General features: G+C 40.9%; 394 protein-coding genes and 3 riboswitches (2 of these 397 cut by a window edge). Of the genes, 260 read left to right on the top strand and 134 right to left on the bottom strand.

Features of this window, described 5'->3' with window-relative positions; all coding sequences use genetic code 11:
* Together D3P12_RS12450 and D3P12_RS12445 are read left to right on the top strand one after the other, a co-directional pair.
* Window positions 1-281, top strand: the final stretch of a protein-coding gene (locus tag D3P12_RS12450) for a thiamine phosphate synthase (protein ID WP_157970343.1). 367 nt of this gene lie to the left of the window's left edge; only the last 281 of its 648 coding nucleotides appear in the window; its start codon lies off the left edge, out of view; the stop codon is at window positions 279-281.
* A 1-nt stretch (window position 282) separates the two neighbouring features.
* Complete coding sequence (locus D3P12_RS12445; protein WP_118195965.1) at window positions 283-549, top strand: Trm112 family protein; 267 nt, start codon at window positions 283-285, stop codon at window positions 547-549.
* Here the strand turns inward: D3P12_RS12445 and D3P12_RS12440 are convergent.
* Window positions 546-1748 (bottom strand): NAD(P)/FAD-dependent oxidoreductase, encoded by a 1203-nt coding sequence (locus D3P12_RS12440; protein WP_118195963.1) that lies wholly within the window; start codon window positions 1746-1748, stop codon window positions 546-548. The genes D3P12_RS12445 and D3P12_RS12440 overlap by 4 nt on opposite strands.
* Window positions 1749-2429: 681 nt before the next feature.
* Here D3P12_RS12440 and D3P12_RS12435 point away from each other — a divergent pair.
* The 5 genes from D3P12_RS12435 (at window position 2430) to D3P12_RS12415 (ending at window position 11700) form a co-directional block, all read left to right on the top strand.
* Complete coding sequence (locus D3P12_RS12435; protein WP_118195961.1) at window positions 2430-3680, top strand: efflux RND transporter periplasmic adaptor subunit; 1251 nt, start codon at window positions 2430-2432, stop codon at window positions 3678-3680.
* Between the two features lie 17 nt (window positions 3681-3697).
* Window positions 3698-4372, top strand: coding sequence for an ABC transporter ATP-binding protein (locus D3P12_RS12430; RefSeq protein ID WP_118195959.1), 675 nt, complete (start codon window positions 3698-3700; stop codon window positions 4370-4372).
* A gap of 69 nt (window positions 4373-4441) precedes the next feature.
* On the top strand, window positions 4442-6844 hold the full coding sequence (locus tag D3P12_RS12425; protein ID WP_118195957.1) for an ABC transporter permease: 2403 nt from the start codon (window positions 4442-4444) through the stop codon (window positions 6842-6844).
* 33 nt (window positions 6845-6877) lie between these two features.
* Complete coding sequence (locus D3P12_RS12420) at window positions 6878-9310, top strand: ABC transporter permease (RefSeq protein ID WP_118195955.1); 2433 nt, start codon at window positions 6878-6880, stop codon at window positions 9308-9310.
* A gap of 11 nt (window positions 9311-9321) precedes the next feature.
* The gene (locus D3P12_RS12415) at window positions 9322-11700 is read left to right on the top strand and encodes an ABC transporter permease (protein WP_118195953.1); all 2379 of its coding nucleotides are present in this window, start codon (window positions 9322-9324) and stop codon (window positions 11698-11700) included.
* Window positions 11701-11718: 18 nt separating this feature from the next.
* On the opposite strand, the gene D3P12_RS12410 is transcribed toward D3P12_RS12415, so the two are convergent.
* From D3P12_RS12410 to D3P12_RS12400, 3 genes are all read right to left on the bottom strand, one after another.
* Window positions 11719-12816: an ATP-binding protein gene (locus D3P12_RS12410; protein ID WP_245977446.1), complete on the bottom strand. Its 1098-nt coding sequence runs from the start codon at window positions 12814-12816 to the stop codon at window positions 11719-11721.
* Between the two features lie 188 nt (window positions 12817-13004).
* Window positions 13005-14024: a metallophosphoesterase family protein gene (locus tag D3P12_RS12405; RefSeq protein ID WP_118195949.1), complete on the bottom strand. Its 1020-nt coding sequence runs from the start codon at window positions 14022-14024 to the stop codon at window positions 13005-13007.
* Window positions 14025-14138: 114 nt separating this feature from the next.
* The gene (locus D3P12_RS12400) at window positions 14139-14963 is read right to left on the bottom strand and encodes a S41 family peptidase (RefSeq protein ID WP_157970342.1); all 825 of its coding nucleotides are present in this window, start codon (window positions 14961-14963) and stop codon (window positions 14139-14141) included.
* Window positions 14964-15177: 214 nt separating this feature from the next.
* On the opposite strand from D3P12_RS12400, the gene D3P12_RS12395 reads away from it, so the two are divergent.
* Together D3P12_RS12395 and D3P12_RS12390 are read left to right on the top strand one after the other, a co-directional pair.
* Entirely contained in the window at window positions 15178-15507 is a 330-nt protein-coding gene (locus D3P12_RS12395; RefSeq protein ID WP_118195945.1) for an ArsR/SmtB family transcription factor, read from the top strand.
* Window positions 15508-15519: 12 nt separating this feature from the next.
* Complete coding sequence (locus D3P12_RS12390; RefSeq protein WP_118195943.1) at window positions 15520-15993, top strand: DUF6428 family protein; 474 nt, start codon at window positions 15520-15522, stop codon at window positions 15991-15993.
* 76 nt (window positions 15994-16069) lie between these two features.
* Here the strand turns inward: D3P12_RS12390 and D3P12_RS15820 are convergent, their stop codons facing one another.
* Both D3P12_RS15820 and D3P12_RS12380 read right to left on the bottom strand, forming a co-directional pair.
* Entirely contained in the window at window positions 16070-16303 is a 234-nt protein-coding gene (locus D3P12_RS15820) for a Txe/YoeB family addiction module toxin (RefSeq protein WP_118197098.1), read from the bottom strand.
* Between the two features lie 36 nt (window positions 16304-16339).
* Window positions 16340-16600 carry a hypothetical protein gene (locus D3P12_RS12380; protein WP_118195941.1) on the bottom strand — a complete coding sequence of 87 codons (261 nt, stop codon included), beginning with the start codon at window positions 16598-16600 and terminating at the stop codon, window positions 16340-16342.
* Window positions 16601-16819: 219 nt separating this feature from the next.
* Here D3P12_RS12380 and D3P12_RS12375 point away from each other — a divergent pair, with 219 nt between their 5' ends.
* Both D3P12_RS12375 and D3P12_RS12370 read left to right on the top strand, forming a co-directional pair.
* On the top strand, window positions 16820-17065 hold the full coding sequence (locus D3P12_RS12375) for a DUF6364 family protein (protein ID WP_118195939.1): 246 nt from the start codon (window positions 16820-16822) through the stop codon (window positions 17063-17065).
* Window positions 17065-17478: a type II toxin-antitoxin system VapC family toxin gene (locus D3P12_RS12370; RefSeq protein ID WP_118195937.1), complete on the top strand. Its 414-nt coding sequence runs from the start codon at window positions 17065-17067 to the stop codon at window positions 17476-17478. The genes D3P12_RS12375 and D3P12_RS12370 overlap by 1 nt, the downstream gene beginning before the upstream one ends.
* A gap of 20 nt (window positions 17479-17498) precedes the next feature.
* On the opposite strand, the gene D3P12_RS12365 is transcribed toward D3P12_RS12370, so the two are convergent.
* Window positions 17499-17837, bottom strand: coding sequence for a hypothetical protein (locus D3P12_RS12365; protein WP_118195936.1), 339 nt, complete (start codon window positions 17835-17837; stop codon window positions 17499-17501).
* A 386-nt stretch (window positions 17838-18223) separates the two neighbouring features.
* Here D3P12_RS12365 and D3P12_RS12360 point away from each other — a divergent pair, with 386 nt between their 5' ends.
* The 8 genes from D3P12_RS12360 to D3P12_RS15815 all read left to right on the top strand — a co-directional run bounded on the left by D3P12_RS12360 (window position 18224) and on the right by D3P12_RS15815 (window position 31342).
* Entirely contained in the window at window positions 18224-19219 is a 996-nt protein-coding gene (locus tag D3P12_RS12360; protein WP_118197097.1) for a DUF4097 family beta strand repeat-containing protein, read from the top strand.
* 326 nt (window positions 19220-19545) lie between these two features.
* Window positions 19546-22431, top strand: a complete 2886-nt coding sequence (locus D3P12_RS12355) for a ligand-binding sensor domain-containing protein (RefSeq protein ID WP_118195934.1) — start codon at window positions 19546-19548, stop codon at window positions 22429-22431.
* 222 nt (window positions 22432-22653) lie between these two features.
* Window positions 22654-25773, top strand: a complete 3120-nt coding sequence (locus D3P12_RS12350) for a SusC/RagA family TonB-linked outer membrane protein (RefSeq protein ID WP_118195932.1) — start codon at window positions 22654-22656, stop codon at window positions 25771-25773.
* Between the two features lie 11 nt (window positions 25774-25784).
* Window positions 25785-27305 (top strand): RagB/SusD family nutrient uptake outer membrane protein, encoded by a 1521-nt coding sequence (locus D3P12_RS12345; RefSeq protein WP_118195930.1) that lies wholly within the window; start codon window positions 25785-25787, stop codon window positions 27303-27305.
* A gap of 10 nt (window positions 27306-27315) precedes the next feature.
* Entirely contained in the window at window positions 27316-28236 is a 921-nt protein-coding gene (locus tag D3P12_RS12340) for a hypothetical protein (protein ID WP_157970341.1), read from the top strand.
* Between the two features lie 29 nt (window positions 28237-28265).
* Window positions 28266-29126: a glycoside hydrolase family 16 protein gene (locus tag D3P12_RS12335; protein WP_118197096.1), complete on the top strand. Its 861-nt coding sequence runs from the start codon at window positions 28266-28268 to the stop codon at window positions 29124-29126.
* A gap of 2 nt (window positions 29127-29128) precedes the next feature.
* Entirely contained in the window at window positions 29129-30877 is a 1749-nt protein-coding gene (locus D3P12_RS12330) for a cellulase family glycosylhydrolase (protein WP_118195926.1), read from the top strand.
* Window positions 30878-31126: 249 nt separating this feature from the next.
* Entirely contained in the window at window positions 31127-31342 is a 216-nt protein-coding gene (locus tag D3P12_RS15815) for a type II toxin-antitoxin system HigB family toxin (RefSeq protein ID WP_394341520.1), read from the top strand.
* A gap of 97 nt (window positions 31343-31439) precedes the next feature.
* On the opposite strand, the gene D3P12_RS12320 is transcribed toward D3P12_RS15815, so the two are convergent.
* Window positions 31440-33110, bottom strand: coding sequence for an erythromycin esterase family protein (locus tag D3P12_RS12320; RefSeq protein ID WP_118195922.1), 1671 nt, complete (start codon window positions 33108-33110; stop codon window positions 31440-31442).
* A gap of 108 nt (window positions 33111-33218) precedes the next feature.
* Between D3P12_RS12320 and D3P12_RS12315 the strand changes: the two genes are divergently transcribed.
* From D3P12_RS12315 to D3P12_RS15375, 4 genes are all read left to right on the top strand, one after another.
* Window positions 33219-33482, top strand: a complete 264-nt coding sequence (locus D3P12_RS12315; protein ID WP_118195920.1) for a hypothetical protein — start codon at window positions 33219-33221, stop codon at window positions 33480-33482.
* 597 nt (window positions 33483-34079) lie between these two features.
* Complete coding sequence (locus D3P12_RS12305) at window positions 34080-34511, top strand: hypothetical protein (RefSeq protein ID WP_118195918.1); 432 nt, start codon at window positions 34080-34082, stop codon at window positions 34509-34511.
* An 11-nt stretch (window positions 34512-34522) separates the two neighbouring features.
* Window positions 34523-36646 (top strand): S8 family serine peptidase, encoded by a 2124-nt coding sequence (locus tag D3P12_RS12300; protein WP_118195916.1) that lies wholly within the window; start codon window positions 34523-34525, stop codon window positions 36644-36646.
* Window positions 36647-37230: 584 nt separating this feature from the next.
* Window positions 37231-37584, top strand: coding sequence for a hypothetical protein (locus tag D3P12_RS15375; RefSeq protein ID WP_157970340.1), 354 nt, complete (start codon window positions 37231-37233; stop codon window positions 37582-37584).
* Between the two features lie 52 nt (window positions 37585-37636).
* On the opposite strand, the gene D3P12_RS12295 is transcribed toward D3P12_RS15375, so the two are convergent.
* Complete coding sequence (locus D3P12_RS12295) at window positions 37637-37909, bottom strand: helix-turn-helix domain-containing protein (RefSeq protein WP_118195914.1); 273 nt, start codon at window positions 37907-37909, stop codon at window positions 37637-37639.
* A 588-nt stretch (window positions 37910-38497) separates the two neighbouring features.
* Between D3P12_RS12295 and D3P12_RS12290 the strand changes: the two genes are divergently transcribed.
* Genes D3P12_RS12290 through D3P12_RS12280 form a run of 3 tightly spaced genes read left to right on the top strand, consistent with a single transcriptional unit; the run spans window position 38498 to window position 43801 of the window.
* The gene (locus D3P12_RS12290; protein ID WP_118195912.1) at window positions 38498-39226 is read left to right on the top strand and encodes a TlpA family protein disulfide reductase; all 729 of its coding nucleotides are present in this window, start codon (window positions 38498-38500) and stop codon (window positions 39224-39226) included.
* On the top strand, window positions 39223-42432 hold the full coding sequence (locus D3P12_RS12285) for a SusC/RagA family TonB-linked outer membrane protein (RefSeq protein WP_118195910.1): 3210 nt from the start codon (window positions 39223-39225) through the stop codon (window positions 42430-42432). The genes D3P12_RS12290 and D3P12_RS12285 overlap by 4 nt, the downstream gene beginning before the upstream one ends.
* A 10-nt stretch (window positions 42433-42442) precedes the next feature.
* The gene (locus D3P12_RS12280) at window positions 42443-43801 is read left to right on the top strand and encodes a RagB/SusD family nutrient uptake outer membrane protein (RefSeq protein WP_165438740.1); all 1359 of its coding nucleotides are present in this window, start codon (window positions 42443-42445) and stop codon (window positions 43799-43801) included.
* A gap of 92 nt (window positions 43802-43893) precedes the next feature.
* On the opposite strand, the gene D3P12_RS12275 is transcribed toward D3P12_RS12280, so the two are convergent.
* The 3 genes from D3P12_RS12275 to D3P12_RS12265 form a co-directional block, all read right to left on the bottom strand.
* Window positions 43894-44259, bottom strand: coding sequence for a hypothetical protein (locus D3P12_RS12275; RefSeq protein WP_157970338.1), 366 nt, complete (start codon window positions 44257-44259; stop codon window positions 43894-43896).
* A gap of 80 nt (window positions 44260-44339) precedes the next feature.
* Entirely contained in the window at window positions 44340-44639 is a 300-nt protein-coding gene (locus D3P12_RS12270) for a hypothetical protein (protein ID WP_157970337.1), read from the bottom strand.
* Between the two features lie 381 nt (window positions 44640-45020).
* Window positions 45021-45974: an AraC family transcriptional regulator gene (locus tag D3P12_RS12265; protein WP_118195902.1), complete on the bottom strand. Its 954-nt coding sequence runs from the start codon at window positions 45972-45974 to the stop codon at window positions 45021-45023.
* Between the two features lie 296 nt (window positions 45975-46270).
* On the opposite strand from D3P12_RS12265, the gene D3P12_RS12260 reads away from it, so the two are divergent.
* Window positions 46271-46771 (top strand): hypothetical protein, encoded by a 501-nt coding sequence (locus D3P12_RS12260; RefSeq protein WP_118195901.1) that lies wholly within the window; start codon window positions 46271-46273, stop codon window positions 46769-46771.
* Here the strand turns inward: D3P12_RS12260 and D3P12_RS15690 are convergent.
* Together D3P12_RS15690 and D3P12_RS12250 are read right to left on the bottom strand one after the other, a co-directional pair.
* Entirely contained in the window at window positions 46733-47794 is a 1062-nt protein-coding gene (locus D3P12_RS15690; protein ID WP_118195899.1) for a bifunctional transcriptional activator/DNA repair enzyme AdaA, read from the bottom strand. The two genes, D3P12_RS12260 and D3P12_RS15690, sit on opposite strands and share 39 nt — an antisense overlap.
* Window positions 47781-48551 carry an isocitrate lyase/PEP mutase family protein gene (locus D3P12_RS12250; protein ID WP_118195897.1) on the bottom strand — a complete coding sequence of 257 codons (771 nt, stop codon included), beginning with the start codon at window positions 48549-48551 and terminating at the stop codon, window positions 47781-47783. Before D3P12_RS12250 ends, D3P12_RS15690 begins: the two co-directional genes overlap by 14 nt.
* 147 nt (window positions 48552-48698) lie before the next feature.
* Between D3P12_RS12250 and D3P12_RS12245 the strand changes: the two genes are divergently transcribed.
* The 7 genes from D3P12_RS12245 (at window position 48699) to D3P12_RS12215 (ending at window position 61916) form a co-directional block, all read left to right on the top strand.
* A complete protein-coding gene (locus D3P12_RS12245; RefSeq protein WP_118195895.1) occupies window positions 48699-49301 on the top strand; it encodes an RNA polymerase sigma factor in 603 nt (200 codons plus the stop codon).
* Between the two features lie 80 nt (window positions 49302-49381).
* Window positions 49382-50545, top strand: coding sequence for a FecR family protein (locus D3P12_RS12240; protein ID WP_118195893.1), 1164 nt, complete (start codon window positions 49382-49384; stop codon window positions 50543-50545).
* Window positions 50546-50798: 253 nt separating this feature from the next.
* Window positions 50799-54083 (top strand): TonB-dependent receptor, encoded by a 3285-nt coding sequence (locus D3P12_RS12235; protein ID WP_165438739.1) that lies wholly within the window; start codon window positions 50799-50801, stop codon window positions 54081-54083.
* A 16-nt stretch (window positions 54084-54099) separates the two neighbouring features.
* Window positions 54100-55776: a RagB/SusD family nutrient uptake outer membrane protein gene (locus D3P12_RS12230; RefSeq protein ID WP_118195890.1), complete on the top strand. Its 1677-nt coding sequence runs from the start codon at window positions 54100-54102 to the stop codon at window positions 55774-55776.
* 24 nt (window positions 55777-55800) lie between these two features.
* The gene (locus D3P12_RS12225) at window positions 55801-57855 is read left to right on the top strand and encodes an FAD-dependent oxidoreductase (RefSeq protein ID WP_118195888.1); all 2055 of its coding nucleotides are present in this window, start codon (window positions 55801-55803) and stop codon (window positions 57853-57855) included.
* A gap of 22 nt (window positions 57856-57877) precedes the next feature.
* Window positions 57878-59473: an FAD-dependent oxidoreductase gene (locus D3P12_RS12220; RefSeq protein WP_118195886.1), complete on the top strand. Its 1596-nt coding sequence runs from the start codon at window positions 57878-57880 to the stop codon at window positions 59471-59473.
* 145 nt (window positions 59474-59618) lie between these two features.
* Window positions 59619-61916 (top strand): DUF7133 domain-containing protein, encoded by a 2298-nt coding sequence (locus tag D3P12_RS12215; protein ID WP_118195885.1) that lies wholly within the window; start codon window positions 59619-59621, stop codon window positions 61914-61916.
* Here D3P12_RS12215 and D3P12_RS12210 read toward each other — a convergent pair.
* Entirely contained in the window at window positions 61888-63084 is a 1197-nt protein-coding gene (locus D3P12_RS12210) for a tetratricopeptide repeat protein (RefSeq protein WP_118195883.1), read from the bottom strand. The two genes, D3P12_RS12215 and D3P12_RS12210, sit on opposite strands and share 29 nt — an antisense overlap.
* Before the next feature lie 90 nt (window positions 63085-63174).
* The gene (locus tag D3P12_RS12205) at window positions 63175-64068 is read right to left on the bottom strand and encodes a hydroxypyruvate isomerase family protein (protein WP_118195881.1); all 894 of its coding nucleotides are present in this window, start codon (window positions 64066-64068) and stop codon (window positions 63175-63177) included.
* Between the two features lie 252 nt (window positions 64069-64320).
* Between D3P12_RS12205 and D3P12_RS12200 the strand changes: the two genes are divergently transcribed.
* Window positions 64321-67098 carry a TonB-dependent receptor gene (locus D3P12_RS12200; RefSeq protein ID WP_118195879.1) on the top strand — a complete coding sequence of 926 codons (2778 nt, stop codon included), beginning with the start codon at window positions 64321-64323 and terminating at the stop codon, window positions 67096-67098.
* Window positions 67099-67105: 7 nt separating this feature from the next.
* Window positions 67106-67900, top strand: a complete 795-nt coding sequence (locus D3P12_RS12195; RefSeq protein WP_245977445.1) for a GLPGLI family protein — start codon at window positions 67106-67108, stop codon at window positions 67898-67900.
* Here the strand turns inward: D3P12_RS12195 and D3P12_RS12190 are convergent.
* Window positions 67895-68926 carry an LLM class flavin-dependent oxidoreductase gene (locus D3P12_RS12190; RefSeq protein WP_118195877.1) on the bottom strand — a complete coding sequence of 344 codons (1032 nt, stop codon included), beginning with the start codon at window positions 68924-68926 and terminating at the stop codon, window positions 67895-67897. The two genes, D3P12_RS12195 and D3P12_RS12190, sit on opposite strands and share 6 nt — an antisense overlap.
* Window positions 68927-69102: 176 nt before the next feature.
* Here D3P12_RS12190 and D3P12_RS12185 point away from each other — a divergent pair, with 176 nt between their 5' ends.
* The 4 genes from D3P12_RS12185 to D3P12_RS12170 are packed head-to-tail and all read left to right on the top strand — an operon-like array spanning window position 69103 to window position 75974.
* Window positions 69103-70440 (top strand): TolC family protein, encoded by a 1338-nt coding sequence (locus D3P12_RS12185; RefSeq protein WP_165438738.1) that lies wholly within the window; start codon window positions 69103-69105, stop codon window positions 70438-70440.
* Between the two features lie 3 nt (window positions 70441-70443).
* Window positions 70444-72864 (top strand): ABC transporter permease, encoded by a 2421-nt coding sequence (locus D3P12_RS12180; protein WP_118195873.1) that lies wholly within the window; start codon window positions 70444-70446, stop codon window positions 72862-72864.
* A gap of 35 nt (window positions 72865-72899) precedes the next feature.
* On the top strand, window positions 72900-75278 hold the full coding sequence (locus D3P12_RS12175) for an ABC transporter permease (protein WP_118195871.1): 2379 nt from the start codon (window positions 72900-72902) through the stop codon (window positions 75276-75278).
* A gap of 27 nt (window positions 75279-75305) precedes the next feature.
* The gene (locus tag D3P12_RS12170; RefSeq protein ID WP_118195869.1) at window positions 75306-75974 is read left to right on the top strand and encodes an ABC transporter ATP-binding protein; all 669 of its coding nucleotides are present in this window, start codon (window positions 75306-75308) and stop codon (window positions 75972-75974) included.
* Window positions 75975-75981: 7 nt separating this feature from the next.
* On the opposite strand, the gene D3P12_RS12165 is transcribed toward D3P12_RS12170, so the two are convergent.
* Window positions 75982-77301, bottom strand: coding sequence for a sensor histidine kinase (locus tag D3P12_RS12165; RefSeq protein WP_118195867.1), 1320 nt, complete (start codon window positions 77299-77301; stop codon window positions 75982-75984).
* Window positions 77302-77305: 4 nt separating this feature from the next.
* Window positions 77306-78646, bottom strand: a complete 1341-nt coding sequence (locus tag D3P12_RS12160; RefSeq protein WP_118195865.1) for a sigma-54-dependent transcriptional regulator — start codon at window positions 78644-78646, stop codon at window positions 77306-77308.
* A 497-nt stretch (window positions 78647-79143) separates the two neighbouring features.
* Here D3P12_RS12160 and D3P12_RS12155 point away from each other — a divergent pair, with 497 nt between their 5' ends.
* The 6 genes from D3P12_RS12155 to D3P12_RS12130 are packed head-to-tail and all read left to right on the top strand — an operon-like array spanning window position 79144 to window position 84324.
* Window positions 79144-81183, top strand: a complete 2040-nt coding sequence (locus tag D3P12_RS12155) for a cbb3-type cytochrome c oxidase subunit I (RefSeq protein WP_118195863.1) — start codon at window positions 79144-79146, stop codon at window positions 81181-81183.
* Window positions 81184-81205: 22 nt separating this feature from the next.
* Window positions 81206-82231, top strand: a complete 1026-nt coding sequence (locus D3P12_RS15855) for a cytochrome c (RefSeq protein ID WP_118195861.1) — start codon at window positions 81206-81208, stop codon at window positions 82229-82231.
* 24 nt (window positions 82232-82255) lie between these two features.
* Window positions 82256-82516: a hypothetical protein gene (locus D3P12_RS12145; RefSeq protein WP_118197094.1), complete on the top strand. Its 261-nt coding sequence runs from the start codon at window positions 82256-82258 to the stop codon at window positions 82514-82516.
* 13 nt (window positions 82517-82529) lie between these two features.
* A complete protein-coding gene (locus D3P12_RS12140) occupies window positions 82530-82940 on the top strand; it encodes a cytochrome C (protein ID WP_118195859.1) in 411 nt (136 codons plus the stop codon).
* Window positions 82941-82952: 12 nt separating this feature from the next.
* A complete protein-coding gene (locus D3P12_RS12135) occupies window positions 82953-83789 on the top strand; it encodes a DUF2249 domain-containing protein (protein WP_118195857.1) in 837 nt (278 codons plus the stop codon).
* Window positions 83790-83796: 7 nt separating this feature from the next.
* On the top strand, window positions 83797-84324 hold the full coding sequence (locus tag D3P12_RS12130; RefSeq protein ID WP_118195855.1) for a DUF488 domain-containing protein: 528 nt from the start codon (window positions 83797-83799) through the stop codon (window positions 84322-84324).
* A gap of 1 nt (window position 84325) precedes the next feature.
* Here the strand turns inward: D3P12_RS12130 and D3P12_RS12125 are convergent, their stop codons facing one another.
* Window positions 84326-84991 carry a Crp/Fnr family transcriptional regulator gene (locus D3P12_RS12125; RefSeq protein ID WP_118195853.1) on the bottom strand — a complete coding sequence of 222 codons (666 nt, stop codon included), beginning with the start codon at window positions 84989-84991 and terminating at the stop codon, window positions 84326-84328.
* A gap of 134 nt (window positions 84992-85125) precedes the next feature.
* Between D3P12_RS12125 and D3P12_RS12120 the strand changes: the two genes are divergently transcribed.
* The 4 genes from D3P12_RS12120 to D3P12_RS12105 all read left to right on the top strand — a co-directional run bounded on the left by D3P12_RS12120 (window position 85126) and on the right by D3P12_RS12105 (window position 88592).
* Window positions 85126-86985, top strand: coding sequence for a chloride channel protein (locus D3P12_RS12120; protein WP_118195852.1), 1860 nt, complete (start codon window positions 85126-85128; stop codon window positions 86983-86985).
* A 31-nt stretch (window positions 86986-87016) separates the two neighbouring features.
* A complete protein-coding gene (locus D3P12_RS15660; protein WP_205941103.1) occupies window positions 87017-87295 on the top strand; it encodes a hypothetical protein in 279 nt (92 codons plus the stop codon).
* Window positions 87296-87492: 197 nt separating this feature from the next.
* Entirely contained in the window at window positions 87493-88179 is a 687-nt protein-coding gene (locus tag D3P12_RS12110) for a pseudouridine synthase (RefSeq protein WP_118195850.1), read from the top strand.
* Window positions 88180-88208: 29 nt separating this feature from the next.
* A complete protein-coding gene (locus tag D3P12_RS12105; RefSeq protein ID WP_118195848.1) occupies window positions 88209-88592 on the top strand; it encodes an SRPBCC domain-containing protein in 384 nt (127 codons plus the stop codon).
* Window positions 88593-88667: 75 nt separating this feature from the next.
* Here the strand turns inward: D3P12_RS12105 and D3P12_RS12100 are convergent, their stop codons facing one another.
* Window positions 88668-89081, bottom strand: a complete 414-nt coding sequence (locus D3P12_RS12100) for a hypothetical protein (RefSeq protein WP_118195846.1) — start codon at window positions 89079-89081, stop codon at window positions 88668-88670.
* 50 nt (window positions 89082-89131) lie between these two features.
* Window positions 89132-90331: a dicarboxylate/amino acid:cation symporter gene (locus D3P12_RS12095; protein ID WP_118195844.1), complete on the bottom strand. Its 1200-nt coding sequence runs from the start codon at window positions 90329-90331 to the stop codon at window positions 89132-89134.
* A 151-nt stretch (window positions 90332-90482) separates the two neighbouring features.
* Between D3P12_RS12095 and D3P12_RS12090 the strand changes: the two genes are divergently transcribed.
* Genes D3P12_RS12090 through D3P12_RS12075 form a run of 4 tightly spaced genes read left to right on the top strand, consistent with a single transcriptional unit; the run spans window position 90483 to window position 93766 of the window.
* Entirely contained in the window at window positions 90483-91949 is a 1467-nt protein-coding gene (locus tag D3P12_RS12090; RefSeq protein ID WP_118195842.1) for a sialate O-acetylesterase, read from the top strand.
* 43 nt (window positions 91950-91992) lie between these two features.
* Window positions 91993-92580, top strand: coding sequence for a DUF4202 domain-containing protein (locus tag D3P12_RS12085; protein ID WP_118195841.1), 588 nt, complete (start codon window positions 91993-91995; stop codon window positions 92578-92580).
* 27 nt (window positions 92581-92607) lie between these two features.
* Window positions 92608-93393, top strand: coding sequence for a HipA family kinase (locus D3P12_RS12080; RefSeq protein ID WP_118195839.1), 786 nt, complete (start codon window positions 92608-92610; stop codon window positions 93391-93393).
* Window positions 93383-93766: a DUF3037 domain-containing protein gene (locus tag D3P12_RS12075; RefSeq protein WP_118195837.1), complete on the top strand. Its 384-nt coding sequence runs from the start codon at window positions 93383-93385 to the stop codon at window positions 93764-93766. The genes D3P12_RS12080 and D3P12_RS12075 overlap by 11 nt, the downstream gene beginning before the upstream one ends.
* Before the next feature lie 56 nt (window positions 93767-93822).
* Here the strand turns inward: D3P12_RS12075 and D3P12_RS12070 are convergent, their stop codons facing one another.
* From D3P12_RS12070 to D3P12_RS12055, 4 genes are read right to left on the bottom strand one after another with little or no spacing between them, the layout of a single operon-like run.
* Entirely contained in the window at window positions 93823-96897 is a 3075-nt protein-coding gene (locus D3P12_RS12070) for an efflux RND transporter permease subunit (protein ID WP_118195835.1), read from the bottom strand.
* Window positions 96898-96908: 11 nt separating this feature from the next.
* Window positions 96909-97979 carry an efflux RND transporter periplasmic adaptor subunit gene (locus D3P12_RS12065; protein WP_118195833.1) on the bottom strand — a complete coding sequence of 357 codons (1071 nt, stop codon included), beginning with the start codon at window positions 97977-97979 and terminating at the stop codon, window positions 96909-96911.
* Between the two features lie 2 nt (window positions 97980-97981).
* The gene (locus D3P12_RS12060) at window positions 97982-99361 is read right to left on the bottom strand and encodes a TolC family protein (protein WP_118195831.1); all 1380 of its coding nucleotides are present in this window, start codon (window positions 99359-99361) and stop codon (window positions 97982-97984) included.
* 30 nt (window positions 99362-99391) lie between these two features.
* Window positions 99392-100030, bottom strand: coding sequence for a TetR/AcrR family transcriptional regulator (locus D3P12_RS12055; RefSeq protein WP_118195829.1), 639 nt, complete (start codon window positions 100028-100030; stop codon window positions 99392-99394).
* A 274-nt stretch (window positions 100031-100304) separates the two neighbouring features.
* Between D3P12_RS12055 and D3P12_RS12050 the strand changes: the two genes are divergently transcribed.
* Window positions 100305-103373, top strand: coding sequence for a SusC/RagA family TonB-linked outer membrane protein (locus D3P12_RS12050; protein WP_118195827.1), 3069 nt, complete (start codon window positions 100305-100307; stop codon window positions 103371-103373).
* Between the two features lie 12 nt (window positions 103374-103385).
* A complete protein-coding gene (locus D3P12_RS12045; protein WP_118195825.1) occupies window positions 103386-104861 on the top strand; it encodes a RagB/SusD family nutrient uptake outer membrane protein in 1476 nt (491 codons plus the stop codon).
* A gap of 410 nt (window positions 104862-105271) precedes the next feature.
* On the opposite strand, the gene D3P12_RS12040 is transcribed toward D3P12_RS12045, so the two are convergent.
* The 5 genes from D3P12_RS12040 to metE all read right to left on the bottom strand — a co-directional run bounded on the left by D3P12_RS12040 (window position 105272) and on the right by metE (window position 110519).
* Window positions 105272-106540, bottom strand: coding sequence for a M56 family metallopeptidase (locus D3P12_RS12040; RefSeq protein WP_118195823.1), 1269 nt, complete (start codon window positions 106538-106540; stop codon window positions 105272-105274).
* Between the two features lie 2 nt (window positions 106541-106542).
* On the bottom strand, window positions 106543-106908 hold the full coding sequence (locus D3P12_RS12035; protein ID WP_118195821.1) for a BlaI/MecI/CopY family transcriptional regulator: 366 nt from the start codon (window positions 106906-106908) through the stop codon (window positions 106543-106545).
* A gap of 87 nt (window positions 106909-106995) precedes the next feature.
* A complete protein-coding gene (locus tag D3P12_RS12030; protein WP_118195819.1) occupies window positions 106996-107826 on the bottom strand; it encodes a hypothetical protein in 831 nt (276 codons plus the stop codon).
* 82 nt (window positions 107827-107908) lie between these two features.
* A complete protein-coding gene (locus D3P12_RS15800; RefSeq protein ID WP_205941102.1) occupies window positions 107909-108118 on the bottom strand; it encodes a cysteine-rich CWC family protein in 210 nt (69 codons plus the stop codon).
* A gap of 76 nt (window positions 108119-108194) precedes the next feature.
* The gene (metE, locus tag D3P12_RS12020) at window positions 108195-110519 is read right to left on the bottom strand and encodes a 5-methyltetrahydropteroyltriglutamate--homocysteine S-methyltransferase (RefSeq protein ID WP_118195815.1); all 2325 of its coding nucleotides are present in this window, start codon (window positions 110517-110519) and stop codon (window positions 108195-108197) included.
* A 174-nt stretch (window positions 110520-110693) separates the two neighbouring features.
* Window positions 110694-110885: riboswitch (cobalamin riboswitch) on the bottom strand.
* Window positions 110886-110927: 42 nt separating this feature from the next.
* Window positions 110928-111125, top strand: a riboswitch (cobalamin riboswitch).
* 94 nt (window positions 111126-111219) lie between these two features.
* Between metE and D3P12_RS12015 the strand changes: the two genes are divergently transcribed.
* From D3P12_RS12015 to D3P12_RS12000, 4 genes are read left to right on the top strand one after another with little or no spacing between them, the layout of a single operon-like run.
* Window positions 111220-113253, top strand: a complete 2034-nt coding sequence (locus tag D3P12_RS12015; RefSeq protein ID WP_118195814.1) for a TonB-dependent receptor plug domain-containing protein — start codon at window positions 111220-111222, stop codon at window positions 113251-113253.
* A complete protein-coding gene (locus D3P12_RS12010; RefSeq protein ID WP_118195813.1) occupies window positions 113250-114401 on the top strand; it encodes a YncE family protein in 1152 nt (383 codons plus the stop codon). The genes D3P12_RS12015 and D3P12_RS12010 overlap by 4 nt, the downstream gene beginning before the upstream one ends.
* Window positions 114402-114416: 15 nt before the next feature.
* The gene (locus D3P12_RS12005) at window positions 114417-115544 is read left to right on the top strand and encodes a PKD-like domain-containing protein (RefSeq protein WP_245977444.1); all 1128 of its coding nucleotides are present in this window, start codon (window positions 114417-114419) and stop codon (window positions 115542-115544) included.
* Between the two features lie 10 nt (window positions 115545-115554).
* Window positions 115555-116724, top strand: a complete 1170-nt coding sequence (locus D3P12_RS12000) for a DUF5074 domain-containing protein (protein ID WP_118195812.1) — start codon at window positions 115555-115557, stop codon at window positions 116722-116724.
* Between the two features lie 44 nt (window positions 116725-116768).
* Here D3P12_RS12000 and D3P12_RS11995 read toward each other — a convergent pair whose 3' ends face one another.
* On the bottom strand, window positions 116769-117776 hold the full coding sequence (locus D3P12_RS11995; RefSeq protein ID WP_118195811.1) for an SMP-30/gluconolactonase/LRE family protein: 1008 nt from the start codon (window positions 117774-117776) through the stop codon (window positions 116769-116771).
* Window positions 117777-117847: 71 nt separating this feature from the next.
* Window positions 117848-118264 carry a YkvA family protein gene (locus D3P12_RS11990; protein WP_118195810.1) on the bottom strand — a complete coding sequence of 139 codons (417 nt, stop codon included), beginning with the start codon at window positions 118262-118264 and terminating at the stop codon, window positions 117848-117850.
* Between the two features lie 135 nt (window positions 118265-118399).
* Here D3P12_RS11990 and D3P12_RS11985 point away from each other — a divergent pair, with 135 nt between their 5' ends.
* The 5 genes from D3P12_RS11985 to D3P12_RS11965 all read left to right on the top strand — a co-directional run bounded on the left by D3P12_RS11985 (window position 118400) and on the right by D3P12_RS11965 (window position 125571).
* A complete protein-coding gene (locus tag D3P12_RS11985; protein WP_118195809.1) occupies window positions 118400-120043 on the top strand; it encodes a UxaA family hydrolase in 1644 nt (547 codons plus the stop codon).
* Between the two features lie 195 nt (window positions 120044-120238).
* A complete protein-coding gene (locus D3P12_RS11980) occupies window positions 120239-122179 on the top strand; it encodes a dienelactone hydrolase family protein (RefSeq protein ID WP_165438737.1) in 1941 nt (646 codons plus the stop codon).
* 12 nt (window positions 122180-122191) lie between these two features.
* Window positions 122192-123631: a Gfo/Idh/MocA family protein gene (locus tag D3P12_RS11975; protein WP_118195806.1), complete on the top strand. Its 1440-nt coding sequence runs from the start codon at window positions 122192-122194 to the stop codon at window positions 123629-123631.
* A 46-nt stretch (window positions 123632-123677) separates the two neighbouring features.
* Entirely contained in the window at window positions 123678-124409 is a 732-nt protein-coding gene (locus D3P12_RS11970; RefSeq protein WP_118195804.1) for a glucosamine-6-phosphate deaminase, read from the top strand.
* Window positions 124410-124548: 139 nt separating this feature from the next.
* Window positions 124549-125571: a LacI family DNA-binding transcriptional regulator gene (locus tag D3P12_RS11965; RefSeq protein WP_118195802.1), complete on the top strand. Its 1023-nt coding sequence runs from the start codon at window positions 124549-124551 to the stop codon at window positions 125569-125571.
* Here D3P12_RS11965 and D3P12_RS11960 read toward each other — a convergent pair.
* Window positions 125554-126903, bottom strand: coding sequence for a sugar MFS transporter (locus tag D3P12_RS11960; protein ID WP_118197092.1), 1350 nt, complete (start codon window positions 126901-126903; stop codon window positions 125554-125556). The genes D3P12_RS11965 and D3P12_RS11960 overlap by 18 nt on opposite strands.
* A gap of 235 nt (window positions 126904-127138) precedes the next feature.
* Between D3P12_RS11960 and D3P12_RS11955 the strand changes: the two genes are divergently transcribed.
* The 3 genes from D3P12_RS11955 to D3P12_RS11945 all read left to right on the top strand — a co-directional run bounded on the left by D3P12_RS11955 (window position 127139) and on the right by D3P12_RS11945 (window position 129483).
* A complete protein-coding gene (locus D3P12_RS11955) occupies window positions 127139-127594 on the top strand; it encodes a cold-shock protein (protein ID WP_118195800.1) in 456 nt (151 codons plus the stop codon).
* A 202-nt stretch (window positions 127595-127796) separates the two neighbouring features.
* Window positions 127797-128213 carry a hypothetical protein gene (locus tag D3P12_RS11950; RefSeq protein ID WP_118195798.1) on the top strand — a complete coding sequence of 139 codons (417 nt, stop codon included), beginning with the start codon at window positions 127797-127799 and terminating at the stop codon, window positions 128211-128213.
* A 121-nt stretch (window positions 128214-128334) separates the two neighbouring features.
* Window positions 128335-129483 carry a DmpA family aminopeptidase gene (locus tag D3P12_RS11945; protein ID WP_118197091.1) on the top strand — a complete coding sequence of 383 codons (1149 nt, stop codon included), beginning with the start codon at window positions 128335-128337 and terminating at the stop codon, window positions 129481-129483.
* Between the two features lie 13 nt (window positions 129484-129496).
* Here D3P12_RS11945 and D3P12_RS11940 read toward each other — a convergent pair whose 3' ends face one another.
* Entirely contained in the window at window positions 129497-130357 is an 861-nt protein-coding gene (locus D3P12_RS11940) for an aminotransferase class IV (RefSeq protein ID WP_118195797.1), read from the bottom strand.
* A 284-nt stretch (window positions 130358-130641) separates the two neighbouring features.
* Here D3P12_RS11940 and D3P12_RS11935 point away from each other — a divergent pair, with 284 nt between their 5' ends.
* The gene (locus D3P12_RS11935) at window positions 130642-131016 is read left to right on the top strand and encodes a DUF6970 domain-containing protein (RefSeq protein ID WP_118195795.1); all 375 of its coding nucleotides are present in this window, start codon (window positions 130642-130644) and stop codon (window positions 131014-131016) included.
* Between the two features lie 16 nt (window positions 131017-131032).
* Here the strand turns inward: D3P12_RS11935 and D3P12_RS11930 are convergent, their stop codons facing one another.
* The 4 genes from D3P12_RS11930 to D3P12_RS11915 form a co-directional block, all read right to left on the bottom strand.
* A complete protein-coding gene (locus D3P12_RS11930; RefSeq protein WP_118195793.1) occupies window positions 131033-132535 on the bottom strand; it encodes a PH domain-containing protein in 1503 nt (500 codons plus the stop codon).
* Window positions 132528-133067, bottom strand: a complete 540-nt coding sequence (locus D3P12_RS11925) for a PH domain-containing protein (RefSeq protein WP_118195791.1) — start codon at window positions 133065-133067, stop codon at window positions 132528-132530. The genes D3P12_RS11930 and D3P12_RS11925 overlap by 8 nt, the downstream gene beginning before the upstream one ends.
* On the bottom strand, window positions 133057-134520 hold the full coding sequence (locus tag D3P12_RS11920; protein WP_157970334.1) for a M14 family zinc carboxypeptidase: 1464 nt from the start codon (window positions 134518-134520) through the stop codon (window positions 133057-133059). The genes D3P12_RS11925 and D3P12_RS11920 overlap by 11 nt, the downstream gene beginning before the upstream one ends.
* A gap of 71 nt (window positions 134521-134591) precedes the next feature.
* Window positions 134592-135926, bottom strand: coding sequence for a dihydroorotase (locus D3P12_RS11915; RefSeq protein ID WP_118195787.1), 1335 nt, complete (start codon window positions 135924-135926; stop codon window positions 134592-134594).
* 128 nt (window positions 135927-136054) lie between these two features.
* On the opposite strand from D3P12_RS11915, the gene D3P12_RS11910 reads away from it, so the two are divergent.
* From D3P12_RS11910 to gldC, 3 genes are read left to right on the top strand one after another with little or no spacing between them, the layout of a single operon-like run.
* Window positions 136055-137386 carry a DEAD/DEAH box helicase gene (locus D3P12_RS11910; RefSeq protein ID WP_118197090.1) on the top strand — a complete coding sequence of 444 codons (1332 nt, stop codon included), beginning with the start codon at window positions 136055-136057 and terminating at the stop codon, window positions 137384-137386.
* Between the two features lie 52 nt (window positions 137387-137438).
* Complete coding sequence (locus tag D3P12_RS11905) at window positions 137439-137687, top strand: hypothetical protein (RefSeq protein WP_118195785.1); 249 nt, start codon at window positions 137439-137441, stop codon at window positions 137685-137687.
* Window positions 137688-137731: 44 nt separating this feature from the next.
* On the top strand, window positions 137732-138082 hold the full coding sequence (gldC, locus tag D3P12_RS11900; RefSeq protein WP_118195783.1) for a gliding motility protein GldC: 351 nt from the start codon (window positions 137732-137734) through the stop codon (window positions 138080-138082).
* Here the strand turns inward: gldC and mnmD are convergent, their stop codons facing one another.
* The 4 genes from mnmD to D3P12_RS11880 form a co-directional block, all read right to left on the bottom strand.
* Window positions 138083-138778 (bottom strand): tRNA (5-methylaminomethyl-2-thiouridine)(34)-methyltransferase MnmD, encoded by a 696-nt coding sequence (mnmD, locus tag D3P12_RS11895; RefSeq protein WP_245977443.1) that lies wholly within the window; start codon window positions 138776-138778, stop codon window positions 138083-138085.
* The gene (locus D3P12_RS11890; RefSeq protein ID WP_118195781.1) at window positions 138748-139254 is read right to left on the bottom strand and encodes a rhodanese-like domain-containing protein; all 507 of its coding nucleotides are present in this window, start codon (window positions 139252-139254) and stop codon (window positions 138748-138750) included. Before D3P12_RS11890 ends, mnmD begins: the two co-directional genes overlap by 31 nt.
* Complete coding sequence (locus D3P12_RS11885; RefSeq protein WP_118195779.1) at window positions 139255-140592, bottom strand: MBL fold metallo-hydrolase; 1338 nt, start codon at window positions 140590-140592, stop codon at window positions 139255-139257.
* Between the two features lie 122 nt (window positions 140593-140714).
* Window positions 140715-142760 (bottom strand): M13 family metallopeptidase, encoded by a 2046-nt coding sequence (locus D3P12_RS11880; protein WP_118195777.1) that lies wholly within the window; start codon window positions 142758-142760, stop codon window positions 140715-140717.
* A gap of 96 nt (window positions 142761-142856) precedes the next feature.
* Between D3P12_RS11880 and D3P12_RS11875 the strand changes: the two genes are divergently transcribed.
* Both D3P12_RS11875 and D3P12_RS11870 read left to right on the top strand, forming a co-directional pair.
* Window positions 142857-145472 (top strand): valine--tRNA ligase, encoded by a 2616-nt coding sequence (locus D3P12_RS11875; protein WP_118195775.1) that lies wholly within the window; start codon window positions 142857-142859, stop codon window positions 145470-145472.
* An 11-nt stretch (window positions 145473-145483) separates the two neighbouring features.
* The gene (locus tag D3P12_RS11870) at window positions 145484-146509 is read left to right on the top strand and encodes a serine hydrolase domain-containing protein (protein ID WP_118195773.1); all 1026 of its coding nucleotides are present in this window, start codon (window positions 145484-145486) and stop codon (window positions 146507-146509) included.
* A gap of 15 nt (window positions 146510-146524) precedes the next feature.
* Here D3P12_RS11870 and lysS read toward each other — a convergent pair whose 3' ends face one another.
* The gene (gene lysS / locus D3P12_RS11865) at window positions 146525-148243 is read right to left on the bottom strand and encodes a lysine--tRNA ligase (protein WP_118195771.1); all 1719 of its coding nucleotides are present in this window, start codon (window positions 148241-148243) and stop codon (window positions 146525-146527) included.
* Window positions 148244-148421: 178 nt separating this feature from the next.
* Between lysS and D3P12_RS11860 the strand changes: the two genes are divergently transcribed.
* The gene (locus D3P12_RS11860) at window positions 148422-149072 is read left to right on the top strand and encodes an RNA polymerase sigma factor (RefSeq protein ID WP_245977442.1); all 651 of its coding nucleotides are present in this window, start codon (window positions 148422-148424) and stop codon (window positions 149070-149072) included.
* A gap of 8 nt (window positions 149073-149080) precedes the next feature.
* Window positions 149081-150412 carry a porin family protein gene (locus D3P12_RS11855; RefSeq protein ID WP_118195769.1) on the top strand — a complete coding sequence of 444 codons (1332 nt, stop codon included), beginning with the start codon at window positions 149081-149083 and terminating at the stop codon, window positions 150410-150412.
* Between the two features lie 133 nt (window positions 150413-150545).
* On the opposite strand, the gene D3P12_RS11850 is transcribed toward D3P12_RS11855, so the two are convergent.
* A complete protein-coding gene (locus tag D3P12_RS11850) occupies window positions 150546-152591 on the bottom strand; it encodes a prolyl oligopeptidase family serine peptidase (RefSeq protein ID WP_245977485.1) in 2046 nt (681 codons plus the stop codon).
* A 183-nt stretch (window positions 152592-152774) separates the two neighbouring features.
* On the opposite strand from D3P12_RS11850, the gene D3P12_RS11845 reads away from it, so the two are divergent.
* Window positions 152775-153539 (top strand): UDP-2,3-diacylglucosamine diphosphatase, encoded by a 765-nt coding sequence (locus tag D3P12_RS11845; protein ID WP_118195765.1) that lies wholly within the window; start codon window positions 152775-152777, stop codon window positions 153537-153539.
* Here the strand turns inward: D3P12_RS11845 and D3P12_RS11840 are convergent.
* Window positions 153536-154240 carry a DUF4397 domain-containing protein gene (locus tag D3P12_RS11840; RefSeq protein WP_118195764.1) on the bottom strand — a complete coding sequence of 235 codons (705 nt, stop codon included), beginning with the start codon at window positions 154238-154240 and terminating at the stop codon, window positions 153536-153538. The genes D3P12_RS11845 and D3P12_RS11840 overlap by 4 nt on opposite strands.
* 167 nt (window positions 154241-154407) lie before the next feature.
* Here D3P12_RS11840 and D3P12_RS11835 point away from each other — a divergent pair, with 167 nt between their 5' ends.
* From D3P12_RS11835 to D3P12_RS11815, 4 genes are all read left to right on the top strand, one after another.
* Window positions 154408-157026, top strand: coding sequence for an FtsK/SpoIIIE family DNA translocase (locus D3P12_RS11835; RefSeq protein ID WP_118195762.1), 2619 nt, complete (start codon window positions 154408-154410; stop codon window positions 157024-157026).
* Window positions 157027-157029: 3 nt separating this feature from the next.
* Window positions 157030-157686: a LolA family protein gene (locus tag D3P12_RS11830; RefSeq protein WP_118195760.1), complete on the top strand. Its 657-nt coding sequence runs from the start codon at window positions 157030-157032 to the stop codon at window positions 157684-157686.
* A 282-nt stretch (window positions 157687-157968) separates the two neighbouring features.
* Window positions 157969-158733 (top strand): MBL fold metallo-hydrolase, encoded by a 765-nt coding sequence (locus tag D3P12_RS11820; RefSeq protein WP_118195756.1) that lies wholly within the window; start codon window positions 157969-157971, stop codon window positions 158731-158733.
* Window positions 158734-158848: 115 nt separating this feature from the next.
* On the top strand, window positions 158849-159001 hold the full coding sequence (locus D3P12_RS11815) for a lmo0937 family membrane protein (protein WP_118195754.1): 153 nt from the start codon (window positions 158849-158851) through the stop codon (window positions 158999-159001).
* 1 nt (window position 159002) lies between these two features.
* Here the strand turns inward: D3P12_RS11815 and D3P12_RS11810 are convergent, their stop codons facing one another.
* Together D3P12_RS11810 and queA are read right to left on the bottom strand one after the other, a co-directional pair.
* A complete protein-coding gene (locus tag D3P12_RS11810) occupies window positions 159003-159692 on the bottom strand; it encodes a 2-C-methyl-D-erythritol 4-phosphate cytidylyltransferase (protein ID WP_118195752.1) in 690 nt (229 codons plus the stop codon).
* Between the two features lie 15 nt (window positions 159693-159707).
* On the bottom strand, window positions 159708-160757 hold the full coding sequence (gene queA, locus D3P12_RS11805) for a tRNA preQ1(34) S-adenosylmethionine ribosyltransferase-isomerase QueA (protein WP_118195750.1): 1050 nt from the start codon (window positions 160755-160757) through the stop codon (window positions 159708-159710).
* Window positions 160758-160917: 160 nt separating this feature from the next.
* Between queA and D3P12_RS11800 the strand changes: the two genes are divergently transcribed.
* Window positions 160918-162159 carry an ABC transporter permease gene (locus tag D3P12_RS11800; RefSeq protein WP_118195748.1) on the top strand — a complete coding sequence of 414 codons (1242 nt, stop codon included), beginning with the start codon at window positions 160918-160920 and terminating at the stop codon, window positions 162157-162159.
* Between the two features lie 380 nt (window positions 162160-162539).
* Complete coding sequence (locus D3P12_RS15370) at window positions 162540-162704, top strand: hypothetical protein (RefSeq protein ID WP_157970333.1); 165 nt, start codon at window positions 162540-162542, stop codon at window positions 162702-162704.
* A gap of 128 nt (window positions 162705-162832) precedes the next feature.
* On the opposite strand, the gene D3P12_RS11795 is transcribed toward D3P12_RS15370, so the two are convergent.
* Complete coding sequence (locus tag D3P12_RS11795) at window positions 162833-164041, bottom strand: pyridoxal phosphate-dependent aminotransferase (RefSeq protein ID WP_245977441.1); 1209 nt, start codon at window positions 164039-164041, stop codon at window positions 162833-162835.
* Between the two features lie 141 nt (window positions 164042-164182).
* Between D3P12_RS11795 and D3P12_RS11790 the strand changes: the two genes are divergently transcribed.
* From D3P12_RS11790 to rplT, 13 genes are all read left to right on the top strand, one after another.
* Window positions 164183-165172, top strand: coding sequence for a cation diffusion facilitator family transporter (locus D3P12_RS11790; RefSeq protein ID WP_118195746.1), 990 nt, complete (start codon window positions 164183-164185; stop codon window positions 165170-165172).
* Window position 165173: 1 nt separating this feature from the next.
* Window positions 165174-165614 (top strand): NUDIX domain-containing protein, encoded by a 441-nt coding sequence (locus D3P12_RS11785; RefSeq protein WP_118195744.1) that lies wholly within the window; start codon window positions 165174-165176, stop codon window positions 165612-165614.
* 100 nt (window positions 165615-165714) lie between these two features.
* A complete protein-coding gene (locus tag D3P12_RS11780; protein WP_118195742.1) occupies window positions 165715-166533 on the top strand; it encodes a hypothetical protein in 819 nt (272 codons plus the stop codon).
* An 11-nt stretch (window positions 166534-166544) separates the two neighbouring features.
* Window positions 166545-168590: a ComEA family DNA-binding protein gene (locus tag D3P12_RS11775; protein WP_118195740.1), complete on the top strand. Its 2046-nt coding sequence runs from the start codon at window positions 166545-166547 to the stop codon at window positions 168588-168590.
* A 3-nt stretch (window positions 168591-168593) separates the two neighbouring features.
* Window positions 168594-170699 (top strand): ComEC/Rec2 family competence protein, encoded by a 2106-nt coding sequence (locus tag D3P12_RS11770; RefSeq protein WP_118195738.1) that lies wholly within the window; start codon window positions 168594-168596, stop codon window positions 170697-170699.
* 24 nt (window positions 170700-170723) lie between these two features.
* Window positions 170724-172625 (top strand): RecQ family ATP-dependent DNA helicase, encoded by a 1902-nt coding sequence (locus D3P12_RS11765; RefSeq protein WP_118195736.1) that lies wholly within the window; start codon window positions 170724-170726, stop codon window positions 172623-172625.
* Window positions 172603-173913, top strand: a complete 1311-nt coding sequence (locus D3P12_RS11760) for an MFS transporter (RefSeq protein ID WP_118195734.1) — start codon at window positions 172603-172605, stop codon at window positions 173911-173913. Before D3P12_RS11765 ends, D3P12_RS11760 begins: the two co-directional genes overlap by 23 nt.
* 55 nt (window positions 173914-173968) lie before the next feature.
* Window positions 173969-174709: a (Fe-S)-binding protein gene (locus D3P12_RS11755; protein WP_118195732.1), complete on the top strand. Its 741-nt coding sequence runs from the start codon at window positions 173969-173971 to the stop codon at window positions 174707-174709.
* Window positions 174710-174742: 33 nt separating this feature from the next.
* Window positions 174743-175648, top strand: coding sequence for a sugar phosphate isomerase/epimerase family protein (locus D3P12_RS11750; protein WP_118195730.1), 906 nt, complete (start codon window positions 174743-174745; stop codon window positions 175646-175648).
* 48 nt (window positions 175649-175696) lie between these two features.
* On the top strand, window positions 175697-177622 hold the full coding sequence (gene thrS / locus D3P12_RS11745; protein ID WP_118195728.1) for a threonine--tRNA ligase: 1926 nt from the start codon (window positions 175697-175699) through the stop codon (window positions 177620-177622).
* A gap of 12 nt (window positions 177623-177634) precedes the next feature.
* Window positions 177635-178204: a translation initiation factor IF-3 gene (gene infC, locus D3P12_RS11740; RefSeq protein WP_118195726.1), complete on the top strand. Its 570-nt coding sequence runs from the start codon at window positions 177635-177637 to the stop codon at window positions 178202-178204.
* 67 nt (window positions 178205-178271) lie between these two features.
* Window positions 178272-178472 (top strand): 50S ribosomal protein L35, encoded by a 201-nt coding sequence (gene rpmI, locus D3P12_RS11735; protein ID WP_118195724.1) that lies wholly within the window; start codon window positions 178272-178274, stop codon window positions 178470-178472.
* 79 nt (window positions 178473-178551) lie between these two features.
* Complete coding sequence (gene rplT, locus D3P12_RS11730; protein WP_118195722.1) at window positions 178552-178896, top strand: 50S ribosomal protein L20; 345 nt, start codon at window positions 178552-178554, stop codon at window positions 178894-178896.
* Between the two features lie 75 nt (window positions 178897-178971).
* On the opposite strand, the gene D3P12_RS11725 is transcribed toward rplT, so the two are convergent.
* From D3P12_RS11725 to D3P12_RS11695, 7 genes are all read right to left on the bottom strand, one after another.
* Window positions 178972-179826 (bottom strand): beta/alpha barrel domain-containing protein, encoded by an 855-nt coding sequence (locus D3P12_RS11725; RefSeq protein WP_118195720.1) that lies wholly within the window; start codon window positions 179824-179826, stop codon window positions 178972-178974.
* Window positions 179826-180152 (bottom strand): 2Fe-2S iron-sulfur cluster-binding protein, encoded by a 327-nt coding sequence (locus D3P12_RS11720; protein ID WP_118195719.1) that lies wholly within the window; start codon window positions 180150-180152, stop codon window positions 179826-179828. Before D3P12_RS11720 ends, D3P12_RS11725 begins: the two co-directional genes overlap by 1 nt.
* 18 nt (window positions 180153-180170) lie before the next feature.
* Complete coding sequence (locus D3P12_RS11715; protein WP_118195716.1) at window positions 180171-181175, bottom strand: NAD(P)/FAD-dependent oxidoreductase; 1005 nt, start codon at window positions 181173-181175, stop codon at window positions 180171-180173.
* A complete protein-coding gene (locus D3P12_RS11710; RefSeq protein WP_118195715.1) occupies window positions 181168-181614 on the bottom strand; it encodes a MarR family winged helix-turn-helix transcriptional regulator in 447 nt (148 codons plus the stop codon). The genes D3P12_RS11715 and D3P12_RS11710 overlap by 8 nt, the downstream gene beginning before the upstream one ends.
* Before the next feature lie 140 nt (window positions 181615-181754).
* Window positions 181755-184766 (bottom strand): protein translocase subunit SecDF, encoded by a 3012-nt coding sequence (secDF, locus tag D3P12_RS11705; protein WP_118195713.1) that lies wholly within the window; start codon window positions 184764-184766, stop codon window positions 181755-181757.
* A 98-nt stretch (window positions 184767-184864) separates the two neighbouring features.
* Window positions 184865-185356 carry a dihydrofolate reductase gene (locus D3P12_RS11700; protein WP_118195711.1) on the bottom strand — a complete coding sequence of 164 codons (492 nt, stop codon included), beginning with the start codon at window positions 185354-185356 and terminating at the stop codon, window positions 184865-184867.
* Window positions 185357-185384: 28 nt separating this feature from the next.
* Window positions 185385-186206 (bottom strand): thymidylate synthase, encoded by an 822-nt coding sequence (locus D3P12_RS11695; RefSeq protein WP_118195709.1) that lies wholly within the window; start codon window positions 186204-186206, stop codon window positions 185385-185387.
* 92 nt (window positions 186207-186298) lie between these two features.
* On the opposite strand from D3P12_RS11695, the gene D3P12_RS11690 reads away from it, so the two are divergent.
* Complete coding sequence (locus D3P12_RS11690) at window positions 186299-186481, top strand: DUF6496 domain-containing protein (protein ID WP_118195707.1); 183 nt, start codon at window positions 186299-186301, stop codon at window positions 186479-186481.
* A 27-nt stretch (window positions 186482-186508) separates the two neighbouring features.
* Window positions 186509-187087: a hypothetical protein gene (locus D3P12_RS11685; RefSeq protein ID WP_118195705.1), complete on the top strand. Its 579-nt coding sequence runs from the start codon at window positions 186509-186511 to the stop codon at window positions 187085-187087.
* Window position 187088: 1 nt separating this feature from the next.
* Here the strand turns inward: D3P12_RS11685 and D3P12_RS11680 are convergent, their stop codons facing one another.
* The 5 genes from D3P12_RS11680 to D3P12_RS11660 form a co-directional block, all read right to left on the bottom strand.
* A complete protein-coding gene (locus tag D3P12_RS11680) occupies window positions 187089-188279 on the bottom strand; it encodes a homoserine dehydrogenase (RefSeq protein WP_118195703.1) in 1191 nt (396 codons plus the stop codon).
* Entirely contained in the window at window positions 188280-189335 is a 1056-nt protein-coding gene (locus D3P12_RS11675) for a homoserine O-acetyltransferase family protein (RefSeq protein WP_118195701.1), read from the bottom strand. It lies immediately after the preceding gene.
* Window positions 189332-190633 carry an O-acetylhomoserine aminocarboxypropyltransferase/cysteine synthase family protein gene (locus tag D3P12_RS11670; protein WP_118195699.1) on the bottom strand — a complete coding sequence of 434 codons (1302 nt, stop codon included), beginning with the start codon at window positions 190631-190633 and terminating at the stop codon, window positions 189332-189334. The genes D3P12_RS11675 and D3P12_RS11670 overlap by 4 nt, the downstream gene beginning before the upstream one ends.
* Before the next feature lie 252 nt (window positions 190634-190885).
* Window positions 190886-190989, bottom strand: a riboswitch (SAM riboswitch).
* Between the two features lie 87 nt (window positions 190990-191076).
* The gene (locus D3P12_RS11665) at window positions 191077-191664 is read right to left on the bottom strand and encodes a hypothetical protein (protein WP_118195697.1); all 588 of its coding nucleotides are present in this window, start codon (window positions 191662-191664) and stop codon (window positions 191077-191079) included.
* Window positions 191651-192148: an RNA polymerase sigma factor gene (locus D3P12_RS11660; protein WP_118195696.1), complete on the bottom strand. Its 498-nt coding sequence runs from the start codon at window positions 192146-192148 to the stop codon at window positions 191651-191653. The genes D3P12_RS11665 and D3P12_RS11660 overlap by 14 nt, the downstream gene beginning before the upstream one ends.
* A gap of 525 nt (window positions 192149-192673) precedes the next feature.
* Between D3P12_RS11660 and D3P12_RS11655 the strand changes: the two genes are divergently transcribed.
* Window positions 192674-194689, top strand: a complete 2016-nt coding sequence (locus tag D3P12_RS11655; protein ID WP_118195695.1) for a BCCT family transporter — start codon at window positions 192674-192676, stop codon at window positions 194687-194689.
* A gap of 14 nt (window positions 194690-194703) precedes the next feature.
* On the opposite strand, the gene D3P12_RS11650 is transcribed toward D3P12_RS11655, so the two are convergent.
* Window positions 194704-195549 carry a universal stress protein gene (locus D3P12_RS11650; RefSeq protein WP_118195693.1) on the bottom strand — a complete coding sequence of 282 codons (846 nt, stop codon included), beginning with the start codon at window positions 195547-195549 and terminating at the stop codon, window positions 194704-194706.
* A gap of 366 nt (window positions 195550-195915) precedes the next feature.
* Between D3P12_RS11650 and D3P12_RS11645 the strand changes: the two genes are divergently transcribed.
* The 8 genes from D3P12_RS11645 to D3P12_RS11610 all read left to right on the top strand — a co-directional run bounded on the left by D3P12_RS11645 (window position 195916) and on the right by D3P12_RS11610 (window position 202156).
* The gene (locus tag D3P12_RS11645; protein WP_118195691.1) at window positions 195916-196767 is read left to right on the top strand and encodes a mechanosensitive ion channel family protein; all 852 of its coding nucleotides are present in this window, start codon (window positions 195916-195918) and stop codon (window positions 196765-196767) included.
* Window positions 196768-196948: 181 nt separating this feature from the next.
* On the top strand, window positions 196949-197491 hold the full coding sequence (locus D3P12_RS15795; protein WP_118195689.1) for a DUF7010 family protein: 543 nt from the start codon (window positions 196949-196951) through the stop codon (window positions 197489-197491).
* A 4-nt stretch (window positions 197492-197495) separates the two neighbouring features.
* On the top strand, window positions 197496-197990 hold the full coding sequence (locus D3P12_RS11635; RefSeq protein ID WP_157970332.1) for a hypothetical protein: 495 nt from the start codon (window positions 197496-197498) through the stop codon (window positions 197988-197990).
* A 5-nt stretch (window positions 197991-197995) separates the two neighbouring features.
* Window positions 197996-198964 (top strand): WD40 repeat domain-containing protein, encoded by a 969-nt coding sequence (locus D3P12_RS11630; RefSeq protein WP_118195685.1) that lies wholly within the window; start codon window positions 197996-197998, stop codon window positions 198962-198964.
* 51 nt (window positions 198965-199015) lie between these two features.
* Complete coding sequence (locus tag D3P12_RS11625) at window positions 199016-199234, top strand: hypothetical protein (RefSeq protein ID WP_118195683.1); 219 nt, start codon at window positions 199016-199018, stop codon at window positions 199232-199234.
* Between the two features lie 8 nt (window positions 199235-199242).
* Window positions 199243-199641, top strand: coding sequence for a hypothetical protein (locus D3P12_RS11620; protein WP_118195682.1), 399 nt, complete (start codon window positions 199243-199245; stop codon window positions 199639-199641).
* Window positions 199642-199676: 35 nt separating this feature from the next.
* The gene (nhaA, locus tag D3P12_RS11615; RefSeq protein WP_118195680.1) at window positions 199677-200855 is read left to right on the top strand and encodes a Na+/H+ antiporter NhaA; all 1179 of its coding nucleotides are present in this window, start codon (window positions 199677-199679) and stop codon (window positions 200853-200855) included.
* Window positions 200855-202156, top strand: coding sequence for a DUF389 domain-containing protein (locus D3P12_RS11610; RefSeq protein WP_245977440.1), 1302 nt, complete (start codon window positions 200855-200857; stop codon window positions 202154-202156). Before nhaA ends, D3P12_RS11610 begins: the two co-directional genes overlap by 1 nt.
* A 17-nt stretch (window positions 202157-202173) precedes the next feature.
* Here the strand turns inward: D3P12_RS11610 and D3P12_RS11605 are convergent, their stop codons facing one another.
* The 4 genes from D3P12_RS11605 to D3P12_RS11590 all read right to left on the bottom strand — a co-directional run bounded on the left by D3P12_RS11605 (window position 202174) and on the right by D3P12_RS11590 (window position 206170).
* Entirely contained in the window at window positions 202174-203592 is a 1419-nt protein-coding gene (locus tag D3P12_RS11605) for an alanine/glycine:cation symporter family protein (RefSeq protein WP_118195676.1), read from the bottom strand.
* Window positions 203593-203895: 303 nt separating this feature from the next.
* Window positions 203896-204567 (bottom strand): pyridoxamine 5'-phosphate oxidase, encoded by a 672-nt coding sequence (gene pdxH, locus D3P12_RS11600; protein ID WP_118195674.1) that lies wholly within the window; start codon window positions 204565-204567, stop codon window positions 203896-203898.
* Between the two features lie 47 nt (window positions 204568-204614).
* On the bottom strand, window positions 204615-205721 hold the full coding sequence (locus D3P12_RS11595) for an alanine racemase (RefSeq protein ID WP_118195672.1): 1107 nt from the start codon (window positions 205719-205721) through the stop codon (window positions 204615-204617).
* Window positions 205721-206170, bottom strand: coding sequence for a GNAT family N-acetyltransferase (locus D3P12_RS11590; RefSeq protein ID WP_118195670.1), 450 nt, complete (start codon window positions 206168-206170; stop codon window positions 205721-205723). Before D3P12_RS11590 ends, D3P12_RS11595 begins: the two co-directional genes overlap by 1 nt.
* A gap of 144 nt (window positions 206171-206314) precedes the next feature.
* On the opposite strand from D3P12_RS11590, the gene D3P12_RS11585 reads away from it, so the two are divergent.
* The 8 genes from D3P12_RS11585 (at window position 206315) to D3P12_RS11550 (ending at window position 219680) form a co-directional block, all read left to right on the top strand.
* On the top strand, window positions 206315-207391 hold the full coding sequence (locus D3P12_RS11585) for a LacI family DNA-binding transcriptional regulator (protein ID WP_245977439.1): 1077 nt from the start codon (window positions 206315-206317) through the stop codon (window positions 207389-207391).
* 329 nt (window positions 207392-207720) lie between these two features.
* On the top strand, window positions 207721-210702 hold the full coding sequence (locus D3P12_RS11580) for a SusC/RagA family TonB-linked outer membrane protein (protein WP_118195668.1): 2982 nt from the start codon (window positions 207721-207723) through the stop codon (window positions 210700-210702).
* An 18-nt stretch (window positions 210703-210720) separates the two neighbouring features.
* Window positions 210721-212277 carry a RagB/SusD family nutrient uptake outer membrane protein gene (locus D3P12_RS11575; RefSeq protein WP_118195666.1) on the top strand — a complete coding sequence of 519 codons (1557 nt, stop codon included), beginning with the start codon at window positions 210721-210723 and terminating at the stop codon, window positions 212275-212277.
* Between the two features lie 12 nt (window positions 212278-212289).
* Window positions 212290-213282: a SusF/SusE family outer membrane protein gene (locus D3P12_RS11570; RefSeq protein ID WP_118195664.1), complete on the top strand. Its 993-nt coding sequence runs from the start codon at window positions 212290-212292 to the stop codon at window positions 213280-213282.
* Window positions 213283-213341: 59 nt separating this feature from the next.
* Window positions 213342-214046 carry a beta-phosphoglucomutase gene (gene pgmB, locus D3P12_RS11565; protein ID WP_118195662.1) on the top strand — a complete coding sequence of 235 codons (705 nt, stop codon included), beginning with the start codon at window positions 213342-213344 and terminating at the stop codon, window positions 214044-214046.
* A complete protein-coding gene (locus tag D3P12_RS11560) occupies window positions 214046-216391 on the top strand; it encodes a family 65 glycosyl hydrolase domain-containing protein (RefSeq protein ID WP_118195661.1) in 2346 nt (781 codons plus the stop codon). Before pgmB ends, D3P12_RS11560 begins: the two co-directional genes overlap by 1 nt.
* 20 nt (window positions 216392-216411) lie before the next feature.
* Window positions 216412-217773: an MFS transporter gene (locus tag D3P12_RS11555; protein ID WP_118195659.1), complete on the top strand. Its 1362-nt coding sequence runs from the start codon at window positions 216412-216414 to the stop codon at window positions 217771-217773.
* Window positions 217774-217775: 2 nt separating this feature from the next.
* Window positions 217776-219680 (top strand): alpha-amylase family glycosyl hydrolase, encoded by a 1905-nt coding sequence (locus tag D3P12_RS11550; RefSeq protein ID WP_118195657.1) that lies wholly within the window; start codon window positions 217776-217778, stop codon window positions 219678-219680.
* A gap of 12 nt (window positions 219681-219692) precedes the next feature.
* Here D3P12_RS11550 and D3P12_RS11545 read toward each other — a convergent pair whose 3' ends face one another.
* Both D3P12_RS11545 and D3P12_RS11540 read right to left on the bottom strand, forming a co-directional pair.
* A complete protein-coding gene (locus D3P12_RS11545; protein ID WP_118195655.1) occupies window positions 219693-220421 on the bottom strand; it encodes a DUF3307 domain-containing protein in 729 nt (242 codons plus the stop codon).
* Entirely contained in the window at window positions 220421-221029 is a 609-nt protein-coding gene (locus D3P12_RS11540) for a SatD family protein (RefSeq protein ID WP_118195654.1), read from the bottom strand. Before D3P12_RS11540 ends, D3P12_RS11545 begins: the two co-directional genes overlap by 1 nt.
* 174 nt (window positions 221030-221203) lie before the next feature.
* Between D3P12_RS11540 and D3P12_RS11535 the strand changes: the two genes are divergently transcribed.
* The 5 genes from D3P12_RS11535 to trpA all read left to right on the top strand — a co-directional run bounded on the left by D3P12_RS11535 (window position 221204) and on the right by trpA (window position 225336).
* Complete coding sequence (locus D3P12_RS11535) at window positions 221204-221533, top strand: BON domain-containing protein (RefSeq protein ID WP_118195652.1); 330 nt, start codon at window positions 221204-221206, stop codon at window positions 221531-221533.
* A gap of 202 nt (window positions 221534-221735) precedes the next feature.
* Entirely contained in the window at window positions 221736-222725 is a 990-nt protein-coding gene (gene trpD, locus D3P12_RS11530) for an anthranilate phosphoribosyltransferase (protein WP_118195650.1), read from the top strand.
* Window positions 222722-223333, top strand: coding sequence for a phosphoribosylanthranilate isomerase (locus tag D3P12_RS11525; protein ID WP_118195648.1), 612 nt, complete (start codon window positions 222722-222724; stop codon window positions 223331-223333). The genes trpD and D3P12_RS11525 overlap by 4 nt, the downstream gene beginning before the upstream one ends.
* A 17-nt stretch (window positions 223334-223350) precedes the next feature.
* A complete protein-coding gene (gene trpB, locus D3P12_RS11520; protein WP_118195646.1) occupies window positions 223351-224532 on the top strand; it encodes a tryptophan synthase subunit beta in 1182 nt (393 codons plus the stop codon).
* Window positions 224533-224565: 33 nt separating this feature from the next.
* Window positions 224566-225336 (top strand): tryptophan synthase subunit alpha, encoded by a 771-nt coding sequence (gene trpA, locus D3P12_RS11515; protein WP_118195644.1) that lies wholly within the window; start codon window positions 224566-224568, stop codon window positions 225334-225336.
* A gap of 48 nt (window positions 225337-225384) precedes the next feature.
* Here trpA and D3P12_RS11510 read toward each other — a convergent pair whose 3' ends face one another.
* The 3 genes from D3P12_RS11510 to sucC all read right to left on the bottom strand — a co-directional run bounded on the left by D3P12_RS11510 (window position 225385) and on the right by sucC (window position 228852).
* The gene (locus D3P12_RS11510; protein ID WP_118195642.1) at window positions 225385-226005 is read right to left on the bottom strand and encodes an L-threonylcarbamoyladenylate synthase; all 621 of its coding nucleotides are present in this window, start codon (window positions 226003-226005) and stop codon (window positions 225385-225387) included.
* 118 nt (window positions 226006-226123) lie between these two features.
* Window positions 226124-227569: an asparagine--tRNA ligase gene (gene asnS, locus D3P12_RS11505; protein WP_165438736.1), complete on the bottom strand. Its 1446-nt coding sequence runs from the start codon at window positions 227567-227569 to the stop codon at window positions 226124-226126.
* 92 nt (window positions 227570-227661) lie between these two features.
* On the bottom strand, window positions 227662-228852 hold the full coding sequence (gene sucC / locus D3P12_RS11500) for an ADP-forming succinate--CoA ligase subunit beta (RefSeq protein WP_118195640.1): 1191 nt from the start codon (window positions 228850-228852) through the stop codon (window positions 227662-227664).
* Window positions 228853-228982: 130 nt separating this feature from the next.
* Between sucC and D3P12_RS11495 the strand changes: the two genes are divergently transcribed.
* From D3P12_RS11495 to D3P12_RS11475, 5 genes are read left to right on the top strand one after another with little or no spacing between them, the layout of a single operon-like run.
* The gene (locus D3P12_RS11495; protein WP_118195638.1) at window positions 228983-229642 is read left to right on the top strand and encodes an ABC transporter ATP-binding protein; all 660 of its coding nucleotides are present in this window, start codon (window positions 228983-228985) and stop codon (window positions 229640-229642) included.
* An 8-nt stretch (window positions 229643-229650) separates the two neighbouring features.
* Window positions 229651-229947 carry a hypothetical protein gene (locus D3P12_RS11490; protein WP_118195637.1) on the top strand — a complete coding sequence of 99 codons (297 nt, stop codon included), beginning with the start codon at window positions 229651-229653 and terminating at the stop codon, window positions 229945-229947.
* On the top strand, window positions 229944-230561 hold the full coding sequence (locus D3P12_RS11485) for an HAD hydrolase-like protein (RefSeq protein WP_118195634.1): 618 nt from the start codon (window positions 229944-229946) through the stop codon (window positions 230559-230561). The genes D3P12_RS11490 and D3P12_RS11485 overlap by 4 nt, the downstream gene beginning before the upstream one ends.
* Before the next feature lie 3 nt (window positions 230562-230564).
* Window positions 230565-231995, top strand: a complete 1431-nt coding sequence (locus D3P12_RS11480) for a S41 family peptidase (protein ID WP_118195632.1) — start codon at window positions 230565-230567, stop codon at window positions 231993-231995.
* Window positions 231996-232032: 37 nt separating this feature from the next.
* Window positions 232033-233046, top strand: coding sequence for a LacI family DNA-binding transcriptional regulator (locus tag D3P12_RS11475; protein WP_118195630.1), 1014 nt, complete (start codon window positions 232033-232035; stop codon window positions 233044-233046).
* A 26-nt stretch (window positions 233047-233072) separates the two neighbouring features.
* On the opposite strand, the gene D3P12_RS11470 is transcribed toward D3P12_RS11475, so the two are convergent.
* Window positions 233073-234425, bottom strand: a complete 1353-nt coding sequence (locus tag D3P12_RS11470) for a Gfo/Idh/MocA family protein (protein ID WP_118195628.1) — start codon at window positions 234423-234425, stop codon at window positions 233073-233075.
* A 208-nt stretch (window positions 234426-234633) separates the two neighbouring features.
* On the opposite strand from D3P12_RS11470, the gene D3P12_RS11460 reads away from it, so the two are divergent.
* Together D3P12_RS11460 and D3P12_RS11455 are read left to right on the top strand one after the other, a co-directional pair.
* A complete protein-coding gene (locus D3P12_RS11460; RefSeq protein WP_118195625.1) occupies window positions 234634-235755 on the top strand; it encodes a phosphotransferase enzyme family protein in 1122 nt (373 codons plus the stop codon).
* Window positions 235745-236398 (top strand): carbohydrate-binding family 9-like protein, encoded by a 654-nt coding sequence (locus D3P12_RS11455; RefSeq protein ID WP_118195623.1) that lies wholly within the window; start codon window positions 235745-235747, stop codon window positions 236396-236398. The genes D3P12_RS11460 and D3P12_RS11455 overlap by 11 nt, the downstream gene beginning before the upstream one ends.
* Here the strand turns inward: D3P12_RS11455 and D3P12_RS11450 are convergent.
* Genes D3P12_RS11450 through D3P12_RS11410 form a run of 9 tightly spaced genes read right to left on the bottom strand, consistent with a single transcriptional unit; the run spans window position 236388 to window position 245756 of the window.
* Window positions 236388-237236, bottom strand: coding sequence for a universal stress protein (locus D3P12_RS11450; RefSeq protein ID WP_118195620.1), 849 nt, complete (start codon window positions 237234-237236; stop codon window positions 236388-236390). The two genes, D3P12_RS11455 and D3P12_RS11450, sit on opposite strands and share 11 nt — an antisense overlap.
* 42 nt (window positions 237237-237278) lie before the next feature.
* Entirely contained in the window at window positions 237279-238643 is a 1365-nt protein-coding gene (locus D3P12_RS11445) for an alkaline phosphatase family protein (protein WP_245977438.1), read from the bottom strand.
* Between the two features lie 4 nt (window positions 238644-238647).
* Window positions 238648-239859, bottom strand: a complete 1212-nt coding sequence (gene eboE / locus D3P12_RS11440; RefSeq protein ID WP_118195618.1) for a metabolite traffic protein EboE — start codon at window positions 239857-239859, stop codon at window positions 238648-238650.
* Window positions 239853-241037, bottom strand: coding sequence for a 3-dehydroquinate synthase (locus D3P12_RS11435; RefSeq protein WP_118197083.1), 1185 nt, complete (start codon window positions 241035-241037; stop codon window positions 239853-239855). The genes eboE and D3P12_RS11435 overlap by 7 nt, the downstream gene beginning before the upstream one ends.
* Before the next feature lie 18 nt (window positions 241038-241055).
* A complete protein-coding gene (gene eboC / locus D3P12_RS11430) occupies window positions 241056-241943 on the bottom strand; it encodes a UbiA-like protein EboC (RefSeq protein ID WP_245977437.1) in 888 nt (295 codons plus the stop codon).
* Between the two features lie 10 nt (window positions 241944-241953).
* Window positions 241954-242940 carry a TatD family hydrolase gene (locus D3P12_RS11425; RefSeq protein WP_118195614.1) on the bottom strand — a complete coding sequence of 329 codons (987 nt, stop codon included), beginning with the start codon at window positions 242938-242940 and terminating at the stop codon, window positions 241954-241956.
* Between the two features lie 22 nt (window positions 242941-242962).
* Window positions 242963-243679 (bottom strand): EboA domain-containing protein, encoded by a 717-nt coding sequence (locus tag D3P12_RS11420; protein ID WP_118195612.1) that lies wholly within the window; start codon window positions 243677-243679, stop codon window positions 242963-242965.
* A 26-nt stretch (window positions 243680-243705) separates the two neighbouring features.
* Window positions 243706-244071 carry a transmembrane 220 family protein gene (locus tag D3P12_RS11415; RefSeq protein WP_118195611.1) on the bottom strand — a complete coding sequence of 122 codons (366 nt, stop codon included), beginning with the start codon at window positions 244069-244071 and terminating at the stop codon, window positions 243706-243708.
* Window positions 244072-244097: 26 nt separating this feature from the next.
* A complete protein-coding gene (locus tag D3P12_RS11410) occupies window positions 244098-245756 on the bottom strand; it encodes a M1 family metallopeptidase (RefSeq protein WP_118195609.1) in 1659 nt (552 codons plus the stop codon).
* A 209-nt stretch (window positions 245757-245965) separates the two neighbouring features.
* On the opposite strand from D3P12_RS11410, the gene D3P12_RS11405 reads away from it, so the two are divergent.
* The 3 genes from D3P12_RS11405 to D3P12_RS11395 all read left to right on the top strand — a co-directional run bounded on the left by D3P12_RS11405 (window position 245966) and on the right by D3P12_RS11395 (window position 250550).
* Complete coding sequence (locus tag D3P12_RS11405) at window positions 245966-246961, top strand: hypothetical protein (protein WP_157970330.1); 996 nt, start codon at window positions 245966-245968, stop codon at window positions 246959-246961.
* Between the two features lie 142 nt (window positions 246962-247103).
* Window positions 247104-249770 (top strand): PQQ-dependent sugar dehydrogenase, encoded by a 2667-nt coding sequence (locus D3P12_RS11400; protein ID WP_118195605.1) that lies wholly within the window; start codon window positions 247104-247106, stop codon window positions 249768-249770.
* A 45-nt stretch (window positions 249771-249815) separates the two neighbouring features.
* On the top strand, window positions 249816-250550 hold the full coding sequence (locus tag D3P12_RS11395; protein WP_118195603.1) for a tyrosine-protein phosphatase: 735 nt from the start codon (window positions 249816-249818) through the stop codon (window positions 250548-250550).
* Between the two features lie 69 nt (window positions 250551-250619).
* Here the strand turns inward: D3P12_RS11395 and D3P12_RS11390 are convergent, their stop codons facing one another.
* The 7 genes from D3P12_RS11390 to D3P12_RS11360 are packed head-to-tail and all read right to left on the bottom strand — an operon-like array spanning window position 250620 to window position 259549.
* Window positions 250620-251723 carry a hypothetical protein gene (locus D3P12_RS11390; protein ID WP_118195601.1) on the bottom strand — a complete coding sequence of 368 codons (1104 nt, stop codon included), beginning with the start codon at window positions 251721-251723 and terminating at the stop codon, window positions 250620-250622.
* A 4-nt stretch (window positions 251724-251727) separates the two neighbouring features.
* Window positions 251728-251994, bottom strand: coding sequence for a hypothetical protein (locus D3P12_RS11385; protein WP_118195599.1), 267 nt, complete (start codon window positions 251992-251994; stop codon window positions 251728-251730).
* A gap of 29 nt (window positions 251995-252023) precedes the next feature.
* A complete protein-coding gene (locus tag D3P12_RS11380; RefSeq protein WP_118195598.1) occupies window positions 252024-252626 on the bottom strand; it encodes a hypothetical protein in 603 nt (200 codons plus the stop codon).
* 45 nt (window positions 252627-252671) lie between these two features.
* Entirely contained in the window at window positions 252672-256205 is a 3534-nt protein-coding gene (locus D3P12_RS11375) for a hypothetical protein (protein ID WP_118195597.1), read from the bottom strand.
* Window positions 256206-256232: 27 nt separating this feature from the next.
* The gene (locus D3P12_RS11370) at window positions 256233-257669 is read right to left on the bottom strand and encodes a hypothetical protein (protein ID WP_118195596.1); all 1437 of its coding nucleotides are present in this window, start codon (window positions 257667-257669) and stop codon (window positions 256233-256235) included.
* Between the two features lie 15 nt (window positions 257670-257684).
* Window positions 257685-258098 (bottom strand): hypothetical protein, encoded by a 414-nt coding sequence (locus D3P12_RS11365; RefSeq protein ID WP_118195595.1) that lies wholly within the window; start codon window positions 258096-258098, stop codon window positions 257685-257687.
* Window positions 258095-259549, bottom strand: coding sequence for a hypothetical protein (locus tag D3P12_RS11360; RefSeq protein WP_118195594.1), 1455 nt, complete (start codon window positions 259547-259549; stop codon window positions 258095-258097). Before D3P12_RS11360 ends, D3P12_RS11365 begins: the two co-directional genes overlap by 4 nt.
* Window positions 259550-259747: 198 nt before the next feature.
* Here D3P12_RS11360 and D3P12_RS11355 point away from each other — a divergent pair, with 198 nt between their 5' ends.
* From D3P12_RS11355 to D3P12_RS11290, 14 genes are all read left to right on the top strand, one after another.
* Window positions 259748-260467 (top strand): 3-keto-disaccharide hydrolase, encoded by a 720-nt coding sequence (locus D3P12_RS11355; RefSeq protein WP_118195593.1) that lies wholly within the window; start codon window positions 259748-259750, stop codon window positions 260465-260467.
* A gap of 34 nt (window positions 260468-260501) precedes the next feature.
* Window positions 260502-262001: a Gfo/Idh/MocA family protein gene (locus D3P12_RS11350; protein WP_118195592.1), complete on the top strand. Its 1500-nt coding sequence runs from the start codon at window positions 260502-260504 to the stop codon at window positions 261999-262001.
* Window positions 262002-262079: 78 nt separating this feature from the next.
* Window positions 262080-262694 carry an RNA polymerase sigma factor gene (locus tag D3P12_RS11345; RefSeq protein WP_118195590.1) on the top strand — a complete coding sequence of 205 codons (615 nt, stop codon included), beginning with the start codon at window positions 262080-262082 and terminating at the stop codon, window positions 262692-262694.
* Window positions 262695-262804: 110 nt separating this feature from the next.
* The gene (locus tag D3P12_RS11340; protein ID WP_118195588.1) at window positions 262805-263977 is read left to right on the top strand and encodes a FecR family protein; all 1173 of its coding nucleotides are present in this window, start codon (window positions 262805-262807) and stop codon (window positions 263975-263977) included.
* A 138-nt stretch (window positions 263978-264115) separates the two neighbouring features.
* Complete coding sequence (locus D3P12_RS11335; protein ID WP_157970329.1) at window positions 264116-267589, top strand: TonB-dependent receptor; 3474 nt, start codon at window positions 264116-264118, stop codon at window positions 267587-267589.
* Between the two features lie 20 nt (window positions 267590-267609).
* The gene (locus D3P12_RS11330) at window positions 267610-269325 is read left to right on the top strand and encodes a RagB/SusD family nutrient uptake outer membrane protein (protein ID WP_118195584.1); all 1716 of its coding nucleotides are present in this window, start codon (window positions 267610-267612) and stop codon (window positions 269323-269325) included.
* Window positions 269326-269338: 13 nt separating this feature from the next.
* Window positions 269339-270736, top strand: a complete 1398-nt coding sequence (locus D3P12_RS11325) for an amidohydrolase (protein ID WP_118195582.1) — start codon at window positions 269339-269341, stop codon at window positions 270734-270736.
* 51 nt (window positions 270737-270787) lie between these two features.
* Complete coding sequence (locus tag D3P12_RS11320; RefSeq protein WP_118195581.1) at window positions 270788-272017, top strand: Gfo/Idh/MocA family protein; 1230 nt, start codon at window positions 270788-270790, stop codon at window positions 272015-272017.
* Window positions 271965-272969 (top strand): Gfo/Idh/MocA family protein, encoded by a 1005-nt coding sequence (locus tag D3P12_RS11315; protein WP_118195579.1) that lies wholly within the window; start codon window positions 271965-271967, stop codon window positions 272967-272969. The genes D3P12_RS11320 and D3P12_RS11315 overlap by 53 nt, the downstream gene beginning before the upstream one ends.
* A gap of 3 nt (window positions 272970-272972) precedes the next feature.
* A complete protein-coding gene (locus D3P12_RS11310; RefSeq protein ID WP_118195577.1) occupies window positions 272973-274496 on the top strand; it encodes a PQQ-dependent sugar dehydrogenase in 1524 nt (507 codons plus the stop codon).
* 27 nt (window positions 274497-274523) lie between these two features.
* Window positions 274524-277616: a SusC/RagA family TonB-linked outer membrane protein gene (locus tag D3P12_RS11305; protein WP_118195575.1), complete on the top strand. Its 3093-nt coding sequence runs from the start codon at window positions 274524-274526 to the stop codon at window positions 277614-277616.
* Between the two features lie 21 nt (window positions 277617-277637).
* The gene (locus D3P12_RS11300; RefSeq protein WP_118195573.1) at window positions 277638-279158 is read left to right on the top strand and encodes a RagB/SusD family nutrient uptake outer membrane protein; all 1521 of its coding nucleotides are present in this window, start codon (window positions 277638-277640) and stop codon (window positions 279156-279158) included.
* A gap of 33 nt (window positions 279159-279191) precedes the next feature.
* A complete protein-coding gene (locus tag D3P12_RS11295) occupies window positions 279192-280331 on the top strand; it encodes an acyl-CoA thioester hydrolase/BAAT C-terminal domain-containing protein (protein ID WP_118195572.1) in 1140 nt (379 codons plus the stop codon).
* A gap of 183 nt (window positions 280332-280514) precedes the next feature.
* Complete coding sequence (locus D3P12_RS11290; RefSeq protein WP_118195570.1) at window positions 280515-280862, top strand: anti-sigma factor; 348 nt, start codon at window positions 280515-280517, stop codon at window positions 280860-280862.
* A gap of 156 nt (window positions 280863-281018) precedes the next feature.
* Here D3P12_RS11290 and D3P12_RS15790 read toward each other — a convergent pair whose 3' ends face one another.
* The 3 genes from D3P12_RS15790 to D3P12_RS15785 form a co-directional block, all read right to left on the bottom strand.
* Entirely contained in the window at window positions 281019-281336 is a 318-nt protein-coding gene (locus D3P12_RS15790) for a type II toxin-antitoxin system RelE/ParE family toxin (protein ID WP_157970328.1), read from the bottom strand.
* Window positions 281337-281358: 22 nt separating this feature from the next.
* Complete coding sequence (locus tag D3P12_RS11280; protein ID WP_118195566.1) at window positions 281359-281586, bottom strand: hypothetical protein; 228 nt, start codon at window positions 281584-281586, stop codon at window positions 281359-281361.
* Window positions 281587-281687: 101 nt separating this feature from the next.
* A complete protein-coding gene (locus D3P12_RS15785) occupies window positions 281688-281921 on the bottom strand; it encodes a LytR/AlgR family response regulator transcription factor (protein WP_394341527.1) in 234 nt (77 codons plus the stop codon).
* Window positions 281922-282094: 173 nt separating this feature from the next.
* Between D3P12_RS15785 and D3P12_RS11270 the strand changes: the two genes are divergently transcribed.
* Window positions 282095-283042: a Gfo/Idh/MocA family protein gene (locus D3P12_RS11270; RefSeq protein ID WP_157970327.1), complete on the top strand. Its 948-nt coding sequence runs from the start codon at window positions 282095-282097 to the stop codon at window positions 283040-283042.
* Between the two features lie 79 nt (window positions 283043-283121).
* On the opposite strand, the gene D3P12_RS11265 is transcribed toward D3P12_RS11270, so the two are convergent.
* Window positions 283122-283787, bottom strand: a complete 666-nt coding sequence (locus D3P12_RS11265; protein ID WP_118195560.1) for a LytR/AlgR family response regulator transcription factor — start codon at window positions 283785-283787, stop codon at window positions 283122-283124.
* Window positions 283788-284055: 268 nt separating this feature from the next.
* Here D3P12_RS11265 and D3P12_RS11260 point away from each other — a divergent pair, with 268 nt between their 5' ends.
* From D3P12_RS11260 to D3P12_RS15685, 14 genes are read left to right on the top strand one after another with little or no spacing between them, the layout of a single operon-like run.
* The gene (locus tag D3P12_RS11260; RefSeq protein WP_118195559.1) at window positions 284056-284853 is read left to right on the top strand and encodes a polysaccharide biosynthesis/export family protein; all 798 of its coding nucleotides are present in this window, start codon (window positions 284056-284058) and stop codon (window positions 284851-284853) included.
* 20 nt (window positions 284854-284873) lie between these two features.
* Window positions 284874-287246: a GumC family protein gene (locus D3P12_RS11255; RefSeq protein WP_118195557.1), complete on the top strand. Its 2373-nt coding sequence runs from the start codon at window positions 284874-284876 to the stop codon at window positions 287244-287246.
* A 52-nt stretch (window positions 287247-287298) separates the two neighbouring features.
* Window positions 287299-288615, top strand: a complete 1317-nt coding sequence (locus D3P12_RS11250; protein ID WP_118195554.1) for a nucleotide sugar dehydrogenase — start codon at window positions 287299-287301, stop codon at window positions 288613-288615.
* A gap of 50 nt (window positions 288616-288665) precedes the next feature.
* Complete coding sequence (locus D3P12_RS11245) at window positions 288666-289976, top strand: lipopolysaccharide biosynthesis protein (protein ID WP_118195552.1); 1311 nt, start codon at window positions 288666-288668, stop codon at window positions 289974-289976.
* A gap of 35 nt (window positions 289977-290011) precedes the next feature.
* Window positions 290012-291361, top strand: coding sequence for an O-antigen polymerase (locus D3P12_RS11240; protein WP_118195550.1), 1350 nt, complete (start codon window positions 290012-290014; stop codon window positions 291359-291361).
* The gene (locus D3P12_RS11235) at window positions 291358-292488 is read left to right on the top strand and encodes a right-handed parallel beta-helix repeat-containing protein (RefSeq protein WP_118195548.1); all 1131 of its coding nucleotides are present in this window, start codon (window positions 291358-291360) and stop codon (window positions 292486-292488) included. The genes D3P12_RS11240 and D3P12_RS11235 overlap by 4 nt, the downstream gene beginning before the upstream one ends.
* A gap of 50 nt (window positions 292489-292538) precedes the next feature.
* Window positions 292539-293723 (top strand): glycosyltransferase family 4 protein, encoded by a 1185-nt coding sequence (locus D3P12_RS11230; RefSeq protein WP_118195547.1) that lies wholly within the window; start codon window positions 292539-292541, stop codon window positions 293721-293723.
* Between the two features lie 30 nt (window positions 293724-293753).
* Window positions 293754-294848 (top strand): non-hydrolyzing UDP-N-acetylglucosamine 2-epimerase, encoded by a 1095-nt coding sequence (wecB, locus tag D3P12_RS11225; protein WP_118195545.1) that lies wholly within the window; start codon window positions 293754-293756, stop codon window positions 294846-294848.
* 13 nt (window positions 294849-294861) lie between these two features.
* Window positions 294862-295995, top strand: a complete 1134-nt coding sequence (locus D3P12_RS11220; RefSeq protein ID WP_118195543.1) for a glycosyltransferase family 4 protein — start codon at window positions 294862-294864, stop codon at window positions 295993-295995.
* A 16-nt stretch (window positions 295996-296011) separates the two neighbouring features.
* Complete coding sequence (locus D3P12_RS11215; protein ID WP_118195541.1) at window positions 296012-297211, top strand: glycosyltransferase family 4 protein; 1200 nt, start codon at window positions 296012-296014, stop codon at window positions 297209-297211.
* A complete protein-coding gene (locus D3P12_RS11210; RefSeq protein ID WP_118195539.1) occupies window positions 297198-298112 on the top strand; it encodes an NAD-dependent epimerase/dehydratase family protein in 915 nt (304 codons plus the stop codon). Before D3P12_RS11215 ends, D3P12_RS11210 begins: the two co-directional genes overlap by 14 nt.
* A 12-nt stretch (window positions 298113-298124) precedes the next feature.
* Window positions 298125-299516, top strand: a complete 1392-nt coding sequence (locus D3P12_RS11205) for a UDP-glucose 6-dehydrogenase (RefSeq protein WP_118195537.1) — start codon at window positions 298125-298127, stop codon at window positions 299514-299516.
* 17 nt (window positions 299517-299533) lie between these two features.
* Window positions 299534-300475, top strand: coding sequence for an MraY family glycosyltransferase (locus D3P12_RS11200; RefSeq protein ID WP_118195535.1), 942 nt, complete (start codon window positions 299534-299536; stop codon window positions 300473-300475).
* Window positions 300476-300493: 18 nt separating this feature from the next.
* A complete protein-coding gene (locus D3P12_RS15685; RefSeq protein WP_118195533.1) occupies window positions 300494-301570 on the top strand; it encodes a glycosyltransferase in 1077 nt (358 codons plus the stop codon).
* On the opposite strand, the gene D3P12_RS11190 is transcribed toward D3P12_RS15685, so the two are convergent.
* Window positions 301540-302280, bottom strand: coding sequence for a 2'-5' RNA ligase family protein (locus D3P12_RS11190; RefSeq protein WP_118195531.1), 741 nt, complete (start codon window positions 302278-302280; stop codon window positions 301540-301542). The two genes, D3P12_RS15685 and D3P12_RS11190, sit on opposite strands and share 31 nt — an antisense overlap.
* A gap of 304 nt (window positions 302281-302584) precedes the next feature.
* Here D3P12_RS11190 and D3P12_RS11185 point away from each other — a divergent pair, with 304 nt between their 5' ends.
* Window positions 302585-302989 carry a hypothetical protein gene (locus tag D3P12_RS11185; protein WP_157970326.1) on the top strand — a complete coding sequence of 135 codons (405 nt, stop codon included), beginning with the start codon at window positions 302585-302587 and terminating at the stop codon, window positions 302987-302989.
* Here the strand turns inward: D3P12_RS11185 and D3P12_RS11180 are convergent.
* The 4 genes from D3P12_RS11180 to D3P12_RS11165 all read right to left on the bottom strand — a co-directional run bounded on the left by D3P12_RS11180 (window position 302986) and on the right by D3P12_RS11165 (window position 312546).
* Window positions 302986-303252, bottom strand: a complete 267-nt coding sequence (locus tag D3P12_RS11180) for a transposase (protein ID WP_118195527.1) — start codon at window positions 303250-303252, stop codon at window positions 302986-302988. The two genes, D3P12_RS11185 and D3P12_RS11180, sit on opposite strands and share 4 nt — an antisense overlap.
* A 90-nt stretch (window positions 303253-303342) precedes the next feature.
* Window positions 303343-304446 (bottom strand): acyloxyacyl hydrolase, encoded by a 1104-nt coding sequence (locus D3P12_RS11175; RefSeq protein WP_118195525.1) that lies wholly within the window; start codon window positions 304444-304446, stop codon window positions 303343-303345.
* 308 nt (window positions 304447-304754) lie between these two features.
* Complete coding sequence (locus tag D3P12_RS11170; RefSeq protein ID WP_118195524.1) at window positions 304755-305204, bottom strand: helix-turn-helix domain-containing protein; 450 nt, start codon at window positions 305202-305204, stop codon at window positions 304755-304757.
* A gap of 79 nt (window positions 305205-305283) precedes the next feature.
* Entirely contained in the window at window positions 305284-312546 is a 7263-nt protein-coding gene (locus tag D3P12_RS11165) for a LamG-like jellyroll fold domain-containing protein (protein WP_118195522.1), read from the bottom strand.
* A 336-nt stretch (window positions 312547-312882) separates the two neighbouring features.
* On the opposite strand from D3P12_RS11165, the gene D3P12_RS15365 reads away from it, so the two are divergent.
* The 4 genes from D3P12_RS15365 to D3P12_RS11150 all read left to right on the top strand — a co-directional run bounded on the left by D3P12_RS15365 (window position 312883) and on the right by D3P12_RS11150 (window position 319207).
* Complete coding sequence (locus D3P12_RS15365) at window positions 312883-313026, top strand: hypothetical protein (RefSeq protein ID WP_157970325.1); 144 nt, start codon at window positions 312883-312885, stop codon at window positions 313024-313026.
* A gap of 221 nt (window positions 313027-313247) precedes the next feature.
* Window positions 313248-314648: a TlpA disulfide reductase family protein gene (locus D3P12_RS11160; RefSeq protein WP_118195520.1), complete on the top strand. Its 1401-nt coding sequence runs from the start codon at window positions 313248-313250 to the stop codon at window positions 314646-314648.
* A gap of 1 nt (window position 314649) precedes the next feature.
* A complete protein-coding gene (locus tag D3P12_RS11155; RefSeq protein WP_118195519.1) occupies window positions 314650-317835 on the top strand; it encodes a SusC/RagA family TonB-linked outer membrane protein in 3186 nt (1061 codons plus the stop codon).
* A gap of 10 nt (window positions 317836-317845) precedes the next feature.
* Entirely contained in the window at window positions 317846-319207 is a 1362-nt protein-coding gene (locus D3P12_RS11150; protein ID WP_118195517.1) for a RagB/SusD family nutrient uptake outer membrane protein, read from the top strand.
* Window positions 319208-319275: 68 nt separating this feature from the next.
* On the opposite strand, the gene D3P12_RS11145 is transcribed toward D3P12_RS11150, so the two are convergent.
* From D3P12_RS11145 to D3P12_RS11130, 4 genes are all read right to left on the bottom strand, one after another.
* Entirely contained in the window at window positions 319276-319575 is a 300-nt protein-coding gene (locus D3P12_RS11145) for a hypothetical protein (RefSeq protein WP_118195515.1), read from the bottom strand.
* 63 nt (window positions 319576-319638) lie between these two features.
* Complete coding sequence (locus tag D3P12_RS11140; protein ID WP_118195513.1) at window positions 319639-320115, bottom strand: MauE/DoxX family redox-associated membrane protein; 477 nt, start codon at window positions 320113-320115, stop codon at window positions 319639-319641.
* Window positions 320116-320304: 189 nt separating this feature from the next.
* Complete coding sequence (locus tag D3P12_RS11135; RefSeq protein WP_118195511.1) at window positions 320305-320880, bottom strand: Crp/Fnr family transcriptional regulator; 576 nt, start codon at window positions 320878-320880, stop codon at window positions 320305-320307.
* A 94-nt stretch (window positions 320881-320974) separates the two neighbouring features.
* Window positions 320975-321784: a hypothetical protein gene (locus D3P12_RS11130; RefSeq protein ID WP_118195509.1), complete on the bottom strand. Its 810-nt coding sequence runs from the start codon at window positions 321782-321784 to the stop codon at window positions 320975-320977.
* Window positions 321785-322110: 326 nt separating this feature from the next.
* Between D3P12_RS11130 and D3P12_RS11125 the strand changes: the two genes are divergently transcribed.
* The 16 genes from D3P12_RS11125 (at window position 322111) to D3P12_RS11055 (ending at window position 333562) form a co-directional block, all read left to right on the top strand.
* On the top strand, window positions 322111-322860 hold the full coding sequence (locus D3P12_RS11125; protein ID WP_118195507.1) for a hypothetical protein: 750 nt from the start codon (window positions 322111-322113) through the stop codon (window positions 322858-322860).
* 121 nt (window positions 322861-322981) lie between these two features.
* The gene (locus D3P12_RS11120; RefSeq protein ID WP_118195505.1) at window positions 322982-323287 is read left to right on the top strand and encodes a helix-turn-helix domain-containing protein; all 306 of its coding nucleotides are present in this window, start codon (window positions 322982-322984) and stop codon (window positions 323285-323287) included.
* A 25-nt stretch (window positions 323288-323312) separates the two neighbouring features.
* Complete coding sequence (locus D3P12_RS11115) at window positions 323313-323507, top strand: hypothetical protein (RefSeq protein WP_118195503.1); 195 nt, start codon at window positions 323313-323315, stop codon at window positions 323505-323507.
* Between the two features lie 284 nt (window positions 323508-323791).
* Entirely contained in the window at window positions 323792-324592 is an 801-nt protein-coding gene (locus D3P12_RS11110; protein ID WP_118195501.1) for a hypothetical protein, read from the top strand.
* Window positions 324593-324675: 83 nt separating this feature from the next.
* Complete coding sequence (locus tag D3P12_RS15780; protein ID WP_118195499.1) at window positions 324676-324831, top strand: sigma factor-like helix-turn-helix DNA-binding protein; 156 nt, start codon at window positions 324676-324678, stop codon at window positions 324829-324831.
* 279 nt (window positions 324832-325110) lie between these two features.
* Window positions 325111-325737 (top strand): DUF6266 family protein, encoded by a 627-nt coding sequence (locus tag D3P12_RS11100; RefSeq protein WP_118195497.1) that lies wholly within the window; start codon window positions 325111-325113, stop codon window positions 325735-325737.
* Window positions 325738-325870: 133 nt separating this feature from the next.
* Window positions 325871-326338 carry a hypothetical protein gene (locus D3P12_RS11095; protein WP_118195496.1) on the top strand — a complete coding sequence of 156 codons (468 nt, stop codon included), beginning with the start codon at window positions 325871-325873 and terminating at the stop codon, window positions 326336-326338.
* The gene (locus D3P12_RS11090; protein WP_118195494.1) at window positions 326257-326859 is read left to right on the top strand and encodes a CHAP domain-containing protein; all 603 of its coding nucleotides are present in this window, start codon (window positions 326257-326259) and stop codon (window positions 326857-326859) included. The genes D3P12_RS11095 and D3P12_RS11090 overlap by 82 nt, the downstream gene beginning before the upstream one ends.
* A 178-nt stretch (window positions 326860-327037) precedes the next feature.
* Window positions 327038-327562, top strand: coding sequence for a hypothetical protein (locus D3P12_RS11085; protein ID WP_157970324.1), 525 nt, complete (start codon window positions 327038-327040; stop codon window positions 327560-327562).
* 1 nt (window position 327563) lies between these two features.
* A complete protein-coding gene (locus D3P12_RS11080) occupies window positions 327564-327761 on the top strand; it encodes a hypothetical protein (RefSeq protein ID WP_118195490.1) in 198 nt (65 codons plus the stop codon).
* 18 nt (window positions 327762-327779) lie between these two features.
* On the top strand, window positions 327780-328070 hold the full coding sequence (locus D3P12_RS15515) for a DegT/DnrJ/EryC1/StrS family aminotransferase (protein ID WP_262511133.1): 291 nt from the start codon (window positions 327780-327782) through the stop codon (window positions 328068-328070).
* A 12-nt stretch (window positions 328071-328082) separates the two neighbouring features.
* Window positions 328083-328229: a DegT/DnrJ/EryC1/StrS aminotransferase family protein gene (locus D3P12_RS15510; RefSeq protein ID WP_205941100.1), complete on the top strand. Its 147-nt coding sequence runs from the start codon at window positions 328083-328085 to the stop codon at window positions 328227-328229.
* Window positions 328230-328342: 113 nt separating this feature from the next.
* Window positions 328343-329209, top strand: a complete 867-nt coding sequence (locus D3P12_RS11070; RefSeq protein ID WP_157970323.1) for an MraY family glycosyltransferase — start codon at window positions 328343-328345, stop codon at window positions 329207-329209.
* A gap of 182 nt (window positions 329210-329391) precedes the next feature.
* Entirely contained in the window at window positions 329392-330537 is a 1146-nt protein-coding gene (locus tag D3P12_RS11065; RefSeq protein ID WP_118195486.1) for a hypothetical protein, read from the top strand.
* Window positions 330534-332399, top strand: coding sequence for an AAA family ATPase (locus D3P12_RS11060; RefSeq protein WP_118195484.1), 1866 nt, complete (start codon window positions 330534-330536; stop codon window positions 332397-332399). Before D3P12_RS11065 ends, D3P12_RS11060 begins: the two co-directional genes overlap by 4 nt.
* A 2-nt stretch (window positions 332400-332401) precedes the next feature.
* Window positions 332402-333562: an HNH endonuclease family protein gene (locus D3P12_RS11055; protein ID WP_118195482.1), complete on the top strand. Its 1161-nt coding sequence runs from the start codon at window positions 332402-332404 to the stop codon at window positions 333560-333562.
* A 396-nt stretch (window positions 333563-333958) separates the two neighbouring features.
* Here D3P12_RS11055 and D3P12_RS11050 read toward each other — a convergent pair whose 3' ends face one another.
* The 3 genes from D3P12_RS11050 to D3P12_RS11040 all read right to left on the bottom strand — a co-directional run bounded on the left by D3P12_RS11050 (window position 333959) and on the right by D3P12_RS11040 (window position 336337).
* A complete protein-coding gene (locus tag D3P12_RS11050) occupies window positions 333959-334222 on the bottom strand; it encodes a hypothetical protein (RefSeq protein WP_157970322.1) in 264 nt (87 codons plus the stop codon).
* Window positions 334223-334651: 429 nt separating this feature from the next.
* Window positions 334652-335896, bottom strand: coding sequence for a Y-family DNA polymerase (locus D3P12_RS11045; RefSeq protein ID WP_118195479.1), 1245 nt, complete (start codon window positions 335894-335896; stop codon window positions 334652-334654).
* A 9-nt stretch (window positions 335897-335905) separates the two neighbouring features.
* On the bottom strand, window positions 335906-336337 hold the full coding sequence (locus D3P12_RS11040) for a S24 family peptidase (protein ID WP_118195477.1): 432 nt from the start codon (window positions 336335-336337) through the stop codon (window positions 335906-335908).
* A gap of 705 nt (window positions 336338-337042) precedes the next feature.
* On the opposite strand from D3P12_RS11040, the gene D3P12_RS11030 reads away from it, so the two are divergent.
* A complete protein-coding gene (locus D3P12_RS11030; protein ID WP_118195473.1) occupies window positions 337043-337288 on the top strand; it encodes a hypothetical protein in 246 nt (81 codons plus the stop codon).
* 107 nt (window positions 337289-337395) lie between these two features.
* Here D3P12_RS11030 and D3P12_RS11025 read toward each other — a convergent pair whose 3' ends face one another.
* From D3P12_RS11025 to D3P12_RS15495, 4 genes are read right to left on the bottom strand one after another with little or no spacing between them, the layout of a single operon-like run.
* Window positions 337396-338151, bottom strand: a complete 756-nt coding sequence (locus D3P12_RS11025) for an alanine/glycine:cation symporter family protein (protein ID WP_118197082.1) — start codon at window positions 338149-338151, stop codon at window positions 337396-337398.
* A gap of 1 nt (window position 338152) precedes the next feature.
* The gene (locus D3P12_RS15505; protein WP_205941099.1) at window positions 338153-338443 is read right to left on the bottom strand and encodes a hypothetical protein; all 291 of its coding nucleotides are present in this window, start codon (window positions 338441-338443) and stop codon (window positions 338153-338155) included.
* On the bottom strand, window positions 338385-338552 hold the full coding sequence (locus D3P12_RS15775) for a sodium:solute symporter family transporter (RefSeq protein ID WP_394341519.1): 168 nt from the start codon (window positions 338550-338552) through the stop codon (window positions 338385-338387). The genes D3P12_RS15505 and D3P12_RS15775 overlap by 59 nt, the downstream gene beginning before the upstream one ends.
* Window positions 338495-338686, bottom strand: coding sequence for a sodium:solute symporter family transporter (locus D3P12_RS15495; protein WP_205941097.1), 192 nt, complete (start codon window positions 338684-338686; stop codon window positions 338495-338497). Before D3P12_RS15495 ends, D3P12_RS15775 begins: the two co-directional genes overlap by 58 nt.
* Before the next feature lie 184 nt (window positions 338687-338870).
* Here D3P12_RS15495 and D3P12_RS11015 point away from each other — a divergent pair, with 184 nt between their 5' ends.
* From D3P12_RS11015 to D3P12_RS10865, 31 genes are all read left to right on the top strand, one after another.
* Window positions 338871-340565, top strand: a complete 1695-nt coding sequence (locus D3P12_RS11015; RefSeq protein WP_118195471.1) for a hypothetical protein — start codon at window positions 338871-338873, stop codon at window positions 340563-340565.
* Between the two features lie 56 nt (window positions 340566-340621).
* Window positions 340622-341809 carry an OmpA family protein gene (locus tag D3P12_RS11010; protein WP_118197081.1) on the top strand — a complete coding sequence of 396 codons (1188 nt, stop codon included), beginning with the start codon at window positions 340622-340624 and terminating at the stop codon, window positions 341807-341809.
* 46 nt (window positions 341810-341855) lie between these two features.
* Window positions 341856-342056, top strand: a complete 201-nt coding sequence (locus D3P12_RS11005; protein ID WP_118195470.1) for a hypothetical protein — start codon at window positions 341856-341858, stop codon at window positions 342054-342056.
* Between the two features lie 32 nt (window positions 342057-342088).
* Window positions 342089-342760 (top strand): hypothetical protein, encoded by a 672-nt coding sequence (locus D3P12_RS11000; RefSeq protein ID WP_157970321.1) that lies wholly within the window; start codon window positions 342089-342091, stop codon window positions 342758-342760.
* Window positions 342757-343728 carry a fimbrillin family protein gene (locus D3P12_RS10995; RefSeq protein ID WP_118195466.1) on the top strand — a complete coding sequence of 324 codons (972 nt, stop codon included), beginning with the start codon at window positions 342757-342759 and terminating at the stop codon, window positions 343726-343728. The genes D3P12_RS11000 and D3P12_RS10995 overlap by 4 nt, the downstream gene beginning before the upstream one ends.
* A gap of 50 nt (window positions 343729-343778) precedes the next feature.
* Window positions 343779-344960 carry an MraY family glycosyltransferase gene (locus tag D3P12_RS10990; RefSeq protein WP_118197080.1) on the top strand — a complete coding sequence of 394 codons (1182 nt, stop codon included), beginning with the start codon at window positions 343779-343781 and terminating at the stop codon, window positions 344958-344960.
* A gap of 8 nt (window positions 344961-344968) precedes the next feature.
* On the top strand, window positions 344969-345943 hold the full coding sequence (locus D3P12_RS10985) for an NAD-dependent epimerase/dehydratase family protein (protein ID WP_118195463.1): 975 nt from the start codon (window positions 344969-344971) through the stop codon (window positions 345941-345943).
* Window positions 345944-345967: 24 nt separating this feature from the next.
* Complete coding sequence (locus tag D3P12_RS10980; protein WP_118195462.1) at window positions 345968-346888, top strand: polysaccharide pyruvyl transferase family protein; 921 nt, start codon at window positions 345968-345970, stop codon at window positions 346886-346888.
* A gap of 13 nt (window positions 346889-346901) precedes the next feature.
* Window positions 346902-347996 carry a glycosyltransferase gene (locus tag D3P12_RS10975; protein ID WP_118195460.1) on the top strand — a complete coding sequence of 365 codons (1095 nt, stop codon included), beginning with the start codon at window positions 346902-346904 and terminating at the stop codon, window positions 347994-347996.
* A 12-nt stretch (window positions 347997-348008) separates the two neighbouring features.
* Complete coding sequence (locus D3P12_RS10970) at window positions 348009-349538, top strand: oligosaccharide flippase family protein (RefSeq protein WP_118195458.1); 1530 nt, start codon at window positions 348009-348011, stop codon at window positions 349536-349538.
* Window positions 349539-349556: 18 nt separating this feature from the next.
* Entirely contained in the window at window positions 349557-350444 is an 888-nt protein-coding gene (locus D3P12_RS10965) for a polysaccharide pyruvyl transferase family protein (RefSeq protein ID WP_118195456.1), read from the top strand.
* 18 nt (window positions 350445-350462) lie between these two features.
* Complete coding sequence (locus D3P12_RS10960) at window positions 350463-351443, top strand: glycosyltransferase family 2 protein (RefSeq protein WP_157970320.1); 981 nt, start codon at window positions 350463-350465, stop codon at window positions 351441-351443.
* Between the two features lie 55 nt (window positions 351444-351498).
* Window positions 351499-352020 carry a serine O-acetyltransferase gene (locus tag D3P12_RS10955; protein ID WP_205941096.1) on the top strand — a complete coding sequence of 174 codons (522 nt, stop codon included), beginning with the start codon at window positions 351499-351501 and terminating at the stop codon, window positions 352018-352020.
* The gene (locus tag D3P12_RS10950; RefSeq protein WP_118195450.1) at window positions 352017-352946 is read left to right on the top strand and encodes a capsular polysaccharide synthesis protein; all 930 of its coding nucleotides are present in this window, start codon (window positions 352017-352019) and stop codon (window positions 352944-352946) included. The genes D3P12_RS10955 and D3P12_RS10950 overlap by 4 nt, the downstream gene beginning before the upstream one ends.
* 16 nt (window positions 352947-352962) lie before the next feature.
* Entirely contained in the window at window positions 352963-353904 is a 942-nt protein-coding gene (locus D3P12_RS10945) for a glycosyltransferase family 8 protein (RefSeq protein ID WP_118195448.1), read from the top strand.
* A gap of 2 nt (window positions 353905-353906) precedes the next feature.
* A complete protein-coding gene (locus D3P12_RS10940; RefSeq protein ID WP_118195446.1) occupies window positions 353907-354773 on the top strand; it encodes a beta-1,6-N-acetylglucosaminyltransferase in 867 nt (288 codons plus the stop codon).
* Window positions 354773-355660 (top strand): beta-1,6-N-acetylglucosaminyltransferase, encoded by an 888-nt coding sequence (locus tag D3P12_RS10935; RefSeq protein WP_118195444.1) that lies wholly within the window; start codon window positions 354773-354775, stop codon window positions 355658-355660. The genes D3P12_RS10940 and D3P12_RS10935 overlap by 1 nt, the downstream gene beginning before the upstream one ends.
* A gap of 11 nt (window positions 355661-355671) precedes the next feature.
* Window positions 355672-356673 carry a glycosyltransferase family 2 protein gene (locus tag D3P12_RS10930; protein ID WP_118195442.1) on the top strand — a complete coding sequence of 334 codons (1002 nt, stop codon included), beginning with the start codon at window positions 355672-355674 and terminating at the stop codon, window positions 356671-356673.
* A gap of 15 nt (window positions 356674-356688) precedes the next feature.
* Entirely contained in the window at window positions 356689-357966 is a 1278-nt protein-coding gene (locus D3P12_RS10925; RefSeq protein WP_118195440.1) for a hypothetical protein, read from the top strand.
* A complete protein-coding gene (locus D3P12_RS10920) occupies window positions 357963-359105 on the top strand; it encodes a glycosyltransferase family 4 protein (RefSeq protein WP_118195438.1) in 1143 nt (380 codons plus the stop codon). The genes D3P12_RS10925 and D3P12_RS10920 overlap by 4 nt, the downstream gene beginning before the upstream one ends.
* On the top strand, window positions 359102-360259 hold the full coding sequence (locus tag D3P12_RS10915) for a glycosyltransferase (RefSeq protein ID WP_118195436.1): 1158 nt from the start codon (window positions 359102-359104) through the stop codon (window positions 360257-360259). The genes D3P12_RS10920 and D3P12_RS10915 overlap by 4 nt, the downstream gene beginning before the upstream one ends.
* Complete coding sequence (locus D3P12_RS10910) at window positions 360237-361355, top strand: glycosyltransferase (RefSeq protein ID WP_118195435.1); 1119 nt, start codon at window positions 360237-360239, stop codon at window positions 361353-361355. Before D3P12_RS10915 ends, D3P12_RS10910 begins: the two co-directional genes overlap by 23 nt.
* 4 nt (window positions 361356-361359) lie before the next feature.
* Window positions 361360-361824: a S24 family peptidase gene (locus D3P12_RS10905; RefSeq protein WP_157970319.1), complete on the top strand. Its 465-nt coding sequence runs from the start codon at window positions 361360-361362 to the stop codon at window positions 361822-361824.
* Entirely contained in the window at window positions 361821-362093 is a 273-nt protein-coding gene (locus D3P12_RS10900; protein ID WP_118195431.1) for a PqqD family protein, read from the top strand. Before D3P12_RS10905 ends, D3P12_RS10900 begins: the two co-directional genes overlap by 4 nt.
* A gap of 4 nt (window positions 362094-362097) precedes the next feature.
* A complete protein-coding gene (locus tag D3P12_RS10895; RefSeq protein WP_118195429.1) occupies window positions 362098-363171 on the top strand; it encodes a nucleotidyltransferase domain-containing protein in 1074 nt (357 codons plus the stop codon).
* 1 nt (window position 363172) lies between these two features.
* A complete protein-coding gene (locus tag D3P12_RS10890) occupies window positions 363173-364798 on the top strand; it encodes an ABC transporter ATP-binding protein (RefSeq protein ID WP_118195427.1) in 1626 nt (541 codons plus the stop codon).
* A gap of 6 nt (window positions 364799-364804) precedes the next feature.
* Window positions 364805-365764, top strand: coding sequence for a hypothetical protein (locus tag D3P12_RS10885; RefSeq protein WP_118195425.1), 960 nt, complete (start codon window positions 364805-364807; stop codon window positions 365762-365764).
* Window positions 365757-366545: a polysaccharide biosynthesis/export family protein gene (locus D3P12_RS10880; protein ID WP_205941095.1), complete on the top strand. Its 789-nt coding sequence runs from the start codon at window positions 365757-365759 to the stop codon at window positions 366543-366545. The genes D3P12_RS10885 and D3P12_RS10880 overlap by 8 nt, the downstream gene beginning before the upstream one ends.
* An 8-nt stretch (window positions 366546-366553) precedes the next feature.
* Complete coding sequence (locus D3P12_RS10875; protein WP_118195423.1) at window positions 366554-368944, top strand: GumC family protein; 2391 nt, start codon at window positions 366554-366556, stop codon at window positions 368942-368944.
* A 364-nt stretch (window positions 368945-369308) separates the two neighbouring features.
* Window positions 369309-369899, top strand: a complete 591-nt coding sequence (locus tag D3P12_RS10870; RefSeq protein ID WP_118195421.1) for a L,D-transpeptidase — start codon at window positions 369309-369311, stop codon at window positions 369897-369899.
* Between the two features lie 70 nt (window positions 369900-369969).
* Window positions 369970-370380 carry an Rrf2 family transcriptional regulator gene (locus tag D3P12_RS10865; RefSeq protein ID WP_118195419.1) on the top strand — a complete coding sequence of 137 codons (411 nt, stop codon included), beginning with the start codon at window positions 369970-369972 and terminating at the stop codon, window positions 370378-370380.
* Window positions 370381-370472: 92 nt separating this feature from the next.
* Here D3P12_RS10865 and D3P12_RS10860 read toward each other — a convergent pair whose 3' ends face one another.
* Window positions 370473-370772, bottom strand: coding sequence for a hypothetical protein (locus D3P12_RS10860; protein WP_118195417.1), 300 nt, complete (start codon window positions 370770-370772; stop codon window positions 370473-370475).
* Between the two features lie 253 nt (window positions 370773-371025).
* Here D3P12_RS10860 and D3P12_RS10855 point away from each other — a divergent pair, with 253 nt between their 5' ends.
* The 5 genes from D3P12_RS10855 (at window position 371026) to D3P12_RS10835 (ending at window position 381021) form a co-directional block, all read left to right on the top strand.
* Entirely contained in the window at window positions 371026-373998 is a 2973-nt protein-coding gene (locus D3P12_RS10855; protein ID WP_118195416.1) for a SusC/RagA family TonB-linked outer membrane protein, read from the top strand.
* Window positions 373999-374010: 12 nt separating this feature from the next.
* On the top strand, window positions 374011-375696 hold the full coding sequence (locus D3P12_RS10850; protein ID WP_118195414.1) for a RagB/SusD family nutrient uptake outer membrane protein: 1686 nt from the start codon (window positions 374011-374013) through the stop codon (window positions 375694-375696).
* Between the two features lie 216 nt (window positions 375697-375912).
* Window positions 375913-378927, top strand: coding sequence for a SusC/RagA family TonB-linked outer membrane protein (locus tag D3P12_RS10845; protein WP_118195412.1), 3015 nt, complete (start codon window positions 375913-375915; stop codon window positions 378925-378927).
* A 10-nt stretch (window positions 378928-378937) separates the two neighbouring features.
* Window positions 378938-380608: a RagB/SusD family nutrient uptake outer membrane protein gene (locus D3P12_RS10840; protein ID WP_118195410.1), complete on the top strand. Its 1671-nt coding sequence runs from the start codon at window positions 378938-378940 to the stop codon at window positions 380606-380608.
* Between the two features lie 266 nt (window positions 380609-380874).
* Entirely contained in the window at window positions 380875-381021 is a 147-nt protein-coding gene (locus D3P12_RS10835) for an efflux RND transporter permease subunit (RefSeq protein ID WP_262511132.1), read from the top strand.
* 59 nt (window positions 381022-381080) lie between these two features.
* Here the strand turns inward: D3P12_RS10835 and D3P12_RS10830 are convergent, their stop codons facing one another.
* Window positions 381081-381857: a DUF4382 domain-containing protein gene (locus D3P12_RS10830; RefSeq protein ID WP_118195408.1), complete on the bottom strand. Its 777-nt coding sequence runs from the start codon at window positions 381855-381857 to the stop codon at window positions 381081-381083.
* A 124-nt stretch (window positions 381858-381981) separates the two neighbouring features.
* On the opposite strand from D3P12_RS10830, the gene D3P12_RS15575 reads away from it, so the two are divergent.
* The gene (locus D3P12_RS15575; RefSeq protein ID WP_245977436.1) at window positions 381982-382254 is read left to right on the top strand and encodes a hypothetical protein; all 273 of its coding nucleotides are present in this window, start codon (window positions 381982-381984) and stop codon (window positions 382252-382254) included.
* A gap of 148 nt (window positions 382255-382402) precedes the next feature.
* Here the strand turns inward: D3P12_RS15575 and D3P12_RS10820 are convergent, their stop codons facing one another.
* The 4 genes from D3P12_RS10820 to D3P12_RS10805 all read right to left on the bottom strand — a co-directional run bounded on the left by D3P12_RS10820 (window position 382403) and on the right by D3P12_RS10805 (window position 385488).
* Window positions 382403-383539 (bottom strand): prolyl oligopeptidase family serine peptidase, encoded by a 1137-nt coding sequence (locus D3P12_RS10820; RefSeq protein WP_118195406.1) that lies wholly within the window; start codon window positions 383537-383539, stop codon window positions 382403-382405.
* A gap of 18 nt (window positions 383540-383557) precedes the next feature.
* A complete protein-coding gene (locus D3P12_RS10815; protein WP_118195404.1) occupies window positions 383558-384190 on the bottom strand; it encodes a carbonic anhydrase in 633 nt (210 codons plus the stop codon).
* Window positions 384191-384276: 86 nt separating this feature from the next.
* A complete protein-coding gene (locus D3P12_RS10810; protein WP_118195403.1) occupies window positions 384277-384795 on the bottom strand; it encodes a ferritin-like domain-containing protein in 519 nt (172 codons plus the stop codon).
* A gap of 144 nt (window positions 384796-384939) precedes the next feature.
* Window positions 384940-385488 (bottom strand): lipocalin family protein, encoded by a 549-nt coding sequence (locus tag D3P12_RS10805; protein ID WP_118195401.1) that lies wholly within the window; start codon window positions 385486-385488, stop codon window positions 384940-384942.
* Between the two features lie 110 nt (window positions 385489-385598).
* Between D3P12_RS10805 and D3P12_RS10800 the strand changes: the two genes are divergently transcribed.
* From D3P12_RS10800 to D3P12_RS10780, 5 genes are all read left to right on the top strand, one after another.
* Window positions 385599-386576: a ligase-associated DNA damage response exonuclease gene (locus D3P12_RS10800; protein ID WP_245977435.1), complete on the top strand. Its 978-nt coding sequence runs from the start codon at window positions 385599-385601 to the stop codon at window positions 386574-386576.
* A gap of 1 nt (window position 386577) precedes the next feature.
* A complete protein-coding gene (locus D3P12_RS10795) occupies window positions 386578-388158 on the top strand; it encodes an ATP-dependent DNA ligase (protein WP_118195397.1) in 1581 nt (526 codons plus the stop codon).
* Window positions 388158-390623 carry a ligase-associated DNA damage response DEXH box helicase gene (locus D3P12_RS10790; protein WP_118195395.1) on the top strand — a complete coding sequence of 822 codons (2466 nt, stop codon included), beginning with the start codon at window positions 388158-388160 and terminating at the stop codon, window positions 390621-390623. Before D3P12_RS10795 ends, D3P12_RS10790 begins: the two co-directional genes overlap by 1 nt.
* Window positions 390620-391279 carry a ligase-associated DNA damage response endonuclease PdeM gene (pdeM, locus tag D3P12_RS10785; protein ID WP_118195393.1) on the top strand — a complete coding sequence of 220 codons (660 nt, stop codon included), beginning with the start codon at window positions 390620-390622 and terminating at the stop codon, window positions 391277-391279. Before D3P12_RS10790 ends, pdeM begins: the two co-directional genes overlap by 4 nt.
* A 265-nt stretch (window positions 391280-391544) precedes the next feature.
* A complete protein-coding gene (locus D3P12_RS10780; RefSeq protein WP_245977434.1) occupies window positions 391545-393401 on the top strand; it encodes a beta-N-acetylhexosaminidase in 1857 nt (618 codons plus the stop codon).
* 40 nt (window positions 393402-393441) lie between these two features.
* Here D3P12_RS10780 and D3P12_RS10775 read toward each other — a convergent pair whose 3' ends face one another.
* Both D3P12_RS10775 and D3P12_RS10770 read right to left on the bottom strand, forming a co-directional pair.
* Window positions 393442-394359 (bottom strand): pirin family protein, encoded by a 918-nt coding sequence (locus tag D3P12_RS10775; protein WP_118195389.1) that lies wholly within the window; start codon window positions 394357-394359, stop codon window positions 393442-393444.
* 60 nt (window positions 394360-394419) lie between these two features.
* Window positions 394420-395037: a hypothetical protein gene (locus D3P12_RS10770; RefSeq protein ID WP_118195388.1), complete on the bottom strand. Its 618-nt coding sequence runs from the start codon at window positions 395035-395037 to the stop codon at window positions 394420-394422.
* A 295-nt stretch (window positions 395038-395332) separates the two neighbouring features.
* Here D3P12_RS10770 and D3P12_RS10765 point away from each other — a divergent pair, with 295 nt between their 5' ends.
* Window positions 395333-395827 carry a TVP38/TMEM64 family protein gene (locus tag D3P12_RS10765; RefSeq protein WP_118195386.1) on the top strand — a complete coding sequence of 165 codons (495 nt, stop codon included), beginning with the start codon at window positions 395333-395335 and terminating at the stop codon, window positions 395825-395827.
* An 18-nt stretch (window positions 395828-395845) separates the two neighbouring features.
* Here the strand turns inward: D3P12_RS10765 and D3P12_RS10760 are convergent, their stop codons facing one another.
* Window positions 395846-396280 (bottom strand): hypothetical protein, encoded by a 435-nt coding sequence (locus D3P12_RS10760; RefSeq protein WP_118195384.1) that lies wholly within the window; start codon window positions 396278-396280, stop codon window positions 395846-395848.
* 175 nt (window positions 396281-396455) lie between these two features.
* Here D3P12_RS10760 and D3P12_RS10755 point away from each other — a divergent pair, with 175 nt between their 5' ends.
* Window positions 396456-396686 (top strand): hypothetical protein, encoded by a 231-nt coding sequence (locus tag D3P12_RS10755; protein WP_165438735.1) that lies wholly within the window; start codon window positions 396456-396458, stop codon window positions 396684-396686.
* Between the two features lie 15 nt (window positions 396687-396701).
* On the opposite strand, the gene D3P12_RS10750 is transcribed toward D3P12_RS10755, so the two are convergent.
* A complete protein-coding gene (locus tag D3P12_RS10750) occupies window positions 396702-397358 on the bottom strand; it encodes a hypothetical protein (RefSeq protein WP_118195380.1) in 657 nt (218 codons plus the stop codon).
* 157 nt (window positions 397359-397515) lie between these two features.
* Between D3P12_RS10750 and D3P12_RS10745 the strand changes: the two genes are divergently transcribed.
* Window positions 397516-397824 carry a hypothetical protein gene (locus tag D3P12_RS10745; protein ID WP_118195378.1) on the top strand — a complete coding sequence of 103 codons (309 nt, stop codon included), beginning with the start codon at window positions 397516-397518 and terminating at the stop codon, window positions 397822-397824.
* Between the two features lie 155 nt (window positions 397825-397979).
* Complete coding sequence (locus D3P12_RS10740; RefSeq protein ID WP_118195376.1) at window positions 397980-398633, top strand: SOS response-associated peptidase family protein; 654 nt, start codon at window positions 397980-397982, stop codon at window positions 398631-398633.
* Between the two features lie 45 nt (window positions 398634-398678).
* Here the strand turns inward: D3P12_RS10740 and D3P12_RS10735 are convergent, their stop codons facing one another.
* On the bottom strand, window positions 398679-399239 hold the full coding sequence (locus D3P12_RS10735; RefSeq protein ID WP_118195375.1) for a DUF4256 domain-containing protein: 561 nt from the start codon (window positions 399237-399239) through the stop codon (window positions 398679-398681).
* Window positions 399240-399429: 190 nt separating this feature from the next.
* Between D3P12_RS10735 and D3P12_RS10730 the strand changes: the two genes are divergently transcribed.
* The 6 genes from D3P12_RS10730 (at window position 399430) to D3P12_RS10705 (ending at window position 406959) form a co-directional block, all read left to right on the top strand.
* Window positions 399430-400275, top strand: a complete 846-nt coding sequence (locus D3P12_RS10730) for an SDR family oxidoreductase (RefSeq protein ID WP_118195373.1) — start codon at window positions 399430-399432, stop codon at window positions 400273-400275.
* A gap of 17 nt (window positions 400276-400292) precedes the next feature.
* Window positions 400293-401087 (top strand): SDR family NAD(P)-dependent oxidoreductase, encoded by a 795-nt coding sequence (locus D3P12_RS10725; protein ID WP_118195371.1) that lies wholly within the window; start codon window positions 400293-400295, stop codon window positions 401085-401087.
* A 154-nt stretch (window positions 401088-401241) separates the two neighbouring features.
* Window positions 401242-401376, top strand: a complete 135-nt coding sequence (locus D3P12_RS15770; protein WP_205941094.1) for a helix-turn-helix domain-containing protein — start codon at window positions 401242-401244, stop codon at window positions 401374-401376.
* A gap of 147 nt (window positions 401377-401523) precedes the next feature.
* Window positions 401524-402258 (top strand): ImuA family protein, encoded by a 735-nt coding sequence (locus D3P12_RS10715; protein ID WP_118195367.1) that lies wholly within the window; start codon window positions 401524-401526, stop codon window positions 402256-402258.
* Between the two features lie 2 nt (window positions 402259-402260).
* On the top strand, window positions 402261-403769 hold the full coding sequence (locus D3P12_RS10710; RefSeq protein WP_118195365.1) for a Y-family DNA polymerase: 1509 nt from the start codon (window positions 402261-402263) through the stop codon (window positions 403767-403769).
* A 13-nt stretch (window positions 403770-403782) separates the two neighbouring features.
* Window positions 403783-406959, top strand: a complete 3177-nt coding sequence (locus D3P12_RS10705) for an error-prone DNA polymerase (protein ID WP_118195363.1) — start codon at window positions 403783-403785, stop codon at window positions 406957-406959.
* A gap of 16 nt (window positions 406960-406975) precedes the next feature.
* Here the strand turns inward: D3P12_RS10705 and D3P12_RS10700 are convergent, their stop codons facing one another.
* Genes D3P12_RS10700 through D3P12_RS10685 form a run of 4 tightly spaced genes read right to left on the bottom strand, consistent with a single transcriptional unit; the run spans window position 406976 to window position 411343 of the window.
* Window positions 406976-407902 carry an amidohydrolase family protein gene (locus D3P12_RS10700; protein WP_118195361.1) on the bottom strand — a complete coding sequence of 309 codons (927 nt, stop codon included), beginning with the start codon at window positions 407900-407902 and terminating at the stop codon, window positions 406976-406978.
* Between the two features lie 3 nt (window positions 407903-407905).
* Complete coding sequence (locus tag D3P12_RS10695) at window positions 407906-409450, bottom strand: DUF7133 domain-containing protein (RefSeq protein ID WP_118195359.1); 1545 nt, start codon at window positions 409448-409450, stop codon at window positions 407906-407908.
* Window positions 409450-410562 (bottom strand): plastocyanin/azurin family copper-binding protein, encoded by a 1113-nt coding sequence (locus D3P12_RS10690; RefSeq protein WP_245977483.1) that lies wholly within the window; start codon window positions 410560-410562, stop codon window positions 409450-409452. The genes D3P12_RS10695 and D3P12_RS10690 overlap by 1 nt, the downstream gene beginning before the upstream one ends.
* Window positions 410537-411343, bottom strand: a complete 807-nt coding sequence (locus tag D3P12_RS10685; RefSeq protein WP_118195357.1) for an amidohydrolase family protein — start codon at window positions 411341-411343, stop codon at window positions 410537-410539. Before D3P12_RS10685 ends, D3P12_RS10690 begins: the two co-directional genes overlap by 26 nt.
* A gap of 142 nt (window positions 411344-411485) precedes the next feature.
* Between D3P12_RS10685 and D3P12_RS10680 the strand changes: the two genes are divergently transcribed.
* The 11 genes from D3P12_RS10680 to D3P12_RS10630 all read left to right on the top strand — a co-directional run bounded on the left by D3P12_RS10680 (window position 411486) and on the right by D3P12_RS10630 (window position 423354).
* Window positions 411486-412571, top strand: coding sequence for an endonuclease/exonuclease/phosphatase family protein (locus tag D3P12_RS10680; protein ID WP_118195355.1), 1086 nt, complete (start codon window positions 411486-411488; stop codon window positions 412569-412571).
* A 45-nt stretch (window positions 412572-412616) separates the two neighbouring features.
* On the top strand, window positions 412617-413174 hold the full coding sequence (locus tag D3P12_RS10675) for a PglD-related sugar-binding protein (protein ID WP_118195353.1): 558 nt from the start codon (window positions 412617-412619) through the stop codon (window positions 413172-413174).
* A gap of 29 nt (window positions 413175-413203) precedes the next feature.
* Window positions 413204-413920, top strand: a complete 717-nt coding sequence (locus D3P12_RS10670) for an SDR family oxidoreductase (protein ID WP_118195351.1) — start codon at window positions 413204-413206, stop codon at window positions 413918-413920.
* Window positions 413921-414053: 133 nt separating this feature from the next.
* A complete protein-coding gene (locus D3P12_RS10665) occupies window positions 414054-414575 on the top strand; it encodes a gluconate 2-dehydrogenase subunit 3 family protein (protein ID WP_157970318.1) in 522 nt (173 codons plus the stop codon).
* Between the two features lie 5 nt (window positions 414576-414580).
* Window positions 414581-416284 (top strand): GMC oxidoreductase, encoded by a 1704-nt coding sequence (locus D3P12_RS10660; RefSeq protein ID WP_118195347.1) that lies wholly within the window; start codon window positions 414581-414583, stop codon window positions 416282-416284.
* 30 nt (window positions 416285-416314) lie between these two features.
* A complete protein-coding gene (locus D3P12_RS10655) occupies window positions 416315-418249 on the top strand; it encodes a polysaccharide biosynthesis protein (protein WP_118195345.1) in 1935 nt (644 codons plus the stop codon).
* Entirely contained in the window at window positions 418221-419129 is a 909-nt protein-coding gene (locus D3P12_RS10650; RefSeq protein WP_118195343.1) for an amidohydrolase family protein, read from the top strand. Before D3P12_RS10655 ends, D3P12_RS10650 begins: the two co-directional genes overlap by 29 nt.
* Before the next feature lie 104 nt (window positions 419130-419233).
* Window positions 419234-419743 (top strand): YMGG-like glycine zipper-containing protein, encoded by a 510-nt coding sequence (locus tag D3P12_RS10645; RefSeq protein WP_118195340.1) that lies wholly within the window; start codon window positions 419234-419236, stop codon window positions 419741-419743.
* Window positions 419744-419919: 176 nt separating this feature from the next.
* Window positions 419920-420648, top strand: coding sequence for a 3-keto-disaccharide hydrolase (locus D3P12_RS10640; protein ID WP_118195339.1), 729 nt, complete (start codon window positions 419920-419922; stop codon window positions 420646-420648).
* 339 nt (window positions 420649-420987) lie between these two features.
* On the top strand, window positions 420988-422022 hold the full coding sequence (gene proB, locus D3P12_RS10635) for a glutamate 5-kinase (RefSeq protein WP_118195337.1): 1035 nt from the start codon (window positions 420988-420990) through the stop codon (window positions 422020-422022).
* A gap of 84 nt (window positions 422023-422106) precedes the next feature.
* Entirely contained in the window at window positions 422107-423354 is a 1248-nt protein-coding gene (locus tag D3P12_RS10630; RefSeq protein WP_118197077.1) for a glutamate-5-semialdehyde dehydrogenase, read from the top strand.
* A gap of 44 nt (window positions 423355-423398) precedes the next feature.
* Here the strand turns inward: D3P12_RS10630 and D3P12_RS10625 are convergent, their stop codons facing one another.
* The 8 genes from D3P12_RS10625 to D3P12_RS10590 form a co-directional block, all read right to left on the bottom strand.
* The gene (locus D3P12_RS10625) at window positions 423399-426236 is read right to left on the bottom strand and encodes a COG1470 family protein (RefSeq protein WP_165438734.1); all 2838 of its coding nucleotides are present in this window, start codon (window positions 426234-426236) and stop codon (window positions 423399-423401) included.
* Between the two features lie 16 nt (window positions 426237-426252).
* Window positions 426253-427251: a hypothetical protein gene (locus D3P12_RS10620; RefSeq protein WP_118195333.1), complete on the bottom strand. Its 999-nt coding sequence runs from the start codon at window positions 427249-427251 to the stop codon at window positions 426253-426255.
* Entirely contained in the window at window positions 427244-428059 is an 816-nt protein-coding gene (locus tag D3P12_RS10615) for a fimbrial biogenesis chaperone (RefSeq protein WP_118195331.1), read from the bottom strand. Before D3P12_RS10615 ends, D3P12_RS10620 begins: the two co-directional genes overlap by 8 nt.
* A 108-nt stretch (window positions 428060-428167) precedes the next feature.
* Window positions 428168-428719 carry a hypothetical protein gene (locus D3P12_RS10610; protein WP_157970316.1) on the bottom strand — a complete coding sequence of 184 codons (552 nt, stop codon included), beginning with the start codon at window positions 428717-428719 and terminating at the stop codon, window positions 428168-428170.
* A 159-nt stretch (window positions 428720-428878) separates the two neighbouring features.
* The gene (locus D3P12_RS10605) at window positions 428879-429196 is read right to left on the bottom strand and encodes a hypothetical protein (RefSeq protein WP_118195328.1); all 318 of its coding nucleotides are present in this window, start codon (window positions 429194-429196) and stop codon (window positions 428879-428881) included.
* 71 nt (window positions 429197-429267) lie between these two features.
* Window positions 429268-429915, bottom strand: a complete 648-nt coding sequence (locus D3P12_RS10600) for a response regulator (protein ID WP_118195326.1) — start codon at window positions 429913-429915, stop codon at window positions 429268-429270.
* Between the two features lie 11 nt (window positions 429916-429926).
* On the bottom strand, window positions 429927-430679 hold the full coding sequence (locus D3P12_RS10595; protein WP_118195324.1) for a sensor histidine kinase: 753 nt from the start codon (window positions 430677-430679) through the stop codon (window positions 429927-429929).
* A complete protein-coding gene (locus D3P12_RS10590; RefSeq protein ID WP_118195322.1) occupies window positions 430654-433035 on the bottom strand; it encodes a response regulator in 2382 nt (793 codons plus the stop codon). The genes D3P12_RS10595 and D3P12_RS10590 overlap by 26 nt, the downstream gene beginning before the upstream one ends.
* 539 nt (window positions 433036-433574) lie before the next feature.
* On the opposite strand from D3P12_RS10590, the gene D3P12_RS10585 reads away from it, so the two are divergent.
* Entirely contained in the window at window positions 433575-435119 is a 1545-nt protein-coding gene (locus tag D3P12_RS10585; protein WP_118195320.1) for a gliding motility protein RemB, read from the top strand.
* Window positions 435120-435132: 13 nt separating this feature from the next.
* Here D3P12_RS10585 and D3P12_RS10580 read toward each other — a convergent pair whose 3' ends face one another.
* Window positions 435133-436752 carry a gliding motility protein RemB gene (locus tag D3P12_RS10580; RefSeq protein ID WP_245977432.1) on the bottom strand — a complete coding sequence of 540 codons (1620 nt, stop codon included), beginning with the start codon at window positions 436750-436752 and terminating at the stop codon, window positions 435133-435135.
* A 215-nt stretch (window positions 436753-436967) separates the two neighbouring features.
* On the opposite strand from D3P12_RS10580, the gene D3P12_RS10575 reads away from it, so the two are divergent.
* From D3P12_RS10575 to D3P12_RS10550, 6 genes are all read left to right on the top strand, one after another.
* Window positions 436968-438317, top strand: coding sequence for a M23 family metallopeptidase (locus D3P12_RS10575; protein ID WP_118195317.1), 1350 nt, complete (start codon window positions 436968-436970; stop codon window positions 438315-438317).
* 64 nt (window positions 438318-438381) lie between these two features.
* The gene (locus tag D3P12_RS10570; protein WP_118195315.1) at window positions 438382-438852 is read left to right on the top strand and encodes an OsmC family protein; all 471 of its coding nucleotides are present in this window, start codon (window positions 438382-438384) and stop codon (window positions 438850-438852) included.
* A 14-nt stretch (window positions 438853-438866) separates the two neighbouring features.
* A complete protein-coding gene (gene recD, locus D3P12_RS10565) occupies window positions 438867-440633 on the top strand; it encodes an exodeoxyribonuclease V subunit alpha (protein ID WP_118195313.1) in 1767 nt (588 codons plus the stop codon).
* On the top strand, window positions 440624-443788 hold the full coding sequence (gene recC / locus D3P12_RS10560) for an exodeoxyribonuclease V subunit gamma (protein ID WP_118195311.1): 3165 nt from the start codon (window positions 440624-440626) through the stop codon (window positions 443786-443788). The genes recD and recC overlap by 10 nt, the downstream gene beginning before the upstream one ends.
* A 5-nt stretch (window positions 443789-443793) precedes the next feature.
* Entirely contained in the window at window positions 443794-447219 is a 3426-nt protein-coding gene (gene recB, locus D3P12_RS10555) for an exodeoxyribonuclease V subunit beta (protein ID WP_118195309.1), read from the top strand.
* A 35-nt stretch (window positions 447220-447254) separates the two neighbouring features.
* Window positions 447255-447881: an NDR1/HIN1-like protein gene (locus D3P12_RS10550; RefSeq protein WP_118195307.1), complete on the top strand. Its 627-nt coding sequence runs from the start codon at window positions 447255-447257 to the stop codon at window positions 447879-447881.
* Here the strand turns inward: D3P12_RS10550 and D3P12_RS10545 are convergent.
* Window positions 447874-448248 (bottom strand): response regulator, encoded by a 375-nt coding sequence (locus D3P12_RS10545; protein ID WP_118195305.1) that lies wholly within the window; start codon window positions 448246-448248, stop codon window positions 447874-447876. The genes D3P12_RS10550 and D3P12_RS10545 overlap by 8 nt on opposite strands.
* 429 nt (window positions 448249-448677) lie before the next feature.
* Here D3P12_RS10545 and D3P12_RS10540 point away from each other — a divergent pair, with 429 nt between their 5' ends.
* The 8 genes from D3P12_RS10540 to D3P12_RS10505 all read left to right on the top strand — a co-directional run bounded on the left by D3P12_RS10540 (window position 448678) and on the right by D3P12_RS10505 (window position 459068).
* A complete protein-coding gene (locus D3P12_RS10540) occupies window positions 448678-450963 on the top strand; it encodes a GH92 family glycosyl hydrolase (RefSeq protein WP_118197075.1) in 2286 nt (761 codons plus the stop codon).
* 93 nt (window positions 450964-451056) lie between these two features.
* Window positions 451057-452034 carry a formylglycine-generating enzyme family protein gene (locus tag D3P12_RS10535; RefSeq protein WP_118195303.1) on the top strand — a complete coding sequence of 326 codons (978 nt, stop codon included), beginning with the start codon at window positions 451057-451059 and terminating at the stop codon, window positions 452032-452034.
* Between the two features lie 89 nt (window positions 452035-452123).
* Window positions 452124-453428 carry a Gfo/Idh/MocA family protein gene (locus D3P12_RS10530; RefSeq protein ID WP_118195301.1) on the top strand — a complete coding sequence of 435 codons (1305 nt, stop codon included), beginning with the start codon at window positions 452124-452126 and terminating at the stop codon, window positions 453426-453428.
* 12 nt (window positions 453429-453440) lie between these two features.
* On the top strand, window positions 453441-454445 hold the full coding sequence (locus D3P12_RS10525) for an FAD:protein FMN transferase (protein ID WP_157970315.1): 1005 nt from the start codon (window positions 453441-453443) through the stop codon (window positions 454443-454445).
* Between the two features lie 16 nt (window positions 454446-454461).
* Window positions 454462-455385, top strand: coding sequence for a hydroxypyruvate isomerase family protein (locus D3P12_RS10520; RefSeq protein WP_118195298.1), 924 nt, complete (start codon window positions 454462-454464; stop codon window positions 455383-455385).
* Window positions 455386-455513: 128 nt separating this feature from the next.
* The gene (locus tag D3P12_RS10515; protein ID WP_118195296.1) at window positions 455514-456743 is read left to right on the top strand and encodes a nucleoside permease; all 1230 of its coding nucleotides are present in this window, start codon (window positions 455514-455516) and stop codon (window positions 456741-456743) included.
* A 58-nt stretch (window positions 456744-456801) separates the two neighbouring features.
* Window positions 456802-458481, top strand: a complete 1680-nt coding sequence (locus D3P12_RS10510) for a GMC oxidoreductase (protein ID WP_118195294.1) — start codon at window positions 456802-456804, stop codon at window positions 458479-458481.
* A gap of 17 nt (window positions 458482-458498) precedes the next feature.
* Window positions 458499-459068: a gluconate 2-dehydrogenase subunit 3 family protein gene (locus D3P12_RS10505; protein ID WP_118195292.1), complete on the top strand. Its 570-nt coding sequence runs from the start codon at window positions 458499-458501 to the stop codon at window positions 459066-459068.
* Window positions 459069-459085: 17 nt separating this feature from the next.
* Here the strand turns inward: D3P12_RS10505 and D3P12_RS10500 are convergent, their stop codons facing one another.
* Window positions 459086-461197 carry a heavy metal translocating P-type ATPase gene (locus D3P12_RS10500; protein WP_118195290.1) on the bottom strand — a complete coding sequence of 704 codons (2112 nt, stop codon included), beginning with the start codon at window positions 461195-461197 and terminating at the stop codon, window positions 459086-459088.
* 101 nt (window positions 461198-461298) lie between these two features.
* On the opposite strand from D3P12_RS10500, the gene D3P12_RS10495 reads away from it, so the two are divergent.
* A protein-coding gene (locus D3P12_RS10495; protein WP_118195289.1) for a helix-turn-helix domain-containing protein crosses the window boundary here: on the top strand, window positions 461299-461373 show its 5' portion. The gene runs 771 nt beyond the window's last position; 75 of the gene's 846 nt are visible here — the first part of the coding sequence; it begins with the start codon at window positions 461299-461301; its stop codon lies beyond the right edge, outside the window.

The raw sequence follows: 461373 nt of genomic DNA, 5'->3' as shown, positions 1-461373 counted from the left end.
TCCATTGGGCAGATGACAAGCGGATAGACTACCTTTCTTTCTGCTCCATGTTCCCTTCCACAACGAGTACCAGTTGTGAGCTCGTATCCCTAGAGTCTTTGCATAAAGCGAGATCAATAACCAACCTGCCTATTTTCCTAGCCGGAGGTATCCGTCCGGATAACATGGATGCGTTTGAGGGTGTCGACTACCAAGGCGTTGCACTTATATCGGGTATTATGGGTTCAAATGACCCAGAAAAAGCTGTTTTACAATATATTGAACAATTAAATAAGAATTAAGATGAGACTATCAACAATCGATAAACTTTGTTGTCCTTTTGACAAGGCAGACTTAACACTTAAAATTATTACACAAGATTTAGAAGAAAATATTCACGAAGGAATGCTGACCTGTAATTATTGTAAGCGTTATTATCCGATCATCAAAGGAGTTCCTATTATGAACCCAGATGAATATCGTGAATTTCAATTAGAAGAACCGCATCTAAAAAGTTGGAAATACCTTTCGGACATCCCTGATGTTCAAGATTTCAAACTGATTGACTAGCGCCCAAATCGATAAATATTGACCAGTTCATGTGTTTGGTTCTTCAATAATTTGGAAACAATATCCATTCCTATTACTGAAAATGTAATGCCATTACCCCCAAAACCTAACACAAAAATGCTATTTGGGAAATCCTTATGTTCACCAATGTAAGGATTTCCATCTTTGGTTTCTCCGAATCTCCCAGCCCATGAAAAATCTATTGTAAAATCATAATGGGGTAGGTGTTTGTTTATATATTTTTTGAGTTTTTCAGATTTCTTTTCTATCAGCCTTCCGTTGGTTACTTTCCCAAATTTTTCATCTTCACCACCGATCAATAGCCTGTTGTCATCAGTCGTTCTCATATAAATATAGGGCGATGCCGTATTCCAAAACAAAGTTTCATTTAAATCTGACTGGTCGTCTTCATTCTGTTCCCCCACGATTGCATAGGTGTTAAACAGATCAACGAAATTTTCCTCAATAAGATTCGTTGTTTCATAACCGGTACAATAAATGATTTTTTGGGCTTCGATTACTTGTTTTGATTCTACTTCAGCGTAAACACGGTTGTCCGCATAGCGAATTGCAGTAAGATCCGTTTTATCAAAAATGCGAAGACCCTTATCTGCATTGTACTTCAAGATGTCATGGGTGAATTGGAAAGCATCGATACTTGCTGCCTGTTTAGATAGAATTCCACCGTATGTTTTCTGAATGCGGTATCGATCACGAATATCAGCATCTGTTAGCCAGCTAACCTCCAGCCCGTATTTCTTTCTCGCTTCAAATTCTTCGTATAGCCATTTGCTATCCTTTTTAGAAGCTGCAAAATAGAGCGACTCTTTCTTTTTAAATCCGCAAGTAGAATCAATTTCGCGAACAATTTTCTCTAGGCGGTCAATGGAGTTATAACATGCTTTATAACTTTTAACGGCATTATTTTCACCGATCAGATCGATTAATTTATAGAGGGGAACGTCGATCTCATATTGAAGCATAGACGTTGTCGCCGAAGTACTGCCATGGGCAATCTCCCGTTTATCAATTAATACCGTATTGTAGCCATCTGCAATACATTGGTGAGCAATCAAACTTCCGGTTATTCCTCCGCCAACAATTAACACCTCGGCCTTCAAGTCTTCCTTAAGTGAAGGGTAGGATTGGATAAGGCCATTTTTGACCAACCAAAAAGGCTCAAAAGAAGTTATTTTCATAAATAAACCGAACGCATTTTAGACAACAACCAGCTGTGCGATGCTTAGCGCCTCGAACAGTTCATTTACAGATATCTCACCAGCCAAGAATCTGTCCATTGCTTCATTGAGAATTTCTTCCGCCATTGTATTTCATTTAAATCATTACAATCGTTTACTAAAGACGTAACGATTAATCTCATCCGATTGCTACAAAATATTTTTCTTACTGAATAAAATTTAACAAAATCGTTTCAGTTAAATAAATATCTGTTTAATTAATATTGTTCCCGTACTTTATATTAACTCAGAAGTACTACGGAGATTAAACGTATATAAGTCGGAGTTTAGTCGTGTTCACACGACCAATGTCCGAAGAAGGTCCGAATAATGTCCGACTGAAGTCCGTCTTAAACTAGCATAAATTAGCCACATTTATATATCAAATTAGCGAGATTTTTACCTTAGATACCTTGAAGAAGGATTAGCGATCGGTAAAGCAAATTTAGCTATAAAGAAAGTGTGAAGTAGCGCGAAAATAAACTTCGAGTTGGAGTAGGATGGTAGCTTCATTGTTTTCAAGCATTCATTTTCGAACAATGCCTGTTCGAAAACGAACACTTTTACGAACCTGGACTTTCATAAGTTGCTGACAATAAGATATATATAATTATGGCATAAGCTTGTATATAAAAAGCATGTATGGACAGAGCATTACCCAAAAAGAAATGGAATAATAAGCGGATAACCACCGTAGCTGGTATCGCGGGAATTATCTTGTTAATTGGAGCGAGCTACTATTTTACGAGTGGAAATTCGAGGTTAAATGTAGATCAGGAACGTATCAGTATCGCAGAGGTTAAAAATGGCTCGTTCCGTGAATTTATTCCGGTGAACGGAAACGTGTTACCGATTAGTACCATCTATCTCGATGCATCTGTTGGCGGCCGGGTAGAGGAAAAGTTTGTTGAGGACGGCGCTGTTCTGAAAAAAGATGATCCTATTATGCGTTTATCGAATACAGATCAAGAACTTAGTTTGGTAAATCAGGAGACACAGGTTCTTAACTTGCTTACACAAATGGAGATTGCCAAAACGAATGCTCAGCAGAATACCGTGATGCATTTGAATCAGATGGCCGACGTTGAAAATGCCTACCGTGAAGCAAAACGGATCTATGACATGAACAAGAAGTTATATGACCGTAAGGTAATTTCCAGACAAGAGTTTGAAAAAACGGTCAACGAATATAATTATCAGAAGGAGCGTATCAGGTTAACCAAACAGATCTTAAGACAAGATTCAGTATCTACTCAGCAGTCCCTCAAACAAAGTCAGCAGACTTACGATCGTACGCGCAGCGCCCTTGAACTTATGCGTCAAAAAGTAGGCGACCTGATTGTCCGGGCACCTGTCGATGGGCAGCTGACTTCCTTTGATGCAGAAATTGGGCAGAATAAAAACCCTGGTGAGCGTCTTGGTCAGATTGACGTACTTAGCGGATTTAAAGTAAGAGCCGATATCGATGAACATTATATTACCAGGATTTACCCAGATTTGGAAGGTGAATTTACTCTTGCCGGCAAGTCTTATAAATTGCGCATCAAAAAAGTATATACACAGGTTACCAACGGGCGTTTTCAAGTAGATATGGAATTTGTGGATGAGGTACCTGAGGGTATCAGAAGGGGGCAAACGCTCCAGATTCGCCTGGCGTTAAGTGACGAAACCAAGGCATTGTTAGTTCCCAAGGGAGGTTTCTATCAGCAAACAGGTGGTAACTGGATATTTAAGCTCGATAAGGATGGGAAATCTGCTTACCGTGTGGATATTCAGCTTGGACGTCAAAATCCTGACTATTATGAAGTTATCCAAGGATTGGAGCCGGGCGATAAAGTTATAACTTCGAGTTATGAAACCTACGAGAAAGTACAAGAACTCGTGATTAAATAGATGATAACCAGATAAACATGATAAAAATAACTGATCTTAAAAAATTCTACCGCACCGAAGAAGTAGAGACCATTGCTTTGAACGATTTGTCAATGCAAGTTAAAAAAGGCGAATTTGTTGCCGTTATGGGTCCTTCGGGTTGTGGTAAGTCGACCCTGTTAAATATCATTGGTCTTTTGGATGATATGGATGGCGGCAGTTACCTCTTTAACGATATTGAGGTCGCCAAATTCAACGAGCGGAAGCGTTCGGACCTACGAAAGCATAACATTGGTTTCGTCTTTCAAAGTTTTAACCTGATCGACGAGCTTACGGTATTTGAAAATGTTGAGTTGCCTCTGATTTATACCAAAGTTCCCGCTTCAGAGCGTAAAAAAAGAGTAGAGGAGGTTCTTGAAAAAGTACAGATTATGCACCGTCGTAATCATTTTCCGCAACAGCTATCGGGGGGGCAACAGCAACGCGTTGCTGTTGCACGGGCTGTTGTTAACAATCCAAAGCTCATCCTTGCCGATGAGCCTACGGGTAATCTTGACTCGAATAATGGTAATGAAGTGATGCAGCTTCTTACCGAATTAAATGAACAAGGAACCACCATCGTGATGGTAACCCACAGCGAACACGACGCCCGTTTTAGCGATCGGATTATTCGGATGCTCGATGGGCAAGTGGTAATGGAAGTTGTAGGCTAACTGCTCGTTGTCAAAGTAGCCATTGCCAATCCGGTAGATAGTTTTCGAGACGAATAAACGTATAGAATTATGATAAAGAATCTTTTAAAAACAACCTGGCGAAACCTGTTAAAAAATAAGCTTTCCTCCATTATCAATATTGGAGGATTGGCTCTTGGTATATGCTGTTTCTTTTTATTGAGTACCTATATCATCAATGAGTTGCGTTACGATCGTTTCCACAAGAATGCAGATCGGATTGCCTATGTATCATTCGAGTATAAGAACCCGAACGATTCAGAGTTTACAAAGACAGCCAACACACCGACGGCCGTTGTCCCTAGTTTCAAACAGGCCTTTCCAGAGGTAGAAGATGGCGTTCGTATTTATCAGCGGACGGGTGGCGAGCAGACGATCAGCGTTCGACATGAAGACAAACTGTTTAATGAAGGGAGCTTTGTCTTGGCTGATGATTCCTTCTTTTCCATTTTCAGTTTCGACTTTATCAGTGGTAACCCCGCGGAAGCGCTTAAAGATCCTTATTCACTTGTTTTGACAAAGTCTTCAGCGAAGCAATATTTTGGTGATGAGGCAGCTTTAGGTAAAAGTCTGATCATAGATGATGAGCCATGGAAAGTCACAGGTGTTATAGAAGATATTCCGCCTTATTCGCAATTGCAATTCAATCTTTTGGGAGCGTATTCTACGTTGCCGCGGTCCAAGCAAGAAAACTGGGGAGCGGCCAACGATATTTCCTACCTTCTTCTTAAGTCGCCTGAGGGGTTTGATGGTTTGAACCAAAAGATTGGTCAGCTAATAGGCGATAAATACGCTGAGGAAATTGCTGCAGGTTATGAGGTGAGATTTCCAATTCAGAAGCTCACCGATGTTCGTTTGCATTCGGACGTTATGCCTGGTATCAAACCCTTGTATCTCTATGTGTTGGGCGTGATGGCCATTGCGCTTTTGCTGATAGCCTGTATCAACTTTACTAACCTCGTGATGGCTCGTTCTGCCGAGAGATCACATGAAATCGGCGTAAAAAAAGTGATGGGAGCCTTGCGCAGGCATTTGTTCTTCCAGTTCGTTTTTGAATCATTTGTAACCGCTGCTCTCGCGCTAATATTGGGTTTAGCTGTCGCTATTTTACTTATACCTTTCTTCAATACTTATACGGGTATTCCACTCAGTTTAGAATCCTGGTCCGGCGGATGGTTCTTGATCACGATGTTAGTTCTCTTCATCGTCATATCACTCATTGCCGGAGGAGGGCCAGCACTTGTTTTATCAGCTCTCAAACCTACCGATAGCCTGAAGGGGAAAGTTCATCAGACTTCAAAGGCTGTAATCCTTCGTAAAGGATTGATTATCTTTCAGTTTTGTATTTCTTTGTTGTTTGTATTAGGCACGGTCGTCGTTCATCGTCAGATCCATTATATGCAAGACAAGGATACTGGTATCAGTCGTTCGCAAGTTTTGGTTTTGGATGCTTCGGACATGACTAGCTCCGGGTTGCTATCCTTTAAAAATGCATTAGGCAGCCAGTCCTCTATTGCCGGAGTTACCGCCTCCTATCATTCTCCAGTTGATGTAAAAGGAGGATATAGTCTGTCGGTTGACGGAAAAGCGGGTGATTTTACTCTTAGTGTAACGGGCGTTCCCGTAGAAAAAGATTTTCTTTCCGTCTTTGATATTGACCTCGTAGCAGGAGAACCCTTTAACCAAGGTGATGTGGCCCGTTCACAGTCGGCTGATGATCAAGAACCCGAATACGCCTTCGCTATTAATGAAACAGCTTTAAAAGCATTGGAGTGGACTTCGGAAGAAGCCATAGGCAAGTGGGCGAATCTTAATGGACGAAGAGGGAAAATCAAAATCATTACAGAAGATTTCAATTTCTCTTCTTTCCATAACGAGATTGGCCCTATTGTTATGTTTCTTGAATACAACTGGTTCGGAAAGATGTTTGTCAAAGTGAATCAGACAGAGAATATGACATCAGTTATCGGACAAATAGAAACTCTATGGAAAACCCACAATCCCAATAAGTTATTCGACTATCATTTTTTAGATGAGGAGTTTAATGCCTTATATAAATCTGAAGAACAAACCTCTAAGATCTTGACCTTATTTTCCATCGCAACGGTATTGGTATCTTGTTTAGGTCTCTTTGCACTTTCCAGTTTAGTTATCAGGCAACGAGTTAAGGAAATTGGTGTTCGCAAGGTATTAGGAGCGTCTATGATGTCGATTATGAAGTTGATTTCTGTCAGCTTCGTTAAGTTGGTTGTCGTTGCAATCATCATTGTCATACCGTTAGCCTGGTGGTTCTCTAGCTCTTGGTTAGAAAACTTTGTTTACCGGGTCCATGTCCCTTGGTGGCTTTTCGGGCTTGTAGCTTTGATGGCCATTGTTGTAGCGATATTTACGGTTAGTTTCCAGACCATTAAAACCGCCTTGACCAATCCGGTGGATAGTTTACGAGATGAATAAAAGAATTAAAGGATGAATAAATAGAAACCGATTATGATCCTAAATTATATTAAAATCACCCTCCGGTATCTGTGGAGAAATCGATTGTTCACAGCTTTGAACATCTTGGGCTTAAGCATCGGTATCTGTGCCTGTTGGGTTATCTTTCGTATTGTCGATTATGAATTTAGCTTCGACAAGAAACATCCTGATGGCGAGCGGATTTATCAGATTACTAACCGGGCGGTTTTCGAAGGTGAAGAAAGCGGATTTGGTGGTGTCCCGCTTGCAATTTATCCCGCGCTGGATAAAAGTATCGAGGGATTAGAGCTGGCAGTACCAGTTTATCATCGCTACGTCGTAAAAGTGGACGCTCCACAGAAAAACGGGCAACCAGATCTCGTCTTTGAAGAGCCTGAAAACTTAACCGCGACTACAGCCGATTATTTTAAAATGGTGCAACATAAATGGTTAGTAGGAAGTCCTCAAACCGCGTTGGACGCACCTGACAAGGTTGTTCTGACGGAGAGTAGAGCACGTGAATATTTTCCGGGTGAAACTATTGAATCCGTCGCTCATAAATCCCTAACTTATTATACCATGGGTGATACGGTAACACGCGTAATTTCCGGTATCGTAAAGGATCTTGACTATCCCAGCAGTTTCGATTCAGAGGAATTTGTAGGCCTTACTAAAGATTATTTGACAGCAACCAATTGGTCTAGCATGAATTCTGATAATGTATTGTTTGTTAAAGTCAAGGATAGTCAAAGTATACCGTATGTGCTAAATTTTATTAATAATAAGAATGAAGAGCTCACCCGCGAATTTCGGGAAAAGTATAAATTCAAAAACTGGTATGAAGTTTTGCCACTGGCAGAGAAGCATTTTGAACCTCAATACGCTGGACGCGATCGGACAGCCAATAAAAAAGTTCTTTATGGATTGATAGGCATTGCTGCCTTTCTATTGATTCTGGCGGGCATCAATTACATTAATCTAAGTACATCGCAGTTACCACAGCGTTCCAAAGAAATTGGTGTCCGCAAAACATTGGGAGGTAATCCGAGAACACTTATCTCTCATTTTATGCTAGAGACCTTTGTGATTGTTTTCTTTGCTTTTTTATTATCGGTTCCGCTATCAATCTTGTTTATTACCACCTTTACTGAATTCATCCCTGATGGTTTCAACGATTTTAGTAATTACCCTAATCTCATTCTTTTTGTCGGTGGATTGCTAGTGCTTATAACTTTTATATCAAGCGTTTATCCCGCTTGGCTAATCACCCGCGTTCAAACGGTTGAAGTATTAAAAGGCCAGACAGATAAGAAGTTACATGGTACCAAACTGACATTGCGGAAAAGCTTGATTGTTTTTCAATTCATAATTGCACAGGTGTTTATCGTTTCAGCTTTGATTATGGGTCAGCAATTGCAGTACTCGATGAACAAAGACATGGGCTTCAACCATGAAGCCATTATTACAGCTTCCTTACCCTACAAATATACCGATAAGGATAAAGACCCCTTTGTGTTTAAGCATGCGCTTGAAAAATATCCGGAAATCGCGATGGTTTCGCTCGGCCATCGACCATTAAATAACAGCAGATGGGGTGATATGCTATTCCGGCAGGTAGACACCGTAACAACCCAAGTAAGCGCTAATTTTAAGTTTGGAGATGAAGATTATACTGATCTCTATCGATTTGAATTTTTGGCCGGAAGGTCAGGCGTCGTAAAAGACAGCCTTGAGGAGTATGTTGTCAATGAAACATTAATCAAAGCCTTTGGCTATAAGAGCCCGCAAGATGCTATTGGGCAAGTACTTGCTGACGGCGATCAAAATTTACACACCATTGTTGGGGTTGTTGCAGATTTTCATCAACATCACTTTTCATCTAAGATTGAACCCGTGGTTATCGTAGCCGCAAAAAACCAATTAAATTCAATCAATATCAAACTTGCCGCATCAAACCCCGGTCAATGGAGCGAGACTATTAAATTGATTGAAAAGGAATGGGAGGCAATCTATACCGAAACGCCTTTTGAATACAGTTTCTATGATGATACCATCGAGAACCTGTATGAGTCGGAAAGAAAGATGGCTAAGCTGATAACACTTGCAACTACGGTTTGCATCATTATCAGTTGTCTGGGGCTTTTTGGCTTGGCTACATTGACAGCATTTCAGCGAACCAAAGAGATCGGTGTTCGGAAAGTACTCGGTGCGTCCATTTCGGGAATCGTGCGCTTGCTTTCAATCGACTTTGTCAAGCTGGTTTTAATCGCCATCCTCATTGCTTCGCCCATAGCTTGGTGGGCAATGAATAAATGGCTGGAAGATTTTGCTTATAGAATAGAAGTACAGTGGTGGATGTTTGGTGTAGCAGGAGTATTAGCCATTGCAATAGCGTTGATTACGGTAAGTTCGCAAGCAATTAAAGCTGCTATAGCGAATCCGGTGGATAGTTTACGAGACGAATAAAGAAACCAATTATGATTAGGAATTATTTAAAAATAGCTTGGCGGAACCTTTGGAAGAATAAGGTTTTCTCAGCTATTAACATCTTCGGGCTAGCCTTAGGTCTGACGGTGTCAACGTTGATTGCTCTTTGGATACAGAATGAGGTTACGTACGACCGGTTCTATGGTACTACGGATCGATTGTATCAGGTATTTACTTCCGACGAGTTTGACGGGGAAAAGCATGCTTGGGGTGCTACACCAGGTATTCTAGGCCCGGTTCTCAAGCAAGAACATCCTGAAATAGATGAGGTGGTACGGACTTATCGGATTGGTGGATTGTTGCATATCGGGGACAAACGGTTTAATGCTGCTGGAGTGGCGGCTGATTCGTCCTTTTTTAAGCTATTTGATTTTAAATTCTTTCATGGCAACAGTGAGAAAGCCATCCTAAATCCCAATGATGTAGTTATCACCGCTTCCTTAGCAAACAAGTTCTTTGGGAAAACAGATGTGGTCGGGGAGACCATTCAAATTGATACAACCGCAAGTTTGACCGTCACCGGAGTTATTGAGGACATCCCTCATAATTCACGCTTTCATCAGATAGAGTATTTTCGTAGCTGGTCCTATCTCGATCAACGAGGTTCTGTAAACTATCAGTACTGGACTGGCTATAACTATGAAACCTTTGTATTATTAAATGGTAAGGTCTCTCACAACGCAGTGAACCAGAAAATTAAGAATCTAGTAGTTGATCACTCAAACGGTGAAACAGCTGCTACGATTTTCTTGCACCCCGCCAGTAAATGGCATTTGTACGATAAGTCAGTCAACGGCGAGATGGTCGCTGGTCAAATAAACACGGTGCGGCTCTTTGCTCTGGTTGGCGTGTTCATTCTCATTATAGCATGTATCAACTTCGTCAACCTGAGTACAGCCAAAGGTGAGAAGCGAGCGAAAGAAGTCGGTGTGCGAAAAGTAGTTGGGGCTCGTAAAACCTCGCTGATTGGACAGTTTCTTTCTGAGTCTATTCTATTAGCGAGTATTGCGGCCATTCTATCCTTGATGTTGACCATAGTAAGTCTTCCCGTTTTTAATAAGATTATGGGTGAAGAATTGGTTGTTAATTTCAATCAACCAGTTTTCTGGATACTATTTATTGTGTTTACATTATTTACGGGTTTCTTTGCGGGAATATATCCTGCGTTTTTCCTTTCTTCGTTTAAAGTAATTAAAACCCTCAAGGGTACTTCAACTTCTGATATTGGTAACATCACACCACGAAGAATCTTGGTGGTTTTGCAGTTTACCTTTTCAATCTGCCTTATTATTTGTACGCTCATCGTATCACGACAAATTCAATACGGGCAAGATCGAGATAATGGATATAATCAAGATAACCTGGTGTATATCTCATTACAAGGCGATTTAGAGAAAAATTATGAAGTAATAAAAAATGAATTGCTAAGCTCCAATGTTGCTGAAAGTGTAAACATTTCATCAGGATCGATAACGAGACCGAATATGGATAGTTGGGGCTATAATTGGGCTAATAGCAAGCCGGAAGATTACAACGTGGTGTTTTTTACTATGACTTCGGATGCCAACTTCGTAGAAACGATGGGTGTGACATTGAAAGAAGGGAGGGATATTGATGTGTATAAGCATCCTTCAGATTCAAAGGCTATTTTGCTAAATGAGACTGCCGTAAAACGTATGAGGTTAACCGATCCTCTCAACGCTGAAATACATCGCAACATAGAAGATGACAATCCACAGACTTGGCACGTTGTGGGTGTTGTCAAAGATTTTATCCTTAATTCTCCTTATGAAGAAGTGGAGCCTATGATGATCTTTGGTCCGAGTTGGGCTAGGTATATACATATTAGATTGAACGCCCATAACAATATGTTGGGTAATATCGAAAAGATGAAAGAAATCTTTGAGAAATACAATCCCAATTACCCTTTCGACTATCAGTTTGCCGATGAAGCTTATACTCGGAAATTTGCAAAACAGCAGCAAATAGCCTCGTTAACTTCTGTGTTTTCTGGACTTGCCATTTTAATTGCCTGTCTCGGTCTATTAGGACTTGTTGCTTACACTACTCAGCAGCGAAGTAAAGAAATCGGTATTCGCAAGGTGCTAGGGGCATCCGTGTCCGGGATTGTAAGCCTGCTTTCAAAGGATTTTATCAAGTTGGTATTGATTGCTATCGTTATTGCATCTCCGATAGCCTGGTGGGCAATGAACAGCTGGCTTGACGATTTTGCTTATAGAATAGAAATGCAATGGTGGATGTTTGTTTTGGCGGGTTTGGCTGCTTTAGCGATTGCTTTGGTCACGGTTAGCTCCCAAGCCATTAAAGTAGCTATCGCTAACCCAGTGGATAGTTTGAGGGATGAGTAAAATAAAGCTGATAATTAATCAATACATAAATCCAAACACCCACAAGGGGACTTTTGTTCCAAATCCAGATTCAATATCGTCTGCGGCTATGATATATGACTCGGCGTGCTGAACCTGTTTTATAGATTTGTTTTTTCCGCCAACTTCAATCGTAGTTCCATTGACCAGAAAGTCTCCGCTAGTAGGTTCTGAAACATCATGGCCGGCATTCAATAATTGATTAAGAAGAAACGTTTCTCTCAAATTACCCCTATTGGGGCTCGGCCGGAGAGCATAGGATAGATTCGTGTTTTCCAGAAAGATCTTGTCGGGTTTTTGTAAGCGTGAGACTCCTTTCCCTTCGATAGATAGAATGTTTAAGAGACCCGCATCACGCAATTGATAGATGTATTTAAGTATTCTATCACGTGAGATGTCTAGCTTTCCAGCAAGTGCCGATATATTGGGTTTAAAAGGTGCCGACTCAGCAATTACTGCTAAAAGCCGTTTTACTTTAACAGCGGTTCCGGCGTTATAAGAAGATATATAGGCCAGATCCGTATCTACTACTGTGTTAATTATCTGATCCAGTTTTGGTAAGTACTCACTTTCTCCTTCAGTAAAAATGGGTAAATAGCCACCTTTTAAATAGTTCTGAAAAACCGGTAGGGGGCGGATATTCGCTACGATTTCTTGGCTGAATTCTCGATGTCTGCTTTGTATATCTTCAAGAGAAATAGTCGGATATACAGACACGCCAGTGAAAGCTAGATATTCTCTGAAAGATAGACCCGGCAACGAATAACTAATAACACGACGACTAAGATCTGCCTGTCCTCTATAGATATCCAATGCCGATGAAGCTGAAAATATAACTTGAAGTTGAGGAATCCCATCGTAAATATTTTTTAGTTCCCTCGACCAGTTTGGATATTTATGTACCTCATCAATCAACAAAACTTTTCCACCTTGCTGATACCAGTCCATTGCAGTATCTAATAAACTATGGTTATAGAACCAAGTATGATCTGCAGTGATATAGAGCCCCTTATCGGTTAAGTTACTTAAGTCAAACTTAAGATGCTGCAAAAGAAGTGTAGTTTTCCCTGCTCCACGAGGGCCCTTTATACCTATCATTCGTTGGTTCCAATTTATCTTTTGATGGAGAAAGCGACGAAAGCTATTGTCAACGTTTTGAAGCAATATGTCTTGAAAATCTATTAAAGCCTGCATTTTGTAGTTTCTATTCAACAAATATACATTAAATTGCAGTTTTAAAACAACAAAATATACATAAAACTGTAGTTTTTAAACTGCAAAATGTTTTAGTATTCAATTATTCGCTTCACCACACCATTGAACCCTCGTATCGAATCGGGCAGAGCATCTAATGAAATTTCTGTATGATCTTCTGCTTGTATACCAGTGATCCGAGCATTTGAAACGTCATCAGTTTTGCTGATCTCAATAATCGCATAAGTCTTTTGTGCTGGATGATCGTCACCTAACAGCTGCCTTGGTCCGCCGCCTAAACAGCCGCTGTGTAATAAAGTTACTTTTTGTTTTGTGGCAGGGAAGTAGGCATGTTGATGCCCCGAGATATACATGTCGACCTTGTGGTCTTTAAGAAATTCTAATGTTTCATCCGCATTGTCCAATACCTCACCCGGTTTGTTTTTTGATGCAACAATTGCGTAAAGAGGCAGATGTCCTAATACGATGCGTCCTTTTGCCTTACGAGCAATTTTAGAGGACAGCTGCTGTTCCATCCATATTTTCACCTCTGCTGATATCTGCGCTGAGGAAGCATCCCAACTAATGAAAAAGATATTGTTTTTAATATAAGAAAAGAAGTAGGGGAAGTGTTTGTCGTCAACAAAGGTCAGGTTTACCTTGTCTTTGTTGGCTACCCAAAAATCAGACGCTGCAGCGCGGTCTTTATGGTAATTAGGAGAAGCATCATGATTGCCGACAGTGAAGCCGAAAGGCTTATCCAGTTTATAAATAGGTGTCAAGACAGAAGAGTCGAATCCATTCCACATTGCATTAATTTCAGACCTTGATAAGGATGCTTTTTGTCCGGCTACCATATCGCCGCCGCATAGAATAATATCGGGATTGATCTCTTCAATTTTACCAATTACGTCATGAACTTCCTCGCTATAAGTCACCGATCCATAGCTATCATTCAGATCGGAAATCAACAATATTTTTAAATTGCGATCTTTTTGTTCTTTTCGTATTTCCTTAGTAGAGGGGTAATGGGTTTGAGCTAATAAACTGCTGCTAGAAGTCGAGACAAGGAATAAAGCGATTGATAGAATAAAGGTTCGAGAGTTCGTCATCCCCACAAATTTAAGCAAATTAAAGATGTTTCATGTCTTTACATAAGTTCAGCCAGCAATTAGGTCGGATTCCTACGTTTAATAAAAATCTTAAGTTCATTTAGAAACAACGATTTATTTATTATCTCCGGTTAATTCCAGAATTGCAGCTTCTAATACAGGATCTCGGCCATTCCTGACATCAGATACTGTTGGAGCAACAGATATGTCTGGTATGACTCCCTTGCCTACAAAATCTTCACCATTTCCAAACATGTCCCGCTTCGTACAGATACGAGCGGTTAAATTTCCGGGTAAGGAAATCGTTAAAGGCTGTCCGGTACTGCCTCCTGTTGCTTCGCCAATTAACAATCCTCTGTTGAGAGATCTGAATGCCCCGACAAAATCTTCAGCGGCTGAAAATGTTCTAACGCTAGTTAGTACGATTACTGGCTTGTCATAAATAAATTCACCGTTCGGATTCAGCGTGTTTTGGCCACCGTAAGTTTCCTGTTTCCGTCCCCAGGCTCGAAATGCTGGTTTATAGACTCTCGTATACCACTTATGGATCGTCTGAGGCTGTTGAATAAGGTAACGGAGGGCTCTCAAAGGTGTAGTGCCGCCCCCATTGTTCCGGATATCAAAGATGATGGCTTTAGATTTTGAGATTTCTTCGAAATGTGTGATAAATGCGTTTTCAGCAGAATCAGTAGAAAATGAATTAAATACCACATAGGCAATGCTGTCGGCCAATATTTTATATTCAAATGCAGGTATCACCAATTTCTTAGAACGCATTTCTGATTTTACTCGATAAACAGTATGTTTTTTCGTCTTTCCTTGCGAATCCCGTAATAATAATTGAATCGGTTCTTTAATCGAACCTGCGAATAGACCATAGTCATAGGTGCGAACATTCATATCCTGACCCAAAGCTACTTTGAACTGCGCCCCCGCCAATTCCTTATTTCAACTTCTTTTCGGTTTTGATGATTTACTCAATACGCTAATAGGTCGAAATATTTCATAGAAAATTTAATGAAATTATGATCGCAATAACATACACTAAGTTACGAAATGATACTCTATTAATAGAGAGATCCACATGCAATCTCAAAAAAATGTTTTAGAATAAATTTTATTATCGTAATATTGCGATTATAAAACATCCATCATGGGAATTACCAAGACCGAGATCTTCACGAATGATCAGAACAAAATCGCTTCGCTTTTCAAAGTTCTAGGTCATCCAGCTCGAGTAGCAATCCTTCAACACATTATTAATCAGCATAAATGTATCTGCAACGATCTTGTCGATGAACTGGGTTTAGCGCAGGCAACTATTTCCCAGCATCTGAAAGAGCTGAAGTCGATCGGCATTATTAAGGGAACGATAGAAGGAAAGTCGGTATGTTATTGCATTGATGAGCATGTCTGGGAGCAAATAAAAAACGAATTTCATACATTCTTTGAGCAGGATGTTACGGTTAAATCCTGCTGCTAAAATATCTCTATTATGAAACTATCAGAAATCAAAAAAATTTTACCGACATTGGAAAATGTCGAGTTCCAACTAGAAAACGGATCTTTTGTTCCGGAGCATTTTCACGTTACTGAAGTTGGACAGATAAGCAAAAAGTTTATTGACTGCGGCGGCGTTGTCCGTGATGAGAAAGTTGTCAACTTTCAATTGTGGAACGCTAATGACCTTGAACACCGCTTAAAACCAGGTAAACTTCTGAACATCATCGAGCTATCAGAAGATAAATTAGGAATCGAAGACGCTGAAATAGAAGTGGAGTATCAAGCGGAAACGATCGGTAAGTACGATTTAGAGTTTAACGGTAAACATTTCATTCTTAAGAATAAGCAAACTGCTTGTTTAGCTGAAGATGCTTGTGGCGTTCCCCCAATTGAGTCAAGCGAAAAACCAAAGATTCAATTGGTGTCGATCGGTAATTCTTGTACTCCGGGGTCAGGCTGTTGTTAGTTTGGCCTTTTGCTGTTTTTCGTCGTTTACAAAAGTAAATTGCGATATTTTGGACTATGGCATGGCTTTGTAGGGTTTATTTGTCTTTATAGTGTCCACGTGCGGCTACAACGATAACTGTAATGCTTTCGTCATCGATCGCGTAAACTAACCTATGTTTATCTGTAATCTTACGCGCATAGGGGCCAGCTAAACCATATTTCTTAAGTGAGGGTTTGCCTCGGCCAGTTTTCGGATGCTCAGCTAATTCTTTTATAAGTGATGTTGCCTTCTTATAAGCTTGCGGCTCAGACCTTTTTAGCGCTTTTATCTAGGTCAGCATTCGGAGATATAATAACGGTATACATTACAAACTATCGAAATAGGCGTCTAAATCTTCTTTGGTTTTTATTGTAATACCTTTCCCTTCCTTGACTTCTTGCTCTGAATCCTTGATTCGCTGAACCATCTTAGGGGTGAAATACATATCATCGTCTGATACGGGGGTTAAAACGTAAGCTTGTTTGCCGCCTCTTTTTATAACCACTTTTTCACCTTTATCTGCCATGTCGAAAAAGTCCTTTTGACGTTCTCTAAACTGTCTGCTAGTTGTCTCTATGATGCCCATTGTGTACACGTTTTGGTACACAAATATACAAATATTTGAATATCAAATCAAAATAGCACGGGAATAGCTGATTTCAGAGCTACTATTGTATCAGAGGTCGTTGTGTCAGATAAATAGAAAGCTTGTTTCTCAATCATATTAGACTGCGTTTACCTATTTTGCGTTATACGTAATATTTTTGTATTTTTGTACGTATAGTAAAGCGCGGATAGCAAAGATATGAACACAAAGCTGACATTAAATATTGAAAAGCACGTCATTGAGGACGCCAAAGCTTATGCTAAGATTAATAAAATAAGTTTGTCTCAACTTGTTGAAAATTATTTAAGCTCTTTAACCAGGAAAAATAAAAAAGATATCGAAGTGAGTCCGTTGGTAGAAAGCTTGACCGGGATAATTCCCAGTGACAGTGTAAATGACCATAAGGAAGATTATTATGATTATTTGAATAGAAAATACTCTTAATGGATCGCCTTTTCGTAGATACTAATATCGTAATCGATCTGCTTCAAAAGCGGGCAGAGTTTTACGAAGATGCACAGGGTTTATTTACTTTGGCGGACAAGCGGAAGGTTAAACTGTTTATTTCGTCGTTAACGATAGCGAATACACACTTTATACTTACGAAGCACTATAGTACCGACGATCTAAGGAAAGTCTTAGCCAAGTTCAAAGTCCTGGTGGAGGTATTGCTGATGGATGACAAGATAATAGATTTAGCACTCACTTCGGATTTAAGGGATTGTGAAGATGCAATTCAATATTATACTGCTATAGAAAATAATGTGGATATGATCATTACACGAAATAAAAGAGATTTTACAAGACAAAGTATCCCAATATTCACAGCAAAAGAATATCTCACAAGAAACAGGTAAAAGCTGTGTGCTATAAGCAGCTATTGTCCACAAAGACTGGTATCCTCACTAACAGTAACAATCTCTTTAACTTCAATATATGACATCTCATCCGCCTCATTCGCTTTGGGTTCTCGGATGATGCCTTTCAGTTCTACGTAAACCGGTACATAGGGGTCCTCAAAATTAAATGAAATGTATTTTTCTTCAAGTTCTTGATCAGAAATCACATACATGTTCCCCGTTGTACAGTCTTCCAACATATTGGCTTGATCACCATAAGTATATATTCCTTTAATTGTTTCGCCACCGGGGCCACATGCAGATAACGCTGCTACCATCACAATTGCCAATGCGCTAAACCAATTTCTTTGCTTCATAACGTTAAGTTTTTCATCAAATATTATTAAACCTACAAATAGAACTGCTTTTTGTTGGCTCTCGCTACACAATAATTAACGGACTTGAAATTATCTTACCATGTTCAATAATGAACGTTAGCTTGTTCGTTATCGAACACCTTGATGACTCAGACAGATATTAATTTATTGATTGTTAGGTTTTTGTAATTTTGGTACGTTTGTTTGTACTATCGTGTATGGCTTACAGAATAGCTAATATAGCAAGCCTATCTGGTTCAAGGCAATTCGAGCCGCAAAGGCCAACCCGATTAAGGCAATTGCGACAGAATAAGCAAAATCATAAAATATTTGTAACAATAAATCAATTCAATACTCAAATTATCAAAACAATTAGGTATAAACCAATGAATACCATAGCTAAACAAAGAATAATCGGCTTCGTTCTACTCGTAGTTAGTTCGACAGCCTTCGCTTTTAATACGATGAATGATGCGGTATTGATGGCGACAAAGAAATTTTCGAGCTCGCAGGTTAAAAACCTGACGATTAACACTTCGGGTGGCTCTATCGAGGTGGACGGCAACGGGGGTAGTGAAACAACGGTAGAGATGCATGTACGGCCGAATAATAATCGTAATCTATCAAAATCTGAAATTCAGGAAATTCTGGATCGTGATTATGAAATATCCATTGCCCAGAAAGGTAATACGGTTGAGGCTTTTGCTAAAAGAAAGAATCAGGGAAACTGGCGGAATGCCCTCAATATCTCTTTTCGTGTGAAGACTGGGAAAAACGTTGCCTCCAACCTGAAAACCAGCGGAGGTAGCATTCATATTGCAAATCTTGATGGTCACCAGAATTTTAAAACTAGCGGCGGTGGTCTAACGGTTAGCAACATTCGCGGTAATATTGACGGGCAAACCAGCGGCGGTAGTATCAAGGCGAATAATCTGGATGGTGATATCCACTTGTCCACATCAGGGGGTTCTATCCGGTTGGATAATCTGAGCGGAAACATTGATGTGAAAACCAGTGGTGGGAGTATCAAGGGTGATCGTATTGATGGAGCTCTCCATGCCTCAACATCGGGAGGAAGCATTGACCTGGGTAGCCTTACATGTGTCTTAGATGCTTCAACATCCGGAGGCAGTGTGACAGCCAGCCTGATGAAGTTGCCGGGCGATGTGAACTTATCAACCTCCGCCGGATCGGTTAATCTTACAATCCCGCGAAATGCAGCGGCTGATCTGAATCTAAAAGGAATGCGCGTGAACGCTAACAATCTAAATAATTTTAAAGGTACTAATAGCAAGGGTAAGCTTATCGGAAGCATGAATGGTGGCGGAAAACAAATATCCGCGTCTACCAGCGCCGGTTCGGTGAACTTGCGGGTTAATTAGTGATGTTTTATGTTTTATGTGTTAAGGAGGGGTCGTAATGGCCCCTTTTTATTTTAATCTACATTTTTTTTAATCTCCGTTATAATGTACATTCCTTTAACAGTGGTTATACAGTGGTCAAACAGTCCTTTTACCACAGCTTGAGGACAGTTAGGGGACTGTTAGAGGACTGTTTGACCACTGTTCTTCTTGAACAAGTTAATAACATTTCTTTTAGGTTAATAGGACGAAATCTCTGAAAATTCAATCCCTCGTCTGGAATGGGTTAAAATTTATATCTTTGAAATTCGTTGTTTGAGGGGTAGTTACGAAGCCAATTATACTAAATGAACCGATACTTACTGATACTTCTTCTATTAACTTCTTTTCCTGCCGTTTATGCGCAGCGAACGGTCGCCGTACCTCAGATCATTAATTACTCGAATGAGGTTTATAAGGGTGGATTGCAAAACTGGAGCATAGATCAGGATGCCAATGGGATTATGTATTTCGGGAATAACGAAGGGTTGATGGTTTTTGATGGTTATCATTGGATTCTCTATCCCTTGCCTAACAACACGATTGTGCGCTCGGTGGCGGTCGATAGTCTCAATCGCGTTTTTGTTGGCGGGCAGGATGAGTTGGGTTATTTTGAAGCCAATGAGTTTGGGGAGTTGCGTTATCATTCTTTGGTTTCGCTGATTGCGGATTCGGAAAAGGAATTTGCCGATGTCTGGCGTATCGAGGTGGTGGACGACGGGGTTTTCTTTATGACGAATAACCGGATATTCCGCTATCAAGGACAGCAGGTTACGGTCGATAAGCCCAAGGGGATGTGGCAGTTTATGGCCGAAGTTGGCGGGAGGTTGTACGCGCAGGGGCAGGGACAGGGTCTGATGTTTTTCGATGACGGCTTTTGGAAACCGCTGACTGATCACCCGGGTCTGGAAAGCTCACCGATAACGCATATGCTCCCGTATAACCGGGATACGCTGTTGGTAACTACATTAAAGAATGGTCTTTTTTATTTGGTGGGCGATCAGCTGATCAAGAAGCCGACTCAGGTGGATGATTTGCTTTCGACGAGCAGGGTGTTTTGTGCTGAGCGGATTTCTGATGAGCTCTTTGCTTTGGGTACAACTTCGTCGGGTTTGTTGGTAATGGATAAGCGTGGAAAAGTGCGACAGAAATATGTGTACGGTGAGGGATTGCAGAAAAACAATGTCCGCGATGTCTTTGTGGACCGGGATGATAATGTCTGGCTGGCATTGGACGACGGGATCGACTTTATCGCTATTAACAGTCCGATCAAATTTATTCATCCGGACGTGGACAATCCCATCAGTACCTATGCTATGCATATTTTTGAACAAAAACTCTATATAGGTACATCCAACGGTTTGTACGCTAATGATCTTACGCAAGAGAGTTTAAGGGATATCGGAATGGCGGAATCACGTTTCTCAAAGGTGCCCGGTACGGATGGTCAGGTATGGGGTTTAGATGTGGTAAATGGTGAGCTGTTGATGGGTCACGAAGATGGGGCATTTCATATTCGCGGGTATCAGGCTGAGAAAATCTATTCAACACCGGGAACCTGGCTGTTTAAGCCGGTATCACGAGTCTACCCGTCGCAGACCATCATCGCAGGAACTTATTGGGGGCTTCAGCACATCCATTATGAAAACGGTAGGTTCTCTAACCCTCAACCAGTGGAGGGTTCGAATGAATCGCTTCGTTTTATTCATTTTGACGACCGTGAGAACGCGGTATGGGTGTCGCATCCCTATCGCGGGGTATTTAAATTATTTTTATCGGACGACTGGAAAAAGGTGATTAAGCAGAAGGAGTATGGTGTTGGGGAAGGCTTGAGTTCACCGCTTAATAATTTTGTTTTCTTTATCAAAAACAGTGTTCTGGTTTCAGCAGCAGACGGCATTTACGAATACAGCCTGACTGACGATAAGCTGGTTCCTTCTGAGCTCTACAAGCCATTACAAGGCGTGCCGGTGCAGTACATGTACGAAGATCGGTTGGGCAACATCTGGTTTGTTAGTGAGAAGAAGCTGGGCTTGCTCGACTTCTCTAGGCCGACTGAAAATTCATCGTATTCAATTGTTTATTTTCCGGAATTAAATGGCAAAGTATTAGGTGGTTATGAATCGGTATATGCAGTGGATGATGACCATATTTTTGTCGGTGCCGATAAAGGCGGTATCCTGCTGAATTACAATCGCTATAAAGAGCGGACAGCAAAGCCGGATATTCTATTGCGGAACGTGAAGGCGCTAGACAATGAATTGAATGAGATGCTTCTTTTTGGCGGCTATGGGAATCTGCCAGAGGAGAATGCACGGTTGGGTTATCGCCGGAATACACTTCAGTTTGTCTTTTCAAGCACGCCTTATGATCAGCTGGGGAATGTCGAATTCAGTTACCTGATGGAAGGCCTGGACAAGAACTGGTCGGCCTGGAGCGAGCGGAGCGATAAAGAATATACCAACCTGTCGCCGGGCATGTATACCTTTCATGTAAAATCCAGAAACAGTAAGGGCAGCGAATCAGAGGTTCTTTCCTATTCGTTTTACGTACTACCTGCTTGGTATGCAAACACCTTGGCTTATATCGTTTATGCACTGGTTCTCTTAACCGTTCTCTATTACTATTATAAAATCCAAAAGAAAAAGTTGACCGCCAAGCATGAGAAGGAGATCTATCTGCATCAATTGGAACTGGATCAGCGGGAAAAAGAGGTGGTTCGGCTTCGGAATGAGAAGCTGAAGGCGGATCTGGATTTTAAAAACCGCGAACTGGTGAGCATGACTATGCATTTGGTGCAACGGGGTGAGGTACTATCAAAAATCAAAGACAAGATTGAAGAAATCAAAAAGAAGAATGGCGAAGGTGCGGAGCCCACTGGCTTTAAGCAACTGATGCGATTGGTGAAAGCTGCTGAACGGGCAGACGATGATTGGGAAAACTTTAGCATCCATTTTAATAATGCGAACGAGGGCTTCTTTGCCAAACTAAAAGAGAAACACCCGGACCTGACTTCCAATGAGCTGAAACTTTGTGCCTATCTTCGGATGAACTTGTCTTCAAAAGAGATTGCCCAACTGATGAACATCACGCTGAAAGGGGTGGAAGTTGGCCGTTATCGCCTTCGCAAAAAACTGGGAATCGACTCGGAAACGAATCTGCATAGTTATTTATTGCAATTTGTTGGAGAATAGTGTTCGGTTGTTTATAATTAACTGATATAAAGATTGATATAAATTTCATGTAGTGTTAATGTAGGGGTAATATCTGTTTGTTATCCCAGTTTGTAGGGCTATTGTAGATAGCCTAAAATCTTTCTTTTTTTCCTTTCTCTCTACTTTTATTCCAGTGCTCCACGAACTAACCTAAGGAGGAGTAGAACTAATTTTTTAAACCATGTTAACCATTTTCATTTTATGAAACAGAGATTTTTACATGTACTCATGTTATTAGGCTTGCTTTTGCCGGTACTGGAGCTTTCAGCTCAGAACTTGCAGGTAAGCGGACAGGTTGTCGCAGCGGCTGACAACAGTCCAATTCCGGGAGTCACCGTTTCTGTCAAGGGCGGGACGACTTCCACCAGCACGGATGCTGATGGGCAGTATAGCTTGACGATTGCAGCAAGCGAGGTTGTTCTGGAATTTCGCCAGCTGGGAATGCTGACAGAAGAAGTAGCTGTCAGCTCATCCGGGGTTTACAATGTGAGCCTGAGCGAAGATTTAACGGAACTTGAGCAAGTAGTGGTGGTAGGTTACGGTACGCAGAAGAAAAGCGTGGTAACTGGCGCCATTAGCAGCGTTAAAGCAGCCGATTTGGAGAGTATGCCGGTGACGCGGATTGAGCAGTCATTACAAGGGCGTACGTCGGGGCTGACGATTGCCAGTAATTCCGGGCAACCGGGTTCGGCAGCAACGATCCGCGTCCGCGGTATCACAACATTTGGTAATAACAATCCGCTTTGGGTAGTGGATGGTGTTGTGATTGATGCTGGCGGGATCAGTTACCTGAATCAGTCGGATATCGAGTCGATCGAAGTACTGAAAGATGCTTCCTCGCAAGCGATCTACGGTGCGCGAGCTGCAGCTGGTGTAATTTTGGTGACTACCAAAAAAGGTAAGGCTGGCGCGATGCGAATCAATTACAATGCTTATTATGGGACTTCAGAGCCGGCGCGGAAACTCAGCCTGCTTAACGGAACGGAGTATGCGACCCTGAGAAATGAGTCAGCTTTAGCCGCGGGAAATGCACTTCCTTTTGCAAATCCGCAGGAGTTTGGTGAGGGTACCGATTGGCAGGAGCAGATTTTCAATCGCAGTGCCCAGCGTCATAACCACGAACTGAGCCTTAGCGGTGGTAATGAGAAGTCGACCTTTTACGGATCGTTTGGATTCCTGTCTCAGGATGGTATCATCGCGACGGATATCTCGAATTTTAAACGGACGAATATCCGTCTGAATTCAGAGCACAAGATAAGCGACTGGTTGAAGGTAGGTCAGAACCTAGGGTATTCACATGAAAGAAGTCAGGGTATCGGAAATACTAACAGCGAGTTCGGCGGGCCATTATCAGCTGCCATTAATCTGGATCCGCTAACCCCGGTGGTTGAAACAAACCCCGATATTATCAATTCACCGAACCGTCCTTACGCATCGAATGCAGTTGTAAGGGATGCTTTCGGAAATCCCTATGGGATTTCTCAGTATGTTACCCAGGAGATGACGAATCCGCTTGCCTACACGCAAACACGCTTAGGAAACTACGGATGGTCGGATAATTTTGTTGGAAACGTGTATGCTGAATTGACTCCGATCGAAGGATTGACGTTCCGGTCGACTTTAGGATCGAAGTTGTCCTATTGGGGCGGTGAGAGCTTTACGCCGGTATTTTATCTGAATGCTACCAACCAGAATGCACAGAACAATTTCACCAGAGGTCGTGATAAAGGTTTCGATTGGAATCTGGAGAACACCGTATCTTATTCACGACTGATCGAAGATCACAGTTTTCAGGTTTTATTAGGTCAGGGGGCGTATTACGATAACCGTGCTACCGGTTTGAGCGTTACATATTATGATATACCGGTAGATAATTTTGACGATGCTTCATTGAATTATAATATACCGACGGATCAACGTAACTCGTACGGTTATGAAAATGCAGGACATACGGTATCATCTCTTTTTGCTCGTGTTAATTATAACTATCAGGAGAAATATCTGGTGGAAGCCCTGATCCGTCGCGACGGATCATCCCGGTTCGGATCGAATAATAAGTATGGGGTATTCCCTTCATTCTCTTTGGGTTGGGTGGCTTCGAAAGAGGACTTCCTGGCTGATGTGGATGCAATTGATATGCTAAAGTTCCGCGGTGGATACGGTGTGGTTGGTAATGACAATATCGGAGATTTCGCTTACATCTCAACAGTAGGTGGCGGACGAAATTATACCATCGGTCTGACAGATATGTATACCGTAGGCTATAGTCCGAATGCACCGTCGAACCCTGATCTGAAATGGGAAGAAACAAGCCAGGCGAATATCGGTTTTGATATGACCTTTTTGAACCGCGTGAGTGTGACGTTCGACTGGTACAATAAGAAAACTAACGGGATTCTGCAAAATCCACGTATTCCGTTCTATGTTGGCGCCATCGGCAATCCGGCTGCCAACGTAGCGGATATGAAAAATACGGGTGTGGAACTGGAGGTCGGTTACAACAACCGTTGGGGCGAAGTGGATTTCTCATTGAACGGAAATGCTTCTTATGTGCGTAACGAAGTGACCAACATCGGTGCGGGTGTAAGTTTTATCAATGGTGCGAGCTTCCAGGCTTCCAGCTACAACATCACGCGGACCATGGTGGGTCAGCCATTTAATTCATTTTATGGTTTCGAAACCATGGGTATCTTTCAGACACAAGCGGAGATCGATGCTTACACGAACGCTGACGGTGGCTTGATTCAGCCCGATGCGCGTCCGGGCGACTTTAAATGGGCGGATTTAAACAACGATGGAATGATCGACGGAGATGATAGAACCTTTATTGGTGATCCAACGCCAACCTGGGCATTTGGTTTTACGCTGAATGTAGCCTACAAAGGTTTTGATGCCGTGGTATTCGGTCAGGGTGTTGCCGGAAATAAGATTTTTCAGGGATTGAGACGACTGGACATCAACAATGCGAATTATTCGACAAAGGCATTGGGACGTTGGACAGGTGCTGGTTCGTCCAGTAGCTATCCGAGGTTAAGTGATAATGACCCGAACAATAACTTTGCGAATCCGTCAGACTTCTATCTGGAGGATGGTGATTTCTTCCGTCTGAAAACTTTACAACTGGGATATACGGTTCCTTCATTGTGGACCAATCAGATCGGTCTTCAGAAAGCCCGAATCTATGTGATGTCAGAAAACCTGTTTACGCTGACCAAATATTCTGGTTTTGATCCGGAAATAGGGGGCGGAATCTTAAGTATCGACCGCGGTATCTATCCGCAAGCTAGGTCGTTTATGGTTGGTCTTAACGTAACATTTTAACAAAGAACACAATGAAAAAGTATATATATACATCAATAATTGCGTGTTTGGTTCTGTTCGGACTACAGGCATGCAGCGACAGTTTCTTAGAGCTTAAACCAAAAGGTACCGATCTGGAGGATAATTATTACCGTAACCGACAGGAAGCTTACAACGGTCTGGTTGCCGTTTACGATGTCCTGGGCTACCAGAGTCCTTCGTACATTACCAAGGTATTGGCGACTTCAGCGGCTTCTGATGATCATTATGCCGGTGGAGGAGGTTCATCGGATATACCGAATATCCAGGCTTGGTCCAGCTATGATCTGGACGCAGCGGTTGGTCCGCAAGAGGATTTGTGGAGAAGGAACTTTATGGGAATTAACCGGGCGAATATCCTGCTTTCCAAGTTGCCTGATATCTCAATGGATGAAAACGAGAAAGCACGTTTTGAGGCAGAAGCAAGGTTCTTGCGTGCATATTTTTATTTCGACCTGATTCGGTATTTTCGGAATATCCCTTTAATCGATCATCCGTTACAAGGTAATGAGCTTTATGAGGTTGTTCAGGCAAGTCCGCAAGAAATCTATGCCTTTATTGAAAGCGACTTAACGGCTTCTTTAGCAAATTTACCAACTAAAGTAGCGGCGGGCACGGAGGCTGGAAGAGTATCAGAAGGTACGGCTAAGGCTCTGTTAGGAAAGGTATATTTACAACAAGAGAAATTTTCGGAGGCGGCTGCACAACTGGCTGATGTGAACGGTGAGCCAGGAGGAACCAGTCAATACGGTTACCGCTTGCTAGATGATTTTAGCGATTTATTCGCTGTAGATAACAAGTTTAACAGCGAATCGATTTTAGAATTATCATTCACCAATACATCTGTCGGTGATTGGGGCTGTATCGACTGTACAGAAGGAAATGTGCTGAATATCATGGTTGGCCCGCGTGGCTATTCTGCCGGTCCGGGTGCGCCGGATTATGTGTCGGGATGGAGTTTCTTGCCAATTACTGAGGATTTGGCAGAGCTTATGAAAGGCGATCCACGCTATCCATATACCATTATTGATATGCACCAATTGGAAGCGGAAGGCAAAGCAAGCTATACGCCGGGTTATATGGATACGGGTTATTTTCTTGAGAAGTTTGCCGGACGGGAATCGGATCGGTGGACAGGTGCTGGGTCGTTTGAGCTGAATTTCCCTCAAAACATGTATGATATTCGTTTGGCGGACACTTATTTGTTAGAAGCAGAAGCCATTGTTAGAGGAGGTGGAAATACGGCTCGTGCTGCTGCTTTGTTGAATGCTGTTCGTGCACGAGTTGGATTGGGTGCTGTAGCTGCGACGCTAGATAATATAAAACGTGAGCGCCGTATTGAATTGGCGGGCGAAGGTCATCGCTGGTTTGATCTTGTGCGTTGGGGCGATGCAGCGGCTGCCCTGGGTGATCGTGGTTTTGTGGCAGGTAAGCATGAAGTATTGCCGATTCCTTTGTTGGAGTTGGATAATACGCAATTGGAACAGAACAAAGAATATGGTGGTACAAAATAAGACGAACGTTATGAAAATCAATTATAAAATAAAATATGCCTTTGTGGGAGCGCTGATGGGTATTGCGCTCTTGCAGGGATGTAAGATTGAGGGCGAGGATCTTCATCTGAACCCAATTCCCCAACCGGATTTTGAGGCAGTTGACCTGGGTGAGGGTAAAGTACGCTTAATTAACACGACCGGCACGCCGTCAATTGCGCAGTGGACAGTCGCGAGCAGCGGTCAGAAGTTCAGCGGTGATACGGTTGAAGCCAATTTGATCTTTGCTGGCAATTACGACGTGGAGCTGAGTATTGTAGCGCAGGGAGGAATGTCCAGTGTGACTAAAGCGGTTTCGATTAGTGAAAACGATCCACAGGCTTGTTCGGATGATAGAGCTTTGGGTTTTATTGCGGGTTGCGACACAAAAACGTGGAAACTAAACCCGGAAGCGGGTGCTTTTAAAGTAGGACCAGGTCCGGGTAATGGTGAATGGTGGGCTAGCGGTGCTGGTGATATTCAAGGTCGCAGTTGCGAGTTTAACGATGAATTTACATTCTCTTTTAATGCGGAGGGAACTTTCGATTACGATAACAAAGGGGATTTCTTTGCAGATGGTTATTTGGGGAACCAAACCGCCGGCTGTGAACCTGCTACAAACTTGACCGGCGAACAAAAACTTTGGGATTCAGGTACGTTTAGTTTCGTGGTAACTGAAGGAACGGGAGTGAATAAACTCGGGCAGCTGCGACTTGTGGGCAAAGGGGCACATATTGGTGTTAAGAAAGCGCATAACGGTGGTGAAACGCCCACGGGTCCGGTAAACGATTATGTTTTGTATGATATTCTGTCCATGGAAAAGAATGTAGAAGGAAAAGGGTATGACCTGCTGACAATTGGCGTTAATATTGGTGGTGACGGCTGGTGGTCATTTACCTTGCGTTCTTATTAATATTTTTACCAATGAATGATGCACATAAAATGAAAAATCAAATTGCAATGATTAAGCTTATTCCGATTATATTATTGTCTATTGCCTGTTCTGAAAACGAGAACCCGAAGCCGAATATTCCTGAACCAGAACCTATTAAGCCGAAAGAGTATAGCTTTAAAGCGACACCTTCCTGGGCAGATGAATTCGATTATGAAGGGCTGCCCGATCCGGAAAAGTGGGGCTATGATGTAGGTTCCCAGAATAATGGTTGGGGTAACAATGAGCTCCAATATTACACGGAAGCGGATCCGGACAATGTGAATGTGGGGGATGGGGTGTTGACCATCACGGCTTTGCGTGAAGATATGGAAGGACTTGAGTATACCTCTGCGCGACTGGTCAGCAAAGGCAAAGGAGATTTCCTGTACGGCAGGTTTGAGGTGCGCGCCAAGGTTCCGCCGGGGAAAGGAACCTGGGGAGCGGCCTGGATGTTGCCGACCGACTGGGCTTATGGCGACTGGCCGGCTTCGGGGGAGATTGATATCCTGGAACATGTAGGCTATGATCAGGATGTAGTTCACATCAGCATGCATACCCAAGCTTATAACCATAGTATAGGAACGCAGAAAACGGCGACCAAGAAAATACAGAATGCAACAACGGAGTTTCATACCTATCGGGTAGATTGGACTCCTGCATATATTAAGGGTTTTGTGGATGATAATGAGATGTTCCACTTTGACAATGAAGGGAAGGGTTTTGGGGTATGGCCTTTTGACAAGAAATTTCACTGGTTGCTGAATCTTGCCGTGGGCGGCGATTGGGGCGGCCAGCAGGGAATAGATGAGGAGGCATTCCCAGCGAAGATGGAAGTCGATTATGTTCGTGTTTACGACTTGCAGGAATAGGAATGAATAAAACTATTTTCTTGCTTGTTGCCATCGCAAGCTTGTTTATCAGTTGTCAGCAATCAAAGGAGCTGGCAACTGGTAAGCATTTGCTAAAAACCCAAGGACATCATATTGTTAATGGTGCAGGCGATACCATCCTGTTAAGGGGGATGGGACTTGGAGGTTGGATGTTGCAGGAAGGTTATATGTTCAGACTTGGTTTTATTGGTCAGCAATACCGCATCCGTGAGCACATTCAGGACCTTGTCGGTGCTGAAGAAACGGACAAGTTTTACGACGAGTGGCTGAGGGTACATACGCAGAAAGCGGATATCGACTCCATGGCAGCAATGGGTTTTAATTCCATCCGCTTACCCATGCATTATAATCTCTACACATTGTCAGTGGAAGATGAGCCGGTAGCCGGAGAGCAGACTTGGTTGGAGCGAGGGTTTGCGATGACGGATAGTCTGCTGGCCTGGTGCAAAGCCAATGAAATGTATTTGATTCTGGATTTGCATGCTGCACCGGGGGGGCAGGGTCATGATCTGAATATTTCTGATCGAAATCCGGAGAAGCCGTCGTTTTGGGAAAGTGAAGCGAATCGAAAAAAAACGATTGCCTTATGGAAGAAGCTGGCCGAGCGTTATGCAGAGGAAGAATGGATTGGCGGGTATGATGTGCTGAATGAAACGAATTGGGGTTTTGAAGATCCGGAAGATAGGCTAGGAGTTCATGAGACCAAAAATGAGCCGTTGAAGAAATTCCTGGTGGATGTAACCAAAGCCATACGTGAAGTTGATACCAATCATATCATCTTTTTAGAGGGTAATGGTTTTGCGAATAATTACCGAGGTATTGTTCCTGACTGGGATGATAATCTGGTGCTCAGCTTTCACAAGTACGGAAATCCAAATACTCAGGCTTCTATTCAGCATTTTCTGGATTTACGTGATCAATACAATATTCCGCTTTGGCTTGGCGAGTCTGGAGAGAACTCAAATACCTGGTTTACCGAGGCGATTGCTTTGTGTGAGGAAAATGGTATTGGTTGGGCTTGGTGGCAGAATAAAAAGATGGGCATCAATCAGCCTTATGAGATTCCCGAGCCGGAGGGCTATAAACGGTTATTGGATTATTGGTCTGGAAAGGGTTCGAAGCCTTCGAAAGAAGAAGCAATGAAAACACTTCGGTCTTGGCTTGCTAATTTGCGATTGGAGAATAACGTCCTCCGTCACGATGTCGTGGATGCCATGTTCAGGCAGGTTCAGTCAGACGACACCCGTCCGTTTAAAAATAAAAAATACGGTAAGGGCGATGTCATTCAGGCGGTCGATTTTGATCTGGGGAAACAAGGATTTGCCTATTTTGATACCGATACAGCGAGCTACCACTTTACACCGGGTATGGATACTCAGGGCAATAGAGGATGGGCTTATCGCAATGACGGTGTCGATATTAAAGAGGATACGGCTGGGTATCATGTTTTCCATATCGAAGATGGGGAATGGTTGCAGTATACGGTGGATGTTGTATCAGACGATATCAACCGCTTATTACTTCACGTTGCCGATCCGAAGGGCGGCTCAACGATTCGAATTTCTATTAATGATGTTGCGGTCGAAGAGCTTATTCAAGTTCCCCAAACGACTACCGAAACTGACTGGACACACATCCCGGTATCTATTGCAGACTTGAAGCAGGGTGAAAATATCATTAAGGTGAAGGCTGTAAAAGGAGGTTTTACGTTTAAGGCATTGGGATTGTAGCGAACACGAGTTCTGCCCTATAAGGCAAGTTAATCAAGAGCTAGCATTTCTTAACTTTTGTCGACGCATTGTTAATACTAATATGGAAAATTTATATATTTAGCCTGATTGATACGAAAAATTTGTGTAGATAAAAGGAAATAGTTGAATTGATCCGAAAATTTGTAAAAATCTATTCTATCCAGCTGTTACACATTCTGCGGTACCGTCATAAAATACTGCTCTCCGCCCGGCCATCCAAGAGTCCGGGTGAATTTAAGGACAGGGACAGCCGTGCCGGCGATACCGAATTTGTATTGTTACTTCAAAACGGAATCCCTGAGCTCTACCTATCGGCTGATTGTTGATATTGAACATAGATTAAAAATCGTATTTGTGGTCTGGTTTGGAACACATATAGAGTATGTTAAAATAAACGTAAAAACAGTGAGTTCTGTTAAGACCAATAAAATCGGAAGAATCTGATGAGTTGGAAATTCTTTCAATGCTGGTTGAGAAATATGAAAAAGAACATTATAGGAGTTTTACATTTCCTACTTATACGTCAGTATGAACTGGTTTATTAATCTTTTATTACTAAATGTAGAAGTGTGTTTGTCTTTTCGACACTTTCATAGTTTGGACCCCCGTACAGAATGTGCTTCTTATCTATCGGATGATTATTAACTGATAGTTCTCCCAGCGTAAACGACTGCGATTTATCTCCGCCTAAGTAAACGACCAGACTGTCAACCTCTGCTCTCATATTTTGATGGGTCAGGCTATGCGAGCCAGTTGCCTTAATTTTCTTCGTACTATGCCCTACAAGTTTCTTATGAGAAAAGGAAAGTAATATAAGATCTGGATAGTCATACATTCTACTGTCAACTGGGAATAAACTGAAATCGGTTTTCACTTGAACTACTACGCTGTCAGAGAACATCTCCGGATTCTTTTCTTTGCTAAATGGTGCTACGATGTTGTAGACGTCTGTGGGTGATACCGACAGCGGAGTAGAGTTTTTCACCCAGAATAGCACGTCAAAAGCATTTGAAAACTCCTTGCTGACCGGATATGTCGGCCGGCCCGTATCCAGAACACCATAGGTCATATACCAATCTTTGTTGAAGAAATCCCGGACTTCGTCCGAATGATGGAGGTTTATATATCCGGCGTCGGCGTCCACCGCGTTAGCGACGATAGAGCCAATTTTCATAAAGCTTTGGGGGATATGATAACTCTGAACATGACCAGCACGGTAGTTTCCTTCTTTTACTTCGGATCCAATGGTGAAATAGTTCTCTGGAAATTTCTCCTGAATCAACCATCCCAATCTCGCATCATTTTCGCTAAGCGTATTGTTTGGATATTTCTCAATGTGAGCATTGTGTGCGAAAATCAGCAGTTTTGAATTTTCCCGTATATTGCGCAACCACACTATATGATCGAATATAACAGAGTCTCTTACACCGTCTTGTAGATCCGTTCGTATGTGCCTGGTGACCTTGTTTAGCATTTTTATACTTTGTGTAAACCATCTCGTTCGCCAGTATTCTGCCTTAACACGTTCTGAAAACAGCTCGTAGGTCGCCTGAAACTCTTGCCTCGTGGTTTCGCTTTCATTTTCGGATATAAAAAAATCGAGAGTTACGGGAGAATTAGCCCAACTGTTGAGCGAATGTTGGGTCTCTATGGATAGATCGTCATAACCATCGCCTAATAAATGCAATGCATTGATAGCGGCGAATTTTGGATGATACATATCTGCACCGGCAACCCAGACTTGTTCGTGATAATCTTTTCCTTTGTTAAAAGCCCTAATCCAATTAATTAATTCCTTCTCTTCCTTGCTAGAGTACGGGAAGACTCGCTCGACTGAAATGGAATCTCCCAGGCTCAGAACAAATTCATTCACCTTCCATGAGTCAGCAAAGTTTCTTTCTGCAAACACGAGTGTATTAACCTTTCCTTCCACTATTAAGTGTTTTGCTAACTGAGTAAAGGCAATGTGAAACTCCTTTGTTCCGTGTGTAGCTTCCCCGAACGCAATGATATCTTTGTCCTCAAGTAGCGGATTAAGGAACGATAAATCCTTATGTGACGAAGTGCTACTATTATCAAGGTCATACTTCATAAAGGCATCCTGAATATCAGATTTAGCTGACACCATCTGCACCTTATGCCATAAGAAAAATGCACCAATGGCTATGCCAACCGCCAAAATTATTCCAGCAACTATTTTCAAGAATTTCATGGTTTGGTTTTTATTGGTCAGTATTTGTTATTTAAATTTATATAAAAGTAGTAAGTTTTTTTAATTCATTATATTTACGGTAACCAATTGTCACTTAATAACAAACCTATGAAAAACACTAATTTTCTCATATTGTCGATCTTATTTAGCACACTACTGACATCTGGCTGCCGAACCGAAGTTGATTATCTCGCCAAGAAACCAGAAGGGCAACTTACCGCTACAATAGAGTCGGCTAAGCTCTGGCATTTTCGGAATATCGACAAGAAAAAACCTAAAGAACGGCAACTATCTCCCATATGGGAAGATTCATGGCTTGATATTACCGCCAGCGGGAAGGAGCTTTTAGTTGTACCAACAAAAGAAAACTGAGTCTTTCCATGATTCGTAAACTAACTAAAAAGTTGAACATCCCGGCGGATGTTCTGATACAAGCGTATTAACAAAATAATTGTTTATGTAGAGGTAAAAATTCACCGTGCCGAAATTCAGTTTTTTGGATGAAATGCGTTTTTATCGAGATGAAACAGTGATCTGACAGGATGAAATGCAAAAAATGCACTGAATCATGTTAAGCTTAGGCATACCTATTTCTTTTGAGATGAATAATTAGCCCGATAAAGTTATTACCGGACATATTGCGATGCATATCATAGTGGAATTTTTCGGTTCAAGTCGGGAGCGTTACTCCAAAGTTTTTACAAGCTCTAGGTTTGACGTCCTTATTTTTCAGCGTTCAGTTTTTTATCACCAAACTCTACATTGTCTAAAAATTGAACAATTAAACCCATTTCACATACCTCTATCTCCTCTAAATACAGTGTTTCTTGCTATCGCAAATTAAAATCTATATATTTATAGCAACGGAATACAACTATTTAATGCTTTGAGCCAGTTTTTTACCCAAAAATGCCAATCCTGAATTAAGAAATGTCAGGACATTAAACTATAATTTAAACCTATCGAATTATGAGGCAAATATATATATTCTTAAAGACTATCTTGTTAATCGTTTTCATATCATGTTCAAAGAATGACATCGGTACTCCAGTTAATTTTGAGGTCGTGAATGATGCATTCTGTACAACCATAACACCGAATCAAGGAATGGAAGAGAAAACGTTCGTAATAACATCTCAAAGTGAATACGAATTGGCAACCGGATGCAAAGACAGGTCACCGATTGCCAATTTTGATACACATTTTTTACTGGGAGGATGGAGAGCTTTTAATACATGTGCTCACCTTACGAATCAAAGCCTAACTGTAAAAGGCCGAAAGCTACAGTATCAAATCGATGTTGATATTCAGGACTGTCAAAAACTGGACACAGTATACTTCATGATTTCGGTGCCCTTATCTTATATAAACCATGAAATAGACTTTCGGATAACATACTAAAGCAATAAATTATGACAGAACAGCATTATTATTGGTATAAAGGCGAGAAAGTATCACTTGTACCTAATCCAAAAAAGAAATTTTTACTTTTTGATTCTAAGGTCGGAGCAACAAAATTATCTGAAGATTCTATAAAAAACGACAAGGAAGTTTCGGAGATTAAAGAAATAGAGCTCGGGAGTATTGAGATAATAGAAAGTCTCACGTCAGATCTCGCTCCATTACCGGATGAACGCTACTGGACTATTATTGATACTTCCGATCAAGAATTATATAGTGGCATATCAAATATCATATATATTGGCCCTAGCTTCTTTTCTAAGTCGAATAAAGATTTGACACTGTCACATTTATTCTATGTAAAATTAAAAAAAGAAGAAGACATAGATAAAATCAAGAAATTGGCTCATGAAAACAATATAAGGATTGAGGGTCGTAACAAATATATGCCACTCTGGATTGTCCTTTCATGTGACAAAAACTCGAAGGGAAATGCACTTGAAATGGCCAATTATTTTTTTGAAACGGGTCTGTTTAGTGCGGCAGAACCAGATTTAATGGAGGATTTGCTCATTAAATGTGTTAATGATACTTATTTTCCTCAACAATGGGCACTACGGAACCAAGGTCAAACTGGTGGAACATCTGGGTCAGACATAAAAATGTGCAGTGCTTGGGAAATCACGAGTGGTTCTGCAGATGTTATTGTAGCAATTGTTGACCAAGGAGTTGAATTAAACCACCCAGACTTCAACAATATATCTTCAATTAGCTTTGACAGTGAATCAGGAACATCTCCCAGCCAGGTTCTTGGCGATCACGGCACCGCAGTTGCGGGTATAGTTGGAGCGACCGCTAATAATAATCTTGGAGTGGCTGGTGTTGCGCCATTAACGACTCTAATGTCAATCAGTAACTCATTAAACTCGACTCCAAACTCGCGAATGAAAAGAGCAGACGCCATTAATTTTGCCAGATTAAACGGAGCCTCAATAATAACGAATTCTTGGGGATCTGCTGTTCCCTACCAGGTTATCGATGACTCTATCGATCTCGCTACAACCACAGGGAGAAGTGGATTGGGTTGCGTTGTAGTTTTTGCGTCTGGGAATGAAAGTCAAAATTCAATTTCTTATCCATCTAATTTGCCCAATGTTATTGCAGTTGGGGCATCCAATGCAAATGATAATCGGGCAAGTTTTTCAAATTATGGCACAGGGTTGGATATTGCTGCTCCTGGGGTTGATATTTATACTACAGATAGACAAGGCACAAATGGATATAACAAAACGCCGAGTCCGAACGGAGATTATTTTAGCGAATTTAGCGGTACTTCTGCTGCTGCTCCATTCGTAGCGGGTGCAGCTGCGCTAATCCTTGCAATAGACAATTCTTTAACATGGAATGAAGTATTGTCAATCCTAACTAATTCAGCGGACAAAGTAGGAGGATATAACTATAATAGTAGTGGTTGGTCCGAAGAACTTGGCTTTGGAAGGTTAAACGCTTGCAACGCACTATCTCTTATTTTTGCCTCGAAGATTAGTGGCGCAGACACACTATGTTCTATTGAAAATTACTATGTAGAAAATATCTCGCCTAATACAAGCGTTGTTTGGAGCATATCGCCAACAAACATCGTACAACTAACTACAAATAATCAAACTGCGACTTTAGACCCAATTCATAATGGTAGCGTAGTATTGACAGCTACAATTTCTAATATTTGCGGAGCCAGTAAAGTTATTTCAAAGTCTATCGAAAGTCACGGACGGGAACCTTCGATATCTGATCTTCAAATTCAAAAAAATGGACCGTCGTGTTTGAGTTCCCCATTACAATCCATTTCTTTTGGGTTAGTACATCTTGGTTCACATGGGTGCAATCTCTATGATCATGGCATTACCGCGGTTCAATGGGAGTTTTATAATTTTGGAACTGCTACTGCTCAAATCACGAACAATTCTGGTTATTACGCCTGTCAATCAAACCAGGTAGTAAACCCAGGAATTTCAGTGACTTTTAGTAACTTTTCAACACCATTTATGATTACTTTACGTGCAAGAATTAAGAATAAATGCGGCCATTTTAGTGATTATACTGCTGGTTTTTCGTTCCAAATTCAGAGATGTTAGGATGTCATAAACTCATGTTTTCACTACCTATTTTAGTAAATTGAACGTCTCTTCAAATTGGCTTAATATAGCACTAACATACTTAAAGAAACTGTCAGAACATTTGAGAGGCGACTGCAAGAGGTAGGAAAGTATTTTCTTGTCATATCATTTAATTTTTCCTGTATTTGTGGTGTTAGACCCTTGCAAGCCTCTTAACAATGCACACCTTGCGAGGTCTTTTTATGCCCAGTTATGAAGTATTCCAATGAGCCTCTCTATAGAACCCTTAATTAGGCTTAATGAAATCTAAGCCACAAGTTTTTATCAGCCATTTCCGTTCTCATTTGGATTGTACTAAAAAAAATTCTACAGAACCTCATTTACCCACCAGAGTAACTTCTTAAAAGATTGGCATTATCAAATTATATATGTCAATCCCTCGAATCTATGCGCTAAGACGTTAGATTGTTTTTAGAAATATATTGATTAAGTAACCATCTAGACACAGATAAGGATTTCAGGAAATTCGTTTGGAATAATATTGTAGTTTATCGGTTTTAAATATAATGTCGAGGATAACTTGTGTTTCTTGGTCAAGAATTATGACAGGAGTTCCATCGATGGTTTCGAGGGCGGGATTATACAATACGACGTCAACTTCCGACAACTTAGGAATGGTCCACAGAGAGGGGCGGCAAAACGATTCTGGGATAGAAGTCCTTTTGTCTGGTAGGGAGTTCGAAGAAACAATAAACAATATACGTTCAAAAACCATGTCGATGAATATAACCGCTGGTTCTTGTGAACCAGTATGCCCCCGAGAAGCATGGGTTCTCCCCAATTCAAGACGAATGCGCCCTTCAGCAGCTCATCGTTCTGTCGATGGGGCTTTGGTATCCTATTATTGGTCATGTGCTAAAGACAAGCAATCTTTAGGTTGTATGCTAAAAAAATAGTATTTTTCTGGATTGCTTATGTCTATTATTACTATACTACAATTAATTCTCATTAACTTCCTGCTTCGATTTTATCGTAATCTTCGTTAAAGAAAACGGGAAATGAAACTTTCAAGACATTGAGGTGTTTCACGAAAACTTTAAGAGTAAGATTTGCGGAACCGGCTTCTATTTTTCCATATTGAGCCCGATCCAAGTTGTTTTCGTAAGCAAAGGTTTCATGACTTGTATAACCCATTTCTTTACGTAATTGTTTAAAACGCATACCTATTTTCTTCTTTTCTACTTCTAAATCTAACTGAATAAAATCTTTTTGAGTTTTCATTTCCTAAAGAAGGATAAAAGAAAACAAAGACACCACTCCGTATATTAATACGTAATATTTGGAGTTATTTAAATTAATTGCTATGTTTGAGATGAATATTTACGTTTTGCTTAAGATTAATAAAAATTGAGTATAAAATAAGAAGAATATAATTGAATCAATAACGAGCTCTCGTAGCAAGATCTGGCGGTTTTAGCGATACGAGTGTGAGTAATGCGTCAATTATCCTATCTTTGAAAATATTTTTTTCTAGGGTAGGGTTGACGCTTACTTAATCTACGTATCGCTCCGCGATTTATAATCGTCGGTACTGAAAGTCGCCCCTAGACGATGAGTAAAGGTTCCGCCAGAACCTATGCTACAAAGATGAGTGAGCAGTCAACCCCTTTTTTGACTTCTCCTACAAAGAGTTCGTTGTGAAAAGACGAACTATTATGAACCTAGAAAAACAATTCCTCAAAAACCTAATCTCAGCACCTGAATAAGCTATAAAATTTATGAGTGATTCACTCATAATCCAACGTCGTCGGTACTGCTGATATAGACTGTTTTTTTAAATCATTATAAACACTATAAACCTATTTATTTATGAAGCTATTTTACAGCGTCAAGGGAATGCTATGGAATTTTTTTGACAAACAGTTCCCTATACATAATGAGATTTACACATCTTTTAACTGGTCATGCCCAGCAAGACTCAACAAATTTACCTCATTAATCTTTTGTTTTATGTGTGTGGTTGCCTGGCAGCAGGTGTTTGCTCAAGCATCTGCGCCAGCTTCCATCAACCAAGAACTGATGGTTCTTTCCGTTGGCGACAAAATACCCGAAGAGCTTTGGGATATCCCTTTAAAGGTCGTAAACCACCCTGAAGGAAAGGAAACTATAAAGCTTAGCGACTATAGAGGGGAAAAACTGATCATCCTAGATTTCTGGGCCACATGGTGTGGCAGTTGTTTGAACTCCATCAGGGAGATCAGGAAGATGGACTTGCCTAGTTCGGTGTCCATTATCCCGATCACTTCGCAAACCGAAGAGGATCTCCAAAAGGCTAAGTCCTTACAGCACTGGTTCGGTGACTATCGACCGTTCTCAATTGTAGATGATTCTGTTTTCTCTTCGGTGTTCGATGTTTTTTCGGTCCCCCACATCGTTTGGATACAGGACGGCAAGGTGATGGGGATTACTTTTAACCCCAGCCTGAACCAAGAAAATCTCGAGCGGGCTGCACAAGGGGATTTTGAAGGTCTTGTGTCAAAACAGCGAGAGGTAATAGGCGAAAGTCCGCACCGGAAAGAGGAAGGAGGTGACAGATGAAAAGTTTATTGACCATTATTTTTGTGTTGTTTTATTGGACAGTTTTGGCACAGACTGAAATAACAATTTCAGGCAGGGTGACCGACAAGGAGAGAGGGGTGCCGATCGCCGGTGCTACAGTGACGTTGGAGGCTACTGGTATGTCCATTTCAACCAGTAGCGAAGGGGAGTATTCGTTGAATCTACGACCGCGCAATCTTCAGGACACCCTTCAGGTAAGGGCCTTGGGGTATACAACCGTACGCCTATCCGTAAGTCTCGCCAATGCGGCTAATCATAATTTCGAACTTGAACCCAGTGTGAACGTCTTAGAGGAGATTGAAATTAATACGGGTTATCAGAAACTGAACAAGAGATCATCGACAGGCTCCGTGGAAGTGATCGACGGCGAAGAGCTTGGTTATAGCACAGCCAGCAATCTGATCAATCGAATAGACGGTCTTGTGTCGGGTGCTTATCTAGATCGGACGGAATATGATTTCAACTTAGGAGCCCAGCAACCGGAGTTAACTATTCGGGGTGAGTCAAGTATTCGAAGTAGTTCATTTCCGCTGGTAGTAGTAGATAATTTTCCGTACGAAGGTGATATTGAGAATATCAATCCGAATGACATCGAAAGTATCACTGTCCTAAAAGATGCGGCAGCATCCTCTATCTGGGGGGTACGAGCGGGGAATGGGGTGTTGGTGATTACGACAAAGAAAGGTCGTCTTGACCAACCATTGACTGTTGACGTGTCATCTGACTTAATGGTCGCTAGTAAGCCTGATCTTTTTGCAGATCGGATCGTTTCGTCTGCAGATTTTATTGATATGGAGAGTTATCTTTATGAGCAGGGCTTTTACGACGGTGAAATCAACAACTGGCGAAACCCTCCGCTGTCCCCGGTGGTACATTTATTAATGGACCATGACGAAGGTAGCATCTCGGACCAAGAACTTAGAAGGCAGCTTGATCTGTTGGGTACTTATGACGTGCGGGATGATTTTCTGAAATATGTATACCGAAACCATGTTGAAAATAATACGTCTATATCTTTGCGTGGTGGTGGTGACAAGACGGCTTATTCAGTATCCCTAGGTTATAGTAAAAACGATTATACAATGCCGACGAATGGTCAGGAGAGGTTGACAGTGCGTTTTAATCAATCGTATATGCCTATTAAAAAGCTTACGTTGTCAACTGATCTGTCGTTCACGCGCTTGAATAAATCTATTTATAACACGGGGAACAGAATAGCATATAATCAGATTCGTATACTTAATAAAAAACTTTATCCCTATGCTCAATTAAAAGACGAAACGGGTGACAACACGGTCCTCCGTATCGATTACGATGAGTCTTTTATTCAAGAGAACCAAGAATTTATTACTAAAAGCTGGGACTTCATTCCCCTTGACGAACTTGGGAGAGATGGAAACCTGTCAGAAAGCCAACAAGTGGTGATGGGTCTTAATCTGGATTACGAAATTGTTGATGGGGTGAGGTTGTCCGGACACTCGCAACTGTTCCGTACAATGTCGGAATCATCCTCATTGTTTTCGGAGGATAGTTATTATACGAGAGACCTCTTCAATAGTTTTACGACGATTGAAGGTGACGAGTTTTCTCATGGCGTCCCGGCCGGTGGTATACGAGATGACAATAATGCTAAGCTTTGGGGTTATGCGCTTCGGGCGCAATTGGACATTCGGGAAGAAATTTCAAATGACCACATGATACAAGGGCTAATAGGTGCGGAAGCGAGGGAGATCAACAATAGCTCTGCGTCTCGAAGGGTTTACGGCGTTTATGAAGGGAGAACCTATTATACGCAAGTTGATCATGTGTCGCCGATACGGAGGATGGCTGGAATTGGAGGTAGCGGGTATTTGCCTGATGGCATTTATTTCAGTAGAACAGCCAACCGGTTCGTGTCGTTTTTCTCGAACATTAATTATGCTTTCAAAGATCGGTATTTTTTATCGGCGAGCGCCAGGAACGATGCCTCCAATATCTTTGGGGTTGAGACTAAAGACAAATGGTCTCCGTTGTGGTCGGTTGGTGGAGGTTGGGAGATTTCAAAAGAGCCGTTTTTCGGTTCGGATATTTTGAATTATCTGAAACTTAGGTCGTCATTTGGATATAGTGGAAATGTCGACAATAGCGTACCGGCAGAACTGGTTATCGAACACTCGAATTATCCTGATTTTTATTCATACCTGTCCTACAATAGCATTGTATCCTTACAGAACCCTACTTTGCGTTGGGAGAAAATGGAGATATTTAATCTTGCTCTGGATATGAGGATAATCCAAAATAAGCTGAACATTTCGATTGATTATTACAATAAATGGTCAAAGGACTTATTGGGTTCTATGTTAATAGACCCGACACTCGGAGCGAGTGCAGTTACAGCCAACGCTTCTGAATTGAAGGGTAAAGGAGTGGACATAAGTATCGGAACTAATCTGAGAAGTGGATATTGGCTCTGGTCCGGTTTGTTAAGGGCAGGTTATAACAAAACTATCTTGGAAAAGTACCGTGAAACTTTGTCGACCGTTACGAGTACGATTATTCATTCTGCTAACTTTATTGGGCGTGAACACAACGTGTTGGCTAGTTTGAAATGGGGCGGACTCAGTTCGGAAGATGGAGCTCCGCAGGGTTTTGATAACGGTGAACTATCTACAAACTATAGAAACCTAGTGCGGGAGACGCCCGAGGAAGATTTGATCTTCCATGGACCAGGTAGACCACGATCAAGTATTCTGTTCAGAAACCGAATTGGTTATAAGAATTTTGAATTAGGATTCTCCATTGGTGGTCAGTTTTCCTATTATTTTCGTAAAGGTAGTATTAACTATTCGGATTTCTTCGAAGATTGGCGGGGACATGCTGATTTTTACGATCGTTGGCAAGTGCCCGGTGATGAAACACATACTGATATCCCGGCACTGTATTATCCCTTGGATGGAAACCGCGAAGGCTTCTACAGTTTAAGCGAGGCACTTGTTAGGCGTGGTGATCATCTCCGATTAAGAGATATCCGACTGTCCTATCGCACGAGTGCACCCGACATCGGGTTAAAGAATATTGAGGTTTTTGTATTAGGTACAAATCTAGGTTTGATATGGACGCTGAACCCCGAAGGTATTGACCCTGTTTACGGTGCCTCAATCCCACCGCCGCTTACGATAACTGGTGGGTTTAAAATTGGTTTTTAAATTAATGATGATGAAAAATACATATATAGGAGTTTTATTAGGATTATCGATCGTGCTAAGTAGTTGTGCAGATTACCTCGGTCTAAAACCGGATGATAGCTTTATGGTGCCAAGCACCTTAGAAGACTTGCAGGGGTTGTTGGACAATAGTGATGTCGCAATGACTTTTTCAAATAGCGGTATGGGGGAGATTGCTAGTGACAGTTATTTCCTGAGGGAGCAATCTTGGGCGGCAATGTCGGATGAGAGAGACAGACAACACTATCTGTGGTTACCGGCAAGTCCGGTTGGTGGAGAATGGTCTAGCCCTTATCGTGCAATCATGTACGCAAATACTGTATTAACATACCTTCCTGAAATCGATGTTTCTGCTAATGAGCAAACTAAAGCAAACAGGCTAAAGGGTGCAGCGCTATTCTACCGGTCGAACAAGCTATTTAATCTTTTACAGGTATTTGCCAAGCCTTATGATCCGAATATTACAAACAATCAACTGGGAATCCCTTTGCGAGTGAAGGCAACGCTGGACGAGGAGCTGAAAAGAAGTACTGTAGAAGAGTGCTATGCTTTTATCATCAATGATCTCAAACAAGCCATCCCCTTATTGTCTGACCGCGAAGAGATTCCAACACGCCCCAGCAAGGTATCAGCCTATGCGGAGATGGCGAGGGTATATCTCGTTATGGGTGATCATGAGAAAGCTGGATTATATGCTGATTCTGCATTATCCATTCATTCAGAGCTTTTGGATTACGAGGTAGATATTGATCTTGAGGCTACGGTTCCATTTGATAAATGGACCAAAGAAGTTTTATTGGACGCAGCTTTAAGAGGTGGCTCCCATCTTAGTTCAAGAGCCTTTCGGGTTAGCCCATTTGAATATAATAATTATGAAGACGAGGATTTGAGAAAAGAGGCATTTTTTTCGTTTGATGATCAAGGTGACGTGCAATTTAAAGGGTCTTATAATGGAAGAAATTCCGTAAGTCTCTTTATGGGCACTACGACCGCTGAAATGTATCTTATACGTGCAGAAGCCAACGCACGTAAAGGGTTATTGGACAAAGCGGCTGAAGATCTTAATCATTTACGATCAAAACGATTCAGGGACGAAGATTTTATTACTATAAAGTTTGGTGATCAGAAACAGGCACTGGAATTCATCAAACGAGAAAGAAGAAGGGAATTGATTTTTAGAGGCGTGAGGTGGACGGATATGAGAAGATATATAATCTTGGGTGAATTTGATCGGAGCATGACTCGAAATGTCGACGGGGAGGAGTATATATTGACAGCTGACGACATCGTCAATTACGTATTCAAAATCCCCGAAGATGTGATCGAATATAGCAATTTGGAACAGAATTAGTAATCAGATCGAAAAGAACGGTTTGTCAGTATGCAAGAAACATCCTTACATGTTGATAAACCGCTCTTTTATATTAGAAAAAACTTAAACGTTTATTGTCTAACATGAACATTTGTAGTTTTTTCTTTCTTCTGTGTTGCTAATTCGATCTCCTCCTCTAGATCCTGATCTATAATAGGTTGACCGCTAGAGTCCAAAGGTGCGTTTATAGCACATACCTCGCCGCCTCCCGGACAGTTTGGTAGGGGCTCATTTGGATCAAGAAGTCGATATTGACTCTCGTCAGTTGGATCATCACCAGATCCGCCCATAAATTCAAACCATCCAGTATTTAAGACTTCCGTCTGCGGTACGGGCTTCTCCTTCTTCTCCATCGCTTTCACAATAAAGAATACCCCAAATACTAAAATCATCAATGTTATACCGGCACGTAGCCAGTTGTTTGTTAAAGCTTTCATACTTCTTATTTTTAAGTTTATAGTTCTATCTTTTTCTGATGTATATCGGTTTTGCCTCGCAGATATGCATTTGAGGGATCCTAAGTAGTGGCCAGTCGGGCTCCTGGAATCCGAAGGGCCAGGCTGAGCCTGAATAGGGTAAACTTTAAAGGGTACCTGAATCTGTTAATCACTCTCTTCTGGACTAAGGTAATTCGACCAGGTGATGCCATTACCGACCTGATAACATCAACCAGCTTTGGTATGATAATATCGGCTGATTCTGACATCATGGATATTCGCATGAACCGAACATGCAGCCATATCCATACAGATTGGAACAGTTCCTCTATGTTCTGAAGGAATTCTGTTGATCGTTTTGCTGAGTTTTTCTTGTTCATTGCATCCATTTTTAACCATGCCCATTTACCTACTGTTCAGCGGTGCGCCTTGGCACCCCCTGCCCATTGGGTTTGTTTGCACTTTAACGCTGTACCCGCGTCCCTGTATCCCAGACATCCGTTCTGGCCTTTGATGCGTACCGACGGATATGGATAGCTGGTCTCACTGCCTAATGGCTATCTTGTCTGGGACGTAAGCCATTGGGAACAATGGCACGGCGACCCGGTACGCTGTCTATATTTTTATTCGTTTGGTTTTATTTATGGTTTAACCTTATAAACAAAGGTCAGGGTAAAATTGAAGCAATCTTTATGATTTTCGGAAAATATCTATCGATTTTTGGCAAAATCGTTCCGAAAACCACCGATTAAGAGAGGGTACTAGGAAAAATTGCGCTTTTTGAAGTTTCGGTATGCCTGTCTGAATGTCCCTTGATCGTTATATCCTACCAGCTGCCATACTTCGGATTGAGGAAGCCCAGCTTCCTCAATGAGCTGCCTTGCTTTCTCCATGCGGAGACGGGTGTAGTAGCCAACTGCAGTTGTCTGGAACTGGTGTATAAAAGCGTTGTAAAGAGATCGTTCTGTGAACGGGAACAAGGTTGTTAATTTTTCTACCGATAGCTCTGGATCATGATAATTTAGATCTAGATATTCCTTCAAGCGGTAGATGTCTCGCTTGTTGTGGGTGCTCAAGAACTCTTCATAGTAAGTGAGAGCCAAACTGATGTGACCTTCAAGTATTGATTTCAACGCTTTCATGTTTGTGTTGGCAGCATCTTGTAGATAACGAAGCCACACCTTCACCCTTGTTTCCATGCGGCAATGGGGCATTATATTGAGATGTTTGCCTGACGGTCTGAAGTCTTGGAATACCCTTCGTAAGTTTGGATGGCTCTGGATGGCTGCCTGTGCCCATTCAAGGTTTATAGATATGACCAGTACGGCTGTCGTTCCTTTTTTGGGGAAGCGTACCCCATATGTTGCAGGTTGATTGTAGGCAAGGTAAAAGTTGTCTTTCTTTACTTTGGTGACAGATTCAGATCTATTAGTGAAGAACCTGATTTCACCATCGAGCATAAAGAAGAGAAATAACCTGTTTCGGGTTGTTCGGTAGCGAAATTCAAATGCTTTTTTCGTTTGGAGCTCGAACAGTTCGATATGAAATCGATCCATGTAGAGCTTTTGTCTTAACATTTCCGTATTGTCAAATTTGTACAATGAAGATGATTGTGCGGTTTTCATTGGATACCCGCTCCAGGGCGGAGAATTATCCGTAGCATCTGTTATGCTGAAAGGTTCTTGGTGAAATAATAGTTTATAATGCTCTGCCATAATCTAGAAATTAAAATTTATCAACCTAGGTAGGACGTTGGTTAGTGTACTAATATATGAAATGAGCAAAAGTATGGCCCGCGTCTATAAATGTCCAAATATTTTATATGAAATGGGTATTTTATAGGATGAAATAGGTGGTTGGACGCGATGAAACATAAAAATGTTTATTTCAAACATTTTTATGTTTGTTTCAAACATGTTTGTAGCTTTTGGACTAACGATCGTGCTTCTGTAGCAAATTCAAATCGTTTTCGTTTTTATAAGTATATTCGTTGTACCCTTTATAAACTAAAATGAAAAAGATTGCTATTGTAAGTATGATCATGTTTATGGCCATGATGGGCTGTATGAAAAGTGAAATCGTAGAGCCAGGTATATGTGCTTGTTCACCAGTTGAGCCGCCGGGCATCAGCTTGGTAGTTCAAAACGAAGCGGGTGATGATCTATTGAATGAAGACAGGGATGAGTTTTATTCGAAAGAAGAGATCACAGTTTTTGGGGTCGATAAAAACGGGAAACAGGTTGACATGGTTTTTTCAATTCGCCCTCCTTTTACTTATGAAGACATTAAATTTGAATACTATACCGTAGTCTTACCGCATGTCTATGGATTGAAAAATGAGTTTAATAATAAGATGTTTATTCGCTTCGGAGATAATGACCCTTACGAATTGAAAATTTCCTTTGATGAAAAGCAAACTGCTAATCAATTGTTGATCAACGATAAGGAGGCTGCCAGAGTAGAAGAAGACGTGCTAAAGGACTGGCCGGTGTTTACGTTCGTGCTCAAGTAACCAGCGTTTACGATCGAGTCCGCCACCATAGCCGGTCAAACTTCCATCTTTTCCGATTACCCGATGACAGGGTATAACAATTGAGATACGATTCATTCCATTGGCGGTAGCTACTGCTCTGATAGCTTTCGGATTTTGCAATTGTTCTGCTTGTTCCTGATAAGAACGGGTTTTGCCATAAGGGATTTCTCGAAGTATCTTCCAGACGGATTGTTGAAATTTGGTGCCTGGAGTGTCGAGTGTGACACTAAAATTTTTTCGTTCGCCTTTAAAATATTCCTCGAGTTCCGTTTTTAACTGAATGATGTGTTTGTTTTCTCCCGCAAGTATCGTTGCTTGTAGCCGTTTCTGCAAATCTGCAAATTCGCTCTCTAACATTCTTCTATCAGTAAATTCCAATAAACAAATCCCTTTCTCTGTGGCACAAATAAACATTGGTCCGAGAGGTGTATTGATCCGACTGATAAGGATGATGTTTTTATTCTCGATATCGTTTGGAGAAGCTCCTAAAAGTTTTTTAAAAGTATAACCGAAGCCACTCAGTGATTCGTAACCAGATTCGAAAGCTGAGTCTGTGACCTTTTTGTTTTTCTTTAACTCCTGAAACGCAGAATTTATCCGAATCATGCGTTGATAAGTCTGAAAAGTAATTCCATAGTTTTTGTTGAACCAGCGTCTGATCTTCTCAGGCTGCAAACCTTCTTTTTTCAGTTGCCAATCGGCTAGTTTTATCTCCGGATTTTCTTTAATCAATTGCAATGCACGGAGAATATCTTCAGGCGGCTGATTGGCTTGTTCGGTGGGTTTGCAAATCTTGCAAGGTCGGAATCCATTTCTTAATGCATCTTTCATTTCCGTAAAGAATTCGACATTTTCTTTTTTAGGTTTTCGAGCCCTGCAGGTTGAAATACAAAAGACACCGGTGGTCTTTACACCAACGAAAAATGTACCGATAAACTGCTCATCTTTTCTTAGAAGTGCTTGGTATAACCGGTTGATTTCTTTTGGGTTATTTACTCGCATAATCAAAGATAGGGTTAAATGATTTGACTGTTAAAATAGCTTGGATATTTTCTCCAAGTTTATCGTAGATATTTTGATGGAGAAAATTACCCATACTAATTCGTTTAACACCGAGTTTTTTTAAAGTCTGAAAAGGTGGTAGCTCGGGCATGCACATTACATTAACAGGTAAATGTGTGTGCTGAACGATGGCTGCTATGTCTTTTTCTGCAGTTATGCCTGGAATAAAAATACCGTCAGCGCCGTTCTTTTCGTAAAGTGAAATTCTCTGTTTAGTTTCATTAAGTGCGTTTTCCCGACCGAGGAGAAAGGCATCTGTACGAGCATTAACAAACAACGATTGTTTAGTTCTTGAAAGATATCGAGAGATATTTTGAAGTTTTTCGACGAATTGTTCTGGGGCTATTAGTTCCCGTTTTTCTTTTACAATGGAATCTTCGATATTGATTCCATTCACCCCTAAGTCGATTAGATTCTGGATATTATCGACAAGTTTCTGAGGTGTATTCGCGTATCCATTTTCTATGTCAACCGAGAGGTATAAACTAGTTGCCTGTGCAATGCGTTTGACGATCCAGAGCAGTTCCCTGAATGGCATTGAACCGTTGTCTTCATAGCCGAGCATGCTCGCTACTGCTGCACTCGATGTGCCTACCGCCTGATAATTTAGCTCTTCGAACTTTTTAGTGCTAGTTACGTCCCAGACGTTTCCAATCAGTAACGGCTCGGGATGCTTATGTAATTCTTTGAAATTCATGAAACAAAGATCCCGATATCTTAATACGTCAGCAACCGAAAATTGAACAAGTATTTTTCGGAGAAAAGTGCATTTCGATAAAAAATTGTTACTTTGAAGATTGATTGATAAGGTGGGGAAGGAAACTAATTAAGCAAATAGCCTATTATGAAAGTTGAAGCTGACCCAGAAGAAATATTGTTGCTCAGTCAATTAAGTGATGGTAGTCTTACAGCTTTTAATAGAATCTATACTACCTATGCTCCGCAATTGTACAAGAGATTGCTGAGGTTGCTGAAAGATCCCGAGGTTGTCGAAGAGGTTTTGCAAGATGTTTTTTTGAAGGTTTGGGATAAGAGAGATGAGATTATTCCGGACAGGGGATTTCGAACATTTATCTTCCGCATGTCGGATAACCTAGCGATCGACTTGTTCCGAAAGATCGGTCGGGATAAAAAGCTCCAAATGGAATTGTGGGCTGCTTCTATTAGTTTTTATTTTCATTTAGAAGAGAATGTCTTGAAAGATGAAGAAATTACGATCTTAAAAGAGGCGATAGAAACGCTTTCACCAAAACGAAAGCAAATTTTAATTCTCTGCAAGCTGGAAGAAAAAAGTTATAAAGAAACAGCCGAAATATTAGGCGTTTCCGTGTCAACGGTTAGCAATCAGCTTGTTAAGGCCATGAAGGATATCAAGGGATACATCGAAATGAATTACAAAAGTGAATTTGTCACCGGACTCTTGGTCACTTTTTTTATTAAATTTTGAAAAACGAATAGTGTGTTTTTGTTTCTGGTTCGTATATATAGGTAAATGTCGAGATCATTTTACCTAGATGCTAACCAATTGTGAGTGAACAAACAAAGATAAAAGAGCTATTAGAACGCTTCGTTAATAACAAGTTGACGTTAAAAGAATTGAAAGAATTACTTTCATTAACGGATGGCTTGGAACACGATGAGCTCAATGTATTGATTAAGGATACATTGGATAATAGTGAGTCAAACGGAATTGATGATTTTTATGTCGAAGAGCGGGTTCTCCACCTGCAACAGAAAATTCAATCAATCATTCAGACCGAAAATCCCGAAGAGCAAAGTAAATCCCCATTTTATAAGAAGTCCTGGTTTTACATAGCTGCTACGCTAGCCGCATTTTTTATGTTTTGCTATTGGTTTGTACATGAACAGCGCGATATGCCACTTGCTGCAGAGAGCTTTGCCTATGACGCGATGCCGGGAACGGATAAAGCGATCATTTCCGTCGATGGAGAAGAATATGAACTGAGTTCGGAAAAGAAAAATGTTGTCTTTTCAAAAGATAGCTTATTCTATGGAGACGGGACGCCGATCTTGGCCACGAGGGAATCGAAGACTTTAAAGATTGTTACCCCCTATGGCGGGCAATATCAACTTACTTTGGGTGATGGTACCAAAGTATGGCTGAATGCGGGAAGTGAACTGACCTATAAATCAAATTTTGGTAGGGATGAACGTTCCGTATCTGTCAAAGGAGAGGTTTACTTTGATGTTGTTGAGAATAAAAACATGCCTTTTTATGTGATAAACGACGATCAAAGAATTAAAGTATTGGGTACAGCTTTTAATGTCAAAGCGTATCCTGGTGATAATCAGGTTACAACAACATTGGAACGAGGGGCTCTCGAGATTAAATCAAATTCTCAGACCCACCTGCTGAAACCGAATCAGCAATTGATTGTGGATACCGAAACAAAGACGTCTGAGATGTTACATGTGGATGCCAAAGATGTTCTTTCGTGGAAAGAAGGGGTGTTCAATCTACAGGGTTTAAGTTTGGAAGAATGTATGAAGGTAATAAGCAGATGGTACAATATTGATGTTTATTACGATGGGCCTATACCTGAGATTACATTGGGTGGAAAAATGGGAAGGGGTGTTAGGTTGTCAACGTTCTTGCATTTTTTGCAGGATAATTTCGAAATATCAGCGGAAATGCCTTCTGAAGGAAAACTAATAATAAAATCGATATAAAACTAAATCTATCAGTTAAACCTAAATGATATGCCTATGAAAAATTTCTTCCCGACTTAAAATGAGTATAGAACAAAAAACGGGGAAGTGGTAACGACACTCCCCCGCAAAGTTAAGTTCTGAATTCCACTGAATCATTAATAGAATCATAAACCTTAACAATTACAATTTTATGAAAAATAATCAAAAATTGAACTGTGGAAACACTTTTCGATTTCGAATTATACATTATCTGCAAATTCGGCGACTAATTATGTATTTAAAAGCGACTTATCTTTTGATATTGATATCGTGCTTTCAGCTCCGTGCGGAGACATTCTCGCAAACCCTAACACTGAAAACAAAGTCGATAAGCTTAGAAAAAGCATTTAAATTTTTGGAAAAAGAGAGCGATTATGTAGTTCTATATGACTATAAGGAGGTTGCCAGCTTAAAGCCGATAAAATTGAACGTAACGAATGCGGATGTCAAGGAGTATCTTCATGCAGTTTTAGATGAACGCTCATTTGTCTATACAATTGAAGATAAAACAATCCTTATTCGATCAAAGAAAAAAGACCTGAGTAATGTGAAGACTTATACGCCTGTTGCTGAAAGAAAAGAAATTCAACAGTTGCGGGTGACGGGTGTCGTGGTGGATCAGGAGGGTGTGCCTCTTCCGGGGGTGTCTGTGACGGAGACTGGGAGTTCATTGGGTACGTCAACTAATGAGTCAGGAGAATTTGAATTAACGGTATCTTCACAGCAAGTGACATTGCAGTTTTCTCTTCTGGGTTATGGAACAGTTGAGGAGGCTTTTACAAGTGGTGTTCCGAAAAAGGTTAGTTTGAAGTCGACAGTCAGCGGGTTAGAAGAGGTGGTTGTTGTGGGTTATGGTGTGCAGAAGAAAGTGAATCTGACGGGTGCTGTTTCTGTAGTGAAAGGCGAAGAATTGGCGAGGAAACCGGTAGGGCAGACATCAGCAGCGTTGCAGGGAGCGGTTCCGGGATTGACGGTCAGACAACAATCTGGCCAACCGGGTCGTGACAATGGGCATTTATTGATTCGGGGTGTAGGGACGATGGGAAATGGAATGGGCCCCTTGGTATTGGTAGACGGAGTGGAGACCAATATCAATAATGTTGACCCAAATGAAATTGAAAGTATTTCTGTCTTGAAAGACGCAGCGTCGGCCGCAATTTATGGTTCACGGGCAGCAGGCGGTGTGATTTTGGTAACAACGAAACGGGCCAATGAATTAGGCTTTTCGGTAGGTTATGATACTTACGGGGGATGGCAAGTACCGACCGATATGACCAATATGGTGAATGGCTTGGATCATATGAACTTAATCAATGAAGCTTACACCAATACAGGTCGTAGTCCATTGTATTCTGACGCTGTGATCGAAGAGTATGCAGCAGGTCGCGCGACCAATCCTGACCGTTATCCGGATACGGATTGGAGCGATTTGACAATGAATAATAGTGGCTTTATGCAGAGCCATCATTTAGGTATTAGTTCGGCGAGTGAAAAGCTACGGGTTCTAGGTTCTTTAGGCTACCTCGATCAAGATGGTATTATTCCGAATACTAATTTTAAGCGCTACAGCTTTCGCTTAAACACCGATTTAAAGTTAACGGAGAAACTTAGCACGGCGATGGACCTTTACTTATTGAGAACCGATTTGGTGGAACCTTCATCGGGGACGGCAAGTGTTTTCCACTGGATGCGGAGAATCCCTGCTAATCAGGCTGGTTTACTGTCGACCGGACAATATGGTGAGGGCTGGAACGGTGATAACCCAATTGCAAAATCGCGAGATGGTGGACTAAACCTTGTTTCGCCGCTTAGTTCGATTATTAATTTGGATATCAAATATAAACCAGTAGAATGGTTAACAGCTAACCTGGTTTATTCGCCGAAATACGAAATAAGTCATAATAAGTCATTCGCAGAGATTATCCAAACCTACAACTGGGACGGTACGGAGAGCTATGCTAAGCCAACTAAAAATTCATTGTCGGAAAGCTATAGTAAATATTGGTATAATAATATTCGTGCGCTCCTTACATTTGATAAGGCTTTGACTGAAGATCATCATTTGACTGTATTAGGAGGCTTTCAACAAGAAGATCAAAAGAATAATTCACTATCAGCATATAGGGAGGTTTTTCTCTTACCACAATATCAAGAAATCGATGCCGGGAATAAAGAAAATGAAAGAACTGGTGGAAATGCGTCGCATTGGGCTTTGAGATCTTTCTTTGGTAGAATCAATTATAATTATCAGGAAAAATACCTCTTTGAGGCGAATGCGAGGTACGATGGATCTTCACGCTTTGGTACTAATAATAAATATGCATTCTTTCCTTCATTTTCTGCTGGGTGGAGGATGTCTCAAGAATCTTTTCTACAAGGATCGAACGTAATTAGTGATCTTAAGATCAGAGCTTCGTGGGGTCGTTTAGGAAATCAGGATATCGGTCTTTATCCTTTTGCGGCATTCGTGACAATTGGAGGGAATAATTATGTTTTCGATGACCGGATTTATACAGGTGCTGCGCTTAATAAAATGGCTAATCCAGATATTCGTTGGGAAACAACAACGGTTTCGGATATCGGTATCGACATGGTTCTTTGGTCACGATTAAGTATCACTGCTGATTACTATTACCGCAAGACGACCGATATTTTATTGGAATTAGATATTCCAAAATCGATTGGGCTCGGTGCACCTTTTCAAAATGCAGGTGTGGTAGAAAACAGAGGGTGGGATGTTTCACTTGGCTATAACAACCAGATCGGTGATTTTAGGTATAACCTGACTGTGAATGTATCGGATGTGAAAAACAAAGTATTAGATATGAGGGGTGTAGCTCGTACAGGCTTACAAGTGAACCATGAAGGCTATCCGATTAATTCGTTATACGGTTACGAGGCAATTGGGCTTTTTGAATCAGAGGAAGATGTGAGTAGCCACGCAACTCAGTTTGGTAATTTGGCGCCGGGCGACATCAAGTACAAAGATCAGAACGGGGATGGGGTAATAAACAGCGAGGATGAAATTATCATGGGTAGTCATTTGCCACGCTATTCGTATAGCGGAAACATCGATTTGGCTTATAAAGGACTTGATTTCTCGTTGTTCCTGCAAGGCGTTGGTAAGGGTGTCGGCTATCTTTACGGGCAAGGTATTATGCCGTTTTATGAAGGTGGAACTGTTCAGGAACAACATAAAGACCGATGGACGCCCGATAATACTGATGCTGCTTTCCCACGCTTGGCATTTAACGAGACAAATAACATTCAGAATTCAACATTTTGGATGAAAAATGCTGCTTATCTGCGCGTTAAGAATGTACAGCTTGGTTACACTGTCCCGTTACCAGCAAATGTGAAAGCTCATATCAAAAATCTTCGGGTGTATGCGAGCGGACAGAACTTGTTCACGTTTGATAAGTTTTGGGAAGGCTATGATCCGGAAGGGCCAGTAGGTAATGGGAGCTGGTACCCGCAGATGAAGGTGTACACGATCGGTCTAAATGTAAAATTCTAATCGAAAGGAAATTCTAATGAAAACTAGGTTATATACATATATTATCATAAGCTGTTGTCTGATTATGGCAGCATGTAATAAGGAATATCTTGAGCGGTTCCCCTTAGATAGCCCGTCAGATGAGACGTTTTTGACGAATGAAGCGGAGCTTGACATGGCGGTAACAGGAGCATATAATGGACTTTGGTATCACCCGAGTGGGATTTCAATACCGTTTGCAATAACTTTTGACTATGCATCTGACATTGGCTGGGAACGGAACACGACAGATCTTCAAGCATTGGGTTTGGGGGTGGTAGATTCTGACAATGGGTTTACCGGTGGCTTTTGGACAGCTTTTTATCGAGGTATCGCACGTTGCAATAATATACTCGACAAAGCTGAGCCTTTAAAAGAAGTCGTGCCGGAGGATACCTACAATCGTTTGATCGCAGAGACAAGATTCCTGCGCGCTTATTATTATTTTTACTTGAATGAATTGTATGGAGGCGTACCTCTAATAACAAAAACGGTTTCATTGGCTGAATCGCAAACCCCGCGGAATACAAAAGAGGAAGTTACAGATTTTGTTATTTCTGAATTGGACGCAATCATCCCAAATTTACTTGCTGAGACAAAAAGTATAAACAAGGGCAGAGCAAATCAGGGTGCTGCTTTGGCGCTCAAGTCACGAGCGGCATTATATAACGAGCGATGGCAAGAGGCTGCAGATGCAGCACAAGCGATTATGAATAGTGGCACCTATCAGCTGCATCCAAAATTCGACGAGCTTTTCTTGTATGATGGACAGAATTCTAATGAGATTATCTTTGCTGTGCAGTATATGAAAGGCCTACAGGTTCATCCAATCCCGGCTCAGTTTTATTCGCGCATAGCAAAAGGTTTCTCTAACAAAATTCCTGTTCAGACTTTGGTAGACTCGTATGAATGTACGGACGGGCTAGCAATTGATAAATCGCCATTATACGACCCGAAAAAACCGTTTGCAAATAGGGATCCACGGTTGAATTATACGATTGTTTTACCACAAACCAGGTATATCAATTATATGTTCGAAACGCACCCGGATAGTCTGATGACTTGGAATTATAACACGACACCACCGACTAGGGTGTCAAATACGGATGTTACAAACGCTTACGCAACGTTCTCGGGTTATTTATGGCGAAAATATGCGGATTTGGCCGACAAAGATGACCCGAGTAACTCGGAAATCAATGTCACGCTGTTTCGCTACGCCGAGGTTCTGCTAAATTATGCGGAGGCAAAAGTGGAGCTCAACCAGATCGATCAAACGGTATACGATGCTATAAATGCCGTTCGCCAGCGCCCGTCTGTCGAAATGCCACCTATTGCACCTGGAAAGAGTCAACAGGATCTGAGGTATATTATAAGAAAAGAACGAAAGTATGAATTTGCTGCTGAAGGTCTTCGTTTTTTCGATATCCGTCGGTGGAACATCGCGCATGAGGTAATGCCTGGTAAATTGTTGGGAAGGGTACGGGACGCGTTTTTAACGAGTGCGCCGCGGATCGATGAAAATGGAACACCTCATTATGAGAATGTTTCAAATAGTGGGCAGATGCGTGTAATCGAAACACGAATCTTTAATAAGGACCGAGATTATTTATGGCCGATTCCTAGGTTGGAAACAGAGGTTAATACGACTTTGGTTCAAAATCCGGGTTACTAAATAAAGAAAGGATCGATACTGATTATGAAAAAAATAATTTTTATTATCTGTGTACTATTCATGTTTTCCTGTAATGGCGAGAAAGAGGAGAAGGTCATCGAAGTGGATATTTGTGTTTATGGAGGAAGTTCTGCCGGTATCATTGCTGCTTATACAGCAAAGATGCAGGGTAAGTCTGTCATTATCATTGAACCGGGAACTCACCTGGGGGGCTTGACTACAGGGGGACTGGGTGCTACGGATATTGGGAATAAGTACGCGATTACGGGATTGGCGAAAGACTTCTATCGAAGGGTGGGGCAGTACTATGATAAGTTTGAACAATGGACTTTTGAGCCTCATGTAGCCAGTCAGGTTTACGATGATTTGATTGCCAAAGCAGACTTGGATATCCGCACAAACAGACGCCTTTTGAATGTGAATAAGGAAGGTGAATGGATTAGAGAGATCACATTGGAGGATGCAGGAAACCCAAATGGATCAGTCGTGCAGCGTGTAAAGGCGAAAATGTTTATAGACTGTACGTATGAGGGGGATCTAATGGCTAAAGCCGGAGTTTCTTATGCGGTTGGTAGGGAAGCCAATGATCAGTACGGAGAGACTTTTAATGGGGTTCAATTGTTGGAAATTCATCAATTTAATGACGGAATTGATCCCTATGTCGTTCCAGGCGATCCGAACAGCGGCTTGCTTTGGGGTATTAGTTCGGATACGCTTGCGCCACATGGATCAGGGGATAAGAAAATACAAGCGTATAATTTCCGATTGGCGCTTACGCAGGATAAAGATAAGTTAATCCCTTTTAGTCGCCCGGATAACTATAACCCGGATCATTATGAATTATTGGCGCGGGTTATAAAAGATGAAAAGTGGACGACAATTCACAGCAATCTGCACAGGGATACGCTCGAAAATGGAGAGATAAATTATCGGCATTCGGGCGGTTTCTTGATCAAGGATATGCCGAATGGGATCACGGACTTTAACAATTTTGGTGCATTTTCAACTGATATGATCGGTGCGAATTACGAGTATCCGGAAGGCGATTACAAAAAGCGAGAGGAGATATGGAAAGCTCATGAAGACTATACCAAAGGGCTGTTATATTTCTTGAGTCATGACGAGCGTGTGCCGGAACATATTCGAAACGAAATGCGTACCTGGGGATATTCGAAGAACGAGTTTAAGAATCATAACGGTTTTTCGAGTCAGTTATATATCCGGGAGGCGAGAAGGATGATAGGCGAATTGGTGATGACACAAAAACATTGTGAGCGGGAAGAAGTAGTAGAAGATTATGTGGGAATGGCCGCTTATGGGATGGATTCTCATAATTGTCAGCGCATTGTGGTCAATGGTATGGTGAAGAATGAAGGCGATGTTCAAAAACCTGTCGCTGGACCGTATCCTATTTCTTATCGTGCAATTACACCGAAAGCTGAAGAATGTAAGAACCTGCTTGTCCCAGTCTGCGTCTCGGCTTCGCATATTGCTTTTGGCTCTATCAGAATGGAGCCTGTGTTTATGGTACTGGGGCAATCAGCCGCAACGGCTGCTGTTTTCGCGATCGACGGAAATACGGCCGTACAGGATGTGGACGTGTCTGCATTGCAAGTGGAACTTCGGGATAACCCGTTGGTCGATGGAACACGACCTGATATCCTGCTGGATAACGATGACGCGGAAGGGATTACTCTCAAGGGCAACTGGGAAAAACTCAGAGGAGGTTATGGTCCGAATCAATTGCTGGCCAAGCCTTCTGATAAAATTGTCAGCGCACAATTTACGCCAGAAATACCCGAGGCTGGAGAGTATGAAATCTTTGTGTTTATGACAAAGAATGCGCGGAGAACAAGCGGAACCGAATATACTGTCTTTGACGGAGCTAATAAAAATGATCTGGTTTTTGAAACGAAATCGATCAAAGAGTTGGGTTTATCGGCCAGTGAATGGGTAAGTCTAGGAACCTACAAGCTTCCGGAGGGACAAACCTCCTACGTTGAAGTATCAAATAGAAATGCAGATGGGATCGTTACAGCAGACGCGATCATCTGGAAACCTTTAGTTACGAACAAATAATATCTACTTAAACTTTTAAATTATGAGAACTTTCCTTTTGACGACTTTTTTAAGTTGTTTTTTGTTAACATCGACGGTAAGAGCTTCTAAGAATACCGAACATTATGACATTTTGATCTATGGTGCTACCTCTTCGGGGGTGGTGGCCGCATATACAGCGAAGAAAATGGGTAAATCAGTGATTCTGATTGCTACAGATGAACATGTAGGAGGTTTGTCTTCGGGCGGACTGGGACAAACGGATATTGGTAATAAGCAGGCTATCGGCGGTATATCACGTGATTTCTATAAGCGATTGGGGGATATCTATGGCGAAGAAGAAACCTGGCAGTTTGAACCTAGTGCTGCTTCCAAGGTATTTAGCGATTATCTTTCGGAAGCTGACGTGCCTGTGATTTACAATAAGCGGATTGATCGCGTTTCGAAAGAAAACGAACAGATAACATCTGTCGTTTTGGTAAATACGTACGGTTCGCGCGGAAAGAAAAAAGAAATCAGTGCCGATGTGTTTTTGGATTGTACTTATGAAGGCGATCTATTGGCATTGGCTGGGGTTTCCTATACAGTAGGCAGGGAAGACAATAGTCAATATGGTGAGACCTATAGCGGTTTCCACCTGCCTGAGTACCATAAGGTGTCAGGATATCATCAGTTTCCCGATGGGGTTAGTCCCTATGTCGATCCGGATGATCCTTCAAGTGGTTTGCTATGGGGGATAAGTGATATGAAGCCAGTTGAAAATGGTGTTGGTGATAAAGGTGTTCAGGCATACAACTTTCGTATTTGCTTGACAGACAGTGCGGAAAATAGGATCCCGATTACACGGCCGAAAGATTATGATCCGAAAAAATATGAATTACTTGTTCGCTTGTTTGAGGCGCAGCCGGATATGCGTAAAATTGGTCAATACTTTATCTGGACCAGAATGCCGAACAGAAAAACAGATGTAAATAATCGTGGTGGTTTTTCTACTGATATGATCGGGGAGAACCATAATTGGCCGGAAGCAAGCTTTAAGGAGCGTAAGAAGATTTTTGAAGAGCACCTTTCTTATACAAAGGGCTTACTGTATTTCTTTGTCAGTGACGAGCGTGTTCCTGACTCTTTGCAGAATTTTGTTTCACAATGGGGTTACCCGAAAGATGAGTATGTGGATAATAATCATTTTACACCGCAGCTTTATATTCGTGAGGGCAGAAGAATGGTTGGTGAATATGTGATGACGGAGCATAACTGTACGGGAAAAGCAGTAGTTGACGATCCGATAGGCATGGGAGCCTATGGGATGGATAGTCATAATGTGAACCGTTTGGTAGTGAACGGGATGGTTAAAAATGAAGGGAATGTTGAGATCCGCGTAAAAGCTCCGTACTCGATTTCTTATCGTGCCATTACCCCAAAACGTGAAGAATGTACAAATCTGTTGGTGCCGATAGCATTGTCCGCCTCACATATCGCTTTTGGATCGATCCGGATGGAGCCTGTATTTATGGTTTTGGGTCAAAGTGCTGCGATTGCTGCGGCGCAAGCTATTGACGAGGATAACGCGGTACAGGATATTGATTATAAAGTATTGGAGTCAAAATTGTTGGAAGAAAAACAGATACTTCGATTGTAATGAATTGTTAATCGCGATTCGTCAAATACCCCTAGATCATGTACGAGGTCTGGGGGTGTTTTTTTAATAATATTTCTGTTATAGTCTAAAAAGAATACATTTGTTATTCTATATTTAAGACCCTAAACGTATTAGGACCTAGAAAATGAAAAAATATCTTGCGTTTGCATCCTTCCTCCTGTGTTTAATTTATTTCAGTTCGTGCGGAACAGATGTGCAAAGAAGTTCACAATCCACACCTCTTGACAGTGCTTTTATTGATAGTTTGGTGCAGTATGCACCACCGCTGAGTCCCGGCGACGCATTGCGGGCTATGGTGGTGGAAGATGGTTTTGATGTGATGCTTGTTGCATCTGAGCCGCTTATTAATTCTCCAATCGCCATGACCTTTGATAATGACGGAAGAGCGTGGGTATTGGAAATGACGAGTTTTATGCCCGATATCGAAGGGGAAGGTGAAAGGGCGCCAACGAGCAAGATTGTGATCTTGAAAGATACAGATTCAGATGGGGACTTTGATGACCGAAAAGTATTTTTAGATTCATTGATTCTTCCGCGTGCTTTGAGTTTTGTCGGTGACGGGATTTTGGTTGCCGAGCCACCGTATTTGTGGTATTATGATATTGACGAGGATCGGCCTATTAATAAGCAGTTGGTTGACTCTACCTATGCGTCGGGTGATAATGTGGAGCACCAAAGCAACGGTTTGCTGAGAGGTTTGGATAACTGGATATACAATAGTGATCAGGACAAGCGTTATAGGCGAATAGATGGGGAATGGGTAATTGAAAAAACACATTTGCGCGGACAGTGGGGGATTACACAAGATAATTACGGGCACCTTTATTATAATAACAATTCTCAGAATGTTTTGGGCGATTATTTTTCTCCTTCTCTGGGTAGTGAAAATGAAAATCAACGCCGTGTTGCGGGTTACAATGAGCGTATTGTTAGAAATAATCGCGTATACCCGATTCGGCAGACGACCGGCGTTAATCGCGGGTACCAGTCGGGTACACTTGATTCAAATTTGCGATTGGTAAACTTTACGGCAGCAAGTGGTCCAGTAGTGTACCGTGGAGACTTGTTTGGCGAAGCGTATGATGAGAATGTTTTTGTGGGTGAACCATCAGCTAATTTGATTAAAAGGAATGTGCTGTCAAGAAACGGAAATAAAATTGAAGGGGAACAAGTTTATGAAGGACGCGAGTTTCTAGCGAGCTATGACGAGCGTTTTCGACCGGTTACTCTTTACAACGGACCAGATGGAGCCTTATATGTTATCGATATGTATCGCGGTATTCTTCAGCATAAATTATACATTACAGAGTATTTGCGAAAGGAGATTACTGCCCGTTCGTTGGAAAATCCATTGACCTACGGTCGTATTTATAAGGTAGTGCCAGAAGGAAGTAATCCGAAACCTGTGAAGATTTCGAATAAGCCGAAGGATCTTCTTAAGTTATTGGGTCATAAAAATGGCTGGGTGCGTGATCGTGCACAGCAGCTTATTGTTGATAGGCAATTACGTAACCTTGTTCCTGATTTAAAGAAAAATGTACAAAAAGCGAACAACCCACTCTTGAGAATTCATTCATTGTGGGCATTGGAAGGTTTAGGTTCGTTGGAGGCGTCTGAGGTTCTAACATTATTGGAGTCGGACGACTGGAATTTAAGAGAACAAGCGCTGGTGGCTATGAGAGCAGTAGTGAATAAGGATAATTACGGGGAGTTTCTTTCTATTCAACAAGAGATGGTGGCAAATGCTGATTCATTAGCGGCGCCTTATCTTGCTTTCCAAAGTCATTTGATCCGCAAGTTTGATGAGCCGGCAGCAGAAGAGTTGTTGCTGTCTTTGTCGAAAACTTTTCCTGATAACCCTTATGTGTCAGATGCGATTATCAGTAATCTTCATAACCGGGAAGCTGACTTTAAGGGAAGGCTGGCTGATATAAAACTGGATACAGCGAGTTTGCTACAGAAACGATTCGGAAAGATTTTAATTGACATCGAAGAGAATAAAAACCGACCTGCAGTTAATCCGTTGGTTAGTCGCTATCCGCGTGGTGCGGCGTTGTTCAAAAATACTTGCCAAACTTGTCACGGGGAAAACGGTGATGGAATTGAGCAGTTGGCTCCGCCGTTAAACAACTCGGAATGGGTGACTGGTGATAAAGATCGTTTAATTGCTTTGGTATTGTACGGTTTAAGTGGAAAGATTGAAGTAAATGGAAAGTCATATGACGATATTGTCGGTGAAATGCCGGGGATTGGGTCAAACCGGGATATCGTGGATGAAGAGATAGCGCAGCTATTGTCGTTTATCAGACAAAGTTGGAATAATGAGGCTTCCAAGGTGAGCCGTCCGGATATTATTAAAATACGCAATAAATATGGTGATCGACAGAAATCGTTTACTGTGAACGAGCTGACGAATCAGTAAGTTTTACGCTTTTTGTCCGCGTTTCAATTTCTTGAATGCGGCTTTCAACAAATTCAAGTATATCGGATTGAGCCGGCTGAAACTCTTGCAGTTCGATAAAACGTTTGTAATAGATGAGAGCTTCCTCTTCCTTTTTTAGCTGGTAGTCATTTATCAGGGCAAGCTGATAATAGGCCGATGGGCTAGGACCGAAATCCAGACTACGCAAATAGGAGATTACTGCCGATTTGTGATGACCGTTATAGTGTTGAAATTCTCCTTTATCTCGGTAGTAACGAGCAGTATTTGGAGAAATAGATTGTTCGATCGCGGCATCCAAATAAGTGAAGCCTTCGTCATAGCTCTTGGTTCTTAGGTAACTCATTGCTAAATAATATTTGTCCCCTTCCTTGAGATCGACAATCTCATTCTCTAGCCAGGTGAGTGTTTCAATACATTTCTCGTAGTCTTTATTGTAATAGTACATAGCGCCTATCATGGGCATGACCATGAGAGAATCACAGCCCAGCTCCATTAGTTTTTCGCAAGTTTCGATACCTACTGGATATTCTTTTAAATAATCTTTTGTCACCGCTTTTGCATAAAGAAGATTGATGTTTACAGAGTCATCTTCTAGTGCTACTTGAATAACGGAGTCAGCGAACAAATAATCTTGCAGAGAAATTGCGACCATGCTTAAATTGTAAGCAACTGACGGATTTATCGGATCAAGAATATTGGCTTTACGCAGATATTCGTATGCCGATTCGGTTTCGTTACGTTTGATGGCTACTTCTGAGAGACGTTGATATACTTTGATATTTGTGGTATCGATGAGTAATGCTTGTTGGTATAATGATGAAGCTTTTTTGATATTTCCGCGGTTGAAATAGACACTGGCCAAATTCATAATCGTGGTATAAGCCAGGCTGTCTTGTTGGTAAAGTGCTTGATAAGTTTTTTCAGCTTCAGCGAGGTTGCCCGCCATCCGGTACGCGTAACCAAGATTGTTAAGGATATTATGATCCGCAGTGTCAACGGAAGCGCTTTTTATATATTCGGCAGCCCGAACATAGTCGCCCGCCTGATATAACTTCAGTAGATGATCATTGTTAAGCGAATCTTGAGCGTGAACAGAGTAGTTAGCTGAAAATAAAACGAGAAAAATCACGGCGACTCTACAATACATAGCGGTATGGATTTGATATGTATTGTAAAACTAAATATTTAGTTTTAATATTCAAACTAAATATTTAGTTGTTTTTGCTTTTTAGAAAACTTATACGTCACATATCTCCACTCCCTGTTTTAATGAAGCAAGCTGATCGGGTCGGGAAGGGATGAATTCCTGTGAAACAAAACCTTTGTATCCGGTATCAAGAATGGATTTAATGATGGCAGGGTAGTAGAGCTCTTGGGTTTCATCTATTTCATTTCGTCCAGGTACACCACCCGTATGATAATGTGAGATATAAGGATGGTATTTCTTGATAGTGGCTATTACATCGCCCTCCATGATTTGCATATGATAAATATCATAAAGCAGTTTAAATTGCTCTGACCCGACCTGCTCACAAAGTTCAACGCCCCATGCCGTATGGTCACATTGATAGTCGGGGTGATTCACCTTGCTGTTTAGAAGCTCCATAACCATGGTAACCTTATATTTTTCAGCAATTGGTATTAGTCGTTTCAATCCAGCTGCACAATTTTTGAGTCCTGTTTCGTCGTCCATTCCGTTTCGATTTCCGGAAAAGCAGATGATTTGATCATATCCAGCGGCAGCAACTTGAGGGATGACCTCTTCGAAGCTTTTTACCAATTCATCGTGAAGGTCAGGATTGTTGAATCCGCGTTCGATGCCCAATCCTGCTCCTTGTGTAAGCGCGCAGGTTAATCCGTGTTTTTTAAGGATTGGCCATTCAGGAGGATCGATTAATTCAATGGATGTTAATCCAATTTCCTTTGCTGCAATGCAGAGATCTTCTAACGGTATGGAATTATAACACCAGCGGCATACGGAATGGTTTACTCTTCCTTTGAGCTCGGTGGGTAAAATGTTTTCGGCTGCTGAAATGTGATTAAATACACCGCTACCCAGTAGGGTAGCAGAAGTAACACCTGCAAATTTGATTGCATTTCTTCTGGATAAATTTGTACTTAGCTTCGTCATGTATAATTAAGGTTTTGTTAAAAATAGTTAAAAAAATGAAAATCAAGTATCAAAAGCTTTATTTTCATTGAATTAAAATTTGTTTTGTTTTGTAACAAAAAGTGTTCTGTGTGTCTAATAGGTATAATTAATCATTTATAAGAAAAATATATTACGATATATTCGTATTTGTTTGTTTTTATCGTATACTTGTAGACAGATTTTAATCAGAAATGAATTTAAGATATAACCACTACTAATTCAAACCTTATTATGCGTAAACCGATTTTATTGCTGGTGCTGCTATTCTCCGTCGTATTAGCCACGTACGCTCAAAAACCTTACAAGGTGCAGGGTTCTATTGTCGACACAACTTCTGCATTGACATTGAAAAACGCGGTTATCACCGTCCTTCGTGCACAAGATTCAATTTTTGTTGATTATACCCGAGCTACCGAAGACGGAAGCTTTGTTATCGATGATCTGGATACGGGGCAATATATCTTAATGGCTTCCTATCCGAAGTATACGGATTTTGTCGAGCGTTTTACCTTGGATTTAACAAACACCGAACTGGATCTGGGCGAAGTGAATATGTTGCTTATGTCTGAATTGTTGAGCGAAGTCGTAATTACAGGCAGGAATGCAATTACAATTAAAGGTGATACCATTGAGTTTGATGCAAGTAAATACACTATACAACCAAATGATAAGGTGGAAGATTTGTTGGCACAATTGCCTGGTATCCAAGTGGACAAAGATGGTAACATCACGGCACAAGGGGAGACGGTCAGCAAGGTTTTAGTTGATGGAGAAGAGTTTTTTGGTGATGATCCAACGTTAGTAACCAAGAACATACGTGGTGATATGGTAGATAAAGTTCAACTCTATGATAAAAAGAGTGATCAGGCAACTTTCACCGGTATTGACGATGGCGAAAAGACTAAAACCATAAATATTCAGCTGAAAGAAGATAGCAAGCATGGTATGTTCGGTAAAGTGGATGCGGGCGTTGGTACTGAAGAGCTGTACGAAGGGCAGGTGATGTTTAATAAGTTTAAGGGTAGTGAAAAGATAGCTGCTTACGGTACGATTGCCAATACGGGTAAAATTGGGCTGAATTGGCAGGATAGTGAGAAGTACGGAAGTACGAATTTAAATGTTTCCGACGGAATGATTTATATTGACGGTGGTTCGGGCAACGACGAGCTGGAGTCCTGGGGCGGTCAGTATAACGGTCAGGGTATACCACTCGCCCGATCGGGAGGTGTACATTATGATAATAAATGGAACGACAAAAAAGAAAATATCAATGCCAACTATAAAATAGGAGATCTGGAAGTAGATGGTGACCGATCAACGATCAGCCAGAACGCATTGCCTACTGGAAAGATTAACCGAAATTCTAACGAGGTGTTTAACAACTACATTTTCAGACACAAAGCTGATGCACGATATGAGATTAATTTCGATAGTACCTCGACTTTAAAAATTAGCGTCGATGGAATGCTGAAAGATAGCCGCTCACGAAGTGACAATGAATCAGCTACATTTGATGAAGCTTATGACCCATTGAACCGGAGTATTCGCCGAACAACCAATGAAGGCGACAGTAAATCGTTCAATGCAAGTGCATTGTGGAATAAGAAATTAGCAAAGGAAGGAAGAACTATTTCCATTGGCTTGGATCAACGCGTCGGTCAGGATAATGCATTGGGATTCCTAATGTCAGAGAATGAATTTTATGGAGAAGACGGTGCTATAGATAGTATACAGATCATCGACCAGCAAAAGAACAATCGCACAGAGAGTGTGGTTTTTAACTCAAATATTGCTTATACCGAACCTCTATCTGAGTTCTGGAAACTATCTGTCAACTATCGCTTTAATTTGAATAATAGTCAGTCGAGCCTTTTATCTTACAACCAGAATGGAGGGGGTTATAACGAATTGGACAGCACCTTTAGTAATGACTTCAAACTCGATCAATTATTAAATGAACTGGGTGCTACACTGAATTTCAAAAAAGATAAGAACACATTGAACATGACGATGTCAGCCGCGAACGTGAATTTTAAGCAGATTGATCAGTTTAGCGACGATATCTTAAATCGGGATTTTATCAATCTAAATCCAAGAGTGAACTGGACTTATGCGTTCTCGAATCAGAAATCTTTTCGGTTAAGTTATTACGGAAATACTTCTCAACCATCGGTTCATCAGATCCAGCCGGTACAGAGCAATACGGATCCCATGAATATATCAGTAGGTAATCCGGATCTAGATCCATCATTCAGACATAGCTTCAATGGAGGATATAATTCTTATAAAGTGTTAAGTGGACAGTATATCGGTCTATACTTCAATGGCTCAGTAACCAATAATGCGATTATCAACAATACACTTACCGATGAAGCAGGGAAGAGTGTTTACAGTTATGAAAATCTAAAAGATAAGAAGCCCATGAACTTCTCTGGTTATGTGTATTTCGGAAGTAAAATTAAGAGCCTCGATTTGGATTGGGGTGGAAATGCTGACTATGGGGTAAATACCTATTATAACATTATTAATTCAGAGTTGAACGAGACGAAAAGCAATAACATCTCGTTTGCGTTGAATCTGAGTAAAAATGAAAAAGATAAATATTCATTCCGATTGTATGCTGGCCCATCGTATACATCAAATGTGGCTTCACTACAGGAATCCTCTAGTAAGGGGTGGGGTTTTAATTCAAGCGCTTATTTCCGAGTGTTTCTGCCTGCCAAAATTGAGGTAGCTTCTGACGCTCGTTACACCTATTCCGAGGCGACACAGGTTTTTGCGGAAGATTTTGAACGTTTGATCTGGAACGCGAGTGTGCAGAAGAAATTCTTGAAAACGGATGAATTGATTTTGAAAATTCAGGCAAATGATCTGTTGGATCAGAATAAGGGTTTTAACAGGAATGCGCACGCTACAGGCTTTACACAAACAGATTATACAACCATCAGTCGATATTTCATGTTCTCGATTATATGGGACTTTAACAAAATGGGTAATAAAGCAAAATAAAAATACGATGAATAAGACAATGAAAAACATAGTGAATGCACTTTTTGCAGTAGTTTTTATACTACTAGGAACCCAATTAAGTTATGGACAGTATGCGTATTTCGCTGAAAGTGGAAAAATTGAATATGAAAAGCGGGTGAACATGTTTGCGAAGATAAAGGGTCGCATAACAGAAGACGATGTTTTTATGAAAAAACTTTATGAAGACTATCGTAAAAACCAGCCTCAATTTGTAACCATGAAAACATCACTGTCTTTTAATAAAAACCAGAGTCTTTATCAGATTACCGAAGAGCCCAAAACGGCTAGCAATTGGTTTAGTAATGAGCCTTGGATAATGGTCAAGAATACAATTCTGACTAACTTTGAATCAGAAGACGTAGTGGCTGTGAAGAAAATATTTGGTGAGGACTTTGTATTGAAAGATAAGCAACGCGAGATTTTATGGAAGTACACCAATGAAGTTAGAGAGATTGCAGGGTTTGAATGTAAACGTGCGAATGGATTGATGATGGATTCGATCTATGTGGTAGCTTTCTATACAGATGAGATCCTGGCATCTGGCGGACCGGAGTCTTTTTCCGGCTTACCGGGAATGATCTTAGGTGTAGCTCTGCCGCACGAGAATGTGACTTGGTTTGCAACCAAGGTGGAAATCGACAAACCAGGTCCAATTAACAATCCCGAAGAACCCAGACGAGCGGATCATGTAGATCGTGAAGGTCTGAAGGCATTTCTTGAAAAGAATTTAGGCAACTGGGGACGATATGGCTCGGAAGCAGTGAAAGCATCCATGTTATAGGAGGGCTTTTCGGACTACGGGAGCTACTTTTGTGCCAAAAAGTTCGATCGATTTCATTACTTGCTTATGAGGTAGCGTCCCTAAGCTGCTTTGTGCAATAAAGCGGGTGTTCCCAAACAGCTCGTGTTCGTAAAGAATTTTGTCAATGACTTCTTCAGGGCTGCCCACCACTAATGCCCCTTCTGGTGAGCGCGCGAAGTTGAATTGTTCTTCGGTGAAAGCTGACCAGCCCCGATCTTTTCCAACAGCATTCATCATAGCCGCGTAATAGGGGTAAAATTCTTTATTAGCGCCCTGAGAGTTTTCGGTTACGTAGGCATGTGAATTGACTGCAAATTGTAAGGTAGTCGGGTCTTGTCCGTTTTTCTTAGCGGTTTCCCGATATAAATTAGCAAAGGGTACGAACTGTGACGGTAGACCACCGATGATAGCCAATGTCAGCGGCAATCCTAAGGTTGCAGCGCGAACGGCAGAAGCCGGGGTGCCACCGGCGGCAATCCAGATGGGCAATTTTTCTTGATAGGAATGGGGGTAGACTCCGCGATTTTCAATCGATGGGTGTAAATGGCCTTTCCAACTTACATGTTGATTGTCTTCATTGATTTGAAGTAAAAGTGCAAGCTTTTCCGTGAATAGCTCATTATAATCATTCAGGTCGTAACCAAAAAGGGGGAAGGATTCAATAAAAGAGCCTCGACCAACCATGATCTCTGCACGACCGTTGGAGAGATGGTCGACAGTAGAAAAATGTTGATACACACGTACTGGATCATCTGAACTTAAAACGGTTACGGCACTGCTGAGTTTGATGTTTTTTGTAATCGTTGCGGCAGCGGCCAAAATGATAGCAGGAGCAGAGACAGAATAATCCGGACGGTGATGCTCACCAATACCGAATACGTCAAGCCCAAGTTCGTCGGCTAACTTAATTTCTTCTAATAAATCGTTGATACGCTGATGAGCATTGACTCCACTTCCCGCTTTATCGGGTCGCATATCGGCAAAGGTGCACAATCCTAATTCCATGTTTCGTTTTTCGTTGATGTATATACAAATCTAAGGAAATGCCTTTGATTGTACGTTAATGAACAGCTTTTGTTCGGAAATGAACAGTTTATTCTTTTTGTCCATTTGTAATATGTTGGTTGTTAGTTGTTTAGTGTTGTGGCACATAGGCTGTAAAGAAATTCTTGATTATGTATATGATGACCATTCGATTTTCGACTTTTTTATTTCTTTTCAATTTCCTTTTTGCCCAGACGGCAAGTAGCCAAGATGTGATAACCTTACGATCTGCAATTGACAGCACGTTGAAAAATAATCTCCAAATCAGAGAGGCGAGGTATCAGGCTGCTTTGAGCGATCAGGATGTCCTGCAATCGAAAATGAACTTATTACCTAGCTTGGGGGCATCAGCCGGTGGTCGAATTAGCGGTGGTAATTACTTTGATGAGAAAACCGGTAAAGTAGGAAATACTACGAATAAGTCGGTCGACGGTAGCCTGAACCTTTCTGTAACACTTTTTCAGGGGTTTCAGCGGGTCAATCAGATCAAAGCAAATAAACTGTTATTGCAATCAGACCGGAGCTATGCGGAGCAGGTAGAATATGAGTTGGTGCTACAGGTTTTTACAACTTATATCGAAGCCTTAACTCATAAAGCACTCTGGTCGGCCAGTGAGCAACAGTTAAATCTCTCAAAAGAGCAGTTAAGAGCAGAAGAAGTTCAGCTGGAAGTGGGAAATCGAACTTCAGCGGATGTGTCCCAAGCAAAAAGTCAGGTTGCGACTGACCAGTTAAATATAACAACTTCACGTAATGATTATGAGTTGTCTTTGCTGACCTTAAAGCAGTTGATGGAAATGGATTCCGAAAAGGAAATTATTCTGGAGAGTCCGGAAGTAGATGAGGTTGAAAATGTGATGACAAATTATACGGCAACCCATGTTTTTGAAAAAGCGATCGATTTTTTTCCGGAAGTGCGCATGGCTGAATTTAGGACACTGGCGGCCGAAAAAGATGTGGATATAGCTAAAGGGAATTACTTTCCGACTCTGTCGCTGTCGAGCGGGCTGAGTACAGGTTATACGAGCTCTTATCTGGATCAGAATGGTCATGTTTTTCCATTCAGGCAGCAACTGCGAGATAATTACAGTCGCTACATTGGTCTTTCATTAAGTATCCCTATTTTTAATAATCTAAGTTCAAGAATCAGCGTTCGGAAGGCGAAGATTATTTATGAAAACACGAAGGTAGCTGAGAAACAGACAAAAAATAACTTGAATAAAATAGTTAATCAGGCCGTTTTGGACATAAACGCGGCGAAACAACAGTATGAATCATCAGAAGAGGTGTTTATCTCTACGCGTGAGACCTTTAAGGTGTTTCAGGAGCGCTACCAGGTGGGATTGGCAACTTCGATTGAATTGAACACAGCACAGACCAATATGAATAAAGCGGAATTCGACTTTATAAACAGCAAGTATAATCTGCTATATAGGTCGAAAGTAATTGATTACTATTTGGGCAACGAGTTATAGGACATGATAAAAAATTATTTTACCATCGCATTGAGAAACTTGTTGAAACATAAGCTTTTTACAGGTGTGCACATAATTGGGTTGACAATTGCTTTCGCAATAGCCGTTGTCTTGTTCCTTGCAGCGATGTTCGATCTTTCTTTTGATAACTTCCATACTAAGAAAGACCAGCTGTATCAGGTGTATTTTGAGACAAACCCTGTCACCGGTAGGAAAGAAGATGCTCCCATGCCTGTCCCTTTTGCGCCAACCGCAAAAGAGGAGTTGAAAGGTCTGGCAAATATAACTCGCTATGGTGATGGAGGTGGAGTTCTAGCACGGCATGGTGAGAAGGAGATCAGTATTACAACTCGCTTTGTTGATCCGTCTTTTCTGGATATGTTCTCCTTTCCGCTAAAGCAGGGCGATAAATCGTCGGTTTTGAGCGACTTGAAAAATATCACATTAACGGAATATGCGGCAGAAAAGCTTTTCGGTAACCAAGACATTATCGGTATGCAGGTCGAGTTAAACATTCAAGGTGTATGGGAGCCTTTTGTGGTTTCAGCTTTGTTGGCAGATTTTCCCGCAAACTCAACGTTCCAGTTTGACGCTTTCGTACGATTTGAAAATTATCCGGGCTACCTAGAGGGCATGGATAAATGGGACTGGCGAAACCACACGGTTTATGTAGAGTTGGGAGACAAGGTTTCGGTGGCTCAGTTTCAGCAAGATAGTAAGGCATTTGTGGGAAAGTATTTTAAGAGTGAAATTGATAACCTGAAGCGTGACGGCGCGCTAGTGAATGATGATGGAACTTACAAGTCGTTAAAGCTTTTGCCTATCCATGAAATGCATTTTAACTCGATGAGTCCGGGTGGTAGCAATGTCGCTAGTTTTTTCCCGTGGATGTTGTTGATCATAAGTGCCTTCATTCTTTTTATTGCGTGTACCAATTTTATCAACTTATCACTCGCCAGTTCTTTCACACGAACCAAGGAAATTGGCATGCGGAAGACTTTAGGGGCAAGGCCTCTCCAATTGGTTGTTCAGTTTTGGATGGAAGCCTCCTTAATCTGTTTATTTTCTTCCCTAGTTGGTGCGGTACTGGCTTGGGCAATCTTGCCGCAATTTAATGCTTTGATGGCTTATAACCTTCAGTTTGGTGAGTTAATTACCCTCCGGAACAGCTTGCTTCTCTTGCTCTTATTCTTTGCTGTAACGCTGGCTGCAGGTGCATATCCCGGGTTTGTAATGACTCGGTTTAACCTGATGGACGTGTTGCGTGGTACGGGTATTCGACTGGATTCGGGGAAAAACTTACGCAAAGCACTGTCAGTAGGACAATTTGCTATTGCTATTATCTTGGTAATATCTACGCTGGTGATTATGCAGCAGATCAACTTTATGAATAGCAGGTCGCTCGGATATAATAAATCAGGAGTAGTCAGCATTCCGATTGGAAATAACATAGATTCGGAAGTGGCTTTACAGCGCATGCGTGTGGAGTTAGCAGCATTACCCGAAGTGATGAGCGTGACGGGTACGGATATTAATATGGGCATGGGAAGAGACGGTGCTTCGATGACGTCTAAGATGGGTTTCGATTATAAAGAACGAAATATCAAGACAAATTGGCTGCGTGTTGATTATGATTATCTGAAAACCATGGAAATTGATTTGTTGGAAGGCAGGGATTTCTCAAGAGCATATTCCACCGATACGACATCATTACTGATCAACGAACAGATGGCAGCTCTATTGGGAGAAGAGAACCCTGTTGGGAAAAATCTAAATATTAGTGGCGAAGATTTAACGGTTATCGGTGTAGTCAAAGATTTTAATTTCAAAACGCTCCATTCGAAAGTTGGGCCGCTAACCATGTGTCTGCAACCTTCGGATTGGCCTGTTTCTTATATTTTCGTGAGGGTCAACTCGGATGCTCTGCAACAATCCATGGCGTCGATCGAAAAGATTTGGAAATCTGTGAATCCAACATACGAAAGTACGCCTTCTTTTTTAGATGAAAATACGCAGCGCATGTATGAAAAGGAAAAACGGCTTTCGAAGATTATTGTGAGCGGTGCCGGTTTTGCGATTTTTATCTCTTGCTTGGGTTTATTTGCACTTGCACTGTTGATGATGAACCAGCGGGTCAAAGAAATCGGTGTAAGAAAAGTATTGGGTGCAAAAGTTTTAGCGATTGTGCTATTGCTGTCGGGCGACTTTGTCAGGTTGATTGCTATTGCTTTTATTGTGGCAGCTCCGATAGCTTGGTTGATAATGAACCGATGGCTGGATAATTTTGCTTATCGGATTGACGTATCGGTATGGCTGGTGTTAGCAGGAGGAATTATCGTGCTCTTGGTTGCCATGCTAATTGTCGTGTTACAATCACTACGAGCAGCTATGGCTAATCCGGTGAAATCCCTGAGAACAGAATAACCAACATCGAATATGAACTTTAAAAGCCTGTTAAGATGAATTACAATAATTTAAAAATAGCATGGCGGGTTTTCTTTAAAACCAAGCTGTTTACCGTAATTAACGTATTAGGATTATCCCTCGGTTTTGCCGGCTTCGTATTGGCATACATGTACATTAATCATGAGAAAAGTTACGATGCCTGGAATCCGGATTACGAAAATATATATCTTGTAGGATTAGAAAGTGCAGAAGGGTCGTCAGATCTGACTCCCATCGGTTTAGGAAAGGCGATCCAGGAGGAATTTCCTGAAATTGTTGAAATGGGAAGGGTGAATCGTTTTCCTTATGAAGTGCCATTTCACTCAGATGAGGACGTGTTCTTTATTAGGGAGTGGCTGGGGGCTGATGCTTCTTTAGCAAAAATCTTTAAGATTAAGACCAGCGGAGCGAATCTGGATAGCATACATAGTCAAACTGTTTTTTTGCGAAATGATATTGCTGAGAAGTTATTCCCAGATAGTGCGAACATTCATGGTGCGATGGTCATGATGGGTAATAAAAGTGAAGGAGCGGGCATGCCTTTGCAAATAAGCGGTAAAGCTGATCTTTCGTCCATTCCTTCGAACATGAATTTTGAATGCATTGGCTTTGTACCCGAATTGGGTCAGGGTACTCCTTCTGGGAACGATGTGGAGACTTTTATTCAGGTAGAACCAGGTACGGATATTAATAGGTTAACAGCAAAAGTCAACACACTTTTTCATGGCACAATTGCCAAAACATACGATCATGTGAACTCTTCGTTTGCAAAGAGTACCGTTTATTTAGATCCATTGAAAAACTTACACTTGCAGCCACAACATGGATCTTCTGTTGGTTACAAAATTATGCTCGCTTTAAGTGTTTTGTCAATTGCCATTCTTTTGCTTGCAGGAATCAACTTTGCTAATCTTATGGTAGTTCAGGCTCAAAAACGGGCGAAGGAGATTGGTATGAAGAAAATATTTGGAGTAGGCAGGTTTCGCCTAATCTACCAATTTCTTGCTGAGGTGTTTGTTCAAACTGCTGTTGCCGCGCTATTTGCCGTGGTTCTTGTGAATATCGGTATAAATGTGTTGGTAACGAACTTTGGTTACGATCTCAATTATTTCAAGGTCGATGCTACCTTAATTTATCAGCTTTTTGCCGCTGTCGTTATCATTTCATTGGTTTCGGGTTTGTATCCGGCGATTGTGTTGACCGGGAATCGTGCAATTCAGATGATTAAAGGAAATTATCAATCGAGCTATAAAAATCAACCTTTTCGTCAAATACTTTTGACTGTACAATTTGTCGTGGCCTTTGGGTTCATCAGCGTTATGGTGGTTATTCATCAGCAGATGGACTTTATGAAAAAATCAGACAAAGGGTTTCATGGGGACCAAGTGGTTTACATAAAAAACCTCGCCCTTTTCAATGAACCGGAGAAATTTGTATCTATCCGTGACCGTATGAAAGCCATACCGGGTATAGAATATGTAACAGTGGCAAACTCGGTTCCGGGTGGAAATCCGCCAAATGCATTTGATTTTGAATATATCGATAAAAAATTGAAATTAAACTATACGAGTGTCGACTATGAGTATTTTGAGGCATTAGGTATGGATATCATTGACGGTAGAGGTTTTTCGACGGCTTTCCCGGCAGATTCTGTCAACTCAGTAGTTCTAAATGAAACAGCTGTAGCAAGGCTCGGAATAGAAAACCCGGTTGGCAAGATGATTCAGGGTATGGATACTGAATTCCGAGTTGTTGGGGTCGTAAAAGATAGTAAAGTCCTAGGGTTTGAAAAGATGGTATCGCCTGCAGTTTACAGTATAAAACATGTGGGGCTACCATTAGTAAGTGCTAAAGTAGAGATCTTGGCAAAAATAGAGACGGCTCACACGCAGGCAGCTTTGAGAGCTCTTGCTGAAGAATGGAGCTCGATCAATAAATTAAGTGGTGATTATTTTATTTATGAATTTGTCGACATGAAGTTCGCAGCGCTCCATGCGAAACAGGATCAGCTTCATCAAGCATTTACAACGTTTACTGTATTGATCATTTGGGTCGCCCTAATGGGTTTGTTTGCAATGGCAGCTTACAATGTGAGTACGCGTCAGAAGGAGGTAGGGATAAGGAAGGTTTTGGGCGCATCGGGCGGCGAAATCTTAATCTTGCTAAATAAGCCGTTCTTTAAATTGATTTTAGTCGCTCTGCTAATTTCTACGCCGCTTGCGTGGTATATTTCATCCCTTTGGCTCCAAGGTTTTGCCTATAGGGTCGAAATCCATTGGTGGTATTTTCTATTGAGTGCATTCTTTTTACTTTTACTTGCCTTTTTGGTCGTAAGTTATCACGCCAGAAAGGCGGTTACAACAAATCCGGTACTTGCGCTGCATGAAGAATGATAAAATACTGATATATAAATTATAAGCATGATAGAATTAAGCAATATTTTTAAATGGTATAACGTTGGTGGAAACCGGGCTTTTGTTTTGAAAGACGTTAATTTGCAGATTCAGGAGGGGGAGTTCCTTTCCATTATGGGGCCTTCAGGTTCGGGGAAGTCTACCCTGTTACACATCATCGGTTTACTGGACGAACCTAATGAAGGTGCATATCTCTTTCAAGGGGAGAATGTTCTTAAATTGAAAGAAAAGCGGAGAGCCGAAATCTATAAACAACACATGGGATTTGTGTTTCAAGCATATCATTTGATTGATGAACTAACTGTTGCAGATAATATCGATACTCCTTTGATTTATAAAGGGTTAAAATCATCTGAACGTAAAGCCGTTGTGGCGGATATGCTCGACAGATTTTGTATTGTCGGAAAGAAAGATTTATTCCCTAACCAGCTGTCGGGCGGACAACAACAAATTGTGGGAATTGCCCGTGCGCTGGCTGCTAAACCAAAAGTTTTGTTAGCTGATGAACCAACAGGTAACTTGAATTCGAAACAAGGGGAGGAGATCATGGAGCTTTTCAAGAAATTGAACGAAGAAGATGGCGTCACGATTATTCAAGTAACGCACTCAGAGAAGAATGCCGAATATGGAAGCAGGATCATTGAGCTGCTGGACGGCCAGGTTCAAGCTTCGTAAATGTGCTTTAGAATTGCAGGGTAAATGTGCTTCCTTTGCCAGGTTTCGAACTGACAAATAGGTTTCCTTTGTGCATCAGCATAATTTGTTTGCTTAAGGACAAGCCGATCCCGCTTCCACTCTTTTTGGTCGTAAAGAAAGGTGTGAAAATATTGTCGAGAATTTCCTGGCTCATGCCCAGACCATTGTCCTCTACTTTAATTTGTATTTTGCCATTATCCTCTAAGGCCTGAAGGTTGATGGTCGGGTTGTCGGAGTCTTTTACGGCTTCGACAGCATTTAGTAGCAAGTTAATAAGCGCTTGTTCGATCAAGTTAATGTCAATATTTAGTTCAAGTGAAGGTCTTTTAAGAATGATATTCAGATCAATATTTTTTTGGATCAGTGAAGGTTCTAATAAGATGTACAGGTTCTCAAACAAATCTGCCGCTCGAATGGTGGCCAGGTCGGGCTGGGTGATTTTATTCAATGTACGATAAGTCCGAGCAAATTTTAACAAGCCTTCGCTACGATTTTTAATGGTTTCGGCACCCGTTCGAATATCTTCAAGCTCTTCTGTATAGGGTAGTGAAGCTAACCGATCTTTTAAGGTATCAGCGAGAGAAGAAATGGGAGCAATGGAATTCATGATTTCATGGGTAAGGACGCTAAGTAGTTTTTGCCAGGCTTTTGCTTCAGTTTCATCTAAGGCTTCGTTGATATTTTGTAAACTGATTAAACGGAAACTTCCTTGTCCCGTCTGGAAGCTGCTTACATAGAGCTGCAGTTTAATCCTGCCATGGGCGGTATCAAAGGAGAAAAGTCCATTCTGTCCCGCTGCTGTTTCCGATATTTTTTCGAATAGGACTGCATTCCGTCTTTTTAAAGCATATATAGTTGATATATAGGGAATGTTGAATAGTTTTTTAAAGTAATCATTTATCCACATTACTTTCCCACTTTTCTCCTCATAGGAAATAATAGCGGTATCGACCAGCTCCATGATTTTTTGGAGATATTGATGTTGGGTTTCCCGGTCACTGCTGATGCTTTTAAAAACATCGTTGATATCGTTAAATGCCGAGCGGAGAGGCTTCACTTCGATGCTGGCATGTGAAAGTGAAAAATGCCTCGTAAAATCACGGTATCTGGCGGCTTCCGCAAAATCCTGAAGTTCCCGATAAGTGCGAATTTGAGATCGAATTGTAAACCACATTAACCAAACGCACAGTGGAAAAAACAGGATGGAATACAGATACTCATCTTTAAACAGAAGCCAGGCAAAAAAGGTGAGTGCCACAAACAAAAGGAAGGCTCTCAGTAGGATTAATCTGCGGAACTTTTTCATTAGATCAGATGTTATATTTACTTAACCGTCTGTATAGTGCAGTCCGCGTAATGCCTAGCTCTTTGGCTGCTTTGGAAATGTTTCCATTGTGTTTTTCAATTACTTTAAGAATAGTGTTTTTTTCAAGTTCCAATAAATTGTGTTGTTCGGTTTTCGTTGAAGTCTGTGTCTGCGGATTTTCGAGTGGAGAAAAAATAATATCATCACTTGTAAGCATCGGGGTCTCAGCCATAATAACGGCTCGTTCAATGCTGTATTGTAGCTCTCTGACATTTCCAGGATAATGATATCCCAATAATTTCTTCTGAGCGGCTGGATCAAGGTCGGGAATGCTTTTATTGTATTTTTCTGCATACCGTTTGATGAAATGTTTGGCCAGTAAAAGGATATCGTCGCCTCGTTCCCTAAGGGGAGGTACTTGAAGCTCAACGGTGTTGATCCGGTAAATTAAATCTTTACGGAAACGGTTTTCGTCGGCTAAACCTTTTAAAGGTACATTGGTAGCACAGACAAGACGGATATCGACTTCAACCGACTGGTTGCTGCCTAGACGGATAATTTGCCTGTTTTGCAAAGCGGTTAGTAATTTAGACTGCTGTAGCAGGGAAATATTTCCAATTTCATCGAGAAAAAGTGTGCCTTTGTCGGCCATTTCAAAACGTCCGACCCGATCTTCACGCGCATCTGTAAAGGCACCTTTCTTATGTCCGAATAGTTCACTTTCGAAAAGACTGTCAGTTAACGCCCCTACGTCCACCTTCACAAAAGGAGCTTTAGATCGGTTCGATTGTTTGTGAATAGCTGATGCAATCAGGTCTTTCCCCGTCCCATTTTCTCCTAGTATTAGAATATTGGCATCTGTCGGAGCAATTTTTGTTAACTTATGAAACAGAGACCTCATGATCTCGGATTCACCGATGATGTCGTTGAGGATAAGTTGATTATTGCTGTGAGTGCCCTTTTTCTTATTTGAAATCAGATCTTTAACAACCTCTAGTAAATGCTCGTTATGCCAAGGTTTTACGACGAAGTCTGATGCACCTTGTTTGAGACTTTGAACCGCCAAATCAATTGCCCCGTATGCTGTGATCATAATAACAGGAATATCATTCTTGATTTCTTTAATGCGACTCAACCAATATAGTCCCTCGTTGCCACTGTTGATTGCACTTTTAAAGTTCATGTCAAGCATAATGAGATCGATGCGCTGATTGTGTAGAATGGAAGGAATCTTTTCGGGATTTTTCTCGATGATGATTTCCGATACTGTTTTTTTTAATAACAGGTGTACCGCGGTTAAAACATCTGGATCGTCGTCGATAATAAGTATACGTGTCTGGATCATGAAATCTATTTTATCCACAAATATACCATTCCTCATAATTAGTTAAGACTCACGACGATGGGTATTCTGAAATGGTTTTCTTTGTACGAAAACGAACACCAGGCGTTCGTTTTCGTACAAAGAACGGCACCGATTAAGTAAATAATACCCGTTGTGCATTATGATTTAGATTAATAAAAGGGCGTAAAAAGTTGTTCATTTCTCTGATAAAGCGTATTGAGACAGGGGTCCCCTTAAAACCTTGTTCGGATTTATAGGTGAATTTTTGCCGAGTTATTTGCTGATATGTACCTATTTTCGTCGATTTATACGGATAGAATAGGGAATTAGTAGGTAACTAATTGCTAAATACCCTTTACAAGGTCTTGCCAAGGTACCCGAAAGTGATTTTTGTTTTTCACCCTTTCTGCGCAACGGGTTAAATAATAGTATAAAATATTAAAATACTTTTTACTCTTTTATTGATATTGTATACCTTTGCCTCAAAACCATATATCATGTCCTTAGTCATATTTCTTTCACTGAACGTCTGGTTAACGGGTTTGGTGATATTTTTAACACTTATCGTAGTCATTTTACTTGTATTTTCCTTTTCAATCATGTCAAAAATACGGAAGATAAAGGAGCAGTCTTTTCTGGACACAGCACCTATTGAAAACCGGTTTGATCATCATTTAAAAAACTTTGATTCGAAGCAACTTTCGACTTTGTTAGATTTGAGAAAACGCGGAGTATTAAATCCTGGTGCTGGAAAGAAAGCTATGGGATTGTTGATAGTCGGTCAGGTTCAGACAGATACGAGCAATTTGGCCACAAGCGGAGGGATCATTATTACTGTTATTCTGATTGCTATTCCGGTTATTGTAGCTCTATTGTTGTTAGCGTTCCGAATTAGACGATCTGTACGGAAAGTGCATATGCAGTCGCAGCGTTATGAGGCGAAACAATTAGCGGATTATCTAAAATCATTGCCTGACGACGAAGTAGAAAAAAATATTAAAGATATGAAGGCGGCGCTTGAATATGAGCTGTCACATCGGGAACTTTCTGGGAATTATGAAATTAAGGACAGTAGAGGTTTGATCAGGGAGAATCCAGATCCTTCCTTGCCTGTAGTGGCGGTGAAAAAGCGGGCGACCAAGAGACCGCCGATTGATCCGAAGCTTAGCAAGCTCGTCTTGTGGTTTGTACTGACAGCTACTTTTTGGCTGATATTTGGTACAACTGTGGGTGAGTATGTGGGAATTAAGTTTGTAGCGCCCGATATTGACCAGAGCAGTTGGTTAAGTTTTGGGCGATTGAGACCAGTACATACCAATTCAGTTTTCTGGGGATGGGCTTCGCTCGGTATGCTGGCTTTAGGTTATTACGCTGTTCCTCGAGTAGGAAATAACAAGCTTTATAGCGTTAAATTGGGTTGGATAACTCTTGTGCTGATCAATATTACCGTTCTTGCCGGAACAATTTCTTTAATGGCAGGCGTGAATAATGGCGGTGGCGAGTTCAGAGAATATATTTGGCCAGTTATGTTACCTTTTGCAGTCGCGCTGGTAATCACGCTGATCAACTTTATTAAAACAATTGCTAATCGAAAGACAAAGGAAATTTATATTTCCAATTGGTATATGGTAGCCGGATTGATGTTTGCGATTGTAATCACCTTGGTAGCTTATTTGCCTTTTTGGCAAACCGGTCTAGGGGAAACAATTGTCCAGGGGTACTATATGCACCAAGGGGTGGGTATGTGGTTTATGATGTTTACACTAGGGATTGTGTATTACTATCTTCCCCAACAGCTTAACAGGGCTATCTATTCGTATAGTCTGGGAATATTGGCCTATTGGACACAAATCTTGTTTTATACACTCATTGGCACACACCATTTTGTTTTTAGTTCGATTCCCTGGTGGTTGCAAACTGTGGCAATTGTAGGTAGCGCAGGAATGATTATTCCAGTCGTAGCGGGTACAACAAACTTCTTAATGACATTCAAAGGCGCTTGGTACAAAGTATCTGACAGTTATACCCTGCCGTTTTTTATCGTTGGTATCGTATTCTATTTTACAGGATCGATGCAGGGCACTGCAGAGGCTTTTAGGGAAACAAACCTGATTTGGCACTTCACTGATTTTACGGTTGCTCACTCCCATTTAACGATGTACGGAATCATCACCTTTTTCCTATGGGCGGGTATGTATGCTATTGTGCCTCGATTGACAGGAAAAGAACCCCCGCAAATCTGGGTTGGTGCTCATTTCTGGTTGGCTTTAATAGGCTTGATGTTTTATTCAGTGCCCTTAATGATTGGCGGAACTATGCGCGGGCTTTCATGGATGGAAGGTAAACCATTTATTGATAGCGTCGTGATGATGGCTCCTCACTGGTTATGGAGAGCGATTGGAGGGAGTCTGATGTGGATATCGCATTTGGTTTTTGCTTATAATCTCTATCGGATGTGGCTCAGCCGCTCTGAAGTAGATGTGAAAGACCTTGCTTTGCGTGAGCTGGAAAGAGGAGCAGCTAAGAATATTGAATAATTATAATATAATGTAAGTTACGATGGAATTTTTTAATAATCATAAGAGTCTTTTTACTGCGACAGCGGTACTGTTTCTTGTTCTTACGCTGTTTGTAGCAATTATGCCTGCGCTGGATAATCAGGCGCGTAACGCTCCATTGCCTAATGCAGAGCCTTTAAGTGAGGCAGCTAGAAAGGGAAAGGCTTTGTATATAGCTAATGGTTGTGTTGCCTGCCACACACAACAGGTTCGGAATGTAGAAATGGACAAAATGTGGGGTACAAGACCAAGTATTTCAGCAGATTATGCAGATATAAAACGTCAGGATTTATGGCGGAACACAGCAACGCTCATGGGGACGGAACGTACCGGACCGGATTTAATCAACGTGGGGAATCGTCAACCGAGTTTGGAGTGGAACCTAGTTCACTTATACAATCCGCGCGCGGTAGTAAGCGAGTCGGTAATGCCTGCGTACCCTTGGTTGTTTGAGCTGAAAGAACATGTGGGTCTGGATGATGTTGTTGTCGCCGTACCGGAAGAGTTCTTAAAAGGCAAAAAGGGAAAGGTTGTGGCGACTGAAGATGCCCTGAATTTGGTAGCTTATTTGCAATCACTTAAGCAGACTGAACTGCCAACGGGAGATCCAATGCCGGAGTTCTTGTACAAACGAGGTGGGAACGTTACCAGTTCGGCAAAGAGTGGAAATACAGGAGATGCAGTAGAGGAGGGAAGTTCGATTGACGGGGCAGCTCTTTACGCAACACATTGTCAGACCTGCCACCAGCCTAATGGAAACGGGTTGCCGGGCGCCTTCCCGCCTTTGAAAGGAAGTTCGGTTGTATTGGATGATGATATTGAAATATTCGTCGATATTATTATGAACGGTTACAACGCGCGTGCAAATGAAGGTTACGGGCCGATGCCGGCTGTCGGCCAAACAGCGGGACTGACAGCTGACGAAATAACCGCAATTATGAACCACGAACGTACTAGTTGGGGGAATGACGCAAAAGAGGTAACCGCTGATGAAGTTCAAAAAATTATGGATATGGTGACACAGTAAGTGTTATCAGAAAATGTTTCAAGTATGAAAAAGTATTTATTATCACTCATGTTGATGTTGCCAACACTTGCTAGTTTGGCTTGTCCTGCCTGTGAAAAACAACAGCCAAAATTGTTAAGAGGGATTTCGCATGGTGCGGGTCCGGAAAGTAACTGGGATATGCTAATTGTTTGGTTCATTGGGATCATCGTTGTCGTAACCCTGTTCTTTTCGATTAAGTTTTTGGTGAAACCAGGTGAAAAGTCTAAAAAACATATCAAACGTTTTATACTTACAAACGATTAAATCATCGAATATAATGAAAAACAAGAGTAGCATATTGCTGTTTATCGATGAAGAAACGACACCAATTGCATCGTTTATGACGCCCGTAAAGTTTGAATTGGATACAACAAGGTTGGTCGACGGTAAACATACGTTGAAAATTGTCAGCAAGGACCCGAATGGGAAAGAAGGAGTGCGGATTGTGCCATTTGAAGTTAGAAACGGTCCCGCAATCTCAATTGAAGGTTTAAGGGAAAATGCAGTTGTTGACGGAGTGTTACCATTGATGATCAATGCATACGGCAAAGGTAATTCAAGTGAATTTTATATTGAGGGAAGTGAAACCCCACAAAGTATACCCGCTTGGGTTTGGATTATTTTAATTGGTTTTTTTGGATGGGCACTCTATTATCTAATCACCTATTATGATATTGTACCCAATTAAATTAGAGCAACGATGGATACACTGGAAGTTAGCGGGAATACTCGGATTGCTGACCTGATCAAATGGAACAAGGAGAGCATTGATGCGATTGCTGGTCTTTCTAAACCATTGGAAAAGTTAAGAAACCCAATCCTAAGGAAGTTAATGGCTTCGCGTGTTACAATTACAGAAGCAGCTAAGATGGGTGGCTGTACGCTTGATGATTTTGATCGTGTATTGCGTCCATTAGGTTTTGTTATGCGCTTTGTAGAAGAAAAAAATGAAGTGCAAGAGAAGACTCCTTCTTGGCTTGAAGGTTTACCTGAAAGCGCGATCCTTGTATTTGATGTTCGTCATATCTTGGAAGGAGGTGACGACCCTTTAAAAGATATTTTGAAGAAATTTAAATCTGTTCCTGAAAATGAAGCCTTATGTATTGTCAATAAGTTTATTCCCGTTCCTTTGATCAGATTGTTGGAAAAAGATGGTGTACAAACATTTACACAAAGTGTAGGCTCCGAAGAATATCATACGTATTTTTACAAGTCTGCTGCTGAGGTTGATTTAAGTCAAGACCCAGCTACTGTTGGCAGCACTGAAAAAGTGAAAATGGTAAGCGAGTCTGACTTTAAAGAAATACACGCTAAGTTTTCAGACGTTAAGGAGATTGATGTGCGAGCCTTGCAGATGCCCGGGCCGATGGAAACCATTTTAGGAATTCTTCCTGAGCTGGCAGATAACGAGCTTTTGTATGTTAATCATAAACGTGTGCCACTGTATCTCTTGGAAGAAATAGTAGAAAGTGATTATCAGACATATATATTAAATCGCGGAGAAGGGGATGTTAAATTGTTGATTCATAGGATATAGCTGCTTTATGACACAGGCGAAAGAGAAACGGATTTGGACGATAGGGCATTCTACCCGGTCTTGGGACGAGTTCATAGAATTATTGAAGATCAATTCGATCGATCTTTTGGTGGATGTACGAAGTTTACCGGGTTCTAATAAATTCCCACAATTTAACAAAGAACATTTTGAGAGTGATTTGTTAAAATCAGGAATTTCCTATCAACATTGGCTGATACTTGGTGGAAGGCGAAAAGTTCATAAAGATTCAGTCAATACCGCCTGGCGTAATGACTCGTTTAGAGGTTATGCCGATTATATGGAAACCAAGGAGTTTAAAAAGGGACTTAAAGATCTTGAAAAAGAAGCTGCTACGGAAAATGTATGCCTGATGTGTGCAGAAGCCGTATGGTGGCGCTGTCACCGAAGCATGATTGCGGATGTCTTGAAACTGGAAGGTTGGACAGTCCTGCATATTTTATCTGATAAAAAAGTAGAGGAACACCCCTACACATCTGCTGCCACAATTAAGGATGGCAAGTTACTTTATCATTAAACTACCCTGCTGTCAACTCCTTGAATTTCCTGCTGTCAATTATCTTGATCTTCTTCTCAGATAGATCAATAATAGCTTTGTCTTTCCATTCATTGAGTGTCTTAAAAAGCGATTCATACGTAGTTCCTGCATAGGAGGCTATATCTTGTTTGCTTAAAGATGAGTTGATAAAGCCTTCTTGGTCAGTTCCAAATACGTTCGATATATCCAATAGTGACAGTGCAATTCTGCTCTTTACATCCATTTGTACCATGTTTGACATGCTTTGTTCCGTTTTTTGCAATTCTGAAGCGAAGAACAGAACCATTTGGTGCGCCAGTTCATGATTGACCAATAAGGTTGTAGCAAAAAAATCGGCATCAACAAAGCAGAGGGTTACCCGATTAAGGGCAGTAGCGGAAACCGGATGTACATGATCGGACAAACCACGATGACCTAAGACACTACCTGGGCCAGCGAATTTAATAATAAGATCTCGGTTGTTTTTCCATTTTTTATGAATCTTAACATTTCCTTCATGGATAAAATAGAATCCATTCAACGTTTCTCCCGCTCTGAAGATTGATTCCCCTTTTTTATATTGATGTATCGTCGCTTTCGTGTCGATCAATAGACGCCATTCCGGAAGGCAATGCTGACATAAAAAACAATGCGAGTGTATTTTCATATGCGAAAATAGCGAATATTATTTCAATCGCTAATATTCTAATAGTATTGTACATATAATATAAAATGGTAAATAATTTATATTTATGTGCTTAATTTTATGATTAAGATCATACTTTTGCAAAAAAAATATTCATGTTTGAAAAAAAAGAAAAAGGAGAATCTATCCCGATTGCTCCTAGTCTTGATGTAAGTGGCGAATTTGAGCCAACGAGCTTGTCTGTATCGCGGAGGGTGTTATATTTAAGTATTCAGGCAGTTATCAATGCGCTGATCATTGGTGTAATAGCCAAAGTGTTAGTTGAGTTGATCCATTTGATAACCAATCTTTTCTTTTACGGCGATTTTTCTTTTGTTGAAAATACACCCGAAGGCCATCAGTTAGGCTGGTTGGTTATTTTTATACCTATTATAGGCTCACTGATTGTCGGTTTGATGGCAAGACTGGGTTCAGCGGCCATCAGAGGACATGGTATTCCTGAAGCGATGGAACAGGTACTGACGAATGAAAGTAAGATTAAGCCCATAATCACGATCCTAAAGCCTTTGTCTGCGGCTATCTCCATTGGTAGTGGTGGACCCTTTGGATCGGAAGGGCCGATTATATCAACTGGGGGAGCTTTAGGGTCTTTCGCCGGACAAATAATGAGGATAACGCCAAACGAGCGGAAGATCATGCTGACCGCTGGCGCCACGGCCGGTATGGCAGCTATTTTTGGAACGCCTGTGGCTGCCGTGTTATTGGCCATTGAGTTGCTACTATTTGAGTTTTCTCCACGTTCTATCATCCCTGTAGCTCTAGCCTGTGCCTCCGGAGCAGCCATGCATCTACTCTTTTTTGGTTCGGAGCCGATGTTCGGGATGCCAGATATTCCATTGCCCACTTATAAAGCATTGATAAGTTATGTTATTATGGGAGCTATTATAGGCGTTCTAGCAGCTTATATTTCAAAGAGCATTTATTTGATTGAAGACTTGTTTGAGAAGCTTCCGATCCACTGGATGTGGTGGCCGGCTATCGGTGCGGTTGCAGTCGGTGTCGTGGGTTACTTTGCACCTTATACCATGGGCGTTGGGTATTCAAATATTTCTGATTTGCTTACTGGTAATCTTCCCTTGCAGTTGATCTTCGGCTTATCGGTTTTAAAATTTATTTCCTGGTCGGTTTCTTTAGGAAGCGGAACATCAGGCGGTACCCTGGCTCCTTTGTTTACGATTGGAGGGGCTCTTGGGCTGGGTATGGGAATGTTGATATTGTGGATATTTCCTGGAAGTGATATTAACTTGCCGACCTGCGCGTTGATCGGTATGGCCAGCATGTTTGCCGGCTCAGCAAGAGCGCTTCTTACGTCAATAGTATTCGCGATGGAGACGACGATGCAGCCTCACGGCTTATTGCCGCTGTTGGGAGCCTGCACCTCAGCTTATTTTGTTTCCTTCTTTTTAATGAAGGGTACGATTATGACGGAGAAAATTAAACGGAGAGGCATTTATACGCCCGATGCTTATGCACCTGATGTGCTCCAGCAAATGAATGTAGGTAATGTAATGGAGTATATAAAGCCACAGATTACGATCAGTCAAAGTATCGGAGAAGTAAAGGACTGGGTAAGACTGAATCAACCAGGCCGACATATGTTGATTGTGAAAAAAGAAGATGGTGATTTAGCAGGGACATTAAAATTAAAAGATCTGCACAATACTGATCTGGATGATTCAGAGACGGTTGAGAGCATCGTCGACACAAAGAAAATTTATATTTATCCGGAAAGCCGACTAAGCTTTGCTGTTGAGATGATGGATCGTTACCATACAGATCTGATCCCGGTCGTTCGTCGTGACCAAAAATCTCAGTCTATCGGTTTATTGACACCAACCTTGGTATTTGCTGCTTACAGGAAAGCGAGGTATGCCGACCAACAGTTGCAGCGTTCGATTAATCTAAAAAGGAGTAGCTATAGGATGCTGGTCAAAAGCAAAAAGTTCTATCGATAAAACAAAAAGAGGCTTTCACAAGAGCCTCTTTTTGTTGAAAATTCCTGTATCCGTTTGCTATGAAATCGTAGGAGGAGTTGGTGGCGGTGGTGGCGGTAATGGAGTTTCTGGTACCTTAGGTACTTCCGGTGCTTTTGGTGTTTCCGGGGTTTGCGGAACTTTCGGCGTTTCCGGAACTTTCGGTGTCTCTGGTGTACTCGGTGTCTCTGGTGTTTCCGGCGTTGGCATCGGTACTTCAGGTTCTGGGACTACAGGAAGTTTTTCCTTTTTCGTTGTGTCCGGAACCGTTGGTTTTTCTTCTTGCGCATAGACCTGCTGGATGGTCAATGTAAGAAACATGGCAGCAATGAAGCTGAATAATAACTTTTTCATGACATGTAATTTATAGTTGATAATATTTTTTTAAAAGACCTTGATATTGAGTTAGTTCTCTAATTGTAGAACAGCTTGAACAATGAATTGTTTATAAAATGTTTTGATATGTTTACATTCGCATAAAACTATTTGATGCTTGAAGTAGTATATCGTGACAAAAACTTAATTGCTATTAACAAACCTCATGGCTTGTTGGTGCATCGATCGTCTATTGCAAGAGATGCAACCGAGTTTGCTCTTCAAACGTTAAAGCAGCAGATAGGCCAGCATGTAAGCCCGGTTCATCGTCTAGATCGTAAGACCAGTGGTGTTCTGCTTTTTGCACTCGATAAGGACACCGAGATTGCCATGCACAAACAATTCATGAGTAATCAGGTAGGGAAAAAATATTTGGCTGTATTAAGAGGTTATGCACCTCGAGAAATGGAAATAGATTATCCACTGATGAAGGAAAATGGCATGATGCAGGAGGCTTTTACCTATTTTAAGACCCTTCAATATGCTGAAATACCGTTCGCTTTGGGTAAACATGCAACTTCCAGATACTCGCTGGTGGAGGCGACGCCGCTGACGGGTAGGATGCACCAATTGCGTAGGCATTTTGCGCATATTTTTTACCCGATAATTGGGGATAGAAAACATGGTTGCAACAAACAGAACCGTTTTTTTAAGGAGCAGTGGGATATGACGACTATGTTACTTCATGCATCGGAGCTTAAGTTTGAGCACCCCCATACCAAAGAATCTGTTCTTATTCGGGCAGGAGTCTCTAGCGAGTTTTTAGGTGTTATGAAATTAATGGGCTGGGAAGATAAGTAAATTGGGAAGAATGCATATTAGGTACTCATATGAAAGATTATAAGAAATATTTTACGATTACAGCGAAACCCTGGGAAATATACCTAGCATTAACGACTGAAGCAACCATTGAACTGTGGACCGGAGACAAGGCTGAAATGCAAGAGCTTGAGGGTTCAGAGTTTTCCTTATGGGATGGTAGTATTGTCGGGGTAAACCTACAATTTGAAAAGGACAAAAAAATTGTTCAGAAATGGTACTTTGGTGATCAGGAAGAAGATTCTATCGTGACCATCAAATTGCATCCACATAAAATAGGCACCTCTGTAGAATTGACCCATACCAATATTCCTGACGAGGATTACGACGATATCGTTGCTGGCTGGAATGAAGACTATTTTGGTTCGTTAAGGGACTTTTATACCGGGGAATAAAAAAGAAGGAGCGCCATTAAGTTCTTAATGGCGCTCCTATCGTTTGTTTTTTAAAGTATCTTTTACCGATTGGAGTTATTCATTCGGTACCATGTTGTTGTAAACAAATTCGGGTTTCCCTTCATCATTACATATAACACCAGAGGGTTTTGCGACTACACTACAGTCGGAGGTAATTTCCCAATCGATATTAAATTGCTGCTGAAGTTCTGTGTATAATTTTACTTTTTCTAGGAAAGCCTCGGTGTCAATGGTATTTGAGTAGGCGATATATCCAGTTGGTCCGCCGCAAGCCTTTGAGCCGATGGCTGTAAATTCCCATTCTCCAGCGTCTTCACATGTTACACTTTCTGAGATTTCTTTGATCTCGTTGTACAACTCTTCCAAGCGTTTTTCATCACGTTCTCGTACGTTTTCAACATCATCTTTCTCACATGAAGCGAAAGCTGCCGTCAATACACACGTTAAAATTACAAGATACTTTTTCATAATACTATTTGTTGTTTTACTATAATAGTACGACAAACGGGTATCTACCGCTACATGTTTGAATCTTCCTGTAACCTTATTGTTGTATTAATGTCCTTTTTGTAGATCTTGTTTATGATTAAGGCAATGGCACCGTCGCCCGTTACATTACATGCGGTACCGAAGCTATCCATGCCTATGTAAAGCGCAATCATTAATCCCAAGGAATCTTCGCTAAATCCTAAAACAGAGGACAATACGCCCATGGCAGCCATAATCGCTCCGCCCGGCACACCCGGAGCCGCAATCATTGTAATGCCCAAAAGAAAGATAAACCCGACGAAAATTTCTGTGCTGATCACCTCGCCATTCATTAACATGACAGCTATCGCACAAAGTGTAATCTTTAGCATGCTCCCTGATAGGTGAACTGTCGCACAGAGCGGGATCACAAAGCCGGCAATGTCAGGGTCGACTTTATTTTTCAGTGTCTGTTGATAGGTAACCGGTATGGTAGCTGCTGACGATTGTGTACCTAAAGCAGTGAGATAGGCAGTTAGCATGTTTTTTAAAGCCTTGAAGGGGTTGACCTTTGCAATTCCACCTGCAATTACAAATTGAACAATTAAAAGGATAATAGTCAGAATAAAGATGAGAACAATAATTTTTATAAAAACGGTGAGAATGCTCGCTACCTGACCAGCAACCGTCATGTTTAGAAAAATCCCGAAAATATAGAGGGGCAGAATGGGGATGATGATATGATTAATAACCTTCATAATAATATCTTCAAATTCATCCAAACAGTTCTTCAACGTTTCACCTTTTATAAAAGCGATGCCAAGTCCTAGTGTGAAAGATAAGATTAGCGCTGTCATAACATCAAACACCGGTGACATTTCAAGTGTAAAATAGGGCTCAAGTGTTTTTACAGCCGCCTCGAAGTGAGGCGTCCCATCACTCGATAACAGGCCGGGCAAAAAGACCTTTCCAGAAAAATAAGCAAAGAATCCAGTGAAAATTGTAAAGGCATATGCTAATAGCGATGTAATTAAAAGTAGTCGACCAGCGTTTTTACCCAAATCTGCTATGCCCGGAGCGATCAGACCCAGAATAATCAGTGGGACAATAAAGTTCAGAAAATTACTGAACAAGGCATTAAACGTTATAAATATTCTGGAAATCCAGTCAGGAGAAACCAATCCAACGCCAATACCGAGAATAATGGCGATTACTACTTTACCAAGCAGTCCAATTTTAATACCTCTCATAGAAAAAATGCTACGAATTATTTTTTTGATGTGCTAAGGTATCAGAAAAAAATGTTTTTTGAACATAAATCAATTAGAATATCTGAACCTAAATCTTGGATAAAGTCATATTAATTGTAAATTTAATTCCGAAATCCACTTAAGCTTAATTATGAAAAAACATTTTATTCTAATCGTTCTTTTCTTATTCGGTGCGGTTATTACCCTGGCCGATGTAAGGCTCCCGAAACTATTCGGTGACCACATGGTATTACAACGCAATAAACCAATAAAAGTATGGGGATGGGCGAACCCCGGAGAAGAAGTCGCCGTAAGTTTAAACCAGCAACATATTAAGACTGTTGCGAATAGTGCCGGTGAGTGGGAGTTGGAGTTAAAAAAAGAAAAAGCGGGTGGCCCATACGAGCTTCAGATCAGAGGAGATAATGAGGTGACTTTTAAAGATGTACTGATCGGGGAGGTGTGGGTTTGTTCGGGTCAGTCGAATATGGAATGGGCATTGAAAAACACAGATAATGCTGAAACCGCCATAAAAAACGCTAACAACAATCAGATTCGTCACATAAAAATACAGCGTGACGTGTCTGATATGCCACAGGATGATCTAATGACGGCAGCGGAATGGAAAGTCTCTACTTCAGAAAATGCGCCGTCGTTCACAGCGGTGGGCTATTACTACGCTAAAAAACTGAACGAGGAATTGGGTGTGCCGATTGGTCTGATCAACTCTTCGTGGGGCGGTACGATGGCAGAAACCTGGATTAGCAGAGCAGCTTTTGAGAGTTCCGATACATTCGGGGATAGAATAGCAGAAGTGCCAAAGTCATTGCCAGACACGCTTTTAAAACAGAAAAAACCTAATTCAGCGCCCAGTTTGCTTTCGAATGCCATGATCGAGCCCCTGATCCCTTATACGATTCAGGGCGTCATATGGTATCAGGGGGAAAACAATGCACACTCGCAGATTTCCTATGAATATCGGGAAACATTTCCTCTTTTAATTGAAGATTGGAGAGACCGATGGGGGCAGGGCGATTTCCCTTTTTATTTTGTGCAATTGACGTCTTATAACGCATTTGGAGGCACAAGCGAGAAGGGTAGTTCTTGGGCCGAGCTGCGCGAATCACAAATGATGACCCTGTCAGTCCCAAACACAGGAATGGCTGTTATAACGGATATTGGAAACAGCAAGGATATTCATCCGAGGAATAAATTAGATGTTGGTAATCGCCTCGCTGCGATTGCTCTTAATCAAAGCTATAACAAAAAGAACCCTTATAGTGGTCCCATGTACAAGAAAATGAAGGAAAAAGATGGGAGGGTTCGAATTTATTTTGATCACCTAGAAGGAGGTCTTCAATCAAAAAATGGCGAGGCGCTTGTTGGATTTGAAATTGCGGGAGAAGATCAGGTATTTAAAAAGGCAAATGCAAAGATCGTCGGAGACTATGTAGAAGTGTCTAGCAATGAAGTAGCTGACCCTAAGGCTGTACGCTACGGATGGTATGACGATAATATCGATATCAACTTATTCAATAGTGCCGGCTTTCCGGCTTCGCCCTTTCGGACGGATTCATGGAAAGGGCTCACTGAGGGTAATACCAAAAAACTATATTAAGTACGAAGGCTCAATGTTTAAGTTTTTCCGTTAATTTGCAGCGATGAATAGATTATCACTCGCATTTGAGAGCTTCGACGCTTACAATAAACAGGATCCGAACACGTATACCTGGGAGGGAAAAATATATCCTCAAGAATATTTTTTGGCATTGAAGTTACATGAAACTATTGTTCACCTCGATTCGCAGGCAAGTGAAGAATTACTCCTTGCTTCGCGTAGCCAACATATTGGCCGTTGGGAAATCCCGAGGGACCAATACCCCGATGGAAGAACAGGATATTTAGAGTGGAGGAGAACTTTAGCCAACTATCACGCGGATAAAGCATCGGCGATTTTGGAAAAGAGCGGTTATGATTCAAGTTTTATTGAACGGGTACAACAGCTAATTTTAAAGAAAAAAATCAAGGTAGACCCAGAGGTTCAGACATTGGAAAATGCGCTCTGTTTAGTTTTTCTTCAGTATCAATACGAAGATTTCTTCCCAAAATATAGTGCTGAAAAGATTGTAAATATTCTGAGAAAATCTTTGTTGAAAATGGATGAAAAAGGAAGGGCAGAGGCACTTAAATTACATTATTCGGATCAGGGATTGAAATATATTCAAGAAGCACTTGCTTTGTTACCCTAAACACCGATCGCGTTTTAATTTTAACTTATGGTACAAAACTTTCCTGAAATCCGGACAGTAGATGTCACTCGTTATATAACACCACTTCGAGAAGGAGGGTCCATGCCGGCTCTGGTTGAGGCAGATGATGATTTTCTTTATGTGTTAAAGTTTCGTGGAGCAGGCCAGGGGGCAAAAGCCCTTATTGCTGAATTGATTGGTGGTGAATTAGCCCGCGCATTGGGATTTAAGGTTCCAGAACTTGTCTTCGCCAATTTAGATGAAGGTTTTGGAAGAAGCGAGCCGGATGAAGAAATACAGGATTTGCTGCGCGCCAGTGAAGGTCTGAATTTGGCATTACACTATTTGAGCGGAGCAATTACCTTTGACCCTCTTGCAGAAAGGGTAGACCCGCTACTGGCTTCACAGATTGTTTGGTTTGATGCCCTCATCACAAACGTTGATCGGACGCCGCGAAATACGAATATGCTTCTTTGGAAGAAGGAGTTATGGTTAATTGACCATGGTGCTTCCTTGTATTTTCATCATTCTTGGCAAAACTGGGAAGAACAGGCGTTGAAGCCATTCGTAAAGATTCAGGATCATGTATTGTTGCCATTAGCTACAGATTTGAAAAGGGTAGACGAAGAGTTTAAAGGCTTGTTGACCGAGCAATTAATTGATTCTATTGTTAACCTGATTCCTGAAAGTTGGTTGTTGCTTGACAGTCCCTTCGAGTCGGTAGACGAACACAGAAGTGTTTACGCGCAATATCTAAACAAGAGAATTGCCCATTCAGTGAACTTTGTTAAAGAAGCCATCAATGCAAGATAGATATCAATATGAATATGCGGTGATTCGCTTCGTTCCATTAGTGGAACGAGAAGAGTTTCTCAATATCGGCGTTGTTCTATATTGTAAGGAGCAGCGTTTTTTAGAAGCCGCGTTTACGTTGGATGAGAAGCGCTTAAATATCTTTTCACCTTCACTCGATATTCAGGATATTGAAAATCACCTGCGGTCGTTTGAGAAGATCTGCATTGGTGGTCCAGATGGAGGGCCGATAGGGGTCCTTCCTATAGCGGATCGCTTCAGATGGCTAACGGCTACCCGAAGCACCGTTCTTCAATGTTCTAAAGTTCATATAGGCTTCTGTAAAAAGCCAGGTGAAACCTTACTGAGACTTCATAAGCAACTTGTATTATAAGCGTTGAACAACCCGTTCGTCAGCATAGCTTACTTTGTTCATCCGAATATCTTCCTTTATCGGTTTTCGTCGTTAGCAGTTTTTTCCTCTTCAATTTTCGGAGGCATGAGTTTGTAAACTACGGGGGTTACGATACGTGAAAGTAGAGTCGAGCTAATGAGACCTCCGATCATAACGATCGCTAATGGTGAAATCAGTGGGTTGCTCGACCATGCGATGGGCAACAAACCTCCAATTGCCGTCAGTGTTGTAAGAATGATCGGCAGGAATCTGATTTCACCTGCTTTTTCGATAGCTTCGTTAAGCTCGGTTCCTTCTCTTCGTAGTTGATTGGTAAAATCGACCAATAGGATTGTGTTTTTGACCTCGATTCCCGCAAGAGCGACCATGCCAATGGTAGCGACAAAAGAAAGCGTATTGCCAGTCACGAGCAAGGCTAATACAGCACCTACAATTCCCAATGGTATTACAGACAGAACGATGAATGTACTTTTTAGGGTTTTAAACTCGAGAACTAACACCGCAATAAAAAGGAATACAGTGACCATAATAACAGTACCAAAACCGCCGAAGGACTGCTCCCGGCTTTCTACTTCGCCACCCATGATATATTGGTAGCCATCAGGCAGCGGCATCTCTTCCATTTTATCGATAACGCTCTGAATAACTTCATCATTAGAGAAGCCGCTTTCTACAAACGAATTAACAGAAACGGTTCTGATCTTATCCAGGTGGTTAATCTGAGGGGAAGAAGATTCTAGCTCCAGACTAGCTATTTGACGTAATGGAACCGCGCCACCACGTACGTTGTTGACGTACAAATTATCAAAAACGGTTAGATCCGGATAAGGATCTCGTGGTACAGTTAGCCTAATACGATATTCATTATTGGTATCTGTTGGGTCGGTGAACGTGGCAATATCGATACCCGCCAGAGCCATCCGGATTGTTTGATCAATGTAGGCTGTAGGTACACCGAGTGCCAATGCTTTAGCTTTATCTACATTGACACGTATATCCGTCTTTTTATTCTCAACAGGATTGTTGACATAAATCGTGCCTTCTGTTGAAGCTAAAAGCTCTTCGGTTTTCGATGCTAAACTTTGCAGCGTGTCTAGATTGTCACCGAGAAGCTTGACCTCAACAGGCGAGATAACCGGTACTCCCTGTTCAAAATCTTTAACTTCAATCTTCGCGCCGGGATAAGGCGACCAGCGTTCTCGTAGCTCATTAATCAGCTTGACTTTATCCTTTGCTTTGATATCATCTTCTAGCTGTACAAAGATTTCGGCAAAATCACTTTTAGTATTAGCTTGAACGACATTGTAATAAATCTGCGGATTGCCCTTACCTACGTTTGATGAATAATACTTTACCTGTGGTAGCTCTGCCAGATCAGCTTCTATTTGCCGGGTGATGGAGTCTGTATAATAAATATTCGATTGGTCCGGCGTCGTAATATTAATTAAAAACTGAGGCTTCTCTGATGCTGGAAATAAACTGAAACCGATGACCGGTATGAGAAAAAGTGAACCCACAAAAATAAGCCCCGCAATAAGTATTGCTGTCCACGGTTTCTTCAAAGCTTTGTCCAGCACGACGGCGTAAGTGCTATGGATAACTTTTTGAAATACTCGCAAAACTTTATTCCCTTCAGGATGTTCGTGCGGCTTTAACATTTTGGTCGCTAAAAATGGAACGACTGTCAATGCGATTACCATAGACGCCAATACCGAAAAAATAACAGCAACGGGCAGGCTTCTGATAAACGAACCGGCTGCTTCGGGCATAAACATAAGTGGCATAAATGCGATAACGAGGGTAGCTGTACAACCAATTACTGCCAGTGTGATCTGTTCGGTACCTTTGATTGCCGCTTCTAGTTTGGAATAACCTTCGCGCATCCACCGCTCGATGTTTTCAACGACAACGATGCTGTCGTCCACAAGAAGCCCTAATGCTACAACAAAGCCCACAATACTCAATTGGTTTAAACTATAACCGGACAGATGTAGTAAGACTACTCCAATTGAAAGCGATAGCGGGATAGCGATCATCACGATTCCCGACGCGCGGATTCCCAAGGGGAGGAGCGTGAATATAACAAGGGTTACTGCGATTAAAAAATCGATACCCAGACCACTTAACCGCTTGTTAACATTATCTGCCTGATCAAAACTCGTAACCAGATCCATATTCTTAGGTAACTCGTCCTTAAATTCACTGATTACAGAGGTGTATTCTTCCTGAACGGCAGTAATGTTTTCGCCTTTTTTCATTGCTGCATTAATGAAGAGGCTACGATATCCATTGAGTCTGGTAAGATGGGTTTCAGCTGCAAAGCTTGGATAAACATCAGCAACGTCCCTAAGAAGGATGTTTTTGCCTTCGCTGCTGCTGACAATGGTGTTTTTAATATCGTCAATGCTTTGATAGTTACCCGTTGTTTTTATACTAAATGTCTTTCCGCCAGCTAAGATGCTCCCTCCGGGAATATTTTGTGAACCACTTTGAAGCATATCCATTATCTGGGATAGAGGGATATTCATCCGGGCCAGCTCGTCTGGCTGTACGTCTACCCGGACAATCTGATCAGACAGACCGCTGATTTTTACATCTTTCAGCGCTTTGATGGACTCTAGTTTTTCCTTCAGGTCATCAGCTTGTTTCTTTAGTAGTGGCCTGGGCGCATTTTCCGAAATCAATGCCAGCTGGATAACGTTTACATTGGACGGGTCTACTTTGTCGATATCGATCGAGTAGATGTTTTCGGGTAGTGATGGTCGCAAAGCGCCAATCTCGCGTACAAGCTCCTGGTATTTATCATCTACGTCAGATTTAAAGGTGTATTCGACGAAAAGCACAGCGACACCGTCAAAAATCGAGGTTTTAATTTGTTTAATATCGCTGAGGTCATATAATTTGCTTTCGATCGGGTTTACGACAAGCTCTTCCATGTCTTGCGGACTTGTTCCCGGGTAGACAATCGCAATGGGAAATACGGTTGTCTTCATTTCGGGATCTTCGGAACGAGGCATGCTTAAAATTGTACTGACACCCAATGCCAATACCATAATCACCATAATCAATGTAAATTGACTGTTTTTTATCGCGTATTTTGCGGTACTCATTGTTTCGATTTTTAATTTTGTTCAACAGTTTCCTGTTCTTTAATTGAAGATCCGTCTTTTAGGTACGCACTTCCTGAAACGATCACATATTGATATGGACCAAGCCCATCGGTCACGGTTACCATATCTTTGTTAATTGAATTGATTTGAACGGGAACCCTTTTCGCTGTTTTTTTGTCATTCGTAACAAATACATAACCCTCACCTTTGTTCCCATCCAGTACCGCTGAATAGGGTAGGTTCCAACCAGAATAGTTTTGGGTCGGCGTGATGGTTGCACGAGCAAATACACCGGTCGCAATATGGTTAATATTGGATTCTTCTACTTGTAAAATGACAGTAAAAGTTCCCGAAGAGGGGTCAATACCTTCAGATTTTCTAATAACGGAAGCAGGGATACTTTCATTATTAACATCTGTTTCTATTATAGCCGGATCTCCTATTTTTAAAATAGCCCATTGTTGATCACTTACGCCAACCCTTAGCTTCCAATTCGAGTTTCCTGCCCCGTTTAATTGCAGAATGGGTGTGCCCGGTCCGACGGTTTGACCCGCGGTGGCGAATCGCTTTAGGACATATCCATCGTCGGTTGCCCGGATTTGGGAGTAACGTCGATTGAATTCAGCTGCACGATTTTGTTGTAATGCAATATCCCGGGCAGTTTTTGCATTTTCAAGTTGCTCTTTTGTTGCTACTGAATCCTCGAACAATCTAAGGGCACGCTCATAATCTCGCTTCGCTTTTTCCAGACCAAGGTTGGCTTGCTGAACGCTGGCGTCTATCTCTGCCATGTTAAGCGTCGCCAGAACCTGTCCTTTGCTAACTCGGTCACCTTCTTTCACCGCGATACTTTGAATGATCCCTCCGTTTTTAAAGGAAAGAACCGTTTCCTCTTCGGTGGTAAATACGCCGGAAGCGGTTATTTTTGAACTATTTTCTCCTTGCCGAAGAGACATCAGTTTGACCGGAATGGTGGTTTCATCACTCTTGTCGGTTTGTTTTTCCTTCTGACTGCAGGCGCTTAAAAATAAAATCGCGGATACAGTGCAAAGTATCACTCGGAATTGATAATTAGCTTTCATGACTATGGATTAATATCTTGGTTACTATTTAATTCCCGTTCGAGTTCCGCAGCGGCGGACAGGACGTTGTACAAATTGATTTGTGTAGCTAGTTGAGCACTGGTTAGCTGGTTTCTGGCATCGATGCTTTCAATAAATGAGTTAACACCAGCTTTAAAGCCACGATCGATGAGCCTCTGATATGCGGCCGCAGCTTTCAGTCGCTCCTGCGACGCGTAATAGGTTTCAAAGGAAGATTTAAGTTTGTTCTTCGATACATTGGCACTTAATTCAAGTTGTCTCTTTGCGTCATCGAATTGCAGTTGGCTGTTTTTCAGCTCTAGTTTTGCTTCCTTTATCTTATATTTATTTCGTAGGCCTGAAAAGATGGGGATATCGAGTTGAAGCCCGACCATATAATAACGACTTTGGTCATTGAACTTCATTCCTTCGGCCTGTGAACCCAAATCTAGAAAACCGCTTAATTTGGGCAAAAAATATCTTTCATCCTTTTCAAGAAGCGATTCATTGATTGATCGTACCTGTTTTAATCCAGCTAATTCCTCCCTGCGATCGGTTTCAATTTCTTTATGTAGCAGTTGCTGAGCATGAAGAAGTTCTTCTTCAGCGTAAAAGCTTGTATCTATGGGAAGATCTGAAGCTCTATTTAATAGTGAATTAAAATAAAGCTTTGCATTTTCACTTTGTTGCTTAGCCTGAGATAGCTCAGCATTTGCCTGTGCGATCTCACTTTCAGATCGCATCACATATACTGGTAAACCTTTGCCACTTTCATACAGTTTTTCGTTTACGCGTTTACCTTCCTCGGCCAGACCCAATGTAGACTCATAGATTTCTACCGCTTTTAATGCCGACAGGTAGTTATAATAGGCGGCCTTAATATTTTTGATCAGCTCCCGTTTGTAAATCTCTAATTCAAATTCTTTCAGTACAATTTGTTGTTCGTTTACTTTAACAGCATAGTGAATGTCGGAATTAATAATAGGAACGGTGGTTCTTATCTTGGCATCGTAGTAGTTTTTAGGAAAGAAATTGATTTCCTCGTTCTCTAATTGAGGAAAACTTTGCGTCTGGGTTAATTGATTGAGCGTAGCATAAACCCCGTTTAAAAGATCACCAAGAGGAAGCGGGATATTCCGACCACCATCTGCAGTACTATAGGTTGTTTGGAAAGCCACCGCGGGTAGATATAAGCTCTTCGCAGACTGGAGGCCGATCATGGCCTTTTCCCAAGAAACGTTTTTCTGGCTGAGTACAAGATTGTTTTCGAGGCCTTCTTCTACATATTTCTCTAGCGTATTTTGTGCAAAAAGATAGTTGCCCGATGTTGATATGAAAAATATGATGGAGAATGAAACCAGCGTTGTTAATAGTGTTCTCATAATTAACACTGTTATTTATAGGTGAAAAAATTATTTTAATCTATCTAGTAAGTCAAAGAAATTATTAATTGATCGTTTAAAAAGTTCGTCGACAGAATGATTCAGGTCATTATGTTGGACAACGTGTTCAAAGTGTCCATGGAGCGAAAGGGTGCAAAAACCATGTACGGTTGACCATACGAATATTGAAAACAACTCGGGATTCTGACTGGTGAAGTAACCGTGTTTTTGACAATCAATAATCGTGTCTAATAGAAACTCAAAAGATTCTTTCCCTTCTTCCCAGTCGACACTTCCACAATGCTTGTTTAAGAACTCAAGGGGTTCTTTGATGACAAACATAAGCTCATAGAAATCAGGATGTTCAACTGCAAATTTTAAATAACTTCTTCCCATTGCTTTGAGCCTTTCGAATGGGTTTTCAATAGTCGATAGAGCAAAGAAACGGTCAGCCAGCATTTTAAAACCTTCTTGGTGAAGAGCGTACAATATATCATTTTTGTCTTTATAATAAAGGTAGATGGTTGTCGGACTGAATTCAATTTCAGCAGCTATTTTTCGAATAGAAGTTGCTTCATAACCATGCTTCATAAATAATTTTTTTGCCGCATTTAATATTTCTTGCTTCAAGTTTTCCTTGTGTCGTTCCTTCCGTTCTTTGATTCCCATGACTAACTGGTGCTTATTTTTTATAAATATACTTAACAGTGTTAAGTTGTCAATATTTTTTTTCAAATAAATTTGTTACAATAATATAATGTAGAAAGGCGTTATAATGGTATCTTAGAAGTAATCAATAAACTAAATAAACAATGAACTAATTATGATGCTAAGTTATGATCCCGAAGAATGAGCGAATATTCATTTCTTCTTTTTTAATAGCGCATTTCGTGTACGTACACATAATTGGTTTCTATTTTTTTAACAATTTAATTCATTAGAAATGGAGAAACGTGTATTTAAAACTGTGTCGTTTATCCTCTTGTCACTTTTCTTGCTTGGCCATTTGGCTTACGCTCAGGATCAGGTCGAAGTCAAGGGTATCGTCACAGACAATGCCACTCAAGAACCGCTTGCAGGTGTGAGTGTGACTTTGGAAACAGGTAGTCAGAGCGTCACTACAAACGCCGAAGGTCAATTCAGTATTTCAGCCCCCAAAGCAAGCACCTTAGTTTTTAGCTATGTTGGTTATGTTTCCCAACGTGTTAGGGTTAATGGAGCAGTGCTTAATGTCGGTTTGGAAGAAGAGTTATCCGAATTAGATGAGGTTGTTGTTGTTGGTTATGGAACGATGCGAAAAAGTTCATTAACCTCAGCGATTTCTAAAATCGAAAATGAGAAGTTGGATCAGATGCCTGCTGGCAGACCTGAAGCTGCTTTAGTTGGTCGACTGGCGGGTGTTAGTATCACCAATTCAAGAAATACACCAGGAACGGCTCCAACAATCCGCATCCGCGGTGCGGGATCCATATCTGCAAGCAACAACCCGTTGGTTGTAATTGATGGTTTCCCGGGAGGAAGTCTTGGTAATATCAACATGAACGATGTCGAATCAATCGAAGTATTGAAAGATGCCTCTTCGGCAGCAATCTATGGATCCAGAGGAGCGGGGGGAGTGATTATGGTAACGACAAAAAGAGGAAAATCTGGCAAGCCTACTTTGAATTTCAATGGTTATGCAGGTGTTGCGAATGCGGTTATGCATGACGACTGGATTTATGGAGAAGAGTTTCATGATTATATAGCACGCTATATAAACCGTGATTTTGTATGGGAGGGTGGTGATCCATCACTTCCGCTATGGGGTGACGATCGTCGTCCTATCAGCTATCGGGTAAATCCGGTAATCAAAGAAAGTCATACGAATTGGGAAGATGTATTATTAGATCCTGCTGCCATTCAGAGCTATAGTTTGTCCGTTGGCGGTGGAAACGACAATGTAAAATACTATGTGTCTGGAAATCTGATGGACGAGAAGGGGGTCTTGCGCAATACAGGTTATAAAACCTATTCGGCGCGAGCGAATATTGATATTAAGGTAAACGATTTTATCAGTACCGGCTTTAACTTAAGCCCGACCTATGCTAAGCGTCGTAGATCGCCTGTATCAATGGAAGCGATTGTGAAAACCGCACCATTTGTCTCTCCAGAGCAAAATGCAGACGGCACCTATCCTAAACCAAGAGATTACTGGGGTAGTTCGGTATCGGCACAAACGAGTCCACTTGCTACCCTAGATGGCACACACTATTACACAACTACGTTTAACAGCATTGGTGAGATGTATGTAAATGTGAACATATTAGAGGGGTTAAGTCTGCGTTCTACTTTGGGGGCTAATATCGGCTATACAAGCGGTGATAATTTTCAGTCTGGCTTGGCTACTTCCAATGGCATGAACTCGGGTTCTGCGTCAGATGATCGTGGTTATGTTATTGTTAACGAAAACGTACTAAACTATGATAAGACGATTAATGAAGATCATTACATCAATGCTATTTTAGGTGCATCATTTCAAAAGTCAATGTCGCGTAGTTTGACAATGGCCGCTATGCCGGGAAGTTTCAATAATGAAATTATTCATACATTAAATAATGCGATTATTAATCCCGCTGCTACCCGATCTAGTGAATCTCATTGGGGCTTGGCGTCTTATTTCAGTCGTATTAACTATAGCTATCAAGATAAATACTTGCTATCTGCTTCCTTTAGAACGGACGGCAGTTCTCGTTTTGGACCGAATAGTCGCTGGGGCTTTTTCCCATCGGCATCGGTGGCTTGGAGGATGTCTCAAGAAGAATTTCTGATCGATAATCCCGTTATTTCTGAATTAAAGTTGAGAGCGAGTTATGGTGAAGTAGGTAACTTTAATATTGGTGACTTCCAGTATTTGGGGTTGATTGGCGACGGATACTATTCGCCCGGAGGGGAATTGACGGTAGGGCAAGCACAAAGTTCGCTTGGTAATGGAGATCTGAAATGGGAAACAACTACAAGTTATGATATCGGGTTGGACTTAGGTCTGTTTGACGGCAGAGTCAATCTTATATTCGACTATTATGATAAGAGAACCAATGATCTTCTGTACAATGTTACAACCCCGGGTATATCAGGATTTACAACAGCTCTGGTGAATATCGGTGATATAAGTAATAAGGGTTTTGAAATCGAGTTAAACACCAGAAATACCGTAGGGGAATTTAAATGGCAAACTGCATTTAACTTCTCGAAAAATCGAAATGAAGTTGTTGACCTCGGCGGTGTTGATGAAGTTATCAATACGCATACCCGCGGTATGAGCTGGCTGTTGAGGGTTGGTGAACCGATGTTCTCCTATTACGGATACCGTCAAATCGGCGTTCTTCAGAATGAGGAAGACGTGGCAAATTCTGCGGTAATAGCTGGATCTCGTCCAGGACACTCGAAGTATGAGGACGTGGACGGTGATGGTGAAATTACACCAAATGATCGGGTCATTTTAGGTAACTACCAGCCGAAGGCATATTTGGGTATGACGAATGATTTTTCATGGAAGGGTCTTGACCTGAGCGTGGTTTTGCAGGCATCTCTGGGAGCAAAGATGTACAACCTAGAAAATCTTTATTATGAAGGGGCTACCGTGAGTGCAATGCGCCGCTCTTTGGTAGAAAATCAATGGTGGTCTGAAGAGGAACCAGGTGATGGTATGACACCAGCAACTGCTCTAAGTGCATTAGCTTATGTATCCAATAGCGATTATTACCTGGAAGACGCATCGTTTTTATCGATTCGGAATATCAACTTAGGGTATACGTTCCCCAATAAGCTGATAGATAAAATGAAGTTGTCAAATCTGCGGGTCTATTTATCAGTAAATAATTTGCTGACCTTAACCAAGGATAGTTTCCATGGTTATAATCCAGAAGGGTTTACAGCAAGCGAAAACAACGGTATAAATAGTATGCCCGGATTTAATAACGGTGCGGAGCCAATTAATAGAACATTCGTTCTTGGACTGAATGTAAACTTTTAAACACACGGAATCATGAAAGTAAAATATAGTTTAATATTAGGGGTATTTTCAATTGCGATTGGCATGACTTCCTGTCAAAAGCAAGTTATTGACCTTACTCCACCGTCATCATTAACGGAGGCTGACTTTTATAACACAGCTGCCGACTTGAATAGTGCGGTACTCGGAATTTATATACGCTATCAAGCAAGGAAACCTAACGATTGGGCAATCCTGGAATTACCAACAGATAACCTTCACCGGACAGGCTATTCTACCTTAGGAGGTACTGATGAAATAAATAATCTGGCTATCACGGCTGAAAACCCACTGTTTGCAAGTTTTTGGCAACAGACATACAATGGTATTTTCCGCGCCAACGCGGTGATTGTTAACCTCGATAACCCGACAGATTATGCAGAAGGGCAGAGGGGGCAGCTAGAGGGTGAGGCTAAGTTTATGCGTGCTCTGCTTTATTTTGAGCTCGTACGCTTATTTGGCGATGTCCCTCTTGTAGACAAGCTTCTAACTATTGAGGAGTCAAGAACCATTCCCCGCTCGCCTGCTTCTGAGATTTATACACACATTATCCAGGATCTAACGGATGCGATTAATGGTTTGCCGGAACGGGGGAGTATAGCCACCGGTCGTGCAAGTAAAGAGGCGGCAATTGCTTTGCTAGCGAAGGTTCATGTTTATCAGGAAGACTGGTCAAATGCCAAAAAGTATCTTGATATGCTAGATACCTATGGTTTCCAGCTGCAAGATGACTTTGCATCCTTATGGAGAATTGAAAATGAAGATAATAACGAGATTATTTTCGCCATAAAATATACCGACGGTACCAATGGTCACAGCCTATCCACGTATTTCTTACCCTATTTTGGTGTCGGTGGGGTGTCGCCTCGCGGATTAGAAGCTGCGTTCCCTTCTTGGGATCTGCACAAGCATTTTGAAGAAGGTGATACACGGAAAGATGTGAGCATCAAAGAATATTGGAAGTCGCCCGGTGGGCCAGCCGATGCGCCTGAAGAATGGTATCCTTATGTTAATAAATATGCTATTACGCACACCCCAAGCGCGTCAGGACTCGATTTGCCCGTATTGCGCTACGCCGATCTTGTGCTCCTAAAAGCCGAAGTGCTTTATAACCTGGGTCAGCAGTCTCAAGCTTTAGCAGAACTAAATCGGATAAGGCAACGTGCATTTAAGGGATCTAGCCATAATTATACCGCGGCAGATATCGCTACCCCACAAGCCTTTGAAGATAAACTGCTCTTAGAAAGAAGATTGGAGTTGGCCTTTGAAGACGAACGTTGGTACGATCTGGTAAGGACCGGAAGGATGGAGGCTGAATTAGCGGAAGTGGAGACCTTCTACAATCCCGTATCTAAGCAAGCTACGAAGGTGAAACTCAATCCAAAATCACATTATAATCTGTATCCGATCCCACAACGGGAACTCGAACAGTCAAACGCTGGCGTTATGACTCAGAACAATGGGTATTAAATAAAAAAAAACAACATCAAAAAAAAGAGCTGCATGTAAACTAAATTATGCAGCTCTTTTTTTTGATTTTTCTTTTTAGTTAAATCATTTCGATCTCGATTTTTAGGGCATCATTTCAAAAGTTGCGAAGTGAAGCGTGTTTATTTCGGTGCATTTGATTTTAAAAGCTACCTATTTTCTTTCTAATTTGTTGTAGAATTATTCGGACATTCCTCGGACTTTGTTCGGACATTGTTCGGACATTAGACGTGTAGACACGATTGATGTCCGAACAATGTCCGACTAAAGAACGAATAGGTTCCGGTGTATTATCAAAGATGAATTAAAATCGGTAACAACCTTGCCTCTGCAGGTCTGATTTAACCTTAACGATAAATGAGAGAGAGCGAAAATTTTATGGATTGTAGGTCTTATTCGGTAGCTTCAGCTTGTTTTTCTTTTTTCTTTTTTGTGGTGATTAGGATCACGCCATCTTTGGCTTCTTTTCCATATTTGTCTACAGCGTTTTTACCTTTTAAAACATCGATTGACTCGATTGTGTCCGGATCAATGGATGACATCTCATCTCTGGTTTTAACTTCACCATCCACGATATAGAGAGGGTTGTGAAGAAAATTTTTATGATCATCTTCATGCCCGCCGATTACAACGGACTGTTTCTTTTTATCGGTACTGTCTGTTGTCGTTTTTACTGTATCCGTTTTTGTGGTATCCGTTTTTACGGTATCGATAAAGGTTATGGGTTGGTCAGCCCTAGCAGGCTTCAGTACATTCAGCGCTCTGACGGAACTGAGCATTTCCTGTGGAACTAAGGAAGGATGTTTCGCTCCCGATATGGTGAACGCTGATAGGCAGATAATAACGGTGGGGATAAGAAACAGGTATTTGATGATGTGTAAGCGAGATGTCTGCTTTTTATTCATCATGCTGATGCGTTTCTTGATATCTTTCATGTTAAAGTGATTAGCAATCAAAGGCTGTCGGGTATTTCCGAGTATCGTTAACAAACTATACTGGTAGTCTTTTTTGTTTATACCACTGGCCAGTACTTGTGAGTCGGTAATAAATTCGATGTTTTCTTTAATCGCTCTTGTGAAGAGCCAGGCAAAGGGGTTATACCAACAGAAAATGAGTACGAACTCGGCTAAAAGGACATCGAAGCTGTGCAGTTGGCGGACGTGGACATATTCGTGCCTAAAAATGCCTTCCAGCTCGTTCTCTTGGTGCTTGGACGGGTTTAAATAGACATTCTTCCAGAATGAAAAGGGTAGAATATTTTCATCCGATCTCCGGTAACGATAGGCTTTCCAGATGGATGCACTCGATGAGAGATGAATGCGTAGGATACCCCATAGGCTGATGCACAATCGAAATGCGAATACCAATAAAGTCAGATAAAATAGTTGATTAAGGTATTCACTAATCGTGACCTCCTGTTGTGCCGAATATTGATACTCCCAAATCGGTATCATGGTAGCAACTTGCGGTGCTATCGTAGTGTTGGGGTCAAACCAATTCCAGTTGACCAGAGGGTAGAGTGTTGCGAAAAGTAAGGAGAAAATTAGAAAATAACGATTAGTCCGGTAGAAAGTCAGGTTTCTGAGCCAAAGGCGATAAATCAGGTAGAATAAAGACAGAGCGATATTCACCTTAAGCAGGTATGTAAATAAGTCAGCCATAACTACTTGGATTTGCCCTCTTGGATCATGTCGAGTATTTCTTTCAACTCGTCAGGTGATATTTTTTCTTCTTTAGCGAAAAAGCTAACGAGTTCTTTGTATGAATTACGGAAGTAATCACTTACAAAGTTACCCATAAAGGCTTTTTTATACTCATTTTCTTTGATGAGTGGTCGATAAAACCAGGAGTTTCCAAGCTTTTTTGCGCGGAGGTATTTCTTTCGTTCCAGATTTTTAAATGTCGAAGCCAACGTAGTGTACGGTACTTTGGGTTCGGGATAGAGTTCTAAAATATCTTTTACAAAACCTCCGTTCTGCCGCCATAGCAGAATCATGGCATCTTCTTCTTGTTTTGTGAGCTTTTCCATAAGAGATTATGTTTAAGTTTATTACGATACTATCGTAAATATACGGAAAAGTCAATATAAAAGAAAATCTTTTTTTCTTAAATCTTCTTACTGAGCTATTCTGAAATTACTTACTGCCAGCTGTGCACCGTTACTTATCCGGGTAGAGGGATTAAAGTAAAGATATTTTGCTACCGAGGGACTTAGCATTTCTGTGTCTAATACTTTCACCTGATCGAGATATACTTTCATCAGCTTGCCTTGTACACTAATGGATATATGCGTTACCCGGTTACCGTGGCTGCGTAGATCAAAATCCAGTTCGTTGTAAACTTCGGTGTCGGTGCTGAAATTAATAATTCCGCTGTTCCAAAAGTGAACGGTAGTTTTCGTAGCGATGTTGTCTTCATAGCCAGAAGCGCTATTGTCTTTTGCTAATCCAAAGGTAAAAGCACGTAGATCTTTTGCCTGGTCTGAGCGTGTTAACAGATCAAACTCGATTGTAAAGTTTTCAGGTAATGAGATAAGCGTGTCCAGTTTATAGGTCGTAAACTCATTTAGCAACAACCATTTTCCGTCGACACCCGGAAATTTGACGAGTGATCCACTTCCGCTTGATTTCCAGAAATGGGGCATGGGGCCAATAGAATCGTTCAAAAAGCTATCCTCGAAAATAACATTTGTTCCTGCTGTAAAATCAAATACCGGAACGGCTCTGCCCATTGCCGGGGCCGCTTGACCATCAACGGTCGTTTCATCAGTTTTTTGACCTGTTGCAGTGCCTTTGTCTTTCGTATCATCTTTTGCTTTTTCTTCTAACGCTTCAACTGTCTTCGTAGCAATTTTTTCCTCAACTTTATTTTTTATTTTATTTAGAATTTGAGCTTCTGACACAAAAAAAGTGAATATGAGGAAGCTAGATAAAAGGATCTTTTTCATAATTTTTAAAACTACTTAATTTAAAGCCATTTAAGAGGACGTTTAGTGAAATCAAAAATATAAATTTTTTTAAATCTCATGGTTAAAAACTTCCCTTTTTAAAACCAAGTAATTGTTGAATCTTCCTTGCTAGTGAGTTTGAACTAAATTCGCTTTTCATTTCAGTCATGCACTTTGCACATAGGCAATCGCTGAACTTTTCCTTAATATATTCTCTTTCGTCTTCGTTAAGCTCGATTGCCGAACATTGACAAATGAGGATGCTCCCTACTTTGCATTCAAAAGTAGCCATGCAACGAGGACATTTTTTATTTTCGTGTTTTGGCATTTTTCGAAGAGAATATAAGCATAGACTCTATGCGATAGGTTTACACTGTCATGGGTTTAACCTCAGATAATCGCATACTTTTAGCGGCATTCACCATTTCAGCAAGGGCTTTCTTCGTTTCGTCCCAGTTTCGGGTCTTTAGGCCGCAATCGGGATTTACCCATAATTGTTCAGGTTGGATTACTTTTTTTGCTTTCATCAGAAGATCGACCATTTCTGCTTCAAGTGGAATACGTGGTGAGTGGATGTCGTAAACCCCTGGTCCAATTTGTTGTGGATATTCAAAACTAGTGAAAGCGTCCAATAGTTCCATTTTGGAACGGGAGCATTCGATGGTAATTACGTCGGCATCCATTTCGGCGATGTTGTGAATAATGTCGTTGAACTCAGAGTAGCACATGTGCGTGTGGATTTGTGTTTCGTCTTCTACACCCGTTGATGCAACACGAAAGGCTTTGATAGCCCATTGAAGATAATTCTGCCAATCTGCCTTTCTTAAGGGAAGACCTTCACGGATCGCCGGTTCATCAATTTGGATAATTCTAATTCCCACATCCTCAAGATCTTTTACTTCCTCTCTTATAGCTAGTGCTATTTGGTTGCAGGTAACCGATCTTGGTTGATCGTCACGAACGAAAGACCATTGTAAAATAGTAACAGGGCCTGTCAGCATGCCTTTTACTAAGCGGCTTGTTAGGCTTTGAGCATATTGTGTCCATTTTACGGTCATGGCTTTTGACCTTGACACGTCTCCATAGATAATTGGAGGCTTGACACAACGAGATCCGTAACTTTGTACCCAACCGTTTTTTGTAAAAACAAAGCCATTTAGTTGTTCTCCAAAATATTCAACCATGTCATTTCGTTCAAACTCTCCATGAACCAGGACATCCAAGTCAATTTCTTCTTGCCATCTGATCGTCTTTTCCGTTTCAAATTTTAAAGCTTGTTCATATTCCTCTATATCGATGCTCCCCTTTTTGAAAAGTGCACGCTGTTTCCTAATCTCACTTGTTTGAGGGAAAGAACCAATCGTCGTAGTTGGAAATAGAGGGAGGTTCAATAGCTCTGTTTGCTTTTCTTTGCGAATGCTGAACGGGCTATTTCTTTTGAAATCCGCATTTTGAACCTCTTTCGTTTCTTTTTTTACGGTTTTGTCGTGGATGAGATCGGATGTTTTTCGACTTTCCATCGCAGCTTGATTATCCTCCAGTTTTCTCTTCAAACTTTCATCCTTAGAGCCTTCTGCCAGCTTACTTAACGTGACGATCTCATCGATTTTTTGTTTAGCAAAAGCTAACCATTGCTTGACTTCCGAAGTAAGTATGTGTTCATTCGTCTCAAGTTCCAAGTCGCAAGGGGAGTGTAGCAATGAACAGGATGCAGCCATGATGACACGTTGGTTGCCGATTTTGTCAACGGCATGTTGGATTTGTTTTAATGAGTCGTTGAAGTTGTTTTTCCAAATATTCCGCCCGTCAACCAATCCCAGAGAAAGACTCATTTGATCTGGCAGTATATCCAGTACCTGATCGAGTTGACCTGGATCTTTCGATAAATCGATATGCAGTGCATCGATCGGTAACGAACATGCCAAACGAGTTTGATCTTTTAGCCCTTCAAAATAGGTTGCTACCTGAACATGAATTCCCGGGAACCGGCGCTTTATTTCGCTGTAAACTTTTTTATAGGCATCTTGTTCGGCTTCACTAAGATCCAAACACAGAAAAGGTTCGTCGAACTGCACCCATTCGACCCCATTGCTTTTTAGTTCGGTCAGAATCTCAAAATAAACAGGAAGCAGGTTTTTCAACAATTCAATTCTGTGAAAGCCTTCCTCTTTTTCTTTACCTAATAGAAGATAGGAGACAGGTCCAATTAGAACCGGCTTGGTAAGTATTCCCGCCTGTTTAGCCTCGTAAAATTCATCGACTATTTTCCGAGAAAAAAAGGAAAATTGTTGATTGTTGTAAAACTCCGGTACAATATAATGGTAGTTGGTGTCAAACCATTTTGTCATTTCCAAGGCGGTGATATCCAACTCATCCCGCTGGTAACCACGCGCCATTCCGAAATATAGATCAAGTTCGGTGTTATGACCGTTTAAAATAATTTTGTTGTACTGTGAAGGTATCGCCCCGACGGTCAATGACATATCCAGCACTTGGTCATAGAACGAGAAATCGTTCGATGGAATGAGGTCGATTCCAGCGTCTTTCTGTAGACGCCAATTATGCAAGCGGATTTGTTTTCCGATCTGCAATAGCTCTTGCTGCGATGTCTTTCCCGACCAGTACTGCTCGCAGGCCTTTTTGAGTTCTCGATTGCTACCAATACGCGGATAGCCAAGATTGTTAGTTAGCATTTTTTTGCTTGTTAAAAGATAAATAAATCAGTTAAAAGCTCTTTCGCTAAACTTCGTAATGCGCCGAAAAATGAAGTGGAGGGGTAGGGAGAAGCTTGATTTTTTATTTTCCAATCAAAAGATTAATGAATAAAAGAGGCATCATACCTGACTTCTGCTTCAATTCGCGAAAGCATTGTCAATTCGATATAGGCAGGTCTCCTGACTTGTAACATCCTTATCATCCTTCCCGCCGGGTTGCCCCTGACAGTGGATTTTGCAATGGATAAAGACGATCGGTTACTTACAGTTGCGCGACAGTTCGTGATTTTCACACGATTCCCTTTTAATTTGCAGCTAAGCAAAACCTATTCGGTTTGATTGAAGAAATAAAAGAACTTATTAAGGCAAATATACAATTAATGTTGATATCTTTGCATCGCTTTTGGTGTCCTATCCAATCTATTTGGAATCGGACTTAAAAGGGAATTCGGTGTGATTCCGAAACTGTCCCGCAGCTGTAATCTCCAATACAGGCTATTCACTCCAAAAGTCACTGCCGTTACAGGTGGGAAGACTGAGTAGCCCGGAGTAAGTCAGAAGACCTGCCTAAAGTTTATAATATTCATAGCTTTCGAGGATTGAAGCTGGGATAAGGATTACTAGGGTGATTCCCATTAGTTCTTCTTGCTCCTCAATTGCTATGTGCTAGGCAAATGAAATGAGGAACTTCAAATTGGATACGGTATTATTGAGCCTGACGCTTTTATATGCGAGCCTGGTTGCTTTCCCTTCTTCGGCACAAGAACCTACCGTAGCTGGTACGGATTCTCTGAAGCATTACCATCTAAGCGAGGTTGAAATCCGCGCCTTGGAAGACCTCAACGTATTAAACTCACCCGTTCCCCTACAGACATTAAGTAAAAAGACCCTCGAAAACTTAAACAGTCTTTCGGTTGCCGACGCGGTTCGTTATTTTTCGGGGGTACAATTAAAGGATTATGGCGGGATCGGGGGACTAAAGACCATAAATATCCGGAGTCTTGGAACAAATCATACACAAGTATTTTACGACGGCATAGCTATCGGGAATGCACAAAATGGACAGGTAGATCTTGGAAAATTATCACTTAGTAACATGGAGGAAGTGACATTGCATAACGGGCAAGATCCTGATCTTTTTCAGCCCGCTAAAGCATACGCGTCCGCTAATTCGATTTCATTAGTTAGCACATCACCTCTTTTTACTAAGAATAAGCCTTTGAACGCTTCATTCCAATTGAAAGGCGGGTCATTCGGGCTCTTAAATCCCACACTAAATGTAGATTATAAAATAAATAAAAATCTCAGTGCAAGAATTAGTTCTGAATACATAAATGCGCATGGTCGCTATGATTTTAACTATACAAACGGTGTTTACGACACCACTGCAACGCGGCACAATGCTGATATAAATGCATTAAGACTTGAAGCTTCACTTTATGGTCGCCCTGATTCAAGTACTTCATGGCAGGCAAAATATTATCATTACGCTTCCGAAAGAGGCTTGCCTGGGGCAATCGTTGCTAACCGTTTCGACTATTCTCAGCGTCTGTGGGACGAAAGTAACTTCCTACAGTTTGCAGCGGATAAAAGCATTTCTGAATGGTATCGGGTCGCTATCAAAGCCAAATTGGCAGTCGACTACAACCGCTATCTTGATCCCGAGTATGTGACAACAGAGGGCTTTTTAGATAATAAATACCAACAAAAAGAAGCCTATTTTTCTATAGCAAATGTATTTCATGTTCGTGAAAACTGGCGTGCGAACTTCTCGGTAGATTATACCCATAACATGCTTAACGCAAATTTATACCGTTTCCCATATCCGCGAAGACACACGTTGTTAGCGGCCCTGGCAACGGATATTCGACTCGATCGTTTGTATGTTCAAGGAAGTTTGTTGGCTAGTTACGTCAATGATGAAGTCGAGAAATATCAATCTGCCGAAGATAAGAATGAGTTAACACCCACGATGATGTTTAGCTGGCAGCCCTTTAGGCTTTCTGATTTTCGTTTACGAGCATTCTACAAATCCATTTTCAGGATGCCTACTTTCAATGATCTTTATTACACGTTCATTGGTAATACCTTTTTGCGTCCCGAATATACCAATCAGTACAATATCGGGTTTACCTTTCATAAAGAGTTAGATCATCCTGTTTTTAAATATATAAGTATCCAGGCGGATGGATATCACAATCGAGTACGTGATAAAATTGTAGCTATTCCGAGTGCTAATCTGTTTCGGTGGACTATGATGAACCTCGGTGAGGTAGCGATCAATGGCATAGAATCCAATATGAAAGTTTTGGGTAATGTTTCCTCTAAAATCAGGTTTTCTGCTTTACTGAACTATACCTATCAAAAGGCGATAGATCGCACATCGAATGTGTTTAATTATGATCATCAAATCCCATACATACCCGTGCACAGTGGTTCATTTACTGCTATGTTCAATGCAGCGAACTATGGATTGAATTACAGCTTTATCTATACTGGGGAGCGTTACAGTCAAAAAGCTAATATTCCGGCTAACTATGTCGATCCCTGGTACACGCATGATTTATCCGTTTGGTATTCTCTTCAATACAATAAAAAAGTATTAACCGTCCGGGCAGAAGTAAACAATGTTTTGGATCAGCATTATGATGTCATCCTTAATTTTCCGATGCCTGGTCGTCATTATCGTCTTTCATTAACTATGAACATATGAAGCCATTTTTACGAAATCTTAGGGTTTATAATTTACTTTTTTTTATAGGCCTATTCTTGATCCTTCAGTCTTGCAGAAAAGACCCTCAGCCTTTACCGTCTGAAAATGAGGAAGTAGTTGTTCCTGATCCGGATGCTTCTATTATCGGTTTTTATCTTCTCAATGAAGGTAATATGAATATGAATAAAGCTTCTCTGGATTTTATGAATCTTCAAACTGGTGATTATCAGCGAAATATATACCATGAGGTAAACCCTGAAATATCGAAGGGACTAGGTGATGTAGGGAATGATCTGGCTATTTACGGGAGCAAGTTATACGTAGTGGTCAATAACTCCAATAAGGTCGAGATTTTGGATAAGTACACAGCCAAAAAACTCGGACAGATCGATATCATAAATTGTCGTTACATAACTTTTCATAAGGGCAAAGCCTATGTAAGTGCTTATTTGGGGCAGGTGGGAGATCCGAATGCACCCAATGGAATTGTGGCAGAAATCGATACCACTAGCTTGGAGATAACACGTCGTGTAGAGGTAGGTCGCCAACCTGAAGAGCTGGCCGCCATCGGAAACAAGCTCTATGTAGCAAACTCTGGCGGCTACAGTCCTCCAAATTACGAAAGTACTGTTTCGGTTATTGATATTCAAAGTTTTAAAGAAGTAAAGCGGATCGAGGTGGCGCCAAATCTTCACCGGTTGAAGGTTGATGCTTATGGGGATCTGTATGTTACGTCTCGTGGCGACTATTATGAAATGCCGTCGAAAGTCTATGTGATCGATACGAATACAGAATCTATTAAAAGAAAATTTGACATTGCTGCAAGTCAGTTGGTTATCGATGATGATATCGCGTATATCTATAGCACGGAATGGAGCTACATAACCGGGCAGAATACGATCGGCTATCACATGCTTGATGTCAAGAATGAGAAGATTCTGAATCGCTCTTTTATAACGGACGGTACGGAACGTAACATTACGTTACCCTACGGGATTGCTGTCAATCCGGAGACGAAGGACGTATATGTAACTGACGCTAAGGACTATGTCTCACCGGGGACAATCTACTGCTTTGACAACGCCGGTAAGTTGAAGTGGTCAACCATCACCGGTGATATTCCCGCACACTTTGCATTTGTTTATTAATTATACTAGAATAGAATGAAAATCAATCTTAAACCCCTTGCAAAAATTTGGATACTTTTTTTTGCCACTACATTCACGGTTGTTTCCTGTACTAAGGATGGAGACCCGATTCTTCCGCCTTCCATCGAAATGTCTCATGCAGACTCAGAACTTACGGTTGCCTTTGAAGAAGAGTTGATCTTGACGGCTACGTCGACGGCAAACACAGAGTACGAAGAAGAATGGAAAGTTAACGGTGAGCAGGTCAGCACAGAGAGTTCCTATACATTTCAATCAAATCAGAGCGGAACGTATACAGTCGAGTATCGTGCGTATAATGAAGCAGGCGAATTTACAAAAGAATATACCGTTATAGTGGATGTAAAGAAAAGACCGATAACTGATCACAGTAATATCTACGTAACGACATTATTTGAATATAAACCTGCACCCGGACAGTTTATTAACAAAGCACCAGGAAATCATGAAAGTGCAGAGGGAATACTTGGAGGTAAAGGACTCGTTAGTTTGGGTGCATGGGGCGGCTATATTGTTTTGGGTTTTGACCATACCGTAGTTAATAATGACGGGGAAGACATTATGATATATGGCAATGCAATGGCCAATTTTGCAGAGCCGGGCGTGGTTTACGTTATGCAGGATGAGAACGGAAACGGTGAGCCGGACGACATCTGGTATGAACTTGCCGGAAGTGAATTTGGAAAAGAGGGCGTTATCCGTAATTACTCGGTGACTTATACGAGACCGGAGACTGCAACCGCTGATATTCCATGGAAAGATAATAAAGGCAATGAAGGTGTTGTAAAAACCAACACATTTCACAAACAACCTTACTACCCCGAATGGATTACTGAAAATGAGTATACGCTTAAAGGCGTCCTTTTACCTTCAGGAAATATAGACATGTCTAATCCCAGTTATATCACAAGCAACCCTTTTGAGTTTGGCTATGCGGATAATACGCAAGGGGGTGATAAGATTGATATCTCCAATGCAGTAGATGCTGAAGGAAATAAAATCAAGTTGACCGGAATCGATTTTATCAAAATACAAACCGGAATACAAGCAAATATGGGTTGGTTGGGAGAACTCTCGACGGAAATTGTCGGTATAGCTGACCTAAGTTTATTATCTGAAAACTAAAATTAAATATATGAAACAATTACACTTAAAACCTGCATTTTTCTCGTTGATATTAAGCTTACTCTTTTTAGGAGCTTGTACCAAAGACACGATCGAACCTAAGCCAGAACCGGAACCTGATCCCGAAGAACCCATCGAAGAGTCCGATCCGGGAAGATATAGCAATGGTTTCTTTCTGATTCACGAAGGGTGGTTTGGACATGGTACCGGATCTGTGAGTTTTTATGATTATGAAACAGAAAGCCTGATAGACAGCGTTTTTCAAAAGGAGAATCCGGATAAAGATTTTGAACCAACGAGTTCAACAGTTCAATACGCTGCGATATTCGATGGAAATTTATACATTGTAAGCAAAGTTAACGGACCGGTCGTTGTCGCTGATGCAGAGACATTAAAGGAAGTTGGTAGAATACCTGCACGTCAGGGTTATGATTGGCGTGCATTTGTCGGTGTCGATGAAAACACAGGTTTGCTGAGCAGCACAGATGGTATCCATATCGTAAACCTACAGACCATGGGCTTGTCAGGAAAATTATATGGGATCAGCGGACAAACGGGAGACATGCTTAAAACCGACAAATATGTATTTGCTCTCTCACAGAGCAATGGGGCAGTGGCTTATTATGCTGATGACCTTTCGGTTGCCAGAAGGATACCAGGTGTCACAACAGGATTTGCGGAAACCCCCAACGGAAAGGTGTGGTATACCTCTAATGAGTATCTGATCAGTTTGGACGGTGAAACGTTGGAAGCGGATACGGTTGAGCTTCCTTACAAGTCAAATTCGACCTGGTTTGCTTGGTATCCGTCGCCGATAATCGCTTCGAGCACAGAAGATGCAGTGTATATGCAGAACGCACCTATGTTCGGCGGTGGTAAAGAGGTATATAAATACGTAGATGGCGACGAAAGCTCCTTGGCTGCTCCTTTTATTACTACTGCCGATAAGCAATCTTTTTATAAAAAGAATATCGGTTACGATGCGACTTTAGATCAGATTGTAACGAGCACTGTACAAGATGGATACGGAGCTAATTATGCGGTTAATACGCTAAACTTCTACGATGCTAAAACCGGTGACTTGGTTAAGAGTATGCCGTTTAATAAGAAGCTCAACGAAGCAGGAGATGATGTGAGTTACTTTTTTACATCTATGTTCGTTTTCCATAACGAAGATTAAGGAGCTTTAAGGATGTGGATGAGGTAGAATGAGGTTTTGCTTATCTATCTCATCCTGATCCTTAAAACCTGATGATTAGCTGTCACATACAAGGTTTTCTCATCGTCCGATAAGTCACAATTCGAAACCGGATGTGGGATTCGAATCCGTCCGATCGGCTCAAAATTTCTGTTCAAGATCCATAGACCGCCCGGTCCGCTCGAATAAATATTACCATTTCTGTCAACCGTGAACCCATCTGCTCCACCGCCATAAGGAGAAAAGTCGAAAGCAATTCCCTTTTCTTCCAAAGCGCCATCCTTTAAGATATTGTAAAGATAGAGGTAGGGCTTGTTACCATCGGAATTACTGACGATAAGTTGTTTATGATCAGGTGTTAAACCAATGCCGTTTGGATATGGAATGGAATCAATTAACAGCGTGACCATTCCTTTTTTGTCAATTCTATAAACACCACAAAAATCGAGTTCCCGCTTATCAATGGTTTGCTCTTTTAACCCATAGGGCGGATCGGTAAAATAAACATCACCGTTTTTGTGTTGTACAAGATCGTTTGGACTGTTTAACTTTTTGCCGTTATATTGATTAGCAAGAGAAATAAAGTTAGCTTCTGGTGCGGTTAATCGTGCGTCCATTCTCGCTATTTGACGATTTCCATGCTGAGTCATCAAAAGATTCCCAGATTCATCAATAATCAAACCGTTTGATCCCGGTTCACCTGGTCGGTTCTCTGTACCAGAATATCCAGAAGGGTAGAGATAGTCCTCGATGCCGCCAGCTTCCGTCCATTTATAAATTTTATTGTCGGGAATATCGGAGAACAGCAACATATTTTCCCTTTCAACCCACAACGCACCTTCCGTCCACTTAAAACCTTCGGCCAGAACCTCAATTTTTGTATTGGGTTTAATGAGTTTGTTCAACTCAGGTTTTAATACCTCAATAGACCCAATGGTAGGGTAGCTTATCGTTTTTACGTCTTTTTGGGCAAAAGTAGTTTGTACTGAAAGATAGAGAATAAAAAAGAGTAGGGATAGGGCGCGTTTCTTCATGTCCTAAAGATACAACTTTAAAGACACAAGTGTTACAGTTTTAAAGATCCAAGTGTGTTGAAAAAGTAGGGTTAGGAAGGTAATTGTTGCCCGGATCGCCAAAGTTGATATTTCTCGAGATCTTTAGCTACCTGCTTGATAACCAATCCAATGATAAACATGTCATCGATCAGGCCAAAACCCAGTACGAAATCGGGGAATAAGTCAACAGGCGACAAAAAATAAATCATACCTGCCAGAATGGCAATCAACGATTTCTTGGGAATGTCTTTGTAACTTCCGTTTAAGTAATCGCGAACGAGGGAGAACAGGTTTTGTAGTTGATCCCATATTCCTGCTAAATCATGCTTGTTGGCATTTGCTTTCTGAAAAGCTTGATCGAGCGTCTTTTTAGTCTTTTCCTTGTCTTTTATAAGTTGTGAAGCACGACTTTCAGATTTACTGAACTTATTGTATAGATATTTTAAGTTTAATTCCACTTTCTTCATATCGGATATTGTGCAATTTTTTTGCCAACAATTTTCGGTACCGTTTTCATTAATATTTTCTCAAAAAACCTTGAATATTCATGTGTCTAAGCCTACCTTGCCTATGGATGGTTGAATTTTATAAATAATCGAAAAATGAGACGGAATGTATTGAAGGTGCATCAGGATGACAACGTATTAGTTGCTTTGGTTGATTTGAAGGCTGATGAGATTGTGGAATATGAAGGGAAAGAATATAAGCTGAAAGAAGCAATTCCAGCTAAGCACAAACTCTTTACAGATGATATTAAGGTAGGGGGCTCGGTAATAATGTACGGAACCTTGGTCGGGAAAACACAGTGCGAGGTAATGACCGGTCAGCGAATGAGTACAGAGAATGTAAAGCACGCTGCATCTCCTTATCACTATCGTCCATTTAATTATCAATGGGATGCACCGGATGTGTCAAAGTTTGTCGGACGCACAATTGATGGTTATCATCGGTCGGACGGAAGAGTGGGTACAGCGAACTATTGGTTGTTTATACCAACGGTTTTTTGTGAGAATAGAAATCTCGATGTGATAAAAGAAGCGCTATATTCTGAGCTTGGCTATGATGTAACCGATAAATACAAAACAAAAGTACGTTTATTGAAGGAATTATATCTTGATGGAAAGAATGTTGAATCTGCAAATTTAAGTATAACTGAGGCGATTGTTCCGGTCGACCGCCTCTTTAAAAACGTAGATGGGATCAAATTTCTAAATCATCAGGGAGGCTGTGGTGGCATTAGGCAGGATTCGGAAGTGTTGAGCAAGCTCTTGGCGGCCTATGCGGATCATCCGAACGTCGCCGGTGTTACCTTGCTGAGTCTGGGATGTCAGAATTTGCAAGTTAAAGACTTTCTCAGGGATCTGAAAGAACGCAACCCGGCTTTTGACAAGCCACTACATATATTTGAACAACAGCAGTCTACTAGTGAGGAACAATTAATTACAGACGCTATTCATCAGACATTCTTAAGCCTGGTAGCAGCAAATCAACTGACCAGACAGCCCGCACCTTTAAGTCACTTGACTATTGGGGTAAAGTGTGGGGGAAGTGATGGTTTCAGTGGTATATCGGCAAATCCAGCGGTGGGCCACTGTTCTGATCTGTTAGTAGCATTGGGTGGCAGGGTTCTTTTAGCAGAGTTTCCCGAGCTTTGTGGTGCGGAACAGGATATTATCGATCGGACAGAGGATGAATTTGCTGCAAGGCGATTTATTGAGCTGATGTCTGCATACAGTAGAGCTGCAGAAAATGCAGGTTCGGGTTATCATATGAACCCTTCGCCTGGCAATATTCGCGATGGACTTATTACGGATGCTATAAAAAGTAATGGAGCAGCGAAAAAGGCAGGTTTGTCACCAGTGGTGGATGTGTTGGATTATACAGAGCCATCGCTTAAAAGTGGCCTTAATCTGGTTTGTACACCGGGGAATGATGTTGAAGCAACAACTGGTCAGGCCGCTAGTGGTGCAAACCTTATTTTATTCACAACAGGATTGGGCACACCAACTGGCAATCCGATTTGCCCCGTCATTAAGGTAGCAAGTAATACGAAACTTGCGGAGCGGATGAAAGATATCATTGATATTGACTGCGGTCCTATAATTGCTGGTGAGAAAACGATTGAGGAGATGGGGGAAGATATCCTGGAATACTGTATAAAAGTGGCTTCTGGATTGGTAGTACCCCATGCCGTTCGTCTCAATCAAGACGACTTTATCCCTTGGAAACGGGGTGTCTCTCTATAGACTTTTCGAGAACGTTATCGCTACTATATACCTCGATTTTCTTGATTTAATGTTCGTATTATCTAATATTTGTTTAGGCAGACATGTCTGTTGACCAAAACTAATTCACCTCATAGTATGCGCCTGTTGCTATTTATTTTACTTATGATACCATCTTTCGGTTTTTCACAAGCGAACAAACTTCCAAGCGTTTTTGTGAGTAAGCAGTCGGATTTTATCGCCGAGCAGCTGCGAAATGAGGCCGCTAGTGCCAATAAGGATCTTGAAATAAAGAATATACCTTTATGGCTAAATAACCGTACGTCATTACGAAGCAAAATAATCGAACATGCAGGAGTTGATTTTTTTCCGGATTTAGATCTTGATTTTCAGGAAACCGGTCGCCAGCAACTGAATGGTTACTCGGTGAGGAATATTCGATTTCAAACGCGTCCAGGAGTGCTTGCCACCGGATCCTTATATGTTCCGGATGACGAGGGGACCTTTCCGGCAGTCATCGTTACCCACGGTCATTGGGACGGCGGTCGGCGATCTGACCTCTTCCAATCCGTTGGACATAGTCTGGCACAAAACGGATTTGTTTGTTTGGTTATGGATGCTTGGGGCGCTGGCGAGCGGACCACTGATCATGAAGTTCATGAATATCATGGTTCTAATTTAGGGGCATCGTTAATGAATATCGGAGAAACGCTACTCGGTATGCAGGTGACCGATAATATCAGAGGGGTAGATCTCCTTTCTTCCTTTCCATTTGTTGACAAAGAGCGTATCGGAGCTACGGGTGCGAGTGGTGGGGGTAATCAGTCGATGTGGCTGGCGGCCATCGACGAGAGAATCATGGCTGTAGTTCCAGTCGTCAGCGTAGGTACGTTTCAATCTTATATTCTTAATAGCAATTGCGTATGTGAACTGCTTCCAGGTGGATTGACGTTTACCGAAGAAACAGGAGTGTTGGGACTGATAGCTCCCCGGGCCTTGAATATATTTAATGCTACGGAAGATAGGAATCCGTCGTTTAGTACAACCGAAATGCTCAGAAGTTACCAAGGTGCTTTGCCAGTCTTTCAACATTTAGGCGCCGAAAGTCAAATTCAGTATACCTTGTTTAAGACAGGACACGGTTATTCTGAGGAGATGCGCGAAGCCATGGTCGGTTGGTTCAAGTTGAAACTGAAAAAAGATGGCGATGGTGCTCCTCAACCAGAAAAGCCTTTTCAATTGTTATCCCAGCAATCCTTGGCTACTTACAAAAAGGGGACAAGGGAACCCGATTTTGCTACAACAGCTGCTTACGCTCGGATAGAAGGTAGTCGACTTCGTTCGGGGCAGGATGCTGCTACTTTTAACCCTGAATTAAAGAGGATAGAATTAACTCAACTGTTGAAAATTTCAGCCTTGCCTGATTTGAAAAATATTGTCTCTAACGGGCACGAAAGAAGTTGGGAAAAGCTTGTATTAGAGGGGTCAGACGGTAGGCGAATCCCGGTTTTATATCGACCAGCTAAGAATGCGACACAATATAAAGTTATGTTCAGTGGCGGCGGAAAGGACAACTTACCGACATCTTTCGTAGAAGAAGCAATAAAGGAAAATGTGAATTTGATTGTGGTCGACCTATGGGGGACAGGAGAACAAGCGTCTCCACTCGCTCAGCATATTGACGGCCGTTTGCCTGCATTTCATACACTTTCACGTTCGCTGCTTTGGTTAGGCAAGACGGTAATGGGTGAATGGGTTAAGGATATTCATGCGGTAATTAAGTTTATTGGCACCAAAGCAAGTCAACCTCCGATTGAAATAATGGGATTTGAAGAAGCAGGTATTGCTGCGATTTTATATGGAGCTCTTTATGTTGATGTCGGTGAGATAGTCAGTGTGAACAGTCCTTACAGCTATCTTTTTGACACTCGTGAAGGTGTTGACCATTACCACATGGCAGTACACCTACCGGGCTTCTTACAATGGGGAGATTTATCGCTCGCCGCATCATTAGCCAGTGCGCAAATTATATTTTCCCATCCCATGACCATGTTTGGTCGGAAGCTTTCGCCTATGGAGATGAGAAGTATTAGGAAAGAATATGCTTATTTCGAGGATTTAGCAGGCAAAAGTAAAACAACAAAGTTTATAGACTGATTAAATAGAATTATGAAAAGTAACCGTAGAGAATTTTTAAAATTAACAGGTGTTGCCGGATTAGGTCTCGCCAGCATAGGGCCATTTTCTGGTTGTAACACTGTTCAAACTCAGGCGAAAGATGAAAGTCTTTCCGATATTAGACGGGCAGTGGGTAAGTCATATACTCAGAGCTTTAATATGAGTGGTTATCGCGCACCGAAGATCGATCAGGTGAGAGTAGGATTTATTGGCGTTGGAAATCGTGGTTCAGCAGCAGTTGAACGGATGAGTTATCTGAATGGCGTGAGTATCAACGGGATTTGTGATGTTCGCCCAGAACAAGCTGAAGGAGCAAAAAAGCGGATAAAGAGTACAGGGCATAATCCGACCCTATACAGCGAAAGTACTGAATCCTGGAAACAAATGTGTGATAGCGATGATTACGACCTGATCTACATATGCACACCATGGGAGCTTCACGCACCGATGGCTTTATACGCAATGGAAAATGGCAAGCATGTTGCCGTAGAAATTCCTGCGGCCACGACTGTTGATGATTGTTGGCGACTTGTTGAGACATCTGAAAAAACCAAGAAACATTGTGTCATTTTGGAAAATTGCTGTTATGATTTTTTTGAATTATTGACTCTAAATATGGTTCGTCAAGGCTTTTTCGGTGAATTGATCCATGCGGAAGGAGCGTATATTCATGACATCCTGCATAGTATCTTTTCAAAGGACAAGCGGTATGACCTTTGGAGGCTTAAAGAGAATGCGGCAAGAAATGGTAATCTATATCCAACGCATGGTTTAGGGCCGGTTGCGCAAGCGATGGATATTAACCGTGGTGACCGAATGGATTATTTAGTTTCTATGGCTTCGAATGATTTTATGATGAACCCCTTAGCAAAGGAATTGGCTTCCGAAGATTCAAGTTACAAAGAATATGTTGATAAGCCATTTCGAGGTAATATGAATACCAGTATTATTAAAACAAGCAAGGGTAGAACGATCATGCTCCAACACGATGTCACCTCACCGCGACCGTACTCCAGGATTCATTTATTGAGTGGTACGAAAGCTACAGCAAGGAAATATCCTTTACCGGGAAAGATAGCAACCGGACACGAACGTTGGTTTAATGAAGAGGAAATGATGTCAGTGGAAGAGCAATATACACCTTCAATCGTAAAAAAGATAGGAGATCTCGCTAAGCAAGTAGGCGGGCATGGCGGTATGGACTTTATGATGGATTGGCGATTGATAGACTGTCTCCGTAACGGTCTGCCAGTTGATATGGATGTTTACGATGCGGCCGCTTGGAGTGTTATTGGCCCACTAACCGAATGGTCTGTGGCTAATCGGAGCGGTGCAATTGATATCCCTGACTTTACAGGAGGTTCGTGGAAGACAAATAAGCCCGTCGATATTTCATTAAGTGAAGGAGCCAATACTGGCGTGAGGCTATAAAAAATATACGTTACACATAGAATTAAAAATTAACATCAAATAAATAATGGAAGTTATCGTAAAAAATAATCCGAAAGATCTTGGTCGTGCTGCTGGAATAAAGACAGCCGAACTCATCAACGAAGCGATTCGTAAAGATGGAGAAGCTCATGTTATTCTGGCGACAGGCGCAAGTCAATTTGAAACATTGAATCAGCTAATCGAACAAGAAGTCGATTGGTCAAAGGTTACCATGTTCCATTTAGATGAATACATCGATTTGCCTGAAACACATCCGGCAAGCTTTAGAAAATACCTAAGAGAGCGTTTTTTAAATAAAGTATCGCCTCTCAAATCTTTTTATTTAATTGATGGTGAAGCGGATCCGGAGGAAGAGCGTCAACGCTTGGGTGAGTTGATAAAAAAGCATCCCATTCATGTTGCTTTGGTTGGTATCGGGGAAAATGGACACTTAGCGTTTAATGATCCGCCGGCTGATTTTGAGACCGAGGAGCCTTATCTGATCGTTAATTTGGATGCTGACTGTCGTGGGCAGCAATTGAATGAAGGATGGTTCGGTTCTATCGATGAGGTTCCTAAAAAAGCAATCAGCATGTCAGTTAGACAAATATTAAAGTCTGAGGTAATCATCTGCTCCGCACCCGACGCAAGAAAAGCTCCAGCCGTGCAAAAGGCTATTGAAGGCCCCGTTTCAAACTTGGTTCCCGCTAGTATCTTACAGTCACACCCTAACTGCATGTACTATCTCGACAAGGATTCTGCAAAATTGCTGTCGTAAAAAGAAAGATTTATTTGTAGCTAGTTATTAATTATACAAGGGTTCGTCTGGGGGTAATCATATCATGTGACGAACCTTTTTTGTGATTTTTTAGATGGTAAATTGAGTATATTTGAACTTGTACCGTTAAAGTGAATTGATGGAACCAAAGAAAAGGCCAATTACCATAAAAGATCTAGCTCGTATACTTGAAATATCCGTCTCGACCGTTTCACGAGCTCTAAGAGACACCTATGATGTGAACCCGGAAACGAAGGAAAAGGTTCTGGCATTAGCGGCCGAATTGAATTATAAGCCAAATTTTAATGCGACAGGTTTGGCAAAAGGCAGTACCCGGAATATAGGTATCATAACACCTCATATTACAAATTATTATTTCGCAACGGTCATTACGGGTATACAAGAGCTTGCTTTTAAGGAAGGCTTTAAGATTATCCTCTTTGTTACGAATGATTCGCCAGAACGTGAACTGGAAATTGCAGAAAGTATTGCAATAACGAGCTTAGATGGTCTTTTGGTCTCAATCTCTTCTAATACGGATGAATGTGTTCATTTTCAAAAATTGATTGATGAAGGGATGCCAATTGTATTTTTTGATCGGGTCCCCAATGAGATAGAAGCATCAAAAGTTGTTCAGGATGACTATGAAGGAGCATTACAGGGTACCATTCATTTAATTAATAGTGGCTATAAGAAAATAGCACATATCGCCGGTCCGAAAGGACTTGCTTTTACGGCGAACCGACTCCAAGGTTACCTTGACGCCCTGGCGCAATATAATATGGAACCTAAAGATGAGTGGATCGTACATTCCGGGTTCTCGCAAGCTCATGGGGAGCAGGACTGCGATCATTTGTTAAGTCTCGATAACCCGCCTGATGCTATATTCGCGGTCAACGATCGAAAAGCCATCGGCGCCATGCTTTCATTAAAAAGACATAAAGTGAAAATTGGAGAAGAGGTGGGCGTTGTTGGTTTTACCAATGATCCGATGTCTGTTATCATATCACCTACATTAACCACCATTGCTGAACCGGCATTTGAAATTGGGCAGAAAAGTTGCGAGCTATTGATCAAGCACATTACCAAAACTTACTTTGAAGGAGAAAATATTATTCTCCCTAATCAGCTGATTGTAAGGGAGTCAAGTATTCGGAGCTAATTTTATTTTATTCGTTTTCCATGTTCGTATACGATGTCCGATAAATGCATAGAAGACGAGATACGAGTAACAGGGGAATAATACCCAATAGGCTAGGCGATCATTGAAGATATCAACGAAATAACCGTAAGCTAAAGGCAATAGCGCGTTTCCGCATAGTCCCATAATCAGAACGGATGATCCGAGTTTAGTGAATTTGCCCAGACCATCAATCGCTAAAGGCCAGATTCCTGCCCATATTAATGAGTTGGGTAGACCCAACAAAACAACAAACCAGATTGATATGTCAGTATAATGATTCAGAAAGTGTACATTTCCATTGACAGATACGATCAGTAAGGTCAATATAACACCGAGTAATGTACATAGCTGAAGCGCCTGTTTTTGGCTAATATACTTGGGTATTAGTGTGATACCAAGCAAATAGCCGCAAATTGTTATTGCTAGCGTGTAGGAGGGGAAGGTTTTCGCTTCCAGAATATCAATACCCATCGATCCGGCGTAGTTGATAATGGTGTCAATCGCAATGACCTGTGTACCTACGTGCAGGAAAATAGCAATGGCGCCTAAAATAAGGTGTGGAAATTGTAAAATGCTGGTCTTGCCTGTATTGGCTAGCGCAATATCTTCGGTTTCTTGTTCGGTATCGATTTCTGGCAGAGGGGAGAAGCGCACAAAAAGCCCCAGGCAGATCAACCCAATTCCCAAAATCGTATATGGGGTAATCACTCTTCTGATTAGTTCATCCAGCGCAGCGGCTCGCTCGGTTGCATTCATCAAGGGTATTTGTTCAAATAAAGTACTATCACTCGCTTTTAGAATGACGGCCGCAAAAATAAGGGGAGCCAGAATACCCGCGCCTTTATTGCAGATGCCCATGATGCTGATCCGTTGTGCGGCTCGTTCCTTCGGACCGAGAATGGTGATATACGGATTGGCTGCCGTTTGTAGTACGGCAAGGCCAGTCCCTAACGAGAAAAGACCAATGAGGAATACTTCATAAGTTCTGGTATAAGCAGCCGGTATAAATATAAATGCACCCAGAGCCATAATCCAGAAGCCGACCATCATGCCTTTCTTGAAACCAACCGCTTTTAGTAGATAAGAAGAAGGTACAGACATTACTAGGTATGAGATGTAAAAAGCGAAGGCGACCAAGTAGGATTGAAAGTTCGTCAGTTCACAAGCAATCTTAAAATAGGGAATGAGAATCGCATTGACCCAGGAAACAAAACCAAACATAAAAAATAAAACACCGATAATGCCAATTGAAATAACGGTATCTCGCTTACTTAATGAGTCGACAGTAACTTTTGTTGTTGTGCTTGCCATAAAAGAGATTTTTCTTGGTTTGTCAATTACCAAAATATTAATAAAAAGGGATAAAGCCACTAAAAAGGCAATATTAAAGTATGAAAACGTTCTCGACAGCCATTTGATCTGTGAATGATCGCTTTACAGTTTCCAATTAATTATTGTATCTTTGTCTACCGATTAAAATTCGCACACTTAATCCCTTCAGGACAACCCCCTTGACTAAACCGTGCTAAAATTCTTAATAAATAATATGGCGAGATCACAAGAAACGTTCAACAAAAAAGAAAAAGAAAAGAAAAGATTAAAGAAAAGACAAGACAAAGAACAGAAGCGGGAGGAACGCAAAGCGAATTCTGATAAAGGAAAAGATTTAGAAGAATTGTTTGCGTATGTTGATGAAAATGGAAATATTACAGATACACCACCTGACCCGACAAAAAAGAAAGTTATTAAGACCGAAGATATTGAGATTGGCGTGGCGAAGCAACCCGAGCTGACGGCCGAGGATTTGATCCGAAATGGTGTTGTGACTTTTTTCAATGAATCGAAAGGTTACGGTTTTATTAAAGACCAGGAAAGTCAAGAGAGTATCTTTTTCCACGTAAACGGTCTTGAAGAAGAAGTTATCGAAGGGAACAAAGTGTCTTTCGAAGTTGAAAAAGGTCTTAAGGGCCTTAACGCTATCAAGGTTAAAAAATCTACATAAAACAAAATTTAATTCTTGTCACAAGAATTAATGTCATAGGAATAATTCCCAGTTCCTTCAATTCATAGAAGTCTAAGAAGTACGATCAATTTCCTTCGATCGGCAGATCGTATCTATTTGCAGATCGTATCTATTTTATGTTTTCAAAAATGGCATTATACTTGCCTTTGGGTAGCTAGTATTTAAACGTAATAATATAAAGATGAAAAAGTATTTGAAGGTATTCGGGTTAATATTGGTTGTATTAATCGGTTTTTCGGCTTGCAGCGAGGAGACGGTTACAAGTGCCGAAAAGGATATTGTAAATAATGTGCTCCGAACTGGGAATTGGAGATCTCTTGAAAAAACGATTTCTAGTGGTGGGGAGATGGGAATTACGACGGAACTGATTACCGAAGGTGGACGCCTTGAATTTAAAAGTGATAATAAAGCTTGGTTCTATGACGGTGATAATGCTCATTCTGTTCCTTATCGCGTGATTGCTACCAAGGAAATGGAGTTTGATGGGATGACTTATGTGATTCAGGAAAACATTGTGGGTAAAATCAACACGTTAACGTTAATTAACGATGAAGGTGCGACACAAACACGATTAGTGTTTAAACGTAATCGTGACTAGATCGTAGTCAAGAACGACCGTAGAAAAAGTCGAAAAGATTATCTAATTTGCAGGTAATCTTTTCGACTTTTTTAATGACCGTTTAAATTACATAATGAAGATTACAGTCCCGAAACCACTAATGAAAACAACAATCCCTGTATCAAAGATTTTATTTTTTCTATTTTTCTTGCTGGTCGTTAGCCATGACTATGGCTATGGACAAACGAATCGTGTCCATGAGCTTGGAATTGAAATTGGTGTGTTGCCGAAAGGCAAATGGAATGCAATAACTGATGTGGCTGGTGTCTCTGTGGGACATAAAACCCGCATAGAAGGCGATTCGGTACGGACAGGAGTCACTGCTATACTGCCTCATCAGGGTAATATTTTTCAGGAAAAGGTGCCGGCGGCTGTCTTTGTGGGCAATGGTTTTGGGAAATTAGCAGGCATTACGCAAGTCAATGAACTGGGGAATCTGGAAACGCCAATTATTTTGACAAATACATTGAATGTTGCAACGGCTATGAATGCGGTGATCGGCTATACGCTTGATCAAAAAGGAAACGAAGAAGTTCGATCGGTTAATGCGTTGGTGGGAGAAACGAATGATGGTTATCTGAATGATATCCGAGGACGCCACCTTACACAAAACGATGTGCTGGAAGCTATCCGCGATGCAGAAACAGGTCTGCCGGCTGAGGGGAACGTCGGAGCGGGTACAGGAACGGTTTGTTTCGGCTTCAAAGGTGGTATTGGCACTGCCTCCCGGAAGCTGCCCGAGTCATTAGGTGGTTATACAGTTGGTGTACTGGTACAAAGTAATTTTGGCGGAGTCTTACAAATTGCCGGGGTGAATATAGGGAAGGAGCTGAAGCAGTTCTCCTTTAGTAATGAATTGTTAAATAATGTGGATGGTTCCTGCATGATCGTGGTAGCTACAGACGCGCCACTCGATCATCGAAATTTGGAACGATTGGCTAAGCGCGCTTTTATGGGATTAGCGAAAACAGGAGGAATCGCATCAAACGGGAGTGGCGATTATGTTATCTCGTTCTCTACGGCGAATCGGATTCCCTATAATAGCACGGAGCCTTTGTTGCATCCGAAACATTTAACAAATGAATCGACATCACCCATTTTTATGGCAGCCATTGAAGCAACGGAAGAAGCGATCCTAAATTCGCTTTTTCAGGCAGAGGATATGGTCGGCAGGGATGGTAATAAAGTGGAAGCACTGCCAGTTGAAAAAATAAGGGGTATCTTAAAGAAACATCAGGTTATCAAGTAACTTGCGTTCGATATCACGCAAATCTTGTTCTCTTGATGAATTCAGCCTGTATTTGTTTTGTAACCAATCCGCTTTCCTCGCCGAGAAAAAACTCCTTTCCTTCTAACTCAAGTTTTCCGATTGCTAATATTTGTGTAGTTGTTCCGGCGAGAAATGCTTCCTCGACATCATCTATTTCGTTTATCCCGATCGCGACTTCCTCGACAAATAACCCGTGTTCGCGACAAATTTCAATGACGACTTTACGAGTGATGCTAGGAAGGATATGCTTGTCAAGGGGGTGGGTAAACAGTGTTTGGTCTTTCAAGAAGAATACCGACGTATGAGTTCCTTCAGTAATTAAACCATTGCGTACGAATAGGTTTTCATTTGCGCCTTGAAGTTTCGCCTCATTGTTGGCGCGGACATTTGCCATGAGGGAAGTCGACTTGATATCGCAGCGGTGCCAGCGGTAATCCTCTGAAAATATAACGGTCGCTAGTTTATTTTCAAATCCAGATAAATCAATAGGGTAAACATACAGTAGGACAGTAGGTGCCGTATTGGCCGGGAAAGCGTGTGCTCGGGGAGCCGTACCTCTGGTAACCTGGATATAGACTGCAGCGTCTGACTTGCTATAAGGCGACCGGGCAATGGCCTCGTCGATAATTGGATTTAACTGGGAAACGTCATAGTGAATACCGACCTCATTCAAGCCAAATTGCATTCGATCGAGATGATCATGCAAACGAAAAACTATCCCATCATAGAGAGGGATTACATCATAGATTCCATCGCCGAATAAAAAACCACGGTCAAAAACCGATACAGTTGCGTTTTCTTGATCACGCCATTCGCCGTTAATATAGACTTCCGAAGGATATGAATTTTTCATGTCGAAAATTCGATAATATTTCGTGTTATCGCAAATTATTTTTGAACCACATTAGAAGTTCATAATAAATTGTCCAAGACTTGTTTTACATGTTAAACGATATATTCCGAAATAAAATGCTATTACTACCCTATTTTCACTCGATTATACGGGTGGAATAGGGAATTAATAGGAAATAAATAGTTAATAATGTAAACCAAGTTATTTACAGCTTCCGCAGTAATCTGTCCTGACTTTTTGATAAATGAGCCGTTTTTTGCCAGAAAAAACTTAACTTTAAATAGATGGTCGCTACGTTAAAATATTTGTCGTTTCTTCTTCTCGGTATTCTTCTAAATGCTGAGGGCTGTAAGAAAGAATCGGTTGATGGCATGTCAACCGATTTTGTAAAAAATAAGATTGCGGAGATCGAGAAAAATCCAGTTTATAATCCACCGGCATCCATATGGAAATGGGAGTATCAGGATTCAATATATTTTTATGTGACGGCCGATTGTTGCGATCAGTTCAATGAGCTGTATAATCGTGATGGAAAATTGATTTGTCATCCGGATGGTGGATTTACGGGTAGGGGTGATGGCAACTGCCCGGTCGATTTCCGGTCTTTAGATTCTACGCAGCTAAAGAAAACACTTGTTTGGCGCGATAGTCGGAAGTAAAACACAGTAATTTACCTTACATCCAGTTTCTACTACTGGTTTCTATTTGGTAGGTGAGGATATCAACATATTTTTTGAGCGCAGTGTAGTCTCCGAAACGGAACGAAAGGTCGCCACCGGCGGTGTGGAGCACGATATGACCGATATCGCTACGACGATGCCAAAAGTTCTGCTTGATGCTGATCGCCTGAATTTTATAGGGTTCAATAATTTCAGTCTGAATATCCCAGATACCGCTTTGTTTAATGACGAAATCTTTGTTGATATAGAGTCGGTTATTTCGGTAGCCAAAATAAATTAGTGTTCCGGTAAGCAAGAGATAGAAAAATGCCATATAATAAACTACTTCTGGGACAGCGGTGTTGATTTGCAATAGAAAGAGAATTCCTAATGGCAGCAACAGAAGAAAAGCGAGCGGGGCAATAATTTTGCGGATATTTGGTTTCAGAAGATGGCCTTGGCTGATGGGCTTATCCAGAACAAACTTGATAATGGCATCTAACTCCCGTCGATTGCATCCGGGCATTCTTATTTTAGCCTTCTTGTCGGTATGGACATCGCTGGTCGGCTGCTGGATGCAAAGTTCATATAAGTTCATTTTACGTTGGAAGTAGTTGTTCTGGTACGCAATTTTTTGGACTTTTTGCGGATGAATCACTGTGCTTTTGCTGTTAAACAAGCCATAGGCTATGTTCAGCGAGCCACCTTGTTTGGTGATTGACAGGTCGTAATAAACAAGGATGGTGCGGATAAGGTTGAAAAGAATGGTAATGATAAAGAGCCCGATAATGAGTGAGACTATGAACTGAACCCCCAAATGGGTACTTACCAGCTGATAAAATTCATCTTCGCTTTCCTCATCGTTCCACCAGATATCCTTAACGTTATTGTAGATTGCACTTAGAAAGGCGAGTAGAAGAAAAAAGCTTTCGACGTAGCGGGAAGTTAATCCCATTTTGACGAGGCTTAAAGGACTGACGTGGATAAATGACTGCGGGATAGCTGTCGATGGCGTAGAGGGGCCAGCTTCTTGTATCGTCGATGCTTCTTCCATCAAATGGGATTTCAGCGCTAAAGCTACTTGTTTAGAGACGGCACGAATCTGCACTTCGCTTTTGGAGCTGCCGGCAGTTTCAATCTCCACGCCGTAAACGTCGATCATCTTTTGAATGAAATTTTGATTGATGTTGACTTGCTGTATTTTGGCGAGTTGAACGACAACTTGCTTCTTGTTGAAGATCCCTTTCTGAAGGATAAATTCCTGATGTTGGCTATCAATCCGGAACGTGAAATTCCGATAGCTTAAATAGCCACCGATGACAACTAAGATCAAGACGAGGACGAGGAATAAAATAAAATAGTGCCAGCCAATCCGATCCGCCTGAAGAGCCAATACGAGAGCCAAGCCCCAAAATGCTTTCACGGTTTTTTGGATCAGGTAAGCTGATTCGACGATGATCCCTGAGAGGGATTGCCGTTGGTCTTCGTGGAAGGAAAATGTGGGCGGGAGACTAGGCATTTTGTTGAGGTTCTACCATGTGTAACATGATTTGTGATTTCATACGTTCGGCATCTTCTTTTTCGAGTCCCGATATTTTGATGTCACTTGACGACCCTCCGGCTGTGAAGACCTGGAGCTGAGCTTGTCCATATTTCCGCGATAGAAAGCTTTCGTTTACCGCTACATGCTGAACACGCTGGAAAGGTACAATGGTTTTGACGGTCGACAAAACACCGCGCCGATAAATTATGTCGTGCTTACGAATTGCAAAGCCTCGTTTTGGAAAAGCCGTTCGTTGCCAATAAAAACTAAGTCCCACAACCAGTAGATAGATGATCAATACAGGCCACAGATAGGCATTGAGCGGATCAATTGATAAAATCAGACTAAAGATCACGACCCCGATAGCTAGAAAGCGTATCAACAAGCGGATGACAATGATATTCCAGTACCGTTTAGCAATGGGTTGAAGGACAAGGTCTTCGTGTTTAGGGATATCCGCCAGTTGAATCTGTGGATTTTCGAATTGCTGCTCTGTTTTATCGGACATACTGTTTGAATTCTTGTTCCGCTGTGTTGTTTAGGTCGATTAGATAACCATTGATTACCGCGTATTGTAAGCGTCCACCTTTTGACAAAAAGAAATTAGCTGCCATTCCTAAATGCATGCCGCCCCCAGGAGGATTGCCATCAGTCAGAACCAATAGAGGCAGACTATATGCCCGATCATCTGGCATCTCTTCAATACGAACAGCATAATAGCCCTGTTTAACTAACTCCCAGGCTTGATCGGAGCTTAGTTGATTAAGCGTTGCAAATGTTTTTTCATATACTTTTCCAGAAGTCATCGTGAATCCGTCTGCATCAATTTCTTTATACCCCGCACTTTCTAGTAAATCACCGACATCAGCTACGATTCCTCGAACATAATAGTCCCCGTCATCTAGTGAATATGTATTCTGGTTTATTCCTAAATCTGTTTTATACCGAAGCGTATCGGATTGATAGGTTAAATTACGAATGACCAGATCGTGATGTTTGCTGGTATTTTCAGGTATTGAGTCATATTCGCCTGCCGAATAATGTTTGTAATTATCTGTTGCGATATCAATTAACCCATTTAATATGATGAAAAAATTAAGCTTACGGATATATTGCTTTTCGGGATCATTCGGATAGCCTCCAGACTCAATCAATACCGTTCTTGCTCCCCATTTCTGGAAATTATCGCCAAAGCCCCTAGGTTCATGGGTATCGTCATACTTCGCAACTCCGTCAGGTATATAATTCTGAAGTAGTTTATTCATACCCACGATCATTCTCATGGCATCTGCGCGGACTTCGTTGGTATCACGCTCATAATTGTAGGCCGGCGCGAGGAAAGATATAGTTGCTGGTGTTTTATTATACCCAGCTGAATAATAGGGTTGTTGGTCGTGTAAATTAAAGCCATAGTCTGGCTGTACATTTTTGGCTGCATCAATTAAAATTTTTCCTTCAGGAGTTGTACCACTGCGCGCATCGCGGTTGATATCGATTGCCATAGCATTGCGTCGGTTGAATATTTCGGCGCCATCCGGATTGAGCATGGGGATGAAATAGAGGTGTGTGTTGTCCCGGATCAGATTACGAACGGTATCAAATCCGTCGCCCTCGGCGGCCAGAAAGTTAAAAATATCGAGCAAAGCCATGGTTGCTGTACTTTCGTCACCATGCATTTGCGACCAAAGCATTACTTTTTTAGGGCCTGTGCCATATTCAACTTGGTAGATATTGCGTTTCTGAACAGATTCTCCCAAGCGATGTAATTTGAATTGAGGATTAGCCGTTAACCTATGCAGCAGAGGCTCTAGATCGGCGTGTTTAAAACGTTTTTTTGTAATGGATGTTTCTTTGTACTGTTCATATGCTTCAGCAAGCATGGCGGTATCAGCAGCTTGTGCATCCGATGAATTATTTACATCATTATTTTGTTGAGTTGAATTTTTGTTTTGACAAGACATACAGATAGTTAAAATGGCAATTATAAGGCAAATATTCTTCATTGCACGCAAGGTTAAGTGTTGTATTATAATTAATTTCGATTGAAGAGAAGTCTTCGTCCGCTAAGACCCTCAACAATTCGGTTATCTTCATAAACGATGTTTCCTGACACGATGGTATACTCGATACTGGATTTGAACGTATGTCCCTCAAATGGAGACCAGCCGCATTTTGATAGAATATTGCTTTTTTCAACCGTATAAGCTTTGTTAAGGTCGACCAGAGCTAGGTCGGCCCAATAGCCTTCACGGATAAACCCTCTTTTTTCCACCTGAAAACAAATGGCTGTATTGTGTGCTGTTTTTTGTACGAGATCTTCCACTGTTAATTTTCCGTCATGATGGAAATCGAGCAGAGCCTGTAGGGCGTGTTGTACTAATGGGCCACCAGAAGGCGCCTCGGCATAAGGTCTTGATTTTTCTTCAAACGTGTGTGGCGCATGGTCCGTAGCAATAACGTCGATCCGTCCATCTAAGACTGCCTGGAAAATAGCGTCGCGATCGGCTGCTGTTTTGACTGCTGGGTTCCATTTGATAAAATTCCCTTTTTCAGCATAATCCTCGTCAGAAAACCATAAGTGATGTATACATGCTTCAGCAGTAATCTTTTTGTCCTTCAATGCGATGTTATTGCTGAAAAGCTCCAGTTCTTTAGCTGTCGAAATATGAAGGATATGTAGGCGAGTTCCGTATTTTTTAGCTAACCTAACTGCTTCAGATGATGAGATGTAACATGCTTCAGAAGAGCGTATTAACGGATGCATGTCGATTGTCAGTGTTTCATATTGGTCTTCAAATTTCTTTAGGTTGTTTCGGATCGTTGTTTCGTCTTCACAGTGTGTGGCGATCAACATAGGGACTTGCGAAAAAATACCCTCAAGTGTCTGTTGGTTATCAACCAGCATATTCCCTGTTGAAGATCCCATAAACACTTTCACGCCGCATACATTCTTCGGATTGGTTCGAAGAACCTCTTCAATATTGTCATTGGCCGCCCCCATGTAAAATGAGTAATTAGCGAGGGATTGCGTGGCTGCAGTTTGGTACTTCTCTTCGAGCAGTTCCTGTGTTAAGGTGTTCGGAACCGTATTCGGCATTTCCATAAAACTTGTGCATCCACCAGCTACCGCCGCACGGCTCTCATGCCATATATCAGCTTTATGGGTAAGTCCCGGTTCACGAAAATGCACTTGATCATCAATAAGACCGGGCAGCAAATGTAAGCCTTCTGCATTGATTTCCCGGTCAGCAGTCGTGTCAATCTCCCCGTCGATTTTTTCTATGATCCCATTGTTGATTAGCAGATCAGAATGATGCTGCTGACCTTCATTAACGATGTTGGCATTTTTTATTAATATTCTGGACATATTGTGAGATTTAGTTTAAGTTAATCAAAAATAGGGATTTCGATGTGTTATGAATAAAGGTTCATCATATAATCATTAAAATTTTTGATTTCAGAGGCGATTAAATGCTTTTATCTATCTTTGTCGCTATGGTCGGATCTTTTGAAGATTTTAAATTAAACAAGCAGCTGCTCAACGCGATCGACGAAGCTGGGTATGAAAAGCCTACACCTATTCAGCAGAAAGCGATAACTCCGATACTTGCTGGTCAGGATCTCATGGGTATCGCCCAAACCGGTACGGGTAAGACGGCTGCGTATGTTTTACCAATCCTGATGAAGCTGAAATATGCGCAAGGTGAAGATCCTCGAGCATTAATTTTATCACCTACTCGTGAGCTTGCTATGCAGATTGAGGAAGATATTGCCGTTTTGGGTAAGTATACTGATTTGCGCACGGTGGTGCTTTATGGTGGATTGGGACCTAAAACACAGATCGAAAACTTAAAAAAAGGGGTCGATATCATCGTGGCTACTCCCGGTCGCTTCTTAGATTTGTATTTAGCGGAACATATTTCAACCAGATCCTTGAAGTTTTTGGTGCTGGATGAAGCTGATAAAATGATGGATATGGGTTTTATTTCCAAGATTCACCGAATTTTGGAAATTGTACCGCGTAAGCGACAAAATCTTTTGTTTTCGGCTACAATGAGCGATCTGGTACATAAGATAGCCGGAGACTTCCTTGCTTTCCCAACCATTGTAGAAGTTGATGTTCAGGCTACACCTGCTGAGACTGTTAGTCAGTCTCTGTATTATGTTCCTAATCTGAAAACCAAGCTCAATTTGCTTCAATATCTCTTTACAGATATTGACACGTTTAACCGGATTATTGTTTTTTGTAAGACTAAGAAAGTAGCTGATAATGTATATTCTTTCTTAGTGCGGAAATATGATGAAGAAGATGTTCGGGTTATTCATGCGAATAAAGGGCAGAATACTCGGATCAATTCCATACGTGCATTTAAAGAGGGAGGGATTCGTATTCTGGTGGCTACAGACGTGGCGGCTAGGGGCTTGGATGTAAGTGATGTAAGTCATGTTATTAATTTTGAGGTTCCTATCGTAATTGAAGATTATGTGCATCGGATAGGAAGAACCGGTCGTGCTAGAAAGTCAGGTGAGGCAATTACGTTCTGTAACCCGGCGGAAGAGTATTACGTTCAGAAAATTGAAAAATTAATTCGTCAACAGATACCTGTTAAAGAGATTCCAGGACAGGTTTTTATTGAGAAAACCGGTTTTGAAGAACGCCAGGCTATTGCTCGTGAAATTGACAATCAAAAACGCAAAGAAAATCCGGATTTTAAAGGTGCTTTTCATGAAAAAAAAGCTTCTAACGATAAAGCTAGATCGTCTAAGAATTTATCAAACCGTAGTCGGGGGCGCGCAGGTAAAAAAAGAATCGGTCGGAAAAAGTAAAAGGAGATCTGAAGGAAATAAGGTATCTCAATAATTATAAAGATTACACAGAATGCAGAAAATTACCCCTTTAAATATAGTAGTAGCTATTTTGATCGTATGGGCGATATCTGAGCTGGTCGATGGTGCATTGGTCGGCTCGCAATTGATCTGGATTGGCGTGTTAGCGGTGATTATTATCGTGGTAGATATCATGTTTCGTATGATGTTGGATACGCCTAAACGCATCTGGTTGATCCAGCTTGTTTTTCTTGTTCTGACGCTAATTGTAGCCTTTGGAATCTGGCATTTCAAAAATTAAATAAATCGGCACTTGTTATAGCTAATAAAAATATAATTGTTAAAATGAAAAAAGCAGAAATCAAATTAATCGTAGAGTTAGATGAAAAGAATGTTCCGGAGCATATTACTTGGGAATCTTCTGATAGTGAATCGTCAGAAGCATTGGCTGCGAAAGCCATGTTCTTGGCTCTATGGGATCCTCATTATAAAAATTCGATGCGGATTGATCTCTGGACGAAAGATATGCCTTTGGATGAAATGAAGCGTTTTTTTTATGAAACTCTTCAAACATTGGGTGATACTTTTCTTCGTGCGTCCGGGGGTGATAAGATGGCGGAAGCGGTGATTGGAGATTTACGAGACTATTGTGAGCATTTCGCGGAAAAGATGGAAGTGACTCAACAGAATCAATAGTTATATTTTGATGGCACGAAGCATCTCGCGTTTCCCTGGAGCGCCAGGTGCTTTTTCGATTCGGAAACCAAGTGACTTCATCGTACGCTTTAGGTTACCTGTAATGGCGTAGGTGACAAATACTCCACCTCGTTTTAAGTATTTACATACATGTTCGAGTGTTTCGTGCGACCACATTTCTGGCTGATGGACTGCGGCAAAAGCATCGAAGTACAATAAATCAATAGATTCTTCTATGTTGCATGTAGCGACATCGCATATTTTTATAGAAAGACTGCCATGTAGGGTTTTTATAGGATGTTTTTGTGCAGTTTCGTAAATGTCCAGAAACTCATTTCCTATTTCGGTAGATGCATATCGTATGTTACCTAGTTGTAAAATAAGTTCTTTAGATACAGGAAAGAGTTCGATACCCGTATAGTGCATGTCAATCGAATGGCGGATACAATAGTCGGCTGTCATAAGATAATTCAAACCTGTTCCAAAGCCCACTTCCAAAATATTGACCGGTGATGAAAGCGGGTATAGCTGTAAAAGGTAGGCTAAGCCGGATTGAACAAAAACATGTTTACTTTCTTGCAATGCACCATGCTTCGAGTGGTAGTTTTCACCAACCTGTGGATGGAAGAGTGTAGTTGAACCGTCGGCAGTTTCCACAATCTGCATTATAGCACTTTCGTCCCTCGCTTCAGCCATACACCTAGGTTTTTCTTGTAAATATGTATTTGTGAGGTTTGAACGTCTTTTCTCGTATACACAGGATAACCCTGGTTCACCCATTCGAAAATACCTCCGTACAGATTGTACACTTTTTTATAGCCCGCACGAATCAACATCTCAGCAATACGTTGAGAACGGTCGCCCATAGATGAATAAACAATGATGACTTTATCTTTGGGGATATCGTAGATATCTCGCATGTCGAACCAGATAAAGCCGGTATTTTTTGCGTAGCGCAGGTGACTTATCTGATATTCTTGTTTCTCACGCGTATCGAGGACTAGCACGCTATCGGTATCCATTCGTAAATATTCCTGAATACTGATGGTTGGGATGGTAGGTTTATATATTTTTATCAACTCTTCTTTGTATAGTGAGTCAATCGGTCTACAATCATCACAGTGGAGACCGGTAAAAAAATAGAGTAAAGAAGCAAGTAAAATGCTTTGCATTTAATTCTTTTTATAGTCTTTAATATGCTCACCCATATCCAGAACAGCCACATTTTTAAGCTGCTTTGACAATATGCTTGCACCAATAGCCGAGCGTAATCCACCAGCACAATGTACAACGATAGGCTTGTCGACCGGTAATGTATCTACGGCTTCACGAAGTCGCGGTAGCGGGATTGTGATTGCTTGTTTAAAAAGCTTGCCGGAAGCAACTTCGCCGTCATTCCGAATATCCAGAACGGTGAAATCATCCGGATTGGTATCGAAACCTTTTTGATCGAACTTTTTTTCCTCAACCTTTCCAAATTCTTCCCAAATTAAACCGTTAACTGATTTTTCGTATCCGATCTTGGCAACCCTCTTCATCATTTCATGCAAATGCTCTTCTGAATAGCCGACTAAATAGAAGCTTTCACCGGGATCGACCACAGAACCTAGCCAAGTTTCAAATTTTCCACTGTCCGGAATGTTGATAGCGTTTACATGATGCCCTGAACGGAAGTCAACTGCTTTTCTGGTGTCGATGATTAATACATTGTCGGTTAAGTCGTCAAAACGTTTAAAAGCAGTTGCAGCGTGAATGCTTTGTTCGAATGATTCTGCTCCCGCTTTATTCAGTGCAACATTATATTGAAAATATTTTGGAACCCACGGTTGGTCTGCCAGGATCAGATCGACGAATGACTCTTCGGACATATCCTGCAAGGCGTAATTTTCTTTCTTTTCGCGTCCGATTGTACTATCTAAGTCAGTGCTGATGTTTTTGCCGCAAAGAGATCCCGCACCATGTGCTGGATAAACGATAACATCATTAGGAAGTGTCATCATCTTTTCACGGGTAGAATGGTAAAGTTTCTTCGCTAACTCTTCTTTTTTATCGCGTATGTTACCCACATTTTCACGAAGATCAGGACGGCCTACATCGCCAATAAATAAAGTGTCACCCGTAAATAGAGCGTGTTCTTTTCCTTTTTTATCAATAAGTAATATCGAGATGCTATCTGGTGAATGCCCGGGCGTATTGATTGCCTCTAAAGAAATATCACCAAGTTCGATGCGGTCGCCATCATCAAACGATTTGTGTGGATAATCTGCACCAAGCAATTCGCTGACATAGATTGTTGCTCCGGTAGTATGATGTATTTCTAAATGAGAACTAACAAAGTCTGCATGAGGATGAGTTTCAATTACGCCCACAATGTTGGCTTTGTGTTTGTCTGCAAAATCATAATAAATTTGAGGGTCTCGGGCGGGGTCAATCAGGATGATTTCACCATTATTTAAGATCGCATATGATGCGTGTGCCAGACTCTTGTCGTAAAATTGCTCTATTGTCATCGTTAAAAAAATATTGGCAAATATAGCAAAAAGCGTAGTCTTTACCGGAAGTTCCAGAAAAACGAAGCCAGCGCTTGTTGCAAACGCTGGCTTTTTCTTAATTTATAATAAGTTCAAAGTTATTACCAAATAGTAACACGGTTTTCCTTTGGTATATAAAGTTTGTCTCCTTCTTGAATATCAAATGCATCGTACCAGGCGTCCATATGAACCAATGGGCCAACGGTTCTGGCGTCTCCAGGTGAGTGAGGGTCAGTAAGGATTAACTGGGCAGCGGTTTCTGGCCGTACATTCATTCTCCACACTTGTGCCCAAGAAAGGAAGAAACGTTGATCAGGGGTTAAACCATCGATCAACTCATCCGATTGCCCTTGTGGAGTCTTTTTGAAAGCTGCGTAAGCGATTGCTAAACCACCTAGATCTGCAAGGTTTTCACCCAGAGTCAGTTTGCCGTTTACATGAATGGTATCCAATACTGTATAATTATTGTATTGTTCGACTACCTTGTCAGCTAATATTTTGAACTGTGCTGCATCTTCCTCTGTCCACCAATCTTTCAGATTTCCGTCTGCGGCGTACTGTCGCCCTGAATCGTCAAACCCATGCGTCATTTCATGACCGATTACGGCACCGATACCTCCATAGTTGATCGCATCATCCGCTTCGAAAGCGAAGAAAGGGAACTGTAGTATTCCGGCTGGGAAGGCTATTTCATTATTTACAGGACTATAGTATGCGTTCACCGTAGGAGGTGTCATTCCCCAGCGTGTGCGGTCGACTGGCTTTCCAAATTGACTAACCATATCGTCATAGCCCCATTGCATAGCTCTTTTGACATTTCCGTAGAAATCATCGGCCGCGAGTTCCAGCCCATCGTAGGTTTTCCATTTTTCGGTATAACCGATCTTTGGCGTAAAGGCATTCAGCTTCTCCAGCGCGCGTTCTTTCGTTTCGCTGCTCATCCATGTGAGGCCTTCAATACGTTCACCGAAGGTTTCTGACATGTTATTTACCAGTTCATCCATTCTGGCCTTTGCTTCTGGCGTGAAGTATTTAGCCACATAAAGCTGGCCTAGTAAGTCGCCGATGTTACGGTCGATCAGATTGAAGCTTCGTTGCCAGCGCGGCGTGATTACTTTTTGTCCGGTTAACGCCTGGGTAAACACAAAGTTGGCATCGACAAAGTCTTCACTTAATAAACTTGCTGCATTTTTGAGAATATTCCATTTTAGATAAACCTTTAGATCTTCGATGGGGGTAGCAGCTATCAGCTTGGCTTCGTCTTGGAAAAATTGAGGATTATTAACCAGGACACTGTCTGCACCTTCAACTTTAAAAGCAGGAAGGATTTTTTCCCAATTAAAAGGTTGTGTGGTTCCAGTAAGCTCCTTTAATGAAAACTTATTGTAAGTTGCCTGAGGGTCGCGCATCTCGACCCGACTTTTTTGAGCTGTCGCCAATGCTTTTTCAAAATCCCAGATGGTATTGAAGTTGTCTGCCGCTTCTTGATCAGTAGAACCTGTTAACACGAATAGACGTTGCACGTAAGTTTTATAAGCACTTTTAATGTCGTTGTTACGTGAATTTTCTACCAAGTAGTAATCTCGATCGGGGAGTGTTGTGCCCCCTTGACCCAATTGAGGCATATTCTTTTCAACGTTTTTTCTGTCCTGACCTACGTAAAAGCTGTGGAATGGACTGCCGAGTGCATGGGTACGTTGATAAATGCTTTCTTCGATTACGCCGTCAATGTTATTGATGCCGTCAATGCGTTGTAAATCATCTTCAATTACGGATGCTCCAACTTCTTCTATTTTCACACTGTCCATCGCGCTGGTATAAAAGGTGCCCACTCGCTGTTCGATACTTCCTTCATCGGCATTGGCGGTGGCAGCCTCTTCTAGCAGACCTTTAACTGCTTGAGCATTAAACTCCCTTAGTTCATTGAAACTTCCCCAGCGGGTTTCTTTGTCGGGTATTGGGTTGTTCTTCATCCAAATACCATTCGCGTAATGGAAAAAATCATCGCCGGGATTAACGGTGGTGTCCATATTCGCAGGGTCAATGAATTTGTCGGGTACGTTAGATGCTACGTTGGATTCGGGTTGTGAGCACGATTGAGCAGCAACCAATGCCATCCCGCAGATAAGAATTGATGGGTACTTCATAGATATATTATTTGATTTGTTTATTGGGTGCGCAATCTACGAAGTTAATAAACAAAATGCTATTTTTGCCTTTCATTCATTCGAATATTCTAGAACATGAGTTTAGCAAAAACGTATAATCCAAACGATACAGAAGATAAATGGTATAGCTACTGGCTTGAAAAAAAGTTTTTCCGTTCAACCCCCGACGAGCGTGAGCCTTACACGATTGTGATGCCGCCGCCGAATGTAACCGGCGTGCTGCACATGGGACATATGCTCAACAATACCATTCAGGATGTTTTGATCAGACGAGCTAGAATGCAAGGGAAGAATGCTTGCTGGGTGCCGGGTACTGATCATGCTTCGATTGCTACGGAAGCCAAAGTCGTTGCTATGCTTAAAGAGCGGGGTATTGACAAAAAATCAATTGGTCGTGAAGAGTTTTTATCATATGCTTGGGAGTGGAAGGAAAAGTACGGTGGAATTATTTTAGACCAACTTCAGAAACTGGGAGCGTCAGCGGATTGGGATCGGACACGCTTTACAATGGATCCGGATTTAAGCGACTCGGTGATTGACACGTTTATTCATTTTTACCGCAAGGGGTATATTTATCGCGGCGTGCGTATGGTGAATTGGGATCCGGTAGGGAGGACTGCCTTGTCTGATGAGGAAGTGATTCGGAAGGAAGTTGACCAGCGCCTTTTCTATTTACGATACAAGATCGTTGACTCTGATGAATACTTGGTTATTGCTACCACCAGACCGGAGACGATTATGGCAGATTCCGCGGTTTGTATAAACCCCAATGATCCGCGGTACCAGCATTTGAAAGGTAGAAAGATCAGAATCCCGTTGATTGATCGTGATATCCCGATCATTGAAGATGAGTATGTTGAAATGGACTTCGGTACAGGTTGTTTAAAAGTAACTCCGGCGCATGATTTAAACGACTTTGAACTTGGACAAAGACACAATTTGGAAATCATTGATATTTTGAACGATGATGGTACTTTGAATGAAAAGGCTCAAATATTGGTCGGAGAGGATCGCTTTGTGGCTAGAAAAAATATTATCAAGCTGTTGGAGGATAATGACAGTGTAGAGAAGATTGAAAACTATAAATCACAAGTTGGTTTTTCTGAGCGGACCGACGCGGTTATCGAACCAAAATTATCTATGCAGTGGTTTCTGAAGATGGAAGATCTTGCCAAACCCGCATTGGATTATGTGTTAAACGGTGAAGTGAAATTCATACCCGATAAGTTTATCAATACCTATCGGCATTGGATGGAAAATGTGAAAGATTGGTGTATTAGCCGTCAGCTATGGTGGGGACAACGGATCCCTGCTTGGTTTAATGAAAATAACGAATGGGTAGTTGCCAAAACCAGGGAGGAAGCTGTCGTAGAATTTGAGAAAGAGAATAAGTCGACACAAGATCTGACTCAGGAAGAAGATGTATTGGACACGTGGTTCTCTTCGGCGCTTTGGCCAATGTCCGTATTCGATGGACTGAAGAATCCAGATAGTGAAGATATAAAATATTACTACCCAACGAGTGACCTGGTTACGGCACCAGAGATTTTGTTTTTCTGGGTAGCCAGAATGATTATTTTTGGTCATGAATACAAAAAAGAGGTTCCTTTTAAAAACGTATATCTTACGGGAATTGTACGTGATAAATTAGGACGCAAGATGTCCAAGTCCTTAGGAAACTCTCCAGACCCCTTGGAGTTGATGAAGCAGTATGGGACTGATGGTGTCCGGGTAGGGATGTTGTTGTCTTCACCGGCGGGTAACGACCTCATGTTTGATGTAGCCTATTGCGAACAGGGCAGGAATTTTGCTAACAAGATTTGGAATGCTTTCCGTTTGGTGAAAAATTGGGAGGTGAAAGATGAAAAAGCTTCAGATGCAGATTTGAGAGTAATAGAATGGTTTGAAAATCGTTTTGATGAGGCATTGGTCGAGATTGAAAGTCATTTTGACAATTATCGTTTATCAGATGCGTTGATGTCGATCTATAAATTGGTGTGGGATGATTTCTGCTCATGGTATTTGGAGTGGGTAAAGCCGCCTTATCAGGAAGCAATATCGAAAGAAACACATGATCGGACTAAGGAATTATTCGAGCGTATTTTAGCATTAATTCATCCATTTATGCCATTTATAAGCGAAGAGTTATGGCATGATGAAATGTTTGGTACGCGTGAAGAGTTGGATTGTTGTATCGTTGCTGAATATCCTACTTCTAAATCTTTTAATAAAGATATTATTATAGAATTTGAACAGCTTCGATCTGTGATATCGGAGATCAGGAATATCAGAAATACGAAGCAAATTTCCCCGAAAGAACCTTTGGCTTTATACTTTAAAAGCGGTAATGCTTTGAATTCACCGTTGATAAAGGTATTGATGACCAAACTTGCTAATATCAGTGAATTTAAGAGCGTCGATGATACGCCAGATAAGTCGGTAGCGTTTATGGTAGGCCGGAATGAGTTTTACTTATCAATTGGTCAGAACCTTGACATAGAGGCAGAGAAAGAACGCATTCAGAAAGAAATCAACTATTTAAATGGCTTTTTGAAATCCGTGGACGCTAAACTGTCAAATGATCGCTTTGTTAACAATGCGAAACCGGAAATTGTTCAGAATGAGCGAAACAAGAAGGCTGATGCTGAGTCGAAGATTGCGACACTGAAAGAAACGCTAGCTTCTTTATAAACTTGGTAAATATGGAGTCAGCTGCACCGGGATATGCATTATGTGTTATAAAAGATGGTCAGATAATTGATCAATTATACAAAGGTGTAGCTGATGTCACCGAAAATAACCCTATTCAATCGGACACGGTTTTTCGAATGGCCTCTGTTAGTAAACAGTTTACGGCAATGGTTATTCTGATGTTTGTCGAAAAAGGACTCTTGAGCCTTGATGATCGTCTAAGTGACTTTTTTGATAATTGTAGTTTGGCGTACAGGGAAATAACATTGAAGCATTTATTGACACATAGTTCAGGTATATGGGACTATGAACCCCTGATTCCTGAAAATCACGTAGAACAAGTAAGCGATCATGATGCTTGGAGACTGGCGAATGCCAAAGGTGAAACTTACTTTAAACCTGGAGAACAGTTTAAATATAGTAACACTGCTTTTTGTATTTTAACTTTGATAGCCGAACACGTCGGTGAAAAACCGTATCAGGATCTCATAAGAGAAATGCTTTTTGTTCCTCTTGGGATGCGAAGGTCCTTGATATATGATGAAGGAAAGGAAATAGAAAAGCGAGCACTGGGTTATGCTGTGAGAAATGGAGAGTTTGTATTAAATGACCAGAGCATCACTTCAGCCACCAAAGGTGATGGTTGTGTTTATACATCTATCGAAGATTATCAGCGTTGGCATCACGCTCTTTATCACCACGCTTTTCTTTCGAAGAGCTTGTTCAAAGAATCTATCTCAGCGCAAATTGAAGTAAACAATGGTATCGGCTACGGCTACGGATGGTTTGTTGGAAAAGAAGCAGATGGAACTGATTGTTTCTTCCATTCTGGAGAAACATCGGGCTTTATGAATATTGTGTATCATAACCTAGATAGGAAGCTTATGGTAGCCGTATTTACTAATCGAAATGATGATTTGGTGAGTGAGGTTTTCGAGGAAGCAGCAAAAAAACAAGCCATTCAAATAGCGTTTAAAGAACTCGTTCCTTCCGAGACGACACTATTTGAATGGCTTTCTATGCAATATATGGGTTAAAGTGAGTTTGCTTTTTTATTTAAACCATTGCATCACTTCATCCTTTGTTGGCATAGCGATATCCAATTTCATTTTCTTACGCATTCCTCCTAGGTCGTTGAATACCTTATTAGGGTTAGCTTCTTTAATAGCTTCGATGCTGGTCAATCCCATTTTCTGTAAAACGGGAACCCAATCAATAGGAATACCAGCTTTTTCATAATCTGCTACCGATGCCACTTTAACAATTTTTTCAGGTCGCATTTGAGGAAAGAATAGAACATCTTGAATACTAACCTGGTTGGTCATGAGCATGGCAAGTCGGTCAATTCCGATTCCGACACCTGCTGTAGGGGGCATGCCGTATTCGAGAGCCCTTAGGAAATCGTAATCGATAAACATAGCCTCGTCATCACCCCGTTCCATTAATTTAACTTGGTCTTCAAAACGCTCCAACTGATCAATAGGATCATTCAATTCTGAGTATGCGTTGGCTAATTCCTTGCCATTGATTATAAGTTCAAAACGTTCAACCAGCCCTTCTTTGCTTCTATGTTTTTTTGTAAGAGGACTCATTTCAATCGGGTAATCGATAATGAAGGTAGGTTGAATGTAATGCATTTCGCACTTTTCCCCGAAGATCTCGTCAATTAACTTCCCTTTACCCATACTCTCATCAATCTCTATATTCAATTGTTTGCAGACATCGCGTAGACCGTCCTCGTCTAATCCACTGACATCGATATTGGTATGTTCTTTAATAGCATCATAGATGGAAATACGCTTGTAAGGTGCTGCAAAGTTGATTTCCTTGTCACCAACCTGAAGCGTAGTTTTTTCATTTGTCGCTAAAGCAACTTTTTCAAAAAGTTGCTCAGTCGTTTCCATCATCCACTCATAATCTTTGTAAGCGACGTAAAACTCCAGTACGGTAAACTCAGGATTATGAGTTCTGTCCATTCCTTCGTTCCTGAAGTTTCGACTAAACTCGTATACCCAGTCGAAGCCACCGACGATAAGTCTTTTTAAGTAAAGTTCATTCGCGATTCGTAGATATAGAGGTATATCCAGTGCATTGTGGTGAGTAATAAAAGGCTTTGCTGCCGCTCCACCCGGAATACTTTGGAGTACAGGAGTGTCAACCTCAAGGGCTCCTCTTTCGTTTAAAAAGTCTCGAATCGCTGTTTTAACAGTAGAAACTTTAACAAAAGTATCTTTGACTTGAGGGTTTACAACCAAATCTACATAGCGCTGGCGATAGCGGAACTCCGGATCGGTCACCGCGTCGAATGTTTTTCCGTCAACCGACTTTACAACAGGTAAAGGCTTTAAGGATTTCGAGAGAATTTTTATCTCTTTAGCATGAACCGAAATTGTCCCTGTCTGTGTAATAAATGCGAAACCTTTGATACCAACGATATCACCAATATCTAGGAGTTTTTTAAATACCGTATTATAGAGGGTCTTGTCTTCATCTGGACAAATGTCATCACGCTTGATGTAAACCTGGATACGCCCTGTTGAATCTTGCAGCTCAATAAAAGAAGCACTGCCCATAATGCGGCGGCTCATAATTCGACCTGCAATACTAACCGATTGAAATCCATCTGGGTCTGCTTCATAGCCTTCTAGTATAGTCTTGGCATAGGAGGTAATTTCGTATGACTCTGCCGGGTATGGGTCGATGCCTAAATTAAGTAAGGATGTTAACGCCTCACGACGTAATATTTCTTGTTCAGAAAGTAGAGTACTCATGTGAAATTTAATTTACGCAAAAATACATATTTTAATGAGAATCTTGAGGTTCTGGTGTAGCGGATAAAGTTTTAATCCGTTCTTATTTTGAGTACAAGCGAAAGAAGTATGAATAGAAATTTAGTATAAACAGGTTTGTAATTAAAAAATATGGCGTTTTGGTTAATAAATCCGATTTTTGCTAATCATTGAAGTTTTGAACGGCATACCAGTTACATTAGTGAATCAGTCGATCGGCAATTCTAGGAGTCAACATGAACCCAATCTGCAATGGGCTGTGCATGCTTGTGCGGTTAAAAATGATGAGCTCGCTAAGGAATTTATCTATAAAAAAATGTATGGTTATGTTACTGTCGTTGTTTCACGTTACATTAAGAGTACACATGATGCCGAAGAACTGGTAAATGAAACATTTATTAAAGCATTTAAAGCCATTCATAAGTTTTCGTATTCAGAAAAGAATGAAGAAAAAATGGAGAATTTTTTTTATGGCTGGCTAGGTCGAATAGCTGCAAATTTGTCAATTGATCATTTGCGCTCGAAGCGACAATTTCATGCGGGAGATGATACTGTTGAAGATCAGTTATTAATGGTACCTGTCTCTCCATCAACCGAGTTGGAAGTTGCCGATATCATGTCCTTGCTTGATAAGCTACCTAGTATTCAACGTGCGATCTTCAATTTATATGAATTAGAGGGGTATTCACATGAAGAGATTGCCAAGAAACTAAATATTCCCGAGAGTACGTCGAGAACTTACCTTACTCGTGGGAAACAAAAATTAAGGAAATTATATAAACAGTTAATGTTTGATGAGAAAAAGAAATAATTGGGGAAATGAAGCCTGATAAAAATACGGATATTACTGAACGGATGATAGAGATGCTCCGCAAACATTCAGTTCCTTATAAAGAAGGAGCTTGGGAGCGTTTTAAAGAGTATGAAGCTGGTCAGAAAAAAAAGGTTATTATATGGCCGTACTTATCTGGCGCTGCGGCTGTTCTTTTGCTGGGTATCGTTTTGTTCCTAAGGCAAAATGACCGGGATATATTGCCTGCGCAGCGGACTGCTTTAACCGAAAGGTCTATAGAAGACGAGATGCTTGCTGCTCCTAATAATGAAGAGATTGAGTTAGATGCTGAAGAACCGAAAATAAACGGCAGTAGGCGAGCTGATCACGTGGATAATATCATACATCGAGACCGGACAGTAGCCAATACGGGAAACTTTGACAGTAGAGTCTCGCTTATTGCTACAGATTCTCTTAGCCGTTTTGAGAAAAATACAGACATCCTAGTGGGTGACAAAGAAAGTCAATATGCGATTAATGGTATATCTAAAGATGGAAATGAAGGACCCGTAGATAATCATTCGGCTATTGATGACCAAGCCAACCAGCAAGTTGGAATTCAAGACGACAATGTAGAGAATACTCAATCTAAGACGACATATGATCGGGAGAATGGATATCAGCATGGAGATTGGGCATTTGCAGATAACAGTGAAAGTTCTCTTGACTTGAATAAAAGCTTCAACAGATGGAACTTTAGTATTGAAGTGGCACCAAATATCAATGAATATCAACAAATTAATTTTGGTGGAGGGGTGGCGATAGCTTATAATATTAATGATAAGTTATCGATAAGCTCCGGCATCTCATATGTGCAGTTAGACGCGCAAAGAGGGCCTAATCAGGTAGATATTCCAGCTGAGTTTTCAAAAGCTAGTTTAAATAGTTATAATTATAACAAATCCTTGAATACGATTAATACGACGCTAGTTGGCTTGGATATTCCGGTTAACTTAAAAGTTAATTTAGGAACTCAAGTCTATGCTAGCGCAGGGGTGTCAGTTTTCAGCGTTCTAAGTGAATCACGATATAATATTTTCGAAGAGAAGATTGCGCGAGTGGCAAGTCTCTCCGCTGACGGTAAAGCTAGTCCGGAACCAGCTATTCAGACCGTTTATTCACAAGAAACCAGTCCAAACACACCTTACGAAGGAAAGAATTTTACCGGATTTTTCAATCTTTCGGTTGGTTATAAGCTTCCGGCCTTGAAAAATTTCAATCTTTCTGTAGAGCCTTACATTAAAGTGCCTGTCGGGTCACTTACTGACCAAGACATGAATTTAGGTAATGGGGGGCTAAAAATTGTGACTGGTTTTTGATTGGATATTCAACCTTTCTTTAATCTGCTACAAAAGTAAAAGATCTGCCACAAAAGTAAAGGCCTCTAAGCGAGTAATCATCGCTTAGAGGCCTTTTACTTACAATAACGGGTGGCGCTTGATCCCTAGTGTGTTATTTTGTATAAGGAGCACCCATATTTTGAAACATGAACGCCCATTTATCAGCCGCTTCTTGAATAATTTTATCGGTCGGCTTGCCAGCTCCGTGACCTGCATTTGTTTCAATACGAATAAGGACAGGATTGTCTCCTGTATGATATTCTTGTAAACGAGCAGCAAACTTAAAAGAATGAGCAGGAACCACACGGTCGTCATGGTCTGCAGTTGTTACCATTGTTGCTGGATAGCTAGTGCCCTCTTTTAAAGCATGATAAGGAGAGTATTTATATAAATACTCGAACATCTCTTTTGAGTCATCTGATGTTCCATAGTCGAAGGCCCAACCTGCACCTGCTGTGAATTTATGATAACGTAGCATGTCTAATACCCCTACTGCAGGTAGCGCTACTTTGAACAGTTCAGGGCGTTGAGTCATTGCGGCGCCTACCAAGAGCCCTCCGTTTGATCCACCTGCAATTCCTAGTTTTTCCGAAGATGTATATTTATTGTCTATCAGGTATTCGGCAGCTGCAATGAAATCATCAAAAACATTTTGTTTTTGAGTCTTCGTACCAGCGGTATGCCATTTCTCTCCGTACTCGCCGCCGCCTCTTAAGTTAGCAACCGCGTAAATACCACCTTGTTCTAGCAAGATAATATTAGAAGTGCTGAAAGAAGGGGTGAGGCTGATATTAAAACCTCCGTAACCATAAAGCAAGGTTGGGTTATTTCCATCAAGCTGAATTCCTTTTTTGTATGTGATGATCATTGGAACTTTAGTTCCATCTTTTGATTCGTAAAACACTTGTTCCGATGTGTATAATGATGGGTCGAATTGAACACCTGCTTTTTTATACTCTTCAGAATTTCCAGATGCGATGTCGTATTTAAAAATCGTAGGAGGGTAGATATATGAAGTAAAGCTATAATAAAGTTCGGTATCTTGGCTTTTTGCCGAAAAGCCAGATGCGGTACCAACTGATGGTAATTCGATTGTTCTCTCCAACTCTCCTTCGTAGTTATATTGCTGTACGAGTGAAGTTGCATCCTTCAAGTAATTAGCGAAAAGTTTTCCTCCCCCGGTTCCGATATTCAAAACATTCTCTGTCTCCGGAATCAGGTCAATCCAGTTATCTGGACTAAGATTATTAATATCCGTTGTTACAACACGATAGTTCGGTGCGTCTAGATTAGTATAGATAAATAATTTATCACCTTCATTGTCAATAATGCTGTAGTCTTTCTCAAAATTATCGACGATGTTAACAATGGGCGAGTTTTGCTTTAGATCTTGAATATAGAGCTCATTTCCACTGGTTGTGTTAGCTGCCGAAATTACTAAAAAACGCTCATCCTCGGTAAGATAGGCACCGATATAGCGTCTTTTTGTTTTTTCTCCACCGAAGATTAGTTCATCTTCAGACTGTGATGTTCCTAATTTATGATAATAAAGTTTGTGATATTCAGTAATACCAGATAGTGCACTTCCTTCGTCCGGTTTATCATAGCTGCTGTAGTAAAAACCATCATTTCCTTTCCACGCTAATCCTGTAAATTTGAGATCTATAAGCGTATCGCCAATAATTTTATTTTCTTTAGCATCAAGGACCACAACCTTTCTCCAGTCGGATCCCCCTTCAGATATTTGATAAGCTGCTAGGCTTCCATCTTTCGAAAAAGAAATACCAGCAAGAGAAGTGGTTCCGTCGTCTGAAAATTTGTTGGGATCCAGGAATACCTCCGGCTCTTCATCTCCTTTTTGGCGATATAGCACATATTGATTTTGTAAACCGTCGTTTTTATAGAAATAGGTAAATTCTCCTTCTTTAAATGGTGCAGAGAATTTCTCATAATTCCAAAGTTCAGTCAAGCGATCTTTTATAGCATCGCGAAACGGAATTTGTGATAGGTAGTTTTCCGTTACTTTGTTTTCCTCTATAACCCAAGCTTTCGTGTCGTCTGCCATATCATCTTCTAACCACCGATAAGGATCAACGACGGCTGTGCCGAAATAGTTGTCGGTTACTTCTACTTTTTTAGTTTCTGGATAAGGTAGCATACTAATACTGTCGATTGGTTCAATAATAGTTTGTTCTTGTGAGTTGCTGCTGCAGGCGACGAACAAGGCAGCGCAACTTAGAATTCCTAGATATGTTTTCATATGTAAAATTTGGCGTTGTACAAAACTAAATGAATATATTGAATAACAAAAAAACCGCTACTTTTTGTATGTTTGTTTCCCATGACTAAAGGGAAAAAACTTTACTTTGCTTCAGACTTTCATCTGGGAGTTCCAAACTACGATTCCAGCTTGGAACGTGAAAAGCGGGTCATTGATTGGTTAGAGATGGTTCGGCAAGATGCAAGCGAAATCTTTCTGATGGGTGATGTTTTCGACTTTTGGTTCGAGTATAAACATGTTGTTCCGAAAGGCTTTGTTAGATTTCTAGGCAAGTTGGCTGAATTAACTGATGAAGGAATTAAAGTTACGCTATTTAAAGGTAATCACGATATGTGGATGTTTGATTACCTTGAAAAGGAAATTGGAGTAACTATTGTATCGGATGAATTGATCATAGAACGGTCTGGTAAACGTTTCTACTTACATCATGGAGATGGTTTGGGACCGGGAGATAAAAAATATAAACTGTTAAAAAAGGTATTTCGGAGTAAAACCTGTCAGTGGCTGTTTTCTTGGATACACCCATCTATTGGCATCGCGATAGCTAAATATTGGTCTAAGAACAGTCGACTTGCCAATAACCAAAAGGAGGTGTTTATAAGTGAAGAAAAAGAATGGTTGGTCCAGTTTTCAAAAAATATGCTAAAGACTGAACACTTCGACTATTTCATTTTCGGACACCGTCATTTGCCTCTCGCTATCCAGTTAGAAGATGGAAGTCAATACCTTAATCTTGGTGAATGGATAAACTACAACAGTTTTGCTGTATTTGATGGCATTACACTATCTTTAGAATATTGGAAGGCCACAGCCAGAGAGAGTTAGTCAACGTTATGTGTAATGATACTCACACCGAACTTTTGCCCATCCTCTTCAGTATCGATCAGTCCTTTTGTCCAGACTGTATAAATTTCTCCCTCTTTGAATGTTAGTTCCTCATTAAATATCAATTCATCACTACCGTACGATTTAACAACGATATTGTAGGTTCCCGGCGTTACCTGTTGAAAGCCTGTATGCTCTTTGAACTTTTTATTGCTGGCCAGCGTACTGTCTGCACTGATATTAAAATCGAGTGCTGGGGCATCTGGACTTAGGTGTACAAAACGGACAGTTGCATTTTCACCAGGACTAGTAAGGTCATCTTCCAAAATTAGTGAGGATAATTCATCCTTCTTCCCGGCGATAAAAACACTATAGTATTTTCCGTTAGTTAACTTTAGCTCAAATTCATATAAAGGGCGGTTGAAGGAACCTTGTTCATAGACTCTTGCAAAGCGATTTCCTGAATAAGCAACAAAATAAGGGATATAGTTGTCACCATAGGTAAACCGCTCTACTCGTTGATTATCAATGACGAACTCTAAACCTGGAGAGTCTGGAGAAGCATGAATCACACTAACCGCAGATACAATGGAAGAACTATCTGTGCCATCGTTATCAAGGCACGAACTCAGTAGTGTCCCCGCAGCAATTGTGAATAAGGCAAGTGTTAGTTTTATTTTGTTATTTAAGAATGTTTGCATGAAGTTTGTAATCTGTATAAAGTATTATTTTTTATGATTATATAGTGATAACGACAAATCGGAAACTGATGCTACAATACGAATCAAAAAATGTGTCTACAGAGCGGCTGTTATCCAAAAATCATCAAAATTTCCGTAAGTTTGTCAAAAAGCATAAAACCGAATAAATGCCTATAAGAGGAAATCAATTCAGGTCTAACACATCGAAAGGTGATAAGATAAGGACAAATCGTGCCAAAACTAGTGCCACTTCAAGGAGGGTCGGACATTCAGAACAAATACCAAAATTTAAGTTTGGAGGTACTAAGGTAGCGAAAGTGTTGGGACTCTTTTTATTATTGTTGTCAATCTACTTTTTGGTCGCTTTTGTTTCGTATCTTTTTACGTGGCAGGAAGATCAGAGCTACGTTGTTTCCTCGAATGGTGGTTGGTCAAATCTTTTTAAAACTCAAGAGGAGCTGATTGATCAAGGGATCGAAAATCCAGTTGTCGAGAATTGGCTTGGTAAGTTTGGAGCACTCTTGTCCCATCAATTTATCTATAAATGGTTTGGGATAGCATCATTTATTTTCCTGTTCATATTCTTTGTCATCGGACACCGTTTACTTTTTCGTGTACGGATTTTTTCGATGATGAAATCACTTGCTTATTCATTTTTCTTTCTAATATTTCTTTCTGTTACTTTAGGCTACGTCCATGGTTTCATGAATACCTATCCTCATTTTTTAGAAGGTGAATTCGGTTTTTGGACCAATCGTATTTTGCAAGCCCAATTAGGTAATGCAGGGGTTGCCGGCCTATTGATTTTCGTATTCCTGACCTTTTTAGTTGTCAGCTTCAATATAGATTTTAAGTTACCTGAAAAAGAAAAGAAAATCAAAGTTCCAATTAATGATCAGACTGATGAAAGTGAAGGGTCAGTTGTTAGTCCAGACAGGAAAGAAGATGTCGATTTAAGAGCACGACAAACTGTTGGTCGAGATGGCAATCGCCCGACAATTAATTCGGTATATGCTAATAAACAGAAGAACGAGGAGGGGGTGAAAACAGAGTTGGCAACTTCAAATAGCATAGAAGAAACTGTTGGTCATCAGAGCGAGCCGGAAATTGTTGCCGCTCACGATTTGGAGTTAAACCCAAAAGTTCCTGGTACAGATACCACGAGACAAAATTCAAAAAAAGAAAGCGACTCAGAAATTCCTGGTTTAGCGGTCGAAGATGTTGTCGAGGAAAAACAGGCTGATTCAAATATCCTTGTTGAGAAGCACGGTCAGTATGATCCTCAACTAGATCTATCTAATTACAAGTTTCCACATCTGGATTTACTTAGGGATTATGGTGGAGGTAAAATAATAGTAAATAATGAAGAGCTAGAAGCTAATAAAGATAGGATTGTAGAGACTCTCGCAAACTACAATATAGAGATTGATAAAATTAAGGCGACTATCGGCCCTACTGTTACACTATATGAAATTGTTCCCAAAGCCGGTGTTCGGATATCTAAAATAAAAAATCTGGAGGACGATATAGCTTTAAGCCTGGCGGCTTTAGGTATTCGTATTATTGCACCAATGCCGGGAAAAGGCACGATTGGTATTGAAGTGCCAAATAGCAATCCCGAAATGGTTTCGATGCGCTCTGTATTAGCAACTGAGAAATTTCAGCATACGGATATGGATTTGCCGATCGCCTTTGGGAAAACGATTACCAACGAGGTCTTTATCGCTGACTTAGCCAAAATGCCGCACTTGTTGGTGGCTGGTGCTACGGGACAAGGTAAGTCTGTTGGGATTAACGCGATTATCACATCTCTACTTTTTAAGAGACATCCTGCTGAATTAAAATTTGTACTGGTAGATCCGAAGAAAGTTGAACTATCTTTATTCAATACCATTGAACGCCATTTCCTAGCAAAACTACCTGATGAGGAAGATGCAATCATCACGGATACCAAAAAGGTAATCAATACCTTGAACTCTTTATGCATCGAGATGGACTTACGTTATGATTTGCTTAAAGGCGCCGGCGTAAGAAACCTAAAAGAATACAACAATAAATTTATCAACAGACGGTTAAATCCGGAAGAAGGACATCGCTTTTTGCCGTTTATCGTATTAATTGTCGATGAATTTGCCGATCTCATGATGACAGCTGGCAAGGAAGTTGAAACCCCAATTGCCCGTTTGGCCCAATTAGCTCGTGCAGTGGGAATTCATTTGGTGATAGCAACGCAACGCCCTTCGGTAAATATTATAACGGGAACGATAAAAGCCAACTTCCCTGCACGACTTGCATTTCGAGTGTTGTCGAGAATAGATTCACGGACAATTCTTGATACTGGGGGCGCAGATCAGTTAATCGGACGGGGAGATATGTTGTTAGCTACAGGAAGTGATCTAACACGTATTCAGTGTGCGTTTGTTGACACTCCTGAGGTTGAAGCGATTTCCGAGTATATCGGTGGTCAGCGAGGTTATTCTTCAGCATTCTTACTTCCTGAATATGTAGATGAAAGTAGCAAAGGGTCATCTGCGGCATTTGATGATGAAGAACGTGATGCACTTTTTGAAGACGCAGCTAGGCTGATTGTTATGCATCAGCAGGGTTCAACTTCCTTAATACAAAGAAAACTCAAGTTAGGTTATAATCGCGCAGGCCGGATCATTGATCAACTAGAGCAAGCCGGTATTGTTGGTCAGTTTGAAGGAAGTAAAGCCCGGGAAGTTTTGTATCCTGACGAAAATTCATTGGAACAGTATTTGGAGACGTTAAGAAAAAATGATTAACGAATGAATACTAATTTCAAGACATACACAACTACTTTTATCCTTTTATTTATAAGTCTGGTTGCCTTTGCACAGAATAGTGCGCAGTCTATTTTAGATCAGGTGAGTAAAAAATACTCTTCTTATAATACAATTAAAGCTGATTTCCAATTAGTTGGTGCCAATCACACTCAAGGCACTGCAGAATATAATGAAAAGGGTAGGGTATATCTAGAACCGGGCTCAAAAAAATACAAAATTGAAGCGGGTGAACAAGCTTTCATTAGTGACGGTAAAACTCAATGGGCAATCATGAAAGATATCGGGGAAGTTCAGATAACTAATGTAGATCCAAATGATCAATCAGTTTCTCCAAGCAATATCTTTGAGTTTTATAACAACGGCTATCGGGTAGACGATAAAGGCAGCGAAACTGTAAATGGGCAATCGTTGTTTGTGATTGATTTAATGCCTATTGATAAGACTCAAAACGTAACTAAGATTCGTATGCGCATCAACAAAACAACAAACTTTATTTATGACGCTACGATATCTGATAAGAATGGTAACGAATACACTTACAAATTGTCGAATATAGAGACCAACCGAAAATTTTCGTCGGGTATTTTTTCGTTTTATAAACACAATTACCCTAACTTGGAGATCGTAGATTTGAGATGATTTGCTGAAAACTATGCTATCCTATACCACCAATACACTACAAAAACTTGAAGACCTGCTTCGAATAAAAAACTATAAAATTCGTTATGAAAAAGGGAACTTTGAATCGGGCACTTGTACTCTTTTAAAAAATAAAATATTGGTCATAAATAAGTTTTCTGATATAGAAATGAAAATAAACTCGGTTGCAGAGGTTGTTGCTGGTCTTGATTTTTCTGAAATCACTCTTAACGATAAACAAAAGAAGTTTTTATATTTGGTTAAACAAACAAAATTAGATCTGTGACCATAACCTTTTTAGGAACAGGCACATCTCAAGGTGTTCCTGTCATAGCTTGTAACTGCCATGTTTGTTCATCCTCGGATAATAAAGACAAGCGTTTACGATCTTCTATTTTGGTCGAATATGAATCGTTAAACGTTGTAATTGATACTGGTCCCGATTTCCGATATCAAATGTTGCGTGAAAATGTCCAGCGTTTAGATGCCGTATTGTTCACTCACGAACATAAAGATCACATTGCTGGACTAGATGATATCCGTGCTTTTAACTATAAGCAGCAAAGTTCTCTCCCAATTTACGCAACAGGACGGGTGATCGATGCTTTAAAAAGAGAGTTTCATTACGTTTTCTCCGATCAGAAATATCCAGGAATCCCACAGGTTCATCTTCATGAAATAAACTCCCAACCATTTACTATCGGTGGGAAACTAGCGATTATACCCATCGAAGTTATGCACTTTAAGTTGCCGGTTTTAGGTTATCGGTTTGGAGACTTCACATACATTACAGATGCTAAGACAGTGCCTGATGAAGAGTTTGAAAAGATAAAAGGCACTAAGATACTTGTTATAAATGCTTTGCAACGAGAAAAACACATCTCTCATTTCACGTTGCAAGAAGCAATTGAATTCGCCGAACGCGTAGGAGCCGAGCATACTTTCCTTACCCATATTAGTCATCGTTTAGGCAGGTATACTGAAGTTTCAAAGGAGTTGCCGGATGGGATTAAGCTTGCGTACGATGGGTTAAAGCTTTCCTTATAGGCCAGTTTGCGATAAAATTTTTTCTTTTGTTAAAACAATCCATGGGTATTTTTCCTTTACTATTTATAAGATATAATATAAAAAGAAATCAATTTAAAAATTTAAAAAGAGAGTTATGGGAAACTTATTGTACATCATCGCCGTCATTTTAGTAATTATCTGGGCGGTTAGTTTTTTTGGAGGATATGCCTCTGGTGGAATTATTCATATCCTTTTGGTGATAGCTATTATTGCAATTCTGTTGAGGATTATCCGTGGAGCGGCTTAAGCTAATCTGCCATCCACAATTCGGCAATAGCTAGGTCGATGGGGTAAGTTATTTTAATATTCCGGATATCGCCATCAATCAAATAGATGGGATATCCGGATTTTTCCATAACGGATGCATCGTCTGTAAGATCAGTACTATATGGTATTTGATAAGCCTTCTTAAGCATAGATCCGTAAAAAGTCTGAGGTGTCTGAACCAACCGAACTCGTTTTCGCTCTATCGCTTTATTCTGAACTTCACCACTAATTATCCGAACTGAGTCTTTGCTCTCAATAGTGGGCACAACTGCTTTTTTCTGAATCACCTCCTCAAATGATGAGTTAATTAGTTTTTTACTTACTAGTGGTCTGACACCATCATGGATAGAGATCAGAACATTGTCTAACTCTTCCTCATTTTCAAAGACAAACTCCAAACCTTTTTTTACCGAATGGAATCTTGTTTCACCTCCACTAATTAGACTATGTGGAACATCGAATCGATGTTTTAAGCATAGCGATGTCCACATTTCCCTATAGGTGTCGTTTTGGACTAATACGATACGTATATCATCTTGATCAAATGCACGAATGCTATGCATTAGAATCGGAAGCTTCCCAACTTCAAGGAATTGTTTTGGGACCGAGTTGTTCATTCTGCTGCCAACTCCGCCACTAACGATAATCACATATTTCTTGAAGTCTGACATTCAAGAGTGTCTAAATTAGATGATCAACATCGAATCACCGTAACTATAAAATTTGTATTTTTCTTTTACAGCTACTTCATAGGCGTTCATAACGTTTTCATATCCTCCGAACGCACATATCATCATCAATAAGGTTGATTCTGGCGTGTGGAAGTTAGTAATCATACTGTTAGCGATACTGAAATCGTAAGGAGGGAATATAAACTTGCTAGTCCAATTGCTTGCTGGCTTTAAATGATGACTTGCAGATACAGATGATTCAATCGCCCGCATACTCGTCGTTCCTACCGCGCAAACCTTTCGTTTGTTATCAATCGCTTCATTGACAATATTGGCATCGCGCTCGGCAATGAAGAATTGTTCAGAGTCCATTTTATGTTTAGTTAAATCTTCCACCTCTACCTGTCTAAATGTCCCAAGCCCAATATGCAACGTGATTTCCGAAAATTCAACCCCTTTAAGCTCCAATCTCTTCATTAATTCACGGCTGAAGTGCAGACCCGCTGTAGGCGCTGCTACGGCACCTTCATGCTTAGCATATATGGTTTGGTAGCGAAACTTATCTTCAGGCTCTGGTTTTCTGTTAATATACTTAGGTAAAGGGGTCTCACCTAAAACTTCAATATTTTTTCTGAATTCTTCGTCAGTACCGTCAAAAAGAAAGCGGATTGTACGTCCTCTCGAAGTTGTGTTGTCGACAACTTCAGCAACTAACAAATCATCCTCACCAAAGTATAATTTATTGCCTACACGTATTTTTCGTGCTGGATCTACTAGTACATCCCAAAGCCTTAATTCTTTGTTTAACTCACGAAGCAAAAATACCTCAATAGTAGCACCCGTTTTTTCTTTGTTTCCATAAAGCCGCGCGGGAAATACTTTTGTATTGTTAAAGATCATGACGTCCTTTTCATCGAAATAATCGATCACATCCTTAAATATTTTATGTTCAATCTTGCCAGTATCTTTATGTAAAACCATTAAGCGAGCTTCGTCCCGGTTCTCTGAAGGGTGTAGGGCTACCAAAGATTGAGGTAAATTAAATTTGAATTGAGATAATTTCATAGATAGTATGTTATGATAGGATTCTTTTGCAAATAAATCAGCGCGCAAATATACGTTTTTTTAATGGCAAATGCTATTAATTACTTGGCGTATTAGATATAGGTGTTTAAATTTAAATTATTGCTGTAACTTCTTAATCATTTAAACGTCATACTCCTATATGTTGTTTTTAAAATTATTAGGTGAGAGTTTCGGTTTCGCGTTTTCTGCTCTAAAGGGAAACAAGACACGTACTTTGCTTTCGTTGCTTGGGATTACGATCGGAATTATGACTATCATAGGAGTTTTTTCGGCGGTAGATACCCTTCGCTCAAATTTGGAAAGCAGCATTGAAAAGCTTGGAAGTAAAACTCTTTACATATCTAAATGGCCTTGGGATGGAGGTCCCGATTTTCCTTGGTGGAAGTACGTAAACCGTCCAGAGCCTACCATTGACGATTTTGAAAAATTGCAAGAAAGGCTTACCCTTGCTGACGGTATATGCTACGAAGTCACCGTTTCGAATCGCACTGTTAAATTTAGAAGCAATAATGTAGAAGGAGCGGCTGTTTCCGGAGTTTCATTTGATTTCTATAAAATGAGAAATCTTGAATTTTCGTCCGGTCGATATTTTACGAATGCTGAATCAGATAACGGAACCCCCATTGCGATGATAGGATCAACCATTGCAGAGGGTCTTTTCCCAAGTATGGATCCTATTGGAAAGCAAATTACAGTTTTGGGTCGAAAGGTAAATGTCATCGGTGTATTTAAATCCGAAGGCGAAGGCATGCTCCTGGATGTTTCTTTGGACAATGTAGTTGTTATGCCTTTGAACTTTATGAAAAACTTAGTACATGTAGAGAACCATAATCCAAATATTGTAGTAAATGCAGCAGCAGCATATCCGTTGGAAGAAACTGAGAGTGAGTTAAGAGGAATTATGCGGTCTATCCATAGGCTCAGCCCGAAACAGGAGGATGATTTTTCTTTGAATAAAACAACTATTATTACAGCACAGCTGGATCAATTATTTACAGTAATTAATGGCGCTGGACTTTTCATTGGCATTTTTTCAATTCTTGTCGGTGGCTTTGGAATAGCGAATATTATGTTCGTATCCGTTAAAGAGCGGACTCCATTGATTGGAATACAAAAATCACTTGGTGCTAAGAACTTTTTTATTCTTTCTCAATTTTTGATAGAAGCAGTCTTGCTCTGTATATTGGGTGGTGTGATAGGTCTTGGAATCGTTTATTTTCTTGCTTTTCTAGTTAAACTTGGTTTAGGTGTGGGGATTGTCGTTGATTTCGGAAAAGTTTTGTTGACTTTGGTGCTGTCGACAATGATCGGGCTGATTGCTGGAATTATACCCGCAGTTATGGCATCACGTTTGGATCCGGTAGAAGCAATTAGAAGTTAAACAGAAAAGCTGCATACTTAACAACTACTCTTAAGCTAATTCTATACTTTTCTTTTTCAGTATATCTGACCGGTACATCGATTTAATTTTTGGAACAAAAATTAACCAATAATAAAATCTCCTCGTCTTATTATACTCTTATTTTAAATAAACAGTAGAAAAACCGTCCTTAAACAGTGGTCAAACAGTCCTTTTGCCACAGGTTAACCACAGTTAGAGGACTGTTTAAGGACTGCTTGACCACTGTTCTTCTCGAACAAGTTAATAATATTTCTTTAAGGTTGTTTTACCCTATTGTAGCTATACACATTTATTAATAAATGTTGATTTAATTATACATGGCAAACGGTTAATCTGAATTTTACTTCTTTCGTTTACTGATGGTACTTTCCCTTGATTCGAATGCACAGTATAATCATATGGCATATCAAGAGAAAATAGAATATGAGACCGTTTCCGGACCAGGAATTACCGGACGGACCTCAACAGAAAACGCTTATATCACTTGGTGGGTGGGGAAGGGGTGCAGAACCACGGAAGAATGAATATCATGGGCTATGAACGCCGTCGAGCCAATGGCATTCGTAGCCTATGATATACGTTGTGGCCTTGTACTGCCCATGATATCAGTAAAAACCAGGTAGGAAAAGATTATAGATTTAAGAGGTCTATTTTATTTTAATTTCGCCAATGCCTCTTTTATTCTTTTCAAAGCTTCTATCAAATTCTCTTCTGACGCTGCATATGAAAACCGTATACAATCATTATTTCCGAACGAGTCTCCGCCGACAGTTGCCACATGACCTACATTCAATAGGTAAAGGGCTAAATCGCCAGAATTATTGATTACCTCACCATCTTCAGTATGTTTTCCGAAGAATGAGCTGATGTCAGGGAAGAAGTAAAATGCTCCTTCTGGGAGGTTGGTTTTTACTCCTGGAATATCTTTTAATAGATTATAGACAATATCTCTTCTTTTCAAAAACTGATCACGCATAGCAATTACACTTTCTAACCCACCTTCATAAGCTGCTAACGCGGCCCGCTGCGTAATTGAGCATGTTCCAGATGTTATTTGCCCTTGCAATTTGTCAGTTGCTGCAGCGATAGTTGGGTGAGCCGCTAAATAACCGATACGCCAGCCAGTCATCGCATACGCTTTTGAAAAACCATTTACCAAAATTACGCGATCTTTAATCGAATCAAATTGAGCTATAGATTCATGTTTTCCGCTAAAGTTAATATGCTCGTAAATCTCGTCTGCCAGGATGTAAATACCAGGATGCTTTTCGAAAACCTTTGCTAAAGACTCTAATTCATCGCGACTGTATAAGCTTCCCGTAGGGTTACAAGGCGATGAAAACATAAATAATTTTGTTTTGGGGGTAATGGCAGCTTCAAGTTCTTCGGCAGTTATCTTGAAATTACTCTCAATTGAAGTATTGATAAAAACAGATTCCCCATCTGCAAGCTTAACCATTTCTGAATACGAAACCCAATAAGGAGTTGGTATGATAACCTCATCTCCCGGGTTAACAAGACACATAATCGCATTTGCCAGTGCTTGTTTAGCTCCGGTAGAAACAACAATCTGTGAAGCGTCATAATCCAGGTTGTTTTCAGTTTTTAACTTTTTGACAATTGCATCTCTTAGTTCGGGGTAGCCTGAAACCGGAGTGTAATATGTGTAATTTTCGTCCATCGCCCGTTTTGCCGCGTCTTTAATATGTTCGGGCGTTGGAAAGTCAGGTTCACCAAAACTAAGACTGATTACATTAACTCCTTTTGCTTTTAACTCCCGACCCAATTTAGCCATTTTGATGGTAGCCGATTCCGATAAGTTATTGATTTTGTCCGATAAAGCTATTGTACTGCTATTCATTTTATATGGTTGATTATGAAGTAGCGAATTTACCTTTTAATATTTAAATATTTAAGTAATAAGCTTATAAAAATGCGAATACCGTAGTAATCAAACATTTCTTTTATTTTTGTTGTAAAGTCAGATGAAAAACAGCAAAAATTGAAAAATCAAAAAAGCCTCATTCTCTTATCGCTGATTACCGCTATAGCTTTAATGATTATTAAATTTATAGCTTACATCATCACGCATTCCAATGCAATTTTTACCGACGCATTGGAAAGCATTGTGAACGTCATTGCGAGTAGTTTTGCTTTTTACAGCATTTATCTTTCTTCGTTGCCAAAAGATAAAAATCACCCCTACGGTCATGGTAAAGTAGAGTTTTTCTCAGTTTTTCTTGAAGGGGGATTGATTTTTCTCGCGGCTTTATTTATTATCGGCAAGGCAATCTATAATTTTTTCTTCCCGATCGAGATAGATAATCTATTAGAGGGTTTAGTACTTGTAGCCGTGACGGCGGTTATAAATTTCCTTTTGGGCAGGTATCTGGTGTTGAAGAGCAAGAAGCTGAACTCGTTAACACTGATGGCAGACGGTAAGCATCTTTTAACGGATGCGCTTAGTACACTGGGTTTGATTGTCGGTTTACTTTTGGTGTACAATACAGGCATTGTCTTGATTGATACGATACTATCTCTTGTATTGGGGGTTTTTATTCTTTATCAAGGATATAAGCTATTGCGGCAATCTGTTGGCGGGTTAATGGATGAATCCGATGTTCAATTAGTAAAGGATGTTGTCGAGGTTTTGAAGCAAGAACGGAAGGATGAATGGATTGATATTCACAACCTTCGTTTACAACGATATGGAACTGATTTGCATCTTGATTGTCATATTACGTTACCAAATTATTTCGACCTGAATAGGGTTCATGAAGAAGTTTCACAGATTGATCGATTAGTTAATGAACGAGTTCAACTGAAAACTGAATTTTTCATACACGCCGACCCTTGCTTACCGCAATGTTGCCATTATTGTAGTGTGAAGAACTGTCCCATCCGGTCTTCTGAAAAAACAGTTGATATGAACTGGGATGTAGAACTACTAACACGTAATCTCAAACATTTTGAAAAAGACAACTTGATTTAATATGGAGTTTTTTAATATACGGGTATATGGGATTTTGATTAACGGCGATGGACAAATTTTGATTAGTGATGAAATATATCATGATCAACAATTTTCCAAATTTCCGGGTGGTGGACTAGAATTCGGTGAAAGTGTTATTGACTGTTTGAAAAGAGAATTTATAGAAGAATTTAATCTTCAATTAGATTCAGCTAAGTTGATGTATATCACTGAGGAAGTCATTCCTTCTGCCTTTGACAAAAGTCAGGTCATCGGCATTTACTACCAAGTTTTTACAAATAAACAACTCGATTTTCCAATAAAAAGTAAAGTTTTTGATTTCGAAGAAGGGGAAATCCAAGCCCTCCGTTGGGTTCCCCTTGGCGAGTTTACAACTGATATGCTGACTTTTGAAATGGATCGAATTGCTTGGGAGAAAATCAGATCGAAACTTCAAAAATAAGTATTCAGGCATTGTCATGATAGTTTCCTTTCCGGAAAGCTGATTTTTTTCTAATTGTAATTTTAGCTAAGTTCGGGCACAATTTGTATTTCATGTTGATATGATAGATCATGATGCTCGTCGTCTACTGATGAGGGTTTTTGTTTTATTGTTGATGTTTGGCGCAATTGAAACCAAGGGGCAGACTCTTCCTGCCACGAAAAACTTGGGTCTCGGAAATATCGGAGGTGTCACGAAAGGTGTGCACAGTATTGGTTATAACCCTGCTGGTATTGCAAGCATAGAACGACCTGTATTGAGTGCGCTTTATAGCGAGTATTTTTTTAGTACTAACACCCAGAGTTTAACCGGTAAAATAGCCTATCCTGCTGGTTTCCTTAATTTTGGAACCTACGTTCACTATTATCGGTTTAAAGATTTTTACCAGACATTGAGTACTGGACTTACCCTTGCAAAGTCATTGTCTAAAGATTTTGCCGTCGGATTATCTACAAATTATCATCTAATAAATCTTGCGACGGATCTACAACGCAATCATTTTTCTTTCGATGTAGGTGCACAGTATGCCTTAAGCCAGTTGGCAAGCATAGGGCTCAGTGCCAGCCACCTTCGGTTGACGACAACTGCAAATAACCCGAGCTCTCAACCCATTCATCTTCGCCTAGGATCATCATACATATTCACACAGCAGGTAGTCCTTTTGACCGAGATATCTTATTCCGAACAAGTCGATTTTGCATTTGGTACAGAATATTTACCGATGAGCTGGCTTGCCGTACGCGGCGGTATATCTGTAAATCCATTTATGCAATACGTAGGGGTGGGGGTTATAACTAAAAAGTTCAATTTCGACATCGCGACGTCTCATCATCCACAATTAGGTTATTCTCCTCAAATATCAATTGATTATAGATTTTAGTCTTGATCCCCATGTTTTTCAGAAGCTTTTTTTTCCTCTCGATAACCATCTGTTGTTGCACTGCTTTTTCCTATGCGCAAGAAGATCGCGATACTCAACAAATTAACCTTTCGATTTTTGAAAATCTATTGGAAAGCATAACAACCGACGAAGAAAGTGAGCTGGATCTTTCTGAAATAGAAGAATTGCTCAATTATTACCTTAGAAATCCAATTGACTTAAACACGGCTAGTTATGAAGACCTGAAGAATCTCATCTTTCTTTCAGATCTTCAAATTCAAGAAATTTTAGATCATCGGAATGAAAGTGGAAACTTCGTTTCTATTTACGAATTACAGTCGATCAGTTCTCTAGATGAGATCAGTCGGCAATGGCTTCTGCCGTTTATTCGAATATCGACAGAAAAAAAGCGGTTACGTTCAAATTCAGCAAAAAAAAAACATGATTTAATGCTTCGCTATGGAAGGGTCGTTGAAACACAGAGAGGGTATTCTATCAAAGATGAGGATAGGTCTAGATACCTAGGTACGCCCGATCATTTATTGTTGAGGTACCGGTTTCGGATCAATAACAAATTTCAACTTGCTGTCAATATGGAGAAAGATCCTGGCGAAGAGTTTTTCACAGGTACTCAAAGTCGGGGATTCGATTACTATTCTGGAAGTATTCTCATTCAGGATGTCGGATATTTAAAGAAGCTCGTAATCGGTGATTATTCATTAGCTTTTGGACAGGGATTGAATATTTGGAACTCCTACAGCTTTGGAAAAGGCGCTCTCGTACATCATGTCGCTCGGAATGGGACAGGCATTAGACCTCATACATCGACCAATGAGGCAGATTACTTACGTGGCTTGGCGACGACATTGCAGTTTGGTAAGATCGAGCTTTCTCCTTTCGTTTCTTATCGGTCTCTTGATGGAACCTTGACAAGTGATTCAAGTGCGTTCAGTTCCCTTAATTTATCAGGATATCATCGGACACCGGCGGAAATAAAAAACAGAGAGTCTGTCAATCAATTTATTTACGGAGCTAACATGAAGTATAGCTCATCTCATTTAAATATTGGAGGAACTTTTTTAAGCACTAATTTTAACAAGCCTCGTTCACCTAATGAACAATTATACAATCAATTCAGCTTCCGTGGCCGCTCGCTGGAAAGTGCCAGCATCTACTACCAGTATACATATAAAAATCTTTACCTATTTGGTGAGGGAGCCGCAAACTCATATCGCAGTTTTGGTTTTTTAAATGGTGCTATTGCTGGCCTCTCAGATCAGTTATCCTTTGTGGCTCTCTATCGAAATTACCAAAAAGACTTTCATGGGTTTTTGAGCAGTCCATTTTCCGAAAACACAAATGCTACAAATGAAAACGGATTTTATTCCGGATTAATATGGAATCCCAATCGCAGAGTAGAGTGGGTGGCTTATGCTGACTATTTTAGATTCCCCTGGATTAAGTATCGGGTAGATGCACCTTCAGATGGTTACGATCTATTTACTCAAATATCATATGCTCCGATTCGGTCAAATATATTTTCCATCCGCTATCGTTATCGGAACAAACAAGAAAATTTATCCAGCACAAACGTGGTGAACGAGATAGCCAATGTAGTTCGTCACCAAATACGGCTCCAGGGAAGCTATAAAGTTAACGACAATATAAGCTTTCGAAATCGAGCAGAACTGATTACTTATAAAAAAGGGAATAGTGGTACCGAAAGCGGTTGGCTCTTCTATCATGACTTGATTTATAAGCCCATGGGAAATCCCGTTAGTGGGAACGTTCGTTTGGCTGCGTTTAAAACAGACAGTTACAATTCAAGGCACTATGTCTTCGAGAACAATGTTTTATACGCACATTCTTCAATTCCTTACTATGGTGAGGGTCTTCGTTTTTATATCAATCTGCGCTACCGTCTGAGTCGTAAGATCAATTTTTGGGCGCGGTATGCGAGTTCACTATATAAAGACGAGGGGATCGGTTCAGGTCTTAATTATATAGAAGGCCGCACTCGCTCCGATATCCGATTACAACTACGTTTTCAAATTTAGATAATGCAAGGGTTGAAAGAAAACAATATCAATTTTGCTGCATGGCCTTTTGTCCGATTTGTTTTTGCATTGATTGCAGGGATAGGTATGGGGCATTGGATTCGACCTCAAGTTCATGTTTTCTATTTAGTTTGTATAATAGCTGGCTTATCAATCGCTCTTTTTTTCTTGATGATCGGTATAACTAAGCTCCGTAAGTTTAGAAATTATCCGACGCTGAGTGTTCTATTTTATATTTTCTTATTTGCACTGGGTTGGGCGCGTATGTGGCATCCAGACCCGTTGATTCAACGCGGTCACTTTAGCCACGATCCGACGGATGCACTTATAGGTTTTGTTGCCGATGAACCTAGAATTACAGAAAAAACCATTCGCTTCCCAGTACAAGTCACACATTCCGTCACTGACAGTCTGATCTCAGCACGCAAGGGGAGGCTTTTACTCAGCATCCAACGTGATTCTTTAAATGATCTGGAGCAAATCTACTATTATGGCGATCAACTGCTTATTGAAGCTGACTTCAATGAACTCAAGCCCAGTTTTAATCCAAATGAATTCAATTATAAACAGTACATGGCCGGTCGGGAAATCTGGCATCAAAGTTATTTAACACATAAACAAGTAAAAAAGATTGGTGAAAATCAAGGTGATGATTTAATTGATTTTGCTCTTGGTCTGAGGGAAAATATGGTAGCGAAGTTAGAAAGCATCCTGGTTGAAAAGGATGTACATGCTATTGCATCAACACTCGTGTTAGGTTACCGTAGCGATTTGGATCGTGATTTATTGAATACCTTTTCGACAACTGGAACGATCCACGTTCTCTCTGTTTCAGGCCTTCACGTAGGCATCATATTTTCCGTGTTTTCATTCTTATTGCTTTGGAATAGAAAGTCTAAATGGATCTGGCTAAAGGCTGTTATACTCATTGCGTTAATTTGGCTGTATGCACTTATAACGGGCTTATCACCTTCGGTGCTCCGAGCCTCCATTATGCTTAGCTTAGGGATTTTAGCACTGAGTATGGTTCGGCAAAACCAAATATACAACACCATCGCTTTTTCAGCATTTATTCTTTTAATGTATAATCCGCGGTTCTTATCAGATATTGGTTTTCAACTTTCGTATTTGTCTGTACTTGGTATCGTGTATTTTTACCCCAAGTTTTATTTAGCACCGGGTTTCTCCAATCCAATACTTAAAACGTTGTGGTCATATATCTCAATTTCTCTTGCCGCGCAACTAGCAACCTTTCCTTTAGTCACTTATTATTTTTATTTTTTTCCTGTTTATTTTTTGCCAGCAAACCTTTTTATTCTATTGCCAGCTACCTTAATTCTATATATCGGCATCCTCGTTCTTCTTTTACCATCAGGCGGGCTTCAGCTGTTTCTGGCTCAATTTCTTGAAGCAACTATTAAAATCACAAAAGAAGTCTTGGTCTATTTTGGGGAGTTGCCATATTCCAGTTTAAATCTTCGGTGGACTGAATCCTGGCATTTTTTGGTCTTGTATCTAGTCGTTTTAGCCGCAAGTTTTTTCGTTTTTCATAAAAAGAAAACGGCAATCTATTTAATATTTATCGGTTTGATTCTCTTAGGACTAGATCGATCGTTGCAAAAGTATTCAGAAAGACACCTTAACCAAATTAAGATTTATAATGTGGGCAAGAATACTGCGATAGGTATATTCCAAAGGGAGAACGCCTATTTGTATACGAACTTTAAAGACGAGCATGATTCGACTTTCGAATATTCAGTTAAGCCAAGTTTTTTAGCGTTGGCTAAACCTCCTAATTTTATCCATCATGTTGATACGTTTCTAAACGAGGATTTTTTGGTTTACGAACATTTTATTCAGTTGGGAAACAAGACCCTGTTTGTCTTCGATCGCCCGATGGAGTTGCAAGGTAACATTGCTGTAGACCTTTTCATTGTAAAAAACAATTCACTGCACAGTATAAGTGAAATGCAAGACATTATGACGTTCGATCAGATGATTTTAGATGGAAGCAATGCATGGTGGTATATCCAAAAGATGAAAGTCGAGGCTGAAAAAATGAAGATTCCCGTGTATGTTCTAAAGGATAATTTTCACTATGTTTGGTGAGTCTTTAACGTATGCTTCATAGCTATGACCATTCATGAGGTTTTACAGAAACATTGGGGGTATTCCTCTTTTCGTCCACTTCAAGAGGACGTCATTAATTCAGTAATTGAAGGGAGGGATACGCTGGCGTTGATGCCCACCGGAGGTGGTAAATCCATTTGTTTTCAAGTGCCTACACTTATCCGACCTGGAATATGTATTGTAGTCAGCCCGTTAATAGCGTTGATGAAAGATCAAGTTGAAAGCCTGAAAGCAAAAGGCATCAAAGCGATCGCTATCTTTTCCGGTATGGGTAAGAAGGAAGTCGATATAGCGCTAGATAACTGCATTTTCGGCGATATCAAGTTCCTGTACCTGTCTCCTGAAAGACTGCGAAATGAACTTGTTCAGGAGCGTATCAAGCATATGAACATATCTTTGTTTGCTATCGACGAGGCACACTGTATTTCACAGTGGGGCTATGATTTCCGTCCTGCTTATCTTGATATAAAAATCTTAAGGACATTGCATCCGGGAGTTCCTGTACTTGCACTGACGGCGACGGCTGTTGAAAGAGTTGTCGAAGATATTCAAGAAAAGCTCGACTTCGACCCTCAGCATAGCCATGTGCTTAAGAGGAGTTTTTTTCGTGATAACTTGGCATATATGGCTCTGTTTGAGGAAAACAAGATGCAACGCTTGCTAAGGATTATTAATCGTACGCCGGGCTCTGGGATTGTCTATGTTCGAAGTCGCCGTGAAACCAAAGAGATTGCCAGATTTTTGATTATGAACGGCATCAATGCCGACTATTATCATGCAGGGTTAGGCACGAATGAAAGGAACCGGAAACAAGATGCTTGGATGAAAAATGAGACTCAAATTATCGTCTCTACAAATGCCTTCGGGATGGGAATTGATAAGCCTAATGTACGCTTGGTAGTACATCTAGATATACCCGAACATCTTGAAGCCTATTTTCAAGAAGCCGGACGAGCGGGGCGAGATGGAAATAAGTCTTACGCCGTACTCCTTTACAATGAAGCCGACAAATTGAAGCTGAAATCTAATTTTGAACAAAGTTTTCCCAGTGTCCAAGAAGTTGCTCAAACCTATTTTCAATTAGGTAATTATTTTCAATTAGCCTATGGGGCAGGCGAGGGTGTCGTTTTTGATTTTGATATCGGAGACTTTTGTAAGCGTTACACGCTCAATGTTATTAAAACGATGGCGTCATTGAAGTTTCTGGAACGAGATGAATGGATCAGCGTCACCGAAAATGTGTTTCTGCCTTCTAGGATCAGTTTCGAAGTGGACGCAACCGAATTATATCGCTTTCAGGTTGAACATGCCAATATGGATTCGGTTATTAAGTTTATCCTCCGTACTTATGGTCCTGCATTTGATCACTTTGTTGATATAAGAGAGACAGATGTTGCACGAAAACTGAACCTTCCGACTCAACATGTCTATTCTCTTTTGCAGAAAATGAATGATATGGGCGTGCTGACCTATTTAAAACAAAAAGATAGTCCACAGCTTCAATTTATGCGTCCCAGAAGTGATACAAAACACTTAACGGTTGATCATCAGTATATTGTAGAGAGGAAGCGTATCGCTGAAGCACAATTGAAATCAATATTCAACTACTTAGAGAATGACGAATGTCGGAGTCGGAAATTGTTGGCTTACTTTGGAGAAAACGAATCTCCCGATTGTCTGATCTGCGATGTATGTATTTTGAAGCGGAGTGCCGGAAGCGATGAAGAGCTAGAAGGAAAAATATATGTCGAGATAACCAATTTGCTGGTAGATGGACCTTTGACACTCGATGAACTGGTTGACGGAATAGATAATGGCAGTGATAAAATGAAACTTAGTTTTATACGTAAGCTTATCGACTCTGGCGAAATTAAAATGAATAATGGAAAGTATTACCAAAAATAATAAGTCGATAATCCGCGGGTGGGCAATGTTCGATTGGGCCAATTCTGCGTACAATTTAGTCATTACGTCAACCATATTCCCAGCATACTATACGATTATCACGACCACCGAGGAACATGGTGATCGCGTTGATTTTTTTGGTTTCACTTTCATCAATACTGCACTAGCTAATTATTCTCTTGCTTTTTCCTATTTAATAATGGTTCTGATACTACCTGTTTTGTCGTCGATTGCAGATTACCGGGGCAATCGGAAACAATTGATGAAGCTGTTTACGTACCTGGGTGCTTTTGCTTGTATGGCTTTGTATTTTTTTAAGTATGAAACCTTAGAGCTGGGAATAATCTGCTCTTCTTTGGCGGCGATGGGTTATATAGGGGGCGTGTTGTTTAATAATTCCTATTTGCCTGAGATCGCTACAGTTGACAAGCAAGACCAGGTTAGTGCAAAGGGCTTTGCTTATGGCTATGTTGGTAGCGTTATCCTTCAAATTATCTGCTTTATATTTGTAATAAAACCAGAATGGTTCGGTATAACCGATGGGTCCTTTCCTGCAAGATTTTCTTTTCTTCTTGTGGGCTTATGGTGGGTATTGTTTTCTCAGGTATCATTTCGTGTGCTCCCGGATTCATTGAAGCATCAAAAGGACTTCAAAAGGGAGGTTTTAAAAAAGGGTTTTATCGAACTGAAGAAGGTTTGGATATCGATTAAAAACATACCAGTTCTCAAGCGTTTTCTTACGGCCTTTTTCTTTTATGCGATGGGGGTTCAAACCATCATGTTGGTCTCTGCTGCATTTGGTGAAAAGGTGCTTGGTTTAGGTGCATCAAAGCTTATCGCCACAATTTTAGCCATCCAGCTCGTGGCAATTGCCGGTGCTTATCTGATGTCTTGGATGGTACGTATCATTGGGAATATCAAAGTTCTCATGCTTGTTGTCCTTTTATGGATTGTTGTATGCTTATCAGCATTCGTTATCAATAATGAGGTTCAGTTTTATATACTGGCGATCCTGGTTGGTCTAGTTATGGGAGGTACGCAATCAATTTCAAGATCTACCTTTTCAAAGCTCATCCCTGAGCAGACAGAAGATACCACCTCATTTTTCAGTTTTTATGACGTCACAGAGAAAATAGCGATTGTAATAGGTTTATTTACGTTTGGCTTCGTTGAAGAATTAACTGGCAATATCCGCACCTCAGCTTTATTCCTTGCTATTTTCTTTGCCTTAGGGTTCCTTTTTCTGCTCCGTGTACCTAAAGTAAGTGTTTTGCAGAAAGCAAACTAAATTTTCGGATCATGTTTATTATTGGATATTGATTATTATTCTAACTTTGTTTTATATGACAAAAAACAATACTGTAGAAGTTTTCATTCCTTGTTTTATTGATCAATTGTATCCGCAGACGGCTTTTAATACCATTAAAGTTTTAGAAAGAGCTGGTTGCGAAGTGATTTATAATCCTGAACAAACTTGTTGCGGTCAACCTGCCTATAATGCTGGCTTCTTTGATGAAGCAAAAGGTGTCGGAACAAAATTTCTGAATGATTTTACTGAAAACAGATCGATTGTCTCACCTTCTGCGTCCTGTACAGGAATGGTTAAGAACGGTTATAATGCATTGTTTACCAATACCATGGTGCATAATAAATGTCGCAACATCCAAAGTAATATTTACGAATTGTCAGACTACCTCATCAACGTTTTAAAAAAGGATTATTTTGGAGCGGAACTCGAGGGCAGAGCGGTCTATCATGATTCCTGTTCGGGTTTACGGGACTGTCACATTAAAGAAGAGCCGAGACAGTTGCTGTCTAAGGTAGACGGTCTCGAGTTGGTTGAAATGAGAGACACAGATGTTTGTTGTGGGTTCGGAGGTACTTTTGCCGTTAAATTTGATTCGATATCTTCCGCTATGGCCGAGCAAAAAGTTCACAACGCTCTAGAAATGGACGCAGACTATATTATATCGACAGATGTCTCATGCCTATTGAATTTGCAAGCATACATAGATAAACATAATTTACCCATCAAAACCATGCATATAGCAGATGTTTTAGCGCATGGTTGGGCTAACATATAAATTAGCTAGAATATAATAATTAAATACATCACCATGGAAAACAATAACAGAAGAGAATTTTTGAAACAGTTAGGTATCGGAGCACTAGGTTTAACCGTATTGCCTTCACTTCCATTAGGCAGTTTTGCTGCTAAAAAGAAGATGTTTTTTAAGATTTCATTAGCTGAGTGGTCATTGCATCGTACACTTTTTGATGGCAAATTGACTAATATGCAGTTCCCCGAAACAGCAGCAAAAAAGTTTGGTATCTACGGGGTTGAGTACGTAAACCAATTTTTTAAGGATAAAGCAGAAGATAAGACTTATTTGACAGAGTTAAATCAGCGTGCAAAAGACAATGGGGTTACGAATGTGTTGATCATGATAGACGGCGAAGGGAACATGGCAGATGTTAATGCGGATGTCAGGAACAAAGCTGTAGAAAACCATTACAAATGGGTAGAAGCGGCTAATTTCTTAGGATGTAAATCAATTCGTGTAAATGCTGCCGGTAAAGGAACACCTGAAGAGATGAAGAGTGCTGCTGTCGACAGCCTTGCTAAGCTTAGTACCTTTGCAAAAGACTATAAGATTAATGTGATTGTAGAAAACCACGGAGGTTTGTCTTCCGATGGTCAATGGCTAAGCAGTATTCTGAAAGAAGTAAATATGAAGAACTGTGGTTCTCTACCAGATTTTGGTAACTTTTACGAATATGATCGTTACCAAGGTGTAGAAGATCTGATGCCGTTTGCAAAAGGAGTGAGTGCGAAAACTCATGATTTTAATGCGGAAGGCTATGAAAGTAAGATTGACTACATGAGAATGATGCAGATGGTTAAAGATGCTCGCTACAAAGGTTGGGTCGGAATTGAGTATGAAGGTGGTAACTTGAGTGAGGAAGAAGGCATTATTAAAAGTAAAAAGCTTCTTGAAATGGTCGGAGAAAAGTTGAGTTAATCATTTTTCGTATCTTTGTGTCATAAAAATCTAAAATCATATTCGTAAATGATTAAAATAACTCTTCCTGACGGGACTGTAAAAGAGTTCCCGAAAGGAATTACTGCTCATCAAATAGCCTTATCTATCTCAGAGGGTTTAGCTCGTAATGTATTAGCTGCGGAAGTAAATGGCGAAGTTTGGGATTCAAGTAGACCTATTGAGGCTGACGCAACCGTTAAACTATTGACTTGGAACGACGAAAAAGGTAAATCAACCTTTTGGCATTCATCTGCTCACTTATTGGCGGAAGCATTAGAGGCTTTGTATCCAGGAACCAAATTCGGTATTGGACCATCAATTGAAACAGGTTTCTATTATGACGTAGATTTCGGCGATCGCGAGTTTTCTTCGGATGAACTTCCAAAGATCGAAAAGAAAATGCTAGAGTTAGCGCGAACGAAGTCTGAGTACATTCGTGAATCCATAAGCAAAGTAGATGCAGAAAAGTACTTTACCGAGAAAGACGACGAGTATAAGCTAGACTTGATTAGTGGGTTGGAAGATGGGAGTATTACATTCTATACGCAAGGTAATTTTACCGATTTATGTCGTGGACCACATATTCCTCATACAGGCTTAATTAAGGCAATTAAATTAACGAATGTTGCCGGTGCTTATTGGCGAGGTGATGACACCAGAAAACAGCTGACCCGTATTTACGGGGTGAGTTTTCCAAAGCAGGGTGAACTTACAGCATACCTGCAGATGATTGAAGAGGCAAAAAAACGAGACCATCGAAAACTTGGTAAAGAGCTTGAACTTTTTGCTTTCTCTGAAAAAGTAGGGATGGGGCTACCACTGTGGTTGCCTAAAGGGGCGGCTTTGCGTCAGAAATTAATTGACTTTTTGCAGAGAGCCCAAATTAAGTCGGGTTACGAGCCTGTGGTGACCCCTCATATCGGCCATAAAGACCTGTATGTCACTTCTGGACACTATGAAAAATACGGTGCGGATTCATTTCAGCCGATTAAAACTCCTCAAGAAGGTGAGGAGTTCCTTTTGAAGCCGATGAACTGCCCGCACCACTGTGAAATTTACAAGACAAAGCCTCGTTCTTATAAAGATTTACCCGTTCGCTTTGCTGAGTTTGGTACAGTTTACCGCTACGAACAGAGTGGCGAGTTGCACGGTTTGACCCGAGTACGAGGATTTACACAAGATGATGCACACCTTTTCTGTCGTCCTGATCAGGTGAAAGAAGAGTTTAAAAAGGTAATAGACCTTGTGCTTTATGTATTTGGAGCTTTAGGTTTTGACGACTACACAGCTCAAATATCTTTAAGAGATCCTGAAAATACCGAAAAGTACATTGGTTCTGATGAAAATTGGAAATTGGCAGAACAGGCGATTATCGAGGCAACGGAGGAAAAAGGATTACAAACCGTGATTGAAACCGGGGAAGCGGCATTCTATGGGCCAAAACTGGATTTCATGGTTAAAGATGCATTGGGAAGAAAATGGCAGTTGGGAACCATTCAGGTTGACTATAACCTTCCGGAGCGTTTCGAGCTTGAGTATACGGGTAGCGATAATGCAAAACACCGACCGGTAATGATACACCGTGCACCCTTCGGTTCACTCGAGCGGTTCGTTGCTGTGTTGATCGAACACTGTGCCGGTAACTTTCCGTTATGGCTTGCTCCTGAGCAGTTTATAATCCTTCCTGTCTCGGAAAAATACGAAGAATATGCAAAAAAACTTTTAGAATCTCTCAATAATTCCGATATTCGCGGCTTAATTGACTTGCGAGATGAGAAGGTGGGAAGAAAAATTCGTGATGCTGAAATCAAAAAGATCCCTTATATGTTGGTAATAGGAGAGAAGGAAGTTGAGAGTGGGGAACTTTCAGTAAGAAAACACGGAGTAGGTGATATAGGAACCATGAGCATAGAAGCGTTTAGCGAACAATTAACAAAAGAAATAACCGTTTAAAAATTAAAAAATTTGGCATTAAAAAGACCAGGATCTAGGGGCCCTCGGCCACCTTTTAAAAAGAAAGAACCCGATCATAGAATTAATAACCATATAAGAGCTACTGAAGTTCGGTTGGTTGGAGACAATGTAGAGCAAGGAATTTATCCGACTCGACAAGCCATTGCAATGGCTGATGAGTTGGATTTAGACTTGGTTGAAATTTCTCCCAATGCCAATCCGCCCGTTTGTAAAATAATCGATTACAGCAAGTTCGTTTACGAACAAAAGAAGAAGCTTAAGGAAATTAAATCCAATGCAAAACAAACGGTGATAAAAGAGATACGCTTCGGTCCTAATACGAATGATCATGATTTTGAATTTAAGTTAAAACATGCGCAGAAGTTTTTAGAGTCAGGAGAAAAGGTACGTGCTTATGTTCATTTTAAAGGACGTGCAATTGTGTATAAGGAGCAAGGAGAAATTTTATTGTTACGCTTTGCACAAGCTCTCGAGGATTACGGAAAAGTTGAATTGCTTCCAAAGCTAGAGGGTAAACGAATGTTTATCACAGTAGCTCCAAAAGGAACAGGAAAAAAATAATAAATGCCTGATGCTCGTCAGAGCTTATAGGTTAAAGATAAAATAGATAGATAAAATAAATAGAATTATGCCAAAAATGAAAACCACTTCCAGTGCAAAAAAGCGTTTTAAGCTTACTGGAACCGGTAAAATTGCAAGAAAGAATGCATTCATGAGTCACATCTTAACTAAGAAGTCGACAAAGCGTAAACGTAGCCTACGTCAAACCAGCTTAGTAGCTGACGGAGATATGGGCAACGTAAAACGAATGCTAAACATTGGAAAGTAATAACAAAATTTAATAACCAGGTATTGGGTTGTAAGTACGTTGGGAAACACGTCGCCTGTTACCAAAAAACAAATTAATTATGCCACGTTCGGTTAACGCAGTAGCTTCGAGAAGAAGAAGAAAAAAGATCTTAAAATTAGCTAAAGGCTATTACGGATCAAGAGGTAAGGTTTACACCATTGCCAAAAATACAGTTGAAAAAGGTTTACAATACGCATACCGCGATCGTAAGACCAAGAAGAGAGAGTTCAGAGCATTATGGATTCAGCGTATCAATGCAGGTGCTCGTCAACACGGAGTTTCTTATTCTCAGTTGATGGGTAAGTTGTCAAAAAATAATATAGGCTTAAACCGTAAGGTTTTAGCTGATTTGGCAATGAATCAACCAGAGGCTTTTAAAGCAGTTGTAGACGCAGTAAAATAAATTGAATCCAATCTATCTATTTTAAAAAGGAGGCATCAAAAATGCCTCCTTTTTATTTCTTAATATTTCGGATCGTTACGTCATAAATACTTGATTGCTGTAATCGATCGCTTCTAACCAGTAATCTTTATTGATTTTTTCATAAGGAGTTTCGGCGGTCTCTAAGGCCTTTAATAAAGTTTCGGTAGCTAGATTGCCGGTAAGGTCATCGCTCGCCATTGGGCAGCCTCCAAAGCCTCGTATCGCGGTATCTATTCGGTCACATCCTACTTCGATTGCTGCTGTCGCTTTTTCGAAAGCATCTTCCGGTCTGCTGTGTAAATGAATTCCCCAACTGCAATCAGAGAACTCCTTTTTTAGTTGCGGGTACAGCTGTCTTATTTTTTCGGGTGTTGAGATTCCTACTGTGTCTGCAAGAACAAATTCATGGATGCCTAGATCCTCCAGTTGTACCGTATATTCTGAAACAACATCGGCGCTCCAGTTATCTCCATAAGGGTTTCCAAACCCCATCGATAAATAAATCAATGGAGTCTTGTTCTTCTTTCTGCAAAGGGCGCTAATCTCCCCAACGCGTTTTAACGATTCGGTAATTGTACTGTTCGTATTTTTGATCTGAAAGGTTTCCGAAATTGAAAAGGGAAAACCTATAATCGATATTTCGTCAAATTCTGCAGCTTCCTGTGCACCTCTGACATTAGCGACGATTGCCAATAGGCTGGATCTCGATGAATCGATATCTAATTTCTTAACAAGTTCAGCACTATCACGCATTTGCGGCATTGCCTTGTGAGAAACAAAGCTGCCAAAATCGATCCGACTGAAGCCCACCTTGAGCAGCAAATTGATGTAAGTAGCTTTGACATCAGTTGGGATAAAGTTTTTGATCCCTTGCATTGCATCGCGTGGACATTCAGTAATCTTAAGCATTATTCAGCTCCAATAATCTTTATTTTCATTCCGTTGAGTTCCGGAGATACTCTCAGTTGACAAGACAGTCGGCTATTGTATTCTGCGTTATGAAGCGTGTCGAGCATATCTGCTTCGTCATTGTTGGGTTCAGGCAATTCAAAATCATCTTGCACCTGAATGTGGCAAGTAGCACATAAGGCCATTCCTCCACACGTAGCAAGAATATCATAGTCAGAAGCTTTGAGAACCTCCATCAAGCTCAGACTTATATCCGTTGGAATTTCCAGGTCTCGAACAGTTCCTTCTTGATCTTCGACCGTAATCGTAATTAAATCGTCTTGCATTTTTTAGCAACAAAAATTTTAGAATTCGTTAATACCGTTAACGGTTGTATATTTAAAACTTAATTTTTGATCAGGGAAAACATATTTAAAGGCACTTTGCGCCATTAATGCCGCTTCGTGGTAGCCACAAAGAATCAACTTCAATTTACCAGGGTAAGTATTAATATCTCCGATTGCGAAAATTCCGTCAACGTTCGTACTATAGTCAAACGTATCTACCTCGATCGCAGACTTATCAATATTTAGTCCCCAGTCAGCAATAGGTCCTAATTTTGGACTCAGGCCAAAAAGTGGAATCAATGAATCCGCTTCAATAAAGCTTTCTACCTTACTTTTATCAGTGACACCGATTTTGCTGATACGACCGTTTCCGTGAACCGAGCTTAAATTACTTTGTAATAAAAGTCGAATACGCCCTTCATTAGCAAGATTAAATACCTTTTGCGCTGAGTCCGGAGCTCCTCTAAAACTATCACTACGATGTATTAAAGTCACTTCCTTCGCTATATCCGCCAAAAAGATCGTCCAGTCCAACGCAGAGTCACCACCACCGGCCAATACGACACGCTGATCTCTGAAACTTTCCGGATTTTTCACCATGTAGCTAACACCTTTGCCCTCGAAATCTTCCAATCCCTGTACAGCAGGTTTTCTCGGTTCAAACGAACCGAGACCAGCAGCAATGACAATTACTTTACTGCGGATCACTGTTCCTTCATTACTAATAAGTTCAAAGGATCCATCTTCCAGTTTGTTTAATGTTTCAACGCGTTCACCCAATGTAAAAGTAGGATGGAAGGGCTCGATTTGTTTTAACTGATTATCAATCAATTCCTGAGCTTTCACGGTAGGGTAGCCAGGGATGTCATAAATCGGTTTATGAGGATATATTTCTGACAATTGTCCGCCAATCTGAGGAAGCGCATCAATCAAATGACAGCGCATTTTTAGTAGACCAGCTTCAAAAACAGCAAATAGTCCGACGGGTCCAGCCCCAATGATGCAGATATCCGTATTAATCATTATCTTTTAGTTCTAAATTGTTATAAATAGTATTTAATATACGCTGTAAATGTTTAAAGTCACTTTCTCCCAAATTTTCCCACGCTTTCATTCTTATATCTTTCACGTAAGGTGACATCTCCTTAACCTTCCTTTTCCCGAGATCCGTCAGCCTGACGATAAACGATCGTCTATCCTGTTTATGAATTACCCGGTTAACATATTCCTTTTTTACCAATAAATCAATAATCCGTGTTAATGTTGGTTGATCTTTTCCACATAGTTTTGCCAACTCCTTCTGAGTAATATTATCCGACTCATTTAAGTTTTTCAAAACAATCCATTGATCCACCGTCACACCATAATTACCCTGATTAAATTGGAACTGCGCGTATTGTTTGACCCGTCTGGCCGTACAATCCAATAATAATGAGTATCGATTAAAAGCTTCTTCTTGCATACCAATAATTAGTATGACAAATATAATTGTTTTTTAATAAATCCACTCTTTATTAGATAAAAAACTAAGCTTTTTCGAAAACAAAAAAGAGGATAGCAGTTTGACTATCCTCTTTTTATCTTAATTTACTTCTTCAAAGTTTAAGCTTTCGCAACTTTTGGAGTTGAAGGGACAACCTTTTTATTTTCATCTTCCTCTTTCGTCAAATCTAACACCATTGGTGCCGCAATGAAAATCGAAGAGTATGTTCCCAGCATGATACCGATAAGGATAGCAAAAGAGAACGCCCGAATAACTTCACCACCGAATACGAATAGCACAGCCATTACGAAGATTACCGTTAATGAAGTAATAATCGTTCTGCTCAAGGTACTGTTGATGGCATTGTTAATGATCTCTGCGGGAGGTTTTTGTCGGTTACTCGGAATGCCCAGGTACTCACGTAGCCTATCGAATACAACTACCGTGTCATTTATAGAATAACCAATTACCGTAAGCATCGCTGCAATAAAATGCTGATTCATGTCTAGTGCGAAAGGTAATAAACCATCAAAGACTGAGAATATACCCAATAGAATAATTGCATCGTGCGCTATAGAAATAGCAGAGCTCAAACTGTATTGCCATTTCCGGAAACGTATCAAAATATAAAGCCCGATACCGATAATCGCAAAGATCGAGGCATAGATCGCTGATGTTTTAATATCATTGGCGATCGTTGGTCCCACTTTCTGAGAGCTTACGATATCGTATTCAACTCCGCCCAATTGATCCAAGCCCTCGTTTAATTTAGCGAGTACTTCAGCATCTGCCTGATCACTTGTTTCACCAACCAAATAGCCAGTTGTAATCCGAAGGTGTTCGTCACTACCAAAGGTTTTCACCTCTGTATCCTCACCAAACGCTGTGTTCAGATTTGAACGAACCTCTTCAAGATTGACCGGTTGTGCAAACTCAACCACGTAAGTCCGCCCACCTTTGAAATCAACTCCTAGGTTAAAGCCTTTGGTGAATATTGATACTAAACTAATGGCTATTACTACGATTGAAATGATATAATATCTTTTTCTGTTCTTAATAAATTGGAAATTTGCTCCGACAAGTGTGTTTGCACTCCATTTGTTTGAAACAGTAATTTTCCAGTCTTTCTCTAGCATCCATTCAAAAATGATCCTCGAGATGAAAATTGATGTGAACAAAGAGGTAATAATACCGATCATCAACGTCGTAGCGAAACCAGCAATCGGTCCGGAACCAAATATAAACAGGATAATACCAACCAAGAAAGTTGTAATCTGAGAGTCGAGAATCGAAGGCATCGCATGTTTGTAACCGTCTGCAATCGACTGTCTGATCGATTTGCCCAGCCTCAATTCTTCCCGTATACGTTCATAAATCAGTACGTTGGCATCAACTGCGGTACCCATTGTTAAAACGATACCTGCAATACCCGGTAAGGTGAGGACGGCCCCGATGGATGCTAATATCCCCATGATAAAGAACACGTTCACCAAAACAGCAACGTTCGCAACCCAACCTGCACGGTTGTAATAAACCACCATGAAAACAAGGACAACTACCAGTCCAATCACCGATGAGTTGATACCAGCGTCAATCGCTGCTTGCCCAAGAGTCGGTCCGATGATCGCTTCTTCCACGATTTTAGCAGGAGCCGGTAAACGGCCAGCTTTCAAAACATTCGCCAAATCCTGTGTATCTTCAATCTGGAAGTTACCCGAAATTGAAGAATTACCTCCAGCAATTTCATCCTGAACCGTAGGAGCTGAATACACCACATTATCGAGAACAATAGCAATTGATTTTTTATTATTCGGATCAGCTGAAGCCGCCGCTGTGATTCGTCTCCACTCGCGCGCGCCTTCCGTATTCATGGTCATCGTAACCTGTGGGTTACCGTTCATGTCAAAATCAGCACGGGCATCTGCAATAACGCTTCCCGCCAAAGCAGCTTGTCCATCAGAAGTAGAAGGCTTCAACGCGTAAAGCTCGAGGCGTCTGTCTTCCTTACTAATTGGTTTTACAGACCAAGCTAACTTAACATTAGCCGGAATGATGGATTGGATAACAGAATCCCTTAAGAAATCATTTACTTTAGCTGTGTCCTTTAATTCAACATAGCCGACAACAGCACCTGGCCTCAACATAGGTTGTTGATTCTGGCCGATGTAGATTGAAGGCTGCATGATATTGAAAAGCGGGTTATTTTGCGCAGCAAGTTGCTGATCTGCACTATCTTGCGCAACTGAATCGCGCTGTCCACCTGTAATAGCAGCCAATTCACCTTGGTTGGCTCCGGTTCCTTCTTCTACAGTCGTTGTGTCTGTAGCTGCTGCGGTCGGCGTAGGCGTTTTTGTTTTCGCGCGTGCTGCAAGTGTCTGGTTTACATTCTCAAGAAGAGGGTAGATCTCTAGGTTATCATAGGTTTCCCAGAACTCTAATTTAGCTGAACCTTGCAAGAGACTGCGTACCCTTTCCTCGTCAGTTACACCAGGGAGTTCAATTAAGATACGATTTGTACCCTGTTGCTTCTGAATATTTGGAGATGCTACCCCAAATTTATCAATACGTGTACGTAAGATATTGTAGGAGCGGTCAATCGCGCTTTCGCTTTGTGTTCTTAAGAAGCCAAGCACCTCCGAGTCACTAGACTGCGCATTGATAGACCCAACATTTTCTTTTGTCGCAAAGAATGACGCAAGAGACGTGTTCGGGCTCAATTTCTTGAATTCCTCACCAAAAAGTGTCACATATTCGGTCTGACTCTGTTTGCTACGTTCATTTGCATTTTTCAACGCTTGGTTAAAATTCTCATCTTCCGGATTGCCCGCTAGGTTCAGAATCAGCTCTTGCAAGGAGATTTCCATAGTCACGTTCATGCCGCCTCTGAGATCAAGCCCCAAAGCTAGTTCACGTTCTTTGGCATCCTGATACGTGTACTGAGCGAAGCCTAAGTTATACACAGGCTCATTAGCCATCGAATCCAGGTAAGCTCTTTCTTTCTCCAAATCACCCTGCGCATAGGCGGCCGCATCCTTTTCTACACTTCGCGTAACGAATGTAAATGATATCGAATACAGGCACGCGAGCGCAACCACAACGATAAAAAATTTAATAATACCTTTCCCTTGCATTGTTCTTATTTGTAAAATTTATTTCTAATTGTATAGTTTTTGTTAAGTCGGCAAATCTATGAAAATTTTGAATAATGATGGTGTTTATTTTTGTATTGTCAAAATTTCTTCTTACGCTCGTAGACCATGAAGTTATAATCGTAGGGGTTTTTATCATCCGCTTCGTGGAGCGACTCGGAGGTTAACTGCCAAAAATCAGGTAGTATAGGTGGGAAAAAAGCATCTGCTTCGAACTCATCATAGATCAGAGTAAAGTAAATCCGATCACTAACAGCCATCGCCTCACTGTAGACTTCAGCACCGCCTACAATAAAGTTTTCATCATCCGGATCGCAGAGTGCGAGTGCATCTTGCAGTGAATGGCAAACTTCGATACCTTCTTTCTGATAATCTTTTTTGCGTGTAATAACGATGTTTCTTCTATTAGGCAGCGGTTTTCCTACAGACTCATAAGTCTTTCTTCCCATTATAACAGCGTGTCCGGTTGTTTTATCCTTAAAGTATTTTAGGTCTGCGGGCATATGCCAAAGTAATTCATTGTTTTTTCCAATGGCATTGTTCTGTGCTGCTGCTACAATTATCGAAATCATGGTTTCATTTTATTTACACGGATACCGGTTACACGGCCACCGGTGCTTTAATGTGTGGATGGTATTGATAGTCCATCAGCTCAAAATCCTCAAATTTAAATTCAAAGATATCTCTTACATCAGGGTTAATCTTCATCTGCGGTAGCGGATAGGGTGTTCTTTCTAACTGCAATGCCGCTTGTTCCATATGGTTGCTATATAGGTGCGCATCACCCAGCGTATGTACAAAGTCAGCCGCTTCCATATCACAAACCTGGGCCACCATCATGGTCAATAAAGCATATGAGGCGATGTTAAATGGGACACCTAGGAAAATATCCGCACTCCGCTGATAGAGCTGACAAGACAACTGAGGTTTGGATTGCCCCTTACTAGCATCAGCCGGCGCTACATAAAATTGAAAAAACGCATGGCAGGGCGGAAGGGCCATTTTGCTAATCTCCGATACATTCCACGCAGATACAATGATACGTCGGGAATCGGGGTTGTTATTTAGCTGATCGATTACCTGACTGATCTGATCAATACTTTCTCCGTTCGGGCTTGGCCATGAACGCCATTGGGCACCATAGACCGGGCCAAGGTTGCCGTTCTCGTCCGCCCATTCATCCCAGATACTTACTTTATTGTCCTTTAAATATTGTATGTTCGTATCACCTTGCAGAAACCATACCAGTTCATGGATAATTGATCGTAAATGGAGTCTTTTAGTTGTGACAAGAGGAAAACCCTCTTTGAGATTAAAGCGCATCTGATGTCCAAAAATACTTTTTGTTCCAGTTCCGGTGCGATCCAACTTCTCTGTGCCGGTTTCATACACCTTACGCATTAAATCAAGGTACTGTTGCATTTTTAATCGGTATATTTAGTTTGTAAATGTAAGAATAAATAAACATTATAGCCCTATTCGATGTTAATTCCTTAATCAAAAAGGAGGTGAATATGGCAAAGTATTCAAAAAAAGCAAGTGAGAAAGTCGAAGAGGCTATGCACGAAATGAAAAAAGGAGAACTAAGAACCGGTAGCGGTAAAAAAGTAACATCAAAAAAACAGGCAGTCGCGATTGGTCTGTCCGAAGCTAGAGAAGAGGGGGCGAAGGTGCCAAAAAAGAAAAAAAAGAATTAACTAAACCCGAATAGATACACATACAAAATGAGAAACCTGATTATTTTTAGCTGTTTAACTATTTTATTAACTACTTCCTGTCAACAAAGCGACCAAAATAATGCGGAAACCACAGAAACCACTGCGGATACTGTTATACAAGCTCCTGAACGCGTCCAATTGCGCTATGGAGAAGCTGATACAGCACAAATAGCTCAATGGCTCACCAACTCAATATTAAAAGACGATCTGGATTTTCTCAAGAGCGAACAACGCAACTATCAGTTAGACGCATACGATCTAGATAATGATGGAAATCTCGAATATTTTGTCGGCTTTACGAATGATTACTTCTGCGGGTCAGGCGGCTGTACCTACTATCTCTTGGGGCACGATGGCGAGGTTATTTCCTTGTTCTCTGTAAGCCGGGCGCCGTTCTATATATTAGAATCGAAGACCAACGGCTGGCATGACCTCGTAATCAACTCGAATAGCGGAATGCGGAAGCTCTCTTATGATGGAGCTTCCTATCCCGAAAACCCGTCTGTATTACCTGCGTTTGAAGACAGCACCTCCCATTCGGATGCAGTCGCTATTCTGAAAGATGCAAAAAGCTATTCGTTCTAGTTTAACTCTTTTCTACAATATAAACATCGTCCCCTTTTAGGAGGTTCCTGTGTTCAATTAGTTTATGAAGATTGATAGTCCCGATTATGTACTTGAGGTCTTCCGATGCATAGCGTTCATGAATTTCCTGAAAGCCCAACTGGTCTATGATGCTCTCATCCTTATACCGGAGATAAACTTTCAAGTTCCAGTTCGTTGTATATACTTCTTCATCTGAAGGTACTTTTGTTAGGTGCTTCTTGTATTCGTAACGATAGTCATAGCGTAGCGCTGCGATATCAGATAATACTGCCGAACCCGTTGGGTGACCACCCGCGCCCTTCCCGTAGAAGAACTGTTGGTCGGCGAAAGCCGCTTGTACCAATACGCCATTGTATTCATTTTCAACCTGGTAAAGTATGCTTTCTGAATTGACAAATTTCGGCATTACATAAAGTATCACCTGGTGGTCATTTATTTTCCTTGCAGTAGGTACAAGTTTGATTTTCAGGTTTTTTTCCTTCGCAAACCGAACATCTGCTTCAGATAAACCATCTATGCCAATGTTTAATATTTTATCGGGGTTTATAAATAACCCATAAGCATGTGACGCAACAATGCTCAATTTAAACTTTGCATCAAAGCCACCCACATCTAAAGTCGGGTCTGACTCCGCAAACCCTAAATCTTGCGCCTGTTTTAGTGCAACTTTGTATGAAAGGTTTTCATTGAATATTTTCGAAAGAATATAATTTGATGAGCCGTTGAAAATACCACTTATAGAATGCAGCAGTTCATTATCGTAATACTCTTCCAGGTTTCTGATAATCGGAATACTTCCACAAACTGCACCCTCGTATAATAATGAAGTTCCATACTCGTGTTGCAGAGCCACCAATTCTTCCAAGTGATTGGCAATCATTTTTTTATTGGCAGAGACTACATTTTTCCCGTTTCGTAATGCCTTGGAAACAATGTTGTAAGCTACGTCTGCATCATCAATCAGTTCAATTACTGTATCAATTTCCGTATCCTCTAAGATTTCATCCGGGTCGGTGTGGAAAAGCTCTGCGGGGAGGCTCCTCTTTTTGTCCGGATGCTTGATTACAAATTTTTTAACTTCAATATTAAGTCGTTTGGTCTTGATGATATCATAAAGACCTTGACCTACCACTCCAAATCCGAAGATACCTAATCGTAATTTTTTTTCCATTTAAATATGAATCGTTGCTGAGTATTTTGATTTTATTGGGTTCTTTCTAATAAATTTATCTATAATTTGAGCCAAAGTTTTCGTTTCAATCAGAAAACCGTCGTGTCCATAAAAGGAATCGATTTCAGCATATTCTGCCGAAGGAACATTGTCCGCAATGAATTTTTGCTCTTCAGGTGGGAACAATACATCGCTCTTAATCCCGATCACCAACGTTTTGGCTTTAACTTCCTGGAGTGCTTCAATAATTCCTTTTCGCCCTCTTCCTACGTTATGTGAATCCATCGCTTTACTTAAAAACCAATAACTGTAAGCATTAAAGCGCTTTACCAATTTTTCTCCCTGATAATTCTGATAAGATGAAGCACGGTAATCATCCACCCGCTCATTGTCCGTTTCCATCTGTGTCACACCATAAGTTTCATAGCTTCGATACGACAGAAGCGCGATGGAACGGGCGGTCTTCAAACCTTTTGCACCACCATTGGGCTTATTTGCGTAAAAAGTTCGGTCACTTTCAATCGCCAGGCGCTGACTTTCATTAAAGCCGATACCCCAAGGCGAGTGCTGTGCGTTGGTTGCTAAAAGAATCAATCTTTCAATCCGCTCAGGTTGTAGAATTGACCACTCCAATGCCTGATGCCCACCCAGGGAGCCACCAATAAGCAGTGATACCTTATCTATTTTCAAATGGTCTGCCAAGAGTTTATGTGCGTTAGCCAAATCACGTGTTGAAAACTGAGGAAATGACAGATAGTAAGGTTGCTTAGTTTTTGGGTTGATACTCAAAGGGTTCGTAGTGCCATAGGGCGATCCGATGATGTTAGCGCAGATCACGAAATCTTTCTCCGGATTGAAATAATCCTTATCGCCGAACAACCCCGGCCACCACTCAAAAACATTGGCATTGGCCGTCAGAGCATGACATACCCAAACGATATTATCCCGCTGAGCGTTTAGGGTTCCGAAAGTAGTGTAAGCGATCTCCAGGTTTTGAAGTCGCTTACCACTCTCTAGTTTAAAGGTTTTTTTATATTGAAACTTGTGTGTCTTCATATTTTTGAAAATGCACCTTCAAAATCTGCTTTGATGTCATCAATATGTTCAATTCCAACCGATACGCGAAGTGAGTTCGGCTTAACGCCTGCTGCCAACTGAGCCTCATCGCTTAATTGTTGATGCGTCGTCGCAGAAGGTTGTATAATTAAGGTTTTTGTATCACCAACGTTTGCCAGGTGGCTTGTCAGTTTCAAATTGTCAATAAAAGCAGTTGCTTTTTCTTTACCACCTTTGATTTCAAAGCTCAACACCGACCCGAAGCCATTTTTTAAGTATTTTTTTGCATTCGCATATGAAGGGTGGCTTTGCAGTCCCGGATAGCTAACCGATTCCACTTGTGGGTGCTCCTCCAGCCATTTTGCCAAGTCCAATGCGTTGTCTACATGTCGTTGAACACGAAGCGATAACGTTTCAAGTCCTTGGATGAACAAGAATGAGTTAAAAGGAGAGAGGGCAGTACCCAGGTCACGAAGACCTTCAACCCGTGCTCTGATGATAAACTGAATATTGCCCAAGCTACTATCTACACCAAAAACGTCGCTGAACACCAATCCGTGGTAACCCTCCGAAGGCTCACTGAACTGTTTGAATTTACCATTACCCCAGTTGTAGTTACCTGCGTCTACAACCACGCCGCCAATACTGCTACCTTGCCCACCGATCCACTTCGTTGCAGCGTGAACCACCACGTTTGCTCCGTGCTCAATAGGTCTAAACAGGTAGCCACCGGCGCCGAAGGTATTATCGACAATAAGTGGTAGATCATGTTTCTTCGCTATTTCAGCTATTTTTTCAAAATCAGGAATGTTAAAGCTAGGATTCCCGATCGTCTCAATAAATATTGCTTTCGTTTTATCGTTAATCTGATTTTCGAAGCTCTCCGGCTTATCGTTTTCTGCAAAGCGAGCCTCAATACCTAAGCGTTTAAAAGTCACCTTAAATTGATTATATGTCCCGCCGTAAAGATTCGGGCTACTTACAAAGTTCTCTCCACTCTCTACGATATTAGTTATCGCAATCAACTGTGCTGCCATCCCCGAGGAAACCGCCAATGCAGCTACGCCACCTTCCAACGCCGCGATGCGTTTTTCGAATACGTCGCTGGTCGGGTTCATAATCCTTGTGTATATATTTCCGAATTCCTTTAGAGCAAACAGATTTGCACCGTGTTCAGCACTGTCAAATACAAAAGAAGTTGTCTGATAGATCGGAACAGCTCTTGCTCCGGTAGTAGGGTCCGCTTCTTGTCCAGCGTGTACTTGTAAGGTTTCGAATTTTAATGAGTTTGTTGCCATGATGATATAATAATTTCAGTAAATAATTTTAAAAAATGATTGTATTAGATGTTTTGTATACGTTCCCTCAATACGAATTGACATATAGAGAACGCTTTCGATTGTTCCAAAAAGATTAACAACAATAACCTTGGAAAATAGTAGATGGGCTGCACATTCGGTAGGTAGATCCGACGGTTACAGAGTATAGCCGAAACGCATAATGGCTTGGCATGTGTAGGGTAGAAATGTTCTTTGTTTTCATGTCTTATAAATTTATATTTTCCCGTTAATTCGGGACAGGATTTGGCACCTTTTCCTTTCAGATGGTTGCCAGTGGTTCATCGAGCCAGTCTCTCGCCACTTCTTTATAAACCAAGACTCTTAGAGAGTAATGATCATGTCCTTTTAACAAGGCACATTGCAAATATACAATCCATTATTGGATTTGCAAAATAGTTTTTTCAAAATTGTTCGCAAACCCTTTCCAAATTGTCAATAATTTCCTGCAATCGTTGCGATTCTTTGTTATTATAGTGTTTCATAAATACGAATTGACAAAGTATAACCCACATGATGCTGACAGCGATGTAGATGAGCAATTCCCAAAAGGGTAGAACAAAATACATCTCAAAAGCAAAGAGTCCGAGCGCAACACTGATTAAGATGACATAGGTTTGATAGGTCTTTGTATTTAATTTAAATCGGGATGTTTTATAATCCCTCAGGTCCTGTATAAATTCTTTTGGTTTTTTTAAGAGTGAACTCGACTTGTTAATACGCAGGTAGTCGACGATCTGTATTCGCAAGTAGAATACAAGGCATGCGATAACGATGATCATCGCCAGGTGAGAGGTCCAGGTCACAAATGTAGCTGTGATCCAAATGGAAAATATGGCTACAAATGCCAATGCCACAATAATTGTTTGCAGCAGTAAGCGATTTTCATACTTACGTTTCTGTTGTGCAATTTTTTTGCAAACACCTTCAATATGAACCGGCTCGGTTTGCTGCACTTTCCACAGCTTCTTTAACTCATCAAAATCTTTCATATCGATTATATAGTTGTGTCAATTTCGCTTTGATGCGATGTATTTTCACACGCAAGTTTCCTTCGGATATACCTGAAATTTCCGCTATTTCAGGATAAGGTATTTCATCTAACACCATGGTGATAATAATTCTTTCATTCTCTTCGAGTTGAGCGATGCATTTATACAATTGTTCAACCTGTTCCTCTTTCTCAGAGACCGTATCAGCTACCGTCTGGATGATATGTTCGTTCAGTTCATCGGCAATTTTCTTTTTTTCGACACGCAGGTGCGACAAACAGGTATTGATGGCGATCCGGTAGATCCAGGTCGATATTTGGGACTGATTCCTAAAACTATCCAGATTTTGCCATACCTTGATAAAAGTCTCCTGCATCAGATCATTAGCCAAATCACTACTTCCGGTATATCCGTAGCATAAATGGAAAATCCTTTCCGAGTTTTTTTCGAAGAGTTCCTGAAATAGTGCTTCCTTATTATCCATTCTTTCCAATTAGAGCGAGCAAAGCAAGATTTGTTACAGCTGGTGTTCGGTCTAAGCTAGTTATTTATTTTATTTAAATTCTCTCAAGACCTTGTTCGGATTCATAGGGGAATTTTTACTGAATTATTTGCTGATATATCCCTATTTTCGTCGATTTATACGAGAGCAACAGGGAATTAATAGATTATTAATTGCTAAATACCCTTTACAAGGGTCTTACCAAGGTACCCGAAGGTGATTTTTGTTTTTCATTGTGGTCGCGTTGATTTTGTGCACTTGTTAAGGGTCGACATTGCTTAATCTGGTGTAAGTTCGAGAAATGAACGCTTTATCAATTGTGAAACCATTGCTCCCGATAGCGCTATAAAGAAATCGTTATCTGTTCTATGTAAATTTATACTATTTTATTAATTTGGGATCCATGCGTAAATGGTTTGGGAAATCACGTTTTAGACTTTTTCGTTTTAATTTTATTTTGAGGATGTTTCCGACTATTTTGGCTGCGGAAGAGACAATGAAGAAAACATGATAAAATTTTCAAGGGTAAGGACCACGTTAAGCGGAGCAGTTGTAATTCCCAGTTTGATTTTCATTTTGGGCATTTGTTTGTTGTCTGCTATTTTTCCTCAATTCACAGAGAGTCTTCTCAATATCATCAAAGACTTCATCTTCGTCAATCTAAATTATGTTTATGTCTGGTCTGTAACGATCTTTGTTCTGTTTTTGATCTATCTTATGTTCAGCAGATACGGCAATATCCGACTAGGGAAAAATAATAGTAGGCCTGATTACTCTTTTTTTTCATGGATATCCATGCTATTTGCTGCGGGGATGGGTATTGGACTGATGTATTTTAGTGTCGCCGAACCCATGCAGCATTATTCCAATGAAGTGTTTTCTGACAATACGGCTACCCAGCGTGCCAAAGATGCACAGCTGTATACTTTTTTCCACTGGGGAATTCATGCTTGGGCAATCTATGGTGTTGTGGGGCTGTCTCTGGCATATTTTGCATACCGATACCGGTTGCCACTTTCTTTACGGAGCTGTTTTTATCCTTTGCTGAAAGATAAGATCAAAGGACCCTGGGGTAATACTATCGATGTTTTCGCTCTTTGTAGTACATTTTTTGGTATTACGACAACGTTGGGTTTTGGTGTTGTTCAGGTCAACTCAGGGCTGGAAACACTGGGTGTTCTACCCGATAGCAACTTTATTTATCAGGTAGTGATTGTCGTGGTATTGGTATCACTTTCTATTATATCGGCTGTGAGTGGAGTGGATAAAGGAGTAAAGCTTCTAAGTGGTATAAATATCGTAGGGGTTGTTGTGCTTCTATTATTTGTCTTAGTTCTGGGGCCCACCGTTTATTTGATAGGAAGCTTCACGGAGGGCATCGGGATATATATCAATGAGTTTTTCAGCCTCACGTTTAATACCCATGTGTACGACTCGAATACACAATCTTGGTTTTACGACTGGACGATACTATATTGGGCGTGGTGGATTTCTTGGTCACCTTATGTGGGGTTATTTATTGCTAAGATCTCTAAGGGACGGACAATACGAGAGTTCGTAGCGGCAGTTTTAATCATACCGACCTTATTTAACTTTATCTGGATGTCTGTTTTCGGGAATAGCGCGATATGGTTCGACCTGAACGTTGCCAATGGGGCGTTGAGTCAGCTCGCTACCAGTCCGGATGCCTTGATGTTTCGTTTTTTGGAATACTTGCCTTTAACCGAAATAGTAAGTTTTTTGGTTATTGCAATCATCATCGTGTTTTTTGTCACCTCTGCTGATTCTGGTATGTTCGTAATGAACAGTATTGCTACAAAAAATGCCAGAATTTCTCCTAAGTGGCAAACGATTGGATGGGGTATTTTGCTTGCCACGCTTGCACTGATGCTGCTGAATGCAGGGGGACTTAATGCTTTACAGAGCATGACGTTGATAACAGCTTTGCCGTTCTCAGTTATTATGTTGCTGTTCATCGTTAGTTTGGTTAAAGCTCTTTCCATTGATAGGGATTATTATGAACGGGCTTTTTCGGAAACAACCGTTCCTTGGTCTGGTGATTCGTGGAAGGAACGCTTGAAGCAGATCATCTCCTTCAATGATAAGGAATCTATTGATAAGTTTATAGACACGATAGTAAAAGATGCATTTTCTGAGCTGCAGAAAGAGCTTGCTGAAAATAATATTGAAGCCATGGTGAACTTTAAGGAGAATCCACACAGGGTGGAGATTGAAGTTCCATATGATATTGTGAACAACTTTGTCTACGGTATAAAAAATGAATCAAGAATAATAGCAAACTATTTACTTGATGAAGGTAATCTGCCTGATATAGAGGAACGCCACGTTTTTTTTCCAGAGTCTTATTTTGGGGATGATCGAGAAGGATACGATGTTCAGCTTTTTACAAAAAAAGAATTGATATCCGATGTGTTGAAACACTATGAACGATTCCTCGAAATGGTTTCCGAAGAGCGTAATAGAATGTTTATTAGCAGGGATGCTCACCAAAGGTTAAGGTAAGGAGGAGCGGAATGTCATTCTGTGTCTTCTGAAGTGAGCAGAACAGGAGTCTGGGCATTGAGAATAATCGCTTTCGCCAGACTTTTATGCAGAAGCTTTTCAAAAAAAGGACGAGAGTCGATTAGGGTAATCAATATCATATCGGCCTTCAGACGGCTCGAAATCTGATTAATAGATTCTATGTTTTCAGGAACGTGCATTATTTCCGCAGATAAACTATTTATTCCCACTTCTTTTTCCAATGTAGTCTTCCATTGTGTTAGAGTCAACAGGTCGTCATCCGTTGGCGTATCCTTTCCTTCATGTATATGAACAAGTGTGCAAGAGGCAAGTACTCCATCAAACAACTCGTTAAAGCTTTTGAGGCTCTTGATATCGCCCTGTTGATAGTCAGTAAAGAAGACGATATTTTCCAACTTAAAAGAGCTGGTTTGCTCGGGGACAATCAATAAAGGACGTGACACATCCCTAGCAACGTCGTAAGTGTTATTGCCTAGTAAATCCAGTCGAGCTCCAGATGCTCCATGAGCCCCCATAACGACTAGGCATATATTTTCTTTTTGGATGTAATGGTTGACCGCCTCGACGAGGTTATTTTGGGTGACACTTGATGTTACTGGTATGTTCAAGTTCGTTCCCAACTTATCTATAAATTCGGATAACTCTTTTTCTGCATTAATTTTAGCTTGTTGCTCATCTTTCTGGTTGGCAGAGGAACTCTGGAAAGCAGAGGTAAACGGGCGATAAGCATGGAGAATATGGACACGAGCCTGCATTTTACGAGCTAATTCTAGACTATAACGTGTAGCTATGAGCGAATTTTTGGAAAAGTCTGTTAGTGACAAAATAGTCTGATTCATATCTTATTCTCTTTTTTTAAAAAGTTATATTGCTAGTATTTTACGATACTGACAAAAATACAAAGCCTTAACGGAATTGACAAGTAATAAACCATAAACCAAAAAAGAGACGAAACCGTTTGCCAAAAGTTAATTAGTCATCTAAAATTGTAAAATAGTGAATGGATTTGTGAAACTAAAGTTTATTGAACTTTAAAAGTTGTAGTTAAATATTCTTTTATTATATTAGAAATAGCTCGGTTTTTTTACGGTTTTTTCTATAAATCTTTCCGTAAATCGTGTGCCGGACTAAAGAAAGCGCATCGTGGCTGGCGCTTTTATATATTGATAAAGATAGATATTTCTTGATTTAAACAACTCAAAACAATGGACAATTTAAAACTAAATGGCATGGAACAACATTGGAACGATTTTTTATCTTCTGCAATTTCCTGGGCTCCACGGATTATCACCGCAATTATTTCTGCATTGCTAATATATATAATAGGTGCTTGGATTATCAAGTTTATTAATCGAGTTGCCGCAAAAACCTTTGAGAAACGACATATGGAAATTTCTCTCCAGCGTTTTCTATTAAATTTAATTAATTGGGGGTTAAATATACTTTTGTTTATTATCGTGGTGACGCAGCTTGGTGTGCAAACTTCTGCGTTTGTAGCCATAATCGGTGCAGCGGGTTTAGCTGTGGGGCTGGCTCTACAAGGGTCGCTGGCAAATTTTGCTGGAGGGGTACTCATTTTGTTGCTCAAGCCTTTTAAGATAGGTGATTATATTTCTGCTGATTCGGGTGTATCTGGAACCGTGCAAGAAATCGACATTTTTAATACAAAACTTACTACGCCCCAAAATCAATTGATTGTCGTTCCAAATGGCGAGCTGTCTAACAGCAGTATAACCAATTATACGAACTTAGGAACACGCAGGACATGGTTTGATATTGGTGTTTCCTACAGTGCTAATTTGGGACAGGCAAAGGATGTTTTATTGGAGGTAATAAGTAAAAATGAATATGCTTTTAAAGATCCCGCGCCTCAAGTAGTCGTAACAAGTCTTGGCGATAGTGCGGTAAATTTGTCGATTAGGGTAACAACGTCTAACGAGCACTTTTGGACCATGAATGAGCAATTGATTATTGATTGTAAGGAGGCTCTTGATAGTGCAGGAATTGAAATTCCGTTCCCGCAACAAGATGTTTATGTTCGTCAAAACACGCCTTAACTATTCTCGTTATCCGCCAGCGAAGTTTTTCGTTTTTTTTTGCATTTAAAGTCATGCTCCTTTTCTGAGGTATCAGAAGGATTATATTGTCATTTTTGTATCTTTGGCAGCTTGTTTCCATAAATATGCTTATGGACTCTCCGTAAGCATATTTTTCATCTAATCACACTCTAATATTTACATGGAACAACGATGCTTAGATAAACTAAAATTTGAAATTCAGATACAAGCAAAAAATGGAATTGACTTTATCGTTTCTGCTGGGATATTGTGGCTGATAATAGTGTTGATTTGGCTTCAAGAGTTTTCTTCGTATAACAAAAGTGTTTTTACCTTTATCCTCGCTTCAGCGATGCTTCCCTTGGCATTTTGTTTATCTAAAGCTTTTAAAACCAATTGGAAAATAAAAAACAACCCACTTCAGCCTTTGGGTCTATGGTTGAATTTTGCACAACTTGTTTATTTTCCAATACTATTTTTTGTGTTAACAAAGTACCCTGATCACTTTATACTTGTATATGCTATTATTACCGGTGCACACTTGTTTCCCTATGCATGGTTTTACGATGAGGCGGGATACGCTGTCGCATCAATATTAATTTCAACAGGTTCATTTATTATAGCCTTATTCTTTGACTCAACAATGAGTTGGCTAATTCCACTGTTCACATCGATATCTCTATTTATTTTAGCGATATCTATTTTTATAAGACTGAAAAAATAAAAAAATGAAGAATAGAACGTTATGCATTCTCCTATTTTTTAACATGCTGGTTACCGGAGGTCTGGTAATATATATAGTAAAAAACAATCATGTTGAGGTCGATTTGTCAAATGAAGTCTTAAAAGTCAGAGGACTCATTGTAACTGACTCTATTGGTGTGGAACGCATTATTATTGGAACGCATCTTCCACCGGCACAATCGTTTGGTTACAGGTTTTATAGAGGCGATAACTCGGGTGTCTCTGGCGTGATGCTTTATGATCACGAGGGGCAAGAAAGGGGAGGTTATGTAACTGATGACTCTTATGGGAATGTGTTTCTAACCCTAGATTCGAAAATTTCCCAGCGCGTGTTATTTATGGCTGAACCCCAAGGTGCAGCTAACCTAAAAATGTGGGGTAAAAATGGCAATCAAATCAATCTAGGCACTTCCGACATGAATATTTGGATGGATGTTTCAGACAATGGGAAGAATCAAAGTTTAATCGAAAGCAAATAATACGAATGAAACTACATAAAATTATTTTACTATTGTCTCTTTGTGTGCTTCTTACCAATTGTAAGCAAAAGGTTACGGTTAAAAAACATAAAGTCACGAGTATAAACCCGATAGCTTACACCGATGTTATTTTCAAAGCAGGTCGTGACACGGTTTTTGTTTCCACTTTCGACGGGAAAATATATCAGCTCGTTAATGAAAACAATAACAAAAAACAAATAGCTGCGATTGGTGATGAAATCTACGACTTAGCTTATCATGCCGAAAAAAATGAGCTTTATGCAGCTACCTTAAATTCTGGTATTGTAATCATCAATGTGCTCAACGGAGCGGTTATCGATAAATTACCGATAAGGGAAACTTGGGCTTATCAAATCTGCTTCAATACACAAAATGGTATCTTAGCTACGTTCGACTTTAAAGGTAACCACTATGTATGGGACACGAATAATGATTTTAGGAAGTTGGACACACCTGATGACTTAAAGGGAATGTCCCCAAAATACATAGCGGATAACGGCGACATTTATTTTGATGGACTGGGTAAACTTATTTCTTGGAACTATAGAACAAACAACATCAAACAAAGTCAAATTAGTGGTAAAATCGCTGACGTGGATGATAACAGAAACGTTTTGATCATGGGCGGAAAAGAATTTGCTTTCTATGATACGAGAGAAGACAGCATAATTTACACGAGGTCTCATCCCAATTGGCCAATTTATGTTCCACAGCAAGACAGTATTGTCAATATCCCTTTAAGCTTGGAAGTTCTTTTTGGTTTAACAAGCAATAAATCTATATATACTCTTGGTTTGGATAAGTCTATTCGCGAATGGAATAAATGGTCGGGTAGGTTAATCAAAACCTACTCAAAGCATAGAGGGACTCCAAGCGGTATGGACATAACGGCGGATGAGTCTCAATTGGTTACTGTCGATCTTTTAGGAAAAATCTGTTTTTGGAACCTGTAAGATTGTATGGTAAGTTGTAATATAGGTGCCGCCATCTTAACTTTGCACTTTATGGGTAACGAAGAAAATCAATCTGTTTTTAAGGAAGTGACAAAAATGGTTAAGGGTGCTGTTGGTCGGTTTGCAGGGTGGCTTATGCCAAATCCGAATGATCACTGGGCGATCCAAGTCTTGAAGAGTATAGCCAAAATACCGGTAGTTCTTTTAGTAGTTTTATGTTCCCCTGTTTTAATTGTGGTTTTATTAATAATTTTCCTAATTGCGCTGTGATTATAGGAATGAAAGAAATGTTTCTGCGATGGTGGTTTCTTATAGCTTTAAGCATTGCGGTCATCCATCAGGTTCTCCAAAAGATACTAAATATTCAGATACAGGTTGTCGATTCCTATCTTGATCCACTTTTGTTTTTGCCGATATTACTTCAACTAATGCTTTTTGAACGCCGCTACCTATTTGAAAAAGACGCTCAATATGTTTTCTCCTGGTATCAGATATTAATGGTGGTTTTTGTTGTATCCATGGTTTGTGAAGTTTTGTTTCCACTTTGGAATCCAGCATTTACTGCAGACTATATAGACGCGATTTGTTATCTGATAGGAGGTGTGATATTTGGTGTTTTTTTCAATACAACATCTGAGTCTGGTTTAATTCCTATACTTCCGATAGTCAAGTTTTAATAAAATAATTAACCTTATTTTGATATATTTGTTAGATGAAACAAGTGATCAACTTAAAGGCATTTCCTAATTTTTTAAAGCACGAATCAGCAGGGGGAATCATTCTTTTCTTCTGTGTTGTTATCTCATTAATTATTGCCAATACGCCCTTAGGTATCGGGTTTAATAACTTGCTTGAGACCCAGATTGGTTTCAATACTGAGTCTGTCCATTTAGAATATTCACTTGCATTGTGGATAAATGATGGGTTAATGGCAATATTTTTCCTTTTGGTTGGTCTTGAGATTAAACGAGAATTAGTTGAAGGAGAATTAGCCTCACCTAAGAAAGCTGCTCTACCAATTATTTGTGCTCTTGGCGGGGCGTTGATACCTGCGGCGATTTACATGTTTCTTAATAATGATACTCCCACTGCCAACGGGTGGGGAATACCGATGGCTACAGATATTGCATTCGCTTTGGCAGTGATAACAATGCTTGGCAAGACTGTTCCCGCATCATTAAAAATATTTTTAGCAGCATTGGCCATTGTTGACGACTTATTAGCGATTTTGGTTATCGCTTTATTCTATTCTTCTGATTTAGATTTTACTTACCTAGCCTACGCAGGAGCAATATTATTACTTTTGGTTCTTTTCAATTATTTTGGGGTTAAAAGTATCGTCTTTTATTTGATCCCAGGCGTATTTATTTGGTATTTCGTTCACCATTCAGGTATTCATGCCACTATAGCTGGCGTGTTGACAGCTTTGACGCTTCCAACGACACCAGATGCTATCGAATCACCACTAGAAAAATTGGAGCATATATTAACTAAACCCGTAAACTTCCTTATAATTCCTGTTTTTGCATTGGCGAACACCAATATTCGTTTTGAGGCTGGTATGATCGAAGGTATTTTTTCAAGTCTTGGTATGGGAATTATACTCGGTTTAATCATCGGCAAACCTGTTGGAATACTATTGTTATCGTGGCTTTCTGTTAAGGGCAAGATATGCCAGCTGCCTCAAGGCGCTAAATGGATACATATAGTTGGAGTTGGTCTGTTGGCCGGTATTGGTTTTACGATGTCTATATTTATCGCCTTACTGTCTTTTGCTGACCCTGATTTAATATCGATTGCTAAATTTGCAATTTTAACTGCTTCGGTTTTGTCAGGGGGAATTGGGTTTATATTGTTGAAAATGACCGGACGAAAACAAAGTTTATCATAATGAACAAGTTGTTTCGTAGGTTTGATATCCGTTCAGAGCAAGAGGATTACGAAGTGATCCACAGCGTAATGGAAAGCGGGATAGTTTTCAAAGGTACTAATCTTTGGATATTAATATTTGCAATTTTTATCGCTTGTGTAGGATTGAACGTAAATTCGACAGCAGTGATTATTGGAGCCATGTTAATATCACCCCTTATGGGTCCGATTATTGGGATGGGCTATAGTCTTGCAACCTATGACTTTACCTTGTTAAAGAAATCAGGTTCTAATTTTGGTTTTGCTGTTGCTTCAGGACTTGTTACTTCTACACTCTATTTCCTAATTACTCCCATAAATGAGGCTCATTCTGAGCTTTTGGCTAGAACTCAGCCCAACATATACGATGTTTTAATTGCGTTATTTGGTGGGTTAGCGGGAATAATAGCCATGTCCAGTAAAATCAAAGGAAATATTATTCCGGGAGTTGCCATCGCAACTGCATTAATGCCGCCACTTTGTACGGCAGGTTATGGGCTGGCAACAGCCAATTGGAGTTATTTTTTAGGAGCTTTTTATTTATTTACCATTAACACGGTATTTATTGGGGCGGCTACACTAATAACAGTTCGGCTTCTAAAGTTTCCTGTCATCACTTATACAGATGAAAAACAAAAAATCAAAGCAAATAGATGGGTTACTGTTATTGCTCTAATGACCATGATCCCTAGCATTTATTTTGGTTACATCATGGTTCAGCAAGAAAATTACAATCAGAATGCCACGTCTTTTATTAACAACGAATCGTTTATAGAGGGTGATTATTTGCTTCAGTCTGACATTAATCCGGCAGCTAAGAAAATCTCGCTCGTGTATGGTGGAAAAGCCATTACTGATAGTGAAAAAGAAGAAATGCAAGACAAATTGGCTTTCTATGGCTTAAAAGGAACGAATCTGGAAATTCGACTTGGTTTTGAAATCGGTGACACGGAATTGAGAACTTCTATTCAGGATAAAACCATCACAGAGTTAAATCGCCTTCGATTAGACTTAGCAAATAATCAGGCAAAATTAGACAGTATTTCGAACAATAATGAATTGGCACGAGCAGTCTTTCATGAGATCAGCGCACTTTTTCCACAAATTGTCGCTTGTTCAGTCGGAGAGCAATTGTTTTTTACGGACTCGCTTACAACCCCTTATTATCTTGTCGTTGTGGATACGGCTACTGAACCATTAACTGAAACTGATCAAGCAAAATTAAAGTCATGGCTGGCTACCCGTTTAAAAGCAGATTCAATACAACTATTTGTTGCCAATTAAGATTTTTGAGTTAATATCTACCACTCGCTGGTATTTTTGATATCCTTATGGTCATCTGCTTTGTAAACCGGATCCTTCCCTTCTTTTCGCTGCCGTTGATAATCTCTCCATAAGTTCATTGCAGGTTTCCTCAGAAGTAAGAGTGCAATAACATTTAACCAGGCCATTAGCCCAACCCCGATATCGCCAAGCGTCCATGCTGCCTTAGCGGTTTTAATGGATCCATAATAAGTAGCAGCCAAAAGAAAACCCCTTAACAGCCAAACTAGCCAACGTCTATTTCTCTTATTGAGATAGCTCAAATTTGTTTCTGCTATGTAATAATAAGCCATGATGGTAGTAAACGCAAAAAACAATAATGAAATCGCTATAAAAGCACTTCCTAGTCTCGGAAAATGGTGACTAACAGCATGTTGTGTGTATTCAGCACCGATAGACACATTCGGTATGTTTTCAATCAAGAATCCTCCCTCAGGATCAACAATATTATATTGGCCAGTAAAAAGAATCATAAACGCAGTTGCAGTGCAGACAAATAATGTATCTACATACACGGAAAACGCCTGTACCAGACCTTGCTTTACGGGGTGACTAACTTCTGCGGCAGACGCAGCGTGAGGAGCTGTCCCTTGCCCTGCTTCGTTTGAATAGATACCGCGTTTTACACCCCATGCAATCGCCATCCCGAATACCCCTGCGGTAGCGGGCTCTAATTTGAATGCTGACCTAAAAATAAGTGCGAGTACATCGGGGATTTGTTGGATATTCATGGCTATAATAACAACTGACATGAGAATATATGCGGCAGCCATAAAGGGCACAATAACTTCTGCAACCTTTCCTATGCGCTTCACGCCACCAAAAATGATCAATGCCAAAAAAAGAACAATAGCAATTCCTGTGAACTCGACAGGAAAGTCGAAAGCATTATTCATACTAAGTGCGATACTGTTACTTTGAACGCCTGGTAAAAACACGGCTGTACTGATAATCGTTACAATAGCAAACAGCATCGCATACCATCTTATTCCTAGGCCTTTTTCGATATAAAATGCTGGGCCGCCTCTATACTGTCCGTTGTTAACCTGTTTATACAGTTGTCCCAGCGTGGCTTCTATAAAAGCGGATGCGCTGCCTAAGAAGGCGATTATCCACATCCAAAAGATAGCACCCGGACCCCCCATTGCGATAGCGATAGCCACACCTGCGATATTTCCTGTTCCGACTCTTCCTGAAATAGCAATGGCAAATGCCTGAAAAGAGGTTACACCTTTTTTTGAAGATTTACCTGAAAAAAGTAAACGAATCATTTCCTTAAGGTACCGGATCTGCAAAAAATTAGTTGTAAAAGAAAAATATACCCCGGCTCCCAAGCATAATATAACTAAGGCGTTGCTCCATACAATTTCGTTGATTTTACCTATTACTTCGTCCATTTTACAAATAACTATACGAAAATTTAATGATGAGTTTTAATTATCAAGATATTTAAAGTAAGTAAAAATAGATGAGCTACGAAAAGAAATAAGGCAAAAATCTTGAATAAATAAGATTTGATCGATAGATAAAAAAAAGAAAGGCTCCCAAACGGGGAGAATGGGAACCTTTACTAACCAATTATAAACCTAACCAGAGATTAACAAATATGATGCCTAATTACAACGTTGGCATAGGCCAAGCTACTATTGTATTGATTATATTACAATAAAAATGTAAAATGATGGCATATTTATCAATGATTAGGGTGAAATGCGAAAAATTTCCCATTTAGAGGTGTCATATTTGTAGACAATTCTGTCATGTAGCCTGTTCGAACCGCCCTGCCAGAATTCGAGTTGTAGAGGTTTTACACAGTATCCTCCCCAAAAATCCGCAAGTGGGATCTCGGAATCTTTGTATTGCTCTTCTAGTTCCGCTAATTTCTTTTCAATAACGCTTCTGCTTTCTATTCGCGCGCTTTGGTGTGACGCTAAAGCGCCAAGCTGGCTGCCACGGGGGCGAGAATGAAAGTAGGTTTCAGATTCTTCAAAAGAAACTTTCTGGGCTGTCCCTAAAATGCGTACCTGCCGCTCAAGTTCTGGCCAAAAGAAGAGGAGAGAGACTTTGTTGTTTTCTGCGATTTCCTGACCTTTTTTACTGTCGTAATTGGTAAAGAATACAAAGCCGCGATCATCAATATGCTTTAGTAAGACCGTTCTGGCATTGGGTTGTCCGTCGGCGGTAGCTGTCGCTAAGGTCATGGCATTGGGTTCCATAACTTCTGAATGGAGTGCCTCGTTGAACCATGTAATGAATTGTTTTATAGGGTCTTGATCGACTTCTGCTTCACTAAGTTCCATTTTTTTATAATCCGTGCGGATGTTATGGAGTTGTGAAATGTCGGTCGACTTGCCATCGTCTGGTTTTTTCATGTTAGAAATGGATTTAGAAATTGCTATCAAAAATAGCTTTTCTAATTCTAATTCTGATGAGCAAGCTGAAATACCTTGATCTCTTCCTCGAATTTCTTGTCAACATAATTCGAGTTCATAAGCCGTAACAGCCCCATATAGTCTACCTTGAATTCAATCAGGTCACCGACCTTGAGTGATTGTTCATTTGCTCCGAGGTCTATGACAATCATGTCTGAACTGGCACCAGCGATCTCCATGGACTTGTCGATCGGGTCGAGGTGGTTTACTTCAATATCGAGCAGGCCAACATCGACTATGGCACGATAAGATTTATTACCGAGGTTGCTTTGATCGAAGGTTGGTGTGTCGCCTGTCAGGTTGACACCAAATTCGCCAGTCGGTACCGATGGTTTTTCTGTTAGTTCAATAATTTCAGCACAAAGTTTAAAAACATCATTGTGCATAAAATCGAAGACTTCATTGTGATAGACATCGGTTCCAAAGTACAGCGTTTCGCCAACGCGAAAGTGATTGATCCCTTTCGGCAGGATCCCTTTCTTGATTAAAGGGATGGTTACTGAGGTGCCGCCGGATACATAGGGTATCTTTCGGTTAAATTTGGCCTCGACCAACTCCTTGTAAAGACATAGTTGGATAAGTTTATCCTGATTAGGCAATACGCCATACATACAGGTAAGATTTGTTCCAATACCGATAACCTCGATGTTGGGAAGCTTGAATATTTTTGAATAGAACTCAATGAACTGTTCGCGCATAACGCCTTCACGCAGTTCACCTAGTTCAATCATCACTACAATTTTATGAACCTTGCCAAGCTCTTTCGCTGTTAATGAAAGCAGTTTGATGGTTTCATACTCCGTATTAAAGCTGATATCTGCAGATTCGACAATACGAACTACATTGGCTTTTGCGGGTGGTTTGATATAGATGGTCTCAATTTTGGGGTCGATTTTCTTGATCATTTCCAAATTGGTAAGACGCGAATCACATACCTGCTTAACACCAAGGTTGATTACCTCTTTTAGGTATTTTTCGTTCCCGCAAAGCATTTTGGCTACGACCGACCATTCAATGTTATTTCGCTTAAATAATTTTTGAAGCTGGTCGTAGTTATAGCGGAGTTTTTTCTTGTTTAAAGTAATAAAGGCCATTATTTGTCCTCCTTTATAAGTCTCATTTCGAGGTATTTGTTAGTAAAGCCGAGTTTTTCGTACAGCTTCTTTGCAGGATTGTCAGGTTCGACATGTAAGGCAATATCGCCTACCGTGACATCGATCGCCTTTTGCATCAGTGCTTTTCCAATCCCTTTTCCTCTTTGAGCTTTTTCTGTGGCAATGTAGACTAAAATATTAGCTGGAATGTATTCATCCATACCTGTTTTATTGATCACTACTGCGCCGCACAGTTCATTGTCCAGGCTTGCAGTAATAACATGGCCGCCAATACTTCCGTGTTCACCAAGTGCATAGTTGATCGCTTTTTCGATCGAGCTTTCTGGGTCGCCATACTGCTCCAGACTCTTAAAAAGAAACGATATGATTTGTTTTTTTTCTGATGTAGGTAACTGATTGTTTTTATTAAATTCTTTTATTTCAATCATTTTATATGTTTTCTCTCCGGACGGAGAATGCAAAAATCCCAGGTTTGTTGATTTTGTTAATGGGACTCCATTTGTAATAGAATTATTGCAAAAATACGAAAAAACAGGGTAAAATCAATATTTTTTCCAAGTTTTGGGTATCGAATGGGTTTTTGTTTTACTTTTGACATTGAACTAACGGAAGTAAAAAGCTTCCTTGCAGGTGAAGAAATGGAACCAATTAATATTAAACAACTAGCAGAAAAACTGAACCTCTCAACGTCTACTGTATCCCGTGCTTTTCGCGGAAATAGTGACATTAATCCGCAAACGAAGGAGCGTATCCTTTCCATGGCTAGGGAACTTAATTACCAGCCAAACCATTTAGCTAGTAACCTGAGGGAAAAGAAAACTAAGACCATCGCCGTGATCGTTCCCGAAATTGCAAATAACTTTTTTTCGAGAGCAATTAACGGAATTGAACGAGTAGCCAGAGAGAACGGTTATCATATTCTGATTTACCTGACGAACGATGACTTTCAGAAGGAAATTGAGTTTATAACAAGTTTGCAGAGTGGTAGGGTAGACGGCATTGTGATGTCTGTAACAGGGGAAGCGAATGATCATAGTTATATGCACCATATACGGCAGCGTAATTTGCCGATTGTCTTTTTCGACAGAATCTACGAAGATATCGATAGCTCGAAGGTTACAACAAATGATTATGAGAGCAGTTATGAAGCGACCAAGCATCTGATTGAACAGGGCTGCAGAAAGATTGCTTATTTGGTGGTCAATAAATTACTCTCTATTGGGAAAAAACGTATGCGGGGTTATCTAGATGCATTGAAGGATGCAGGTATCCGTTACCAAGAGGATTTGGTGATCGATTGTACCAACCGCATGGAAGAAAATCAAGCTCTTTTAAAAAATATTTTTAAGTCAATTAAACCTGATGGTGTTTTTGCATCGGTCGAGCGACTCGCTCTGGCGAGCTATTATGTGTGTCATGATCTTGATATCCGCATTGGCGAAGAACTGAAAATAATATCGTTTTCAAGTTTAGAAATAGCACCTCTTTTGAATCCGGCACTGTCGACTATTCTGCAACCATCGTACGCAATGGGAGAAGAAGCAGCCAAGCTTCTTTTCCGAAGAATTAATGGTTCGGGTGATGAAGAAGGGAATGAGACAATCGAACTGAAATCTGAACTTGTTTTTCGGAAATCTACACTCGGATAGAGTGTTTTTGCTTTATTAATCTGATTTTTTGATGGTCTTTTAAGAAAGTTATTAACATTTTATTTCTAAGCTTATTGTTCTGTACTTATTCTATATCCGTTTTTAAGTTAGCTTGTTTTTCGTGCTCTTTAATTGTTTAATCACTCTTTTTCTTGTCGTCGTTATTTCGGCTTAGTGTTAATTTTACACAATTAAACAGAAGCTATTTGCTTTTAAATTGTGAATAACTTTCTCTGTTTTTGATTTTGTTTCGGGAACGTTCCCGAGTATATTTGTTTTCAATGTGCGATTATAAACGCTCATTATAAACCCTATTAACCAAATATCATATGAAAAGAATCTACTTAAAAAAGACGTTTCTTTTATTTGTTCTTTTTATTTGTTCGCTAAGCTTATATGCTCAGAATGGACAGGTAAGCGGGCAAGTATTAGATGAAAATCGGCAGCCTCTTCCCGGGGTAACGATTAGCGTTCAAGGAACAACCATCGGCACGTCGACAAATTCAGACGGTGTTTATACACTTACGGGTGTGCCTCTTGGAACGCAAACATTATCATTCAACTTTATCGGTTATGAAGAATTGCAAAGAAGTGTGAATGTAACCGCGAATACACAGCTTGACGTGGAGCTGGTACCCTCAGCTGAATCTTTAAGTGAGGTTGTCGTTGTCGGTTATGGTACACAAAGGAAAAGCGACCTAACGGGATCGGTAAGTAGTGTTACGCCGAAAGACTTTAATAAAGGTGTTGTAGCGACACCGGATCAGTTGCTGCAAGGTAAGGTACCGGGATTGACCATTACCCGGTCGGGAGGTGACCCAACAGCTGGGGCGACTATCCAACTGCGTGGCCCGTCTTCATTGACTGCTTCAACAGCACCTTTCTATGTTATTGATGGTGTTCCGGGAGCAAATATCGACCTGGTATCGCCGGATGATATTGTTTCGATGGATGTGATGAAAGATGCATCATCGACTGCTATTTACGGTTCCCGTGCGGCTAACGGCGTTATTTTCGTTACTACCAAGCGAGGCAAGGCGGGTAAGCCTGTATTGTCCTATAGCGGTTATGCAGCAACAGAAAATGTGTCGAACCGGGTGAATGTTTTGAGTGCTGATGAATACACACAGTTTTTAGTGGATAATGGTTTGTCGGTATCGGAAAGTGAAGCAGGCGCTAAAACAGATTGGCAGGATGCGATTACACGGACTGGTGTTTCTCATAATCATAACGTTTCATTAACCGGCGGTAGTGAGGGAACTCGTTATAATGCATCTGTTAACTATTTTAAGAATGAAGGCATTGTTAAGCGTAGTGAAATTGAGCGTATTGTCGCTCGCTTGGGGGTTGATCAGAACGCTTTTGACGACAGGTTACGCCTGTCTTTGAACGTAAGTAACAGTGTGATCAGTTCGAACCATGTGGATTATGGGATTTTTAACGGTGCTGCGCGCTTTGTGCCTGTATCTCCGATTATGACAGATGATCCGTTTTACGCGCAGTATGGAGGCTATTTTCAGGTTCCCGGTAGAACGGGTTATATGAACCCGGTGGCGATGTTGAACCAACGGGACGAGGATCGGAGCAGAAACATCTTGTTGGCAACAGTAAAGGCTGAATTGGATATTCTGGAAGATCTGACATGGACGAATATTGGTTCGTACCAACGTCAGAATAGTGATAAGAACTACTATATGCATACGACGGATTTTGACTCGAGAGCTTTAGGTTTAGGATATGCGGAACGTGAAAACCTAAAAGATATCGACCAAATCTTAGAGTCGTTCTTAAACTATAATAAGACAATTAACGAGCATAGTTTTGATGCAATGGTGGGTTATTCTTATCAGAAAACGGTTGATAATGATGGTGTACGCTTGATGACAACCGGTTTCTTGTCAGATGACCTTGGTGCGAACAATCCGGATGCGGCTACGCCCCCTGTTGGCTATCGACATTTTGGTGATTATCCTTGGAAATTAGAGTCTTTACTGATTTCCTTTTACGGACGTATCGGATACAACTATAATGGAAAATACATGATCAACGCGACGGTTCGTCGTGACGGTTCTTCGAAATTTGGTGCGAATAATCGTTGGGCTACGTTCCCATCAGTATCTGCAGCTTGGCGTATTAGCGAAGAAGCGTTCTTGCAAAATCAGGATGTTTTGAGTGATTTGAAGTTGCGGGCGGGTTACGGTGTATCTGGTAATCAGAATATCGACCCGTATAAATCAATCACCATTTTCGGACAACAAGGTGGTCAGTTTATGTACAACGGCGAATGGCTGAATAGTTATGGTGTTAATCAGAATCCGAACCCGGATTTGAAATGGGAAACTACGTCGATGTTGAACATCGGTTTAGACTTTGCATTTTTGAACGGTCGATTGAGTGGTACGGTAGAGTATTATAATAAAGAGACTGAAGATTTGCTTTATGAGTATTCGGTACCAACGCCGCCTTATCAACATGATCGTTTACTAGCGAATGGAGCTACGATGACAAATAAAGGGGTGGAGGTCGCTTTAAGTGCCTTGGCTATTGAGCAGGAGGATTTCACATGGAATACGTCGGTGAATTTTGCCCACAACCAAAACCGGGTTGGTAATTTGTCCAGTAACATTGGGAACCTAAGTGTCTCGGAGCGTTATGAAGGATCAATCGGTTTGGAAGGCTGGACTGGGCAGACGGTAGCCATTGTTTTACCGGGTCAGCCGGTTGGAACATTCTACACGGCTAAGTACATTGGTTATGATGAAGAAGCCCGGAAAACAATCTACCAGAACGCTGGAGGTGAATTGGTAACTGCAGATCAGATTACCGCTCGTGATGATTACCAGGTTATGGGTTATGCGCTTCCGAAGTTTACGTATGGATGGAACAACTCATTTAGCTATAAGCAATTTGATTTGGGTTTCTTCTTCCGTGGTGTGTATGGAAATAAAATCTTCAATGCTACTCGTGCGGATCTGTCAAGATTGCCGCAAGCGGGAATCACCAATATTTCAAAAGATGCGGTTGAGGACGGCATTTTCGAAACGCCGACAATTGCATCAAGCAGATTCTTAGAAGATGGCTCATTCCTTCGCTTAGAGAATGCAACCTTGGGCTATACGTTTGACGTAAGTAATTGGAGATTCTTTAACAGTGCAAGAATTTATGTGACCGGACAGAACTTGTTTACCATTACAGATTATACGGGAGTCGACCCTGAAGTGAATCTTAATGGTTTGGCTCCGGGTATTGACGATCGGAATTACTATCCAAAAACGAGATCATTCTTGTTGGGAATTAACGTGAATTTTTAATTATAAAACGGATAGAAAATGAAAACCTACATAAAGAAATTTAGTTTATTGACAGCTGGGTTGCTTCTGGCCTTTAGTCAGTCGTGTACCAAGTTTGACGATAAAATGTACTCTGCATATACAGAGGATAATTTTCCAAAAACACCAGCACAGTTTGTTGCATTGACCGGGCCGGTTTATACGGCCGCAAGAGGTTATTTTGGTGACTACTTTGATCTGCAAACGGCTGGTTCTGACGAAGTCGTAATCCCGACCCGTGGGGGTGACTGGTTTGATGGCGGAAAATGGCGCGATATGCATTTCCATACCTGGTCTACATCGCATGAAGTGGTCAGAAATGCCTGGAACTGGGGCTTTAACGCGATTGGTACATGTAACCGTATCTTGAGCATATTTGAACAAACGGAAGAATCAGAATTGAAAACGCAGACCATGGCTGAAATTAAAACGATGAGAGCCTGGTATTACTATCTGATGATGGATGCGTATGGAAATCTTCCGTTGGTTACTACATTTGATGATCGTGCTGATTTGCCTGAAACTCAAAGCAGAGCTGATATTTTCAATTTTATAGCAACTGAGCTTGAAGAAAATCTCCAATATCTAAGTGAGGAGAAGTCTGAACAGACTTATGCACGGCCAACCAAATGGATGGCGCATAGTTTATTGGCTAAGCTTTATCTGAACGCGCAAGTATATACAGGTACCGCGCAGTGGGATAAAGTTGTCGAGCATGCTGATGCGGTTATTGAGTCAGGACAATATACCTTGGAGGGTGATTATTTAGCTCAATTTATGCCTGATAACGGTCCTTCGAATACGGAGCCAATCTTCTCAATACCTTTTGATCCGGCTCGGGCAACGGGTAATCAACTTTTTAATAAAGTACTGCATTATGGTCACCGGTTAACCTATGGATTGAGTGTGAATACCTGGAATGGTTGGAGTGCCCAACCGGCCTATTTCGATTTGTTTGATGAAGAGGATTACCGCACGCAGCAGTGGTTGTCTGGTCAGCAATATGACGCTACCGGCCAGCCTCTTGTGTTCAACGGTGTTAATGTTATCCTCGATCCCTATGCATATGCTTTATTACCAGGGTCAGATTTTGACATTGGTGGCGATGACAATATAGGACGTTTGGCGGGAGCAAGAAATGTAAAATATTACCCGGATAAAGATCAGGTAAGCAATAACGCTGGAAACGACGTGGTAGTTTATCGATTAGCAGACGTTTACCTGATGAAAGCGGAGGCTATTTTGAGAGGTGGTGCAGGATCGGTAACTGAGGCAGTCGATTTAGTCAACGAATTGCGAAAAAGGGGTTTCCCGGGAGATGCAAGTAAATTATATACGGCATCGAACTTGACCTTGGACGCGATTTATAAGGAGAGAGCACTTGAGTTAACTTTTGAAGTAACCAGACGTACAGATATGATCCGCTTCGGGCATTGGGAAGATGCTATGCTATTTAAACCCGCGAATACTGGTGAAACCTACAAAAGGATATTCCCTATTCCGCAGGATGCGATCAACACAAACGAAAACTTGGACCAAAATCCCGGATATAACTAAAACAGATTAACGATGAAACGAACATATTTAACGATTAACAGCTTGCTTATCCTGGTTTTTGTAGGGATAATCACCTTGGCTTCATGCAAGAAAGTAGAGCATGGAATCGATGAGTCTATCGTGTCGATCAGTGGAACGACACCGGGTTCTGCACTTTTAGGTTCTACGTTGAAAGTCGATCTTGTAGCGAACAATATCAGTAACCTGACGCTTTCAATTGTACCCCCAGAAGGTGGAGAGAGTCTTTATTCAGAAACGATAGACAATGCAGAAAATAAATATATTTTAAGTCACGAAATAGCTGTTCCTGTTGATGAAGCGTGGTTGGGCGAACACTTGATTAAAGTAAGTTATTCAGCGGCAGGCGGTAATGTAGAAAAAACGAAAGCTATTACCTTCGTTGAGGGTGACCCGGTGTTTTTCCTGGTGGGCGGATCAACCGGAGCGGGATGGGAACCATCTGCAGCGATTCCGATGAAGATGTATCAAACCGGTGAGGACGACGTGAGTAAAGATAAATTTGAAATCTTTGTCTATCTGGTAGCGGCTGACGGAGGATTTAAGTTCTTGCCGACGCAAGATGGCTGGGAAGGTGGCCTTGGAGATGCGGGCGATGGAAAATTGACTGCCGAAGAAGGCGATAATAACTTAACAGTTGATGAGGATGGTTTTTACAGGTTGCGGATCGATAAAGAGGCACTGACTTATGAAATCTTAAAAACGAAGTGGGGTATTATTGGCGATGCAACGGCAGGCGGTTGGGATGCGGATACCGATATGACATTTGTTGGTGGAAAGGGTAGTTATACCTGGACCATAACAACCAATCTTACTGCAGGAGAGATGAAGTTCAGAGCAAACGATGATTGGGCCATCAATATGGGTGGAACGGAAGGCAATTTGACTCAGGGTGGAAGTAATATTGCCATAGCAGATGCTGGTAATTACACGATTAACTTACACATGGATCCAAGCGGATACAAAGCGGAGATCAAGAAAAATTAATCTCTTTATAGGTGCTTCGGGATTTTCCTGAAGTACCTATAATTTTCACAAAATTTTTTATGAGACATCGGGAACGTTCCCATAAAATTAAAGCCTGTATTTTTGATCTGGATGGTGTGCTAGTTGATACGGCTATTTATCATTACCGGGCTTGGAAAAAACTGGCGCAGAGTCTGGGTTTTGATTTTAGTAAAGAGGATAATGAGCATCTGAAGGGTGTTAATCGGATATCTTCGTTAAAGATGATTCTGAGCTGGGCCGGCTCACAAAAGAGTGAGGAGGAAATTGAACGTTTAGCAGAATTAAAGAACCAATGGTATAAGGAAATGATTGCTTCCATGGATTCAGAACAGCTCCTTCCAGGTGTAACGGAGTTTTTGAAAGAACTGAGAAGCTCAAGTTACCTTCTTGCTGTGGGTTCAGCAAGTAAAAATGCGGAGATTTTACTAGCAAAAACAGGAGTAAGGAATTATTTCGATGTTGTGGTAGATGGGACGTTGGTATCGAAATCTAAGCCTGATCCGACTGTATTTCTGAAAGCAGCCGAGTTACTATCTGTAGAGCCTTCTCGCTGTGTGGTATTTGAAGATGCTCGGGCAGGAGTAGAAGCAGCTTTAAGGGCGGGTATGATGGTCATCGGTGTCGGGAAAGTTGAGGACTTAAGGGAGGCATGCGAGGTAGTCGGCGGACTATATGAATTGAATGTGAAGAAATTATGCTCCATTTTAAAAGAAAACGGCAATTGGGTAAGAGACTATAAGTAATGAAAAAGTATTTAAAAGGTGATGAATGGAACATCATTGAAGAAGGGTTTCACGCTGAATTCAATAAGGTTTCCGAGAGTATATTTAGTTTAGGGAATGGCCGATTTGGGCAGCGGGGAAATTTTGAAGAATATTATTCCGGTGAAAGCTTGCAGGGGAACTATGTGGCAGGGGTCTATTATCCGGATAAAACGAAAGTTGGTTGGTGGAAAAACGGCTACCCTGAATATTTTGCTAAAGTTCTCAATGCTGTCAACTGGATAGAGATAGATAGTTGGATCGATGGGGAACGTTTGAACTTGGCGGATTGTAAGATTTTGATGTTTAAACGCATTTTGCATATGCGTGAGGGGTATTTGGAGCGTAGGGTGATAGTTGAGCTCCCTTCAGGGAAACAAGTTGAAATCCACGCTCAACGTTTTTGTAGTATGGCTAATAATCGCATGGGCGTGATTCAGTATTCAATAACCCCGTTGAACTTTGATGGAGACATTGAGTTTCACCTGGGTTTGGATGGAGACGTCAGAAATGCTGATGCAAACTATGAGGAACATTTCTGGGAAGAAGTGGAGCAACGGGAAGATGATGGCAGTCAGTTTCTAACCATGCGGACCAAGAAGACTGGCTTTGAAGTTTGTGTGGGTTTTTATTATTCGGCACATTTAGATGGGCAGCAGTTAGAAGGGGGACAGCAGGCAATAAACCGGGATCAATATGTGGGTTATAAGCAGAAAGTAGAAGTACAAACAAATGAGAAATTGACTATCTATAAATATGTGAGTCTCATTAGTTCAATGGACATAGCAAAAACTTGTCTACTTAATGAATCGAAAGTCAATATCTCTACGATGAAAAAGCGTAGTTATGTAGACTTATTGCAGGAGCATCAAGATGCCTGGAAAAAGAAATGGAATGAAAGTGACCTGATTATCAAAGGTGATGTGTCTGCGCAACAGGCAATCCGTTTTAATATATTTCATCTCAATCAAACCTATACAGGTGAGGATGAGCGCTTAAATATTGGTCCGAAAGGTTTTACAGGGGAAAAGTATGGCGGGGCGACTCACTGGGATACAGAAGCCTATTGCATACCTTATTATTTACGAACAGCGGAAGCCCGGGTTGCAAAAAACTTATTGCTTTATCGTTACCGTCATTTAGAAAAGGCAATTGAGAACGGAGAGAAGTTGGGGTTTTCAGACGGTGCAGCTTTGTATCCGATGGTGACAATGAATGGAGAAGAGTGTCACAATGAATGGGAGATTACTTTTGAGGAAATCCACCGAAACGGTTCTGTTGCTTATGCGATATACAATTATGTGACCTATACAGGAGATAGAAGGTATTTGGCTGATTATGGCATTGATGTATTGATCGCTATTGCCAGATTCTGGTCACAGCGGGTAAACTGGAGCGAAGAGAAGCAGGCTTATGTGATTTTAGGGGTAACGGGGCCGAATGAATATGAGAATAATGTTAATAATAACTGGTATACGAATACCATTGCTGTATGGTGTTTGAATTTTACGATCGACGTTCTGAGGGAAATAGAAGTGAGCTGGAATGAAGATTACCAAGATGTATTAACGAGAACGAATTTTAAAGCTGACAAAGAAATTGATCGTTGGAAGTCGATCATTCGGCAGATGTATTTCCCGGAAGATAAAGTCTTAGGTGTTTTTCTACAACAAGATGGCTTTTTGGATAAAGAACAGGTGTTGGTAAAAGATTTGGATCCTAAGCACCGCCCGTTAAATCAGAAATGGAGTTGGGACCGGATACTACGTTCGGTTTTCATTAAGCAAGCTGATGTATTGCAGGGACTATACTTTTTTGAAGAGAAGTTTGATTTGGAGACACTGCGCCGGAATTTTGACTTTTATGAAAGTCGTACGGTTCACGAAAGTTCCTTGTCCCCCTGTGTGCATGCTGTTTTGGCGGCAAAGTTAAACCGGGGAGAGCAAGCCTACGAACTTTATTTGCGTACCGCCAGATTGGATTTGGATGACTACAATAATGATACGGAAGATGGTTTGCATATTACATCAATGGCTGGGAGCTGGATGAGTGTAGTTGAAGGCTTTGCAGGTATGAGGGTGCGAAATGATCTGTTGAGCTTTTCGCCTATCGTGCCTAAGCAATGGGAGTGTTATTCATTTATGATGAACTTTCGTGGTATCGTACTCCAAATTGAAATTTCTGAAAACAGCGTTCAAGTATCAAACAAATCTGCCGACGCAGATTTGTTAATTGGGCTATTCGATGACACTTATACGGTTCGTGCTTCATGCAAGATTGAAATTCCAAATAAAAAATCTGGAAATGAAGAAAAAATAGCATATTAAGAACCTAAGCGACCACGAAAATGAATAAGCAGCCAATTACAAAACCAACTTTATCATTCTGGCAGATCTGGAATATGAGTTTCGGATTCCTTGGAATTCAGTTTGGCTTTGCTCTTCAAAATGGAAATGCTTCTCGGATTCTACAGGCCTATGGTGCCGATATTGAACATTTGTCTCTTTTTTGGCTTGCTGCGCCTCTAACAGGGATGATCGTACAACCTCTGGTTGGCCATTACAGCGATCGGACTTGGACAGGCCTTGGTCGGCGGAGACCTTATATATTGGCTGGTGCATTGTTTGCTGCGATTGCCTTGGTTTTAATGCCCAATGCTGGTCAACTCTTTACCATAGCCATTCCGCCGCTGATGATTGGTGCTGGAATGCTCATGATCATGGATGCCTCGTTCAACGTGGCGATGGAGCCATTTCGGGCGCTCGTTGCGGACAACCTATCTAGCCAGCAACGCAGTCAGGGTTTTTCAATCCAGACTTGTTTAATTGGAATTGGTGCGGTATTAGGTTCCGCTTTACCTTATCTATTAGCTGAATACATGGGTGTGGAAAAAACAGCGAGTGAAGGACATATTCCGGATAATGTGGTTTTTTCATTTTATGTCGGTGCTGCTGTGATGGTATTGGCGCTGGGGCGGACTGTATTTACAACAAAAGAATATACGGATAAGGAGCTATCGGCTTTTCATCCGGGCATTGAAAAAGAAGAGGAACGAAACAAAGGCTTGAAGAATATTATCAGTGACTTTCTTGCTATGCCCACAGCCATGAAACAGTTGGGTTTAGTTCAGTTTTTCTCTTGGTTTGCGCTGTTTTCTATGTGGGTGTTCTCAACACCAGCGATTGCGCAGCATGTCTACGGTTTAAATGCTTCAGATACATCATCGTCTACATATGCAGATGCGGCTAACTGGGTAGGTGTTCTGTTTGGTATATACAATGGAGTTTCTGCTTTGTTCGCTTTGTCGCTACCACTGATTGCACGGAAATTTGGCAGGAAACGAACACATGCGATTTCTCTTACGGCGGGAGGAATTGGGTTAATATCTATTTTCTTTATAGATGATCCAAACTTGCTTGTTTTTTCCATGATCGGTATCGGTTTTGCATGGGGAAGTATTCTCGCGATGCCTTACGCGATTCTTGCGGACTCTCTGCCTCCTTATAAAATGGGGGTTTATATGGGCTTGTTTAACTTTTTTATCACCTTTCCACAAATTGTGAATGGATTTTTCGGCGGCTGGATGGTAAAGCAGTTTTTCGATGGGGAGGCGATTTATGCAATTATATTGGCGGGCGTTGCCATGGTGATAGCAGCGATCTCGGTTTTATTTGTGAAGGACGAGCGTGCCGCTTTTAAATCGAATTGATTATGAAAAAATTCTTACTATTATTTTCGGTTCTTCTGTTTCTGGTGGGTACGGCTTGCAAGAAAAAAGATTTACCCGCTCAGGATACCGGTCAGCCAGATTCGAAAGAAAAGGAATTGCCTGAAGGCATGGTAGATGGAGCTAATATTCTGGATGAGTCTGCAGTCTTGTTCAATTTGTTTGCACCGGGTAAGGACGAGGTGCACCTATTGGGCGATTTTAATAATTGGACGGCAAGTGAAAACAGCTTGATGAACCGGACTCCGGATGGTAAACGGTGGTGGATTCAGGTGAATGGATTGGATGATTCCGACGAATATACCTATCAATATCTGGTGGACGGTGAAATTCGCATTGCAGACCCTTATGCGAAAAAGATACTTGACCCACAAAATGACCCATATATAGATAGCCAACGTTATCCCGGTGATATTAGCTACCCCGATGGAAAAGCCAATGGAATTGTCAGTGTACTTCAGATGAAAGTGGAACCATATTCATGGAAGCTTACTAATTTTAACCGTCCGGCTAAGAATGATTTGGTGATCTATGAGTTGTTAGTCCGGGATTTTCTGGAAAAGAATACCTACAAAGTATTGGCTGATACGATCAGCTATTTGAAAAGTTTGGGCGTGAATGCAGTAGAGCTCATGCCTGTTAATGAATTTGAAGGAAATTTAAGCTGGGGATACAATCCGTCTTTTTATTTTGCGGTGGATAAGTATTATGGTTCGGCTAATCAGTTAAAGTACTTTATTGATCAGTGCCATGAAGCTGGGATTGCGGTGATTATGGATATGGTATTAAATCATTCATTCGGTCAGTCGCCCATGGTGCAGCTGTACTTTGATGAACAGAAGAAGGCGCCTACAGATGAGAATCCATGGTTTAACTCTGTTCCCAAGCATCCCTTTAATGTAGGTTATGATTTCGATCATGAGAGTGCTGATACCAGGTTTTTTGTAAAAAATGTGATCAAATTTTGGATGGAGGAGTATCGAATTGATGGTTTCCGTTTTGATCTTTCGAAAGGCTTTACGCAGAAAGATTCGGGAACGGGAGATGGAGGTGTCGGAGCCTGGTCAGCGTTTGACGCGAGTCGGATCGCTATCTGGAAAAACTATAACGATTATATCAAGTCGCTCGATGACGATGGCTTCTACGTTATATTGGAGCATTTTGCTGTGGATGAGGAAGAAAGTGCTTTGGCTGCAGAGGGCATGATGTTGTGGAATAATATGAATTATGCTTTTAATGAAGCAACAATGGGCTGGGTTCAAAATTCAGATTTGTCACGTATGTTTTATTCAAACCGGGGCTTGCCGGTAGCTGATCATTTGATAAGCTATATGGAAAGCCATGACGAAGAACGCATGATGTATAAAAACTTGCAATGGGGGAATTCAGCGGGGAGTTATGACGTGAAGAATTTGAAAACTGCGCTTGAACGACAGGAAATGGTGGTTGCATTTTTAATGGCAGCACCAGGCCCGAAAATGATATGGCAATTTGGTGAGGTAGGCTACGATGTGTCAATTGATCAGAACGGTCGCACCGGTGAGAAACCAGTTCTCTGGAATTACTTAAAGAATGAGGATCGCAATAAGCTAAAGGAAGCTTTTGCTAAATACATTCGAATGAAAATCAATAATCCGATATTTGGTACGGACGTCGTGGAATATGAGGTTTCTGGTGCTGTAAAAACAATCCATTTGAAGCAAGGCGAAAATGAAGTTTGGGTTATCGGTAATTTCGATGTCACGGAACAGACGATTGTCATTCCGATAAAATCGGGTAGCTGGACAGACTATGTGAATGGGGATGAAATTATACTTCAGGAGGATAAATTAGAAACCATATTAAAAGCTGGCGAATATCATATCTATAGCAATCATCCATTGAACTGACGATTGCCTTTCTTAGCTGATTAAAGCTAGACCATATTTGAATAGAAGCGAAGCGGCGATAGCGCTGCCGAAGCTTACGAGCGTTCCGATGAGGACATATTCTGTCAACTTGCGGTCTTTGGAAGCAGTAAGGTCGCCGAAGCGGAAAATAGATTTCGCAGCCAAAAGAAAACCAACACCTTCCCAGTGATCGATTACGATAAATAAGAAGATCAGTAAACGCTCTAGGTAGCCTATATATTCGCCTGCGCTTTCTAAGGAGTCATCTTCTTTATTTGCTGTATCAGGCGTCCATTTTGAGATGAAAATCCGAACGGCGATCGACAAGGGTTTTGTTAAAAAAACAAAGGTGAGCGTCCAAAGCATAACTTGAGTAAAGGTGGTCTGGTCGACAGTTTGAAACCAAGCCAAGACGTCTTGTCTATAGAGAACCCAGATCGTTAAAATTACCAAAAGGTGTAATAACTGATCGATGAAAAACAGCAGTCTCGCATTTTTCTTTGTTTGTAGATAGATCTTTAGGCTATCGATGATCAGGTGACTGCTGGCGATAATCAGTGCCCACGGCCAGAAATTCCAGTTCCACATGAAGAGCATCACCAATGCAAAATGGATCGCGATGTGGATATATAGCTGGTATGCTTTGATTTTCAATTGCTCTTTGGCTTTGGCCCATTTGGTTGGTTGCAGGATAAAGTCCCCCAAAAGGTGCGCGAATAGCAGTTTTAATAATACGATCATTACAGTCTCTTTAGTTTATCGCGAAATAAAGCGTCCATTGCGAGTATTTCTTCAAAAGCCGATCGCTTAAGTCGCGTACTGACGGTGTTCTGTTTAATACCGATCAACTCACCCAACTCCGCTTGTGATTTTTCTGGATATTTGAGAGCTAAGCTGACGATTTCGGCTGAATTTTCAGTCCAGTGATCCATGATAAGCAGAGCCAAGCGCAGGAACATGTTGATATCGGAATCGAAATCTTGCCTATCACTTTTGACTGCCAGGTTTATCTTGTCCTTTTTTAAGGTTTCAAACTTTTCTCCCGAATAGATAAATGCACTGCCGTTGGATTCCGTGACGCGCTTTGCGGAGTGGTTAATATCGCCAAACCCGATCGATATTCTAATATCAAGATCTTTAATTGTTTTAATAGATGCTTTGATAGCTAGAGCGACTTGAAGGGCTCCTTCAGGTTTGTTTATTTTTAGTTGAAAACTGTCCCCACGATAAATATCCCAATCGGCAGGCGTTTCGCCAAATTGTGAAAGACTTTTTTTTAGCAGAGGTAGCCATTCATTAATATCAATTTTGGATGAATTTACGATGTCACCCGTCAAAACAGCAATCATAGTTATGATGATTAGAATATAAATCTATCCAATTTTGAGGTGATAATCAAAATTATCTTTCATATTAGTGATACTTTTTGTCTTTATTCTGACTAAAAGCTTGTTACTTAGGAACTTTTTTACTATATTCAAATCAAAAACCTACATAGCCTTAAAACCTAAAATTCAAGTATTATGAAAAAGTTCAATTTCTTTTTTCCGGTATTAATGATGGTGAGTCTATTGATTTTTGCTTGTTCTTCTCCTAATAAAACGGATGTGAAGGCACAACAGGCGATTGAGGAAAGCTTGCCAGCAGGGGTGGATGTTGTTGTCGAAGATGGGGTAGCAACATTTAGTGGTCAGTTTGAAAATGAGGTGGATCGGATTGTTGCCGAAAATGCAGCGAGAAAAACGAGAGGTATCCGCTCTGTAGAAAATAATGCAACTGTGTTAGACGATACACCCGTTGATAGTGCAACAATGGATTCTTTGGATGCAATTGATACGGCGATAACGGAATAATAGAGGCATTTTTATAAATGTTTGCATGTTTCAAAATTATTATTCATATTTGGCTTCATAACAGAGAATGAATAATAATAACGTAAATATTAACTGGTGGTGGCACAAAGGATAACCTTGTGACATGACTTCTATACATTAATATTTTATAATAAGGAACAGAGGCTTGTCGATAAACGACAAGCTTTTTTTTTGAACGAAAATGAAAAAAATTTTAAATCACCTATTTGAGCATCGCAGCTTTAGTCGGAAGGAAGCCCATGAAATCTTAACTAATATTGCTACCGGAAAGTATAATCTTTCACAAATAGCGGCTTTTATGACTGCATACAGTATGCGTTCGATTCGTGAAGAGGAGTTGGCGGGCTTTAGGGACTCCATGTATGACCTGAGTTTAAAGCGCGACTACAACGGTTATCAATTAATCGACTTATGCGGTACTGGGGGCGACGGAAAAAATACGTTTAATATTTCCACTTTAGCGTCGTTTATCGTAGCCGGTTCCGGACATAAAGTAGCGAAACATGGTAATTATGGCGTGTCATCTGGTTGTGGTTCCTCGAATGTCATGGAGTACTTGGGCTACCAGTTTTCTAACGATCAGGATGAGATTTCAAGATCATTGGACGAAGCGAATATATGTTTTCTCCATGCGCCGCTTTTTCACCCGGCGATGAAGAGTGTTGCTCCGATCCGGAAGGAGCTTGGCGTTAAAACTTTCTTTAACATGTTGGGGCCGATGATTAACCCGGCAAATCCGGTGTACCAATCGGTAGGTGTATTTAGTTTGGAGCTGGCGCGTTTATATGGTTATATATATCAGAAGACGGATAAGCAATTTAGTATTATTCACGCTTTGGATGGATATGATGAGGTGTCGTTAACTGGAGACTATAAGATTATTACCCACCAGGCTGAACAAATAGTTAAAGTAAAAGAACTAGGTTTTGAAGTAATTGATCCAAAAGAAATTCGTGGTGGAGAAACTGTTGAAGAGGCTGCAAAAATATTTAAAAAGATTTTAAGCGGGGAAGGGAATGATATTCAGAACAACGTGGTGTTAGTGAATGCGGCAATTGCTATTAATACGATTGATCAGCAAGCGTCTTTTGGCGATTGTTACTATAAAGCAGAAGAGTCCTTGTTAGGGGGGCATGCACTTAACAAATTTAAAGCGCTATTAAAACAATGAATGTAAAAACGAAAGTTTGCGGTCTACGAGAGCAAGCTAATGTGTTGGATGTTGCAGCTTTAGGCCCCGATTATATGGGCTTTATCTTTTATCCAAAATCGAAGCGCTATATAGGGGATCGTAATCTCGACTTTCTGAATGATTTAAAACAGATTAAGAAGGTTGCTGTATTTGTTGATGCCACAGAGCAAGCGATTGACGACGTGCTCAGGCGTTATCAATTCGATGCTGTGCAATTGCATGGGAATGAAAGCCCGGAGTTTTGCCAACGTGTTCGCGAAAAGAACGTGGAATTAATAAAGGCTTTTGGTGTGGACCAAGGTTTTGATTTCGATCAATTGAAGAGCTATACGCAAGTAGTGGATTATTTTCTTTTTGATACGAAAACGATCTCATATGGTGGCTCGGGAAAGCGGTTTGATTGGGGTGTTTTAGGGAACTATAAGGAAGAAACGCCTTATTTTCTGAGCGGAGGAATCGACAAGGATACATTGTATGGTGCAAAAGCGTTAGAAGATAGAAGGCTTTATTGTATTGATATCAATTCCCGGTTCGAAGTAGAGCCCGGTGTAAAGGACATTACTTTACTGAAGTCAGTTTTAAAATAGAATTAAAAACAAAGATAATGAGTAAATACCAAGTTAATGATAAAGGCTACTATGGTAAGTTTGGAGGAGCCTATATTCCTGAGATGTTGTATCCGAATGTGGAAGAACTTAGGCAGGAGTATATTAAGATTATGGAGAGTGAAAACTTTAGGCGTGATTTCGATAAGCTGCTCCATGATTATGTTGGCCGGCCCTCACCACTTTATTTAGCGGAGCGTTTGTCAGAGCGGTATCAAGCCAATATATATTTAAAAAGAGAGGATCTGAACCATACTGGTGCACATAAGATTAATAACACGATTGGGCAAATATTATTGGCTGAGCATTTAGGTAAAAAGCGAATTATCGCTGAAACGGGTGCCGGCCAACACGGGGTTGCAACAGCGACAGTCTGTGCTTTAAAGGGTCTGGAATGTGTGGTATATATGGGCGCGGTAGATATTGAGCGTCAAGCACCCAATGTGGCGAGAATGAAGATGATGGGAGCGAAAGTCATTGCCGCAGAATCTGGAAGTAAGACTCTGAAAGATGCGACCAATGAGGCTCTCCGTGACTGGATTAATAATCCGGTAGATACGCACTACATCATAGGTTCTGTCGTAGGACCACATCCTTACCCTGATATGGTTGCTCGCTTTCAGTCGATCATCTCATCGGAAGCAAAGCAACAGATTATGGATAGAACAGGAAAACTTCCTGATTATGTGATGGCATGCGTAGGAGGTGGGAGTAATGCAATTGGTATGTTCTATCATTTTCTGGATGATGAAGGTGTAAAACTCATCGCAGCTGAAGCGGCAGGAAAAGGTGTACATAGCGGGCAATCTGCAGCAACTTCTGTACTAGGGAAGGAGGGGGTGCTCCATGGTAGCCGGACGATTTTGATGCAGACGGAAGATGGTCAGGTTATCGAGCCTTATTCAATTTCTGCCGGGTTGGATTATCCGGGAATTGGACCTCAACACGCTTACTTACATGAGACCGGACGCGTAGAATATGTAAGTATCACCGATGATGAAGCAATGCAAGCAGGCTTACTTTTGACTCAGCTGGAAGGGATTATCCCGGCAATTGAGAGCGCACATGCATTGGCACAATTGGAGAAAATGAGGTTTCAAAAAGACGATCATATAATCGTGTGTTTATCTGGCCGGGGAGATAAAGACCTTGATAATTATATGAAGTATTTTTCGCTTTAATATGTTGGTTGCGTTTAACTTAAGATTCATAAAATGAATAGAATAAAAGAACTATTTAATACAGAAGATAAAAATCGTCTATCTATCTATTATACAGCTGGGTATCCGAAGTTGGACAGTACGCTTGAAATTGCAGAGCGCTTGGAAAATTCGGGTGTTGACTTTTTGGAGATCGGTTTCCCTTATTCTGATCCGCTAGCCGATGGTCCGGTTATCCAACATGCTTCTCAGGTGGCACTGAGGAATGGAATGACATTGGATGTCTTGTTTGAACAGTTAGCTGATTTAAGAAAACGGGTTACTATTCCCGTATTCTTGATGGGTTACGTAAATCCTGTAATCCAATATGGGGTTGAGCGATTTTGTGAGTCCTGTGCGAGAGTGGGTGTCGATGGAGTTATTATTCCTGACTTACCTATGTATGAATATGAAGAATTGTACCAGGACGTATTTGCACAAAACGGATTAAGCAATATATTTTTAGTAACTCCACAAACCAGTGATGAGCGAATTCGTAAAATAGATGAACTTAGTACCGGGTTTATTTATTTGCTCTCTTCATCATCTACAACTGGCAAAAATCTTGATATATCAGAAGATAGATTGGCTTATTTTAATCGGATTAAGCAGTTGAATTTAAAGAATCCATTTGTTATTGGCTTCGGAATATCAAATAGCGAAAGTTTTAGACAGGCAGCTGAGGTTGCTGATGGTGCTATCGTTGGTACCGCATTCGTCAAGCAATTGGAAACAGACGACTATTTGGATAAAATCTCTCCTTTTATCGAAAAGTTAAAAGCATAAGTGCAGAATGAGCGATGAGCGTCGACATTAAATGGGTGAGCATTGGCATTAAATGTACATTGTCAGATCGCCCTCTCCTTGTCTTATGACCTCGAAATCGCCGGTTGTACAGTCTACAACTGTTGAGGGGATATTCTTTCCGTAACCGCCATCTATGACGGCGTCTACGATTGATCCGTATTTTTCGTAAATTAATTCAGGATCTGTTGAGTATTCGATAACTTCATCTTCATCGTGAATTGATGTGGATACGATGGGGTTACCGAGTTGCTTTACAATTTCACGGGAAATGTTATTGTCGGGGACACGGATACCGACAGTCTTCTTTTTCGAACTTAAAAGTTTAGGTACCTGGCTGCTAGCATTGAAAATAAATGTAAATGGTCCTGGTAATGATCGTTTTAACAATCTAAATGTTGCATTATCCAAAGGTTTGGTATACTGCGAAATTGATGTGAGGTCATTGCAAATGAAAGAGAGGTTTGCTTTATTTTTGTTTAATCCGCGAATCCGGCAGACACGTTCGATTGCTTTTTGATTTGTTATGTCGCAACCGATACCATAAATAGTATCGGTTGGGTAGATGATGACGCCACCTTTCCTTAGGATATCGACTATTTGGTCGATACTTTTAGGGTTAGGGTTTTCTTCATAGATTTTTATAAACATTTTAGTAGCTGTTGAGTGTTTCTTCATTAACAATTAAAATGAGCTAATGGTTTCCTGATCCATCCATTAGCTCATTTTAATGAGAGTGTTAGCGCGATCTATTATTTATGATCTGTTATTAAAACTCAGCGCTTTTTGGAAAACGAGGGAATGGTATAACGTCACGTATATTGGTCATACCGGTTACAAAGAGAACTAGACGTTCAAAGCCGAGACCAAATCCTGCATGTGGAGCTGTTCCAAAGCGTCTGGTATCGAGAAACCATTTCATTTCTTCCTTTGGAATGTTCATCTCATCCATCCGATCGGTTAACACATCATAACGTTCTTCCCGTTGGGATCCGCCAACGATTTCTCCGATACCAGGGAACAGAATATCCATGGCTGCAACAGTTCTTCTTCCTTCTTCATCAACTTCATTTTGCCGCATATAAAAAGCTTTGATGTCAGCAGGATAATCTGAAAGGATAACCGGTTTTTTAAAGTGCTTTTCTACTAGGTAACGCTCATGTTCCGATTGAAGATCAACTCCCCATTCGTCAATCAGGTATTTGAATTGTTTTTTCTGATTTGGCTTAGAACGTTTAAGAATCTCAATAGCCTCTGAATACGAAATTCGTTCAAAATCGCTTGTCAGGCAGAATTCTAATTTTTCAATTAAATCCATCGGCGAACGCTCGTTTTGAGGTTTCTTCTTGTCTTCTTCTACTTGACGATTTCTTAAAAACTCAATTTCATCTGGGCATTTCTCCAGCGCATATTTTATGACATATTTTAAGAGCTCTTCAGCGAGATCCATGTTGTCATTATTGTCATAAAAAGCCATTTCTGGTTCAATCATCCAAAACTCGGCTAAATGCCTTGTTGTATTGGAGTTTTCAGCTCTGAAAGTAGGACCGAAGGTATAGATATTACCCAAAGCCATTGCCGCTAATTCCCCTTCTAATTGTCCGGAAACAGTTAAGTTCGTTGGCTTGCCGAAAAAATCTTCTTTGTAGTCAACCTCTCCCTTATCATTACGTGCAGGGTTATTTATATCAAGTGTTGTAACCTGAAACATCTCACCCGCACCTTCAGCGTCGGAACCCGTGATAATTGGCGTGTGGATATAGACAAAACCTTTGTCATTGAAAAACTGATGAATAGCAAATGCCAGTGCATTTCGGACTTTAAAGATTGCATTGAAGGTGGTTGTACGGAACCGTAAATGTGCTATTTCCCGTAAAAACTCTAGACTATGTCTTTTAGGTTGTAAAGGAAATTTATCCGGGTCACTTTCACCCAATATCTCCAACTTTTCCGCTTTCAGCTCAACACGTTGTCCTTTTCCCAATGATTCGGTAAGAGTACCGGTGACAGCAACAGCGGCGCCAGTATGTAATTTTTTTATTTTTTTTTCTTCGAACTTATCAATGCCGATAACGATCTGAAGGTTGCTGAGACATGATCCATCGTTCAAAGCAAGAAATTGATCGTTTCTAAACGTTTTCACCCAGCCTTTTACCGTAAACTCTTTCCCTAAGTCATCAGAATCCAGTACATCCTTTATTCTTGTATGCTTCATGATTTGATTTGTTTTATTGTCTCTTAAGAACAAATAAACCTCCATTAGCGGAGGTTTATTTGCGTATTATTCGTTTTTCTATTTTGCTGGTTTTACGAAAGAACTTTTGTTACCAAGTCAGCAGCTTCTTTCAAAAGAATAGCTGAGTAAACCTCCAGTCCAGACTCGTCTATCAATTTTTTTGCTTCTTCGGCATTGGTGCCTTGTAATCGTACGATAATAGGAACGGGGATATTGCCCATGTCTTTGTAGGCATCGATAACTCCCTGTGCTACACGATCACAACGAACTATCCCTCCAAAAATATTGATCAGAATTGCTTTTACGTTCGGGTCTTTTAAGATGATATTAAAGCCCGCTTTAACAGTCTCTGCATTGGCTGTCCCACCTACGTCAAGAAAGTTCGCTGGTTCGCCACCCGCTAGTTTAATGATATCCATTGTAGCCATAGCAAGACCAGCACCGTTTACCATACAACCTACGTTACCGTCGAGCTTTACGTAATTAAGGTTTGACTTGTCAGCTTCAACTTCTGTTGGGTCTTCCTCTGCGAAGTCGCGCATTTCTAAGTAATCTTTATGGCGGTACAATGCGTTTTCATCTAAATTCACCTTTGCGTCAACCGCTAGGATTTTGTTATCGGAAGTTTTTAATACAGGGTTAATTTCAAATAAAGATGAATCAGTGGCATCGTATGCTTTATAAAGCGCAGCAACAAATTTTACCATTTCTTTATGTGCCGCTCCTTCCAGACCTAAATTGAAAGCGATTTGCCTTGCTTGAAAACCCTGTAGTCCTACCTTTGGATCAATCTCTTCTTTAAAGATTAGTTCAGGTGTTTTTTCAGCAACCTCTTCGATATCCATTCCACCTTCGGTAGAGTACATAATTATATTACGGCCTTTTGCACGATCCAAAAGTACGCTCATGTAAATCTCTTTGGTTTCACTCTCACCTGGGTAATAAACATCTTGAGCAATTAACACCTTGTTAACTTTTTTTCCTTCAGGTCCAGTTTGTGGAGTAACCAGTTGCATTCCGATGATTTCTGAAGATTTCTCTCTTACTTCATCCAGATTCTTAGCCAACTTTACACCACCGCCTTTTCCTCGTCCACCTGCATGGATTTGTGCCTTTACTACAACCCAGTCAGAGTTAAAGTCTTCTTTTAATTGCTTGGCTGCTTCTACAGCTTGTTCAGGTGTTTCGGCTACAATTCCTTCTTGTATACGTACACCGAAACTTTTTAAAATTGCTTTACCTTGGTATTCGTGAATATTCATGCTTTAAAAAATTTGCAGTAAAAGTAAGTCTTTTAATCCACTTAATCAATCGACATAGCTGCTATTTATTTGAATATTAAAAAGAATTAAGCATTTTTATCTAATTATAAATTAGTATTATCTTCGCTCCATGTTAAGTGCAAAAGGTATCTATAAATCATACGGCAAGCTCCAGATATTGAAGGGGGTGAGCTTAGAGGTAAATACAGGTGAAATTGTGGGTATTGTGGGAGCCTCTGGAGCCGGGAAAAGCACATTACTTCATATCATAGGCTCGTTAGCTTCTCCGGATTCAGGTTCGGTTGAGATAAACGGAACAGAATTAAGTAAACTGTCAACAAAAAAGCTGAGCGACTTCCGAAACAAGAATATCGGTTTTATTTTTCAGTTTCATCATTTGCTTCCTGAGTTTACTGCTTTGGAAAATGTCTGTATGCCTGCGTTTATAGCGAAAAGATCAAAAAAAGATAGTGAATCTCGTGCTAGGGAGCTTTTGAAGCTACTTAACCTTTCACACAGAACAGATCATAAGCCTGCCGAACTATCTGGAGGGGAGCAACAGCGTGTCGCAGTAGCTAGAGCGTTGATTAATAACCCGGCGGTTGTTTTAGCAGATGAGCCGTCCGGTAACCTTGATTCAGATAATGCACGGGCACTAAATCAGATTTTTGTAGAGTTGCGCGATAAATTGAATCAAACATTTGTCATCGTAACTCATAATGAAGAGTTAGCCGGAATTTCAGATCGGATTGTGCATATGAAAGACGGTGAAATAGTAGACAATATATAAAAAGCTTTTTGAAAAAGACCGTTATCATTACCGAAGGTACCAGTGCAAAAGCACAGGAGCAAACAAAGAAATATCCGGATGCAGAAATTATTTTTGCAGATTCCAGACCGGTGCCGGCTTTACTAATTAAAATGGGGAAATATATCCAATTGCCTGCACCTGAGGCCTCCACATTTATTCATGAGCTATTAAAAAGCTGTTTAGATCATAATGCAACAGCTTTGGTTCTCCTTTCGGAGGAAGAAAGGAGAACGGTGGAGCCTCAAAAGATGCTATTTGAAGAATTTAATATCCAGCTGATATGATTGAATTGTCGGAGATAGGAATCGGAAAATCTGCTTTTGTGTTCGAATTGGATGATGTGCTTTATCCGGTAAAAGATTATGATCTGCAGGTTTACTATCTTTTCGCAAACTTATTAGAATACACGGAAGGTACGCCCCTTGCTGCCGAGTTGACTTCTTTTCTCAAGAAAGCATATGAAGCTCATGGGACAGAGGATCTGTTTGATCGCGCTTCGCAAGTATTTGGAATCGACGAAAAGTATCGGGCCAATTTCAATAAAATGGCGGTCGATGCCCAACTGCCGCTCCGCTTGATTTTATACCCGAATTTGCTTCGGCTCCTTCGCTCCATTCGCGATGAGCGAAAGGATATATTTATCTTAACGAAAGGTAATCCTTTGATACAGCTTAATAAAATCAAGTATACGGACTGGGAGGGCTTGGAAAAATATCTGAAAGTGTACTTTTATGATGAAATTAAAATCGTAAAAAAGCAGGAACCTTTACAGTATTTGCTTGAGGAAAATAAACTAAAGCAGAGCAATTTGCTATTTATTGGACGTTCAGATCATGATCGGAGTGTTTGTCATGACTTGGGTATTGATTTTCTAGATGTTTCCTTATTAATGGACTAAAATATGTCACTATTGGGGTTGGTTCGATCATTGATGCTTTTCACCTTAGTTTGTGTCTTCCTCTTTCCATCATGTTCGAAGACAGAAGTTCCTCGTGTCTTACCTAAACCCGTTCGTGAAAACACCAGAGAAGATAAATTAAAGGACTCGGTCTATCTCTATACCTATTACATGTACCTTTGGCAAGAGCAACTCCCGACTAGTTTTCCGACCAAAAACTATAAGAGTGCTGAACATGTGTTAGCGGCTCTAACGGAATACTCTAAAGATCCTGTAACCGGTATAAAGCTCGATCGTTTTAGTTTTCTTGACCGTAGTGGTGCGGTGGATCAAGAGATCAGAGAGGGAAGGTTAGGGAGTTTTGGCTTTGATGTCCGGTATCAGAATGAAACTGATCTGTATGTGAAAATGGTTTATCCAGGTTCGCCGGCAGATGAGGCTGGTATCGAGCGCGGTTTCCATATCCTGTCTATTAATGGTAACTCAAATTTGGATAATAGGCTGCACGAGCCGAACGACTATGCCTTTATTTTTAATGCACTGGATGAGGAGTCAATTAGCCTGGAACTTAAAAAGCCGGATGGAACTACAGTGACAACTTCTCTAGAGCGCAAAGTTTTCTTTTTGGATCCAGTATTTTATTCGAATATCTATGCCGTTGGTGAAAAAAAAGTAGGATATTTTGTTCTTGAATCTTTTGTTTCTACAAAAGATGATTTAGGAAGGGAAACGGAGGTAATGAAAAGACTTCGGGAGGTTTGTGATGAATTTCAAGGTGCGGGTGTTCAGGAAGTTATTGTCGATCTTCGTTATAATGGGGGAGGCGCAGTTATCACTGCCGAAGATTTATCCAACTTGTTGGCGCCTTTGGCGGTGTCCAACAGTTCGTTGATGTACCGTTATGGTACTAATGAAATTCTGAAGAACGATGACGAGGAGCGAAATGAACCTATTTTTGGCCCGGTAAATTTTAAAAAGACGAATTCACTGAATCCAACACGGATCTACTTTTTGGTTACAGAGGGTACTGCGTCAGCAAGTGAGCTCCTTATAAATAATTTAAAACCATATACTGATGTACAGTTAATAGGTGAGGGTACTACCTATGGTAAGCCTGTTGGGTTTTATGCTGTTTCTATTATGCAAAATGATCTTTATGCGGTTTCGTTTAAGACTATTAACGCAGATGGTGAAACAGATTATTATGAGGGGATGCCAGTGGATAAAGATGTGTCTGAAGATTTGACCAAAAATTGGGGTGATCAGAATGACCCTTTGTTGAGAGAGGCTCTGCATTACGCTGAAACGGGTACTTTTACGAATGGGAATAATTTGCTAATGACCCGAAAGGGAGTTGATACTAGGAAGTCAGTACTTAATAAAAAACTGGATTTACGTGGGAATCGGGATATGTATTACTTTTCTCTTAAGTGAGTTTTTTTTATTAAATTGGATGACTCAATAACAAGCTATGAAGAACGCGCCACCGACCCTAAAAGAGATAGCCAAAAGATTGAAATTATCAACATCAACTGTTTCCAGAGCTTTAAAGGATCACCCCAGCATTGGCTTAGTGACAACAATGAGGGTCAAGAAGCTGGCAGAAGAGCTTAATTATGAACCAAACAATCGGGCTATTTTCTTTAAGCAACAAAAAACCTTCACGATCGGTGTGGTATTACCGAGTTTATCAGAATCTTTTTTTAGCACTGCAATTAGCGCAATTGAGAATAAAGCAACTGAAGAGGATTATACAGTAATACTTGGGCAATCTTTGGATGATGAAAAGCGCCAGTCTCGGATTCTCGAAACGTTACGTAAACACCGGGTTGATGGTATTATCGTATCGGTAGGCAAGAATACGTCCAATTTTGAATTTATCGAAACACTGGGGAAAGCTGGCATTCCGATCGTGTTTTTTGACTGTGTTCCTGATCGTGCTGACGTGATCCGTATTGTATCAGATCTCAAACCAGGAATTATGGAGGCTATCGATACCTTTGTTTCATGTGGACATAATCAGATTGCACTGATCAATGGCCCGAAAACCTTGCTGGCGAGTAAAGAACGCTTGGAAGGGTATAAACAAGGGCTAAAGAAAAACAATATTCTTTTTAATAAAGATTACGTATTTACGAGTGATCTCAGTGAAGAGGATAACAAGCGGGTGATGAGTGAATTGATTGCACTTCCAAACCGACCATCAGCAATTATTTGTTTTAGTGATTACGTAGCGCTGGATACAATGAAAGTTGCGAAAGAGAGAGGTTTAAATATTAATCAGGATGTTTCGTTTATCAGTTTTTCAAACTTTCCAATCTGGAACCATATAGAGAATAAACCCATGGCGTCTATTGAACAATTCGCTGGCAAACAAGCAGAAAAGGCCGCAGCCATCCTTTTTGATTTAATCAATGAACGACAGGGTGTTGACAATAAGCTAATAAGTTACCCTTCAAAACTTATCCATTTGGATTCATTGTAAAGGGTAACTTAAGTAATTAAACTCGCTTAAAAACCGCTGTCATCCAACGCAAAGACAGGTTTACTTGTTTTCCATTTCCCGTTGGTGAAATCTGGAAAATCAAGTGTTTTATTGCCTTCTTTAACTGATTGTATTGACAATGGGAATAACGCGCTCATTGTTACTGAATCGTACACATCAATAGGTGTTTGTCTCTGTTGTTTTACCGACTCAAAGAATGCATTGTCGACAAACCAGTCCATTCCACCATGTCCCGATCCGGTTGCCAGATGCTCGTATTTTTTCCAGAGAGGGTGATCATATTTCTTTATCCATTCATCAGCTTTGTCCCAAACGTGACTTTTTGCGGCTTTTCCCTCGATATACATCCCTTGGTTAACGTCCATCCAGATACCGTTCGTTCCTTGAACACGCAGACCGATAGAGTAAGGTCTGGCTAGGTGCACATCATGCTTTATCTCAATTGTTTCTCCATTAACACAAGTCATAAGCGATGTGGTGATATCACCATTCTTGAAATCGATTTTAGCATTTGGATGTCCTGGTGATTTCTTTTCGATATAGTCTGCTAAACCACGTGCTTTACTCGAAAATGAAACAACTTTGGTAATTCGGTTCCCGTGATTTATATCAGCAAAGTGCATTGCTGGGCCTAAGCCATGAGTAGGGTATAGGTCGCCGTCTAAATCAATATTAAATTGCGTTCTCCATTGCGCCTCACTATAACCCTTGTCCCCAAATTCAACTCCGCCGCCATAGGGTTGTTTGCCATCGTTAAAAAGTACTTCCCGCAAATCGTGTTGATAACCACCTTCAAGATGGATGATTTCACCGAACAGACCCTGACGAACCATGTTTAAAACCGCCATGACGTCTCTCCGATAAGCAACATTCTCCAAACACATATAAGGTATTCCCGTAGCTTCAGAAGTTTTCACGATATCCCAGTGCTCATCTAATGTCAAGCCTGCGATTACCTCACAACCAACGTAGACACCGGCTTTCATAGAATTGATCGCTTGTTCGTGATGAAATTGCCATGGAGTAGAAATAATTACTGCATCTAGCTTCTCCCGCTCCAACATTCTTTTATAAGCATCCAATCCGCCAGTATATTCCTTCGGAGCCTTCTTGCTTTTTTCTTTAAATTGCTTTCGGCATCTAGCAAGAGAATCTTCCTGCGTGTCACATATAGAAACGACATTCACATCGTCACGATTTAATGCTATCGCCACGTGGTTTCGACCGCGCATCCCGACACCAATAAACCCTAAGCGAATGATACCCTTTTTTGATTTAGCAAAGATATTTTGGGGACTAAGTACTGTTGACCCCGCAGCAGCAATACCTCCTGTTTTTATAAATGTTTTTCTATCCATGCGTTAAAAGTACGATCCAGATAGATACAATCCTAATATTAGAAACAGATCGTTACAAAGTCAATCGGTTGCGCAAAGTAAAGTTTTACGATCAATCGATTGCGTTTTTTTTAAACTATGAAAATAAAATTCAAAATCGGATATTGCAACCCTGTCCAATAAGTGACATCAAGAAACAAATGAAAAAAGCAAAATCTATAAGTATATAATGGGGATTTCTTCAAATTTAAAAATTGCAGAACAGTTTAATATCGAAGGGAATCCAGTTTCAATTACTGAATTTGGGTCAGGACATATCAATGACACCTATCGAGTTTCAACAGATCGGGCTGAGGGTCCGGAATATCTTTTACAGCGCATTAATAATTTCGTTTTTAAGGATGTTGAGGTGCTAATGGACAATATAAAGAAAGTAACCGATCATCTTCAGAAAAAAATGACAGATCATCCAGATATCGATCAAAAGGTATTGAAGATTATCCCTACAAAAGATCAGAAGCTATATTATATTGATGAAGATGATAAATATTGGCGCTTGATGATTCTTATTAAGGATACCCGAAGTTATGATATTCTTGAAACGGAAAGTCAGGCTGAGGAAGGAGGGAGAGCTTTCGGTAACTTTCAGGCCATGTTGGCGGATCTTGATCCTGGGAAAATAGATTATACGATACCTAACTTTTGCAACATAGAATTTCGACTAAGAAATTTCCATACCGCGCTCAAAAACGATATAGCTAACCGAAAAAAGGATGTAGAAACCGAAATAAAATATATTCTTGAACGCGAGAATCAAATGGGCACCATTCTTCAAATGGCAGCTCGTGGCGAACTGCCTTTGAGAATTACACACAATGATACGAAGTTCAACAATATATTGCTCGATAAGAATGATAAAGCACAATGCGTTATTGATTTAGATACCGTTATGCCTGGTTATGTGGCTTACGACTTTGGAGATGCTATTCGAACCATTATTAACAGGGCTGCTGAGGATGAAGCTGACCTTTCTAAGATTCAGCTAAATATTCCATTATTCAGAGCCTATACTAAAGGTTACTTAGAAGCGGCTCATCAGTTTCTAACGAAGAATGAAGTGAGCTCTTTGTTGCAAGGGGTACTACTTTTTCCATACATGCAGTCGGTTCGGTTTCTGACTGATTATTTAGAAGGCGATACGTATTACAAAATCCAACATGAACATCATAACCTTCAGAGAACACGGGCGCAGCTAAAACTTGCAAATGAAGTTGAATTGCATCAAAATGAACTGGAGGAAATTATTCAAACTGAAGCAGCTAAATATACTTTAGCGGTAGATGAAAATTAAGAATATGAAAACACTGGATGTAAGTTTTTCGGACGAACTAGATCCCGATAAGGATCTACTTAAAAAGCTAGCTGAACAATTACCAACGCATAAGCTAGACTGTGTGTCCTGGGTTGACTTTCCGTATAAACCGAATGTAACATTTAATATCGCTTATAGCGAAGAGGCTATTTTTGTTCGCTTCGATGTTCAGGAAAGTGTATTACGGATAAATAATTACGAAAGTAATCAGCCTGTTTACGAAGATAGTTGCGTTGAGTTTTTTATTTCCTTCTCTGATCAACATTATTATAACCTCGAGTTTAATGCTATCGGTATTGGTTTAGTAGGCTATGGAACGAATGACAAAACTCAAAGACAGCGCCTGTCTTCAGAACGCATCCACCAAATTAAAACTTTTTCAAATATCTCTAAGAATGGCAGAGGTGAAGATGTTAAATGGAGCCTTATGATTTATATCCCCATAGAGCTTTTTAAAGAGGAAAGTGTGTCCAGCTTGAAAGGAAGAAAAGCAATGGCTAACTTTTATAAATGTGGAGATATGCTTCCGGAACCACATTACATTTCTTGGTCGCCAATTCAGGCCGATGAACCTAATTTTCACCTGCCTGAATACTTCGGTCAAGTAAATTTCAATTTTTAAAATTCACTTGTTTGTTGAATACCAGCAATGGCACTTGGCTTTTAAACGAAAGTGCTTCTGCCATGCTCGAAAGAAATAGTTTTTCGAAAAAAGTTCGCTGTTGGTTTGTAAATAGGGCCACCATAGACGGTTTAATCTTATCGATCTGCAGCTGAAGGTTATGGATCATCGAATGATTGATGTCAGCTTTTTCTTTCCATATTTTTACAGGATAACCTGCTGTTAGCTCGAGGTTATTCAGTTCATTTTGATGGTCTAGACTAGAAGGTGTAGCGAAGTGCAATACCTCGACAGAGAGTCCACGGGGCTTAGCAAATTCTAAGACGGTATCAAATTCTCTTTGTAGATTTTCTAGATCCGTAGAATAGAGAACGTTTCTTAAAGGTTTTGAGCGGTAGTCTTTAGGAACAGCAATGACCGGTACTGGCGATTTTGTGATTAAGTTACCTGTATTTGTCCCTAATACTTTGTTTACAAAGCTCGCTCCGCGCGTGCTAATCACAATAAAAGCAATATCGCTGTATTTTTTACAGTAATCAATTAGACTGACATCGGCTTTGATGCCCTCAATAATCTCACAAGTATATTCTCCTTCATCCATCTTTAACGAACGATAAACTCCTTGAATGAAACGCTGAAGCTTATCGCGTTTTTTTTCTATTTGTTCCTGTTTGTGCTTTTCAAACTCTGCTTCATCAGCTTCTTTTAGCTCCCTTTTGATCTGAGTTGTATGCACAAAAACCAGCGTTGATTTATTACGGGCTGCAAGGCGTATGGCGAAACGAAGACCTGATTTCGAATTATTTGAAAAATCTGTCGGTACTAATATTTTTTCCATGTATAAGCTGCTATTTAGGATATACTTTAAAGTTACTATTTTTTATGGATTCCGCCGGTGCAATTCGTTCCAAATAATTTCATAGACATCGATCGCCTTAATGTCTTGATAGTCTACTGGCTGTTCGGTGATCAATATCGGATGGTATTGGTCGTCGATGGCCGTGCTTCCATGAGAGCCTTGGATTAATGTTGCATCTAACGGAACGATGTCCAGTACATATCTAAACCCTAGTTTCTTCCGCAACAGTTTATAGCCTGCCCGAAGTTTCGAAGTCATAAATACTTCCACAGGGTCATAACCCGGTTTTTTATGGATGTCAACACAGCGCGCGTAGTCAGGGGCTACAGCATCATCCAGCCAGAAGTAATAGGTAAACCAATAATCTGGATCAGCCATAATAACAAGATCGCCTGACCGCTCATGATCAATATGGTACTCTTTCTGAGCCGTTTTATCCAAGATAAGGTTAATTCCAGGAGTATCTTCCAGAATTTTCTGGACTTTCTGCCGAACTGAGTCGTCGTTAATATATACGTGAGCTATTTGATGGTCTGCGATCACAAAAGCCTTCGACTCGCCCATGTCCATAAGTTCCAAACCTCTTTCAACTCTTATATTAAGTAGCCCCGCTTTTCTAAATTGGCGGTTCAAATGAATAGGTTTATTGGAAGGACAAATGCCATATTCAGACAATAAGATAATATTGGCATTTTTTTGTTCGTAAAATTCTACTAAGTCTTTGACAACGGAATCTATTTCATTTAGCTCTTTTGAGATTTTTGAAAGATCTGGCCCAAATTTCTGTTGGCAGTAGTCAAGATGAGGTAAATAGATAAGGGTGAGGGTAGGGTCGTATTTATCATCGGTGATCTTGGAAGCATCTGCGATCCAACGGGTCGATTCAATATTAGCACCAGCACCCCAAAATTTAAACAGTGGAAACTGTCCGAGCCTATCTTGCAGCTCATCCCGTAGCGAAGAAGGTTTCGCATAACAATCAGGTATTTTTCGACCATCCGCCAAATAATTAGGGCGAGGTGTACAGGTGTAATCAGCTGTAGAGTACATATTGTACCACCAAAACATTTGAGATACCGTAAAAGTCGGATCTTCACGTTTTGCTCGATCCCAAATATTTTCAGCTTGCACTAGTTTGTTCGATTGCTTCCAGAATTTTTGTTCGTTATCCGTCCGATCATACCATCCGTTTCCTACTATACCGTGTTCGCTTGGCCATTTTCCAGTTAAATAAGTTGACTGGACAGAAGTTGTTACCGCAGGTAACATGGGCTTGATAGTCCGAAGGTTTTTCCGTTTGCTGTAGTCTTTTAAAAAAGGTGTATGTTCACTTATCACCGACGAAGAAAGTCCTACTATATCAATAACAACTGTTTTATTCATCATGTTTTTATTTCATAAGTTCGTCTCGTACCCATTGTAATTCTCGAATAATCGACTCGTCCAGCGGCAGTTTTAATGTTTCGGGTAATACACTCCAAGTATAGGTTTCTACTTCAATATGAGGGGTGCGCTGCTTCTCTTTGTGAAGGTCGAGAACCTCTAAGATGTCTTCTTGAGTAGACTGTAAAAGCTCATAGTCAGCCAAAAATACCGGCACATGAAAATGTGCTCGCCATTCCGTAGTGCCTTTATTGTTGTCGTCCGCTATTGCTTCAGGTAAATCCCTATATCTTAATTTAACTCCATCCTTTGTATTAGCAATAACTTGGTGTAGGTACGTGGATTCATCAAATTCGGAGAATGCTTGAATTATTTCTTTTCTTGTATCCCCATCCTCGGGAAGTTTAGCTTTGAGTGCAGCACTGATCTGGAACTTCCCAATCTGGATGTTTTCTTTTTCAAGCTTCAATATCATTTCTTTATGGTCTTCATACCCTAAAGCAAAATGACATACGTCATAACATAATCTGACGTGATCTTTAATCAAGCTGTCAGCCTCATCTTCGCCTAACTTAAATTTGTCTTTAAAATGTTTTCGCCCGAGAGGGATCAGATAGTTATTATACCAGTCTAAAAACTCGTCGCCAGTCTCTAATAATCCATCCGGTTCCGGTTCAATATCGATGTGTAATGTTTTGTTACTAACAGATTTAACACGATATAACTGCTCAGCTACCTCAACGATGTTTCGCGTTGCGGTCTGCATAGCATTTTCACGTTCAGTAGGTGTTGAGAACCAGTGTCTATAGCTTAGCGGCGATGTTGATATTCCCCCGTCCATTCCTTCAGGAAGAAGTTTGACTAAAATACCAATCAGCCTCAATGTATAAAAAAGCCGGTCAGTGCTGGTCCAATCAGGCGTGTGAACGTTTTCTTTAACCTTTTCACGGTGGAACTCCCCGTAAGGAAATCCATTCATCGTGAAGACATACATGTCATTTTCTTCCAGCCATTTTTTAAATTGTTCGAAGTTCTCTTCACTCTGAAGTTCTTGACTGGCAAGATTTGAAACACGTAGTCCAATGCCAAAAGCCTGTTTGGGCGATAGCTTTTCTTTGATGCGCGGCAAGTTCGATTTCAATGCTTCGAAATGTTCGCTCCAGCTATCGCCGGCGTGAATATTTGTGCAATAGCTTAGATGGACAGAGTCTATTAACATGACATGTGTTGTTTTTGTTCATTTTGAGATTCATGTACATCTTTTAAAAACCGAGATGCTTTTATGATTACAGCTGGATCTAGTTCATGAACTTCATATCCAGTGCCAATTGTTTTTAAAAGCATGATGGTCAACCTTCCGCCTAAGTGTTCTCTAAACTCATTTAGACCTTTAAAGATAGGATCATCTATGCTGTTTAAATTCATATACCTGTGGGTTAAGGGTAAGCCAATTGCTTTCAATAAGTTGACTACACGGTTTGTCTCCGTGTCTGATAGACTTCCAATGAGATTTGAGTAGACTGTATCGAGCGCGATTCCCATAGCGACCGCTTCACCATGCAGTACTTCGAAATTAGTTAGCTGTTCTAGCTTATGCGCACTCCAATGACCGAAGTCAAGCGGTCGGGAAGAACCAAATTCGAAAGGATCACCACCTGCGATATGTTCCATATGAAGTTCCGCACAGCGCTTGATCATGTATTGCATGCTTAGCTTATCTCGCTTAGCCAGCAATCCCGCGTTTTTCTCTAGCCAATCGAAAAAACCTGCATCTTTGATAAGCGCTACCTTAATCGCTTCAGAAATACCCGCTTTCCAGTCCCTATCACTCAGCGTAGTTAAAAAGTGATAATCGTTGAATACCGCGAATGGGGGTACAAAAGTCCCTAGAAAATTCTTTTTTCCCTGATAGTTAATTCCATTTTTAACACCAACCCCCGAATCATCTTGTGCCAGTACGGTTGTTGCAATACGAATTAATTTTATACCCCGATGAGCAATCGCAGCGGCATACCCTGTCAGGTCTAATACCGAACCACCACCGATACCGGCAATATACGAGTGTCGATCGACCCCATGTCTGTTTACTGCATCAATAATGAGGTCTAAATATCGTTCCTCATTTTTAGCTACTTCACCACCGGCCACGATTATTTTTTCAGCAATTAAGTTGATAAAGGGAAGATCTTTAAAATAGAAATCTATTTGCTCATTAAGTTGTGGGAAATGAGCTATAATGTTTTCATCAATAACAAATAAAATCTTTCTCGTTGTGCCTTCTTCGTGAACACTTTTTAGTAAATCTCTGAATAAGTAGTTCTTTTCATTAAAAAGAAATTCAGTAAAAAATACTTTATAACTAAAATGAACACTAAAGTCTTGTTGTATATAATCCATAACGTTTTTTAACATTTATTAGGTTACCGCGAATATTTTAGATAACCATAGCGAGAATGGTAAGAGGGCAACTATTACCAGTGCCAACAACCACTGACCTCCTGCCGCAGCCCATGCTCCATTCATTAAAATAAGGGCTATTACACCCGCTTTTACCGATTTGCCTATCGCGGGGCCGGTAGGCAATTGTATAGCTTTCAATAGCGGTCGATATATCATAAACGCAAAACCAAGTAGGAATGGTATAGCAACGAGCTGTTTCTGTTGATTCCACGCGAACCACAAAATCATCAAAATAACCAAACCATATAATAAAGCAGCAGAGTATAATGGTTTTCGACTACTGCCGTGAACTTCGCCGCGACTGATCATTGTTATTGCCGATATATAAATTATTGGTACGATAGCGATGTACCATAAGTCAAATACCATTGCCGGAAGTATGCTTACCCCGAGCAGCAAGTTTAATCCCCGACACAATCCCATATTGGGCGGTCCCAACAGAGAATGATGCTTCCCCCAACGATTATAAGTGAGAGCTGCAATGCTGGTCAGTATAGCCAAAACAAATGCTGTCGTGTTAACAAGGAGAGCAGCGATAATACCTATGAGCAGAAGTACTATACCTAAACCTGTGGCCTCGCCAATTGAGATTTTACCGCTCGGAATAACCCGTTCGGGTCTTTCAACCATGTCAATCTTATAATCAAAAACATCATTAAAGACAATACCACCACCATAGAGCCCAATTGTAGAGATGCATAGCAACAGTATTTCCATAGGAGCTGACGTTGTCGTCATCATCGACAGGATTCCCGAAATTGCAATTCCTGCTAGAACATCGGCAATTGCCGTAACGATGTTAGCTGGTCTCATTAAGAGCAGATAGGCGTGTATTCGTTTCAAGATGGATATTCTACTTGATTATGATCGATGACTTATCCGGACGCGGTTGCTGTCCGCCCCTTAAAATGGTATTTCCTTCAAATTTTTGACTCTGATCAATGGCGCCTTCCGTAAGGAAATCGCTTTCATCGAGCTGCCCACTTTTGGCGAAGGCAGCGATTGCATTTTTGTAGGTAACTAGTTTAATGTCTTCTTCGGACACACCCATTGCCTTCATCAATGCAGCCGTCTTGGGCACAGCTAAGGGGTCACTGATACCCCAATCTGCTGCCGAGTTTATCATGATTCTTTCAGCGCCATATTGTTTCACGATTTCGACCATACGTTCATTACCCATTTTCGTAAACGGATAAATCGTAAATGCAGCCCAAAACCCTCTATCAAGAACTTCTTTGACTGTTTCTTCGTTGTTATGATCGATAATTACAAAGGACGGATCAACTCCATGTTCGATAGCGATATCCATACTACGTGTTGTCCCCTGTTTTTTATCACGGTGCGGAGTGTGTACCTGTACAGGAAGTTCTGCTTCTTTTGCCAGTTCCAATTGCTCTCGGTAAAAGCGATCCTCGGCCGGAGTTTGGTCATCGAAGCCGATTTCTCCGATCCCGACAACTCCTTCTTTGTAGATAAAGGACGGAAGTAGCTCCATTACCTGCTCCGCCAATTCGATATTGTTTGCTTCGCGAGAGTTTAAGCCGATGGTGCAATAATGCTTTATCCCAAATTGAGATGAACGGAAGCGTTCCCATCCAATTAAACTGCTGTAATAATCCTTAAAACTCGATAAGCCGGTTCTGGGTTGCCCAAGCCAAAACGCGGGTTCTATGATTCCTACAATTCCAGCATCAAACATTGCTTGATAATCGTCGGTTGTTCGCGACGATACGTGGATATGCGGATCAAAAAAGCGCATTCCTTTAATATCATTTAAGTTAAGTGGCGTACGCTCGCCAAAGTTCTTTCTATCTTCCCCTACGGAGTGGCTACTACACATGATCTATTTTTATTTTAAGTATCTAGAATTTGTTTTCAGTTTGTTTCTCTTGTATAAGATTGACTATCTCCCATAACTGAGGGTTAATTTCTCTATCTGCAGAACGTCGTTCATCTGCATAATCTCGTAATGCTTTAACTAACTTTTCATTGACACGTTTCTTCAGGCCAACAATCCGACTGATTTCTTTTTCTGTAAAGAATGCCTTAAGAACCAGTTGATTCCATGCATCTTCATCTAGATAGTCAGCAGGGTAGGGATTGTCCATAATTACCGCGTCTAACACATCGCCTATGTTACTTCGAATACCTTCAGCGCATTGACTCCGCCAGTGTTCTGCATAAGCAAGAATCGGAAGTGCAGCATATAGTGTTGCCAACTCGTTCATGTCGGCGTTATTGAATAGGCTTTGTATTTGTTCTGTGTATTGTTTTTGGTTTGTCGGATTCACTTGCATTAGCAGCCAAACTCTAACAAGGCGACGTACAGACCAATGCGAGACTGATAAGTTAGGGATAACATCTTCAATATTTTTTGCTGTCTGCTCGTCTACTTGTAAAGGATCTTTTTTTACCTTTCTAGCTATCAATGAAAATGCAACCGGTAACTTACTAAAAGAATCTCTTCCTTTAACAGCTTCTGACTTTTCCTCAAGCCAGTCTAATGTGGTTTCATTCACGTTTTCCTGTATCAGTGAAAAAAACAATTGACTTAACCTATTGAAATCGTATTTGTACATTTTTAATAGTATTAACTGCCTGATTTTTAGGCGTAGATATAATTAAGAGCTAATGCTCCCGTGATGATCAGCAGGCCGAAAAACTCACGTGTTTTTTCAATATAAGGTTTCGTCGCCTGCATACTTTCGACAATACTTTGTCTTTTATATTTCGTGAACCAATCCCATACACCATCTTTTGAGAAGAAAAGGAAGATTGCATACACAAAGTAAAAACCCATGACAAATAAATAAACGGAAGGGTAGGTTCGGTCAAATACGACAAGACCACACAGAACCGCAGCAATAACATAGATTCCCACCCATAACCAAGAGTCCTTATCATTTAAATTAAAATACGCGAAGAGTAAAAAACTCAAAAAGAAAATGATATTCAGAATTGTCAAAAACATACACTCAAATATACTAAATATTAACTTTAGTTAAATAGGACGCCAATATAATAATTAAACACATCTACTTCGATAAGATCTTTCTCAGCGTCTTGTAAAATTATTTCAGAGAATTTTTGATTAAGGTTGAAAAACTGATATTCACCTCCTTTAACCTTGATTTTTACAGGCATTGAGAAATCCTCAACTTCAGCAATCCACCGACCATACAATTTACCTTCATCCCATTGAAGTTCCAGCGTGGGAATACCCGTATGTTGTAGATATTGAGAAAAAATAGACTTCATGTTGATGCCGGATTTAGTAGATATGTATTTTTCAATATCCTCGTAATCAACTGTTTTATGATAAAATTCCTTGTTTAATCCTCGTAAGATCTGCCTCCACTTTTCGTCGTCGTCAATTATCGTACGTAACATGTTCAGAAATACACCGCCTTTTACATACATATCGCCAGAACCTTCTTTATTTACTCCATAAGGACCTTGTAAGGGGCGATCGTTTTGTATTCCTTTTCGGTTGCCGTGTATATACTCCAGACCAGCCTGTTTACCGAAAACATAGTCAATATAGAGGGCCTCCGAGTAATTAGTAAATGCCTCGTGGATCCACATATCGCCAAGGTCTTTTGCAGTAATATTGTTACCAAACCATTCATGCCCACTTTCGTGAATTATGATAAAATCCCATTTCAAACCCCAACCCGTGCCAGACATGTCCCGACCTAAGTAGCCGTTTTGATATTTATTCCCATATGTGACCGCGCTTTGATGCTCCATTCCCAAATAGGGCGCGTCGATTAGTTTGTAGCTGTCTTCGTAAAAGGGATAGGGACCAAACCAATGTTCGAAAGCCTCCAACATCGGATTTACATTCTTCGGGAAATGTACTTTCGCTTTCTGTAGGTTTTCTTTCAGTACCCAATAAGTCAAATCCAATGGCCCCTCCTCACCGTTAAAGGTGTCCTCGAGTTTCACATAGTCGCCGATGTTTAGCGAAATCGAATAATTGTTAATCGGGTTGCTTACAAACCAATCGTATCGGATGTATCCATTTTTTAATTTTGTTTTGCCACGCAGACGTCCATTTGATACATTAACCAAGTCCTTTGGAACTGAAACACTAATCAGCAGGCTGTCTACTTCATCCCCCTGATGATCTTTGTTTGGCCACCAGCTGCTCGCCCCAAGACCCTGGTTAGCCGTGGATACCCAGGGTTTCCCATTGCTATCCCGGGTAAAAACAAAGCCTCCATCCCAGGGCGCTCTTTTTGCTATAATTGGATTTCCCGAATAGTGCACGCGAAAAGAATCAACGACCCCCTTTTTTATTTGAGATGGGAAATCTACAAAAACAGCGTTGAATTCTCTTGAAAAAGGTAGCTCTTTCCCTCTGTAGGTAACCTTTTCAACTTTCAGATTGTCGAACAAGTCGAACTGCAGACGATCAAAGTCTTGTGTCGCCTTGAATTTAAAAAGGTTAGATCCACTGATAAAGCGTTTGTCAATATCTACGCGAACATCCAGGTGATAATATTGAATATCATAAGCGGTTCGTAGCGGGCTTAGCGTGCCACGAAGCGAGTCGGCCCGTGTAAATTTGTTTGACGCATGAAGAAGTTGAGCATCACTTTGCAAAGGCAGAAGCAAAACCGATAAAAGGAGTAGATTTACGATCCATTTCATCTTTCAAAAATCGCAATTTAATTCGATTTTAAAAATTGCGGTCGCTTGTCGTAATCGGACTTTAATAGGGGCAATTGCTAACATCGTTAGATAGTCTTGCTTTTATTATGAAATGACAGAAAGCTTTTAAATGTTTGTCTCATTTTCAGTTTATAGGAGTAAATATGAAAATAAAACAAATATTTAAAACAACACTATATTTAAAAACTATGGCAAAATTTAAAATTCTTTTTGGACTTGTTATGGTAGGTCTTTTATCCGCGTGTTCCAACGAAACACCGGTCCCCGATAAGGAGGGACTGGATGATAAGGTTTTCGTTTCAATTAAGGTTGATGGTTTTGAGCAAGAACTCGTACCATTCCCCAAACCATCAACAGCCTCTGCTGAGAAGGGTATATTCTCAGCGACTCCCGGATCGGGAAGCGTTGATCTAAGAGATCATATCAATGTATTGGATATTTATGTGTATGCAGATGTGAATGCAGAACCTATTCATCACGAACGGCAATACGCGGATGATGAGCATTTTGGTACTTATGAAAAATATTTTGATCCAGAAGTCACAGGAAACAGAATATATATAGCCATGCACGGGGTTAAACTTGGAGAAGAAGAGTCGATAGAATGGACACAAATACAAAGTGCAAGCTCAATTGGTGTCCGAGTTTCGCCCAAAGTAAAAGAAGCATTTTCAGCTATGAAAATATTATCACTCAAAATCACCAATGAAGCAATCTCAAACATTAAATTGAGCCGTTATGTAGGGCGTCTAGATCTCAATTTAGAAGAAGGTATCACCGATCTTAAGGGTCATTTGGATATTACAATTGAAAACACAGCCAAATACTTCAACCCATTTTATAAAGATGGTTTCCATGAAACCAGAGGTGCTGACGATACTCCTTATCAAACCTTTTACAGAGTAACTGTATCCCCTGAGGATGTAGTAGATGGTGTCTTCAGCACATCGACGTATTTTATCCTCAAAGAGGAGATAGGAAGCACACCAGAGGCAGTTGTAGTTAAAATTGCCGCTTACGATGAATCGGGAGAGTTGGTTCGAGAGATAACCGTTCCGAATGTTCTTATTCAGAGTAACAAGGTTACTAAATTGAAAGGGACAATCTTCACCTTTCCTAATCTCATACAAGACGTGGGGTTGGACGATAAATGGGACGGTGAATTCCCTGAAGTGAAATTCTAATTGAGCTTATCCATAAACTGAAAAAATCAAAAAAGCACTGACTGGCAGTGCTTTTTTTGTGCTTAAACAAAAGGGTTTTTGTATTTCTAATATCATTATTCTATATTCGTTCCGCATCTTTTTTAAATAGCATTTTAACCCCATGAACTATTCCTATACAATTGCGAAAAGGATTTGCTCTTTTCTATTGCTCCTTTTTGTTGCATCCTGCGCGTCTGAAAATCAAGATGATCCGCTCAAAAAGCCTGAAGATAACCGTTTTACAAAAGTTATCCTATCAGATGATCTCAATGAGCCTATGGAACTTGCAGTGGCACCAGACGGGAAGGTGTTCTTTATAGAGCGCCATGGTCAGTTTTCGAAATATGACCCGAATGACGGACAAACTACCTTGATTCATACGTTCGCTTTGCTGCCCGAGGACCCGGACGAAGTGTATGGTAATGGACTTATGGGGTTAACACTTGACCCAAATTTTCAAAAAAATCGCTTTGTATATGTGTACTACACGCCAGACAAGCTACCAGCACGTCAAAGCCTTTCCCGTTTTGTGTTGAAAGAAAACGATGAGTTGGATCTTTCTTCTGAAACCGTTATCCTCGAAATACCAATCGAACGTGAAGTCAGTGCACATACCGGTGGTTCTTTAACATGGGATAAAGATGGGAATCTGTATCTTTCAACAGGCGACAATACCGTTCCCTTCGCTTCTGGGGGGTATGCGCCTATTGACGAGATTGAAGGGCGGATTACCTTCGACGCGCAACGGTCTTCGGGAAACACAAATGATTTACGTGGAAAGGTTTTAAGAATACATCCTGAAGCAGACGGTACTTATACGATTCCTAAAGGTAATCTTTTCCCTGAAGGGACAGAAGGAACAAGGCCTGAGATTTATGTGATGGGTACGAGAAATCCGTACCGTATTTCCGTAGATCAAGAAACATCTATCCTCTATTGGGGTGAAGTTGGTCCGGATGCTGGAAATGACGGTGATAATGGTCCACGTGGCTATGATGAAATTAACCAAGCAAAGCAGGCGGGTAACTATGGTTGGCCGTATTTCGTAGGCGATAGTAAGCCGTATCCTGATTATAATTTTGAGACTAAGGAGCTGGGCGAGTTGTTCAATGCTGAAAAACCGATCAATGAGTCGGTAAACAATACCGGTCTGCGGGAATTGCCGCCAGCGCAAAAGGCTTTGATCTGGTACCCTTATCAGCAATCAGCAGAATTCCCTCTCGTGGGCGAAGGAGGGAGAAATGCGATGGCCGGACCGGTTTATCATTTCGATGAGAACCTGGAGTCATCCGTTAAATTTCCTAAATATTACGACAAGGCGCTATTCATTTATGATTGGATGAGAAGTTGGGTCTTCGCCGTGCGTCTTGATGAAGATTATAATTTTGTGAGCATGGAGCGTTTCATGGAAACAAATGGCGATTTTAGAAGGCCAATGGATCTTGAAATGGGACCAGACGGGGCTTTTTATATGTTAGAATACGGCTCGGTTTATGGAATAGACAATGTTGATGCAAGACTAGTGCGCATCGAATATAATGGTGGGAACAGGGCGCCGGAATCGTATCCGACAGCTTCCGATACAGTGGGAATCGCGCCGCTTACCGTTAAATTTAGCGGTGAAAATAATTACGATCCCGATTCAGACGATGAGCACAGCTATCAATGGATTTTCGAAGGAACAGAAGTACAGTCTACGGAAGCTTCTCCGTTGTACACCTTTGAGCAACATGGAGTTTATCAGGTTAGGCAGATTGTCACCGACGCGGCTGGTGCTGAATCAACGGGGATTATAGAAATAAAAGTAGGCAACACCCTGCCAGAGGTTAATATTCAGACCAACGGCAATAGAAGCTTCTTCTTTGATGATAAAACTTTACCTTACGAAGTGAGTGTGAAAGATGCAGAAGACGAGGAGATTGCTGAAGATAGGGTTCATATTAGTTTTGCCTATGTGCCAATGGTGTCAAGGCAAGAAAACACACCGGGTCATCAGATGCCTGTACCCGTTCCTTTGGGTGAGAGTCTAATTCGAGAAAGCGATTGCCAGGCCTGTCATCAATGGACAGAAGAATCTGTAGGGCCAAATTTTGTTCAGATCGCTCAACGCTATGAGAACCAGGATGTCGTAGATCAACTAGCCGATAAAATCATCAAAGGTGGTAGTGGTAATTGGGGACAACACTATATGAACGGGCATCCTCAAGTATCAGAAAATGATGCGAAGGAAATGGTTCGTTACATACTATCCCTCGCTGGCCAAGCTGAACTGTTTGATTTGCCAATGAAAGGCTCGGTAGCATTGAATAAACATCAAGATCAAGGAAAAAGAGGACGCTACGTTCTGAAGGCTTCTTACACAGATGGAGGAGGGGCGATTGTTCCATTAACAGGAACGGACGCATTGGTATTACGATCAAATATGGTTGAGGCTGAGGATGCTGATGAGGTAGATCGCATAGGTCGAACCGACAAACAGTTGGGTAGCATTCATAACGGATCTTGGTTTATGTTGAAACAAATTGATTTGACGGGTATTAAGCAAATCAGCTACTTCTATTCTTCTTTGAATATTGATGCTACCTTAGAAGTTCGGGTGGGTTCACCAACGGGGGAAGTAATAAGCACCCTCGATTACAAGAATACGGGCGACTGGAGCAAATTCATAAAAGTAAGCACTCCGGTAAAAGATCCGGGTGGAATCAATGACCTGTATTTTGTTTTCAAAAAAGATCAAGAGCCGAACGAGCATATGTTTACGTTGGATTGGTTGACTTTTGATCGGTGATTGATTTAATCTTTTATCTTTGCAAAAAAAAACTATAAAGATTAAATGTTCTCTATATTCAATAAAAAGACAAGCTTTTCTATTGGTGAAATCCTGAAAACGGATATGCATTCGCATATCCTCCCAGGGATAGATGATGGAGCAGATCAAGTTGAGGATTCAATCGAGTTAATCGATGGCCTTATTCAGTTAGGCTACCAGAAATTGATTGCAACCCCTCACGTGATTAGTGATATACATCCTAATACGCCTGATAGTATCGAAAGTGCCTGGCAGCTTCTTCAGGCCGAACTAAACGAAAAAGGAGGATATACAATACCGATTAGTTTTGCAGCTGAATACATGTTGGATGAAAACTTTCCAGCCTTGGTAGAAGCAAAAAAGCTGCTGACTATGGGTAATAACATCGTTCTGATTGAAACAATGTTTATGGATACACCGCCTAATCTCGAAAATATTCTTTTTCAACTCCAGACTCACGGTTACCAACCATTGCTTGCACACCCTGAACGTTACCATTATGTAGATAAAAGCTTCTCAAGACTAGAGCCGTTTTTAGATAGACATTGTCTGTTGCAATGCAATGCCCTTTCGTTTATCGGATATTATGGAAAGAGGGAGCAAGAAATAGCTCTTCGCCTATTGGATGCTAAGATGATCGACTATATCGGCACGGATATGCATCATACACGTCACCTTAAGAATATGCAGCACTTTTCGGTTCCTTCAAAAGTTGCCACCCAACTAGAAGAAATCGAATACAAAAATCAACAATTATAATATATCCAGTAATTAGGTGATACCTAATAATATCGCTTAATTACCGGATATATTGCGATGACATGAAAGCTATTTTGATTTTAACGCTTCGGTAAGAGATTGAAGGGAAGCGATTAACTCTTCTAGACGCTTTTCCTGACGTTTATCACGCGTTGCTAAGCGTTTTTCGATAGCGTGTTCTTCTTTGATCGTCAGTTCTCGGACATGGTTCAATTTTGCTTGCGTACTCGCTGCTAGTTCGTCCAGAGCCTTTTGTAAAGCATGGTCTACATTGATGACGGCATCTGCCATGTATTTTTTTCGGGTCTCTATTTCCCTTAAATCTGAATGAAGTACCTCGATCATTTGCTTGTTCAATTCAATGTTGCTATCAACCGAATTAGAAATCCTTTCAAGCGCTGTAGATTGTTTTTCGCGGACTTCCAGATTGGTGTTTAGGGCCTTCATTCCTTCCACCAAGGCATTGGTCTGTTTGAGGTATTCGTGTAACTTGTCAAATTCCTTGCTACTGGTTCTTATCTCCTGAATAACCTTAATATTGTGTTCGCTTAACTCGCTCAGGTCCGTGCTCTTTAGTTCCTTCATGTAATCCGCCTGCTGCTGGAAAGCACTTTTCATCTCCTGAATAATTTGGTGAAAAGCTCCTGTACTTTTTTCAAAACGATTCGTAAATATTTCCATTTTGCTCTGCAGCGCATAGATACTCGACGTAATGTTGTGAGATAGCTGCTGATTCATTTCTTGGTTAATGAAATCATAGATAGCCATTTTCTGTTGTTCATTTTGAGCAGCGGCCTTTCGGTAAATAAACCCCCAGGATATGACACTGAGCAAAAAGCCGAAAATGCTGATCACCAAAGCAATTTTCAAAACCGAAAACAACGTCGTTAAAGTTTTCGTATCTAACGAGCTTACCGATGGTACACTTAAAAATGCGATGACTAAGATCACCAATGCCGCAACCAAGCCGATGTAGAGGGGTAGCGTTACATTATTTTTAATGTCTTTATCAAGCGCATCTGACTTTCGGTCAATCAATCCTTTCAATTGATTGAAGTCACCGATCAAACCACGGTTCTTTAGCAGATAATCATTTACTTGCGTAATTAGCGTCTTTTTGTCTTTCGACCAGTTCTTTGGCGCTTCAATTAATTTTACTTCGATATATCCCATCCTCTTATTTTTCTTCCGAGCGAATCAAATGTTCAAAGAAACTTTCTTCAGGAATTCGTTGTTCCGGACTTACTACATGTTTGTGTTTCTTTAGCAGCACCTCTTCTGAATCAAGGTTGTCTTGATCAGGAACAAACACTTTAACTGTTTTTAAATCCTTTACTGGAGGAACCAACCTTGTCAATGATTTGCTTTGACCCAGTGTTTTCAAAAAGAAATACAGCTGCATTCCCACCGCTATCAACCCAATTCCTATAACAATTGCAATCATCGTTGTTTTATTTATTGAAATTTACCTTATTAAGAGTACATGACTACGGCCTTTTGTCTTACAATCCAGCTGCCATTGGTTTTTTCCGCCAATCCCTTACGCAGGGTCACCACCTTTTTACTATCAGGCGTTACATCGTTTTCCTCATCGCACACGGGTTCGATATACGACTGTGAGAAGTTTAATGCATCACGCGTACCCTGCTCATCACTTTCAAATTCAAATTCTGCCTCTGATTCGTTCAAAGGTATAAAGTGATAGATGGAAACGGAAGGTAAGAAGCGCTCACTATACGAAGCGCTGTTAAAGCTCCCGTCTTTATTTGGGGTCGACATGTAAAAGTCTCTTAAGACTGGTTTTTCTTCTTTCGGCGCTTGCTTTTGCGGACTTTGATGGAGTAGGTTGATTGTATCTTGTGCCATCTTTTCCAATTCAGTTTGTAAGGCGAGCATCGTCTCTGTCAATTTCTTGATCTCATGGTCCTTCTTTGCCATGTCCAATTCCAAATCCTCCACTTTTTTTTCCAGTGGTTTGGCATATTTATTTTTCATCGCCTGTTGTGTCAAATAACCCTGGATGATAATCAGGAAGACAACAACGATGGCCGGTAATATCGTGGTTATAAAATCCATGTTCAGTTAATTATCTTAATATAACGTATAAACTTTCAAATGCGTCTACTGAGCAAGCTCTTCCTCGTAGATATCGTATGCCAACTTGTTCAGTCCGCCCACCAGCGGGTAAAAGAATAAACTTTCTGAAATTTCTACAGATTGGTCTTCGATCAGTTCTTTCTGCTGCTGCTCAATACCCAGCAGTAAATATTCCTTTGCCTTGCTGGTTAAGATTGTTTTAGCCAATTTGATCGTGGACGGATTAGCGCCAAATTCTTTCGAAAAATTTAAATTCTTATGCAGCCTGAAGAACATCTCTACAAAGTTTTTATACTCTGATAGTATATTGTTTATCAACTCATTCGTTATAGCTGAATAATCCAATGGTTTATCCTCTAAAAGTGTATTGTTTACATCGCCGAGCAGCACTGATTTGATATCGTCGATGTCGATATCCTCATCGATCATCAAACCGCCCTTACAGGTAATTTCCTTCGGATTCTCATATTGTTTCAGGTCGATAAATCCGCTCATCGGGTGCGCCGCTTTGTTCGCAGCCAAAGCATCGGCTGAAGCCGCTAAAATGTCTTGCTCTTCAGTCGGTCGGTCGTCGCCTGTTTGTTGCTCATCATCTGATCCTTCCTCCGCAGCCTGATAAATATCCAGGAAAATTGCTTCTGTCAACTTACTTAAGCCTTTCAATTTCGGTCTCGGGTCGGCAAAGTCGATCACTTTAGAGCCCGTCCCGGAAAATGTGATGTAGGCTGGCATTTCCAGTCCCTTTGCCTTCATCAGTTTAGCCAGGTGGTAGATAATGGCAGAATAGAAAATCAAAAATACAATTCGAAAGTCAGCATCCTGTCTCAATTCTTTGGCAAAAGAAGCATCGATGTTCCGTTTTTGAAGATCCCGGTTGTTTTCCAATGAGAAAAAGAAACCGGCAATGTCGTCTGAGCGCTGTAGCTTCGGTAAATAGTACGATACAATTCCCAAATCCTTAAACTTTTCGGTGTATTTTTTCACGAAGCCGTTCAGTGCAGGGTTCGAATTGTAGCCATCCCCAAAAATTGTGTTAGCTGCGAAACGCATAGATGTCAATACTTCAGGACGGTTTTTTGTGTAAACCACCATGTCGGATGTCCCTCCACCAATATCGATTGATACAACCGGTCTTTCAGTAGCTGTTACCCCCAATCGGTTCTTAAAGTAATAGAACGGTGCGATCGACTCAGAAAGTTTCATTGGTGAACGTTTATTCGTTACGTAGCGGTTGAATAGGTTCTCCCACTTAAATTCCATCATGCCGATTTTAAACGGCAACATGCTGGAAGGGTAGAACCAAACCAGATCCGTCTGATCCGGATCACCTCCATTCAAGATCACTTTGTTCCGAATCAATAGCATTAGGTTCTCAAAATAGGCATCAACCTTTTTGAGTTCTTTTGTATTTGCTTTGAAATCCGACCATTTCAGGTTTGTGTCAAACTTAACATTCTTCGGTATCAGCTCCTTCTCATAAGTAAAAGACAAATTCAGATCAGCTAAAGCGTATGTTGAACTTGAAAAATCCGTCGCATCATTGTAGTGGATTGCAGTACGTGTAGGGAAGGAGTGCTGCAGTTTCCGGCCCACTTTAAGAGGTAAAAACTCATGGGGTAGTGTTAATATCAGCGCCGTAGCGCCTGTTCCTGAGAGTGATATATCGGTCTCTTCAACCTTTGGATCATGTAAGCTGGCCATTTGCAGATCTTCATCCGTAATTTCAAAAGGCTGCGGGTCTAAATCATTTTTCCGATATTCAACATGCGTATTCGTTGTCCCAAAATCTACTGCAAAAGTAAATTTTTCCGTTCCGGGCTCGATTTCTTTAAACAAAGGCAGTACGACCCCTTGGTGCCCGGCACCATCATTCAGCACCATATAATCAAAACCATCTTCCAGAACATAGAAGTGTGAACTAAGCCCATCTGCTGATTTTTTCGAGCGTGTTTTTTCTGCTTTTACTTTCGTTTCTTTGCTCTCGCCCGGATCAGCATTCTCCGCAGAATGGTTTTTAAAAAACTTCAGTGAATACTTTCGTGATTTGGTCAATGGCAGAACATCCCGATCCATCAGTGCGATGCGATAAACATGGTTGTATTCTTGTGGCAGTCGATAAAAAGGGAAGGTTGTTAAGCTAAACTGATTCTCTACAATAATTCCCTTATTGTTTTCAATATCAGCTTTTTCTATACTTAAGTCATTGCTTGACGGATAGTAGATACGTTGGAATGAAACAGAGCCTTTCTTCACCGGAATTCTCAAAGTTACAGTCACTCCACCGCCAGCTCCAAGGCGCATCTCAAAGACCGGTTGTCCATTGGCCGTATGACCTGTTAGAAAGTTCGTATCGAAATAATCGAAGAACTCTTTCTTCAATGGTAAAAGAAAACCTTTTGTGAACGATTTTTCTGCTGACAGGTTTCCATCGAAATAGGCCGATTTCTGAAGTGGATATACAGTCCGTATCAAATACGGTTCTAATAAATCCGAGATGGTAAGGTAGGGGTATTGATCACCAACAAAAGGTAGTTTTCTTTCACTTAAATCGTTCGCATCAACATGGGGTGCCTTTAAGTTGGCGTCCCAATAATCAGTTGTATATTGCAGGCGATTTGTGAATTTCTCATTCGGCAAAACCAAGGGTTTTAATCCCTCGTATTTGTCAGAAGCGATTACAAAATCAGATTGCTCAGCAATATTGGTGGGTTTCGCGACCTTTTTCCGTAAAGGAAAGCCCAGTACCTCCACCATATTTCCATCCCCGCCGATTGTAATCGGCGTATAAGCATTATTAAAATCAGCCTCTGTTGCGTCCTGAACCGCCTGCTTTACATCGTCACGCAGTTGCCCGTAATTCTCATTGAGATAGCCGTCCAGTTCTTTAAATTTCGTCTGAAAGCCGGGGAAGTGCTTCTGCAAACCAAACATGTATTTTTGGAACTCGATGTCGCGCTGGTAAAGAGGTTGATAGAGCGTTGAAAACACGCGTTTAATACCGAACTGGATATTTACATAACTCAGATCGTTTGCTGAAGTAAAGAATAAAGTGGATGGGGACGTACCACCGATGATATTCATCTTATGCGGCCCTCCCTGATAGTAATTTAGCAAATAGATGCTGTTCAGTTGGTCGAAATTATGGGCATCCCGATCCTGATCCAGGTAGAGCTTCAGTGTTTCGCCCAAGCGCTTATGCTTCGGGTTTGAAGAGTTCAATAATTGGTTGAGATCCTGACTCCGGTCCCAAACAACCAATTTTAATCGATCCTGAAAGCGATCAAGATTAAAGAACAACTCAGCGACATCCAGTGTATCTGAGACCATCTTGTGAAAAATAGAATCACCATCGATGTTTCGACTCTCGTTCAAACGCCTGAATGCAGTTTGAATCAGGTCCATACGAGCGAAAGGGCTCGGTATCGACGTGATCTCTCTGCTAGCCGATTCCCCGGCAGGATCCTGAATAGCATTGATAGCATTACTACCATAAGCTTCCGTAACCTGCCAGTCCTCAATATTATTATTACCGTTATGAAATCTAAAAACTTTTGACATGTCGTCTTCTGATTTTTCGCTTAATACTTATCCGAATTTTTCCCTTGTCACGTCCTCTAAAGCTTTGTCAAACAACTCAATGAAGAATGTGTCCTGACTTTTCGCTTTAACCTTAGGCTCCGTCCTCGAAAGTACATAATCGACTCGAGAGTAGTTAGACCCCCGTTCAAACAGGCCTTTTTTCGCTTTTGTTCCCGCAACCAGCTCAAAGAGATTGTTGTAGCCAACCTTGAGGTCAAAAGGAGCAAAACTCCGTTTATTGCGTTTTAACTCGGTTAGCCATTCCCAATAATGTTTGTTGATGCTGCGGATGTAGGTGTTGAAAAATGGTTGTCCGAGAAATTGCCTGTCTATTTTAACCGAGCCGGTTGCCCAGGGTAGATCAAGAGACGAATGAATATGATTTTCAGTATATAAATTAAATAGTGTGAACTTTGTCAGCGCTTCCCGGAGACGATGTTGAGATCCGTTGCCCAAGTCTCCAAAGGTTAGCGTTTCAGCGTCATTAAGAACACCGTATTCTTTGTAAAGTGGGGTAGTGGCACGGCCGTTCACATTTTGCAGATAAGAGTCATCCGTTGCCACAAAGTCAACGATTGCCAAAGCCGAAGCCAGTTCAATGAAATGAGCATCGTTTTTCTGAAATGTTGACCCTTCATGATTTTCATAATCTTTATTTACCTCATCACCAATATAGTAAAGTGCATTAAGTGAATTGTTACCTGATACATTTTTGTTATAATAATCAAGTGCTGCCTTGGTTTTCGAGATAAAGGTCGCCTTGTCGATCTTAGACTTTGGGTCAGGCCAAACACCGAAGTATGGCAGGATGGATATCGCTCCGATCGGTGCTTCCTTTAACAGCGCCCAAGTAGGCAGCGTATGATCAGCATTCTTAATGTTTTTTAATAGTAAGGGAAAACCAGCAGCCCCGGTACCTCCAAAAATTGAAGAAATTATAAAGATCCGGTCACCTGCTGAGAAGTCAGATGCGAACTTCACAAAATCTTCCGATTCGCTGAATTGATTCAGTACAACTGAGCCAATGTTCGGGTTCCCCTTAAAACCGACCTCCATATCAGCGCGAAGGTTATCTTCCGAAAACAACATAGAGATCAAAGCCTTGTTGTTTTCGCTGAGCTCAGAATAGCCGATATATTCCCTGAACTCTTCATTATGACTGCCTTTTATTTCTAGTCTGAAATTCTGAGATATTCCCGAAATAGGCGTATTGAAGAAGCTGCTTTCGGCCTTCTTTTCTTTATTGATCCGTTCATGGATATGTTGATACGCTTTTAATATCTCGACTGTCCGTGTCACGTCTCCGTTTGCTGAATCCGGATCGATGATAATAGGCACCAATTCATATCCATTAAAATCTATTCCTGCAGAGAGTAACATAGTCAACGATTTAATTACTCGTGACCCTGTACCCCCAATTCCAAATAAATAGAGTTTAGCCATTTTTTTATAATCGAATTAAAAAGGTGTCCGTCGGCACATAACCGACTTGCCCTTAATGAGTAAAGATACTGCAAAAGCCACAATGAATGTCCACAAAGCGTTCACAAAAGAGAATGTTGTGAACTCCGAGTAATAAGGGACATCTTTTTCCTGTCCCGTATACAATTCGGTCAGCTGTGAAAAAGAAACATAATTGGCCACTGCGAAATTAATTCCACATAAAACTAAAATCCACACCAGCCAATGCCAAGCTTTTGCAAAACGCGGATGGTCTATAACGTAATAGTAAATCGCCATCCATATAATCGATGAAACCAACATGGTCAATCCCACCGGTGTATATAAGTTGTTACTATAAAGGTCGTTAGAAAAGTCGCCTAACCAAAATAACCCCCAGCCTTCGTACAATGGGGCAAAAATTTCATTCATTTTCTTCTTTTCAAATAGGTGTAAACCAAGCCTCCGATTACCGCAAGCAGCACAAGCACAACAAAAATCTTTCCAGTATTGCTTGCTGTTGCTTTTCGGACCGGAACTTTTATTTCAAAGTAATGATCTTTATTTTGGGCTACCGTTTCGTAGGCCTCCGAAACGCCTTCCACCAAATATTTGAACCCGAAGGTTTTAGCTTCCCTGCCTTCAACACTTGTGTCATCTTCCGAGTCTGTATGGTAAACCCAAGAAGGAATTTGTTTTTTCATGGCAAAGGTCAGATCTGAAAAGGCCTTACCCTGCGCATCAAATAAAAATAGGTGAGTAGCTTTTGCTTCCTGTATCCGAATCCAATCGGTAGAATGAATGTCATCCTGCTCAATCTTCATGATCGAATCGATCATGTAATTACCCTCTAAAACCTCGTAATTAGCCGTGTCCAACTTATAGCTCTCCTCAACCGGCATCTTCGAAAGATCGACTGCCACTGCAAAAGAGAAAGGGGCGGAGCTACGTTCATTCACAGTTACATCTTCAATCCCACGAACATATTTACCTGAAGACATGCTACGGATCGGTTTAAAGCGACCATTATTATGGGTGCTTGTCAAGACTGAATAATAGTTGTTTTCCGAGAAATCATCCGTCGTCAGTGTCAATTGATTTACAAAGCCCTTTACTTTCAGGTTGATGTTCTTATTCAGATCAAGCACCCGATCCGCTTCGCCGGTGACGGTCAGGTAGTAAGGGCGCTTAGCGCCTTTCAGCTCAACGCGCTGATTATTCTTATCCCAGTATCCACCGTTAAAGCTCGAATTGTACTGAATGATCGAGGTTTGTAACTCAACACCTGATTTCGATTTCGAAAGAAAAGCGTCTTTTGTTTGACTTTTCTGGTAGTTCAACAGCTCTTCTGTATTCGAACCCTGAATTGAATAGATTAAGTCTGAAAACAGCAGTGAAAGCGTCTGATTATCCGTGTTTTCCAGTACTTCTTTAAAGACAAGGTTTAGGTCACTGGAGGCCGTATTGCCTACTTTCATAGTCGCCGGGCTCAACCAGGAAGCAAACTTAGTTAAATCACTTACTCCTTCGATGGGGTGAATCTGGTCATTTATAAAATACAGACGAATATTTTCCTCACCGTAGTGAAATTTCAATAAAACTAACAGGTCACCTATTGCATTTTTAAATTCAGTATTTCCGGTCACATATCCATTCATGCTACCCGAATTTTCGATGTACAACGCTACTTTTGTTGGCTTCTCGCTATCCGATTTTTCTGCTTGCTCATTTGTGTCAGGTGAGACATCTGCGGCAAGGTCATTTTCTGCAATCGCTGCGCTACTTTCTTCTGATACTTGATTTTCTGTACTCGCTGGTCTCTCATAGCATCCTGTCATGAGAAAGCAGAAACATGCAATCAGAACAATGTAAGGATATTTCATAGACTCAAACTTACATAAAAAACCGGAATTACAATTCAGAGAAATAAAAAAGCCATGGATATCTTGGCGTAAACTTCATGTATGATTCAGCTGAAATGATAGTTGCACTAAACTCTTGTAAAATTCAATTATAAATCCGTAATTTCGGGTACGGACACATTTTGATGATATCCTACTTTTGAACGCTAAACCTTCATTATGAAACCAATAAATCTTAAAGGGTTCTTATTTATTGCAATGCTCCCTCTGGCCGCATGTTCAAGTTCCCATTCTGCGGAAGATAATTCCTCTAAAAAAATTGAAAACATCCGAGAAAAACAGGATAACGAATGGAAACTTCTTATAAAAGATAATTCTACCGAAGGTTGGCACAGCTACTTAGGTGACTCCGCCACCGGGTGGAGGGTAGAGAATGGCGTTCTTTTTACCGAAGGCAAAAATGGGGATATCGTAACCGACGAGCTATATGAAAATTTTGAACTCTCATTAGAGTGGAAGATCGAAGAAGGTGGGAATAGCGGTATCTTTTATCATGTCATCGAAAGCCCCGAATACAAACGAATCCATGAAACTGGGCCGGAATTTCAAATTATTGACAATGAGAACTATCCCGCTGACCTGACCGAACAACAAAAGACCGGAGCACTTTCCGATGTGCTTGCTCCAGATGAAGCTGCGGCTAATGCTGTAGGTGAATGGAACCACACGCGTATTATTGTGAATCAAGGAGCTGTTGAACACTGGTTGAACGACAAGAAAATACTTGAATATCAATTGGGTTCTGACGAGCTTAAACAACAAATTGCAGCGAGTAAATTTGCTGAGCTTCCGTACGCTAAAGTTCAAAGCGGACGCATAGGGTTACAGGATCACGGTGGCCCTGTTTATTATAAAAACATAAAAATCAGGATTTTATAACATACAAAAATATCAATCAATTAAATAACAAATTATGAGCGAAGTGTCACGTAGAAAATTCATCAAAAGTGCCGGTATGGCAGCGGGGTTTACCATCGTATCCAGTCATGTTCTTGGAAAAAGTTTAGGCTATACGGCTCCCAGTGATAAACTGAACATCGCCGGTATCGGTGTGGGCGGTGTTGGTCGCCGTAACCTGACCAATATGAATACTGAGAACATCGTAGCACTCTGCGATGTCGATTGGAAATATGCTGCTAAGACTTTTAATGATTACCCCAAAGCCCAACGATTCAAGGATTGGAGGGTTATGTTTGATGAGATCGGTAAATCAATCGACGGGGTTATGGTTGCTACTCCCGACCATACCCATGCCGGGGTGGCGGCTCACGCTATTACCTTGGGCAAACACGCCTATGTTCAAAAACCCTTAACCCATTCAGTATATGAGTCGCGTTTACTGACGAAGCTCGCAGAGAAACATCAGGTTGCTACGCAGATGGGAAATCAGGGTAATTCCTTCGCCTGGTGCAGGCAAATAGCAGAATGGATCCAATCGGGTGTTATTGGTGAAGTCACCGAAGTACACAGCTGGACAAACAGACCCATCTGGCCACAGGGATTGAAGAATCCCAAAGAAGCAATGACAGTTCCGGATCAACTCGATTGGGATCTCTTTATCGGGCCAGCAGAAAACCGACCGTATAATTCCGTTTATACACCATGGAATTGGCGAGGTTGGTGGGATTTTGGTACCGGAGCATTAGGCGATATGGCGTGTCATATTATGGACCCCATCTACTGGGCACTTGATTTAAAATACCCAATCAAAGTAAATGGTAGTTCAACCTTAAGTAATCTTTACTCACCACCTCATGCACAATTAGTTAAATATACATTTCCTGCACGTGAACGTAAAGGAAACGTTAACATGCCAGAGGTCGATGTATATTGGTACGATGGTGGATTGATGCCAGAACGTCCCGAAGAAATGCCAGAGGGCAAGATGATGGGAAATGCTGATGGTGGCCTGTTGTTTATTGGTAGCAAAGGAAAGCTTGTTTGTGATTGTTTCGGTATGAACCCTACCTTGTTGCCAGTAAGCCGTATGGAAGACTTTGTCGAGCCAGAACAGATCTACCCACGTGTGGAATTGGCTACTGATATCTGGAAGTCCAACGCACACGAACAAGAATGGGTCCGCGCCAGTAAAGAAAGCCCAAAGAACCGAACCGAAGCCAGTTCTCATTTTGGCTTTTCGGGGCCATTTAATGAGATGGTGGTTATGGGTGTCTTGGCTGTCAGGTTGCAAGGACTCCATCGCGATCTGCTTTGGGACGGTGAAAATATGCGCTTCACCAACATCAGTGACTCAGACAAGATCAGCATCGTGACGGTCGATGATTTTGTGGTAACCGACGGGCATCCGCGTTTCAACAGAAAATCTGAAGAGTTTAATGCCAAAGCAATGGCGGAAGAGTGGATTAAACATACCTATCACAACGGCTTTACACTTCCAGACATGCCCGCTTAAGCGGCATGTCTGGTTTCAACTTTTATTTATCATGACTTTTATGTAAATTCGAAGTTAATACACCTGAATTGTGAATCTATGCATCGATCCATCAAGCGGTTCCGTCCTTCGTTAGATGAATATTCTACGTATTCGGATGAATTGCTTGTCGATTTACTAAAACAGCACGATCAGGAAGCATTTACAGAAATCTACAATCGTTATTGGTCCTTCGTTTACAGCCATATATACAAAATGCTGCAAGACGAAGAAGAAGCTAAGGACAGCGTTCAGGAGATCTTTAGCAAGCTCTGGTTAAAAGCGGATCAAATCCAATCTAATCATAATTTAGCAGGATATTTTTTTCGTACTTCTCGAAATTTCGTATTTAACCTGATTGAGAAGAATAAGGTTCGTCAGAACTATATCCAGTCAATTATGACATTCGTTAACACAGTGGAGCCTCACACAATTGATACCATCGACGAAAAGCGATTGCAAATGATAATTGAACAGGAAATTGAAAATTTGCCGCCTAAAATGCGGCAAATTTTTGAACTTAGTCGTAAAGAAGAGCTATCCCATCAAGAAATTGCTTCAAAACTGAACATATCCTATCAGACAGTCAAAAAACAGATTCAGAATGCATTAAAAATCATCAAGCCGAAAATCAATCATCTGGGTCTTCTTTTGTTTTTCTACTTTTTTTCATAATGTTCTACCCCCAAATTCATTTTCAACTGTTTTTATACTAATTAACTGATCGTTTCCTCTTGCCTAACCCTTGATGAAACCATCTGAATTATGAGTATAAGCTAACAGTTATGACAGAACATGAAGTTCGGTTACTAGTACGAAAATATAATGACGGGAACGCATCCGAAGCAGAAAAAGCTTTGTTAGAACGATGGTACTTTGACCAACTTCAAGAGCAGATTGACTTGGGTGATGATCTTGATCTAAACAAATTAAAGTCTGAAATCTGGCAAGGTACGCTTAGCCGCAGCGGGATCAAATCAATTAGAAATAAAGGTTTGCGTAGCTTTTATTCTGTTGCTGCAGCCATTATTTTATTAATGGGTATTGGTGTTTATTTTTATCTCAATTCATTGACACCCGCTCAAACCTACACGGTAGCTCAGTTAAGTGACCAGGATCTAGATATCAAACCGGGAAGGAATCAAGCCAGGCTCACCCTCGCCGACGGCCGTATTATCGATCTCGCAGATGAAAAAGGGGGAATTATCATCGATACCGATGCATTGGTCTATACTGATGGAACAAAAGTGGCCGATTCGTCGCCGGTATCCTCAGGATCTGAGGGATTAAGCTATAATACGATCGCAACACCCAAAGGGGGACAATACCAGGTTATCCTGCCTGACGGGTCCCGCGTGTGGTTGAACGCCGCCTCTACATTAAGATACCCCAGTCGTTTTGACACAGAAGAAAGGGTTGTAGAACTCAGTGGTGAGGCTTATTTTGAAATTGCGCAAGTCAAATTTGCTGATCGAAAGACTGCCAAACCTTTTATTGTCAGGTCACAAACCCAAGAAGTGCAAGTCTTGGGCACTCACTTCAATGTTAACACATACGAAGGTGATGCAACAGCGATAACCACGTTGCTAGAGGGTGCGGTTAATGTACGTTCATCCACAGATTCCCGCTCTATGAAACTCAAACCTGGCCAGCAAAGCATTGTCCAACCCGGCTCACAAACCCGTGTGCTTACGGCGGACCTAGATGAAGCGATTGGCTGGAAAAACGGAGAGTTTATTTTCTATAACGAGCGTATTGAAAAAGTCATGAACGATATTGCACGTTGGTATGATGTTGAGGTGATTTATAAAGACGCTGTGCGAAACAAGATGATCTGGGGCTCTGTGTCCAAATTTGAAACCATCTCAGAAGTTTTAAAAATGATTGAGCTGGCTGGTACAGTTCACTTTGATATACAAATTCAAGGAGACAAAAGGAGGGTCTATGTTATGAATTAAAATTTACCATAAAAAAACCGGAGTAGTTGCAGCTTCCCCGGTCTACCAAAAGTTTAAACAATCTTGCTTACATTATTTAATTGCCTTTTAGTTATGATAAAGATAACCAAAATATCACTTATTAAATATCTGATATTCATGAAACTTATTATTTTGTTTCTATTGCTGAGTGTCGTTAACGTTAACGCAGAAGTCTTGGCACAAACGATAACTCTTTCGAAGAAAAATGCTTCTATCGAAAGTGTTTTCAAAGAAATTAAAAAACAAACGCAGTACAATCTGATTTGTGATATTTCCATTATTGAGGAAACGCCCAATATAGATGTCAGTGCGAAGAACATGCCGCTTAACCAATTTCTCGACCAGTTTTTGGGAGATAATAATTTAAGTTATGTGATCGAGGATAAAACCATTGCTGTCCGCAAAGCAGTACGACCGGCAAGAACAAGCAGTGTACAGGCTGTTCAGAACACGGTCCGCCAGCAAAGAGAGATTACCGGAACGGTTGCCGATGACGAAGGCCTTCCTTTACCCGGCGCTACTGTACAGGTAAAAGGATCACAAGTTGGTACGACAACCAATGCCGATGGTGCTTATCGGATCAATGTACCCGGAGAAAATACTACCCTCGTATTCTCCATGATTGGTTTCGCTCCGGTAGAGCGGCAAGTAACATCTGACGCGCAGATCAATGTTCAATTATCTGCTGATATCGCTGACCTGAATGAAGTGGTCGTTGTCGGTTACGGTATGCAAAAGAAAATTAACCTGACCGGTGCGATTGATGTTGTCGATGGCGAAGAGTTGGTTAACCGCCCATCACCAAACATGTCCATGTTGCTACAAGGTGTCGCACCTAGTACAAATATCGCTCTTAATAGTTTTGGAGGCGAGCCCGGTGCTACACAAAAGTGGCAGATCAGGGGAGTGGGCTCTATTTCAGGAAACACAACCCCGCTCATTCTTGTCGATGGGGTGGAACAACCAAATATTAACTTGATAGACCCTGAAACGGTAGAAAATATATCAATCTTAAAGGATGCGTCATCTTCTGCTGTTTACGGTTCCAGAGCAGCTTTTGGTGTAGTTCTAATTACCACGAAAAAAGGTGCGAAAGATCAGCCCGTTCGTGTGGAATACAGCAATAACATGTCTATGACGGTACCCATTTATGTGCCCGATATGGAAAGTTCATTGACCTATGCTACTGCTTTTAATCAGGCGGCCACGAATGCTGGTATTAATCCGACATTCCCTGAAAGTCAGATCGAACGAATTAAAGGGTATTTGGATGGAACCTATCCCACAGAATATGACCCTGATAACCCTCCAACCAGTCAATGGAGAGGTCGCTGGGACGGTAATGCCAATTACAATTGGACACGTGAATACTACAAGCAATCTTTCTTGCAACAAAAACATAATGTGACACTAAGCGGTGGCGACTCGAAGAATCAATTCTACGTGAATGCTGGTTTTTTTGATCAGCCAGGGGCTTCTACCTGGGGTGACGATGGTTATAAACGTTATAACCTCCTTGCGAATCTTAGCTCTGAAGTTTCTGATTGGTTGTCCTTTTCTTTCAATAGCCGCTATGCACGGTCAAAAACCAATACACCGCTCGGTATGGTAGGTCTAGAACGAACCTATACTTGGTCGCAGTTTATTGACTTTTGGCCAACAATGCCTATGTACAACATTGATGGCAGTATTGCCAACCCTTTAATACTTGTATTGGAAAACGGCGGTAGAATCATTGACGAGGGTCACGATCTTTGGTTAAATCTAGGTACGGAGATAGAGCCTATTGAAGGGTGGAAGACCAATATCGCCTTTAAGTACAATTACCGTTGGGGCTCAAACTCCCAGAATCCGAAGCCTGTACCCGTACCCATTCCAAATGGCACGTGGGGAAATATAGGGGAGGCCGCGTCGGGTTACCGTTCAACGCTTCGCCAAGGGGAATATAACCTCTTGAGTATGTTTACTTCTTATGAGAAACAATTGGGCGGACATTATTTGAAAGGGATGGTTGGTTACGAGCAAGATATTGACAAAACCAAAGGCCTGGCAGGTTACAAAATGGATCTTGTAACCGAAGAAATACCGTCCATTAGTACGGCAACGGGAGACTTTACGCTCGATGATAATATGGCTCATTGGACAACTCAAGGAGTCTTTGGTCGTATCAATTACAACTTTGACGAAAAATACTTGTTGGAGGTTTCAGCGCGCTACGATGGATCTTCGCGTTTCGCACCAGATCATCGTTGGGGTTTCTTTCCGTCGGTATCCGCTGGTTATAATATTTCACAGGAAGATTTCTGGGAACCTATTCGCGACAAAGTTAATAATCTAAAGATTAGAGGGTCATACGGTTCGCTTGGTAATCAAAACGTTGCTAACTATCTCTACTTGGCGAGGATCCCAATTCAGTATCGACGTATTTTGGATAACGCATCAAATCCAGGATATATCGTAGGAAATGAAATCCCTTTGTATGCTAGCGCACCAGGTTTGCTAAGTGAGGATATCACCTGGGAAACGATTACAACGCTTGATTTTGGATTGGACGCCATGTTTTTAAATGGAAAATTGGACTTAACTTTCGACTGGTACAATCGTGTAACATCAGACATGCTCGGGGCGGCTATCCAGTTGCCATCAACAATTGGAGCCTCGGTGCCGTCAGCAAACAATGCGAAACTCTCGACTAAGGGTTTTGAGCTTACGGTTGGTTGGAAAGATCAAATTTCAGAGGATTTAACCTATAATGTACGGTTGAATGTAGCGGACAGTCGAACAACTATTCTTGAATACGCTACATCTTCCCCTTTAGTGACCGGATGGTATAGCGGGAAAGATTATGGTGAAATATGGGGCCTAACCACAGATCGCATTATTCAGCAAGAGGGAGAACAAATGCCCGATCAGTCCTTTTATCATACCAAATGGGGGCCAGGAGACATTGTTTACAAAGATTTGAATGGTGATGGAATTATCAATGAGGGTAGTAGAACGGTTGACGACCACGGAGATCTTTCCGTAATTGCCAATACCAGCCCACGTTATAACTTCGGTCTGATGGCTGGTTTTCAATGGAAGAGTTTAGATTTTAATATGTTCTGGCAAGGTGTTGGAAAGCGCGATTTCCTGCCGAATACTACTTCTGAATATTTTTGGGGTTTAATGGCTGCACCAAATAGTTCGGGTCTATTTAAAGGCGGTAATATGTTAGACTATTGGCGTCCGGCTGATGAATCCAATATTTTGGGGCCGAATACAGACTCTTATTTCCCCAAACCTTATTTTTCTGCGGAGCGCAGTAAGAATATACGCGATCAAAGTCGTTACGTACTCAATGCAGCTTATGTTCGCCTCAAAAATGTACAGGTTGGTTATACACTGCCAGCCAACGTTTTGGATAGGCTTTTTATTCATCGAGCTAGAATCTATGTGTCCGGTGAGAACTTACTGACCTTTTCGAGTTTACCAAGTCTGTATGAACCGGAAACGGTTGTCGCCTCTAATCCACGTGACGGAGGGGTTGATATGGGCGAAATTTATCCAATTAATCAGATGTTTTCTGTGGGTATTAACTTGACATTTTAGAACCTAAAAAAAGAGAAATCATGAATAAATTCAAATATATTACCGGTTTACTTGCTGTATGTCTTTTTGCTATGGCCTGCAGCAAAGAAGATTTTTTAGACAAATATCCATTAGACGAAGTGGCAGAGGATTTCTTCTTTGAGAAACCAAATGATGCGAAACTTTATGTCAACCAATTTTATGAACGTGGGGTTTTTAATATTCGTACGATAGCCGGTGGTGATCGGAATAGCGATCTGTATATATCACAAACCGGCGTTGATAGTCGGCTCGAAGGTAACCGCACAGTGAATTCGGCACCTGCGTTAAATTATACTAAGATTCGTAGTGTCAATTATTTTTTTGAAAATTATCATAACATAGAAGGCGAGTTTGATGAATACAAACAATACGTTGGGGAAGCCCATTTCTTTAAAGCTTTCTTCTATTATGATTTATTGAGAAGCTTCGGCGATGTGCAATGGTTGGATAAGGTATTGACGACGGAATCGCCTGAGTTGTATGAAGGACGTAATCCGAGAAACGAGGTTGCCGACAAAATCATTGCTCATCTCGATACAGCCGCCATGTATTTGACTGAAAGCAAGATAGATGACGGTACGAGGGTTAATAAATGGATTGCTTTACTGATCCAATCGCGTGTTGCTCTTTACGAGGGGTCGTGGGAAAAATACCATGCAGGTACTGCTTTTGGGGTTTCGAATCCTAACCCTCAAAAGTATTTTAACAAGGCAATAGAAGCTGCTGAACAGATTATGAATTCTGGACTTTATGATATTTATACAACCGGCAATCCGGACAATGATTATTATGAGCTTTTTGGTTTACGCGATTATGCGACTAATCCTGAAGTGTTATTTTGGATAAAAATGGACTTAAGTCAAGGTATTCATAGTACCAGTAAATTATATCGTCTCGAAACACCAGCTGGTTACAGTCTCACCAAAGATTTAGCAGATTCCTATCTCTGTACGGACGGTCAACCTATTACAGTCAGCAACCTTTTTCAAGGCTATGCTAACATCAATAAAGAGATGGAGAACCGCGATCCGCGATTTGAACAGACGATCTTCAACACCTCACATGACTGGCAAATCGATGCAGAAGGCAATGTAAAAAAGTGGCAGGAGGTATATAATAAGCTTTATAGCAATACCACACATGCTGCTCCGGCTGGTTATGTACGTCGGAAAGATTATAACCCGATTATGGCGTATCATCACTTGAATTTTGAAGAAACGCCGACGCCTCTTTATCGCTATTCAGAAGTTTTATTAAATTATATCGAGGCGAAAGCTGAATTGGGAGAAGCGACCCAAGCCGATGTAGATAAAACCATTAAGAAGCTACGCGACCGGGTTGGCATGCCAAATTTGGTCATCAGCAACATTACTGCAGATCCGAACTGGAACTTCCCAGACCTTTCTCCGCTAATCAATGAGATCAGAAGAGAGCGGAAAGTGGAAATGGCATTAGAAGATCTTCGCTGGGATGATATCGCACGTTGGGCAGCAGCAGACGAGTTGATAGTGGGCAAGAGACCTAAAGGTGCTAAAAAAGATCAGTTTCCGATAACTCCTTCTTTCCCAGCAGATGAAAATGGATTTCTGGATCCTTTCCAAGCCGCATTGCCAAACGGTTACCGTTTTGATGTGAATCGTGACTATTTAAATCCGCTTCCATTAAACCAGCTGACGTTAAATCCAAGCCTTGAACAGAATCCGGGTTGGAAGTAGTAAACCCATATGTATGATTGATTTAAAATACAGGAACATAAGTCATCATCAGCAAGCAAATAGGGGATTCAATTTATCCCTTATTTGCCTTTCTGTCTTATTCCTGATCTTCATTGATAAGCCGGTACTGGCACAGTCACCCTTGCCAACGAAATTAATCAAGACGGCAACAAGAATTGTGGATCGCGAACTTCCCGACATCGAAAAGCTATACAAGCATCTGCACGCTAACCCAGAGCTTTCTTTTCACGAAAAAGAAACGGCGAAGCTTATGGCAGAACAACTTCAGCAGCTAGGCTTTCAGGTAACTGAAAATGTGGGCGGCTATGGAGTTGTAGGTGTCATGGAAAATGGGCAGGGACCAACCGTCCTCGTCAGGGCTGACATGGACGCCTTACCCATCAAAGAAGAAACCAATCTTCCCTACGCCAGTCATGTTACTGTGAAAGATTCGACGGGAAGCGAAATTCCTGTGATGCATGCCTGCGGCCATGATATGCACATGGCGGTGTGGACTGGCGTGGCCAGCGTATTGCAGCAGATGAAATCACAATGGAAGGGCACGCTGGTATTCATTGCCCAACCAGCTGAAGAAAAAGGAGCCGGGGCCAAGGCAATGATGGATGACGGACTCTATACTCGTTTTCCAAGACCAGATTATGGTCTGGCACTGCATGTCAATGCTGTTCTTCCAGCCGGAAAACTTGGTTACACTTCGGGGCATGCGCTCGCCAATGTCGATAACATCAGCATCAAAGTAAAAGGGCAAGGAGGGCATGGTGCAGCGCCAGAGAAAACCATCGACCCGATCATTATGGCATCCAAAATTATACTGGGTCTCCAAAGTATCACGGCTCGGGAGTTGTCTCCCATCGAAACTCCTGCTGTATTATCGGTCGGCTCCATCCACGGCGGTACAAGCGGAAATATCATCCCTAATGAAGTTGATCTGGAGATGACGATGCGTTCCTATGGAGACGAAACACGACAAATGTTGCTCGATAAAATCAAGAGGGTCACTGAAGGTGTTGCTATCGCTAGCGGTGTAGCTGAAAAGGACTTTCCCGAAGTTAAGACACGCGAACAGTACACACCTTCGGTGTACAACGATCCGCAGTTAACACAACAGATTGCAGAAGTTTTCAGACAACTTGTCGGCGCTGAGAATGTCGAAGAGCTGGATCCACTGATGGTTGGGGAAGATTTCGGACACTATACCCGCAGTGAGCCGTCCATACCTACTTTGCTTTATTCACTTGGCAGTATACCGGAAATTGATCCGGAAACGGGTAAAGCACCAACCTATTTCACGCATTCCAGTAAATATAGACCCGAACTGAATCCGACTTTAGAGATTGGTATACTGAGTATGAGCCTAGCAGTAATCGACCTTATGCGAAATCCTGACTAAAAGAACCGAATTAGAATAATTATTTAAATCACATACAATATATAAAAAGCTATGTCAACGAATCGAATCGATAGAAGAAAGTTTTTAGCCAGTAGCGCTGTCGGACTAAGCGGAATGCTTGCATCAACCTCGTCTGTATTTGCACAGGAAAACTTTTTGTCAACTTCTAAAAAAGCTGTCCGGATCGGGGTCATTGGAACAGGGAAGCGGGGTTTGGGACTGATCAATACCATCGCCGAATCTGTACCGCAGCTACAAGTTGTTGCCTGTTGTGACCTGATTCCTGAAAACCTCCAGGCAGCCTTGCAAAAAGCTGGAAAAAAAGCAAAAGGTTATACAGATTATGAGAAGCTCTTGGCAGATCGAAATGTTGATGCCGTCATTGTTTCCACGCCCTTATACCTGCATTATCCCATGGCGGTGGCTGCACTCGAAAGAAATAAACATGTCTATGTCGAAAAATCGATGGCTTTTACGATAAAACAGGCATTAGATATGGTGCGTCGTGTGCGAGAATCCAACCTGGTTCTTCAAGTTGGGTTTCAATACCGAAACTTTCCACTTTACCATAAAGTCAAAGAAATTATCCAAAAAGGCACGTTGGGAGGGTATAGCGTTGAATGTCAATACAACCGTGCGGCCGACTGGCGCTATCCGGTTAAAGACCCAAGTCAGGAAAAGCTCATTAATTGGCGCCTGTACCGCGATCTTTGTGGTGGCCCGCTTTCAGAACTCTGTGCCCATCAGATCGATATCGTAGGTTATCTTGTCGGAAGCCGCCCCGCTAAAACAGTTGGAATTGGCGGAATTGACTTCTTTGACGATGGGCGAACCACACATGATAATGTAAGAACGATTTACGAGTACGAGAACAAGGTTAAGGCGGCCTATACATCAGTTTACGCTAACGAGGGCAACCCTTATCAAATCAGAGTCATCGGTCAGCACGCTACCATAGAAATTGGTCGAAGCAATGCTTTTATATATACCCAGTCGAAAAATCCGAAGCAGACTCTAGGAATCGTAGATGGTGTAACCGGTGCTACGCTTACCAATGATGAACCGGGAAAGAAAGTTCAAATACCCTATCTGGAGCCAGGAGAAAAGCGTGTTGAGCCAACACTCTACGCATTGCAAGATTTTTATAACTGTATAGCCGATGGTGGAACTCCCTTATCTAACGTAAGTACAGGAAGGGATAGTGCTATTGCTATTTGTATGGGCTTGGATGCCATGGAGACAGGAGAAACACAACATTGGAAACCTGAGTATTCTATTTAGTAAAAAAGCACGATTTGATAGAATAGCACGAGACATTATCCACATGAATAATAATAAACGAATCGGTATTATCGGCTTAGATGCCATGCATGCCGTTGCCCTAACAACGGCAATTAACTCGGAAAAAGGCGGAGATTACCTTGGTTATAAGGTAACTCATGCCTATCCGCAGGGCAGTAAGGATTTGGAATACAGAAAGAAGAATATTCCTAAGTACACAACAGCCGTTACCGAAATGGGTGTCCAGATTGTCGATTCTATTGAGAAATTGCTGCAAGAAGTTGATCAGGTCATTCTGACCAGTAATGATGGTCATGTCCACTTCGAACAGGCTCTTCCTGTTATCCAGGCAGGGAAACCTTTGTTTATCGACAAACCACTTGCCGGTACACTTGAAGATGCGATGGCTATTTATAAAGCGGCAGAAGAATACAATACACCTGTCTTTTCTTCTTCGTCATTACGTTTTATCAGTAAGATAAAGGAGTTACAGACAGCAAAAGAGGCAGAGATTATCGGAGCCCACACGTTTAGCTCAGCCAGCTTCGAACCCTCACTGCCAGAACTGCTCTGGTACGCCATTCACGGGATCGAAATGCTATTTTCGGTTATGGGTAGCGGATGCGTACAGGTGCAACGAATAGCGACCGACGATTATGATCTTTTAACAGCCTTATGGGCGGACGGCCGCGTGGGCACCTACCGCGGCATCCGTAAAGGAAAAACCGCATTCGGTGGGACAGCTTTTTCAGCACAGGGACCGGTCGATCTTGGCGGCTTCGAGGGTTATGAACCTTTGGCACTTGCTATTGTTGAATTCTTCGATACCAAAATTCCTCCCGTCACGCTCAAAGAAACACTGGAAATATTCGCCTTTATCTTTGCCGCCGAAGAGAGCAAAAAGCAAGGCGGTGTTCCAGTAAAAATCGATATATCCGAGAAAAGTATCTAGATTATGAAAATAAAATACAGGAAAAGACATTTTAAAAATATCCTTATCGCCCTTGCATTCGCAAGCATCGCTATCCTGAGTTGCCGGCAAAAGCCTGCACAGGTTTTTACCCAGGAAATCGAGGAAAATATCCAACTCGACTCAACCGTGCTGGGTGTCAGCGTAATTACCGATAGTTTGCTGGTGCCTTGGGAACTGGTATGGGGACCGGACGACTATATCTGGGTGAGCGAAGAGCGGGGTACACTCTATCGCGTCAACCCGGAAACTGGTGAAAAGCACCTCGTTTTGCAATTGCCTATCGGTAAACGTCCTGAAGGTCTGCAATCCTTTATCGTGCATCCCGATCAGGATCAGTACCCGTATGTTTACCTCCATTATAAAAAATTCAATGAAGATAGTGTTCGTTTTAATATCCTGGCCCGCTTTACTTATCAGAATGATACCCTCGTTGATGAAAAGATACTACTCACGGATACAGCCGGACGCGGACATACGGGATCGCGACTGGCATTCCATGGAACCGACCGAATCCTCTGGGCCACGGGCGACCAGGCCATAAAAGATCATCCCCAAAACCTTGATAATATCAATGGTAAGATATTGCGTATGGATCTGGATGGAAAGGTTCCAGACGATAATCCTTTCCCAAATTCATTGATCTATGCTCTGGGTTTTAGAAATATGCAGGGATTGACGACAACGCCAGACGGAGTCATCTATATTTCAGAACATGGCGATGCAACAGAAGATGAGGTTAACCTCATCCAAGCGGGCGGAAACTATGGTTTCCCTAATATCGAAGGTGTGGTCGACAATGAACTCGAACGTGCTTTCGAAAAGGAACACAATACCATTCCGCCGCTAATGGCTTGGACACCTACCATCGCGCCAGCGGATATTGATTATTATCCGAGAAAGAACTCTCAAATCCCTGAATGGGATCATGCTCTCCTGCTCGTTATGCTAAAAGGGCAGGGGCTTCGTGTATTGAACCTCAATGATGAAGGAAATGAAATCATCCGTGAGGAGATCTTTCTTGAGAAACTGTATGGCCGCATCCGCGCACTTTGTGTCTCGCCCGCAGGCGATATCTACATATCTACATCCAATCACGACTGGAACCCCATGACTGAACCTGCTGAGAAAGATGACCGAATCTTGCGCATTGCGCGTGTCGACCGTGCTACCAAAGAACCATTGAAAGGAAAAACAATGGAGGAGTCTAGTCAGGAACTGGCTACCGGCGAAAGCCTCTATCAGCAATACTGCTTCTCCTGCCACAAAGGAAAAGGAGAGGGACTTAAGGATATCTATCCGCCGCTCGCCAACTCAGCAGTGGTGGCAGACGGCCAGCAATTGATCGAAACTGTAAAAAACGGACGCGATACAGAAGATTATGATTTTGCAATGCCCGCGTTTTCCTTCCTAGAAGACGATCAGCTTAACAAAATATTGAATTACGTGAGAACGTCTTTTGGAAATAAATTGGATTCCGTTAACGTTAACGAGTTAAAAAATTATTAACTTTAGTCCACTCAAATCCTAAAAATTATGAAACACACTCTATTTCTTTTATTTCTGTTCTTTACTTTTCATGTCGGTAACGTTACCGCCCATGGGAAAAAGACAAAGTCGGTACACATCCAACAGCAGATTAGAGGAACCGTCTCGGATGAAACCGGACTGCCTTTGCCGGGCGTAACGGTTCAGGTGCAGGGAACGCAGGTGGCCAGCACCACTGACTCCGAAGGCCGTTATACCATTCAGGCCGAAAATGGTGCTACACTGGTATTCAATATGATCGGTTTTGTTAGTGAAGAGCGGGTTGTCGATGGAAGCAGCATCAACGTTGTGCTTAAAGCTTCCATTTCAGATCTCGATGAAGTTGTTGTCGTAGGTTATGGTACACAGCGCAGGAGGGATCTTACAGGTGCTATTTCTTCCGTTAAAGCAGAGGATATTGTGAAAGTGCAGACACCCAGTTTTACTTCAGCTATCCAGGGTAAAGTTCCCGGTGTCTACATCTCACAGACTTCCGGCGCGCCGGGCAGTTCAGCTTCTGTACGTATCCGTGGTGTTGGAACCACTGGCGGCAATCAGCCTTTATATGTAGTCGACGGTTTTCCGATCAGTGCCGGTGCCATGAGTATCAGCCGAAGTTCCGATCGGATCGACGGCCTTTCGGTAATTAATCCAGCTGATATTGAGTCTATTGAAGTGCTCAAAGATGCGGCCTCAGCGGCAATTTACGGTGCTCGCGCTGCTAATGGCGTTATCCTCATCACGACCAAGCGCGGTAAAGAAGGGCAGGCGCGCATCACCTTAAATTCATCCTATGGGGTGCAGGATCTTTGGAGACGTCCTGAGTTTCTTAACGCAGAACAATTTGCTACGCTCGCCAATGAACTGTATACCAATTCGGGTATGACACCAAATCCGGAATGGGCAGATCCCGCTTCTTTCGGAGCAGGGACCAACTGGATCGACCAGGTTTTTCGCACAGCACCCATTCAAAACTATGATTTTAGAGCAACAGGTGGCACCGAAAAGCTGAAAGCATCTGCCTCCCTAGGGTATATGGATCAGCAGGGTACGATGATCGAGACTGGTTATTCGCGTTATACGGGACGTTTTACTGCTGACCTAACGGCAAGCGATAAGCTTTCCTTCGGCGGCTCCCTGGCCTATACCTATACACAGGGACAAGGCCAGCAAAATCAGGTCATGAATCGTGGTATTTTTAACCTTGCACAACAATATTATCCGACATTAGGACCGGGTTCTGTGATCGACGGAAATTCAGCTTATTATACTACGCAAGGTGATAATCCTGTTCTCAGAGCACAATCTATGGACAACCGACTTCGTAACAGCCGCGTTTTCGGAAATGTATTTGGAACCTATGAAATTATACCCGATTTGACCTTCAAATCCAGCGTAGGGATCGATCACGATAACAACCGTAATCGTGCGTGGGAGCCTACGGTCGATCGCGGACACTATCGTAATCTACAGGCTTATCTAAGTGAAACAGCGACCGAAGACATGACCTGGCTTATCGAAAATACCTTATCTTACTCTAAAACCTTCAGTGACCATAGCCTGTCGGCTGTAGTGGGTCAAACAGCGCAGCGCAGCCAAACTGACTGGATCACGGCCATCGGTCGGGAGTTTGCGAACGAACAATTGCAAATCATCAACGGTAGTAAGTCAGATTTACGTGAAGCTAACGGAACAAAAGGAGATTATACACTCGCTTCCTATCTGGCCCGTGTGAATTACGCCTATAAAGACAAGTACCTGTTTTCAGCCAGTATCCGTCGCGACGGATCATCCAATTTTGGCCCTAACAACAAATGGGGTAATTTCCCTTCGGTGTCTGCCGGTTGGAACATCTCCGATGAGGCATTCCTCGCCGATGCAAACTTTTTGAACTCCTTAAAAATCAGAGCTAGCTGGGGTGAATTGGGTAACGATGCTATCGGGGCTTTCGGTTATCTCAATACCATCCGTAGCGGCACGGGGAGCGATAATTACGTTTTCGGCCCCAGCCAGGATCTGGTACTCGGTGCCTCTCTTTCCAGACCGGGTAATCCCGACCTGAAATGGGAAACCACACAGCAGACCAATATCGGTATTGATGCCACCCTTTTTGAAAATGCGGTGTCTTTGACGGCCGACTACTACATCAAAAATACGAAAGACATGCTGGTAAACCTACCGGTTTCCTATGAAGCTGGTTTTGCTTCAGCACCATCGGTCAACGGAGGTGAAGTGCAGAACAAAGGTTTTGAATTTGCATTAGGCTATCAGAAAACCGTTGGTGATCTGTATTTCAGTATCAACGGAAACTTTTCCACGCTTACCAATGTTGTTAAAAGTCTCGGTGTCGGTCGCCCAATCAACGGACCCACACTGCAATATACGAGCATGAGCGCATCTTACACCGAAGTAGGTCGGCCCATCGGCTACTATCGAGGCTTCGTGGTAGATGGCATCTATCAGACCAACGAAGAAGTCAATAGAAGCCTACAGCCTAATGCGGTAGCAGGTGACTTCAAGTTCAAAGACATCAATGGTGATAACCTGCTGACTGACCTCGACCGTGTCGAACTCGGAACCCCATGGCCGGATATCATGTACGGTGCTAATTTCGACCTGACTTACAAAGGCTTTGACTTTAACCTGATGTTGCAAGGTGTAGCCGGTAACCAGATTTTCCATTCCAATAAATTCTCAACCTACCCGATGAAATATTTCGGTGGTTCCGGCGTCGTTAACAGCGCTATTGAGGTTCTCGACCGGTGGACACCCGGAAGCGGAAAAAATGAAATCCCACAACTCAAATATGTAGATTCCAATGGTAACTACGCCAACGCTTCTTCTTTTTACATTGAAGACGGCGACTATCTGCGCATTCGGAATGTGATTCTAGGTTATAGCCTTCCGGCAGGTTTGCTTGAAAGAACCAAGACATTCAAAAGTGTTCGGCTATACGTCAGCGCGCAGAACCTTTTCACGTTCACCAATTATTCAGGTTTTGATCCAGAGGTGGGAAGCACCAATCCCATCCGGGCAGGGATAGATGATGGTGTATATCCTATGCCGCGTACGATTAGCTTTGGTTTAAATCTCTCACTCTAGAATTCAAATTCAAAAGATATTATGAAAACGATCATAAAATATATAACAGCCATTATTTGCGTCAGCATCGTATCATCGTGCGGCGACGAATTTCTAACACTTACCCCCAAAGACCAGTTAACCGATCTTAACTTTTTCCAAACCGAATCAGACGCCCAACAAGCACTAACCGGTGTCTATGGACAATTACAACCCAACCAAACCTATGGCGTTTCGATTGATGCAGCTGATATTGAATGGGCTATGAGTGGCGATCTCTATGAAATGGACGGATCGGCAGCTCGTATTGAAATCCACACATTGGCACTTCCCGCCAGCAACACGAAAATCCGTGACATGTATCAGCAGACCTATACCGGTGTTAGTCGCGCCAACTTTACGATATCACGCGTCAGTCAGATGGAAGAGCTGGATGCCGATGTTAAAGAAAAAATATTGGCACAAGCCAAGTTCCTGCGTGCTATCTATTACTATCGCCTGGTCAACTATTTCGGCGGCGTACCCCTTGTTTTAGAAGAACTTGATGCCAGTTCCGAGATGGAGATTCCCCGTGCTACCGCAGAAGAAGTTTGGGCACAGATTGAAACCGATCTAACCGAAGCCATTGCCGTATTGCCTGAAACCTGGGAAGGCGACGACTTTGGTCGTGCTACAAAGGGTGCCGCTCAGGGTTTCTTGGCCAAAGCCTACCTGTGGCAAGAGAAATGGGCTGATGTAGTTCGTGTCAGTGAAGAGATCATCAATTCAGGTCACTATGGTTTGGTTGAAAACTTCAGAGACATCTTCAAAGAAGAAAATGAAGCCAATGAAGAGATCGTCTTTGCTACCCAATTCCGTGGTGGAAATGACGGCGAAGGGAGCAACATTGTTTACCGTACCGCACCACGCGGCGCACCATCTGAGTTCACAGGTTCAGGAGCTTGGAGCAATTTCGTTCCACAAGGCCATTGGGTAAATGCCTTTGAGAAAGACGGTAGCGGTAAGATTAAAGACGAACGCTATTGGGATGTTATCATTGGCCCGGGCGAACCTCATCAAGATATGCCAGACTTTGTTATGCCTACCAGCGTGCCAGACGGATGGTCTAAAACCGGGTATATAACCACCAAGTACTGGCAAAAAGCGACCATCGGCATGTCCGGTGTCAACGCACCTGTTTTGCGTTATGCCGAAATCCTGTTAAACTATGCTGAGGCCCTGAATGAAGTCGGCCGCAGTGCCGAAGCTATGGCACAAGTTAACCTGATCCGTCAACGAGCAGAACTTGATGCCAAGTCAACCGCCTTAGGAAAGGATGCTGTACTCGATGCTATTTTCTATGAAAGAAGAATGGAGTTTATCTGGGAATCAGCCGGAGCCTTCTCCGATCTTAACCGAAGAGGGCGCTTTATCGATTTTATCCGTGAAAACCGTCCAAATTTCGCACAGCTTAATGTAGACAGCAAACCTTGGTTACAAACTCAGCCCATCCTTCTTCCCATACCTCGCGAAGCATGGGAGCGGAACAAGGCCTTGGAGCAGAATCCCGGTTATACGTTTTAAGTGCTAACTGGCTCAGAACGAAATTATGTAGTAATGAAAACAATATCAAGTATCCTTTTATTTATTTGCGCAGGCTGTTTCGGCAGCTTTGCGCAATCCTTAGACATCTCCCAATACTTCACCCCACCTCCCGAATTTCAGGGCAAATTTGGCGACTACCGGAACGTCCTTCAATTTTACGACGGTCGGCAGGTAAAAACCACAGCCGACTGGGCAGAACGCAGAAAGGAAATCCGCGAGCGGTGGATGGAATTGATGGGCGAGTGGCCGGACGTGATAACCGACCAGCAGCTCGAGATCCTCAGCAGTACCAAGCGTGAAGACTTTACACAGTATAAAGTACGATTCAAGTGGCTACCTAATGAAAGTACCGAAGGCTACCTGCTCGTTCCGGACGATGATGTTCCCGGCAAGAACCCCACAACGGGTAAGCGCCCAGCCGTCATCAGCGTCTTCTACGAACCCGAAACCGCTATCGGGCAGGGCAGGGACGTACCACATTTTGACTTTGCCTACCAGCTCACCAAAAGAGGCTTCGTTAGTCTTTCCATCGGCACCACCGAAGCTACCAAAGCCAAAACCTATTCACTCTATTACCCCAGTATCGAACATGCTGAAGTAGAGCCCCTTTCCATGTTGGGTTATGCCGGCGCCAATGCTCTGGAAGCATTGGCCAAAAGACCAGAGGTAGACGGCAGCAAGATCGGTATCATCGGTTTATCTTTCGGTGGAAAATGGTCCATGTTTGCCTCAACGCTTTATGACAAATTCGCTGCAGCCGTTTGGTCTGATCCTGGAATCGTATTCGACGAAAGTCGCATTGCGGTCAACTATTGGGAACCCTGGTATCTCGGCTATCATCCTAAACCTTGGCGTAAAAGAGCACTCATTACAGGAGATAACCCCGCACAAGGCCTTTATCCAGAGCTTGTTAAGAACGGTTATGATCTGCATGAATTGCATGCCCTGATGGCGCCGCGACCTTTTTTGGTGTCTGGCGGATCTGAAGACCCACCAGAGCGCTGGATCCCGTTGAATTCGACTATAGCCGTGAACAAGCTACTAGGTTATGATGATCGGGTAGGGATGACTAACCGGCCTACGCACCGACCGGATAAAGAAGCAAATGACATCGCTTATGCCTTTTTTGAGAAGTTTTTAATGAAACCATAATCTATTCTCTAAATTTACCTCGAGTGAGGTGCCTTCGATTATGATCTTACAAATGATAATATTTTGTTGCTGATAAACAGGAAGTTGTAAAATATTTTCCGATTCATAGTCTACTGTTTGATAAATAAAAGCTCTTAGATTTAAGGAGCTCTTATTGCTTCTATTATTAAACCGTATGATCCAATGAAGCAGAAAGACTACAAAGTCCTTTTACAAAAATATATAGACGGCATCTGCACGGATTATGAAAGAAAAATTGTAGAATCCTGGTTAGAAAACCGAGTAAAATCTAGCGATTGGAAGTGGACAAGTGATGGGCATAAAATTCGTACTCAAAAACGAATTTGGACTTTCATAATACAAAACATCTATAAAAAAAAACGTCGTCCGGCTGTACTTGCTATTGCTGCCTCTTTTTCAGTTATTTTCCTTTTCATTTATTTGTTTCAAAGCTCTTATCAAACAGAGAAGCTAGATTGGCCTAGAAGGAAGGAGGGTGACCGTGATTCTATAAATACCCATAGTGGTTAGTACACTTTAATCAGCACTCCAATTAATCGCTGGTTTAAAATTATGATGTTTAAATAACCAAATTAGGGTTATCTTCGACACAAATTCAACCTACCCATTTCCTAAGCCGAGATCCAAAAGACAATTTCCTATTAGATTTGATGAACCTAGGTGTGCTCAGCTGTCATAGTTCCCAAGATTTTTCGTAATTCTAACTGGATTTCTATCAGTATGAAATATATGAAGGATATGTATTAATCGTTGCTCTGAAATTAGTTCATAGACAATAATATATGGAAATTTGGATACAACGTATTGGCGAAATGATCTAATTTTTATTGGATATAATTCGGGATTAAGAACAATTGCATTAATCGATGCCTCAATTTGTCCAAGAAACCTTTCACCCAATCCCGCTTGTTTATACTCATACCATTCGTAAGATTCCTGCAATTCCATTTCTGCAACTGAAGAAAGAATAACTGTGAGCGACACTTTTTTTGATTATACTATCTATTTATTTAGAATTTAACCGGCGTTTTACTTCATCAAAAGTTACACCTACGTCTTGTCCTGATTTTAGCCGCTGAGAACGTTCATGTAATTCTTGAACCAGTAGTTGATCCTCCCACCATTTATAAGACTGACTATCTTTGTCGATTGAATATTCCACCCCTAACTTATCTAGCAGTGCCTTGATTTTTCGTTCAGCGGCTTCCCCTTCGATATTTATCGTTAATTTCATAGCTTCTTATATTTAATAAAATGACAATATTTGCCTCTACCACAAATATATGAAATTTCCCCCTCACTAGCCCCACCTATCATTTTCAGCACCTTTGTGAATCAATAATTCTTACTCACCGGAATCACCTCACCAGACCTCAGCATCACATGCGTGTGCAGAATCTTATCAATGTGGCGTTCGTTTACCACAAAAGACTTATGCACCCGCTTAAACCAATCATGGTTCAGCACCTCCTGGTGCGTGCGCTTCAGGTTAGCGCGCAGCGTATACTTTCGGTCTACCGTATAGATATGCGTATAATTCCCGTCCGCTTCCGCGTAAAGGATATCAATAAAGTGAACGATGCTTTTTATATTTCAATATATATTTGTTTTATTGCAGTAATATTTAACTGTATTTATGTAACTTCGAAAACAAGCTGCTATTTCGGTTGTGAAATAATATTATAATTTGCATTGTGATCATGGTCAGTCCTTAATTTAAGCTCTTAAGATTTATGAATATTATGAACAAAAAGCCACCCCGGGAAAGCAGACGTATTGGAATTATAGGACTTGACCATATGCTGTCGGTTGAATTAACAAGGATAATTAACAAAGTCTCTGACGAAGGGAAATACTACGGTTATCGTGTCTCCGCGGCTTATCCCCACGGAACGAGAGATTTAACTTATAGAAGTGCTAGAGTTCCTGAATATAGTGAAGCGTTAAGAAGACTTGGTGTGAATATAGTGCATTCAATTAAAGAACTCTTACAACTTGTTGACTGTGTTATAATCACAAGTAATGATGGGCGCGTGCATCGGGAACAAGCGCTTCTAGCTATCGAAGCAGGCAAGCCAGTATTTATCCATAAACCTCTCGCTGGGTCATGGGATGACGCGCTGTCAATTTATCGCTCTTCTAAACGTCACAATACGCCAGTTTTCTCTTCTTCCTCTTTGAGGTTTATAGATAGTATTAGGCGACTAGACAATTGGATAAGTAAATGGAGGGTAGGAAAAATTTTAGGTGCGCATACTTATAGTCCAGCCCATTTTGATGGTTCAGAACCTGATTTACTTTGGAATGCTATCAATGGTATTGAGATGCTTTTTGCTATAATGGGGCCGGGGTGTACAAGTGTCCAAAGAATTAATAATGAAAACTATGACTATTTAATTGGACAATGGCGTGACGGAAGAATAGGAACATTTAGAGGAGCAAGAAGGGGCAGCGATGGGTTTGGAGGAGTAGTGTTCGGACAGAAATCAAATATTATTTTAGGTGGTTTCGAAGGTTTCGAACCAATAGCTTCTGAGATTATCAATTTTTTTGAGGAAAAGAAATCTCCAGTTAGCCTAGAAGAAACCCTTGAAATCATGGCGTTTATTATTGCGGCAGATGAAAGTAAAAAGAATGGAGGGCGACGCATGCAATTAAGAACAAATCAAAGTTCAGGATTTAAAATATAAACTTAAAACAGGAAGAACATTTAAACTAAAGTAGGCGATTTTGAATATTGTATTGAATACCAGTGTTGAAGTTACCAAGTTAATAGTTTTTACTCACCGGAATCACCTCCCCAGACTTCAAGATCACATGCGTGTGTAAAATCTTATCAATGTGTCGTTCATTCACCACAAAAGACTTATGCACCCGCTTAAACCAATCATGGTTCAGCACCTCCTGATGCGTGCGCTTCAGGTTAGCGCGCAGCGTAAATTTCCGTTCCACCGTATAAATATGCGTATAGTTCCCGTCCGCTTCCGCGTACAGGATATCAATAAAGTTTACAATGTTTTTTGTGCCCCCCTCGTTGATGATCGTAGACCGCCGCGCCTTTTCACCCTTAATGCGACCGATTGCCATCTCAAGCGCAACAAAAATATCCCCCACATCAAAAGGCTTAATCACATAGCCGTAAGCATTCGTAGCCCGCGCCTTCTGAATCGTCATCTCATCCTTATGCGAAGAAATGTAAATATGCGGAATATCCCTTTTATCCAGCTCCGTCGCCAGGTTCAAACCCTCGTTTACACCCTTCAGTGAAATATCCACCAAAAAGATATCCGCCTTATTATTGTCCAAATGTTCAAAAGCCTCCTCATAAGAAGTAGACACCTGTACAACCCGATGACCCAGATTTGTTACAATATCTTCCAGGTCCATGGCAATGATTACTTCGTCTTCTACAATATGTATAGCTAATTTCTCCACTGGGCAATTTAAGTCTAAGGCTTTAATCTGAAAACGGAACGAATATAGAATAAATTACACTTAACCCATGAAAAAATATGCAAAAGGCTATTATTTGTACACGTATGAGATTAGAATTTGTTAAAGCCTTTTTGGTATGATGATTGCTTTTACCGTCGCAAAAGAGACTCGTGATATACAAAATCACCATAAAATTACAGAAAATACATTTTTTTCAGAAACTTAACATTGAAAGCCTATCTTTGCAAAAAGTTAACTCATAGAACATATGAAATCTAACAACCTACTTTACCTCGCGGTAGTCGGCATCCTTTTGCTCTTCAGCAGTTGCGCCGAACAAAGAAACCTAGTCTATTTTGATGATATCCAACAGAGTGACGCCTACCAGCAAGCCATCACCAATGCCCACGAACCCAAAATCCAAGTTGGGGATATTATGGGGATTACCGTCAGCACCTTAGACCCAACATCCAATGCACTTTTTAATACCGGCGCTGTTATCCAAGGAAGTAACCCACAATTAAGCACAACGCAAGCAGCTGGAAGTACCAACTTAGGCAAAGAAGGTTATTTAGTAGGTAATGATGGTACCATTAATTTTCCTGTCATAGGCAAAGTGAACCTCCAAGGTTTAACCTTAACCCAAGCACATGAAAAAATGCGTAATGAAATCAGCGAATATGTTAAAGATCCAATTGTTAATGTTCGCTATATGAATTTCAAAGTAACCGTTATTGGGGAGGTTGCACGACCAACTACCTTTACGGTTGATAATGAAAAGATCAATGTTTTGGAAGCACTCGGTAGAGCAGGGGATATGACTTCTTTTGGTATGCGTGAAAACGTGTTGGTTATTCGTGAAGTTGATGGCAAGCGAAACATGGCTCGTTTAAACCTGAACAGCAGCAATGCTTTTCAGTCGCCTTATTTCTATCTACAACAAAATGATATTGTCTACGTAGAACCTTCGGATATGAAAGGTAGGCAAGCGAATAGAAACCCGAATTCAGTTCCGATTATAATGGGTATTTTATCAATTATAACAATTATTGCTACGAGATTGTAAATTATTATTTTAATAAAAGAATGAATCAAGAAGAAGTTCATCATCAGGAAAACCAAAATCAACAAATTGATCTTAAAGCTCTAATTTTTAACTACTTTCGACATTGGCATTGGTTCGCCATTAGTTTAGTTGTATGTTTGTTTGTTGCGTTTCTTTATTTGCGATATGCAACTCCCCAATACGAAGTTGTTTCGAAAGTTCTTATTAAAGACGACAAAAAAGGGGGTGCTTCACTTGACCCGGCTGCAGCGTTTCAGGACTTGGATATATTTAAGTCAAATCAAAATATTAATAATGAAATAGAGGTTCTGAAAGGGAAAACATTAATGTTTAGGGTTTTAAGAGAATTAAATCAAGAAACGACCTTCTATACGGAAGGAAATATAAAAACATCTGAAATTTATGGTAATTCGGTTCCCATTAATATAACATTATCAAGTCTCGACTCAGCAGCGTTAGGGGAGAGGGTTAAGGTGGACATTAAAGATAAGAATAGATATACTTTAGTAGACGAAGATGGTTCGGAAGACTATGAATTTGGTAAACAGGTTAAGAAAAAATACGCTACATTTACTTTAACCGCCGCATCAGGTAACGTAAGCCAAGGTAAAACTATTTGGATTCAATTTAACGATTTACAGAAGATGGCTGCCGTTTATAATGAATCAATAAATATTAGTCCAGTTAACAAAGATGCGTCTGTTTTATCTATTTCTTTGATTCATGCTGTTCCGACTAAAGCGGAGGATATCATTAACAAATTGATCGAAGTTTATAATAGGGAGGCGATCGAAGATAAAAACCAAATTGCCCAAAACACGGTAAAGTTTATCGACGAACGCTTAAATTTTCTAGTAACTGAACTCGAAGACGTTGAACAAGATGTTGAGCAATATAAACGCGAAAATCAAATTACTGATATTGGAAACGAAGCGCAGCAATATATGCAGGAAGCGTCTGAGTACGGTAGGCAGTTAGCTGATTATCAAACGCAAATCTCTGTGTTGGAGAGTATGGAAAGTTATATGCAGGATGCTGCTGGAGATGAATTGGTACCTAGTTCGATGGGGATTTCAGATCCTACTTTAGTGAGTTTGACGTCAAAATATAATGATTTACAGTTGGAGCGTCAAAAACTTCTTCGTAATGTTCAACCGGCGAACCCATTGGTCCAAAGTTTGGATGAACAGTTAGCTAATTTACGCTCTAATATTTTAGAAAATTTAAGTAATATAAAGCGCTCGTTGACTATAACGCGAAATAATCTTCAAAATAAAACTGGTGGGTTTCAGTCTCGAATTTCCCAAATTCCGTCAGCCGAACGCAATTTGTTGGAAATTCAGCGTGAACAAGGTATTAAACAAGCTTTATATGGTTATTTATTGCAGAAACGAGAAGAATCAGCTATATCTTTAGCGTCGACAGTATCGAACACACGTATTATTGATGCCGCGATTACTAATGATATTCCGGTTAGTCCTAGGAAGGTGCTTGTTGCATTTTTAGCTTTAGTGGTGGGTTTTGGAATTCCTATCGGAGCATTATACACTAAAGGGTTGTTAGACGACAAAGTAGGGAATATGCGAGATGTTGAAAAAATTACAGATGTCCCTGTGTTAGGAGAGCTAGTACACCACGACGAAGAGGATGCGTTAGTAGTGAAAAAAGGTAGCCGAACTGCTATTGCTGAGCTGTTTAGGTTAATTAGAACTAATCTTCAATTTGCTGCACCCGGGAAACACGCCAAGGTGTTAATGGTCACCTCATCTATGTCGGGAGAAGGAAAAACTTTTTTCTCAATTAACGTAGGTGCTAGTTTAGCGCTTTCAGGTAAAAAAGTAGTTTTGTTGGAGTTTGATATTCGTAAGCCTAAGCTGATGAAAGATATTGGACTGTCTACCCAAAAAGGGCGCGGGTTTACCTCTTTCTTAGTTAATGAGGATATGGTTTTAGCCGATATTGTACAGCCGACTAACTTGGTTGATAACTTATGGGTTATTTCATCTGGTCCAATTCCTCCTAATCCTGCTGAGTTGCTTTTAAGTCCTAAGATTGAGAAACTATTTTCAGAGTTACGAGAACACTTTGATGTAATAATTGTCGACACCTCGCCAATAGGTCAGGTGGCGGATGCTTTCTCTCTAGCACCATTTGCAGACGTAACTGCTTATATGGTAAGGTATAACTATACTTTCAAACAGCAGCTGCACATCGTCGAAGATATTAGAAGGAATAAGAAGATGAATAATCTTATGGTAGTCATGAATGATGCGAAGAAAGAAAATTCTTATGGTTACGGTTACGGTTACGGTTATGGCTACGGCTACGGTTATGGCGAGGATCTTCAAAAGAACTCATGGAAAGATAAAATAAAAAGATATTTATCGAGATAATATTAAGCTAATATTCAATTTTTAGATTTACAAAAAATAAAATAACAATAAAATGAGTAAAAATAATTCTAACGGTGCCGTTGATAATGCTAAAATAGCTGTAATTGGTTTGGGTTATGTCGGTTTGCCGCTGGCTATTGAATTTGGCAAAAAATATGATGTTCTAGGTTTTGATATTAATCAGGCTCGTGTGGACGAGTTGAGCGAAGGAAAAGATAGAACCCAAGAAGCGAACTTGGTTGATCTCAAAGCTGTAATTGAGAATAAAAAAGGAAAGAGTAAAACCGGTCTTTCGTTTTCTGCTAGGAAAGAGGATTTAAAGAATTATAATACGTTCATTGTTACAGTTCCAACTCCAATCGACCAATTTAAAGCTCCAGACCTTACTCCGTTAATTAAGGCTTCTGAGATGTTAGGTTCAATCCTTAAGTCGGGTGATATCGTTATTTATGAATCAACAGTTTATCCCGGCTGTACTGAGGAAGATTGCGTCCCTGTTTTAGAGAGAACGTCTGGTCTAAAATTTAATAAAGATTTCTTTGCTGGGTACTCTCCTGAGCGTATTAATCCTGGTGATAAGATAAATACATTAACAAAAATTAAAAAAGTAACTTCAGGTTCGACTCCGGAGATTGCAAATCGTGTTGATGATCTTTACCGTTCCATTATCACAGCAGGAACGCATAAAGCTCCCAATATTAAAGTTGCTGAAGCGTCGAAAGCTATTGAGAATGCTCAGCGAGACGTTAATATTTCTTTTGTTAATGAATTATCATTAATATTTGATCGTGTTGGTATCGATACAAATGATGTAATTGAAGCTGCCGGAACTAAGTGGAATTTCTTGAAATATCAACCGGGGCTGGTTGGTGGTCACTGTATAGGGGTGGATCCCTACTACTTGGCTCATAAGGCTCAAGCTTTGGGTTATCACCCTCAGGTAATTCTTTCTGGTCGTCGTGTAAACGATAATATGGGGCCTTTCGTAGCTGATAAGGTAGTTAAGTTAATGATTCAGAAAGACCACAAAATTAAAGGATCTAAAGCTTTAATCATGGGTATTACTTTCAAAGAGAATTGCCCTGATGTTCGTAATACTCGTGTAGTCGATATTTACCATGAGTTAGTATCCTTTGGATTAGATGTCGATATTTATGATCCATGGGCCGATGCAGAAGAAGTTAAGCACGAATATGGGGTAGATATTTTGAACAAATTGGATAAGAATACTGTTTACGATGCCGTTGTTGTCGCTGTGGCACATAACGAGTTCTTGAAGTTTGATTATCAGAAAATTAAGCGTAATAATGGGGTTATATTCGATACCAAAGCTTGTTTAGATAGAGCTTTAGTAGATGGGAGGTTATAAAATTGATTTCACACTTTAATTTCTTATACAATGGTTGATTGTGTAGTATTTTGATTGACATTGTGGTTCTGTTTAAGAAAATTTTTAGTCCCTCAAAAAATAGCTTTTTCAACAATGTTTTGATTCTTTTGGGGGGAAGTGCACTAGGACAAGTAATTAACTTGCTTATGAGTCCGGTCATTACACGCATCTTCCCACCAGAGGCTTTTGGAGTATTTGGTGTGTTCACATCAGTTATAAATATCCTTACAAACTCTTCATCTTTAAAATTGGAAATGGCATTACCATTGCAAAAAGAAACAGATGAATTTATAGAGTTGTTGTGGATTTGTCTATTTGCCAATTTAGGGTATGCACTGCTAATAGCTGCTGTTCTAATCTTTATCCCCATAAGTGTTTATGAAACTTTCAATGTTTCTGAACTTGTAGATTTTTTGTGGTTGATTCCTTTAACTTTGTTGATTACTGGTTGTACGAGAATTTTAACCAGTGCTGTTGTTCGATTTAAAGCTTATAAAGCCATCTCCTATTCGTTTATAAATCAGATCCTTGTAAAGAATGTTGTACAAATTATATTAGGATTATTTTCAGCATCTGGTCTATCTTTAATTTTTGGTACTTTTTTTAATCAAGGTACGGGGATGACAAACTTGATTCGTGTATTGAAAAAGAGAAAAGTCTTGACCTGGACTCCTTTATCCAAGTTAATAATTTTTTCGCATGTCAAGGAGCACCGTGATTATATATTTTATGGTACACCTTCCGGTCTTATTAACGCTCTAGGATTATATTTACCTGTGCCATTAGTTATGTATTATTTTGGACCAAAGGAAGCAGGAGGATTAGCTTTTTGTATTACACTCATTTCACTACCAATGCGAGTAGTGGGAAAATCAGTTTCTCAAGCGTTTATAGGTGAGTGTGCAGAAATGATAAGGGAAAAGAAACCTGGCTTAAGCAAATTATACAAAAATCTAATTTTGCGGTTGTCTCTTTTAATTCTTGTACCATTTATTATCGCTACCTTTTGGGGGCAGCCAATATTTAAATTATTCTTTGGGCAAGAATGGTCGCAATCCGGATATTTCATACAAATCCTAGCCTTACCTTTTTGTCTTCAATTTATCTCTTCGCCCTTGTCACAGATTTTAAATCTGTTAACTCTTCAGAAGGTTCAATTAATATGGGATATCATAAGGGTAATTCTTACTATTGGTACTCTATGTTTGCCACCAATCTTAGGATATGCGATTGATCCAACGATATTAATATACAGCGTTGGTAGCTCAATTTCTTACGTTCTTTTAATATTGATATGCTTAAAATATGTTACATTGAAAGAGAAAAATATAATCCGATGAAGTTTTAGTATCTTACTTTTATTATTGAGGTAGTAATGAATAAAGAAAATAAAGTTAGAAGAAGGTTGACATTTCTTGTGAGTGTTTTTATTCTGTTAATATGTTTTGGTTTTGAACATTTCATTTCATCAGATCTAATTAATCATATTAATAACCCATCTATGCTTGTAACAGTTCTCTTTTCATTGATGTCGCTGATTCCGATGTACTGGATACCTGTACAAGCCACTAGACCTAGCGTTTTAGTTATATGGGCGCTGTATTTGGTGGTTTTAATTCCATCGATGATTATTCCGTATTTGTCAATTTATATAGGAATTGATCATTTAGTTTTCTTTAATGTTGTGTTGTTATTATGTTTTTTTCTGCTATGCAGATCAGCGGGTCGTCCATTGAGCAACTATAATTATCCACCATTATCGATGTACGGCTTCTATGCCTTCTTTTTTGTGATCTACGGTATTTTATTACTTAATGTTATTTCGGTTTTTGGATTAGACTTTTCTTTCGTTTCATTACGAGATGTTTACGATGTTCGAACAGAATATAAGGATCAATTAAGCAGCTCTCAATCCTCTAATTATCCGATCCGATGGCTTCTTTTTATTTTTAACCCCTTTTTAATAATCTGCGGATATATAGAGAAGAAAAATATTTGGATGCTTTTTTTAGGTTTGGCCGGTGAATTGTTTATATACTCAATATCGGGTTTAAAATCTGCGTTATTTATAGGCTTTGTATTGATTCTTATTTTATATTTTCTAGGTAAACTAAGGAGTATAAAAAGTGTTCCGACATTGATTACGTTTGGTGTTGTTTGTATGATTGCTATTGCATTAATAATAGATTCGATATATTTTGTAGATAGTATTTTGTATAAGAATATAGTAACGTCGTTAACTTTACGCAGAAATATTGCTATGCCTGGGTTTCTAAGTGGTCAATACTATAATTTCTTTTTACATAATCCCAAAATGTTTATGGCCAACAACTCATTATTTGGTGTTTTGGTTGATTATCATTCTTTTTACGGTTCTCGTTCTGCGCCTGAGATTGTCGGTGCTTTCGTATGGGGGAATGCCGCACCCCATGCAAATGCGAATATATGGGCAGACGGTTACGCTCAATACGGTTTTATAGGCATGATAGTTGTTTCTATTTTATTAGGTTTTTTTTTACATATTTATGATTCAATTTCATCTGGCGTTGATTATCGACTTTCGTTCGTATTTTTAATTGCTCCTGCCTTCGCATTTAGTAATAGCGCATTTTTTACTACTATTATTGGTCATGGAGCAGGAATTTGTATTTTACTTTTGTTTCTCTATATGTCAGCAGTTCGGGGTCATTATTCACAAAAACATAAAAACACTTTAACGACATGAATTTTCGAACGGTATTTTATTTGTATTTTATAAGCTTTTTTATTTTAAGTGCGAACGTGTTTGCTCAGAACTCAATCATCAGGCAGAAGAATTTTATTAAGGACGAAACCATAGGACTTCCAAATGATAAGGTGGATGGCGAATTCATCGGAGGACTTAAAAATCAAACTGTTCCAGTCTATTCTAAGGAATTGGAGAAGAAGGATTATGTAGTTCATACGAAAAGTGAATTGCTAGCAGCTTTGGAAACTGCACAAAATGGAGAGGTTGTATACATTGATGATAAAGCGTCGATTGATCTTAGCAATCATAAGAGTATCGTTGTACCTGGTGGTGTGACAATTGCAAGTGGTAGGGGCATCAACAATAGTAAAGGTGCATTAATTTATACAAATACCGCAGGTGTCTCGCCTCTTTTTAAAGTCGGAGGTGAAAATGTTGTCTTTTTTGGCTTAAGAATAAGCGGCACTGATACTGATATCTATCCATACGGAAAGAAGTTAGCTGGTAAGGAAAACGATCGAAGGAACGTATACAGGAAGCCCGTAACCGTTGGAATAGGGTCTTCTTTTTCCTATCTTATAGTAGAAAACTGTGAACTATTCGGGTGGACTCATGGAGCGATAAGTTTAGAAAAAGGTGCGGACAATGTGATTATACATCATAATTATATACATCATAATCGACGTTACGGGCTTGGTTACGGTGTTGTACTAGATGGAGCATCGGCGTTGATAAAAGCGAATCTTTTTGACTATAATCGTCATGATGTAGCAGGAACTGGAGTCCCTGGGACGAGTTATGAAGCATGTTATAATGTGTTTTTAGAAAATAACACATCTCACTCGTTGGATATGCATGGAGGACGAGATCGGAACGATGGTACCAATATTGCAGGAACCACTATAAAAATACATCACAATTATTTTCGATTGAAAAATGAGAATAGAGCAGTAATTATTAGAGGCTATGCAGACGACGGTGTATATATTTATAAAAATAAGGTTGAACACAGCCCTAAAAATATTTTAAAATCATTAATGGGATCATATTCGGCTTTTGAGCAACGATATGTTGATAAGGGTAGGATGTATATTGAGGAAAATTCCGTAATCTCAAAGGATTGATCACAAAGTAACAATCTAATAATTTCGTTAATATACACCATTATTATATCATGATTGAAAATTCAAATTTACGTATTTTAGTGATTACTAACATACTACCTATTTCGGAAATAGAAAGAAAAAAGAATGAGAATGATGTAATTCTGGAGACTGAAAAGAAATTTAAACTCTATTATCCAAATATTGAGTTTAAGTATATATTTGTTACTCCTTATTCTAATATTATACTCTCTGTTTTTTCGAAAAGATGGCTTTCGTATTACAAATTAAGAAGAGGTAAAACCTATTCGTTGGCGGATCATACCGTTCATATATATGGTTTATTGATGTTTCCAATTAAATTTTCATTTCGGAAATTATTTTATAAACTCAGCTACTTTTTTAATAGAAAGATGATAGCAAGAGTTATTAAAGATTTCGAACCATCTGTGATTCATGCTCAGAATGTTGATGAAGATGTTTCCCTTGCAAGATATATTTTTAAAGAATATGGTATACCTTATATCGTGACTCTAAGAAGTATCCAAAGAAAGGATTCAGTAGTTAAAACCAATTTGGTCGGTCCATCCTCATATATTGCCATTAGTTTCATGCAAAAAAAAATAGCTAATTCCTTCGGTATTGATCCTGTATTCATCCCTCACGGGATTCCTGATTCTTTTTTTTCAACAATTGAAAGTCATGAAAAAAGAGACACTCGTATTAGAATTATTTCTGTGTGTCGTTTGCTGAAATTGAAAAATTTAGACATGGTTATTAAGGCATTGGCTACAGTGAATTATGATTACACGTATCATATATATGGTGATGGACCTGAAAAGCAAAATTTAGAAAGATTAATTACTAGGTTTGATCTATCAAATAAAGTCACACTTCATGGTTTTGTTCCAAATAGAGAGTTGCCTGGTATCCTTTCTAATATGGATTTATTTGTCATGCCGAGTTTTCCAGAGACATTAGGTCGGGTATACCTCGAAGCGATGGCATGTGGACTGCCAATCATTGGTGTTAAAAACACCGGAATTGACGGAATAGTTGAAAACGGAAAACATGGCTTTCTTGTAGATATTGATGACGAGAGATCATTGGAGCGGGTATTGACAAAAGTTTTTGATAATCCCGATCAGTTGAGAGAAATGAGTGTAAACGCGCGAAAATTAGTTGAAGCTTTCCGCTGGGAAATTATCATCGAAAAGCTTCATAATGTATATATAATGTCTCGAGATAATTCTTAGTTTTAGTTTATATTTATAATAGAAATTTTTATGAAAACTACCATCATAGCAGGTGCACGTCCCAATTTTATGAAAATTGCGCCTATTATACACGCCATTGAAAAGTCAAAAAAATCAGGTAATAACATCGATTACAGATTAATACACACTGGACAACACTATGATAAAAAGATGTCTGGTGATTTTTTTGAACAATTACAGATCCCAGAGCCCCATGCAAATTTAGAGGCTGGAGGTGGTACGCAAGCGGAACAAACTGCGGCGATAATGATCAGATTTGAAAAAGAATTGCAAGCGAACCCGACTGACCTTGTAATAGTGGTGGGTGATGTTACATCGACAATGGCATGCGCAGTCACTGCACAAAAGATGCATACTAAAGTTGCACACGTTGAAGCTGGTATCAGGTCTGATGATTGGACGATGCCAGAAGAGATTAATCGTTTGGTAACAGATAGTGTTACTAATTATTTCTTTACTACTTCCGATATAGCGAATGAAAACCTCAAAGGATCCGGTGTAGAAGAAGATCGCATTTTCTTTGTTGGAAACACAATGATCGACACCCTATTAGAGCAGCGACCACGTTTTCAAAAACCTGCAATTTGGGATAAATTGAAACTAAAGGAAAAAGAGTATTTTGTTATGACTCTTCATCGTCCTGCGAATGTAGACGAAGAAGAAAAGTTGAAAGAATTGATGGATGAAATTGTAAATAATTCACAAAATCTTCCTTTAGTTTTTCCTGTTCACCCACGTACTGCCAAAATCCTGTCAAATGTTGGTGTTTCTCATCCTCGCCTACATATGGTTGAACCCTTAAGTTATTTGGAATTCAATTATCTTGTGGAACGTGCCAAAGCTGTTGTTACTGACTCAGGTGGTATCACAGAAGAAACTACGGTAATGGGTGTTCCTTGTATGACGCTACGCGATAATACTGAACGGCCTGAAACAATCACATTAGGTACAAATGAACTGTTGGGTACCGATCCAAAAGCTATCAAACCGGCAATGGAAAAATTATTTGCAGGTACGTGGAAAAAGGGGGATGTAATTCCATTATGGGATGGTAAAACTGCGGAGAGAATAGTTGATATTTTGACCATTTTGGACTTCGATTAGGGGTATTTGTATTATGAAGATACTGCATATTTGTAACGATTATTTGGGCTCTAAGGTTCATAAAAGTCTTTATGAGGAAATTGATAGTTATGATGTTTCACAAGTAGTTTTCGTTCCGTTTCGAAAAGGGCAAGACATTGCCAGAAATAGAGTAACTTTTCAAGCTAAAGACTCTTTTGTTGTTTTTTCAAAGCAAATAAAGCTTTACCACAGGTTTTTTTTTCGGTTGAAAATAAAAATGTTGCTAAAGAGCTTTTATGAACAAGTCAATACGACTCGAGTAGACGCTATATTTGCAACAACGTTATTTAGTGACGGATCGATAGCATTGGATATTCATAAAAAAACCGGAATACCATATATTGTTGCTGTTCGAAGCACTGACATTGATGTGTTTATGAGATTTAGACCTGATTTAAATAACCTGTGTTTGGATATCCTAAATCATGCTAAATATGTGATATTTATTAGTGATTCTTTGAAATTTAAATTCTTTAAAAGGATTAATAATCAGCACCGACTGCAAATAGAACAAAAAAGTAAAATAATATATAACGGAATTTCGAAGGAGTTTCTGGCTAATTTAGAACAAAAGAAAAATAATATTAAACCTTGGAAAATTATTTATGTTGGAAGTTTGATCCGGCGTAAAAATGTGATGCGATTAATGGACTCCGTTGTTAAAATTTCAAATAAGGGAAAAAATATACAGTTAAATATATATGGAAAAGGCGGTGGTTTAGAAAATGATGTAGTTGATTATTCCAAGAAATATCCAACGATAATTAGATATTTTGGATCTATTGACAATCAAATGGATTTAATAAAAAAGCTAAGAGAAAATCATGTATTTGCGATGCCGTCTTACAGAGAGACATTTGGCTTGGTTTATATTGAAGCTCTTTCTCAAGGCTTACCTATCATTTATGCGGTCAACGAAAGTGTAGATAAAATGATAGATGGAGTGGGAGAGTCGTGCGATCCCTTTTCTATTACTTCAATTGAGAACGCTATCCAACGTATTCTGGATAATTATGATTCATATGATCTTTTAAAAATCGATTTTGGAGTTTTTTCGTGGAAAAATATTGCATTTCGATATATTGATATTTTTCAAAAAACGATCAGTACGACAAATGAGAATTAGCTAAATTCATATATTAATGAAAATAATATATTTCTATCAATATTTTTCGACACCTAAGGGCTCCTGGGGGACTCGTGTTTACGAGTTTGCAAAGGATTGGGTAGAAAAAGGACACGAAGTGACCGTTGTTTCGAGTGTTTATAGTAAGTCGGATTTAGAGGCCAAGAAACTAATTGAGGATCAATATTTCGAGGGTATACATGTTAAGGTAATAAATGTTACTATTGACAATAAACAACCTTTTCTAAAACGTATTTGGTCTTTTATTCAATATAGCTTTCTTTCATCCTATTACGCGCTAACACTTAAAGCCGATATTGTTATTGCCTCTTCTGGACCAATAACCGTTGGGTTACCAGGACTAATCGCTAGATACATCAGAGGAAGAAAGCTTGTATTTGAAACAAGAGACTTGTGGCCAGAGGGGGCTATTGAACTTGGGATTATAGATAACTCTATAATGACGAAGGTAGCTTACTGGTTTGAGAAAGTCTGCTACAACGCTTCAGCATATATTATTACTTTATCTCCAGGAATGACCCAAAATATTAAGAAAAGGTTTGGTTTTCAGAAAGTAGATGATGTGACGAATGCTGCTAACATTAAGCTTTTTTCTACGCCTGTTTCTTTTGATTCCGGACAAGTTTCCTCTAAGAGTTATGCGATATATACAGGTAACATCGGAATGGTTAATAATTCTTATTGGTTATACGAAGCTGCCAAACTATTGAAGAAATCAAATCGGGATGATATCAAGATACTATTAATTGGTGAAGGACAGCAACGTGAAGAATTGGAAGCGTTAGCAAGTAAAGAAGGTATAGATAACTTCATACGACTTGGGCTTATGCCTAAGAGCGATTTAGTAGGATATGTTCAAAACGCATTCGTATCTTTAGTTCCATTAAAGGGAACACCAGTTTTAGATACATCTTCTCCGAACAAATTTTTTGAATCTCTTGCAGCGGGTGTTCCGGTTATTCAAAACACACAGGGATGGATGAAAGACTTTTTAACTGAGCATGAAATTGGTTTAACTTTAGACCCGAATGACCCGCAGCAATTGGCGAATGCGCTTATTGAAATGAAGGATAATCCTGATAGAACGAATTCAATGGGCGAAAAAAGCCTATCAATTGCTAAACAATATTTTGATAAAGATTATTTAGCAAATAAAATGTTGAAAATATTGGAAAAGGTTCATGGAGAAAACTAAAATTTTATTTACTGGTAGTAATGGATTCTTAGGAAAAATATTGAAAAGCGCTTTTTCTACTGAATTTGAGATTAAAGATCTTCAAGAATTTTCTAAAGAATATATAGATATTTCCAAGAATATTACGCTGAATATTGATTTTCTTCCAGAGATAATTATACATAGTGCAGGTAAAGCTCATTCGGTCCCAAAATCGAAATGGGAACAACAGCGCTTTTTTGACGTGAATTATTGGGGAACCGTAAACTTGACCTCTTTTCTCGACAAGTTAGAGGTGAGACCATCTTCGTTTATATTTATGAGTACAGTTTCGGTATATGGATTAGAAAGTGGCGAGAATGTTAATGAAAAACATGCTCTTTTAGGAGATTCTCCATATGCAAAAAGTAAAATAATGGCAGAAGAATATTTAAAAAAATGGGCGAGTTTGAACAATATTACACTAAGTATCTTAAGGTTGCCACTTGTTGCAGGACCTAACCCACCTGGGAACTTGGGTGCTATGATCAATGGTATAAATACCGGCCGGTACTTCAGTATAGGTAAAGCGAACTCAAAGAAGAGTGTAATTTGGGCAGAGGATATTGTCAAGATAATACCGAGGCTATCGGAAGTAGGGGGAATATTTAATCTTACAGATGGCTATAATCCTTCTTTTGGTGAATTAGAGCGAGCTATTTCTGAATCACTTGATCGCCCTTTACCGACAAAAATACCTATGTTATTGGCTAGAGTATTGGCGAAGATAGGAGACTTATTAGGACCACGCTCACCTATTAGTTCAGATAAATTACGTAAAATTACGTCTTCCCTAACTTTTGACGATAGCAAAGCTAGGAAAGAAATTGGATGGAGACCTTCCAATGTGTTGGAAAAAATAAAAACTGATATTAATATTTAAAATACAATCATAATGAAAGTTAATAAAATCTGTTGTATAGGTGCTGGTTATGTAGGTGGACCAACAATGTCGGTGATTGCAAAGCAATGTCCAGATATTCAGGTCACTGTTGTTGATTTAAACCAGCAACGAATAGCTGCTTGGAATGACGAGGACATTAACAATATACCTATTTATGAACCTGGTCTTACAGATGTGGTCGCTGATGCAAGAAATCGTAACTTATTCTTTTCAACGGATGTTGAAAAAGCAATTGAAGAAGCTGATACAATATTTATCTCTGTAAATACCCCAACAAAAACTTATGGTAAAGGTAAGGGGCAAGCAGCAGATTTAAAGTGGATAGAACTTTGTGCAAGACAAATTGCTAAAGTTAGCCAATCTGATAAAATTGTGGTTGAGAAATCAACGTTGCCCGTCCGCACAGCGAGCACTCTAAAAGACATTCTTAAGCATACGGGAAGTGGCGTTAAATTTCATATTCTTTCAAATCCCGAATTCCTTGCTGAAGGAACAGCTGTTAAGGATTTACTAAACCCGGATCGCGTCTTGATTGGGGGAGAGCAAACCGAAGATGGCAAGCAAGCTATTCAGGCTCTTGTTGACGTTTATGCAAGATGGGTACCGAAAGAAAAAATTCTAACAACTAACATTTGGTCCTCAGAGTTGTCGAAGCTTACAGCAAACGCTTTCTTAGCTCAACGAGTGTCTTCCATCAATGCACTTTCTGAGTTATGTGAATTCACGGAAGCTGATGTTAACGAAGTTGCAAGAGCGATTGGTACGGACAGTCGTATCGGGCCGAAGTTCTTAAAAGCATCAGTAGGTTTTGGCGGTTCATGTTTTCAAAAAGATATTTTAAATCTTGTTTATATAGCACGAACTTATGGTTTGATGGAAGTAGCAGATTACTGGGAGCAAGTAATTTTAATGAATGATCATCAGAAGCGTCGTTTTGCGGATAAGATTATTCGTAATCTTTATAATACGGTTAATGGTAAGAAGATTGCTTTCCTTGGCTGGGCTTTTAAAAAAGACACGAATGATACACGTGAATCTGCAGCGATCTATGTTGCCGATCACCTTTTGTTTGAACAAGCTGAGATCTCTGTTTACGATCCAAAGGTAACTGAGCAACAAATTTATAATGATCTGGATTATTTAGCTACACGAAGTAGTGAAGAGAACAAAAAGCTTCTTCAAATAGAATCTGATCCTTATGAAGCTTGTAAAGATGCTCATGCGATAGCTATTTTAACAGAGTGGGATGAGTTCAAGGAATATGATTGGCAAAAAATTTATGACAATATGTTGAAGCCAGCTCATATCTTTGATGGACGTAATATTTTAGACAAAGATAAACTAAGAGAGATCGGATTTATGATTAGTGGTGTTGGGAGTTAGTTAATACCTACTGTTCAATGACATATATTTTCTTAATAATTACGCTTTTCGCCCTCATGTTCGTCTATTTCAAAATAGCGGACAAGTTTAATATCATTGACAAACCTAATGAGCGTAGTTCGCATTCTACGATTACTATTCGCGGAGGCGGTATAATCTTTTTAGTTTCGATTATCATTGCCGGGATCATGTATCCGAGTTATCTGCTACCAGTGGCTGGCGCAGCGGTAATTGGAATTATCTCTTTCCTTGATGACCGTATTACGCTTTCTAGTAAAATTCGGATTCTATTTCATTTGGCGGCTGTGTCAATGATGTTTCAGTTCCTGCCGGTGTTTACAATTATCCCATGGTGGGGTATTATCGCACTTTATATCCTGGTGATTGGGATTATTAATGCCTATAACTTTATGGACGGCATCAATGGTATTACAGGGCTCTACAGTCTGGTTGTGCTTGGCGGTCTACAATACGTCAATATTAATGTGTTTAACTTTGTTGAGCGTGACCTTATCTGGTTACCCATGATATCATGTGTGGTATTCCTTTTTTTCAATTTCAGAAAGAAAGCCAAATGTTTCGCTGGTGATGTAGGTAGCGTAACTATGGCATTTTGGGTTATGTTCTTGATGCTACGCTTGATATTGGAATCCGGGAACCCTATCTATATTTTATTCCTGACCGTATATGGTATTGATTCCATCTTTACGATTATACACCGATTGGCATTACGTCAAAATATCTTCGACGCTCATAGACTTCATTTTTATCAAATTTTAGCCAATGAGAGAAAAGTGCCTCACTTAGTAGTGTCAACAATTTACGCAATTGTGCAAGCTCTGATTATTTGCTTTATTATTGGTTCTAATATGCATTGGTTGGCGGTGTTCTTGATTAGTACATTGCCGCTCGCAGCGGTGTATATGCTGAAGTTTAGATTGATGAAGTCTTTGCCGTAGGGTAAGGTTGTCTTCGCTATGAAATTAAAAATTTTATTTCTTTTACCTTCGTTCAGAAAAGGAGGGGAGGCGAAGAATACGCTAAACATCTTAAATTCGCTGGATACTAGCCGATTCGATTTAACATTGTTAATCTGCTCAAAAGGGCAGAGCGATTTCAAGGAGTTTCTGAATAACAGCGTTAACGTCATTGAAATCGGATCGCACACACCCTTTTGGAAGTTTTATTACATCGTAAAAACAATCCGATTAGTTCGTCCAGATATAACCTTCACCTCTTTTATCGATCTCAATTTTGTTGTTGGTATCTATAAATTATTTTCTTTCAGGAGATTTATTAGCGTACTTCGTTTTAACACCATGCCTTCTTATACTATCTCCTCAATGTTGGGATTGCCGGTAACGAAAAATAGTAAAAGCTTTTCAGTCAAATCAGCTAATAAGATTATTGCCCAGAGCTCTGAAATGCATGATGAAATTTCAGAATATTATCCAATATCAAAAGGGAAAGTTGATGTTATTCAAAATATTGTCAATCGTGATCAAATAATTCAGTTAGCAAACAAATATAACCCCTATAAGCCATATAACGGCACAACATTAGTTGCTGTAGGTAGTTTATGGGCGACTAAAGGTTTTGAGTTTTTGATTAAAGCAATGAGGGAAATTGTTTACAAACATCGTCAAGAGGTTCGATTGTATATCGTAGGAGAAAACCTAATTAAAGATAGTGGCTATGATAAGTTTCTTAAGGCAATGATAGAAGATTTGAAACTTGAAGATAATATTTTCCTTGAGGGTTACACTCCTAATCCGTATCCTTATATGAAGCACGCAGATGTCTTTGTTTTATCCTCACTGAAGGAAGGATTTCCTAATGTTGTTCTTGAAGCATTGAGTTTAAAAGTGCCGTGTGTAGTAACTGACTGCGTAGATTTTCAAGGAATTATTAATCCAGGCTCTAACGGATACATTGCAAAGAAAGCTAATGTAAATTCTTTGGTTGAAGGAATTTTACAAGCTATGAATATGGATTTTGATATGGAAGAAATGGACGATTTTGATTATAATGTATGGTTTTCTTCCCTGCTATAACCCCTTTCGTCCAAAGCAAACCTATTCAACCACTTAATCTTCGATTTCCGGCAATACCAATCGGTATATATGAGGTCAATATCGGTTGTTTTCGTTATGCCAAAATCAAGACCTTTATATTTTTCAATCGTCTTTACAAATTCTTCAGCATTTCTGATTCGATCCCGAAAACGGACTGAGGTTATATGGGCGGTTTTTGTAAGGTATCTAGTATCGATATCTTGCATTAAAGTAGAGCTTCTAAAATTTTCACGAAGCCGATCTCTCAAAGTTGGCAAATTATCGTTGAGTATAAACCCTTGAATCATGACTGCTTCCTTCGTGGTAGTAACTCCTTTGAAACGAATTTGTATATCTTGAATATCTTTAAGACTTGTTGATATAACTTCGATATACTTATCGACATTTCTTTGATCAATCGTAAATCCATCTTGACACGATATAATGGACAGAACGGTCACATGTAGATCCGAAATCGGTTGGTAATATTGTGATGAGTCAATTTCCCGTAGCTCTCCATTGAACTTTTCTATGTTTTTCTGAACTTCTTTATCAGGCCAGATTATTAGAGATAAACCTCTGCGATTGTCTATAGGCCGGTCTATAAATGTATCAATTGAATGATTACGACCGTTTATGCTGCTTATTGAGTTGTCATAAAAACTCTGATAAAGTGTTTCTAATTCGTCATTGATCTTTGTTGTTGCCATGCACCCAAAAATAATGAAAATACGAGTGATATCAACTCACTTACTCAACACCACCCCAAGATGGGAGTGTCTTTGGTCATTCGGGCGGGGACATTACCCATAAGCATTATTACTTGTTGGTGATTAGCAATCTCAATGACCCTTATGTGCTTAATATCCAGGATAAGATCAATACCTTACGCCACAGCACGGTGCCAGTTACTTTGTTAATCCACTTGGTGAGGGCATTTTAAAGAAAAATAAAGTTGGGTGACCGGTTTTTTCTCATATAAAGCGATACGGTGCAAGATTGTATTATACACCTTTGTCAGAAAGCTTATTGCAAACAGATCAATCGCAAGTAGTTGATAAATCACAGTTTCCCGATGCTGTGGATATACAGATTCTCAAGACTGATAAACGTTACGTAAATATACGAAACTCACGTGCATCATCATTTTTGGCAACTGCCGAACAAACGTCTGTTAATTATGAAATATGTATTTCACTTTTTAGCCAAGCTTTGGAACAATCGTGTCTAGGTTTGATAGTTACTTTTTTAGGTTACTACCCCAATCTTCACCGGCTTTCTCATCTTATGGATCTTTTGCCGATTGTTCGTTCCATCATTAATACAAATTTTTCCAAAAGAAACCGTTCACGATCGGTTGATGCCTTTACCCGAGCCCACAATCTCCTGAGCGATCTGTTTCTTCTGGCAGGGCTTTAGAGCTTTTTTGCGATAACCTCCTTGGCTACTTCCAGATCAAGGGCCAGCTCCGTATACATACGTTTCAGCTTGAGGTTCTCCTCCTCCAGTTGCTTCATCCGTTTCAGCTCGCTGCCCTCCATCCCGCCGTAACGTTGCAGCCATTTATAGAAAGAGGCCGGACTGATGCCGTATTCGCGCGTCAGCTCCTGAACGCTTTTGCCCCCTTCAAATTCTTTTAGGACCTTGCTGATCTCCTCTGGTTTGAATCGTTTTCTTTTCATAATACACTGTTAAAGTTATAAATCATTTTTCTATTACCTAACAGTCTTCTTTTCGGGGAAGCTTACATGGAGTGATGGGTTTTATAACTTCTAACGTGTCAACACCACCCCAAACCCCACAAAATCAGCCTGAGCTTGATGAAAGTAAGTTTTAGCTTGAATAGCTGCCCAGTTAGTTAACTGATATTTTATATTCGCTGTCCAGTAGGTATTGACAGGTAATAGGCTGTCGTAATAAAGGTAATACCCATATTTGAATGAAAAGCCCAGTCGGCCCATCCATAGATCGGGGCCTAAGCCGATTCCTGCTCTCCACCGTTTGAAAGACGTCGCGTAAAATTGATAGGTTTCCGCGTGTCGGTTTGCATCATAAATAGAATGGTAGTAAACTGCGTCTACACCAAAACTTAAGCCAAAGACCTGATTGAAGCGATAGTTGTAACCAGCGTACAGCCCGGTTTTTGTTAAGCCGTCCTTGCTTTTATAAACACCACGCCGACCGATATTAATACCTAGGTCAAAACTATGGGTCTTATACCCTGATTCGAAGTAAGGCGCATGATCTGTCTTCTCAAGAGACGTTTTTCGAGGGTTTAAATAATGGATTAACCCCAAATCTGCATTGATACTATTGATCCCTTTATTGGGTACCCGTAAGGCTGCATTGGAATAATGGAAGACGTCGATACCTGCCGATAGTGCCAGATTATCAGAGATACGGCTGTTCATTTTTAAAGACGCTCCCAGCGCGAAATTTAAGTGACCAGCAATAAATTGGTTTTCGTTGGTGAACCAGGTTTGACCGGCATAGGCTAGCCCGATCCGCGGAGAGAAATAGAGGCCGGTATTTTGGCCTTTCACAATAGGAACGCTCACCGCGCTCATCAATGCAAAGGAGTCCCCAAACTTTCCGGGTGGCTCGTTATTTATGGACAGCTTGTTGTTGTTTTTGTAATTCAGAATAATGTCAATGCTGCTGATATTCAAACCGGTGATCCAAGGACGGTTGCTGCCTTCAGTACTGATATGATAGATCAATTCACCTCCTAAAACCGTTCCCGACAGTTTATCCCCACCATCTGAAAAAGTAGCTAAGCTGATCTCAGGGCTAAACTCCAGACTGTTTCTTTGTTCCTGAGCGTAAACAAAGTTTGCGCACAGCAGAATCAACAAAAAAGCAGAAATACGCTTCATTACAAACGTCAGTTGTGATGATTTATAACTAGCGGGTAAAAATACGGTTAATAAATTAACTTTCGTTATGCACACGAGCCATCATTCCCCCTTGCTCGTGAAATGACCTATCAAACGAAGGCAAGGGATAGAGTTTATTTGTTATATCAATTGTTTGGGCTATATTCGTCTACAGCATCTTTTTTCAGGATGTTTGTTTTAATAAAAAAAATCCCACTCGACATTGTCGAGTGGGATTTTTAGGTTCAGGTTCGGAGCGATTGTACTCCAAAGTTTTAAAAGGTTTAGGACCGAAACTATGCCAGGTATTACTTCTCAGCTTTAAGCTTTTTTACCTCTTCTGCCAGACTAATCACAGCTTTATTTAGATTAACTATCAAGTCGCTTCTTTCTTTGTCATTTGCAATAAACTTTTCGAAAACCTCGACAACTTTCTCAACAGGCTCATAAGTAATATTCGGTTGGTAATTCTGATGATTTGTCGAGTGATCTCTATTATTCTGAATATTATAGATTGCTTTTTCCTCGTTAAAGTTTTTAATAAACTCTGGCGTTACACCCAATGCGTCCGCAAATTCTTCTAATAGGTCATCTGGAATAGTTTCTGCATTTTCCCATTTAGAAACAGTCTGCTGTTTAATTGGGTTCTTGATGCTCATGCCTAACACGTCTTGCTTCATGCCAATGATTTCACGAATCCGACGTAGGTTATAACCTATATGCGGTTTGGTTTTTCTCTCATCAAAAAAAGTATCCATAGTTCTATTCAGATGTTTGTTAAATGCTTATTAATAAATTTGCTGTTAGACTGTAAATATAATGAATTTATTGTGTTCTTTACATTGCGGTTATTCTCCACCAGTCAAGATTCCATCCACCGGTTGTTGTACTAATAATAAAGCTATGCTGACCTTTTTCGATTTCAGTTTCAAGTCCTATAGTTTCATAATTTTTCCAACTTTTGGTGTTCGGCACGTTTAATGTAGATTTTTCACCATCCGCGTCAATTTGTAGCGAAATTTTGATATTATCCCGATCTGTGGAAACTCTAAACTCGATCAAGTACTTTCCTGTTCTGGGAATGTTGATATAATCATAGGTCAATTCACCATTTGGCTGTACATTACCAACATTTTTTCCTCCATCGGTGTCGGCATGATTGTCGTTGCGGTTTACATTTTTGGATGAACTGCAGTCTTCTGCTTGTTGGGTTAAAGTGAAAATTTCTGCATCGGTTGCGATATAGCTGACCATGTAGTTATGCAGTTGATTAAACAATTTTGTGTTTTTAATCTTCGGCAGATGTAATGAGTCTACTAACAATGCTATATTCTCGTCAATAATAGCTATATCCGCAGGATATCCACTGTGTTTGATGTTCGGGAGACATTCATTAAGACGATCATCGTAACCTAAGAGCAGTCTGATTACGAGGTCATTTCTCGCTATGCTTATGGAATCAGGCCGCTTCTTTTGATTAGGGATGACCGTATGCTTGATGCTTGCTTCCTCCGTATCTTGTTTTTCTGGCGGAACCCGGTTTACGTAGGTGACACGGTGAAGTACGCGCCAGGGTTCGTTAGACCGGGTTAAGGCATCTTTTAATGCAACAGCATTTGGGTCATCCGGATTATCTAGCCAATCTCGGTCAATTATCTGATTGTTCGGATCATCTGCTTTTGCCAATGCCTTAAAATTTTCTTTATCGGGATCCAGATAGTAACTCATAAAACGGTAGCCTAAGACTTTGCCAGGGCAAAGAGCCGTTTGGAAGTTAAACGGGTATTGTCCAGCCTCCACACGAGGGGTAAAATCTGCAGTGGATTCATTCACTTTTACATCGAATTTGCCAGCTAGATCTTCTAGGATCCACATTCCATCTTCCTCCGTAGGGCTAATGGTATATTGTGTTGTATGTACATCCGGTGAATAGCTAATCCGTATTTTGGTCACCAAGCCTTTTTCTATTAGTAATTGTGTTAGAGGGTCTGAGGAAGGGTCTAAATAGCTAGCATCTCCATTCATTGGATTTCTCTCACCCCAGTTTTTATCCTTAATGTCAACGCCATTCACGGGAATAGATAATTTACCAAGAAATCCCTCACCATCGGCTTTGGATTCAAGAGCAAATGTTGCCTTATCACTAGAAGCGAAGGTATGGATTCCCTGAATTTTCGTCCCACCAAGTATATCAAGGCTAGCAGCTACACCGCTCATTGCCATAAACCCGACTGTTGCTTCTGATTCATATTTATATCCCAACTTCGCATTTACATTAAAATCGATTCCTAGAGCTTCCCGTCGTGACGAGCCTTCCGAGACCTCTAAGGACGCGAGACCGCCGTCTGCGGTCCAAACATAAGTATTGACCATGCTCCGGTTGGCAATTTCGTTGAGCCAGTCTTTTTTTGACAACTGGACGTCAGGGGCAGTGTTCATTAAGCTTGCAAAGTAATTATTGTATTCAGCTTGTTCTCTATTAATCTTGTCTTTGGTGGCATAAGCTTGTTGTACTTTGTAATAACTGCCTTTTTCTGCCAGACTCAAATTTTTGTAGTGGATATCCTTATCGAAACCGATATACCCATCGAGTGAACCGTTTTTTATATAGACAGGATTGATCTTAAACATAATTACATTCATATCCATCGGGATTTTTGGATCGGGTATAGGGAGGTAGCCGATGGTGGCTCCAGTACGTTTGGATCGTATTGCATAAAAATCGGCGACCATCGATTTGACGATGGCAGCTCCCATATTATTAGGGCGATATATCCTTCTTGATTGCACTTGGCGCTGATCTTTAGTGAAATTTCCAATATTATATAGGTTTTGTTCAAATGCCCCCGCCATGACAAGTGTGCTTTTGGTATTTGTGTTCTCAAAAACTTGAGCAGTGTTAACAGCCCGGATATTGTAATCGCCGTCGGCTTTTAAATGAACAAGATGTTTCCCGTGTCCCTCGACTGTATCACTTTCCGAAACAGGGCTTTCAACCTTCGCCTTCACCTTTGCTCCGGCGCCGATTGTAAAATCAAGATCCATGGCTCTTCCCCATGAAAACTTGCTGATTCCGCTATATGTCACCTCGTCTCCTTGCGCAAGGGTGACACTAGATGCGCCTAAGTATTTGTCGGGATTACTTGACTGCTCTATCCCCATGTTTTCACTAGGCAAGGGTGGCGCTCCTTCAATATAGCCGACAATGCGGGCACCGGTTTGGATTTGACCTAGATATACCAACTCAGTCGCATCTGGTTCCTTTGTGGTATTTAAAAGTATAGAAAATGGATCTGAGCAAATACCGACACGAACCGTTCCTGATGCTGCGTCTAATTCAACAACCGCCGGTGGCGAGCTCAGGATAACTTCATCGGTTGCGGGGGTTTGAATTCCATTGCTGAAGTTTATGGCATATTGTGCATCGTCTGAGACGGGAACGGGATATGGCAGATTCGAGTTGTTATCATTGGTTGAAGGCCAAATCTGTTGAGAAGGATTGTTTTCTACATAATGTGCATCGCATGGGTTGTTGGTTCGATCCGATAGGGCAATATCAAGATTTATTCCTGAACCCTGATTGTCATTGCACGGCCAGTAAGCGATAAGGCCATTTTCATCATTCATTAAGCGTTGATTGAGGCTTAGTTGGATGGCACGATGATCTCTTTGGATATCCCATAATCGAACTTCATTGAGATAACCATTAAATGCGTTAATGCCATCTGAAGAACCTAACCAGGCTTCTTGCGAGGAGATTTCCATCTTCGGTGCCATGGTGTCCATTGGAGCTTTTTGGCCGTTTACATATAATGTCCAATAGGAGGTAATGGGAGTAGGCACCCAATAAGGGACATCCATATCGGAGTCATTAATGTTGCGTATCCCGACAATTTTACCGGGATTGCCGCCTGTTTCATCTGGAACCTGGAGACCTTCTCCCTGATCAAAATTCCAGTATGCGGCGAGATCTGCACGCTCAGTCGGACTGTTAACCGGAGATTTCTGATAGTAGTCAATTTGAGCTGGTAATCTGGCAGTATTCCAAATTCGAATATCGTCTACAATCGCGGAAAGAATGGGGGAGTCGTTCGTATCCTTTTTACCGATCAGTAGCGCGGCTTCACTGGTCAATAGTTTTTCAGGTTTTTTATATTCGCTAAAGGTGTTCGATACTGTAAGTTGACCATTTACATATAATTCCACTTTAGGTTTAACTTTGACTGCGGTATAATATGCACTGCCTGCAACCTCTGCACTAACCGAGTTAACGGCATTGGTAATGCGTGGTTGAACTTTAAAGTTCATTTGCTGTGTGGTGCTATCAGAATCATCGTTGTCGGAACTTGTACTTGTGTTGACAGGGGTATTGTTCATTTTCCAATACCCGAGTAGACCTGATTCGACTGTGGAAACAGGGAAGTTCATATGATCAATGATTTGCTGCTCGCTACGGCAGGTGGTCCACATTCGGACGTCCCACATGCCTCCGACATAATGCTTTTGTGTTTCCGTGACTTCATCGTCAGCTATATTCTTGGCCGCACTGCCTATCAGCCATCCAAAGAGAGGGGCGTCTTTCGTGGTATCGAAGTTCGGATCTATGGAAAGTGCGGGTAGTACATGTGGAATGCCGTCTAAATAGATGGTTATGATTTTTGCTTTCCAATCAAATACGATTGCTACGTGATGATCAACTAAAGCGTTTTCATCGTTTTTATTGATAATAGTCAGGCCAGTGGAAATTTCTTCTAATTTTTTATTTTTTGAATAATAGTATAATTTGAGTTTCCCGTCTGTTCCTATCGCCACTTCTAAAAAAGAATTAGATTTGTCTTTCTCATTTCTAACGCAAGAGATAAGTGTTGATCGGTCCGTGGTTTTTAGCTCTGGACGGATCCACATTTCAATGGTCATTGTCCTTGATATGCCATCGTTCTCGAGTACTGCAGCATACGAGTTTTTGTTACTTGGAAAGTATAAGATATTTCGCGTCCCATCAGCCCGATAAACACCGCTAATATGAGTCCACTGCCCGGGATTTAATGGCAAGATGTCTGACGTCGAAGTGTAGTGTTTCCTTTTCCCGTCATAAGCTTGGAAAGTGGGGATGCCTTTTGGGTCAATAGCCAATTTGAATTTTCTGTTTTCATCTTCTTCTGACCATTGCGACAGGATCGGAATGGTAACACCTGAATTTATGCTTTCTTCATCAGGACATACCCACGCTTCAACCGTTATCGCTTCTCTGGGTTCGATTTGCAACTTCCCGCATTTTATGTAGCTTTCATCATGTAGGTGTAGTCCCCAACTTGCATGATAAGAAGCGGCTAAATGAGTCCACGATCCAGTTGACTTCGTTACTACTGCATCCACACTTTGCGCCCATACCTGTTGGTCACCCTTATTTTTACTTGCATACAAACGGCCATTGATGAGACCGAATAAATAGGGTGAATTTCCATCTCCCTGGGATAAAATTGTGCCGTTTATATCCGGTTGAACACGAGCCCACGCCTCTAAGGTTATATCTCCGTCAATCTGTAATTTTTCTTTTGGATCATCGCTTAATTTGAATAAAGGTTGATGTACTGCTGCAGGAATAGGGTCTAACAACCAGCGGGGATCGGAGCATGCGAGCCAAGTGAATTGTAATGTATTCGCTGTTATTTCATTCGGTAGGGATTGATCGCGATCTTCATCCAATTGATAGATTGCCGAGACGGCGAATAAAAGAGAAGCGTGTGGGAACGGACGGTCAGGTAATTCTTCTTCTGGGAATGGTGTACCATTTAGTAGTCTGATCAAGTTTTCTTTGTAATTATAATTTCGTGGTGCATCCGGTTGTTCGATAGAATCGGGTATGCGGCCATTGATGATGTCTATAATCGACGAAACCTTTCTTGGTAGGTTGGTCCACTGTTCGAGTAATCCTTTTTTAGTACTTGTTGTATCTTCGCTCATGGTAATGGATATCATACCTTTATGATTCTTGTCGTCGCTGATAGTGATGGAGCATAAATTAAATGTTGTGCCCGAAATCAGTGCCATAAACCTAAGCTTCGCAGCAAGCTCTTTTTCTGAATCTGACTGCCATGATAAAATTAGCTGAGCACGTTGCGTGCGTGTACTGTAATGAAGAGAGCCCCAATGAGTATCTTTTCTGCAATAAGACATTCTTATTAATCCATCTGCACTGGCGAGTAAGTCAGCTGCACCCTGAGTTTGAACCCCGGGTAACACAGTTCCACGAACCGCTAGGAGACCTTTGTCCCGTTTACACGCTAGAGGCATACTAATTCGGCTAGGAGAGGCGGCACTAACCCAGCTTCCGCCGTAACAAGTTGCGGAAGAGCCTCCTGTGATCTGATTGAATAGTTCATTGCCCTTACCTTCATTTAGGGGGAAGACAGCTACAATTTTGTCTTTATGTTGGACGTTCACGCCTTCGGGCGGATTTAGGACATCGATACTTCTATAAGCGAAAAGATTTTGATCATAGGGTTCTAAATTCCATGTGCGGATCTCGCTAATTGCACCCTTAAAGTAATAAGCTTTTGTAGACAAACTACCACCAACCGTGACTTGTGTAGGTCTATTGGTGGGTGCGGAAATCACAAAGCTACCTACGAGGTAGCCGTTTAAATATCCTCGTAGATTTAGATCATCTGCAGTAAGATTAAAAGAAAAGGTCAAATGAGCCCAGACATGAGATGGTAGGGGTGGAAGTCTATCCATCATGGATTTGTACATCCCGTTATTCGATGTATTATCTAGTGAGAACAAGCCCAAACGTAGATCATCGGTTAAACACAAACCGCAACTTTTATTGTCGCCAAACTGCAATTCTATGATGCTTTGATACTCTTTTGGATCAGCATAAGGCTTGATCCATATTTCAAAGGTATTTCCCCTGGCATCCGTATTGGGTAACGAAATATAATCGCTCCTTCCATTTAATTCAAGTGCTGTACCAAAAAACGGTGCGTCAGATAGTTGGAGTATATTAGGTTCAGCACTAGGATCCATCCATTCGGTCGGTGAGGAACCTGCAAGTCGCCCATTGATCCCTAATTCAAGGTCGACAACCAACAGGTTTGTGCTATTCCCAGATAATGTTAAAAATACTTTTGCATTGGTCATCATACTCAAATTATCGCCGTCTTTGTTTTGAGCCGGTTCCTGCTGGTAATACACGGTCGATGAAATATTGGTTACCGTCAATTGTTGATCATTGTAGGTCGGTTGGTACTTTGCGGATGGTGTAATTAATGGGTAACTTAATTTGTTCTTATTCGAGAAGATGTTAAATCCATTTAAGGACGAAACATCAAACGGCAACAGAAGTGTGCTGGGAATAGAAAAAGATAGTATGTTGTTTCCGCTGGCAGCAAAAATATGCCAAACTGCAGCGTTTGTATCAACTGGTACCCGTACGACTGAAAACTCATCATCCGGTGCTAGTTCTAAATCAAGAGGTAGAAGAAAAGTAGGTTCAATAAATAGTTCACCATCCATAGTTTGACCCCCTAAACTGTCTTTATCAGACGCAGGTACATCCGCGTTTTCACTCCGTATGTACCGGGTTTCTGTGGCGTGCGATAGAGTTACATTCTCCCGCTGGAAAATAAAACGGTCAACTAATAACCCTACTGGAAACTTATCTCCAGATGTGGCTTGATAACCCGTGTCCAGCGAAGTGGTACGAAAAACATAGACATAATCACCATCGGATACGACTACAAAAGGGTTCGCTTGTGTCAAAGATACTGAAGTGAGGGGGCGACGCTTATCATCTTCTCCGGGTATTTCCTGGGACAAAAGATTCATTCCGATCACACGTGTTTCCGTGGCGCAATTTAGAGGTGTAAGTGCAGTCCAATAATCATCCAATAGTTGATCATTATCCAATATTCGATCCGTCTCATCGCCCGATTCGTCACTTTTTGTTCCAAGCGTTGGATTGAGTGTACACCAATAAACCTCATCAAATGTAATTCCGTTAATCTCTGCGGGTGCAGTGGCAAATATAAAAGTATAGCCTTGATGTGTCAATGTTTTAACTTGTGTAAACTGTCGTTCTTCGTTTCTGATTTTCATAATAATGGTTATAATTTAGTAAGGTAATAATGGTGTATAGAGTAGTATTCGAAAGTCATCAACTTCAAATAGCCCCGGTCTTAATTAAGAATAGTAGGTTATAAGTGGTTGATTATCTGTATGGTAAATATAGTATATATATGTTGATATCCATAATTAATCGAGCTTTTTAGTTGTTTTATATAAAATTTTAGAGATTAATTTATGTGTCCTTCCTCGACTACCTTTGATATTCTTCGCAATGATTTACATTGCTTATGTGATGATTTACCATCCTTATCATTCGATATTCTTCGTATCCAAATCTATATTTGTAGCTGGACAAACCAATGAGCCATGATAAACCTATACACAACTCATTTCTTTGCGCTTTTTAGAGAAACATTTGAAACTGATTTCTTTGTAGAAGTAGAAATATCAGAAGTCTTTTCGCTGAAGATGCAATGTCTACTTATTGTCGTTGCCAAGGCACCGGAATAGCGTCCAGTTATTTTCAAAATCAACACATTTTAGTTCGTAAATAAAAGAGGTCAATTCCGTCCTTCGGGGAACCCTTATGCCATCATTTTTTAGATGTCAGGTATGATTTATTGTACGGAAATAGACCTTAAAGACCTAGTTTCATGTGTAATCAGCCGCACTTATACGTGGCTCTCCCCGGGCCACGGTAAGTGCATCTTAAAACCAATAAATGCACTTTTATGACAAGAAAATACTTTCCGTTCTGTTTTTATGTTTTAGTATCAGTTCTCTGTTTGGGTAAGCCTTCATCGGCTTACCCTTCGGGGAGCCTTGGCGGGGGAGGAGCGATCCCTGCCGTTGATGCTAGCTCTGAAACAGACTCCGCAACAATAGACTCTATTACGCCTCTGAAGATAGGCGACAAAATACCGGACGAACTATGGGATTATGCCTTCCCAGTTGTAAGTCCGCATAGTGATCAGGTGCAATACCTGACGCTCGGCGACTTCCGTGATAAACTGATCATCCTTGATTTTTGGGCGACGTGGTGCGCACCGTGCATATCGTCACTGCACAAGCTCGATACCCTGCAACAGGAATTTGCAGGTGACCTATTGGTATTCCCCACCAGTTATGAAGCTCAGGATAAAGTTACCAAGTTTTTTGCGGATAAAGGATGGAGCTTGCCGACAGCTTTCGATGAAACTCACTTGAAGGAGTACTTTCCGCACCGGAGTATCCCTCATCAGGTTTGGATCAAAGGAGGGGAGGTGATGGCCATTGCAGGGCCGGAATATGCGAGTAGGGAGAATATTTTGTCAATACTAAAGGGGGAGCAGGTTAAGATGGTTGCAAAGGAAGAGGATGTGGGTTTTGATAAGTCAAAGCCCATTGATGTCACGGAAGAAAACCGTGTTTATCAATCGTCTTTTACAAACAGGATCAATGCTCAGATCGGAGGGTACCGTAGAAGGGATAACGGGATAACTATTTATAATCTTGATTTATTGGGGATGCTCCGATTGGTCTATGAAGATAGACTCGGTTCATATCCCGATAACAACCGTATCATTTGGGAAATTGATAAAGAGACAAAGGACCGCATGGCAGCTGATTCCTCAATTACAAATCCGTCGAGCGCAGGGAAGCAAAAAGCAATGGATTGGTTAGGAAAGAACACCTACAGTTATACACTTGAAATGCCCAAAAGGACGGATCCCCAACTTGTAATGGAAATATTCAAGACTGATCTGGCGCGGCTACTGAACTCTAAATTTGAAGTGGAGGCTAGTATAGAAAAGCGAAAGGTCAGGAGCTTGGTGATCCACCGCGTCGATAAAGACAATCCAACTTTCTCCGACCAGCGAATAAAACCCCGGTTCACAAAGGATGGGGACACACTCACCTTCATAAACCAGCCATTTGATCATTTAGTCAAGTCGCTAGTTGCTACGTATTACAAGGAAGAGAAGCCGTTCATCGACAAAAGCAGATATCAGGGAAAAATGAACCTGAAAATCGTAATGAACCCGAATAAGCTTAAGGAGACGATCAATGTACTGAACAGTCGTGGCATAACGATCATGGAACAGGAAATCGAGATTGAGGTGTTGGTGATATCAAGAAAGGACAAAAATTAGTATGAGAAAAAGCAAACTTATAAGCGCAGTGCTCTTCACCGCATGGATGACATTCCATTCTATCGGTGCGCTGGGTCAACAGATCCTACGTGGGGAAGTTAAGAACCTGATAGGAGAGCCCATTGTCGGAGCCAATATATTTCTAAAGAAGGGCGAGGTCAGCTTTTCGTCCGGTGAGGGCGGAAGGTTCTCGATTCCAGTAAAACGATTGCCCGATACTCTTTTGGTGAGCCATCTGGGATTTGTAACATATGAAATGGGACTAGGGCATGGAGAACTTCAATACCTTACAATTTTTCTCCAGGAAGAAGGCCGTGAATTGAGGGCGGTCGAGGTGTCTACCGGATATCAGCAGCTACCCAGAGAGCGGGCAACGGGAGCTTTTGAATTTGTCGATAAGAAGCTGTTATCCAGGGGTGTGAGCTCCAATATTATGGACAGGTTGGAAGGCGTTGCAAGCTCATTGAATTTTGATAAGAGGAACGCTTCGGAGAACGGGTTGGTTGCGCCTGTGCCACTGGTGAGGGGTGTCAGTACCATCAATGCGAACCTGAGCCCTTTGATCGTAGTCGATAATTTTCCATATGAGGGAGATATCAATAACATCAACCCTGAGGATGTGGAAAGTGTAACGGTCCTTAAGGATGCAGCCGCTGCATCGATCTGGGGGGCAAGGGCAGGTAATGGTGTGATCGTCATATCGACAAAAAAAGCATTAGGGTCGAAATCCAGGATAAGTTTGAGCAGTAACTTTTCGGCAACACCCAGACCGGACCTCTTTTACAATGGGGGTTACCTGGCTGCAGGGGATTTTATTGAAGTCGAGAGGATGCTGTTCGATCAGGGCTTTTATCAGGAGGATGTCCGGACGCCACTTTCACCTATTGTGGAAGCATTGTTCAGAGACGACCCAAGCATTGACAACTTAGTAAATTACTACAGTAAATACGATATTAGACGGGAAGCCGAAGAGCACCTGTATAGGAATGCGGGTTCGTTCAGAAATTCACTCAGCATCAGCGGTGGTTCGGACTCTTATGCTTATTATATTTCAGCGGGGGATGACAGAAGTAAATATAACATCGTCAGCGATGAATCTTCCAGGACAACGCTCACGAGCAACACGTCGATAAAACCACTTGAGAACCTTTCGCTACACCTTGGGGTCAACTTTGTGCATACCAACAGGCAAAATAACGGGATAAGTTTAAGGGAGCTGAGAACGCAGGGGCTTTATCCATACGCCCAATTGGCCGATGAAGAGAGGAACCCGTTGCCTATACCTACCGATTACCGGATGACATACGTCCAAGAGGCTGAAGACAACGGCTTGCTTAACTGGGGGTTCTACCCCTTGAGCGAAATCGGCCTGAAAGAAAAATATGATAAAAATATGGAGACGAGGGTCAACCTGGGGATAGATTATAAATTGCCCGCGGGATTGACATTCGCAATGAAGTTTCAGTACAGGAACTCAAACCGGGAACTACGGAACTTGCGGACAGAAGAGAGCTATTACACAAGGAACCTGATCAACCGGTTTACCCAGGCGGATGGTAGCCATGCGGTGCCAAGGGGTAGTATTCTGACTGAAAACAAGGATAGGGTCAGAGCCTATATAGGTAGGGCGCAAATCGACTTTGACCGGCGGTTTGATGACAAGCATGTTGTAAAGGCACTCGCAGGTGCCGAGGTACGAGAGGTCAAAACTACGGCAAACGCACAAGGGGTTTATGGTTTTGATGAGGAAATATACACGTTTCAGAACCGGATTGATTATAGTACGAGATTTTATACGCTGCCTACCGGAAGGGCGAACATCCCATCACAGGGCAATAGCTTCAGGGAATTGACGGACCGGTATATTTCGTATTTTTCAAATGCTTCCTATTCCTACGATGACCGTTATTTGATCTCCGCCAGCGCACGGTCCGACGGCTCGAACCTTTTTGGGGTAAAGACAAACCAACAACGGGTGCCTTTATGGTCAACGGGAGCGGCTTGGTTGGTAGACAACGAGGGATTCTATAACAATGAAACCATTACCTATCTAAAACTAAGGGCTACATTCGGGTACAGTGGAAACATAGACCGGTCAACAACGGCGTTCCCAACTGGCTATTACCTGACAGACCATGTGACGGGACTGGACTATGTTTCGATCAGCACGGCTGGCAATCCGCAGCTGCGATGGGAAAAAGTGCGGACGTTTAATCTGGGTGCCGACTTCGCAACAAAGAACGGAAGGCTGTCGGGGAGCCTGGAGTATTATAGTAAGCACTCAACTGATTTGTTGGGCAACATACCATTGGATCCCACTTCTGGATATTTTCTCGGGACAGGATATTCATATCGTATAAACTATGCAGATCTTAAAGCAAAGGGCTTTGAAGCAACTTTGAACAGTAAAAACCAGATTGGCAGGTTGCAATGGGATATCACCGCGATATTCAATTACAATACGGACAAGGTAACGGATTATAAATTCGAAGGGACGGCCGTGGCCTCCTATTTGTCGACATATGTTGAGCCAGTTCCGCGATTGGGTTACCCTGCGTTTGGTCTTTACAGTTATCCCTGGCATGGGCTCGATCCAGAAACAGGTGACCCTCAGGTCTTGGTGGATGGCGTTATTTCTGACGACTACTCAGCTTATGTCAGAGATCTAACGGTCGATGATCTCGTGTACCACGGTTCTCAAATACCAAAATACACAGGCTCGGTCATGAACAGCTTCCGGTACGGAGCTTTCGACCTGTCTATGAATATAATGTGGAAGGCGGGTTATTTTTTCAGGAAAAACAGCATCAATTACAACAACCTCTTCCAAAACTGGGATGGCCATCGTGATTTTTACGATCGCTGGCAAAAGCCCGGAGATGAGCAGCGCACGGATGTTCCGTCACTTCCCCAAAATATTGTGAGCAATAGGGACCTGGTATATGAGCGCTCCGAAGTGTTGGTGGAAAAAGGCGACCATGTCCGTTTCAGGGATATTCGGTTAGGCTATACGATGTTGAGAAATGGACATAAAGGTTTACCTTTTAAGAACCTGAACGTATATGCTCACGCACAAAATTTGGGCATTATATGGAAATCGACTAAGTCAGGTATTGATCCTGAATATCCATATATGACGGTGAGACCGCGAGCGACCCTATCCTTGGGACTAAGGATCGACTTCTAAATACTAAATTATGAGAAACTATATGTATAGATTTATTTTTGTCACTTTGTTGTGGGCTTTAGCATCTTGCTCTGATTATCTGGATGTGAAACCCGATAAGTCACTCGTCGTACCCCAGACGCTGAAGGATCTCCGGGGCCTGCTTGACAACTCGGTATTAATGAACGGTTCCCACAGCACCCTTTCGGTTATAGGTTCTGACAATTTCTTCGTCGAGCCAGAAACCTGGCAGTCGCTCGTGGTCTTACCCGAAAAAAATGCATACGTCTGGAACGAGGACATCTATGAGAGCGATATCAATATCATGGACTGGAAATATCCCTACCAGCAGATCTACAACACCAATCTAGTACTGGAGACCCTGGATAAGATAGAAAGGACGTCTATGAATGCAATTGAATACGATGAACTGCAAGGGAGCGCCTATTTTTGCAGGGCATGGGCTTATTACCAGTTGGCACAGTTGTTCTGTAAGACCTACGACGCTCGAACATCGGATGTCGATTTGGGGCTGCCCCTAAAGCTTGAATCTGACATTAATATACAACCTCGCCGTAGTTCCGTGGCCATTACATACATGCAGATCGTAGGTGATCTAAAAAACGCATTGGAACTATTATCTGCTAAATCAGAAACAAAGACGCGGCCATCTCAACAAGCAGCCTATGCGCTAATGGCAAGAACCCTCTTGGTTATGGACGACTTCGATAATGCCTATTTGTATGCAGATTCAGCATTGACGATAGATAATGAGCTGTTGGATCTCAATATCATGGACGCCAACGAAGAGTTCCCGTTTATCCGATTCAATAGGGAGGTTATCTTCCATACAGCTATGGTTTCATCGACCATTTTGCACCCACGGAACCTGCAGGTCGACCCTTCATTATATGGCCTATATGAGGAAAATGATTTAAGGAAGCATATTTTCTTTACAATGGGGAATAACGGTTCACCTACTTTCAAGGGGTCGTATAACGGTGACCGCTTTTTATTTGCCGGCCTTTCAACGAATGAACTGTATTTAATCAAAGCCGAATGTGCAGTAAGGACAGGGAAAATGGAAGAAGCAAACGCTTCCCTGAATACGCTGCTGAAAAATCGCTACCCTGAAGGTTGGGAGGGGATAAATGAAACAGAACGAAATAGGCTATTGGACATTATTCTTCGTGAACGCCGTAAGGAACTTCCGTTTAGAGGCATCAGATGGTCAGATTTACGGAGGTTAAACAAACATCATGATCATGCAATTACGTTGACCCGTCAAATGGGTGATCAAACTTTTATGCTGGAACCCAACAGCGAGCGCTATGTGTTGCCGATCCCGGATATTGTTATTGAACTTTCTGGAATAAGACAGAACCCGCGGTGATATAGCCTAAACCCATTGCATTACATAACCCAGTTGCCCTGAATGTTCAAGGGCAACCGGGTGTGGGGTTATTCTGGATCAGTATAAGCCCGGTCTTTCACAAGCGGACTGTTTAAGTCCGATGTAGGGGCATGTCCGTTAGTATCTAAATCAGCACTATCGAATGCAGCCATGCATGTCTCAGCAGCTGGCGATTGAATGCAGTCCCCACCAGGGCCTTCTTCAATCTCAACGTCGACCTGGATTATGCCATTTGATACATCGAACCATACCAATTCGAGGTTTTCCTTCGGTGCCGTAAAGGCAACCGTTCCTACTGCAACCATCATTCCGATGATTGCCAGTAGATTAATTTTGATCTTTTTCATGTTAATGAATTAAAATGTGTAAATTCGATACTGTTTTAGTATCAATGTTTTCTTATCTGACCTTTAGGCCGGTCCGCCCGCAGGGGCGGCCTGCTGCAGGTTGCCCCCTTGATGTTTTGATCTTCTTAAATGTCTTTCTGCTGCTAAACCAAGTGCAGCGATCATGAGAAAGAATAGATTGAACCATAAATGATCTCGCCAACTGAGCTGATTAAGTACACCGCCACAACTGCAGGGTATGTCTTCCCAGAAACCTATAACGGCCAGCGCTACATAAACTGTAAATCCCAGCATCAGGAAGAAGGAGAGGAGAAGGCCGCTTTTCCGCGTTTGCGCGAACATCAGCATGGTTGCCGCCACCAATTCTACCAAGGGCAGTACCCAAACCAGTATTGGTGCCAAGGTGCTGACGGGTTCGGGTTGTCGGCTCAGCTGTGATGCGAACATCTCTACATCTGCCACCTTGCTCAAGGCAGTATATACCCAAAGAAGGATCAAGAGAAAGCTAACTGCCCACGATATGTTTTCTGCCCATTTCATAATTCCTGTTCATCTGGTCAACGGTTCAATAATGGATACCATAAAGCTCGGGAAGAAAAACGGCAGAAAAGGTTCGAAACAAACCATTTTGGGTTTATTTCGAACGAATTTTTGTTTGTTTCAAACATAAAATTGTTTGAAACAAACATCATTGTAACAAAGCTTCATGAATTTCTGACTATTGCTGTCTTACCCGCCCCGAGTTATTTCGGAAAGCAGGTTGGTTAGGTTCGGCCGGCTGGTACCAACAAACGAAGCGAGTTGTTCGTGACTAAGATACCTAAAAACGACTTGGTGATGGTCGCTCAGGTACCTAATCCGTTCTTTCACGGTGCATAGACGCAGAAAACGGGTCTGGAGGTGCCTTCTCCGCAATTCGGCATTGATAAAGAAATTGTAAAGGTACTGCCCCGTCGGGTATTGGAGGGACTCCAGGATGTCGCGTGTTTTGATTTTAATGAAGTTGCTATCTTCCTGTAATTGTATTTTGACAGTGCTCTCGAAGTAGGTTTTCCGGGCGATGCTGTCGGGTATGATAAAGGTCATGGGCTCCCAGAAGTTTGTCAGGATATCACGACCTTCGACTCTTTCGGAACCGGACACAAATCCGTCCAACAAAAAATAAATGGTGTTAATAGATTGGTTTTCAGTGTAGAGGTAGTCCAGTTTATATAACGTTAACTCTTCTACAGAACTTGTAATCATTTCAATAAACTTACCATCTAAAACAGCTTTTGACTGCAAAAATGATAAAAATCGTTGCATACTTTACCTCTAAGTTTTAGTGTAACCAGTAGTATAATTATAAAATTTCGATGTGTAATCGTCTAAAATGACTAATATAGCGAATGTTAGCAATCTACTTCCTCAGCACCATATCCTGCATTTCTTCTAAGCTTTCCTGCATTTTGATAAGGTAGCACCTTGCTTTCTCAATTTCTTTGGGATTGTCATAAACAAAGCCGTTCCGCAGGGTTTCGGCTTGTATTTTCCGGAATTTATTTGAAATAAAGACCTGGCTTAAAAAACTATACAATTGCTTGTGGCTAACGGTAGTCTCAATCAAACCGGTTTCTTCCATTGCGCGGTAGATGTTCATGAAGACACCCGCCGGAACATTAAGTTTGACGATCGGCCCCTGGTTGTTTTTAGCGACGGTATGGAATCCGTACTCTTCTTTTTCAACCGTTTTGATCCAGGCATCGAGTTGCGTTTGCAACGATTCTTTTAAAGAGGGAAATTCTTGATAGGCAAGCGGGTACAATTCGGTGACTTCTGTCTTCTGTATTAATCGGGAAATCAATTTTTTAAGGTTTTTGGGCTCTGTTTTTTCTTTTGAACTAACGAAGGCGTCGTAATAATAGGTGGTGAGTTTTGGATGGTTGACGCCGAAGATGATCAATCGCTGCATTAGCATGATTTTCAGATCGGTACTGGAATATTCACGTAAGAGGATATGGATCTCAGTTAACAGATCGATCAGGTATTTACGATCGCCCGGGTCGGTTGACTTTGCTTTTTCTGATAGGAATGCTTGAAGGATGTGGAGCAGACGGTCGTCAATACCGGCGTTTTTTAATCGGTTTAATAGGGTATGGGGGTTGTACAGGTCTGTAGTCGTGGGCGCTACTAACTGGTAGTTGCCACGTCCGTTTGGGGTGTTAGGCATAGATAAATGGTTTTCTTAGTTTTAGGTATCAGCAATTATAACAAATATACATAATTAAGTTTCTTTGGGAGGTCGCGCTGTGACCTTGTGCGAGCGACTGCCAGTGTGAACAGCTTGTTCTCTCGGTGTTGACTCTCCAATTCACAGGGTTGGGCTGAGTCGAGGCACTGCAAACAAGCGGCGGAGCAAGAGGGTTTCTCGAACGGGTTTTATAGCGAGTTTTGCAACTTTCCCATACAACAATCCACCATAGTCCACCATTTTTTTGAAACATGATTGTACAGGGGCATATTGGGCCATTGTTAAACACTTAAATCTTTAAAAACATGGCTATTATTAAAAACGGATTCATCCGTGGAAGGGTAGGAAATGTGGTCTACAAGGTGGTAGACGGTAAATCGGTGGTAACGTCTTTACCGCGCCGAAACAAGGAGAATTTTGAACCACAAGAGCAGCATGGGAAATTTGCGTTGGCGATCAAAATATCGAGCAGATTCTACCGGCAGTTAAAGGAGTTTAACCTTAATTTGGTGTCATCGGATCTGTACAATAAGCTGACGAGCTTCTTTGTTACACGGCATTCGTCGTTTATGATCGACGAAAAGACTTTTGAATGGAAAAAAATTGGTGAAAGCAGCGACCTGCCGATGACCAAGAAGATCCGGCCGCGGCACATGTTAGGCAGTGATCCCACAATGACTATTGAGGATGGTACGTGCAGTATCTTTATCCCACATTTTGAACTGCGCTTTTTTTCCTCAAATCACTATCGGATGCCACAAGGGGTGGTGTCGATGCAGAATGCGGTCGCTATTTTTCATTATGATTTCGAGTCGGAAAGCGCTGTGCCCATTTATCATTGGGAGTCGGAACGTTACAATCTTGGTTTATACGACAGGAGCTCTTCGTTTGTCTTGACACCGCCGCTGGTCGATAACGCTGGTAAACTCCTGGAAGATGGTTTGCTGTTGGCCGTTTTTAATATCCGGACCTACGCTCATCATGAATCAATGGCTTATCTGAACAACAAAAATTTCAACCCTAGCGTGATCATGGGGGTTTGGGCGAGGGAATAGCCGTTTAATGCGGTGACCCGAAAAGTGACCCTTGTTTAAATTTGGGCGTTGAAATAGCTTTGAAGAAGTAAACGGGCCCGAAAGTAATTATTATTTTTTTCAAACTTAAGTATATGATCTTATGAAAGATGACTTTAATTTAATTGGCTTTTCCAATATGCTGAAAGATTTACAAAAGCAAGTGAAGAGCGTTGAGGCCACATTAAGAGATTTGCTGAAGCAGCAGAAAGCAAATGTAAAGGGCGCAAGGCTGAGGCGCTACCTGACGATCGAAGAGGTTTGTGAGTTGCTGGACCTCCACCGGAATACGGTTTACCGGTACATCCGGGCTGGCAATATCTCATCCACGGTGGTCGGCCGGCAGCTTTACATTCACGAGGATGAGTTGTTGGAGTTGTTTAATAAAAATAGAAAAACGTTTGAATAATTGTCTGTAAAATTAACCGGATGATATGATACAGGATACTAAAACAGAAAAGAAAAACAAAGCGGTAACCGAGGCGCGAGCGGAGTTGGAAGAGGCGATCGCTTACACACAAGCGGTATATTTCTACGATCTTTTTCAACGGTGTTTCGAGCATTACACGGACATCTGCTATTGTGGCTACTGGCGGGAGGAACCCGAAAAGGAGCCAATTTTGAATTAGAACAAGGCCTTCCGAAAGGAGGGCCTTATTTTTTAGTTGATACCTGCAATCCACACAACGAAATCAACCTCACTTCCTAACGTGAGTTTTTTTCTGATCCGATATTTTCGGTTTTCGACGGATCGCAGTGTGTAGTTCCTGTATAGTGCGATCTCTTTCGTTGAGACTTTTCCCCATTGCGAATTCTGTGTTATAAAGGTGGTATCTACAAAACCCCCTATAGGGGGTATCCTATGAAGTATAGCTTGGTTAGTTTTGTATGCAAATTATAAAACTTAAAAAAAATGAAAGCTATCCAAATGAAAACTGCCTGGTTCACCTTATTGGTTCTGACTATAGTATCTTGTGCGAAAGATGATGATCTCTGCGATCCGAATGACGAACAAAGTCCTTGCTATGCCGAGGTCGCAAGCGGTGATAATCTATTGTTAACAGAGTATAGGCTAAACGATGTTCTTACGGCGAAATACGTTTACAACGACGAGAATAGGGTAATCGCTATGTATCCCTATGACGAGAACGGTGTAAACGACACGGAAATTCTTTATACATACAATCAAAAATATCAATTGGTGCTTACTACTTATAATAGGAATGGTTATATTTTTCTTCGTGATGAATATACCTATGGCGATGGCAATCAACCGATCTCATTACGACAATTTGATCCTGGTAATCCGGATTTTAATCCTGTATTAAGTCAGTTTACCTACACAAAAAATAAGACCGTGATTACGGGTAATAGTGGGCTTGAATTAACTTATACGTTTGATGACAACGGAAATCTCTTAACAAATACTCAGACCACGGTCGATGGACAGTTGCTGACTACGTTGGAATGGGGTGACTTTGACGATAAAAAGGGTGCCACCAGCAACCACCATCAGTTTGCATGGATAGCGGGAAGAGCGACCAATAATCCGCGATCTGAAAGGATTACCTCCCTTGTTACAGCTGCTAATATTGATCGGACGGTCAAATACACATACAACAAAGCGGGTTATCCTATTAAAGCTGAAGTCTATGACCGGGGCACCGATAATTTGGTTGAGACGAGGGAGTATATTTATGTAAAGGCGAAGTAAAGAGGCATTTAGGACTCAGCCACATACTCCACTTTCTCGATAATCATTTCGTGTTCCTTGCCATCAGAAGGGGGTTGGCCGTAATGAGCCGCTTTAAGCAGCTTTCACATAAGGAAATAGCAGCGGAACTGAATATTTCTGTAAAAACCGTCGAAAATCAAATAGGCATAGCGCTAAAGCGATTGAAAATTTTATTGAAGGACTATATTTACTTGCTTGTATTTTTTTTGTGGGGTTGATTGGCGGATGAAATCATTTTGATCCATGGGATTATCCAAGCAAGTGCGACCGCCATTTAAGATAGCCAACGCTATTACATAGACCCCAACCATTACATTTTTGGTGCTCACAGGGCATCAATTTCTCCTCTTTTTATACAATCTGAACATTCTGTTCACCACAGTCTATCAAGTTTTTTTTGGGTGCTTATGGCGCCATACGTTTGTAGCAATTGATAGCAAAACCGGTAGCGCATCAAGGTCAATTATTTTATTGTTTAACACTTAAATTTTAGAATTATGGGACTTTATGTTAAAGGAGTATTGGGATCGTTTTCAGGGAAAGTTGGAACGGTTGTAGGTGCAAATTGGCGTTCGATCGACTACTTGCGGTCATTGCCGAAACCTTCATCGAAGCCGGCAACGGAAAAGCAGATAGCACATAGGGAAAAGTTTGCCTTAGTGATCAATTTTCTGTCGCCTTTACGAGAACTGATTAATATCGGCTACAACGATGATCAGCAGGCTAAACAGACGGGCTTTAATAAGGCCACCGGTCAGCTAATGCGATTGGTTGAAGGCGAGTACCCGAATTTCAATATCCCGTATGATCAGGTGGTTCTTTCGAACGGTGGGATGCAGCCTGTGCGTGCGGTAGTGGGTACGGGTATGGACGGTATGGATATCAGCTGGAATACGGCGAGTAATCTGTACGGTGCGAACCCTACGGATGTGGTGAACTTGGTGCTTTATAGCGAGGTGACGGACGACTTCTTCGTATTCCAGGATGCGACGCGGGCGGACGGCCTGTATTCGATCACTTCGGAGGAGATGGGCGGAGGTGACTTCCATGGATGGATATTTGCCACCTCGGCCAACAATGCTGGCCGCTCGAAGAGCACCTATTTAGGGTTGATCGAGTTCTAGAGTCGGTTTCTAGCGAAGTACTTTCTCCGTCATTCGCCATAGTATATACAGGAGAAAGTAAAGAGGGGAGCGGCCGGGAGGCTGCTTCCCTTCTTTAAACCTTAATCTTTTAATCACTTAAAAATTTTCAACAATGATAACGAATGAATCTACATACACTGTTTCCGGTGGTTTAAACCGCTTGGGGCAAACGGTTTATCGTTCTGCACAGGGAGTCTTCCGTGCTATACAAGACGTCTACCGTTCTGCACAAAGAGTCCTCCGTTTTGCGCTCCGTTATAAATTGGGCATCATGCTGATTGTGTCGGTGCTGACCTTCATCGCTTCGGGGGATGTGCTGCGGATGGTGGACGTGACGGCAGCGCCGATCGACCTAGGTATTTTGGCCGTGCTGCCGCTGTCGGCCATCACGGTGATCAGTTTTCTGATGCTGACTGAATGGCTCATTGCCTGGCAATGGCCGGTACTGGATGCATACCAACGTAATTTTCTGGAAAAAACATTTAAACATCTTCTATCATGGCAAAAAGCATTAATTTATTTTTCGTTCTACTTAGCGCTCTTGTATTCGTTTATCAGCGTGACGAAGGCGTTTCTGTAAGGGCTCCTTACGTGGGCGCCACTGGATCGGTGGAAGCTTCCCCGCGCGACCGGCTTCAGCAGATTTACCTCGGTGAGGTTGGCGTGCGTGAGCGGACGGGTAGGAACGATGGTGAGCGGGTAGCGGAATACCTGCGCTATACACACTTGGGTGAGGGCTATGCATGGTGTGCGTCTTTTGTCTCCTGGGTTTACGGCCAGGCAGGCTATCCCGAACCGCGGACAGCCTGGTCGCCATCGCTCTTCCCACAGAAACGCGTGATCTGGGAACGGGGACGTGGGTCGCGGCCTATCGGGAAGTCACCTGCGGCTACGTTACTCCCACAAAAAGGGGATGTCTTCGGAATTTACTTTAATTCGGTGAAGCGGATTGCGCATGCGGGCTTCGTGGATGAATGGGGCGATAAATATGTCATCACGGTTGAGGGAAACACGAATGAAGCGGGCAGCCGGGAGGGTGATGGGGTGTATAGGAAACGAAGGTTGGTTTCGAGTATTTATCAGGTTGCTACCTGGCTTTGATATTTGCAGTGAATTTTATTTCGCCGCTGTGTTTTGCTTCGGTTCCTCGCAAAGCCAAGGCGTTGAAATTTAAATTCACTGCACCGACATGGTGGAAAGACAGGTGGCAAAACAAATAACAAAAACTGATAAACACTCGGAAGACAGGGAGAAAAGACAGAAAAAATGGAAATTCAAGATGAATAGAAAAATGAGAAGAAATATACAAGTATTAGGCACTATACTAGCATTAGCAATATTCGTGTTTGGTGGTTGTGGAGCGATGAGGAAAATGAAGGAGAAGGAACGGGGGGAGAGGTTGTCGGTAGTTGATGAGCGTGTGGAGGTTAGCGATAGTTCGATACTGAATGCTAGATGGTTATTGGATGGATGGTCGGCTGGGTCGTCTGTGGTGACGGCTGTAATGGAGTCTGATTCGGCGATCGCATTTGATCCGCAGACGGGGTTTGAACTGCAGGGCGGTCGGGTGTTGTATCGCCAGGCGTCCGAGGGTTCCTCTTTGCTTCGGGCTTCCTCTGATCTGGCTATGGAGAGCCGTGCTGATTCGGTCGCAGAGCTGGATGTGAAAGAGGAGGTGCATTTGCGTTCGTTGGCGACGGATAAAACGCGAGAGGGAAAGTCAGTATGGTTTTGGCCCTTACTCTTGTTTATCGGCGCAATTGGGATTACCTTATTGGTTTTACGAAAATTTAATTGGAATTAAAATGAAAGATATCACGAGCTTAGATTTGATAGAAATGGAACTGGAGATGGCCGGTGAGTTGACGTTGGAGAATTTACTGGCCTATCATCAGGCGCTGTATTTATACGAGCTGTTTGATAAATACTTTAACCGTCATACTACTATCTGTACCTGCGGGTATTGGAATGAAGAACCGGAAGAGGAGGAGCTGGTGAATTGAGTATAGAAGATTATCCCGGTGCACCTGTATGGGATGCCTACTAAAATGGATGAGATCATGCAGTTTGCGAATTACTATGATATCCCGGTGATTGAAGATGCTGCGGAGGCTTTGGGCTCTACGCTGGACGGTCAGGCGATGGGTACCTTTGCTGATCTGAAAGGTATTTCTTTCTTAGAAGAACCTGCTGGTTACTATTCGAACAGATGGTTGTCTACGATCTTGGTTGATCCTGCTACGAGTGGTACAGATCGCGAAAAGATTCGCTTGCATCTTGAAACGGATAACATTGAATCCCGCCCACTCTGAAAGCCGATGCATATGCAACCTGTGTTTAGGGATGCTCCGTACTACGGTTCTGGTGTTTCGGAAGAACTGTTTGCCAATGGCTTGTGTATTCCGTCTGGATCTAACTTGACGGAAGAGGACTTGAACAGGGTGGTAGGGAAGATTAAGGAGTTGTTTTAAGATTGATCACTTGATAAGATTAAAACCCAGTGCGTGAGATTTTGCACTGGGTCTGTCCATAAAATTAAATGCTATCGGGAAGCAGAAGAAATATAATTCAGATACCGCAACTCGTGCTGGTAGTACGACTAGTGCGGGCTAAGGCTACTGCTGATACCGCGACTTCGATAAGGAGTGGCGGTATTGTTTTTTTAATTGCGATTGTTTTAGCTGGCTTCGTTTATCCGAACTATCTGTTAGCTGTTGCGGGTGCTGCAGTTATTGGTGTTGTTTCCTTGCTTCACGACTACTTTTCACTTTCTTGGAAAATACGCTTATCCGTTTACGTAGCGGCTGTGCTGATGATGTTTCAGTTCTTACCGGTATTCATCATTATGCCCTGGTGGGCGATTGCGGTGTTGTGTATGTTCGTTCTTGGCTGTATTCAGGTTTACAAATCCATGGACGGTATCAACGGCATGACGGTTCTTTATAGCCTTGTTGTACTCGGTGGTCTGCAATATGTCAATATCAATGTATTTAACTTTGTAGAACGTGATCTGATCTGGTTGCCGATGATCTCATGTGTCGTATTCCTGTTCTTTAATTTCCGTAAAAAAGCAAAATGCTTTGCGGGGAATGTGGGTAGTGTAACCATGGCCTTTTGGATCATGTTCCTGTTGCTTCGATTGATATTAGATTCAGGAAATCCAATTTATATTTTGTTTTTGGCGGTGTACGGTGTTGACTCTGTTCTTACTTTGGTTCATAGTCTGATTCTGCGTCAAAATATCTTTGGTGCTCATCGGTTGCATTTTTATCAAATCTTAGCTAACGAAAGGAGAGTGCCTCACCTGGTGGTGTCTAGTATTTATGCAATTGTGCAGGGTTTGATTGTTTGGTTGATTATTGGGGTTTATGTGTACTGGTTAATCGTATTGTTGATATGTACGCTGCCATTGGTAGGGGTGTATATGCTGAAGTTTAGGTTAATGAAATAATAAAATATTTCTAAATTTAAATACTCCGGTTTTCAGGGGAGGCGTCAATCGGCGTCATTAATTTAATACAGCTAATATTTTTTTGAAGTTATTGTCAGAAAGATATTTAATGTTTGTATATTGGAATATTTAACCAGTTATTTCTTAAACCAACCGTAATAACATTGAATGTCAATTGTTAAATGAAAAATATAGTTTTCAACAATACAATCGGATCACCTTATGAATTTGGCTTTCCTAAAGTTAACGCCGAAGTTGAACGACAACTTGTGGCAAATCTTTTTGAGCAATTACTAATTTTCGACACCGTTGTTATAACCACTAATAGAGTAAACTATGCGCTTTATTTCCTACTCAAGAATTTGGGTATCAACGTAGTTGAAAGGCTTTTTGATCGTGGATACTTAAAAATGATGATTTGGGCACCGGCGATCATCACCGGTCGTGGAACATCTTTGGAAGATGGTACGATAAATACTTCTACTATATATGGTCAACCTCCAATTGTAGCGGGAGCGTTGACAGATGGTGATTTAGACCCAGAAAGAAACATTCATGAAGCATTGCGAAATTTTAATTTTCACCGAGATAGAAAGAGAATCTTCAACAGACGTGCTAGAGGTCACTACTTGGGGACTGGTGGTCTCGAGCTTTCAAAAGATGCAGTCGATATTGTAATAGATGCATATGAAAATGATATTCTCGCAGAATTAGGTTTGCCATATCTCAAGAAACCGGCTTTATTAGGAATACAAGAGCGTGAAGTTCTACAGAATCTTGGTCACAAGGTTCTGGAAACCACGATACTATCAAAAAACAATTTTAAAAGCTATGAGAACTATCAACACTATTCGATATGCGATCAAAACCTGAAAAACATTGGAAAAGCATACAACATAGCTGATAACACAAGTGCCATCTTGGCTTTAGAGAACCTCCCTAATTTAAAGGATCTATTTTTAAATGAAAGAATTGGCTTCGAAGATGTCTTTAAGATTCGATATCTAAATTCCGCAAAATATTACAGAAAATGGATAAATACAGTAGGCGAGAATGCGAATGCAATGGATATTTCAAAAGAATATTTAAATGAGATCAAAGGTAAATCAAATTTTTTTCAGACTAACGAGGGAAAACTATTAAAACATTTGACCCTCTTCGGTATGGGTGCTGCGCTTGGAAATGTTATTGGTGGTACGGCAGCGGTAATAGCAGAGCTTGGTCTAGGAGTTTTTGATTCATTAATGTTAGATAATTTAATTAAAGGGAGGAGTCCAGCTATATTTATTGAAAACCTAAAAAAAGAACTGAAAGAAGAAACATTATGAAAGAACGAATAGCAGGAATATATATTAAAGAAGGACAATTACCCGAGATTTTTGGAGAAGACCATGCTAGTCAAATTATCAATTTGGGGGGCGCAAACCTTTATTCAGATGTGCACGGTCGTATAGAAGCAGTTGAGAATCCACAATATATCCCAGGCTTTTGGGGAAAGACTGAGATTTCAAATATATCGGTATTAGTAGGTGAAAATGGAGTAGGAAAAACTACTATTTTGAATGTTTTTAGAAGTGCATATACAAGGGATGGCCTTCCAGGTGAGAATCCAATATCTTTTATCATTGAGAGAGATACTACCGTCGGTGTAACTTATGAAGTTTGTGATCCTAGAAAATTTTACACGGTTTACTATACCGGTCATTATGAATCTTTCTCTATGGAAGGTAATAATGATTATTACAAAGATATATCTATATCTGAAACCATGTACGAAGATATTAAGTTTACGACCGGTAATATGGCTCAATTAATGCTGTTGGCTGATTCTTATCGAATAAAGCGATGGATTAAATTTAGGGCCCAACCGGGAGTGAGTAAAATGCTTGGTAAAACCGCGTTGCCAGTATTTGAGCGGATTAAAATTAAAGTACATAATGACGAGAAACGGTTCCACGATACTTCTTACAACTTTCGTCCATTTTTTGAAGACATCCTATCATCAATAAAAACTGAAATAGGTAAGACCCATGAACGAAAGTTTGAGGAGCTGCGAGATCAAGAGAAGTTGCGAGATCAAAAGTACGATGATGAAGAATACCGTATCAAACTAAAATATCGAATTATAGAGAGTGTCGTACGTAAGATAATTCTGATTTTAGAAGGGACAGGAAATAAGTATCTGGAGGAGGGAAAGATAAGAAACGACTGGGATATAGAAAGCGTTCAATATCAGAAAAACGAAAGTGTGAAAGATAAGATAAATTGGTTTTTGAAAAATGCATATATACTTTACGAAAAGAATAAGATATACTTTCCAAGAAGGGAGATAATGGACTTTATGTCTACGTTAATATCATGTATACCACACTCTAACAAAACTAAGAACTGGACGGAGTTTTACGTAAACTTTGAACAAGCAAAGGAAGTTATCGACGCATATGACGTTTTTATTCTAGCTTTTAAAGATCATTTTGTTTATGATAAAGACACCCCAATAACATTCAGTGTGGATCGAAACCTGAGCTCAGGTGAAAAAAATATTTATAATTTATTTTCAAATTTCAGCAATTGGTATTCTGATGTTTTAAATGGCGTTGATGTTGACGAAAACCGAGCATCTATTAAAACTCGCGAGTTCAAGAATTATATTTTTTTGATCGATGAAGGGGATGTGGGTTTCCATCCAGAATGGAAAAAAAGGTTTGTAAATATACTTATTGAGTTCTTTTCGTTTCTTTTATCTAATAAAAACGTCCAGTTAATTCTTACCACTCACGACCCATTGACACTTTCTGATATTCCCAAAAACAATGTTAGTTACTTGGAAAGGATTGGAGATCGCACTGTGATACGCCCTGATCTTGATCAGAATTCGTTTGGTGCAAATATTACCGATTTACTGAAGGATGCCTTTTTTGTTAAAGATGGGCTAATCGGGGATTTCGCAAAATCAAAAATAAATAATATAATTCAAAGGTTAAATACTTTAACGAGTTCAGATCTTTCAGACGCGGAACGGCAAACTCTATCAAAAGAGATACTTCTCATAGGAGAACCTATCATTTTTAATAAGTTATGGAGCATGTATACGGAACGTTTTGAAGTTCCGGATAGTATGCGACGTGAATATTTGAAAAAGCAAATTGAAGAACTCCAAAAGGATTTAAATAAACTTGACCGTAAATAGAAATGATTAGTATTCGAGAGTGCCTAAACAGCGAACGGTTAGATCAAATAAGAGCGACCCATACTGATTTTGTTGTAGAAGAGATAGATAAGCGCATCGATTTTTATTCTCATCTATTCAGCTGGTTGCTATATAATCAAAATGAAAACAATATACCTGAGGATCTCATACGTACAGAAGTAAATAATGGTATAGTCCATCATAAACAAGCAGTTTCTTTAATCAAGAAGCTTTTTAACAATGAACACTCTTTTACACGCAACTCATATGGCCTCTTGGCATCACCTGAAGCCTTCAAAAATGACGCTCTAAACTATCAAGGTATTATCGCCTGTCTGGATAAACTTAAATCGAAAAGCCGTTCTATAGTAAATTTAGATTTCACAACGAGTACACAAGCCTCTCGATATTATACCTTGTCGAAGTCATCATATCAGCCTTTATTATTTTTAATACCGGCGATTTTTGATTACGGATGGTTTTCACGCCTTGGTCCTGGCAAGAAGTGGGGTCCTTACCAGCTAATAGCGAATTTAGAGATGCGTGTATGTCCATATTGCAATCAGCAATATACATTCAGTGTCTCTCGAAAAAGAAAAAAAATAACTCGAGCTGAGCTTGACCACTTTCTCCCTAGAGAACAACACCCCTTATTAGCGCTTAGCTTTTTCAATTTAATCCCGTCATGCACCGTTTGTAATAGAAATTTAAAAGGACGCAGTCCTTTCAGTTATGACACTCATTTTTCTCCATATGAACAAAACGAGAAACATGGTTTCCTTTACTTTGATTATGAGCCAACGTCTTACCTTGGGGCAGTGGGTGAATCGGACGATATTACAATAAAAGTGATCAAAGATCCACAGATTTCTAGTTCTAGAATAAAGGCTCAGTTAGGTGGTAATCTAGAAATATTTAAGCATGATATCTTAATAAATGAGCATAAAGATGTCGTTCAGGAAATTATTCGTAAAAGACATATTTCCAATGACAGTTATATTGAAACTTTGATTAAAACGTTTCCAGGGGCTAAACTTAATTATGAGGAAGCATACCGACTTGCCTATGGTAATTTTTACGACGAATGTTACTTCAATAAGCGCCCTTTGGCAAAGTTAACGAGAGATATTGCTGACAAACTGGGTGCACTAAAACCATTTTAGGATTTCGAAGGTGAATGACTCACTTTTTGTGCTTTTAAATTCATCCCAGCTGGTTTAAAAAACTAGTTCAACTGGACAAGTGTTACATTCAGCTACGTTCATTTATTACAATCATTTGTAATTTTTCTATTTCAATCGTTTGGGTAAGGCCATTAGAATGGTTTCTAAACCGAAAGCTAAGTTTGCCAGTGTCAAATTGACCATCATAAATTCCCGGAAATCCTCTGGCTTTCTCGTCTTGTATTCAGATGAAGTCCCCTAGTTTCAAATCAAGTTCGATAAATTTACTTACATGCATGTGTTCGATAATTTATCAATTAGCGGATGTTGTTGGATAAAATCTTATAGTTAAGTTGTCAAGTCCGGTTCGGTCAGTCTTCTGTTTTATAATGACCCTTACTGTTTCCCTACAATGGGGTTTATTTTGTTTCTAAGACGCCTTTCAACGTAGGGAACTAACATGTCGTAGTTGTTTACATCTAGTTTGATGTAACTGATCCGAAATCTTTGACCGTATAGATTTTCTCGTGACTTCAGTTTCATGGCAAAGGTTGTTTTATCTAGCTCCCTAAATATATGTCCATGAATCCTGCTTGCAATATTCCTGCTCTTTCCAATATAGAGAGGTATCCATTCTTTTAGTTCTTTATGAGCGGCCATTCTGATTTTTTTACACCCCGGAACAAATTTCATGTGATACTTAGGGTCGCTCCATAAACCTTTAAAATTATCCATCCACGATTCAATATCTGTATGTTTATTTGAAGTTTCTATTTCAAATAAATATATACCTTGACAATTATATTCTTGCCAGTCGACTTTTTCTTTTGAATTGAACCGTCCAGTGTAAATGGTTCACCGTTATTAAATTCTAGGTTATCGATTATGCTATCTAGCTTATCGACCTGACTACTAATAGATTCATCAATTGTTTTTATCGAGACAAGTGGATTGTCAATGGAAATGCTATCATGCTTTTAGGTTTATAATAAGCTTTGTATGCTTTAGATGGCCTAATATACTAATTTTTGTGAAATTAAATTCTGTTCGAGGAGAGCTTGGGTCTTGTCCAACTTTTAACTCTGCCACCTACCTCACCCCAACAACATCCTTCCACTTCGTGGTATACTCCTTACTCAGAAACGCTCGGCGCATTGTCCACTGATGATGCTTACCTTCAATGGCCATGCGCAGTGTTCCGTCACCATAGTGGCGATTGATCTTGTCCATGAGTTTGCTGACTTTATTGTTGACTGCGCCGTTATAGTTGGTAAACAGGTGCAATTGCGTTTCGCCTTCGGGAACTAATCCTGTAGCCATAACTTCAACCTTGCTCCACATATATCCGTGACGAAAAATATGTTTTAAGCCATGCATGGCTGCTTTGATAAGATCAGTTGCATTGTTGGCTGGATGGGGCAAAGGAATAGATATGGTCGGAAACAGTTGTGGCGTACCAACTTTAAATGCATTGGTATACAGTTTGACGTTAAGGACTGTGGCACAACTGCCATCTTTCCTCAGTTTTTGGGACAGGCGGTTTGTATAGCTGGCCGTCGCCTCTCGTAGATGCGCGTAGTCGTTCGTCGCCTTGCCAAAGCCTCTGCTGCAACAGATATTTTTCTTTCGTTCGATTTTCAATTTTAAGGGGATGCAAGGCTTGCCGTGCAGCTCGTACCACATTCTTACACCTTGAATGGTTAGCTTCTCTTTGACGAACTCGAGCGGCAAGTTCCGTAGGTCGAGGGCAGTAACCACGCCAAATTTATTTAACTTCTTGGCATAGCGTCGCCCAATTCCCCAGAGATCGCCGACTTCAAAGTCCTTCAAAGCAGCTGTGATTTCTTCGTCGGATTCTAATACGCAGGTACCGCCTGTTTTCTTGCACATTCTATTAGCTAGCTTCGCTAGGGTTTTTGACGGTGCGATGCCTACGGAAACGGGGATTCCCGTATTGCGGATAACTGTATTCCGAATAGTATGGGCATAATTGTCTAATTCTGTAAACCCGTCCATATCCAAAAAGCATTCGTCAATACTATAAACTTCTACTTGTGGCGAGAACCTCGCTAAAATGGTCATGACTCTGGCGCTCATATCGCCGTACAGGGCATAATTACTACTGAAGACCTGAACTTGATGCTCTTTGATTCTATCCTGAACGAGATGAAAGACATCGCCCATTTTGAAGCCTAAGGCTTTGGCTTCGTTGCTTCGCGCAATGATGCAGCCATCATTATTGCTGAGTACGACGACAGGTTTGCCATTGAGTTCTGGACGGAACAAGCGCTCGCAGCTGGCGTAGAAGTTATTGCAGTCTATTAATGCTACCATGGCAAGTTTTTAATGTTTGATCAGTTTGAGCATCGGGTTGCAGCTCCATGTGACCACTCCGAAAATGTGGATGCCATCATCGTCAATGAGCGTCCGCTCGGATTGTAGGCGACCGTTAACAAGGTATTTTTGTCTGCCTAGGATGATCAATTGCCTAACGATCCATTCGCCGTCCTTGTTGACCACGATGATCGAACCGTGACGGGGAGGGACGGATCGATCAACCACCAGGAGGGCATTCTTAGAGATTCCCAAGCTCTCCAACTCTTTAGATTCCATCTGGAAATAAAATGTACTGACAGGATCTTTGACTAGCTTCTGTACAATATGCAATCGGTCCTGAATATAATCTCCAGCAGGAGAGGCGAAGCCGCTTACATTACCGGGATCCGCTAGGGGTTCTAGTTCTTTGTCTCTTTTGGGGTTGATTTCTCTAAGCATAATTTCCTCATTAATCTTTGCTTCAAAAATACTAATAATATTAGTATTGCAAGGGAAGAAAAAATATAATAGAGTAATTGGCTACTAAAGAGGTTGGTAAATAGAATTAAAAAATCCCACAAGACCTTTTGTTATTCATTCCAGTCAGGTGGGATTTTTTCGTTCAGGTTCGGAACTTATTTCAACATCACCCATTTCCATAATGATGTTGAACCCATAAATATAACAAAAATCACTGAAACAATCCCATCTCAGGCGATGTTGCTCGGTTGAAGGAAACCATATTTATGGAAATGGGCTGGCATATGATCTTTTTTGGTGATCAACAGTATTCTTTTTTTATCGAAGTATTGATCAGGACGGTAACCACATTTCTGGCCATTATTATTTTATTGCGGTTAACAGGCAAAAGGGGAGTCAAACAACTTTCTATTTTTGAGATGGTGATCATTATAGCGTTGGGATCAGCAGCCGGCGATTCGATGACAGTTAAGGATGTTGCCCTTTCTCATACGCTCTTTATATTTGGGATTGTTCTGATGTTATATCGGTTATTAGTTCTCTTAGTCACAAAAAGCGAGAAAGCTGAAAAGTATTTGGGTGCAAGAATAATACATGGGTCGTGGCAAAGGGTGGAAAATAGTTCGGTGAAACAATCTCTTTGCAGGTGGTGTTGCTCCTTAACAAATATTAAATCATTCGATTATGGAAACGAGCAATCACAATTATACCGATGCCAACGGTGAACGAAACGAAAAGAGAAACGAACAGGATAGAGGAAAACAACCTGATCGGAACGACTCTAACAAGAAAGAACATTCAAAATCAGACCAAGAGAAAAAGAAAAAAGATGATGAGCAAGAAATACCCGATTACAGCAATCTAGATATTGATGAAAGTACGGGCGGCTCCGCTATGGGTGATCCAGAAGATGGAGAACCGAAGGAATAAAGCATCGAAAGCTCAAGGGATCTATTATTTAGCAACCGGGATATGGCCAGTGCTTCATATCGAATCCTTTATGATTATGACCGGTCCAAAAACCGATGTCTGGTTGGTTAAAATGGTCGGTTTATTGAGCTTGTCGATTGGATTAGTAATCTTGCTGCAAAAGACGCGCTCGAGACCACATCTTTTAAATATTTTAACGGCGATGAGCTTTTTAGTAATCGACATTTATTACGTGTCAAGCGGCACGATATCCCAAATATACCTTCTTGACGCGGCCATTCAGGACCAAAGATGATTAGCGCCAAAAACAAGACTATTGCAACCCCTGTATACGCTACGGGTATGTCAAAAGCATTTTGCATACTCAGCGCGATGCTATTACTTTGAACACCCGGTAGAAATACGGCTGTACTGACGATCGTCACCAATGCGAACAACATTGAATACCACTTTATACCCAATCCTTTTTCGATATAGAATGCTGGCCCTCCGCGGTATTGCCCGTTGTTGACTTGTTTGTATAGCTGTCCAAGCGTTGCTTCAATGAATGCAGACGCACTTCCCAAGAATGCGATTACCCACATCCAAAATATAGCGCCTGGTCCTCCCATAGCGATGGCAATGGCAACGCCTGCTATATTTCCAGTACCAACCCTCCCAGAAATAGCGATGGCAAACGCCTGAAATGAGCTTACGCCTTTGGTAGAGGATTTTCCGGAAAAAAGCAATCGGATCATCTCCCGGAGGTATCGGATTTGTAGAAATTTTGTGGTGAAGGAGAAATATATTCCAGCTCCCAAACATAATATTACCAAGGCATTACTCCAAACGATGCCATTGACTATACTGATTATTTCATCCATTTTATCCCTTACCACCATACAGAGTCTCTTTTTGTACCTCATCAAACTCACGTATAATATCCTCAGAAACCGGCTTGGTCAATAGTGAAACTACTACAGTTGTGAGAAAACTGAGTATGAAACCCGGAATGATTTCATATATATCTTTGTAATCATGAGGAAGGTAGACCCATAATAACACCGTTGCACCACCTGCTACCATACCTGATAGAGCGCCAGTTGCCGTTATCCTTTTATAGCAATGATAGAATAACCAAGGGGCCAAATGCTGCGCCAAATCCAGCCCAAGCATTTCCTACAAGTCCGAGAATTCTTTCTTGTGGATTCAGAGCAGGGAGAAAGGCTACGACCGCAACAACCAAGACCGACAAACGGCTCCCAATACGGTGCCGACCATCCACGTCATCCCAATATTTCGTGCTTTCGGTATATCCCTAACATGGTCAACAGCCATAAACCGGACCAGTATATGGGGTTGCCCGAAATAGCCCAACCCCCACGCTAATAGAGAAATTATGGATACGGCAGTTGTCATAAATCGATATGCATCCTAATAGAGCGTTTTTCCGAAGATTTTATGTTCGAATTGACTCCTGAGGAAAAGAATTCATTATTATTTCCTATGTTTGTATCGAGAAAAGAAATTGACAACGTTGGGTATTTGTACTTTTTCGATTCACAGATAAAATTAAAGATACTAAAACAAACGTATTTAAAAAATGGGCTTGCGAAAATTTGTTTTGTTTAAAGGAGCTGAGATTGTAATATTAGCTCTTTTGTTTTCTCTCCATTCCTGTAAAAAGGAGGATATCGCTATTGTTCAGAAGGGACCCGCTACGGTCTTTGTAAATCTAAAAGGTGTTGAGTCAAACAATGATCTTTCCCCACTTTCTAGAAAGCAGTCACCAAAATTAGCTTCTATCAAAGCTGGCGAAAATGCGAGTGTTATTCGTTCTGAAAATGATAAATCGATTTCAGAAGAGATTCAGACACGTATCATCCCTTTTACAGAAAACCTTTCAATATTGGCTACTTTAACCCCGGAGGAGCTTACCAGCGATATTAATCAGTCGCCTGGAACGAAATCAACTGCTTCGGGGAAGTATATGTCGACAAAGAAGCCGACTACTGCCGCGACGAAAGTTCAAAAGGAACTTGAATTAGGCGTGCTCTATCGTGTTGCCGTCTATGATAGCTTAGGTACCTATGTTGACGATAAGGTATATACATATGGTCAGGAAAAATCATCGCCTGGCTTTGTATTAGACGGCGGATCAAAATACACCTTTGTAGCTTATTCAATCAATAGCACCAGTAGCGTTCCGGAGATAACAGGTTCCACATTATCAACAGCTTCTGTGAATAATGTTCGTGACTACTTGATGTATTTCAGAAGCGAAATGACGGTGACAAAAGGGGACAATTTTCTAGACATTGTGTTGAAGCATAAGTTTAGCCAGATTACCACAACGATCAGTTTAAGTGATCTGACGGTAGGTGAGATAACTGCCATAAGTGCACCAACCATTCGCCCGACTCATCGAAGCGCATCGATCAAGCTGTCGGACGGTACTCTCAGTTATGGCGCGTTGGATACAGCCAGCGTAGTTTTTCCCTCAATAGAAGAAGGGGTGAGGACGATTACCAGTGCTCCGACAACCTTGATCGCTCCGACGACAACAAACGGAGAATTTTCTATCGGTGCGGTTACAGTTATCGCCGGCTCATTCCAAATTGCTGACAGTACGCTCGTTAACAGTCATACACGTGAGGTAGTCCTTGATGCGTTGACAATTAATCCGGGTCGCCGCTATAATCTGAATTTAGAATTCGTTATTCCTTGTACAGACGTGGTAGAGGTGACGGCTAACAATATTTTCGATTGGGAGTTTGGAAACAATATTGATGTTACCGCTCGTACTATTCAGGCCCCATCGGCAGATTTTGGATTTGTATTCGATTTATTGCATTTGGATAATTCATTCAACATGACGATCAATGGAACAAATTTGATAACACATGAAACGCATAGCAGCCGTGAGGTTCAGTTTCAAACCAACGATGTTAATCAAACCCGCTATCCGCAAAATATCCAATTCGAAGATGGCTCAATATGGGAGTTCCCGAAGGGCGACCCGAATAATCCGCCGCTTCCCGCCATTTGGCAGATGAATGGCACGGTGACGAATCCTGTATTCCGATTGGTTATCAGTCCGGAAGGGAAGGTTTCTATGTATGGTACGAAGGAAAGTGGAGGTAAGCTGTACCGACTGAAACTTTATAAGGGTTTTGAGTTCAATGACATTGTTTGGAATAAAAACGGTGAAAATACGGTAGTTATATCGCAGGCGGCTACCGGACCGAGCGTGATGAAAGGCAGCGGCTTTGGGAAGAAGGTGGTTTCGTGCAATTAAGCGAGACTTTTAAAATGCAGTATCAGCTATAAACTATGATAAATTTAAACATAACCATGAAATACGTTTTTACATTCTTGATTTCAACTTTCGCCATTTCAGCGACCATGGCTCAGTCCACAGAAATTGCAAAGGACACAACAGTGGCGGTCAGTACTGATCGATACGAGGTAGTAACCAACCGCTTTTTTGATAACTGGTTTATCGGAGTAGGCGCGGGGGCGCAGTTTTATTATGGTGATCACAACAAGCAGATGAAATTTGGTGACCGTTTGGCGCCCGCATTTGAGTTCTATTTGGGTACGTGGTTTACTCCAGGGATCGGTACCCGAATCGCTTTGAATGGAGTCAAAAATATAGGCGTTACGCAGAACGGAAGCCATTCTACAGGCGAAGTATACGATGCTTCGCAGTGGTTGGAAAAGCAAGAGTTCAATTACTACAATGTGCATGCAGATGTATTATTTAATTTGCATAACCTGTTAGGTGGGTACCGTCAGGATCGGAAATTCACGACTAGTCCTTATGTTGGCCTGGGCTGGATGGTAACAAAGGATGAACCAACAGCCAGAGAAATAAGCGCCAACCTCGGTATTTACAATAGTTTAAGTTTGAGTAAGAAGTTCGACCTGACCTTAGACTTACGCGGTAGCATGGTAAACGACCGTTTCGATGGCGAGCTCGGTGCACGTAAGACCGAAGGGATGCTCACAGCTGCTTTGGGGGTAGCTTATCGGTTCAAAGAGCGCACCTGGGAAAAACCAACAACGACTGTTATCAGCTACAGCGAAGCTGATCTAAATACCATGCGTCAGCGTGTAACCCAACTAGCTGCCGATAATGATGCATTGCGTAAACTATTGGCTGAATCGAAGGAAGAGACAATCACTGATGTGAAAATCGAGAAAAGCGTCTTAGTTTCACCGATATTAGTGACCTTCCCAATCAACAAGAGTATCGTTAGTAATGAAGCTCGCGTTAATCTTGGCTTCTTTGCGAAAGCGATCATGGAAAACAATTCCGATGTGGTATATAAGGTTACAGGATATGCTGACAAAGGTACAGGTAACCCACAAATCAACGAGCGTTTGAGCAGAGAACGGTCAGAAGCTATTTTCAATGTATTGGTGAATGAGTTTGGCGTTCCAGCTTCGCGTTTGATCAAAGATCATAAAGGCGGTGTTGATAACATGTTTTATAACGATCCGCGTGTAAGCAGGGCGGTTATTGTTATAGCTGAATAAATACAAAAGATAAGGGAATTAACAACTTAAAAATAAACGATATATAATGAATAAAGTAGGTAATAACAATATTGAGGATACATCAGTGCGACGGCCTTATCTGTCGCCTGATATACAGGTCATCAATTTGGAACTAGAACATTCTATTGCGGCAGGATCTGCAGAAGTGACCCCTACAAATATGAACGGTACTATATTGGAGGAATGGGAAGAAGATCCGGATGACAACAGAACCTTTGAATGGTAAGTCATATTTTGAAAAAACAAGATATTAAAGCAATGAACTTAAGAACAAACATTAGATTATTGGGAGCGGTAATCGGCCTATTGGCATTGTCTACCCTCATCTACTCTTGTAAAAAAAGTGACCTCCCCACTAATCAGGAGGGGCCTGCTACTGTTTTTATTAAACTTTTAGGAGTCGAGTCAGCTGTAGATGGGCTTGTTCCATCGGGAATTAAGTCGGCTAAACTCGCTTCAGTAGATGCTCCTGCCAAGGGATCGACGGGAGGCATGTCTTATCATTCAGGTGCGGTTATGACAAGGGTTATCCCTTTTTCAGACAACCTTTCAATCCTTGCCACTTTGGTTCCCGAGGGTGCAGGGAACCAGGCTATCCAAGCAGACGCTGGGTCTGTCAAAAGCCAAAAAATAATGTCTACTAACAAGAATATTAGCGCGGCAACGTCTGTCGTGGAAGAATTGAATATCGGAATCATGTACCGGGTTGTAGTGTACGATAGTATAGGTAATTATGTGGATGATATCGTTTATACTTATGGCGACGAGGAAGCTCAAGGCGGATTTACGTTAAACGGTGAAACTGCTTACACCTTTGTCGCTTACTCTACGAACAGTACGACCAGTGTGCCTAATGTGAGTGGATCAACGCTTTCCACTGCTTCAGTCAATAATGTCAGCGGAGATTTGATGTATTTTAAAAAGATATGACGATACGCAAAGGAGATAACTTCCTGGATGTAATTTTAAAGCATCAGTTTAGTCAGATTACAACGACTATTGGCCTTGGTAATACGCATAGCAGTGTGGGTGGCATTACTGCAATTGGTGAAACTACGATCAGTCCGACCCATAACAGCGCTTCTATTATGCTAACGGATGGTACCTTGACGTACAACGGTAGTCCAACGGAAGCTACGGTTAATTTTCCGTCACTAGGCGGTGTTGTTAGGTCTGTGACAGCTTCACCGACGCTTTTAATTGCCCCGGCGACAACAAGTGCAGAGTTTATCCTTAACTCAATTACTGCCGATGGAATGACGAGAGATCTCGTATTGGACGATATAAAGATTACACCAGGTGTTCGGTACAACCTCAATCTTGACTTCTTTATCCCTTGTACAGAGGTTGTAGGCGTTGAAGAAGAGCAAATTTTTAACTGGAAGTACACAAATGGGCAAAGACCAGATGGCAGTTTAATTGAACATAATATTACAGCTCCTAATGCTGATTTCGGATTCGTATTCGACCTAACCATTCTTGATAATTCCTTTGGTATGACAATTAATGGGGTCGATCTGATTACGCATTCCAATTCAATATTGCATCGACAGGTTCAGTTTCAGGGTGGAGATATTGAAAACTCTCCTAAAAATATCCGGTTTGCTGATGGTACTCAATACGCTGTTGACATTGACGAGATCTATAATATCACTGGTACCGCAGCTAAACCGATGATCCGCGTGGTAATCAGTCCAGAAGGTGAAATATCGATGTATGGTAGTAAGACAAGCGGAGGCGATCTATACCCGTTGGAACTTACTGGCGGCTTTTCATTTAACAACGTGCCTTGGAATGCTGACGCAGCCAATGAGGTTATTGTAACCCAATTGGTTACAGGAGAAACAACCATGACCGGTAGCGGAGCTGGAAAACAAATAGTACCATGCCCACTGTAAATATTCATTTAAAAACAAGGGTGCTGATAGAAAAGAATTAAGAAATGATCATGAAGCTTTTTATTATCATTATACCTTTTCTATTAGCACTTTATTTGAGCCGGGCTATGATTCCTTTTATTTATAAGGTAACTTATAAAAAAAGGCTTTTCGACCCGATCAATAAACGGAAAGTGCACCAGAGTATCATTCCCCGATTGGGCGGTGTTGCATTTGCGCCTATCCAATGTTGCTTGGTTACCGTTGCTATTGTGATTTTTCATAAATACAACCTTTTGAATGATCTGCACCTGAACACCGGAGAGATCCTACCAATGTTTTTGTTGCTAACAACGGGCTTGGTAATCATGTTTATCATCGGTATTGCCGATGATATGATTGGGGTAAGTTACCGGTTTAAGTTTGTAGCACAATTGGTTGCGGCTTCTCTTTTTCCACTTTCAGGGCTTTGGATCAACGACCTATATGGAGTCTTTTTTATCACCTATCTGCCAGCCTGGGTCGGAATGCCATTAACAGTCTTCGCCGTCATGCTGATCATCAATGCGGTTAATCTGATTGATGGTATTGATGGGTTATGTTCAGGACTTATCGCGATTAGTAGTTTGATACTGGGGGTTCTATTTGCGATTGATGGCGCTTGGTTACATGCCATTTTTGCTTTTATTACAACCGGCATTCTTGTTCCATTCTTTTACTTTAATGTATTCGGGGCATGGGCAAAAAAGCGGAGGATATTCATGGGAGATACCGGCAGCCTTACGCTGGGCTATTCCATCGCGTTTTTAGCGGTTAGTTTTTCAATGAACAATCCGGGTGTAAAGCCTTTCTTCGAAGGAGCGATTGTTTCAGCGTTTACCACGCTGATGGTGCCCGTATTGGATGTGGCCCGTGTGATGTGGGTACGCTTCAGAAATGGCAAACCAGTATTTGAAGCAGACAGGAATCATATCCACCACAAATTTTTGGATCTCGGAATTTCGCACCGCATGACGATGGTGTATATTATTGCTATCGCTGTATTCTTTAGTGTTTTTAACATTGTGACGGTACAGTTCATCAGCAACAATATTGTTTTAGCGCTCGATGCCGTGCTCTGGGCGACTTTTCATATCGTTTTCCATCAGGTAGAAAAGCGTCGTAAAGTTCAATCGGCAGTTGCTATCATTAAAAAGCCGTCGCATGCAAGAGAAAAACTAAGATCAGAGAAATATGAATTAGAACCAATATAGTTTTAGATTTGAAGATCGCCGTTATAGGGGGTTCTGGCTTTGTGGGAACCCGGTTAATTCAAGGGTTTGAACATCTCAATGGAGTCGACGTAATTAACATCGACAAGCAACCAAGTCGTTCCTATCCAAGCATTACGCAGATAGCCAATGTACTGGATAAAGACGCGTTAGCTCGTTTGCTGAAAGGTGTCGATGTTGTTGTACTATTGGCAGCTGAGCACCGGGATGATGTGACGCCTGTTTCCTTATATTACGATGTGAATGTTCAGGGTATGCGTAATACATTAGAAGCTATGGAAATTAACGGCGTGAAAAGAATCGTCTTTACAAGTTCTGTAGCTATATACGGCCTTGGCAAAGACAATCCTAACGAAGATTTTCCAGCCGCCCCCTTCAATCACTACGGTAAAAGCAAATGGCAGACAGAACAGGTGTTACAGGATTGGTATAAAGATCACAAAGATTGGAATATTAACATTGTGCGTCCTTCGGTCATCTTTGGTGAGGGGAATCGGGGTAATGTATTTAACCTGTTGAACCAGATAGCCTCCGGTAAGTTTATGATGATTGGTAAAGGTGATAATTATAAATCTATGTCTTATATTTGTAACATTATAGCCTTTATTGAATTTTTGATATGGGAGAGAACCATGGGTTATCATATATATAATTATAGCGACAAACCTGATTTTACAACCAATGACCTGGTGTATCAAACGGGGAGAATTTTAAATAAGAAAATTCCGACGACACGTATCCCATATTGGTTGGGCATGTTGGGAGGTTATGGGTTCGATGTATTGGCCTTCTTGTTGCGCCGGAAGCTAAATATCAGTTCCATACGCGTTAAGAAATTTTGTGCTGTCACGATGTACGATTCAACAAAAGCCATGTCTTCTGGCTTTGCTCCACCTTATGAATTGAAAGAAGGGTTGGAGAGGATGTTGGAAGAGGAGTTTATGATGAAAGGGAGCACGGATTAGTGTTATATATAATCAGATACGGGTATGCCTAGAAAAATTCTCTCAAGTTTGAAACGGCGTTATCTCTTAGCAAAAGAACGAACGTCTTATCGAAATTTGCTAAGAAGCTTACAGAGCCCATTGCTCGTAGATGGGTACCCAGAAACTCAGAACTTTGGTGATGCACTGAATGTGTTTCTCGGTGAATACTTATCTAAACGCCCCGTGTTTCCGTCTCGTTTTGTGGATCATGACACGATAAATGGTAGACATTTTTATTCAGTAATCGGCAGTATCTGTCAACAATCCAGTCGTAATACAGTTGTCTGGGGTAGTGGATTTATCTCTTCTGACTATAACGTCAAAAGCTTTGTGAAACCGGATCGAGTGTTGGCTAGCAGGGGACCGTTAACACGAGCTATTTATTTAAAAAATGGAGTTGATTGCCCGGAAGTATTTGGTGATCCTGCACTGCTGCTCCCATTAATATATAACCCTGAGGTTGAAGCGAAATACGAATATGGCTTCATCCCTCATTATTCTGATATGGAAAGTGAATGGGGTAAGCAATTGAGGCAGCGGACTGATACTTTGACCATAAATATGATGATTGGCGGAGACTACATTCAGTTTGTCCAAAAATTAAAATCGTGTAAAAAAGTTGTAGTCAGTTCGTTGCATGGTTTGATACTGTGCCACGCTTACCAGATTCCTGTTTGTTGGGTTAAGCTATCGGATAACCTCATCGGAGGAAGTTTTAAGTTTAATGACTATTTATTGTCCGTTAATAAAACGACACAGACGCCTAAGGATCTGACAAACAAATTTACAAATATTGAAGATTTGGAGTTCGATAGCGAACCAATTAAGGTGGATATTAGACCTCTTATTCATTCGTGCCCATTTATCGAAAAAAACGTTCAGTCGGAACTTTTGCAGAAAGCTGCTTATTATGACGACTTTTAAATGAGGCGATAGAATGATCAAAGTATTACATATCGTAACCAGAATTGACGAAGGGGGGATAAGCAGCTTCTTGAGCAACTATTATCAGAACATAGATCCTGAGAAGGTACGCTTTGAAATTGTCGCGATTCAAACCGAATATAAGCAGGGTTATCATGATCGATTTAATACTTTGGGTGTCGCTGTACATTATATGCCTGAAGATTTACGACAAAGAGTGTTTTACTTATATCGATTAATTAAGAGTGGTAAGTATGATATTGTTCATAGTCATGTTGAATTAGTATCTTCCATTTATTTAATAATTGCAGCGCTTGCAGGTGTTACGACCAGAGTTGCCCATACACACTTAGCTGTCGATATAAAAGAAGGGTTTAAAAATAGATTATTACGTTTTTTTCTAAATCGGGTTTCTACGCTGAAACTAGGAGCGAGCAAGAAAGCGATACAAGGGCTTTATGGCAAAAAATATAAACAACAGGCCATTGTACTGTACAACGCCATCGACGTTGCTGCATATTCTTATGACGAGAATATAAGAACAGGATGTCGAAAGGAGTTGAACTTAGATGATAAGTTTATTGTGGGTTTCGTGGGCAGGTTGACTTATTTAAAAAATATTGAATATGTGATCGATGTGTTTAATGCGCTGGAAAAGATGCCAAAGGACGCGGTGCTGCTAATTGTTGGTTCGGGGGAATTGAAAGATCAACTAACAAAGCGGGTAGATACATTAGGAATTAATCATAAAGTCTTTTTTTTAGGAAGCAGATTTGATATTAACAGGTTAATGATGGCCATGGATATTCTGTTATTGCCATCGTTTAATGAAGGTCTTGGCATGGTTTTGATTGAGGCACAGGCAGCTGCATTGAAATGCATCACATCCTTGAATAGAGTGCCAGAGGAGACGAATATTTCGTCTTATATTCACTATCGTGACATTGACGAGTCACCTCACCTCTGGGCAGAATTTATAAAAGAAGAATGTTTTTCATATACTAGGAAACCGATTGATAGCCAAGTTAGATCTCACCGGTTTGATGTTAGATCGGAAGCGAGGGAGTTGGTAACACTTTATGAACGGGCAATAGCCAATAGTAATTGATTGAGATAAATCATGTCGTCAGAGAATAGTAAAAGAATAGCTAAAAATACCTTTGTACTTTATGTGCAGATGGTAGTGGCTATGCTTATTGGTCTGTATACTTCTCGTGTTGTATTAAACGTCCTCGGAGTCGAGGATTTCGGTATTTACAGTGCCATAGGCGGAGTGGTAGCCATGTTTGGGATCTTGAATTCTGCCATGTCCTCGTCAACCAGCCGCTTCATCACCTTCGAATTGGGATATGGTAAATTTGAACGACTGAAAGCAGTTTTCAGTACGAGTCTGCTTATTCACATTGGTCTTGCATTATTGGTCTGCTTGATCACATTGCCTATCGGGTTATGGTTCCTCAAAACATACATGGTTATACCTTCTTTACGGATGAATGCAGCTGTCTGGGTTTTGTACAGTGTAGTCATAGCAACTTTTTTTGGTATATTAAGCGTTCCTTATAATGCGTCGATTGTTGCTCATGAGAAGATGAGCATTTTTGCTTATTTCTCAGTAATCGACTTAACCTTGAAACTAGCAATCGTATTGATTTTGCCGGTTTTGCCTTACGATAAACTAAAAGCTTATGCCGTTCTTCTAGTTGTAGTTCAGGTAATCATGCAATTTATTTACTGGCTGTATTGCTATCGTAACTTTAAGGAAGTTAGGGTCGGCTTAAAATGGGAAAAAGGCTTATTTAAAGAAATGACCTCATTTGCTGGTTGGAGTTTGTTTGGTGATTCTGCGTATTTGATGTATACCCAGGGATTGAATGTCCTTTTAAATGTATTCTTTGGCGCTCCTGTTAACGCTGCTCGTGGTATTGCTGTACAAGTACAAGGTGTATTGATGCGATTCACCTCCGGTTTTCAAACTGCCCTCAATCCCCAGATTACTAAAAGTTACGCCGGAGGAGATCTAAAATACATGCACCGCTTGATATTCAGTTCATCAAAATTTTCTTTTTTTCTTGTACTTATGTTATCCATCCCAGTTTTCTTAGAGGCGGAACAGCTTCTCCTGTGGTGGCTGAAGGTTGTACCGGATCATACGGTTAATTTCGTGCGTATTTTGTTGCTGATCTCTCTGATCGACTGTTTAGCCAATCCCTTGATTTTTGCAGCTAAGGCTACTGGTCGGATCAAGAAGTATCAGGCGATTCTAGGTACTTTGTTGCTGATGGTTGTTCCGGTGAGCTATCTGTTTTTGAAGATGGGTTATCAACCAGAATCGGTTTTCATAGTCCACCTCGTTATATCCATTTTGGGTCAGGCTGTTAGGGTTTGGTTAATCAGTCCGATGATAAATTTATCATTACGAGAGTACTTTTTCAAGATCGCACTGAGATGCTTCTTTGTGGTTGTTGTAGCTTCGCTTGCTCCGCTTATTTTGCACATGATAATTTCAGATTCTAATGTGAGTCGTTTACTTCTGGTAAGTGTAGCAAGCCTAGTTTCTGTTTCAGCTCTGACCTATTATATGGCTTTAGACAAACAAGAGAAAACGTTTTTTAATCAAATGGTATTATCTCGCTTTAAAAGCTCGACCTGATTGGTTTAAGACATACGAATGATGAAAAAGATTAATATAATTTACTGGAATAGTGACAATTTTGGAGATGTATTGAACCCCGTACTTATTGAAGAGTTAAGTGGAATAAAGACTCAATATAAGAATATCGACTTGTCGAGAAAACAACGTCTAACAATCTTAGTAGATGCGGTATCTAGATTTAAGTTTACAGAAGCTAAAACTATTGTACTACCGTGGCAGCGAACGCTCACTGCAATCGGATCAATAATGAGCTGGGCTCAAAGTAACTCGGTTGTTTGGGGAAGTGGATTTATGAATAAAACTGACCGTTTTGCGGGCGGAAAGACTTTGGCAGTTCGTGGCAAATTAACTGATCAAAAATTAAAGGAAGACGGTTTTCCTAGTTGTTCTATCTATGGTGATCCTGCACTTTTGTTACCCCTTTGGTTAGAGGGATCGCCTGAAAAAAAGTATAGGCTAGGTTTAATTCCACACTGGAAAGAGGTAGACTATTTTAAACAGCGCTTTGGTGAAAAATATAAGATAGTTGACTTGCGTACGCGTGATATTCAGCGTGTTGTTGAAGAGATAACATCGTGCGAATACATATTATCGTCTTCTCTCCATGGTATTATAGTTGGGCATGCTTATAATATTCCTTCTTTATGGATAAAGCATGGTTACATCGATACTGATGGTTTCAAGTTTCATGATTATTTCAGTTCGGTAGATATTCCGACCTATGATGGATTTGAAGATTTAGATGGTATTCTACGAAGCGAAGATTCATGGATACAGTTGATGAAAGATAATAAAGATAAAACGCTCATTAATAACTCTCTGGAACGTATTCAGGAGGATTTATTACGGGTTGCACCGTTTGGGTTGAAGGATAAATATAAAATTCATTCAACGGATCGATAATAAAAATAAAAGTAAATCGTGCAGACTCCTAAAATATCAGTTATAGTGCCAATTTACAATGCATCGTCAACGTTAAATAGATGTATAAACTCTATTCTCGGACAGTCATATGAGAATTTCGAGCTTATATTGATCAATGACGGTTCAAGTGACAACAGTCGTGATGTCTGTGAACAATACGCATCTGTCGATCAGAGTGTACTGATTTTTCATCAATTAAATATGGGGGTCAGCGCTGCTAGGAACAAAGGGATCTCTGAAAGCAGAGGCGACTATCTGGTTTTTTGTGATTCAGATGACTATTTGGATGAAAATTGTCTCGAAAAGTTAATCGAATATAAAGCATTCGATATTGTATTATGCTCTTACGAAACCATTCCCGATCATGGAGTACGATTGTTTCAAAATGGTGAGTTTTTGACCAAAGATGCAATCGCCTCGTGTTTGGAAGCCCATATTTATACGGGTTTTTCAATGCCTTGGGCCAAACTGTATCATCGAGAAATTGTCGTCTCGAATAGTTTGTTTTTTGATGAGCGTCTGTCATCGGGTGAAGACACCTTATGGGTGAATAAATACCTGCTTCATGTAAATAGCATCAGGATGTTATCATATAATGGTTATCGTTACAATAAAGAAGATCGTGAAGGTCTGTCGGCAACTTCGATTGATGAAGCTACTATGGAGGTCACAATTAATAAAATCGTCGAATCGTATAATGATTTGGAAACCAAGTTTCAGGCTAATCTCACTGAATGGAAAATAAATGTTGGAATGTATTTCTTTCATCGTTTTATAACTGGAATTGCAAGATTGAACTTATTTCAAATTTTTTCAATGCTTAAAAGTAATTGCGAGAAAAATACCTTGAAGCCTATATTCTTGGATCGAGATCTAGTTTTAAAAGGGATGCGTCTTAAGTTTTTTAATTTTTTAGTTAGACAACGATTATATATGCTCTTAGCTTTAAACGTTAAACTTCAAAAAAGATATTTATAAGCGGATAGTAATGTCGGACAAACTGAATTTGAAACAATATCTTAATTCTGATAGAATGGAGTACTTACCGTCCTTATCAAAAGCTTATTTAATGGATTGGCTTTTAAAGTCTGAACAGTATTGGTTGCGCCTGTATGTCCGCACATTACGCAAAGAGGAATACTATACGTTTCATCAACCCAATAAACTATTAAAGTATTTCTACCAGCGTAGGAAAAACATATTAGGACGTAAGCTCGGCTTTTTTATCGCCAGCGGAAACTTCGATCTTGGGTTAAAAATCTATCATTATGGTTCCATTATAATTCATCCCGACGCAAAAATTGGAAAAAATTGCACGATTCATGGCAATTGCTGTATAGGTAGCAAAGGTACTTTTCCTGATGAAGCACCGATTATAGGTGACAATGTTGACATTGGGCAAGGTGCACAGGTATTAGGAGGCATAACGATCGCAAATGGAGTAAAAATAGGTGCAGGGGCTATCGTTGTTAAGTCGGTTACTGAGCTAAATGTTACTGTAGTAGGTATTCCTGGAAGAGTAATCGAAGTAAAAGATAAAGGAGGGACTTTATGAAGAATTCTAGCAAAGCACTTTTAGACGTTCCTGCAGTCCAGTTTTATTGGCGAAGGGTAAGAGAGCAAAAAATACTTCGAGATCATAAGAGAGTAGCTAACTATTGGAACAATGTTATTACAGACTATATTGATCTTAAGATAGAGCGTCATTCGATTTTACCAAAATATGAAATAAAACCGAACAGTGTCATTTGGCAGTATTGGGGTCAAGGTTTAGAGGAAGAAAACTTGCCAGAAGTGGTGAAAATTTGTTTCAGTTCAGTTGATAAATTTAATGGAGATTACGAAGTTATTCGTTTAACAGATAACTCAATTCGGGACTACTTAGACATTCCCGACTTTGTGTGGGAAAAAAGAAATAACCCAGAATTTAAGACTGTGTTTTTTTCAGATCTCCTTCGTTTAGCACTTTTACACACGTATGGCGGGGTATGGCTTGATGCGACGGTTTTGCTGACTGATACGTTTCCAAAAGAGTATAGTGAACTTGACTATTTTGTGTATCAGCGAGATGATATGGCAACCTTGAAAGAGCACTGGGTGAACTCTTATGCTTATTACTGGAATTGGAGACCAGAGTTTAAAGTGAAAATGTTAAGCAGTTTCATGTTTGCCAAAAAAGATAATAAAGTAATAAGGGTTTTATTGAATTTAATTCTTCACTACTGGAAAACCGAAAATAAAATAATTGACTATTTCTTTTTTCAAATCCTGTATGAGGAACTGATGAATAGTGAGCTAGCATCATATAAATGTCCAGTAGTCGATGACACGCTTCCGCATATGTTGCAAACGAAAATAAATGGCGGACTGAACGATATAGCATTTAAGGCTATTTTAGAGAAGCAGGGTATTCATAAGTTAACATACTTTTCTGAAGATGGACTTGACTCGCTTAGGAAAGTCGTAAAAACATATTTATGAAGTTAATATCGTTCATATGTCAAGTAATGAAAGAAATATGACACCAGTAGTACTGGCATTATCGCCGAATTATTTAATTCCGGCGGCAACATGTATTCTCTCTATCTTGCAGCATTCGGATGACTCTGATACATTCCATGTAATTTGCTTATTAACGGATTCTTTATCAGATAAGGATCGTTGTGAGCTTACTAATATCGATAATAAGCGACTTGTATTTTCATTTGTGAATCTTAAGGGGCGCTTAGAAGGAATATATATAAATGAACGATACACCATAGCAGCTTCTTATAGACTTCTCCTCCCAGATTTGTTACCTGAATATAATAAAGTTCTTTATGTTGATTGTGACGTTATCGTCAGGAATAATTTAGCTGAACTCTATAGGGAAACTGATCTTAGTAATAACTATTTGGCGGGCGTATTTGAAGCTACCTTAGATTTTCAAATACCACACATGCAGACCATTGGCTGCGAAGCGGGTCAATATATCAACTCTGGTTTCTTGATTATGAACTTGGAGTTACTTCGAAAGGATAATATGGTGACTAAATTCTTAGAAGCATCTAAAGAAGAAGGATTAGAGTTTCCTGATCAGGACGTATTAAACCAATTATGCAAAGGTCGAATTTTGGGACTGCCGCCTTACTACAATAGTATTCGCACTTTCTTTCTGCCGCAATATAAAGAGCGTTTCTTGAAGTATTATACTGAAGGCGACTGGAACGCCGTTCAGCATCGTGGAAATATTCATTATACGGGAGCTAAGCCTTGGGAAGCGTTTACAATTAAGTTTGCCGAATGGTGGAAATACTACGAAATGTTACCTGACAACCTAAAAATGGAGTGGCAACCGAATAAGAAAATGTACCGGCTATATCAAATCTATAAGTCGCCTTTTGGTCGATATCTGATTGATGGTGCTCTTGGCATGTATCGTAAAGTAAAATATGGGTGACGATGAGTAAAGAAAAGCACGCATATCTGATCATAGCACACCATGAGTTTGGCATCCTTCAGAAACTGATTGGTTTACTGGATGACGCACGGAATGATATTTATGTCCATATAGATAAAAAGGTCAAGAATCTACCTTCTCTACAGTGTGCCGAGTCAAAATTATACATTTTAGAAGATCGGATAGATGTACGCTGGGGCCATGTGTCGCAAATTGAATCGGAATATGCTCTATTTGAAGCTGCATACAATGCGAAACAACTTTATGATCGTTATCACTTAATTTCTGGGGTTCATCTGCCTTTAAAAAATCAAAATGATATCCATGATTTTTTTAATAAAAATAAGGATAAAGAGCTGTTGAGCTTTCTTTATACCAATAACTATGAAATGAATTTTAAATTAAATAGGTCACATTATTTTCTTAAAAACTATCGGGCTGATAACGCTTTAATGAGAAGAATCGCTCAATTGCTGTGGCACCTATCATTGAAGGCTCAATCTGTTCTAGGTATTAAAAAGAATAATTTAAAAATTGATGTTAAAGCTAACAATTGGGTTAGTTTGACACACTTAGCCATAGTTAGAATAATAAATGAAAAGGATAATGTATTGAAACTTTTTCGGCGAACGTTTTGTGGAGATGAATTTTTTGTTCCATACGTTTTGGAAGCGGATTTGGATAAATTTGAAATAAGAAACGAACAAAGATTACTTTTTAATGAATTTGTTGGAAGTACGCCGAGGGTCTTAACGGACGCTGATTATAATTTTCTGATCAATAGCGAATATCTGTTTGCCCGGAAGTTTAGTTCGAGCGATATGGTGGTAGTTAATAAGATTGTAGGTCATTTAAAATCTAGCTTGTGATGAAACACGCTTATCTGATATTAGCTCATAACGAATTTGATGTTTTGCGTTTGTTGATTCAAGCAATCGACGATCCTAGGAACGATATTTATATTCATTTCGATAAGAAATTAAAAGAGTTACCGCTCTTAAAATCTGAGTTTGCAAAAATAAGGTATATCGATAATCGGGTTAATGTATCCTGGGGTGATCTTTCTGTGGTTGAAGCAGAATACGCGTTGTTCGAGACTGCGACCAAAGAGGGTGAGTATGCGTATTATCATCTCTTATCTGGTGTGGATATGCCATTGTGTTCGCAAGATGATATTCATCGGTTTTTTGATCTTTATCAGGGGAAGGAGTTTATTGGTTTTTCGCAGGGAGACATGAACGCTCATATCGCCCGAAAGGTTCAACGCTATCATCTATTCCCAAAGGATTTCAAAGTTTCGGTGAGCGTAGGAGGTTTTTTTAAACGTGCGATTCGGTACGTCGCTCTTCGTATACAATATCTTTTTGGTATTTACAGAAACAAAGGAATCAACTTTAAGAAGGGTACCCAATGGGTGAGCCTAACGCATGATTTTGTACTTTATATTCTACAAAACAAAAATGAGGTTATGGAGACTTATCATCATACCTTTTGTGCCGATGAGATTTTTGTGCAGACCTTATGTTGGAACTCACACTTCGTCCAAAATATATATCATCTATCAGATGAGGGTTATGGATCGATGCGCATGATCGGTTGGAAGAATAATAAATTGCCAGCATGGAAGGTAGAGGATTTGGATGTATTGCTGAGTTCAAAAGCGATGTTCGCAAGAAAATTTAGTACAGAGCATATTGAGGTTGCTGAGAAAATTCTCAGAAAGATAGAAATGGAAAAGGAGTGCTTAAATAAGTAATAAAGGATGAGATGAAGAGTTCGACGCCACTAGTTTCCATTATTGTGCCGGTTTATAATGCTGAGGAGACATTGCATAGTACGCTAGCCTCGTTAAAAGCACAAACTTATAAACGCCTCGAGCTGATTTTTGTCGATGATTGTAGTACGGATGGAAGTTCTATTATTTTAAATAAGTTCCTTTCGGAATATGATAAAGGTCAGTTTTTTGGAATTCAATTAGTACGTCATTTTGAAAATAGTGGGGTTGCGACTGCAAGAAACACTGGTTTAGATCAGGCGCAGGGCGATTATATTTACTTTGTAGACGCGGATGACTGGATTGAACCCAATACGGTGGAATTACTGGTTGAGGAAGCGGTACAAAGTATGGCGGATATTGTAGGTTTCAACTGGTTTTTATCATTTAAGGAAAACGAGCGGGAAATGAGGCAACCAGAGTTTTCCTCTGCTCAGGAGGCTGTGGAATGGATGATGATGGGTAAGATGCGGTGGAACTTATGGTTGTTCTTTGTGAAACGGAGCTTGTATGAAGATCACGCGGTTCGCTTCCTTGAGGGTATGAATATGGGCGAGGATATGTTGGTGATGATTAAATTGTTTGTTTATGCAAGAAAAGTTCACCATGTAGATTCGGCTCTTTATCATTACGGACGGTCGAATAGTGATTCGCTAACCAATGTGTATTCTAGCAGGCATATCGAAGAGGTTACTCAGAATGTGAGGGAGCTTGAGGCTTTCTTGTCAGATAGTAAATTTGGGGTCGAATCGAAGTCTTTGATTAATGATCTGAAATTGAATATCAAGTTGCCGCTTCTGATTTCAGATAAAAAAGCCCAATATAGACGTTGGGCTAGCTGGTTCCCGGAAGTTAATCACTTAGCGACAGCTAATAAAGGGCTTTCTTGGCGTATCCGTGTGCTTCAGTGGGCGGCTGCAAGCAAAAATTATTGGTTGATCAGGTTGCATTACCACTTGATAATAAGGATGGTATATGGTGTTATATATAAATAAGAATAAATAGGTTTAATGCGTTACGTCCTATACATATTGGTTGGTGTTCTGACAAGCTTTTACGTTTTTCCGATAGGATTCAGCTTTCTGCCGTCGTCGATAAATACGAAGATGATATTGGCGGTAATAGGTGTAGCGCTTTTCGCATTTAAATGTATAAATGACCGACAGATTGGGGTTTCGAAAGGTATGCTGGGAGCGATCTTAATTGCGCTGCTCTTTTCTGTGGCGGCATTTTTCTCTGCGGATTTTAATGATACAAATGATTATTCCTACGCTACCTATATTGTCAGTTTTGGGACTTGGCTGGGTGGCGCTTATACGGTTGCTGCGGCTATACGTAATCTGCATGGAGAGGCTTCATTTAAATTGCTTACACATTATTTGGCAGCAGTATGTTTCGCTCAATGTATACTTGCGTTGATGATTGATAATATCCCTGCTTTTCAATTATTTATTGATAGTTATGTACAGCAAGGACAAGAGTTTTTTACAGAGGTGGATCGCTTATACGGGATCGGTGCGGCACTGGATACAGCTGGTGTTCGTTTCTCAATTACGCTGATCATGATTGTGGGCTTGTTATCGCATGATCAGGGGACACGGAGCAGCCAATGGAGTATATTCTTGTTGCTGATTGCTTTTTTTACGATTACGCTTATCGGGAATATGATTTCAAGAACAACGATTTTGGGCGTGGGTTGCGCAGTTGCTTATTTCGTATTCGCATCAGGGCTTTTTAAGCCGATCGTGAGGTATGAGTCAATTAAATTGGGACTTTGGTTCGCTGGGGTCATGCTGTTTTCCGCAGCAATGGCTACGTACTTATACCACACGGATGCGGTTTTTCATGATCATATGCGTTTTGCTTTCGAGGGTTTCTTTAATTGGGCTGAAACGGGGGTGTGGCGTACGGATTCAACTGACAAGCTGAATACAGTGATGTGGATTTGGCCGACTGATCTCAAGACATGGATTATAGGCAGTGGGTTGTTTGGCAATTTTATCTACGGTACGGATATTGGCTATTGTCGATTTATATTGTATTGTGGATTAGTGGGTTTTACATTGTTTGCTACACTGTTCGTATACCTGACCGCGTTGTTTATAAGCCGTAATCCTCGCTATTGGCTGATGTTTTTATTCTTGATGGCATTGAGTTTTTTGATTTGGATTAAGGTGGCGACAGATATTTTCCAAATATATGCGTTGTTCTTTTGTCTGGATTATTTCACAATGGAACCTGAAGAGGGTCTGGAAGTGGAGCAGCTAGTAATGGAGGAAGCAGCATGAGAATCGTTTATAACATAGCGGCTACCTATAACTCGGGCGGAATGGAGAGGGTATTGGCTAATAAGGCTAATTACTTGGTGCGCCAGGGACATGAGGTGATGGTGGTGACGACGGATCAGCAGGGGCGGAAACCCTATTTTGAACTGGATAATAGGATTACACATCATGATCTGGGGATTAACTATAGTGCGGGACAGGGTAAAGGTCTCTTGGAAAAGGCTGTGAGCTACTGGTTTAAACAGAGATTGCATAAACGAAGATTGGAGAAACTTTTGATCGGTCATAAAGCGGATATTGTGATTTCAATGTTTGATCATGAGGTTTCTTTTTTGCATGGTATTGCCGACGGCAGCAAAAAGGTGGCAGAGATTCATTTCTCGCGTTTTAAACGCTTGCAATATGGCCGCAAGGGATTATGGGGGCTTGTTGACAGTTGGCGAAGTAAAAGGGATCAGAAGTTAGCGGGCTGTTACGATCGCTTTGTGGTGTTAACACATGAAGATAGTGCATATTGGGCGGGGCTGTCGAATATAAACGTAATTCCAAACGCTAATAGCTTTGAGCCGAGTAAGGTAGCTTCACTTGATGAGAAGAGGGTAATCGCGGTTGGGAGATATGACTACCAAAAGGCATTTGATGAGCTGATTTATATTTGGAAGGAGATAAAAACACGCTACCCCGACTGGAAGCTATTTATTTATGGAGATGGTCCGCGTAGAAAGGAGCTGGAAGAGCTGATTAAAGCCTTGTACTTGCAAGATGTTGTACAGCTCCTGCCGTCGGTTAAAGATATTGAAAATGAGTATTTGAAGAGTAGTGTCCTGGTGATGACTTCTCGTTATGAGGGCTTGCCGATGGCTCTGCTGGAAGGGCAGGCTTGTGGTTTGCCTTTGGTAGCCTATGGATGTAAGTGCGGGCCGAAGGACGTGATTGATGATGGTAGAAATGGTTACCTGATAGCCGAGGGTGACCGGCATAGCTTTGCCGAAAAACTTATGCTTTTAATGGGTAATGCGGATACTAGAAAGCAAATGGGACATGAAGCAAAGCGTTTGTCTGCTAGCTTTTCGGAAGAAGTGATCATGGCGAAGTGGCGGGCCCTGTTCGATGGCTTGCTGCAGGAAGGGGGTGAACGATGACGAAGACGATTGTGGTTTCTGCTGTTAATCTGAATAAGGGTGGGACTCTAGCGGTCTTGCGTGATTGCTTAGCATATCTTTCTTCACTAGCTGTAAAGAAAGATGTTCGCATTGTAGCAATTGTCTACAAACGCGAATTGGCTGATTTTCCAAATATCGAATATGTTGAAACGCAATGGCCTAAGAAGCGATGGGTAAACCGGCTTTGGTATGAATATGTGACACTAAAAAAAGTTTCAAAAGAACTTGGAGACGTGTATTTATGGTTTTCCCTGCATGATACAACACCGAATGTGGCGGCAAAACGGAGGGCAGTTTACTGTCACAACTCGTTTTCATTCTATAAGTGGAGTATTCATGATTTGCTTTTCGCTCCTAAAATAGCTCTATTCGCCATATTTACGAAGTATATCTATGGGAAGAATATTCATAAGAATGATTATCTGGTTGTTCAGCAGCAATGGTTCAAAAGGGCGATGGTGGATATGTTTAATGTAGACCGGTCAAAAGTTATCGTTGCACCACCGAAAACCCCATCAGTGAGGTATAAGACGGGGCGGGGCAACATAGGTGAAGCTTTATCTGCCTATACATTCTTGTTTCCAGCTACGGCTGACAGTCATAAAAACTTTCAATTGATTTGTGAAGCGTGTGAAATATTGGAAAAACAAAGAGGCATGAAAGATTTTCAAGTGTATTTGACGATAAGCGGTGTAGAGAATAAATATACAAATTGGTTGTACAAGAAATGGGGCCATTTAAAGTCGCTCAAATTTATTGGCTACCTAAAACGGGAAAGTTTATTGCAACGGTATAATGAAGTTAATTGCCTGTTGTTTCCATCTAAGGTGGAAACCTGGGGCTTGCCGATTACTGAATTTTCCGCTTTTAATAAGCCAATGCTCTTGGCGGACTTGCCCTATGCCCATGAAACGGCTGCTGGTCATAATCAAGTGGCGTTTTTTGATCCGGACAATGCAGAGATACTGGCTGAACAGATGATGGCTTTGATTAAAGGGAACACTTCTATTTTAATGGAAGTACCTGAGGTGTCAAGCAATGAACCTTTAGCGAGGTCTTGGGAATCGTTATTCTCGATATTATTATGGGATACAAAACAAATAGTAAACAATGAAGATTCTACAGGTCGGTAAGTTTTACCCCATTCGAGGAGGGATTGAAAAGGTGATGTACGACCTGACTTTAGGGTTGTCGGCAGAAGGGGTTCATTGTGATATGTTGTGTGCAACAACGGAAGGGTACCGGGGCGGTGTCATAGAACTGAATAGCTACGGCAGGGTGATAGCTGTCAAGACGCAATGGAAGTTTTCGGCAACGATGATTGCTCCGGCGATGATTACAAGGCTTCGCCGAATAGCTAATGAATATGATATGATTCATATTCACCATCCAGATCCAATGGCGAGTCTTGCTTTGTTTTTATCAGGCTATAAAAGAAAAGTGATTCTGCATTGGCATAGTGATATTTTAAAGCAAAAATTATTACTGAAGCTCTATGCGCCGCTACAGCGTTGGCTGATAAAAAGGGCGGATCTGATAGTAGGGACAACGCCGGTTTATGTACGTGAATCGCCATTTTTGAAAGGGATGCTAGATAAAATAGATTATATCCCGATTGGTGTGGAAGCGATTTCTGCCGATAAGGAGCAGGTGGAACTCTTGCGAAGAAAATATGACGGCTATAGGTTGATTTTCTCATTAGGTAGGTTGGTAGAGTATAAGGGTTATAAATACTTGATTGAGGCGTTGGCCAAACTTGATGATACTTACAGGCTTGCGATTGGAGGAATTGGGCCGCTGAGAGGTGAGTTGGAAGAATTGGTTGACCACCTAGGTGTAAGAAGTCGGGTAGAGTTTCTAGGCTATGTGAGTGATGAAGATGTGCCGAAGTATTTTGAGGCTTGCGATCTGTTCTGCTTAAGTTCGATCTGGAAAACAGAGGCTTTTGCGATTGTTCAGATTGAAGCGATGTCTTGCGGGAAGCCCGTTGTATCCACTCACATTAAGGGCTCGGGGGTAAGCTGGGTAAACGCGGATCAGGTTTCTGGACTGGTGGTACCGGCAGAGGATGCTGACGCATTGGCGAATGCGATTAAGAAATTGATGGATGACCGGGAGCTATATGAGCAGGTGGCTTTGGGGGGGCGGCGACGATATAAAGAGCTTTTTACGCGCAAAAAGATGGTTGACAAGAGCTTAAGTCTATACAGGAAACTTCTAAAATCGTAAAATTGTGAATGAGCGTATGGCGGCCAGAAAGAAGATAACGAACGACTCGTATTTTGAACGGGTGGAATCATTACTTGCAGAAGGAAAAGTGGTAAAGATCCCAGTAAAGGGTACGAGTATGTTACCGTCTTTAAAGGAGGGGGATCATGTGCTGTTGAATACTACGGATATGCGTGAAATGAAATGGGGAACAATTGTTTTGGCGCTTTATCGAGGAGGGTATATCCTTCACCGACTGGTTGGACGTAAAGGGGATATCCTAGAGTTGGCAGGCGACAATAATTGGGTTCAAATAGAACGTGTGGAACGTGATGCAGTCATCGGCATGGTGACGGAAGCTTATAGAGGAACGGAGCTATTGAGGATTTACTCGACTGGTAGCATGCAAAGAGCATGGTTGAGATACAAATTTAAGCCCTTACTGCGGGTATGGGGTGGTTTGATTAATAAATTAAATTTAAAGAGATGAGATTGAGAGATGATTTGATGCTAAGACATTTGGGGGATGATCATGTGATTGTTGATCCGGGTCAGGAAATGGTGGATATGTCCAAGGTATATACGCTAAATGAAACTGCGGCATTTTTATGGAATGAGCTGCACGGCAAAGATTTTTCAGAAGCGGATATTGTGAAGCTTCTGATGGAAAATTATGATGTAGATATTGAACTCGCAGAGAAGGATACAAAGCAGTTATTGACCGATTTTAAGAAACAAGGTTTACTGGCAGGAAACTAAAGGAATGAACACGAAGGTTACACATGCATTTTTCACGCTTTTGCGATCAGGTCTTTGGGATACGCCAATTGATCGGGTGGATTGCTTCCCTCTGGACGATAAGGGGTGGGATGATTTGTATGACCTTGCCATTAAACAGACTGTGGAGGCTTTGGTTTTTGACGGGGTTCAGCGACTGGATTCTGGTCTTTTACCGAAGAAAGCATTGCTGGTTAAATGGCTGGTCCGGGTAGAGAAGATTGCACAGCGGAATACATGGATGGATAGACTGGTGGCTGAACAGGCCAGGTTTTTAAAGGAGGTAGGGCTTGATCCGATGTTGGTAAAAGGGCAGGGTTTAGCTGTTTGCTATGTGCGACCAGAAAGGCGACTTTGCGGGGATATTGATTGGTATTTTGGTTCAAGGGTAGCTTACCGTCGGGCTAATGAACTGATTGGAAGTAAAGGCATTGAAGTGAATAGTACAGCAGGCTTTAGTTGTTCCTATAAATGGAATGGATGTGAAGTGGAGCATCATCAACGCTTGTTTGATTTGTATAATCCCTTTTGCCAGGCTGCTCTCCGTCGTATGGAAGAGTTTGAGAAGGCTGAGTGTATGCGCGTAGTTATCGGAGATACCGAAGCTCTAGTGCCTTCTCCAATGATGCAGTGTGTGCAGGTGAGTACGCATATCCTTAAACATCTTTTATCCTTTGGTGTCGGTTTAAGGCAACTTTGTGATGTGGCGAGACTTTACTTTACCTATCATGATGAGGTGGATGGTTTAGCATTAAAGCGGATTTACAGGAAAGTTTACATTGAGAAATGGGTGCATTTGCTCCATGAGCTGCTGGTACGATACATAGGTCTTCCGACTGTATATTTGCCTTTTGAAAGCAAGGAGCATGTATCAGCCGATTGGGTGATGACGGATATTCTGGAGGGTGGTAATTTTGGGTTTCATAATGAGGACAGCTCATCAGGCTCCGGACGAGATAGAAAGAAGTTATGGTGGAATGCGAAACGGTATTTTCGCTACGCACCAATGGAAGTGCTCAGCTTTCCACTGGTACATTTTTACTCGAGATTGATTAGTTAGGATGAATACAGGATTGACATATCAGATGAGATGGGCCTGGTCGTTAACCAAAGGGTATCGTAGTGAGCTGTTCTGGTACTTTATTATCGAGCTTGCTGCTATCTTTTTATCGCTTGCTTTTGTCTACTGGTCGAAGCAGGCTGTGGACTTTGCGATAGCTAAGGACAGCTCCGCATTGAAAGAAGCGTTGATCCTTTCCGCCGTATGTCTATTGCTTGCCATGTTCGGACGTATATTTTCCAGGTGGTTGAACGAGCGGACACGTATCGCCATGCTGAGCGATTTACAGAACTCGGTTACCCGCAATCAGATGATGGCGAGCTGGAAAGTTGTGAAACAGCTGCATAGCGGCGATATTCAGGTGCGAATCCATTCAGACTGCAAGGAAATTGTGTATATGATAGGCTATTCTTGGCTGTCGTTTATGCTGACAACCATCCGACTGCTTGCTTCTTTTGGTTTTCTGTGGTCAATGGATCCGATGTTGGCTCTCCTGATCTTGGCTATTTCACCTTTATTGATTTTTTCAAAAGTATATTTTAAAAAGTTAAGAAAGTTAAACACGGATACAAAAGAAGCTGAAAGCGTGTTTGGTAATGTATTACAGGAAAATTTACGGTTCCGATTGTCTATACGAGTGCTGGGTATGCACAGGACTCGTTGGGCAAAAACGAAGGGTAGTCAGGAGCAACTTGTCAGGTTAAAGAAGCGACTGCTTAATTTCTCGACACTTTCGCAAGGGATGGTGAAGCTTGTCATGAATGCAGGATTTCTGTTGACTTTTGTTTGGGGTGTATATCGGCTTTATACGAATGAAATATCATTCGGGACGATGACGGCTTTCCTTCAATTGGTAGGTAGGGTTCAGGCGCCTATGTTGGGGATGATGGCTTTCGTTCCTTTGTTTATCCGATTTAGAACTTCGGTTCAGCGGGTTCAAGAGTTGATGAATGTGGATATCGAAGAAGAAGAGGAAGCTGAAATCATTTCAACGCCTAAAGCCATCCGTGTTGCCGGACTGACCTTTGGATATGAAGATCGTTTGGTGATTGATAACTTGCATGCCGTGATGCGGGTGGGCAAACCAACCGCGTTACTAGGTGCAAGTGGTAAAGGGAAGACAACCTTTATTCGGTTGTTGCTGGCCTTGTTGGATCCGGATAGTGGGCAGATTGACATTCATGCAGATCAGAGGTTGATTTCGCTGAAAAAGAAGCATCGGGCTAATATGGCTTATGTGCCACAGGGTGATAAGCTTTTCACAGGTACGATAAGAGAAAATCTAGCGATTGGTGAGGTTGCGCCAACGATGGATGATATAAAACGTGTATTATACATCGCTTGTGCGGAGTTTGTTTATGGCCTACCTAATGGTCTGGATACCTACATTGGTGAATCCGGTTACGGTCTTTCGGAAGGTCAGGCACAGCGTATTGCGATTGCCAGGGCTCTGCTCAATGATTGTAGTATTTGGATCTTTGACGAAGTGACATCGGCATTGGACGAAAAGACGTCAGATTTGCTAATGGATCGCTTACTGGAAGCAGGAGACGATAAAATCCTGATTTTTGCAACACATGATATGGCTCTTGCAAATAATTGTGATGAAGTAATTTATATCAAATGATTGCCTATGAAAGAAGTTGAGCAAGATAAAAGGAAATTAGACGTGAGTTACTACAAGATTGCGGATCATCTTATAGGGGTATATGCCCCAGTATCATTAGAACTTGAGCGCTATTTACCTTCATTTATGAATTTCATGGTCGATGTACCATCGAATGCGGAGGATCGTATTGAGGTTGAAATACGGACGACTGCACCCGAACAAAAGCAGGGTGACCGGCAATTGCTGAGTGACATCTCCCAGCAATGGGGCGACCGATTTCGGTTCGAAGAGTCTAACCAAACTTATATCACATCTGTACGATATGAAGGTAGGGATAGTACTTGTGAAATGCACAGTGCGAAGGATTTTAGGAAATCGATAATTTATTTCGAAGAGCCGCGTTTGGAAGCTGGCTCAGTACTATCTTGGTTATTGATGGTGGTATATGCGCAGGCGGTGCTACCCTACAAAATGATGGTGATACATGCCTCGGTTGTTTATAGACAACAAGAGGGGTTTGCTTTCTTAGGTAAGAGCGGTACGGGGAAAAGTACGCACAGTCGCTTATGGTTGCAATCTATAGAAGGTACACAATTACTGAACGATGATAACCCAATTGTACGTATTGACGAAGATGGTAAAATATGGATCTATGGTTCTCCATGGAGCGGAAAAACAGCTTGCTATCGGAATTTGCGTGTGGAGCTGAAAGGCTTGGTGCGGTTGCGGCAAGCGAAACATAACGTATGGACGGATATTGACGGTAAGAGCGCATTGCTTGCGATCTTACCGAGTTGCTCGTCGATTCGTTGGGATCGGAATCTTTACTCCAAGATGGTGGATGTTGCTGAAAGGTTAATAGGCAACGTACGGGTAGCTTATTTGGATTGCTTGCCAAATAGGGAAGCTGCATATTTATGTAACAAGAAATTAAATGAGACAAATACTTTATACACAGAAGCTAAAACACAACATTATGAATAAATTTACCTTGGGGATGCTCATTTTGGTATTGCTTTTTACGAGCTCATGCATCACTTCACAAAAAGTAGTCTACGTAGAAGACATGAAGTCGGATACGTTATACCGCGTGGCTAATTTACCGCCATTGCGAATTCAAAAGAATGATCGGATTAAAATTGAGATCAGCGCCAAGAACCCGGAGCTGGCGATTCCGTTTAATGCGGGCGTAGGCTCGTACTCTATGAACGAAGCGGGCCATATCAGTTCGACAAGCCAAACGGCCATGGATGGCTATTTGGTAGATGAATATGGTAATATCTCTTTTCCGATTTTGGGAACGCTTCACGTAGAAAACAAGACCGTAGAGGAATTGAAACAAATGTTGCAAAAGAGGTTAAAGGATGAGCGCTATATCGATGAACCGATTGTAAAGGCGGAACTCATCAATCTGAAGATTGTGATGATGGGAGAGGTGGGAAGTGTGGGGGTTCTAACGGTTCCTGATTCACGGATTACGTTGCTAGAGGCACTAGCTCGGTCAGGTGGTTTAACGAATAATGCGACTGCGGATCGTGTAGCGGTGATTCGTGAGGAAAACGGCGAGCGAATTAAGATCTATACCGATATCCAGTCTAACGATCTTTTTGATTCACCTGCATTTTATCTAAAGCAGAATGATATTGTCTATGTAGAGCCAAAAGCAGCGGAACGCAGTATACGTGAAGAAAGAACATGGCGCTATTTTACGACAGTTCTTGGTTCAGTTACACTTATTTTTTCAGTTATAAATTTATTTAAATAGCTTGCATTATGAGCACAGTAAATAGATCGGGCACAGGCATTAACGATCATAGTAAGACCCTTAACATACTCGATATTATCAAATATCTTCTTCATCACTGGAAGTGGTTCGTTTTGTCGGTATTGATATTTGGCTCATACTATTATTATCAATACAGTAAGTCGACTTTCGTTTACCGGCAAACGGAGACCGTGATGATTAAGACCCCGGCAAATACACCCACTTCCGCTAGGGTGAACCGGTCGAACGCTCTCTATAATATGGTTAATGTGGCTAGTGAAATCCTGCAGCTACGATCAAAAGAGTTGATGAGAAACGCGGTTAGTCGCGTAGGTGCGGATGTTAGTTATTCTATTCAGGAGGGTCTCCGGACGGTTGAGCTGTATAAAGATGCTCCTTTCCGGATTCAGATAAAAGGTATTCATGAGGAAGTTTATTATAGCTTAACTGCTATTCCTCAGGACAAAGAAACGGTGTTGCTGACGAACTTCTCGAAGGGTGATGACGCAACGGAAATAAAGGCCAAGTTGGGTGATACAATAAGTACGCCGGTTGGGAAAATGATATTGACGGTTAATCCCTATTATTCGGAAGATTGGTATGGTAAGGAGATTTATGTTCAGAAATTTCCAAGAGAACAGATGGCAGCTTATTTCGGAAGTCGCCTGAAAATCTCTCAGATGGAGAGTGACGCTTCTTTGCTAGAAATTTCAATAGAGGATTCATCACCAAAACGGGCGGCGGATATCATCACGACACTAATTACGGTTTACAACGAGTTCGCGGTCGATACGAAGAATCAGATTGCTGAAAATACTGCTGATTTTATCCATCAGCGTTTGGCGATTATCGAATCGGAATTAGGGTCTGTAGAAGGCGATATCGAACGTTTGCAAACTCGGAACCAGGGAGTGGATATCGGAACGGCGGGTCAAATGTATTTGTCTGATAGCAGGCAATATCAAGCAGAACGTAGTGCAATTGAAACAGATTTGAAATTGGCAGAAATGATGCGTGATTATTTGGTGGAAGGTTCGCAAAATAACGAATTGATACCAAACAATACGGGCTTGGTTGATGCGAATATTGAAACGCAGATAAGCTCCTACAACAACACACTGTTACGTAGGAATCGCTTAACCGAAGGGGGTACTTCGGAAAACCCAATTGTACAGGATTTGGAAGGTACATTGGCATCTATGCGCAGCAATATACAACGTGCGGTAGACAATGCGATTGCTGGTCTAGAAATAAAAATGGCTAACGTTCGTCAGGAGGAGGCAAAGGCGAGAGGGCAGGTAATGCAAATTCCTCAGAAACAACGGACGATGCTATCGATAGAAAGACAGCAGAAAGTGAAAGAGGAACTCTATGTGTTCTTGCTGAATAAACGTGAAGAAAACGCACTTAATCAGGCAATGACGGAAGATAATATGACCATCATTGATCCCGCGTCGGGTTCTGCATCGCCCATTGCACCAAGTCGCTTTCGAAAATTGGCACTCGGCGTCGTGATCGGTTTAATGTTACCGACCGTTATTTTACTCCTGAAGCTTATGCTCGATACGGGTATTCGCGATCGTAGAGATATCGAGAATGCGACTAGCGTACCGTTTTTGGGAGAGATCCCATTTATGAAGAATAGAAAAGGGAAAGAGGGTGATGTGTTGGTTTCTAAATCGGGAAGAGATCCTTTAACGGAAGCCTTCCGTATCTTACGAACCAACATCAACTTTATGGCGAAAAGTGGAGTTCCTCCACAAGTGATTGTATTTACTTCGTTTAGCGTAGGTGTCGGGAAAACTTTTAGTGTCTTGAATTTAGCATCTACACTTTCATATCTGGACAAAAAGGTGGCTGTGCTAGATTTAGATCTTCGGAAAGGTACACTGACAGGCAGAGTCGGTTTAACCCAAGCTAAAGGGTCGAGTCATTTTCTATCAGATCAAAATGTCTCGATAGACGACATTGTACATACGAGTAAATTGGCGCCGAATACGGATGTAATTCCGATTGGTGTAATGGCTCCAAACCCGGTTGAGTTGCTTCTGAGCAAACGACTAGACGACCTGCTCCGCGAATTAAAGGAACGCTACGACTATGTGGTTGTAGACGGGGTGCCGATGGGTATCGTGGCAGATGCAAGTATTGTAGATCGTATTGCTGATCTGACGCTATTTGTTGTTCGTGTCGGAAAAATGGATCGCAGACAGCTTCCAGAGCTTGAGCGTGTTTATAAGGAAGGTAAACTCTCTAATTTGGCGGTAGTTTTAAACGGGCTAAAGTTGGGAGGTAATGGTTACGGTGGTGGTTATGGATATGGTGGTTACGGATATGGCTATGGCTATGGATATGAAGCTTCTAAGCCGCGTTTGAAAATTTTAGACCGATTTAAGTAAATCATTCTTTTTACACTTTTTCCAATTGGGCAATTGTAAGCTGCCCGATTGGAAAAAGTTTTTATTAAAGCTTATTGAGACCTTATTCTCACATACTCCAAAGCGATGCCCCTTTGCATGGTGTTTTATTTAAATTCGCTTAAGACCTTGTTCGGATCCTTAGACGAATTCTTGCCGAGTTATTTGCTAATGTGTTCCTGTTTTCGTCGATTTATACGGGAGCAATAGGGAATCATTAGGCAATTAATCGTTAAATACCCTTTAGAAGTTTTCACCAGGATACTCGAAGGTGATTTTTATTTTTCTCCCCAGTTGCGTTAAACTTTGGTTTACTTTTTGCACTCAAAAACAAAAAATCAGGATTATGCATAATACTACACGCTACATTTTTTTGTTTATAGCAATACTTGTTTACGGTTCTTGTAGGGATAGAACCACTGAAAGCAAAAAAGAGGCGCAGTCTGAACCTGTGCCTGCCGAAACTCGACTGCTGATCAGTATATCAGAACGGCAGCTATATGTCCTTGAAGGGAGCGACACAATACAACGACATGCTATATCGGTAGGTACAGAGGAATACCCTACGCCGGTGGGCGAGTTTGAGGTACACCAGATCGATTGGAACCCTGACTGGACGCCACCTGATAGCGACTGGTCAAAGAATGAAAGTTACAAGAAACCCGGTGAGGAGGGAAATCCGATGGGAAGGGCTCGCATCATTTACGAGATGCCATATACCATACACGGTACTACCGACCTCGAATCATTGGGTAAGGCTGAGTCACATGGTTCGGTGCGGATGGCCAATGAAGAAGTGATTGCGCTTGGACGTTTCCTGATGGAACGCGCGGGATCGGGGCAGTCGGAGGAATGGTTCAAACGTGTGTTGAGTGATTCTACAACAATGGAATCGATAAAGCTGGCGCAGCCTATCCGGCTGACGAATGTGGAATAAGTAGGCAAGGAAAGTAATAATAGTAATAATATTTATTACTATTGGTGTTTGTTCCTATCTTTGTACCGTCATGAACAACGCAAGATTTGCAACCATCATTCATATTCTTACCTTATTGGCGAAGTCTCCCAACCAATGGCTGAGTTCTGAATGGATTGCCGAAAGCATCTGCATCAATCCGGTCATTGTTCGTAAAGAGCTTGCCGTTTTGCATAAATTAGGTTGGGTAAAAAGTAAAAAGGGGAAGGAAGGCGGTACGATGCTGGACGTGTCAAGCTGTGAGATTTCGATGGCGGATATTTTCAATGCCGTGAAAAACTCTAATGTGTTGGGGAAGAAAAACACGTGTACCGACACCAAATGTCCAGTTGGCAAGGACATCAATGCAAAATTGCAGACCCTATTTGACGAAACAGATGAAATTGTTGTCAATTCTTTGAAAGATAAATCCTTAAAGGATTTTGTGGAGCGATTCAAATAAAACCGTTTCAACTGATGAATGCGTTTTTTGAAAATGTAGCTATGTTATAAAAAAGTTATTTTTCGAGTTTTACCTTTTGAGTCTTAGGTGTATTAGTCGCGCTTTTTAACAGAATCCTGATATTGTTTAATTAAATCCTGTTGTTCTTCTTCTGTCAACTCCTTGCTCGATATGGATTTAAACAATTGGTTTAGATCCCTTTGCTCAACCGTAACGCCTTTTAGTTTATCTGATCCTTCTGCAGGACTTGGGTTCGAGCTTGTTACAGATATGGAATCAGCCGTTTCCGTATCGCCATCTTTATGTTTTTCTTCTGAATCGGCATTGCCACAGCCAATTATAAAGAACAGCGAGGTAATTATTAGTGTTCTGCGAAATGAAAACTTAGTCATACGAGAACAAATATACTAATTAAAGTCTTTGTCTGTCGGCGGCATTTCCCTGTTGCTGCCGTCGCGTACCGCTCTGTAATGAGGAGACAACAATTCGATGTCCCCAGCGTGAAACTCATCGAGCAGCTCTTGTATTAGTTGAAATTTTCTTGTATTAGTTTTATTATTTAATAACTTTGAACCCGCCCGCCAGCACGCTAAAAGGATTAGGCTGGCTCTCAACACGTATTCTATTAATCAAACCTAATATAAAATGAAAAGAACAACTTGTTATTTTCGATCATTGACTAAGGTTCTCTTGTTCAGTGGTACGATTAGTGTATTGCCGGTCGCGCAACTGTATGCTAATACAGTGACAGATCCGCTTAGTGTTACTTTTAATCAACAGCAACTCTCGGGTACGGTCAAAGATGCGAAAGGCGAGCCTGTCCCGGGCGTAACCGTGAGCGTTAAAGGAAGTACAATGGGAACTTCGACGGACGTAAACGGGCAATTTATTTTACAAAACATCCCTGAAGGTTCGGTTCTGGTGGTGTCGATGATTGGTTATCTAAATCAGGAGGTTACGGTTACTGGTAGCACGGTAGACATTACCCTTCAAGAAGACGCTCAAGGCCTAGATGAGGTCGTTGTAGTGGGGTACGGATCGGTTGACAAAAAAGAACTGACTAGTGCCGTGACTACGTTAAGACAAGATGACCTGATTGCTGGTGCTCCTTCTCCGTTAATGTCGATGCAGGGCAAGGTGGCGGGCCTGAATGTGAATTCATCGAACGGGACAGACCCAAACTCAAACGTGACCTTGCAATTAAGGGGTGTGAACTCTGTTAATGCGTCTCAAGGGCCTTTGGTGGTAATAGATGGTGTGCCCGGCGGGAACGTTAATTCCGTAGCAAAAGAAGATATTGAGTCGATCAGCGTTCTCCGGGATGCTTCAGCTGCCGCGATTTATGGAACGCGAGCTTCCGGAGGTGTGATTTTGATTACGACCAAACGTCCCCAGATCGGTAAAGCTGTGGTAAGTTTGACGTCGGAGTTTTTTGTGGAATCGATTCGTAAACGACCGGAAGTATTGTCCGGCGACCGCTTTGTTGAGGTGGGACTTGGCGAAGATCTGGGTCACCGAACTGATTGGTATGATGAGGTTACAAATGACAACCCCTTCTCTCACCGTCAGGTATTAAATATTAGTGGTGGGTCTGAGAACGCAAACGTTTACGCTACTGTCAATAAGCGGGATGCGAAGGGTATGGCGATCGGGTCAAAGCGTGATGAAATTGGTGGGCGTGTGAACAGTAATTTCAAATTTTTTGATGGTTTTGCTGAACTTTCTACCAATGTGAGCTATAACCAGGTGAATTCAGATTTCGCCAACAATGATGTTTTCAACATGGCGATGGTACTTAACCCGACAGAAACGCCATATGATGCGTCAGACGTTACCGGTTATAATGTGTTGACCGGTGGGTATGATTATTGGAACCCAGTAGCGGAAGTGATGCTGCGTACTGATCAAAGACAGTATCGGTACCTATTGGCGAATTCTACTTTGAAACTTAATTTAAATGAGCACCTAAATACAACTGCTACAGTGGGTGTTATCAATAACTCTGAACATGGTAATTTTTACCGGTCTGCACAGCATCGACTATCTCGACAAGATGGTGTCGATGGATATGCCAGTCAGGAATATACCCGTTCGCTAGACCGTATTTTTGAATGGACCGTAAATTACAACCGCAGATGGGAAGATCATTCTATCAATGCTGTCGGTGGTTATAGTTATCAAGATTTTAACGGTCGCGGATTTAATGCCAACAACTCGGATTTCCCGGTGGATGGTATCGCTGAAAATGACATGGGGTCAGGAAGTTATCTTACCGATGGTAGAGCGGGCATGGCTTCATGGAAAGATCCATGGGTGAAGCTGGCAGCCTTTTTCGGTCGGGTAAATTACTCGTTCAAAGATCGGTATGTGCTAACAGCGACCGGGAGGTATGAGGGATCTTCCAAGTTTGCGCCCGGTAATCGCTGGGGATTCTTCCCTGGTCTGTCTCTCGGCTGGCGTGTTTCCCAAGAACCTTTTATGCAGGATCTTACATTTATTAATGATTTAAAAATCAGAGCCGGTTATGGAGAAACAGGAAACGAGGGCTTCGGTGCAGAAGTATCAACAAGGATGTACAGTGCCGATACTTGGTTCTTGCAAGACGGGCAATGGTTTAGAACCTATGGGGTTCGTCATAATCAGAACCCCGGCATCAAATGGGAAGTTAAAAAGGAGTACAATTTAGGGATGGATTTTTCCATTTTGGATAATAAACTAGGCGGCCGATTCGACTATTATAAACGGGTTATTGATGATCTGATCTACGATATCAGTGTTTCTCAACCACCGGCAATTCACGATAAAACAACCATGAACGTGGGTAGCATGGAAAATACCGGTTATGAATTTGAGTTGAATTTTAGAGCGGTTGAAAACGAAGACTTTACTTACAATACCTCTATCGTAGCTTCACACAATAAAAGTAAGTTGCGTTCGCTTTGGGGTAGCCAGACTTTTACAGACAGGAAGTCATTCCCGGCGCCAGGATCGCCAGGTTCAGCCGTGAGGTTGTATCCCGGCGAAGATATTGGTCAGTTCTTTATTTGGCGGTTTGCCGGTTTTACGGATGACGGGTATTGGAAGCTTTATGATGAGAACGGAAATGCATTCGACGTAAGAGAAAGAAGTAAGACTGTAGGTGATAAGTCTTTTGTAGGGCAAGCAATTCCAAAATTACAGCTGTCCTGGACGAACCAATTCAGCTACAAGAATTGGGATGCCAGTGTTTATATGCGTAGCTGGATTGGCCATGACGTGTTTAACATGATCAATATGTACTATAGCCTGCCTAATGTAGAAGGGCAAAATGTGTTGGCAGATGCTTTTGATAAGCATCGAGATATTGTGGGAGAAAAGGAATTGTCTGACTATTGGTTGGAGAAAGGTACGTTTCTTAAAGTGGACGCGCTAAGTATCGGTTACACTTTTAATCAAGAAAGTATCAAGCCTTTTAGAAACCTGAGGGTCTACGCAACCGGGCGTGACCTTTTTGTTTTTACGAACTATACAGGCCTCGACCCAGAAGTGAACATCAATGGTTTGGATCCCGGCTTCGAGGAAAGAAATGTGTATCCGAAGACACGTACGTTTATGCTTGGGTTTCAATTTAATTTTTAAGGAGGATTTATCATGAAGAAATATTTTATATACCTATTTGCAGTAATTGCGCTTGTATTTGCCAACGGCTGTACCAAATTAGATCAGGAGTTTTACAGCTCGGTTACCCCTGAAACATTCTTTAAAAGTGAAAAAGATATAAAAGCGGCATTGTTCCGTCCTTTTACGCACGCCAAATGGTACCTTGGGGAAGACCGCTGGAGGTTACAGGAATATACTGCAGACAATTTTGCGATCACAACCAAAGGAAGGCATTGGTATAATGGAGGAGAAAATGAGCGGTATCACTATCATCGGTGGACACCCGATGATGGTTGGATTTGGGGCAGCTGGCGTGGAACACTGATGGGTGTAGCTCTCGCACTGGATGCCAAGAGTGACCTTTCGAAGTTGGATTACACGAAATTTTCCCTCACAGCAGAAGATCAGGCTGCGCACCTTGCCCAGTTGGATGCGCTGATCGCGTTCTTCTATTTACGGGGGCTCGATTTCTTTGGAGGCATGCCTATTTTTGATTCTCTAGAAGGGGAGTCTTTACCACGAAATACCGATGAGGAACAGTTCAATCATATTGAAGCTTTACTTAAGGATGCGATTACAAAACTTCCTGTGAAAGAAGAGGGTAGCGCAGAAGAAGGTGCAATAACAAAGGGAGCCGCAGCCGCCATGCTTGCGCAACTGTATTTTAATGCCGAAAGTTACATCGGTAAACCAATGTACGAGCAAGCGAAAGAAATTGCACAAGGTATCGTTAACAATGAGTATGGCATCTACAGTCTGGATACCGAATGGTACGGGCCGCACAGCTTTACGAATGATAAGTCTCCAGAAATTATATGGTCGATGCCATCAGAGTTTAAAAAGCTAGAGTATAATTGGTTTTACGCTGATTTCTATCATTATAACACGCGTCAATATTTTAATCAGGACATGGGCGCTAACAATGGCGCCCATTTAACACCTTCCAGAAAGCCGGATGGTTCGCTTTATACGTCAGATTTTAAACTGGGTTCACCCTATGAAAAATTTGACGATAGTGATTTGCGCAAGAAACCATATAAATACAACGGTAATGGAAACTATGAGGGGATGTTTATAATTGGGCCACACCTGACGCCAGACGGCAAAGCCATAAATGGTGGCGAAGAGTATAACGGCGAGCCTTTGGTATTTGTGGATCAGGTAGCTCGTTTCTCTGAGGTTGGACCTGGTAAAGAATACAGCAGTATAAGCCAACTTCCTTCAAAAATGTCTGAAGGTGAAGAGAATACCGGCGTACGTTTGGTAAAAGTCCCTATTCCCAATCTGGCCGAAAATACATTGCGATGGGGAGCGGACTTCCCAATTATTCGGCTAGCGGAAATCTACTACATGTTAGCTGAATGCCATTTCCGTTCGGGGAATGCCGGTTTAGCGGCTGATCTAATCAATCAGGTGCGCAAGCGCAATTTTGAAAATGGAAGTGATCCAGATCCGGTTACCGCTGCAAATCTGGATAAATACCGTTTTTTGGATGAATGGAGCATCGAGTTTTTAGGTGAAGGTAGAAGGAGAACCGACCTGATCCGCTGGGGTGCCTTTGTCACCGAGAGCTGGTGGGATCATACACCGAGCAATTCGGAACACCTGAAACGTTTTCCGGTACCTAATGAAGCGATTGCAGGTAACAATAACTTAGCTCAGAATCCGGGTTATTAGTGGATTTTGTAAATCGTTTTTAACATGAAGGATCCTGTCATGCGCTTATGCAAGGCAGGATCTTTTTTTTAGAGATGTTTCGCTTTTACTACCCATCGTGCAGCACTAAATATCCGTAGTGCCGAACTTATCTTATAATAATTTAGGAACATAAGCTTAATATTCTCCTAATACTCTATAGCTAGCTTTGCCGCTTCAAACTATAGATATAGATACATGCACTTAGACTTTTACAAAATTCGATTTGTTATCATTGCTCTTGTTTTTATTTGGGGTATTGATTCCGGGTCGGTATTCGGTGGGCAACAAAGGAATGTTGTAGGCACCGTTAGAGATGGTAGCGGACAGCCGCTTATCGGAGTTGGTGTTAGCGAAAAAAACACACTCAATCAGACCTCAACTGATAATAATGGTCGGTATTCGATTAGCACAACTGGCGAAAACCCTGTGTTGGTTTTCAATTACCTGGGTTTCGAATCGATTGAAATATCCGTTTCTTCAGAAAATCACGATGTGGTACTTCAGGAATCTGCTTTTGCACTAAATGATGTGGTAATCGTAGGTTACGGTACACAGAAGAAAGAAAATTTAACAGGTTCGGTGTCGGCCGTAAACGGTGAGGAGCTGGCAAAGAGACCCGTAATGCGGGCATCTGCCGCTTTACAGGGTCTTGCGCCGGGGGTAACCGTTACACAACGGAGCGGCGAACCGGGAAGCGACGGAGGTACAATCCGAATCCGTGGTATCGGGACGCTTGGAAATTCGAACCCCTTGGTTCTGGTCGATGGTGTTGAGGAGAACATCGATGGTGTCGATCCGAACGACATCGAAAATATTTCGATTTTAAAGGATGCGGCCTCGGCTTCTATTTATGGTTCACGCGCAGCAAACGGTGTGGTTTTAATCACAACGAAAAAAGCCAAGGCTAACAAACTTTCGATAGATTATAAGAACTATTTCGGCTGGCAGGAATTTACTGAGCTACCTGAATATGCAGACGGTTATACCTATATGAGTAAGCTTAATGAGGCTTATGAAAATATGGGGCGGACTCCGCTGTACAGTGAGGAATATTTGGCTGAATATCAGGATAATTATTTGACTAATCCAGATCAGTACCCCAATGTGGATTGGCAGGATGAAGTGTTTACGGGGTCAGGGGCTCTGCAAAATCATTACCTGAGCATTAGCGGCGGACAAATGGTTAAGATTTATAGTTCATTTGGCTATCAGGATCAAAAAGGGATTTTACCGGGTTTCCAATCAAAACGCTATTCCCTGCGGTTGAATGCAAACATGGATGTGCTTGATAATCTGCAGGCAGCAGTCATGTTGAACGGTCGCCACTCTCCATTGCATTCCCCGGCCGACGCGGGCGCTATCTTGCAAGGGGTAAACAGAACACCGCCAATCTTTGCATCTCAGTTTTCGGACGGACGTTATGGTGCGGGCATGAACGGTAACAACCCGCTGGCACAGAGTATAACCGGTGGGTCAGGACTCAATACATACGATAGCTTTAGGTCTACTTTTCAAGTAAATTATCAACCGATTGATGTGTTGGATTTTGAACTGAGCTATACGCCTGATTTTTCATGGAGCAACGGAAAGCGGTTTACGCAGGCGATCGATACCTATGACTTCGATGGAACAAGTCCGGCATTTACCGTTCCGGTGCGTTCTACATTGAATCAAAGTAGTAATCGGTCCCTGACAAATACCTTGCGCTTGCTTGGTCGATTTGAACAACGCTTTAATGACCACGATGTAAAATTGCTGGCAGGAGGGGAGCAGATAGCCTACAACTATCAATCACTGAATGCGGGGCGCGAGGATTATCCGTTTCCGGAATATCAACAACTGGATGCCGGCTCAATCGAATATATGACCAATAGCGGATCGGCAACGGAATGGTCGCTCCGGTCTTTCTTTAGTCGCTTGAATTACAGCTATAAAGATAAGTACTTAGTGGAGGCGAATGTGCGGGTTGACGGGTCTTCGCGCTTTTATACTGGTTATAAATGGGGGACCTTCCCCAGCTTCTCTGTGGGCTGGAGGCTTTCTCAAGAGAGCTTCCTGGAAAACGCTTCTTGGCTGAATGAGCTAAAACTAAGGGCCTCTTGGGGACAGCTTGGCAATCAGCTGATTGGTGATTATCCGTTTGCTTCTGTTATCAATCTGGGTCAGAGCTATAATTATGGTGGCGGACCAGTAGATGGTGGTACGCAGCTGAATATGGCGAATGAATTGATATCCTGGGAAGCAACGACCTCGTCGAATATCGGTTTGGATATGTCAGTTCTAGACAATAAGTTGGGGTTCTCATTTGACTATTATAAGCGACTGACGTCAGAGATTTTGTTGCAGCTGCCGATTCCCGCACTTATTGGGCAGAACGAACCCTATCAGAATGCGGGGGAGGTAAAAAATACGGGTTGGGATTTATCTGTTTTCTATAATCAGTCGGCTAAATCTTTTAAATACCGCTTGGGTTTGAACCTATCGGATGTGAAAAACGAAATCGTGGATCTGAAGGGAGCCGGGCCAATTATCAGTGCCTACACCTTTAACCAGGAAGGCTATCCGATTAATACACTTTTCGGCTATCAGGCATTAGGCTTATTCCAAACTGAAGAGGAGGTTGAAAACTCTCCTGAGCAAATTGGGATTTATGGACCTGGAGATATCAAGTATCTGGATGTTGATGGCGACGGCAAGATCGGGCCTGAAGATAGAAAGCCAATTGGGAACACCATTCCGCGTTATACCTTTGGGTTTAACTTTTTCGGTGAATATAAAGGCTTTGATCTGAGTTTCCTGATCCAAGGTATATTTGATACCGATGTGATGTTAGAACGTGACGCTGCCTGGGCATTCTACAATGCCGGGAAGATCAAAACCTGGCAGTTGGATACATGGACTCCAGAAAACACGGATGCTGCATATCCACGACTGATTGCTGAGCGAACGCATAATAATTTTGAGCGGTCGAGTTACTGGGTTTACGATGCTTCGTATATCCGCTTGAAAAACTTGCAGCTGGGCTATACATTTCCTCAGCAACTGATCTCAAGAACACCATTCTCCAAAATCAGGATCTATGCGACGGGTGACAATCTGTTTACCAAACACGAAATGCCGCAAGGATGGGATCCAGAAAGGCCAAATGGGGACGTGGGTGCTTACCCGATTGCTAAAACCTTCACATTTGGACTGAATATCACGCTTTAAGAACAAAATCATGAAATTATATAAAATAGCTATTATTTTCGTTGCGCTTTGCATGTCTTCATGTAAAGAGGAGTTTCTAGAAAAAGCTCCCTTAGATAATCCGTCAAGTGCGACATTTTTCTCTAATCAAAAAGAACTGGAAATCGCTTTAAACGGTGCGTATCGTTCGCTTTATTGGCATTCGTACAAGGTGCCTTATGTGTTATGGTTAGACGCAGCGACCGATCTGGCTTGGTCCAGAGGAGATTTTGGTGGAGTATTAACCATCCAAGGTGGTCAGTTTACTCCCGAAACAGAGATATTCTACACAGTTTGGTCGCATATGTATACAGCGATATCGAAAGCGAATAACATTCTCGATAACATGGAAAGAGCGAAGGAAGTTGTTAGCCCTGAATTTTATTCTGATGCCGAAGCTCAAGCGAGGTTTCTTCGTGCTTATTTTTACACCTATCTTGTAACCTTGTATGGCGATGTACCTTGGGTAGACCACATGCTTTCGATTGATGAAGCGCAGCTCCCCCGCACAGCCAAAGAAGAGGTGATTGCCAATATATACAGTGACCTGGATTTTGCTGCTTCGAATTTACCCGTTACCAGATCAGGAGGGGAAATAGGAAAGGCGACTAAAGGGGCAGCTTTGACACTGAAAGCAAGACTTGCTTTAATTTCAGGAGATTACCGTACGGCAAGTGAGGCGGCAAAAGAGGTCATGGATTTAGGGGTTTATGAAATCTACCCATCGTATTTCGACTTGTTCCAACATAAGGGTGCCGATTCAAAAGAATCAATTTTTGCGCAGCACTACCATATGGATGTATTTACTACAGCAGTTCCCAGATACCTGACTAATCGTGCTTCGGCAGGCTATTCAGTCTTGATCCCTACGCAGACGATGGTAGATATGTATGCTAGCATTGATGGCAAGCCGATCGACGAATCCCCCTTATATAATCCGTCTAAACCGTTTGAGAACAGAGATCCCCGTTTGGACCAATCAATCGTATTACCGGGCGAATGGATCAACGATTTATGGTTTCAGACCCACCCAGATAGTACGAGGACGTTCTCCAGAAGTGCTGATGGTACCTTAAGTCGCGTGAACAACGTTGAAGTAACCAACGCCTATGCTACCTTTACTGGGTATTTATGGAATAAATATCACGACGAGAGCGATATACCGCATGACAATACACAGTCAACTCTGCCCATCATGATGATGCGCTATGCCGAAGTGTTGTTGACGTATGCGGAAGCAAAGATTGAGTTAAATGAAATTGACCAAAGCGTCATAAACGCTATTAATCAAGTTCGTGGAAGAGAAAGCGTAAAAATGCCTCTCGTGCAAATGTCATCTCAGGATGAACTTAGAAAAGTTGTGCGGTACGAGAGAACAATAGAATTGGCACTGGAGGGTTTTCGTTTGTTCGATATCAGGCGCTGGAAAATTGCAGAACATGTGATGCCCGGAAATGTGTTGGGTAGGAGGCATAAAGCAACCTGGTTTGATAAAATCACCCCAAATATCGATGAATTCGGGCATCCATCTTATCCGAATGAAACAGATATCTTTCAGGTAATCAGTGTCAATCAATTTGACAAATCAAAACATTACCTATGGCCGATCCCGCAAAAGGAAAGGGATGTCGTGAAAGAATTAACACAGAATCCGGGATATTAGATCTAGTATAATTGTTGGCTTTTTGCCAACAATTATTTATATTTTGTATCTGTTTGATGCAGATATGTATATTGTTAGTGCTAGAAAGCTAGATGTCTTTGTAAGGAAAAGGGTACGGTGAGTAAGGTCTTGAATTACAAACAAGCGTTATCCATTAAGATGATCCGTGAGTTTAGCCGACTTTTAAAAATCCCAGCAGACTTACTTATACCGGAATACCCATTAAGAAATAAACCATTATCAGGGACGCTTTAAACACATGGGGCTTGTTACCTGCTGCACTTTCGTCAGGAATGGGTTTGGAAATTCAGAAACCTTTAGCCATTATGATTGTAGGGGGATTGTTGATTTGTATGGTTTTATCGCTGACTGTATTGCCGCAAGTATTTTATCCGTGTTACCGGAAAAAGTAAACTGTAAGTGTGTCTTCGATTCAAATATCGAAGACACACTTGTTCCTACAGAATTGATTTTATTCTGTCATTTTCAATCCTAGTTCGACTGTGCCTAAATCCTCTACGGATCCGGTACTCACATGAACATTTTCAATGGTTTCTTTAGCGTAGGGGTCTGCCGGGTCTAATACGACTTTGTAAGTACCTTCGGAAAGTCCGGGTAACCAGAACCTTCCATCTGAGTCGATAATTGTACCAACTGAGTCTGTCCCATCAATAGCATATATATACGGATTGGCTTCCAGTGGAATTACTGTCCCGGTGATTGCTCCGGAAACAGCTTCAGGAATGGCTCGTATCACTGGCTTTAACAGATAACCTCCGTTTCCTGTCTGTACAATAGATTGTGCCGCGTCAAAATCGAGCAAAAGTGTATATGCTAAATTAGGAACAAGCTCGTCATGGACTTTTAACTTGACACCAGAACTTTGGCCACTGGGTGTCTTTAGCTCATGCCGTACACCATCAACAACAACATAGTTGTCATCATCATCGAGGATTAAACGTATCTCTTGGATAGTTCCCGAAGGGACATCCCCTCCAGCGATAACAGTATCCCTGCCCATACGGTAAAGTAGAATATCGAACGGGTCGCCGTCCACATCAATTGACTCTCTACCTCCGGATGTAAGAATTTGAATTTCTTCGACATCGAGGAATATAGCATCGAAAGGAGCGGGGGCATCTGTCATTTTAATGGTAACGGGAGTGCGCTCAGTCGTTTCGTTGTTATTATCGCACGCCGTAAATCCGAGTACAGCTATACAACTGAACAAAGTAAGTATCTTTTTCATATTTCAATTTTTAAGATATTAATACAAAAGTAAACTAGCTGATTAGTCGACTGGTGGTGTATACAAATATTAAGCCAATGTGGTTAAAGAAAGAAGTGGCTTGGTATTTGTTATTCCTAACCACATGAAAAAGAATGTAAGAAAATACCTTTTATATCTAACAATGATTGCCAGTGTAGCGTTCATCTCTTCATGCGCAACATATTCCAATGGTCGAGGAAATAACGGTATCCCTCCCGGTCAAGCAAAAAAAATATTCGGTACAAAGTCAGCCAAGCCTTTTGCGCCGGGTCAGAGAAAGAAACAAGGTAACCGGGGTCGCGGTAATGGTAATAAAGGGAAACATCATAAGCACCGGAGCACCGTTATCTATATTACGCCAAACGGTATTAATTGATTGTTAGAATACGGTACCAGCAATCAATATGGTGCTGATAACCAGCAACCCCAGTATACATGTATTATCATATAATACGCAAACACAAGAATATTAACTTAATTTAGCAATAGGAAGACGTAGCGCTTTTTTGGATGTGAAAATTAAATTACTTCAAGAAGTATTCAAAAAAAGTGTACATCATGTCGACGGCCTCTTCAGACAATGTGTGTTTGGGTCTATTTGTCATAGCTACGCGTTCTTTTTGTCCTAACAGTTCATTCACTGCAACACTGTGATTCAGAACTGTCCATCGTGTGATGGGGTCTTCAGCGCCACCCAGAACCAAGAAAGGGCGGGGCGCCATGAGTGCATGAAGTTCGTGTAGGTTTTTCTTGTCTGCTCTGAGTTGATTATAGACACCATAAGCTGGATTATCTTGGGTAATCAAACCCCGTTTTCGCCAGGGTTTGGGATGGAAACCTAAATACCAGGGTTCCCAATAATTTATTGACCCACGATCTTCTTGCATAACAATCCCAGGATCGGACCAGACGGAAGCAGCAAAATTATCGGTAAGACAAGCTGCAAACATGGCCCATTTACCTCCAAAAGAGTGTCCTGCGATGCCAACTCTTTTTGAATCAACATCTTTTCTGTTAATTAAAGCATAGTAAGCAGCATTAGCGGCATAGCCGAGCATAGATAACGGTTGCACTGAGACACTGTCTATGGATGGATAATAAAGCGAATACTCATGTCTGGCTGATGCTTCATCTGTCCCTAAGGCTAGGGTTATGAAACCTCGCTTTGCCAGCTCGATAGCAGTATATCGGTACGGGAGAAGTTTTTCACCTCGTGGGCCGATACCAAGGGTGGCTCCGGCCTCATAAAAGACGGTAACTACGGCAGGCATTTTACTAGTTACATTTTTGGGTACTAGCAGGTATCCTTTGGTAAACTCGTTAGGCGTCCATTTAAACCTGACAGTATACTGGGTGTAACTGTCTTTGTCAACCGAATCAAGGTACTGAAAGGTTTGGTTTTTATCCAGCTCTGGCCATTTACCCAAGTAGCTTTCCCAATCGGCTCTAATTTCTTGTCTACGTTGTGTCCATTGTTCTGGAGTTTTGACCTTTTCCCCATTTTCAAAAATTAATGGCGAACGATAGTCACCGAAATTATTTTTCAGAGAATCAGGCGGATAAAAGTAAGGACTAAGTTTTTGATGAAGTTCGTCTTTTTGAGCGAATGCGCATTGGAATGTTAAAATAAATATTAAAATAGAACTTGAAACGTTTTTCATAATTTAGGTTATAGGTTATTATATCATTGTTTTCAAAAAGTCAACTTTCCCCGTTTCTACATCATAAAAAGCTCCAACTATACCGATTTCTCCATTTTCATACATTTCACGTAAGATGGAGCTTCTATTTAAAACCTCTTCAATTGTATGTTCTACATGACGGGAGGCTACTAAGTTAATACCTTCAACAGAATCAATTTCGACATCTGAGTGTTTCGTCTTTACATAGGCGATAGAGGGTTTCACTTTAGCAAGTAACTTGGTTAGATGCCCCAGTTCGGTTTCTTTGCATGCACCGGTGATTGCCCCACAACGTGAGTGGCCAAGAATAACGATAAGTTTGGAGCCGGCAAGTCGGCATGAAAACTCCATAGAACCTATTACATCATCGCTGAGCACGTTACCCGCAATGCGGATGCTAAAAATATCACCAAGTCCTTGGTCAAAAATAAGCTCTGCGGATGTCCGGCTGTCAATACAGCTTAAAATTGCAGCAAAAGGGAATTGCCCGTTTTTTGACTCATTTACTTGCTCTAATAGATTGCCATGTGCTTTCAAGTTGTTAACGAAGCGCTGGTTGCCTTCTTTCAAAAAAGACAGCGCCCGTGCAGGAGTCACCGAGCGCTGATCTTCGATATTGTGTAATCTCATTTGTGTTGATTTTTTACAAATGTAAAAAAACTTAGCACTTTCGTGAGATCTAATTCGATTTCTTGGATGAACCTTTTGTGTTAGCGCTATTCATTTGTGTTAGCGCTATTCATCGCGATTTTTGTAAGCAATTCATCAGTTTGCTTTTCTTCGTTCAATGTCTGGGAAAGTAGTTTTTCGGCTTCCTTGTGTTTCATGAGATTTGCGTATGTGACCAAACACCCATAACTCGCAATTTCATAATGCTCTACTTTTTGTGCAGCAGCTATTAACGCGGCATCCAATACATCTTTACTATCTTCGAAGCTTTCGATGATTTCATCTGCTTCTCCTAATAGCCCTTCCATTGCTTTACATTTTTTGCCCCGGGCGGACAAATCAATGGATTGAAAAACATTTTTTAAACGGTCAATATGTTGTTCTGTCTGTGTATAGTGTTCGTCAAAAGCAGTCTTCAGTTTATCGCTAACAGCTGAAGAAGACATTTTCTTTAAACCTTTAAGAAGTTGGCGCTCTGCCCCTAAAATATCCCGAAGTTCATCTACAAAAAGTTCATGAAGGTGAGCATTGGGCATCTTGTCATTTGATTGTTTTGTGGTTGCCATAATGATTAATTTTTAAGTATGATAATTATTTATGGGGACTAACACAAGCTGTCAAAAAAGGTTTAGATTAAAAAAAATACATTTTAAAAAATTAAGTCGTTATATTTGTTACAGTTCCCAATATGAAAACCTTAATCTCATTTTTTAACCCTTATCATGTATCCCCCAGACTAGCCGACTTGTATCATAACCAATAGCTTTTGCAATTCTAACATATGAACGTTTTATATCGTCAGGCAATTTCATGTTTCGAGACAAAATCCATAAATAGTTGAGATTCCTCCCCGCGACAAGAGCATACAAATAATGTTCATCTATTGCGACCACATTGTAGCCTGAATAAAAAGGCCCAAAAAAACTCACGCGAAGTGCTGCCATATTTTCATCATCCCAAAACTTTGCTTTACCTTCAACAGACTGCCATTTTTGTTTTTTAAAATTATAACCTTTATTAACGACTTTAATAAGACCGTCTTCCCTCAAGGTATATTCGGCACTTACATTGTCTAAGTTTTTTTCGAAACGAAAGTCGATACGGGCAACTTCGTACCAAACGCCGAGGTAACGTTCGAGATCAAAGTTCTCTATAGGCTGAGCTTTTTCGGGCATTTGCTTTCTTAAAGCATAAGCGACTACCGCGCCCAGTGATGCTAAGGCGGCGGCTGTGCCAGCTATGGTGATTTTTTTGTTCATGTTATTTTAACAGTACTATGCCATGAATGTTTAAAACATCTTGTAGAAAAAACAAGTTTAATCCCTGTTGGTTGTTCATACAGTAACATATCACGAAAAACACCATCAAATTGCTAAAATTCACAAAAAAAGGTATTTACTGTGTCCCCGGAAAGTTTCATATCGATCCTTGGGAGCCAGTTGACCATGCGATTATAACTCATGGACATGGTGACCATGCGCGTGCGGGGATGAAGCATTATTTGTGTCACAACTTTACAATTCCGATTCTTAAAAGCCGACTTGGGCCGCTGAGTTCACAGGGCCTAGAATACGGTGAATCCTTAGATATCAATGGAGTCAAGGTCTCTCTTCATCCTGCTGGACATATCATTGGTTCGGCACAGGTGCGCCTGGAATACAAAGGAAGGGTGATTGTGGTTTCGGGCGATTATAAACTCCAAGATGATGGATTATCAACTCCTTTTGAAATTGTTAAATGTGATGAATTCATTAGTGAAAGCACTTTTGGTCTCCCAATCTACAATTGGATGGAAGTAGAGCTCCAAAATGAATTGTTACGAAATTGGGTATTGCAAAACCGGGCAAATGGAAAAACTTCAGTAATTATAGGCTACTCGCTAGGAAAAGCACAACGGATTATGAAAGCTCTGGAAGGTATCACACGTTTGAATGTACATTACTCTGTTGGAAAACTCAATGAGGCTTACGAAAGTGTTGGTGTTAAATTACCGAACTATCGGGTTGTTGATTTTCAACATGACATCAAAAACGTTGACAAGGAAGTTGTTGTCGTACCCCCGTCTTTGCTAGATTCAAATATTATTCGAAAAATACCGAATGCTGTGAACGCGATCTGTTCTGGTTGGATGCAAGTTCGAGGTGCCAGACGTTGGCGTAGCGCAGATGCGGGTTTCCCAATAAGTGACCATGTGGACTGGAGAGGATTATTAGAGACTATAAAAGCAACGGAAGCCGAAAAAATTTACATAACACACGGACAGACGGCCGTTTTTACGAAATATCTAAATGAGATAGGTATTGATGCAGCCGAACTAACTACCGAGTTTGTAGGAGAGGAGGAGTAACTTGAAGGTATTTGCCGATTTAATTAACGCTCTGGACAGTACAAATAAAACCAATCAAAAGCTGGATGCTATTGAACGATTTCTCAATAACGCGTCTGAACGTGACAAACTATGGTTCCTGGCTTTGTTTACTGGAAAACGTCCTAAAAGAAATGTCAATACAAAGCTTATGAAGCAATGGGCAATGGAGCTTGCGGACATTCCAGAATGGTTATTTCAGGAAAGTTATGCATCGGTTGGCGATCTGGGAGAAACGATTTCATTGATTTTGCCCGAACCGTTAGCCTATATAGATCGCGACATTGCAGATTGGATGGATTTGATTGCCAACTTAAAAGATAAAACAGATGGAGAGAAAAAAGCATTTGTACTTTCGAGCTGGGCACATCTGCCGCAACTGGAACGCTTTATCTTTAACAAATTGTTGGGCGGGAGTTTTCGTGTGGGAGTTTCATCAAAGACACTCGTGAATGCAATCGCGAGGTTCTATCAATTAGATGCAAGTGCAGTGGCGCATTCCATAATGGGTAACTGGGAAAGAGATGAGGTCTCATTCGAAAAACTGATACGCGGAGAATATGCCGATACGCAGTTGTCAAAACCTTACCCGTTTTGCCTTGCTTATGCGGTAAATAAAAAACCAGAGGATTTGGGTGCGTTAAATCAATGGCAGGTAGAATATAAATGGGATGGTATTCGCGCTCAACTTATTAAGCGAAAGGGTGAGGTGTTTGTCTGGTCGCGCGGAGAGGAGCTGGTAACTCACCAATTTCCGGAAATTCGAGACGCTTTGCTTAATTTTAAATGTGATTTTGTAATGGACGGAGAACTACTCGCCTACAGGGATGGGCGTGTACTGAATTTCGCTGAATTGCAAAAGCGATTAAATCGTAAAAATATTAGTAAAAAAATGTTGGATGATATTCCAGCAGTCGTTTTTGCTTACGACTTAATTGAATGGCAAGGTGAAGACATTAGGGGTAAAACCCTAGCTGAAAGAAGGAACATTTTGGAAGAACTTTTGGAAATAGAATTAGATAATCGCATTTTTCTTTCAAAAGTTATATTCGCGACTAGCTGGGGTGAGCTATACGAAGAAAGGGATAAAGCTCGAAATATCAATAGTGAAGGGCTGATGCTGAAACATAAAAATTCTCTCTACCATGCGGGTCGAAAACGAGGAGATTGGTGGAAATGGAAGATTGACCCGCTGACGATTGACGCAGTGTTGATTTATGCCCAGAAAGGCAGTGGCAGACGTAGTGCTTATTATACAGATTACACCTTCGCAGTCAAGCAGGGTGATCAGTTAGTTACAATTGCCAAGGCCTACTCAGGGTTAACTGACACGGAGATTAAAGAAGTAAGCCGTTTTGTAACTCGAAATGCGATTGAGAAATTTGGGCCGGTGCGGACGGTTAAGCCTGAGTTGGTCTTCGAAATAGCTTTTGAAGGTATTGGGTACAGTAAGCGACATAAATCTGGAGTAGCGTTACGCTTTCCACGAATTGTACGTTGGCGGAAAGATAAGTTACTGAGCGAAATAGATGATATAGAAGAAATTAAAAAATTAATCTCCTGATGGCGAAGGAACCGATACAAAACACTGGAGGCTATAGACTCGTCACCGATTGGATGGCGACTATGGGAAACGCCCCATTTGAATTTCAGAAAAAAACTTGGGAGAATTTTGACAGGGGGTACAGTGGTATGGTGGTAGCACCCACAGGCTTTGGTAAAACTTTTTCGGTTTTTCTGGCTGTAGTCATCGACTTTATTAATCATTCGGATAGTTATCAGCCAGGCTTGAAATTACTGTGGATAACGCCACTCCGTTCGTTGGCCAAGGATCTCGCAAAAGCTATGCAGGGGGCTGTCGACGGTATTGGATTGGATTGGGCAGTTGAAGTCAGGAATGGTGACACCGATGTAAAAATTAAACAAAGACAGACTCGTCAAATGCCGGATGTGCTGTTGGTTACTCCCGAAACCTTACATTTGTTACTTGCGCAAAAAGGAAGAACTAAGTTCTTTAGTACATTAAGGTGCATTGCCGTAGATGAATGGCACGAACTATTAGGGACGAAGCGGGGAGTGATGGTAGAGTTAGCTTTGGGGTACCTTCAAGGCTTGTATAAGGAGATTAAGGTTTGGGGGATTACGGCCACAATCGGGAACTTAAATGAGGCCTTGAAGGTATTACTTCCATCAGCAAAGCAACTAATTAAGGTGGTTGCTAAGGAAAAGAAGAAAATCGAAATAATCCCAGTGTTTCCAGATGAAGTTGAAGTTCTTCCTTGGGCTGGACACCTCGGTGGCAGGTTGGTAGAGAAGGTTGTTCCAATTATTGTACGAAGCAACTCGACCATCATCTTTACTAATACAAGAAGTCAAAGCGAAATTTGGTATCAATTACTGCTGGAAGCACATCCTGATTTTGCAGGCCAAATTGCTATACACCACAGTTCTATTGATAGTCATATTAGGCAATGGATCGAAGAAGCCCTTGGTGAAGGAAAATTGAAAGCAGTTATAGCTACGTCGTCGTTAGATTTGGGTATCGATTTAAAACCGGTAGATACCGTAATACAAATTGGTTCGAGTAAAGGAGTGGCACGATTTATACAGCGAGCGGGCAGGAGTGGTCATTCGCCTTTTGAAACTTCGAAAATATATTTTGTACCTACGCATTCACTTGAACTGATCGAAGGGGCGGCATTAAAAGAAGCAGTTCAAAAAGGAGTGATCGAAGAGAAGCAGCCGCTGGTATTGACCTATGATGTTTTGGTGCAGTTTCTAGTAACACTTGCTTTAGGTGGTGGCTTTAAATCGGAAGAATTATTTCCATTGGTTCAAAACACCTATGTTTTTTCAGAAATGACAAAAGATGACTGGAACTGGTGTCTTCAATTTATTACACTAGGAGGTAGCATCGGTCAGAATTATGAAGAATTCCATAAGGTAGTTAGGGGTGACGACGGCATATTCGTTGTTAAAAAAAGGCGGATTGCTATGCTTCACCGTATGAATATTGGCGTAATTGTCAGTGACGCTATGATGCGAGTGAAGTTCGTAACTGGAGGATATGTGGGTATGGTTGAGGAATATTTTATTTCTAAACTGAAACCGAATAGCAAATTTATTTTGGCGGGAAGGGTGTTAGAATTAGCTCGCATTAAAGAAATGACGATTTATGTGCGACTCTCTTCTGGGAAGGCAATAGCACCAGCCTGGCTCGGCGGGCGACTTCCTTTAAGTGCCAACCTGAGCCATTTCCTACGGAGAAAATTGGCTCAAGCCAGCAGAGTCAACTCTAGTGAACCTGAATTAAGGTTTTTGGCGCCGTTGTTTATTAAACAAGCAGAGAACTCTGGAATTCCTATGGAGGACGAGCTTTTAGTTGAAAAAATACAGACACGGGATGGACATCACCTTTTTATATATCCATTTGAAGGGCGCTTAGTTCATGAGGTGATGGCGTCTTTGATTGCGTACCGTATCAGCAAACTTTACCCGATCAGTTTCTCTATGGCAATGAATGACTATGGGTTCGAGCTGTTTTCTGATTCAGAAATTAATTTGGATAACGACCAGTTGCGAAAAATACTTACGAAGGAGAACTTAATGACGGATGTTTTTAGCAGTATAAACGCGACCGAAATGGCTAAAAGGAAATTTAGAGATATTGCAGTTATCTCTGGTTTAGTCGTTCAGAATATACCAGGATCTCAAAGAAGTTTTAAAAGTATACAGTCGTCGTCCGGTATTATTTTTCAAGTATTAGAAGAACATGACCCACAGAATCTTTTATTACGTCAGACCTACATGGAGGTTTTCAACCAACAGCTGGAAGAACCGCGGTTAATGGCTGCATTTGAACGCATAAGCCGAAGTAAGATCATTTATAGAGAATCATCGAAATTCACACCATTGAGTTTCCCGATCAAAGTTGATAGCTTGCGTCAATCTTTATCCAGTGAAGATCTTGCAAAGCGCATTGCGAAAATGCAAAACAATAGTCTGAAATCAGAGAAAAGGAAAAAATGAACACTCAAGAAATCGAGATCGTATTCGCTAACGAGAAATTGACGCTTAATAACCAGCGGTGTTTGTTTTGGAAACGAAAGATAATGTTGGTTTTGTCTGACCTGCACCTTGGAAAAGCTGCTCACTTCCGGAAAAGTGGGATTGCCATTCCAAAATTGGTGACTGTGGATGATCTAAATCGGCTAGAAAACCTATTAATCCATTACTCACCCGAAGAGCTTGTGATTGTTGGTGACTTAGTGCATGCAGAGACGAACAAGGAAATAAATTTATTCAATATACTTGCGTCAAAGTTTCCTACAATTCGTATCGTTTTGGTTCGGGGTAATCACGACCGTTTTTCAAATGAACAATTGGTTGCAATGGGTATCAACGAAGTGCTTAATGTCTTCCAAGCTGATCCAATAAGTTTTTCTCATAACTTTGTTACCGAACTAGATAGCCATTGGATCGTTGGCCACATTCATCCGGGGGTTCGCATTGAAATGCCAACGAAACGCTTTATGAGGCTTCCTTGTTTCGTAGTTACTGACACCCATATAGTTCTTCCCGCTTTTAGCCGTTTCACCGGATTAGATACTCAATATAATATGTCTAAAAAAGCAAAATATTTTGCTTTTGATGAGAAAACTATTTTTAAGATAGAACATTTCTGATTTTTCCGTGTTAAAAGTAGATGAATACCAAATCATAAATACAATAGTGAGCCCATTTCTATAAAAGTAAGAGCCTTGTCCTCCATGTGTATTTTGAATTTTATTGGACATAATTCATATGATTTACCGGATTAACCGCCATACGTCTAAAAAGGTTTTATAATAGTGGCAGGAGGGAAGTACTTTCTTCAAAATAATTTTTATATTCACGCATGTTTTTTGAGTTGGCCGTCGTGCCTATATGAACATCTATAACCTAAACAATATGAGATCATTTTTAATAGTTTGCTTGATTTTGCTTTTTATCGTACCTCTTGCTAATGCACAGGAAGTTTCAATCATCCCCGAACCTGTCAATCTAGAACTAAAGACGGGTACGTTTACGATAGACAAAAAAACAAAAATTGTATACGAAAAGGGGAATGTTGATTTGCGGGCGATCGGAGAAAAACTATCTGACCAAATTAAAGAGCTTACTGGTTTTCAATTAGAAGTAACTGATGGTGGACAAAATGATGCACAGCAAAACATCTATTTATCGTTGAATAAGAAGTCTGACACATTGGGAAACGAGGGCTATTCCCTCGACGTGGACAAAAATGGAATCCAGGCGAAAGCAAATAAGGAAGCTGGAATATTTTATGCAGCGCAGACAATATATCAATTGATCCCAACTGATAAAGAAAAAGATGCGCAGTTATCTTCAGTAACCGTCCCCGCAGTTGAAATATCAGACTACCCGCGTTTTGGATGGAGGGGGTTGATGTTGGATGTCGGTCGCTATTTTTATTCCGTTGATTTCATAAAAGAATATATCGATAACATCGCCATGCATAAAATGAATACGTTTCATTGGCATTTGACAGAAGATCATGGTTGGAGGATTGAAATTAAGCAATATCCGAAGTTAATAGAAATAGGCGCCTGGCGTGATGGTACACAGTTTAGCAGATTCCAGGGTGATATTAATAAAAATCCACATGGTGGATTCTATACACAAGATCAGATCCGTGAGGTTGTTAAATATGCTCAGGAGCGCTATATTACAATAATTCCAGAAATTGAAATGCCGGGACATGCAACCGCGGCATTAAGTGCGTATCCCGAGTTGTCTTGTACCGGTGGACCATTTATAATCCCTGATCATTGGGGTATTCAGAAGGAAATCTTTTGCGCAGGAAATGAACAGACATTTGAGTTTCTAGAAAATGTATTGGCTGAGGTAGCAGATCTTTTCCCGTCACCGATTATTCATATAGGAGGAGACGAAGCACCTAAGGATCGGTGGAAAGCTTGTGCTAAGTGCCAAAAACGAATAAAAGATGAGAACCTGAAAGATGAGCATGAATTGCAGAGTTATTTTATTACACGAATCGAGAAATTTGTGAACAGTAAAGGCAAAAAGATCATCGGTTGGGATGAGATCTTGGAAGGAGGGTTAGCCCCGAACGCGATGGTAATGTCATGGCGCGGTGAAAAAGGAGGGATTGCTGCAGCCAAGTTGAAGCATGAGGTGATTATGGCACCAAATACCTATGCTTATTTTGATTACCATCAAGGTGAACATGATTTGGAGCCTAGAGGGTTCGGAAATTTACTAACGCTTGAGAAGGTTTATTCTTATGAACCACGTCATGAATCTTTTACGGATGAAGAAGCCGGTTATATTAAAGGGGTTCAGGGAAATGTATGGGCTGAATTCATTCATACACCTGAAAAAGTCCAATATTTCGCGTTCCCTCGTGCTGCAGCTTTAGCCGAAATTGCATGGTCGCCCTCCTCTAAAAAGGACTGGGAGAGTTTTCAAAAACGTATTGAAGATCAGTATAAGCGTTACGAACTGGCTGGCATGAACTATTCTACCAGTGCATACGATGTTTGGATCGACAGTTCAATAGATTCCATCGGCGGCATAGCAAATGTATCTTTGAGCACGCAAAGCTACCAACCTGAAATTCGTTATACGGTGGACGGGTCAGAACCCACTAACGAGTCACCAGTTTATCAGCAAGCAATTACAATCCCTTTACCTGGTACGGTGAAAGCTGCTACGTTCAGAGATGGAAAACGAATTAGTGATCGGAGTGCACGTTCGTTTTTTATCAAACCGACAACAGACTAACGGAACAAGTTGCTGGAGATTGGCAGAACCAAAGAACCGTTTAGGATAACGGTTCAGGGTTTGGCGCTGAGCCTGCTGGTCGTGATTTATCTTCCGGTAGGGGAATAAATTCCTTATCATCAGTTGGTGGCAGGATAAATCGACCCTGCTTCCAATCTTCTTTAGCTTGCTCAATGCGCTCTCGACGTGAAGAGACGAAATTCCACCAAATAAAACGTTCCCCCAAAGGTTCACCTCCTAAGAGCATCAGGGTAGTGTCTTGTTTTGCAATTATTAACGGGTCAACACCTTTTGTGAATACAAGCATTTTGCCTTCCGTATATATGGTGCCGGATATTTCAATTGAACCTCTAACTATATAAATTCCTCTCTCAGAATGTTCTTGCGGAAGGGCAAAAGGAGTGTCCTTCTGTAAAACGACGTGAAGATAAAATAGGGGAGAATTAGTCTTCACCTTACTTTCCAATCCATAAGCTTCACCTGCTATGAGGCGCATCCAGACACCTTTATCTGTAAAAACCGGCAACCGGTCAGGCGTATAATTAACAAAGGATGGGGCTACTTCTTCATCTTTCTCAGGAAGTGCCACCCAGGTCTGAATCATTTCAAGGCCACCCGCCAACGCTGAAGGTTCTTCAAACCTTTCTGAGTGTGAAATTCCCTGACCAGCGGTCATCCAGTTAACTTCACCTGGTCGGATGATTTGCTCAACACCCAGACTGTCTCGATGTGTCATTTCACCTCCAAATAAATAACTAACTGTGGAAAGTCCAATATGAGGGTGGGGGAGAACGTCCATTTCCGTTGCTTGCTGAACTGTCATATTGCCGATAGGACCAGCATGGTCCATAAAGATAAATGGCCCTACCATCCTGCGTAAGCGAAACGGCAAGATACGCTTTACTTTCATTTCCGGCGATAACGTCGCCATACGGGATTCAATAACGAGGTCTAGCATAGTTAAAATATTTTGATACGAAGGTAATTTACGTAAACTTCTTTTGTTCTTCTGTCTAAATTATTCTGTTTTCGATTTCGTGTCGACAAAGCCCTCAATAAGACTTTTCCACTGCGGAGTAGATAAGCCGAGTTTAGCTAATAGACCAACCAAGGCATTTCGAAGTTTATCGCTCAATTTATCGACTTCTAAATTAACAAGCTCATTTCGACCGTGATATTCCGCTTTAAGACGTGTTTTTTCTCTTTTAACTAAAAAGGTCGAAGTGGCGATATTTTTAAAAAAATGTGCTACCTCCGTATTGTCTTTTTCTCGGGGATTAGCTGCCGGACGTACAGTTACAGAACAGCTTTCAACTGTTGGCTCCTCTATATGTTCTGATATTTCTTCTATCTGCACCCAGTCAAAACCATCGCCTGTCGAGTTTCCCGGACCAGGGATGTCAATCCGAAGAAGATCGCCCTCGCGCATTTTCCTTATCAAATCACGACCCTCATGATCAGTTATCACAAATTTTGCGCCGGGCAGATTGGCAATACGATACCAGTCGTAAGGGTGTAATAGCCGCTTTTTCGCAATTTTATAAAATTCTCGAGCTTGTTCCTCATTCTCGAAGTTGGCTTCCGCAGTATAGTCCAATTTTTTACCCTTATGCTGTATGGGTGCGTTGCGCTCCATGATCTTATCCTCCTCAGTATATGAATAATAACAGCATTTGAGCGTATTGGTTTAAACAAATTATCGAAAGCGGGTGTTCTAATGAGAGAAATTTGTGTAAATGAGGTATCGAAAATATCCCGTAATCATTTCCATCTTATTATTAGTTTTTATTCTTGGTTCCTATTTTTTCGTACCTTCATTCAATGGTGCAATAAATGAAGCCTTCAGTGTACTAACAAGCGGAGATTAAACTAAAATCAAAAATTGGGTATCTAAATTTGGAATATGGGGGCCGCTCGTTATTGTTCTGGCAATGGTTGCTTCTATGTTTCTGTTCGTTGTACCTAACTTACTTCTACTTATCATCTCTTCCGTAAGTTATGGTCCGCTTTGGGGATCTGTCATATCTCTCATCGCAGTCTTTATCTCCTCATCAATTGCATATATGATTGGTTATTCTATTGGTCCTGTAATCTTACGAAGGCTTTTGAAGGACAAGGTACGAGTGAAGTTGACTCAGCTGGTAAGAGATTACGGTGTTGGAGCAATTATTCTGTTTAGACTTTCTCCGGTGCTTTCAAACGAAGCAATAAGTTTCATTCCCGCTTTTCTCAAAATGCGATATAAACGATTTATATTGGCCACACTCGCCGGGTCGGCACCTATTATCGGAATCCTTGCTTTTTCTGTTGGCGGTGATAATTTTAAACCAGTGTTGATCTGGCTCTCGATTCTTAGTATTGCGGTTTATCTCCTTTATCTTTATATTGATATTCGCAGGAAACGACGCCGCAAGAGCATGGCGTAAGTAAAACTGTTAAAACTGTTATTTTCTTTGATTACGTTCTTGAGCAAGATTACTTTTAGCGATTAATTCTTTGTAATTTTTTTCACTTTCGAAATAAGCTACCTGACCCTGATCACCCACTAGAACTATATATGCATCGGCTTTATCGACATCCTTCAAACTATATGGATCTACCGCTATACGTGCTTCTTTTTCGTTCGGAATACGCTCTTGACACATTTCGCAGCAGCCATAATATGTTTTCCCTCCATAGGGAACCTCCAGTTGTGGTACGCCCATATAGGCATTGTTAACCATACAAACTAAATTGTTGGGAACCTGATCTCCTACTTGAGGAGTACGACTTGCAGTGACCTCAGCATCTTCACTGCTATTTGTATCTGAATTGCACGCAATAAAAACAACCGATGTCATAATAGCAATTGCGATGTATTTAAGTTTACTTAGAATCATAGTACAAAGTTACCGAATTGTTTGGATTGTTTTTACCTTTGCTAATCTGAAAAATGTGGCAAGACTTATTCAAGTTTAACAAGACAAATCGGGCTTGGCACCTGCCGGTCGTATACGTATAAGTAACTTATTATTTCAGATCATCGTCGAGTTCCTAGTTGTAAAAAACTACACGTTGGCCGCTATATTCTTTACAACCTTAACAATTCTTCTCGCTGAGCCTAATACGAGTTTGATCAGTCAACCAGATCACCTAATTCGAGCTGGCTTTTTCGATATTTTGATTGGTAGTGTAATTGGTGCTGTTGGCGGTTGGATGTTGTTTCACGAACGAATTCATTACTTTACCAAGAAACAAATTGTATTAACGAAAGCGTTGATGAGAAAAAATGCAAAGCATTCCTAAGATTAATCCGTTAATTTATTTTCCGAGACAACCCTGATTTGGTTGATCTTTGAATGCTAAAAGTTGCTGGAAATCCTTTACAATTGAATCTATAGGCATGCAGTCTACATTTTTATTGCCAGTTTCTTCCTGGCGTTGATCAGGTGTGTTGGACATAATTGTGTATTTGTTCTCTAAGCACTGGACGGCATGCTCTTTAACGATATAAATTCGCTGCTCCGTGAATTTGTCCTGGGTTACCTCAGCGGAAACAAAGCTCCATGATGCACTTTTTAGAAAAACGAAATAAAGTATATCATCTGCTACAAAATATAAATCTGAAGCTGAATAATGATCATATTCGTGATATGTATGTTGGATGAAACGCAGTTCCTCTCTCTCAGAGAAATAAGTGATCGTGCCACCTATCGCATCATTTTCACAGCTATACTCCATAGTAATAGAATCTAATTTGCCATTTTCCAATTGACTCATCGTGGCGCCGTAAGCTTCTTTAATACCCGCGACTGAGTTTATATCAGCTGCTTCAATATTGGATGTGTCCGAAGTGGAATTACTCGTCCGACCCAAAGTGTCTTCAGAGGACTTGGTTCCCGATGGTTGCTCTCGGATACAAGAGACGGAAAGGTTTACAATCATGAAAATCAGAGAAAATACGATATTCTTTTTCATACATTACAGGGATTAAGTATCGCTGGAATAACAACTGAAAATTACATTGGTTTCGCACAGAAGGTATGAGAACCGATGAGTTGTCTGTATCGAATTTTAGTCGTTTTTTCTCGAGCAAATTATTATAGCTAAATTTGTTTTACAAAAATAAGGCGTGATGAAAACCGAAAGTTCGTGTAAAACAACTTCTTATCTGCCAATTTCCTGGGATGATATGGAAGTAATTAATGAAGCTATCCAAAGTAAGAAAACGGGGAAGATTTTCTTTTTCGGAAGTGATGGTCAACTGGAAGAAGCAAAAGGTTCAGTAGTAAAAATACTAGAGGAAAAGAACAAAGGCGTTTACGCTATTATGGATAGTGGCGGGCACGTTCGGGTGGATCGTATCATCACCATCTTTGGAAAAGTCGGTGCTGCTTACGAGGAGTACGAGGCTTTCGGAAATGCTTGCATGGATTGCCGATAATTTATTAGTTTCCCTTTGAATTACGCAAAGCACGTACAATCTTATCTGTGCGTTTTTCTGCACGTGCATTGCTTAATGAGACAACTGCCCATATTGCTGCTGGTAGCCGATTTATTTAAATTGCTAATAATCAATATAATTACTATCTTTATTCTATGGCATATCAGGCTTCGATACCCGGTTATGAAAAACTGAAACGAGCACTCCCTCGTTATGAGTTCCTATATAAGAATAAACCCTTCCTAAGGGTCGGAGGCTCGTCAATGCTCTATATGCCGACAACCATCAATTTACATCCGAACAAAGTAGTTGAGAGCCGATGGAAACTTTTACCTTTTTGGGTTGAAACAGAGCAGGAGGCTCAAGAATTTACACATACATTGAAAGCTGAAGCTGAAAGCATGTTTGAGAAAGGTTCTTACAAAAGCTATATCCAGCGCTATAGAGGCTTACTATGGGTGGATGGTTTTTTTGAGACACATCTTAATGAAGAAAATGGAGCAAAAGAAGAGTTTTGTGTTCGGAAACCAGAAAAAGGAGTTTTCTCGTTAGGGATCGTCGTAGCACCATGGTTGAACACAGAAACGAATGAAATTATTAATACTTTCTCTGTAATAACGACGAAAGCCAACACCTATATGGAGCAAATTAATAATAGTTCCAAACGTATGCCATTGATTATTCCCGAACGTTCACGGGAGGCATGGCTTCTCGAGGACAATGAAGAGAAGATTAAGGCACTCATGGTCCCATATCAGGGGACATTAGATGCGCATAGAATCGACACCTTGATCTACAACAGCTTATAATCTTATTTCGGAAACAAGGCAGAAACCTAGATGTGTTGGCAATGTCTAAACCCTAACACAGCCTCGAAAGCCCCTGGCTCCATAGTAAGATTCTGCACCATTATGATAAATAAAAACGGTGTCAAATCTTCGATCGCCAAAAATAGCACCGCCAAGGTTACGAACCCTATGGGGAGTTAACAGCCAGCTGGATGTTTTTAAATCATATTCGCCTAATTTTTGTAGAAAGCTATATTGTTCTTCCGTTAGGATCTCAATGCCCATTTCCGCTGACATATCGATAGCGCTATTTTTAGGTTTATGTGCTTTCCGAGAATCCAACGCTTCCCTGTCATAGCAAAGGCTTCTACGACCTTTAGGACTTTCAGGTGAACAGTCGAAGAAAATATAGGATCCTTTTTCATCATCGTAATCCACCACATCAGGCTCGCCTCCGGTAGCTTCCATTTTGGCTAGCACAGCTAGTTTTTCGGGATTTTCTTCCAGTTTTTCTCTAACATCCTGCCATTGAATGTCCTCGTGACGATTCTTGTTTTCCTCGAAACGAGTTTCGAGGATCTTTAAAATCTCAGTTTGCTCGGCTCCAGTTAATAAGGATTTGCTCATGATTTAAGTTTATGTTGTTCTTGCGTAAATTTACATATAAAAAAGAGAACCAAGAACATGATGAGAATTTGATTTCGGAAATCCGCTTTAACTGTAATAAAATTTATTACAGTTAAAAATAAATCTTATCTTTGTTAAACTATGAATGGTATAAGATTTACTACAAACAATAGATATTACAAATTAACATATGAAAATAGGAATAACAGGAGCTACTGGACAACTAGGTCGTTTGGTAGTAGAGAAATTAAAACAAAAAATTGACACTGGAGACTTAGTAGCGTTAGTACGTAGTCCTGAGAAGGCTGCTGATCTGGGGATTGAAGCTCGTGAATTCGATTACACTAAACCAGAGAAACTTGTAAACTCTTTGGAAGGGGTTGACAAACTCATGATGATTTCCGGCAGCGAGGTAGGGCAACGGAAAACACAACATGAAAATGTTATCAGCGCAGCGAAAAAAGCTGGTATAAAATCGATTGTTTATACCAGTTTGCTAAAAGCTGATTCTTCAACGCTAAGTCTGGCGGGTGAACATGTACAGACCGAGCAAATGTTGAAGACATCTGGAATTCCACATACGATTCTAAGAAACGGCTGGTATACAGAAAATTACCTAATGTCCATTAAGGAAGCTCTAGCGTCAGGAGCTCTCTTGGGCAGTGCTGGCGACGGAAAAATTTCATCGGCAACACGTGAAGACTTTGCCGAAGCTGCTGCTGTCGTGTTGACAAGTGACAATCAAGCTGGCGAAGTTTATGAATTGGCTGGCGATGAATCGTATACTCTGAGGGATTTGGCTGTCGAGGTGAGTCGCCAAAGTGGAAATGATTTTCCTTATAAAAACCTTCCGGAGTCTGAATATGTTGAGGTCTTAAAGTCTATCGGTGTGCCTGAAAGTTTCGCACCTGTAATAGCAGGTTGGGATGTGAGTGCGTCAAAAGGAGATTTGTTTGATGATTCCAAAACCTTATCAAGCCTGATCGGTCGCCCAACAACTCCATTGACAACAGCGGTTAAGGAAGCTTTGAAGTAACTTATTAAAATAAATAAATGGATTTAAAATTAAAAGGGAAAACGGCTCTGATAACTGGCTCTTCGTCGGGCATCGGATATGCTATTGCTCTGGGATTGGCAAAAGAAGGTGTCAAGGTATATATTAACGGTCGTTCGCAGCAAACACTAGACAAGGCTATTGAAAAAATTCAAAATGAGGTGAAAGATGCTAAAGTGGAAGGTATTATAGCGGATTTTTCAAAGGTTAAAGATGTGAATGCTCTGATAGAGAAACTTCCAGAAGTAGATATTTTAGTAAATAATGTTGGTGTCTACGGTGATCAGCCATTTGAAACAACAGATGATGAAAAATGGATGCTCGACTATGAGATTAATGTGATGAGTGGCGTACGACTTTCCCGTCACTATGCGCCAAGGATGAGAGATAATGACTGGGGAAGGATTATTTTTATCTCGAGTGAATCGGCTATTAATATACCGGATGACATGATTTTATACGGTGTTACAAAAACAGCATATCTCGCTCTAAGCCGGGGGCTCGCCAAATATCTGAAAGGAACGAACGTAACTGTGAACGCCGTTTTACCCGGACCGACCTTAGCGGATGGCACGAAAGAAATGTTCGAACAAATTGCTGCTGATCATAATGTTTCGGTTGAGGAAGCGCCTGCAGTATTCATTAGAGAAAAAAGACCTTCATCAATTATCCAGCGCTTCGCGACAACCGAAGAAGTTGCGAACATGGTTGTGTATGTAGCAAGTCCACTATCATCCGCTACGACAGGAGCCGCGCTGCGGGTTGATGGGGGTGTCGTGGATGCTAGTTTCTAATCACGAAACCACTAATACTCAGTAAAACAAAAAAAGCCAGCGAGTCAATTATTCGCTGGCTTTTTTTATTCTTTCTCTACATGTATCGCTTGAGCAGATGCTTATTTGGTAAAACCATTTCATATCCTGGAATTAAAGCTCAGGATTAAGAATATTGATCAGTGGAGATGTTCGAGTCTCAGATGTCGCTTTTCGTGTCGGGTTTCAAGACAGTCAGTACTTCTCTAAAGTTTTTAAAAAGGAAATAGGTAAAAGCCCCACCGACTTCGTAAGGTCAAATTCACTATAAAAAAATAAAAAAGCAATCGTCAACAGCAGTTTTCCTAGCTCTTATTTCTAGAACACTTAAATACTAAATAAATTAGTATTATATTTGAATAAAATATTTGTTCTACTTGTTATAGCTAATATAGTTAGTTGTTAAATTTTTGGGAATATGAAACAGGAGCTAATTAACAAATTAAAAAAAGACATCTTATTATGGCAAGGTTATAAACCTCAAAGTAATGAGACAGATAGGGGTATTGAACTAAGGGAGATTGAGGCCGCTTTTCCGAATGGTATTTTCCCTAAAGGAACTATTCATGAATTTATTGGAACAAGAGCTGAACACTCTGCTACAAGCGTGGGTTTTATTGCTGTTTTACTATCTATTCTATTGAACGAAGATGATGTTTGTTTATGGATAAGTACCAATAGAAAGCTTTTTCCGGTTTCTTTACGGATGTTCAATGTCAATCCTGAGCAAATTATTTTCGTTGATGTCGCAACAGAAAAAGAGTGTTTATGGGTTATCGAGGAAGCTCTAAAATGTGAGGGTTTAAGTGCTGTTATAGCTGAAGTGAATAGTTTAAATTTTATCGAGTCTCGTAGATTGCAATTGGCAGTTGAAAAAACCGGAGTCACTGGTTTTATAATACGAAAAGATAATCGTAAAGAAATAGCAGCGGTTACGGCTGCTCGTTGGAAGATTACCCCTGTTCCGAGTGAAACAAATGCAGGACTACCAGGAATTGGTTTCCCGCGTTGGAATGTAGAATTGATAAAAGTTCGTAATGGAAGTCCCCGAAGTTGGGTTTTTGAATGGTCGGGAGATAAGCTAATTAATATACCTTTCATTCAGCAAGAAAAAAGAAGATGGTTTGATTTTCAGAAAAAGCAATCAGGATAAAAATGCAAAAGCGTTATGCTTACATATGGTTCCAATTTTTATTATCAGACTGGCTTGTTATTCGAAGACCAGAGTTTAAAGATATTCCTTTCGTTTTTACAGTGTCTGATCATGGTCGTATGGTCATTACGGTTACCAACTATTTGGCTCAACAACACGGTATTAAAGTCGGCATGCGGCTAGCAGACGCTAAAGCTATCTGTCCGCAGCTGGAAATGATTGATGGTGAAGCTGACCGTCCATTAAAACTATTAACCGGATTAGGAAGATGGTGTATTCGATATTCTCCAATTATCATGTTAGATAATTTTTCTGTAGAGGGTGTTTTTCTGGATATTAGTGGTTGCACGCATCTTTGGGGTGGGGAAGCCAACTTTTCAAAAGAAGTGGTTAGTCGGTTAAAATCCAATGGATATGAAGTGAGGGTAGCAATAGCTGATACCCCTGGGGCTGCTTGGGCGATTTCTCGTTTTGGAAGTAAAGACTTGGTGATTCCAGTTGGGGAACATATTGAAGCATTATTACCCCTACCACCCGAAGCGCTCCGTTTGTCCGAGACTATCGTATCTAAATTAAAAAAGCTTGGTTTTTATCAGATTAAAAACTTGGTTAATATGCCACGGTCAGTCCTCCGTAGACGTTTTGGAGAGGAGTTTTTAAGCCGATTAGGACAAGCTCTCGGTACATGCCCTGAAACATTTAAGCTTATTGACGAACCTAGTCTGTTTCAGGAAAGACTATCTTGTTTAGAACCAATTAAGACTCGTCATGGAATAGAGATCGCTTTAGAGAAGTTGCTTGTTAAGCTTTGTATGAATCTACAAAAAGAAGGAAAAGGGCTGCGGACCGGGCTTTTAACTTGTCACCGGGTTGACAGTAAACTTGTCAAAATAAAGATTGGAACCAATGTAGCTAGCAATGATCCGAACCACTTATTTAAACTTTTTGAGCTTAAAATCGAACAGATACGTCCTGGATTAGGAATTGAACTATTTGTACTTGATGCTGTTAAGGTCAATAGTGTAATACCCGAACAGGAGGCTTTGTGGAAAGGAAATAATGGGTTGAAAGATCAAAATGTCATCCGCTTACTTGATCGCATTGCAGGAAAAGTGGGAGCTAGAACCATACAACGCTATCTGCCCGCAGAGCATTTTTGGCCTGAACGATCCTATAAGAACTCGATGACTATTTATGAAAAACCAAGTTCCGAATGGCGAACGGACCAACCCCGACCAACCGAATTACTTAAAAAGCCCGAACCGGTAGAAGTAATGTCAATCATACCTGATGCTCCACCCAAGTTTTTTATTTATAGAGATTTTCGGCATACCATCGTCAAGGCGGACGGACCAGAACGTATTGAACAGGAATGGTGGCTTGAAAATGGGCAGCATAGAGATTATTATCGCGTAGAAGACGAAGCAGGCCAACGTTATTGGTTATTCCGTTCTGGACATTATGAGAGCGAAGAAGGAATAAAATGGTTTCTTCATGGTTTTTTTGCATAAAAGGTAAACAAAGATGGATTATAGTGAATTGCAGGTTACTTCAAATTTCAGCTTTTTACGAGGAGCATCCCACCCTCATGAACTTGTGGAACAGGCAGCGGAGTATGGGTATAAAAAAATAGCGATTACGGATCGGAATTCTATGGCTGGTATTGTCAGAGCTCATTCCGCCACTAAGGAAAGAAATATCAAAATCATACCTGCTTGTCGTTTGGATTTACTGGACGGCCCCAGTTTGTTAGCCTATCCGACAGATAAAGAGGCGTATGGTAGATTGTCTGCATTGCTATCCTTGGGTAATCTACGAGCAGAAAAAGGTCAATGTCATTTATTCAAGAACGATGTATATGAACATTCAAAAGGTATAATTTTCATTGCAGTAAACCCAGGTCACCTTAACCGTTATTATTCTTTTGAAGATTCCTTTATTCAAAGTATTGCAGAATATAAAGAGGCTCTGGGTAAGCAAGTGTATATCTCTGCTACCCGTAGCTATATGGGGCATGATGATAAACTTATTTTCCGTACCCAGCAATTATGTGAACAATATGATTTGCCGATGGTGGCTACGAATGATGTCCATTACCATGATCCTGGACGTCGGGAACTGCAAGATGTGCTTACTTGCATTCGAGAAAAATGTACGATTTACGAAGCAGGTTTTCGTTTGCATCAAAATGCGGAACGCTTCCTAAAACCCATCAACGAAATATACCGTTTGTTTAGAGAACACCCTGATGCTATCCAGAATGCACTGGAAATATCTGAAGCATGTACGTTTTCGCTTAGCGAACTGCAATATGTTTATCCTGTAGAGATTAATCAATGTGGAAGGACACCACTCGAAGAACTAGAACATTTGACATGGGAAGGTGCTCACAGACATTATGGTGAGGAAATTCCAGAAAAGGTAGTCGGCATGATACATCATGAGATGAGTTTCATTAAAGAGAAAGATTATGCTAATTATTTTCTATTTGTGGAAGACGTTGTACGTGAAGCGAGAAATCGTGGAATATTATGTCAGGGGAGGGGCTCTGCTGCTAATTCAGCTGTTTGTTTTTGTTTGGGGATCACCTCAGTAAACCCCAATAAGTTTGAACTCTTGTTCGAGCGATTTATATCTTCTGAAAGAGATGAACCTCCTGATATTGATGTTGATTTTGAACATGAGCGCAGGGAGGAGATCATTCAATATATCTATGATAAATATGGTCGTGATCGGGCAGCGATTGTAGCTACTGTTACACAAGTTCATCAAAAAGGTGCCATAAGGGACGTTGGTAGAGCTATGGGATTATCGGTTGATACCATTAATCGTCTGTCCAGTTCTATATGGCGGTATAGCGATGATTGGTTTGACGATAAAATGATAAAGGAGCAAGGGCTTGACCCCAATAACCCACATCTGCAAAAGACATTAAACCTGACGACTCAGATGATTGGGTTTCCTCGCCAATTAGGTCAGCATACAGGAGGCTTTGTGGTAACGCAGGGAAAGCTGACTGACCTTTGTCCGATTTTGAACGCCCGGATGGACGGACGTACGAATATAGAATGGAATAAAGATGATATAGAAGAATTAGGTTTTCTGAAAGTCGACGTACTGGCCTTGGGTATGTTGACCTGTATCAGAAAAGCATTTGATTTATGCAGAGATCATTACAACAAAGAATGGTCTTTAGCTGACATACCTCAGGATGTACCAGAAGTTTATCAGATGATTAGCCAGGCAGACACATTGGGTGTTTTTCAAATTGAAAGTCGCGCTCAAATGTCTATGTTGCCTCGTTTAAAGCCGAAAGAATTTTATGATCTGGTGATTGAAGTAGCTATTGTTCGTCCGGGTCCCATACAAGGAGATATGGTTCATCCTTATCTACGTAGACGCAATGGAGAAGAAGAGGAAGACTATCCTATGCCTGAATTAGAACCTATATTAAAAAGAACCAAAGGTGTTCCTCTCTTTCAGGAACAGGCCATGAAAATCGCTATTGTTGCTGCCGGATTTTCAGCACATGATGCTGATGGCCTTCGCAGAAGCATGGCAACTTTTAAATCAAACGGCCAAGTAAACCGGTATAAGGAAAAACTAATTCAGGGTATGATAGCAAAAGGCTATACTCAGGAATTTGCTGAACGTATATTTAAACAACTAGAGGGTTTTGGCAGTTATGGTTTTCCCGAAAGCCACGCCGCGAGCTTTGCTTTGTTGGTATATGTGTCAAGCTGGTTGAAATGTATATACCCCGATGTTTTTGCAACAGCTCTGCTCAACAGTATGCCAATGGGCTTTTATCAACCTGCACAAATCGTTATCGATGCTCAGAAACACGGTGTAGAGGTCCGACCTCCAGATATCAATTATTCAATATGGAACAATCGTCTGGAAGAAAAAATAGGAGAGCATTATGCTATTCGTTTAGGGTTCCGACAAATCAAAGGCTTACAAAAAACAGAGTTGGATGTATTGATAGCATCTCGGGGAAAAAAATATAAGACTATTGATTCTTTAAGGAATATAGGATTAAGCATTGCTGCTTTAGAAAAGTTAGCTGATGCTGATGCATTCCGTTCGTTAGGTATGGATAGAAGGCAAGCTTTTTGGGAAATTGCAGCCTTGCAAGATATGCCAAAGGCGCTCTTTAAAGGACAACCTTCTGAAAGTGCATCAGAGGCACAAGTTGAGTTACCTTTGATGACTCCGGGTGAACACGTGCTGCACGATTATGCTTCAATTGGACTTTCTTTAAAAGCACATCCGGTGAGTTTTGTCCGCCCTCAATTAGAAATGTTGCGAGTATTATCAACACTTGCTATTAATGAAGATGTGTTAGACGGGGAGTTTGTAAAGGTTGCAGGCTTGGTTCTTGTCAGACAAAGACCGGCAACGGCTGCTGGTATATGTTTTATCACCATTGAAGATGAAACAGGATCTGCAAATCTGGTTGTTTTTGAAAAATTATTTAAAACCTATCGGAAAGAGATTTTAAATGCCAAACTATTAATGGTAGAAGGAAAAGTACAACGAGAAGGAAAAGTCGTCCATGTGATTGTGAAAAAGTGTTTTGACTTAACAAGGTTGATGAGTAAATTGATGCAAAAACAAGCTATAGCAAGCCTGAACCCGAAAATAGAGAATGAAGAAATCCCTTCGAATACATTTTACAAAGGACGAAACTTCAGGTAAAGCAACAAGCGTGATATTAATAGTCAGTTAACAGTTTATGATAATTTTCATAAAATAACTTTCTTTTTTGAGCATCGCTTAGGTTAGAAGCGAATACGCGACCTATACTTTGGAAATAAGAGCTGTCGGAACCGTAGAAGACCCGATCTTCTCCTAAACATTCAAAAGCAAAATCTATCATGTATTCATCATTATTGCTCCCACCCGTATCGACATAGATATTCGGATAATCTTGAAAAGCTTTACACATATACTCCCAATCTCCGCCGCCTCCTAAATGAGCAAACTGGAATTTTGCCTCCGGGTAACGTTTTGCCACATCAACAAAGTCATCTGGAGTTGATGTCGTCAATGCTTTGTTGGCATCATATTTCATCCTATACCCTCCAACACCTAACTGAACCTCTCCATGCATAAAAATGATCATCTTTAAATCGATAAACTTTTCTATAAATGGATAGTATACCGGATCGTTAATCTTAACCTGGTTGTAAAGTCGGGTTCCTCGCAAACCCTGGTCTACACAACGATCAATTTCATCCATCGCCGCCTGTTTATAAAGAGGATTCATGCTAAGTTGTCCAACTAAACGTTCAGGGAACTTCTTCATTGCCTTTATAGCCAAGTCATTAGAGCTTTTAAATTCTTCTGGAGTTTCCTTACGACTTAGCATAGGCATGGCAATAAAAAGTTTCTCAATCCCCAACCGGTTGGCATAATCCAATTGTGAAGCTAAATTCTCCTCTGAAAAATTGGAAGTAGCATACCCGTCAATCTTCCGATATTTTAAAACCTCTTCCATAAGATCATAGGTTTCGATGTCCATTTTCGTCGTGTTCTCCCCAGAAGTGTTCGTGCCACCTATCACAGCATTGCTTGCCAATAAACCAAGTGAAGTTATGGTGCCCTGCTTGAAAAATTCTTTCCGATTTATTTTGCTCATTTTTTAATTCGTTTTGTCTTGCTTCTTAATAATCTCCGCCGATGAGTCTAGTAAATTATTTAACGTATAGCATATCAGCGTATTTGCCAACGGCACATCCGCTGAGTTTCTGATGTTTTCCAGTTTCAATTCATATACATAACCCGGCTTAAGATCTGCCAATTTCAACGAAACCTTTTTTCTGTCTTCCGACAGTTGAATATCTTCTATGTCAACTTCCTTCAAATCGACCTGTGTAGAAACATCAATCCCTTCATCAATGGCTTTCTTTTTATATTCATATTTATAATGATGTACTTTGTAATTAGCAGGCGTTAAGGCTTCTTTAGCATTAACGGATTGCGTGAATGTTAGATCGAAACCCTCTTTAGTCAGACTCATTGTTAAGATTTCCATTGGCATGTTTCCCGTGTATTCGATCTTTTGTATGCCCGAATGGCCTACCCATCCCCCAAATTTAATTTGACCGACCCATAAGTTACCCTCGTGATCAAAAGCCAAACGGTTATTCCCGAAGTTCAGTCCTTGACCGTCAATAAATGGGATACAAGCACCCTGGAGTTCACCAGCGACCTCCTCAAGCATGACACGCACTATTCGGTCACGATTCATTTCGCCTACAAAGAGCTGACCGGCAAACGGACCGAACTTTCCGCCGCTAGCGTCTACTAAAGGTTGTGAAGGTGAATTTGCCATGATTCCCTGAGGAAACAGCACCGCTGCCTTGGTGCGCATACTATCTAATTCACTGATTGAGGCATTAAACGGATCGCGATTTTCCCATTCCTTTTTCCAAACAAGACTTGCAGGATGACCGTAGAAGTGATTTTCCTTTAGATGATACAAGGTGCTTGTTTCCACCCAATCGCTTTGATTATCGGTCACAAAAATATTTCCATTCAAATCAACACCCATGCCATTGGGGGATCTAAAGCCCGAGGCAAATGGTGTTGCTTCCCCATCGGGAGAAAGTTTCATGACCCAACCACGATAGGGAACAACAGAAAACATTTGGCGTCTCCCATCATTACCCTCTCTGCCCAATGGGTTCACTTTACCGCGAACTACCGTGCGAATATTGCCAGCACCGCCAGATGATGAGCCAGCGTTCAAAGCAAAATAAATGTTCCCGACACTATCTCTTACCGGTCCATAATTAAACTCGTGATAATTACCGGAGATACCAAAATCGTCCGCTGCATTTTCATATAAATCAGCTACTCCATCTCCATCAGTGTCTTTGATTCTCGTAAGCTCAGGAAGTTGCATAACCAAGACTTCGTTATTATCAATTGCTAATAAACCGAGGGGTCCCTGTAAGCCTTTTGCGAAAAGTTGCCACTTGTCAGATTTGGGGTCAAAAGTCATAATTTCCCCTCGCATAAAACAAGCGATTAACCGTCCATCAGGAAGAAAATCCATACCACCGACTTGTGCAGAGAGATTTTCTGGTATTTTAATATTTTTTATCTGATATGCTTGTTGTGCATATACTGAAACAAACTGGCAGAAAAAAATTAATGTATATATTAACCCTCTTAGTCGCATCAGTTCTTCTTTTTTTGAAATTGCAAATGAAAGTTTGTCATCTTTACAGTAAATTCTTTAGCTTCATCGGCCGATAATAATAATCGATTGCCAGACCACTCGCCTGCACTCGCCTCATAAAAAACGGCTTCGTTTTCTAAGTTCACAACAAACCATAATGACTCACGAATGTCAGGTATTCTAAACGTCCGGGAAAATCCAGTTCCATTCTCATTAGGATGAATTCTTTCATACACATCTAAGTCATTAATCGTATAATGAAATTCAGGATACTGATCTACTATACGGTAACCTTTGTAAGAAACCTTTGGGACAGTTGCATTCTCACCTATTAAAAGTGGATACTCAGTATTGTCCCGATAGAAGATATCGCCCAATACTTTGGCAGAAGCATCAAAATGTCCTTTCCAAAGATCTGAATTGTCAATAAAATCACCTTTCCAAGCGAATCTCAGCTTACATACCGCTGCATCCCAACAATAGGAAATCTCACCGGGCAAATGTACGGCGATTGCAGCAGGACTAGCGCCTTCAACGAATACACGATACCAGTAAGGTGCTTTCATTTCATAGGGGTGAGGAGGAACATCAACAAGTGTGTCCCGCTCGGGAACTTTCTTTTTTTCGACCACTTGTACGATCTTTTCTTCTATAACACGCATCTCTCCAAACATCATATAACCGTGTCCTGGGTAGGTACAGACATAAGGGTAGGTACCCGGTTTGTTTGGAGCGGTAAAAGTGACTGATTTAGATTCATCGGGAGATATTACTGGAATCGACCATAACACGTCAGGCAGTTTTGGAATAAAATTCATAGCAGGACCTTTCTCCGCTAATGCCAATGCGGCTTCAACAACTTTCTCTCGTGCACCAGGTTTTGTTATCAATAAATTATGACTCATTTCATCCTTGTTCGTCAGCACAATCCTAACTTTTTCCCCAGGTTTAACATTAAATTTAACGACATCGTACTTTAAACCGGGAATAGCTTTGATATAAATGGTTCGTATTGAATTGTCTTGATCTTGAGCATAAGTAATGGCTGTCATTGAAAATAAGGTGAGCACCATAAAAATCACTTCTCTATAGCCCCAAAAATCTTTGTGCATTTTCACTTCGAATCATGTTTTTAGTTAATTCATCAGCCTCGACTTCCCTTAAAGAATCAATTCTAAGTCGACCCGTTAAATAGTCGAGAATTGGCGCATGGGTACCAAAGGCAAATCGCTCTTTTCCATGGGTATTCAAAATCCGATGGAAATCATTTAAAGACCGACCGGATGTGTCCATAAGTACGTCCGCTTTTTTAAAGATACTGCTCATTTCCTCTCGAAGAGTCAGTCCATTCGCAATATTGAGAATCATATATTTTGCGTCGGGAACGAGCTGGATGATCGGAGTAATATTCGCCAAGTTCCATTCGGGTTTTCTACTACCTGCAACATAATCGATATCCATCCATGAACGCTGTCGACTGTCGACCATCCGTATGGTGAAAGCAACAGGAATACCTTCATCGCGTGCCATTTTTACGAGCTCTACCAAAGCAGGGTCGGAGATATCGTAATCATGATATTGAGGATAAAGACGCAAACCTTTCATACCAAATTTATGGATACTTTCATGAAAATCATTTTTCCATCCGGCGTACATGGGATTGATAACGGCAAAAGGTATGAATCGTTTAGAGAAACGCTTGTCAGATCGAAGTTTTTCATGCAGTTCTCTGTTAGCAGCTTGGGAATTTTTATAAAAAATTCCATTCAAATTGCTAATTACAGAAACATTCACCCCGAACTTATTCATCCGTGTCAAAAGTGATTCGCAAGTATTATATTGTAGCTGCTTAAACGGCCAATGACCCACATAAGCATTGATATCTATGAGCATATCTATCTAAGGATTATCATAATTAAGGTTGCAAATGCAAGATAAAAAATAAAATCAATAATAGACACCTGAGATAAAAATTCTAGTTATCCCGACCATCTAAAAAATTTCTATATTGCGAGTAGGAATTTGAGTTAAACTTATGAATATCTTGATGAATACTCTTTCGGTACTCTTAATTGTGCTGAGCCTTTTGCCGTTTATACAACATCAGCATTGGGTGTTTCGTGTGCCGGAATTCATTAAACTACAATTGCTATTCCTGCAGGTCATTGTATTCCCATTAGCATTTGTATTTGTTCAGCCCTCAGCCTTCTTTTGGGTTATACAATCGCTGCAATTCGGATTGATCATATATCACCTCTATATTTTAATACGCTATACCAAGTTTTGGCGCACACAAAAAATTGAGAAAAGCAAGTTCGCTTCAGACAAAATCAAGATTATCTCTTGTAATGTCTATCAATTTAACAAAGAGCATGACGAACTGATCAACCTTGTACAAAACGAAAAACCCGATATTGTTTTGACCATGGAGAGTAACAGCGATTGGGAGCGCTCCATGCAGGTGTTAGAAGACGAGTACCCTTACCAGGAGAAAGTCGCTCTTGAGAATACCTATGGTATGCATTTCTATACAAAATTGAAAGTTATTAACGTTACGACTCATTATTTTGTCGCTGATGACCTTCCCAGTATCGAAGCAGAACTTGAGACAGCAGACGGCTACCGATTTATGTTTTTCGGTGTACATCCGCCACCGCCGAGTCCTACGGAAGAAGAGAATTCAAAAGAAAGGGATGGTGATTTACTATGCGTTGCTAAAAAAATCCGATCATATAATGATAAAGCGGTCGTGGTTACCGGCGACTTCAACAATGTAGCATGGGCGAAAAGTTCTATTCTGTTTAAGAAAACGAGTGAGTTAATTGACGCTCGGATCGGTCGTGGTATCTTATCTACATTTCACGCTAAATATTGGTTTTTTAGGGTTCCATTAGATTTATTATTTCACAGCCCGGATATTATAATCGATAAACTCTTTATTTATCCATCTATTGGTTCAGATCATTTTCCCATTGGATGTACGTTTCATGTTGACAATCAATCAGCGGATAGGCAAGAAGATGAGGTAAAAGAATTGGAAGAAGATGAAATGGAAAAAGTTGACGAATTAATCGAAGAAGGCAACGAAGAGCAAACCGATAACAGGGAGAATGTAGAATAAGTAGTACGTAAGCAGTCTTATCATTATTTTAATTAAATTCGCTGAATGACGACAAATAACTATCTGATATATGGCGCCGGGGGCCATGCGAAAGTACTAAAAGACTTGATTGAAAAAACGAACCTGGAGGTTTACGCTTTTTTTGATGATTCAAACCAGATTAGTGAAATAAAAGGAATAGAAGTACGGCCGTACGATGCTTCATTCGCCCCTGGAAAGCTGCTTGTGTTGGGAATTGGAAATTCACGTGTCAGAAAACTTCTTTTCGAAAAGGTGAAACACGGTTATTCAATTTTGGTACATCCTGACGCTGTTGTTGCTTCAGACGCTATCATAGAGGAAGGTACTGTTGTCTTAGCCGGCGCGGTTATTCAATCAGGTGCGCGCATCGGGAAGCATGTGATCATCAATGCTAACGTCACGATTGACCATGACGCCGTAGTTGGTGATTTTGTAACCACTTATCCAGGTGTTTATGTAGGGGCCGAAGTTGTGATTGGAGAAGGCGCTGTGATTAATCCGAATAGTGTAATCATGCGTTTTTCCGAAGTTCCGTCTTACTATGAAGTAGGGCCGACGGAAGTTGTGGATGGAAAATTATAGTCGAAGAATAATATTAAAAAAATAAAAACATGACAGAGCAAAATAAAAACAAAGTAGCGTTCATTACTGGTGGAAGCTCAGGTATCGGGTTAGGAATTGCAGAAAGTTTATTGAAAGAAGGTTATCGGGTAGCGATTACCTCGCGTTCCAAAGAGCGGGTCGATAAAACCGTAGAGGTATTGAAGGAGATTGGTTCCGGCGAGATAATCGGCTTTAAAGCCGATACCCGTTCGTTTGAACAGCAGAAAGACGCTGTTCAGCAAACATTGGACAAGTGGGGGAAACTGGATGTTTTCGTAGCAAATGCGGGTGTTGGGCATTTTGCTCCAGTTGAAGAACTGACCATTGAACAGTGGCACGAGACCATTGACACAAACCTTACGGGTCCATTTTACAGTATAAAAGCATCTGTAGAAGCCTTAAAAGCTAGTCAGGGATATTTTATCACCATATCCAGCCTTGCAGGAACCAATTTTTTTGCAGGAGGATCTGCCTATAATGCAAGTAAATTTGGTTTAACAGGCTTTACGCAAGCTGTTATGCTGGATTTGCGCAATGCCGGAGTCCGAGTGACAACGATAATGCCCGGTTCGGTAGCCACTGCCTTCAATAATCACGAGGTAAATAATGAAGACCATTGGAAAATACAAAAAGAAGATATGGGTGAAATTGTGGTTGATCTCCTTAAAATGAATAGCCGCACGCTTCCAAGTAAAATCGAAGTGAGGCCAAGTAAAACAAGTTAACTTTTTGGGTCAGATGCAAAAGTTCACTTGCAATCGATGATAAATTTTGTACTTTTAATTGACTCTTAATAAAAGTACCAGAATTATAAGCGGATAAATTATTCATCGGACAAAGAATAAAAAATACAAGGCATTGGATAGAAAATCTTTTTTAAGAAATACAATCATTTTGGCGGGCGGGGTTGCCTTTCTGCCATATCTTCCTTCGTGTAAAGGAACACTGGGCCAGGCAGATATTGTTCTGGCAGAACTGGGAGAAACGATCATTCCTGAAACGACGACTCCGGGTAGTAAAACTTTAGGACTGCATAATTTTATAAAAAAAATGATCGAAGACTGTGGTGATGAAGAACAACAAAAATTATTCGGGAAGGGGCTGGTAGCCTTTGAGTCAAAATTTAATCGTCTGAATGACATTAGTTTTGAAAAAGCAAATCCGACCCAGCGTGCAGAATATCTAAAAACAATCGAAACAGGTGAGTTAGAAGTAACGGAAGAGCGGGAAATGGAAGAAAAAGAAACGATCGAAAAGTTTTATTCTCTCATCAAAAGACTAACAATCCGAGGTTATACCAACTCCAAGTATTATATGACAGAGGTAGTTCCTTATGAACTGGTTCCGGGGCGATATAATGCTTTCTATAAAATAGCATAAATAACATGGCAAATAATAATTCTGGTAATAGCTTTGATGCTATTGTTGTAGGTTCTGGTATTAGCGGCGGCTGGGCAGCCAAAGAGTTTACAGAAAAGGGATTCAAAACCTTGGTTCTGGAACGTGGGAAAGATGTTAAGCACGTGAAGGATTATCCAACGACGAACATGGCGCCTTATGAATTTGAGCACAATCTTGAAGTCCCTTACGCTATTAAAAAAGAAAACCCCATTGTTAGTCGTTGTTATGCGTTTAGAGAAGATGCAATGCATTTTTTCGTAAAAGACAAAGAGCACCCTTATATACAAGAAAAGCCTTTCGACTGGATACGCGGCTATCAGACTGGAGGAAAATCACTGTTATGGGCACGCCAGACACAGCGCTGGAGCGATTTTGACTTTGAAGGACCAGCGAGGGATGGATTCGCTGTTGACTGGCCAATTCGTTATAAAGATATTGCTCCTTGGTATAGCTATGTAGAAAAGTTTGCCGGTATATCAGGAAACAAAGACAACCTGCCTCAGTTGCCAGATGGTGAATTTTTACCCGCTTATCCGTTGAATACAGTTGAGGAGTACTTCAAAGGTTTTCTACATGATAACTATTCCAATAGAACGGTTATATCGGCAAGGTGCGCACACCTATCCGAACCGCAACCTATACATCTTGAACAAGGGCGCGCGAAGTGTATGAACCGGGTGCTTTGCCAACGAGGTTGTCCGTTTGGTGGTTATTTTAGCAGCAATTCATCAACAATTCCTTGGGCGGAAAAGACTGGCAACCTTACCTTAATTAACAACGCAATCGCAGAATCTATCATTGTCGATGAAAATACGGGTTTAGCAAAAGGGGTACGCGTGATTGACGCAGAAACAAAGGAAGTTACTGAGTATTTTGCGAAAGTTGTATTTGTTAACGGATCTGCCGTTAATTCTGTTGCCCTGCTTTTAAATTCAAAATCAAAAGTACATGAAAACGGCCTCGGGAATGAGAACGAACTGCTTGGACGCTATTTTGCATTCCACAATTATAGTGCGCGGATTTCAGCGCAATACGAAGGGGATTTGAATTTTTCAACGGATGGCCGGAATCCAGCGGGGGGTGGTTATATCCCACGTTTCCGAAATCTTTACAAACAGGAGACTGATTTTCTACGCGGTTATGCGGCTGGGTTTAGTGCGCGTAGAAATACATATACAGATCAAGAGGGGATTGGTATTAACCTCAAAGAATCACTAAACAACCCAAAACTAGGCATTTGGAACGTTGGGTCACATATGATGGGCGAAACCATTCCTAAAAAAGAATCATTCATTAAATTGGACGAATCAGAGAAAGACGAATGGGGAATGCCGCTGATACGGATTTCAGTCGACTACGACGAGAATGATGTTAAAATGAAAGCTGATTATCTTGATCAATTTGAGGAAATGTTTGAAAAAGCCGGATTTATTAACATAAAAAGAAATGACGCTACTCAGGCGCCTGGGTTAGATATTCACGAAATGGGAGGGGCTAGAATGGGGCTCGATCCGAAGACCTCTGTTCTAAATGCTTTTAATCAGGTACACGCCTGTAAAAATGTTTTTTTGACAGATGGAGCTTGTATGACTTCCACTTCGACACAAAACCCATCGCTGACTTATATGGCTTTGACTGCGCGTGCGGTTGATCATGCAATTAGTGAGTTGAAAAAGGGAAATATTTAATAGATTTGCGGCGTTAAAAAAGAATAAATAATGAACGAATGGATTTTTAACGTCAAGGAAAGCATTAAAAAGTTTCTGCTTGAGGGAAAAACAATATCGAAGTGGTTAATCCTATTTTTGGACTTTTTAATAGTATCCTGGTCGTTTTCATTCTCTTTTCTACTTGTAAAAGGCTTCAATTTCGTTGAGATTGACCAGAACCGGTTCTTTGTTTACGTAGGTGTATTTTGTATAACTGCGATGATTGTTCTCTATTTTGGCAGGATGCATACCGGTTTGCTACGCTATTCTAATAGTGTAGATTTGATTCGTATATTCTCTGCGTCCGTTACATTCTCTGTAGCGTTCCTAATCTTAATCCTACTTTTTGGTTCGTCTGTTATTGACGGTGCATATGTGAATCTATTTTTGATTGTATTAATCAATTTTTTTATTTGCACCTCCCTGCTTGTCATGCTTCGAATCACAGCTCGAAACACGTATCAGTTTTTAACTAGGAGGTTCGCTGGGCGTGATTTTGTTCGCACACTTATCTATGGGTCAGATAGAAATGCTGTATTGGTTAAACAGGCACTTGAAGCAAACCGCGAAGTAAACTATGTTGTAGTCGGTTTTATTGATACCAACCGAAAGAGGCTCTATAGCTATATGGAACAAAAAAAAGTATATCACTTTAAGGAACTTCCGGAGCTAAAGAAATATAAGAAGATTGATCAATTGGTCATTGTTCATGAGAACTTGGACGAACGCTCAAAAAAGGTTGTTATTGAGCGCGCGATTAGACTAGGTATTAAGATAATCACAGTTCCACCAACCAGTGAATGGCTTTCCGGCACACTCGATAAAAAACAGATGCAGAAACTTAAGATCGAGGATCTTTTGCAACGAAAACCTATCAAAATTGATCAAAGTAAAGTTAAAGATGATCTCTGTGGAAAACGAGTATTAATTACTGGTGCGGCGGGCTCTATAGGATCTGAAATTGTGCGACAAGTTATGGGCTACAATCCGGCGCTTTTGATATTGTGTGATAATGCTGAAAGCCCCCTACATAGCATTCAATTAGAGATCGAAGAAAAATTTCCAGACGGGAATATAGAAGTTGTTATATCGGACGTAAGAGACGAACGTCGAATGGAAAAGCTTTTTAAAACTTGCTTGCCACAAGTCGTTTATCACGCAGCTGCATATAAACATGTACCTTTAATGGAAAACAATCCATTTGAAGCCGTTGGGGTGAATGTAGGTGGAACGAAACATGTAGCGGATCTTGCCGTGAAGTACAAAACTGAAAAGTTTGTGATGGTATCTACTGATAAGGCAGTTAACCCGACAAATGTAATGGGTGCTTCCAAACGTTTAGCGGAGATATACATTCAGTCTTTAAATGAGCATCCAGAAAATAGCACACGGTTTATAACCACGAGGTTTGGCAATGTATTAGGCTCTAACGGATCCGTAATACCTCGCTTCAGGTCTCAAATTGAAAAAGGAGGCCCTATTACCGTAACGCATCCTGAGATTACTCGCTATTTTATGACCATCCCTGAAGCTGTACAGCTTGTGTTGGAGGCGGGCACGATGGGTCAAGGCGGCGAGATTTTTGTATTCGATATGGGCAAACCAGTGAAAATTATTGATATGGCTAAAAAAATGATTCAACTGGCAGGGTTTGAGGAAGGCAAGGATATTAAAATTGTATTTTCAGGTTTAAGGCCAGGTGAAAAGCTATACGAAGAGCTTCTCGCCACGGCTGAGTTGACTTTGCCGACCCACCATGAGAAAATCAGTATCGCGAAAGTTCGAGTCTATCCTTATGAAGATGCCAACAAATCGATCTGTGACCTTATCGCTGTCACGAAATCCAAAAAAAATGAGGAAATTGTTCGAAAAATGAAGGAAATTGTTCCTGAATTCCTAAGTAAGAATTCCATTTATGAGCAACTCGATCAGCCATCTTCCTAATAACAGCCCTTCTTCGCATCATCCCAAAAGTGATTCTTCTTTTAAACAGGGTATTGTAGACGCTCATGCCCACTTCTGGGACTTAAGCCGTTTGGAATACCCATGGTTAGATGAGGTTCCGGCAATAAAAAGGGACTACTTCCCGAAAGATTATACTGATCAAATCAAAGATATCCCAGTCGCAGAAATTGTTTTCGTACAAAGCGATTGCGCTTCAGAACAAAGCCTAAAAGAAGTTGAGTTTGTTAGTCGACTCGCTTTGCAAGAAACTCGAATCAAGGGAATTGTTGCGCATAACCCGATTGATAACATCCATCGTGCTATCAAAGAACTAGATATACTAAAAACCAATCCGTTGGTCAAGGGAATAAGATGCATGTTTAAAGATTCCGGTCGATTTCTTTCGTCTCATGCAATTGACGTTCTTAAAATTCTACCTTCCTATAATTACCCCTTCGATATTTGCATCCAATTCAATGATCTACCCAATATAATCAAGATGATCGAGCAATGCCCCGATACTTGTTTTATAATCGATCATTTAGCAAAACCAGTTATTGACGAATCTCGATTTGAGGAATTTCAACAAGAAATGGATGTCTTAGCTAGTTTCCCTAATGTATTTGCCAAAATAACGGGTCTAATCACAGAAGCAGGGCCGCATTGGTCGACAGAGCAACTAAAACCATACATAACGTATGCAATAGAAGCCTTTGGCCATCACCGTCTGATGTTTGGTAGCAATTGGCCTGTCTTGCTTTTGAACGGAACATTCAATAACTGGTACGAAATGGTTGACTCATTTATGCATTCCTACTCGGATGACGAAAGATCTCAACTATTTCGCAAGACAGCAGAAGTAGTCTATCGGCTTAAATAACAATAATTTAAGCTGTTCTTCATTCATTTATAACAGAAAAGTTATTTTCATTGGCATAGTTTTTTCTCTTATTGGGTTTTACGAAGAACTAAAATATTGACGCTATGAAAAAGTTATTAATCGGATGCCTACTGGGACTAGGAGTCTCAGTATCTATTTTACCAGCATGTAGTAATGCCGATGGTAAAAAATCAGAAGAAATGGCTCAGCGCTACGAAATAGAAAAACGGATTAAAGATAGTTTGCGTCTTGATAGCTTTGAAAGAGCCGAAGCTGCAAAAAACGCATTAGAAGAAAAGCAAGCACGGGAAGAAGCCGCTGCAGTACAATCGTCTAGCTACTCGTCCTCGTCTAGTCAGGCACAGTATGCTTCAGACAATGACTATACCGCAGCTGACAACGATTATCAATATCCAGTAGTTGAAAAGAAAAAAGGCTGGAGCGATGCAGCTAAAGGAACCGCTATTGGCGGTGCCGTAGGAGCTGGAGTAGGTGCTTTAATTGATAAGGATAAACGAGCACGCGGTGCTATTATTGGTGCTGCAATTGGTGGCGGAAGTGGATATGCGATTGGCCGTAAGAGAGATCGCCAAAGCGGACGAGTACAGAAATAATAAAAATGCAGAAAATAAATAGTATTTTAGTATAAATAAAAAGCCCTTCCGGAATCAATTCAGGAGGGGCTTTTTTCTTTTTTTACAAATTATTTTTGCAATTAATGATATATTAGTATTCTTATCCCAAATTTATTGGGTAAACATAAATATACTAATCATTCAAAGCTATTTATATGAATATCAAAAAACATGTTATCCGGATCTTAGTCCTTTTTATTTTTATGGCAAGCGTGATTACTTCCCATGCTCAGAACCAGAAAAAAGATCAAATATTTGACGGGAAAACACTAAATGGTTGGAAGCAATTAACAGGTAGCGCAACTTACGAGGTTGTAGATGGGATGATCGTAGGAACAACAGTTTCTGGCTCCCCCAACAGCTTCCTGGCTACGGAAAAAGAATACGGAGACTTTATCTTGGAACTCGAGGTAAAGATAGAAGGTGCTAAAAACAATTCGGGTATCATGACAAGAAGCCACTACGACCCTCAGGGCAACAAAGGTGCTGGAAAGGTATTTGGCAGGCAAGTCGAGGTAGATCCAACCGATCGTAAATGGTCAGGAGGAGTGTATGATGAAGCTAGAAGGGGATGGCTCTATCCGCTCGATCTCAACGAGGCTGCTAAAGAAGCTTTTGACGTCAGTAAATTCAATCATATACGGATCGAATGTATCGGAGATGAAATTAAAACATGGGTCAATGGAATTCCAACAGCCCATGTTATCGATACAGTTGACCGCGAAGGCTTTATAGCTTTGCAGGTACACTCAATTCGGAAAGATCATCAACCTGGAGAGAAGGTTTATTTTAAGAATTTGAAACTAAAAACGCATAAACTCAAGCCAAAAGCTTTCCCTTCTGATATAGAAGTAGTTGATTTAAGAAAGGCAGACGCTAAGTAATAAAAATAATACCTAAGTAATCTAGCAAATCCTTGTGTATGTGTAGAAAGTACACTATATTTGTAGTATCATAATTTAGGTTTATAATTGGTTAGTAAAGGTTCCCATTCTCCCCGTTTGGGAACCTTTCTTTTTTAATACAATTTTCCACTTTTAAACCTCGTGCTTTTTAAACTTTATAACTGCATGATACAATACTGAAGTCCATTTGATATCGATTTGGGTAGTGAGCAAGTTTTAATCTCTACAGCAAACGACTCTCATTTTTAATTTTATATTTATTTTTGCTTTTTCTTAGAAATATATCGATGGTTTGTTATATTCGTGATTAATCTGATAATGAAAAAGCCAATCTTAGTAATAAAATTCGGAACAGCCTCAATAACCAACCAGAATGGTGACCTAACTGATAAAGTGATAGCCGAGATAGCAAGACAGGTATCAACTATTCACAATCAATATCGTATCGTTTTGGTTTCTTCAGGGGCTGTAGCGGCTGGTAAATCCTACATCAATAATTATAAGCAGCGATTAAGCGAACGTAAAGCCGCCGCCGCTATCGGTAATACTTTGTTACTAAACAAGTACTCAGATTACTTCAGACCTTATGGTATTTCAATTGCACAGAGTCTTTGTGAACGAAACCATTTTTCTAATCGAAATCAATTCTTACAATTAAAGAAAACCTATGAAAAGCTTTGGGATAATGAGATTATCCCTATAGCTAACGAAAATGATGTGGTGAGTAATTTGGAATTGAAATTTTCGGATAATGATGAATTAGCAACCTTAATAGCTGTCGGTTTTAATGCTTCACTATTATTGTTCAGTACCTCCGTCCCGGGCGTTTTGGATGAACACAATCAACTTATCAGGGAACTGGATACGAGCAATAAGGATCTATTAGATCTCGCTCGAAAAGAAAAATCAGCATCGGGCTTAGGGGGGATGACGTCTAAACTTACGTATACCCGCTTAGCAAATCAGATGGGAGTCCAGACAGTTATCTTTGGCATTAATACACCAGATGGAATACTGAAAGCCCTTAATAATGAAACCGGCACGGTATGCAAGGCACGTTTTTGTTCCATGTCAGCTAAAAAACGTTGGTTGGCGAGCGGAAGTTTGATTAAAGGAAAGGTGCGGATCGATCCGGGTGCGCAACGGGCATTGACTAAGCGGTCAAGTCTATTAGCCGTAGGCATACAAGAGATTATCGGAGACTTCGAAAAAGGAGAGGTTATTGAAATGATCGATCAGGACGATACGACGATCGCGGTAGCAAAAACCAAGGTATCATCTTCATTTTTAATGAACAATCTGAATAAGCAAAACCTGGAAGTTGCTCATGCTGATGACCTGGTATTGATTTAGAGGTTGCGGATGGTATCGAGCGGGATGCACGATGAAAACAAGAATTATAGCGATGATTTTACAAATATGGACACGATAGCAAATATGGACACGATAGAAGGATATTTAAAAAGTGCTGTTAAAGCAATTCGTTCAGTACAATTGCTAGCAGATGAAACGCGGGTTCAAATATTAGAGGACCTCTCTAACAGGATCCAAAGATCCAAGGATTTGATTTTGAAGGAAAACAAATTGGATCTGGATAAAATGGATGATACAGATCCTAAAAAAGATCGTCTGAAGCTGACTAGTGAGCGGATTGATGACCTCTCTCAGAGCTTAATTGAAGTCAGCCAGTTAGCTAATCCGGCCAACCAACAGATCCTTGAAAAAGAACTTCCAAATGGATTGATGATCAAGAAGAAGACAGTACCGCTAGGCGTAGTCGGCGTCATTTACGAATCACGACCGAATGTAACGATCGATGTCGCTTCCCTTTGTCTGCGATCGGGCAATGTTTGTTTATTACGAGGAGGAAGTGATGCCTTTTATACGAATCAGGTTTTGGTAAAGCTGATACATGAATCATTGAAGTCCTTTGACGTTGACGAGAATATTGTACAGTTACTGCCAGTCGACCGGAAGTTTGTAGACGAGCTGTTAAATGCAGATCGCTACGTTGATATTATTATTCCGCGGGGTTCACAGACTCTAATTGATTTTGTAAGAGATCATTCCAAAGTACCTGTGATAGAGACCGGAGCAGGGGTCTGTCATACATACGTTGAGTCGACAGCCAAGCTTGATGATGCCGCTTCCATCGTTGTAAATGCCAAAGTATCGAGGCCATCGGTATGTAATGCGCTGGATACTGTCATCATAGATCGGGCTATCGCGGACAATTTTCTAGGTTTGGTTGCCCCGAAATTAAGTGCCCATGATGTTGAGATATTCGCTGACGAAGAGTCTCACTCTATTTTGGAAAAGGCTAAATACCCTTTATTAAGAGCTGCTGACCCAGATGATTTTGGTCGTGAATTCTTAGCACTGAAATGCTCTGTAAAAATTGTCGATGGGGTAGACGAGGCGCTTGATCATATAGCAGCATATTCATCGAAACATTCGGAGGCTATTGTTTCCGAAGATGTATCTGTGCAAAACCGATTTCAAAATGAAGTAGACGCAGCTGCAGTATATGTTAATGCGTCAACCCGGTTTACTGATGGTGGCGTCTTCGGCTTAGGTGCCGAAATTGGAATTTCGACACAAAAGCTTCACGCACGCGGACCTTTTGCTCTTGAAAAGTTGGTAACTGAAAAATGGCTTATCGAGGGAAATGGTCAGGTTCGGTAAATATCGTCGGGAACAGAACTTTTAAATCAGAGATCTCTTTTGAATCAGGAAGAGAACCGCTTAACTTCGATCTTTTTCTGTTTTACTTTCAGCTCAATTGTTGGCACGGTTAAAGATTTTTCTTTTGAGATCCTAATGTCTTGTGCTTTAAAGTCGGTGTATACGTTATTAGGCAGTGAGCTGTCGTCAACCTGTAATGTATATTCCCCGATAGGAGCGAATAGTGTAAACTCTCCATCTGTGTTACTTAGGGCAGAAATCCGGTTGCCGTCTTTATCAATTAACCAGACGCGTAGACCGCTGATCTGATCATTGATTTCTTCACTAGTCCGTTGGTCATAATTGTACTTAAAACTACCTGTCACTTTACCGGTTTCCTGCAATGGTATATTCAAAAGAAACTCTTTAGTACACAGATTGATCTTCTCGGGCGTACTGGCATACCAATTGGACGAGGGGATATCAATATCATACGTACCGTATGGAACTTTTTTGTAAATAACCGTGCCATCTGATTGGCTGACAAAAGTAACGTCCCCGATGGTAACAATTCGCTCGCTCGCTGGAATATCTCCGTCATCGTAAATTCCGTTCGCGTTATTGTCAAAAAATAGGAACAAACGAATATTCCCCTTCTTACCCGGCTTATTCCCTTGCTCAGTTGGCAGCTTATAACTGATCCCCGTCTGCGCATTTACAAAGGAAGAACTGTATATTGTGCCTTGATAATCATAGATATAGGCATTGATAAAACCTGAAAACCGGGTTGAGAAAGCATACGAATTGTTGGTTGAAAGCGACCAATTGTTACCGGTATAGGAGTCTCTATTAAAGTTAATGCTCAAAGAAGTTCGGAGACGATTATCGAAGAATGTATTCTGAAAACTAGGAGCAATATTGAACCGGCGAACAGTTTGCCGGTCATCATAAAAGCCAAAAGCCTCTCTCACGGTAAAATCACCCTGTTGGTAATAGCCATTCACAGAAAAAGCCTGATAGTTCCATAAAAAGCTTGCTCGGATCTGAAGTTGGTTTTTGCCAGAACTTTTCAGTCTCCCAAAACCATTCTCTGAAGTAAAATTGATCAAATGCTGATCATTCTTGCTTCGCCAGTTCAATGTCTCGGTAAACCGCCATGAATTTAAGCGCTGTACCGAGCTCATCATCTCAATCGGTGAATAGATAGATGCTTCATCGGCTTGTTTTTTCGCAGCAATACTGAAACTAAAATTATTTGTTATCGGAAAATACGTTCCTGCTTCGAGACTTGCACTTTCTGATCTGGAGTTATAGAAAAAATAGCTTTTTAAATATTTCGGATCATAGTTATAATAATTATATCCGACCCAAAGGTTCACCTTGCCTAGCCGACGACTGATACGTTCGTTAATGCTTAACAAACCTCTTCGAATACCAGGATAATAGCCTGTACTGTAGAAATTGTTGCTTCCGATGTTATATTCTCCGACCAGCCCGTTCAACGCCGCGCCGATCGCAAGCGCAGGTTTATAAGCGCTGCCTTCATCTGCTAACCTTGTTAAGCCACCACCAAGTTCGACCGATGCTGAGAGGTCTTTACTAACCGGGAATGCATAATCATTCATAAGAATAAAGTTTTCTGATTGCTCTAGGTCAGAACGGTCGTAAATCAGCGACCCTGTATATCTTTTTTTATTGTTGGGATGATGTAGATAGACTCTGGAAAAGGCAGTATAGCCTTCGTTATCGCCTCCAATTCGATTTCTGTTCCCCAAAAGATTATAACTTTTATCTGCGAAACCGATTTCGAACGATTGTGTTTCATCCTCATTTCGATGATACACTTTTACACCGCGACCATTTATATAGGTTTCGAGGTTTTCATTGATACTGCCCAGTACGATCCCTGTATTCTTCCTCTCATAATTTAAGAAGGTGTTGGTCAATAAGGGGTTAAGATTATTTTGTGTATAGATATAAGAATCCAAATTAAACGCCAACGAACCCTGACTTAACTGAAAACGCCCCCTTCCATTAATTTGTATTGCTTCGTTTTGTGTAAATATGTTTCGACTGCTGACACTGATGCTATTGGGGCTATATGAATCGTAACTGTAGCCTTGATGCAGTGGGTCGTGATACGTTCGTGAGCCCGATGCATTTTGGATCGTTGTCAGGATATTATTAATAAGCTCACCATCTTCATAGAGTGCCGCAATATTCACCGCATAATGTTCAAATCCAAGCAGTTCTTCGGTAATGATTTTTCTGAATGTTATAACAGTATCCTGAAATGGACTCAAAACCAAGCTGCGTTGTTCGATTGAACTCCCTCCGGTCATATTGGGAAAGGAGGCAGTAATATTTATAACTTCTCCATTGTTTCCCTCATTCCTTATCATAGCGGATACCTCGATTGAGTCGCCCACATGCGTCATCAATTGAGTAGATGGCTGTGAAAGCAAACGAACTTTTGAGATCGATTGGATGATCAAATCACTCGTAAAGCTACTTGCCAATTTGCTGCTTTCATCAAAGAGCTGTATCGTAACAGGCGTGTTTCCGGCAGGAACTGATCTGTCGATCGATAATCGGATAGGGAAGTAGAGTGAAGATTTTTGATCCAAAGCTACAGGAATAGAATCTCGTCCGACGATCGTGATACCATCGACTTCCTTTAAACGCAAATAACCATGGAAACCTTGAGGGGCCTGATTGCTAAGTTGCAATGCCAGCGAGACGATCGACTCGTTCTGGGCATCAATAACACGATCTGTTGAAATGGCAATTGTCGTCTCTCCGCCAACTTGCGCATAAACCGATTCGAAAGTAAAAAGGCCATAAACCAGCCAAACGCATAACGTACGCGTCAAATACAGACCATATTTCAACCTTCTACACATTTAAATATGCTCGCAATTATTGTGGTATAAGCGTGTACATCAATGTCGTCTGATACGAATCGGGTTTTACCCGAAGCATACGTTCGTCGTTTGGTTTTGTAAAATACCTTATGTCGAAAGTTCGGGCTTGACTGGTCGAGTTGATACCGTTGAACACCGTCTGTAAATTCTCTGATAGAACAATTGTTCCACCAACTGATCCGCTGCCCTCGGTGATGCTGAGGCTTACCGTGTTCACCGGAAGTAAATTATCAGCAGATGTGAGATTAGGCGACAAGGCTCGCACCTGTACCGTATAGGGCGTAGTCGAAGTGATCGCCAAACCACCTGGGTATGTTTGAGAGACCCCGTTTACATAATCAATGACATTCCTAAATTCCAATACTCCGTCTCGTGCCTGTCCGTTAATTTGTATCGCGTAAGTTGGTTCCACAGGTAATTGATCCTGCGGATAAATCTGGAACGTTGCTCGTGCCGTAGATTCAGCTAATATTTGTCCGCCAGCATTAACCAGCGTAAAAATCAGCCCGATGTTGTAATTTTGCCAGCTCTTCAGCGCATCCAGGTAGGCACCGCCATCAATGAATATATCGTAAGAAAACAACCAATATTGATAGTCGCTATTGGTAGCAAGGGGTACCTGTGCCTTCGAAATAACGGGAATATTGGAAAGGCCTAAAGGGATCTGTACTGAATTGGTTCCAATTTCCTGAAGCGCAGGTGTCGGGCTGGTTGGGTCAATAATGCGTATCTTCATCCGCGAGGGATCAAAAACTTTGCCTTCACTGTTTCTCATCGGCTCCGCAAGCCGGACGTACAGCGACCAATTTGGATAGTTAATCCGCTTGTTACCAAAATGAAATTCTGTACGGAATGCAGCGTCTGTAACCGACCCTTGATATGAATAATTACTGATCCATGCGCTGTTATGTGCGTTTAAGCGAACTTGTGAAAAAACAGATGCAGACGTACATGCAAATAAAAAACTAAAAATAAATGACAATGATCTAATCATAGCTAAAGGATAGTTCTGCGATCTTTACAGCTGACGCATGTTCATAATCTACCAATGCTGTCGCGATGTATTTGCCCTTTGATAAATCTTCTGGTAAATTAAAATATACTGTCCGTTTGTCTCCAGGCATCGAATAAAAAACAACATCCTCTAATTTTGTCTTTTTACCCGTCTCCTGATTAAGGAGTTCACAGCTAATAGTCCCGTCGGACCAAACATTGCCTAGGTTTTCGAACTCAAATCGAAGTTTCGCCGGATCGTCCTTCTGGTACGAAAATCCGGTAACTTCCAGGTTTGCATCTCTAGCCACGCTATTTCGATGATATATCTTAACTCCGGAGCGAACAGCTATCTTAATATTAGCACCCCGCTCGTCCAAACCATCTGAAGGATTGATCTGGGTAAGAAAAATCATTGCTGTATGAACAGGTACCTCGGGGTCCAGATTTTCAGGAATCCGCATCCGTACATTCAATTCATGACTGGCTCCTGGCGCCAATGAGAAAAACGACTGAGGGAGAATCTCAATCCACTCAGCAGCCGATGTCTTCAGGCTACCTGCTCCTGTGAGGATATTATTCCCTAAGCTATCGTATTCCCAGTCATTAAAGGAAACGGAAAGCTCCAGTGTCTGAGTCTTACTCGGATTTGTTACCAATATTTTTTTAGTTTCTGTCTGTCCTGGACCCAGAGTAAAATAGGTGCGTGGCGGGCTCACCGACAAACTCGTCTGGGAATAGCCAAGCAAGGGGAGGATTATTATGGAAACCAGCAAGTATACGATGCGGAAGTTAATTATTGAAGTCATATTAGAGTACACCAGAAATTATAAATCATGAAGAGCAGTTCTGGTTTCCGCCAAAACTGCTCTTTTTTTGGGTTCTTAGCGAACGGATATCAAGTTAAGAACCTCAAACTATTGAGCAACGATTGAATAAGTTACCGTTGTTGTATAAACGGTTGGGTTTTCATCGTTATAATAGCTGTTAAGGTATCCATCAGCACCTATTCCAGAATATTTAACATTGAAATTTTTATTCACACCGCCTACGGAGCTGCTGATTAAGTTTGTTGGTGTGGTTGACAATGAAACATTGTTATAGTTAGCACCGGTCAAAGCGTTTGTGGCACCGGGGCTTGCTAAAACGTTGATAGTTGAAGCAGAAATGGTTTCAGACCCGTTTGCGCGTTGAATGTTGTCAGTCGCCGACTGAGCCTTCACTTCGAATCCGCCTGTGCTATACACGGTTAGGTGGTCATCCAGCGAAACCTCAACTCCATTTGCGTAGTCTTCCTTCGAATCGTACACTAAATCTACTGTACGTTGTGTTGCCGCACCTACTTCAATGGTTTGGATAGGGTTCAAGATAACACTCAATTGAACGTCGGCACTTTGTTTACCATCTTGGGCAAAAGCGACTAGGCCGGATACTAATAAAACTGCTGCAGTTAATAAGGTTTTTTTCATGTTCTTTTGTAATAAATTTGTTTTGTAAATTTTTTTTGCGCATTCTTTTTTTATCTTTTTGCGCACTACAAATTTAGATACAAATCAAGCGTGAGCTTGTAGTAAAACCTTTTAGTTGATGTAGTTATTAAACTACATCATTAGTGGCAAACTACATAATTATAAAGGTTCGATACTGTAAAGCACATCAGCTAAATACTGTTCCATTTCAATAGGAGCGTGACCACTCATTATTTGGTCTTTTTTAGTAGGGGCAGCTTGAACGTTAGTTTCTTGTTCCCAGCCATCAAGCCTTTTGACGACATAGCGTGTCGTGCCAAAAGCATCAATGTTATCAAAAAAATGATCACTGAAAAGGTTCTGTTTAACTTCGATCGTTTGGAGAGGGTACAATCGAATATTAAGCTGTACTTCGCCTTGAGCGAGGACTATCATCGCAAAAAGCACCGGGAGGAGTGTTAGCCCAAATCGTTTCATAGCCTTTCATATTGTTGTTACAATTTACGAAAAAAAACCAAGTATTCCTACGACTGAGAAACGAAATTTACCTAATTTATCAGGCCTTCATAAAATCGGAAAACATCGATAAGTTCTGGTATATTCTTCACCTCTAATTTTTTAAATATCCGTGCTTTATAAGTGCTTGCGGTAGATGAATGGAGATTAAGCTCGGTGGAAATATCTTTCAATGATTCACCACGAATTAACTTTTCGGCTATCTCCATTTCTCGGGTCGAAAGTGTTGTTAGCGGGTTTCTGGTGGTTTTGTCCCGAGAACGGATGCTGTTGGATACCAACGTATCTTTTATGTTCTCACTTACATAGCTGCCCCTTCTGAACATTTTTTCCAGCGCTCTTCTTACCGTATCCTCGTCAGCCATTTTATGTAAAAAACCATCGGCACCCATTTTAAGGTATCTTATGGCATAGACACTTTCTTCCTGTGAAGAGAAAACTAAAACTTTCGTATCAGGCTGCTTAATCTTGATAAATTCAAATGTTTGTTGAAAACTACCGTTGGGCATATTAATATCCAACACGATCAAATCGTATGAGTTCTTTTTAACAAGATCTAAAACATTTTTAAAATCGACTGCTTCTTCGATCAGACTTTCCGGGCGTAACTTCTTTACCATGATGGATAAACCAACTCGAACAATACTATGGTCATCAGCTATCAATATTCTTTCAATCATCTATATTTCTTCTAGTTTGTTGTAGTTGGGATGTATAATTCAAATTTTGTACCAACCGGTTCTGACACTGCAGTAATCGTTATACCGAGACGGTCACACAGTTGCTTGACTATGATTAAGCTCAAGCCAGCACCTTTCTCACCTTCGGTACCCGTAAATCGGGGACCATCGAATGAGAATAGTTTATCTATGTTTTCTATTCCCATGCCCTCATCGATAACGGATATTTTAATCGTATCATCAGCCGCATTTGCGACCGAAAACCGGACATTCCCTTCACTATACGAATATTTAACAGCATTTTCCAAAACACGCATCAAAATAAAAGAAATTAAATACTTATCGGTTCGAATCGTCAGTGAACGATCTCCTTCATACTTCACATGTAAACCTTTACTCTTAATTGCGATACCCAATCTCTCTACAAGATCATTATACAAATCGTGAAGCATGATGGTTTGAATATCCAACTCACGTTCCTTTTCAGCGTACTTAATCCAATGCAAGACATGATCGATCGTTCGTTGATTCGTTTTAATTTCGGACTTCAGTTCCGGCAACATGGCAAACAGCAATTCTTGAGGCACTTCCTTATTGGCAATGGAATCGATAACCCATTTAAGATTCTGAGTGACACCTCGGATATCATGCGTCACTAGGCTGAGCGCGCGCTCCTTCAATTCCAGATCCCGCTGAAGTTGTTCAATTTTATTTTTTTGATCGGCAATCAGATATTCTTCAAGCTCCATTCTCTCTAAGTTCATTTTTATCCTCTGCAGTTAACATATTCACAACAACCGAAATCTCATTGGCTGTTTTCTCAAAAAGCTCCGCTGCATAGACCTGATCGAACTCTGACAACATTTCGAATGCTATCGCAAACTTGCACAATTCAGTTAAACCCGCTGTTAAGCTAGTACCTTTTAATTTATGTCCCAGTTTTTTTAATGACGGCAAATCGCCTTCTTTAACTTTTTGTTCTATTTCTTCTTTACTATGAATTAGTTCCCCATACAGTATTTCGACAAACTTACTTTTAAATTCAGGGTTGATAACAACGTGTTCTTCGAACCAGTTTTGATTGATGTGTTCGACTTGTTCATCACTTTCTTCAGGTTCAACAATGTTCTGTTCATCTGTTTTAGACTTATTCCGACCAATCCATTTTTCAAACATCTCCTCAATTGTCTTTTTAACGACCGGTTTCGCAATAAAATCATCCATCCCAGCTTCCATGCATCTATTAACCTCCTCATTCGTCGTGCCAGCAGTAAGCGCTAAAATTGGAACATAAGATTCTTTCTTGACTTTCCTGATCTCTTTTGTTGCATCCAATCCGTTCATATTGGGCATTTGGACGTCCATTAATACAAGATCGACATCTTCTGACTTAAAAATATTTACGGCTTCTATCCCGTCTTTTGCTTCGAAGATAATGGCATCCGGAGAAATTTGATTGATAATCGATTTCGCTAAAAAAAGATTCACTCCATTGTCTTCCGCCAATAAGATTCTAACATTGTGGCAAATAACCGGCTCCGCTTTTGCTTGATTTTGCTTTCGATCCGTATTCTCTTTTTTAAGACGCGCCAATACCTGGTACATTTCACGCATTTTGATAGGCTTCACAAGTCGTGATTCCACTTTCAGTTCGTCACAGGCCGACTGCAACTCCTCGTTATCAGAAGAGCTGTAGAGCATAATAATGGGCTGTTCTTCACGATGTATATTGCCTTTGATTTTTCGGATGGTCTCAATACCATCCATAATCGGCATATGATAATCCATAATAATAACATCGTGTTCCGCGTCTCCTTGCAGTATCAAAAGTGCTTGGAGTCCACTGTCGGCTTCATCCACTGCAATACCTTTAAGTTCGAGCATGTGCCGCAGTATTTTTCGGTTGCTTTCATTGTCGTCAACTACCAATACACGCTTGATATCTTTCAGGATCAAATCATCAACTTCCGATTTTTCGGATTTGAACTTGATGTCGAAATAGAACGTGCTCCCTTTACCAACTTCACTTTTCAATTGTAGCGAGCTCCTGCCCAATTTAAGAAGCCGGTTCGAAATGGTTAGACCCAGGCCAGTACCTCCATATTTTTTCGTGATAGAACTATCTTCCTGTGAAAAGGCCTCAAATATTTCTTGTTGTTTTTCAGGTTTAACTCCAATTCCGGTATCCCTCACTTCGAACCTGATCAGCGTCGTATTATCTGTATACTCCTTCAGAGGAGTAATCTTTAATTCAATTTCACCTTCCTCTGTAAATTTAGCGGCATTGGCCAATAGATTTACCAGAATCTGCTTTAACCTGACTCCATCACCCCATACGGTATCCGGTAGATCTGGAGAAAGATTGATTAGTAACTCTAGGCTCTTTTTCTCGACCGTATACGCAATCAGGTCACAAGCCTGAGCTGCCAAATCGTGCAAATCTACCTTCTCGTTGTTCAAGCTAATCTTACCGGCTTCAATTTTGGAGAAATCCAATATCTTATCTACAATTTCCAGCAATGCCGTTCCGGATTGATTGATGATGTTAACATATTGATTCTGGACATCGTCCAGCTTTGTCCGGCTCAGCAAATCCGTAAACCCAATGATACCGTTTAATGGTGTCCTAATTTCATGGCTCATATTGGCCAGAAACTCTGATTTTGCTTTGTTGGCTTGCTCAGAGGCCTTGCTGGCATTCTTAAGATCCTCTTCAAGCTGAATTCTTTCTGATAGATCTACTGCATTTCCAATAATATATTTTTTACCTGAATCATCTTCTTGCACCACATTACTGAACATCCATGTCCTTAGCTGACGGTCTTTCGTCACAATTTTCATGATTCCCTCCGCGCTGCCATCATTTATCACCTTCTTAAGGTATTCTTCTAATAGAAGATGCCTTTCTTCAGGGGTAATATCAAATAGAGACATATTTAATAGTTCCTCAGCGTCGTAGCCGCTCATGGTTGCACCAATTTTATTGACAATTATAAATCTACCATCCGGATCGTGCATACATAAGAGCGATTGGGAATTCTCGAAAAAAGCTTGAAACAGCTTTTCACCTTTATATCCTTTCAGGGAAGTCAATGCGTTTTTATCAGTGTTGTTCTTCATTACTAAACTTTGCTTGTACAAAAATATGCTTTTTGATCATCGAGAGAAATGATTCAAGTAATAATCAAGTAATAAAAAGCACAAAACAGCAAAGGAGGGAATGCCACCGGTGCTCTGGTTTTCGTAGTAGTTAAATAACGCTGGTCGATTTGCCTCGCCGTTTTGAAACTCCTAAGTCAGGGAATCCTGTAAGTCTGCGCCAACAAAGACGCGATATTTTAGCTATAATTATACGGACATTGTTCGGACATTCTTCGGACTTTCTTCGGATAGCGACGACTAAACTCCGAACAATGTCCGTATAAGATATATGGAATATCCTAATGATAGTAAACCAAGTTAACTGCATCTATCGAATATCTTATCATTTAACTTAAACGATAGTTTTAGCGGGGTGATTTTGAGTAACCTCCTGTTTTCGGGCTTTTTGTGTATGATATCTAGTTGGATTCCTCAAAGTTGGCGTGATTTTAGCTAGGTGAACAGCTATACAACACATGTGCAATCCTTAAATCAGTTTTAGGCTTCAGTACTTGCTTATGAAAAACAATTACGCTTATTCTATTCGGGCGCTTATATTCTTGCTGGGGACGCTAATCGTATCTTTAGACGCCGCCAAAGCACAAATGACCTATCAACCCTATTCTTATCATTTTTATCAGAAGCTGAACCGGTCGCTCTACAATAAAAACACGAAGGTCCATACGGCTATCAAACCCATGGTTTTGGATTCGGTAACAGAGCTACTTTACGATTCGCTAATGAATGTGGGTTATGTTGAACGCAGCACATGGGGTGGTCGGAAATTATGGAATGAGCACTTGATTGACGTTCAAAAGGACGATTATACATTCTATGCTGACTTTATTCCGGACTTTCAAATAGGAAGGGATTTTGCAGGTGGAGGAAAAACGACCTGGTTAAATACTCGAGGATTTCAGGCAGGTGGTACCATTTCAGATAAATTCTTTTTCCATACCAGTGGTTATGAGAATCAAGGCGTGTTCCCGGATTATGTAGACGAATTTATCAATGAAAACCGCGTAGTACCCGGACAAATGTATGGCAAAATAGGGAAGGAGACACAAGACTGGGCTTATGTGTCTGCAATCGTTTCCTATGCCCCAGTTAAAAACATCCATCTTTCCTTGGCGTATGGAAAAGATTTTATTGGTGACGGTTACCGGTCCATGTTATTGTCAGATATCTCCTCTAATAAAACTTCATTTAAGTTTAATGGAACGTTCGGTGACGTAAGTATCATGAGTATATGGTCCTATATGCTTAACCCGCGGGAAACAGAAAATGAAGAATTTGGTCGTAGCCGTAGTTTGAGAAAATACGGTGCTTTCCAATATGTCGACTGGAATGCAACCAACGAGTTATCTCTTGGCGTGTTCCATTCTTTTCTATGGGGCAACCGATCTTCGGTGTTTTATATGCCAGATTCATCTGGTTTAGCTCTTCCGGAGGGAGAATCGAATATGATGCAGGTGGGTGTTAACGCAAAATATAAAGTTTTAGACAAAGCGGCACTTTATGGTCAGGTTCTGTTGAGCAGGAATGTGGCTGCTCAAATTGGTTTCAGAGGTTTTGACGCATTTGGAATTCAGAACTTAAACTTCTTAGGTGAGTTCAATATGGCGCAGCCGTATAGCTACGCCGATGGCGACCCCTTAACTTCATATAGTAATTATCACCAACCGCTGGCACATCCGTTTGGTGCTAATTTCAATGAATTTGTCGGAATCGTAAACTATTCGATTCAGAAGTTTGATTTCTCTATTCAAGGCAACTACGGAAAATATGGCTTGGATCCGAATCAAGCAGACAATTATGGTAAGAATATATTTAAACCCTATTACGAGCCCTACGATCAGGGATCGAGTATCGGCCAGGGTCTATCGACTAGTTTAGCTTATCTTGACGGGAGGGTAGCCTATATTTTGAACCCAAAATATAATCTACGTCTTGAAGCGGGAGCAACCTTCCGGAGAGAGAGCAATAGCGAATGGAAGAAAAGTACCGGGATGCTAACTCTGGGACTCAGAGCTTCGTTTAGAAATCTTTATTACGATTTTTAACAGTCGCAGTATTTTAATAGTCGTAATAAAGATTTCGGAAGGAAGACCGAAGGCCAAAAGTAAGCATTGCAGAGGTGTTCCGCCTCAAATCGTTGCTTTCCCGACGCAGTACACCCCCCAATTCCAAACGCAGATTATATTTTGGATTAAACAGGTAGGAAACACGTCCATCCAAATAACCTAGATTTGTTTTCAAGCCCTGTCCAATTTCATTTCCGTACATATTTTCGATTGTTCTGTACGATTTGAAAATATCTTTACCGTTATTAACGTCGTCATTTTCATCACGTCCATATACGGAGTAGTTTCCCTGTACCGATACATCAAAACGTTTATAGGAATAATTCACGATCCCAACTAGCTCCCTAAAGTTTGCACCCATAGGGTGGGCAAGGGGCTGAGAGAAGTGGCTGTAATTACTGACCGGGTCAAAGTGTGTATATGTATAAGGGCGTGCCATATTCAATTCACCTAAAAAATTCAAATTCTGGACACCGAATGCATCAAAGCCACGAAGACCAATTTGGGCTCCCCACTTGTTATGCGCATAACCGTCGCCGGCAAAAAACTCCTTCGCTGTAAATTCACCCAAAAGAAACTGACCATAAGCAGTTACATTATCCAGGATCTTGTATTTTGTATTCAGTCCGAGGTGCATTTTATCTGGCGAACCAGGGTCCGAAGATTCAATAGGACGGAGGAAGATGATCGGGTTTAAATAAGACAGTTCGAATCCGCGCTGACCATCCACTTCGGTACGATTAGCCCATATGATGGATTGAAAGAAGCCCAGTGATAAGCGATCTGTTACATTCCAGTCTAAATACTGAAATGCACCAAACTTACCTCTGGTTTTATCCTGTAACAACTCCGGCGCCATGGGATCGATCATATAGGACCACATGCTCATGTACTGAACATTACCCAACTTACCGGTAAGCTTCAGTGATGTATAATTGGAGCTTACATCAGATAATAGCATGGACCGGTAGCCATCGCCGATAAAGTTTTTATCGTATGCGAGGCTAATATTAAGGTATTTCGTGGGGGTATATGACAGGTTTGCGGTTATATAATTCCAATCTTGAACACTTTCATTCACATCACCCAGCGTTTGTCCGGGAACCACCTGATATTGATTAATAAAATCATTTACATAATCGGGGAAAATAGACCGATTATGGTAAGCGCTCACATAGTATGAAAATCGGTCGTCTATTGATCCGCCCAATTGCACACCTACGGTTCGGAGGAATGTATTCTTGCCGCCTCCAGCGAAATCACGACCCAGGTACAGATCTGGCAGAATATCGGCATAAAATCTGCTGCCTTCCTGTTCTACTTGGATTAAATGCTCGTTAAAAAGTTTGTTTTCTAACCAGCTGCTGCGCGCTGAAACCCCCATATCCATCAATGAATCATATTGAGGTTTCAGTACCGAATCAATGATGAAAGGCTTTAAAGCCGTATGTTGCCTCGTATTAGGACTGTATTGTGTTCGATTTAACTTCTGATAAAAATGATAAGAATATGGCTGGTAGGTCGCCTGACCATATGTAATTGCTGGACCGAGGCACAGAATACCAAAAACAAGCACCCAAAGCCTCGAAGATACGAAGTAAGATTGTTTCATAAGCAAATGCTAAATCACCTTTTTGAACCTAGTCAAAATTACAGCAGGTTAAAGCCAAAATCACGCCAGAATTAACTTTCCGAGATAAAACGAAAAGATTACACAATAAAATCAGTGAATTGCTTGTTAATATAATATGGATTTATGAAATTAGGCGATTGAAAAAAATAAGCGACCATAAACACCCCATTGGGATCATTAGATAGCAATATATAATGAAAATAAACGTATATGCATTAAGAGTTATCGTACTCTTCTCTATCGGCTTATTAATAAGCTTCATTTCCTTCTCCGCATTCAACACCGAAAAAACAGATAGACCCTCGGCGGACAAGATGGTCGAAACCAACATAGATGATGATGCAAAACATGTGCCAGAATTTAGGTATGGTATCGATATAAACCTTTTCGATATTGAGGACAATAAAGTTAAAAGAAATGAGTTTCTTTCAACAATCCTGTCGCGCTATGACATCGATCCGGTAACCATCGCCAATATCGTAGACAAATCAAAACCGGTCTTCAATGTACGCACGATAGCAGCGGGGAAGCCGTACACGGTTTTGACTGAAAAAAATGATAATAAAATCGCTTATTTCATATATGAACCAAATCCGGCAGAATATATCGTCTATGATCTGCGGGATTCAATTTTGATAACTGCACACCAAAAGGAATCTGAAACGCGGATTGAGGATGTTGGTGGAACCATTAACAGCTCGTTATATGGGACATTGAGTGAAAATGGCGGTGATCCGGACTTAGCTGTACATCTTTCAAAGATTTTTGGCGGGGTGATTAATTTTTACTCCATTAAGGAAGGAGATTGGTTTAAAATTCGTTATGAGCGTCAATATGTTGAGGATGAGCCCTACGGAAGCAGTAAAATTCTTTCAGCCATATTTAATCATAATGGTAAGGAATATGAAGCTCATTTTTTCCAGCCCGATAGTCTTTCTGAAGGCGAGTACTATGATGCAGAAGGAAACAGCCTCCGCAGATCATTCTTAAAAGCACCCTTAAAGTTTAGTCGTATAAGCTCTCGTTATTCGAAAAGAAGATTACATCCTGTTCAAAAAGTATGGAAAGCGCATTTGGGGACCGATTATGCAGCACCACATGGAACACCCATTGTATCAACGGGAGATGGTGTGGTAATTGAATCGGGTTTTACGCGCGGCAATGGTAATTATGTAAAGATTAAACATAACAGTACCTATACCACTCAATATCTTCATATGAGCAAGCGTGCAGCCAGAAAGGGGCAACGCATAAAACAAGGACAAGTAATTGGCTATGTAGGCAGTACGGGCTTAGCGACTGGTCCGCATGTTTGTTATAGATTCTGGAAAAACGGACAACAGGTTGACCCCCTGCGACAGAACTTCAAAGCTGCTACACCTATTTCGGCTGAATATAAAAATGCTTTTTCACACCATATCACCCAGCAAAATATGGAAATGGCGGTAATCAGTATAGAAAATGGCATCACAGAAGAGCCAGTCTTGGCTTTGTATGAAGAAAGACCATCCGCTATTTTTAAATACTTTGGTAACGAGGGTTAAGGCGAAACCAACAATTCTTCTAAAATATTTTTGTAACTTGTAGACAGATTTCCGACTTCTGATTATGAACAAGCAGCATAAATATAAACTTACTGTCAAATGGACAGGGAATAAAGGTCATGGTACGTTTGATTCAAGGCTTTATGGTCGTGACCATCGTATCGTCATCGCAAACAAACCTGATATTTTGGGTTCATCTGACCCTAAATTTCGAGGTGATGCAGACAAACATAACCCCGAAGAACTCTTGCTCGCTTCCCTTTCAAGCTGCCACATGCTATGGTATCTGGATTTATGTGCCTCTGCGGGTGTGGTGGTGGTCGACTACCGGGACAATGCGGTAGGAATAATGGAGGAAAAGTCAGATCGTAGCGGTCATTTTACTGAGGTGACTTTGCAACCCGTTGTCACAGTCGCTGAGTCATCAATGGTTAAAACCGCAAATGAGCTCCATAAAGAAGCCAATAAATTGTGCTTCATTGCCAACTCCGTAAACTTTCCTGTGTACCATCACCCTAGCTGTTTAGTGCTATAGGATAGAACGGATTTATGCTGACAATTAATAATGTTCATGAACAATTTGCATCTTTTTTTGAAGGTGAAAAGCTGAAGCCTTTTGCCTACCTTGTTTCAAAGCTCTTAAGCGAAGGGCATATTTGTCTCAACCTCAATGACATCATTAGCCAGGAGATCGAATTTCCGGTTCTTTATAAAAACCTTCAAGAATTAGAAGAAGATCTTCGGGCCGAAAAACTTGTTGGTAGCTCTTTTGACGAAAACCAACCTTTTATTCTGCACAACTCGCGTTTTTATATACAACGGTATTTTGTCTACGAAAGCGTGATCTTGAAAAAGATCGAACGGTTTTTGGAACGTGAAAAAGAAGAGATGGTGCAAAGAAAAGAAGCCTTATTGACACAGCGGGATATGATCGCTGACTTATTTGATAATCAGGAACCCCTTGATCATCTTTCTTTAGAAGAACAAATCGACTGGCAACAGATTGCTTGTATTCTTGCTGCTCTGAACAACTTTACGATTATTACCGGGGGGCCGGGTACCGGTAAGACAACGACTACTGCAAGACTGTTGACCATATTGCGGAAGCTTAATCCCGATTTGACGATCGGCTTAGCGGCGCCGACAGGTAAAGCCGCAGGACGGTTGTCAGAATCGTTAAATGGGCAGGAAGCAACAACCATTCACCGTTTACTAAAAACCATTCCCAACACACATCGCTTTTTTTATAATGAGGACAATCCATTGCATTTTGATGTTGTCATTGTAGACGAAGTTTCAATGGTCGATGTGGCGCTTTTTGCAAAACTACTCTCGGCTATAGATGATGATACAAGGTTAATTTTGCTGGGTGACAAAGACCAGCTGGCGTCGGTAGAAGCCGGAAGCTTATTCCGTGACCTCTGTCTTTCCCAAAGCCAGTCTAATCCGCTCACTCAAACCGTGGCGGATTTTGTAAACTCATTTATCGAAGATAAGCAACGAGCCTTGCCAGCGTCTTATTATGGCGAAGCTGGCCAATCTTTATTAAGCAATCATATTATCGAATTAAAACGAAGTAGACGCTTCGATAGCCGCCAGGGGATAGGCAAGCTTAGTAAAGCGATCATCAATAACGATGTCGATCAAATAAGGTATTTCATAGAGGAAAGGGATTCAGAACAGATTTCGATTGACACGGCTTACTCAGAAAAAATATTTCACCAAGCTATTGAAGAGTATGCTGATTTTATCAATGAGCCAGACATCAAAAAAGCGATTGAAAAGTTCGATTGTTTAAGGGTTCTATGTGCGATCCGGGAAGGTGAATATGGGCTATACCAGATCAATAAAAAGATAGAAGATTTCTTAAGCCGTCGTGGCCTCATTCAGCCATTGCAGGAGTTTTATCATAACCGGCCGATCATTATTACAAGAAACTATCATAATTTGGAACTCTACAATGGTGACGTAGGGATTATTCGACATAACGAAGACGGAGAGCTGATGGCTTATTTCGATACGGGGGATAATCTGAAAGTGGTGGCTCCGGGTTTGATCAGTCAATGCGAAACTGTTTTTGCGATGACAATCCATAAAAGTCAGGGTTCAGAATATGATAAGGTGCTTATCGTATTACCCCAAATAGAAAATATTAACCTATTAACGCGTGAGCTGCTCTATACGGCAATCACCAGAGCAAAAAAATCGGTAACTATACAAGCGAATGAAGCAACCTTGTACACAACTGCGCATCGTCAGGTGAGGCGAGCTTCGGGAATAGGCGAACGAATGAAAAGGGGAGAGCAATGGGATTAAATCTGAATGTTTCAAATTCGCTGCCGCAGCTGGTCGATCAGCTTGCTGAAAAGCTCAAACAGCCACTCCCTACGATTTTTCATCCCCATTATGTCGTAACGCAGACTGAGGGTATGAACAATTGGTTGAAAATAGAAATTGCCGCTCGTTTGGGAATTACGGCAAACGTCCAATTTTTAAAACCGAACGATCTGATTACGCATGTTTATTACTTACTTGCTGGCCCATATGATCAGGTTCTAGGTACTCACAGCTTGCAATGGATTTTATATGAAGCTTTAAACGACACCCAGTTCAAAAGCAAATTTCGGCATATCGCTCAATATTATGATCAGAGTGACATCAAGCGGATCGCGATGGCAGAAAAAGTAGCCGATCTATTTGATCAGTATCAAATCTATCGCCCCGAAATGATTGAAGAGTGGAATAGCTCATCGTCTACCGGAGATGTCGAATCAAATTGGCAAAAATACCTATGGCTTGCTTGTGTAGAAAAAGTAGGTGACAAAATGCCCGATAAAACACGGATAGCTAAATTTATTCTCCGTTCGCTAGAAGATCCACATAATCAGGATACGCTAAAGAACCGTATCCCCTTTATTAACTTTTTTGGAATCTCCATCATCACATCATACCACCTTCAGGTATTTCACAAACTAGCGGAATTTATTGATGTCTCCTTTAATCTTCTCAATCCGGCACCCGATATTTATTGGTTTGAGGATAAAAGTGAGAAATACCTGGCAAAGTGGAGAAATCGCGAGCGCCTTCAGCCTCATACCTATGAGGCTCCGATTGAAGGTAATTCTTTGCTCACCAATTGGGGAAAGGTGATACAAGATACATTTGGACTTTTCTTCGAGGAGGATATCTTTCTCAATCAATATCGCGATCAGGGAATAGAGCCTAATACCCATACTTTGTTAAGTAAAATTCAGAATGACATTTATCTTAACGCAGTTCGGGATGATCGAAACAATTTGCTGCATAGCGATTTGAGTGACGGCTCACTTTCAATTAACTCGTGTTTTACGCCCGTTCGGGAAGTCGAGGTCCTCTACAATTATTTGACGCAACTAGTTGATGCCAATCCGGATCGTTATTCGCCGAGGGACATCGTGGTCATGGTTACGGATATAGATCTGTATGCGCCTTTTATAAAGGCTATTTTTGATTCTGCCCCCTATAAATATCCGTATGCCATTGCCGATGAAAGATTAGATCAGGGAGACAGCTTATTTGGAGCGGTGAACGCCATCCTGCAACTCGACACCCAATCCCTAAAAGCAGAGGAGGTAATCCAATTGCTCGACTGGAACCTCATCAAACGTCGCTTCCAATTGAACGACATCTCTCTGTTGCGGCAGGCAGTTGACCTGGCAAACATTCGTTTTGGTATCCATGGCGACGAACGTGACGACACGGTTCATGTCAGTTGGCAAAATGGGCTAAATCGGATCATGTACGGTATCTGTATGCAAACGGAAGATCAATATTGCTTGGATACAGGCTGTTTTTTCCCGGTTGACATCGCAGAAGGTGAGCGTGCAGAAGAGCTGATTCGATTTACACATTTCGTGAATGTATTAATCGATTTCCTAAGTCAACAAAACGCAGAACGAACTTTAGCCGACTGGGGTGACTATATGATCCGGTTAGTGAATAACTTGATATATTTTGCGGAAGAAGAAGAAAACCAAGATTATCAGGTGTTATTGTCTTATGTAGAGAAAATAAACCTTCTGTCGTTTGAAGATACGGAAAAGATCAGCTATTCGGTATTTAGGCACAATTTTTTAAACATCATCTCTGGAGAGAGCCGGACGGCCAATTTTGCTTCCGGGGGAATTACTTTCTGTTCGCTGATCCCGATGCGGAGTATACCTTTCAAAATTGTAGCACTGTTAGGCATGAATGCTGCTCAGTTTCCACGAAAAGAAATACAAAGTGGCTTCAACATGATTCAGCAAAAGCCCAAAAAAGGGGATAGAAATCTCAAAGATAATGACAAACACTTGTTTTTAGAGACGGTATTATCTGCTCAAGAGCATTTGTTTATCAGCTATATTGGAAAAAATGTAAAGGATAATACAAGTTTACCACCTTCTATTTTGGTAGACGAACTGATTGACTACATTGTCAGTGGAATTACGGACAGCAATGAAGAAGATGCATTGGAAACACTGGTCATACAACATCCGTTGCATAGTTTTTCGCCACAACCTTTGGGGGTATCTAACTATTTGGGTATCAAAGGTCACTCTTATGATCCTAAGAGTTTCATTAAACCAGGGACAGAAAAAAGAGAACCGATAAACGAATTAAGTATTCAGGAACTTGTTAGTTTTTTTAAAGATCCCTTTGCCTATTATTATAAGCAGGTATTAAATATTAATTACGATGAGCGTGACCTCTTGTTGCGGGAAACTGAATTGTTTGAGTTGGATCGAATAGACCTGTGGCTAGTTAAAAATGACCTGCTTATTTTAGAAGAAGAACAGCTTTCTGATTACATCGATTCCGGTATCAAAAAAGGGACGCTGCCTTTGAAGAATGTGGCCGTTCATGCGCTTGCCGAACTGGGGGAAGAGCTGAAAGGAACCAAGAAAAGACTACAGAACTATGTAGATGGCCATTCAGAAAAGTCACTACCAGTTGCACTTGATATTGACGGAATGTTTATCAGTGGTAACATTGAAAACATCTTCAACGACAAGATTCTAATGGTTACGTTTTCGAGCGATAATACCAAGCACTTATTGGAGCTTTACATATACTATCTTCTGGCTCAGGCAAGCGGCGCACCTTACAATGCTGTGCTGATCGATCATAAAAAAGGTACAGTTCTTCAGTTTTCAGGGGGTATGATTGATTACAAAGCAGCTAAAGACCGCTTGAGTTATTTAGTACAGTTGTATCGTGGCGCACATCAAGAATTGTTTATATTTCATCCTAATTTTGAAAACGATCCAAAAAAATTAGAAAAGCAAGATCATAAAGCGCTTCAAAAAGCGGTCGAAAACCTCTGTAAGTATAATTATTATATCGCGCGTGAATATCAAGCAGGTTTGTTTGAAAGTCAATCCACTTTTGAGCAATATATCGAGAATTCCCGCCTTGTATTTTCAGACTTGTACGCCATTCTTCAACATTGACCGATATGAACAGAGTTAAACAAAACTTCCACAACTTCGATGTCCACTCCGTTGCCCTTGAGGGTCGGAATCTCATTGAAGCGAGTGCAGGAACGGGAAAAACATACTCCATTGCTATTTTAGTTCTTCGGCTAATATTAGAAAACAAGATCGGTATCAACAGCATCCTGATGGTTACCTTCACGAAAGCAGCTGTTGCTGAATTAGAAGAGCGAATCAGACTCTTTGTTCGAAATGCCTATAAAGTTGCGGAAGAGGGGGCATCTGCTGATCCGACCATCACGGCTATCGTTACTGATGCAGTGGCAAGGGATGGGAGGGAGGAGGTTATTCAGTTGCTCAAGGAAGCGAAATTGCTTCTCGACGAAACCGCCGTTATGACCATCCATAGCTTTTGTCAAGCAACTCTGAATGAATTTGCTTTGGAAACTAAGCAACTCTTTGGTTCGGATATGCTTCAAGATCTGTCGGCTATCCGTCAGCAGCAGGTCGACATCTTTTGGCGTAAAAACATAACCACCTTGCACCCGTTACTATTGAAAAGTCTGGCAGATATCGATTTTAACCGACAGCATATTTCAAAAATAATTGACAATACACTCGGTGGGCAGCGATTTCTATTTTATAATCCGGCACAGGTCTATCAGGTAACTGAAGAAGTTGAACAGCTTTTTTTACAACAACTAGATCAACTCGATAAGCAAAGACAAGAAAAGTGGGAAGAGCTGATCAGTGAGTTCAATCCACAAAAAGAAACGGTAATACAGAAATGTGAGGGCAACCGTTACGCAGAAAAGAGTCTATTGCCCTTGACCGACGATGCAGAAAGTTTTTTCACTATGTTAAACCAGCTAACGGAAAAAGCTTATGCTATAAAATTGTTTGGAGATTGGGTCGAAAAATTAACAACAGTCAATGCCATTCGGGAGCAATCACAGTTGGTGACCGAGAAGCTTGCTAACCATATTTTATCTGCCGCTATTCAGCAAATTACCAGTGGAATACAACGGTATAAAGATGATAACGGGCTGCTGTCATTTGATGATCTGATCCGCAAGCTCAATACAGCGATAAAAGCTGAGGGAAGTTCGAAATTGATCGAAAAGCTTCGTGAAAAGTATCAGGCTGTTTTTATTGATGAGTTTCAGGATACCGATAGGCTTCAGTATGAAATATTCGACCGGGCATTTGGTGATGGCACGATTGTATTTTATATCGGTGACCCAAAGCAGTCCATTTACGCTTGGCGGCAGGCCGATATCAATACCTATTTCAAAGCAGGTCGGGAAGTGGATAACCGCTACAGCATGAACATCAATTATCGTTCTAGTCACGCACTGATCGATTCGATGAATCTTTTTTTTCTTCCTAATGCTGATTTCGATACCTTTCATTTTCAACGAGAGGATGATGAGATCTCCTATATCCCGGTGGAAGCATCTTCGGCAAAAAGGGAATTCAGCTTTATCAGCAATAAGCAACAACAACCGGGTATTACGGTTTTTAACTGTTCTAATAAAGACGAAATTGCCGAATCTGTAGCAAAGCAAGTGCTTCTACTATTGACCGATCAAGGGAACAAGTTAAAATATAAAGATGTAGAGCGCAACATCCGACCGTCAGACATCGGGATTTTAATCAGATCCAATCGAGAGGGTGAAGCTATAAAAAAAGAGCTCAGTAAACTTGGGGTCCCCGCGATAACGATAGACACTAACAAGGTGTTGATGACATCGGAAGCGAGATACGTCTATTATATTCTAAGAGCTATTTTTGATATCAACAAACATACGATTAGCCGTGCTATCCTTAGCCCTTTTACGGATTTCACGAAGAAAGACTTACAAACTGTCGACTTAGATAAACTCTTGATTGAGTTCGGAATTTTAAAACAGATGTGGGAGTCGTCAGGTGTCTATGTTGCGTTGAATAAATTTATCGATGATTTTCAAGTCAGAGAAGTGTTGCTGAATAAAAACGATCGGCGTGCGTTGACTAACTTGTTGCAAATCATTGAAATTCTGCATAAAACACAAAATTTGCGGAATCTATCTGCCTTAGAGTTAATGAACTGGCTTAAGATTGCAGGAGAAGGGCTGCCAATGGAAGGTGATGAATATGAACAGCGGATAGAGGGTGATCAGGAGGCAGTGGAGATTGTCACAATTCACAAAAGCAAAGGGCTGGAGTATCATGTTGTTCTGGCACCCTTTCTTGATTTAAAATCTGAATTAAAGAAAAGCAATCGAAGTGATGGAATTTCCTTTGAAAGTTTTCGGTCGGAAGACGAATATCTATTTGCTCCGGCTGAAAAGTTGGATGAAGACCAAAAAAGTGATGTCCTTCTTCAAAAGGAGCAGGAAAACAGGAGATTGATCTATGTTGCGGTAACACGCGCGGTCTATAAATGCTATATCTTTAAAAATAATTCCAATGCATCGAAAACAAGTTCGCTTTCCTACTTTGTCGACGCAATTCATGATCTACCTGAGGGAGATATACATCCTTATATAGACTTTGCCGACTCGCCAGAGCTTGATAACAACAAGAGATATACAACCGAAAAGACTACTCAACTTGATGAGCATTCTATAACTCGGGCACAAAACTTTAGTTTGAAGCAGCGAAACTGGACTAAAATGAGTTATACCTATCTCGCTAAGAAGCCTGAGTACATCTTCCGAGATAATCGTGCAACAAATTTAGTTGATTACGATCACTTTGTATTCAAGCAGCTGATCAGAGGGAGTCTTGCTGGTAACTTTCTCCATCATTTGTTTGAAAATATTGACTTCAGTCGGGAAGAAACATGGGAACCTCAAGTGCAGGCCTCTTTGTCCCGTTATTTACCTAAACAGTTGGACATAGCGCCAATGATCAATGAATTAATACGGCATGTAGTGTCCGCGAAATTAAAATTGGGCGAAGAACACTTTCGGCTAAGGGAAGTCAGCCGATCAAAACGACTGAACGAGCTGGAGTTCAATTTCAATGTAGCTGCATTTCAAGCATGGCATTTGAACCAGCTCTCTACTGCACATGCTCCATTTGCCATCAGATCGTTCGAAGAAATGGAAGGCTTGATGACTGGCAAAATCGATATGATTTTCCAGCATCAGGATTCCTATTATATTTTGGACTGGAAGTCCAACTATTTGGGTGATTCTTTAGTATACTATGGAGATAAGGAACTAGACCAGGCGATGACCCAGAATAATTATCATCTACAATATCTGATTTATACCCTTGCGTTAAAAAAGTATCTGCAACAACGATTGGTAGATTTTGACTATGAACGTAACTTTGGAGGTGTAATTTACGTATTCGCACGCGGCGCAAGAGCTGATGAAGACAGCGGTATGTATATTACGAAACCACCAATCGAACAGATTGTTAAACTGGAAAGTCTTTTATCCGCCGAACATGCATAAAAGATTTATATATTTATATCCAATTAAGTCATTCAATGAAAAAGTCAAAAAATACGCGAAAGTTATCTTTCATACTAATCTTGTTTGTTACTTTTTTAGCTGGCTGTTCAATCGGACAGCAGGCTAAAGAAATTAAGACATTAGCCGACTGTAAGTATACGCTAACCGGTGTAGACGATGTATTTATTTCAGGTACCGACGTTCAGAAACTAATTGAAAATCGTGATTTTGCTCTTACAAACTCTCCCTCGTTAGCATTGGGCTTCCTTAGTAAAAATATTCCCTTGCGGGCAAACCTCCATGTTACAATTGATAACCCGACAGATAACGCTGCCTCGATTAACTATTTTGACTATGAGATTTTGGTAAACAACCATAGCTTTACAGAAGGTACGATTGATCAGGAGATCCATATTCAACCTAAAGAAGAACAGCAGGTTGAACTTGCATTCAATGCAAATATTTATGAGTTCCTAAAGAATGATTCGATCAGAAATGATATTCAAAATTTCATTCTGGCATCGAGTAGGGGAGTTGAACAAAAGGCTTCTGTAACATTAAAAATTAAACCGGCGATCGTTATTAAGGATAAGCTTTTTAAGTATCCAGGGTTTATCAGTATTAACCGCGAGTTAAACAGTAACTTATTGGGTCTTAAGTAGAAGCTAAGCAGATGCTCCTGCAAATAGTTTTGACTGCTTTCTGCACATCGCGTTGATCGAAGGGTTTCGATAGAAATGCATATGCTTCATCTTTTGCTGACGCACGCATGCTTTCGACCGAGGACATGTAAATAAAAGGTATATCAAGTTCTTTAAGAACTTGACCCAGTTCAAATCCTTTTTTATCTCCTTTTAAATGAATGTCAACGATAAAAAAATCAGGTTGAGCTGAATCCAGTTTGGCAATAGCTTCATCAACTGACGTCGAAATGTCAATAACCCGATGTCCTATGCTTTCAATGATATCCTGTAAGTCGTAAGCTATGATGACTTCATCCTCTACAATATGTACTTTCAAATTCTCCATTGCCCCAATTTTACTTTTTTATTTTTTATCTAGTTATCCTTTACCTGCCCTTTCATAACGACAATATATATGCCGATTTCTTTTTTTACGCGTTAAAACGAGTGTAATAGACCATTTGCAATATAAATATTACATAAAACATTTGGCGAGGTGTGTTTTCTACACTATATTTGTAGCATCATAATTTAGGTTTATAATTGGTTAGTAAAGGTTCCCATTCTCCCCGTTTGGGAACCTTTAATTTTTAGGCACTTTCCCTTCAATTCTTAGATCCATCCTGTAGACCCTCCTGATTGTTTTTGGAATTCCTTGGTTCGTTTGTCTTTCGAGACCTTATATTTTTAATTTGTTGATTTCTTGCTAAATCGTTTTATAAAAAATATATTTGATGAGTTGAATTATAACCTTTACTAAAGATCTATGCAGACAATGAAATCTTTCTTTACATTTCTCCTACTATTTTTATGCTTCGGAGCATCGGCACAGTTTGTCGATAAAATCGAAGATCATGTCGAATGGGTCAACCCCTTAATGGGAACTGATTCCAAACCATCCATGTCAAACGGAAACACGTATCCCGCAGTTGGGGTGCCGTGGGGCATGAATCTATGGACTCCGCAAACCGGTAAAATGGGAGACGGTTGGACATATCAATACACGGCCGATAAAATTCGGGGTTTAAGACAAACCCATCAGCCTTCGCCATGGATGAATGATTACGGGCAGTTTGCGATTATGCCTGTAACAGGAGAATTAAAGTTTACAGAAGATGACCGGGCTAGCTGGTTTTCTCACAAAGCAGAAATATCAAAGCCGTACTACTATAGCGTTTACCTGGCAGATCATAATGTAACAGCGGAACTAACACCTACAGAACGAGCCGCACAGTTCAAATTTACGTTTCCTGAAGAAGATCATTCTTATGTAGTTATCGACGCATTCGACCGAGGTTCGTACGTAAAAGTTATCCCTGAGGAAAATAAAGTGATCGGTTACACTACACGCTACAGTCGTGGAAAACTAACCAACTTCAAGAATTATTTTGTAATTCAATTTGACAAAGCTTTCGACTTTACCGGAACTGCTGATACTGGCATCTATAAAGAAGGAAGATTGGAGTTGGAATCAGAACATGCGATTGCTGTTATTGGTTTCAAAACCAAGACGAACGAAGAAGTAAACGCCAAAGTCGCCTCGTCTTTTATCAGCTTTGACCAGGCAGAATTAAACTTAAAACGTGAGCTGGGGTCAGATGATTTTGCCACAACCAAAGCAAAAGCAAAAGAGCTGTGGAATGATCGGCTTTCGAAAATCGATGTTGAAGGGGGAACAATTGATCAGATCCGGACATTTTACTCAAGCATGTACCGTACGTTGTTTTTCCCAAATAAGCTATATGAGATTAATGAAAACGATGAGATTGTTCACTGGAGCCCGTATAATGGCGAGATCTTACCGGGTTACATGTTCGCAGGTACAGGTTTTTGGGATACTTTCAGAGCTTTATATCCATTCCTCAATTTGGTGTACCCTTCTATTAATAAAGAAATGCAGGAAGGGCTTATTAACGCTTATAAAGAAGGTGGTTTTCTTCCAGAATGGTCAAGTCCCGGCTTTGCAAATATTATGATCGGAAACAATTCAGCTTCTGTAGTGGCTGATGCTTATATTAAAGGCCTCCGTGGTTATGATATAGAAAAATTATATGAAGCACTCCTTCATGGCGCCAACAATGAAGGGCCAATGGATGCTGTTGGTAGAAGGGGAGCTCCATATTACAATGAATTGGGCTATGTTCCTTATGATGTCGGGATTAATGAAAATGCTGCCCGAACGCTCGAATATGCCTATGATGATTTCGCGATCTACCAATTAGCGAAAGCATTAAAAAGACCAAAAAAGGAGATCGAACTGTACGCTAAAAGAAGTCAGAACTTCCGCAACTTATTCGATCCGTCGACAGGCCTTATGCGCGGAAAGAATGAAGACGGTAAGTTTCAAGAGCCTTTTAATCCGTTCAAATGGGGTGACGCATTTACAGAGGGTAATAGCTGGCATTATACCTGGTCGGTATTCCATGATGTAGAAGGTTTAATTGGTTTAATGGGTGGGAAAGAAGAATTTGTAAAGAAATTAGACTCGGTTTTTACATTACCTCCAGTATTTGATGAAAGCTATTACGGTAGTGTTATTCATGAAATACGAGAAATGCAAGTGGCTAATATGGGCCAGTACGCACATGGTAACCAACCCATTCAGCACATGATTTATCTGTACAATTATGCAGGTACTCCTTGGAAAGCGCAGTATTGGGTCCGCGAAGTGTTGGATCGGATGTATCGGGCAACTCCTGATGGCTATTGCGGTGATGAAGATAATGGTCAGACTTCTGCATGGTATGTGTTTTCTGCATTGGGTTTCTATCCGGTTACACCAGCCACAGATCAGTATGTGATTGGGGCACCTTTATTTAAGAAAGCAACCATTACCTTAGAAGACGGAAAGAAAATCGTATTGAAGGCTGAAGAGAATAGTGACGCCAACAAATTTGTCGATGCTATACAAATAAATGGAAAAAGCTATGATAAAAACTGGTTTAATCATTTCGACCTTATAAAAGGGGTGGATATCGACTTTACGATGACCAGCGAACCCAATAAATCAAGAGGTACAAGTCAATCTTCGTTTCCATATTCATATTCAAATAACAAATAATACATAAATATGATCGTTTTATTTGCTTTTTGCTGAATTCATGCTAAATTAGATTTTTTAATACGCTATTTATTTTAGTTCACAGTGGAATTCATGAGGTATCTAAATATACTGTTATCTGTTGTATTTTTAACATCTATATCCCTAGCAAGCAAAGCTCAGCAAGAAGCAAATAAACTTGAAAACTATACGCAGAAAATTGACGGCACGAATCTGTCGTTTACCATGCAAGCCATCCCTGGTGGCAGTTTTACGATGGGTAGTGAAAATGGAAATTCAGATGAGAAGCCAACCCATCAAGTACAGTTAGATCCATTTTGGATGAGTACTTTTGAGGTTACTTGGGATCTTTTCGAGCCTTTTTTATATAAAGATTATGAATTGAGCAGCAGCACTGAACCTCTAACACCAGAGGTAGACGCCGTTACGCGCCCGACCAAACCATATTTAGATATGACCTTCGGCATGGGTAAACTGAATCACCCGGCTTTAGCGATGACCCATTATAGTGCGATCCAATTCTGTAAATGGATCTATGCACGAACGGGAGTTTTTTACCGACTGCCAACAGAAGCAGAATGGGAGTATGCAGCACGTGCAGGTTCATCTACTGAGTATTTCTTCGGAGAGAAAGCTGACGAGCTCGGAGAATACGCTTGGTTTAATGAAAACAGTGAAGAAAAAACACACGAGGTAGGTCAGAAGAAAGCGAATCCATGGGGGCTACATGACATGTATGGAAATGCTGCTGAATGGACCTATGATCAATATTACGAGGATTACAGTGCTTTCTCAGGACTGGACAACATAAATCCCATCGCCGAACCTACCGCCCTTTACCCACATAGCGTTCGCGGGGGTTCGTACTTGGATGAAGCGCAAGATTTAAGATCAGCTTCGCGCTTAGCATCTGATCCATCTTGGAAGCAAATAGACCCACAGATACCCAAAAGCAATTGGTGGTTTCCCGATGCACCGTTTGTCGGCATAAGGCTGGTTCGTCCAGCTGTTCAGCCTCCTAAAGAAGAAATCGAAGCCTATTATGACAAGGAGCCTATCCCTGATTTTTAGCAATTTGGCTTCCGTGGATGAGATTGCATCACAGTTTTACCAAGAGGAAACTAATTAATTTAACTTTATATAAATCTAAATATTAAAAGATGAAACAAGATCGACGTAGCTTTTTAAAGTCTTCAACTGTTATAGCTGGCGCTACAGCCATCGGAACAGCGCCATTGTCCAGTGCATTTGCATCAAACGACGATACCATTAAAATTGCTCTAATCGGCTGTGGTAACCGGGGAACCGGGGCGGCGGTGCAGGCTTTAAGTACAAAGCAGAATCTTAAATTAGTAGCGATGGCTGATGCTTTTCAAGATCGTCTTGACAGTAGCTATAAAATCTTGAAGCAAAAGTTTGCTGATAAAGTTGACGTTCCGGAAGATCGTCAATTTGTGGGTTTCGATGGCTACAAGCAGGCCATACCCTTGGCTGACGTGGTACTCTTGGTGACTCCTCCAGGATTCCGACCAATTCATTTTGAAGAAGCAATTAAACAGGGAAAGCATGCCTTTATAGAAAAACCTGTGGCGGTTGATGCGCCCGGAATTAGAAAAGTATTAGCTGCTGCCGAAGAAGCGAAGAAAAAGAAACTTAACGTTGTCGTTGGTTTACAGCGCCGCTATCAAGATAACTACAGAGAAACAATCCAGCGAATTCACGCAGGTGATATCGGGAAAGTTCATTCAGGACAAGTATATTGGAATAGTGGTGGGGTATGGGTAAAGCCTCGCGAAGAAGGTCAGACAGAAATGGAATACCAAATGCGCAATTGGTATTATTTCAATTGGCTTTGTGGTGATCATATTGTTGAACAACATGTACACCAGCTTGATGTTGCCAATTGGGTTCTAGGTGGTCATCCAGTTTCTGTTCAGGGAACTGGGAGTCGCGCATGGCGTACTGGCAAGGATTATGGTGAAATTTATGACAACCACGCTGTAGAGTTTACCTATGAAGATGGAGCTGTTATTTATAGTCAAAGCCGCCATTTTGAAGGAACATCAAACCGTGTAGACGAGACATTTCAGGCTACGGGGGGTAAAGTTTATCTATCAGCAAATAATAGCGGTATCTTGTGGGACAATAATGGCAAAGAACTATTCAGTCATCCTACAAAGAATAACAGAAACCCCTATCAAACGGAACACGATGAACTTTTTGAAGCTATCGCCAAAGGGGAGTTCAAATTTCAAGATGGTGAATATGGAGCGATAAGCACATTCACTGGTATCATTGGGCGTTTAGCTACCTATTCAGGAAAAGTTTTAAAATGGGACGAAGCATTAGCATCTGACATTAGCCTGATGCCAGATCAATTCAGCTGGGATGCACTACCGAAAGTCCTTCCAGACGAAAACGGCCTTTATCCTTACGCTCAGCCAGGAAAAACAAAAGTTATCTAAAGAACGATCTATGTGAAGCGATTGTTGTTTATACCCTTAATCATCATTTGTCTTGCAGTCCTATCTTTTCAGGACGCAAGGCAAATTAATTTTAAAATTCAGGGAGAAGCTCAAGGAACTACCTATCAAATTTCATACTATCACGACAAAGAACAAGTTACTAAATACCAGATCGATAGCATCCTTGAAGTAATCGATCAGTCGATGTCACTGTACAGGCCGAACTCATTGATATCGGAGATCAATCGTTCGAAAAAGGGAGTAATACTAGATTCTCATTTTTTATATGTAATGAAGCATGCCTTTAAAATTAACGAGGATACAGATGGCGCTTTCGATGTTACTGTCGAACCGCTTTTATCGGCATGGGGTTTTTCTTCTACGAAAACAGAGACACTGCCATCCAAAGAAACAATTGCAGAATTACTCCCTCTGGTTGGCATGGACAAAATAGCAATCAAAGGCAAGCGTCTGAAAAAAAAACATCCCGATGTATCCATCAATGTTAACGGCATTGCTCAAGGATATACGGTAGACGTATTAGCGAACTTCTTAAAAAGTCAGAATATCAGTAGCTTCTTTATTGAACTCGGAGGCGAGATTAAAGCAGAAGGCCGTAAACCTGATGGTTCACAATTTACGATCGGAGTAGAGGGTCCTGTTAATTCCTCCGGGCGTGTTTCTATTAAACACTTAGCCTATCTGAATAATAAAGCAATCACCACGTCTGGAGGCTACAATCAGTTTATCGAGAAAGATGGTAAAAAATATATCCACATATTAGATCCCAAAACGGGCTTTCCCGTAGAAAGTGATATTCTTTCGGTGACCATACTCGCAGACGACGCAATTACCGCTGATGGTTATGACAATGCAGTTATGGCTATGGGAATGTCACATGCAATGGAATTCCTTCAACAGCGGCCGGCAATCGATGGGTATATCGTGTATCAAAGGCCAGATGGGACGGTCTTGGATACTATGACCAACGGTTTTAAAACAATCATTAAAAACTAATCAATAATTATTTATTATGAAGAGAGGAAAATTTATTCAGAACAGTATACTGGCGGCAGGCGCCGTAGTTTCCGGATCGGGTATCCCCGCATTTGGGTCAGAGCGGAAAAAATCGACGACTCAAAACAACCAACCTTTCAAAATGAATTATGCACCTCATCAAGGTCAGTTTCAAAACCATGCCGGGAAATCCTTTGTTGATCAAATACAGTTTATGTACGATCAAGGCTTCCGTGCTATCGAAGACAACGGCTATCTCAAAAGGTCGGTAGAGGAGCAGGAAGCTATTGGCAATAAACTCGCTAAATTAGGTATGACCATGGGGGTATTCGTTGTAGATGGCGGAGATAACTGGAAAACCTCATTGACTACCGGAAAGCAAGAGTTTCACGACAATTTTATAAAAACCTGCCACCAATGTGTTGAAGCTGCGAAACGGTGTAACGCAAAATGGCTGACAGTCGTACCCGGATTTTTTGACCGTTCGCAACCCTTGGGAATTCAAACCTCTAATGTGATCAATAGTCTGCGCTATGCTGCAGAGATATTTGAACCAGAAGGGCTGGTTATGGTGATTGAAACACTTAGTGATACACCTGATCTATTACTTCAAAAAACTAATGAAACCTACTTAGTTTGCAAAGCAGTAGATAGTCCATCATGTAAAATTCTATATGATTTCTACCATATGCAGAGGAACGAAGGGGATTTATTAAAAACAATCGATCGTTGCTGGGATGAAATTGCCTATTTTCAAATCGGTGACAATCCGGGAAGGAAGGAGCCAGGAACTGGTGAGATTAATTATAAGAATGCTATGAAGCACCTCTATGATAAAGGTTTCAAGGGGATTATGGGTATGGAACACGGACTAGCAGGTTCAGGAAAAGAAGGTGAACTCAAACTTATTGAGGCCTATCGGGAAATCGATAATTTCTAACGCTTCACGCTACAAATAAACTGAGACTATAGGTTTTCATAAAATAATCACTTACATTTAATGCGCGTTTATTCTAAAGAGCAAAAAACGATCACTTAATATATTTAACATTTAACCAAAAAGATAATATGAACGCTGGCATACGCTTTAAACTGTCATTCATGATGTTCCTCGAATTTTTTGTTTGGGGAGGCTGGTTTGTAACACTGGGAACATTCTTAAGTCAAAATCTACAGGCATCAGGACCGGAAACCGCAAACGTTTTTTCGACACAATCTTGGGGGGCAATCATTGCTCCATTTATCATCGGACTCATCGCTGACAGGTATTTTAATGCCGAGCGTATATTAGGTGTATTGCACATCGTTGGTGCTATATTAATGTATCAAATGTATACAGCGCCTGATGTGTCTGTCTTTTTTCCTTATGCTTTGGGTTATATGATTATCTACATGCCAACCCTGGCATTGGTAAACTCCATCTCGTTCCGTCAAATGGATAATCCAGAAAAAAACTTTTCCGCGATACGGGTATGGGGTACAATTGGTTGGATTGCTGCTGGTTTGGCGATCAGCTATATTTTCCAATGGGATTCACAACCGGGAGCATTAAAATACACATTCCTTATGGCTGGAGTTGGTTCCCTAATCTTGGGGCTTTTCAGTTTTATATTACCTAAAACACCCCCTATCAAAAAGAACTCGGAGGAAAAAAGCACAATTTCGGAAATTTTAGGTCTGGATGCGATGAAACTCCTAAAGGATCGAAATTTTCTTATATTTTTTATTTCGTCTATATTAATTTGTATCCCACTTGCTTTTTATTATCAAAATGCGAACTTATTTCTAAATGAAATCGGGATGGAAAACCCTACCGGGAAAATGACGATAGGTCAAATTTCTGAAGCGTTATTTTTATTATTGTTACCTCTGTTCTTCACAAAATTCGGATTTAAGAAGACAATTTTAATAGGTATGTTAGCATGGGTGATCCGCTATGTGCTATTTGCTTATGGAAATGTAAACGAACTGTCCTACATGTTAATTATTGGTATCGCACTTCACGGTGTGTGCTATGACTTTTTCTTTGTATCTGGACAAATCTATACTGATTCTAAAGCTGGCGAAAAGTATAAAAGCTCGGCTCAAGGTCTGATTACACTTGCTACCTATGGTATCGGACAGCTGATTGGCTTTCAGGTAGCAGGGGTCGTTAGCGAACATTACCAAGGTCTGGCTACCGCTGAGTTTTGGCACAGCGTATGGCTAATTCCAGCTGCTATAGCCGGTGCCGTGTTCCTGATCTTCCTGATCTCCTTTAGAAATGAAAAAACAGAAGCTCCGGTACTCGAGCAGTAATGCTTGCGTAGCGGATGCTACTATATAATACAAAACAAAAAACAAAATAAACAAGATTATGGCAGAGAACACTTATGATGCAATCGTAATCGGATCCGGAATCAGCGGCGGATGGGCTGCCAAGGAATTAACTGAGAAAGGATTAAAAACGATTGTATTGGAAAGAGGGTGGAATGTTGAACACATTAAAGATTACCAAAACAACACCAAAGACCCATGGGAGTTTCCACATCGTGGAGGCCGTACCCAAGAAATGATTGAAAATTACCCTGTTTTAAAAAGAGATTACCCTCTTAATGAGAAGAATCTTAAATTTTGGGTAAATGAACAAGAAAGTCCGTATACAGAAGTTAAGCGATTCGACTGGTACCGTGGTTATCAGGTAGGAGGGCGTTCTTTAACATGGGGGCGCCAAAGCTACCGATGGAGTGATCTTGACTTTGAAGGAAACGCCAAAGATGGTATCGCAATCGACTGGCCATTACGTTATAAAGATATCGCACCATGGTATAGTTATGCGGAAAAATTTGCAGGAATCAGTGGGAATAAAGATGGCTTGTCAGTATTGCCTGACGGCGACTTCATGCCTCCGATGGAAATGAACGTGGTCGAAAAGCATGTATCTGCGCGGATAAAAGAACACTACAAGAACCAAAGACATATGATTATTGGTCGTGTAGCGAACATCACCGTGCCACATCATGACCGTACCAATTGTCAGTACCAAAACAAATGTTGGTTAGGATGTAATTTTGGAGGCTATTTCAGCTCGAATTCAGCGACATTACCAGCTGCGGCAAAAACTGGAAATCTGACCGTTCGTCCTTTCTCTATCGTGACCCAAATATTGTACGATAAGGACACAAAAAAAGCGACCGGTGTAGAAATTATTGATGCTGAAACAAATCAGACCTATACCTTCAATGCGAAAGTAGTCTTTGTTTGCGCTTCTGCGTTTAATTCAGCCTGGGTACTGATGAATTCCGCAACCGATGTATGGGAGGGCGGCTTAGGTAGCAGTAGTGGCGAATTGGGGCACAATGTAATGGATCATCATTTCCGTCTGGGAGCAAGCGGCCGTATCGAAGGCTATGAAGACAAATATTATTATGGATCCCGACCGAACGGTATTTATATCCCCCGTTTTCAAAACGTAGGAGACGATAAACGTGATTATTTAAGAGGTTTTGGATACCAGGGATCTGCCAGCAGATCAGGTTGGTCCAGAAACATCGCTGAGTTAAATATAGGTGGAGAGTTTAAAGATGCATTGAGCGAACCGGGCGACTGGTCGATCGGCATCACCGCTTTCGGTGAGATTTTACCAGATCATAGTAACAAGATCACGCTAGACAAAGAGAAAAAAGACAAATGGGGACTTCCTGTTTTAGCGATGGACTGCGAACTGAAAGAAAATGAGCTGAAAATGCGGAAAGACATGACCGCAGAAGCAAAAGAAATGCTCGAAAGTGCGGGTGCTGTTGACGTGAACACTTGGGATTCAGGTTACGCATTCGGTCAGGGAATCCACGAAATGGGGACTGCCCGAATGGGACATGATCCTAAAACGTCGGTTTTAAACAAGCATAACCAAGTGTGGGATGCACTAAACGTATTTGTTACTGACGGTGCTTGTATGACGTCGGCGGCAGCAGTTAACCCATCACTTACTTATATGGCCTTAACAGCCCGTGCGGTTGACTATGCTGTAAGTGAGTTGAAAAAACAAAACCTTTAATTTTTTAATACAAAGACATGAACAGAAGAGAAGCAATCAATAGAGTCGCATGGATCTTTGGCGGTACCATCATCGGTGGTCAATTATTTTTAGAAGGTTGTACCCGACCAGCTTCAACTGATGATGTAGCTGGTTTATTTGAGGAAGATCGGATTAATCTTCTAGGTGATATCGCCGATACGATCCTTCCGCCTACGAGCTCGCCCGGAGCAAAAGAAGCAGGAGTAGGGGAGTTTATGCCCGTTATGGTACGTGACTGTTACACAGAAGAGGATCAGAAAATCTTTGTAGAAGGCTTGGGCAAATTGGAAGAGTCAGCAAATAAAAAATACAAAAAGAATTTTCAACAGCTTAGTCTTGAAGAACGTACTGCATTGCTAGTCGAGTTGGATGCCGAGCAAAATGAATATCATAGCGCCAAGGAGGCGGAAGAACCAAATCATTATTTCCGGATGATAAAGCAATTAACCTTGCTTGGCTTTTTCACATCAGAGTTGGGGGCAACCAAAGCCTTGCGCTACAACCCGATCCCCGGACGCTATGATGGTAACTACCCCTATAAAAAGGGAGATAAAGCATGGGCTTAACCACGTTTCTTGATCGGCTAATCTAATTTTTTGATTTTTAGCCTCAAGGAATTTCCGATTACAACAACATCGGAGCAAGCCATCGCCAAGGCGGCAAGCATCGGACCTAAATATCCTAATGCTGCTAACGGAATGGCAAAGATGTTATAGAAGAATGCCCAAAATAGATTTTGCTTGATAGTGATCAGCGTATGTTTACCCACTTTTAAGAGTGTGATAACCGAATTAAGATCATTATTAAGCAAAATTACTTTTGCTGATTGGATAGCTACCTGACTGGCGTTCCCCAAAGAAATACCGACGTCAGCAGTTGTCAAAGCAGGTGCATCGTTAATACCATCGCCCACCATCGCTGTGGTACCTTTTCGTTTAAAGGAGTCAATAATTTCTAACTTCTCTTCAGGGAGTTTCTCTGAATAAACCTGGTCAATACCCAACTTCTTGGCAACTGATTCACATTTCTCCTTTCGATCGCCGCTCAGTAGCACAGGCGTAATTTTCCTTTCTTTAAGGAGATCTATCAAGTTTTTAGCTTCAGCTTTCAGCTCATCCTCAATCGCAATCTTACAAACCAGTTTGTCATTTTTCTTCAGGAAGACATCATACTGCCGGCTATCAGTTAACTTTTTGTCCGTTAAGATTTTTTTTGAACCGATTTCATAACGGTTATGTTCACTATCAACCGCTTTGATACCCATTCCCTTTATTTCATTTACTTCCGTTAGAATAATTCTATTCTTTATGTTATCATTTTGAAACGCAGAAATGAGTGATTTCGCGATCGGGTGATTTGAATAGGATTCAAGTGTGCTCACCAACGCCCTTGCTTCCTCAATTTCCATATCCACAACCTGTATATCCCGAACGGCAAAATCGCCAGTGGTTAATGTACCGGTTTTGTCGAATACCATATATTGAAGATTTGCCATTTCTTCCACTGTTGCTCCCCCTTTAATCAGAACACCTTTTTTAGCACCTCGCCCCAGTCCGACCATCACTGCCGTTGGTGTTGCGAGGCCCATTGCACAGGGACATGATATAACCAATACTGCAATCGACCGCATAATTGATTCGCCTAGCCGAATATCAAACACGAAGTAAGACAGGATAAAAGTCAGCAGAGCGATACTAACCACAACCGGGACAAAAATTGCTGCTACCCGATCGCCCAAACGTTGGATGGGCGGCTTCGAACTCTGTGCTCGTTTCATGATCTCGATGATCTGTGAAAGTACAGAATGTTTGCCCACTTTTGTCGCGGAAATCTTAATACTACCTTGTTCAACAATCGTTCCCCCGATTACCGAATCGTATTTGTTCTTTTCCACCGGAACGCTTTCTCCGGTTAGCAGAGATTCATTAACCGATGCACTGCCCCAGATAACATCACCGTCGGCAGGTATTTTTTCCCCGGTATTAACTAATAGGATATCGCCACTTTTAATTGACCGTGAATCAATTATTTCTTGTTGATCACCATTCAGACGCACTGCTTTCACCTGTTGATATTTTAGCAAATCTTTGATCGCTGAAGTCGTTTGTGATACAGATCGTTTTTCAAAAACATTTCCAAGTAAAACCAGCGTAATAATAACTGCCGTGGTTTCGTAGAACATGTAATCAGGTCCCAAATTTAGAATAGTGCCGGTCAAACTATAGATAAAAGCGGACGTAAATCCAATAAAGATCAGAACATCCATATTGGGCACACCGCCGCGTAATGAGTTAAACGCACTTTTTCCAAAATAGGTCAGTCCCAAGATAAAAACCGGTACACAAAGTGCCAATTGCACATAAGGGTTATGCAGCCAACTGAATGGCAAAAACATATGAGAAAATAAGGGGATAGTAAAAATCAGGCTAAAGAAGAATTTATTTTCTACTTTATCAAAAAAACGTTCTCGGGGAACTTCTTCATGTTCATATACTTTAAACCCAAGACCTTCAATATCCTTAATAATTCCGGGCAGATTCATGTCCTCTGCGTTCGAAAACTTGACTTCTTCATTTGCAAAATCAACATGTATATCCTTTAGGCCCTTTTTCTCCAATATTTTATGGACGGAGAGTGCACAGTTATTACAATGCATCCCCGTGACGTTCAATTCAACTAAATTTGTTTCACTCATAGCAGACTATTAACGATATCAAATTTACATGACTATTAGGTTGAAAAAGATGATAAAGTCAGGAATAAATAGTACTTTTCAAGGATTATCCTTTTGAAGCCATGGAAAAAGCAAAGATACCTATTCATAAAAGCGAAAGTGATATACGCAGTCCGGAAGATTTTTTTAATATGCAG

Source organism: Pedobacter indicus (assembly GCF_003449035.1).
GTDB lineage: Bacteria > Bacteroidota > Bacteroidia > Sphingobacteriales > Sphingobacteriaceae > Albibacterium > Albibacterium indicum.
This window is presented reverse-complemented; position numbering and strand designations above follow the sequence as displayed.

Excerpts from the sequence above, each read along its gene's own strand:
- D3P12_RS12360 (WP_118197097.1), top strand. The coding sequence starts at position 18,224 with ATGAATACCATAGCTAAACAAAGAATAATCGGCTTCGTTCTACTCGTA.
- D3P12_RS11360 (WP_118195594.1), bottom strand. The coding sequence starts at position 259,549 with ATGAAATATCCTTACATTGTTCTGATTGCATGTTTCTGCTTTCTCATG.
- D3P12_RS11445 (WP_245977438.1), bottom strand. The coding sequence starts at position 238,643 with ATGATGAATAAAACAGTTGTTATTGATATAGTAGGACTTTCTTCGTCG.
- D3P12_RS10590 (WP_118195322.1), bottom strand. The coding sequence starts at position 433,035 with ATGAAGAACAACACTGATAAAAACGCATTGACTTCCCTGAAAGGATAT.
- D3P12_RS10995 (WP_118195466.1), top strand. The coding sequence starts at position 342,757 with ATGACGATACGCAAAGGAGATAACTTCCTGGATGTAATTTTAAAGCAT.
- D3P12_RS11260 (WP_118195559.1), top strand. The coding sequence starts at position 284,056 with ATGAAATCTAACAACCTACTTTACCTCGCGGTAGTCGGCATCCTTTTG.
- D3P12_RS11760 (WP_118195734.1), top strand. The coding sequence starts at position 172,603 with ATGGAAAGTATTACCAAAAATAATAAGTCGATAATCCGCGGGTGGGCA.
- D3P12_RS10605 (WP_118195328.1), bottom strand. The coding sequence starts at position 429,196 with ATGAAACGATTTGGGCTAACACTCCTCCCGGTGCTTTTTGCGATGATA.
- D3P12_RS10535 (WP_118195303.1), top strand. The coding sequence starts at position 451,057 with ATGAGGTATCTAAATATACTGTTATCTGTTGTATTTTTAACATCTATA.
- D3P12_RS10500 (WP_118195290.1), bottom strand. The coding sequence starts at position 461,197 with ATGAGTGAAACAAATTTAGTTGAATTGAACGTCACGGGGATGCATTGT.
- D3P12_RS11810 (WP_118195752.1), bottom strand. The coding sequence starts at position 159,692 with ATGTCAGACTTCAAGAAATATGTGATTATCGTTAGTGGCGGAGTTGGC.
- D3P12_RS12380 (WP_118195941.1), bottom strand. The coding sequence starts at position 16,600 with ATGGGCATCATAGAGACAACTAGCAGACAGTTTAGAGAACGTCAAAAG.
- D3P12_RS11180 (WP_118195527.1), bottom strand. The coding sequence starts at position 303,252 with ATGAAAAGAAAACGATTCAAACCAGAGGAGATCAGCAAGGTCCTAAAA.
- D3P12_RS10775 (WP_118195389.1), bottom strand. The coding sequence starts at position 394,359 with ATGCTAGACCTCGTTATTGAATCCCGTATGGCGACGTTATCGCCGGAA.
- D3P12_RS11840 (WP_118195764.1), bottom strand. The coding sequence starts at position 154,240 with ATGCAAACATTCTTAAATAACAAAATAAAACTAACACTTGCCTTATTC.
- D3P12_RS12430 (WP_118195959.1), top strand. The coding sequence starts at position 3,698 with ATGATAAAAATAACTGATCTTAAAAAATTCTACCGCACCGAAGAAGTA.
- D3P12_RS11875 (WP_118195775.1), top strand. The coding sequence starts at position 142,857 with ATGAGTTTAGCAAAAACGTATAATCCAAACGATACAGAAGATAAATGG.
- D3P12_RS10855 (WP_118195416.1), top strand. The coding sequence starts at position 371,026 with ATGAAAAGAACAACTTGTTATTTTCGATCATTGACTAAGGTTCTCTTG.
- D3P12_RS10595 (WP_118195324.1), bottom strand. The coding sequence starts at position 430,679 with ATGAACTTAGAGAGAATGGAGCTTGAAGAATATCTGATTGCCGATCAA.
- D3P12_RS11155 (WP_118195519.1), top strand. The coding sequence starts at position 314,650 with ATGAGAAAAAGCAAACTTATAAGCGCAGTGCTCTTCACCGCATGGATG.
- D3P12_RS11320 (WP_118195581.1), top strand. The coding sequence starts at position 270,788 with ATGTCAACGAATCGAATCGATAGAAGAAAGTTTTTAGCCAGTAGCGCT.
- D3P12_RS11235 (WP_118195548.1), top strand. The coding sequence starts at position 291,358 with ATGAATTTTCGAACGGTATTTTATTTGTATTTTATAAGCTTTTTTATT.
- D3P12_RS11060 (WP_118195484.1), top strand. The coding sequence starts at position 330,534 with ATGAAAGAACGAATAGCAGGAATATATATTAAAGAAGGACAATTACCC.
- D3P12_RS11870 (WP_118195773.1), top strand. The coding sequence starts at position 145,484 with ATGGAGTCAGCTGCACCGGGATATGCATTATGTGTTATAAAAGATGGT.
- D3P12_RS11125 (WP_118195507.1), top strand. The coding sequence starts at position 322,111 with ATGGCTATTATTAAAAACGGATTCATCCGTGGAAGGGTAGGAAATGTG.
- D3P12_RS10620 (WP_118195333.1), bottom strand. The coding sequence starts at position 427,251 with ATGATTAGATCATTGTCATTTATTTTTAGTTTTTTATTTGCATGTACG.
- mnmD (WP_245977443.1), bottom strand. The coding sequence starts at position 138,778 with ATGGCTGAAGCGAGGGACGAAAGTGCTATAATGCAGATTGTGGAAACT.
- D3P12_RS12135 (WP_118195857.1), top strand. The coding sequence starts at position 82,953 with ATGGATACACTGGAAGTTAGCGGGAATACTCGGATTGCTGACCTGATC.
- D3P12_RS10530 (WP_118195301.1), top strand. The coding sequence starts at position 452,124 with ATGAAACAAGATCGACGTAGCTTTTTAAAGTCTTCAACTGTTATAGCT.
- D3P12_RS11200 (WP_118195535.1), top strand. The coding sequence starts at position 299,534 with ATGACATATATTTTCTTAATAATTACGCTTTTCGCCCTCATGTTCGTC.
- D3P12_RS10725 (WP_118195371.1), top strand. The coding sequence starts at position 400,293 with ATGGATTTAAAATTAAAAGGGAAAACGGCTCTGATAACTGGCTCTTCG.
- D3P12_RS10615 (WP_118195331.1), bottom strand. The coding sequence starts at position 428,059 with ATGACTTCAATAATTAACTTCCGCATCGTATACTTGCTGGTTTCCATA.
- sucC (WP_118195640.1), bottom strand. The coding sequence starts at position 228,852 with ATGAATATTCACGAATACCAAGGTAAAGCAATTTTAAAAAGTTTCGGT.
- D3P12_RS10965 (WP_118195456.1), top strand. The coding sequence starts at position 349,557 with ATGATGAAAAAGATTAATATAATTTACTGGAATAGTGACAATTTTGGA.
- D3P12_RS11110 (WP_118195501.1), top strand. The coding sequence starts at position 323,792 with ATGAAAGCTATCCAAATGAAAACTGCCTGGTTCACCTTATTGGTTCTG.
- D3P12_RS10910 (WP_118195435.1), top strand. The coding sequence starts at position 360,237 with ATGAAGATTCTACAGGTCGGTAAGTTTTACCCCATTCGAGGAGGGATT.
- D3P12_RS11460 (WP_118195625.1), top strand. The coding sequence starts at position 234,634 with ATGGGGATTTCTTCAAATTTAAAAATTGCAGAACAGTTTAATATCGAA.
- D3P12_RS11835 (WP_118195762.1), top strand. The coding sequence starts at position 154,408 with ATGCCTATAAGAGGAAATCAATTCAGGTCTAACACATCGAAAGGTGAT.
- D3P12_RS11785 (WP_118195744.1), top strand. The coding sequence starts at position 165,174 with ATGGAGTTTTTTAATATACGGGTATATGGGATTTTGATTAACGGCGAT.
- D3P12_RS11780 (WP_118195742.1), top strand. The coding sequence starts at position 165,715 with ATGATAGATCATGATGCTCGTCGTCTACTGATGAGGGTTTTTGTTTTA.
- D3P12_RS10700 (WP_118195361.1), bottom strand. The coding sequence starts at position 407,902 with ATGAGCAAAATAAATCGGAAAGAATTTTTCAAGCAGGGCACCATAACT.
- D3P12_RS12010 (WP_118195813.1), top strand. The coding sequence starts at position 113,250 with ATGAAGCCATTTTTACGAAATCTTAGGGTTTATAATTTACTTTTTTTT.
- D3P12_RS10990 (WP_118197080.1), top strand. The coding sequence starts at position 343,779 with ATGAAGCTTTTTATTATCATTATACCTTTTCTATTAGCACTTTATTTG.
- D3P12_RS11635 (WP_157970332.1), top strand. The coding sequence starts at position 197,496 with ATGAAGAATAGAACGTTATGCATTCTCCTATTTTTTAACATGCTGGTT.
- D3P12_RS12390 (WP_118195943.1), top strand. The coding sequence starts at position 15,520 with ATGAAACTATCAGAAATCAAAAAAATTTTACCGACATTGGAAAATGTC.
- D3P12_RS12205 (WP_118195881.1), bottom strand. The coding sequence starts at position 64,068 with ATGACGAAGCTAAGTACAAATTTATCCAGAAGAAATGCAATCAAATTT.
- D3P12_RS12230 (WP_118195890.1), top strand. The coding sequence starts at position 54,100 with ATGAAAACTAGGTTATATACATATATTATCATAAGCTGTTGTCTGATT.
- D3P12_RS11925 (WP_118195791.1), bottom strand. The coding sequence starts at position 133,067 with ATGTCCGATAAAACAGAGCAGCAATTCGAAAATCCACAGATTCAACTG.
- D3P12_RS12265 (WP_118195902.1), bottom strand. The coding sequence starts at position 45,974 with ATGGCAGAGCATTATAAACTATTATTTCACCAAGAACCTTTCAGCATA.
- D3P12_RS11855 (WP_118195769.1), top strand. The coding sequence starts at position 149,081 with ATGAAGCCTGATAAAAATACGGATATTACTGAACGGATGATAGAGATG.
- D3P12_RS11385 (WP_118195599.1), bottom strand. The coding sequence starts at position 251,994 with ATGATTGCAATTGTTATAGGAATTGGGTTGATAGCGGTGGGAATGCAG.
- D3P12_RS11675 (WP_118195701.1), bottom strand. The coding sequence starts at position 189,335 with ATGAAGACACACAAGTTTCAATATAAAAAAACCTTTAAACTAGAGAGT.
- trpD (WP_118195650.1), top strand. The coding sequence starts at position 221,736 with ATGAAAAAAATTTTAAATCACCTATTTGAGCATCGCAGCTTTAGTCGG.
- D3P12_RS11435 (WP_118197083.1), bottom strand. The coding sequence starts at position 241,037 with ATGGATTATATACAACAAGACTTTAGTGTTCATTTTAGTTATAAAGTA.
- D3P12_RS10685 (WP_118195357.1), bottom strand. The coding sequence starts at position 411,343 with ATGCTCATAGATATCAATGCTTATGTGGGTCATTGGCCGTTTAAGCAG.
- thrS (WP_118195728.1), top strand. The coding sequence starts at position 175,697 with ATGATTAAAATAACTCTTCCTGACGGGACTGTAAAAGAGTTCCCGAAA.
- D3P12_RS11550 (WP_118195657.1), top strand. The coding sequence starts at position 217,776 with ATGAAAAAATTCTTACTATTATTTTCGGTTCTTCTGTTTCTGGTGGGT.
- D3P12_RS10900 (WP_118195431.1), top strand. The coding sequence starts at position 361,821 with ATGAGATTGAGAGATGATTTGATGCTAAGACATTTGGGGGATGATCAT.
- D3P12_RS10760 (WP_118195384.1), bottom strand. The coding sequence starts at position 396,280 with ATGATTCTAAGTAAACTTAAATACATCGCAATTGCTATTATGACATCG.
- lysS (WP_118195771.1), bottom strand. The coding sequence starts at position 148,243 with ATGAGTACTCTACTTTCTGAACAAGAAATATTACGTCGTGAGGCGTTA.
- D3P12_RS11310 (WP_118195577.1), top strand. The coding sequence starts at position 272,973 with ATGAAAATAAAATACAGGAAAAGACATTTTAAAAATATCCTTATCGCC.
- D3P12_RS11300 (WP_118195573.1), top strand. The coding sequence starts at position 277,638 with ATGAAAACGATCATAAAATATATAACAGCCATTATTTGCGTCAGCATC.
- asnS (WP_165438736.1), bottom strand. The coding sequence starts at position 227,569 with ATGAAGCATACAAGAATAAAGGATGTACTGGATTCTGATGACTTAGGG.
- D3P12_RS11920 (WP_157970334.1), bottom strand. The coding sequence starts at position 134,520 with ATGTCTTGTCAAAACAAAAATTCAACTCAACAAAATAATGATGTAAAT.
- D3P12_RS12225 (WP_118195888.1), top strand. The coding sequence starts at position 55,801 with ATGAAAAAAATAATTTTTATTATCTGTGTACTATTCATGTTTTCCTGT.
- D3P12_RS11115 (WP_118195503.1), top strand. The coding sequence starts at position 323,313 with ATGATACAGGATACTAAAACAGAAAAGAAAAACAAAGCGGTAACCGAG.
- D3P12_RS12120 (WP_118195852.1), top strand. The coding sequence starts at position 85,126 with ATGTTTGAAAAAAAAGAAAAAGGAGAATCTATCCCGATTGCTCCTAGT.
- D3P12_RS10875 (WP_118195423.1), top strand. The coding sequence starts at position 366,554 with ATGAGCACAGTAAATAGATCGGGCACAGGCATTAACGATCATAGTAAG.
- D3P12_RS10805 (WP_118195401.1), bottom strand. The coding sequence starts at position 385,488 with ATGAACAAAAAAATCACCATAGCTGGCACAGCCGCCGCCTTAGCATCA.
- D3P12_RS12125 (WP_118195853.1), bottom strand. The coding sequence starts at position 84,991 with ATGAAAATACACTCGCATTGTTTTTTATGTCAGCATTGCCTTCCGGAA.
- D3P12_RS12200 (WP_118195879.1), top strand. The coding sequence starts at position 64,321 with ATGCGTAAACCGATTTTATTGCTGGTGCTGCTATTCTCCGTCGTATTA.
- nhaA (WP_118195680.1), top strand. The coding sequence starts at position 199,677 with ATGAAACAAGTGATCAACTTAAAGGCATTTCCTAATTTTTTAAAGCAC.
- D3P12_RS12340 (WP_157970341.1), top strand. The coding sequence starts at position 27,316 with ATGAAAATCAATTATAAAATAAAATATGCCTTTGTGGGAGCGCTGATG.
- D3P12_RS10545 (WP_118195305.1), bottom strand. The coding sequence starts at position 448,248 with ATGGAGAATTTGAAAGTACATATTGTAGAGGATGAAGTCATCATAGCT.
- D3P12_RS11455 (WP_118195623.1), top strand. The coding sequence starts at position 235,745 with ATGAAAATTAAGAATATGAAAACACTGGATGTAAGTTTTTCGGACGAA.
- D3P12_RS12350 (WP_118195932.1), top strand. The coding sequence starts at position 22,654 with ATGAAACAGAGATTTTTACATGTACTCATGTTATTAGGCTTGCTTTTG.
- D3P12_RS11605 (WP_118195676.1), bottom strand. The coding sequence starts at position 203,592 with ATGGACGAAGTAATAGGTAAAATCAACGAAATTGTATGGAGCAACGCC.
- D3P12_RS11165 (WP_118195522.1), bottom strand. The coding sequence starts at position 312,546 with ATGAAAATCAGAAACGAAGAACGACAGTTTACACAAGTTAAAACATTG.
- D3P12_RS15375 (WP_157970340.1), top strand. The coding sequence starts at position 37,231 with ATGACAGGAGTTCCATCGATGGTTTCGAGGGCGGGATTATACAATACG.
- D3P12_RS12040 (WP_118195823.1), bottom strand. The coding sequence starts at position 106,540 with ATGGCTGACTTATTTACATACCTGCTTAAGGTGAATATCGCTCTGTCT.
- D3P12_RS10610 (WP_157970316.1), bottom strand. The coding sequence starts at position 428,719 with ATGAAAAAAACCTTATTAACTGCAGCAGTTTTATTAGTATCCGGCCTA.
- D3P12_RS11495 (WP_118195638.1), top strand. The coding sequence starts at position 228,983 with ATGTTAAGTGCAAAAGGTATCTATAAATCATACGGCAAGCTCCAGATA.
- metE (WP_118195815.1), bottom strand. The coding sequence starts at position 110,519 with ATGCTAACTAACAATCTTGGCTATCCGCGTATTGGTAGCAATCGAGAA.
- D3P12_RS12320 (WP_118195922.1), bottom strand. The coding sequence starts at position 33,110 with ATGAAATTCTTGAAAATAGTTGCTGGAATAATTTTGGCGGTTGGCATA.
- D3P12_RS10915 (WP_118195436.1), top strand. The coding sequence starts at position 359,102 with ATGACGAAGACGATTGTGGTTTCTGCTGTTAATCTGAATAAGGGTGGG.
- D3P12_RS12335 (WP_118197096.1), top strand. The coding sequence starts at position 28,266 with ATGAAAAATCAAATTGCAATGATTAAGCTTATTCCGATTATATTATTG.
- D3P12_RS10680 (WP_118195355.1), top strand. The coding sequence starts at position 411,486 with ATGAATATCTTGATGAATACTCTTTCGGTACTCTTAATTGTGCTGAGC.
- D3P12_RS11535 (WP_118195652.1), top strand. The coding sequence starts at position 221,204 with ATGAAAAAGTTCAATTTCTTTTTTCCGGTATTAATGATGGTGAGTCTA.
- D3P12_RS11045 (WP_118195479.1), bottom strand. The coding sequence starts at position 335,896 with ATGGTAGCATTAATAGACTGCAATAACTTCTACGCCAGCTGCGAGCGC.
- D3P12_RS12090 (WP_118195842.1), top strand. The coding sequence starts at position 90,483 with ATGAAAAAACATTTTATTCTAATCGTTCTTTTCTTATTCGGTGCGGTT.
- D3P12_RS10815 (WP_118195404.1), bottom strand. The coding sequence starts at position 384,190 with ATGAGATTACACAATATCGAAGATCAGCGCTCGGTGACTCCTGCACGG.
- D3P12_RS10840 (WP_118195410.1), top strand. The coding sequence starts at position 378,938 with ATGAAATTATATAAAATAGCTATTATTTTCGTTGCGCTTTGCATGTCT.
- D3P12_RS10550 (WP_118195307.1), top strand. The coding sequence starts at position 447,255 with ATGAAAAAGTCAAAAAATACGCGAAAGTTATCTTTCATACTAATCTTG.
- D3P12_RS11595 (WP_118195672.1), bottom strand. The coding sequence starts at position 205,721 with ATGGCCTTTATTACTTTAAACAAGAAAAAACTCCGCTATAACTACGAC.
- D3P12_RS11625 (WP_118195683.1), top strand. The coding sequence starts at position 199,016 with ATGGGTAACGAAGAAAATCAATCTGTTTTTAAGGAAGTGACAAAAATG.
- D3P12_RS10930 (WP_118195442.1), top strand. The coding sequence starts at position 355,672 with ATGAAGAGTTCGACGCCACTAGTTTCCATTATTGTGCCGGTTTATAAT.
- D3P12_RS10765 (WP_118195386.1), top strand. The coding sequence starts at position 395,333 with ATGGTTGCTTCTATGTTTCTGTTCGTTGTACCTAACTTACTTCTACTT.
- D3P12_RS10650 (WP_118195343.1), top strand. The coding sequence starts at position 418,221 with ATGAGCAACTCGATCAGCCATCTTCCTAATAACAGCCCTTCTTCGCAT.
- D3P12_RS11030 (WP_118195473.1), top strand. The coding sequence starts at position 337,043 with ATGGAAACGAGCAATCACAATTATACCGATGCCAACGGTGAACGAAAC.
- D3P12_RS12445 (WP_118195965.1), top strand. The coding sequence starts at position 283 with ATGAGACTATCAACAATCGATAAACTTTGTTGTCCTTTTGACAAGGCA.
- D3P12_RS11160 (WP_118195520.1), top strand. The coding sequence starts at position 313,248 with ATGACAAGAAAATACTTTCCGTTCTGTTTTTATGTTTTAGTATCAGTT.
- D3P12_RS11710 (WP_118195715.1), bottom strand. The coding sequence starts at position 181,614 with ATGCAAGAAGAAGCTTTTAATCGATACTCATTATTATTGGATTGTACG.
- D3P12_RS11930 (WP_118195793.1), bottom strand. The coding sequence starts at position 132,535 with ATGCCTAGTCTCCCGCCCACATTTTCCTTCCACGAAGACCAACGGCAA.
- D3P12_RS10670 (WP_118195351.1), top strand. The coding sequence starts at position 413,204 with ATGACAGAGCAAAATAAAAACAAAGTAGCGTTCATTACTGGTGGAAGC.
- D3P12_RS12155 (WP_118195863.1), top strand. The coding sequence starts at position 79,144 with ATGTCCTTAGTCATATTTCTTTCACTGAACGTCTGGTTAACGGGTTTG.
- D3P12_RS11255 (WP_118195557.1), top strand. The coding sequence starts at position 284,874 with ATGAATCAAGAAGAAGTTCATCATCAGGAAAACCAAAATCAACAAATT.
- D3P12_RS12055 (WP_118195829.1), bottom strand. The coding sequence starts at position 100,030 with ATGGGAATCAAAGAACGGAAGGAACGACACAAGGAAAACTTGAAGCAA.
- D3P12_RS12220 (WP_118195886.1), top strand. The coding sequence starts at position 57,878 with ATGAGAACTTTCCTTTTGACGACTTTTTTAAGTTGTTTTTTGTTAACA.
- D3P12_RS11135 (WP_118195511.1), bottom strand. The coding sequence starts at position 320,880 with ATGCAACGATTTTTATCATTTTTGCAGTCAAAAGCTGTTTTAGATGGT.
- D3P12_RS11770 (WP_118195738.1), top strand. The coding sequence starts at position 168,594 with ATGCAAGGGTTGAAAGAAAACAATATCAATTTTGCTGCATGGCCTTTT.
- D3P12_RS12295 (WP_118195914.1), bottom strand. The coding sequence starts at position 37,909 with ATGAAAACTCAAAAAGATTTTATTCAGTTAGATTTAGAAGTAGAAAAG.
- D3P12_RS10920 (WP_118195438.1), top strand. The coding sequence starts at position 357,963 with ATGAGAATCGTTTATAACATAGCGGCTACCTATAACTCGGGCGGAATG.
- D3P12_RS11130 (WP_118195509.1), bottom strand. The coding sequence starts at position 321,784 with ATGCCTAACACCCCAAACGGACGTGGCAACTACCAGTTAGTAGCGCCC.
- D3P12_RS11915 (WP_118195787.1), bottom strand. The coding sequence starts at position 135,926 with ATGTCCAGAATATTAATAAAAAATGCCAACATCGTTAATGAAGGTCAG.
- D3P12_RS10730 (WP_118195373.1), top strand. The coding sequence starts at position 399,430 with ATGAAAATAGGAATAACAGGAGCTACTGGACAACTAGGTCGTTTGGTA.
- D3P12_RS11690 (WP_118195707.1), top strand. The coding sequence starts at position 186,299 with ATGGCAAAGTATTCAAAAAAAGCAAGTGAGAAAGTCGAAGAGGCTATG.
- D3P12_RS12000 (WP_118195812.1), top strand. The coding sequence starts at position 115,555 with ATGAAACAATTACACTTAAAACCTGCATTTTTCTCGTTGATATTAAGC.
- D3P12_RS10570 (WP_118195315.1), top strand. The coding sequence starts at position 438,382 with ATGAACAAGCAGCATAAATATAAACTTACTGTCAAATGGACAGGGAAT.
- D3P12_RS11480 (WP_118195632.1), top strand. The coding sequence starts at position 230,565 with ATGTCACTATTGGGGTTGGTTCGATCATTGATGCTTTTCACCTTAGTT.
- D3P12_RS11585 (WP_245977439.1), top strand. The coding sequence starts at position 206,315 with ATGGGTTTTTGTTTTACTTTTGACATTGAACTAACGGAAGTAAAAAGC.
- D3P12_RS11390 (WP_118195601.1), bottom strand. The coding sequence starts at position 251,723 with ATGGGATATATCGAAGTAAAATTAATTGAAGCGCCAAAGAACTGGTCG.
- D3P12_RS11095 (WP_118195496.1), top strand. The coding sequence starts at position 325,871 with ATGATAACGAATGAATCTACATACACTGTTTCCGGTGGTTTAAACCGC.
- D3P12_RS10870 (WP_118195421.1), top strand. The coding sequence starts at position 369,309 with ATGCATAATACTACACGCTACATTTTTTTGTTTATAGCAATACTTGTT.
- pdeM (WP_118195393.1), top strand. The coding sequence starts at position 390,620 with ATGAACACTCAAGAAATCGAGATCGTATTCGCTAACGAGAAATTGACG.
- D3P12_RS12345 (WP_118195930.1), top strand. The coding sequence starts at position 25,785 with ATGAAAAAGTATATATATACATCAATAATTGCGTGTTTGGTTCTGTTC.
- D3P12_RS11230 (WP_118195547.1), top strand. The coding sequence starts at position 292,539 with ATGATTGAAAATTCAAATTTACGTATTTTAGTGATTACTAACATACTA.
- D3P12_RS11660 (WP_118195696.1), bottom strand. The coding sequence starts at position 192,148 with ATGGATAATAAGGAAGCACTATTTCAGGAACTCTTCGAAAAAAACTCG.
- D3P12_RS10710 (WP_118195365.1), top strand. The coding sequence starts at position 402,261 with ATGCAAAAGCGTTATGCTTACATATGGTTCCAATTTTTATTATCAGAC.
- D3P12_RS11145 (WP_118195515.1), bottom strand. The coding sequence starts at position 319,575 with ATGAAAAAGATCAAAATTAATCTACTGGCAATCATCGGAATGATGGTT.
- rpmI (WP_118195724.1), top strand. The coding sequence starts at position 178,272 with ATGCCAAAAATGAAAACCACTTCCAGTGCAAAAAAGCGTTTTAAGCTT.
- D3P12_RS11485 (WP_118195634.1), top strand. The coding sequence starts at position 229,944 with ATGATTGAATTGTCGGAGATAGGAATCGGAAAATCTGCTTTTGTGTTC.
- D3P12_RS10770 (WP_118195388.1), bottom strand. The coding sequence starts at position 395,037 with ATGGAGCGCAACGCACCCATACAGCATAAGGGTAAAAAATTGGACTAT.
- D3P12_RS12185 (WP_165438738.1), top strand. The coding sequence starts at position 69,103 with ATGATGACCATTCGATTTTCGACTTTTTTATTTCTTTTCAATTTCCTT.
- D3P12_RS11960 (WP_118197092.1), bottom strand. The coding sequence starts at position 126,903 with ATGGCAAGCACAACAACAAAAGTTACTGTCGACTCATTAAGTAAGCGA.
- D3P12_RS10625 (WP_165438734.1), bottom strand. The coding sequence starts at position 426,236 with ATGTGTAGAAGGTTGAAATATGGTCTGTATTTGACGCGTACGTTATGC.
- D3P12_RS10895 (WP_118195429.1), top strand. The coding sequence starts at position 362,098 with ATGAACACGAAGGTTACACATGCATTTTTCACGCTTTTGCGATCAGGT.
- wecB (WP_118195545.1), top strand. The coding sequence starts at position 293,754 with ATGAAAACTACCATCATAGCAGGTGCACGTCCCAATTTTATGAAAATT.
- D3P12_RS11795 (WP_245977441.1), bottom strand. The coding sequence starts at position 164,041 with ATGAATAGCAGTACAATAGCTTTATCGGACAAAATCAATAACTTATCG.
- D3P12_RS11240 (WP_118195550.1), top strand. The coding sequence starts at position 290,012 with ATGAATAAAGAAAATAAAGTTAGAAGAAGGTTGACATTTCTTGTGAGT.
- D3P12_RS10880 (WP_205941095.1), top strand. The coding sequence starts at position 365,757 with ATGAATAAATTTACCTTGGGGATGCTCATTTTGGTATTGCTTTTTACG.
- D3P12_RS12085 (WP_118195841.1), top strand. The coding sequence starts at position 91,993 with ATGAATAGATTATCACTCGCATTTGAGAGCTTCGACGCTTACAATAAA.
- D3P12_RS11355 (WP_118195593.1), top strand. The coding sequence starts at position 259,748 with ATGAAACCAATAAATCTTAAAGGGTTCTTATTTATTGCAATGCTCCCT.
- D3P12_RS11350 (WP_118195592.1), top strand. The coding sequence starts at position 260,502 with ATGAGCGAAGTGTCACGTAGAAAATTCATCAAAAGTGCCGGTATGGCA.
- D3P12_RS11975 (WP_118195806.1), top strand. The coding sequence starts at position 122,192 with ATGAAAAGTAACCGTAGAGAATTTTTAAAATTAACAGGTGTTGCCGGA.
- D3P12_RS12180 (WP_118195873.1), top strand. The coding sequence starts at position 70,444 with ATGATAAAAAATTATTTTACCATCGCATTGAGAAACTTGTTGAAACAT.
- gldC (WP_118195783.1), top strand. The coding sequence starts at position 137,732 with ATGAAAAAAGCAGAAATCAAATTAATCGTAGAGTTAGATGAAAAGAAT.
- D3P12_RS11890 (WP_118195781.1), bottom strand. The coding sequence starts at position 139,254 with ATGCAAAGCATTTTACTTGCTTCTTTACTCTATTTTTTTACCGGTCTC.
- D3P12_RS10600 (WP_118195326.1), bottom strand. The coding sequence starts at position 429,915 with ATGATTGAAAGAATATTGATAGCTGATGACCATAGTATTGTTCGAGTT.
- D3P12_RS15690 (WP_118195899.1), bottom strand. The coding sequence starts at position 47,794 with ATGCGAGTAAATAACCCAAAAGAAATCAACCGGTTATACCAAGCACTT.
- D3P12_RS10750 (WP_118195380.1), bottom strand. The coding sequence starts at position 397,358 with ATGAAAAAGAATATCGTATTTTCTCTGATTTTCATGATTGTAAACCTT.
- D3P12_RS12315 (WP_118195920.1), top strand. The coding sequence starts at position 33,219 with ATGAAAAACACTAATTTTCTCATATTGTCGATCTTATTTAGCACACTA.
- D3P12_RS10790 (WP_118195395.1), top strand. The coding sequence starts at position 388,158 with ATGGCGAAGGAACCGATACAAAACACTGGAGGCTATAGACTCGTCACC.
- D3P12_RS12280 (WP_165438740.1), top strand. The coding sequence starts at position 42,443 with ATGAAAAATACATATATAGGAGTTTTATTAGGATTATCGATCGTGCTA.
- D3P12_RS11725 (WP_118195720.1), bottom strand. The coding sequence starts at position 179,826 with ATGCTTAAGATTACTGAATGTCCACGCGATGCAATGCAAGGGATCAAA.
- D3P12_RS11755 (WP_118195732.1), top strand. The coding sequence starts at position 173,969 with ATGACAAAAAACAATACTGTAGAAGTTTTCATTCCTTGTTTTATTGAT.
- D3P12_RS11375 (WP_118195597.1), bottom strand. The coding sequence starts at position 256,205 with ATGTCAAAAGTTTTTAGATTTCATAACGGTAATAATAATATTGAGGAC.
- D3P12_RS11750 (WP_118195730.1), top strand. The coding sequence starts at position 174,743 with ATGGAAAACAATAACAGAAGAGAATTTTTGAAACAGTTAGGTATCGGA.
- D3P12_RS10975 (WP_118195460.1), top strand. The coding sequence starts at position 346,902 with ATGATCAAAGTATTACATATCGTAACCAGAATTGACGAAGGGGGGATA.
- D3P12_RS12245 (WP_118195895.1), top strand. The coding sequence starts at position 48,699 with ATGAAAGTTGAAGCTGACCCAGAAGAAATATTGTTGCTCAGTCAATTA.
- D3P12_RS12285 (WP_118195910.1), top strand. The coding sequence starts at position 39,223 with ATGAAAAGTTTATTGACCATTATTTTTGTGTTGTTTTATTGGACAGTT.
- D3P12_RS12005 (WP_245977444.1), top strand. The coding sequence starts at position 114,417 with ATGAAAATCAATCTTAAACCCCTTGCAAAAATTTGGATACTTTTTTTT.
- D3P12_RS11940 (WP_118195797.1), bottom strand. The coding sequence starts at position 130,357 with ATGAAAAATTCATATCCTTCGGAAGTCTATATTAACGGCGAATGGCGT.
- recC (WP_118195311.1), top strand. The coding sequence starts at position 440,624 with ATGGGATTAAATCTGAATGTTTCAAATTCGCTGCCGCAGCTGGTCGAT.
- D3P12_RS10690 (WP_245977483.1), bottom strand. The coding sequence starts at position 410,562 with ATGCACAAAGATTTTTGGGGCTATAGAGAAGTGATTTTTATGGTGCTC.
- D3P12_RS11935 (WP_118195795.1), top strand. The coding sequence starts at position 130,642 with ATGGTCGCTACGTTAAAATATTTGTCGTTTCTTCTTCTCGGTATTCTT.
- D3P12_RS11540 (WP_118195654.1), bottom strand. The coding sequence starts at position 221,029 with ATGATTGCTGTTTTGACGGGTGACATCGTAAATTCATCCAAAATTGAT.
- D3P12_RS11970 (WP_118195804.1), top strand. The coding sequence starts at position 123,678 with ATGGAAGTTATCGTAAAAAATAATCCGAAAGATCTTGGTCGTGCTGCT.
- D3P12_RS11055 (WP_118195482.1), top strand. The coding sequence starts at position 332,402 with ATGATTAGTATTCGAGAGTGCCTAAACAGCGAACGGTTAGATCAAATA.
- D3P12_RS11995 (WP_118195811.1), bottom strand. The coding sequence starts at position 117,776 with ATGAAGAAACGCGCCCTATCCCTACTCTTTTTTATTCTCTATCTTTCA.
- D3P12_RS11150 (WP_118195517.1), top strand. The coding sequence starts at position 317,846 with ATGAGAAACTATATGTATAGATTTATTTTTGTCACTTTGTTGTGGGCT.
- D3P12_RS11090 (WP_118195494.1), top strand. The coding sequence starts at position 326,257 with ATGGCAAAAAGCATTAATTTATTTTTCGTTCTACTTAGCGCTCTTGTA.
- D3P12_RS10645 (WP_118195340.1), top strand. The coding sequence starts at position 419,234 with ATGAAAAAGTTATTAATCGGATGCCTACTGGGACTAGGAGTCTCAGTA.
- D3P12_RS11475 (WP_118195630.1), top strand. The coding sequence starts at position 232,033 with ATGAAGAACGCGCCACCGACCCTAAAAGAGATAGCCAAAAGATTGAAA.
- D3P12_RS12035 (WP_118195821.1), bottom strand. The coding sequence starts at position 106,908 with ATGGAAAAGCTCACAAAACAAGAAGAAGATGCCATGATTCTGCTATGG.
- D3P12_RS12290 (WP_118195912.1), top strand. The coding sequence starts at position 38,498 with ATGAAGCTATTTTACAGCGTCAAGGGAATGCTATGGAATTTTTTTGAC.
- D3P12_RS12365 (WP_118195936.1), bottom strand. The coding sequence starts at position 17,837 with ATGAAGCAAAGAAATTGGTTTAGCGCATTGGCAATTGTGATGGTAGCA.
- D3P12_RS12105 (WP_118195848.1), top strand. The coding sequence starts at position 88,209 with ATGAAAGATTATAAGAAATATTTTACGATTACAGCGAAACCCTGGGAA.
- D3P12_RS12195 (WP_245977445.1), top strand. The coding sequence starts at position 67,106 with ATGAATAAGACAATGAAAAACATAGTGAATGCACTTTTTGCAGTAGTT.
- D3P12_RS12305 (WP_118195918.1), top strand. The coding sequence starts at position 34,080 with ATGAGGCAAATATATATATTCTTAAAGACTATCTTGTTAATCGTTTTC.
- eboE (WP_118195618.1), bottom strand. The coding sequence starts at position 239,859 with ATGTTAATAGACTCTGTCCATCTAAGCTATTGCACAAATATTCACGCC.
- D3P12_RS11330 (WP_118195584.1), top strand. The coding sequence starts at position 267,610 with ATGAATAAATTCAAATATATTACCGGTTTACTTGCTGTATGTCTTTTT.
- D3P12_RS12070 (WP_118195835.1), bottom strand. The coding sequence starts at position 96,897 with ATGAGTACCGCAAAATACGCGATAAAAAACAGTCAATTTACATTGATT.
- D3P12_RS11085 (WP_157970324.1), top strand. The coding sequence starts at position 327,038 with ATGAATAGAAAAATGAGAAGAAATATACAAGTATTAGGCACTATACTA.
- D3P12_RS10580 (WP_245977432.1), bottom strand. The coding sequence starts at position 436,752 with ATGAAACAATCTTACTTCGTATCTTCGAGGCTTTGGGTGCTTGTTTTT.
- D3P12_RS11655 (WP_118195695.1), top strand. The coding sequence starts at position 192,674 with ATGATAAAATTTTCAAGGGTAAGGACCACGTTAAGCGGAGCAGTTGTA.
- D3P12_RS10515 (WP_118195296.1), top strand. The coding sequence starts at position 455,514 with ATGAACGCTGGCATACGCTTTAAACTGTCATTCATGATGTTCCTCGAA.
- D3P12_RS11010 (WP_118197081.1), top strand. The coding sequence starts at position 340,622 with ATGAAATACGTTTTTACATTCTTGATTTCAACTTTCGCCATTTCAGCG.
- D3P12_RS11250 (WP_118195554.1), top strand. The coding sequence starts at position 287,299 with ATGAGTAAAAATAATTCTAACGGTGCCGTTGATAATGCTAAAATAGCT.
- D3P12_RS12215 (WP_118195885.1), top strand. The coding sequence starts at position 59,619 with ATGAAAAAATATCTTGCGTTTGCATCCTTCCTCCTGTGTTTAATTTAT.
- D3P12_RS11140 (WP_118195513.1), bottom strand. The coding sequence starts at position 320,115 with ATGAAATGGGCAGAAAACATATCGTGGGCAGTTAGCTTTCTCTTGATC.
- D3P12_RS10940 (WP_118195446.1), top strand. The coding sequence starts at position 353,907 with ATGAGTAAAGAAAAGCACGCATATCTGATCATAGCACACCATGAGTTT.
- queA (WP_118195750.1), bottom strand. The coding sequence starts at position 160,757 with ATGAAATTATCTCAATTCAAATTTAATTTACCTCAATCTTTGGTAGCC.
- D3P12_RS10575 (WP_118195317.1), top strand. The coding sequence starts at position 436,968 with ATGAAAATAAACGTATATGCATTAAGAGTTATCGTACTCTTCTCTATC.
- D3P12_RS12395 (WP_118195945.1), top strand. The coding sequence starts at position 15,178 with ATGGGAATTACCAAGACCGAGATCTTCACGAATGATCAGAACAAAATC.
- D3P12_RS12130 (WP_118195855.1), top strand. The coding sequence starts at position 83,797 with ATGACACAGGCGAAAGAGAAACGGATTTGGACGATAGGGCATTCTACC.
- D3P12_RS12235 (WP_165438739.1), top strand. The coding sequence starts at position 50,799 with ATGTATTTAAAAGCGACTTATCTTTTGATATTGATATCGTGCTTTCAG.
- D3P12_RS15495 (WP_205941097.1), bottom strand. The coding sequence starts at position 338,686 with ATGACAACTGCCGTATCCATAATTTCTCTATTAGCGTGGGGGTTGGGC.
- D3P12_RS11850 (WP_245977485.1), bottom strand. The coding sequence starts at position 152,591 with ATGCTACCTTATCCAGAAACTAAAAAAGTAGAAGTAACCGACAACTAT.
- D3P12_RS12370 (WP_118195937.1), top strand. The coding sequence starts at position 17,065 with ATGGATCGCCTTTTCGTAGATACTAATATCGTAATCGATCTGCTTCAA.
- D3P12_RS11450 (WP_118195620.1), bottom strand. The coding sequence starts at position 237,236 with ATGGAAAAAATATTAGTACCGACAGATTTTTCAAATAATTCGAAATCA.
- D3P12_RS11765 (WP_118195736.1), top strand. The coding sequence starts at position 170,724 with ATGACCATTCATGAGGTTTTACAGAAACATTGGGGGTATTCCTCTTTT.
- D3P12_RS10505 (WP_118195292.1), top strand. The coding sequence starts at position 458,499 with ATGAACAGAAGAGAAGCAATCAATAGAGTCGCATGGATCTTTGGCGGT.
- D3P12_RS11305 (WP_118195575.1), top strand. The coding sequence starts at position 274,524 with ATGAAACACACTCTATTTCTTTTATTTCTGTTCTTTACTTTTCATGTC.
- D3P12_RS11470 (WP_118195628.1), bottom strand. The coding sequence starts at position 234,425 with ATGGATAGAAAAACATTTATAAAAACAGGAGGTATTGCTGCTGCGGGG.
- D3P12_RS12210 (WP_118195883.1), bottom strand. The coding sequence starts at position 63,084 with ATGTATTGTAGAGTCGCCGTGATTTTTCTCGTTTTATTTTCAGCTAAC.
- D3P12_RS10935 (WP_118195444.1), top strand. The coding sequence starts at position 354,773 with ATGAAACACGCTTATCTGATATTAGCTCATAACGAATTTGATGTTTTG.
- D3P12_RS11025 (WP_118197082.1), bottom strand. The coding sequence starts at position 338,151 with ATGGATGAAATAATCAGTATAGTCAATGGCATCGTTTGGAGTAATGCC.
- D3P12_RS11685 (WP_118195705.1), top strand. The coding sequence starts at position 186,509 with ATGAGAAACCTGATTATTTTTAGCTGTTTAACTATTTTATTAACTACT.
- D3P12_RS10660 (WP_118195347.1), top strand. The coding sequence starts at position 414,581 with ATGGCAAATAATAATTCTGGTAATAGCTTTGATGCTATTGTTGTAGGT.
- D3P12_RS10640 (WP_118195339.1), top strand. The coding sequence starts at position 419,920 with ATGAATATCAAAAAACATGTTATCCGGATCTTAGTCCTTTTTATTTTT.
- D3P12_RS12045 (WP_118195825.1), top strand. The coding sequence starts at position 103,386 with ATGAAAGTAAAATATAGTTTAATATTAGGGGTATTTTCAATTGCGATT.
- D3P12_RS11700 (WP_118195711.1), bottom strand. The coding sequence starts at position 185,356 with ATGATTTCGATAATTGTAGCAGCAGCACAGAACAATGCCATTGGAAAA.
- D3P12_RS10780 (WP_245977434.1), top strand. The coding sequence starts at position 391,545 with ATGAGATCATTTTTAATAGTTTGCTTGATTTTGCTTTTTATCGTACCT.
- D3P12_RS11410 (WP_118195609.1), bottom strand. The coding sequence starts at position 245,756 with ATGAAATGGATCGTAAATCTACTCCTTTTATCGGTTTTGCTTCTGCCT.
- D3P12_RS10830 (WP_118195408.1), bottom strand. The coding sequence starts at position 381,857 with ATGAAAAAGATACTTACTTTGTTCAGTTGTATAGCTGTACTCGGATTT.
- D3P12_RS12440 (WP_118195963.1), bottom strand. The coding sequence starts at position 1,748 with ATGAAAATAACTTCTTTTGAGCCTTTTTGGTTGGTCAAAAATGGCCTT.
- D3P12_RS15855 (WP_118195861.1), top strand. The coding sequence starts at position 81,206 with ATGGAATTTTTTAATAATCATAAGAGTCTTTTTACTGCGACAGCGGTA.
- D3P12_RS11885 (WP_118195779.1), bottom strand. The coding sequence starts at position 140,592 with ATGACAATAGAGCAATTTTACGACAAGAGTCTGGCACACGCATCATAT.
- D3P12_RS11335 (WP_157970329.1), top strand. The coding sequence starts at position 264,116 with ATGAAACTTATTATTTTGTTTCTATTGCTGAGTGTCGTTAACGTTAAC.
- D3P12_RS12160 (WP_118195865.1), bottom strand. The coding sequence starts at position 78,646 with ATGATCCAGACACGTATACTTATTATCGACGACGATCCAGATGTTTTA.
- D3P12_RS12420 (WP_118195955.1), top strand. The coding sequence starts at position 6,878 with ATGATCCTAAATTATATTAAAATCACCCTCCGGTATCTGTGGAGAAAT.
- D3P12_RS11965 (WP_118195802.1), top strand. The coding sequence starts at position 124,549 with ATGGAACCAAAGAAAAGGCCAATTACCATAAAAGATCTAGCTCGTATA.
- D3P12_RS11100 (WP_118195497.1), top strand. The coding sequence starts at position 325,111 with ATGGGACTTTATGTTAAAGGAGTATTGGGATCGTTTTCAGGGAAAGTT.
- D3P12_RS11120 (WP_118195505.1), top strand. The coding sequence starts at position 322,982 with ATGAAAGATGACTTTAATTTAATTGGCTTTTCCAATATGCTGAAAGAT.
- D3P12_RS12435 (WP_118195961.1), top strand. The coding sequence starts at position 2,430 with ATGGACAGAGCATTACCCAAAAAGAAATGGAATAATAAGCGGATAACC.
- D3P12_RS11340 (WP_118195588.1), top strand. The coding sequence starts at position 262,805 with ATGACAGAACATGAAGTTCGGTTACTAGTACGAAAATATAATGACGGG.
- D3P12_RS10540 (WP_118197075.1), top strand. The coding sequence starts at position 448,678 with ATGAAATCTTTCTTTACATTTCTCCTACTATTTTTATGCTTCGGAGCA.
- D3P12_RS15505 (WP_205941099.1), bottom strand. The coding sequence starts at position 338,443 with ATGCTTGGGCTGGATTTGGCGCAGCATTTGGCCCCTTGGTTATTCTAT.
- D3P12_RS11370 (WP_118195596.1), bottom strand. The coding sequence starts at position 257,669 with ATGGCTAAACTCTATTTATTTGGAATTGGGGGTACAGGGTCACGAGTA.
- D3P12_RS11040 (WP_118195477.1), bottom strand. The coding sequence starts at position 336,337 with ATGCTTAGAGAAATCAACCCCAAAAGAGACAAAGAACTAGAACCCCTA.
- D3P12_RS10860 (WP_118195417.1), bottom strand. The coding sequence starts at position 370,772 with ATGACTAAGTTTTCATTTCGCAGAACACTAATAATTACCTCGCTGTTC.
- recB (WP_118195309.1), top strand. The coding sequence starts at position 443,794 with ATGAACAGAGTTAAACAAAACTTCCACAACTTCGATGTCCACTCCGTT.
- D3P12_RS11905 (WP_118195785.1), top strand. The coding sequence starts at position 137,439 with ATGCAGAAAATTACCCCTTTAAATATAGTAGTAGCTATTTTGATCGTA.
- D3P12_RS11695 (WP_118195709.1), bottom strand. The coding sequence starts at position 186,206 with ATGCAACAGTACCTTGATTTAATGCGTAAGGTGTATGAAACCGGCACA.
- D3P12_RS11395 (WP_118195603.1), top strand. The coding sequence starts at position 249,816 with ATGTTCTCTATATTCAATAAAAAGACAAGCTTTTCTATTGGTGAAATC.
- D3P12_RS11985 (WP_118195809.1), top strand. The coding sequence starts at position 118,400 with ATGAGACGGAATGTATTGAAGGTGCATCAGGATGACAACGTATTAGTT.
- D3P12_RS10705 (WP_118195363.1), top strand. The coding sequence starts at position 403,783 with ATGGATTATAGTGAATTGCAGGTTACTTCAAATTTCAGCTTTTTACGA.
- D3P12_RS10820 (WP_118195406.1), bottom strand. The coding sequence starts at position 383,539 with ATGAAAAACGTTTCAAGTTCTATTTTAATATTTATTTTAACATTCCAA.
- D3P12_RS11645 (WP_118195691.1), top strand. The coding sequence starts at position 195,916 with ATGGACAATTTAAAACTAAATGGCATGGAACAACATTGGAACGATTTT.
- D3P12_RS10945 (WP_118195448.1), top strand. The coding sequence starts at position 352,963 with ATGTCAAGTAATGAAAGAAATATGACACCAGTAGTACTGGCATTATCG.
- D3P12_RS10675 (WP_118195353.1), top strand. The coding sequence starts at position 412,617 with ATGACGACAAATAACTATCTGATATATGGCGCCGGGGGCCATGCGAAA.
- D3P12_RS12065 (WP_118195833.1), bottom strand. The coding sequence starts at position 97,979 with ATGAAAGCTAATTATCAATTCCGAGTGATACTTTGCACTGTATCCGCG.
- D3P12_RS12170 (WP_118195869.1), top strand. The coding sequence starts at position 75,306 with ATGATAGAATTAAGCAATATTTTTAAATGGTATAACGTTGGTGGAAAC.
- D3P12_RS11065 (WP_118195486.1), top strand. The coding sequence starts at position 329,392 with ATGAAAAATATAGTTTTCAACAATACAATCGGATCACCTTATGAATTT.
- proB (WP_118195337.1), top strand. The coding sequence starts at position 420,988 with ATGAAAAAGCCAATCTTAGTAATAAAATTCGGAACAGCCTCAATAACC.
- D3P12_RS12270 (WP_157970337.1), bottom strand. The coding sequence starts at position 44,639 with ATGAACAAGAAAAACTCAGCAAAACGATCAACAGAATTCCTTCAGAAC.
- trpB (WP_118195646.1), top strand. The coding sequence starts at position 223,351 with ATGAGTAAATACCAAGTTAATGATAAAGGCTACTATGGTAAGTTTGGA.
- D3P12_RS11205 (WP_118195537.1), top strand. The coding sequence starts at position 298,125 with ATGAAAGTTAATAAAATCTGTTGTATAGGTGCTGGTTATGTAGGTGGA.
- D3P12_RS12425 (WP_118195957.1), top strand. The coding sequence starts at position 4,442 with ATGATAAAGAATCTTTTAAAAACAACCTGGCGAAACCTGTTAAAAAAT.
- D3P12_RS11415 (WP_118195611.1), bottom strand. The coding sequence starts at position 244,071 with ATGTTTTTGACAATTCTGAATATCATTTTCTTTTTGAGTTTTTTACTC.
- D3P12_RS11665 (WP_118195697.1), bottom strand. The coding sequence starts at position 191,664 with ATGAAAGATTTTGATGAGTTAAAGAAGCTGTGGAAAGTGCAGCAAACC.
- D3P12_RS11080 (WP_118195490.1), top strand. The coding sequence starts at position 327,564 with ATGAAAGATATCACGAGCTTAGATTTGATAGAAATGGAACTGGAGATG.
- D3P12_RS11380 (WP_118195598.1), bottom strand. The coding sequence starts at position 252,626 with ATGGATTTTATAACCACGATATTACCGGCCATCGTTGTTGTCTTCCTG.
- D3P12_RS10890 (WP_118195427.1), top strand. The coding sequence starts at position 363,173 with ATGAATACAGGATTGACATATCAGATGAGATGGGCCTGGTCGTTAACC.
- D3P12_RS11945 (WP_118197091.1), top strand. The coding sequence starts at position 128,335 with ATGAAAACAACAATCCCTGTATCAAAGATTTTATTTTTTCTATTTTTC.
- D3P12_RS11845 (WP_118195765.1), top strand. The coding sequence starts at position 152,775 with ATGACTAAAGGGAAAAAACTTTACTTTGCTTCAGACTTTCATCTGGGA.
- D3P12_RS11220 (WP_118195543.1), top strand. The coding sequence starts at position 294,862 with ATGAAGATACTGCATATTTGTAACGATTATTTGGGCTCTAAGGTTCAT.
- D3P12_RS12060 (WP_118195831.1), bottom strand. The coding sequence starts at position 99,361 with ATGAGAACACTATTAACAACGCTGGTTTCATTCTCCATCATATTTTTC.
- D3P12_RS11815 (WP_118195754.1), top strand. The coding sequence starts at position 158,849 with ATGGGAAACTTATTGTACATCATCGCCGTCATTTTAGTAATTATCTGG.
- D3P12_RS12110 (WP_118195850.1), top strand. The coding sequence starts at position 87,493 with ATGCTTGAAGTAGTATATCGTGACAAAAACTTAATTGCTATTAACAAA.
- D3P12_RS10955 (WP_205941096.1), top strand. The coding sequence starts at position 351,499 with ATGGAGTACTTACCGTCCTTATCAAAAGCTTATTTAATGGATTGGCTT.
- D3P12_RS10850 (WP_118195414.1), top strand. The coding sequence starts at position 374,011 with ATGAAGAAATATTTTATATACCTATTTGCAGTAATTGCGCTTGTATTT.
- D3P12_RS10865 (WP_118195419.1), top strand. The coding sequence starts at position 369,970 with ATGAACAACGCAAGATTTGCAACCATCATTCATATTCTTACCTTATTG.
- D3P12_RS11510 (WP_118195642.1), bottom strand. The coding sequence starts at position 226,005 with ATGTTTATAAAAATCTATGAAGAAAACCCTAACCCTAAAAGTATCGAC.
- D3P12_RS11910 (WP_118197090.1), top strand. The coding sequence starts at position 136,055 with ATGGTCGGATCTTTTGAAGATTTTAAATTAAACAAGCAGCTGCTCAAC.
- D3P12_RS11365 (WP_118195595.1), bottom strand. The coding sequence starts at position 258,098 with ATGAATGAAATTTTTGCCCCATTGTACGAAGGCTGGGGGTTATTTTGG.
- D3P12_RS11545 (WP_118195655.1), bottom strand. The coding sequence starts at position 220,421 with ATGATCGTATTATTAAAACTGCTATTCGCGCACCTTTTGGGGGACTTT.
- D3P12_RS12015 (WP_118195814.1), top strand. The coding sequence starts at position 111,220 with ATGAGGAACTTCAAATTGGATACGGTATTATTGAGCCTGACGCTTTTA.
- D3P12_RS11420 (WP_118195612.1), bottom strand. The coding sequence starts at position 243,679 with ATGTACAAATACGATTTCAATAGGTTAAGTCAATTGTTTTTTTCACTG.
- D3P12_RS11555 (WP_118195659.1), top strand. The coding sequence starts at position 216,412 with ATGAATAAGCAGCCAATTACAAAACCAACTTTATCATTCTGGCAGATC.
- D3P12_RS11210 (WP_118195539.1), top strand. The coding sequence starts at position 297,198 with ATGGAGAAAACTAAAATTTTATTTACTGGTAGTAATGGATTCTTAGGA.
- D3P12_RS11005 (WP_118195470.1), top strand. The coding sequence starts at position 341,856 with ATGAATAAAGTAGGTAATAACAATATTGAGGATACATCAGTGCGACGG.
- D3P12_RS10655 (WP_118195345.1), top strand. The coding sequence starts at position 416,315 with ATGAACGAATGGATTTTTAACGTCAAGGAAAGCATTAAAAAGTTTCTG.
- D3P12_RS11315 (WP_118195579.1), top strand. The coding sequence starts at position 271,965 with ATGCCATGGAGACAGGAGAAACACAACATTGGAAACCTGAGTATTCTA.
- D3P12_RS10740 (WP_118195376.1), top strand. The coding sequence starts at position 397,980 with ATGGCATATCAGGCTTCGATACCCGGTTATGAAAAACTGAAACGAGCA.
- D3P12_RS10970 (WP_118195458.1), top strand. The coding sequence starts at position 348,009 with ATGTCGTCAGAGAATAGTAAAAGAATAGCTAAAAATACCTTTGTACTT.
- D3P12_RS12250 (WP_118195897.1), bottom strand. The coding sequence starts at position 48,551 with ATGAATTTCAAAGAATTACATAAGCATCCCGAGCCGTTACTGATTGGA.
- D3P12_RS12145 (WP_118197094.1), top strand. The coding sequence starts at position 82,256 with ATGAAAAAGTATTTATTATCACTCATGTTGATGTTGCCAACACTTGCT.
- D3P12_RS11345 (WP_118195590.1), top strand. The coding sequence starts at position 262,080 with ATGCATCGATCCATCAAGCGGTTCCGTCCTTCGTTAGATGAATATTCT.
- D3P12_RS11425 (WP_118195614.1), bottom strand. The coding sequence starts at position 242,940 with ATGTGTAGTAGCCACTCCGTAGGGGAAGATAGAAAGAACTTTGGCGAG.
- D3P12_RS10585 (WP_118195320.1), top strand. The coding sequence starts at position 433,575 with ATGAAAAACAATTACGCTTATTCTATTCGGGCGCTTATATTCTTGCTG.
- D3P12_RS15780 (WP_118195499.1), top strand. The coding sequence starts at position 324,676 with ATGAGCCGCTTTAAGCAGCTTTCACATAAGGAAATAGCAGCGGAACTG.
- D3P12_RS11175 (WP_118195525.1), bottom strand. The coding sequence starts at position 304,446 with ATGAAGCGTATTTCTGCTTTTTTGTTGATTCTGCTGTGCGCAAACTTT.
- D3P12_RS11590 (WP_118195670.1), bottom strand. The coding sequence starts at position 206,170 with ATGATTGAAATAAAAGAATTTAATAAAAACAATCAGTTACCTACATCA.
- D3P12_RS12100 (WP_118195846.1), bottom strand. The coding sequence starts at position 89,081 with ATGAAAAAGTATCTTGTAATTTTAACGTGTGTATTGACGGCAGCTTTC.
- D3P12_RS12175 (WP_118195871.1), top strand. The coding sequence starts at position 72,900 with ATGAATTACAATAATTTAAAAATAGCATGGCGGGTTTTCTTTAAAACC.
- D3P12_RS10630 (WP_118197077.1), top strand. The coding sequence starts at position 422,107 with ATGGACACGATAGAAGGATATTTAAAAAGTGCTGTTAAAGCAATTCGT.
- D3P12_RS11050 (WP_157970322.1), bottom strand. The coding sequence starts at position 334,222 with ATGGCCGCTCATAAAGAACTAAAAGAATGGATACCTCTCTATATTGGA.
- D3P12_RS11280 (WP_118195566.1), bottom strand. The coding sequence starts at position 281,586 with ATGAAATTAACGATAAATATCGAAGGGGAAGCCGCTGAACGAAAAATC.
- D3P12_RS11190 (WP_118195531.1), bottom strand. The coding sequence starts at position 302,280 with ATGGCAACAACAAAGATCAATGACGAATTAGAAACACTTTATCAGAGT.
- D3P12_RS12080 (WP_118195839.1), top strand. The coding sequence starts at position 92,608 with ATGGTACAAAACTTTCCTGAAATCCGGACAGTAGATGTCACTCGTTAT.
- D3P12_RS11630 (WP_118195685.1), top strand. The coding sequence starts at position 197,996 with ATGAAACTACATAAAATTATTTTACTATTGTCTCTTTGTGTGCTTCTT.
- pgmB (WP_118195662.1), top strand. The coding sequence starts at position 213,342 with ATGAGACATCGGGAACGTTCCCATAAAATTAAAGCCTGTATTTTTGAT.
- D3P12_RS11955 (WP_118195800.1), top strand. The coding sequence starts at position 127,139 with ATGGCGAGATCACAAGAAACGTTCAACAAAAAAGAAAAAGAAAAGAAA.
- D3P12_RS15800 (WP_205941102.1), bottom strand. The coding sequence starts at position 108,118 with ATGGCTACTTTTGAATGCAAAGTAGGGAGCATCCTCATTTGTCAATGT.
- D3P12_RS11570 (WP_118195664.1), top strand. The coding sequence starts at position 212,290 with ATGAAACGAACATATTTAACGATTAACAGCTTGCTTATCCTGGTTTTT.
- D3P12_RS15685 (WP_118195533.1), top strand. The coding sequence starts at position 300,494 with ATGAAATTAAAAATTTTATTTCTTTTACCTTCGTTCAGAAAAGGAGGG.
- D3P12_RS15510 (WP_205941100.1), top strand. The coding sequence starts at position 328,083 with ATGCAACCTGTGTTTAGGGATGCTCCGTACTACGGTTCTGGTGTTTCG.
- D3P12_RS11290 (WP_118195570.1), top strand. The coding sequence starts at position 280,515 with ATGAAGCAGAAAGACTACAAAGTCCTTTTACAAAAATATATAGACGGC.
- D3P12_RS10980 (WP_118195462.1), top strand. The coding sequence starts at position 345,968 with ATGCCTAGAAAAATTCTCTCAAGTTTGAAACGGCGTTATCTCTTAGCA.
- D3P12_RS12330 (WP_118195926.1), top strand. The coding sequence starts at position 29,129 with ATGAATAAAACTATTTTCTTGCTTGTTGCCATCGCAAGCTTGTTTATC.
- D3P12_RS11405 (WP_157970330.1), top strand. The coding sequence starts at position 245,966 with ATGGCAAAATTTAAAATTCTTTTTGGACTTGTTATGGTAGGTCTTTTA.
- D3P12_RS10885 (WP_118195425.1), top strand. The coding sequence starts at position 364,805 with ATGAAAGAAGTTGAGCAAGATAAAAGGAAATTAGACGTGAGTTACTAC.
- D3P12_RS12410 (WP_245977446.1), bottom strand. The coding sequence starts at position 12,816 with ATGATAGGTATAAAGGGCCCTCGTGGAGCAGGGAAAACTACACTTCTT.
- D3P12_RS11525 (WP_118195648.1), top strand. The coding sequence starts at position 222,722 with ATGAATGTAAAAACGAAAGTTTGCGGTCTACGAGAGCAAGCTAATGTG.
- pdxH (WP_118195674.1), bottom strand. The coding sequence starts at position 204,567 with ATGAAAAAACCAGACGATGGCAAGTCGACCGACATTTCACAACTCCAT.
- D3P12_RS12165 (WP_118195867.1), bottom strand. The coding sequence starts at position 77,301 with ATGAAAAAGTTCCGCAGATTAATCCTACTGAGAGCCTTCCTTTTGTTT.
- D3P12_RS15370 (WP_157970333.1), top strand. The coding sequence starts at position 162,540 with ATGGTACTTTCCCTTGATTCGAATGCACAGTATAATCATATGGCATAT.
- D3P12_RS12375 (WP_118195939.1), top strand. The coding sequence starts at position 16,820 with ATGAACACAAAGCTGACATTAAATATTGAAAAGCACGTCATTGAGGAC.
- D3P12_RS10520 (WP_118195298.1), top strand. The coding sequence starts at position 454,462 with ATGAAGAGAGGAAAATTTATTCAGAACAGTATACTGGCGGCAGGCGCC.
- D3P12_RS12355 (WP_118195934.1), top strand. The coding sequence starts at position 19,546 with ATGAACCGATACTTACTGATACTTCTTCTATTAACTTCTTTTCCTGCC.
- D3P12_RS10715 (WP_118195367.1), top strand. The coding sequence starts at position 401,524 with ATGAAACAGGAGCTAATTAACAAATTAAAAAAAGACATCTTATTATGG.
- D3P12_RS12190 (WP_118195877.1), bottom strand. The coding sequence starts at position 68,926 with ATGGAATTAGGATTGTGCACCTTTGCCGATATGCGACCCGATAAAGCG.
- D3P12_RS11880 (WP_118195777.1), bottom strand. The coding sequence starts at position 142,760 with ATGAAGTACCCATCAATTCTTATCTGCGGGATGGCATTGGTTGCTGCT.
- D3P12_RS11715 (WP_118195716.1), bottom strand. The coding sequence starts at position 181,175 with ATGATTAATACGGATATCTGCATCATTGGGGCTGGACCCGTCGGACTA.
- D3P12_RS11720 (WP_118195719.1), bottom strand. The coding sequence starts at position 180,152 with ATGCAAGACGATTTAATTACGATTACGGTCGAAGATCAAGAAGGAACT.
- D3P12_RS11680 (WP_118195703.1), bottom strand. The coding sequence starts at position 188,279 with ATGGAAAAAAAATTACGATTAGGTATCTTCGGATTTGGAGTGGTAGGT.
- recD (WP_118195313.1), top strand. The coding sequence starts at position 438,867 with ATGCTGACAATTAATAATGTTCATGAACAATTTGCATCTTTTTTTGAA.
- secDF (WP_118195713.1), bottom strand. The coding sequence starts at position 184,766 with ATGCAAGGGAAAGGTATTATTAAATTTTTTATCGTTGTGGTTGCGCTC.
- D3P12_RS10925 (WP_118195440.1), top strand. The coding sequence starts at position 356,689 with ATGCGTTACGTCCTATACATATTGGTTGGTGTTCTGACAAGCTTTTAC.
- D3P12_RS11015 (WP_118195471.1), top strand. The coding sequence starts at position 338,871 with ATGGGCTTGCGAAAATTTGTTTTGTTTAAAGGAGCTGAGATTGTAATA.
- D3P12_RS11830 (WP_118195760.1), top strand. The coding sequence starts at position 157,030 with ATGAATACTAATTTCAAGACATACACAACTACTTTTATCCTTTTATTT.
- D3P12_RS11620 (WP_118195682.1), top strand. The coding sequence starts at position 199,243 with ATGAAAGAAATGTTTCTGCGATGGTGGTTTCTTATAGCTTTAAGCATT.
- D3P12_RS11580 (WP_118195668.1), top strand. The coding sequence starts at position 207,721 with ATGAAAAGAATCTACTTAAAAAAGACGTTTCTTTTATTTGTTCTTTTT.
- D3P12_RS10695 (WP_118195359.1), bottom strand. The coding sequence starts at position 409,450 with ATGCGACTAAGAGGGTTAATATATACATTAATTTTTTTCTGCCAGTTT.
- D3P12_RS12050 (WP_118195827.1), top strand. The coding sequence starts at position 100,305 with ATGGAGAAACGTGTATTTAAAACTGTGTCGTTTATCCTCTTGTCACTT.
- D3P12_RS11670 (WP_118195699.1), bottom strand. The coding sequence starts at position 190,633 with ATGGCAACAAACTCATTAAAATTCGAAACCTTACAAGTACACGCTGGA.
- D3P12_RS12300 (WP_118195916.1), top strand. The coding sequence starts at position 34,523 with ATGACAGAACAGCATTATTATTGGTATAAAGGCGAGAAAGTATCACTT.
- D3P12_RS11000 (WP_157970321.1), top strand. The coding sequence starts at position 342,089 with ATGAACTTAAGAACAAACATTAGATTATTGGGAGCGGTAATCGGCCTA.
- trpA (WP_118195644.1), top strand. The coding sequence starts at position 224,566 with ATGAATAGAATAAAAGAACTATTTAATACAGAAGATAAAAATCGTCTA.
- D3P12_RS12275 (WP_157970338.1), bottom strand. The coding sequence starts at position 44,259 with ATGAAAGCTTTAACAAACAACTGGCTACGTGCCGGTATAACATTGATG.
- D3P12_RS12415 (WP_118195953.1), top strand. The coding sequence starts at position 9,322 with ATGATTAGGAATTATTTAAAAATAGCTTGGCGGAACCTTTGGAAGAAT.
- D3P12_RS12405 (WP_118195949.1), bottom strand. The coding sequence starts at position 14,024 with ATGACGAACTCTCGAACCTTTATTCTATCAATCGCTTTATTCCTTGTC.
- D3P12_RS11270 (WP_157970327.1), top strand. The coding sequence starts at position 282,095 with ATGAACAAAAAGCCACCCCGGGAAAGCAGACGTATTGGAATTATAGGA.
- D3P12_RS11950 (WP_118195798.1), top strand. The coding sequence starts at position 127,797 with ATGAAAAAGTATTTGAAGGTATTCGGGTTAATATTGGTTGTATTAATC.
- D3P12_RS11560 (WP_118195661.1), top strand. The coding sequence starts at position 214,046 with ATGAAAAAGTATTTAAAAGGTGATGAATGGAACATCATTGAAGAAGGG.
- D3P12_RS12095 (WP_118195844.1), bottom strand. The coding sequence starts at position 90,331 with ATGAGAGGTATTAAAATTGGACTGCTTGGTAAAGTAGTAATCGCCATT.
- D3P12_RS11325 (WP_118195582.1), top strand. The coding sequence starts at position 269,339 with ATGATTGATTTAAAATACAGGAACATAAGTCATCATCAGCAAGCAAAT.
- D3P12_RS11775 (WP_118195740.1), top strand. The coding sequence starts at position 166,545 with ATGTTTTTCAGAAGCTTTTTTTTCCTCTCGATAACCATCTGTTGTTGC.
- D3P12_RS11295 (WP_118195572.1), top strand. The coding sequence starts at position 279,192 with ATGAAAACAATATCAAGTATCCTTTTATTTATTTGCGCAGGCTGTTTC.
- D3P12_RS11215 (WP_118195541.1), top strand. The coding sequence starts at position 296,012 with ATGAAAATAATATATTTCTATCAATATTTTTCGACACCTAAGGGCTCC.
- rplT (WP_118195722.1), top strand. The coding sequence starts at position 178,552 with ATGCCACGTTCGGTTAACGCAGTAGCTTCGAGAAGAAGAAGAAAAAAG.
- D3P12_RS10810 (WP_118195403.1), bottom strand. The coding sequence starts at position 384,795 with ATGGCAACCACAAAACAATCAAATGACAAGATGCCCAATGCTCACCTT.
- D3P12_RS11650 (WP_118195693.1), bottom strand. The coding sequence starts at position 195,549 with ATGAATCAGACTATTTTGTCACTAACAGACTTTTCCAAAAATTCGCTC.
- D3P12_RS10950 (WP_118195450.1), top strand. The coding sequence starts at position 352,017 with ATGAAGAATTCTAGCAAAGCACTTTTAGACGTTCCTGCAGTCCAGTTT.
- D3P12_RS11610 (WP_245977440.1), top strand. The coding sequence starts at position 200,855 with ATGAACAAGTTGTTTCGTAGGTTTGATATCCGTTCAGAGCAAGAGGAT.
- D3P12_RS11400 (WP_118195605.1), top strand. The coding sequence starts at position 247,104 with ATGAACTATTCCTATACAATTGCGAAAAGGATTTGCTCTTTTCTATTG.
- D3P12_RS10735 (WP_118195375.1), bottom strand. The coding sequence starts at position 399,239 with ATGAGCAAATCCTTATTAACTGGAGCCGAGCAAACTGAGATTTTAAAG.
- D3P12_RS10510 (WP_118195294.1), top strand. The coding sequence starts at position 456,802 with ATGGCAGAGAACACTTATGATGCAATCGTAATCGGATCCGGAATCAGC.
- D3P12_RS10745 (WP_118195378.1), top strand. The coding sequence starts at position 397,516 with ATGAAAACCGAAAGTTCGTGTAAAACAACTTCTTATCTGCCAATTTCC.
- D3P12_RS12140 (WP_118195859.1), top strand. The coding sequence starts at position 82,530 with ATGAAAAACAAGAGTAGCATATTGCTGTTTATCGATGAAGAAACGACA.
- D3P12_RS12260 (WP_118195901.1), top strand. The coding sequence starts at position 46,271 with ATGAAAAAGATTGCTATTGTAAGTATGATCATGTTTATGGCCATGATG.
- D3P12_RS15365 (WP_157970325.1), top strand. The coding sequence starts at position 312,883 with ATGATAAACCTATACACAACTCATTTCTTTGCGCTTTTTAGAGAAACA.
- D3P12_RS10845 (WP_118195412.1), top strand. The coding sequence starts at position 375,913 with ATGCACTTAGACTTTTACAAAATTCGATTTGTTATCATTGCTCTTGTT.
- D3P12_RS12030 (WP_118195819.1), bottom strand. The coding sequence starts at position 107,826 with ATGAAAAAGATCCTTTTATCTAGCTTCCTCATATTCACTTTTTTTGTG.
- D3P12_RS12075 (WP_118195837.1), top strand. The coding sequence starts at position 93,383 with ATGCAAGATAGATATCAATATGAATATGCGGTGATTCGCTTCGTTCCA.
- D3P12_RS11800 (WP_118195748.1), top strand. The coding sequence starts at position 160,918 with ATGTTGTTTTTAAAATTATTAGGTGAGAGTTTCGGTTTCGCGTTTTCT.
- D3P12_RS11170 (WP_118195524.1), bottom strand. The coding sequence starts at position 305,204 with ATGGATACTTTTTTTGATGAGAGAAAAACCAAACCGCATATAGGTTAT.
- D3P12_RS11990 (WP_118195810.1), bottom strand. The coding sequence starts at position 118,264 with ATGAAGAAAGTGGAATTAAACTTAAAATATCTATACAATAAGTTCAGT.
- D3P12_RS11575 (WP_118195666.1), top strand. The coding sequence starts at position 210,721 with ATGAAAACCTACATAAAGAAATTTAGTTTATTGACAGCTGGGTTGCTT.
- D3P12_RS15795 (WP_118195689.1), top strand. The coding sequence starts at position 196,949 with ATGGAACAACGATGCTTAGATAAACTAAAATTTGAAATTCAGATACAA.
- D3P12_RS15575 (WP_245977436.1), top strand. The coding sequence starts at position 381,982 with ATGAAAAAGAATGTAAGAAAATACCTTTTATATCTAACAATGATTGCC.